The sequence below is a fragment of the Ruegeria atlantica genome (assembly GCF_013032505.1).
Taxonomy (GTDB): domain Bacteria; phylum Pseudomonadota; class Alphaproteobacteria; order Rhodobacterales; family Rhodobacteraceae; genus Ruegeria; species Ruegeria atlantica_F.
This window is the reverse complement of sequence record NZ_WQCG01000004.1, coordinates 1-334,389: the sequence shown is the minus strand read 5'-3', so window position 1 is coordinate 334,389 and position 334,389 is coordinate 1. Positions and strand designations below refer to the sequence as shown.

Here is a 334,389-nt window from a genome sequence, read left to right as displayed (position 1 = left end):
AAACCTAATCTGCACATGCCCTCCAATGGACGCATACGAAGAAGCCGCTGAGTAAGTGGGTTGAAAACAAAGGCTGATCCCCGAATCCTCGGGGGTCGGCCCTAAGAAATTGACAAAGACCCAACGAGCAAGGCCCAAAACCACCAGGCGGAGGAACAATGAAACACTATGTCCTCAAAAACGGCCGATCACGCCAAGCCTGTTCTGCCCGGGAAACCCCTGACAGACATCACCATATCGACCTTGTCCTTTCTGGTACGGACACCGAAGCGTCAGCGCAGATTGTGATGGATTTCTTCGACGCCCTGAACAGGCTTGTCGAACACCATTCTTACTTCATCACCATCCGCAGGATGGCTCAAGACCCTGTCGGAGGGCCGCTATATTGGTCCGGGCGGACGGCCTTGTTCTGGGGGAACATCCATGAAAACTGGAAGTTGGGTAACGCTGAAAAATCCTGGGTTTCGCAAGTTTTGAACCTGTCCTCGCGCACGATACTTGTCGGTAGTGCTGTTTTGCTACTTGATCAGATCGGGCGCACTGAGAAAACAGTGGCTGCTGTGCATCCTAATTTTCTGGCCGCTGCTCAGGAACTCGGGCTGATCGAAGATGCTTCGGGTATCCACATGGCCACTGATTGCCGGTTGCATAGCGCCTCGACCCGGCTGGGCGCACTGCGGTTGTTGTCCAATTTCGTGGCGCTCGATCATGGAGAGCACCTTGCTGACACCCTGCGCGGCTATATTGGCCTGTCTGAACCCAAAAGAACCGCCAAAAGCCAACTTGCAACCCTGTTGATCCAAAGGTCCGAGGCTGATCGGCAAGTACGCAGAGCCGTCGAAACGATGCTTGATAATCTCGAGGATCCGTTGCGGATCTCTGATCTGGCACAAGCGCTGAACACCTCGACACGGCAACTGCAGCGTCGGTTCCTGAACAGAACCGGCACAAAACTTTTGACGACCTACCGAGAGTTGCGTCTGGAACGGGCCCACACGTTGCTTCGGACAACGGACCTGTCGCAACGCGAGATATCAGCGGCCACCGGGTTTTCTACGGCCGTCGCCTTGGGTCGCGCATTTCGCACGCGCTACAAGGCATCCCCGGACGACATCCGCAACCGACGCTTTGCGGGACAACTATCCGTTAGGTAGGTCAATGCGAACCACATCGCGGCAAACGATCGGCTCACCCTTCTTTTCTTAGATCTATCACTTTCCAGATATCAAATATCGGGTTGGTCGCCCCCATTTCCGCCCGGTACAGCACGGCGATGCATGCCTCGTCCAAACGCGGGACTTCGCCCAATCGCATCATGTTTAACAAGACTGGTGACAACTCGCCATCTTAGTACTAATTTGAAACCATAAAATTCAAATGTTTGATTGACTTACCGCTCTACCCCCTAAAGCGCGAGTATCCGATGTCGAAATTCAAATTCCCCACAGCCTTTACTATCCTGTTCATCTTGATCGCAGTTGTCGCGGTTCTGACCTGGGTTATCCCCGCAGGCGAATACGAGCGCCAGATGAACGAAGCACTTGGTAGTGAGGCCCCCGTTCCGGGCACCTACCACCAGGTCGAACCGAACCCACAGGGTTTAACTTCTGTTATTCTTGCGCCAATCGCCGGGATGTATGATCCGGGGCTTTTGGGAAGCTCCTCGAGCGCCGCAATTGATGTGGCGTTTTTTGTTCTGATCATAGGTGGATTCCTGATGGTGGTCACCAAGACCGGCGCGATTGATGCCGGGATCGGATGGTTGCTGCACAGGCTTGCTGGTCGCGAAATACTAATGATCCCCATCCTGATGACGGCCTTTGCGTTTGGTGGCACCAGCTATGGCATGGCCGAGGAATCGCTGGCCTTCTATGCGTTGATCATCCCGGTCTTTATCAGGGCCGGTTATGACTCGTTGACCGGGGTGGCGGTTATCATGCTGGGCGCGGGAATTGGTACGCTGGGCTCCACATTCAACGCGTTTGCGACGGTTGTGGCATCGCAAGGTGCTGGGATTCCATTCACAAATGGTATCGTTTTGCGGTTTATCATTCTGGCCTTGTGTCTGGCTGCCGGCATCGCCTTTGTCATGCGCTACGCAAGACGGGTAAAGGCAGACCCATCGGTGTCGGTGGTTGCGGATCAGGCAGAAGAGAACAGGGCGCATTTCCTTAAGGGGTCCACAGACGATGATGCATTCCCCGAACTGACCCGAACCCGGTCCATCATCCTGATCCTGTTCGGAGTTACCTTTGCCATCATGATATATGGCGTAGTCGCGCTGGGATGGTGGATGGCCGAAATGTCGGGCCTATTCCTGGTGATGTCCATTCTCGTCTGGTGGGTAGGGAAGGCAGACGAAGGGTCACGGATGGATGAAGCGACCTTTGTCGAAACTTTCGTCGATGGTGCACGCGACCTGTTGGGGGTTGCGCTTATCATCGGTGTTGCACGCGGCGTAGTGGTCATCATGGATGCGGGCAAGATCACGGATACGATCCTGGCGGGAGCCGAAGGATTTGTATCGGGCCTCAGCGAGTTTGCCTTTATCAACGCCATGTTCGGTATTCAGATATTAATGTCATTCCTTGTACCGTCCTCATCCGGGTTGGCGACACTGTCTATGCCAATCATGGCGCCGTTGGCAGATTTTGCCGGCGTCGGGCGCGACCTGGTGGTCACCGCATACCAATCGGCAAATGGATGGGTGAACCTGTTCAACCCGACATTCGCGGTGGTCATGGGCGGGTTGGCTATCGGACGCGTGTCTTATGACAGGTGGTTACGCTTTGTCTTCCCGCTACTGGTCATCCTTGCCATCATTATCTGTGCGGCACTCACGGTCGGCGCCATTGTGGACCCGGGGATCGACGCGCCCGCAGCCGAAACAACCGACACGACATCGAATTGAGTCATCGCAATGGCTGAACACTCTGCGACCGAAACATCACGTTCTCTGGGGCTGACGGCCTGTATCGCTCTGGTCGTAGGGAACATGGTCGGGTCCGGGGTGTTTCTGTTGCCAGCCTCGCTGGCACCGTTCGGACCGATTGCAATTGCAGGGTGGATCGTGACATCCGCCGGGGCGCTGGTTCTGGCCATCATTTTCGGAAGATTGTCGCGTGTCGTCTCAAAACCCGGTGGTCCCTATGCCTATTCACAAGAGGCGTTTGGTGATTTTGCGGGCTTCATCATTGCCTGGGGATACTGGATTGCCCTGTGGACCGGTAACGCAGCTGTTGCTGTCGCACTCGTGGGATATTTAGGCTTCCTGTTCCCGATCATTATCGAAATCCCCATGTATGGCCTGGCCACAGCTTTGGTTGCGATCTGGGTCCTTACATTGATCAATATTCGCGGTGTCGAGGGGGCCGGTTTGGTTCAGATCGTGACAACCGTACTCAAGCTCGCGCCGCTAATCCTGATTGGTACGCTGGGTCTGCTCTGGATCGACACCGCGAACTACGTCCCAGTCAATCAAAGCGGCGCGTCGGCATTTACGGCGATCTCTGCAGCGGCCGCGCTGACGCTTTGGGCATATCTTGGGCTCGAATCTGCAACCGTTCCTTCTGGCGACGTCATCGAGCCTGAAAAAACCATCCCGCGCGCCACAGTGATCGGCGTAATTATCGCGGCTGGCGTCTACATCTCAGTCACTGCTGTTTCGATGGGCGTCATTCCCTCTGAAATACTTGCTGTGTCCGCTGCACCACTTGCAGCTGTCGGCGACGTCATATTTGGTCCAGTCGGTGGTATCCTTGTCGCCGTGGGCGCAGTGATTTCGACCTTTGGGACTTTGAATGGCTTCACCTTGCTCAGCGGTCAGGTCCCTTACGGCGCCGCTTTGGACCGCGTTTTTCCTGCCGCCCTGGCGCAGAAATCCAAGTTTGGAACCCCGGCAAATGCGTTGATCCTATCGAATGCCCTAGCCTCGGTACTGATCATCATGAATTACGCTCAGGGTCTGGTCGCGGCATTCAACTTTGTCATTCTGCTCGCCGTTGTTGCCAGTTTGCTGCCCTATGCCATCTGTTCCGTCGCCGAGATCATGATCCGATTAAAAGGCGGGCAGGTGTTGCATGGCCCGGAATTGGCAAAGGTCGTCGTTCTGGGCGCGCTTGGCTTTGTCTACTCGGTCTGGGCTTTCATCGGCTCGGGCGCCGAAACCGTTTTGGTCGGCTCGGTTCTGTTGCTGGCGGGCGTGCCAATCCATGTCTGGGTCCGCTGGAGCCAGGCCAATGACGTTGAAGACATTCAGAAAACGGACATTTCGAAAGGAGAGTTGCCATGAAGCTCGGCGTTCATTCCGAGATCGGAAAGCTTAACAAGGTGATCGTCTCGCGCCCATCGCTGGCGCATGATCGCCTGACACCGCGAAACTGCGAAGAGCTTTTGTTCGACGACGTGATCTGGGTCGAGCAGGCCCGAAAGGATCACGCCGAATTCTGCTCGCTCATGCGCGAACGCGGGGTCGAGGTTTATGACATTCAGGATTTGCTGGCCGAGGCGATTGCTTCGGACCCTGCAGCGCGCGCCTTCCTACTGGATCGTCTGATCACGCCCAACATGGTCGGGCTGGGCTTTTCTGTGGAAATGCGCGCCTGGCTGGATGAGATGGATGCCAAGGTGCTTGCCCGCCACATGCTGGGCGGCATCATTTTCGCGGATCTGCCCAAAGGCATGATTGACGAGCAGTTTGGTGATCTTGTCACCTTGGGTGATTTCATCCTTCCTGCGATCCCAAACGCGCAGTTCCAGCGCGATCCATCCTGCTGGATTTTCGACGGCGTCACAACAAACCCGATGTATTGGCCAGCGCGTAAGCCTGAAACTCTGATCATGCGAACCGTTTATCGGCACCACAAAATGTTCAAGGACGCGGAGTTCGAGTTCTGGTGGGGCGACAGTGACGGGGACTTTGGCCTTGCTTCGGTCGAAGGCGGGGACGTTCAGCCTGTTGGCAAAGGCACGGTATTCATAGGCATGGGCGAACGCACCACACGGCAAGCGGTTGCCCAAGTTGCCGAGGCTTTATTCAAAAAGGGTGGCGCAGAACGTGTTGTTGCCTGCGCGATGCCCAAAAGCCGGGCTGCCATGCATCTGGATACCGTTTTCACCTGTCTGGATCACGACAAGGTCACGGCATTCTCGGAAGTCGCGGACCAGATTACCTGTATCTCAATCCGTCCCGGTGACCGGGGGGATTTGGATATCCACGTGGAAAAAGGACACCTGTTCGACGTCTACAAAGAAGCGTTGGGCTTGAACTCGCTCGAGGTCATCTCGACAGGTGGCAACGAATTTCAGGCCGAACGCGAACAATGGGATGACGGCAACAACGTCGTCGCCCTGTCGCCTGGCGTAGTCGTTGGCTATGCGCGCAACACCTTCACAAACGGCAAGATGCGCGCAGCGGGTGTCGAGGTGATCGAAATCTCAGGCCAGGAACTGGGACGCGGTCGCGGTGGTGGTCATTGCATGACCTGCCCAATCGACCGAGACCCCGCCTATTGAATTTACCAAGGGCGCGCGCCCCTGCGCCCGTTAATTTTTGTTAGGGAGAGACAAAATGGCATTCAATCTAAAAGGCCGCAGCTATCTGAAAATTGCCGACTTCAGCCAGCGCGAAATGCTGTATCTGCTGGATCTGGCTCGCGACCTGAAACGCGCGAAATACGCCCGCGCAGAACAACCGTCACTGACCGGCAAGAACATCTGCCTGATTTTCGAAAAAACTTCGACGCGAACCCGGTGCGCCTTTGAAGTGGCAGCATACGATCAGGGTGCAAACATCACCTATCTCGATCCATCGGGCTCGCAGATCGGCCACAAGGAATCCATGAAAGACACGGCTCGCGTTCTGGGCCGCATGTTCGACGGCATCGAATTTCGTGGTGCAGGTCAGGACATGGTGGAAACCCTGTCAGATTATGCCGGCGTCCCGGTCTACAACGGCCTGACTGACGACTGGCATCCGACACAGATGCTTGCCGATATGCAAACCATGATCGAGCACGCCGACAAGCCCCGCAAGGACATCGTCTATGCCTACTCGGGCGATTGCCGGTCGAACATGGGCAACTCACTACTGATGCTGGGTGCCATTATGGGCTGCGACGTGCGGATGATTTCGCCGAAAGAAACCCAGCCCCATGACGATGTTCGGGAGTTGGCAATGGAGCGGGCCGAAAAGACGGGTGCTCGTGTGACCATCACCGATGATACGTCTGCCGTCGAAGGTGCCGACTTCATCCATACTGATGTCTGGGTGTCGATGGGCGAGCCCAAAGAGGTCTGGGCTGAACGCATTAAGTTGCTGAGCCCTTATCAGGTCAACATGGATCTGATGAAAAAAACCGGCAATCCAGCCGTCAAGTTCATGCATTGTTTGCCTGCCTTCCACAACCTGGAAACTAAAGTCGGTCAGGACATTCACGAACAGTTCGGCATCACCGAAATGGAAGTCACCGACGAAGTGTTCGAAAGCGATATGAATATTGCCTTCGAGCAAGCCGAAAACCGGATGCACACAATCAAAGCGATCCTCGTCGCCACGTTGGGGGCCTGATCCATGGGTCGCGTTGTTGTAGCACTCGGCGGCAACGCGCTTCTCAAACGGGGTGAGGCAATGACGGCGGACAATCAACGCAAGAACGCGAAGATTGCCGCCGAAGCCCTCGCCCCGCTCTGCGAAGCGCATGAAACCGTCATCACTCATGGCAATGGTCCGCAGGTCGGGATGCTGGCCTTGCAAGAAATCATGTACACCGATGTCGAGGAATACCCGCTGGACGTCCTCGTCGGCGAAACGATGGGAATGATCGGTTACATGATCGAGCAGGAGCTTGGGAACATCCTGCCCTTCGAGCATCACATCGCCACCCTGTTGACCATGATCGAGGTCGATCCGAGCGACCCGGCCTTCGAGAACCCGACAAAGTTCATCGGGCAGGTTTATTCCGAAGCGGACGCCAAAAAAGAGGCGGCCGACAAGGGCTGGACGGTGAAACCGGATGGCGCGTACTGGCGGCGCGTGGTGCCCTCGCCCCGCCCGAAACGTATCTTTCAGGTCGAACCAATTCGCTGGATCTTGGAAAAGGGGGCGACCGTGATAGCTGCTGGTGGGGGCGGCATTCCGACGATGTACGAGGCAGGTGCCGAACGGAAACTCGTTGGGGTCGAAGCCGTCATCGACAAGGATTTCGCCTCATGCCTGTTGGCGCAAAACCTTGGTGCAGATTTCTTTGTCATCGCCACGGATGCTGAAGCTGTATTCCTGAACTGGGGAACACCCGATCAGAAGGGTATTCGGTCAATCACGCCGGACGCTTTGGATGAGTATGACTTTCCCGCCGGATCTATGGGTCCCAAGGTGCAGGCTGCGCAGGACTATGCGCGGTCTTCGGGTGGTCGTGCGATCATCTGCGCACTCGCCGACGTTCCAGCAGCGGTACGTGGGGAAAAAGGCACTACGGTTTCATTGGAGGCAGGCGCGACGCAGTTTCACTAGGCGACATGTGGGCGCGCATCTGTTCCGCGATGCGCCCTTATGGGTCACAGACCTGGGGCACCGCCCGGCCTTCTGCCAGACGCGCCAGTTCAAAGGCTGACACATGGCTTCCGATGCCTTTCAGGTCGAACGGTCCCGCAGGCGTCATGTCGATATGCACCTGTCGGGCAGTCGCGTTTGACACAAGAACTTGACCATCCTCGGCGATTTCGCACAAGCGTGCCGCTAGATTCGGAGCGGGCCCGATGGCCGAATAGTCCAGACGGCTCTCAAAACCGATGCGGCCCAAAGTTGCTGCGCCCGTCGCGATCCCGATGCCAAGGCCAAGACCATGCTGTGCAATACCGGCCCTATACGGGGCCATCGCCTTCCGGACATCCACTTGCATTTTCTGGGCCAGATCAACGGCTCTTTGCGCAGCATCATCCAGCGGCACCGGCGCGCCGAACAAAACCATCAAACCGTCGCCAAGAAACCTCTCCAATGTTCCACCGCAAGCTTCGACAAGCGGTCCGCAAGTGCCGTGAAATGAGTTGAGTGCCGCGACGACCTGATCCGCATTGGCAACGGCGGCGAAGGCCGTGAACCCGCGCAGATCGGCAAAAAGAACAGTGATCTCGGCCTTACGGGTTCTCAAGACATCTGCCTCATCGGTCGCACCGACTATCATCGCTGCCACCTGCGGCGGCAGGAAACGTTTCAGACGATTGGTGCGTTCGATCTCTTCTATCTGGTTGGCGACCCGAGTTTCTAACGCTGCATTCAAATCGGCCAATTGGGCTTTTTGCACTTCAACTTGGCCATAAAGCGCGCCCAACTTTTCGCTCGTTTGGTTCACGTGGTTTGCCAGCTCACCAAGTTCATCCCGATTAGGAACCGTAATTCGGTTATCGAACCCACCCCGGGACAGCTTGCTGAGCACAGCATGGATGCGTTCGATAGGCCATAACAGAGACGAGGAAATCGAATACCCCAACAAAAGAGCAATCCCAATCGCCGCAATCGCCGCAGCCGTGATGCTCAGGCGCGAGGTCAAGTATGCCTTTTCAGTCGTCCGCGCCAGTTCGCGCACTTCCTGTTCGATATCCTGTGCTACGGTATACGCCTCGCGCTGCATGGCTTGCAGCGGCGCGAACATTTGGTCGATACCGTGTTGTGCTGCAGCTAACAGGTCGCCTTCGCGGTTCAGGCGTCGCAGTTCAGTGATTGCCGGTAAAATCTCCTGAAGGTCAGATCGAAGGTTAGTGATCGCCTGCGCATCTGGCATGCCCGGCTGCCCAAAACTGCGAAAACCAAGGGCAAGATTGCGCTCTAGTGCCGCCGAGACGTGAAGTATTGAGCGCGTTGAAGCCCCCAGAATTCCGTCCTGACGAGAAGGGCCTTTCAGGTTCTGCGGCACGAACAAAGACAGAAGATGTGTGTTCAGGTTCGAGATCGTTGTGTGAGTGTCATTGAAAAACGCAATACGCTCCTGATCGCGCATCATTGCCTCGGACCGGAGATTGGCCTGATGCAAGGCATAAAGGCCAAACAACACCAGGCAAACCAGCAGACCGGTTATTCCCAGAAATGCCACCAGCAGCTTGGCCCGAACCGAAAGAGCGACCTTGGCGACGCTGAGCGCAACCAAGGGCGGCCTGTCAGGGCCACCGTTGCGGTCGTGTGTCATGCTGCACCCCCCGCCGAAATAAGCGGCAGAACTGGCAGCACTATACACAAATATGCAAAAAAACGCTAGCAAATAGCTCGAAATGTCTGCGCAAATAACCCGGCCGAAGCGGAATATGCGCTACTTTTCGGACGAGTCGCTTTCGGCGTAGTCACGCAGGCTTTGGATATCCGCGATTTCGGCGTGATTGCGATTGATTTTCACGCCCACCGGCTTGAGCCGCGAAAATGCCCTGCTCAGACTTTCGGGTTTCATGCCCAAGCGCCCGGCAATCAGCATCTTGTCGTAAGGCAGTTCGACTTCGCAGCCGCCGGACACCTTGTCGGACAGGTTCAGCAGAAACTCGGCCACCCTCTGTGCGCCGGTCTGAGCCTTGAGTTGCTCTAGCTGCGCAACCAGTGAATGAAGATGGGTAAAGGTCGAGGCCAGGATCGACACGCCAATCTCCGGGTCTTCGCGCATCAAGGACAAAAGAACCGGGCTGGGAATATGCATCACTTCGCAGGCCGAAACAGCCTCGGCTGAGACAGGGTAAGGCACATTGCGCAGCGCGACTGCCTCACCAAAGCTTTCGCCACGGGTAAAGACGCTGACGACGGCCTCGGCCCCGGTTGGCGCCATACGAAACAGCTTGACCCAACCCGCCAAAACCACGTGTACGGCCTTAGCCTCTTCTTCCTGCAGAAAGATCGTCTCGCCCCGGTCGTAACGCCGCCAGATCGCATGACTGAGCAGTTTGTCGATATGGTGCTCTGGCAGGCTTTTCAGCAATAGCGACTGTCTGGCGATTGCCTTTTGTGTTTCATGGGCCAAGAAGGGTCCCCTTTTTCCCTGGCCGATCTCTCGGCCGGTACATTCTTTGCCATATGGCTATGCCAAACCTGAATCCTCTGCACCAGCTTTTTCCTTTGCTGCAACTTGACAATTGTCATGTCAACGCGCGGCCAGTCTGCCTAACCTGGGGTCAAAGCCAGTATTCCCGGGAGTGTGTCAGATGGACTACGAGCGATTTTTCACCCAGAGCCTTGATGATCTGCGGGATGAAGGAAACTATCGCGTTTTCATAGATCTGCAACGACACTGTGGGGCGTTCCCCAACGCGTGCCAAACTGACGGGACCGTGCGAAGAGACGTGCGGATCTGGTGTTCCAATGACTATCTGGGCATGGGCCAGCATCCGAATGTCATTGGCGCCATGCACGACGCACTGGATCGCTGCGGCGCAGGCGCGGGGGGCACGCGCAACATCTCGGGCACGACGCATGACCACGTATTGCTGGAAAACGAATTGGCCGACCTGCATGGGAAAGAGGCCGCGCTTTTGTTCACTTCGGGTTACGTTTCGAACTGGGCCGCGTTGGGAACTTTGGCGGCTAAGATCCCGGGTCTGATCGTCTTTTCAGACGCGTTAAACCATGCCTCGATGATCGAAGGCATCCGCCATTCGCGGGCACAGAAGGTGATCTGGAAGCACAACAATCTGGAAGATCTTGAGGCAAAACTGGCTGCAGCGCCCCCCGATGCTCCCAAGATGATTGCGTTTGAATCAGTCTATTCCATGGATGGCGACATCGCTCCGATCAAGGAAATCTGTGATCTGGCCGACAAATACGGCGCGATGACCTATCTGGATGAGGTCCACGCCGTAGGCCTTTACGGCCAGCGCGGCGGTGGTATCGCCGAGCGCGAAGGGTTAATGGATCGGCTGACCGTCATCGAAGGCACGTTGGGCAAAGCATTCGGCGTAGTCGGCGGCTATATCGCCGCTTCGGCCGCACTGTGCGACTTCGTGCGCAGTTTTGCCAGCGGGTTCATCTTTACCACCGCCCTTCCCCCTGCGATTGCGGCAGGTGCGGCGGCCTCGATCCGGCATCTGAAACAGTCAAACGCTGAGCGTGACCTGCAAAAGGCGCGCGTGGATCAGGTCCGTGCACGGCTGGATGCCGAAGGAATTCCACACCTGCCCAACCCAAGCCACATCATCCCCGTGATGGTGAGCGATCCGGTAAAATGCAAATTCATCTCGGACACGCTGCTGGAAGAGTTTGGTATCTACATCCAGCCGATCAACTATCCCACCGTGCCAAAAGGAACCGAGCGTTTGCGGATCACGCCTTCGCCCGTGCATACAGATGAGGACATCGACCATCTGGTCAGCGCCCTGTCGGCCCTTTGGCAACGCTGCCAGATCGCGCGGATGCCTATGGCGGCGCAATAGTCAGCGCGCCCATTCGTATCAAAATCGCCGCCTCATCGAGGCGGCTTTTTTGATGCAACAAACTTCTGCCCAATTCTGGTTCTATCCGGACAACATGAAGCACTTTATTCTCTTAGGTTGTATTGCCCTCGCCGCAAGTGGGTGCAGTCGAGAAACCCCACGCGACAAGATGTTCGATGAATTGCGTGCGCAAAAGGAAGTTCAGACTCCTTTCCCAAGTGCAGGATACACCTATGCGAGCTTTGACACCGGCCACGGCTATCAAATCGAATATCTGGACCCTAATGGGCGGGCTTTTCTTTGGTACCCGGGCAATCGTAATGCTGTGTCGGGTGAATGGAAAATCGTGCTGGACGAGATTTGCTATCGCTACGGTTCGAACACGTTCAACCCTCAAACATTGCAGCGCGGCGGGTCCTGGAGCTGCGATTACACAGGACGGGCTGGCTATCTCGTCACTGCCTATCAAAAAGGTGATCCCTTCAATCTGATATCCGGGAAAATCCCTTATGCCCGCAGCAAATGCGATCTTCCCAAAGAGTTAAATAACATCAAGAAAGTGAGTTGCGAATGAGGATTGTTTTATCTGCTGTGGTTCTTGTTCTCATGAGCCACGCTGCAGTTAGTGCCTGCACCAGCATGAAGCGCTTGCCCGTATTCAACTATAAGAAACATGCCAGCGGTGACGCTGATTTCTATGGCCTGGACCCCAAGAAAGGTCGATACATCGTCATCCAACACACGGGCGGCATTTCTAAAATCGAAATTTCAGCAAAACGTGGTGCAAAGGCGCAATACACCCGAGCGGGTACCGGAGACCCCTTGCCTGTGACCGTTATGGTTTCCGAAAACCTCTGCGCTCAAGGAAGTACGCGTCTGTTCACAAAGAAATTTCATGCCCGATTAAAAGAACAATACTCAACGCAGTTCTTTTTGCCGTTTTCCGCTTCTCAAAACAAGACCCCGGCTATTAATCTGGCTCAATCGGTTCTGCGGGCAACGTACTGCCCAAAGGGTGAAATCGCGCTCAACCACAAGTTTCAATACGTCGACAAGTCCGGCAGCAACCCTGTCGTGAAAACTGCGCCCGCAGCCCGAGCCTGGGGGTCCGATCCATTCGATGAAAAGTGGATCATTCAACTGACCTGCTCTGAATGGCGAAGCATCCAATAGGAACTATGGCGGACGGCTTCAGATCAGGAACAGTGCCAGAATAAGGCACCCGAAGGCGATCATGACAAAAGTGAACCCGCGCAGCCACGTGGGGCTACCGGCAAGGTCCAGGTAACGCGCAAGGATTACCCGGACTTTGATGAGCGCGAGAATCAAAATGCCGCTGCCAACAAAAGCCGGGGGCGCCGGTAGCATGGTCAGCAACGTTGAGGCCAAGCTGAGTGCCAGCAGGGTGACCCAGGCGCGTCTTAGTGTGCTCGGCGGCCATTGGCGGGAGAGTTTGGGAACAGATGAAGCGGCGCGCATGCTCGTTACCCCAGCAGGTAGATCACGGGAAACAGCATGATCCAGACCAGATCGACCATGTGCCAGTACTGCGCACCTGCCTCGATGTTACGGACATCGTCGCGCCAGGCAACGAGCAGCAGGATACCAACTCCTGCCAACACATGTGCGGCGTGAAACCCTGTCAGCAGGTAGTAGAACATAAAAAACGGGTGGGTCTCAAACGTGATCCCCTGCGCCGCTTTGCCCGTGTATTCGATACCTTTGATGATCAAGAACACGACCCCCAACAGGGCAGAACCGATCAGGGCAAGACGCGCGGCGCTACGGCGTGCCGTCCTGCGCCAGTGCAACGCCTGAGCAGCAAGAAACCCCGAGGTGACCAGCACCGCTGTGTTGAAGGCAGCACTGGTACGATGCAGGTGCGACTGCGCCTCGGCAAAACCAGCAGGATCGGTCAGGCGGATGCCCATGAAAGCGATAAGACCCGCCCCGAAAACCAGTAATTCCGAGATAATGAGCACCCACATCAATAATTCACCCGGAAGCTCTTCAATCAGGGACGTATCGCTCATGCGCCGACCAGTTGGCGGTAAATTTGTGGCAATGCCATTGTCAGGCGGTGCGGGTCGGGGATGACGGCGAATCCGCCCTGCCCAAACATACGCGGGAACCAGCTTTTGCCGGATTTGTCGATGGTGACGCCGAACACCGATTGACCCACACGGCGTGCTTCGCGGACGGCTTGCCGCGTGTCTTCGATACCGTGGCGGCCTTCGTAGTGGTCAAGATCGTTGGGCTTACCATCAGTGATGACCAGCAACAGGCGGCGCATGCGCGACTGCGCTGCCAGTTCGGCCGAGCAATGGCGGATCGCGGCCCCCAACCGAGTGTAGTGGCCGGGGCGCAGCGAGGCGATACGTTGTTCGACCGCCGTTCCCATCGGCTCATCAAACCGTTTGCATCGTTGAACAAAAACACGCTGACGTTTCAGTGAACTGAAGGCGTGAATGGCGAAATCGTCGCCACAAGCGTTCAAGCCCCAGGCTAGCGCGGCCAAAGCCTCGCGTTCGATGTCGATGACTGCACGGCCAGTGACGGCACTTTCTGTTGAACGGCTGACATCCAGCAGGATCGAGACCGCCAGATCGCGCGCTTCGGGACGGGATTGCATCCAGATTCGCTCGGTTCCTTCACCATTTGCACAACGATCGACCTGCGCCCGCACGGCGGCCTCGATATCCAGTTGATCCCCATCCAGATGCCCGCGTGTCATGATACGACCGGGGCGCAACGCCTCGAACTGGCGCTTGACCGCGCGGATACGGCGGGCGGTGGCTGGGTCCTTGCCAAACTCGGCCGCGTCTTCGCGGATATCTGCATCCGAGTGCAGAACATTGACGTGATCGGGCAGATACTGGCCCGTACGCACATCCCATTCGGGATAGAGGGTACGGCCCGATAAACGTTCGCGGTTCACATCCTCGGGTGCGAGGTCGAGATGCAGTTTCAGCTTGGTGGGCGGCGCCTTGGAGATCTGCCCAAGGCCAATCTCTTCCTGATCGTCAGCGGCTTTTTTGGCGTTGTCTGGATCGTCGTCATCGATGCGCCGGTTTATGTTCAGGAACTCGGCCCAACTGAGGATCGCCTCGAACTTGTGTAGGATAAAGCTGTCGCTGCGGGACGCCTGATCGGATTTGCGACGGCGGGCACGGTGAGTTTTCTCGCCGGATTCTTCGGGCGGGCCCTCGGTATCGGGGTTTTCGACCTCGTTATGTTCGGAAAAACCAACCGCACGCAGTTCGGGCCACAGTGGGACCGGGCGCATCGGTTGATAGCCCCGCGGTGCGGTCAGTTCATCGTCCATCGCCAAAAGGTTTTCGGCCTGCTCCGACAATCCGGCCCGATCGCCCAGACTGTACCGGATCAGCTCTTCGACAGCCGCCTCGACAGGCGGAAGGTTGGGAGTGTCGCGTTGAAGCAGAACACCTTTGCAAAGCTCGGTGTAAAGCGGGCGAAGGCCCGGGGCGCCTTCCAATGTCGCTTCAACCATGCTTTGCGCCGCGATCAGCGCTCGCAAATCGGCGCGCAGCGGGTCATCTTCGTCAATTCGTGTTCCGGCATGCGCGGCTGCGGCCGCCAGCCAGATATACAATGCGCCGTTTGCCTCGCGCACTGGAAAAACCGCCAGACGGTCTGGCAGGCGCAGCACTTCACCATCAAACGAGGAGCGCGGCATCAATTCCACCTCGGCTCCCAAACGGCGGCGCCAACTTAGGCGGTGGTGTGAAACCTCGGGTGAGACCGGGCGCAATTCGACGCCCGGACTACCCCCAAGCCCTCGGAAGAGGACGGCCAGCCGCCCCGCGACCTGTGACAGGTCGACCGCGGCTCCATCATGCACCTGGGGTGCATCGAGACGGCTGGCAAGGGTGTGCCACAGTTTCCCGATCGTTTCTTCGGGTTCCCATGGCTCAAAGTCGATCTTGACCATCGGCCGGCCTCACCCAAAGACAGCCGTGACAAGATCGAGGAGCCCGCGTTTGATATCCTCGTCATCAGTTAAAGGTTCGATCATTGCGGCAAGGATAGCGTGGTCGGTGGACATGCCATGTGCGATCAACGTCGCGGCATAGACAACCAGACGGGTGGAGACGCCTTCCTCAAGATCCTGACCCTTGAGCCCGCGCAGCTTGCCTGCAAGGCGCACCAACGGCTTGCAGCGTTCCAGCGGCAGACCGCTTTCCTGCGCAACGACTTCGGCCTCCATCTGAGGCGACGGAAAGTCGAACTCCAGCGAGATGAACCGCTGGCGGGTCGAGGGTTTCAAGGTTTTCAGTATATTCTGGTATCCGGGATTGTATGAGGCGACCAGCGTGAAACCGGGGGCAGCCTCAAGCTCTTCACCGGTGCGGTCAATCGGCAGGATGCGTCGGTCGTCGGTCAGCGGGTGCAATACAACAGTGACGTCCTTGCGGGCCTCGACCACCTCGTCGAGATAGCAGATCGCGCCTTCGCGCACCGCGCGGGTCAAGGGGCCATCAACCCAGACGGTCTCTCCACCCTTCAGCAGGTAGCGCCCGATCAGGTCAGCGGCGGCCAGATCATCGTGACAGGCAACGGTATAAAGCGGGCGGCCAAGACGGGCGGCCATATGGGCCACAAAGCGTGTCTTGCCGCACCCCGTCGGACCTTTGAGCAGGACCGGCAGGTCGTTGTTGTAAGCGGCAGTGAACACATCACATTCATCGCTTTGGGGCAGGTAGAAGGGGGCGTTTGCCGCCCCCTCGTTCAGTTGCAAGGAGCCATCCATATTCATCACTCCGCTGGGGTTTCTGCAGCGCCCGGCTCGATGATCTCTTTGCGAGGCACCCAAACCGAGTAGATGAACAACAGCGCACCAAGGACCACCACAACGCCGGACCCAAAGCGCATCCAGTAGAAGATGGCGATCTGGTCTTGCACGTCCATGAAATAGTCGCCGATCACGCGTTGCATGTGTGTTTGCACGGTTCCGCCGAAGGTCAGCACAAAGGTCATGAAGACCATGCCGCTGGTCATTAACCAGAAGCTGCCCATGTTCATCACCTGATTGTACGGATCACGGTTCTTCAGGATCGGCATCGCATAGCTGAAGATCGCCAAGTTGAGGCAGACATAGGCACCGTAGAAGGCCAGGTGACCGTGCGCAGCGGTGATCTGCGTGCCGTGGGTGTAGTAGTTTACCCCGTGCAGCGTATGCAGGAAGCCCCAGACACCGGCACCGAAGAACGCCAGCGTGGCACAGCCCAGCGACCACAAAAGCGCGGCCTTGTTGGGGTGGTCCCTGCGGCCCTTCCAGACCATGACGAAAGCAAAGGCCATCATCGCGAAGAACGGGATCACTTCGAGGCTCGAGAAGATCGAACCGATCCACTGCCAGTACGCTGGGGTACCGATCCAGTAGTAGTGGTGCCCAGTTCCAAGGATGCCGGAAAACAGCGCGGCCGCAACGATGACATAAAGCCATTTCTCGACCACCTCACGGTCCACACCGGTCAGCTTCAGCATTAGGTAGGCAAGGATCGAGGCCATGATCAGTTCCCACACACCTTCGACCCACAGGTGGACGACATACCACCAGTATTGCTTATCCAGGGACAGGTTGCCCGGGTTGTAGAAGGCAAATAGGAACAGCAGCGCCAGACCCCAAAGGCCCAGCAGCAGGATGTTGGTGATCGCGGTCTTCTTGCCCTTCAGAACGGTCATCGACACGTTGTAAAGGAAGATCAGCGCAGCCACGACGATACCGGCCTTGACCCATTTGGGTTGCTCAAGGAACTCGCGCCCCTCTTTGCCCAGCAGCCAGTTGCCCTCGAACAGGTTGAAGGTATAGGTCAGCACCACGCCCAATGTTCCGACCACCAGAATGATCAACTGCAAATAGGCCAGCATGGGCGAATGGATTTCACGCTCGGCCTCTTCCGGGATCAGGAAGTACGCCGCACCGAAGAAGCCCAGGATCAACCAGACGATCAGCGCATTTGTGTGTAGCATCCGCACAATGTTGAACGGCAAAAGCTCGCTCAGGAAGTTGGGCGATACATAGATCCAGCCGGCGATCAGACCGCCGATCACCTGGATCGCGAACAAGCCCATCGCTACGGCAAAGTAGGCGTAGGCAATTTTTTGGGATTCGTATTTCATTGCTCCGTTCCCTTTCTCAGCCGGCCTCGTTGGGCGGCCAGTCCTGAGCATCGATATTGTCCGTCCAGATCAGGAAGTTGGTCAGATCACGGATCTCTTCGTCGCTGAGGTTGAATTGCGGCATCTGTCGGCGACCGGGAACGCCGGTAGGCTGTGCCTCCATCCAGCCCTTAAGGGCATCAAAGGCAGATTCCGGGTCATCCAGAACGCCCCAACGGGTCATCACGTTGCCGACCTCAGGGGCAAAGTAAGCCCCTTCACCAAGGATCGTGTGACAATTGATACAGGCGTGTTTTTCCCAGACGTGTTTGCCCCGAACCACACTGTCATCAAGATTCGCGGCATTCTCGGAATTCACGATGTACCAGTGGGAATGGGCGGACAAAGCCAGAAAGATGAGAATAAAGAACAGGGACCCGCCATAGAATATATTGCGCGCCATGCTCTTGGTCATGACTTCTCGCATCGCGCTCTCCTTTGCGCAGATTAGCTAGTGGAGATCAGAATGCAGCGCGGGCAGACGTACCGCCTTAACGAAAGTCAAGACCGGCAGACATCGCCGTAAAGCACCGGGAACACGTGGCGACAAACCAAGTCGAGTGTGACCTTCAGGAAACTGTTGCACCTACATTAGGCCCCATAACCCCAGAATTGCCATTTTAACGCCTTGAAAAACGTCGCCGGACTCAGCAACACTTTTTCGCAAACACTCGGTAGCGTCGCTTTTGCGCGGCCTCGCAAAAGCAAAGCACACAAAGGTCTAGGTAACGATGGCAATTAGTATCTACGGTGCATTCCGTTCTGACTCGACGATGTCGACCAGTCAGGCGCAGCTCTATCAAGTCAACACTACATTCCAGATCTCGCAATACAGCCAGATCACGATTACCGACGGTGCAGATCCCACGATCATCGATGGCGACAACGTAAACAACGAAGTTCCAAACGACCCAACCCAGACCTATATGGGCCGCGCGTTTGACTGGGACTATACCATCCTTGTCCGGGATACAGACGGCAACACCTACGAAATTGGTGTTATGGATTGGGATAGTAACAATAATGGATTCATTAACACCAATTCCGCTGAACAAGGTTATTTCCTGGGTTTCATCGGTGGAAGCGTCCCCCCGCTGAATACGACGCTGACCATTATCGATCTAACCGACAACGGCCCGAATATTCCGGTTGATACGGTTGTGCCCTGTTTCACCGCTGGCACACTGATCGAGACGCCAAATGGCACGCGCCCTATCGAGGCGCTCGCGGTCGGGGATGAGGTGATGACAATGGACCGGGGTCCGCAGCGTATTCGCTGGATTGGCGCACGCGCATTGACCGGCCAGGAGCTGTCGGAAAAGCCCAAACTTCGCCCGATCCGCATAGCGGCTGGAGCATTGGGACGCGGATTACCGCAGCGCGACTTATTGGTATCGCCACAGCATCGGATGCTGGTGCGCTCGGCCATCGCGATCCGAATGTTCGACACCAGCGAAATTCTGGTGGCCGCTCATGCGCTTGTTGGCGTCCCCGGCATAACGGTCGAGGAAAACGCAGAGTCGGTCGAGTATTTTCACATGCTGTTCGAACAGCATGAGATCGTCTTTGCCGAAGGCGCCCCATCTGAGAGCCTGTTCGCCGGAGCCGAAGCGCTCAGAACGGTGCCACTTGCAGCCCGGGCAGAAATGCTGGAGCTGTTTCCTGCCCTGGCCACCGAAGATTTTGTGCCGCCATCCGCGCGTCCGATCCCGAGCAAAGGCAAGCAGGTCCGGCACATGGTGCAACGCCACATCAAGAACAGTCGCTCATTGATCGAATGATTTCTATCGTTTGAAACGATAAGGTACCTAGTCTTGCTTCGCGCGCGGTCCGGTCAATGCGGGCCACATCGCAACCAGATACAGCGCAAAAGCAGTGACCCACAGACCGTCTGACAAGAGCATCGCAACCAGATAGCCTGAATCCAACTCGGCCCCGATCCAGCGCGACAGCGCCGCCGCCGCCATCAATCCATAGGCCACAACCATCGGTCCGGGTGCGACCAGCGCGCGACCGCTATGTCCGAGCGCGGCGCGGCTCATGACCGCCAGTGTCATGCCACCTACGCAACCGATACCCAAGACATGCAGGGCGGCAACCTCATTGCCTAGACCCAGCACCGCCAAGCCCCACAGGATCAGACCCAGCGCCAACATGCCCAGCCCCAGATGCAGCGCCAGCAGGATCGGTTCACGCGCAGCCCAAATTGTCCGCCACCGAGCCATGCGCAGGATTTGCACCACGCCCAACGTTAGGGCAACAGCCCCGGCAATTTCCCAATCGCCTGATGCCAGAATGCTCAGCGGCAGGATAAGAGACAATCCCATTCCGGCCTTGTTCAGCGCACCAACGGAAACAGGCCAGTCCGCCTCAGACGCCCCGGCGCGCTTCATGGCGTTGCGGGTAAAGGCCGGCGTGATCCGTCCGCCCAGAATGGCTATCATCGCGCAGAGCGTCAGCAAACCCATCCGCAACCCGGATTGTAACGTGTCATCCGTCAGCCCGGTCCACTCAAAATGAGTCAGCAAGTCCGCGATCCAGATGAGGCTGAGCAACAGTAGGAAAATCATGTTCTGCGGTTTCGGCCGACGGATCAATTGCGTCGCGATCTTGGCTGCAAGGATCGGAAGAAACGCAAGGTCGATCACGGCAACCATAGCCGGCGGCAACATCCCGGAAAACCACATTGCCATCCGGCCTGCCAACCATATCCCTGCTGCAAGGGCGATGAACCGCGCGCGCGCATCAGGTGCACCGGTCCAGTTTGGTACCGCCGTCAGAAAGAACCCACCCAACGCCGCAGTGGCATAGCCAAAGATCATCTCATGCGCATGCCACATGGGCGGCGTCATGCCGTAATCCGGCGCCATGTAAGGCACCGTCAGCCACAATCCCCAGACTAGTCCGACAAACAGGCCATACAGCCCGGCGGACAGAAAAAACACGCGGAACCCCTCACCAAAAATACGGGTGATGACTGCGGGCATAGCTGCTCTCCTAGGTCGTTTTTCCAAGCCCTAGCAGCCTGCTTGTTCGCGGCACTTAACCAAAATCAAAACGGCGGAAAACATGCCTCTAAAACACAGATTTTCTGAGGTTTTTTTGGGTGAATTTTTGCATCTCCACCCCGGTTTACGCCCCATCCGTTGACTTTCGTCAAGGAGCCGAAGGCTTCGGTGGGCCAACCTTAGCCCTGCCTCACCAGCAAATGGAGAGTGATCATGTCACTTGGAATCAGCTACAAAAAAACTGGCCGTGCCTTTGGGGTCGGTTTGGCGATGCTGCTGGGCAGCGTCGCTGCTCCGACACTCGCCGAAGAGCCAACCCTTGATAAGGACGCCTTTGAATCGTCAAAACAATTGTACTTTGAACGCTGCGCTGGCTGTCACGGTGTGTTGCGCAAAGGAGCGACGGGCAAAAGCCTTGAACCATTGGTGGAAACGAAAAACGCCGACGGCACCGTGACCGAATCCGGCACCCTAAAACTAGGACAGGAACGGCTCGAAAAAATTATCGCCTGGGGCACCGAAGGCGGGATGAACAACTTCTCGGACGTGATGTCCGAGGACGAGATCAGCAATATGGCGACCTACATCCAGATGGAGCCACCCAAGCCGCCGGAAATGTCGCTTGAGCAAATGATGGCGACCCGTAAGGTCTATGTCGAACCCGAAGATTACCCAAGCGAGCCGCTGCATGGCCGAAACTGGGAGAACTTCTTTGTAGTTATCGAACGTGACGTGGGCAAGGTGGCTGTGATCGACGGCGACACCAAGGAAGTGCTGGCGCATATTCCGACGGGCTACGCCGTGCACGTTCTAAAAGCGTCCGAGCACCATAAACTGGAAGAGCCGGAAAATCCTGGCCGCTTCTGGTACACCATGGGCCGCGACGGCAAGATGACCAAGATCGACCTGTGGCAGAACCCTGAGAATATGCTCGTGGCCGAGGTCACCATTGGCTATGACGCCCGCGACGTGGCCGTTTCTGGTGATGGTAAATACGTGATCGGTGGGGCCTATTGGCCGCCGCATTTCGCGATCGTCGATGCCGAAACAATGGAACCGAAGAAGGTTGTCTCGACCCGAGGCTACAACGTGGACGGGGACTACGTGGAAGAGGCCCGTGTGGCCGCAATCTACACCACTCCGAACGAGCCAACCTGGATCGTAGCCGTGAAGGAGCTCGGCCAGCTCTGGCAAGTCGATTACTCAGACCTGGACAACCTGCGGATCGACAAGATCGACAGCGCCAAGTTCCTGCATGACGGGTTCTTTGATCCAACCGGCCGTTACTTCCAGATCGCCGCGAACGCATCGAACAAGATGGTTGTGGTCGATACCGAAACCCACAAGCTGGAAGCCATGATCGATACGGCGCCGCTGCCGCACCCCGGCCCGGGCGCCAACTGGGATGATCCGAATTGTGGCCCGGTTGCCGGTACGACCCACCTGGGCGAAGGCACTGTCACTGTGTGGGGCAACGACCCCGAGGGTCGTCCGGATGACGCATGGAAAGTCTGCTACGAGGTGGAAACCGACGGACCCGGTCTGTTCATCCGGACACACCCGGAATCAGATTATATCTGGGCCGACCAGACCAAGCACCCCGAGCCTGAAGTTCAGCAATCGGTGCAGGTCATCGACAAGGCAACCGGTGAGATCGTGAAAACGATCCAGATCACAGAAGAGGAAGGCAACGTCGCCGTCCACTTCGAGTTCAATCAGGACGGTTCCGAGGTTTGGGTTTCCAAGTGGAACCGCTCGACCTCGAAAGAAGCGAACGGTGAGATCGTGATCTACGACGCCAAGACGCTGGAAGAGATCGGCCGCGTGAAAGGGCTGTTTGCACCGACCGGAAAATTCAACGTCTACAACCGGTCGAACCACGTCACCTGACGGTTTCGCAACCAACTTCGGAAAGGGCGGGCCCCTCGCCCGCCCTTTCCTCGTTTGTTCACTCAGCCAAACTCACCGGCCTGCCATCCAAGGCCAGACAAGACAGCCAAAACGGAGCCCGGACATGACTTCCGAACCGGATAAGAAAAAACCGATCTGGCGCCGGTATTTCCTGTGGGGAATGCCCGTGGCCGGTATTGCCGCAGCCTTTGTCGGCGGCATCATCTTCTGGGGTGGTTTCAACACCGCCATGGAAGCAACCAATACCAAGGAATTCTGTATTTCGTGTCACGAGATGCGCGACTTCGTCTACGAAGAATACACCGGAACCATCCATGACGTGAACCGGTCTGGCGTGGGCGCCGTCTGTTCCGACTGTCACGTGCCCAAGGACTGGACGCACAAGATGATCCGCAAGATCAAGGCATCCAAAGAACTGTACGGCAAGGTGGTTGGCACCATCAACACGCGTGAGAAGTTCGAAGCCAAACGCGTGCATCTGGCGATGAATGAGTGGGAACGGATGAAGGCCACTGACTCACGTGAATGCCGCAACTGTCACGACTTTGAATCGATGATGCCTGAATTCCAGAAACCCCGCGCGCGTCAGCAGCACCTGAACGCCATGACCGTGGGCCAAACCTGTATCGACTGTCACAAGGGGATTGCGCACTCGGACGCCCGCGACCGGGCCGACGAAGAGTATCTGGAAAAACTCGAAGCACCGAATCCGGACTTTATCCGCCAGATCCCGCCGGAATACATGGCGAGCCTTGAACGGATCGAAGCCAAGGAAGCCGCAGAAGCCGAGACCGAGAAAGCCGCCAAACAGGCGCAACATGAAGCCGTGCAGACTCAGATCGCAGCGGCGGTGGATGCGGCTTTGGCCGAAGAACGCGCCAAATCCAACGGTGAGGAAGCTGCAGCGCCCGCAAGCGGGGGTGGTGATGATGTTGACGCGGATATCGACTGGAACGCAGTTGCCACGGCCGATTTGAAACTGTTCTACCCCGGTCAGGCTTCGTTTGAATGGGTCCAGAATGGTAAATTCCACGGTGGTGCCCGTCCTCTGACCAAAGGTGGAGACCAGTGTACGACCTGCCACGCCAAAGAGCTGGACACGATCGGCAATAAGATTGTTGCAGGCGGCGAATTGGAACCAACACCGATCCCCGGCAAACGCGGCGTAATCGACGCAACCGTTCAGGCAGCGCATGATAACGAAAACCTGTATGTCCGCCTGCAATGGCCGGATGCAGGCCACAACCCTGCACCCTTCGTGGATGGCGGCAAAATGGATCCCAACAACCAGATAAAGGTCGCCATGATGATCACCGGCACCGGAATCGAGTTGGGTGATCAGGTAGGCTGCTGGGCCTCATGCCACGCCGACAACAGCTATATGCCCTTTGACCCCGGCGCGGATGCGATTGCCGCCAATGGTGACGTCGCAGGTCGCATGTCCGCGCAGGACACCGTAACCAAGTACATCAGCGAAAGCCGCACGGATGTCGAAATCAAAGGTCGCCGCGGCAAGGCACTAGGCGGTTGGGACAAGCTGGAGGCCGAAGCACAGATCGAGCAGTACCTGGCCGACGGCACCTATCTTGACCTGATGCGCGTCTACGCCGATGGCAGCGCGACAAACGGCTATCTGCTGGAACAGCGCGTGGTTAATGACGGTGAAATTGCAGCCTCGGCGAACCTGTCCGGTGGCATGTGGACCGTGGTCTTTACCCGGCCGCTGAACTCGGGCGCGCCGGGTGACGTCCCGCTCGAGTCCGGCCAGACCTATACAGTTGGTTTTGCGATCCATGACGATTTCGCCGCCGCCCGGTTCCACCATGTCACGCTGGACACCAGCCTGGCATTGGACGACGACGCCGCCTTCATCAATGTGGTCAAACAATAGCGGATTGGGGCCGGGCACTCCGGCCCCACCCCATTTTGGAAAGGAGACTTGGACGATGAAACCCCAACACCTTCTTCCTGCCCTGCTTTTTCTGTCCTCGCCCGCATGGGCCGAGGACACTGTCGAGCTGTGCGCCGAAGCCGAAGACCGGTATCTCACGCTTTTTGGCCAGCCAACCTCGGCGGTCGAGGACGCCGAAGTAGTGCTGATGTACAAATACAATTTCTGCCCAGCCGAACTGACCGTGAAGGCCGGCACCACTGTCCGGTGGGTCAATGTCGACAAGCGGACCAGCCACTCGGTCCTGCTTAAGGATGGCAGCGAACCTGAAAGTGACAGGCTGTTCCCCGAGGAAACGGTCGATCTGACATTCCTGACACCCGGCCCGCAGGAATACCTTTGTGGCCCGCATTGGGAAACGCAGAACATGATCGGAATGGTCACCGTCGAACCCTGAGCCGAGGCAAGTAAACAGGCAAGAAGCAAGGAGCGCGGGCGCAAATCCCGCGCTCCTTAACTTTAGTCAAGGAAACAGCGCAGTTAATGCGCAAACCTGCCAGCATGACACGCCCGGTTGGCCCAGCGACGTCCTCAAATCGCCGAATGGAACCGGGTTCAGAAGACAAATAGACCAAGCGAGTTTGCACATGAGCGGTAAGGTTTTTCTGATTGGTGCCGGTCCCGGCGACCCCGAACTCATGACCTTGCGTGCGATGCGCATGCTGCAAGAGGCTGACGTGGTTGTTTACGACCGGCTAGTCTCGGCTGACATTCTGGAAATGCACACCCCCGGCGCGCGACTGATCCCGGTCGGAAAGGCGCCCAAATGCCATTCAGTGCCACAGGATCGCATCAACGAAATTCTGGTCAAAGAAGCCCGCGCAGGTCATTGCGTTGCGCGTTTGAAAGGCGGCGACCCGATGATCTTTGGACGTGGTTCGGAAGAAGCCGCGTATCTGATGGCCCACGGTATCGCGATTGAATACGCGCCGGGCATCACCGCCGCACAAGGAGCATCCAGCGCGACCGGAGTGCCGCTGACCCATCGCGGCCTGGCAACCTCGGTTCAGTATGTCACCGGTCACAGACAGGCCGACAAGGTACTGGATCTGGATTGGAAACGGCTGGCTGACCCGGACTCAACGCTGGTCATTTACATGGGTGTCGCCAATATCGGCCAGATCGCAATGGGGCTTATGACCGAAAATCTGCCCGGCTCGACCCCCGTTTTGGCCGTTGGAAACGCGACCACAACCGAAGAACGGCGCCTGATCTCCCGACTGGACCAACTGGCGGCGGATGTACGCGATGCAAATTTACAAGCGCCGACCCTATTCATCATCGGTCAGGTCGTATCGCTATATGCCAAACAGCCGGTTGCAGACCTGCAGGAGCAAGCTCATGGCTAGGGTCATCCCTTCGTATTGTGGGCTCCCGGCATGGACCTCGCGCGCTTTTCTCACAACAGCCGTCCTCGTCGCCACCTCGGCTCTCGCCGCCGACGTGCTGGACGGCAACGCCCTGAAACGCCTTGTTCATCAGGATTGTGGCTCGTGCCACGGCTTGTCTTTGAAGGGTGGCCTTGGGCCGGATCTGCGGTCCAAATCGCTGGACCATTATGATGCTGACGTTTTGACCGACGTTATCCTTGATGGCATCCCCGGCACCGCAATGCCCCCGTGGCGACCTCTGATCAGCGAGGAAGAGGCCGAATGGATCGCCCGCTATCTTCTGGAATCGGAGGCACAATGAAACACCTCATCTTTAGCCTTGCAGCCACCCTAATGATGACAGCGGCGCAGGCCGAGCCTACCGCTACAGGCGATTTGGGTCTGGTAATCGAACGTGCCAATGGTTCGGTTCTGCTGGTGGATCAATCTGACCGGGCGGCGTTGGCCCGGATCGAAGGCTTAGGTGATCTGTCCCACGCCTCAATGGTCTATTCGCCTGACGAACGTTTCGCTTATGTGTTCGGACGGGATGGTGGCCTGACCAAGGTCGATATCGTCACCCGCCAGATCGTTAACCGGGTCGTGCAGGCAGGCAACGCCATCGGCGGTGCTATCTCGGATGACGGTCAACTGGTGGCTGTCTCAAATTACGAACCGGGCGGTGTTCGCGTCTTCAATGCCGAAACGCTGGAGATGGTCGCGGATATTCCGACCGAAAGCAAAACCATTGGACTGGTCGACGCACCAGGCCGCCGGTTCGTGTTCACCATGTGGGACACGGGCGAGACCTGGATCGCCGACTTCTCAGCGGGCACCCCCGAAATTACCAAGATCCCAGAGATGGGTAAGAACCCCTATGACGCGCTGATTACCGCCAATGGCCGCACTTATATCACCGGTTTGTTCGGCGAGGATGGTCTGACAGCGCTGGATCTGTGGGCCAACATTCCTGAACCAATCCGCGTGCTGCCCGACTATGGCCGTGGGCAAGAGGAATTGCCCGTCTACAAGATGCCTCATCTGGAAGGCTGGGCGCTGACAGGGCGCGAGTTTGTTTTGCCTGCGGTTGGTCACCATGAGGTTCTGTGGATCGACGCAGAAACTTTGACTGAAACCGGACGTACCCAAACCCATGGCCAGCCGGTCTTTGCCATGGCCCGGCCCGATGGGCGGCAAGTTTGGGTAAATTTCGCCCATCCCCTGAACGACACAATCCAGGTGATCGACAGCGTCAGCAAAGAAATCATTCATGAATTCAAACCGGGCCCGGCGGTTCTGCACATGGAGTTCACCCCGCGTGGGCACGAGGTCTGGATCAGCGTGCGCGATGCCAACAAGGTCATGGTTTACGACACGCACAACTTCGAAAAGCTGCGTGAGATAGAAGCGGACAGCCCGTCAGGTATCTTTTTCACTGCCCGCGCGCACAGAACGGGCTTGTGACAATGGAACATATCACCGACCCAATCGACCGACGCCTGCTGGATGAGTTTCAGCGCGATTTTCCTGTAGCCGACCGCCCATTCCAGGCGTTGGCATTCATATTGGGGCTGCACGAAGCCGAAGTGCTGGATCGCCTCACCCGAATGCGTTCAAGTGGCCGAATAACTCGGGTCGGCGCGACGATTGCCCCGGGGACGGTTTCGGCAAGTACGCTGGCCGCCGTTGCTGCGCCGGCCGAAAGACTGGAAGAAGTTGCCGCCCTGATCGACGCTGAGCCGGGTGTGAACCATAACTACCAACGCGAAGACGAATGGAATCTTTGGTTCGTGGCCACTGGCCCAGACCGCGTACACGTGGATAACACTCTGGCGCGCATCACACATCGCACAGGGCTGCGAGTACTCGATCTTCGGTTGGTGCGTCCGTTCAACGTAGATCTGGGGTTTCGCATGTCGGGCAAGACACGAAACGTGCCTGGCCCGCGCAAAGTAGACCGCTCGGTCCTGCAGGAGGGCGACCGGGCATTGCTGCAAGCCCTCAGCTCAGGTCTACCGCTGGTCGCCGAACCCTATGCCGCTCTGGCCCAATCACTGAACCGCGATGCGGCGAAAATAATGGGGCGGGTTGAAGTTCTGCACAGTGCCGGCATCATCTCGCGGCTGGGCGTGATTGTGCGCCACAGGGCGCTTGGATGGTCGGCCAACGCGATGGTCGTCTGGGACATGCCGACCGTACAGATCGACGCCGCCGGACCTGCCCTTGCAGCCCATCCCGGAGTGACCCTGTGCTATGAGCGGCGCCCGGTTGATGGGGTTTGGCCCTACAGCCTTTATTCCATGTTTCACGCCCGTACGCGCAACGAAGCGCTTGAGGCGTTGGCCACTGCGCGCGCGCTGCCGGAACTATTTGGAGCACAGCACAAGGTTCTGTTTTCGACCCGCTGTTTCAAACAAACCGGCGCGCTTATCCAACCGAAGGAAGCCGCTGCATGACACTTGACGCAACCGACCGCAAAATCCTGAACCGGATGCAGGACGACCTTCCCTTGGTATCAAACCCTTATTCGGCGGTAGCAGAGGAACTGGGCATTCCCGAAAGCGAATTGCTGAACCGTATGTCCTGTATGAAAGAAGACCGCGTGATTACCCGTTTTGGCCCTTTTTTTGACGCTGCTGCAATGGGTGGAGCTTTCTGCCTGTGTGCGATGGCGGTACCGCCCGAGAATTTCGAAACTGTCCTGACCAAAGTCAATGCGCACGCCGAGGTGGCGCATAACTATGAACGTACGCACCGGCTGAATATGTGGTTCGTGCTGGCCACCGAAACACCCGAGGGGATCGAGGCCACCGCCGATGCCATCGAACGGGAAACAGGGACCCGCGTTCTCTGTTTCCCCAAATTGCAGGAATTTTTCATCGGCTTTCGGGTGGCAGCATGATCGACGCAAGAGATCGACAGATTATCGAGGCACTTCAGGGCGGGTTGCCCCTTGTACCTGCGCCGTATGCGCAGGTGGCCGAGGCACTTGGGATGGACGAGGGTGCGCTGCTTTTCCAACTGGCCGAACTGAAGTCGCGCGGCGTAATCCGCCGCATCGCCGCCGCCCCCAACCACTACAAGCTGGGCATGACTTCAAACGGGATGACCGTTTGGGATGTGGATGACGACCACATCACTGAACTGGGCACGCATATCGGTGCGCTGCCCTTCGTCACCCACTGCTATGAACGCCCTCGCGCTCTTCCCGATTGGCCTTACAATCTGTTCGCTATGGTTCACGGCGCCGACCGGAACGAGGTCGAGAGAAAGCGCGCTGAAATCTCTGCAATCCTAGGTGATGCCTGCCGGGCCAAAGACATCCTCTATTCTACGCGCATTCTGAAAAAGACCGGGCTGCGCCTGAAAGCGAAAGGCTGAGACATGTTCCGCCTGACCGAATACATGCACCAACTGGTCAAACCGACCCCGGTGCGCAAACGCCGCCCCGGACCGGTGAAACCAGTGGTAATCTGGAACCTGACGCGGCGCTGTAACCTGAAATGCCGCCATTGCTACACCGTTTCGGCGGATGTGGCGTTCCCCGGTGAGCTCAGCCATGAGCAAGCCATGGTAACCCTTGAGGATCTGGGCCAATTTCGCGTTCCTGCCCTGATCCTCTCGGGTGGGGAGCCGCTGGACCGGTTTGATTTCTTTGAAATTGCCAAACGCGCCCGCGACTTGGTGCCGATGCTTGCGCTGTCGACCAACGGCACGCGGATCTACGACGAAACCGCCGACATGATCGCCGATGTGGGGTTCAATTATGTCGGCATCTCGCTGGACGGGATTGGCGCCACCAATGACTGGTTTCGTGGAGTCGAAGGCGCTTTTGCCGACGCCCTGCGCGGTGTCCGCGAATGTAAAAAGCGCGGCATCAAAGTGGGTCTTCGATTTTGCCTGACCGAGGGCACTCAACACCACCTGCCCGACCTGCTGCATTTGTGCGATGACGAAGGTGTCGACAAGTTCTACCTGTCCCATCTGGTCTATGCCGGTCGTGGCGACAAGAATCGAGGCGAAGATGCTGAACATCTTCGCACTCGGAACGGGCTGGATCTGCTGCTGGACCGCGCGTGGGAGGCTGCCTCGGGCGGGCGCACGCTGGACATCGTAACCGGCAACAACGACGCGGATGCGGGGTATTTCTTGAACTGGGTCCGCAAACATTTTGATGCCCAAAAAGCTGATCATGTACGCGAACATCTGGCAGCTTGGGGTGGCAACTCCAGCGGCCTCGGCGTGGCCAATATCGACAATCTGGGCCGCGTGCACCCCGACACCTACTGGTCGGACTACACGGTCGGCAACGTGAAGACCCGGTCGTTCTCGGAGCTTTGGACCAGCGATGATCAAATGCTGGCCATGCTGCGCACACGTCCCCGCCCCCTGAAAGGGCGCTGCGGCGCCTGTCAGCTCAAGGATGTCTGTGGTGGCAACACCCGTATCCGGGCTTTGCAGGTGACCGGCGACCCGTGGGCGGAAGATCCAGCATGCTATCTGTCAAACCAAGAAATCGGCGTGGATGAGGCGGGCGATCGCCTGCAGGTCACGCCGTTCCGGGGGAAACGCCATGATCCGGCGCATCAGTTCTTCTAAGACACTCAAACTCGGCACTCTCTGCTCGCTGTTGTTGATCGGAACCGCGTGGGCTGACGCTCCCTCGGATTACGCTGAATTTTGTGCGTCCTGCCACGGCGAAAACCGCTTAGGCGGTGTGGGTCCGGCGCTTATCCCTGAAACGCTCAAGCGGATGCGCGGCCCCCGCGTTGCCGCAGTTATCGCCGAAGGGCGGACCGCAACACAAATGCCTGCCTTCTCGCACGAACTGGACGCGCTGCAGATCGAAGAACTGGCGGGTTGGTTGAAATCACCGCTGGAAAGCGATCCCGAGTGGGGTGAGGCCGACATAAGGGGCAGCCGAATTCTGGACGAGAATTACGTCGCAGTTGAAGCACCCATCTGGGACAGCGACCCGATGAACATCACTCTGGCTGTTGAGACCGGGGACCATCATGTCAGCGTGCTGGACGGTGACACTTTCGAGGTTTTGGACCGGTTCGAGACACCCTTTGCCGTTCATGGCGGTCCAAAATTCAGCCCAGACGGGCGATATGTGTTCATCATGTCCCGAGACGGTTGGGTCCAGAAGTATGACATTTGGGCCTTGAAACAGGTTGGCCGCGTGCGCGCTGGCCTGAACAGCCGCAACATCGCCATGTCGGGCGATGGCAAATGGGTGGCCGTGGCAAATTACCTGCCCAACAGCCTGACCCTGCTGTCGACCGAGGATCTAACCGTGGCCAAGGTCATCGACATCAAAAGTAAGAAGGGCAAACCCAGCCGTGTTTCGGCCGTCTATCAGGCTCCACCGCGCGAAAGCTTTGTGCTGGCGCTAAAAGACGTGCCCGAAATTTGGGAGGTCTTCTACGGCAATAATCCTCCTCAATTTGGTATCGGTCATGACTTCCGTATCGAAGGGCAGTTCAAGAACCCCGACCCCTTCCCAGTGCGCAAGATCACTACACCCGACTACCTGGACGATTTCTTTTTTGACCAAAGCTATGAATACGTCATGGGCGCATCTCGCAACGGCAAAGGCGGTCAGGTCATCGATCTTGTGATCGGTCAGAAAGTGGCCGATCTGGACCTGCCTGGCATGCCGCATCTTGGGTCTGGCATCACATGGCGAAATGGCGACACAACCGTGATGGCCACGCCGCATCTGACCGACGGCACCGTGTCCGTGATCGACATGCAAACCTGGGAAACCGTCAAGCGGATCAAGACCGAAGGGCCGGGTTTCTTCATGCGCAGCCATGAGAATTCGCCTTACGTCTGGGCAGATGTGTTCTTTGGGCCCAACAAGGACGCGATGCATGTGATTGACAAGCAAAGCCTTGAAATCGTGAAGACTCTGCGGCCTGCACCGGGTAAAACCGTGGCCCATGTGGAGTTCACAAAGGACGGCAGCCACGCTTTGGTGTCCATCTGGGAAGATGATGGCGCGGTGATCGTTTATGACTCGCAAACGCTGGAAGAGGTCCGCCGCCTGCCGATGCGTAAACCTTCGGGAAAATATAATGTCTGGAACAAAATCACCTTCTCGGAAGGCACCAGCCACTGAAGGCAAATGGCCGGTCTGGAAGCTGGCGATATTGCTGTATCCAGCCACGGCCCTGACCGTGGCCATCAACCTGTTTCTGGCCGGCCTGATCGCCAACAGCGCCGGGTTTGGTATGGTTGCCCCGGTGACCGCGATCATCTGGTCAATTCCACTGGGTGTACCAACCTCATGGCTGGCCGGGCGTTGGTTGCGTGGTTTGATGGATGAAGCGGACGATTAGTCCCAAATTTCCTGCGGCCTAACCGAAGTCAAGTATCGGCATGAGAGAATCCCCTACACCTTAGGAACGATTTCCGAGTTGGATTCTCCATGCCCGCCCTTAGCCCTTTGCACAGCCTCCCTGTTCGCGCGTTGCGTGCGACGTGTGCGTTGGTGGGTATCCTCCTGCTGTTGTTGCAAACGATCGGCCCGGCGCTGGCGAGTCCCGGCCAAAGCATGTGGGTGGAGATCTGCTCGGAGGCAGGCGCGGTCTGGGTCCAGATAGACCTTGAGGAGGAAGACCTGGACCCAACCGCGCCCTGCCCCAAATGCGCCGATTGCGCCCTGTGTGCAGTCACCTCGGCGGCCCCGGTGCCGAACTTGCCTGTCCTGGCACGGGAAAGCGTTATTCACACCGAACACCCTTCGCCCCGCGATCTGGTTGAGGTCTGCAGCTTGAAACGATTGTGGCCTGAAACCCGTGGCCCCCCGGCTGCACCCAAGAAACACATCGAACGCGCCCAGCGCGCGCGCATAGCGTCAATCCTAGTATCCGGAGGTGCGCTGTGGTCGTAAGTCGCGCAATCCATTTCCTGCTGGCCCTTGCCCTGTTCTGCTTGGTGGCGATCAACGCCCGTGCCGACAGCCTCGCCAGCTTCCTTCCCGAGATCGAGCCTGCCGAACTGGCCCCCGGTGCCGATGCCCTTGGCCCGGTGCGCGACGACGTGCCCGTGGCCCCGGTTCTGAAAGGTGGCGAAATCGTTGCTTGGGCCTTTCTGACATCTGATTTCGTGGGCACCACCGGTTATTCGGGCAAGCCTATCCACGTGGTTGCCGCAATCGACGAAGATGCCGTTTTGACCGGTGTGCAGCTGGTCAAACATTCAGAACCCATTGTGCTGATCGGCATCCCCAATTCGCGCATGGTCGAACTGACCGAAAGCTATACCGGGCTGGACCTGAAGGTCGAAGCCGAGACCGGTGGCGAAGGGCATGACTTGGATATCATCTCGGGCGCGACGGTCACGATCATGGTGATCGACGACAGCCTTGTGCGCGGCGGTATCAAAGTGGCCCGCGCGCTGGGTCTGGGCGGCCTGTCTCCGCTGCAGGCCGATGGCCCGAAACGCGAAGTCGATATGGCGCAAGACGCCACCTATGACTGGACCACCCTGTCCGGCGACGGCTCAATCCGGCGTCTGACGCTGGATGTTGGCCAGGTCAACGAGGCCTTTGAGGCCACTGGCGATCAACGTGCCATCAAACGCCCGGAACCGGGTGAACCGGATGACACGTTCATTGACATGCATGTGGCACTGGTCTCGGTCCCCTCGATCGGCAAGTCCCTGTTGGGCGAGGCCGAGTATCAGAACCTGACCGGGTGGCTGGACGAAGGCGAACAGGCCATTCTGGTGCTGGGTCGCGGCGCCTACAGCTTCAAGGGCTCGGGCTATGTACGCGGCGGGATTTTCGACCGTATTCAGCTGATTCAGGGCGACAATTCGGTACGGTTCTTTGACAAGCAGCAAGAGCGCCTTGGCAAGGTTGCGGCCGCTGATGCGCCCAGCTTCACCGAACTGGATATCTTTAAAATCCCTGCCGAGGCGGAGTTTAACCCCGCCGAGCCATTCCGCCTGCAATTGCTGGTGCAACGAGCCGTGGGCGCGGTGGAAAAGACATTCCTGACCTTCGATCTGGGCTACAAACTGCCCGAACAGTACTTGCTGCCTGCGACCGCCCCGGCAGTTGTCGACGACGCCACCGGCGAGGCCGCCGCCAAGGCCGCCCTTTGGAAGCGTATCTGGAAAGATCGCACGGTAGAAATCGTCGGTCTGGGCTTCATGCTATTGGTGTTGACTGCGACTTTCTTCTTCCAGTTCCACGCCACGATGAACGCGCGGGTCTTCTACTGGTTCCGCATCGGCTATCTGACCATGACGCTGTTCTTCATCGGTTGGTATGCCAACGCACAGCTGAGCGTCGTGAACCTGATGGCGCTGGCAGGCAGCCTGCGCTCCGGGTTCAGCTGGGACGCTTTCTTGCTCGACCCGCTGGTCTTTATCCAATGGTTCGCCGTCGCCGCCGCCCTGCTCTTCTGGGGACGCGGAGCCTATTGCGGCTGGCTTTGCCCATTCGGCGCATTGCAAGAACTGACTAACAAGATCGCCCGCGCGCTGAAGGTGCCGCAGTGGACCCTTCCCTGGGGTCTGAACGAACGCCTATGGCCCGCAAAGTATATGATCTTCTTGGGTCTCTTCGGTCTCAGTTTTGTCTCGATCCCATTAGCCGAGAAATATGCCGAGGTCGAGCCGTTCAAGACCGCGATCATTCTGAAATTCATGCGCGACTGGCCGTTTGTGGTCTTTGCGCTGACCCTGCTGGGGATCGGGCTGTTCATCGAACGGTTCTACTGCCGCTACCTCTGCCCGCTGGGCGGAGCGCTGGCGATCCCCGCCCGTATCCGCATGTTCGACTGGCTGCGCCGCTACAAGGATTGCGGCACCCCCTGTCAGACCTGCGCCAACGAATGCCCCGTTCAGGCAATCCACCCCACCGGTGAGATCAACCCGAACGAGTGCGTCACCTGCCTGCATTGTCAGGTGCTCTACCAGTCCGAGGACAAATGTCCCGTCGTTATCCGCCAGCTGAAACGGCGGGCCAAGACAGGGTCGGTCCAGATGAAGACCCCACTCGGACAACCACCGGCGAACCATCCGAACGCCAAACCGCAATCCGTTTCCTAAAAAAGGAGGAACGATCATGTCGGACAATGAAAACAAACTGAACATCACACGCCGTGGGATGCTGGGGGCCACCGCAACCGGCGCTGTGTTGGCCGGGACCGGTCTGGGTTCGACCCTGATGACCGCGAAACAGGCCAGCGCTGCGGCCAATGCCAATCTGCAGCCCGGCGAGTTGGACGAATATTACGGCTTCTGGTCCTCGGGTCAGACCGGTGAGCTGCGCATCCTGGGCTTCCCGTCCATGCGTGAGCTGATGCGGGTGCCGGTTTTCAACCGCTGCTCGGCCACCGGTTGGGGGCAGACCAACGAGTCGCTGAAGATCATGACCGACGGTCTGCTGCCGGAAACCAAGGAATTCCTCGCCAAGCGCGGCATGAAAACCTATGACAATGGCGACCTGCATCACCCGCATATGTCGTTCACCGATGGCACCTATGATGGCCGCTATCTGTTCATGAACGACAAGGCCAACACCCGTGTTGCCCGTGTGCGCTGTGACGTGATGAAATGCGACAAGATCACCGAGATCCCGAACGCCAAGGCGATCCACGGGCTGCGTCCGCAGAAATTCCCGCGCACCGGCTATGTCTTTGCCAACGGCGAAGATGAAACTCCGCTAGTCAATGACGGCACAGTGCTGGACGATCCATCGCAATACGTGAACATCTTCACCGCGCTGGACGGTGACACGATGGAGGTCGCATGGCAGGTGATCGTGTCGGGCAACCTCGACAACACCGACTGTGACTATCAGGGTAAGTACGCCTATTCGACCTCATACAACTCGGAAATGGGTATGAACCTGGCCGAGATGACTGAGAACGAGCTGGACCACGTTGTTGTCTTTAACCTTGCTGAAATCGAAAAAGGCATCGAAGCCGGTGACTATCAAGAGCTGAAAGGCGTTAAGGTTCTGGACGGCCGTAAGGGTCAGAACAAGAAGTACACCCGTTACATTCCGATTCCGAACTCGCCGCACGGCATCAACACCGCGCCTGACGGCAAGCACGTCTGCATCAACGGTAAGCTGTCGCCGACCGTTTCGATCATGGACGTGACCAAACTGGACGCCCTGTTCGAAAGCGATGCGGATCCGCGGTCGTGCATTGTGGGTGAGCCGCAGCTGGGTCTTGGTCCGCTTCACACCGCCTATGACGGTCAGGGCAACGCGTTCACCACGCTGTTCCTGGACAGCCAGATCGTGAAATGGAACATCGACAAGGCAATCGAAGCCTATGGTGGTGCAGATGTGGACCCGATCATCTCGAAGGTCGACGTCCACTATCAGCCGGGCCACAACTCGACTTCCATGGGCGAAACCAAGGATGCCGATGGCAAGTGGCTGATTTCGATGAACAAGTTCTCGAAAGACCGGTTCCTGAACGTAGGCCCGCTGAAGCCCGAGAACGAGCAGTTGATCGACATCTCGTCCAACGAGATGAAGGTGGTTCACGACGGCCCGACCTTTGCCGAGCCGCATGACTCGATCATCGTTCGCGCCGATATCGTCAACCCGGTCAATGTCTGGGACCGTGCCGATGTCACCTGGGAGGACGCCCGCAAACAGGCCGAAGCCGATGGCATCGATTTGGAAGAAGGCGCGGAAGAACCGATCCGGGACGGCAACAAGGTGCGGGTCTACATGACCTCGCAGGCGCCGACGTTCAGCCTTGAGAAGTTCACCGTCAAACAGGGCGACGAGGTAACAATCTACGTCACCAACCTGGATGACGTGGACGACGTGACCCACGGCTTCTGCCTGGGTAACTACGGCATCGCCTTCGAGATCGGGCCAATGGCAACCGCGTCGATCACTTTCACTGCGGACCGTCCGGGCGTGCACTGGTTCTATTGCCAGTGGTTCTGCCACGCACTGCACATGGAAATGCGCGGCCGGATGCTGGTCGAGCCTCAGGGAGCATAACTTATGCGTTGGTCCCTGCTCATACCGCTCCTGCTCGGCTCGCCCCTTTGGGCGGCGGACTGGGATGTGCCCAATCGGGCGGGGGCCATCAATGAAACACTGGCACAGGCGGCGGATGGGGACACCCTCCGCCTGAGCCCCGGTATCTATACCGAAACATTGGTTCTGGACCGGCCCGTCACCATTGACGGGTTGGGCCAGGCCACCATCGACGGACAAGGCAACGGCAGCGTCATCACCGTTACCGGGCCGGGTGTGACCGTGCGCGGTCTGACGGTAATCGGCTCGGGCTCAAGCCATGACGGGATCGACAGTGGCATCCAACTGACCAAAACGGCCAAAGCGCCGTTGGTCGAAGATAACGTGCTGCTGGGCAATCTCTATGGCGTCGACATCCACGGGGCCAAGGACAGCATCGTACGTGGCAACCGGATCGAAGGACGTTTGGATCAGCGGATGAATGACCGCGGCAATGGTGTCTATGTCTGGAACGCGCCAGGCGCGCGGGTTGAAGACAACGATATCCGCTATGGCCGTGACGGTATCTTTGTGAACTCGTCTAAGAAGAACACTTTCACCGGCAACCTGTTCCGCGATCTGCGCTTTGCCGTGCACTATATGTATGCCGACAATTCAGTGGTCAGCGACAACGTCTCGATCAGCAATGATCTCGGCTACGCGATCATGTTCACCTCAAACGTGACCGTGGCCAACAACGTGTCCATCGGTGACCGCGAACATGGCGTGATGCTGAACTACGCCAACAAGAGTGTCATCGCCGGCAACGTAGTGAAAGGTGCCAAGGAAAAATGCACCTTCCTCTATAACTCGAACAAGAACGAATTCACCGACAACTGGTTCCAGGGATGCGGCATCGGCATCCACTTTACGGCCGGATCCGAGCGCAACCGGATCGTCGGAAACGCCTTTGTCGGCAACCGGACCCAAGTGAAATACGTCTCGACCAAATGGGTCGAGTGGTCCGAAGACGGGCGCGGCAACTATTGGTCCGATTTCGCCGCCTATGATGTGGATGGCAACGGAATTGCCGACACACCCTATCGCCCCAACGACTCGATTGACCATGTGCTGTGGACCCAACCCGCAGCCAAATTGCTACTCGGCTCCCCCGCCGTGCAGCTGGTGCGCTGGTCACAATCCGCTTTTCCGGCCCTGCTGCCGGGCGGCGTGATGGACAGCAATCCATTGATGCAAGCCCCTAAACCCCCAGCAATGAAAAAGGTGCCTCATGACGGATAAGGCCCTGACGATAAACAAGGTCTGTAAGAACCGAGGGAAAACCCGCGTTCTCGACGATATCAACCTGTCTCTTGCCCCCGGCCAGCGCGTCGCGCTGCTGGGCCATAACGGCGCGGGAAAGTCTACCCTGATCAAATCCATTCTCGGCCTGACCCCAATCCACGGCGGAGCCATACGGATCGGAGACGCAACCCCCGGCAGCGCTCAAGCGCGGCGCGAAACGGCCTATCTGCCCGAGGCGGTGTCGTTTCATCCCGCATTGACCGGGCGTGAGCAGTTGACCCTGTTTGCGCAGCTTTCAGGCGCAAAAGCCGATGTGCCCGGCCTGTTGGAGCGCGTCGGTTTGAGCGATGCCCCGGACCGCCGGATCGGAGCCTATTCAAAGGGAATGCGGCAACGTCTGGGTCTGGCGCAGGTTTTGCTGGGCCAGCCGAAAGTGGCGCTGCTGGACGAGCCGACCAGCGGGTTAGACCCGATCTCGCGGCAAGATCTCTATGCCATCATTGACGAACTGGCCGCGCAGGGCACGGCGGTTCTGATCGCCTCACATGCCTTGACCGAAGTCGAGGCCCGCACCGACCGCATCGCCATCATGCGCAAGGGTCGGATGGTCGCCGACGACACGCTGAACAACCTGTCCGCGCTGGCGGGTCTACCGATCCGCCTGCAAGTTCGCGCCAGCGCCAACCCCGACGCGCTGGCCGCTGAACTGGGCGGCAGTCGGATCAACGGGGCATCCGTCGAGTTGCTCTGCTCACCCGAAGATAAGATGGAGGCCTTGCGCCGCATCGCCGGACTGGGCGACTCGGTAGCGGATGTGGAAATGACGCCGCCAAAACTGGAGGACCTTTATCGCCACTATGCAAAGGAGGATTTGCAATGACCCGCTTCCTCGCCATAACCCGCACTGAAATGTTAATCCTGCGCCGGAATCGCTGGCTGTTGATGGCTACCTTGATGATGGTTCTGTTCGCCTTGGCGCTGACCTTTGCGGGCAGCGCACCGACGGGCACGCTGGGGGTCGATATGCTGACCGTCTCGGTCGCGTCGATGACCACGCTGTCGGTCTATCTTGCGCCCCTACTGGCACTGATGATCGCATTCGACGCCATCGCAGGAGACGTGGACCGGGGTAGCCTCTCGCTGCTGCTGTCCTATCCCGCCGGTCGCGGGGAAATCCTGCTGGGCAAGTTCACCGCCCACCTGGCTGCATTGGCCTTTGCCATGACCATCGGTTTCGGCACCGCAGGCGCGGTGGCCGCCTTCTTTGGCGGCGCGGGGCCAGAGAGCCTGATGGCGCTGGTCCGCCTCATCCTCACATCCATCCTGCTGGGCGCTGTGTTTTTGGCGCTGGGTTACCTGCTGTCCGCGTTGGCGAGGGGCGCAACGGCGGCGGCAGGTCTGTCGGCCGGGCTCTGGCTGGTCTTTGTCGTCCTCTATGATCTTGGCTTGTTGGGAGCCGTGGTTATGGATGAGGGCGGCACTTTCACCCAATCCGTCTTTCCGTGGGTGATGGTAGCCAACCCGGCCGACGCATTTCGTCTGTGGAATATCGCCGCGACCGAAGGTGTCGCAATGGCCTCTGGCATGACCGGTGCGGCACAAGCGCTTCCGGTTTGGGCAGCACCCGCGTCATTGTTGATCTGGCCAATTCTGGGCTTCATCCTCGCTCGCGCCGCGTTCCAGAGGGTTGAGCCATGAAGCATCTGTTCCTGATCGCTCTGTTCGCACTGACGGCCTGCAAAGAAGAGGTCGCCGAGGTCCCCGATCCAGTTGACTTGACACCGGATGCGCTGAGCTTCTTCTGCCAAATGAATATCGCCGAACACGGCGGACCCAAAGGGCAAATCCATCTGGAAGGTTATCCCGCACCACTGTTCTTTGCACAGGTGCGGGACCTGGTGGCCTACCTCAAAAGCCCGGAGCGGGACGCCGACATCATTGCCATCTACGTCAGTGATATGAGTGTCGCGCCCAACTGGCAGCAACCGGGTGTATCCAACTGGATCGCCGCCGAAGTCGCCATCTTTGTTGTCGGCTCCGACGTCGCTGGCGGCATGGGCGCGCGTGAGGTGGTGCCGTTTTCAAACCCTGATGATGCCGCATCATTCATCGCACAATATGGCGGTACCGCTTTGCCCCTATCCGACATTCCCGATGCCGAGGTATTGGGCCCCGTAGATCTGGACCTGCTACTGGAGACACCCGCATGACCCTTCTGTCTCGCCGCCGGTTTCTGTCTATCTCGGCCGCAAGCGCGGCCTGCCCTGCAATCGCGGCCCCGGTCACAGCCGCCCTGTGGCGCGGTTCTGCATTGGGCGCACCCGCCAGCATGCAGTTGATTGGGCTGACAGATACCCAAGCCCGCCCCGTTTTTGCCGCCGTCGAGGCCGAAGTCACACGGCTGGAAGATATCTTCAGCCTGTATCGCCCGAAATCCCAACTTTCGCGCCTGAACCGCGATGGTTTTCTTATGCATCCAGCGCCCGAACTCTTGAGTCTGTTCAGCCTGTGCTCAGTTTTGCACCAGAATTCAGGGGGCGCCTTTGACCCGACAATCCAGCCGCTCTGGGCTGCTCTGATCAACGGTGAGGACGTCAAAACCGCCCGCAATTCCATCGGATGGAACAAGGTCTCGGTTAACAACGATGTCATCCGCTTGCCCTATCCCGGACAGTCGGCGCTGACACTAAATGGAATAGCGCAAGGAGCAATCACAGATCGCATCGCCGCGCTGCTCCGTTCAAAAGGGATGCAAGACATCCTGATCGATATGGGGGAAATAATGGCAATCGGGCAGCGCCACGACGGGCGCGCCTGGCAAGTGGGTCTGGCAGGTCCCCAGAGCCAGGTCACAAAACGTATCTCGCTACGCGACCGGGCCGTTGCGACTTCGGATGCCACCAACCTGATGCTGAACGAAGCTTATGGCCATATCTTCAACCCTACAGGACGAATGCCATCCAGCCGGGTTGTGTCAGTATCTGCAAACACCGCGGCGCTGGCCGATGGGCTTTCAACAACCCTGTGCGCTCTGCCTGACGGAGAATTGTCGAAGGTTCTGAACCTTTTCCCAGACGCACATCTTGAGATGCAGGCCTGACCCCAAGCGCATGCAGCGAACATAAAAACCACCGACCAAAACCGACAGATAGTTAGGCGGATCTATCCATTTCGAGATTTTGTGGCGGAGACGAAGGGATTCGAACCCTCGAGACCCTTCCGGGCCTACTCCCTTAGCAGGGGAGCGCCTTCGACCACTCGGCCACGTCTCCGCTGGCCGGTATATCCTTGCATGTCGACCAGATACAAGGCGATTTTGTTCAGGTTTGCATTTTTTCTGAAATCGATTGCGCCGGAGCTATTTCGGCTGCTTTAGCGTGGCGAATGCCTGCTCTTTCTATTCCCGATTGCGATCCGAGGTCGTTAGGAACGCTATTGAAACTTTAACCCCGTTCGTCTGCTTCCGTTACCGCCTGCAAGAAAAACAGCGTCGCCGGATCCAGATTGTCTTGAGCCATGACAGCCTCGAAGGTGGGGATCAGGGCGCTGGTGTCCCAGGGTCGGACAGCCAGGGCAATCCAAATCGCAAGGGAGTTGTCTTGGTCCAACTGGCGCTTAAACACATCCAGTATCAGGGGTCGCGTTTCCGGATAGGCTGTTCCGCCATCGGCCAGGCTGCGGATAAGATTTCGCTTTTCCTCGTCGGTTCGATCAGGCCGCAGCAGCGACTTTTCGATTTCCAGGATTGCCTGATCACGATCCACTGCGATACCCGCCAACCCCCAGTCATAAAGGTTAAGGGGTCGGTCGCGAAGCGCGCTTTGATAACCAAGCCTTACACGTTCGTTGGCCTTAGGGTCCGACTGAAGACCCAACAAACGGATAAGCACCGGTGCGTAGGCAAGGCGGTTTGGATTCCGCAAATCCTGCAACAATTGCGCCGTGGGCACGGCGTCGGCCAGATGGGTCACAAGCCGATAAGGCGCGCGATGGATCTCGATCAGTGCAGCGTTGCGCAGCATGCGATCTTCGTGCGTAAGATAGTCACTGAAAAAGGCAACCTGCGCCGCGCGGTCCGGAGCGCCACTGACCCACCCCTGCCCCTTGGCGCGCAGTGTCTCAAGGAATTGGGTTCGATCCGGTGTCATCAGAAACCCTTTGATCCAGCCGCCGGAAAGTCCGCGGCCAGCCTTGTCTCGGTATCCCGCTCTGTAAATCATCAAAACTGTTCGGTTGGGATCCACACGAAATGCAGAGCGCGCGACGCTGTCGACCAGAAAGGGTATTTCCGGCAAAGCCTCGACCTGTTCAGGCGTGCCTTTCACAATCGAAACGGGAGTGAACCTGAAGGGATTGTCAGGCGATGGCGCTGCCAGCACGATCACGCGTGCGGAAAGGATCTGGTCCGCAAGTGAATATTCCGGAAGCTCGACGCAGACGCCGCAGGCTTGAGCGGGCCGAGACCCAAAACCCAAGCAAAACGCGAGTACAGCAATCATTTGCAAGGCGCGCCACATCGGTCGTGCTCCGTTTCCTGGCACCCCAATATGAACGGGGTCGCTTTCGGCTTTCCTGTGCAGGTTATCCGAAAACCGGGTTTTCGGCGAATGCTAAACGATTTGCTGTCCGGGCCAGATGCACACAACTGGTGCACTTACATCAGGTCGTTTTCCACATCCTCGGCCGAGATACCTAGTGCGTCCAAGCCGTTTTCAAGGTGATCCGACAGGTGCGGTGTACCAATCAGGTAATCCGCGCAAGGGGTCGAAGCCTCGGACTTGGCGGTTGCGATGGCCTCAGACAGATCTTCGGCGAAAAAGCTTTCGCGCCCGATCCACATGACAGCCACCAGTTCAGCCTGTTCATCCTCGCTCATTCGGCCAATGAAGGCGCGCAATTCGCCCTCTGCGCGATCCAGCTCGCGCCCCATCATCGCAACCTGAGCGATTTTCCTTGGCGAGATTTCCATCATGACCCGACTCCTCATATTCGCGGTTTCAATAGTACCACAACCACGGGGGTCAGCCTGAGTCTTTGATCTTAAGCAAAAACCCAAGTTCTAGGGTTTGCGACTGCGGGACATTGGCTGATCAGGCACCGGGGCCGTTCGGAATGGAACAAACCGGGCCTTTTTGATCTTGAGCTTTAGCGCCTGCCACAGGATCAGGAAGAATGCACGCCGGGCCCCGAAGGGCCGGCGCAGCAACGACCACAAAATCGCCCGGTTGGTTAGCGGCGCTCGTGGTCCGGTCAGGGTGGCAATCAACCCACCCGCCTTTCGGCCATAATCGATCCAGACACCGACACGCTCGGGGCTGTGATCAAACCGGAACACGTATGTGCCCTCGATCTTCTGAAACGGCGAGACATGCATCAGCTTGTCCGCAACGATGCGATCTGTCGGTTGGATCGGCGCATAGTCAGGATTATTGCAGAGATAGCTGTGGCGGGTGCCGTAAGTATTCGTGACTTCGGCCACTACGGCATAAAGCTGTTCATCGGCATTGAAGCAAAACCAGAAGCTGACCGGGTTGAACACATGCCCCAACACCCGCGGCTGCGTCAGCAACTCAAGCCGTTCGGGTTGGGTTACACCCATCTCATCGAATTTTGCACGCAACCACACCGCGCCCTGGCCTTTGCCGGGCTCACCACCGTGGTCGAGGTCTCGCCAGTACATCGCATTGGCGCGGTTCATCGAAAACAAGAGCGGTGTGTCAGGCCGGGCTTCGGGGTCCAACAGGATGTAATCGATAGAATACCGAAACGCATTTTCGATCCCACCTTTTCGGCCGTGATAGGTGTGGCCTGAAATATGGTCGACTCTATTCATTACGAGCGATTTCCTATCTTGCCTGCAAGCCGTTAAAACGGCGCTCTTTTTTGCGTCATGTACATACTTATCATACGAAACATGGTCCGGTTCGGATTAAAATAGCACCACAATGTGATCCAGCTTGGGTGTCACTGCGTATTGTTGTTATGTTTACCGAGATCGATACCGCGACCTTGGATGAACCGGTGGCCTATAGGCCTTCACAGAAACCGTGGCGCGCGAAAAAACGCATCAAGGGAAGACCGGTGAACCAAGCGGAAGACAATTGCAATAAGCGAGCTGAGTGGGTGGACCACGTCAGACGCATAAGGGATGCACAGGACCAGGCCGCGTTTGCCGAGTTGTTTCAGCATTTCGCCCCGCGGATCAAAGCTTTCCTGATAAAGTCGGGCTCAGATGCGGCTACGGCCGAAGAGTGTGCCCAAGAGGTGATGGCCACTCTGTGGCACAAGTCACATCTTTTCGATCCCGCGAGGGCGACCGTGGCCACATGGGTGTTCACAATTGCTCGGAATAAGCGCATCGACGTTCTGCGCAAGCAACGTCGCCCCGAACCCGAGGATCTGGGATGGGGCCCCGAAGCAGAGCCGGAACAGGACGACGTACTTGCGCTGCAACAAGAAACTGCGCAGCTGCGCGACGCTTTGACCGCGTTGCCAGAAGCGCAAAGACAGCTGATCGAGAAAGCCTATTTCGGCGATCTGAGTCATCGAGAAATCGCATCTCAGACCGGGTTGCCACTGGGCACGATCAAATCACGGATACGGCTGGCGCTGGACCGCTTGCGCCACGCGATGAATTGAGATGACGGATATGAGCAACAAGATCAAACATCACCTGACAGATGACCTGCTGATGGCATACGCCGCAGGCACTCTGCCCGAGGCTTTCGACCTGATGGTCGCGACACACCTGTCCTTGTGTGATCATTGCCGCGCGCGTGCGGAAAGTTTTGACGCAGTCGGTGGATATGTTCTGGAAGAGCAGGACGACACCGTTGCGATGAACGACAAGGCACTTGCGGAAACGATGGCATTGATTGCAAACGGCGCACCTATTGCCAAACCCAAGCGCCCCGGTTGTTCGGTTCTGCCGACACCATTGCAGGATTACGTTGGTGGCGATGTGAACGACATCCGCTGGCGACCAATCGGCATGGGGGTCAAGCAGGCGATACTGCCGACAACCGGTGATGCGACCGCCCGGTTGCTATTCATACCGGCGGGCACCGCAGTTCCCGACCACAGCCATAATGGCATGGAGCTGACAATGGTTCTGCAGGGTGCGTTTTCGGATGAGGTCGACCATTTCGCCCGTGGCGATGTGGAAATTGCAGATGAAGACCTCCACCATACCCCTACAGCAGACATTACGGGGGATTGCATTTGCCTGGCGGTCACTGACGCGCCGCTTAAATTTAACAAGCTGATGCCGCGCCTGTTCCAACCGTTCCTGAGAATCTGACCCTATAAGCGTTCATGTGATACTCTTTTCCGGCACGCCGTTTTATGGAGGCATCTTAAATGATCAGAACTACAATCTTAGCTCTTGGCCTACTTGGCTTTGCATCGGTCGCATCAGCCCAACTGGTCGCTGATGTAAAATTTGAGCCGGGCAACTTCGGTACAATGGTCAATGGTACCGTCACAGGAAACGAGTACTTCGACTACAAGTTGGGTGCAAAAGCCGGGCAAGAGATGTTCGCCGACCTCAAGGTAAGCGACACAAATGGCTATGGCGTGATCTACTTCAACATCCTGCCGCCAGACAGTGATGGCTTCGCGATCTACAACGGCTCGATCGACGGGAACACCGCGCGCATCGAACTGCCTGAGGATGGAGACTACACGATCCGGGTCTACCTGATGGGCAATGACCGCGATACGGACAAGACGGTCGGCTACAATCTGGATCTGTCAATCCAGTAATGCCTAGCCTTCAGAATGCCCCAGAGGCACAACGTTGGTCTGATCGTCCGGTGCCAACTCCTCGAAATCAAAGTTATCCAACCGCTGCGCCCGGCGGCCAGCTTTTTCGGCGCTGATCTTAATTTCCGAGATATCCTTGGCCGCCTGCCCGAAATGGCGGTCAAGGTTCGAGACACGATCCCCCAAGCGCTCGACATCCTTGTGCAGCAAGCCAAGCTCTTTGCGGATAGCACCCGCCTGTTCGCGCATCCGTGCATCTTTCAGGATCGCCCGCATCGTGTTCAGCGTCGCCATGCAGGTGGTGGGCGAAACGATCCATACACGTTTGCTGAAACTCTCCTGTACCAGTTCAGGAAACTTGGCGTGCAGTTCGGCATAGACCGCTTCGGACGGCAGGAACATCAACGCGCCATCGGCTGTTTCACCGTCCAGAATGTATTTCTCGGCAATATCGGTGATGTGCTTGCGCACCGTACTGCGGAACATCTGCACCGCTGCTTTCAGCTCCATGTCATTGGTCGAACCAATCAACGCCTCATAAGCTTCCAACGGGAACTTGCTGTCGATGACAATTGGCCCCGGAGGGTTCGGCAGGTTGATCAGACAATCCGCCCGGCGCCCATTCGACAGCGTCGCCTGCAGCCGAAAGCTGTCCGAAGGCAGCGCCTTGGACACGATATCGTTCAACTGAATCTCTCCAAACGCACCACGGGTCTGTTTGTTCGACAGGATATCCTGCAGAGACAATACATCACCCGACAGTTTGGTAATATTGTCCTGCGCTTTGTCGATGGCGGCCAAACGTTCCTGCAACTGTGTCAGCGAAGTCGCTGTTTGTTTCGAGGACCCGTGCAGCGATTCCTTCATCCGCTCCTGCATCTCGGCCAGGGCGCGCGCCGATTTCATGGCGTTGTCCGCCAGTCGGTCATTCATCTGCTGCTGGACCGAGGACAGTCGGGATTCCACTGTCTGGATGACCTGCACCTGCGTATTGGCCTGCGTGTCCGAGACATGCTGGAGGCCACCGCGCAATTGTTCCTGGCCCTGCCCCAGTTGCTGAACATGCTGCCCCAGATGCGCCATCTGCCGGACCAGCGGCTCCGCCATCCGAGCCGACCGATTGGACGCGCGCAATGACAAAAACAGCAGCAGCAGGATCAGCAGAACGACGCCACCGCCGATCAGCAAAACCGGGTCATTCAACGCATATTGGGTGCCTGCAATCTCAATCATTTCAACTCGAGTGTTCTTGTTTTATTCTTCATAGCCCCGCCGGGCCTTGGGATCAACTGCGGCCAAACAATCGCTCGATATCGCTCAGCTTGAGCTCCACATAAGTTGGCCGTCCGTGGTTGCATTGACCGGAATGGGGCGTAGCCTCCATCTCGCGCAGCAGGGCGTTCATTTCCTCGGCCCGCATACGACGACCCGACCGGACTGAGCCGTGACAAGCCACCCGGCTAAGGATCGCCTCGATCCGCGCCTGCACTGTTTGGCTTTCGCCCTGATCGGCCAGTTCATCCAATATGTCCAGAATCATCGCCCGCGCATCGACCTCGCCCAGGATGGCAGGCGTTTCACGCACGGCGACCGCGCCGCCGCCAAATGGCTCCAGCGTCAGACCAAGGCGCGAGAGATCATCAGCCACAGCCATCAATCGCGCGCAATCGCTATCGGACAATTCAACAATTTCCGGGATCAGCAGTGCCTGCGCTGCGACGCCATTCTCTGCCATCTGTTTTTTGAGCTTTTCATAAACCAGCCGCTCATGGGCCGCATGTTGATCAACGATCACCATGCCGTCTGCGGTTTGGGCGATGATGTAGTTCTCGTGTACCTGCCCACGTGCCGCGCCCAAAGGCAGGTCTTCGACCGGTGGTTCTGGGACTGAAGCCGGTTCGACAATGCTGCCGCTGTAGTCCTGAGACAGTTCAGCAAATCCCGGCGCCTGCGCCTGATACGCTACTTTCCGTACGGCCGGTGAGGGACGGTCCATCTGATAGACTCGCGCCGGTGCAGGCTGTGCTGGTTCCGGACGCATAGCCCCCAAAGTCTCATTCGCCACTGTGGAGGACGCTCTATGCCCGGCCTCGGCCAGCGCGTGCCGCAGAGCCGAGACGATCAACCCGCGCGCCACGCCCGGATCGCGGAACCGGACCTCGGACTTTGCCGGGTGCACATTCACGTCCACCAGCGTCGGATCGCAATCAATGAACAGGGCTGCAGCGGGATGGCGATCCCGGCTGAGGAAATCGAAATAGGCCGCCCGCAGCGCGCCTGTCAGCATTTTATCCCTTACGGGCCGCCCGTTGACGAACAGATACTGCGCCACCGCCGCACCGCGCGAATAGGTCGGCAGGGCGGCATAACCGTACAACCGGATGCCTTCGCGCGCGGCGTCGATCTGCAGGGCGTTTTCAGCAAACTCACGCCCGATCACGCGGGCCAGCCGGGAGTGAAGCGCGTCGAACAGATCCCCATTTTCGCGGTCGGCCCGAAAGGTCACGCGCCCCTCGCCTCCGCCAGAAACGTCGCGCAAAGTGAAGGTCACCGCTGGCTCGGCCATAGCCAGCCGCTTGACGGTGTCGCTGATCGCCTGCGCCTCGGCCCGGTCGGTGCGCATGAACTTTAATCGGGCAGGTGTGGCGAAGAACAGATCGCGCAGTTCAACCACAGTACCAGCACGCAAGGCGGCCGGTTTCACCCCGTCAATTCGCCCCCCTGCGACATGGACCGAGGCCGCCTCGCCCCCCGGCACCCGGCTTGTGATAGTCAACCGCCCAACAGCGCCCAGCGATGGCAATGCCTCTCCCCGAAAGCCGAAGGTGTGGATGTTCAACAGATCCGACCCGTCAATTTTTGACGTCGCGTGGCGGGATAAGGCCAATGGCAAATCATCGGCAGCAATTCCGCAGCCGTCATCGGTGACGCGAATCAGCGTCTTGCCCCCATCAGCGATGTCGATCGCGATGCGGGTTGCGCCTGCGTCGATGGCGTTTTCCACCAATTCCTTAACCGCAGATGCCGGGCGTTCAACAACCTCACCCGCCGCAATACGGTTGATCGCCGCATCGTCAAGTTGCCGGATTACCGGGCGATTTTCGCTGATATTGGGGTGTGCCTGCGCCATACCACCAGACCTAGCACAATCGCGCACGATTCTGCCACCGCTTTGCACTGCAATACATTTGAAGGGAGGGGGGCGTTCGAACAATCGCGACTTGCCAGCCTAGACTGGCGGCCAGTCTGGGCGCGATTGCTCGAACGATCCGGGTGAGTGGTGGTCATCCAGTAATCAATGGGCAAACTGGTACCACGAATCCGGTTTTGCAGCGTGAAGACTCTATAGGCCTCAATTCAGGCGGCGAAGTTTGGCCGATGCAGTGCAGAGCCCGGTGGCGGGAAAATGCCGGGTCAAGCGATTCCGGGTGCACCTGCGCGGGTCCTGCAGGGACCCCAACAAGCCGCAAACGCCAGGATCAGACCGGACATCGTCGCGATCATGCCAGCAGCACTGACCGCATCCGCCGCGCCCAGCCAAAGCGGGCCATACCCGGCCAGAACATACCCTGAAACGGCCGACAGAACGGCAAAGAGGATGCTCCATGCGATTTGGGATTCCAGCCGATTGGTCATCATGCGCGCTGCTGCGGGTGGGCAAATGAACATGGCAATCACAATGATCGAACCCACGGCGTCGAACGCGGCTACAGCAGCTATTGCAGCCGTGATTACCAGAGCCATTCCGAGCATTCCGGTTCGGATACCAATGGTGCGCGCAAACCCTTCGTCAAAGGTGGAAATCTTCAACGGCCTCCAGAACAGCCAGACGAAAAGGGAAACCCCCAGCAAGGTCAGCGCTATCCGGGGCAATTCCGGCGGCAGGCCCGCCAACGCTATGGGGTCAAGTACAGAAGACCAACCCGTCGCATCCAACCAGATCAGGCTTTCCAGATTGCCGTAAAGCGCATGTTCAACGTCCAGATGCACGGTCGAAGTATCGGTCTGCTCCAGCAACAGCACCCCGGCCGCGAACATCGTCGTGAAAACCACACCCATCGCAGCACCCGCCTCGATCTGCCCCAACCGTCGCACGGCTTCGATCAGAACCACGGCGATGACGGCCGCGCCGGCAGCGCCCAGCATCATGGGCCAAGTTGAAATCGCTCCGGTAAGCAAAAAGGCCACAACTATGCCGGGCAGCACAACATGACTTATCGCATCCCCGATCAGAGCCTGTTTGCGCAACACCAGAAAGTTGCCGGGCAGCGCACAGGCGATGGCCGCAAACGTTCCGATAAGCAGGGGCGTCAGCGAAAGAGGAACAAATTCTTCACCGCTCATGCCGGAACCTCCTGCGGGCCGCCGATCTGGCGGTCGATTTCTGCGATCTGGTCGCGTGTCAGGACGGTTTCGATATCCCGAAGCCCGTCATAGAGCGCTGCTATTGCCTCATGCGCTTGATCGGCCCGGACGATTTCCCAGCGTTTCTCGTCGCGCAGCGCTTTGACCGCGCGCGCCTTGCCTGTTTCGGTTGCCACGCCATCTGCCCGCGCCAAATCGGCACGTCGCAGCAGGCGCAAGGTCAGCGGCTCGTAAATCTTCTGCCCTTGCGCAAGCGCCAACAGGCCCTGCCGGATGTGAACCCGGCGCTGAAACCGCAGATGTCGCAGAACGGCGGCCAGAACACCCCGGACGGGCGCAAAGAGCAGGGACAGTGCGAAAAACCCAAAGCTGACCAAAACAATGATGGGACCGGTTGGCAGGTTGGGGGCCGAGGCCGACAGCGCCGCCCCCAGAAAACCGGCCAGCCCTCCGGCCAGGCCAGCCAGCAATACCACACGGTCTGATCGTTCCGTCCAGAACCGCGCCGTAACGGGCGGGATGATCAGCAGTGCCACGATCAGGATCAAGCCAACGATCTTGAGTCCCACCACGGTAACCGCCATGACCAGACCCATCATCGCCAGATCAATCCGGTGTACCGGCAACCCCCGGGCAGCCGCATATTCAGGGTCGAAGGCCACCATGGTCATCGGTCGGCGTATAATTATGACAAGCAACAGCGTTGCTGCTCCACCGATTGCAATGACCAGCGCGTCTGCCCAAAGCATCCCCGCCGTTGAGCCCAGCAGGAACCCCTCGAGACCCGCCTGACGACCGACTCCCATGGTCTGGATCACAGTCAACAGCACGATTCCAAAGCCGAAGAACACCGACAGTACAGCTCCAATCGCAGCATCCTCGGCCAGACGCGTGTGGCGTGTCAGCCAGTTCATACAGAGCAGACCAACCCAGGCCGACACGGCCGATCCGGCCAATAGGCCGATAAGGTTACGCCCATCGCCCCCAAGGGCGACCAAAACCATGAACCCGAGGCAGACCCCAGGCAGTGTTGCGTGGCTGATTGCATCACTGACCAGCGCGCGTTTTCGCAGGAACAAAAAGGTGCCGGTCACACCGGCGGATATACCCAGCAAGGTCGCACCAATGGCGACCAGCGTAGCGTTATAGCCCAACTGCAGGGTCAGAGCATCCCAAAGCATGATTACCCCAAAGCGCGCGAGATCTGATCGATCTGGGCGGTGGCCAAGCGGCCGCCGTAGGCAGATTGCAGCGTTTCGGCAGTAAAGGCCTCGGCCACAGTTCCTTCGGCCACTTTGCGTGTGTTGATCAGGAAGACATGGTCGAAGTAATCAGTCACAGTGGCAAGATCGTGATGTACGACCACCACGGTTTTACCGGCCTCCCTCAACGACTTCAGTACCGCAATGATTGCCTTTTCCGTGGCCGCATCGACGCCTGCAAAAGGTTCATCCAGCAAGTACAGATCGGCGGCCTGGGCCAAAGCACGGGCCAGGAAGACCCGCTGCTGCTGCCCACCTGAAAGCTGACCGATCTGCCGATCTGCGAAATCACGCATTCCAACGCGGTTAAGGCAATCCATGGCGCGAGACATGTGCCGGGCACGCACACGGCCCAGCAATCCCAAATCGCGCGACAAACCCATCAGCACAACATCAATCACGCGCGTCGGGAAATCCCAATCCACGCTTGCACGTTGCGGCACATAAGCAATTCTGGCGCGCTGTTTCTCCAACGGTTCACCAAAGACGGACACCTTCCCGGACAAGGGTGAGACGATGCCAAGCGCTGCCTTCAAAAGCGTTGATTTACCGGCACCATTTGGGCCGATGATCGCCGTCATCGCGCCCGGCTCAACAGTCATATCCACTGAAAACACCGCAGGTTTCTGACCGTATGATACGGTCAGACCGCGAATGGCCAGCGGGCTGTGGTCAATGCCTGTGTCGGCAACCGAAACACCTTGTCGAGAAGCCAGCGACAGCATCATTCAAAACCCCGCCGACAATTTGCCGTTCATGCCACGCTCGGGCACATCAGCACCCAAGGCACCAGCGATCACAGAGATGTTGTGGTCCAGCATACCGATATAGGTTCCCTCGTAGGTGCCCGGTTCTCCCATGGCGTCGGAATACAGCTCTCCGCCGATGCCGACTTCATGACCTTTGGACGCAGCACCCTCGATCAAGGCGCGCATCGACCGGTCGGAAACCGAGCTTTCAACGAACACCGCCGTCAGTTGCTTGTCCACCAAAGTGTCGACCAACTCGCCAATCCGGTTCAAACCCGCTTCGGATTGTGTCGAAATGCCCTGAATGCCGAGCACTACATAGCCGTATTCCTCGCCGAAATAGCCGAACGCATCGTGGGCCGTCACGAGCACCCGGCTGTTTTCAGGCACGTTGGACAAAACCTGTTTTCCGTAAGCCTCCAGTTGATCGATCTCAGCCAGAAAAGCCTGGGTGTTGGCCGCAAAGGTCGCTGCAGCCTCTGGGCGTGCATCAGTCAGAGCGCCCTGAACCTCAACCACTACATCGCGCCAGACGGCTGGGCTCATCCATACATGCGGGTCATACTTATCCGCATAATCGTCATGCGCGCGCAGTTTGGACTTGTCGACACCTTCGGCCACAGCCACGACCGGACGTTTACGTCCGAGATCATGGAAGAAGTCCTCCATCTGCGCTTCAAGGTAAAGACCGTGCCACAGGATCAGATCTGCCCGGGTCATAGCAACGATATCGCTACGAGTTTGACGGTAAGCATGCGGGTCGACGCCCGGTCCCATCAAACCCTTGACCTCAACCTGATCACCACCGATCTGGCGCGCCGCATCAGCTATCATGCCCGTGGTGGCAACAACCTTTAGCGGCGCCTCGGCCCATGCCGTGACAGGCAAAGCGGCGGCAAAAGCCAAAGCCGCAAGAAAACTACGACGAATCATCTTTTACCCCATTTAGGTATCCTCTTGAGAATGAATATGCGAACCATTCGCAACTAAGTCAACGCTATTGCGAATTATTCGCAAGAAAACCTTAAATTTGTCCATTTGGTCAAAAAAATTGCGCACACAAGGCCACTATGCCTTCCAATTGGCGGCAAGCCGTGCGAATTTGACGCAAACCTCCCAAAGGATGTGAAGATGGAAACGCAGAGCTCAGAAAGCCCCGTGCGCACCGCGCATCTGCCGCAAGTGACCGAGCCCAGAAACCCTGGAATGGAATTGGATCTGGACTGGGTACGCGCCGTGCAGGTCAATACTTCGGCCATTGAACGCCGCGCCGCGACCCTGCCCGGTCGTCGGTCCGTCAAAAAAGAATATCAGGCCGCATGGCTGCTGAAGGCGGTCACGATGATCGACCTGACCACCCTGTCGGGTGACGACACCGTTGGTCGAGTCCGCCGTCTGTGTGCCAAGGCGCGGCAGCCGGTTACGCCTTCGGTATTGCAGGCCCTGGACATGCCGCCGATAACAACCGGGGCGGTCTGCGTCTATCACGACATGATCGAAACGGCAGTGGATGCGCTGCATGGCACCGGCATTCCGGTTGCCGCAGTGTCCACCGGATTCCCCGCTGGCTTGTCGCCATTCCATCTGCGCGTGGCTGAGATCGAAGAAAGCGTAAAGGCCGGTGCCGAAGAGATCGACATCGTGATTTCGCGCCGTCATGTCCTGTCGGGTGACTGGCAGGCATTGTATGATGAGATGAAGGCTTTCCGCGTCGCCTGCGGCGATGCCCATGTCAAAGCTATTCTGGCCACCGGAGAGCTGGGCAGCCTGCGCAACGTCGCGCGCGCCTCGCTGGTTTGCATGATGGCGGGCGCGGACTTCATCAAAACTTCAACCGGCAAGGAAAGCGTGAACGCCACCCTGCCCGTTTCGCTGGTGATGATCCGCGCAATCCGTGACTACTATGACCGGACCGGGTATCGCGTTGGTTACAAACCAGCAGGTGGGATCTCCAAAGCCAAGGACGCTTTGGTCTACCTGTCGCTAATCAAAGACGAGTTGGGTGATCGTTGGCTGGAACCTGACCTGTTTCGCTTTGGCGCGTCATCGCTGCTGGGCGATATCGAACGGCAATTGGAACATTATGTCACCGGGTCCTACTCGGCTGGCTACCGTCACTCCATGGGCTGAGGAAAAGAACAATGACAGTCAAAGAGATTTTCGAAACCATGGATTACGGCCCTGCCCCCGAAAGCGCTGCCGAGGCTTTGGCCTGGCTGGTCGATCAGGGCGACAAGTTCGGTCACTACATCGACGGTGCTTTTACCAAGCCGGGGAAGGGGTTCGAGAGCCGCAACCCAGCGACTGGAGAGGTTCTGGCCAAGCTGACACAGGCGAAACAGGCCGATGTGGATGCCGCTGTTACTGCCGCACGTAAAGCGCAACCGAAGTGGGCGAAGCTGGGCGGCGCAGGCCGTGCCCGTTACCTTTATGCTATTGCGCGCCTGTTGCAGAAGCATTCGCGTCTGTTTGCCGTACTGGAAAGCCTCGACAACGGCAAACCGATCCGGGAGTCACGTGATATCGACATCCCGCTGGCGCAGCGGCATTTTTACTATCACGCGGGCATGGCGCAGTTGATGCACAGCGAATTGCCCGATGCTGAGGCGTTGGGTGTCTGCGGGCAGATCATCCCGTGGAACTTCCCGTTGCTGATGCTTGCGTGGAAAATTGCCCCGGCTCTTGCGATGGGCAACACCGTGGTTCTGAAGCCAGCCGAATACACTTCGCTGACCGCACTTCTGTTTGCTGACATTTGCACACAAGCCGGGCTGCCCAAAGGCGTAGTCAACATCGTCACTGGTGACGGCGCAGTGGGCGAGATGATCGTGAACGCGGACGTGGACAAGATCGCCTTTACCGGCTCGACCGTTGTGGGCCGCCGCATCCGTGAAGCAACCGCGGGTTCCGGCAAGGAGCTGACATTGGAGCTGGGTGGCAAGTCGGCTTACGTGGTCTTTGATGATGCCGACATCGATTCAGCCATCGAAGGTCTGGTCGACGCGATCTGGTTCAATCAGGGGCAAGTCTGCTGTGCGGGCTCGCGCCTGTTGGTGCAGGAAGGCATCGCTGATCGTTTCCATGAAAAGTTGCGCGCACGGATGGACAAGCTGCGCATCGGCGATCCGCTGGATAAATGCATTGATGTGGGCGCGGTTGTAGACCCGGTCCAACTGCAAACCATCAAAAGCATGGTCGAAAGCAACACCGCTGGTCACGTGCACCAAGCCGCCTGCGATCTGCCTGCGAACGGATGTTATTACCCGCCTACGCTGATCTCGGGCCTCGAAACTTCCGACCCGCTAATGCAGGAAGAAATCTTTGGCCCGGTTCTGGTGTCCTCAACCTTCCGCACACCGGAAGAGGCAGTCGAACTGGCCAATAACACCCGTTACGGGTTGGCCGCGACGGTGTGGACCGAGAATGTGAACCTTGCACTGGATATTGCGCCCAAGCTGGTTGCAGGCGTGGTCTGGGTCAATGCCACCAACCTGTTCGACGCGGCAGCCGGATTCGGAGGCGTGCGCGAAAGCGGCTTTGGCCGTGAAGGCGGCTGGGAAGGCTTGACTGCGTACACCAAGCCCAAGGGCAAAGCTAAGCCGTTGGCGAAGGTCGAAGCGGGGACCGGTGAAGGCGCTCCGGTCGATCCTATTGACCGTACCGCCAAGATGTATGTCGGAGGCAAGCAGGCGCGGCCTGATAGCGGCTATTCGAAACCCGTTTGGGGCAAGCCCGGGCTGTTGGGCCACGTCGGCCTCGCCAATCGCAAGGACGTCCGCAACGCGGTTGAGGCTGCGGCGGGGGCCAAAGGCTGGTCCAAGACCACTGGCCACCTGAGGGCGCAAATCCTGTATTACATCGGCGAAAACCTCTCGGCCCGCGCCGACGAGTTTGCCGCTCGCATCGACGCGATGACCGGCAAAAAGGACGGCGCGAAAGAGGTCGAAGCTTCAATCCAGCGTCTGTTCACAGCCGCCGCCTGGGCCGACAAGTACGACGGTCAGGTGCACGGCGTTCCGATCCGTGGCGTGGCGATTGCCATGAAAGAATCCGTTGGTGTCATCGGCGCGCTTTGCGCGGATGAGGCGCCACTGCTGGGTCTGGTCTCAACCATGGCTCCGGCAATTGCGATGGGCAACCGGACGGTTCTGGTGGCGTCAGAGCCCTACCCGCTGGCGGCTACCGATTTCTACCAAATCCTCGAAACCTCGGACGTCCCGGCTGGTGTGGTTAACATCCTGACCGGCAGCCATGCGGAATTGGCGAAACCGCTGGCCTCGCACCTGAATGTTGATGCGGTCTGGTCATTCTCATCCACCGACCTGTCGAAAGAGATCGAGGTCGTCTCGGCCGGGAACCTGAAACGGACCTGGGTGAATAACGCCACGGCATTTGATTGGGGCGTGGACCATTCTCGCCGCTTCCTGCAGGCTGCGACCGAAGTCAAAAACATCTGGGTGCCCTACGGCGAGTAGGGCTCCCCTCCAAGGGAGGCCTACATGGATTTTTCAGGAAAAACCGTTATCGTCATTGGCGGAACCAGCGGTATCAATCGCGGCATTGCCGAGGCCTTTGCGGCCTCGGGTGCCAAACTGGCCGTCGCCAGCCGTTCACAGGAAAAGGTCGATGACACCGTTGCCGCACTGAAAGCTGCGGGCGCACAGGATGCCATCGGTGCGGCGTTTGACGTGCGTGACCCTGAGGCGGTGGCCGAGGGCCTCAAGCAATTCCACGATGCATTCGGTGACTTTGACGTGTTGGTCTCGGGCGCGGCAGGCAATTTCCCGGCATTGGCGGCGGAAATGTCAGTCAATGCGTTCAAGACCGTGATCGATATCGACCTAATGGGCACGATCCACGTGATGAAGGGGGCCTATCCTTACCTGAAGCGCCCCGGAGCGAGCATCATCAACATCTCGGCTCCGCAATCGTATCTGCCCTACGAAGGACAGGCTCATGTCTGTGCCGCCAAGGCAGGCGTCGATCAGATTACCCGCACATTGTCGATGGAATGGGGCGTCGAGGGCATCCGCGTGAACTCGGTCGTTCCTGGCTTTATCGAGGGCACCGAAGGGGCTAAACGCCTGGCCCCCACTCCGGATGCCGGAGAGGCCTTGCGCAAGGACGTTCCGTTGGGCCGCTGGGGTCAACCGCAGGACGTGGCAAACGCCTGCCTGTTCCTCAGCTCTGATCTGGCCAGCTATATCAGCGGCACGGTTCTGGCCGTCGATGGCGCACTTTACCAACGAGGATCAGGCAAGTTCGGCCAGATGATGGGACAGATGCTGCGCAGCATGAAAAAGGGCTGAGCAGCGCTCAGCCCCTATATCTTAGTTCGTGGTTTCCAGACCCACGGGTTTGCCAACCACGGTGAAATGCAGCGCCTCCGGGTCGAGCAGTTCTGCGGCGACCCGGTTCACCTCTTCCAGCGTGACCGCGTTCACCTTGTCATTGCGGGTGGCGATATAGTCGATTGGCAGGTCTTCCATCTGCATTCCGACCATGATCCCGGCGATTTGCCCGTTGCCATCAAACCTCAGCGGATACGCACCGGTCAGATAGGTTTTGGCATCATCCAGTTCCTTTTGCGTGACACCATCGGACGCGGCTCTGGCCCATTCGTCGCGGATCACCTCGACAGCTTCGGCAATGCGATCATTGCTGGATGACACGGATCCCAGATAGACCGAAGCCAAATCCTTGGGCACCAGATAAGTGCCAATGCCATAGGTCAAACCGCGTTTCTCGCGAACCTCCTGCATCAGACGGCTTTCAAATCCGCCACCGCCCAGGATGTGGTTCAGGATGAAGGCGGCAAAGAAATCGGGATCGTCGCGGTCAATACCAGCTTGACCAAACAAGGCCACGGATTGCGGCGTGTCAAACTCGACCACACTGACACCACCAGGGATGGAAACATCTGCGCGTTCTGGGATCTGTTTGCCCGTTTCCGGCAGGTCGGCCAGTAGTTTATCCAGCAAGGCGCCCAACTCGTCGGCTGTGATATCTCCCACCGCGCCGACATACATCCGGTCTTTGGCAAAGACATCCTCATACGCTGTGACCACGTCATCGCGGGTCAGGGCTGACACGCTTTCGATCGTGCCCTTACCTTCGGTTCCGTAAGGATGATCGCCATATGCCATCTGCGCAAAGTTGCGACCTGCAATGTCATTCGGGTCGGTTTGGTCGGATTTGAGGCCCGAAAGCACCTGCGCTTTCACCCTGTCCACAGCATCCTGATCAAAGCGGGGTTCGTGAATGGTCGTGCGCAGCAGGTCGATCACGTCGTCCCGGTTTTCGGTCAGAAACTGCGCAGAAATCGACACCGTGTCATCGGTTGCATTGTACCGGAACGAGGCTGCCAGCGACTCCAACTCGCGCGCATAGGTGCGAGCGTCCATGTCACCTGAGCCTTCTTCGATCAGGCCGCTCATCAGGTAAACTGCGCCGCGTTTATCGGGATCATCCAGCGAGGTGCCGCCACGAAAACGCAGCTCTAGCGCTGCAAAGGGGATCGACTGATCCTCGACCAGCCAGGCCTTAATACCGCCGGGAGAAGTGACTTCTTCGATCTCGATCTCAGCCCATGCAGGCAGCGCGACGACGAACGCGATCAGGGTTGCGAATATCCTTTTCATTGCGTCACCTCATCGTCGTGCATCAACCAGCCGGTGACCGATGTTTCCGGTTGTATCACCTCGCGCGCGGCAGCGATGATTTCATCTCCGGTAACGGCCTGCAGTATATCGGGCCAAGCCTGCACATCCTCGACAGTCAGGCCACTGGTCAGCGCGCGGCCATAGCGATTGCCGATCCCGTCCACATTGTCACGTGCATAGGTTTGAGCTGCCCGTAACTGCATCTTGATCCGATCAAGATCCTCTTCGTTCACGCCTTCGGCAATGAAATCGGCAACAGCCTGATCCATCGCATCCTCGGCCTCTTGCAAAGACACGCCCGCGGCCGGAACGACCAGCAGATCAAAGGTGGTGTCGTCCAACGAAACGCCACGATAGAAAGCGCCGGTATAGACCGCCTTTTGCTGCTCGAACTGCAGCTTTTCGTTCAGGTATGACGTCGTACTGCCGCCCAAAAGTTCCGCCAATAAGAACAAAGCGGCCGCTTTTTCCTGCTCACCCGGATCGCGCTCTGGTGCGAGATAGCTACGCTGAACATAAGGCTGCGACACGCGCGCATCCTTGTATGTCAAACGGCGTTCTGCCGTTTGCGGCGGCTCCTGCGACCGGACCCGCTCGGGCAGATCAGCGTTGGCAGGGATCACGCCGTAATATTGCTCGGCCAGCGATTTGACCTCGTCTGGTTCGACATCACCGGTGACGACCAGAATAGCGTTATTGGGCGCATAATGGGTTTGGTAGAAGGACAACGCGTCCTCCATGTCCAACGTTTCCATCTCGTGCCGCCAGCCGATGATCGGAACACCGTAGCGGTGGTTGAGGTACTGCGACGCGCTCATCTGCTCGCCGAACAGCGCACGCGGGCTGTTGTCGGTGCGCTGGTTGCGTTCCTCAAGGATCACGTCGCGTTCAGTGACAATATCATTTTCGCTCAGTCGGATATTGCGCATCCGGTCCGCTTCCATCCGCATCATCAATTCCAGCCGGTCAGCTGCGACACGTTGGAAATACGCAGTGTAGTCGTATGACGTGAACGCGTTGTCGGTGCCGCCATTGGCTGCAACGGTCGCGGAAAATTCGCCCGGAGCCAATGTGTCAGTGCCTTTGAACAACAAGTGCTCAAGAAAATGCGCTACGCCCGATGATCCTACGGGTTCATCCGCCGACCCGGCGCGATACCACACCATATGCTGCACAACAGGCGCGCGGTGGTCTTCGATCACGACGACATCCATGCCGTTGTCCAGCGTAAATGTAGTCACCGCCTCATGCCCCTCGCTGGCGGCAAGAGGGGTTGCGGCGATCAGGGCAGCCGACAGTGCCAGGGCCCGAACCATAGGGCGTCCTCCGTTTGATTTATGGTGTTCAAACTACGGTTGCGCCGCGCGGGTTCAAGGCTAATGACGAAAAGTTAAAGATTATTCATCTACCGGCGGCGACGAAGGTGTTTCAATTCCGGCTCGACGCGCGGCTTCGTTCTGAATGTCAGGGTTCAGTGTTTCGCGCCGGTACACCTGCGAGTAACGATCCACATTGAACAAACGCAAGCGCGTCAAACGGCCCTGCTTTCTCCGGAACTCGGCATCCTCGGCGTTCACCACCTGCCGTGTATTCGCCGGGACGCCATACCGGCTTGAGGCGGTAACAAGGGCGGCATCCGTGGACGGAATGGCCGTATTTGCGTTTAACGAAGACTCGCTCCCACCAAGGGCAACGACGGCTTCGGCCTTGGGGTTCGGATCGGTCAGGTTCTCACCACCTGGCGTAGGCGCAGGTAGAAAAGCGTAATCCTTGGGCTGTGTCAGTGGTTTGACAGGCAGAACCGAGAATTCATCTGGCCCCTGCCCGGGTGCTTCGAGATGGCGCAGTCCGATATCGGAACACCCCGCAGCCGCAAAGGCCAATGTCAAAGCTAATATTGAACGCGGCAGCCGCATCAGAGTCTCCAGCCTGTTTCAGGCGCTTTTATCGCATTTCAAATGGCACGTCACGAGGGCTTTTTACCTTCGAACAGCACCAAACCAATCGCTCCGGCGAAAATGAACACATCGGCCAAGTTAAACACAAAGGGGTTGCTTATGCCACAGCATGACATGTTCAGGAAATCCAGAACATAGCCATAAAGCAAACGGTCTATGACATTGCCCATCGCGCCCCCGATCAGCAATCCACCGCATATCAACATCAGTTTTGACGGGGCTGATCGCCAGAGCCACAGCAAAACACCGATCGAGATGGCGACGGAAACACCAATCAGCGCCCAACGGGCGGCCTCAGTATTGCCTTGGAACAGGCCGAAATTGATGCCCCGATTCTCACCGTATTTGAACACCAGCAGCGGCGGCAGGACGTCGATATTCCCTTCGGCCACGCGCATCACGTGAACGACCAGATACTTGCTGATCTGGTCGATCAGAAACGCAGCCAGTGCGGCCCAGAGAAGCAGGCGATAACGCATCAGTGGCGGAAGTGGCGCATGCCGGTGAAGACCATGGCCAGACCGGCCTCGTCTGCGGCAGCGATCACGTCGTCATCCCGCATCGAGCCGCCCGGTTGAATAACGCAGGTTGCGCCAGCCTCGGCCGCTTCCATCAAGCCATCGGGGAAGGGGAAGAATGCGTCAGATGCCACGGCGGACCCGATAGTCAGCGGTTGCGGCAAGCCCAGCGCATCCGCCATACGTTCGGCTTTCTTCGCGGCAATCATGGCCGAGTCCAAGCGGCTCATCTGCCCCGCACCAACGCCCACGGTCGCACCGTCCTTGACGTAGACAATGGCATTGGATTTGACGTGCTTGGCAACTTTCCACGCGAACAACAGGTCGCGCATCTGTTCCTCGGTCGGGGCCTTCTTGGTGACCACTTTCAGGTCATCCATACCGACAAAGCCATTGTCCTTGTCCTGCACCAGCAAGCCGCCGGCCACCTGACGCACGATTTTGCCACCGGCGGCCACGTCTGGCAGGGCTTCGGTGGTCAGCAGACGCAGGTTTTTCTTGGCGGCAAAGATTGCTTTCGCCTCGTCTGATGCGCCGGGAGCAATCACAACTTCGGTGAAAATCCCGGTGATTTCCTGTGCGGTCTCAGCATCCAAAGGCTGGTTCAATGCCACGATGCCACCAAAGGCCGAAGTACGGTCGCAGTCGAAGGCGGCCTTGTAGGCTTCAAGCAAGGTTGCGCCTTTGGCCACGCCACAGGGGTTGGCGTGTTTGATGATGGCGCAAGCGGCAGTGTCGGCCGGGTTGAACTCGGCAACCAGCTCGAATGCGGCATCAGTGTCGTTGATGTTGTTGTAGCTCAGTTCCTTGCCCTGATGCTGTACGGCGGTCGCAACGCCGGGGCGGTTGGTGCCATCGGTGTAAAAGGCTGCCTGTTGATGGCTGTTTTCGCCATAGCGCAGAGTCTGTTTCAACTCACCGGCAAAAGCGCGACGGCGCGGGGCCTCTGCGGCCAGCGCATCGGCCATCCAGTTCGACACGGCCGCGTCATAGGCCGCGGTACGGGCATAAGCCGTCTGTGCCAGCTTCTGACGGAACGCATAAGATGTCTGATCGTCATTGGCCGCCAATTCGCCAAGCAGCGCGTCATAGTCCTGAACGTCCACGACGACGTTGACAAACGCATGGTTCTTGGACGCCGCTCGGATCATCGCGGGGCCCCCGATATCGATATTCTCGATGCAGGTGTCGTAATCAGCGCCTTTGGCAACAGTTGCCTCGAACGGGTAGAGGTTCACAACCAGCAGATCGATCGCACCGATGCCGTGCTCGTCCATCGCCGCCACATGACTTTCGTTGTCACGCAGTGCCAGCAGACCGCCGTGCACCATGGGATGCAGTGTTTTGACACGGCCATCCATCATCTCGGGGAAGCCAGTGATCTCGCTGACATCCTTCACCTCAAGCCCTGCATCCCGCAGCGCCTTGGCGGTTCCACCGGTCGACAACAACTCGACCCCGCGCTCGGCCAGTGCCTTTCCCAGCTCGATCAGCCCGGTCTTGTCGGAAACGGAAAGCAACGCGCGGCGCACGGGGTGAAGATCGGTCATGGGTCCAAAGGTCCTTTTGGCGTCAGTCAAACTCGGGCTCGTCCCGGTGCAGATCGCGTACGGCATAGGCTGTGTCCTGAGCCTTGCTCAACGTCCACCGGATGCGGGTCGCATACTCCATTGCGCGCCCGGATAGAACGATCTGTTTTGTCGCGCGTGGCTTTAATCTGCCTTTTTCCAGATAAACACTTGGTTCTACAGATAATTTTCCCACGCCATCATGGCGGAAAACCCAGATCTCACCACTTTTGAGCGCCATCGAGACTGCTGCACCCCCCAAATCCAGCGCCGCATCAACGTCGGGATGCAAGTGAAACCGGATATCAAAAGCGATGCCTTTCAGGCCCGAAGCATCCATTGCTTTGTCAAATTGCCGCTTCGCCTTGTCGGTGGCCGTCAGCAGAATGTCCTCGCAGGCCAGCTCACGCCCATCAAAGCGCAGCTCAAAAGTGCGGGCATGGGTTAGGCCAAAAACCTTGGTATACCCGTCGTGACCCGCCATGAAACGCGTGCCTTCAATGGCGTCCTCAAAGTCAATCGGCACCTTATGTGGTGCATCCACCAAAGCCTCACGTTCCGCGCCCGGCGTCGGCGGTGCCAGACGCGCACTTGAATAGCCATCAAGGCACAGCGTCGAATGCGATGGTGTCGCCCGACCCGCACGCCGCCAATCCATTCCAAAGCTTTCGCCCGACCCGCAGTTGACCACCAGCGGTCTTCGGCCCGACGTGAGTTCAAACGCCAGGGTCGAGGCATGGGCGTTATAGGATGCAGCACCTTTGGGCGGAGGGCTGGCATCGACAATCACGCTGGTTCTGGCTGCATAAAGTCGGGAAAATCCCATGGATAAACCCGCAACGTGATATGGCTTCACACCACTTTGCGCCAGCGCCTGATCCAGACGCCCTTCAACCCCGCGCCCACCGCCATGAAACCGGGCCAGCGCCCCGTCCGAGTGGCGCAAGTTGCGCAAGGTTGGGGCCATGCGCTTGATGGCGCTCGCCTGCGCTGCGGGCGTGCCCCGCCCCAACTCGCTGAGCGCAGCCGAAGTCCACGACAGCAACATAAAAACTTCAAGTAGTTCTTCAGGGTTGCGGGTCGGGATACCGCCCTGTTCGTCAATCTGGCTGTCACATTCACGGGCCAGGGCCCGCAGGGCGGGATCCGACATCTGTTCCAGCCCCTCAAGTGCAAGACCTGCCTGAAGCAGACCGGCGAGCGCCTCAAATCGAGGCAGACCCGGCGTTGCTGCTTTCCAGCGCTTAGACAGAAACCAACTCTGCTGCGCCAGTGAACGGAAGAACATCCTGCTTTGTTTCTCGTCCGCACCGCGCAGCAGGAAAATCGCGTGGTTGATCCAGCGCATCACGCGCCGCCCCGTCAGATCCGGCGCCCAGCCGGGACCATGGCCCCTGCCATGCGCCTCAATCCAGCCCCAAACCCATCGCTGTGCTTTTTCACGGGCGCGCATGTCACCAACTGCGGCCAAGTCATCCAACCAGGCAAAACCGTGGCGTTCATTGTCGAACCCGGTGCTGGGCGCGACCACGTCCCACAGCCCGGTATCCTGCGCCTCGACCAGATAGCCAGCAAACAGCAAATTCCCAGCCACCAACTGACGCCCACGCGCAAATGAGCCTACCGTGCGCGGTTCCGGCTCGCCAACAAACCCCGAGACCGCCTTGCGCCGCTGGCTGAGCCGCGCGTAGAGACGGTTCTGAAACCGTGTCAACCGATCGGTCATGGTATCTGTCTTTGACATGACGCTCGTTACTCTGCCCCTTGCGCTCTGCTGGCGCCTGAGACCCAACGATAGACCGGGGCGATCGTCAAGTCATCGAAAAGCGTGAAGTCAGGTCGATTTGTTCAGGCACGCGATATAGAACCCATCCATTCCACCGCGATCCGGCCAGTAATCGGGCCGCAGGCGCAGACCACCTTCTTCAGTGGTCCATTCCGGCTCGATACCGGCAATGTTCAACGCCGCGCGATCCACCGCCATATCCGGAAATTGGTCCAGAGCTTCTTCGACCTGCACCTCGCCCTCATCCGGCAGTAACGAACAGGTGCAATACACCAGCCGCCCGCCCGGTTTCAGAAGGTTCCAAGCATGGGCAAGCATCTGCGCCTGCAGTTCGATCAATGCGCCGAATTCCGATCCGTCTTTGGCGAAGGGCAGGTCCGGGTGGCGACGGATCGTGCCTGTAGCGGAACAGGGTGCATCCAACAGAATGGCGTCATATTGACCCTGATGTTCCAGCGCGTCACCTGCGATGACCGTGGCCGTCAGCCCGGTGCGTTTGAGATTCTCGCGCACCCGTTCCAAACGGCTTTCGGACACATCCAGCGCTGTCACGTCGGCCCCTGCGGCGGCAAGTTGCAGCGTCTTGCCACCCGGCGCCGCGCAAAGGTCCAGAGTCTTTTCACCGGGTTTTGGTGCCAGAACTCGGACAGGTATAGCTGCCGCCGCGTCCTGAACCCACCAATCGCCTTTGCCATAGCCCGGCAATGCCGAAACCTGACCTGCTTCGTGCAACCGCATTGAACCCGTTGGCAGCGCCTCTCCGGGGCCGGTTGCGCCGGGTTTCAGCGAGATATCCAGCGGCGCGCCCGTAAACTGTGCCTGCTCCATGCCTGCAACAGCCTCTGCGCCCCAGGCCATGATCAGCGGTTCGCGCAGCCATTCCGGCAAACGCGGAACGCGCATTTTGGGCCACGCTTCCGGCCCTTCGGCGGCCACTTTGCGCAGCACTGCGTTCACCAGACCCTTCAGGCGCCCGTGCTTGCGTGACCTACCTACGATCTCGACCATGGAATTCACCACCCCATGCGCCGCTTCTCCGTGGCACAGCTCAACCGCGCCAAGGCGCAGGGCGTTATGAACAGTCAAAGCGGGGGTGCGATTCAGGTGGTTGTCCAATAGACGATCCGCACGTTCCAACCCACGCAGGGTTTCCAACGTCAGGCGCTGCGCACGTGCGCGATCTTCTGGCCCCAGACGATCCAGTGCGCCGGCGGCCAAACATTCGGACAGCAGCCGTCCTTCCCCCAGTATCTGATCCAGCAGATAGATCGCGCTGCGTCGAGCCGCTGTTGCGTTTTCGGACATGGAATCGCCTTTGATAAAAACCTCGCCCGCATTGCCAATGGCGGACGCGCGCGTATATCAAGCCCATGCACGGAAAGGAACCCGATGTCATGAGTGACGACCACAAAGACCTGCCGCCCGCCGCCCAGCGCGCCCTGGCCGAAGCCGAAGAGCGCCGCAAAAAAGCCGAGGCCGAGGCGAAAAAGATGCCCAAGGAACTGGGCGGTCGTGATGGCCCCGATCCGGCCCGCTATGGCGATTGGGAGAAGAAAGGCATCGCGATCGATTTCTGATCGCCTACCCCTGCAGCGCCAACAAAAAATCTGCGATCAATGCGCGCTGTTTCTTGGATTTCGCGCGATCTTCGGGCCATGTCAGCCAATACCCGTCACGCGTTTTCAGTTCTGGCAGGTTTAACCTCAGCAACCGTCCGGCCTGCAGATCCGCCTTGGCCAACGGCATCGACCCCAACGCCACACCCATTCCCTGACGCGCCGCCGAAAGGGCGTGTTCCATTGAATCGAAACTGATGTTCGACGTCGTCACGTCGCCCTGTTCCGTCTTCCGCGCCCAATCACTCCACCCTGGCCGTTCCCCGCGAAGGTCAATCAGCGGTGCACCCCATTCCACGCCCGGGGCCGCCATGGGCACCAGCACTTCACGTGCGATCAGTTCGGAATCCCGCCCCGGCCAAGCACCGCGCCCATACCGGATCTGCAGCCATGTCTTTTCTTCATCAAGAGACGACCGCCGCGCCACGGAATCCGTCATCACGCGCACCTTCGGACGCATCTCATGAAACCGGGTAAGGCTTGGCACCACCAGCGCATGGATATTCGATGACAGCCCCGCAACGCGCAGTTCGCGCGGGAACTTGCCAAACAAATCCTCAGTATTGCGTTCCAGCGCCTGCAGACTGTCTTGCACCAAGGGCAGATAGCTTTCGCCTTCGACCGTCAGCGAAACGCCGCGCGCCTCGCGTACAAACAACGTGCGCCCCAACCATGCCTCAAGGTTACCAATCCGCTGACTGACGGCTGCCTGCGTCAGCCCGAATTCCCGCGCCGCCGCCGAAAAACCGCCCAAACGTCCCGCCGCCTCAAAAACGCGCAACCAATCCAAAGGCGGCAACCCGATCTTTTTCTTAGCCATAAGTTTTTCCAAGCCTCAGCAGAAAGAAGGATTAATTGTCGTAATGCCATAAGGGGCGTATCTGCTCAACCAAAGCCCGCGCTGAACAGGAGACCCCCCATGCTGCGCTTTGCCACCCATGACGCCTCGGTCGTGACCGTTGAATTCGACACCGGCACAAAGGCTCGCTTCCATGCAATCTGGCTGCGCGACAATGCGCTGGATTCTGAGACCCGCTCGCCCGGCAATGGTCAGCGTCTGATCACCATCGGTGATATCCCCTCAGACATTTCGGTCAGCGCCGCCGAGGTCAGCAACGGAGAATTGACCGTCACGTTCCAACCCGAAGGTAAGACCGTCACCTTCCCCTCCGATTGGCTGGCCGAACACAGCTATGACCGCGACCGTAGTCTACCCACCGGGCGGACCGCTCCCGGCATCACCACCTGGGAGCGCGGGATCGATGCGCCCAGCGCCGATTGGAACACGGTCCATGCCAACCCAGCGGCTAAGCGCGGGTGGCTGGCGGCAGTGGCCGAGTACGGCTTTGCCAAGCTGACCGGAGGCCCGACCGAACCGGAATCCCTGCTGAAGGTGGCTGATCTGTTCGGCTATGTCCGCCAAACCAACTACGGACCTTATTTCGAGGTTCGGACCGAAGTGAACCCGACGAACCTAGCCTATACCGGACTTGGTTTGCAGGCGCACACTGACAACCCCTACCGCGATCCGGTGCCGACGCTGCAAATTCTGTATTGCCTGGAAAACAGTGCCGAAGGCGGTGATTCCATCGTGGTTGACGGCTTCCGCGCCGCTGAAAAGCTACGCGAACAGAACTCCGAAGGCTTTGCTTTGCTGGCTGGCTATCCTGCCCGCTTTGAATATAAAGGCTCGGACGGTGTCTGCCTGCGTTCGCGCCGCCCGATGATCGAACTGTCGCCGGATGGTGAGCTGATCGGCATTCGATTCAACAACCGCTCTTCCGCACCATTCGTTGATGTGCCCTTCGATCAGATGGAGGCATACTATGCCGCCTACCGCCAGCTTGGCGAGATCATCGATGATCCGGCCATGGGCGTGTCGTTCAAGCTGGAACCGGGCGAAAGTTTCATCGTCGACAACACCCGCGTTCTGCACGCACGTCTGGGCTATTCCGGCGCGGGTTCACGCTGGCTGCAAGGTTGCTACGCAGATAAGGACGGGCTGCTGTCCACTCTGGCCGCGATGGAGATGACCCAGCCGGAGGCGGCAGAATGAAACCCGATTTCTCGACCCTGAACCGAGACAATATCGTGGCCTTCATCGGAGATATCTTCGACCGTCGCGGCGGCGAGGAATATCTGGGGGAACCCGTGACCATGGCCGAGCACATGCTGCAAGGGGCCACCATCGCAGAGCAGAACGGCCAGCCCGAAGAAATCATCGTCGGCGCATTGCTGCACGATATCGGACATTTTACATCCGAGTTCGGCACGTATCACCCCGACGATACCCAGGATCGCCATCATGAGGATGCGGGGGCCGAAGTGCTGGAACAGTTCTTCCCCTCAGTCATCACCGATTGCTGTCGCTATCACGTGGCAGCCAAACGGTATCTCTGCGCGACCAAGCCTGAATATTTTAACCGCCTGTCCACCGCTTCGATCCATACGCTGGAACTGCAGGGCGGACCAATGAGCGCTGAAGAGGTCACCGATTTCGAGGCCAATCCGAACCTCAAAGAGATCATTCAGGTCCGCTATCTGGACGAAGCGGGCAAGCGGGCGAACATGAAGACCCCGGATTTCACCCATTTTGCACCAATGGTGCAGCGCATGGTCGACCGGCATCTGGGGGCGTCATGAGCGCACCGGAATACATTTTTGAAGCCAGCTCAAAACCGTCTCTACCCTGGCATGAGGTTCCTCTGATCCGGGCCACGGAAGAGTCTGTGAAAGGTTATGGCTGTCTTGTCGATGACCCCGATTCCTTTGAGATCGAAATTGTGCGCTGGCCGCAGCAGGGCTGGAGACCGATTGACGAAGGAACCGGTGACGAGGGCGGCTGGGTCGAAGGCACGTTCAAATGCGACTGGCATGGCGACGTGCTCTATGGTGAGAACGAAGCCGTCAAAGGACATTATGTTCTGGGCTGGTCTGCAGATCCGCAAAAGGCGCAGACCGACCAGCAGACCGCCCCGCGCGATCAGGTAGTTCTGTGGCACATGAACTATCACCCCGATGGCGGGCAGATGTTTTGGCCGCTGGATAACAAGCCTTTCATCGTGCCCGTCGCGTTGCCCGGTGACAATCTGACGCCCGACAAAGTCGTGGCGTTTTGGTGCGACGGATCGCGAGGTCTCTATATCCATCCCGGCATTTGGCACGAGGGGATTTTCCCGGTCGAAGACAATCAGCGTTTCCTCGACCGGCAAGGCAAGGTTCACGCCCGTGTCAGTGCCGATATCGGGACTGAATTTGGCGTGTATCTCGCCTGCCCGCTCCAAGCCGACAAAATCAAGGACCTATGAATTACTGGGCAAAACGCCAGTATCGCGCATTTTCACAATCCCTTAACCGTTGGCGGCCACATCTGTGATACGCTCGACCGTATCCAGTTCAAAGGGGAGGCCTCTGATGGGATTGAACAGGCGTCGGGTGGTTCAGCTTGGAACCGCAGCAACGGTCGGAACCCTGCTTCCGAGCGTCGGGGCTGCTGCAGCTGACCAGAATGACACGTTCGAACAGGAGTTCGAAAATACACTCAATCAACTGAGAACCGCGTTCTCCGAGCTTGGTTTTAATGAGGCTGAGCCCCTGTCGCTGGCCTCGGGGGTCGACGACTATAATGGCGGGTTGCGGCATGATTTCGATCAGTCCGTTCTGCCTTCGGGCGCTTATGTGATTCAGCCTTTGGCGCGCGTTGCGGATGTTGACGAAAAGTCACGTGCCGATGTGTTGCCGATGTTTCACGAGGTCGGCTGTCATCCCGCTGATGCTGATGGGCAAGCCATGACCCGGCTGATGATGCAAATTCTGACTCAAAGCTTTGACCTCGACCCGTCCCGCATCGCATTTGTCAGTGTGCCGCAAGCCGATGACATGCGCCCGGTGCTGGACGGGTTAGGCTTGCCATTCACCGAAAAGGTTCTGTTGCGCGATGAGGCCGAGGCATTGGCTGCACGCGATGCCTCGGGCTTTTTCTTCCCCGACCCGTTTGGTGATGAGTATCTTGTGACAATGGGCGTCTACTATCGGCTGGGCGGCACGGATGAAACAGCTCCCACCGCTTACCCGCCGTCGGACAATTGGACCGAAATCGGCGAGGTTGTGATTGGCGGGCAGGCAGCACCCCTTGGCATATCTATAGGGGCCGAACGCCTGACATATGCACGTACAGGCCAGTACCCGACCTGGGATCAGCGATTAGGCGCACTGTTTTCACGGATCGAGGACGAAGGCGCCGAACCGCCTGGTATTGCGGCGTTCCGCTAAAGGCGATTAAAGCCCCAGCACATCCACCATGTCATACTGACCTGGCGCTTTGCCCTGCCCCCACAGTGCCGCCTTCAGCGCGCCACGGGCAAAGATCGCACGGTCGGTCGCCAGATGGCGAAGGACGATGCGCTCACCGGGCGCTGCAAACAGGACGTCATGCTCACCCACGATGTCGCCGCCGCGAATGGCGTGAAAACCGATGTCGCCCCGCTTGCGGGCGCCGGTGATGCCGTCGCGGCCCCGGTCAGACACGTCCGCCAGATTGACGCCTCGCCCCTCGGCAGCAGCCTCGCCCAGCATCAACGCGGTACCCGAGGGTGCGTCGACTTTATGGTGATGATGCCCTTCGATCACTTCGATGTCGAAATCCTCATCCAGCGCAGCGGCGACCTTTTTGGTCAGTTGCACCAGCAGATTGACGCCAAGGCTCATGTTCCCCGCGCGCACGATCACCGCATGGCGTGAGGCCGGTTCCAGCGCGGCGATCTGTTCATCCGTCATGCCGGTGGTGCCGATCACATGCACGCAACGGGCTTGCGCGGCCAGTGCCGCAAACTCCAGCGTAGCCTCAGGTGCGGTGAAATCGATCACAGCCTGCGCCTGTGCAAACGCCTCCAGCGGATCATCGGTGACTTTCACACCCAACGCCTGACCACCCATTGCTTCACCCACATCCTGACCGACCCAGTCATGGCCAATACGCTCGACCACACCGACCAGACGCGCCTGATCGCTGTCGGTCACTGTCTTGATCAGCATCTGCCCCATACGGCCCGAAGCCCCTGTGATGACGATCCCCGGAATATGGGTCATTGCGCTGGTCCTCTTGTTGAATTCGGCTCAAAGCCTCCTACCCGGTTCGCGCCCGCTTGGCAAAGCCCTGCTTTGCGCTTAGATCGGGGATATGGCAAAGAACAAATTCCACGATGGCCCCGGCCCGTCCCAACGACAACTGCGCGTCGGCGAACTGATCCGCCGCACCCTGTCCGAGGTTCTGGCGCGCGGAGATGTCCACGACCCCGACCTGAACCGTATGTCGATCACTGTAGGCGAGGTGCGCACCTCACCTGATCTGAAGATCGCGACCGCCTATGTGCTGCCTCTGGGCGGCAAGGGGCAGGAGGATGTGATCGAGCTTCTCGCCCGCAACAAGGGCGAGCTGCGACGCATGGTTGGCAAAAAGGTCGGCCTGAAATTCTCGCCCGATCTGCGGTTCCGTCTGGATGACACGTTTGATCGACTGGACGACACACGTCGCATGTTCGATCAGGACGCGGTGCGCCGCGATCTGGACGAGTGATCCGCACATTTGTCATTTTGGGCGCGGTCTTCTGGGCCGCGCAAGCCTCTGCGGTTACGTGCGAAAAGGTGACCCATGAGGACAAGCGGTACACCATTTGCGAGGTGGACGCCGTTGGCGAAGAGCTGCGTTTATTTCTCAACGATGAGGAAGGCGACGTGCTGGGCCATTTCTCATCTGTGAACGAGGCACTGGCCCCACAGGGAAAGCGTCTGGCATTTGCAATGAATGCTGGCATGTATCATGACGACCGCTCGCCTGTCGGACATTACGTCGAAGACAGCCAGGAACAGATGCGTGTGATCCCGAATGCCGGTCCCGGCAATTTCGGCTTGCTGCCGAACGGGGTGTTTTGCATCCGCGAGGGCCGTGCCGACGTGTTCGAAACCTTGGAATACGTTGATCAGGCTCCACAATGCCGTTTTGCCACGCAATCCGGTCCTATGCTGGTCATCGACGGGGAATTGCACCCGCGATTCCTGCCCGATTCGACCTCGCGCTATGTCCGCAACGGCGTTGGTACCAGCGCGGATGGGACACGGGTAGTTTTTGCGATCTCGGATGACTATGTCACCTTTCATGAGTTCGGCAGCCTGTTCAGGGATGTGCTGGAAACGCCAAATGCACTGTTCTTCGACGGCAATATCTCCCGGATGTATGAACGCGCGGGCAATCGGTCGGATGTCGGGTTTTCGCTTGGCCCGATTGTGGGCGTGGTCGAAGATACGCCCTGAAATTGACAGCGGCAGAGCGATCCGCTAGGTCGCGCGCCTCGACAAGATTCAAGGTGTAGAATGGGACGCAAACGCAAGGGTCGCGACATTTCCGGTTGGCTGGTGGTGGACAAGCCCGCGGGCATGACCTCGACCGCTGTGGTCAACAAGGTTAGGTGGGCGATGGATGCCAAGAAAGCGGGCCATGCGGGCACGCTGGACCCCGAAGCAACCGGCGTTCTGGCCGTAGCTTTGGGCGAGGCGACCAAAACCGTTCCCTATATCACCGACGCGTTGAAAGCATACACATTCACTGTGCGTTTGGGTCAGGCCACCAATACCGATGATGCCGAAGGAGAAGTGATTGCGAGCAGCGATGCGCGCCCTTTGGATGACGATATCAAACAGGCGCTGGCCCCGTTTCTGGGTGATATCATGCAGGTCCCACCCAAGTTCTCGGCCGTGAAAATCGACGGCCAGCGCGCCTATAAGCTGGCCCGCGATGGCGAAGATGTGGAACTGGCCGCGCGACCGCTATGGGTTGAGGAGTTGATTTTGGTCGACCGCCCCGACGAAGACCACGTGACATTGGAAATGACCTGCGGCAAGGGCGGCTATGTCCGCTCAATCGCCCGCGATCTGGGCGCAGCGCTGGGTTGCCACGGACACGTCCGGGAACTGCGCCGCATCTGGTCTGGCCCATTCGATGTCGAAGACGGGTTGAGCATCGAACAGATCGACGAGATGGCAAAGACCACTGCGCTGGACGAATACCTGCACCCGCTGGAAACCGGTCTTGCAGATTTGCCGGAACTGCAATGCACCCCCGAAGGTGCTACCCGCCTGCGCAACGGCAATCCGGGAATGGTGCTGGCCTCGGACGCGGAATACGGAGATGAGGCCTGGGCCTCGCTCGACGGCAAGGCTGTGGCCGTGGGCATCTATAAATCCGGCGAATTGCATCCCAGCCGGGTGTTCGTCAACTAATCCACGTGTTAGGCGAAAGGCATGATCACCCGAACGCACACCAAGGGCGACGCGCCCTCGACCGCCATCTATTCCGACTGCGAGAAATATCGCTATAGCCTCACCCGCATCTGGGACCCGCACGGGCGCAAGGCGTTGTTCGTGATGCTGAACCCCTCTACCGCAACCGAGGTGCAGAATGACCCCACGGTCGAACGTTGTGAGCGTCGGGCGCGGGCGTTGGGGTTTGGTGCGTTTCAGGTGACCAACATCTTTGCCTGGCGCGATACCGACCCGCGCAAGATGCGCGCTGCCGGCGACCCGGTTGGGCCCGAGAATGACGCGGCCATATTGGATGGTGTTCAATGGGCCGATCAGGTCATCGCCGCATGGGGCACCCATGGTGCGCATCTGGACCGCGGCCCGGCGGTTGAGACGCTTCTGCGCGGCACCGGTCAGCAACTGTTTCATTTAGGGCTGACCAAGGCCGGACACCCCAAGCATCCGCTTTACATCGCCTATACCCAACAGCCCGAACCGTGGTGACCGACGGTTAACCACAAGTTCAGCTTGGCTTTGACCAACTGACTGATCGCATGGGATATTTCACCCTCGGAGCAGTGCGTTCTCGGAGGGTTACCATGTTTCTGTTAGGGTTCCTGAGCCTGGCCGCAATGGGCGGAGCAGCCTATGCGATGGGCGGTATTCTCGAGGCCGACGACGGCACCGAAGAAGACGAGACCATCGAAGACGAGCCGCAAGAGGTCTCTGACGGCAATTTCCTGGAGATCGACGAAAATGTCGAAGAACCTGAACTTTCGACCGGGACCATTATCACCGAATTTGAGGGCGATCTGGTTGTGAGCGGAGACGACGACACAAACGTTCTGACCGGTCAGGATGGCGACGACCAGATTAACGGCTACGGTGGCGACGACACGGTGCTCGGGGGTATGGGTGATGACACCCTGCATGGCGGCGATGGCAGTGATACGATCCAGGGCAGCGAAGGCGACGATGTTTTGCATGGCGAGGATGATGATGACATCCTGTCTGGTGATGATGGCAACGACTCTCTCTATGGCCATTTCGGTGAGGATCAGCTGGATGGCGGCGACGGGGATGACAACCTGTATGGCGGTCAGGACAACGACACCCTGACAGGTGGCACAGGCGCGGATGCGGTGCATGGCGGTTTCGGCGACGACACCCTGAATGGCGGTGCCGGCGAAGATGTTTTGTTTGGCGGCGATGGCCAAGATGTTTTGACTGGCGAGGATGGCGAAAGTGAAGACTCTGTCGACTTCCTGAACGGTGGTGCCGGCGATGACACCATATTTGCGCATGGCGGCGATATCGTGACCGGAGGCGAAGGCGCTGACAGCATCCACCTGAACGCCGAGGACGACGAAGATACCGTCAAGGTCATGGATTTTGAACCTGGGCAGGACAAACTGCTGATCTCGTGGAAGGGCGAGGACGACCCGGAGATCCGCATTGAGACCGATGCCGACAACGAAAACCTGACCCATGTTATTGTCGACGGGCAAGACGCCGCCCAATTGTTAGGTGCCAAGGGGCTGACCCTCGATGACATCCAGCTGATCAGCGGGCAGGATCTGTCGCAACTCAACGCGCTTGGTTGAGGCAATAGAATCCCTTTGCCATTTGCATGAAATCCGCTTATACGCGCGCATCTGCATCGGAATCGGTGCGTTTTTCTCCATGGGCCTGTGCTGGACGACATCCCGGCCTGCGCCATTAACTCTAACCTTTTAAAGGAGACCCCGATGTCGATTACTGCCGCTGAAAAAGCACGCGTCATGAAAGAATTCGCAACCAAGGACGGCGACACCGGTTCGCCAGAAGTCCAGGTTGCAATCCTGACCTCGCGCATCACCACCCTGACCGAGCACTTCAAGACCCACAAAAAAGACAACCACGGTCGTCGCGGTCTGCTGAAAATGGTCGCCCAGCGTCGTAAGCTGCTGGACTACCTGAAGGGCAAAGAAGAAGCGCGCTACCAGGACCTGATCAAAAAGCTGGGCATCCGCCGCTAAAACCGGATCCAACTGTTTTTGGAATTCAAACGCCCGCTCATTTAGCGGGCGTTTTTTTGTACCCGGGAACGCGCTCTCAGAGTAGTCATACAGCGAGACTCAATCCAGCTTGAAGTTCACAAGCTCTGTCGGCAGTATCCCGAAATCTGATCACCCACCGTTCATTGTGGCGTTCCGCAAAGCGCATATCCAATTGAACGACAAAAAGACGGAACCAAATGAAGCTGGAATTTCATCATATTAACCTGGTGGCAGACGATGTAGATCGCCTGCATGACTTTTATACAAACGTCTTAGGTTTGGATGATATTCCGCAGCAGAATTTCCCGCGTTCCGAAGCCACTAAAGATGCAGGCTATGATGGCCAAATTCGCTTTGCTACGGACGGCGGCATGCAGATGCATCTGGCGGAACGGGATTTCAATGTCGCCTTCAAAAACGATCAGGTCATCAACCCGGTGAGCCGGGGACACATTGCGTTCCGAACAGATAATCTTCCCGCTGTCCTTAAAATACTTGAAGAAAATGGTGTCCCGTACTCGGACTATGGCACAGCGTTTTCGAAAGAGTGGCACCAAGTGTTCTTTCGCGACCCCGAAGGCAATGTTGTCGAAGTTCACCAACAGGTATCGACTTTGGACCAATCCTAGGTGCGCTAGACCAAATCGTACTCTACGTTGTTAGCTCCGATGCCGCCCATGTGACTGGTGATGCGCTTCACCAGTTTTTGCCTGGACATTTCCGCCAGTGCTTTTGGAAAATTCTGCAGCTCTTCTTTTCTGGCGACAACCGTCAAGGTGCGCGAAAGACCCGATACAGGCAGCTCTTTCAGCTGCAAGCTCATGTTCTCAACCAAACCATCGATCAGCAATGTTGGCGTCAGCAGGCTGAACCCCTGCCCCGCGGAAACACAGGACGTAACCATGCTGGAACGGTCCGCCTGAATGACCCTGTCGGGTTCGAACCGCAATCGGCGCAAATGCTGCGCAATCTGGCGGCCCGCGTTGGTTGTATCTCCGAAGCGCACCAAAGGAAGTCGCGTTTGGATCGCTTCCAGACTGTCTGTCGGGCCGTCATATGTTTCCGGCAGGACCAAAAGGTATCTTTCGGTCAGAACGTGGTGACGCTCTAAACCATCCATATCCAGAAATGGGTTTGATGTGATGGCAAGGTCCGCTTGTTTCGTCCTTAAAAGGCGTTCATGGTTGCCGCTTTGACCCGCATGCAGGGTGATATCTTCGACGTTGAATTCCCGCTGTGCAAACGCGACCAAAGAGGGCGTCAGTGTCGTAGCAATCGAGGCCTGAATTCCGACCCGCAGCAAGCTCAGGGATTTCTGGCCGACATGGCGCAATTCGGTTTCCATGTCCGAAAGTGCATCCAGAATCTTCTGCGCTTTGCCATGCAAACGCGCTCCCGCATGGGTCAGCCGCGCCGGGCGCGTACTGCGATCCAAAAGCACAGTGCCAAAGGCTTTTTCCAACGCCGTGACGTGCTGGGACGCAGCTGGCTGTGACAGGTTCAATAGCTTTGCGCCCGCCCGCATTTGACCTGTTTCTGCAACGGCCACGAACACCTCAAGTGAACGCATCAGACTTGGGGATAGCTTGCGATGATCAGGCATTGCTCAACCTTAGTATAAATGATCCTAATACTGTTGGAATTTTCTTGGTTTTCGTCAAGCTCTGGGTCAACGCTTTGGCCATGACACGTTCGCGCTCATCCCGTCGCCGCAGGGCTTCTGAACCTCGCGCTCTTCCAGAGACCCGCGCGCCGTTCATTTTGCGCAAGCTCTCGACCTTCAATGTCCTCAGCGCAGCAGGGCTGGAACAAATCGAGGCCAATGCTGATACCATTCTTGCGGAAACCGGGATGGAGTTTCAGGACGACCCGGAAATCCTGAGCATTTTTGCCGATGCAGGCTGTGACATCGACGGCTCGCGCGTTCGGTTCGCGCCGGGGTTCTGCCGCAATACGATCATGGCGACCGCACCGGGGCAATTTACTCAACATGCCCGGAACCCGGCCAATAGTGTTCAGCTTGGCGGCGATGCCAGCGTGTTGTGCCCGGCCTGGGGCCCACCTTTTGTACACGATCTGGATCGCGGGCGGCGCTATGCCTCGCATCAGGACTTCGTCGACCTGGTTAAGCTGCATCACAGCCTGCCCTGGCTGCACCATTCGGGCGGCGTGGTCTGCGAACCGGTGGATTTGCCTGCCAACAAGCGCCATCTCGACATGCTCTATGGCCATATTCGCTATTCTGATCGTGCCTTCATGGGTGCCTTTATCGGGGCTGAACGTGCGGGTCACGCGATCGACATGGCGCGAATTGTGTTTGGCAAAGACTTTGTCGCTGAAAACGCCGTCCTGTATTGCGTCTCGAACACAAACGCGCCGCTGGTGATGGACAGCCACATGTCCGGCGCGTTGAAAACCTACGCCCGCGCAGGACAACCGGTTGCCTGCACCCCTTGGGTTCTAACCGGGGCCATGTCGCCGTCCACCGTGGCTGGAACGTTGGCTCAGGTATTGGCCGAAACCATGGCTGCAATGACTTTGACCCAATTGGTAAACCCCGGGGCACCCTGCATGATGGGCAGTTTCGCCTCGACCATGTCGATGAAATCCGGGGCACCGACCTTTGGCACGCCCGAGGCCGGGTTGATGGTTTTGGCTGCCGGACAGCTTGCCCGCAGGCTGGGGGTGCCGCTGCACACGGTTGGCACGCTCAGCGCATCAAAGCTACCGGACGGCCAAAGTCAGCAAGAAGCCGCTTGGGGATTGATGATGTCGATGTTCGCGGGCGCCAATCTCATCAACCACGCCACTGGATGGCTTGAAGGCGGCTTGGTGACCTCGTTCGAAAAGACAATCCTGGATCATGATCTGTGCGGTAAGATCGGGCGTTTCTTTGACGGCATCGACATGAGCGAGAATGCCCAGGCAATGGAGGCAATTGCGTCGACCGGTCCGGGACAGCATTTCCTCGGTTCCGAGCATACGCGGGCCAATTTCATATCCGCGCTGTTCCGTCCTTGGACCCCGGACGACAATTCGTTCGAGCAATGGCACGCAGCCGGAGAGCAGGACGCCGCTACACGTGCCAATGCAATCTGGAAGGAACGACTGGACGGCTACGAAGACCCCGGCCTCGACCCCGACATCGACGCCGCTCTGCAGGATTACATCGCGCAGCGCAAGGCCGAGAAACCTGATCAGGATTACTTCTGATGAGCCGCGTTTTGATCATCGGAGGTGGCGCAATTGGTCTTAGCCTAGCCTACCATCTGGCCAAGCGCGGATCGACCGACGTTACGGTTCTGGAACGCAATCAGCTGACCTCGGGCACGTCCTGGCATGCGGCTGGAATTGTCGGCCCACTGCGTGCGACGCCAAATATGACCCAATTGGCCATGGCGGCACTTGAGGTTTTCCCTGCCCTTGAGGCCGAGACCGGCATGTCCACCGGATATCGCCGCACGTCCGGTTATTGGCTGGCACGCGACCCCGCCCGCCTGGATGAGCTGCGCAGGATTTCTGATCTGGGCCAGACGCAGGGTCTGACGCCGCGGGTGATCGCCGCCTCGGACGTGCCTCTGCCACAGCTCGATCTGAGCAACCATGTGGGCGCGCTTTATGTGCCCGAAGATGCCAATGTGAACCCGGTCGATCTGTGCATGGCCTATGCCAAGGGCGCACGGGATCGCGGGGTAAAGATACGCGAGAACACCATTGTTCAGTCACTGCGTAAAAAGGGTGGGCGCATCACCGGCGTTACTCTTGCTGATGGAACCGAATTGGACGCCGATCAGGTCGTTCTGGCCACCGGTGCCTGGTCCCGCGAACTGGCTGCAAATGTTGGTGTAGCGCTGCCCTTGCAGGCGGTCGAGCACATGTATGTGGTCACCGAACCCATCCCCGACCTGCCGAACCCATTTCCAGTGATCCGGGATCTGGATCGAGGCATCTACATCAAGGGCGACGCGGGCAAACTGGTCATTGGTGGCTTTGAACCCAACGCGAAATGTTGGGACGCCTACGGCCCCGAAGGAGACCGGCCTTTCCTTGAATTGGCTGAAGACTGGGACCAGTTCGCGCCCTTCATGGAGGCGGCGTTAGAGCTTTGCCCCAGCCTTGAAAGGGTCGGCATCCAGCATTTCATGAACGGCCCCGAGAGTTTCACGGCAGACACGAGACCCCTTGTAGGCGAAACATCGGTCAATGGTATGTTTGTCGCCGCGGGAATGAACTCGGTCGGGGTCATGTCCTCGGCGGGGATTGGACGGGCGCTGGCAGATTGGATGGTCGACGGCCACCCCCAGATGGATATGTGGGAGGTCGATGTCGCCCGGGTCGACCCCGCCACAGCCAGCACCGAACACATGGCCGCCCGAATGGAAGAGGCGGTTGCTGATCTTTTTGCCCCTCACTGGCCATATAAACAGCCCAAATCAGGTCGAGGTCTGCGCACTACCGCGCTGCACGATTGCTGGGCTAAGGCCGGGGCGCATTTTGGTCTGACTGCCGGTTGGGACCGCGGAATATACTATGGTCCGGCGCAGGACTATTCGGTAGCGGATCAGCGGTGGTGGCCCCTGGCCAGAGCCGAAGCGGCGGTCATGGATGAGGGCACCGTGTTGATTGATCTGAGTCCTTTTACCAAGTTCGACATCACCGGACCGGATGCTCTGGGTTCATTGAACCGCCTGACGACCGCGCAGATGGACGTGCCCATTGGTCGTGCTGTCTATACCCAGATACTGAACGCGCGCGGTGGGATCGAAATGGATGTGACTATCACGCGGTTGGGTAGGGATGCGTTTCATCTGACCTCGGGCGCCGCCACGCGCATGCGCGATCTGATGTTCCTGCGCAGGCATTTGAAGGGCGATGTGTCTGTCGAGGATTTGACCGAAGCATTCTGCACAATCGGTGTAATGGGAGGTGGCAGCCGGACGCTGCTACAGGGTCTCGGCAGCGTTCCAGAAATGGCATTTGGCTATGCCGCCACCGCTGAAATGGCAGGCATTACTTGCCGCGCCACGCGCGTTAGTTTTGTCGGAGAATTGGGCTGGGAACTAACCGTACCCAACGCGCAGGCCCCTCAGCTGTTCGACACCCTCCACAAGGCAGACGCGCGCCCGCTGGGCCACTATGCGGTGGATGCCTGCCGGTTGGAGAAGGGTTTCAAACACTGGGGGCATGAACTTGGCCCCCAGATCACTCCGCTTGAAGCCGGCCTGGGGTTCACCATTGATTGGTCCAAGGACTTTCTCGGCAAATCCGCATTGGAACAGCAAAAGGCCAATGGTCTGCATCAACGCCTTATCCTACTGCAAGTTCTCGGCAATGCACTGATGCTGCATGACGAACCGGTGTTCGAGCGTGGCACCCATGTGGGGCTGACGACTTCGGGCGGGCGCGGGCCGCGCACAGGGCTGAATCTGTGTTTCGCCATGATTTCGGTCCAGCCGGGAGAGACGTTGGTCCAGACATGCGAACGAAATTTCACGGTTCGGGTCGCTGGCCGGGACTATCCCGCGCAGCCCTTGCGACGCCCACCCTTTGATCCCTCAGGCGAAAGGATGCGCGCATGACCAAGGCGCAGGTTACAATCATCGGCGGCGGAGCCATGGGCGTGTCGCTGATGTATCATCTGGTCAAGGCTGATTGGTCCGATGTTCTGCTGGTCGAGAAAAATGACCTGACCCATGGATCGACCTGGCATGCGGCGGGGCTGTGTACCCATTTCGCCCACAATCCCACCATTCAAGAGCTGCGCGCCACCTCTGTTCGGCTTTACCGCGATATCCTTCCGCAGGAAACCGGACGCGATTGCGGCTTTCACCGCTCAGGTGCGATGCGGATCACCCGCAACCCGGACCGGATGGACGAGTTTCGCCATGTGGCCGGTCTGTCCGAATTCACCGGCTATCCGCTGGAGGTCCTGACGCCCGAGCGCATCGCTGAGCTGTTCCCGCTGGCTAATCTGGATGGGCTGATCGGTGGGATTTATGAACCCGATGACGGCCATGTAGACCCTACGCTGGCAACCCACGCAATGGCTGAGGTTGCCCGGCGTGGCGGGGCTCGGATCATACGCAATTGCGCAGTCACCGCGGTTGAGCGTCAGCAGGACCATTGGCGGATCGAGACTGCGAAAGAGATCATCGAAACCACCCACGTGGTCAACGCTGCAGGCACTTGGGGCTGGGAAATCGGGCATATGATGGGCCTCAACATCCCGTCTGTTCCGGTGCTGCACCAATACCTGGTGACGGACACGGTGGAGGCTGTGTCATCCCGGATCAAAGAGGGATTACCAGAGCTGCCGATCATCCGCGACCCAGAAGAAAGCTGGTACGTGCGGCAAGAGCGTGATGGGCTGATCCTCGGGCCGTATGAAAAGAACGCCAAGGTCTGGTCCGTTGATGGTGTACCGCCGGAGTTTGGCGCGGATCTGATGTCGCCGGATCTGGACAGTGTGGAACACATCATCATGGCCGCCATGGAGCGCATACCAGCGCTGGAAACCGGCGGCATAAAATCGGTGATCAACGGACCGATTACCTTCACCCCGGATGCAAATCCATTGATCGGACCTGCACACGGGCTGGAAAACGCCTGGCTTTTGACCGGCTCGTCCATGGGGGTGATGGAAGGCGGTGGCGCAGGTTGGTTCCTGGCCCATTGGATGACCCACGGCGCCCCCCCGATGGATGCGCTGGCCGTCGACAGCCGCCGTTTCGGGTCATGGGCGGATCGTGATTACCGCGTGGCTAAGGCCGTCGAGTGTTTCGGCCTGCAATTTGGAGTGCACTATCCGCACGAAGAACGCCCCGCCGGGCGCGGTCTGCGCCTGTCTCCACTGCATGACCTGATGGTCGAACGCGGCGCGGTGATGGGTGCGGCCTATGGGTGGGAACGTCCAAACTGGTTCTCGGACTCACCCGGAGCTGTCGCCGACGAAACCTTCCGTCGCGCCAATTGGTTCGAACCCGTGGCGCAAGAGGTCGAGGCCGCGCATAACTGCGTCGCCATGGCCGACCTGTCCGTGTTCTCAAAATTCGACATCACCGGCCCGGATGTTGCGCCATTCCTCGAATCATTGGGGGCAAACCGCGCGATCCCGCCGGGACGCATCGGCCTGACCCATGCGCTGACCCCGGCAGGTGGTGTTCTGTCAGAATTCACCGTCGCCCGGCTGACTGAAGATCATGCCTATCTGACCAGCGCCGCCGCGGCCGAGCAGATCGACCATGATCTTCTGACACAGGTTGCCAGTGGCTTCGACGTCACTGTCCGAAACGTCACAGAGGATCTGGCGGTCATCGGCGTCATGGGGCCCAAATCCTCCGATGTGTTGCCCGAGTTGAACCATATGCCATGGCTCACCGCGCACGAGACCCATGTCGCCGGGTTCTCCCTGCGCGCCCTGCGGGTGTCTTATCTGGGCGAATATGGCTGGGAATTGCATGTAGCCAAAGAACATGCCGTGCAACTTTTCATGACGCTTGAAGAGATCGCCAAACCTCATGGTCTGGGATTCTACGGGGCCTATGCTGCAAACTCCATGCGCCTTGAAAAAGGCTATCGCGGTTGGGGCAGTGATCTGACGACCGAACGCAGCCCATTTGAGGCAGGTCTGAACCCGTTTGTCCGCAAGGACCTACGCGACGAACTAGCAAGGGACAACGCATGGGAAATGGTGCTGCTTGAGGTCGACGCCGGTGAGATAGATCCGTTCTACGCGCACACGGTCTGGAAAGACGGTCTGCCGGTCGGCATCGCCACCTCGGGTGCTTATGGCCACCGGACCGGTAAGGTTCTGGCTTTGGCCTATCTGCGCGACCCGACTATGCGAGACGGGCTGACCATCTCAATACTGGGCCAGCATCGTGCGGCAACGATCCTGCCTGAGGCCCCCTTTGACCCCGAAAACTCACGCCTGAAAACCGGAGGTTCCAAATGACCGACCACGCCCTTCATACCGACTGGGACTTCTCGAACACCGCCGCGCGACGGGACCAGTACTATGCCGCCTCGCTGACGCGGTTCACACCGTTTCGCGAACCCATCGTATTCAAGAAAGGTCAGGGCCAATATCTTTGGGACACGGATGGTCGGAAATACACCGATCTGCTGGGCATGAATGTCTGTATCTCGGTCGGGCACTCGCACCCGCGCGTGGTGGCGGCGGCAACTGCACAGGCGCAGGAACTGACCCACTGCACGACAATGTTCTACCACCCGACACCTGCACATCTGGCCGAAGAACTGGCCGCAACCATGCCGAAAGGCCAGGATTGGGTGGTGCATCTGACCAACTCCGGATCCGAAGCCGTTGACCTAGCGATGACGATGGCGCGCACTTACACCGGCAATCTGGACTTACTGGCCCTGCGGACGGCCTATCACGGACCAACGGCTGCAGCGCAGTCGATCACCGGTATCTCGGGTTGGCGTCACCCGGGCATGCCCGGCAATGTGGCGTTTGTGCCTGAACCCAACCAATATCGCGGTATCTTTGGACAAGGGACCCAACCCTATCTAGCCGAGATCGACCGCACCATCGCCACAGCCACTTCCGGTCAGGTGGCGGGTATTTTCGTCGAAAGCGTGCAGGGCTATGGCGGCATCATTGAAATGCCGCCCGGTTATATGTCCGGCGCAGCCGAGCGCGTGCGCGCGGCAGGAGGTCTCTATATCGCGGATGAGGTACAATCCGGCTTTGGTCGCACTGGCGAAAACTTCTGGGGGTTCGAAGCGGACGGCGTCGTGCCCGACATCGTCGTCATGGCAAAAGGTCTTGGAAATGGCTTCCCGATCGGGGCGGTTGTGGCCAAGAAACATATTGCGGAACCGATGGCGGAGAGGTTCATGTTCCACACCTACGGAGCCAACCCGACCTCGGCTGCCGCAGCCCGTGCGGTTCTTGCGGTCATGCAGGACGAAGGGTTGCAGGAAAACGCCCGCGTTGTGGGGGCCGCCTTGCTGGAAAGGCTGCATAGCTTGAAAGACAAGTTTCAGGTCATCGGCGATGTTCGCGGGAAAGGCCTTATGCTTGCGCTCGAATTCGTGAAAGACCGGGACAGCAAAACGCCGGACAAGGACATGACCACGGAGGTTTTCGAAGCCTGCCGCGCGCAAGGAATTATCCTGTCGAAGTCCGGTCCGTTTCAACAATGTCTGCGGATGGTGCCTCCGCTGTGTTTGTCGTTGGACGACGTGGATCAGGTGGCGAACAGTCTTGATCAAGCACTCGAAACTGCAGTGAGTGTCGCCGAAGTTTAGGCTTCAGGGCCCCTAGCCTGTGCCTTGCTTTTTCTCCGTGAAGTTTCCGGGCGTTTTCGGTTGTCCGGCGACAAAAGAACGCCCGCCAAAAGGCGGGCGTCCGGAATGTATTGGATCAAGGCCCTACATCTTGGCTTTTTCTGATTTCAGCGCCAACCACAAGCAGTAGCACATGATCAGAACCACCAAGGTGAACGGGATACCTGTCGAAACCGCAGCACCTTGCAGAGCAGAGAGGCCCCCGCCAAGCAACAGCGCAATGGCGACCAGACCTTCCAAAGTGCACCAGAACACGCGCTGAACCACCGGTGCGTCCATCTTGCCGCCCGCAGTAATCGTATCGATCACCAGCGAACCAGAATCCGACGAGGTAACAAAGAACACCACGATCAGGACCAGGGCGATTGGCGCAACAATACTGTAAAGCGGCAGCTCCTTGAGGAATCCGAACAGCGCACCTTCAGGGGCATAGCTGTCGATCACTGTGGCACGCACACCTTCGGCTCCACCTGCGTTCAGCATGTCGATGGCGGCACCGCCAAAAGTCGACATCCACAAGGCACAGACTGCCGTCGGTGCCAGCAAGGCGCAAAGGATGAACTCGCGCACTGTGCGACCTTTTGAGATGCGGGCGATGAACATGCCCACAAAAGGCGACCATGCGATCCACCAGGCCCAATAGAATGTCGTCCAGCCGTGGAAGTAACTGGTGTCTTCACGCCCGAACGGGTTCGACAGCGCCGGTAGGTGGAACACATAATCTACCATCACGTTGAAATACCGGGCGATGGCCGTGCCGACGCCAGTGACAACAATCACGAAGATAAACAGGCCCACGGCCATGATCATGTTGATTTCGCTCAACCGTTTGACGCCAGCATCCATTCCCATCAGGACTGAACCCAACGCAATCAACGTGATACCGATGATCAGCAGAACTGTGACCGTTGGGCTGGGTTCGATACCGAACACCTCATTCAATCCTGCCGCAACCTGCTGCGCACCAAGACCCAGCGAGGTGGTTAGGCCAAAGAGCGTCGCAAATACAGCCAAGGTATCAATGATATGGCCCCACCAACCCCAGACGCGTTCGCCGAGGATCGGGTAGAAGGCTGAACGCAAGGTCAGGGGCAGATCAAGGTTATAGGCAAAGATGGCCAGGCTTAGACCAACAGCGGCATAGACCGCCCAGCCTTCCAGCCCCCAATGGTGGATTGTACCGACGACTCCAGCATATTCATTGCCCGGAACGGCGATGTCGATGCCCAGTGGCACCGCGTTACCGTCTTCGGCAAAATTGTAATAGACGGGCTCCATCACTCCAAAGAACAACAACCCGATGCCGATACCAGCCGCGAACATCATCGCAATCCACCCGGCATAGGAATAGTCGGGCTTTGCGTCCTTGCCTCCGATCCGCACCTTGCCAACCGGCAACACGATCAGAACAAGACAGAACAACGTGATTGCGTCGACCGACAGGACCAGGAACCAGTCAAACGTGCTGGTGAGCCATGGTCGTAGCCAGCCAAACAGTGCCGCGGTACCCTCCTGGTTGGCCAAAGCGATCAGAACGAACGCAAAGATCAGGATACTCGATATCAAAAAGACCGGGTTGTGGATATCCAGACCGAATGGCCGGACGTTGTCTTGCCCAAGCTCGTATTCGGTTTCGAAATCATAGATCCGTGGATCCGGATCCAGCATTTTCTTAGTCTGAGCCATACGATGCCCCTCTGTTCAATAGGTGCAAACGCCAAGGTATTCGGCCGACTGACGGATATGAGTATTATACCCCCTTGGCGCGCTTCCGTCTTTTCAACCGCGGGTTCAGTGGTAACATCCTATACTGGCATCGAAATTTCACAAAATGCATTCACAAAAGAGAATACGAATGATTTTAGCGTACGCCTTGCATCCAACTCTCCATTAACGGGTTTGGGCGCAGTTTTTTTTCTTTTGTTCAGCGTCTTTTTCGTTTCGACTTTCCAGCAATTCTATTCCGGCATCCTCACGGCGGTTTTCGCCTTGTTGCGATCCTGTTGCCGGTGGTCTCTATCCCCACGACCCAGCGCTGACCCAATTTTGATCTTGAGGTTATTCTTAGGGGGATCGCAGCAAGTGGTGCACTGCCGTGGCTGAATTCGTGGGTCTGGTCGGTCATTGCATTGGCGTTTTCGAAGTTTGACAGGGACGGCGCTGTACACGTCACAGCCACTTCACCAGTTCTGGAAATAGCGACTGACATTCGGGCATTTCGAAAGTCGCGTGAGCGGCCTTTGTAAACTCAGGCAATATCCTTGCCGCTAGCGAGACCTCTTTCAATTCAACGCAATCTCATGTATGCGCGCGTTATCTGAGACGTTGTGCCCTGACCCCGGCACTCAGACGAAAGTAAAAATTGGGTCGGCGGCAATGGGGCCGCCATGCAAAACGGGAGACCCGCAGGGGCGGGAGTGCTCCCATCTAGGATACGCATATGTTTGATGTAACAAAGAAATCTATGCAGTGGGGCGAAGAGACGCTTACACTGGAAACCGGCAAGGTTGCCCGTCAGGCGGACGGCAGTGTGATTGCCACGCTGGGCGAAACCAGCGTCATGGCGAACGTGACCTTTGCACGGGCTCAAAAACCGGGTCAGGACTTTTTCCCGCTGACCGTCCACTATCAGGAAAAATACTATGCCGCCGGTAAGGTTCCGGGTGGCTTCTTCAAGCGCGAGGCGCGCCCGACCGAAAAAGAGACGCTGACCGCGCGTCTTATCGACCGTCCGATCCGCCCGCTGTTCGTTGACGGCTTCAAAAACGAAGTGCTGGTGATGTGCACCGTGCTGAGCCACGATCTGGTCAACGACCCCGATATCGTCGCGATGATCGCTGCGTCCGCCGCGCTGACTATTTCCGGCGCGCCGTTCCGTGGCCCGATTGCCGGTGCCCGCGTTGGTTTCGAGGACGGTGAATACGTTCTGAACCCGACCGTCGACGACATGCAGGACCTGCGCCTGAACCCTGAACAGCGTCTGGATCTGGTTGTTGCTGGCACCAAAGACGCCGTGATGATGGTTGAATCAGAAGCTTACGAACTGTCCGAAGCGGAAATGCTAGGCGCGGTGAACTTTGCGCATGAGCAGATCCAGCCGGTTATCGACCTGATCATCTCGCTGGCCGAAGAAGCCGCGAAAGAGCCGTTTGATTTCCAGGCGCCGGATTACTCCGAGCTGTCCGCTGCCGTTAAAGCCGCCGGTGAAGAGCAGATGCGCGCCGCGTTCGCAATCACCGACAAGCAAGAGCGCACCGCCGCTGTTGCCGCTGCCCGTGAAGCGATCAAGGAAGCGCTGACCGAAGAGCAGCTGGAAGACAGCAACCTCGGTTCCGCGATGAAAAAGCTCGAAGCAGGCATTCTGCGCGGCGACGTCGTCAAAGGCGGCAAGCGGATCGACGGTCGTTCGACCACCGATATCCGTTCGATCGTTGCAGAAACCTCGATGCTGCCCCGTACACACGGTTCCGCACTGTTCACCCGCGGCGAAACCCAGGCGCTGGCCGTGACCACGCTGGGCACCGGTGACGACGAACAGTTCATCGACGCGCTGCACGGCAACTTCAAATCGAACTTCCTGCTGCATTACAACTTCCCCCCCTATTCGGTTGGTGAAGTTGGCCGCGTTGGTGGCCCGGGTCGTCGTGAGATCGGCCACGGCAAGCTGGCATGGCGTGCGCTGCAAGCGGTTCTGCCTGCGGCAACCGACTTCCCCTACACGATCCGCATCGTGTCCGAGATCACCGAATCCAACGGCTCGTCCTCAATGGCATCGGTCTGCGGCGGCTCGCTGTCGATGATGGATGCAGGCGTTCCGCTGAAAGCACCGGTTGCCGGTGTGGCCATGGGTCTGATCCTGGAAGATGACGGCGATTATGCCATCCTGTCGGACATTCTGGGTGACGAAGATCACTTGGGCGACATGGACTTCAAAGTGGCGGGTACCGAAAACGGCATCACCTCTCTGCAGATGGACATCAAGGTCGCAGGCATCACGCCTGAGATCATGGAGAAAGCCCTGGCACAAGCCAAGGACGGCCGGATGCACATCCTGGGTGAGATGGGCAAAGCTCTGTCCGAGACTAACGATTTCTCGGTCCACGCCCCGCGCATCGAGACCATGAACATCCCAACCGACAAGATCCGTGAAGTGATCGGCTCGGGCGGTAAGGTCATCCGCGAAATCGTTGAAGTGTCGGGCGCCAAGGTCGACATCAACGACGATGGTGTGATCAAGATCGCCTCGCCTGATGGTGAATCGATCAAGAAGGCTTATGAGATGATCCACTCGATCGTAGCTGAGCCGGAAGAAGGTCAGGTCTACACCGGTAAGGTCGTGAAGATCGTCGACTTCGGTGCCTTCGTGAACTTCTTTGGCAAGCGCGACGGCCTGGTCCACGTGTCCCAGATCGAAAACCGCCGCCTGAACCATCCGTCGGATGTTCTGAAAGAAGGTCAGGAAGTGAAAGTTAAGCTGCTGGGCTTTGACGATCGCGGCAAGGTCCGCCTGTCGATGAAAGTAGTCGATCAGGAAACCGGCGAAGAGATCGTTCCCGAGAAGAAAGAAAAGAAAGAGGAAAGCGCAGAGTAATCTGTTCTTCTTTCAATTGATCAAGGCCCCGGTGGAAACGCTGGGGCCTTTTTTCGTTTCGAGCTATGACCACCCAGCCAAGGGCGGATCGGTCAATTTTTGCCATAAATATCTGAATGTGTTCGAGTTCACAGTCAGATGTATTTCTTCATGAAAGGTTACGTTAGGGAAAAAATCCACCCCTTGAGACCATCCGTATTTTCAGCAGCCGGGCCATCGCTCGGCTGAACCGTGATCCTGTGTATTGAAAGGCGTGAAATGACACTGAGGACTTTCAAAGAACGCATTATCCAGACCGGCAGTTTCGAATTGATAGGGATCGCTTTTGTCTCGCCCGTATACGCGTATTTGACCGGTGCATCGATGGTGCACGGGTTCGCTATGATCACTATGCTGTCGATTGTGATCATGATCTGGTGCCCGATCTTCAACACCATTTTCGATCTGATTGAGCGGGATAAAACGGCCCGGCTGGCCTGCAAACGCCCCCAATCGGTGCGCGTTTTTCATGCCACATTGCATGAGGTTACGGCAGTCATGATCACTTGCCCACTTTTGATGATGGTAGGGGGGGCATTCTCTGGGATCAGCGCTTGCGCTCAATGTCGGTCTGACGCTGACTTACACGGTTTACACCTACCTTTTCCACATCATCTATGATCGCGTGCGGCCCATTAAGCCAAGCCAGGAAATGAACGAAGCTGGTCAAAGCGAACATCTGACTTGTGAAGCCGCTGCAGCCTGATCCTTGCTGACAAGTCAACTGGCCAGAACGTCAGTGCGCCACGCCAGACGGCCCGTGTTTCATCACATGCCACTGTCCATAACTGTCGTTCAAATCCAGCTTGATCGCGGCATCGGCTTTGGTTGATGCGCTGCCGATCTCGGCCAGAGTGAACTCGATACCGCCGGGGATGTCGATCCGCACGCGATGAGGACCACCGCCATGCGGTGCCTCAATGGGACGTCCGGTTGAATTCAACACGTCACCAATTGAAACACTGGCGGTGCGCCCCTCCATGTCCATCTCAAAATCAATCGGCACAAACAGTGTCTCGTGAACATTGTCGCACATCGTACGGAAGACGTGCCAATGCGTCGCCATCTCTTCGGTCTCTTCCCCATGAAAGACCTTTTCCAACGCGGCGCGTTGAGCGTCCGAGGCACTTGGGTCGATGATTACTTGCATTTCGCCGCCGCCCTCAAAGATCGGACCCGGCCAGGCATAGATCAGCGCCGCCTTTGTTCCAGAAAGGTCGATGTCGCCAAAATGGCCTTTGGACACTTCAAGCACTTCAAAACCGCGGCAATGCCCCTGGGTTGGCAATTCTTCGAACTGGCAAGGGCAGGCATAGCCGCAATTGCAGTTCCCGAACGCATCACCTTCAACGTACCAATCTGTAAACGCCATCGTCTTCTCCTGTTCTACACAGTCCGAATGCCCGACGTCTTGCTTACATACCTGTTGATTGCCCCGCCCAACCCTAACACAAATCGGGCAAATGCAGAACCGGGCGGCCTAACCGCCTTTCCATCACTTCACCGAGGCCCAAAGTGCCGAGTAGTCGCCAAGTTTATTCACTCACACGCCCCCAAACTACTGTGAAGCGAAGTGAGCGGCTGTCGCCTTTATTTTGGGCCTCTATTGCCCACATGTCCGCCATACCAATTATGGAACAAAGGACATGGCCATGGTTACGCGTCTTCTTCTCGCCACGACAGCCTTGACGATCAGCGCATCCGCGCTGGCCGCACAGAACTTGTCTGAGGGCCTCTACTTACATGGCTTTGCCGGGTACAGCCAGCTACAGGACAGCGACTTCAGCGGCACGGTCAACGGATCTTCGCAATCAGTGGACACAGACTTCGACGGCGGTTACGGACTTGGCATCGCCGTCGGCAAAGAGATCCCGCAATGGTCGAACAATCAGATCGGCACCCGGATCGAACTTGAGCTGTCGTATCGTGACAATGACGTGGATGGCGTCAATTTCTCGGGCAACGGCCCTGGTGCAGAAGGGAACATTTCGGGCGACGTGTCACAAACATCGTTGTTCGCTAATGTGCTGGTAGATTTCAAACAGGCCGGAGCCTTTACGCCTTATGTCGGTCTGGGACTGGGTGCTACGTATTCTGATCTGGACTTTGCATACGGACCAGGCGTCGAGCTTAACGACACCGACACCACCTTTGCGGCGCAAATCATTGCCGGCGTTGCCTACGAGATCAGCCCAAGTACCGCTTTGACGCTGGACACCCGGTTTACTCGGGCATTCGATGTTTCGTCGGCACGTTTGGCGCCGAACGGCGCATCCACAGGTACGGTTGAGGATGACATCGACGCTTTCAGCGTCAATTTCGGCCTGCGCTACGGATTCTGACACATCACGGGGAAGTGTTTCTTTCGGGTTTCTCTTCCCCCTCCCGTTCCGGTGTTCTATGCACTGTGACATGAAGACATTTGTCATCCATATGACGGCAAGCACAGCGCGGCGACCCAACGCCGAACAGCTGTGTGCCAGTCTGCCAAATGCAGAACTATTCGAGGCCGTCAACGGGAAGGATCCCGCGCAGATCGCGGATGTTCAGTTGTTTCCAGGCGACCTGTACCGCCCCAGATATCCATTTCCACTGCGCCCGGCCGAGATCGGGGTTTTCGAAAGCCACCGCCGAATCTGGCGCAAGCTGGTCGATGAAAAGATCGACCGCGCCATCATTACCGAGGATGATCTGCGCATAGATCCATGCCGCATGGCTGATGCGTTGGAAATGCTGGAACCGCTTGCGACCCCGGATCATTATATACGAATTCCGGTGAAGCAGCGTGAGGATGCGGCGCGAACGCTCGCAAAACAAAACGGAATGCGTCTGATCCTGCCAAAGATCATTGGTCTGCAATGCGTCTGTCAAATGGTGGGGCGGCGTGCAGCTGAACGGTTGCTTGCGATAACCAACAAAATCGACCGGCCGGTGGACACGTTCCTGCAAATGCACTGGGTGACAGGACAACCGATCCTATCGTTGCAAGGCAGCGGCAATCAGGAAGTCGCGCAGGAAATCGGCGGTTCGACCATTCAGGCAAGCCCGCCGTTGGCCGACAAGCTGACGCGCGAATTCAAACGCGCGGCTTATCGTCGGAAACTGTATCTGCACCCTCAAAGATCCGCCGCTTAAGTGGGTTTTAAAGTGCTTTGGAACCGGGCGGAGCTTTGAGCCCCGCCCGAATTTATTTTAGCTCGGCGCTTTTGTTTTACGCAGGTACGGGAAGATCGTTTCGAACTCACCAAACTTTTCTTTTGCTTCGTCGTTCGACACGGCAGGCGGGATGATCACATCTTCGCCCGGCACCCAGTTTGCGGGGGTAGCCACGCCCTTGGCGCTCATCTGCAGACCATCCAGCGCACGCAGGATTTCCGCAAAGTTACGGCCCACGGTCATCGGGTAGGTCATCGACAGTTTCAGCTGTTTGTCCGGCCCGATGATGAATACGGAACGCACGGTGGCGCTGTCGGCGGGCGTGCGACCATCGGGCAGGTACGCCTCGGCGGGCAGCATGTCGAACGCCTTGGACACGGCCAGGCCGTCATCGGCAATGATCGGAAAACCAGGGTTGGCGTTGCCATACGCCTCGATGTCTTTCTTCCACTTCTTGTGGTCCTCGACACCATCGACTGAGACGCCCATCACCTTGGTGTTGCGGGCTGCCCATTCATCGTTCAACTGCGCGACCGCAGAAAACTCGGTAGTACAGACCGGAGTGAAATCTTTAGGGTGCGAGAACAGGATCGCCCAGCTGTCGCCGATCCAGTCATGGAACTGAACCGTGCCCTGATCCGTTTCTGCGGTGAAATTCGGAACGGTGTCATTGATGCGCAAACCCATGGGGCATCTCCTTTTTGTGAAAAAACCGAGTCGATTGGGGAAACCTAATTACTCTGCGCCATTGTTAAACCATTCACGGCCTGAAAGGGTATTCATTTTTGAGGAAAATAATTTGATCAAATTATTTCTTGCCACGCTTGTATGCCGGTGCCAGAGTGGCGCAAATTCCCGCCATCCGGGCCACAGGATCAGGAGGATACGTGATGATCGAGAAACGCAACTTCTACATTAACGGAACATGGGTCGCCCCATCTGTCGAAAATGATTTCGAGGTGATCAACCCATCGACCGAGGAACCTTGTGCGGTGATCTCGCTGGGTGCGCAGGCTGACACCGACGCCGCAGTTGCGGCCGCAAAGGCCGCCCTGCCCGGCTGGATGGCCACTCCGGTCGAAGACCGCATCGCACTGGTCGAAAAACTGATCGAGATCTACCAAAGCCGCTCCGAGGATCTGGCACAGGCGATGTCACTTGAAATGGGAGCGCCAATCGACATGGCGCGCACCCAACAATCCGGCGCGGGCATGTACCACCTGGCAAACTTTGTACGCGCAGCCAAAGCGTTCCAGTTCGACCGCCCACTGGGCGATCACGCACCCAATGACCGGATTATTTATGAGGCGGTCGGCGTGGCCGCCCTGATCACGCCATGGAACTGGCCAATGAATCAGATCACGCTCAAGGTTGGCGCGGCGGCTATTGCCGGCTGTACAATGGTTCTGAAGCCGTCCGAGCAAAGCCCACTGAACGCGATGATCTTTGCCGAGATGATGGATGAGGCAGGATTCCCCGCCGGTGTTTTCAATCTGGTGAATGGCGATGGTGTCGGCGTCGGCTCGCAACTGTCGGCACATCCGGATGTGGATATGGTCAGCTTTACCGGATCGACCCGTGCTGGGACCGCGATCTCGAAAAGCGCAGCCGATACTTTGAAGAAGGTACATCTGGAGCTGGGCGGAAAAGGCGCAAACGTGGTCTTTGCCGATGCGGATGATAAGGCGGTCAAACGCGGTGTTTTGCACATGATGAACAACACCGGCCAAAGCTGTAACGCCCCAAGCCGCATGCTGGTTCAACGCCCGATCTATGATCAGGCCGTGGAAACCGCGGCCGAGGTGGCCAGCATGGTTTCGGTCGGTAGTGCGCAGGAAGAAGGACGTCACATCGGCCCCGTCGTGAACGAGCTTCAGTGGACCAAAATTCAGGACCTGATCCAGAAAGGTATAGATGAAGGCGCCCGTTTGGTGACGGGAGGCACCGGGCGTCCCGAAGGGCTGAACAAGGGCTATTATGTACGCCCGACCGTCTTTGCTGATGCCAACAACCATATGACCATCGCGCGCGAGGAAATTTTTGGCCCGGTCCTGACCATGATTCCCTTCGACACCGAAGAAGAGGCCGTCGAAATCGCCAATGACACGCCATATGGTCTGACCAACTATGTCCAGACACAGGATGGTGCGCGCGCCAACCGCATGGCGCGGGTGTTAAGGTCCGGCATGGTCGAGATGAATGGCCAGTCGCGCAGTGCAGGGTCGCCTTTTGGCGGCATGAAGCAATCCGGCAACGGGCGCGAAGGCGGTCTTTGGGGTTTGGAAGACTTTCTTGAGGTCAAAGCCGTTGGCGGCTGGGCGGCTGAGTAACCTCAGATCCAAACTTGGTAAAAGGGCGCGGCGGTGTTACCCGCCGCGCTTTTTCTATTCAGGTCGTACGATCAGTTGCGGTTGGCCGTCCGAAGTCTGCCGCGCAGACCGGCCATCCCAGCCAATCTCACCGGTCACACGCTGCCGATAGGCCGAGAAACTGTCGAACTGGACGACGTCCACGGGCGCGTCAAAGTGCAAGGTTACGCGCCGATGCGACCCGTCTCCCAACAAGGTCATACCTCGGATTTCCGCCCTGAAAGGCTGACCCAGATAGAGCCCCTCAACCCTGTCACCAACACGCAACTGCATGCGGTTTCCAGCCATTGCGTGTAACGTATTCCAATCGCGCACCCCATGTTGATGGGCCAGCACTTCCAGCGATTCACTGTGCGAGAGCGTGACCCCTGCACTGCGCAATCTCTCTCTTAGTCGCTTCGCTTGCGCTTTTAGCTCCTCAAGTGGAGCAATATTTTTTGAACGTGTCATTTCTTGCCTCGTTTCCAAAACGGGCGCCAATTCAGGACGGGGTTCGCATTGCCATCCGCGCGCCAGAAAAGGGCAACAGATGTTCATCTATCGGGTTTCACCAATACCAAATGGCAGCGAACGGCAGGGGACCCAAACCTGAAGGAAACCTTTGGCACCAGCGAGTGTATCTGTCAATCAGGCGCTGGCACTTTTCAACTCGCTGTCTGGTTCCAGATGGATGACAAAGACCGAACCTGGAAATTTTCGAACCAGTGCCTCTTCGATGTTGTCGCAGATTTCATGCGCGTCCGCGACTGACATGTCGCCGTCGACAACAAGGTGAAACTCAACAAAGATCATGTTAGCGGACCTGCGACCGCGCAGATCGTGATACTCCAGTGCCGGACCCAAATTGGCCGCGACCGTCTCGCGGACAGAGGTCAATTCCCCATCCGTTAGCGAAGCATCCATCAGCCCATCGACTGAACTGCGGATAACTTTCCATCCTTCCCATATTATGTTGATGGCGACCAGAATCGCGATGATGGGGTCAAGGATCAGCCACCCTGTCGCCATCGCAACCAGCAACCCGACCACGACCCCGACCGAGGTCATAAGGTCAGTCAGAATATGCTTTCCGCTTGCTACCAACGCAGGTGAGGTTTCACGTCGCCCTATCCTCAGCAGCAGAAACGCCCAGATGCCATTCAGGCAGGTGGCGCCCACATTAATGGCAATACCCAGTAACGGTTCCCCGGCCAGATGCGGATTAGGCAGGGCATAGACGGCCTCACGAATGATCAGCAGCGCAGCCAGAACGATCAGCGTTCCCTCAATCACCGCCGACAGATATTCGGCTTTTTTGTGCCCGAACGGGTGCTTTTTGTCCGGGGGCATGCCCGATATCCGCACTGCGAAAAAGGCGAGCAACGATGCGGCGACATTCACCACTGATTCCAGGGCATCCGATAGCAGAGCGACCGAGCCGGTCACCCACCAAGCCAATAGTTTCAGCAGCAAAACCGCCACCGAAACCGGAATCGCCCACGCTGCGAATGTCTGTGTGATCTGCCTGCTGTCCTGCTTCATGGATTCTCACTATCACAGGATGCGGCGGTGCGACGTTTGTTTTTGACGTGACTACGCGTCGGCCTGAGCAGCCTCAAATGCCAGCATTGCGCGCTTGACTGGCAGGCCCCAGTGATAGCCGCCTAGCCCACCGGATTTGCGTAGAGCCCGGTGGCACGGGATCAACCAACTGACCGGGTTGCGGCCAACCGCGGTACCCACGGCGCGAACGGCTTGTGGCGATCCCACACGTTGCGCAATCTCGGAATAGGTGGTGACCTGACCCGACGGAATGTGCATCAGCGCCTCCCAAACCTTGATTTGAAGAGGCGAACCGATGAGATACAGCGGCGTTGGTTCCAGCCGATCACTTGCCGCGCCAAAGGCACTCAGCACCCAGGGGCGCAGACGCATCGGATCCTCAATGAAATCCGCTTTTGGCCAACGCGAAATCATATCCTCCATCGCCGCCTCTTCGCCAGTTTCGGCCCCGAAGGCAATGCCGCAGATACCCTTGTCGGTTCCCATGACCAGTGCCGGGCCAAAGGGGCATTCGAACCAGCCCCAATAGATCGTCAGCCCCATGCCCCTGCGCGCGTATTCGCCGGGGCTCATGGATTCCCATTTCAGAAACAGATCGTGCAGACGGCCACTGCCGGACAGGCCGACGTTGTGCGCGGTTTCCAACGTGGTGAATCGTTCCCGCAGCAGTGCCTTGGCATGGCCCAGCGTCAGATACTGCTGGTAGCGTTTCGGCGATACTCCGGTCCAACGTGAGAACAGGCGCTGGAAATGCGCGGGGCTCATATCCATCTGGCGTGCCAATTCCTCTAGGCTCAAGCTTTCACCGCCCTGATCAATCAGGTCGATCGCGCGGCGCATGACGTTGTAGTGATAGCCGCTTTCAGGAGTCTGGACGTTCATGGTTTCACCTCATGCTCTGTTACAAAGAGCATAGTCGGATTGGCCGTAATTTAGCGACCCGAAACCTGCGCATTGACGCCGACGATTTCCGGACTGCCTGACTTGTGTTAAGGTCTTTTGGGTCAGGAGATTGCTTCCATGCCCCCAATCGACGCCTTCCAACTGTCCGATGCAGCTGCGCAAAAGTATCAGGCGCATTCTGTTCCGGCGATGTTCGGTCCGTTGGCTGAGGCTACGGTTCGACGCCTCAACTTGCCCGCCAACGGTCAGTTACTTGACGTCGCATGCGGCACTGGAGCCTTAACCCGCGTTCTTCTTGAGCATTTGCCCGGAAAAGGTCGTGTGGTTGGAGCTGACTTGAACCAAACGATGATCGAGGTGGCACGTTCCCTGGCAACGCCGACCGATCACGATCTTGAATGGTCCACCGCCGATGTGACGAATCTTCCGTTTGGCGACCAGAGTTTTGATCTCGCCTGCCTGCAGCAAGGGTTGCAGTTTTTCCCGGACAAACCCGCAGCATTGGCCGAGATTTACCGGGTGTTAAAATCCGGTGGTTCCCTGTGTTTGACCTGCTGGCGCGCAATATCGCCGTTCAATGATGCACTGGCTCAGGCTCTGGCCCGACATGTCGGCGAAAGCGCGGCGAAAAAAGCCCGGGCCCCGTTTTCCTTCCGGGACGGTGACTTGATCACCTCATTATTACAGGACGCCGGGTTTTCAGTCGTGGAACACGATGCAATCACTCTGCAACGCAGATTCGAGGACTTAAGAGCCCAAATTCTAGCGTTGCCAATAGAAAGCGACATCCGTCAGAAAGGCGAGGGTGCAACCGAACACGTGATCAACGATGTTTCGGACTTTCTGCTTCCATATGCGCAAGACGGCGTGTTCGTCGTGCCGCAGGAGGCACATTTCTTTGTCGCAACCCGGCCTTGATGCCCTTTACCCTGTGACCATCACACGGCATTAAGGCGCGGATGGCAAAACAACTCGGATATCACCAGATCCGCGAGATCTTTACGCGGTTCCATGACGCCGACCCTGAACCCAAGGGCGAGCTTGAACATGTCAACGTCTATACCCTGGTCGTCGCCGTAGCCCTGTCTGCGCAGGCCACAGATGTAGGCGTGAACAAGGCGACACGCGCCTTGTTCAAGATCGCCGACACGCCGCAAAAGATGCTGGATTTGGGCGAAGAAGGTCTTATCGAACACATCAAGACCATCGGTCTGTTCCGCCAGAAAGCCAAGAACGTCATCAAGCTCAGCCGTATTCTGGTCGACGAATATGGCGGCGAGGTACCCAATTCCCGTGCAGCTCTGCAATCGCTACCGGGCGTCGGGCGCAAGACGGCCAATGTGGTTCTGAACATGTGGTGGCAATACCCGGCACAGGCCGTCGACACCCATATTTTCCGTGTCGGCAATCGCACAGGTATTTGCCCGGGTAAAAATGTCGACGCCGTCGAGCGCGCCATCGAAGACAATATCCCCACAGACTTTCAGCTGCATGCGCATCACTGGTTGATCCTGCATGGCCGCTACCACTGCAAAGCACGCAAGCCTATGTGCCCTACCTGCATCATCCGCGATCTCTGCGAATTTGAGGACAAGAACCTATGAAAACCTACCAACTGACCGGCATCGGAAACGCCGTTGTGGACGTGATTTCCCAAGCCGACGACAGTTTCCTGGAGCTGATGGGCATCGAGAAAGGCATCATGCAACTGATTGAGCAGGAGCGTGGCGAAGTGCTTTATGCCTCGATGGAGGGTCGGGTGCAGACGCCGGGCGGTTCGGTCGCTAATACGATCGCCGGCGCGGGCGCGCTGGGGTTGGATTCGGCGTTTATCGGGCGGGTGCATGACGACGCTCTGGGCCGGTTCTACGCAGATGCGATGAACGAGGACGGCGTGGACTTCGTGAACCCTCCGGTACCCGGGGGCGAACTGCCGACCTCGCGTTCGATGATCTTTGTCTCGCCCGATGGGGAACGGTCGATGAACACTTATCTGGGGATTTCCTCGGAATTGTCGTCGCAGGACGTGTCGGATGACGTCGCGGGCAACAGCCAGATCATGTTCCTGGAGGGTTATCTGTTCGACAAGGAAAAGGGCAAAGCCGCGTTTCTTGAGGCCGCGCGTGCCTGTCACAGGGGCGGTGGCAAGGCGGGTATTGCCATTTCCGACCCGTTTTGCGTGGAACGCCACCGCGTCGATTTCCTGCTGTTGATCGAAAACGAGCTTGATTTTGTCATTGGCAACGAGGCCGAGATCAAATCCCTGTTCGAAACCGATGATCTGGAAGAGGCTCTTGCCAAAACCGCGGCGATCTGCCCGCTGGTCGTGTGCACGCGGTCCGGCGATGGCGTAACTGTTCTGAGCGAAGGACAACGCGTCGACGTTCCGGTCGAGAAAGTTGTACCGGTGGACGCAACCGGCGCGGGCGATCAGTTTGCCGCCGGGTTCCTGTTTGGCATGGCCACGGGCCGCGATCACGAAACCTGCGCCAAGATCGGCAATGTGTGCGCCCGCGAAGTCATCAGCCATATCGGCCCACGCCCCGAGGCAAACATGCAGGACCTGCTGCGCACCGAAGGATTGTTGTAGTCCGCTGACTAAGACCCAGCCGCCGCGTCGTTCAATGCCCAGTCATACTGATACGCTTTGACACGCGGCGCTTTCTTGAGTCGGGCACGTAGCTTGGGTTCCGCTGCGGTCGCAATATAGGCCAGAACAGCCTGTTCATTCGGCCCGAAATCCTCACGGAACCAGATAAAGATCTTCGACAGGATCAATCCACCGCGGTCGTCGAACTGCACGCCGCGCGGGTCATTAATATAGGCGTGTTCGGCGGCGGCAAAGTCGCTCTCAAGGGTCTCGGCCCGCCAGGCGCGATCCATCAGGTTAGGACATCCCACAGCAGCGCAATTCAGCGCATAATGGATACGCGGTTCATTGAATGTGGGCCGAATAATGCGGTGTTCGATGTCATTGAGGGTCAGCTCCTGCCCGGCCACATGCGTCAGAGTTTGGTTCCACGGCCCAATCGATAATGGCCCATCCTTGATGTCGCGGATCGACGTGACGGGATAGTTTGCAAGGACCACATCCACCGTCAGTGCATTGTACAGATTGATCCAATAGGCCAACTGCTGTTCGCGTGTCAGCCGCGCAGGGTCCACGGATTGAAGATCAACCAGATACTCGGAAAGGCGCGTCCGGTCCGCCTGTGTCACCTGTCCGTATGCCACCCGGTTCACCCCATATATGTCCGTGGAGACATAACGGCGCAAGAAGGCAGTCCATTCGCGATGATCGACCCTTTCACCTGGCGGAGACGCAAATCTTGTCAGGGTCTGCCCCGGCAACGCCTTTGGCGCGGGCAAAGCAAGCCGTTCGGCACTGGCGCAAGCGCTCAAAACTGTAAGCAGCAGCAGGATCAGAAGTTTTCTCATGATGCATCCTTTTGATTCCGTCGCATGGCCCGCATCTGCCCCTTGAGCCGCTTGAGCGGAGCCAGACTCGGATCGTTTAAGTCTGGCAGGTCGGGACCACCGGACAGTCGGGGAACTGCGGCATTCCACCAGCTTGGGCCAGTCGGCCCGTCAACCCGGTCTGGCGCGGCCAGATGCATGTCACGCTGCGCGTTATGAACGCACATGGACAGCGGCCCGTTCGCAGTGGCGACCATGAAGACGCAAGACGCGCAGCGGTCTTCTTCGAGCGCATCGGCGGCCATGAAATTGTGGATAAACACCGATTGTCGACGAACGGGACCCTGCAACAACCCTTGACCCAACCGCATCACGCATCCCAACAAATGTAGCCCGGCCCGCAGCGCCAACAGCGGGTTGCGCCTCACCATGCGCCAGACGCTGTCGCGGGTGTCGATATGGCCGTCTGCCGACTGATCAACCTTGCTGAGCGCAGCGATCACTTTGTGCGTCAGGCGCTTGGCGGACAAAAGCGAAACCGCGCGCCCTCCAGCGGTAACAACACTTGCATAGCGATTGCATTTTGCATGGCCCACGGCGGCCGTGTCGAAATGCAAGGGCGTTTCATACCCAGCCTCAACCGCCGCCATCACGCTATCCTGCGTGATCGCATCGGGCCGTTCGCGCAGCATTCCGCGCCCGGTATCGGCCTGCATCTGGAACGAGACAAAGGAGACCTCGGGGCAGTCTCGCATGAACTGCGCCAGCGCAGGCAATTCATCGAAGTTACCGCCGAAGACCGTTGTGTTGAACAACACCCGCAGACCCAGCCCACGCGTGTGCCGGATATAGGCACGGCGTACAACGTTCAGCTCAGCCTCGCTGTTGAACCCGTTGCGTTCCTGCGTCATGTCCACGTGAAACGCCACGTCGTCCAAACCGGCTGCAGCAAGCCGAGTCAGAAACGCCCGGCTGGCGCGAATGCCGTTTGTCATCAGGCAGGATCGCATGTTTAGGCTGCGAATCTCGCGGCACAGCGCCTCAAGGTCTTCGACCTTGCGCAGGGTCGGATCACCCCCCGTCAGTTGGACTGAAACTCCGGGGCCATAGTGGCTGTGGATTGTGGCAAGACGCGCAAACAATACCGACAACGGTGGGTCATAGGTCATCTCGGCCCGGTCCGAGAGGTAACAGAGCGTGCAGTCCAGATTACAGCGCTGCGTGACTTCCAATGCGACGCAGGCGATGGGGTAGAAACGCCCTGCCGTCTGCCCTGCGCCATATTCCCCGCATCCATGCAGACCGCCGCGCAACGGAGCGCGACGGTCGGTGCCGGTGAACTTGCGTCCGGCGGGTATTACAGAAGAGAGAGTTGGGGCCGTGTCCTTCATACCCGTCAAGCTAGACAGGTCGATAAGATGCGGCCACGCCCCCTCACGCCAACGTGCGGCTTGGTGAGTGAATCACCCGCAGCACCCGCCGGATTGTTTCAACGGAGCAGTTACAGGCGCTTCATTCAGGTTCGCACCCCGCCCCAGCCATGTGCGCTCGGCCAGATAGAAATCGGTGAACCGGGTGACAAAGTCATCAGACACGGTTTTCTGCGGTATACCGGTCGCCAGAAGAGCCTGCTGCCAAGCCTTCACTTTGGGATAGGCTGCCAACATATCGTGCCCGCTGTGATCCGCTACGATTGCAGCGCGGTGAAGCAACGGCAACCACGCCATATCGACATTGCCCAGCGCTTCACCCGCAAAGAAGGGCCCATCACCAAGCTGCTTTTCGGCCTTTGCGAACGAAGCGTTCAGCTTGGTCGTCCGATCCGCAAAGATCGCCTGATCCGCGCTTTGCATCGCGCTGCACTGAACCAGATAATGCTTGCTGGCCTGATAGCTCCACGCGCGGTTCAGGGCGCGCCGTTCGGGTGTCAGGTCGGGCTGCAGCGGTACTGTTACCTCGTCGAGGTATTCAGCAATTGCGTCAGATTCGAACAGCGCAGTACCGCCCTCGGTCACCAGAACCGGCACCTGGCCTGTCGGCGACAATTCCAGAAACCAGTCCGGCTTGTCGCTGAGGCTAATGTAGTCGATCTGATAAGGTACCTGCTTGGCTTCCAACAGCGCAGTGACACGCTGAACGAAGGGACAGATTTTGAAACTGATGATACGGATCATTGGTCTTTCCTTTTGCTGGTTTCATCTGTCAGACGAAGCCCGCGCCAAAAAGACGACGATCAGATCAACATTTTTTGCAGGATTTCGGTTTTTCCTGAACCTCCGAGATATTGCCCCGCACATCCATCGAGATGTTGCAGCAATCATCGAACGCTTTTCGCAGCTCTGCCCGGCCCTTTTGAACCCGGGACTTGAGCGTTGAATACGCCAGTCCTTGCGCCTTTGCATAATCCTGTTGGGACATACCATTGATGTCGATCGCCATCAGCATGTCCGCGGTTTCCTGCGGCAATCCGCGAATGAAAGGTTCGACGCATCCTTCAAGATCCTGGCGCGTTTCCGGATCATCCCGGTGATACCAAAGATCATCCGGGTGCGCCTCGGTACGGCCTGATTTTCGGTAGTGGTCGATGATCGTGCGGTCGGCCGTTTGAAACAACCACGGCTGCAGTTTGGCAGGGTCTTTCAGGTTGGGCAGACCAGTGAAAACCTTGACCGAGATCTCTTGCAACAGGTCTTCCACATCCGCGGTGTTGGACACACGCGAATGCAGAAACGCCTTCAGGCGTGCGCGGTACTTGGGCCAGATGTCTTCAATCTGCATGCCGCTTTATGACAGGTGATCGGCAAATGCGGCAACCACCTGCTGATACACATCGCGTTTGAATGGCACGATCTCTTCGATCAGCTTGCCCGGCTCCTGCCATTTCCACCGGGTGAACTCCGGGTGATCGGTCTGGATGTCGATCTGATCGTCGCGGCCGGTGAACCGCAGCATGAACCATTTCTGTTCCTGCCCGCGATAGCGGCCCTTCCAGATTTTGGGCACGATGTCGTGGGGCAAATCATAAGGCAGCCAGCCGTCCGTCTCGGCCACGATCTCAACGAGATCCGAGGTCACGCCGGTTTCCTCCCATAACTCACGCAGGGCTGCGTCCCAAGGGTCTTCGCCCTTGTCCACCCCGCCCTGCGGCATCTGCCACGCTTCTTTGTGGCGGTCATTTCGTTGGCCGACAAAGATCTTGCCCTCGGCATTCATCAGCATAAGTCCCACGCAGGGGCGATAAGGCAGTTTTGCGATCTCTTCTGGGGTCATACACGGCCTCGTAAACAAGCTTTGCAGTGTCTGTAGCAACCAGCAGAGCCGAGGCAAAGGGTGTGACGTTAGGTTTCGCGTGACAATGTTGACGCGAACGTCAATCTAACGAGCGAATATCGGGAGGGAGAGTTCGCCATGACTGCGTACCCAAACATGCTGGCCCCGCTGAATCTGGGCTTTACCACTTTGAAGAATCGCGTCCTGATGGGGTCGATGCACACGGGACTCGAAGAAACCGGAGACTGGAACCGTGTGGCCGAGTTCTATGCTGATCGCGCCCGTGGTGGAGTGGCGCTGATGGTAACAGGCGGGATTGGTCCGAACTTTGAGGGCTCGGTCCTGCCCGGTGCGTCGATGATGACTAATGACAAAGAGGTCGCGAACCACTCCATCGTTACCCAGCGTGTGCATGAGGCCGGCGGCAAGATCGCGATGCAGATCCTTCACGCAGGGCGCTATGCATACGGTCCGAAATGTGTGGCCCCCAGCCCGGTAAAGTCTCCGATCTCGCCCTTCCCGCCGAATGAACTGGATGAAGAGGGTATTGAAAAACAGATTGCCGATATCGTGAACGCCGCTGTTCTGGCCCAAAAAGCGGGTTACGATGGGGTCGAGATCATGGGCTCCGAGGGGTATTTCCTCAACCAGTTCCTGGTTACCCACACCAACAAGCGCACCGACCGCTGGGGCGGGTCATATGAGAACCGCATGCGCCTGCCGATTGAAGTCGTGCGCCGCACGCGAGAGGCCGTGGGCACCGATTTCATCATCATCTACCGCCTGTCGATGATTGACCTCATCCCCAATGGCTCGACCCATGAAGAGGTTGTTGAACTGGCCCAGCGTATCGAGAAAGCCGGTGCCACGATCATCAACACTGGCATCGGCTGGCACGAAGCCCGGATTCCGACCATTGCCACCAGCGTTCCTCGTGCGGCCTTTGCCTGGGTGACGAAGAAGCTGATGGGCAAGGTTTCGATTCCGGTCATCACCTCGAACCGGATTAACACACCCGAGGTCGCCGAAGAGGTCCTGTCGACGGGTTGCGCTGACATGGTATCTCTGGCCCGTCCGATGTTGGCCGATGCGGATTTCGTCAACAAGGCAATTGCAGGTAACGCGGCACAGATTGCGCCGTGCATCGCCTGCAATCAGGCCTGTCTGGACCACACATTCAGCGGCAAGCTGACCTCGTGCCTTGTGAACCCCCGCGCCTGCCATGAGACCGAATTGGAAATCACCACTACTGAAGCTCCAAAGACGGTTGCCATTGTCGGCGCCGGCCCCGCCGGATTGTCCACCGCAATGACTGCCGCACAGCGCGGCCACGACGTGACACTGTTCGATCGCGCCTCGGAGATTGGTGGCCAATTGAACATGGCCAAGCAAGTTCCGGGCAAAGAAGAGTTCTGGGGACTGGTCGATTGGTACCGCAATATGATGACCGACCTGGGTGTGAAGGTAGAGCTGAACCGTGAAGTAAGCGCCGACGACCTGACCGGCTTTGACGAGGTGGTCATCGCCACCGGCGTCACACCGCGTGATCCGCAGATTCCTGGTCAGGATCGGGACAACGTCATCAATTATATCGATGTGCTGCGCAACAAAGCCGAAGTCGGCAAATCTGTCGCCGTAATCGGCGCAGGTGGCATCGGGTTTGATGTGTCCGAGTTCCTGTTGGAAGACGGCCACAGCATCACCACCGACCTGCCCGCTTGGATGAAGGAGTGGGGCGTGACCGATCCGGCCGAGCATCGCTCGGGCCTGGCACCAGAAGGCCCTCAGCCTGCGGCACCTGCGCGTGATGTCACCTTGCTGCAGCGTAAGAAGCAAGCGCATGGCAAGGGTCTGGGCAAGACAACCGGGTGGATTCACCGCGCTACGCTCAAGATGAAGGACGTCAACTTTGTGGGCGGCGTGAACTACGAGCGTATCGATGAGGACGGCCTGCATGTCAGCTTTGGCGAAGAACGTGCTGATCCGACCGTGATCGCGGCGGACACAATCGTTCTGTGTTCCGGTCAGGTGTCCGAGCGCAGCCTCGCGGATGCGCTGATCGAACGCGGCATTACTCCGCACGTGATCGGCGGGGCCGATGTGGCGGCAGAGCTGGACGCCAAACGGGCGATCAATCAAGGTACGCGACTGGCGGCAACGTTCTAAAGCAACACCTCAATTGAACTGAAGGAAGCCGTCTCGAAAGAGGCGGCTTTTTTTGTGCCGCTTGACTCTCTTGTTACTAATGTACATATGTACGCTATGAGTCAGAAAATAGAACGCACCCAGACGGGAATTCGAATCGAAAAGCGCCTGCTGAAAGTCCTCAAAGGACTGGCAGAGTCGTTGGATATGACCCTTGGCGATCTAATCGAAGGCATCGCCTTGCACAGTTTTGAAAACAAGCCGGCGTTTTCCGAGGAAACGCTGGAGAAGATTAAGCAACTCAAAAATGTCTACGACCTCGACTGGACAGCCGAGGATAGCCACCGTTTCAAGGAGGACGGGGAATGAGCGCCGATATCACCAACGCATTTGAGAAACACGCCATCGACAACACGACCTTCGGACATGCCGAACATGTACAGGTCGCATACGATCTGCTGCGCAAGTATGATTTCATCGATGCCGCGGCGATCTACGCCAAGGGGATCCGAACGCTTGCAGCAAAGGCCGGTGCCCCGGACAAGTTCAATCTGACGATCACATACGCATTCATGAGCTTGATCGCAGAGCGTCTTGCCAGTTCTCAAACCAATTCATTCGAGGAATTCGCTGGGAACAACCCCGATTTGATGTCCAAGACTGTTCTCGATCAATGGTATTCACCAAAACGGCTGGATTCGGCGCTGGCGCGCAGCATTTTCCTGTTGCCCATCGCCGCTTAAACGCCTCTGCGTTGAGGGCACGCAGACTACTCTACATTTATGGTGATCACCTGAGACACAATTGGGGGCGAGTGCGGCACGTGGCCCGCGTCCCCCAGCACCAGTTGCAGTGTGTGCGTACCCGGGGACAGTTCCACGGTCGTCTCGGTCTGTCCGCCGCCGAAATGTAGATGATTGTCATCCGCTGGAAGACCATAGGCCAATTCATCCACACCGTCCTCGCCCTCACCAATCGGCGGGCGATCGATCAGCAAATGGTGGTGACCTGTGTTTTCCGCTTCGGTGCCGGCCGGGGCTACCCCCATTCCGCTCAACCCAAAGACCACGGTCACTGGCGATGACACCGTGTCGCCGTCCGACAGGTTTACAAAATAAACCCGAGCATCCGGGTTCGAGGGTGTTTCGCCACCAGCCCATGCAAGGGTCGCGGACAGACATATGGCTGCGATGGTATAAATGGCTTTCATGATCTCCTCCGTGGTCACAAATTTGCCATTGTCATCCTAGCATATCCGGCTGAAATCACCCAAAACCCTTGGCTTACAGGCTTTGTGGCCATCTGGGAAACCATCGTTTCCGCGTTTCCCATATGCAAACGATCCGAATTGAAACCCTGATATTATCCAATGTATGCCCTGTTTCCGCCCAGATTGGACGTCAGGTTGGCTCAAAGCACTAAGACCTGGGGAACGAGAATGGACCGACTGACCGAAATGGAAGCCTTTGCCAACGTGGTGGACCAGGGTGGCTTCACCGACGCGGCCAAGAAAATGGGCATCTCCAAATCGGCCGTGTCAAAGCATGTTTCCAGCCTCGAGGCCCGTTTGGGCGCAAGGCTGCTGAACCGCACGACCCGGCGTGTGTCGCCAACCGAGATTGGCCTGGCATATTATGATCGCGCGCGGCGTGTTTTGAATGACGCGGGCGAAGCCGATGCGCTTGTGACCTCGATGCAATCCGCCCCCTCGGGTCTGCTTCGGATCAGCGTTGCGACAGATTTCGGCGTCAATCACCTGTCTCCGGTTTTGTCAGACTTTCTGGCGGCCTATCCTGATATCACCGTGAACATGGTTTTGAACAACCGTTACGTCGAGCTGATTTCCGAAGGCTTCGATGTGGCCGTACGGATTGGTGAGCTGGAAGACAGCACCCTGCGCGCGCGCAAGTTGACTGAAACCGTCAAGCGGATGGTCGCGGCACCTAGCTATGTCGAGAAATTCGGCCGACCACAGAAAATTGACGACCTGAACGAACACAAGCTGCTGCACTACTCCAGCCAGTCTTCAGGCAACGTCTGGAAACTGACCGCACCTTCAGGCGAAAAACGACAGGTACGCACCGCGGGGTGGCTGAGCGTTAATGACGGTCAATCCCTGTTGAATGCGGCCATTTCCGGGCTGGGGATCGCTTATCTGCCCAGCTACCTGTACGCAGATGCGCTGAAGTCCGGTGCTGTACTGGACGCTATGCCGTCGCTTCCGGACGAGGTTCAGGGCGTCTACGCCGTTTACCCGCCCGGACGCTTTACTCAGCCCAAGGTGCGGGCATTCATAGATTTTCTCGTCGATGCCTTTCACGAAAAAGGCCCGATGGACTGGTGAATTAACCTCGGTGAAACTGTACGGCCCGCGCCTGCTGCGTGGGCCTTTTTTTATCGGCCATGATGTGAACGGGACTGCAGGGTTTAGTTGACCAGCAAAACCGCCTCAACCCGGCGATTCAGATCCCGGCCTTCCGGCGTGGCATTCGAGGTGAGCGGGGCAAGATAGCCGATTCCGCGCGCCTCGACCCGGTCTGCCGCGACGCCATGCGCCTCGATCAATCGGGCGCGTACAGCCTGAGCCCTGCCGGTACTGACCGAGATGTTGGCATCCAGCGCACCGGTGTCATCCGTGTGGCCCACAAGTGCCAGCCGGGTACTTGGGTTTTTGGCCAGAAACTCCGCTACCAATTCAAGCGAGGAAAAAGGCCCCTCGCCTAACGTCATCTCTCCGGTGCGGAAATGCAGGTCTTCCAATATTGTATGCCCGTTTTGTTCCAGACTGGCTAACAAATCGCCGGGCGACGTGACCGGTTCGTCGATCACAAGCGGTGGTGACGCCTCTGCACCCACCGGGGTGACCCGGATCATCTGCACATACCCGTCAGGCGGATTTCGACTGACCAGCAGGCTGACCACATTTCCCCCTCGGATGGCAGACAAAAAACGATAGTCCTGAATAGCCACGTACATGTCTGGTGTGGGCACAACTTCGGTGCCAAAGCGGAAGTCGAATCCACCACACGTTTTGGCCTGGCACTCAAGCAATACCTCGTACCCTTGCGCAGCGATCTGGTCACGCAACGGGGCCAGCAATTGCAGCGTCGTGCTGGAGCCGGATTGCAACCGCCAGGTAAACCGCTCGACTTTTCCTTCGACTTCTCGCGCCGGTACCGCCCCATCCGCAAAGGGCCCGATTGGCAGCTCATAGCTGTCAAGTTCACTGGTACGCTCGCTGACAAGACGCGCGCCGGAAGGCATTGTCAGGTTCTGCGCAAGACCCTGGCCGGCCATGATCATCAGGAATAGGGCAGCGGTTCGGATCATCGGGCCTGCGCATGGTATTCGTCGTTCGGAGCCATCGCCGTTGCGCTGGCCACCCGGTTCGACATGTTGAAAAATCCGGTCACATTGGCGATATCCCAAATGTCCCGGTCACTGAACCCAACATCCCGCAGACGTTGGCGATCAGGCTCTTCAATCTCGGTGCTGGCAGTGGTCATTTTGGCGGCAAAATCCAACATGGCGCGTTGGCGTTCATCCAGCGGTGCCACGCGGTAATTCATCACCAGCATCTCACCCAGTTGTGGGTTGCCCGACATTTGCCGGACAGCTGCCCCGTGGGCCACCAAACAGTAAAAGCACTTGTTGATCGCGGATACGACCACCGCGATCATTTCGCGTTCCAGTTTGGACAATCCGCTGTCGCCAAGCATCAGATCGTTGTAGTTCGCCGTAAACGCATTCAGCTTGTCGATATCGAATGCGTATGCCTTCAGCACATTGGGCACAAAACCCAGCTTTTCGACACAGATATCAAAATATTTCTGCGTTTCAGGCGGCAGCGGGTCCACAATCGGCAGGTCCAGCGCGGTGGGCAAGGTTTGGTTGGTCACGGCGGTCATTCTCCTTGGACAAGCTGACGGTAGTGGTATTCTCCGGTGATCTCCATCCCGAGCGCATGATAGAGACCATTTGCCCCGTCATTGGCTTTGGTGCAGATCACGCTCAGTGTATGCGCGCCGTTCTTTTGCGCCCAAATCCCCGCAGCGCGCATGGCCCATTGGCCCAGACCCTGACGTCGGTGCGCAGGCAGAATTTCCAGTGCATGGACCATTGCCACACCATCATGAATGGCGACAAATCCTGTCCCTGCCGGTTGATCGGAACGGCGCAGGAATACACCCGTTTTGGGCCCCTCCGCGCGGTCCATGACGGCCAGCCGTTCCGGCCCGATGACACCCTGCGCCCAGATCTCCTTCATGATCGCCAGCGGGCTCCAGATCGTAAAAGCGGTCACCCGCGGAATCGGTGTATCGGTCAGGTGATCCACTGGACATTGATAGATGTTGACCGGATCCAGAACCTCATAGCCACGATCCGCAAGCTGTATATCCAGCCCTGCGTCGGCGGTACGAAGGCAGAAAATAGGCCGTTGACCCATCGCGCGCATTGCCTGTTCGGCGTCATTTATTTCCGCATCGGTCGCCGGTGCCAGCGCATTGGCAGAGGAAACCCGCGAACCGCCACCCAATCCTTGCCGCAGGCGAAACGGGCCTAAAATACTATACCCAGCCGCTGGCCATGTGCCGTCGACGATGTCAGCCCAGTCAACGCTCAAAGCTCTAGCTCTTTCGCCAACCGGGTCGTCGCCGCATCAATTTGTGATCCGTTAGTACCCCGAACCACAACGTTAGAGCCGAATACGCCGTTCACCTGAAACGGATAGCTGCCGATGGCGAGATCTGGGAAATCTTCGGCCAGTGTGGACAGGATCGAGGCGATTTCACCTTCACCTCGGTTGATCCGCAGCGTTTGCGACAGCAAGGGATCGCCACCGGTCAGCTTTGGCAGAACGCTGGCGACCATGGCCTGAAAGATTGTGGGGATACCCGCCATCACATGCACATTCCCAAGCGTGAACCCTGGCGCGGTCGAAACGGGATTATCGATCAATGTCGCTCCATCCGGAATACGCGCCATACGCAACCGCGCGGCGTTCAGTTCCAGCCCCGAATTCTCATAGTGCCGTTCCAGCAACGCGCGGGCATCATCCCGCACGCCGATCGTCGCCCCAAAGGCTCGGGCAATACACTCGGCCGTGATGTCGTCATGAGTTGGCCCGATGCCGCCACTGGTGAACACATGATCAAAGCGGTCGGACAGCGCTTGGGCGGCTTCTTCGATGGCGGTTGGATCATCGCTGACGATACGCACTTCTTTCAGGTCAATGCCCTGTTTGGTCAGCTCTTGCGCAAGGTAGTTCGTATTTGCATCCCGCGTGCGTCCCGACAGGATTTCATCTCCGATCACAAGCATCGCTGCGGTTGGGTTCGGCATGACCTGTCCTTTCCTGCTATGGCACAGGCCGCAAGATATCGTTCTTGCCGAGCCTCGCAAGGTCCGTTTGTCAGTCCTGCAGTGTTTGGGCCGGCAAATCCGCCGTAATACGTTGGAACAGGTCCATGTCATTCATCGACCGCGCAAGGATCATCGCTCCTTCCAATCGGGCGATCGTTTCACCGGCGCGCGCTTCGGGGTTTGAGGCACCGGCGGCCCTGAAGACAGTTTCCAGCCATACGAGATTGCGTTCGAAAAACTCACGCGTCCTTCTGGCAACCGGGTCTGGCAATCTGGCGATCTCGGCACCGAACATGCCGCACAGGCACATCAGATCCTGTTCAATCAACGCCTGTCGATACGCTGCCACATATTGCTCAAGGGATTCCAACGGCGTTGCCTCGTCCAACCGACCCAGTGCCCCCAGAAACCGATCAGTGTACCGGGTAACCAGCGCCTCGCCCAAGGCTTCTTTGGTTGGAAAATGATAGTGAATGCTGGCGGATTTGATGCCGATTTCAGCCGCGATGTCGCGAAAACTAAAGGCATAATAGCCGCCTTGTCGCGCCATTCGCTCGGCCACATTCAATATGCGATTGGCGGTTTCTGACAGGGGTTTTTCCGTTTTGGGCATCGACGCCTCAATCTAATAATTACCTATCACTAGATAGGGGGTTGCATTTTATTTTCCAAGCTCAATATATCTACCTATCAGTAGATAGGGAATCTAATCATGGCACAGAAAACAACACTCATCATCGGTGGATCCAGTGGAATAGGTTTGGCCACAGCGCGCCAAATCATAGCAAGCGGCGGGCACGTGACCCTTGTCGGGTCATCGGCTGGCAAGTTGGACGCGGCGAAAGCGGAACTTGGCGACAACGCAGACATATACCGCGCGAACCTGCGAGACACGGCAGACGTCGAGGGGTTGATCAAACAGATCAAATCGGACGCGCGTCACATTCAGGGATTGGTTAATTCAGCCGGGACATTCGCGCCAAAACCGTTCCTGGAACACACGGCCGAGGATTACGACAGCTATCTGGACCTGAACCGCGCGACCTTTTTCATCACACAGGCCGTGGTCGAAAACATGAAAGCCAACGGAGGCGGCAATATCGTCAACATAGGCTCTATGTGGGCAAAACAGGCGGTACGCGCAACACCGTCCTCGGCCTATTCGATGGCCAAAGCCGGGCTTCATTCTCTGACACAGCACTTGGCTATGGAGCTGGCGGAACACAACATCCGGGTGAACGCCGTTTCTCCGGCGGTGGTGGTGACTCCCATCTATGGGGCCTTCATCGCACCGGACCAGATCGAGGCGACCTTGACTGATGCTTTCGACGCTTTCCACCCCATCGGCCGCGTCGGTCGGCCCGAGGATGTGGCGCATACCGTCACCCACCTTCTGTCCAATGACGCGGGTTGGGTCACCGGAGCAATCTGGGATGTGGATGGTGGCGTAATGGCGGGCCTCGTCTGACACTTCCCATACGGGCGGGCGGGCGTTAAGCCGGGTGGCATGAAGTTTGCCACCCCATTGATCCCCGCCCGCCTGATCCGTCGCTACAAACGCTTTCTGGCCGATTGCCAGTTAGAGGACGGGCGTGAAGTAACCGCCCATTGTGCCAATCCGGGTTCAATGATGGGCCTGGCGGAACCTGGCGAGAAGATCTGGCTGGAACCCAACGACGACCCGAAGAAAAAACTGAAATACGGCTGGCGTCTGGTCGATCATGAGAACGGGCATTTTACTGGTGTTGACACCTCGGTACCCAACAAAGCACTGCGCGCGGCCCTTCAGGCCGGCGAAATACCCGAGCTTGCAGCCTATGAAACCGTCCGTCCCGAGGTGAAGTACGGCGAAAACAGCCGTATTGATTTTCTGCTGACGCAACCTGGCCTGCCCGACGCCTATGTCGAGGTCAAAAGCGTGACCCTGTCCCGAGAACCGGATCTGGCAGAATTCCCCGACAGCGTCACCGCACGCGGTACCAAACATCTGGGAGAGCTGACGGCCATGGTGACCCAAGGACATCGCGCGATCATGTTGTATCTGGTGCAACGCACCGATTGCGACCGGTTCTCGCTGGCGGCGGATATAGACCCGGCCTATGCGGCGGCATTTGAGACGGCACAGGCGAAGGGCGTCGAGCGATTGGTGTATGGTACGCAAATTTCGCCCGACGGTGTTTGGGTGGATACCACACGATTCGGGGCTTTTAACCTGCCCGGATAATGTCACTCGCCCCCTGTCAGGTCCGGTTCACCCCTTGTTTCGGCATTCGAACTGGGTAGCTGAAAGGGGCATCACCATATCACTGGACTCAAATCTGGACCGCAGCGCCGACAGCATTTCGGCCACAACCGCATCCGGATCGACGCCTCCGCGCGCTCTGATTTCGTCAATCAACGGATTTCCATACACCAGGGCTGTCGCAAATTTCTCAAGGTCGGCGATTGGCTTGTTCAACCTGATGGTTTCGTGCGTAACGGTCCCCCAACCTGCGGCCGCAAGGTCCGCGTGTACGATGTCGGGGTCGCCGTAGTGGAACGGGACCTTGTAGAACCCGGGTGGGTTTTCGGGAAAGAACGTCATCGCCGCTTTGTGGGCTGTCTCGGAAAACGGGTTTTCGGACATATCGCTCCATACATTGAACACGTACCGGCCACCTGGCTTCAGAACACGGGCGGCTTCGCGATATGACGCAGTTTTGTCCGGAAAGAACATCACGCCAAACTGGCAAACGATCAGGTCAAAACTGTTGTCTTCGAAGGGCAATTCCATTGCGTTCGCTTGGGCAAACTCGACATTCTCACTGCCGGCGAGCTTGGCTTTTGCAATCTCCAACATGGGCGGATTAAGGTCCGTAACCGTCAGTGAAACAGACGGGTTTAACGCGTCGCGCAGCTTACGGCTGACAATTCCCGTTCCTGCGGCAAGCTCCAGAACGCGACCCGTTTCAAGGCCGCCACACAACCCGGTTAACCTGTCGGCATAGTCTTCGAAAATGTTCGGTCCCAGACCCTGATCGTAATGGTGTGGAATTTCACCGACAAAATTGGCAGAATTGCTGGACATTTCGATCCTCCAAAACGATCTCACTGGGAAAAAACAACATTCTATCTGAAATTATGATTTTGAGCGAATTTGGCAGACTTTGAAGCCTTGATCTGGGGGCGTTCCGCGCCATCTAACACCCGCAAACGCGCACCCTCTGGAACTTTCTGCACAAGCAGCGTAAAAGGCAGGCTGCGCGCAACATTTGGAGCTTAGCGTCGATGAAAGAACATCGTGGCCGCCTGACAAAAGACGGCATCCGCATTTACGAACAGGGAGACTTTGCTGGCATGCACGCCGCAGGGGCCTTGGCCGCGCGGATACTCGACGATATCGCAGAACATGTTTTTCCGGGCCAGACCACTGGGGCGCTTGACGGCATGATCACGCAGATGGTCGAGGATGCGGGCGCGACATCGGCGACGATTGGCTACAAAGGCTATCAGCACGCCAGCTGCATCAGCGTGAATCACGTGGTTTGCCACGGCATTCCCGGCGACAAACGGCTGAAGGATGGTGATATCCTGAATATCGATGTCACGGTCATCGTGGATGGCTGGTTCGGCGATACTTCGCGCATGTATGTTGCGGGAAAACTGCCCCGCAAGGCCGAACGTCTGATCCAAGTGACGCATGATGCGCTGTTCAAGGGCATCGAAGCGGTCAAGCCGGGCAATACGTTCGGCGATATCGGTCACGCCATTCAGGCCTATGTCGAGGCGCACCGGATGAGCGTTGTCCGTGATTTCTGTGGTCACGGACTGGGCCGCGTGTTCCACGCGCCGCCGAACGTGCTGCACTATGGACGTCCGGGCACCGGCGCGGTTCTGGAAGAGGGCATGTTCTTCACCATCGAACCGATGGTGAATCTGGGTCGCCCTGAGACGAAAACGCTGGCCGATGACTGGACCGCTGTGACCCGCGACAAGTCGCTGTCAGCGCAGTTCGAGCACTCGGTGGGCGTTACATCAGATGGCGTCGACATTTTCACCCTGTCGCCGGGCGAAAAATTTCATCCGACCTATTCGTCCTGATCGGCGGCCTGTTCGCGCAGGAGTTTCAGCAGCAATGTCTCTGACCCCCACGGTGTGATTGCATCGTGAATGAAGACAGGCGCGCGCGTTGGCTTAGGCTCAGGGCCGGTGCGGGCTTCGGCGTCCTTCGAAGGTGTCCAGAGAGGTGAGGTCAAAGCGCGGTCCATGGGCCGAGCTTACCATGGTCAGTTCAGATTCCCAAAAGGGTCGGAACCTCGGTCATATCGGAAAAGACCTCAGCTCCAATTCTGGCAAGTTGCGCGCCATCATCATGCGCTGCATAGCCCAGGCACCGCATACCGGCGCGGATTGCTGCTGTGGCACCGCTGGCGCTGTCTTCGATCACGACCGGCGACTTGGCCCCGAAGTGGCGCGCTGCAGTCAGAAACATGGTTGGGTCGGGTTTGCCAACACCCAACGTATAGGCCGAGAACATCACGTCCTTGAAGCGATCCCAAAGGCCATTCTGCCCCAGCGTGACTCGCATTTTGTCCGGCCCACCATTGGAAGCAACGCAGAAAGGTATTCCCCGCTCATCCAAAAGCGTTATCAATTCCCCAACGCCGGGAACCAAAGGGACACCTTGCCTCAGGCGGGCATCGGTTTCTGCATCGAATTCCTCAACCCAGTTCTCAGGCAGGCTAGCACCCAAACCGAGCGCGGTGTCCCGCACTTCCGGCATGCTTTTGCCGGTGAAAATCCTGTGGCAATCTTCTTCCGTCAAGGACAGTCCATGTCGGGCAAAGTTCGCGACCATCACCTGATTGGACAACGGCTCACTGTCGACCAGAACGCCGTCGCAATCGAAGATCACCAGATCATGCATCCGGATCGCCGTTCCACATCAGCGTTATATGCGTGTCGCCGTATTTTCGGCTGTCTTGCAGAGTGAAACCTTCGGGCGGCTGCATTGGGGCGTTTTCCTCCCACACGATCAGTGCGCCATCAGCGATCCAGCCGTTGGACAAGGCCGCAACGGCATTTTGACCGAGCCCCTTTCCGTATGGTGGATCCAGAAAGATCAGATCATAGGGCGCGTTTGTATTCTCGCTCAAGCGTGTCGCGTCGCGACGGATCAGGTCCGTGCGGTCAGCGCTGCGCGTCAGATCAATGTTCTTGCGGATCAACCCCTGTGCTACACGCCCGTCATCCACAAACGTCACATGCGCCGCACCGCGCGAGAGCGCCTCTAGCCCCAATGCGCCGGTACCGGCAAACAGGTCGAGAACACGCAGCCCATCAAAGTCGATCTGATGGCTCAGCACGTTGAACAGGCTTTCGCGCACCCGGTCCGTGGTGGGGCGCAGGTGCGCTGCGGCATCACCTTTGCCGACCGAAGCCAAGGCACGGCCTCGGAAATCTCCGGCGATGATCCTCACGCTTTGAGCAACGGTTTCAGGTCCGCGTCTGGGTCTGCCACGACCGTCGGATCGGCAGTCTTGCCCGCGTCTATCAGGCGTTTTCCGACCATGTAAGCGCGCGGGTCGTTCATGGCATCTACCGCAATCAACTGATCGCCTTCGTAGTACCAGAAGGACACCGTCTGCCCTTCACCCTTACGGGTCACGACACGGTCATACCCGGTATTTAGACCCGCAATTTGCAATTTGACATCATACTGGTCTGACCAGAACCAGGGCGTTGCCACATAGTCCTTAGCGGCACCCAGCATGTTCTGCGCTACGATTTCGGCCTGATCAATTGCGTTCGGAACGCTTTCCAGCCGGATGCGGCTACTGCCATGCGGGAAGGACGCACAATCGCCCGCAGCCCAGATCGACGGATCAGACGTGCGGCCATGAGCGTCCGTTTTGATGCCGTTGTCCAGTTCCAGCCCAGCCATCTCGGCCAGTTGGGTCGACGGTGCAATGCCCACACCAACCACGACGAAATCGACTTCAAGCTCGGTGCCATCGGTCAGGACGGCTCCGGTGACTTTGCCGTCGCGGCCCACCAGACGATCCAGTCCGACGCCTTCACGGATGTCGGCACCGTATTCGGTATGCAAAGCACGGAAGTAATCGCTGGTTTCCGGCGCCGCAACGCGTTGCAAAATACGCTCTGCCATCTCGACCAGTGTGACCTTGACCCCGCGCTTGGCGCAAACCGCAGCCGCTTCAAGCCCGATATAGCCACCACCCACAATCAGAGCGCGCGCACCTTCCGTCACGCGTGGCTCCATCTCGTCGATATGGGTCAGGTCGCGTACGACATGGACCCCTTCAAGGTCACCGCCAATGGCCGCAGGCAGGTAACGCGGATCAGAACCGGTTGTCAGGGCCAGTTCGTCATACGCAATCACTTCGTCGCCCAGCGAAACAGTCTTGGCCTGCGGGTCGATCGCGGTCACGCGCTGACCTAGACGCAGGGTGATGTTGTTGTCGGCATAAAAGCTTTCAGGGCGCAGGAACAGGCGTTCAAGTTCCATCTCACCCAACAGATAAGCCTTAGACAGGGGCGGTCTTTGGTAAGGCAGGTGCGGTTCAGCACCAATCAACGTGATGTCGCCTTCAAACCCGTCCTTACGCAGCCTCGCAACAAGGGATGATCCCGCCTGCCCGGCTCCGATCACAACAATATGGCTCATCTTCGTTCTGCCCCGTCAAATTCCCGTGGTTTCATTCACTGGCTCACCTATATTGCGGCTGAGGCCGACTCTGCAAATCCAATCGACAGGAGGAACAAGATGATTTCAACCGGTGATACGCTTCCCGACGCAACGTTGACTCAAATGGGGGCAGAAGGACCCGAAGAGGTTCGGATTTCGGACAAGACCAAAGGCCGCAAAGTTGTGCTATTTGCGGTACCCGGTGCATTCACGCCGACCTGCCACTCAGCCCACGTGCCCAGCTTTATGCGCACCAAGGAACAGTTCGACGCAAAGGGCGTGGACGAGATCATCTGCATCTCGGTCAACGATCCCTTTGTAATGAACGCATGGGGCGAAGCTACTGGCGCGACAGCTGCCGGTCTAACCATGCTGGCCGACGCCGCGTCCGAGTTTACCAAAGCTATCGGCATGGATTTCGACGCCCCTCCCGTCGGACTGATTGCGCGTTCAAAACGCTATGCGATGTTGGTCGAAGATGGCAAAGTCGTTGCGCTGAACCTTGAAGAAAACCCTGGTGCCTGCGAGATTTCGGCGGGCGAGGGTCTGCTTGAGGCCATCTAAGTCACTCGGGCCCCGGTTCGGCCGGGGCCACGTTAACCCTATTTCACTTGATGCGAATTCCTGATGGGTCGATACTTGGCCCAGTCTTTCAGGGAGTTTTTTTGATGAAGCTCAAAATCATCACAGTCATTCTGGGTGCCACGGGTGCACTGGCCGCGTGTGGCCCTGCTCCGACACCTCAACAACAGCAGGCGCGGCAGCATGAAATTGCCTGCCTCGGCGGCACGTTGGGCGGCGCGCTGATCGGTGGCGCGATCGGCAATCAATTCGGCGGAGGCACGGGCAAAGACATCCTTACTGCGGCAGGCGCTGTGGCCGGTGGCGCCTCGGGCCAGCGTTTCGCGTGCTGAGAAGGGAATGATGATGAAAACAGCGATTTTGACGGCAACAGCGATAGTTTTGGCCAGTGCAACCTTTGCGGAAACCGTGGCCGAGCTGCATGAAAAACAACTGAATGCAATTGATGCAAATAATGACGGCTTCCTGTCCAAGGACGAGTTCAACGCCTTTTCGGATTATGCCTTTCAGGCAATGGACGAAGACAAGAACGGAACGCTGGGTCTGGAAGAGGCCAAGCCGTTCTTGGACATAAAGCAGTTTCAAAACGTTGACCGCAACAACGACAGCTTTATCTCACGATCAGAGTATGACCGGCAGATGGGCGATGATTTTTCTACCGCCGATCAGGACGGAAACGGCCAGTTGAATTGATCGAACAACCGGGTTGAACGATAGGAGCGTGGTATGAAAAAGTGGATAGCCCTCGGCATTCTGGGGTTTCTTGCCGCCTGTGATACGCAGCAAGCCCCTGTGGTGACCGGACCGGACGGTCAAGCCCGGATCCAGATCAATACTGCGGGCCTGACGTGCTATGATACGCGTTGTTTGGACATCAATCCAGCGGCGCGAAGCGTTCGATCGGTTGGGAATCGGACAACCGGAATTCCACGAGACATCGACGTTAGTAACGGCACGGTCACACCCGCCGATTTCCGACGTCTTGGTGAAATCGCTTCTCTGGCCGGCGGTATGGGCTCCAGAGGAGACCGTTAGACGAGGCTGTCCATTTTTCGCGCCAACTTGGCGTCCAGCGACGATAACCCACCAACATCATGTGTGGACAGGACCACCTCGACCGTGCGGTACACGTTTGACCATTCTGGGTGATGGTTCCATTTCTCGGCAAAGATCGCCACCTGGGTCATCCAGCCAAAGGCGTGGACAAAATCCTCGAAAATGAAGGTCTTGGTGATCGCGTCCCGGTCCGTGACCATGGTCCAGCCGTTGTCGAACAGCGGATCAAGAAGAGGGCCGCGAGTTTCGGTCGACAATAGTTCCGTCATTGCTGTTCCTCCGGATTCGATTTTCTGAACGGACCGTAATCCGTCAGAATCTCGATCTCTTCTCCCACTGCGTGGGCCTCGGCGTCCAGATATTTCTTTATCGCATCGGCAAAGCCCGGGTCATTGACCCAATGCAAGCTATGCGTGTACGTGGGCAGATAACCTCGCGCCAGCTTGTGTTCACCCTGCGCGCCTGCTTCGACCCGTGCCAGACCTTCCGCGATGGCAAAGTCGATCGCCCTATAATAGCACAATTCAAAATGCAGGCAGGCGTGATGCTCGGTGCAGCCCCAATAGCGACCAAAGAGCGTCTCGCGGCCTATGAAATTAAGCGCACCGGCAATTGCGTGCCCGTCCCTCTCTGCCAGAATCAAGGCCATGTCACCCGCCATGGTTTCATGTGCAATATCAAAGAACTGGCGGGTCAGGTAAGGCACACCCCATTTCCGCGATCCGGTGTCCTGATAGAATTGCCAGAAAGCGTCCCAGTGTTCGCGGCGCAGATCATCCCCTGACAGTGTGCGAACCTCGCCGCCAAAATCGTTGGCCTGCGCACGTTCTTTCCGGATGTTTTTGCGCTTGCGCGAAGATAAAGCCGCAAGAAACCCGCCAAAATCAGCATAATCATCATTCAGCCAGTGAAACTGCTGAGAATGGCGCAGCATCAGGCCCATCTGCTGGCCTGCCAGCGCCTCATCCTCGGTGCAGAAGGTCGCGTGAATCGAAGACACCTGATTGTCCGCGGCTAGTTGCACCGCCCCCTGCACCAGGGCCGACATGCCCATTGCCTCATACCCGGGACGAACCAGAAACCTGCGCCCGGTGGCCGGGGTGAACGGAACTGCGATCTGAAGCTTGGGATAGTAACGCCCACCGGCGTTCTCATAAGCATGGGCCCAATTGTGGTCGAATATGTATTCACCCTGACTGTGGGATTTTGCATACATCGGAGCCGCCGCGACCAGCATGCCGTCGAGATAAGCCGTCAGGTATTGCGGCTGCCATCCGGTGCCGCGTCCGACCGAGCCACTGTGTTCCAATGCAAGAAGGAACCGATGCGTAGTGAACGGATCAAACGGTCGCCCGCCGTCTACGACCTCGGGGCAGGCGCAGCTATCCCAATCCGCCGCAGATATCTGCGACAATGAGCTTAGTACCCGAACCTCAATCTGCGCCTGATCCATTTGTCCTCCGCGTCAGACCTTTATCTGTGACGTCGCAGGGTCGGTTCAACCCGGATGAGCGGCCTGGTAGCCTTCGAAGGTCACATTGTCGGCAATTGCGCGGGCTTTTGCCTCTTGTTCAGGCGATCGCACAGTCCAACACAAGATCGGTACGCCGCGCGCCTTCAGGTCGGCTACGCGAGGGCGTTCAAGGTCTTCGACCTCGTGACTGATGAAGCTGGCACCGACTCGGTCGAAATCGGGAATGTCGCGCAGATGGTCACAGACGCTCTGGGGTAAAAGTTCTACCTTTGGCTGGTAGGAACCTGTCACGATGCCGCGCGGCAGGTGCGGTGCCAACCGCGCCAGTTCCGCAACCGAATTAGGATTAAACGACATAACCGCCACCGGACCCGTATAGCCCTGTAAGGCGCGCACTGCGTCTTGTTCCATTGGGCCTACGGATGTGCCCATCGCGCCGTCCTGATCCTTGAACTCGATCAGCAGCGGGACCTTGCCCGCCACGATCTGCAGAACCTCATCCAACGTCGGGATGCCATCATCTGCGTGCAGCAGAGTGGTGCCTGACGCCTGCGCCGAAGTGATCTGCTGGATCGGTCCGGGCTGCCCGGTCAGGCGGGTCATGTCATAGTCATGAAACACCATAGCCCGGTTATCCGAGGTTCGTTGCAGATCAATCTCGATCCCATAACCGGCGTCGACAGCAGCCCGAATGGCCGCCCGGCTGTTTTCCGGGCGGTGGTCTTCTTTGTCATGCAGCGCCCGGTGCGCCAACGGGACTTGAAGAAATACGTCAGGTAGTTTGGGCGTCATTGAACTTCGAAAATACCTTCGATCTCAACCGCCACACCCAAAGGCAGCGCTGCCGCGCTGACAGCGGAACGCGAATGGCGACCCGCATCGCCCAGCGCCTCGACCAGAAAGTCCGACGCGCCGTTGATCACCTGCGGCTGGGCAGTGAAGTCGGCGGTCGAATTCACGAATCCGGTCAGCTTGATCACGCGCACCAGCTTTTCGATGTCGCCTCCGCAAGCTGCTTTGACCTGTGCCAAAAGGTTGATCGCACACACCTTTGCAGCAGCAGCGCCAGCCTCGACCTCCATGTCGGCACCCAGCTTGCCGGTAATCAGGTCGTCATCCTTCGAGATCTGTCCCGAGACATAGACGATATTGCCCACGCGCACGAAGGGCACATAGTTGGCAGCCGGCGCAGGCGCGTCCGGCAGGTTGACGCCCAGGCTTTCCAGTTTCGCCGCGATGCTCATGAGGTCTCCTCCCAGTTCTGAGTCGGGGCGAAGCTAACCGGGAAGGCGAGGATCGAAAAGTGCGAAAACGGCGATGTGACCTCAACCGTATGTGGGCGTAACTTTTCTTATTCCGAACTGTTGAACGTGTGTCACTTTACGTTGACCGCTTCGGCGGGTTAAACGCTATCTGTTTCATATTGGTGGCGAAACGCTTATGTGAATTTGGATAGGCCGGGCACAACGGCCAAAGATAGTATTGATTGATTGTTCGGGTACGGATTGTCCCGACTTTTTGGAGTGGCGACGACCGTGTTGAGCAGAATCAGCCTGAAACCCCTGATCATTCTGTCCGTAATGGCAGTTCTCAGCGCCTGCGCAACGCGCCCTCCCGAAGGCGCGCCGCAGGGCGAGGTATTTGATCCGTATGAAAACAACAACCGGGGCATCCACAAGTTCAATCTTGGCGTCGACCGGTTTCTGTTTCGTCCGGCCTCGAAAGGGTACGTGAAGATCGTGCCTGACCCGATGGTGACAAGCTTCAACCATTTCGCTGAAAACCTGACGATGCCCGGCCAGGCAGTTGACTACCTGCTGCAAGGCAATGTCAAGCAATCCGGCAACGCACTGTTGCGGTTTGTGATCAATTCGACCGTTGGTGGGCTGGGGTTATCAGCCCCCGCCGACGAGCTGAACCTTCCGCCTGTGGATACCGACTTTGGTGAAACACTGCACGTATGGGGTTTTGGAGAAGGCGCCTATGTTGAACTACCCCTCTACGGCCCTTCAACGCAGCGGGATTCGATTGGCGTTATCGTCAACCTGTTCTCGAATCCGATAAACTTTTCTCCGGTCCGTCCCGTCGACAATATTGGCGTTTATGCCGAGGTCGTGCGCCGGATGGGTGATCGGGGCCGTTTCTCGGACACGGTCGACTCAATCCTGTATGAAAGCGCCGACAGTTACGCGCAGGCGCGGACCATTTACCTACAAAATCGCCGCTTCGAACTGGCGAGAGACGATGAGGAAGCCTATCTGGGTCTTTACGACGACCCTTATGCAGACAATGGAACCGACCCAGTCAGAGATCCCTACCTAGACCCATACGAGGACCCCTATGAGGACCCCTATGCCGAGTAACTCTATGAACCGCCGCGGTTTTGTCGCCACCGGCCTAACAGGTCTGGCACTTGCCGCCCTGCCCATTTCCGCCTTTGCCCAGACGGAAGCCAGCGCCAAGGCTCTGGTCGTCAGTGTCGTGGATGATATCAACCGTGTTATTGCTTCGGGCAAATCCGAAAAGGCGATGATCCGGGATTTCGAAAAGATCTTTGTGCAATATGCCGATGTGCCGATCATGGCACGTTATGTGCTGGGGGCAGACGCCCGTTCAGCCAGCCCATCACAGTTAAAAAAGTTCACCAGAGCGTTTCAGGGCTATATCTCGAACAAATATGGCCGACGTTTCCGCGAATTCATTGGTGGGCAGGTCACTGTCCGGAACGCCCGCAAGATCAAGGCTGGCTATGAAGTACGGACCTCGGTCAAGCTGCAAGGCTCGTCCCCCTTCGAGGTGACATTCCTGGTGTCTGACAAATCGGGGCGCGACAAGTTCTTCAATATGTTCATCGAAGGCGTGAATATGCTGCTGACCGAACGGACCGAAATTGGCGCAATGCTGGACGCTCGTGGCGGCGACCTGAACCGTCTGATCAAGGACATGGGCTAAACCAAGGTTAGTCGACCCGGTTAAGAATTAGAAAAACGCCGCGCGATAGGGTTCGCGCGGCGTTTTTTAGCTCAATTCAGTCGCTCTCCGGTCTCTTTGGCGAAGTAGGACACCTTGCTCATGTCAAAGGCCAGGTTCAGCATTTTGCCTGCCTGGGCACTGGTTTCCGCGTGCAAACGCGCAGTGACCTGCTTGCCGCCCAGTTCCGAGACCACATAGGTATCGGCCCCTGCCGGTTCGACCATATCGACCATGCACGCGGCTTCCTGTACGCCGTCACCAGCGCGGAATCCTGCCTCGGCGATGTCCTCGGGGCGCAGGCCCAGAATCACGTCCTCGGGTAGCGACAGATCGCGCGCCTCGTTCAGAACCAGCGTCTCACCTGTTTCGCGCGAGATGGCGATTTGTGTACCCGACCCGTTTTTAGAGACCTGCGCCGGGATCAGGTTCATCGCGGGCGAGCCCATGAAATCAGCGACAAACAGATTGGCCGGGTTGTTGTAAATTTCGGCCGGGCTACCGATTTGCTGAACGATACCGCCTTTCAGGACCACGATCTTTGTGGCCAGTGTCATCGCCTCGATCTGGTCATGGGTGACATACACAATGGATGCATCCAGCGTCTGGTGCAGCTTCTTGATCTCAGTTCGCATCTCAACCCGCAGCTTGGCGTCGAGGTTCGACAATGGCTCATCAAACAGGAACAGTTTCGGGTCACGCACCAGCGCACGACCCATCGCCACCCTCTGACGCTGACCACCGGACAGCTGGCTGGGGCGACGGTTCAACAGCGGCTCAATTTGCAGCAACGAGGCAACGTCCTTGAGCTTGGCATCCTGCGTCGCCTGATCGACCCCGCGGACCTTCATGCCGAAAGTGATGTTCTTGGCCACGCTCATCGTTGGATACAAAGCATATGACTGGAACACCATTGCGATGTCGCGGTCCTTGGGGCTGACATGTGTCATGTCCTTGCCGCCAATCGCCAGTGTCCCGTCGGTGATTTCCTCCAGCCCTGCAATACAATTCAGCAGGGTGGATTTACCGCAACCCGAAGGGCCGACCAGCACCAGGAAATCGCCCGGTTCGATCGAGATGTTGATGTCTTTCAGAATTTCGGTCGCACCGTAATTCTTATAGAGTTTGTTAATATCGAGGATGGGAGCCATGGGTTATCCCTTCACTGAACCAGCGGTCAGGCCGCGGATGAAATATTTACCGGCAACGACATAGACAAGCAGCGTCGGCAGCCCCGCGATGATCGCGGCGGCCATGTCGACGTTGTACTCTTTGACGCCGGTGGTGGAGTTTACGATGTTGTTGAGCGCAACGGTCACGGGCTGAGTGCCTGCCTGGCTGAATGACACGCCGAACAGGAAGTCGTTCCAGATCTGCGTGAACTGCCAGATCACGGTCACCACGATGATGGGCAGCGACAGCGGCAGGAAAATCGACCAGAAAATCCGCATGAAGCCCGCGCCATCAACCCGCGCGGCCTTGGTCAGCTCGGCCGGAATGGTGACATAGTAGTTGCGGAAAAACAGCGTGGTGAAACCCAGTCCGTAGATTACGTGGACAAAGATCAGACCCGGAATGGTCCCGGCGATCCCCATCATGCCCAGCAGACGCGCCATCGGCAGCAGAACAACCTGAAACGGGATGAAGCAGCCAAACAGCATCAGCGAGAAGATGATGTTGGCCCCTTTGAACCGCCATTGCGCCACGACATAGCCGTTCAACGCACCCAGCAGGGTCGAGATGGCAACCGCAGGAACCGCAATCAGGACCGAGTTCCAGAAATAGGGCCGCAGGCCTTCACACTGGATACCGGTACAGGCGCCAGACCATGCCGTTTTCCAAGCATCGAAACTGACTTCGCGTGGCAGTGAGATCAACGATCCGGTGCGAATTTCCTCAAGGCTTTTCAGCGATGTGGTCAACATCACGAACAGCGGCATCAGGTAATACAGCGCAAACAGGCCAAGCAGGACATATAGCAACCAGCGCAAGGCAATCTTGCCAGTGGCACTTTGCGTGCGGGTTTGGGTTTGGGGCATCGACAGATCAGTCATTTTTCGCCCTCAGCTCTGAGTAAAGGTAGGGAACCACGATCGCAAACACGACAAGCATCATGATCATCGCGGACGAGGCCGCCTGACCAATATCGCCGCGCGAGAACGCCATGGCGTACATGTATGTGGCGGGCAAATCGGTTGCGTAACCCGGACCACCGCCTGTCAGGGCGATGACTAGGTCAAAGCTTTTGATCGCAAGGTGCGCCAGCACGATGAAGGCCGATAGGAAGATCGGAGCCATCGACGGGATGATGATCGCCGTATAGATGCGCCAAGTGGGGATACCATCGACCTGCGCGGCCTTGATGATTTCGCCATCCACCGAACGCAGACCTGCCAGAAACAACGCCATGACAAAGCCCGAACTCTGCCAGATCGCAGCGATTACGATCGTGTAGATCGCGTAGTCAGGGTTCACCAGCCAGTCGAACTCGAAATTCGGAAAGCCCCAGCCCTGCACCATGGATTCAATGCCCAGACCCGGGTTTAAAATCCACTTCCATGCTGTGCCGGTCACGATCATCGACAGCGCCATCGGATATAGGTAAATCGTGCGGATCGCACCTTCGACGCGGATTTTCTGATCCAGCAGGATAGCAAGCAACAGGCCTAGCACCATCGCGATCACGATGAAAAGCGCGCCGAAAATATACAGGTTATTGATTGCCGTGTCCCAGCGGGGAGAATCAAACAGGCGTTCATACTGAATGAAGCCTTTGATCTCGTATTTCGGCAGTAGTTTCGATCGTGTCAGCGACACCCATGCAGTCCATCCGATAAAGCCGTAGACAAAGATCAATACGGCGATGAACGACGGTGCCAGCACCACCTTGGGCAGGTGATTTTCCAGCCATTCGGACATTTTAGCCTCCGGGGAAAGATGCTCTGCCCCTCAGTATAGGGGGCAGAGCGTATTGGATCAGTAGCTGTTGGCCACTGCGTCCGCCAGTTGCTGAACAGCATCAGCCGAGGACATATCCGAGTTGAAGTGCGCGGTCACAACGTCGGTGATCGCACCGGACTGCGACCCGCGCAGCGCCATGCCGTGGGCATAGGACGGCAGCAGCGAACCTGCGTCCGAGGTCGAGCCCATATCTTCGGCCGACAGGTTGGCGCAGATGTCGAAGTCATCCAGTGCCACGTCGGTGCGCGCAGGGATCGAGCCTTTGTTCAGGTTGAACACTTTCTGGAAGTTCGGTGCCACGATCAGCTTGGCCAGCAGGTCCTGACCGGCTTTCTTGTCGTCACCGTCCACGTCGAACATGGCAAAGCTGTCGACGTTGTACAGGTAGCCGTCACCGGGGGTCGAGGCGCACAAGAAATCCTCGCCCGGCTTCTTGCCAGCCGCCAGGAATTCGCCCTTGGCCCAGTCACCCATGATCTGGAAGGCCGCTTCGCCGTTCATGACCATAGCTGTTGCCAGGTTCCAGTCACGACCCGAGAAGTTTTCGTCCACATAACCACGCAGGGTGCGCATCTGATCAAATACTTGGACCATCGTGTCCGAAGTCAGTGCCTCGGGGTCCAGATCAACCAGCGCTTTCTGGAAGAACTCAGGGCCACCAATGCCCAGAACTACGGTTTCGAATACAGTCGCGTCCTGCCACGCCTGACCACCATGGGCCAACGGGATCACGCCAGCGGCCTGCAGCTTTTCAGCGGCGGCGTTGAATTCGTCCCAGGTGGTCGGCATTTCGATGCCATTGGCCGCCAGAACGTCGGCGTTGGCCCAGATCCAGTCTACGCGGTGCACGTTTACCGGTGCTGCACACCAGGTGCCTTCGCACTTCATGTGACCAGCGATCGATGCGGGCAGCACTTCGCCCCAGCCTTCGGCCTCAGCAACGGCCGAGATATCGGCCAGAACGCCTTCTTCATACCATTCCTGAATGGCGGGGCCCTTCAGCTGAACGGCGGTCGGAGCATTGCCAGCCAGAACGCGGGCACGCAGCGCAGTCATTGCAGCGTCACCGCCACCGCCAGCAACAGGCATATCGGTCCAGGTGCCGCCATTCGAGGCGAACTCTTCCTGCAGAACGGCAACCGATTTGGCTTCACCGCCCGAGGTCCACCAGTGCAGAACTTCAGCCTGCGGTTCAGCCACAGCACCCGACGCGGCCGCAACGGCCAAGGTCGAAACGGTGGCAAATGCAAAACGATTCATTTCTTGTCTCCTCCCTGAGAACTCAGTGACTGCCGAGGCAGCGATGGCGCTATTACTGAGATCAGTTGCCCTCCTGACAACTTGGAAATCACGTTAAGACGCGGACACCGCCCAAATTTTCACCACTTCTGTTACAGCGTGTTACGTTGACATTGAATCTGTTTCCGTTCGTTACAATGGACGGAAACAGAACAAGAAGATTGGGAGGACAGACAGAGTGAGCATTCCGCGGCTGCTGGTGGTGGATGACGACCCTGATATGCGGTCGATGATGACCCAATTACTGCAAAAGAACGGGTTCATCGCCCTGCCTGCCAGCGCTGAGCGGGAAATCCGCGCGCACCTGTCCAATGGTCGGATCGACTTGATCCTGCTGGACGTCATGTTGGGGGATGAAAACGGCATCGACATCTGTGCACGGTTGCGACGCGAACAGGACGTGCCGATCATTCTGGTCTCGGCCTTGTCCGCCGACCATCAGCGCATGGCGGGGTACGAGGTCGGGGCAGACGACTACATCGCCAAACCATTCAACCCCCAACTGATGCTAGCCCGTGTCCGGGCAGTAATGCAGCGCGCAAGACGGTCGTCTTCGTTGGCCTATCGCCGTCGTACGCGTACTTTTCGGTTCAACGGTTGGGTCTTTGACGGCAAGCGCGACGACTTGCATTCGCCCGAAGGCTATCTCGTCGCGCTATCGCAACGGGAAACCGCCCTGCTCAAGGTCCTGCTGGCCAATCCGCACATACCACTGACCCGCGATGAAATCGTCGCGGCGCTGGATGTCACGGGCGACAGCGACAAGCCCGAAGCCCAGGGGCGCGCCATCGACATGCTGGTCGGCCGTTTGCGCTCGAAGATCGAGGCCAACCCGAAAGATCCACAAATGCTGCGCACAGAACGCGGGGTCGGCTATATCTTTGCCGCCGACATTTCGGTCGAAGAATGACGCTGCGCCTGCGCAATTTGGGATGGCTGTGGACCCTCTCGGCCTTTGCGGCCGGGCTTGTCTCGGCCGGGATGTGGTTCGCATCGGCCCGCGCCTGGAACGACTATCTGCTGCAGTCCTTTGTCGCCGGTTTCACGGTCTACGAAGAACTTCGGACCGGCATGGCCCCGTCCGAAGGACTATCGATCACTCGATTGCCGCCCCAAGACACAGCCCTTGCCGAAAATGGTGAGTTCCAGCGGTTGCCTGGGTTTTCAGACCGCCGCTTCGTCACCAACCTTTCGATCCTTACCGATAGTTCCTCACCGCTGAGCGGGCGTGAGTTAACCGTGGCGATTCTGTCTGATCGGCTGGTGTACCCGGTTTCGGATATTGTGTCGGGCAATGATCAGACCGGACCCGAGAAAATGGGGAACCTGACCCGGTTGCTGGCGACATACTGCAGTGAACCAATCCTGATCGCGAAATTCGGACGCGAGGCCTGGCACCAGGTCGACGGAACCAAGATTTGGGGCTGTCAGGCTGCACCCGTTGACCTGCGCCTGCCTGCGGTTCTTATAGGGATCGTCGCCCTGGCGGTCATCCTGTCTTCGGTCAGCAATGTTTCGGAAACTTTCACCCGGTTTGCCCGCGCGCTGCGCGAACGACAGCGCCTTGGCGGGCCGGAAAGCTATGAAGTGGATGGCCCGGATGAGCTGCGCGACATCGTTTCGGCGGTGAACGCCAACCTCGAGGCCGAGCGCGCTCAGCTTGAAAAACGGGCGACGGTCCTGTCCGGCGTCAGCCACGATCTCGGCACACCTGCCACCCGCGTGCGACTGCGTGCAGCCCTGATCCCCGACGACGAACTGCGTGAGAAACTCGAGGCGGATGTCGATCAGATGACTGGCATGATCGAAAGCGTCCTGACCTACACACGGTCCGAACTGGATGTTGAAGAACCACGCCAGATCTCCCTGACATCGCTGGTCGAATCTCTGGTCGCCGACTATCAAGACATGGACCTGCCGGTGACGCTGAAAAAGACCGAGCCGGTTTCAGTCGAAGGCGCCACCTCGGTTTTCATGTCCCGGCGCGGTCACGGACAGCTGACCGAAACACGTCGCGTTCTGGTCATGGCGCGCCCCATATCGCTCAAGCGCGCGCTGACCAATCTGATCGACAATGCGTTGAAATATGGTCGGCATGCCGAAGTGCAACTGGAAACCGATGCAACCACCGCAACGATCACGGTAGAAGACAAAGGCACCGATCTGTCTGTCTCGGACATCGAAAACCTGATGGCCCCATTTCGGCGCGGCTCTAACACCGGGTCATCCGATGGCTACGGTCTGGGCCTGACGATCGCTGCAACTGTGGCCGAGCAACACGGTGGAGAAATGCGATTTGAGGCTGGAGACTGCGGCCTGCGCGCCTGTTTGCAAATCGCCCGGCATTGAGAATGCTAGGTCACATAGCTGCGCACCAGCGCGCCTGCGATAAGCGACCATCCGTCGGCGATGACAAAGAACGCCAACTTGAATGGCAACGAAACCGTGGCGGGTGGTACCATCATCATCCCCATCGACATCAGCACCGCCGCAACCACAAGGTCGATGATCAGAAACGGTAGAAAGACCAGAAACCCGATCTGAAAAGCGCGCGCGATTTCAGACAACATGAAGGACGGCATCAGGATGGACAGCGGCGCTTCGGGCGACAAGATTGTGGGGTCACCGTCGGGGCGCAAGGCGGCCATCGCTTGAAATGTATCGGGATCCAGCCGTGCAGCCATGAAATTGCGGAATGGCTGCAAGGCACGCTCTAATGCAGGCTCAACTTCCATCGTTTCGTCGACCAACGGCTGGATTCCTGTTGTCCAGGCCTCGGAAAAGACCGGTTCCATGATGAAATAGGTCAAAAACAGCGCCAAACTGACGATCAGCATATTGGGAGGAGATTGCTGCAACCCGATACCCTGACGCAAGATCGCCAAAACGGTGATCAGGAACGGAAAACATGTGATCATGATCGCCAGTCCCGGAGCCAGGCTAAGCACTGTGATCAAAAGGATCAACTGAATCGTGCGTGCAGATATCGAACCGCCCTCGCCCAACGAAACAGATAAGTCCTGCGCCGTGGTTACAGACGGGGTCAGCACTGCAAGCGCAACCGCCAGCATCATAATACGGCGCATCAGCCGATCCCGTTTTGAAGGTCCGCGATTTCAGTCAGTCGCACGGCCAACTGACCCGCTTGCTCTCCGTCCACTTCTTCCAGCAATCCGCGCGCAACAAGCTGGTCACCGACATACAAGTCAACCGGATCCTCAATACGTTTGTCCAGCATCAACACAGCGTTTTCCCCCATGCTCAAAAGGTCTCGGATCAGAGGACGCGCCCGGCCAACCGACACGATGACTTCAATTGGAATGGCTTCGAATGGATTGGGCTTTTCGGAATTCGGAGTTTGCGGATCACTCATTGGTCACTGCCTCTTTTGCCTGAAACAAATACGCCTGAAAGGCTTGATCGACCGCAGCAAGCAATCCGCTGCAATCCACTTCACGTTGGGATATCCCGACCTTGAGCCGGGCTTTACCCGCCTCCAGCGACGGGTCTTCGATCACCTCCGCTGGCGAGGACAGTTCGGCGGGGATCAGGCCCTCCACCTCGGGCGCACTGCCAACGGGCACGAATATCTGCATGGGTTGCCCGATCTGCGCACGCGCCATATCGACAAGCTGTTCAATAAGACTAAAAGCAAAGCCGCGGTCCAGCATTTCAGGCAATACCACCTTTGTTAGGCTCTGAAACATCGGCTCCAGCGACAAGGCCATCCGGGTGATGGCCTCATGATAAGTAAAGGACATGTCTTCCAACGATTTGGCCAATTCGGCCGAGACCTGCCCCCGGCTTTGCTCTTGCGCGTGGATCGCGTCTTCCCAACCCGCGCTATAGCCTTGCTCGAACGAGGCCAGTCTCTGCTCTTCCAACGCGCCCTCATCCAGGACGTGCAACTGCCCGCCACTTGCCTGTAATGTGAAGTCTTCAAGAAGATGGGCTATCGACATCACACACGTTCCTCACCTTCTTCCAGCCAACTACGCAGGATTTCGACGGTCTCTTCCTGCTTGTCGCCTATCATCGCTCTGAGCCGATCCACCGGATCCGCCCCGTCAGCCGTTGCCAGCGCCGGAACGTTCCTGGTGGGCACTTGCCCCGGCAACGTGGTGAACAGTCCATCCTCTTCAGTCGAAATTTCGCCGTTCAGGTAAGAGCCAGGATCCTGATCCGCATCCGAAGGCAACAGCGCAGGTGCGGTTGCCGGCTGCGTCAAAATGGGGCGGATGACAAACACGCCAAGCACCAGCAAAACCAGCGCCAGCACCGCCATTTGAATCAGCGACATCGCGTCAATATGAACTTTCTGCCACAGCGAGGCGGTTGCAAGACTGCCCTGCGGCTCCACCACCGGAAGATCCAACGATTTCAATGTAATCACATCTCCACGTTCGGCATCGTAGCCTACCGCCGATGCCACCAGCTCTTGCAACGCATCCAGTTCGGTCTGCGGCATCGGCGTGAACGTTTCAATTCCGTCTGCGTCCTTGGTTTGCGTACCGTTTACCAAAACCGCAACTGTCAGCCGTTTGATCGCACCGGGACCATTGTGTACCTCAAGCTCTGTCTCGGAAACCTCGTAGTTGACCCTCTCTCGCGTCTGGGTCGCGTTCGAATTGGATTCGTCCCCGCCTGCGCCATCACCGTCCGGCAGGTTCGATGCAACCGTCACATCTCCGGACTGGTTGCGAGCGCTATCCGAACGCTCTTCGACATCGGTGCTGATGGCCACGCGGCCATTGGGATCAAAACGCCGTTCGCGGATTGACTCCGTCTTGGTGACTGTATCCACACTCACCTCGACCACAGCATTCCCCGCGCCGACACGAGCCTCGACCAGACGCAGAACCCGCTCACGCAGTTGGTGCGACTTGTCGTCCGCTGTATCCGCAGCCACCGGGCTGTCCTGCGCGCCGATGACTGCGCCATTCGAATCGATGACCGCAACATTTTCCGGAGCCAATCCGCTGACTGCAGACGATACCAGAAACCGAATCGCCTTTGCCTGATCGGACGTGATGTCCGTACCCGACGCGACCAGGTAAACCGACGCTGTCGGCGCAATACTGCGCTGAAACGGATTGGATGATCCGTTGGCAATATGCACACGCGCCTGACTGATATAGGGGCTGCCGACGATGGTTCTGGCCAGCTCTCCTTCTTTAGCGCGCCAATAGGCGGCGTCGAACATCTGCGAAGTTGTGCCAAACCCGCTGAGCGAATCCAGTAACTCATACCCGCGATTTCCGGTTGCAGGCAGGCCCTCGCTGGCTAGCGTCAAGCGCAACTCATCCCGTTGTGACCCCGGCACATAGATCGAGCCGCCGCGAATCTCATACTGCACACCGCGCTGATCCAGCGAGCGAACGATATCCCCCGCAGCGCCGCTTTCCAGCCCAGCATAAAGCAAGGTCATCGACGGCGTCGTCACCAGGCGCGACATCGCAAGGATGCCCAAAAATACCAGTACGGCTGCACCAGCGACGATGATTTGTTTACGCCTGTCCAAACTTGTCCAGACAGTTCCGATCTGCTGCACGATCACCTCCGACTCGCCGACATTCTGTGCGACGCATCCCTTGTTTGGACGATTGCCCTTAACAATCGGTTAGTCCCTGTCGGGTTATGACGACTGCAGATTGAAGAAATGAGGACGTCATGACCGACGCGACTGCAGAACAGGCCGAAGTCCCGGAAAAGTCTGGGAAAAAGGGAATGATTATTGGCGCGATTCTGGCGGTGGTCGGCGCTGTGGGCGGCTATGTCCTGACAACATCGGGACTATTGCCTATTGGCGGGGAACCTGCGGCGGAAAAAGCCGAAGAAGCCGAAGAGAACAAGCCCGCCAAGGCCTTGCCCAAGGTCGGTTTCGTTGACCTCGCGCCGGTCGTCGTTTCGGTAAACACCTCCGATTCGCGGCACCTGAAGTTTCATGCCCAGCTTGAGGTGAACGCGCCGTACATGGCGGATGTGGAAAAGATGAAACCCCGGATCATGGATGTTCTGAACGGATATCTGCGCGCGGTCGAGGTATCGGATCTTGAAGATTCCCTCGCACTTATACGCATCCGCGGACACCTGTTGCGGCGTATCGAAATAGTCGTCGGCGAAGGCCGCGTTCGCGATGTTCTCGTCATAGAATTCGTACTGAACTAGGAGGCGAGGATGGAGTTGATTGCAGATACTTTGCTGGTCGCAGGCGCCTTGGGTGCAGGTCTTTATTGTTTCGTTCTGTCCCGGCGGTTGAAACGTTTTACCGACCTTGAAAAAGGCGTCGGTGGCGCGGTGGCCATGCTGTCTTCGCAAGCAGACGAGTTGAAAAAGTCACTAGAGGCCGCGCGGGACGCCTCGGATCAGTCCGGCGTCGTTTTGAAGGAATTGACCGAGCGCGCCGAAACAGTGGCACAGCGGCTTGAACTGATGATGGCCTCGATGCATGACGTCGTGCCCAATGAGGTAGCGGCGGACAAGACCTCCACGCTTGAGCCTGAGCCTGAGCCTGAGCCTGAGCCTGAGCCTGAGCCGAAGGTTTCCGAGGAGCAGGCCGAAACCAACAAAAAATCCGAAAACGAAGATGCCGCTCCTGACGAACCGCAGGTCAAACGCTCAGGTGGGTTGATGTTCCTGCGCCACAGCCGCAGCGAGGCAAAAACATGAGGCGAAAACGAGCAGATAATCGTCCCAAAGGCGGCGTTCTCGCGGTGATTGCGATGCTTATGATTAGTTCCGCCGCGATCAGAATAGGGTTCGAGGCCGGACCCGCGCTGGCCAAGGGATCCGACTCCTCCCCAATGCCCACAGGAACTAGCCAAACCAACCAGCCCGGTGCGCGAGAGTTGTTGACTGAATTGCTTCGCCGTGAAGACGCGCTCAAAAAAAGAGAGGCTGCTTTAGCAGACAAGGAAAAGGCGCTGGATATCGCGGATCAGGCGATTGAGACCAGATTGGCTGCATTACAGGAGGCTGAAGAGTCGCTGCGACAAACGCTAGCCTTCGCCGAAAAGGCCGCCGAGACCGATCTTACGCGCCTGACAGATGTGTACCAAAGCATGAAGCCCAAGGACGCGACCGCCCTATTTGAAACCATGGATCCCGGTTTTGCGGCGGGTTTTTTGTCGCGAATGCCGCCTGATTCTGCTGCTGGTATTCTGGCCGGTCTCAGCCCCGAAGCAGCATACACGATCAGCGTGATAATGGCTGGTCGCAATGCTGCCGCCCCACAGGAATGACAGCCATGTATTTCACCCCCGCACGTGACATTGCAGGAGACCGGACATGATCGGAATCATTGGAATCGTCGTCATTTTCGCCATGGTGTTCGGCGGTTATCTAGCCGCTGGCGGCAAGATGACGATCATTTTGAAATCGCTCCCGTTCGAGATGATGATGATCGGGGGCGCCGCCGTTGGCGCGTTTATGATCAGCAACGACATGAGTGCCGTCAAACATACGATCAAGGACATGGGCAAAGTGTTCAAAGGTCCCAAGTGGAAACCGGAAGACTATCGCGACCTGTTGTGCCTTTTGTTTTCTCTGATCCGGATCGCGAAAGCCAACCCTGTCGAAGTGGAACAGCATATCGAAGACCCCGAAAACTCGACCCTGTTCTCGGCCTATCCAAAGATTCGGGCGGACAAGGAAGCGGTCGATCTGATCTGCGACACGATGCGATCCGCGTCGATGAACTACGACGATCCTCATCAGGTCGAGGAGGTTCTTGAAAAACGAATGGACGCGAACTTTCACCACGCCATGCATTCCAGCCACGCGCTGCAAACTGTCGCCGATGGCTTACCTGCGCTTGGAATCGTGGCTGCTGTTTTGGGCGTTATCAAGACGATGGGATCCATCGACCAACCTCCTGAAGTGCTGGGCAAACTGATCGGCGGTGCATTGGTCGGGACGTTTCTGGGTGTGTTTCTGGCCTATGGCCTGGTTGGGCCGTTCGCCGGCAAACTGAAAGCGGTGGTCGAAGAAGACAACCATTTCTATCAACTGATCAAAGAGGTTTTGGTCGCCAACCTGCACAACCACAATGCGGCTATGTGCATCGAAGTCGGTCGCCAGAACACGCCAACGCATAACCGACCGGGGTTCTCGGAACTGGAAGATGCGCTGAAAGAACTCAAACAGGCAGCGGCATGATCCGGAAAGTTGCCCTTTCTTTCGTTTTAGCCACAGCGGCAGCGCAAGTTCAGGCACAGGATGTGCAGGTTCGTACGGGCGAGCATGATGGGTATACGCGGCTAGTCGCACAGATTCCGCCGGGCACTAAGTGGGAGCTGACGCAAAAGAAAAATGGTGCGCGTCTGAATGTCGAACTGGAAAAGGTGAACTTCGACACAACGACTGTGTTCCGGCGCCTTACTCAAAACCGCTTGGCCGCTATCTCTCAGTCAGAGCCGGGCGGAGCGCTTGATATGCAATTTGGTTGCGACTGTGCCGCTTCGGCCTTTTTGTATAAGGGCACAATGATCGTAGTGGATATTGCACCCGACTCGGCATTTGCCCCCATCAACGCCAACGTAACACCGCCGGTTTTGCCCACGACACTGAAAAAAAGAAATCCGTCGATTGCGCAAAATCTGCAGAACCTGGATTTACCATTACTTGACCTCAACGCAGAGCGCTTTGAAAAACAGCTTTCAACTCTGCTGCTGCGCGGCTCTGACCGGGAAGTTGTGGATTTAAGGCTTGCGCCAGTCGGGCCTCGGGTGTCGGTCCCCAGGGGGGGTCTATCGATCCCCACAGACATTAATGCAAATGTTCATGTAACATCTGTTCTGGACGGGCTAAACGAACTTTTAGGGCCGTCCTTGCCGCAACTTGAACATCGCCCACCCTGTATCACAAGCGAAGAGCTTGGGTTCGACGGTTGGTCTGGGGCGGCCCCTTTTCCGGAACAGGTGGCTTTGCTGCGAGCGGCCTTGTTTGAGGAATTCGATCAGGTCGATGAAGAAACGGCGCTGAAACTGGCAAAGCTATATACCCAATCCGGGTTCGGTGCAGAGGCCCTGCAGGCACTGGAATTGTTTGCACATCCTTCGCCGGACGCGGATCAAGTCGCTGCCATAGCCCGGTATCTGGATGGCGCTCAGCCATCGCAGCCGAATCCTTTTACCGGTCTTCAGCGATGCGAAACCGATGCGGCGCTCTGGGCGCTTTTGATCGAAGGTGAGTTGCAGGAAGAGGCCCAGTTGCAATCGATCGAACGGTCATTTGTGCGTTTACCAGACCATTTGCGTCGTCACCTCGGGCCGACATTGGCAGAAATTTTGACGGACGCCGGAAAACTGGAACCGGCGAGGCGCGTGTTGCGCGCGGTCGACCGGGTGGAGAGTGAGAACAGCGCTGATACATCCCAGGCCAAGGCCAAGGTGGCGGCTGCAGAAGGCGACAGTTACAAATCAGAAGCCCTGTTGAACGAAGTCATCGCCGCCCCGGGCGCAGAGTTGGAGGCACCATTGGCGCTTGCAAGATTGGTCGACAAACGATGGTCGGAACGCGGGGCCGTATCACCACAAGAGCTGGATCTTGCTGCATCCTACGTCGTGGAGTTTCGCCGATCTGAAATCGGGCCACGCATGTTACAAACACAGATTGTCGCTTTGAGTTTAGGTCATGAATTCGACAAAGCGATGGATCTGCTGAGCGCTCAGAATGCAAATGTCCAAGCCACCGAAACACTAAACCGCGTCGCTCAGATCCTGACCGAACGCGCCGACGACGTGACATTCCTAAGGCGGGTGGTGACCCTGACACCCGAGCAGAAACATGCGCTTTTTACAAACACGAGCTTGGCGGTGGCCGAACGATTGGTCACTCTTGGCTTTGCTGACGCGGCGCTGGAGTTGGCCAATCGGCCGCAAGATAGAGCGCGGGGTGCTGAAAGGGCGCGAATACGGGCGAACGCCGCACTACTGCAACGCCGACCACATCAAGCAATGTTAGAGCTGGCCGACGATCCATCGGATGCAGCCCGGCTTTTGCGGGGCCAGGCGTTGCAGATGACTGGTGACTACGTAGCAGCCGGTGAAGCTTTGCTTGCTTTGGGCGAGGATGAAAAAGCTGATAGGTACTTTTGGTTGGCCGATCACGCGAAAACGGTCGTGCCCGACCGCGACACCAAGTTCCTTGCGGTTCAGCAAACAACCCAGCTTTTGTCTGTGCCGCCAGTCCGAGTACCGGACAAGCCATTGGCTGATGCGAAAGGCTTATTGGATGACAGCGCCAATATGCGCCAGCTCATTTTGGATTTGCTTTCAGGAGTGGGCCATTAACCAATTATGTCCGCGGTGCTTGGTTTCCTTGGTTTGTCATTCACCCGGGATCCATCAACGTTCACGGATCAAAAACCAAAGGCATCAGGTCTGACAGTCTGGAAGCGGGCTCCACCAAACCCAATATGGCCCCGCAGATCGCGCCCGCGCGATCCGAACCGATGACGGGCGTGGCAAATTCGGTGTACTTGGCGATCACTTCGTCCCTGCTGAGCGGCGCCTCCGGCCCTCCGCGCGCATGAATGTCACCAGATTCGAACACCCGCCCGTCCGTCGATTTCAAGGTGACATCGGCACAGCGCCCCTGTGGGAACCGCGCGCTGTGACGCCGATCTTCCCGAACATGAATACGTGGCACCAACTCTGCCACGTTCGGGTCAGACAGGCCCGCGCCCGAGATATGTTCAACGCCGATCCGTCCATGGATCGCCTGAACGGCCACAGCAAAGGCCAACGAATACTGGGCCTGAGACGTGGTATCAGGCATCCCGCCATACAGGCAGACCGCTTCGTGAAAACTCTTGATATGAACGGATTGGATATGGTCATGAGTCAGATCGTTTTCCATCATCAATGCCCGAACACCGTCAATAGCCGCATGTGCCCAGCGACATATCGGATAGGGTTTCACGTACTGATGTTCGACCTGCCAGAACTGACCCAGATCAGCCCAGAACGGTGCGACACTGGCATCCTCAATCGTGATTGCTGGGGCACCGGTGAAACCCCGCTCGGCCAGGATCGCCGAGGATATGCCGACCATTGCGCCCCAGCCCGATCCGTCGTGCAGCATCGTCGGATTCGCAATCTCACGCATCATTTGGCTTCGGGGTCCGTGATACTCTGCTACTCCCAGTGCCTGTCGAAACTGATTGGGCGAGTGACCACGCATGCGCGAGGCCATGGCAACCACACCAAGGGCATTCCAGGCACCCGAAGTGTGATAATCGCTGACCGACGCGTGCAGTGACAAACCGGCACGTCCCGCAATTTCATATGCCGTGATGACTGCAGCCAGGGCATCTGGGCCGGACAAGTCGGGGCAATGTGCACCGAGTGAAACCAACGCGGGCAAAACAACAACACCGATATGTCCCTTGGTTGGGTTGTAGCCGTCATGCCCATCCAAGTTGTCGGTTTGTGTGGCCGCAGCATATGCTGCGCCTGCCATGCTGACAGTGCGGCCGTCAAACATCATCGGGACACTGAAGGCCGCATCGGTGCTGGCATAGAGCAATGCAGCCGTATCGCGGGCGATCACGCCAGCCTCCATCGGGCCGGACGCAATCAGGATTCCCATAGTATCCAGCATCATCAGGGCGGCAGCTTCTTTTGCACTGTCAGGCATCTCCTGCGCCGAAAGGTTCAGCGCAAAATCCGTGACCTGATCAAGCGTGCCCGTCATTTGGCCGGCTCCATCACCTTGAGTTGGACATCGCGCAGCCGCTGCCCTGATGGGTCAAAGGGTGGCTCGGCCAGAATTTTGGCTTTGTGCGGCCTGCCAAGGATGAAAATTTCTACTGTATCTCCCGGCTGCGCAACTGCCGGATTTGCATAGCCGATTGCCAGGGACTTGCCGACCGAATAGCCATAGGCGCCAGACGTCACACGTCCGACAGGAGCGCCATCTGGGGTAAAAATGGGTTCGCCACCTGTCGCGTCAGCATCTGAGACTTCGACCTCAAAGATCGACAGAACCTCACGCGCGGCTAAATCTTTGACTTTCAGATAAGCGTCCTTATGCAGAAAATCTTTGTCCAGCTTGATCAGGCCCGAAAGCCCAACCTCTTGTGGCCAGTACTCCTGAGAATACTCACGACCCCAGGACCCGTATCCTTTTTCGATGCGTAGCGAAGCAAGCGCACGGCCGCCAACCGGACCTCCACCCAACTCGTTGGCGGCATCCAAAAGCCCTGTATAGAGCCTGATCTGATCCTGTTCGGCGCAATGAAGTTCCCAACCCAGGTCCCCGGTAAAGCTAACGCGGATGGCAAGACAGCCGACACCCGCCACTTCGATGGTTTGCGACCGCATGAAGCGGAACGCCTCGTTCGACAGGTCAACATTTGTCAACCGCTGCAGAAGATCGCGCGATTTTGGTCCCGCAACGTTGAAGCCCGCTATCCTGTCTGTTGCCACCTCAAACGTGGTGCCTTGGGGCAGGTCGATCATATTGAAGAACCGCTGATGATAGCGCTCGGCCATTCCCGATCCGATCATCATGTATTCATCTTCGGCGACTTTGGTGATGGTGAAATCCCCGGCGACCCCGCCGCGGACTGAGATCAGCGGCGTCAGACAAGACCGCCCAATTTCGGTCGGCACCCGGTTGGCAACCAGACGATCCAACCAGTCATAGGCTGCAGAACCTTTTATGACGTAATTGGCAAAGTTCGAGATGTCGATCACGCCAACCTTTTCGCGCAGCATCTGCACTTCACGGCCAACTGGTTCCCACCAGTTTTGGCGGGTAAAGCCGATCGTCTCTTTCGTGTCGGGCTGATCTGCAAACCAAAGTGGGTGTTCCCAGCCACAGTTCAGGCCAAAGACACAGCCCATGTCCTTTTGCATCTCATAAGTCGGGCGAACGCGGGCCGGGCGGCCTGCGCTGCGTTCCTCGTTTGGGAAATGGATGGCGAAACGGTGGGTATACTGGTCCTCGACCCGCGCCTTGGTGAACTTCTTGTCCGCCCAGTCGCCAAACCGGGCAAGATCCCAGGCGAACATGTCGTATTGCGGCTCACCCTCGATCATCCATTGCGCCGCCAGCAGACCCAATCCACCCGACTGCGAGAAGCCCGGGATCAGGCCGCCGCAGAGGAAATAGTTCTTCAACTCGGGAACCGGACCCCACAGGGCGGAACTGTCCGGAGACCAGATCATCGGCCCGTTGATCACCCGTTTCACACCAGCCGTCGCCGCCGCGGGCACACGTTCGGTTGCGCGGATCACGTTCTCCATAATCCGGTCCAGATCATCGGGAAACAGCTCGTGGGCAAAATCCAGCGGGGTGCCCTCTTCGGCCCAGAACTTCATGTCTTTCTCATAAGCTCCGATCAGCAGCCCGTTGCCTTCCTGACGGAAATAGTACTCGCCATCCCGATCGGCGATCGAGGGCAAGCGGCGGCCGAGGTTGGCGACTTCATCGATGGATTCGGTCACGAAATACTGATGCTCGGTCGGCTGCAACGGCAAGGTCAGACCTGCCAAGGCCGCTACTTCGCGCCCCCAGAGACCCGCAGCATTCACCACCCATTGCGTATGAATGTCACCCTTTTCGGTGCGCACTATCCAAGACCCGTCGGCCTGCTGATCAGTGCCTAATACTGGGCAAAACCGCTCAATCGTCGCACCCATCGCCCGGGCACCGGCCGCATAGGCGTGTGGCACGCCCGACGGGTCTACGTTGCCGCCGTCGGGTTCATACATGATACAGCGGATATCGTCGAACTGCGCCAGCGGGTGCAACTCCTTGGCCTGTTCGCAGCTGACCTCGTAAAAATTCAGCCCATAAAATCGAGCCTTGGCTTCCTGCAGACGCAGCTGATGTTCGCGGTCTTCGGTCTGGGCCAGGTAAAGCGAGCCGGGTTGAAAAACACCGCAACTTTGGCCTGTTTCCTGCTCCAGCTCTTTATACAGGTTCATCGTGTAATGCTGGATGCGGGTGATGTTGTTGTTGTCGTGCAGCCCGTGGATATTGGCCGCCGCGTGCCAAGTTGATCCACTGGTCAGCTCATCCCTCTCTAGCAGGACAACGTCCCGCCAGCCGAGCTTGGCCAGATGGTACAGGATCGAACAGCCTGCCAATCCTCCGCCGATGACTACGGCCTGCGCGTGCGTTTTCATGAAATTGACCTCCCGCCGATGGTGCCGAAAACAGCACCCATGGCAGAAGTCAGCCACATGTCGTATGTGGCTTATGCTCTGTTCCCGACGCGAAATGTCGGGAACAGAGTTTGAATGGCCGGTTTTGATCAGTAAGGCGCTTCGACGTCGTTCATCGAAACGTAGACTGTCTTCATTTCACTGAAGTGATTGATCGCCAGTTTCGAGTTTTCGCGCCCGACACCTGACATTTTAGATCCACCAAAAGGGGCCTCGACCGGAGCCAGGTTATAGGTGTTGATATAGCAGGTTCCGGCCTCGAACCCGGCGACGATGCGATGCGCACGCGTCAAGTCGTTGGTGAAGACACCGGCGGCCAATCCAAACTCGGTGCCGTTGGCGCGGGCAATAACCTCTTCTTCGGTGTCAAAGTCCAGCACGGACATCACCGGGCCAAAGATTTCCTCGCGCGCGATGGCCATATCGTCGGTTACATCCGCAAATACGGTGGGCTGCATGTAGAAACCGTCGCCTTCGATCCGCTTGCCGCCGAATACTAGACGTGCGCCCTCCGCCATGCCCTTTTCAACGTAGCTTAGTGCGATATTCATCTGGTTTTCGCTGACCATAGGGCCAAAATTCACATCCTCATCCAGCGGATCGCCAATTTTCGCGGTGGCCAGACGTTCTGAAAGGCGGTTCAGGAAGGCCTCTTTGATGCCTTTCTGCACAAAGACACGTGTGCCGTTCGAACAGACCTGACCTGAAGAATAGAAGTTCCCAAGAATCGCGCCGGACACGGCGTTTTCAATGTCCGCGTCGTCGAACACGATCATCGGGGACTTGCCGCCCAATTCCATCGTGACATGCTTCATGCCATCGGCGGCAGCGGCATAGACCTTGCGCCCGGTCGGGACTGAGCCAGTGAGCGAGACTTTGGCCACACGCGGATCAGTCACAAGCGATGCGCCAACATCGCCATAACCCTGAATAACGTTGTAGATCCCTTTGGGCGCGCCAGCCTCGATCAGGATCTCGGCCACTTTCAGCGCCGACAAAGGCGTGGATTCCGAGGGCTTGAAGACCATCGTATTGCCGCAGGCCAGTGCGGGGGCCCCTTTCCAGCAGGCGATCTGAGTTGGGTAATTCCATGCGCCGATACCAACACAAACACCCAGCGCCTCGCGAATAGTGTAAACAAAGTCACCACCACCAAGCGGGATGTGCTCGCCCGTCAATGACGCGGCCAACCCACCGAAATATTCCAGCGCATCCGCCCCCGATGTCGCATCTGCAACAAGCGTTTCCTGCAAGGGTTTACCTGTATCATGAGTTTCAAGGACCGAAAGCTCGTGGTTGCGGTCTCGCATGATATCTGATGCGCGGCGCAGGATGCGACCACGCTCAGTCCCCGACATTGCGGCCCATTCGGCCTGGGCACTTTTTGCACTTGTTAGAGCCTGATCTACGATGTCAGGCGTTGCGGAATGCAGCCGAGCGATGACTTCACCGGTGGCCGGGTAGATCACGTCTATCGGGGTTCCGCCGGTATCTTCGACATATGCGCCGTTGATAAAATGGCTCGCCTTAGGCTGGAATTTCATGCCGATTTCCTTCTCAGAAGTCCTTTCCTTCGCGTCTATATTTTATTGACTGGTCAGTCAACAAAAGTGAATCACGGCGGACTCCCGCTGATGTGAATCGGCCCCCTCTTGAAAAAATAGGTTAATGTTCCATTTATGTTCTACATAGTCAGAGGAACATTCCGATGTCTTACCAAGCCCGAAACTCGGCCCTGAATGGCCCGTCGAACGACTATCACCTGCTGCCTGTCACCGACCGGCAAATGCGATACGCCCGTGCAATTGCACAGCAGTCAGCTCTGGAAATCCCGGTCGAAGCACAACGGGATCGCAAATCAATGTCAGCCTGGATTTCGGCGCACAAGCCGGTCGATCCGTCGCCCTTTGCGAACTATCCAACCGGTAAGCAGGTTGCCTTTGCCGAGAGGATTTCTCGCAGCAAGCGCAGACCTATTCCGTCAGAGTGTTTCCGCGACAAACAGATGATGTCCCGCTGGATTGATCAGAACAAATAGTGGCAGTCTAATGCTTGTGGTGGCGGGTATAGAGCGCAACCGTAGCAGCAACAAACATACCCAAAAGGATGTACCCGGTAACGGCCTCAGCGACGGCCAGTCCGCGACACAGGCCGGTTGGGATCATGTCACCATATCCGACTGTGGTGAAGGTGACGTATGAAAAATACAGGAAATCGGCTGGGGCATCTGCACCGACAACGCAATTATCGGCGTAGCCGAAAGCCCCATACGCCGCCGCGAATAAGAACGGCACGACCTGAATGAATGACACACCCATCAAAAACAAGCGTCGATGCGGTAGTTTCACCTGCGTCATGTAGTACCAAGATTGCGATGCGACCCAAACCACCAAGCAGACCGACACAATAGTACCAATGGTTTCGCCTGCGGCCGCCTCACTCAGGCGCGACAGACCATACCACGCGAAAAAACTGGCAATTACCAGTCCGACCGCTGCGATTAGCGTCGATTTCCACTCTTCCAGTGTTGTAGGTTCGCGGTGCATAAAACCTCCGATAGCCTAGGTTTTTCCGCGATCATCAGGGTTCCGGCCTGTACCCGCAACCCAAATCATGCACCTGTCATTCGATGCCCAGATGTTCCTGCCCGCGCTGACGCGACAACAGGATCTGTTTTTGGCGTTCCCGGAATCGCGTCTTGTCCGCATCCGAAGTCTCGTTAATGCACCGATGACAGGACACGCCGTGCTCGTATTCCGCGCGCTTCATATCCTCTGGCAGAATCGGCCGGCGGCAGCCGTGGCACAGCTTGTGCGGTCCTTCGACCAATCCGTGCCCGACCGACACGCGGTTGTCGAACACAAAGCACTCGCCCTGCCAGGTGCTGTCCTCGGAGGGCATCTCTTCGAGATACCGCAGGATGCCGCCTTTCAGGTGGTACACATCTTCAACCCCTTGCCCCAGTAGGTAGTTGGTGGATTTCTCACAGCGAATACCACCAGTGCAGAACATCGCGACCCGTTTGTTGTGAAAACGGTCTTTGTTCTCTTCCCACCAGGCTGGGAATTCACGGAAACTGGCCGTTTCAGGGTCTACTGCGCCCTCAAATGTGCCAATGGCCACTTCGTAATCGTTGCGTGTGTCGATAACGACCACATCGTCAGACCGGATCAGATCATTCCAATCTTCGGGTTCGACGTAGTTGCCAACCCGGGCACGCGGATCGACGTCCGGCTGGCCCATGGTCACGATCTCTTTTTTCAGGCGCACCTTCATTTTGCCAAAGGGCGGGTGGGCAGATGTGGCCTCTTTCCACTCGAGATCCGCACATCCGGGCAGAGCTTTGATATGGGCCAGCACCGCGTCGATGCCACTGCGCGGGCCGGCAATAGTCCCGTTGATCCCCTCAGCGGCCAGCAACAAGGTACCTTTGACCGATTGATTACGGCAAAGATCCAGAAGCGGGTCGCGCAGCGCTACGTGATCCGAAAAACGAGTGAAGTGATAGAGTGCAGCGATCGTATACATGCGCGCGGTCTAAACCCGCTGGGCCAGAGTCGCAAGGGACCGGATTGACGCCTCCCGCCCAGCCCCCTACCGATAGGGCAATGTGAGGAGACCCTGATGACCCATGCCCTGATTGTAGTTGACGTTCAGAACGATTTTTGCCCCGGTGGTGCGCTGGCTGTGCCTGGAGGTGACGAGATCGTGGACCACATCAACGCTATGATGGCTGAGTTTGACACCGTGATCCTGACACAGGACTGGCACCCTGAGGGGCATTCGTCCTTTGCTAGCGGACATGACGGCAAGTCCCCATTTGAAACAACCGACATGCATTACGGGCCTCAAGTCTTGTGGCCAGATCACTGTGTGCAGGGCACCGAAGGTGCGGAATTCCACCCGGACCTGAAGACCCATGCCGATCTTGTTATTCGCAAGGGCTTTCGACGCGGTATCGACAGCTATTCCGCATTTTTTGAGAACGACCAAAAGACACCGACCGGTTTAGAAGGTTACTTGAAATCACGCGGGATCACCAAACTGACCCTAGTTGGGCTTGCCACAGATTTCTGTGTTCATTTTTCGGCTGTTGACGCTGCCCGGTTGGGATTCGATGTCACCGTGCGCATGGACGCATGTCGGGCGATAGACATGGATGGATCATTGGCAGCCGCCAAGGCCGCGATGCGTGACGCCGGTGTTGCGCTGATCTAAGGCGTAGCGCCTTTTTCGGCAAGATACCTAAGCACTGCGAACAAGATCACCGCCAGTCCCAATGCAACGCCAATTCGTCCGGGCAATGTGCGGCGCTCGGGCGTTGCGGGTGATTTGTAGCGCGGGTTCGGCGTCCAATTCTCGACTTTTGGGCGCTGATCGTTGCGCGGTTTGGCCGTTTTGACATTGTCCAAAAAGCGATGAAAATCGAACTCACCGCAATATTCGCCACTGATGCCAAGTTCCCGAATATTCGTGAACAACGCGCGCAAAATCCGCTCGCGTTCGGCTACATCCCGTGGAGGGTAATACCCGTGCATCATGTCGCTGTCAGTCGAATCCAGATCGAACCCGGCTTCCTGAAAAATCAACCGAATCTTAGGTGACGCCGATCTGAGCGCGTCAGCCGTTTTCACATGACGGAATCGCGCGCGCGTGGCGCACTGGTCCAATTGCTCGGAACCGGTATCCTCATCCGCTTGTTCGTTAACAACGATGTCAAAATCGTACTCGAGAACCATTCACCAAATTAACCTCGTTCAACCATCCCTTTCTTTTCACTAAACTGTGAAAAGATCACACAATATGCTCGCAATGTGACCTGACCTTGTCATTGTTATCATTCTAGCGACTCTTGCCATTCCACGCACCGATTGATCTAACAACGGAAATCGCAGGAGTTCCCCATGGTCGATATTGCGACACGCGTGTACAATCATAAATGGAAGATTGACCCGATTGTACGGTCTTTGATCGACACGGATTTCTACAAACTGCTGATGTGCCAGTCAGTGTTTCGAAATAAGCCCCAAACGGATGTGGCTTTTTCGCTGATCAACCGGTCGAATCACATCCCATTGGCCAAATTGATCGACGAAGGCGAGCTGCGTGAGCAATTGGATCATATCCGATCGCTTAGCCTCAGCCGGGGCGAAAGCACTTGGCTGCGGGGCAATACATTCTACGGCAAACGCCAGATGTTCCGTTCGGATTTTATGGAGTGGTTCGAAAACATGCGGCTGCCACCGTATCACCTGGAACGGAAAGGCGATCAGTACGAGCTGACCTTTGAAGGCAAATGGCACGAGGTCATGCTGTGGGAAATCCCCGCGCTGGCGGTTCTGATGGAGTTGCGTTCACGCGCGGTGCTGAACGACATGCGGCGGTTCGAGCTGCAAGTGCTGTACGCCCGCGCCATGACCCGCGTCTGGGAGAAGATCGAGAAGCTGCGGGACATAGACGGGCTGGGGATCGCGGATTTCGGCACCCGGCGGCGACACAGCTTCCTTTGGCAAGATTGGTGCGTGCAGGCCATGATCGAGGGTTTGGGGCCGTCGTTTACCGGCACGTCGAACTGTTTGATCGCTATGCGGCGCGAAGTTGAGGCCATCGGCACAAACGCTCATGAATTGCCAATGGTGTATTCGGCGCTCGCCAATGACGATGCCGAACTGGCGCAGGCACCCTATGACGTACTGAGCGATTGGCATGAAGAACATGATGGCAATCTGCGCATCATTCTGCCCGACACCTATGGCACGCAAGGCTTTCTGGACCGCGCACCGGATTGGCTGGCCGGATGGACCGGCATTCGCATCGACAGCGGTGACCCCGCAGCAGGTGCAGAAACCGCGATCAAATGGTGGCAGTCTCGTGGAGAAGACCCGCTGGAAAAACGTGTGATTTTCTCGGATGGTCTGGATGTAGAAAAAATTCGCGAACTGCACGCTCAGTTTTCCCACCGGACCAAGATCTCGTTTGGGTGGGGCACATTGCTAACGAACGATTTCCGCGGGCTTGTGCCAAACGACGCGTTGGCACCGTTTTCACTGGTCTGCAAAGCTGTGTCGGCCAATGGCCATCCTACCGTGAAATTGTCGGACAACCCGGAAAAGGCGATGGGGCCGAAAGATCAGATCGAACGGTACAAACGGGTGTTTGGCGTCGGGGCGCAGCAGGCGATCGAGGTGATCGTTTAGGCTCTAACCATGGTAAGCCGCAACTGTTTTCAATTGTGAAAAACCATATAGGGCCTCAAACCCTTTCTCGCGGCCGTGACCGGATTTTCCGACACCACCAAACGGCAGCTCAACACCACCACCCGCTCCATAGTTGTTGATGAACACCTGCCCCGAGCGCAGTTGCTTTGCCAGCCGCATCTGCCGCGCCCCGTCGCGGGTCCAAATACTGGCGACCAGCCCGTAATCGGTGCCGTTAGCGATCTTCACTGCGTCTTCTTCGGTATCGAATGGGATTAGAACTTGAACGGGACCAAATATTTCGTCCTTGGCCAGGCTGTGATCAGGCGGAACATCGGCAAACAGGGTTGGCAAAACATAGGCACCTTCCGACGGGACACCGTCTAAGATCCGCCCCTGCCCTGCAATGGTCAGATCCGCGCCCTTTGCCAAAAAGCTCGAAACAATGGCCTGCTGACGGGTTGATATCAACGGACCAACACGCAGATCGTCCATCGCGGGGCCGACAGTCAAATCCGCATAGGCCGCTGCCATGGCTTGCTTGACCTGTTCGTAAATCCCACGCTGAACCAGAATACGGGATGAGGCCGAGCAGGTTTGTCCGGCATTCTGTATCCCGGCGTTGACCAGAAAAGGCAGCGCCGCATCCAGATCAGCATCGTCAAAGACCAGTTGAGGCGACTTGCCCCCAAGTTCCAGCGTCACAGGCACCACATTTTGACCTGCGGCCTGCTGAACCAGCGCCCCTGTGGCGACCGATCCGGTGAACGAAACATGGTGCACACCTGAATGACCGGCCAACGCAGCCCCCGCCTCTGCCCCCAATCCGGGAACAACATTCAAGGCACCGGCGGGCAATCCGGCCTCTTGCGCCAAATGAGCAAAGCCCAGCGCGGTCAAGCAAGCCTCTTCCGCAGGTTTAAGAACGCAGGCATTGCCCATCGCCAGTGCAGCCCCGACCGACCGTCCGATGATCTGCATCGGATAGTTCCACGGCACGATATGCCCTGTCACACCATGTGGTTCGCGCAGCGTATAGACTGTATAGCCGTCGAGATACGGAATCGTATCCCCCATGACCTTGTCAGCGGCCCCACCGTAGAATTCGCAATACCGGGCCAATGCAACTGCATCCGCACGTGCTTGCGTCAGCGGCTTGCCGACATCCATTGCCTCCAGTCTGGCTAGGTCCTCGACGTGGTCGGTCACCAACTGCCCGAGGCGGGTCAGGATACGTCCACGTTCCAACGCCGTCATACGGCCCCAATCCCCACCAAAGGCACGCTGTGCCGCGCTAACAGCAGCATCCACATCCCGCGCATCACCCTTTGCGATCTGACAGATCTCGGACCCGTCAGAGGGGTTAATCAAAGGCAATGTCTGTTCCGCGGCGGGTGCAACCCAGTTGCCACCGATCAGACACAGGCCGGGGTCAAACCAAAGGGGGCTGGGCATAGAATACTCCTGTTTTTAGTTCCAAAAAGCAATTTATGCTACAATCTGACCAATATCCGGCAATTTCGGTGCGGCATTGATCAGGTTTTTCGTGTATTGGTGTTGCGGGTCAGAAAAGACACTTTCGGTGTCGCCTTCTTCGACGATCTTGCCGGCCCGCATCACCATGACACGGTCTGTGATGGTGCGCACAACACTCAGATCGTGGCTTATGAAAAGATAAGTAAGATCATAGGCTTCACACAGCTCCGCCAGCAGATCCAGGATCTGTGCGCGGACCGAAACGTCGAGGGCCGAGACAGCCTCATCAAAAAGGATCAATTCGGGGCGAATGATCAGGGCGCGGGCGATGGCAATGCGCTGCCTTTGACCGCCCGAGAATTCGTGGATGTATTTACCCATGTCGTCGGGGGTTAGCCCCACTGCCGTCAGCATTTCGGCGATCCGGTCCTGTCGTTCGGATCCCGTAGGTGGGGAATCGAGCAGATAGAACGGCTCGGTAACCAGACGGGCCACGCGGTGACGTGGATTGAAGCTGCCATAAGGGTCCTGAAAGACCACCTGCATCTTGCGCCTTACGGCGAGGTTCGGCTTGTGACCCGAGAAAACGAGCTGGCCATCCAGACGGATGGTACCGCCCTGAACATCTTCCAGACCCAATATTGCCTTTGTTAGGGTCGATTTTCCGCAACCTGACTCGCCGACCAAGCCCAGACGCTCTCCGCGATTGAGGGCAAAGCTGACATGATCCACCGCCCTGTGATGCTCTGGAGTATCGAACAGGCGCTTGCGGGGCAGCCGATAGTCACGAATGACATTTGTCACTTCAAGCAAAGGGCGGGATTTTGCCGGTTCGGGCAAAGATACTTGATGTCCCGATGCCTCAAACAACATGCGGGTATAGGGATGCTGCATGTGTTTCAGTATGTGACCGGTGGCCCCGGATTCGACCACTTCACCGTGACGCATAACAACGATTTGGTCGGCCATGTCCGCGACCACGGCAAGGTCATGGGTGATCATCAGCAGCCCCATGTTGTATTCGGTCACCAGCCCTTTCAGAAGTTCAAGAATCTGTGCCTGTGTCGTGACGTCCAGTGCCGTAGTCGGCTCATCCGCGATCAACAGCTTAGGGCGTAACGCTATTGCCATGGCAATAACGACGCGCTGGCGCTGACCGCCGGACAGTTCGTGCGGATAACGCGACAATGGGAACTGGTCTGGCGGCAAGCCCACGCGGGTTAGAACCTCCTCTGCGCGGGCACGGGCCTGCTTGGGCGGCATGGCCTTGTGGATAAGGATGGTTTCCATCACCTGATCGCCGATAGTATTGACCGGGTTCAAGGCGGTCATCGGTTCCTGAAACACCATTCCGATCGAAGCACCGCGCAGGGCGCACATATCTGCCTCGCTGCAGTTGAGAAGGCTTAGGTCGTTCAGTTGGAGTGCACCATCGATCTCGGCCCCATTCGGCGAAAGTTGCATCACCGCAAGCGCAGTCATTGATTTGCCGGACCCGCTTTCTCCAGTTACCGCTACAATCTGACCAGGCGCAATGGACAGACTGACTTGTTTCAGGATGCCCGTGCCGTGAATGGATAGCGACAGGTTGTTGACCTCAAGCAAGCTCATGCGCGGGCCACCCTGATCCTGGGATCCAGCCAGTCGCGCAGCCCATCCCCCAAAAGGTTCAGCCCCAGCACCGTAACAATGATCGCAAGACCAGGAATCAGAGCCAAATGCGGGGCAAAACTGACCATTGTCTGCGCGTCGGCCAGCATTCTGCCCCAGCTGGGTGTGGGGGGTTGCGCACCCAGGCCGACATAGGACAGGCCGGCCTCAGCCAAAATACCAAGCGAAAACTGGATGGTGCCCTGAACGATCAGAAGGTTGGCGACATTGGGCAAGATATGTTCGGCGGAAATCCGTGCGGCACCCTTGCCAGAAACACGCGCAGCCAGGATGAACTCCCTCTCCCACAATGACAGCGCCGCACCACGGGTGATGCGGGCGAAGACGGGGATGTTGAAGATACCAATGGCAATAATGGCGTTGATGGCTCCGGCGCCGAATACGGCGGTGATCAGGATGGCGATGACCAGAGACGGGAAGGCAAAGACCAGATCGTTGCCGCGCATAATCAGCTCGTCCAACAACGAGCCTTTTCGCGCAGCCGCTGTCAGGCCCAAAGGCACACCCAACGCCATTCCAATCCCTACGGCCACCAGAGCCACCGCAATAGAGGTGCGTGCGCCGACCATGATCATCGAGAACATGTCACGGCCGAAATGATCCGTACCGAACCAATGCTGTGCGTTTGGCGGTTGCAGCTTTTCGGGGATGTTCAGTGCAGCGTAGTCATAGGGCGTCCAGACAAAAGAAACCAACGCCGCCAGCAGCACCAGCGAGGACAGGCAAGCCCCAAGGATCAGGCTGCGGCTCATGTCCGGCTCCTTAACCTTGGATCAACGGCGGCATAGGCCAGATCGACCAGAAAATTCACAGTGATGACCGCAAAGACCAGCAGCATGACCACGGATTCCACGACGATCAGATCGCGGGCCGAGATTGCCTGAAACACCAATCGTCCAAGGCCGGGCAGATAGAAAACCTGTTCAATGATGATCGATCCCGCCAGCAGGAACGAAAACTGCAGCCCGATGATGGTCAGTACCGGAATTAGTGCATTCCGCACGCCGTGCCGCCAGAGCGCTTGGCGTCGCGATAGCCCCTTGGCCCGCGCGGTGCGCATGAAATCCTCACCCAGTATGTCCAGCAGAGACGACCGCATGACGCGCGCCAGAATAGCTGCCTGCGGCAGTGCCAGTGCGATGGCTGGCAGGGTTAGGGAGTGCATTCCGGTCCAGAACCCCTTGTCCCAGCCTGCAAAACCTCCGGCGTTAAACCAGGGCAGGTTGATTGCAAAGATCAGCACCAGCATCATCGCGAACCAAAAATTTGGCACCGCTATCCCTAACTGTGTTGCCCCCATAACCGTCAAATCGCCCGGTCTACCCCGGCGCGCGGCGGCATAAATCCCCACCGGAAACGCAATCGCGGTGGACAAGGTCAGCGCATACAGCGCCAGGGGCAGCGAGACCCACAGCCGGTCTGTGATCATCTGCGAAACAGGCGTGCGATAGGTGTAGGAAGTTCCGAAATCCCCCACCATCATCCCGCCAACCCAGTTTAGGTACCGCTGCACCTTGGTGACGTCCAAACCCAGTTCGGCGCGCAAGGCAGCCAGCGTATCCTCTTGCGCGTTGACGCCCAACATGAACGACGCCGGATCGCCCGGTGCAACCTCGATCACGGCGAAAATAACCACCGAGGCAACGGCCAGACTGATCATCAGCGAAATCAGACGTTTGAGGGTATAGCGAAGCATTGAGGCCACGTTAGGATCACATGTGGCGCAGGTCCAGCGTCTATGGCACCAGTAGATAAGCAAAAATCGCGTAGCCAACGATAGCGGCATAGCCAAGCGGGTAGATCCACTTGATCGCGTAGTTATCCAGCTTTTTGGCCCCATCTTCGCGCCCCGAGACCTTGAGCTTGCGCAGCGCCACGTTGAAGACAATCAGCGCACCGGTCATCAGAAACATGCATTGCAGAACGAAATCCAGAAATGTCAGGTATCCCAACTTTGGCAGATCGGCCGAAATCGCCCAGTTGAAAGCCACAAACACCAGCAGGTTACCCCCGGCGATTTCGATACGTCGACGGTATTCATCCAGAAAGAACAGCGCCCAACCGACCGAGATCAGCACCAGCATCGGAAGAAAGACCCGAATGACATAGTAAGTCAGGTGCCGGTGGCCCTCGAAAACCAGCGCAACCTGATCGCTGTCCTGACCGGACAGGCCTACGACCTGAGAGGTTTCAATCCGTGGGTTGTCCAGTATCCACTCTTCTTCGCCCAACAGGTCCCCAAGACCCGAGAATTCCTCCAAGGGATGATAGGACACGTATTGGGACGGAAAGATCGAAACGATCTCGAAATGGAATTCCTGCGTGTCGAAGGGGTATTTGCGAAAGTCGAAATGCGGGGCTTGCAATGTCAGCGATGACTTCTCGGCGTACAGCACGCGCCCATCGTACCGCAGTGACGCTGCGGATTCGTGAATCCACCTGTTAGACTGCTGGTTGTGAATGACGAATGCAGGCACCACCGTCCCGATCTCAGCCGCATGATCGGCCAACGCCGGAGGGTTGAATACCCGGAATTCGCGCCCAGCCTCCTTCGGATCAAAAGCCAGCGCCGGATCAGTCCATTCAACGCGCAGCACAACAACTGCGCCGTAGTTTTCGGCCTTTTGATCAACGCTTGTGATCTGATCAATTTTGATGCCGATACCAACATCCAGCGGATTCTCGGGTGTTCCGATGGGCGTATCCAACCGGTTGTCCAGAATATTCTGCGCCCCGAGCGGTCCAACCGACGCTGCTGACAGGGCAGCGGTCACAAAAATCAGTAACAGGGCACGAAACAAAATCATCTGTGGCTCACTCGGTAACAGTAAAATGCAGGGGCCTTGAACCAGAGGCCCCTGCCTTGTTTTATTCAGACCAACTGATCTGCGTCAGATCGATCGCGGCTGTTGGTGCGTTTTCCCAAAGCCCTTGAACGCCGGCCTTGGCAACACCCAGTTTGGCCAGTTGGAACAGGTAGCCATTGACGTAATCGCTTGAGATCAGGCGCTGCGCCTCGCCCAAAAGCCTGGTGCGTTCTTCGGGGTCGGTCGTCGAATTCAGTGTGTCCATCAGCGCCTGGAAATCGGTGCTGTCGTACTGGAAGTAATAATCGGGCCGCGCATAGATGCCGATATCCATCGGCTCGGTATGACTGACGATAGTCAGGCCGAAGTCCTTGCCTTTGAAAACCGATTCCAGCCACTGGGCCCATTCGACGTTGACGATATTGGCCGTGATCCCGACTTCAGCCAGTTGGGCGGCAACGATCTCGCCCCCCCGCCGGGCATACGATGGCGGCGGCAGGTGCAGCGTTGTCTCAAATCCATCAGCATAACCCGCATCAGCCAGCATCTTGGCAGCCTTTTTGGGGTCGTAGGCCGAGTTCCCGGTCAAATCGACATAAGCCGGATTGTGCGGCGCGAAATGGGTGCCGATAGGCGTGCCATAGCCAAACATCGCTCCATCAATGATCGCTTGACGATCGACGGCATGTGCCAATGCCTGACGCACCTGGATGTCATCGAAAGGGGGCATCTTGTTGTTTGTAGACAGGATGGTTTCCCCTTCAGTCGAACCGACAAGCACCTGAAAACGGGGATCAGCCTCAAACTGAGGCAGATTTTCTGGCGCGGGGAAATTGTCGAACACATCAATATCTTCCGCCATCATCGCGGCAAAAGCCGCCGTCGGGTCCGAAATAAACTTGAAGGTTGCTGTCTCTAACGCGGGTTGATTGCCCCAATAGTTCGGGTTGCGGTTGAGGGTAATGCTGTCACCCTGCACCCATTCACCAAAGGTAAAGGCCCCGGTTCCAATGGGATTGGTTTTGATACCCTCGATACTATCGGGCGCGACAATGACCGCGTCGCCCCAGGCCAGGTTGAAAAGAAAATTTCCATTCGGCTCGGACAGGGTCACCTTGACGGTCAGCGGGTCGACCACTTCGACATTTTCGATCCCTGCAAACAGGGCTTTCTGCGCGTTTGCGCTGTCCTCGGATCGGGCGCGATCCAGGCTGAACTTGACGTCCTCGGCATCCATCGTGGTGCCGTCGTGAAAGGTCACCCCATCGTGCAGTTTGAATGTATAGACCTTACCATCGTCAGAAATTTCCCAACTTTCAGCCAGTCCGGGAACCACAGAGCCGTCGCCCATAAAGCGGGTCAGTCCTTCAAAGATATTGGTATAAACCACCGAATCGATGGCCTGCGCTGCAGCACTGGTCGGGTCCAGATGCGGCGGTTCAAGCTGCATCGCAATGGTGATGTCAGATTTGGCCAAAACCTGCGTGGCAAACAGGCTGGCGCTGACCGCCAGCACCGAGGCAAAGGACCGAAATGTCTGCTTTGTCATGTAAATTACTCCCTGCTGAAAACTGGACCCCTGTTGTATTTTGGGCCTTTCTGCACCCAATTTCCCTTTAAACCTTAGGTCATTCAAGGAAATGTTCGCGCAACCGGGGTTTCTATAGCCCGTTCCCATCTGTTATGCCGCGCTGCAACATGACAATCGGAGGAGCGACAATGAGCGCCACCGCCCGCAAAAAAGCCCCGAATGCGCAGGATATTCGCGCCCGCAAAGGCGGCGAGCCGCTGGTCAGCCTGACCGCCTATACGACGCCGATGGCGCGGTTGATGGATGACCATTGCGATTTTGTGCTGGTGGGCGACAGTGTCGGCATGGTGCTGCACGGGCTGGAATCAACGCTGGGCGTGACGATGGAGATGATGGTGATGCATGGCCAGGCTGTCGCGCGCGGTTTGGAAAGTGCGATGATGGTCATCGACATGCCCTTTGCCAGTTATGAGCATTCGCCTGCCGAGGCATTCCGGAACGCCGCCCGGCTGATGTCTGAAACTGGCGCAGGTGCAGTCAAGCTGGAAGGCGGCGTCGAAATGGCCGACACCATCCGCTTTCTTGTCAAGCGCGGCATCCCCGTCATGGCGCATATCGGCCTGACGCCCCAGTCGATTAACACGCTTGGTGGCTACAAGGTTCAGGGCCGCGACGAACAGGCCGAGGCCGTTCTGGACGATGCCCGTGCAGTGGCCGAGGCGGGCGCGTTTTCCGTCGTGCTGGAAAAAGTCCCACAGGGTCTGGCCGATCAGATTACGGCAGAAATCGCGATCCCGACCATCGGTATCGGGGCCTCTGCCGGCTGCGACGGTCAGATACTGGTTGTGGACGACATGGTTGGCTTTTTCACGGCCTTCAAACCGAAATTCGTCAAACGTTATGCTGAGCTTGGCCCATTGGCCGAAGCCGCAATTGCCGAATACGCCGCCGAAGTACGTTCGCGAAGCTTCCCGGCGGACGAACATGTCTTTGCCGATCAAGCTCCGGCCAAAGGGCCCAAGACATGACTGCCCCAATCCTTCGGCGCCTGGCTGATCTGCGCGCTCTGACCTCGGATTGGAAGCGCAAAGGAGAGGCGATCGGCGTGGTTCCGACCATGGGTGCGCTGCATCAGGGGCATCTGTCGCTGGTTGAGGCCGCAAAGGCGAACTGCGACCGCGTGATCGTCACGATTTTTGTGAACCCGAAACAGTTCAACAACCCCGAGGATCTGGCGAAATACCCGCGCACCGAAAACGAGGATGCCGAAAAACTGGCACCCTTTGGTGTTGATGCGATCTATGTCCCGGAGCCCGAAGAGATTTACCCGCAGGGCTTTGCCACCACCGTTTCCGTCGCGGGCCTGACCGATGTGATGGAAGGTGAATTCCGTCCCGGACATTTCGACGGCGTCGCCACAGTTGTGGCCAAACTGTTCCTGCAAACGCAGGCGGATAGAGCCTATTTCGGGGAAAAAGACTATCAGCAGCTGATGATCGTAACCCGCATGGCCCGCGATCTGGACATTCCGACCGAAGTCGTTGGATGCCCGACGGTTCGCGAACCCTCTGGTCTGGCCATGTCCTCGCGCAACCTGCGCCTGTCGCCTGAAGGGCTGGACGTTGCTGCCCACAAGAACCGGATCATGCGGGAGTTGGCGGCAGCGCTGAATAACGGCGCACAGTTTGATCCGTTAGCCTTGCAGGCCGAAACCGATCTGCTGGCCGCCGGGTTCACGCAAGTGGAATACATCCAGTTGCGCTGTGCCGAAACGCTGGAACCTCTGACCCACGCCAACCGTCCTGCCCGTCTGTTCGCCGCAGCCTGGGCCGATGGGGTGCGACTGATCGACAACATTCCTGTCTGAACGCTCTGGCACGTGTGTCATTGTTTGCGCTAAAGTCCCGCAAAACGAAACGGGAGGGGCGCAGGCGTGACCTATATTCTTGCCATTGATCAGGGCACCACATCATCGCGGGCAATTCTGTTCGACGCAGACATGCAGCGCGCAGGCACCGCGCAGCACGAATTCACCCAACACTTCCCGCAGGAAGGCTGGGTCGAACATGACGCAGAGGAAATCTGGGACAGCGCCCTGCGGGTTTGCCGCGAAGTTATGGACAGTGTCGGGGTAACCTCTGATCAGATCGCGGGTATCGGCATCACCAACCAGCGGGAAACCACCTTGGTCTGGGACCGCACCACCGGCGAGCCCATCCACAACGCCATCGTCTGGCAGGACCGTCGAACAGCCGAGATCTGCGCCCGCTACAAGCAGGCCGGGTGCGAGGATGACGTGACCGCCCAGACCGGGCTGCTGCTGGACCCCTATTTCTCGGGCACCAAGGTCAAATGGTTGCTGGACACCGTCCCCGGAGCGCGGGAAAGGGCCGAGGCCGGAGAGCTGATGTTCGGCACGATCGACAGCTTTTTGATCTGGCGCCTAACTGAAGGGCGCAGCCACGCCACCGACGCCACGAACGCTGCGCGCACCCTGCTGTTCGACATTCACAAGGGCGAGTGGAGCGCCGAGATTTGTGATCTGTTGGACGTTCCGATGAACATGCTGCCCGAAGTACACGATTGCGCGGCAGATTTTGGAAATACGACCCTGTTTGGGGGAAATATTCCTATTTTGGGCGTGGCCGGTGACCAGCAGGCCGCCACAATCGGGCAGGCCTGTTTCCAGCCGGGCATGATGAAATCGACCTATGGCACCGGTTGTTTTGCTCTGCTGAACACAGGGGAAAAACCGGTCGAGTCAAAGAACCGTCTGTTGACCACCATCGCCTATCAATTAGACGGCAAACGGACCTATGCGCTGGAAGGGTCGATCTTTGTAGCCGGGGCTGCCGTCCAATGGCTGCGTGATGCGTTGCAGATCATCGAATCCGCGCCGGAAAGCGGTGAGCTGGCCCAAAAGGCAGACCCAAACCAGCACGTGGTGCTGGTGCCTGCCTTCACGGGCCTCGGTGCGCCTTACTGGAAACCGGATTGCCGAGGTGCGGTGTTCGGACTGACGCGGAATTCGGGCCGCGCCGAATTTGCCAAGGCCACGCTGGAAAGCATCGCGTACCAGACGCGCGATCTGTGGCACGCCATGCAGGGCGACTGGGGCGCGGATACTGACGTCACGCTGCGTGTAGACGGCGGCGCTAGTGCGTCCGACTGGGCGATGCAGGGATTGTCAGATTACCTCGGCGCAGAGGTCGACAGGCCAGTGATGCAGGAAACCACCGCATTGGGCGCAGCCTGGCTGGCCGGTATGCGCGCGGGCGTTTATCCGGATCAACAGGGATTTGCGGAAACCTGGGCGCTGGATCGCCGGTTTAAACCAGAACTTTCGTCTGAAGAGCGCGACGCAGCCTATGGCCGTTGGAAACGTGCGGTTGCGGCAGCAATGGCGTTCTGAGAGGAATGAAGGATCAGCTGTGATCCTTCATCAACCGCTGCTTTTGACGTGACCAGTCGCGTTTGGCTTGGGTTTCACGCTTGTCATGGGTTTTCTTACCCTTGGCGATGCCGATTTTGATCTTGGCCATGCCCTTGTGATTAAAATACAGAACCAACGGCACCAGCGTCATGCCCTTGCGCTGGGTCGCATTCCACAAGTTCGACAATTCCTTTCGCGACACCAGCAACTTGCGACGGCGACGCTCTTCATGCTTGAACGTCTTGGCCTGCTCGTAAGGCGCGATGTAGCTGTTGATCAGCCACAGCTCACCATCATCGACCGAGGCATAACTGTCGGCAATGTTCGAACCGCCAATTCGCAGAGACTTGACCTCGGACCCTTCCAGCACGATGCCGCACTCGATATCGTCCTCGATTGCATAATCGAAACGCGCACGCCGGTTTTCGGCGATGACTTTGTAATTCGGGTCTGTCTTTTGCTTGGCCATGACGCGTTGATTTATGCGGCTTGAGCGGCCCTTGCAAGGCGTAGCCGTCAGGAGGTGGCCGAGATTATTAGATCCGGGCCGAATATCGTATCGGCGTGATTGTGCAAATAGATCTTGAGCCACGGCGTAAAACGCTCGGGATACCGCTGCACTTCGGCAAGAAGATCGTGATAATCGACCCAGCGGATTTCCATAACCTCTTCCGGGTTGGGCTCAATCTTCAGCGGGCCGCGTACATGGGCCAGAAAGATATCAACCACTTCGTGTTCGATCATGTTGTTGCCAACATCAGCGTGATATTCGAGCCGGTGTCGGTATTCCGGATAAAGCCCAGATATTCCCAATTCCTCGCGCAAACGGCGCACGGCGCAAACAGATGGCGTTTCGCCCCAATCGGGATGGGTGCAACAGGTATTCGCCCACAGACCGGGGGTGTGATATTTGCCCAACGCCCGACGCTGCATCAAAATCTCGGTCCCGCGCACGACAAAGACCGACACCGCCTTGTGCCGCAGGCCCTTTTCGTGCGCCTCAAGCTTGTCCACGGGGGTCAATTCGCCATCAACCCAGGCCGGGATCATGATTCCCATCTGTCGTCTCCTGCTGCCGATCCGCTTGAAGCGCCGGAAATTTGAAATTGGCTGCCGCCAGGTCGGCTTGGCTCTGCGAAGCAATGCGTGCATTGCACGAAAAACTGCGCGTTTTCAAATTGGCCCTGTTCAACGCTGTTATCAAGCGCACGAAAGGCCGCAGGGGCTGCGGCCTTTCGTAACTTTGAGCGGAGTTGTGCCTGAAGACTTATTCGCCAGAAACGCTTACGATATAGGCGTAAACATCCTCGGCACCCTTCTTCAGCTTGAAGGTCATCTTGGATTTGGCCGAGGTTTCACCCAAGTAGTCTTTCAGAAACGCCTTGGGATCTTTTGCGTATTCCACAAAGGTCGTCTCATCCCAGACCAACCCATTTTCACCGGCGGCAACGATGCTGTCGCCATATTTGAAATCTTCGACGGTCCCTGCGGTCCGGCCTGCTATCCCATAGAGGTTCGGTCCGGTTTTGCCGCCCTTTACGATAACTTCACCTTCAGAGTCGGCAATCTGGTGACAGGATTTGCATTTGTTGAAGGTCTTCTTGCCGGCTTCGGCGTCACCTTCGGCATATGCGGGAAGGGCCAGAAGGCCGGCGATTGCGGTCGCGAGGATGCGATTCATAGCTTTTGCTCCGATACGAATTGGCTGCACCGAATGGACCGTCGGCGCAAAAAAGAGTCAACGCGCAGATTGCCGCGCGAGGGCACTGTGCCACTGCGGCATGTAGGCCGTCCTTAACTTAAGTCATGTAAGTCGGACCAACAGGGCAAAAGATCTCCCAGTGCGGGGACCGCCAAAAACACGGCCCGTGCGATCGCCCGCGCCAGACAGATCGAAGCTACGTGGCCGAGAAGCCCCAGTTCGCCCTCGGACAGCTGGTGATTGCCCGTGCTGACGCCGAACACCAGATCGCCGTCTCCCGGCGTGTGCGCGGGAACAATCGCCCGCGCGATCCCGTCATGTGCCGCAACCGCCAACCGTTTGCACTGCGACTTGGACAGCGCGGCATCTGTGGCAACAATTGCAATGGTAGTATTGCCCTTGTCCGGTTCAGTCGGTCTCATTGCCGTTGCTTTACGGCTAGTCATACTGCGACCGAGGCCGGTACTGGTATCAGGCCCTAATCCACCGAATTCATCGCCCATTTCAAACGGTGCTGCCCAGAAATGACGGTCACCGGGCGTGGTGACACTGCCGAGCGGATTGGCGGCAACCAAAGCGCCAACCGTGACCCCGTTTTCCATAACAAACGAGGCGGATCCCAGCCCGCCCTTGTGCATGGCAGCCAATGCGCCGGTCCCCGCACCAGAGGTGCCCAGATCAAACTGATCGGACACGCCTTCAAATGCGCGACGCCCCAGCGCGCGATAGGGGTTCTCGGCCCAGGTTTTGTCGCCGCCGTTGAGCAGGTCAAACAGGATCGCCCCCGGAACGATGGGGACGACGACATTGCCAACCTCAAAACCGCGGTGTTGCGCGCGCAGGGCGTCGGCCACCCCGGAACAGGCATCCAGACCAAAGGCCGACCCGCCGGACAAAACGATCGCATCCACACGCGACACCGACTTATCGGGCGCCAACAGGTCTGTTTCTCGCGTACCAGGTGCGCCGCCCATCACGTGAACGGAGGCCGTGAACGGATCAGCGGCCGTCAGAACTGTTGCGCCGGATTTGAGTGCGTCATCCTGAGCGTTTCCAACCAAAAGGCCAGGGACATCGGTGATCAGGTTTCTGGGTCCGGGGATCATTGGTTTTTAAGATGTTGGAGCAGAAGAGCACGCAAGCGCGCTGCCTCCGGCAGGGATATTTTTTGCCAGATGAAGAGCGGATCAGATGCAGCGGCCACCGTCGACCTCCAATGCAGTGCCGGTGATCATGCTGGCCTCCTCGGAACACAGGAAACAGGCCGCGTTGGCCATGTCTTCAGGCGTTGAGAATCGGCCCAGCGGGATGGTCGACAGGAACTTGGCCCGCATCTCGGGCGTGTCCTCGCCCATGAAGGATTTGAGCAGTGGTGTCTCGCCCGCCACCGGGCAGATGGCATTCACCCGGACGCCTGATGGTGCCAGTTCGACCGCCATCGTTTTGGTCGCGGTAATCATCCAGCCTTTGGAGGCGTTGTACCAGTTGAGGTTCGGTCGTGGCGACAGCCCTGCCGTCGAGGCCACGTTCAGGATCGCGCCAGTACCACGCAATTTCATATGCGGAACGAGTGCGCGCGCCGTCAGATAGACGGACTTCATATTTACTTTGAAAACGCGATCGAAATCTTCCTCGCTGACTTCCTCTAACGGGGTAGGCATATGAGTGACCCCCGCGTTGTTGACCAGAATATCGATATGACCCAGACGATCAAAAGCCACGTCTGCCATCGACTGAACCGATGCGCCGTTGGCCAGATCGACCTGATGAGCAAAAGCATTCGGGCCCAGCTGATTGGCCTGAACCTCAGCCGCATCGCCATTAATATCGGCAATCATGACCCGCGCGCCTTCGGACAGGAACTTGCGCGCGATCCCGGCACCAAAGCCTGACGCACTACCGGTCACGATTGCGGTTTTTCCCTCTAACCTCATGATCTTGTCCTTTTGCAGCTGCGCAAAATCAGAGTAGCGATGCGCCACAAAGATACCAGATCAATCTTCGGTTACCTTGCCGCGCAAGGCTTTGACGTCCGACCGTGCCTTTTTGGAAGCCAATCGTCGCTTGACCGACCCATAGGTGGGTTTGGTAGCGATACGGCGCTTAGGCTTAATCGTAGCGCGGACAATAAGCTCTGCCAGGCGCGTACGTGCAATTTCCCGGTTGCGCGCCTGACTGCGGGTCTCTTCGCATTGAATGATGATCGCACCCTCTTTGGTCCAACGTCGGCCCGCCAGCCGCTTGAGCCGTGACTTGACCGGATCGGGCAACGAAGGCGAGCGCGCCGCCTCGAACCGCAGCTCAACGGCCGTGGACACCTTGTTCACGTTTTGGCCGCCGGGGCCAGATGAGCGGACAAAGCTCTCGGTCATTTCCCAGTCTTGCAGGGTGATATCGTCGGTGATGCGCAACATAAGCGTGACTTTACAGTCTTGAAAGAAAAACAAAAAGGGCCGCCCCAAATGGGACGGCCCTTCGAAAGCTCAGGAGGTTGGGTCGGTTAGATCAATCGACCAGCCGGAGCGAGCGCTCCGCCAAGGGCTGCCTTAACAGGCGATCCCCCCGGTTGTTCCAACACCTCTCTCCAATCCCTTTCTCGACATTGGATCACCTCCTTTCAAACTGTTTCGGTTACTGGAATCGTGCCACGAGTTGCACGAAACGCAAAGTGTTTTTTACGCCGGCTGAGCGGTCAACCGCGCGACGATCACTTTGAACGGGATCAGCGCGATCATCGCCAGCGACAATTTCACCAGCCAGTCAGCAAAGGCCAGCGTTACCCACAGGGGCGCCATCGGGCCGGTCAGCATGAATGGTACAGGCTCCCACGCCCAGCTGATTGCGGCGTCGGCGTCGGCACCAAAGAAGGTGATCGAAGCCGAGAATGCGATGGTGAAGAACAGCGTGGTGTCCAACGCCGAACCGATCAGGGTCGAGACCAGCGGCGCGCGCCACCAACGGCCGCCACGCAATGAGTTGAACACGGTGACGTCCGTGAGCTGTGCGAGCAGGAATGCGGTCCCGGACGCAACTGCGATTCGCAGCGGCACAGCGGCATAGGTGAATCCATCACCCTGCAGCATAATCTGGCTGCCGATCAGCGAGCAGATGATACCGGTGACAAACCCGGCAAACACGACTTTGCGGGCAGTCGCCACGCCGTAGACGCGGTTCATGATGTCGGTGACCAGAAAGGCCAGCGGATAGGTGAAAGCACCCCAGGTAAGCAGCCCGTCAAAGATCAGGAACTGAACCAGAAAGTTCGAGGCCACAACAATGGCAGCCATGGCAATAATGCCGGGTATATAAGCGCGTTGCATTTTCAGATGCCCGTTTTGACAAGGTAGCGGCGACTTGGCCAAGGGCTCATCCCAAGGCAAGCCGTGCGTTTAGACCTTTGCTTTAGGCAAGTCAATCGGGCAGCGTGTATTCGACCAGCTCGGTGCGCTGAAGTGCCAGAAAATTGTCATCCGATACCATTGTAGCGCGCAGCCGGCCCGATTCATCGCGCCAGACTGACAAACCTTCGAGGTTGTCATGCGCGCCGGCCCCCGTTTGAAACAGAACCTCTTCAGCGTGCAAGGTGTCGCCGTCTAACTGCCATCGCCGCAGACGCGAACGGAACCCGATCCAGCCTACATCGCGCTCCAAAACGTAGAACTTTCCGTCCGGTCCGAAATCTGCCGCGACCGGTAGAAATTTTCCCCGTTGCGGCAAGACGAAAGGCGTCGACCAGGCCCGACCGTCCCAGCGATAGACGGGGATATCGCCTGCCGCTGTTCGGTTTTCCTCGGGCATAGTGAAAAGGTGGCCGCGCTGATCAATGGCCAATGCCTCAAGCGACCCGTTGACGGCAAAGCCATCGAACGCATTGGGCCGCGGCAAAATCTGCGCTTTCGTTCCTGGTGCTGGGTAGTACGCCACACGGGACGTGCTTTCGAACGAGACAAAGAAGCCACCATCAGGCGCAATCGCAATACCTTCGGAATCCCCGGCACCGCCGATCAGGGCCCGCCCCGTACTGGAAATGAGCGGCCAATCTCCGGTGATATCGATACCGACGATTTCATCGCCACGACGCCTGACCTGTGCAGCGACCAACGTCGCCCGATCGGTCATGCCAATCAGATGGCGGCCATCATCCGAGAGGTGGATGGCCGAAAACCCGCCGAACCATTCGGCCGTGTGCCGCCACGTGTAACTGCCAAGATGGTTGGGCATTTTGTAATCAACTGCCCAAGCCACTCCGGCTAGCAATACCGCGATGATCAGTTGGATTGCAGAACTTGCGTGCATTGCTGAGGTAAATCGGCCAATCGATATTCACGCCGTTTCTTGGGCGCAGGTGCATTTGGGTCAGGCGGGGGCGGGTTTAGGATGTTGTTCACCCACTGCTGTGCGTCGGCGCAGCCATCACCTTTGGGCGGCGGATCCTGATTAACGCAGCCCTTGGACCCACGCGGGCACTTCAGACGCACATGGAAATGATAATGATGCCCCCACCACGGCCTTATTTTTCGCAGGTAAGCCCGATTGCCCTTTTCGTTTTTACACATCTCGACCTTTGCGCCGGGGAACACGAAAATTCGTGCGACGCGCTTGTCCTTTGCGGCCTCGCGCAGAACGGCGTGGTGCTGTTGCGTCCAGTTGCCGTTGACAAATGCCCCGTTGGAGCGGCGCAGCGAAATGGACGAGAGGTTCTCACGCGCTTTGCGGCTCAGCCGCATGTTGTCGCCGGGCAACATCCAGATGTCGATATCCAGACCCAGCTGATGGCTGCGATGCCCGGAAGTCATCGGTCCACCGCGCGGCTGGCTGATATCCCCAACATAGAGACCATTCCATCCCGGCTGCCTGGCAGCAAATTTGCTGAGGTCCTGAACGTAGTCGATCGCAACCGGATGCCCCCAGTTGCGGTTGCGCGACAACCGCATCGCCTGCCATGTCGGCCCGGTTTCGGGCAATTGCACCGACCCGGCAGCACATCCGCGCGAATAACTGCCGAAAGCCGCCGGTTTTTGCTGTGAACTTACTTTCTGTGCCCCAAACAACTGCTTTGCCAGGGGCTGTGCAGAGGCGGTGTTCGCTAGGGTTATTGTTGCCAGTATTGCTAAAAAACGTAGTATTATCATCTGCTCTGATCCCCTTCCGGTTTCACCCAGCGCATCAGGAATAGCCCCAGAATAAACAACAGAACGATCGGTGACACCCCTAGTCTCGCGCTGCCAGTTACGGTTGTGGCAATTCCGATCAGCAAAGGGGCGGCAAAGGCGGTGGCACGGCCTGACAGCCCATAAAGGCCAAAGCTTTCAACGGGGGCATCGGGATCGGTGTGACGCACCATCATCGAGCGGCTGGCCGACTGCAAAATACCTCCCATACCGCCGATTAGTACGCCGCAACCAAAAAACACCAGATCAGGCAGGCCGGATCCTTCCGGTAGTGATATCCCAAAAATCTGTGTCCTATCCATCGACACGATGGTGGTGCAAACAAAGATTAACACCCAGATGGCCACTAAAATCACCGGTTTAGGGCCATATTTCTTGTCCAGTTTTCCGCCAACCCAGGAAAATGCAGCCGCCGCCAGAACGCTGACAATGCCAAAAACCCCAATCTTGATCAGGTCCCATTCCAGCACAAGACGCGCATAAACGCCGCCAAAGCTGTAGAGACCATTCAATGCATCGCGGTAAAACATCGAAGATCCAAGGTACGTCGCCAGACTGACCCGGTGGCGCAGATTGGAAACCGATTTGGCCAGCAGATTCAGCGCTTCGCTTACGCTCCCTTTCTTGTCTGTGGGCGCGTCGTCTCGGACCCACAGGAAGTAGGGAATCATGAACAATACGAACCAACCCGCCGTAAACGGCCCCACGAAACGCGTGCCTTGCTGAGTTGAGGCATCCAACCCGAACATCGGATCCATCCCAATCAGCGTCTTGCCATTGCCCTGTTCAACAAACAAAGCCAGCATGATCGCAAGTGAGATCAACCCGCCAAAGTACCCAAAGGCAAAACCAGAACCCGAAATCTCGCCGACCTCATTGTCGTCACCCAGATCGGGCAATTGCGAGTTGATAAAGATCAGCGCGTACTCCGCGCCCACAAAGCCCAGGCCAAATGCCGAAAGCATCAGCCACATATTCGATCCGTCCGGCAACGTGTACCACAGCGCAGCCGAGCCCACGGCGTACATCACCGAAAAGGCAAATATCCACGGAATGCGGCGACCCGAAACATCGGCCATGGCCCCCAATAACGGCGCACCAAACGCGATGATCAAACCGGTGATTGTCAGGCAGTTGGCCCAAACCGTCTGTGCCCGCGCGGCGGCAGCATCTGCGTCCAAACCTGCGTTGGCGTAATACCCGGCCGCCACTCCGGCAAAGTAGGGGCCAAAAACAAAAGTCACCAGCAAGGTGTGATACGGCTGACTGGCCCAGTCGAAAAACCACCAGCCCCAAATGCGCTTGCGCTTGGAAATTTCTGCCATGACTGCCCCTGTTTATCGTTGTTTTCATAAGACGGGTCTTTGGCCTAATTCGCAAGCGTTCTGTTGGCTTACACTTGCTCTTTGCCGCAGGGGCGCTTAGGTCTCAGCAAATGTGAAAACGGAGTGCCCATGCTGTCGCTGATCCAAATTCTTCTGCTGATCCTGGACATTGTCTGGTTCATCATCCTGGCCCATGTGATCATGAGCTGGCTGATCAACTTTCAGGTTCTAAACCTGCATCAACAACTGGTGGCGCAAATCTGGTACGGGCTTAACCGCATATTAGAGCCTATCTACGGCCCGATCCGTCGTATTCTGCCCAACATGGGCGGGCTGGATCTAACGCCGTTGATAGTGTTGGTCGCTGTTTATGCGCTGCGGATTATCCTGATCAACAATGCGGTCTATTTCGTCTGAGGCCTTGTTCACCGAATCTTAGTATGTGATTGTCCTGTCTTAAGAGCAGATAGACCTTAAAACAGGGCAACACCGCACATGTTCGACGCCGCACCGATGTTGCGAGATGTCTTTGGATTCGACGACTTCCGCCCCGGGCAGGAAGAGATCGTCGATGCCGTGACCGCAGGCGAAAATGTGCTGGCGATCATGCCAACAGGCGGTGGTAAATCTCTTTGTTATCAACTGCCTGCGCTGATGCGCGATGGTGTGACGGTGGTGATCTCACCGCTAATCGCCTTGATGCGCGATCAGGTGCGCGGATTGCAGGAGGCCGGGGTTGAAGCCGGTGCCCTGACATCCGGAAACACGCCCGAGGAAACCGATGCCGTGTGGGAAGCGCTGGAGGCCGGGCGGCTAAAGCTGCTTTACATGGCCCCCGAACGTTTAGCAGCGGGGTCAGCATTGGGGATGCTACGCCGCATAAACGTCAACCTGATCGCCGTGGACGAGGCGCATTGTGTCAGCCAATGGGGCCACGATTTCCGCCCGGATTACCTGCGGATTGGGGAACTGCGGCGCACGTTGAACGTGCCCCTCGCCGCCTTCACGGCAACCGCGGATGCTGAAACGCAAGATGAGATCGTCGAGAAATTGTTCGACGGAACACCCCCCAACAAGTTCCTGCGCGGGTTCGATCGCCCCAACATCCATCTGGCTTTTGCCGCCAAGGATGGACCCCGCAAGCAAATCCTGGATTTCGCCCAGGCCCGCAAAGGTCAGTCGGGAATCGTCTATTGCGGCACCCGCAACAAGACCGAGGTTCTGGCGCAAGCGCTGCGCGCTGAGGGGCATTCTGCCTGCCATTATCACGGCGGAATGGAGGCCGAAGATCGCCGTATCGTCGAAACCCGATTTGCCCGCGAAGACGGATTGATCGTGGTTGCTACGGTAGCCTTCGGCATGGGCATCGATAAGCCGGACATCCGCTGGGTTGCCCATGCGGACCTGCCCAAGTCTATCGAAGCCTATTATCAGGAGATCGGTCGCGCCGGGCGTGATGGCGGACCCGCCGAGACCCTGACCCTGTTTGGCCCGGACGATATCCGCCTGCGCCGCTCGCAAGTCGACGAGGGGTTGGCCCCGCCAGAACGCCGTATGGCTGACCACGCGCGCCTGAATGCCTTGCTGGGCTTGGCCGAAGCTTTGGAATGCCGCCGTCAGACTCTGTTGGGCTATTTCGGTGAATTGGCTGAACCATGCGGAAAATGCGATCTGTGTGACACCCCGCCCGAGGTTTTCGACGGCACCACGCCCGTCCGGATGGCCCTGTCTGCGATCCTGCGCACTGAGGAATGGTTTGGCGCGGGTCACTTGATCGACATTCTTCTAGGCAACGAAACAGACAAAATTCGCGCGCGACGTCATGACCAGCTGTCAACCTATGGGGTCGGCAAAGAGTGGTCGCGCCCGCAATGGCAGGCCATTTTCCGGCAGATGATGGGGCATGATCTGGTTCGCCCCGACCCGGAACGCCATGGCGCACTGCAAATGACCGAGGCCGCCAAACCCATCCTGAAGGGAGAGGCGCAGATAAGCTTGCGTAAGGACACACTCCGCAAGGCCGGGCGCCGTCCAGCGGTCAAAATGATGGTGTCCGAGGAAGATGCGCCGCTGTTATCGGCGCTCAAGGCCAAAAGGCGCGCTTTGGCCGAATCCGCGCGAGTCCCGGCCTATGTCATATTTCCCGACCGCACCCTGATCGAAATGGCCGAAAAACGCCCTGTGTCTTTGGATGACATGGCTCGAATTGGCGGGGTCGGCGCGAAAAAGCTGGAACGCTACGGCGATACCTTTCTTGAAGTCATTGCTGGCGAGGTCGAGGCCCTTCATCCCGCGCGCCGAAAATTGGCTGGTCGGGAACAGGGCGATATCTATGATCAACTTCTTGAAGTGCAATCGCAGCTGTCGCGGGGTCCGGACGGGATCGACAAACCTCTGACCTGCTCTGCTTCGCAATTGGCCAAGGTCGCACAGCTGCGATCAGGCGACCCCCGCGCGATTGAGCACGTTCTGGGCGAGCGCCGTCACGAAAGGTTTGGGGCCGCCTTTCTGGACGTGCTGCAACAGACGGACTAAATACGCCAAAACAGGCAAGGAAAGAGGGCGGATATGCTGGTAGTGATTTCCCCGGCCAAAAGGCTGGACTGGGCAGAACGAGACGTCGCAGTCACGCAGCCCGACTTTCAGGACGATGCCATCCGCCTGTCAAAAACAGCGCGCAACCTGACACTGGGTGATTTGAAAAAGCTGATGGACCTGAGCGATGATCTCGCGCGCCTGAACCGCGACCGGTATCGCGCATTCTCAGACGCACCCGAAGCGGATGCGACGCGCCCAGCCGCGCTGGCATTTGCGGGCGACACATATCAGGGGCTGGAAGCTGCTTCGCTGGATTCCGAGGAGATGGCTTGGGCGCAGGATCATCTTCGTATTCTGTCTGGCCTCTATGGCGTGCTGCGCCCGCTTGATTCCATTCAGGCCTACCGTCTTGAGATGGGCAGCAAACTTAAGACCCGCCGCGGAAAGAACCTGTATGAGTATTGGCGCGATCAACTGAGCAAAGCACTGAATGCGCAAGGTGCTGAGATTGGATCAGATGTGCTGGTGAACTGCGCCAGCCAGGAGTATTTCGGTGCAGTAGAGCCTAAAGCGCTGAAACTGCGCGTCGTCACGCCTGTCTTCATGGAAGACAAAGCCGGCACGCCTAAGATCGTGAGCTTCTTTGCCAAGAAGGCGCGTGGTGCGATGGCGCGGTATATCATTCAGCATAGGCTGGACGACCCAAAAGGGCTGTTGGACTTCGATACGGGCGGCTACGTATACCGCCCCGAGTTGTCAGAAGAAAACAAACCCGTTTTCGTGCGACCCTATCAGGCCTGATCCGACATTGACGGATCGTATGCGACCAGTTCGACCGTGTTGCCTTCGGGGTCTTCGGTGAAGATGCCGCGCCAGCCGATCCACCCGAACTGCTCAACCCGATAAGGTTGACCAAGGTGATCATACCACCGCATTACCGCCTCTTGTTCGTCGAAAGGCAGCGACAAGGCGATATGATGCAGGGATGACGCGCCACCCGTCACCGGGTTTTGCGATCCAGTAGGATGCAGGCCTGGTCGCGGGGCGGCAGTGTGGTGAAACAACGCTAGAACCTGCGTGTGGCCGCCGTATCCGGGCGCAATTTGGAAGAACGTGATCGCGCTATTGTGGTCCCCGCTAAGACGCTCCAATCCGATCACGTTTTCATAAAACGCGACCATGGCCGCCATATCAGCGCAGCGGATGGCAATTTCACCCAGTGCACGGGGTCGAAATCCACGATCTTCAGACATGAGCTCAATCTAGTCAGCCTGGCTTTCCTCTGCAATGACCGGGCAACAATCGTCAGGTTTATGGGTCAGGACCATCTGGTGAATCTTCCGTTTCTGTAGAGGTTTCGTCAGGTAATGATCCAGCCCGGCCGACAATATCCCCTGATCGTCACCCGCCATTGCATGTGCCGTCAGGGCGACAATGGGAACATGTCGGCCGGTTTCAATTTCGCGACGCCGGATTTCGCCCGTCGCCTGTTTGCCGTCCATTTTCGGCATCGAGATATCCATGAAGATCAAGTCAGGGTCAAATTCCTGATATTCCTGCACCGCTTCGATCCCATTGCCGGCAAACCGCAAGTCGACGTTCATATCCTTGACCATTTTTTTGAGGATCAACTGGTTGGTCCGGTTATCCTCCGCCGCGAGCACGCGCATGATGCGCTGCGTTTCAGCACATGCGGGCTTACTTAAATCCCGATCGTCTGGCGCGGTATCCGTAGGGCTTGCAAGGCTTTTCGGTCGACCAAGCGACTGAAGGCGCGCGTATAGCTCGGCTCTAGGGATCGGCTTTTGCAAGACCCCTTCGATCAGGTTACGCGCGGGATGGGCGTGAATCACCCCGGGATTGGCCGACATCACAACAATCGGCAGATTGGCCATTCCCCTTTCTTTCAGCGTGGTGGCCAGTTCCAGTCCGTCCATGTCGGGCAGGTCGTGATCGCACAGCAGAAGGTCGACGCTGTCGTCCAGCGTTTCCAGCGCCTCTCGACCGGATGCGCAAACAGTAACCTGCGACCCTAAGCGGCTCAATTGTTTGGACAGTATCGCCCGGTTGGCGGCCAGATCCTCGACGATCATCACATGGCGCAGGCGTCCCTCAAGATCCGGCGGGGCAGGTTGCGGACCTTCAACTGTCGGCAGCGAGAATCTAAATCCGAAGCAGGACCCCTGCCCCGGCTCGCTCTCCACCCAAATGGATCCGCCCATCAATGTGATCAGCCGTTTCGTTATCGCCAGACCCAAACCTGTGCCTTCAAACGCGCGATTTCGTTCGTCTTCGACCTGATTGAACTCGCCAAAAATGTGCCCGATTTTGTCTTCGTCAATTCCAATGCCGGTGTCTTCGATCGCAACATGCACATCGCAGGATTGGGCGTCCGGATTGGGCACGCCGGTAACGCGGATCAGGACATGGCCTTTGGACGTGAATTTAACCGCATTGCCGACGAGATTGGTCAGAACCTGCCGCACCCGCCCCGGATCCCCGACAAACAAGGTGGGCAGGAACAGATCGTAATCCACCAATAGCGTCAGCCCTTTGTCGCGCACGCTGGGTTGCAACAGCATCGCAACCTCAAGAATGCAGCGTTCAAAGTCGAACCCTTCGGGATGCAGGATCAGTTTATCCGCCTCAATCTTGGAGTAGTCCAGAACGTCGTTGATAATCACCAAAAGCGCTTCGCCCGAGTTGCGAATGGTGTTCAGATACAATCGCTGTTCTTCATCTAGCGGCGTTTCTGACATCAACTCGGTCATGCCCACAATACCGTTCATCGGGGTTCGGATTTCATGGCTCATATTGGCCAGAAATGCCGATTTGGCGCGGTTTGCCGCCTCGGCCCGTTCACGGGCTGCGGTCAATTCAGCCTCATGCCGCACAGATGTGGTGATGTTCAGGGCCAGACTGACCACATCGCCACCGTGACCACGCTGGTCGATCAGCTTGATGTAGTGGCCATTCCACAACCGGATAACCTCGGGCACAGGATACGGCATTGCCCATCTCTGCAACATCCTGTCGCGCCAGGCCTGCATCGGTTCGGAACCGAGATCGATCAGTCCTTCGGTTGTCAGAATTTCCAGAATTTTCGGATAGGTCACACCTGGCGCAACCTCTTCCAGCCCGTCAAAAACGCTTAAATAGGCCGCATTAGCCCCTATCAGGCGGCTTTCCTCGTCGAAGAACGCAAACCCATCCTGAATGGTCTGGATCGAGTGCCATAGCCGGCGTTCGGCTACTTCGATCTTGGCGTTTGCCACCGTCAGATCGGATTTTACCTTTTCATTCTCATCCCGGACCGTTTCAACCTCGGCCTGGGTTTCACCAATGCGCTTGGTCAACGCCATCGCATGCAGGCCCAGTTTGCGGTTTGCGGCCGAAAGCTCTGCCTGTTTCATTTCCAACAAGCGTTCAGCCGCCAAACGCGCGCGCCGTTCTTGTGAGAGCTTTCCTGCAAGACTCATTTTTGGTGATCCCGGGATAATCTGCATTCAGTATTCGGGCAGAGAATGAAGAACTGTTTAAGCCGTTGCTCAAGGATTGAGCCTCATGCCAATCTTGGCAAAACGGAGGTGTAATATGCGAAGTTTCTTTGGTGCCCTGTTCGCCTGTGGAGCACTTTCCCAACCTGTCACGGCGGGTTGCGCAACAGATGATCAGGTGGAACAGTTTGTCGCGGATTACCTTTCAGGCACGCCATCCACTGCCCTTTCAGCAGATGGCACGATGGAGGACGCCCTGTGTACACAAGCACACATAGTGAAAGCGTTAGAGCCACATCTAGGCCCGGTAATCGGCTATAAAGCCGGTCTGACCAGCGCGCCGGCCCAAGAAAGGTTTGGCGCATCCGAACCAGTTCAGGGCGTCTTATTCCGCGACATGATGCTGAATGATGGCGCGTCTGTTCCTTCGGACTGGGGCGCGCGGCCGGTGTTTGAAGCCGATCTGGTACTGGTCGTTGGATCGGCAGATATCAATCAGGCCGAAACGCCGGAAGATGTGGTTCATAACATCTCGGCAATCCGTCCCTTTATCGAATTGCCGGACTTGACCCTAGCCAAAGGTGAACCGATCACCCCGGTGACCCTGACCGCCATCGGTGTCGCGCCCAGACTGGGTGTCTTAGGTACAGAGATTCCAGTGACGGACCCAGCAAGTATGGCGCAGGCCTTGGCGGATATGGCCGTCACACTTCGCGCCGCAGATGGAGATATACTGGCGCAAGCGCCGGGAACAGCCGTTCTGGGGCACCCGGCGAATGCGGCCCTTTGGTTGATGTCAAAAGGGATCGAATTTAAGCCCGGCGACCTGATTTCTGTCGGTTCTTTTGGGCCACTGTTCCCTCCCGAAAAGGGTATGGGCGGGGCATCAGTGACGTACGAAGGTTTGCCTGGCGACCCGACGGTCAGCGTGGTGTTCGAGTGACCTAGCGCCGCCCTTCGCGTAGCCATCCAGCCAGAAGGAATCCGCCCGCCAACAGCAAGACAAGCCAAGGCGGCAATAGTCCGGCCTGCGTCACGTCCCGTGTTTCATAGGCGTTGCGCGGGGTCAGACCGATCCACCCGCGCCCCGAAGCGGGGCGCCCGGCACGTACGTCGCGGATCGAGGGCAATCCTTCCTCCAGACGCACCGTACCGCCGCGCAAATCGGACATCACGGGTTCCAACACCTCAGCCGTTGCGATCGTACGCTCGAATTCCTTGGGCGCAGCGGGGCCAAGGCCGATAACGGTGGACTGATCCCCTTCCTGCAAGCGATACAGGCCAATCTCAGGCCCGAAATACTGTGCTTCGAACCGCCCCGGAGAGACCTCAGCTAAAGTAACATCCTCTGTTTCACCGTTCGGACGGGTTACGGTGACTGGCCCGACTTCATCCCCCAGTGTCTGGCGGATAATACGCATCGTCTGACCATTGGCTTCGGCCCATAGAGCTTCTTCCTCAAGCTCGGGCTCTTTCATCATCCAATGCGCCAAACGGCGCAGCAACTCAAGCTGCGGTCCACCGCCTTCGAAACCACGGCTCCACAACCAGGCATGATCCGAGGCCAGCAATGCCACGCGCCCCTCGCCAACTCGGTTGAGCACCAGCAAGGGCCGTTCATCCACGCCCGTCATCAAAACCTCACCCGTGCGGTGATTGACATCGATCTGGCGCAGCCATGCGCCCCAGTTTTCCGAGTCACCAAGATCCGTCGTCACCGGGTGGCGATGCCCCAGATCAGTCACCATCGGGACATAGCGTTCCTCGATCACCCGCGCGGTTGGCTGCGCTGGCAGGATCGGCGCCAGGGGTGAGCGGAAGATACTGTCGGCGCTGGCAAAATCCGGCCCGGCGGCAACAAGAACGGCACCGCCTTCGTTGATATAGTTGGTGACATTGTCCAGATAAATCGCAGGTAGGATGCCGCGCCGCTTGTATCGGTCAAAAATGATCAGGTCAAAATCGTTGATTTTTTCCAGAAACAGTTCGCGCGTCGGGAAGGCGATCAACGACAGCTCATCCACTGGCACCCCGTCCTGCTTTTCGGGGGGGCGCAGAATGGTAAAGTGCACCAGATCCACGGAACTGTCAGACTTTAGCAGGTTGCGCCATGTCCGCCCACCCGGATGCGGTTCACCCGATACCAGCAAAACCCGCAAACGGTCGCGGACGCCGTTCATCTGGATCAGGGCGGTGTTATTACGGTCGGTCAGTTCGCCCTCGGCCTCCGGCACGGTGAACTGAATCACGTTGCGCCCGCCATGAGGCAGTGTGATCGGCAGCTCAACATCAACGCCAATGGGAATTGTAAATTGTTCGGCTTCGGCCCCATCGACCGAGATTTCAAGAGGTGCCGTTGTTGCCCCAGCAGGTGCAGCACCACTATCCTCAACCCTTAGGGTCAGGGTGACAGGTTCATCAATGATAGCGAAGGCGGGCGCATTTCGGACTATCAGGCGACGATCCCAATCTGTTGCGCGCCCAGTCTGCATAAGATGCATGGGCGCAGGCAAATCAGGGGCTTGATCGGCGTCATGCACGATACCGTCCGATACAACCAGAATGCCCGCGATCCGCGCGCGCGGCTCTTCGGCCAACGCTTCGTTCAGCGCCGCCATCACTTGCGTGCCTTCGTCCCCGTCACCATCACCCACCTTGATCCGGCGCAGTTCCGTATTGTTGCGGGATTCAATCTCAACCGCCAGTGCCTCGGCGGCCTGTGCTGTCTGATCCGCCCGGTCCGAAAGGGCCTGACTTGCGCTTTCGTCCTCGATCATCAAAACGATATCGGTCAGTGGCGCGCGATCTTCGATTTGGTACACCGGCCCTGACAAGGCCGCAATCACAACCAGCGCAGCAAGTCCACGCAAAGCCCAACCAGACAGACCGCGCCACAGGGCCAGAATAACCCCGGCGACGGCAATCGCAGCCACGATGACCAGAACGGACCACGGGATCAGCGGATCGAAGATGACTGTTCCTGTCATTGTCCCAACCTGTCCAGCAAGGCAGGCACGTGCACCTGATCCGATTTGTAGTTCCCGGTCAGCACGTGCATCACCAGGTTGACGCCAAAACGACTTGCCAGCTCGCGCTGCCGTTCACCAGCATATCCGCGGCCCACCGGCAACAGCGCCTGACCATTGCGATCAATGGCCCAGGCCGCGCCCCAGTCATTGCCGCCAATCACCACCGGCGTCACGTTGTCATTAAGGTTGCGAAACGGCATACCCTCAATCTGCTCGGCATCCATCGGAGCGGCCTCGACCCACACTTCAGTGCCCGCATACCGACCCGGAAAATCCTGCAGAAGGTAGAAGGCGCGAGTTAGCACATGGTCACGTGGTACAGGCTCTAATGAAGGGATATTCAGCGGGGCTGCGATCTGTTGCAGTTTACGCCCGTTCGGGCTGGCAGCACCAAAGCGCGCTACATCCGCGTCACGCGTGTCGAACAGGATCATTCCGCCCGAACGCAAGTAAGCGTTGAGCTTGGCATACGCTTCGGCCGACGGTTGCGGTTGATCAGGCGAGATCGGCCAATAGAGCAACGGGAAAAACGCCAGCTCGTCCCGCTCCAGATCCACGCCGATGGGTTCTGCCGGTTCAACCGAGGTGCGGTAAAACAACGTCTGAGCCAACCCACGCATCCCCGCGGCTGCAATATCGTCAACCTGCTGATCACCGGTCAGGACATGCGCCAGAACCAACTCCTGCGTGGCGCTTAAGGCGAAATCGGTACCCTCGGGCGTTTGCGCCTGCGCCTCGGGCACCAGTAAGACGGCTCCCAACGCGACCGCCGCTGCCTTAGCCAATCCCAGACGCCCGGACAATGCCAGCGAGGCGATGACGTCCACCGTCAGCAACAACAATGCAAGGCTCAGCAAGATGCCTCCTATGGGTGTCTCGGTGCTGACCTCCTGCCCCTTGATCGGAACATCCGATGGCCAGAGCGCCGGGCTAAGGACCGTTTCATCGTTCAGAACATTGCGGGCCAGCTTCTGTTTGCCGCTTTCATAAAGCCCGGGCCGTAGATCGGGACCGATCGGGCCGGTTACAAGTTCGACGCCATCGACACCCGCCAGATTGCCAGCATCAGACAGAACGCCAAAGCCATCCATAACCTGAATCGGTTCCCACGTGGTGCCTTGCAACTGCGACTCCTGCCTTGATTTTGCCGCTGATGCCACCGCTAGCCGGTCCAGCATTTCGACGAACAACCCCGACAAAGGCAGGCTGGACCATTCGGCATCCGCCGTCACATGGAACAACACCACCTGCCCCAGTCCCAGCGCTTTTCGGGTCACCAATGGTGTGCCATCCGACAGTGAGGCAATGACGCGATCCGCCAGATTAGGGTCTGGTTGCGCCATGACTTGTGTGGTCACCGTGACATCTTCTGGCACCTGCAGCCCATAGAAGGGCGAGTTTTCCGGGAAAGGTGCCAGCCCCTTGGCTTCGCCCCAGCTCATAGCACCACCGACCGAACGTCCGCCGCTGCGCAAACGCACCGGCAGCAAGGTATCTTCGGCATCCCGGCCAAGATCGCTGGCCGCCATACGCGGGCCGGCAAACCGCAATAGCAATCCCCCCTGTTCCACCCATTCAACCAATGCCACCTGTTCGGATCCGGCCAGATTGGCTACGTCAGCCATCACGATCACATCGGGATTGGCGGGCAGGACTTCCAGCAGGCCACCTTCGACGAAATCCGCCGTGGGGATCAGGACCTGGGTCAGGTAATGCAGCGGCGACAACAGCTCTAAACCTTCGCGGTTCAGGGTTCCGGCGATCAAGGCGACCTCGCGCCGCCGCAGGCTGTCGTCTGTCAGCGTGACGGCACCCGCCGAACGCTCGCCCTGAATTTCAAACCGGGTGATGCGCGCGCGCAATTCAGAAGGCAACGACAGTTCCACCTGCGCCTGTGTTTCACCGCTGGCAAACTCTAGCTCGGCGGATTGCAGGACACGCATTGCCCCGGCCGGATCACGTCCCTGCGCCAAAACAGTGATGCGGTCTGCCGGCCCGGGTTCTGCGCGTTGCGCCGTCAATTGAATGACGCCGTCCTGATACGTGGCAGGCAGAATGGCGATTGCAGGCGTCGGTGCCTGATAGACAGTAACATCGCCGCGCGCACGCAGGGCGGACAGGATCGCGTCATGCCCGTCATAGCTCAAACGGTCACTGAACCAATGGTTGTCGAACCTGCCATCGGCCTGATCCAAGGCCGTTAGAGCCAATTCGATCTGCGCTTCGGTCGGTTGCCACGGCGTCGGGGTCAATCCCGGCAGACGGCCGCGCCATGCTTCAGCAGCCTGAAACACAGGAGCTTCGGGTTCGGTCAGGCGAAGGATGGCGACGGTACGACCCGCGCGCCCGGCTTCGGTCAGTTGCGCATCAATCTGATCCAGCGTCGTAGACCAACGGGTGGCACCCGCCCAACTGGCATCCAGCACCAGCAGCAACGGACCCGACCCCGCCTGATCGCGCGAAGGGTTCAGAACCGGCCCAGCCAATCCAATAATGATCGCAGCCGCCGCCAGCATCCGCAGCAACAACAACCACCACGGTGTCCGGTCCGAGACGCTCTCATCATCCTTCAGCCCCAACAGCAGCGTCACTGCCGGGAACAGCCGGCGGATCGGCGCAGGTGGCACGGCGCGCAGGATCAACCACAGGATCGGCAAGGTTAGTAGACCCAGCAACACCCAGGGTGCGGTAAAGCCGATGCCCGCCAGAACCGTCATCCCGTACCCCCATCCAGCGCACGATAGAGCCACAACAGAGCCGCTTGGGCACTTTCACCAGTGTGATGCAGCCCCAGCTGCCAGCCCGTTTCGCGGCACAAATGGGTCAGCGCATCCTTGCGTTTCGCAAGTCGTTCCAGATACCGCTCGCGCAGCTCTCCGGCCTTTAGCGTTTCATGGCGAACAGAACCGCCGACGCTTTCAAAGATCGTACGACCGCGATAGGGAAAAGTCTCTTCTCCGGGATCAAGAACCTGCAGGACCAAACCCCGCACACCGCGATCTGCAGCTTTGGTCAGGGCCAGTTCGACCTCTTCCAATGGGCCAAGAAAATCAGAAATGAACACGGCGCGGGCGTGTGGGATCATGGCGCGGTGTTCGGGGGGCGTGTAGTCGGTCTCGGCGTCTTCGGACCACGCCTCTGCCAGACGAATGATTTGGGCGTTGCCACGTCGTGGCGGCAAGGTCGTTCCGGTCAGGCCCACACGCTCGCCACCGCGCACAAGAAGAATAGCCGTAGCCAAACCCAGAAGGCGGGCGCGGTCGGCCTTAGTGGGCAGGTTTTTGTCGGAAGCAAACCGCATCGAAGCGCCCTGATCGACCCACAGCATTACCGATTGCGCAATCTGCCACTCGCGTTCCCGCACGAATTGCTGATCCCCACGTGCCGACCGCCGATGGTCGATCATGCGGCGGCTGTCGCCGATCTGGGCCGGACGGTATTGCCAGAAATCATCGCCAAGTCCCGCGCGGCGTCGACCGTGATCGCCCAGCAGGACCGTGCCGGCCAGCTGCTCGGCCCGCGCCAAGAGCGGCGGCAGCCGGGACGCCTCGGCTTCGGATCTTTCGCGAAGGGTCAGCGCGGCATTCACGCCGCAGCCTCGGTGCGCACCAGACCGGCAGCGGTGGACTCAATCAAGTCAGCAAGGCTGTCACCGCGCGCCCGTGCCGCAAAGTTCAAGGCCATCCGGTGGCTAAGCACCGGGCGGGCCATGTCCAGCACGTCCTCGGCATTCGGTGCCAATCGGCCCTGCAGCATCGCCCGTGCACGCACCGTCATCATCAGCGCTTGTGCTGCACGGGGGCCGGGCCCCCAAGCCACGGTTTCAGCGACACGTTCAGAAACACCTGCCTCTTCTGGGCGGAAGGCGCGGACAAGATCAAGGATCAGCTCCACAACCGAATCCCCCACGGGCATCCGGCGCAAAAGCACCTGTGCGGCCAACAATTCCTCTTTACTGAAAATCTCGTGCGCTTCTTCCTCTTCGACACCGGTTGTTGCCAAAAGAATGTCGCGCTCGGTCTGGCGATCGGGATAGTCCACGTCGATCCGCACCAGGAAACGGTCCAGTTGTGCCTCAGGTAACGGATAGGTGCCCTCTTGTTCGATCGGGTTTTGCGTCGCCAATACGTGGAACGGTTCACCCAAGGAACGGTCCTCACCAGCCACAGTCACGGTGCGTTCCTGCATCGCCTGCAACAATGCCGACTGTGTACGCGGGCTGGCGCGGTTGATCTCGTCCGCCATCAGCAACTGGCAGAAGATCGGGCCGGAAATAAAGCGGAAGTGACGGCTACCATCCTCGGCGGTGTCCAAAACCTCGGACCCCAGAATATCGGCGGGCATCAGATCGGGCGTGAACTGGATGCGGTTGCCATGCAGGCCCATCACGGTCGAAAGCGTCTCGACCAATCGCGTTTTGCCCAGACCGGGCAAACCGATCAGCAAGGCGTGCCCACCACACAGCAGCGCGGTCAGCGTCAGGTCCACGACCCTTTCCTGTCCGATAAAGCGACGGGTGATCGAGGCCTTGGCCTCTTGCAGTTTGATTTCCAGCGCTTCGATCTCGGACACGAGGTCGGCAGGTTCGGTCATGACTTTCCCTTCCGTGGACTAATATGATTGAAGTGTATCGCGCGAAAAGGAAATGGCAAAAGCAATGAGCGGACAAAAACCTGTGACACCCTCTCCGGATGGGCTGGCGGCCTCGGTCAAGGCGGCCAAAACTAGGGGTTTACCCCCTGTTCACCTTTGGAATCCTCCGTTTTGCGGCGATCTGGACATCCATATCGCAAAAGATGGGTCTTGGACTTATTTAGGGTCGCCCATCAATCGGTTCGAGCTTGTGAAGCTTTTTTCCTCAATTCTTAAGAAAGAAGGCGGCAAATACTATCTGGTCACCCCAGTGGAAAAAGTGGGAATCACTGTCGAGGATGCGCCGTTTTTGGCCGTAGACTTTGACGTAACAGGCGCGGGTCAGGCCCAAAACCTGACATTTACGACACAAGTCGGTGATATCGCGATTGCCGGCCCGGACCACCCGATCCGGATTGTCATTGATTCCGCGACAGATGAGCCATCCCCTTATGTATTGGTTCGCGCAAACCTAGAGGCACGCATAGATCGCAAAAGTTTTTATCGCCTTGTAGATATCGCCACACACAAAGATGAGTGGTTCGGTGTCTGGTCCGGCGGCCAGTTTTTCCCGCTGATCCGCTCGGAAGACCTGACCGATTAGGCGGCTCTGGCGGATCGCCGTTCCTGTGCCAGAATAACCGCCATTGCAACGATCCCTGCGCCCAGCGCACGGGTCCAGTTCCATTCTTCGCCCAGTACCAGCATGATCAGCATCACGTAGAAAGGGGCAACGTTGATGTGGAAGGACGACAGCGCGACGCCCAGTTTCCCAATCGAAGCGATGAACAGAACCTGACTCAGCCCCATCGACACCAGTGCGTAGATCACCAACATCCCGGCCTGTTGAATGTCAAATGATGTCGCGGGCATGAAATCCATTCCCAACTGCGCCGATCCGAACATAAGCAGCGACGCCATCAGCAAACCACCGACAAACGTGATGGTGGTGCGCCCGACCCTGCTCAGTTCCGGAAAATCCCGGGCGGTCGCCATGCTGGCCCAGCAGAACAAACCGGTCGAAACGACGGCGCACGCGGCACCCAACCCCAGCTGAGCCGGCGCCAAGGCGCTTGTGGCAATCAGACCACCGACAATTGAAACAACGACGCCCAGTGCAAAATTCCACCTCAGCCGGCGTGTCCCAGCAGCCAGTTCCAACAGCGTCGCCATCAATGGCGCGCACGACGCGACAATTGCGACAGTCACCGGGTCCGTCAGTTTTTGCGCCACGATCATCAGGAACATCGCCACCCCAATGCCGCACCCGCCGACAATCATCGCGTGCCGCCAACGGGCGGAAACAACCCGGCGCGGCCCGTCGATCAGCATCCAGATCGGCACCATAACGACCACGGCCAATGCCAGACGTGCGGTCAGCAAGGCGACGGGGGGCCACGTCTGCAACAACACCTCAGCCGCCGGAAAGCCAGCCGCCCAGGTCAACATGGAAGCCACAGCCAACCCATTGCCCGAAAAAGCAGAATTCTGTCCCGCAGACACAGCGAGGGTGTTCCCGCGCACGGGGTCAGGGCTCATCGCCATCGTGTTAAAACCTTTTGTTAGCACGGCGCTCTGAAATGATTCGCCGCGTTGTCCCGAACCTCGCTGATTCATTCGGCGCGTTCTGGTCGAATTTCGACAAACTGTCGTTTTCAGTCTCTTTCGCTGAAATCACCACGCGGATAAGGTCAGCGCAGCAGCAATCCAAAGGCCAAATATGCCAAAATTCGCAGCGAATATTTCCCTGCTCTTTGCCGAGCTTCCTTACCTCGACCGGTTTCAGGCCGCTGCGGAGGCCGGGTTTAAAGCTGTCGAGGTTTTGTTCCCGTACGAATTGGCTGCCAAGGAAACTCATCGCGCTCTGCTCGCCAACGGGCTCGATCTGGTTTTGATCAATGCCCCCCCGCCCAATTACACCGGGGGTGAACCCGGCTATGCCGCCATTCCAGGGGGTGAAGGTCGGTTCCAATCGGATATCCGCCGCGTTCTGCGCTATGCAGAAGTTCTGCGCCCAAAGCTCATCCACATCATGTCAGGCTATTCCTCAGGTCCGGATGCGTTTGCGTGCTTGGTCCATAACCTGCAATGGGCGGCTGACCAGGCACCGCAACAACAGTTTACGATCGAGCCACTGAACCCGGTTTCTCAACCCGATTACTTCCTGAATGACTATGATCTGGCGGTCAGGGTTCTGGACCGTGTGGACCGCCCGAATGTCGGATTGCAATATGACAGCTTTCACGCTCACATGATCCACGGTGACGCATTGGCCGTCTGGGAACAGTTTCACGCCAAGATCACACATGCCCAGATCGGAGCAGCGCCCGACCGCTCTGAACCAGGGCGCGGCCCTATAGATTTCACGCGACTGTTTGCAGCGATGGAGAACAGTGGCTATGCCAATTGGGTCAGTGCCGAATACACCCCTTCTACACACCGCACGGCCACATCACTTGGCTGGATGGGACAACACGTCACCTGATCCTGTCTGGCAATTGAGCGGAAAGTATCTAAAAACGGGGCGTCGCGACCTTAAGGATACCCGAAATGATCCCTGCCCGTTTTGCCCATGCCGTATTTGGCCTGATCATGTCTGGCTTGATGTCCTGTATCGTCACCGGCATTGCAACTGTCAAAGCAGTTGGGTTCGGACCATCCACCTTAGGCGACTGGATGGGATCATGGGCATTTTGCTGGCCAATCGCCTTTGCCGTCATACTGACCCTCGGGCCCACCGTGAAACGCAAGGTCGAGGGCTGGGTCAGACCGCAGGACTGACCCGCTGCGAAGAGGGCCCGCCGGGCCTGATGAGCAGCGCCACCGTCTTTTCTAAAGCTAGTGCGCCTCGGCCCAGTTTGCGCCTTGTCCTGCATCCACGCTCAGCTTGACGTCCAGTTTTACCGCCGGGTCCGAGGCCCCTTCCATGACGTCACGTGCGACGTCAATCACTTGATCCACTGAACCCTCGGCCACTTCGAACAGCAATTCGTCATGCACCTGCAGAAGCATTTTTGCAGGCAAACCGTTGATCGCATCCGGCATCCGTACCATCGCGCGCCGGATCACATCGGCCGCTGTGCCCTGAATCGGTGCGTTGATTGCCGCCCGGCGCGAGAAGCCTGCATGTGGTCCTTTGGCGTTGATCTCGGGCGTGTGGATTTTGCGACCGAAAAGCGTCTGCACATAGCCATGTTCTTTTGCGAAGGCGACGGTGTCGTCCATATACCGGCGAATACCCGGGAAGCGTTCGAAATAGCGGTCGATGAACCCCTGCGCCTCGGTCCGCGGAATGCGCAGGTTACGCGCCAGACCAAAACCCGAAATGCCATAGATCACACCAAAGTTGATCGCTTTGGCTTGCCGGCGGATATCCGGCGTCATCTCGTCCAGCGGCACATCGAACATCTCGGACGCCGTCATGGCGTGAATGTCCAAACCATCCGAAAACGCCTGTTTCAGGGCCGAAATATCGGCAATATGGGCCAAAATCCGCAACTCAATCTGGCTATAGTCGAGGCTGACCATCACATTCCCCGGTTCGGCAATGAATGCCTCGCGAATACGGCGGCCTTCCTCAGTCCGAACTGGAATGTTTTGCAAGTTCGGATCGGTCGAAGCCAGGCGGCCCGTGTTTGCACCAGTGATCGAATAGGACGTGTGCACACGCCCGGTATCCGGGTTGATATGGGTCTGCAGCGCGTCCGTATAGGTCGACTTAAGCTTGCTCAACTGCCGCCAGTCCAACACCCGGCGCGGCAACTCATGCTCGGTCGCAAGATCCTCAAGAATGTCCGCACCAGTCGAGTATTTCCCGGTCTTGCCCTTCTTGCCTCCCTCAAGGCCCATCTTGTCGAACAGGATCTCACCCAACTGCGCAGGCGAGCCGACGTTGAAATTCTCACCCGCCAATTCATGTATTTCAGCCTCTAATCCGGCCATTTTTTGCGCAAACGCGTTGGACATGCGGCTCAGAACATCGCGGTCGACCTTGATGCCATGCATTTCCATCTCGGCCAGAACCGGCACCAGCGGACGTTCGAGCGTCTCATATACCGTTGTCACCTGGACCTGATGCAGTTGCGGCTTGAACAGTTTCCAAAGGCGCAGCGTGATATCAGCATCTTCGGCCGCATAGGCCGTTGCCTCATCGATCGGCACCTTGTCGAAGGTGATCGCTGACTTGCCCGAACCCAGCAGAGGCTTGATCGGGATCGGCGTGTGGCTCAGATACCGCTCTGACAGGGTATCCATGCCGTGCCCGTGCTCACCCCCATGCATCGCATAGGACATCAGCATAGTGTCATCGATCGGGGCCACATCGACGCCGTACCGCTTGAATATCTTGGCATCGTATTTCATGTTCTGCCCGATCTTCAGGATCGACGGGTCCTCAAGCATCGGTTTTAACAGTGTCAGAGCCTCATCCAGCGGCATCTGTCCTTCGGCTAATGCATCCGACCCGAACAAATCATCCGTTGCGCTTTCGCGGTGAATAAGAGGGACATAGCAAGCCTCACCTGCCTCAACGCACAGTGAAATACCAACCAGTTCAGCGATCATTTCATTCAGCCCGGTGGTTTCGGTATCCACCGCAACCCAGCCACGCTCATATGCCTGATCAATCCACTTTTGCAGCGCCCTGGAATCGCGCACGCACTCGTATTTCGACGCATCAAAGGGGATAGCCTCAGCCTCGGCCTCTTCAACCACCGGCGCAGGCGCATCAGCGATCACCGGGGCCTCAGCCCCCAACTTGTCGGCGATGCGTTTGGTCAGGGTGCGGAACTCCATCTCGGCCAGAAAGCTCAGCAAAATGTCCGGCTCGGGGTCTTTCACTTCAAGATCGTCCAGAGTGAAATCCAGCGGCGTCTGTTCATCCAACTGCACCAGCTTTTTCGACAGCTCGATCTGGTCGCGCTTTTCGATCAGCGTCTGGCGGCGTTTGGGTTGTTTGATCTCTTCCGCGCGATCCAGCAGCGTTTCCAGATCACCATATTCGTTGATCAGCAAGGCCGCTGTCTTGACCCCGATCCCCGGCGCGCCCGGCACGTTATCCACGCTATCCCCTGCCAAGGCCTGCACATCGACTACGCGCTCTGGCCCGACGCCAAACTTCTCGACCACGCCGTCCCGATCGATCCGCTTGTTCTTCATAGCGTCGAGCATTTCAACGCCGCCGCCAACCAGCTGCATCAGGTCTTTGTCGGAGCTAACGATGGTCACACGCCCACCCGCCTCGCGCGCCTGCACGGCCAGGGTCGCAATGATGTCGTCGGCCTCGTACCCTTCCAATTCCTTGCAGGCGATGTTGAACGCTTTGGTGGCCTCACGGGTCAGCGGCATCTGCGGTCGCAGGTCTTCGGGCATCGCCTCGCGATTGGCTTTATAGAGGTCGTACAAATCGTTGCGGAACGTGTGCGAGCCCTTGTCGAAAATCACTGCCACGTGAGTCGGTGCATCCGGACCGGCGTTCCCCTCTACATATTTCTGCAACATGTTGCAAAAGCCCGAAACAGCGCCAATCGGCAAGCCGTCCGATTTCCGTGTAAGCGGTGGCAGCGCATGGTAGGCCCTGAAAATAAAGGCCGATCCGTCGATCAGATGCAGATGACACCCTTTTCCAAAATTGCTCATATGCGCGCTCCGTTCTGGTTGGAAACGGTTCTGCCACAGGGCCGCGCGGGTGGCCAGCAAAGAAGGTGATCAATCCGCACAAGAGTGCCGGGAAACAGCGCCGGATAGGTAACGCAGGTCGTCAGTCACACGGCGCGGAATTCCTGTCGCGTCCTGTCCCAGATCAGTCCAACACGCTCGGCAATGCCGTTCATCTGCTTGTGCAGCGACCGGTCATTCAATCTCCGGCTCAGTGTGCGCAAGGGAACAAGATTGCGTTCTCCATACCCGTCGATCAGCAGAAACATCCAGGTTTCGTTGCGCAGCCCGTAAACGATGTTGGTCTCGTGAATATCGCGAGCAACAACCTGAAGCTGGAACAGCTTTTTGGCAAAACTGTTCAGTTCATTGAGATGATCACCGCTCAACGCGCCTTTCTCGCACAACCGCGCGAGGGGATGTGCGAGTTGCCCGTCATCGGTTTCGATCCGTTCCACGATGATCGCCGGGCCAATGTCAGTTTGCGCTATGCCAAAACATCTTGCCAAGGGCAGGTGCTCGATATCAGTGCCACTTTTCAACGCGGCTTTCATCTCGCCTTCGATTTCCTTCAACGCATTTCGATAAACGGAATCGGGCAGAAGCTGCCGTATCAGCCGTTTTGCGAAGGATCGGTTGGGCCGTTTACGCGGGCGCGTCACCTTTACCAGCAAATGTGATTGCCCCGGACAAGCATACACGTCTCGGTGCCCGCCTGTGGCAATCGGGTCCTGATCCGACACTCGCAAAAGCTGCACTGCAAAAAGCATCTGGCCTCCGAGATTACTTCGCGTTCTGCTCCGACAGCACATATTTGCAATCACAGTAAGGGCATTCGACCCAGCCAGTATCCTCAGGGATCTGCAACCAAACGCGCGGATGTCCCAATGCGCCTTCGCCGCCGTCACAGGCGACACGGGCGGTTTCGACGATCTTGGTTTCCGGTGCATCAAGTGTCACGGCTGGCGATCCTTCACTGGTTGTCGGCCTCGCGGGCATGCATTAGGTGCGTTTATGAGCGATGAGCAAACCGGGGGCAAGGGTCTCATGACTGATGCGGCAATCAGGATCGAAGGGCTGCGCAAAACCTATCGCGGCGGCAAAGGCCAGCCCGAGAAACAGGCGCTGAAGGGCATTGACCTGACCATTCCGCGCGGATCGGTGTTCGGCCTTCTGGGTCCGAACGGGGCCGGAAAATCGACCCTGATCAACATTCTGGCTGGTCTGGTGGTGAAGTCGGCAGGTTCCGTGTCGATCTGGGATTTTGATCAGGATCGAAATCCACGCCAGTCCCGCGCCGCGATCGGCGTTATGCCACAGGAGTTGAACCTGGACCCGTTTTTCACTCCGCGTGGCGCATTGGAAGTTCAGGCAGGTCTGTACGGTGTGCCCAAATCCGAGCGGCGCAGCAATGAAATCCTTGAGCTGGTCGGCCTCAGTGACAAGGCCGAGGCCTATGCCCGCACCCTGTCAGGCGGGATGCGGCGGCGGTTGCTGTTGGCCAAAGCGCTGGTACACCACCCCAAGATCCTTGTTCTGGACGAACCAACGGCGGGCGTGGATATTGAACTGCGTCAGATGCTGTGGGCCAATGTGCGCAAGCTGAACGAACAGGGCATGACCATCATCCTGACCACGCATTACCTGGAAGAAGCGCAAGAGATGTGTGACGAGATTGCCATTATCAACCACGGGGAAAAGATTGCGCAAGACAGCACTGCCAACCTGCTCGGGCGCATGGATAGTCGCACCATGGTCATCGTTCCCGATAGCCCCGTCATTGATCTTCCGGTAACTGAGGGAGTCGAGGCCACATTGCGCGACGATGGCAGCCTTGTCCTGCAATACCGCAGCGCCCAAACCAGCGCCGAGGAGGCGCTGGAAGCTGTACGCACGGCAAATATCCGCATCCGCGACGTCCGTACCGAAGAAGCTGATCTAGAAGATGTGTTCCTCGCGCTGACGTCCAGCCGTTTAGAGGACGCACCGGCTGATGATCCGGATCAGCCGCGCCGGGGAATGCATAGAGTCAAGCTTTAGGCTCGGTCGATCCGCGCCTGATAGCAGTTGTTTCTCGCGGACCGGACGTGGATGTAAGCGACATCCGGGCGGGCAAAGATATCTCTGACTTGCGCACCGATCTGATCCGTAGGCGTGATCACCCCTGTGCCATAAACGATGCGGTCATTTGTGCCATAACCTTTGATTAGGTAGTCAGGCGATGAGGTCAGAATTTCGGGCATCTCATTTTTTTCGAAACGTTCACAAGGCGCCGCACACAGAAAGATCGGGCCGGTTTCTGCGTACGGATGTGTCTCTAAAAAGGGTCTATGGGCTAAAACCAGCATTTCTTCGCCCTCGGGGATGTTTCGCAAACAATGGCGGCAGGGATTGCCCGCGCCGGTCGAAATGGCGCGTTCGGGCGTTGCGCCATATGCATCGGGATGACCGGCCTGAAGGGCGCGCACGTCGTCAGTTGGTAATGCGGTGATCTTAAACATTTCGGGTCTCCTTTTTTCCCACATTGTCCATGAGGCCGACCCCAATCGACCCGTTTCCTGCGCAAAGGACTCGAAAAAGAACAAAACGTGAATATAATAGGGAATCGCCATGTATGTCGAGTTGTCGATCACGTCCAACTTCACCTTCCTCACCGGGGCCTCTCACCCCGAGGAGTATATGGAGCGTGCCGTTACCCTGGGCCTCCCTGCCATTGCGATTGCCGATGACAACTCGGTCGCCGGGATTGTCCGCGCCCACACCCAAGGGCGCGAGATCGCCCGCAAGGTACGCGAGCGGTTGGAGTGGGAGGCGCAGAACACCTCTATCGGCCCGCCCTGCCCCGATCACATCCCCAAACCGCCCTCATATCCCGTCCACGCGGTGCCGCGCCTGATCCCGGCCGCGCGCCTGATCTTCACCGATGCGCCCACTGTCACCGCCCTGCCCCTGAACCGGCAGGGCTGGGCCAACCTGTGCCGCATCCTCTCCAAAGGCCGTCTGCGCGCTGAGAAAGGTGACTGTATCCTGCACCTGTCCGACCTGTTGGAGTTCTCCGACGGTCTCCACCTTCTGCTCTGGCCACAGGCAACCCGATCTCCGGGCGGCGCGGACGCATGGCGGACGCAGGCGCAACAGCTGACGCGCCGCTTTGCCGGGCGGATGCATCTGTTGATGCACCCTCGGTATGATGGTGCCGATAGTACGCACTTCCCTTTGTTAGAGACTGATTCAAAGCAACTCGGCATCCCCACCCTCGCCAGTGCCACGCCCCTGATGCACCACGGTGCACGCCGCAAGTTGGCAGATGTGCTGACCGCCATCCGCCTACGTCGCAAGGTGGATGAACTGGGCCGCGATGCGCTGACCAATGGGGAACAGCGCCTCCGGTCCGAGGCCGAGATGCTGCGCATTTTCAAAGGGCATGAAGGGGCCGTTGCCCGAGCCCACGTACTTAGCGAACAACTCACCTTCTCACTTGATGAGCTGCGCTATGAATATCCCAGCGAGGGCAGCGAACAGGAAACCCCGACCCAGCGCTTGCATCGGCTGGCGCATGAAGGGTTGAAATGGCGTTATCCGGCAGGCGCGTCCGAGAAGGCGCAAAAGATGTTGGCGCACGAGCTCACCCTGATCGGTAAGCTGAAATACGAGCCCTATTTCCTGACCGTCCGCGACATCGTCCATTTCGCCCGCTCGCGCGGCATCCTCTGCCAGGGGCGCGGGTCGGCGGCCAATTCTGTGGTCTGTTTCTGCCTCGGCATCACTGAGGTCAGCCCCGAGATGGGCACCATGGTTTTTGAGCGTTTCGTCTCGGAAGCGCGCGACGAGCCCCCCGATATCGATGTCGATTTCGAACATGAACGCCGCGAGGAAGTAATCCAGCACATCTATGACCGCTATGGCCGCGAACGCGCGGGCCTCTGTGCCACGGTCGTGCATTACCGCGGCAAACGAGCCATCCGCGAGGTTGGCCGCGCGATGGGGCTGACGGAAGACACCATCTCAGCTTTATCTTCACAGCTCTGGGGCTTCTTTTCCGCCTCCGGCCTTGAAGCTCAGCGCATGCGTGAAATCGGCCTCGACCCCGAGGATCGACGGCTGAAACAGACTCTAATGCTGGTTTATGAGATCGACGGTTTCCCCCGTCACCTCTCACAACATGTCGGCGGTTTCATCATCACCGAAGGGCGCTTGGACGAGCTTGTTCCCATCGAGAACGCCACGATGGAGGACCGCACGGTCATCTGCTGGGACAAAGATGACATCGACTCGTTGGGCATTCTGAAGGTCGATGTCCTCAGCCTCGGGATGCTGACCTGCATCCGCAAGGCGTTCGACCTGATCGGCCAGCACCATCAGACCAGCTATACGCTGGCAACCCTGCCGCCCGAGGACCCGGTGGTCTATGACATGCTCTGCAAAGCAGACTCTGTTGGAGTGTTTCAGGTGGAATCACGGGCACAGATGAACTTTCTGCCCCGGATGCGGCCCCGCAATTTCTATGATCTAGTGATCGAGGTCGCCATCATCCGCCCCGGCCCCATTCAGGGCGACATGGTCCACCCCTATATTCGGCGGCGAAATGGTGAGGAGGAGGTCAGCTTCCCTTCGGACGAGCTGGGCGAGGTGTTGGGCAAAACGCTGGGCGTGCCGCTGTTTCAGGAACAGGCGATGCAGATTGCCATTGTCGGCGCGGGCTTCACTCCGGAACAGGCGGACCGTTTGCGCCGTTCACTCGCGACCTTCAAGAAGCACGGCAATGTCAGCGAATTCCGCGCGCTTTTCTTACGCGGTATGAAACGCAACGGGTATGAACAGGATTTTGCAGAGCGGTGTTTTTCGCAGATCGAAGGTTTTGGGTCCTATGGTTTCCCCGAAAGCCACGCGGCCAGCTTTGCGCTGCTGGTCTACGCCTCGGCCTGGATCAAATGCCACCACCCGGGCATCTTCGCCTGCGCGCTGCTGAACTCGCAGCCAATGGGGTTCTATGCCCCCGCCCAGATCGTGCGGGATGCGCGCGAGCACGGGGTGCAGGTGCGCCCGGTCTGCATCAACGCCAGCTTTTGGGACAATGTGATGGAGCCTGACGGCCAGGGCGGGCTGGCCCTACGGCTGGGCTTTCGCCAGATCAAGGGGCTGAGCGAAGAAGACGCCAGTTGGCTCACCGCCGCACGTGGTAACGGCTACCATCAGGTCGACGATGTCTGGCGCCGTGCCGGGCTGGGGCCCTCGGTGATCGAACGGCTGGCCGAGGCCGATGCTTTTGCCGCCTGCGACCTGACGCGGCGCGAGGCGTTGTGGCAGGCCAAGGCGATTGCCACCGCCAAACCTCTGCCGCTGTTCTCGCAGGATCTGGAGGGCGAGGCACTAGATGAACCCGAAGCCTATCTGCCGAAAATGACGCTGGGTGAGCAGGTGGTTGAGGATTACGTGGCCACCCGCCTCAGCCTTAAGGCGCATCCCGTTGCCTTGCTGCGGCATATTCTGACACCGGACCCGCGCGACAAAACCACGCCTGTCGCATGACTGCAGAACGGGATATTAGCCCTGAACAGAGTCGAAATCGGGCCTGAAATGACCAAACCAACCTTACCCCCGCGCTTTCCTGTAACGCCGAACCAGATCAGCGCACAGGTCCACGCATTTTACGCCCGAGTGCGAGAGGACGCGGTACTGGGGCCCGTCTTCAACAAACATGTCCACGATTGGCCCGCACATGAGGAAAAGATCGCCGCCTTCTGGCGCAACGCGATTTTGTTCGAGCGCAGTTATGACGGCAACCCGCAACGAGTCCATATCGAGCGGCCCGACGTAAAGCCCGAGTTCTTCGCCCATTGGCTGGACCTGTTCGAAGAAGTCGCAACCCAGACGCTGCCCTCTGAAACCGCGACGCCTTGGGTCGCGCTGGCCCGTCGCATCGGGGTGGGAATGAAAGCGGGCGTGCAATCCGCACGCCAACCCAAGGACGCACCACCGATCCTGCGATGATCCCGCGTCATGGCGGCCATGCAATGTTAGCGGTAAATTAGGGGCTATGCGCGCCACCAAAATGAGTTTACTCAAGGGCAAGCCACCCGCGCACTTGCGGTGTGATGGCACAGTCACAACACCGATACATCACCCGGGGCCACAAAGATGAGCACTCAGAACTCCACCCTCCGGGGACTCGGCTATGCGTTTTTGGGCTTTGCGGTCTTTGCCAGCCATGATGCATTGATCAAAGCGCTTGGCGGCGTCTACTCGGTGATGCAGATCATCTTTTTCGCCACGCTGTTTTCTTTTGTGCCGATGGCCATCACGATTCTGACCGACCGGACAACCGGGAACTTTCTGCCCCATCACCCATGGCTGGTGTTGCTGCGATCTGGCCTGATGGTCACCGCGATGTCCTGCGCGTTCTATGCCTTTTCGGTTTTGCCGCTGGCCGAGGTTTATTCGCTGCTGTTTTCCTTCCCGCTGATCGTGACAGTCCTGTCGATCCCCATTCTCGGCGAAGTGGTCCGCGCCCAGCGCTGGGCCGCCGTCGGCGTTGGCTTGATCGGCGTTCTGATTGTCCTGCGTCCAGGCGCAACGGATATCACGCTGGGCCATCTGGCCGCCCTGACAGCTGCCTTTTGCAGCGCCTTCGCATCCGTACTGGTACGCAAGATCGGGAATGAAGAACGTTCGGCGGTGCTGATCCTGTACCCCATGCTGTTGGCCATCGCGGTGATGAGCCTTGCACAACCCGTTGTCTATCAACCGCCGTCCTTGCTGCACCTGGCGATGATGGCGCTGGTCGGTGTTTTCTCGGTCATCGCGCAGCACCTGATCATTCTGGCCTATCGGGCCGCGCCCGCCGGAGTTATTGCCCCCAGCCAGTATAGCCAGATCATCTGGGCCACGATCTTTGGAATGGTATTCTTTGGTGAACGCCCGGATATCTGGGTCGCAGTGGGTGCAAGCGTCATCATCGCGTCCGGCGTCTACGTTGTATGGCGCGAAAGCCGGACCAACACCACTTCGGCGAACACCCCGGTTCTGCGTGTGCGGTCACCGCGTTCAGATACCGGGGCAACGCGGCCGGGGGAATAAGAAACGGCGCGTCATTCCAGCGCGCCGCATCAGCATTTCCTGCAGGTTTAGAGCCTTAGTAAACGACCACAGACCGGATGCTTTCACCCCTATGCATCAGATCGAAACCATGGTTGATGTCGTCCAGACCCATTGTATGAGTGATCATCGGGTCGATCTCGATCTTGCCGTCCATGTACCAGTCGACAATCTTGGGCACGTCGGTGCGGCCCCGTGCGCCGCCAAAGGCCGTGCCGCGCCATGACCGGCCAGTAACCAGCTGGAACGGGCGGGTCGAGATTTCGGCTCCGGCAGGTGCCACACCGATGATGATGGACTCACCCCAGCCCTTATGCGCCGATTCCAGCGCGTCGCGCATCACGCCGACATTGCCCGTGGCGTCAAAGGTATAGTCCGCACCGCCTTTGGTCAGGTTGACCAGATAGGGCACCAGGTCACCCTCGACTTCTTTTGGGTTCACAAAATCAGTCATGCCAAACTTGGTGGCCATTTCGACCTTTGAAGGGTTGAGGTCCACGCCGACGATCTGATCTGCCCCGGCTAGGCGCAGACCCTGAATAACGTTCAGACCGATACCACCCAGACCGAACACGATGGCGCGGCTGCCGATTTCCACCTTGGCGGTGTTGATCACCGCACCGATACCGGTGGTCACACCGCAGCCGATATAGCAAATCTTGTCGAACGGCGCGTCCTCACGTACTTTCGCAAGCGCAATCTCGGGCAGAACCGTGTGGTTCGCGAAGGTCGAGCAGCCCATGTAGTGCAGGATCGGATCACCGTCCAAAGTCGAAAAGCGCGAGGTGCCATCAGGCATCAGGCCCTGGCCTTGGGTTTCGCGGATCGCCTGACACAGGTTCGTCTTGGGGTGCAGACAGTACTCACATTCACGACATTCCGGAGTGTAAAGCGGGATCACGTGATCGCCCGGCTTCAGACTGGTCACGCCCGGGCCAACCTCGACCACAACGCCTGCGCCTTCATGGCCCAGAATGGCCGGGAACAGACCTTCGGGGTCGGCACCCGACAGGGTGAACTCATCAGTGTGGCAAATGCCGGTGGCTTTGATCTCGACCAGAACCTCACCCGCCTTGGGGCCTTCGAGGTTCACATCCATCACTTCCAAAGGTTTGCCCGCCTGAACGGCGACGGCGGCACGGGTACGCATTGTCGTTGTCTCCCTGTCTTCTTTGATCCGACCCTGCGTCAATTGCCGGGCGTTTTCAACTGCGCTTTGGTGACAGGTTGGCTAATTGTTTGATATTGCAGTAACGACATTGTCAGAAGGAGAAACGCCAATGCACCGATTTATTCCCGCTCTGGTCCTGCTGGCAGCCTGCGCCGAGACGACAGCGCCTGTTGCAACACCTGCGTCGACGGATGCCGCCTCGGTTGATCTGGCCTTTTGCCAGGGCGAAGCGCTTGCCGATTCCATTGGCCAACCGGTTTCGACTATTCAGGCCCAGTTGCCTGAGCGGTCACGCGTTCTGGGCCCTGATGACATTGCCACACAGGATTACCGCATTGACCGGCTGAATGTTTTCGTGAGCGGCTCGGGGATCATTCAACGCCTGACCTGCGGGTAAGCGTGGACTCGGCGGGCGATTCTGGGGTAAGAACAAAATGAGAACATTTTGATGTCTGCCGATGCCAAAACGCCGAATACTCTCACTGTGGTTTCCCCGTCTGGGGGCTGAACGGCTGATCCGTGCTGCGCGGGGGCTGCATGCTGGCCCTTTGGCCGTGGTTGCGGAACAGTCAAACATGCAGGTGATTACCTCGCTGAACGTGGAAGCGCAGGCCGCCGGTCTGCGTGTGAGTCAACCCGTGCGTGATGCCCACGCCATGTGTGCAGCCCTGATCACGCGACACCGCAACGCCCCGGCTGAGGCCGCGTTTCTAACCGCGCTGCGCCGTTGGGCCGGCAAGTTCAGCCCCTGGGTGGCCGAAGAGGCCCCGGACGGGCTGGTCGTCGATCTGTCAGGCTGCACGCATCTGTTCGGCGGGGAAGAGGCACTACTGAGCGTCATTGAAACCGACTGTGCAGATATGGGGCTAAGCGTGCAGATGGGCATCGCCGACACGCTGGGCGCGGCCTGGGCGCTGGCGCGGTATGCAGGGCAAGAGGCCACATCAGATCGCAACGGTGACGCCATCAGTCAAGAGGCCCGCGCCACCCGCGCACGGGCGGGTAAACGGCGACACTGGACCAAGGGCGGGGCTGCACCGCAAGTGATGGCCCTGGGTGGCGGCGCACGGATCGCAGCACCAGGGCAATCTTATGGCGCGCTCAGCCCCCTGCCGATTGCAGCGCTGCGCCTTGAGGATCAGGTAGTCGCACAACTAAACCGACTGGGCCTGCGCCGGATCGGCGATCTGCTGGGCCAGCCGCGTGCAAGTTTGGCACGGCGATTTGGGCGAGGGCTGGTTCTGCGATTAGATCAGGCGATGGGCAGCGCTCCCGAGCCGGTCTCGCCCGCACGTCCGCCCCATCACTTTGCGGTGCGGATGACCCTGCCCAATCCGATCGGCCTGATCGAGGACGTGATGGCCGCAATCGACCGGGTGCTGCCCACGCTTTGCGCGAAGCTCGAAGAGAAGGCACGCGGCGTGCGTACCCTGCGGCTTGAGGCACATCGCGCCGATCAGGCGGCTGAGATCATCGAGGTTGGTCTGGCTCGCCCAACCTATGACAAACACCGCATTCGCCCTTTGTTAGAGATGAAAATTGATAAGATCGACGCAGGCTATGGCATCGACATGCTGCGGCTCGAGGCGATCCAGACCGAACCCATTCACGCCCGCACAGTGGCCGGTCACGCCGAGGCGCGTCGCGTAGCCCGCGCGCGGCTGGAGGGCAATACCGCCGTCGATGACCTGATCGGCAAACTGGGCGCCCGAGTAGGGTTGGACGTGATCACCCGTCGGCACCCGGCAGCCTCACATATCCCCGAAAAAACCGCGCAGACGTTGGCGGCGGCGTGGTCGGAACCCGCCCGTGACTGGCCTGCCCCGTCGCGCCCGCGTCCGTTGCAGATGTGGCAGCCCGAGCCGGTGATGGCCGCTGAAGCCCCGGATGTTCCAGCCGCCTTTCGCTGGCGCGGGCGCGACTGGCAATTGGCACAGGCCACCGGTCCGGAACGGATCGCACCCGAATGGTGGCTGGACGATCCCAACTGGCGTAGCGGCGTGCGGGACTACTGGGTGGTTGTCACCGAACAGGGTGAGCGGCTGTGGCTGTTTTACGGCCATGGCGGCACGATGTCGGCAGGCTGGTTCTGTCACGGGCAGTTTGGTTAGAACGCCATATTAGAGTCTATTTTCCGCGGTAAATCAGCCAATCCGGCAGGTAATCCAGCAAACGGATAACCCAAGAGAACGGTGCCGGGAAATCGGTGCGGAACCGGCGGCGCGACATCGCCCTGACCACCCGGTCCGCCGCGTCCTCGGGTGTCATCAGCATCGGCATCTTGAAAGTGTTCTTTTCGGTCAGCCGGGTCTTAATGAAGCCTGGATTGACGATCCGCACGGTTACCCCCGTGCCTGCCAAATCAAATCGCATCGTTTCAGCCAGAGAGACCAGCGCTGCCTTGCTCGCCGCATACCCAACCGCAGCCGGAAGCCCGCGATAACCAGACAAAGACCCGATCAGCGTGATGTCACCCCGACCCGCGCGCACAAATCCGGGCACCGTCTCGCCCAACACGCGCAGCGCGCCAAGATAATTCACGTCTGTCATGGACAGAACCGCATCGGTATCCCAATCGGCTGATTTCATCGGCTCATAGGACCCGGCATTGTAAACCAGACCATCCACAACACCGACCTCTGCCACGGCGCGGCGCACAGCCTTCAGGTCGGTCACGTCGAACGGCACCGCCCGCGCGTTCGGAAGGGTTTCGCAGATCTCGGCCAGTCGTGCCGCATTGCGCGCCGATAGGACCAGATGTGCCCCCTGACGGCTTAGCGCCTGAGCCAAGGATCGGCCCAGGCCCTCGCTGGCGCCAACAATCCAAATAGTTTTTCCGTCAAAACTGTTCATGCTTGGGCTATCCGCACTGTCGGGAACACATGATCCGGACATTGGTTTCGTGATTTTCAGACATGTTAGGGATTTTACGGTCAGGTACCAAAGCTGGATCACGTGACTGCTCCAAAAATCGGGCAGACTTTACGAAGTAACGCACGCTCAAAAAAAGTCCAACGTGATTGATCCGTACCCGCAACTAGTACGTAATCCTTTTTAAATGTCGCACTAAGGGGATCACATGTTCGACGAACCACGGGGCTCACGCAAGAAAATCGCAATTGTAGGTGCAGGCATTTCAGGCTTATCCGCAGCTTACTACCTATCCGAAAACAATGATGTAACGGTCTATGAGGCCGAGCCACGACTGGGCGGACATGCCCGAACGGTGATGGCTGGCAAAAACGGGGATCAACCGGTCGACACCGGTTTTATCGTATTCAACTATTCCACCTACCCCAACCTCACCAGGCTGTTCGATGAATTGAACGTCCCTGTAATCAAAAGCGAGATGAGTTTTGGTGCGACGATCGACAATGGTCGCCTCGAATACGGGCTGAACAATCTGCGCACGCTGACCGCGCAAAAGCGTAACCTGATGCGACCAGCCTACTACAAGATGATCTCTGACATCCTGCGCTTTGGCAAAGAGGCGCCAGAAGCAGCCAAGGACGATGACACCACAATTGGGGAACTGATTGATCAACTGAGACTGGGCCACTGGTTCCGCCACAACTATCTGATGCCTATGTGCGGAGCGATCTGGTCCACCCCTGTCGAATTCATTGACCGCTTTCCGGCGCGGTCGCTGGTACAGTTCTTCCAAAATCATGCTTTGCTGGCCGGTGATCGAACCAAACAACACCAATGGTGGACGGTCAAAGGCGGCAGCATCGAATATGTCCGCCGCATCGAAGCCGCTTTGCGTGCCCGCGGTTGCGAAATCCGCGTTGCTGCTCCGGTTCAGAACGTTCAGCGGAATGAGCTGGGCGTAACTGTATACAGCGAAGGTCAGGCCGATCTGTATGATGAGATCATCCTCGCAACCCATTCCGACCAGTCGCTGGCCATTCTGGGCGACAGCGCCACATCCGAGGAAAAAGCCGCCCTCGGTGCGATCAAGTACCAACCCAACAAGGCCGTTTTGCATTGCGACCCCGGCCAGATGCCCAAAAGGCGGGCCTGCTGGTCAAGCTGGACCTATCGGTCGCAAGCCGGAAATGTCGGCGTCACCTATTGGATGAACAGGTTGCAGAACATTCCGGACAGCGATCCGATGTTTGTGACGCTCAATGTCTCGGCAGATATTCCCGCGGACAAGATCTATGACGAGGTCGAGTTTGCCCACCCGGTGTTCGATCAGGCAGCCCTGAAGGCACAAGGTCAAATTCGCGAGATGCAGGGACAGAACAAAACGTGGTTTGCCGGCGCATACAACCGGCACGGTTTTCACGAGGACGGGATTGCCAGCGCGATGCATGTTGTCGAGCAATTGAATGGCACCCCGCAAACCATCGGAGCTGACAATGGCGTTCTGGATAAAGACCCGGTCATCCCTGTTGCGGCAGAGTAATCCATTCTGGCGCGCTATTCTTCTTTCATTGGCTTTGCTGGCCCCAAGCGGGCTGGCCGCTTCAACCGTATCGAATGCATTGCCGAGCGCCGAATTGCGCGGATCGGCAACGTTCCGGTATCTGGGCCTGCCGATTTATGACGCGAAGCTGTTTACGGCCGGTGGCGCCCCGTTCAGATGGAGTGAGGATTTCGGTTTGCAGCTGACCTACCGCAAGAACATCAAGCAGAAGGCTTTGATCGAATCCACGCTTGATGAAATGAAACGGCAGGGCAACAGCGGGCTGACACAGGCCAACCTGGGACAGTGCTTTGAGGCCGTCAGCAAAGGTGATGTTTATCTGGCTGTTTCGGATGGGCCGAACAAGGTTGGTTTCTGGCTCAACGGGCGCAAAACCTGCAACCTGACCGGACAGGGCATCAAAAAGACATTCATGTCGATCTTTCTTGGCGACAACACCAGGTCGGCAAGCTTTACGCGCCAGTTGAAGGGGCAATGATGCTGTATCCACGGGTCAGCCTCTATGCGCTGATGCTCGCGGCGGCGGGTATCCCCCTTTATATACACCTGCCGCGCTTTGCGGCCGTAAACCTTGGGATCAGCCTAGGCGTGATCGGCACTGTTCTGCTGGTGATCCGACTGGTGGATCTGGTGCAGGACCCGCTGATTGGCTGGGCGATTGACCGCTGGCCGGGTGGCCAGTTGGCATTCGCCGCTGTGGCCGCAATTGGGCTGGCCATAGGCTTCCCGCTGCTCTTTGCACTGCCCGAAGGCGCAAGCGTGACATCACTGATCCTGATCCTGATCCTGCTGTTCTCGGCCTATAGCCTTGGAACCATCCTGCTTTATGGGCGCAGCGCGACACTGGCTAAAGCACCTGACGCGAAAGAGCTGATGACACTAGCGGCCTTTCGCGAAGGTGGACAACTGGCCGGGGTTGTCATTGCCGCCAGCGCGCCTGCGCTGTTCGTGGCTTTCGGGGCCGGTGCGCAGGGATATCCAGCCTTTGGCCTGTTCCTGGGCGTCCTGTCGATCGTCACCATCGCGGTGACCTTCCCGATGTGGCGGCGGACACCGATTACGGGTGAGGGCCTGTCTTTCGCCGGATTGGGTCAGGCCGGGGCGCTGCGCCTTCTGGCGCTGGCTTTGGTCAACAGCCTGCCGGTCGCCATCACCTCGACCCTGTTTCTGTTCTTCGTCGAAGACCGGTTGCAACTTCCGGGCAAGGCGGGCCCGTTGCTGATCCTGTTCTTCCTCAGCGCCGGTGCCAGCGTTCCGCTTTGGGCCAAACTCAGCAACCGCATTGGCCCGAAACAGACTCTGATCATCGCCATGCCGCTGTCTATCGCCAGCTTTATTGGTGCTGCGATGTTGCCGGCCGGCGAACTGCTGGGCTTTGCCCTGATCTGCCTTGCTTCGGGCGCAGCACTTGGAGCCGATATGGTGGTTCTGCCCGCCATGTTCTCGGTCGTTTTGACTCGCGCTGGGCTAAATGCCTCAGCCGCGTTCGGCATCTGGTCTTTCGCTGGCAAGCTTGGCCTTGCGCTCGCCGCCTTTTTCACTTTGCCGCTGTTGGAACGCAGCGGCTTTTCGCCCGGACAGTCGAACTCCGTACAAGCCTTAGACACGCTCAATCTGGCTTATGCGGTGCTGCCCTGCATCCTTAAACTCGGCGCGTTTGGAATGGTCCTGACGCTGCCAACGGAGGTCACAGCCAAATGAAAACGCTTGTTGTTTTTCTGCTCGCCATCCTCGCGCTTTTCGTCGCCAAGAACCGGTTCCTGAGCTTTCGGTCGCAAACACCAGCCGATTACACCGGCACCGGGCCAGCGTTTAAGATGAAAGAGGTCCTGAACGGAGAGATCCTGTCCGAAGGGCTGATCTATGGGCCAAACGGCAAGATGTCGAACAGCTTTGTCGCCCGCATGGTTGGGAATTGGGATGGCAACACCGGCACGCTGGCCGAGCACTTCACCTATTCCAACGGCAAACAGATGACGCGCAAATGGTACCTGACGCTGGGCACGGGCAATACCTTTACGGCCACAGCAGATGACATTGTCGGCGAAGGAACGGGAACGATTTCGGGGTCCACCGTCAAACTGACCTATCGCATCATCCTACCCGAAGACGCTGGCGGCCATACACTGGACGTCACCGACTGGATGTACCTGACCGAAAACGGTGTGATCATGAATCGTTCCGAAATGCGCAAATTCGGGATCAAGGTCGCAGAGCTGATTGCCACGATGCGCCCTGCGCCCGAGGTCAAAGCCGCGCATGTTAGCGGTACGAACGGCTATGATGCCGACGCAGAACAGAGGCTGGTGCAATGATCTCACGCCGGGTCCTTATAGCGGGTCTGGCAATCGCTGGTCTTGCCCTTCTAACCGCCTGTTCGGCCAAACCGCGCATTCCCAAGACCTTTCTGTCAGACCGGCAGTTGAACCTTGAAGAGTTTTTTGAAGGTAAAACCGTCGCCTATGGTCAGTTTCAGGATGTTCTGGGCAACGTACCGCGCCGATTTACGGTGGATATCGACGGAACGTGGGATGGTGAAACGCTGACCCTGGTCGAGGATTTCCTCTACGATGACGGTGCCACCGAACAGCGTATCTGGACGCTGACTAAAACCGGCGAAGATACCTGGACAGGCACCGCACCTGGCGTTCTGGGCACCGCCAACGGGGTCGAACGTGGCGATACGTTCAACTGGACATACAAGATCGATCTGCCGGTGAAAGAGGGCACGATGCGGGTCAACTTCGATGACTGGATGTGGTTGCTGGACGATGACCGCTTGCTGAACCGGGCCTATGTCTCGCGCTATGGTGTCCGGTTGGGCGAGGTCATTCTGTTTTTCGAAAAGAAATAGAACGCCAGAAACAGCAAAAGGGCGGACCTTAAGGCCCGCCCTTTCGGAAATCGGATTCAGATCAACTTAGAAGTTGAACTGAGCACCGAAGTCAGCGCGGATGCGCCCGTCTTCGTCACCCGTTTTGATTTCGCCGATACCGCCACGCAGCGATGCACCGCCGCCCAGATCGTAGATTGCGCCAATACCGATGTTACGGGTATCGTTGTCAGCCGAACCGTCACCATAAGCAAACTGCAGGGTGGTTGCAGCGCCGAGGTTGTATGCCAGCGACAGACCGTATGCGGTACCGTTCTCGGCGTCATCAACAACGTCGTCGTCCGCAACAAACAAGGTGCCCGAGAAGTCACCGAATTCTGCGCCCAGGGTCAGAACGGTCAGCGACTGCTTTTCGCTGGCGCTGTTCACGTTCGCCTTGGTCTGACCATAAGCCAGAGCGGCAGTGATGTTGTTGAAGGTGTAGGTTGCGCTGATGTCCCAACGGTCTGCATCTTGCGGAACGCCATTAAACGCGATGGTTGCTTGGTCGTAAGACGCGCCAAAGGCAAAGTCGCCAATTGCGTACTGGAAGAACACGGCATTCGCACCCGAACCGGTCGATGTGTACTCCAGAAAGCTGTAGTCAACGCCCGAATACTGACCCAGGAACTCTTCCAGGCCCGGTTCGTTACCGAAGTAGTTGGCCAGGTTGTCGAAAGAACCAGCAACGTTGCCCGCGTCAACACGCAGACCACCGTAAATGACCGAGAAGCGTGCGCCGTTCAGACCCGCGCTGTTCTGTTCGCCGTTGCCAGAGTCGTCGTCAGCCTGCAGACGAACGCGCGCCTGGAACTCAACGCCGCCATCGGTTTCTGCGGTGCCGTCGATGTTCAGGCGGAAACGCGAGACCAGGATGGTGTTGTCGGTGTCGACGTCCGCGGTGCCATCAGCGACGATGTCGCCGTTTGCGTCCGTGGTAAAGTTGTTAACAGTACCGGTGCGATCTTCTTGGTAGCCAATACCAAAACGACCGTAGCCGCTGAATTTAACGTCGGCCGCTGCAACGCTTGCAGTTGCAATCAGAGCCGTCGATGCAATGAGAAGATTTTTCATGGTAAACCCACAAGTTTTGAGAGGAGTGCAGCCGCTAGGGCGACTGCTGGCCTACTCGGACAAATTCCGAGCGTGCGCAATGGTTTCGCTGCATTTCATTCTGGGCAAAGTTGGTATTTGTTGCATCTTTGCAAATGCAGAAAACCGTACAAAACCCAATTTCCTGAGTATTTACGTATGTTTCGCGATCAGCTGTGTTTCGTTACAAAAAGTTGATCAAAGAAATGCGACGACACCCCTTTAAATGCCAAAAAACGTACATGTTTGCAATTGAGACTTCCCAAGGTCAGATCCCACCTGCCTAAAATGCGCAGATTCGGGCAAAATCCCGCTCAAAACGGGTTCCGTGTCGGGTGAACCGGGTGATGAATTCCACCAATCAATTGCTGGTGTAGAAGAAGGACAGTTTGCGGCTGACGCCACCCGGCGGCAGCGGAAAGGGCGAGGCCGCCTGAACCTGCGCCCTTGCGGCCCGGTCAACCTCGGACGATCCGGAACTGTCGATGACATCGACCCAACTAAGCGTGCCATCTGGATTGATCTCGAAAAACACCTTGGCAAACCCTCGGGCGGCCACAAACACCGGAGGGGCACGGTTCAGGTGAACCAGGACCTCGCCCGCATAGTTCGTGGTGTCCGAATTGCCGGGGCCGCGCCCGCCCGCACGACTACCGCTGCTGCCAGATGTGAACGCGTCCAACCCTTCCCGTCTATAGGCATAAAGAGGTGACTCAACTTCTTCAGCTGGGAACTGCAACGCACTGAAGTCCCGCGCGCCGTTCAAAACGCCCCGCCTTTCGGGCACTTGCTGGCGTTCAGGGCGTTGCGGTCGGATCGAATTCGTCACGGCCAGTTCCGTCCCGTCTTCGGTTGCGTCCTGTTCGGTCGGTTCAACCGGATCATCCGGATCAATCGCATCGGATTCCAACGGAACGACGGGGATTGCCGCCTCGGGTGACGGAGTGACCGGCAAGGCAGCCAATTCTTGCGGTTCGGGCGCAACCGGCTGGGCCTCGGTGGCAATCTCTGGCTCGGCCGCGTCTGCCTCAGGATTTCCTTCGGGCGCATCGGTCGTAGCTTCCGCCTGAACCGGTGGGGTTTCGTTGGTTTCTTCGCTGGCGGCGGCATCCCCGTCGGATGTGTTTTCAGTATCCGCCACATCGGGCTCAACAGGTTCCGTGGCAATCGGCTGAACCACCTCCGCCTCACCGATATCGGGCGCATAAACCTCTTGCGGGTTGTCAGACGCAACCAGCGCCTCACTGACCGGGATTTCAGGTTCCTCGGGCACCGTTTCAACCGGAGGTTCCGGCGCCTCAGCCGGTTCAGGTTCAACCGGCTCGGCCACAATTTCGGCCAGGTCCTCGAATGTGGTGCTCAGCTCAATTGATTCCGGTGCCCGGCCGCCGGGCACGTCTTCCGCAAGCCGTTGCCCGGTCACGCTCAGACCCATCAGGTGGACAAACAGCGACACCAAAATGGCTGCCGCCGCAATCATGGCCGAGCGCCGGATCATTCCAGCGCCTTCTCGGTTACAACAAAGACTGACGTAGCGCCCAACCGGCGTAGGGCGCCGGTCACCTCAATCAAACGGGGACCCGGTGCGTTTCGATCAGGGACAATGCGCACGGCTTCAGCCCCTTGGCCACGCATATGTGTTTCAGGGTCGGTTGGTACTCCACGAAAGCTTAGCATCCCATCGGCGTGCAGGATCAGCGCATCGGGCGGCTCGCGCCCTTCAAGCTCTGAGGTATTGACCAGCTCAAGATCCGGATCCAGCGGCGGGGCCAGCGTGCCAGTGAGCAGGAAAAAAATCAGCATCAGGAAAACGACGTTGATCAGCGCAATAGTTGAGTCGCGTCTGCGTTTGGGGCGCCTGTACTTGATCATTCCAGCACCAGAACGCTTAAATCCTCGCGCCCTCGCAGTCGGACCAATACGTCGATGACGCGCTGCGCCGTAGTGTCCGGGTCCAAACTGACCAGAACCTGCCCGGCCTCCAGTTGCGTTTCCAGATCATCAAGGGTCATCGGCTGCCCGTTCAGCACCAGTCTTTCGGCCCCCAACTGCAGGAACAGCCGCTCGGTTGGTGTGTCCGAAGTCGCGCTGCCGCCCACTGCGTTACTCAGTTCGATCTCGCCATATTTGGAAAAGGTCGAGGTCAGCATGAAGAACAGCAACAGCAGGAAAATCACGTCGATGAGAGGCGTCATCGACATGGGACGTCGGACAAAGGGCGCTGTGTTACGCATGTCCGGGGGCGGTCGCCACAGCCCGAACATCGTCGGCCTGCGCAACAGCCTGCCCCGGCACCAGAATTGTCCGCAGCGCCTTGTCCGCGAAAACCCGCTCGCGCGCGGTGCGGCTTTCGAACCAGGACAGCAGCATCGAAGTCGGCATCGCCACGGCCAGACCTACGGCCGTTGTCAGCAGGGCCACCCAGATCCCGCCGGCAAGCAGAGATGGGTCGACAGACGACCCTGCGGATTGAAGGCTGCGAAACGCCTCGATCATCCCCAGAACCGTGCCGAACAGACCCAACAGCGGCGCAAGCTGTGCGACAGTGTCCAACAGGCGGAATCCACGCTCAAGCCCCGCAAGCGCCAGACCGGCCTCGGCATCCAGCCTTTGGTCCAGACCCGGTGTATCCGGGGCCTCCATCGCAACCTGTACCAGCGGGGCAAGGTAGCTGCGGCTTTTGGCCAAACGTGCTTGAGCGGTTTGCGCATCGCCCGCATCCCAAGCCGCCAGTGCCTCGGACAACACCCGGTGGCGCCCGACGCCCGATGCGGCGAATTGCCAGAGTTTGTAAAGCGCGACCGCTACGGTCACCACGGACATTGCGATCAGGATCGCCACAACGGGACCGCCCAGATCAAGGACTTCGCGCAACGCATCAAAGGGGCTCATCCAATCAACTCCACATCTGTTCGGCTTTGCAGTTTCAGCCCGTCTTCGCATACCGAACTGTCAGCCCCGGCCACTTTGCATGAGTTTGTGCCGTTGATCAGGGCCTTCCCGACCGAGCCGCAATCTCTGCCGGGCAAGTCGAACTGGCGCACACGCGGGCGATCTGCTGGCAAATCACGGAAATTGAAAATCGACAGGCTGACCACGCTGCCAGAGGCGTCAAAGATCACCGTCTCAAAGCTGGCCTCGTCAATTGCGGTACCAGTTTTGTTTTCGACCACAAAAGTCAGCCGACAGGCTTGCCCGACATCCTGAACCGTATTCAGTTCTACTTGCAGACCTTCCGAAACCGCCACTTCGGACTGGGCCATCGCGGACATTGGCAATGCGCAAATTACAGCAAGTGCCGGACGGAGAAAGAACATTGGCGCGCTCCCGATAGCTCAACGCAGATATCAAGTGCCGGCGACGCTCCGCTGGCGTGATTAAGACATAGCTAAGACCCAAACAGTGTTAAAGAGTTCTCGACATCATTGTGAAGTGGCGGCGAACCAGAACATTGAAATCCCGAGGTTGTCTGGCGGACCGATCGGTCAGGCAGGCATTGTTGCAAGCGCACAGGCGACCAACCATTCCATCGCATTCGATTTGATCCCGTGCTCAGCTGCTATTGCGATACTGTGGCTTTCAAAAATCTGCGTGTATATCGGCCAGTCTTGTTGATCAGTTGGATAGAAGGCACCGGCGGTTTTGCGCAATTCCCAATCATACATCTTTCCACCCGCCACACCGAAACTGATCTGACCGGGGATTTTTTCACCGCCCCGCTGATCTGTCAAAAGAGGATCTGAAAATCCCCGATGACCCAGCCCTTGCACAAAACTCACGTTGGCGGGATTGCAACCCAGTCCGAACCACATACCTTCGATTGCGGCGCTATGTACCTCAGGGGTCACTTCACCCTCTAACGCAAACAACATCGCCATCTGGCCCGCTCGCCAGTTCGAGCCCGGACCAAAGCGCAACCAGCCCAAACCCCAGGGATAATCAGCGGTATTGTGCAGCCCGTAATCACGCCCCATCCGTTGACCCTTCAGCGCGCGATATCTGATCCACTTTTCTATGGCTGCAGCAATGTCGGCGTTCACCTCTCGGCCTTCGCGCGCGGCTCGCACATATTCCAGATAGGCACTCGGGAAGACCTCTTTTTTCAACGAAGGGTCGGGCTTTTCGGCTTGCGGGACAAACGGGTTCTGATCCTCAAAAACCTTGCGCGCCTGCTGATCACCACTGGCCCGGTAGACAACGGCAGCCGAGGCGCTTCGAATTTGGCTAACTCGTCCACGTGCAGCCTTAGACAAATGGTCAGTTGGCTGTCGTTCAGCCCACAACCAGGCACGTGTCGCTTCGGCGACAATGGCACGCCCAAGAACGGTATCTCCGCAGACGTGAAAGATCACATGGCCTAGCTTTGCGGCTCCATAAGCAAATCGATATGCAGCCCATTCCTCGGGGCCATAGGCATAGGTTTTCTGAACTGGATTCCAAGATACCGAGCCCAGAATCCCACTTACGGAATACTCGACGCCCCCGATAATGCCGCCATCTTCGCGTTGGGTTCGACGCCAAAGCGATGCGCCCCACAGTGCTTCATGAATGAGATCAGGTAGAACAGTTTCTCCGTCACCCATATCGGTATCGCTTTTGCGCGACACGACATCCGCATGCGAAAAGGGCTTACCGCTTTCCGGCAGGTTCAAATCCAGATTCTGGCAATGACGAAAAGTCTCAACAATATCGGCCATATGAAAGACAACATCCATATGCTGGACACGCCGATCCCAATCCCCAGCATCATGCCAGCCGCCCCAGGCATCAGGGCTGGGTTCCATAGAAGAGCGCTCGGGTGCGGTATCTGAACCACCCAGAGCGTTCACATTTTCTGACAGTGCTTTTGGTGCCCTTGTATCTCCATAGCCGTCCCTCATGAAGCCAAGCTTCAGGTCCGTTTGCCACACTGTCAGCCCATCCGCCGGGTGCCCATTGCGCGGTCGGGTTCGACCCTCACCAAAGGGGGCGGTGATTTCACACCCGGATCTTTGGTGAAAATACCATCGGGCCGCCAGTCGAAGGGCTTCTTCATAGGGCACCGACGACACGATGAAGGGGAACGACCGCCCCAATCCTGTCACCTGAAGCTGGAATTCACCCTCTCGGTCAAGATCCGAGAAGTCAGCCTCGTAGATATCACAACCGTTAAAGTTCAGGCCCTCCCGATGCGGCTCCGATCCGGGCTTTGCCAAGGTCAGACGGCCGGATCGAACCACGGTATCATCCTGCATAGAAACGAGGTTCCACTCTGTTTCGGGTGTCAGCAGTTTGTCGGTACTCCCGGACCCGCCTGCCGTATCCTGCCCAAACCAACTGCCGACATAAGCTTTTTTGGGGCCGTCCAACGGGTAGCCTGCCTGGCATACATGAACGGATTCACTGCGCAGATCGGAGTTCTTAACAAACTCTTTCTCTGCAAAGGATGGGCCCTTTATGCGAACGATCGCACCTGAAGGAATGGCTCGGTCCAGTTCAAACGTCACCAAATGCCTCTTTGTGCTTTCCCATTGACGAACCGTCACAGCAAGAGTGCGAATAGGCGAAGATTTCCGCCAGAGACCGGCAATCCCGACGGGTTCTCCATCAATTTCGATGTTCCAGTTTTCTGGCCGGTCAGCAGCTGCTCGTGACTGACTTTCAGGGCGGCCGACACGGAAACCGTCCAATTGACTTTTCTTCACAACCTGAGGCCAAGCCGTGAACATTTGCGGCGCAGTGGCATGTACATCGCCCGAAAAATAGCCCGCCGTTCTATTCAATTTGCCGACTGCGCCAAAGGCGTTTGTCGGATCCGGTGACCAGCGAACCCGATCCGCCTGCGTCACTTCGATCGGGGTCGACTCGTCGAATAACGTGTCGACTATTGTCAATTGCAACCTGTTGTTTCCTAAGAAACTGATATCCAATTTGAAATCAGAAGCCGCCGCAATACCAGGCAAGATCGCAGTTACAACCGGCGCAGCAACCAAAGATGTACCCAGCAACAAAAATGCCCGTCGTGAATATGGCATGTGCCCCATTCTCCCTGCGCGTACGAGACAGTCGTCGGCCTTGGCCTACGCCCTTCGATCCAAGCTGCGCACAAACCTGTAGATCAGTTTCGGACGAAACAGACTATCAGGATACATAAACATCCCACAGACACCTTCCAACAGTGCCATGGGTTTTCGCCCGTACTGGTATTGGTTTCGAACCCCCGACCAGAAAATATCAATCTTACGGGCGCGCAGAAAAAGTGGCAGTCGCGAACCAAAAAACTTCCGCATTTCCGGGTTGGCAGATATCTTTTCAAGGCAGGGAACCCGGCGGGCAAATGCGGGATCGCGGGTTCTGAAATTCGCTCCGCTTGCTACTTGGCGATAATAAAGAAGCGGCGGCCCCTCAACGACACAAAACTTACCGATCAAGGCGACCCGGCACCAAAATTCCCAATCCTCGCCATGTACCAGATCTTCGTCGTAACCGCCGGATTGACGAACTGCATCGGCTTTTAGCGCCAGCGCTCCTCCGTTAACGATATAATTCTTCCGCAGTAGCGCCCCCAGTTGATTCTCGCTGGGCACCAGCAGGCGGTTGTCAGCGCCGTTTATTTCTTCACCTTTGGAGTTAATTCGTTGAACGCCAGCCACAGCGCCGACTGCACCAGACCCCTCGAGAGCATTTGCGTAAAATTGCAAGGCTTCGGCGTGCAACAAATCGTCCGCGTCCAAAAACAGGATGTATTTGCCCTGCGCCAAACTCAAACCCAGATTGCGCGCCGCACTGACACCTTTGGCTGGTCCATTCACGGGCACAAAACGGGCATCACGATTGGCGAAACGATCCAGGATTTCGCGGGTGCCATCAATCGAGCCGTCATCGATACAAAGAACTTCAAAATCCTGCATCGTTTGATGGCACACGCTTTGTAGCGTTTCCTCGACATAGCGCTCCATATTCCGAGCTGGAATGATGATCGAAAACTCAGGCCTGGACTCGCTCATCTCAGCCCCCTCCTGCTCGGTCCAAGCGGACGGCAGCCGTATTGTATTCGTCGAAACGGATCTGCAAAAAGGCCGCCAGCATCCCGGCCCCACGATAAATTTCGAGCGCTCCTTTACAGCATCTTGCCTTTGACCCGAAACCAAGGAAAACGCACATCACAAGTCCCCAGCCTATCGCCGCAAAACCTTTTACCACACGTATCGGGATTCCCTTGCGACGGATTTGAGCTATACGCGCCAGTGTATGCCCCATGCGAAACCAACGGCGCCTGAGCCAATGCATCGTCGCCCGGTGAGCTGGGATATGGTCCCAGACCAGAGCCTGCGCAGCAGCACGGATGGTCCCTCCCGATTCGATCCGAAGTCGCGAAAAAAACTCCTCATCCTCTCCGCCAGTGGTATTAAAGCGGGCGTCAAACCTCATGGTCTGTTTTCGAATGATGGCAGCATCCGCCATTGAATTGTTGGTGGCAGCCGATGGAAGTACAGCCCCCTGCTCGTAGGGACCCATTCGGAACAGGTTCAGTTGTTCGACCCAAGCGGGCGGGGCCTCGTCGTAACGCGGCTCGACAGCTCCCTGAACCGCAACTGTGTTTGGTAAAACCATGGTTCCCAACAACTCTGCCAACCAGTTTTCAGAGGCGGTTTCATCATCATCTAAAAACGCGAAATAGTCTGCATCCCGTGGGGCCTCAGCCAGTGTTCGGTTGCGCGCCGACACGATTCCGCGCTCATGTTCCAAAACGTAGATCACTGGCCAACGAGACAAATTTTGAATGTCGCCCAGAACCGAACGGGCCATTGCATCTGGGGCATTGTCTGCGATCACCAACGTGACGCGCACGTCCCGTTCACCCAACTGCTGATTGTTCAAACTTTCAATCAAAGCCCGCAACCCCTCCGGGCGCAGATAGGTTGCTATGCAAATCGCAACGTGTAGTTCCGCCTGAGATCGTTCTTCAGCGCTCATAACTGGCCAACTCTAGCGCGTGCCCCGCTATTCTATCGAACCGCGTTTTTTTTCCATCGGACCAAGACGCCCAGCGCTTGACTGGATTGAAGTCCGCAGATTTAGTTTCTGGCTGCCAACGGTTATCGTCAGAGGCCGTGGATCGGGATGACCCTCGGACCGGTAGCTTTTCGATTTCGTCCCAGGGAAACGCAGCTGCATTCAAACCGATGTGATTCAGAAGTTTCTCGACGTATTTATTCGTATCAGCAAGGATATCTTCGTAACGAACAACTATCATGTCCTCATTGTAATTCGGTCCACCTTCCGCATAGGTCATGATGGCCTCGGTCCCCAAGCGCCATTCATCTGCCAATTGGCGGAAATTTTTGCTCGTAAGTGAAAACCGAGAAAATGTCTTGAGCGAAGAGTCTACAACGTCACGCCCGTCCCGAATGCAAAGGATGATCTTTGCATCGGGAAAGATGTACCGCGCCAGTGACAGGTCATGAACGTGGGGGCATTTCAGCAATATGTGCTTACCATCAACCTGCGCTTGCAGCTCCCTGAACCAACTGCCAGCAAGCATGGCCAGCACGTCATACTGGCCCAAGACTTCTTCGTTTCTTGGGAAGTATCGCAAGAAATCCCGAGTAAAAGCCGCGGCATCCCCGGCCGCGTGCAATAGAGGGAACTCATACAGACGACCCGGATCAGCCCCAACATCAGGGTGCATTGCGATGAGGTCGCGCAAGAAATTGGTGCCTGATCGCGGCATCACACCAAGCACCAAAATCGGAGTCTCAATGCTGCCACGCGCTTTTCGAGCTAATGCGGCAAGCTTCTCCCCTTTCTCTGGAGAGATAACCGGCAGAAAATCCTCGCTATCCAGAAAGCGCGCGCCCAGCAAACGCCGGGTCATCCGCACCACTTGGTTCAAGCGCATATCCCCAGCCATGTTCAAAGTGTTTGATACGCTCATAATTCACTCATTCGCTGCAGAATTGACAAAACTCATATCGCGCCAGGTCGGCCAGGGTAGAACCGCACGCCCAGTAAGTTGCGCCACATACTCAACATCTGATCGGAAATGCTCGACCAGCATCTCCCGCATTTCTGGCGTCGGAGGTGCTACCTTCGTCTTCAAGTGTTGCTTGTTCATCGAAAGAGCCTGCTTGAGCCCGGGCGCTTTTTTGAGGTTTTTCACCAAATCCTGCATCCCCAGCGAGCGCATCGCATCCCCTCCGTAGCGCAGCGTTTTTTGAACCGCTGGGTAAAGGTAAGTTACGTTTTCGTGATGCCGTTCTGTGAGTGACGCCGGGTGCCGTTTGGGTTCAACACCCAGATGACCACACACTTGCTCATAAATTGCATTTGGATTCGAAGCGATGTCCTCGGAAAACAACACCAGCAGAGCATCGCGATCGAAATTCGCCAGCCAGGTCTCTAGATCAGCCTTGTATTGGCTTTGTAGTGAATATGCCGGATTTCGTTTCCATGCGGCTTCGAATGTTGTTTCTGGTGGGATATGGCCTTTGCGGATTTCGTGCATATGGTTTGAAAATGCCCGTTCGATTGGGTCTCGCAATATGCATATAAGCTTCAGATCCGGGCTATACTGGGCTGCGCGTTCGGCGGCGTCACGACTAAAGAAATAAGTCGGCGAGCACTCACCCTTGATCGCATTTTCAGCACTGTCACGGAAAAAGTTCTCGTACCATGTGTACCCACGGTCATAATTCGCCGTGAAAAAATTAAGCTCCTTGGGCTCGCTGGTCGCAATCAATGGATGCTCTGAGAGAACATGATGCAACCAAGTGGTTGCAGCTTTCTGCGCGCCAATTCCTATGAAATCCACTTTCGACACATGAATTCCCTTCTGAACAACTCAACTCACTAACAAGACAAGGGAAAAAGCCCCGAGCCTTTTCAACAATTCACTTTAACTTCAAAATATCTTTCTTAAGAACCACGCTGATCGTATGGGGGTACCTGCGAAAATGCCTCTTACGAATGTGACCGGGGCCAGTCGCGGTACGGTGAAGCCATTCCAGTCCGATTTTTTGCATCCAAACAGGCGCGCGCGCATAGTCTCCGACCACATAATGAAAGCAACCGCCGCAAGTCACGATCCAAGCGCAATGCTGCAGACGAGGCGTAATTTCGAGTGAAAAGAGTTGCTCTTTTGGCTTACCCAACCCGACCCAAAGAACATCGGCCTTACTGTCGTTGATGTCCGCGACAACCGCGTCAACTTCAGACTCGTCAAAATAACCGTTCCTTCGACCTGCTATAGTCAAGCCGGGATGAAGCTCAATCAGCTTTTCAGCGCAGGAACGGTTGATCTCTTCCGTGCCACCCAACAGATAGTAACTGATATCATGCTTAACGGCAGGCCCGGCTGCTGTGTGGATGAAATCCGTTGTCGCCGTGCGCTCTGGTATTGGCTTCGAACCTCGCGCAAATTTGGAAGCCCAGACAACGATCTGACCATCCGCATGCACTATGTCCGCAGAATTAATTGCCTTGGCAAATTGTGGGTCCTTTTCGTACAGCGAGATACCGTATGCGTTCGCATCGAAAACAGTCAACGCGCGTTGAGCCTCACCGCTTCGCCGGCGTTTGACATCTTCGACCATCGCTGAGCTAAGTTCGGTATCGCTGACAAGCGCAACTGGCATCCCACTTACAATCACATGTGGCAAGCGCATCTTCAGAACTCGCTCCATCGTTACTCACTCTCAAAACAAATAGTACAAATACTTCTAACTTGAGAAACACTATCAAAAACCGCATTTTTTTTGAAACTAAAATTGGCCTCTGATCCCGTATTGATCCTGGATGCGCTTACACGGTCAGCAATCAAAGCCGGCACTTTTCGATTTCGGCTTCAATATGAGCGATTCCGATACATTGTTTTTGGTAAGTACAGTTTTTTCTGTTGCCGTCGCCCCTAAGCCTTTATTGTCCAGTTATCGTTGTTTGAGATTGTTTATTGTTATGACTGATCAGTACCGAAAAGTTTTGGACGCAGAGCTTTCCGGTTTAGGCGTTGCTCCGGCAGGAGACCCTGAACTGCGAGTGATTTCGAACATTGCTTGGGCGATCAGACGCTCGATCGGTTGGATTTTTCTGGCAGCCTTTGCAGTCGCGTTTGCCGCCTATGTTCTGACCTACACTTCCGATACCAAATACACCTCGAGTGCGAAGGTGATGATCGACACCCGCGTCCAAACCGAGACGCAGTTCACGACGCAAGTGTCCGGACTTCCATTGTCATTGACCTCTTTGGAGAGTGAGCTTGAACTGCTGCGCTCCACCGACATCATCGAAAGCGTTGTTGATCGTCTACAATTGCAAGACGACCCCGAGTTTTCAGGCGCGGAAGGTGGGTTTTCCCTAAACCCAATCTCGTGGGCCCGCAGCTTGAAGGATGTGATTGTGAACGCAATCGGCGGAAGCAATGGTGCGGCAGGCGATCTTGAACCCGAGGAACTGCGTGAAATTCAACGCGCGGCAACTGTTGAAAAACTTCTTGAATCCAGACAGATAGAGCAGATCGGGGAAATATCAGCGGTTTACAGGATTAGCGTTACTTCGAAGTCCCCGCAAAAAGCAGCAAGTATCGCAAACTACCTGGCCTCTGAATACCTGACTGTTCTTACGCGAATGAAGCGCGATGACCTTGATCAGGCACAGCAATGGTTGTCGACACGGATTAACCAGATTCGCGAGGATCTTAATGTTCTAAGCTCCGAACTGGAGTCGCATTCGATCGAGACACCGTTTTCGCCTGAGGAATATGCAACAATCAAAGCGCAACGCATCAAATCAGAGAAGCGGGCGCAGCTGGTTGACGCAGAGATCGTCGAGCAGGCGGGACACCTCAGCACCATTCAAAACCTGATCAACGAGGGAAAAACACAGGAAGCCATTTCTTATGCTTCCGAAGTCGGTGTGATATTCCCCTCTGCAGCAATGGACACACCGGAGGAACAGGCCGAAGTGCTGGACACCGGGGTCAAGGCTCTGGAAACCAAACTAGAGGTTCTCAACGGCCAGAAGGTAACCCTCGAAAAGAGCATTGAAACCTTCAAGGAACAGCAAGTGCGTCAGGTTCAGCACGATTCGGTCACGAAGAGGATAGAAAATGAGATCCTTGTCGTAGAGACAATCTACAGGGACTTTGTTGCTCAACTTGGTCGCAGAGCCGAGCAAAGGAATTACCTTGATGCGGGAGCCCATATTATTGAACGGGCTCGCGTGTCCGTTGACCCATCTGCCCCCAAGAGGTCGTCCGTCGCGCTCACGACTATGTTTGCGGTTATATTCTTGGGCCTCGGTTTCACCGTGGTTCGCGAATTGCTGCAAAAGCGCCTGAGAACCACGTTTGAATTGGAGAATACAACGGGTGTAAAGCTTTCGGCGATCATTCCGGAGGTCAAAAACGAACCGCCGTTCGAAACTTTCTTTATGAAAAACGGAAAGCTTGACCCAACGTTGATGCATTACGGTCGGAAACTTTTGGCCAGCAGCGCCATCGGCCTGCGAACAATGCGACGCGATGACGAAACCACGGCACCACAGTCGGCCGATTTATTTGCCAAAAACTCGGACAACAAGCATAAAAAGCGGATCGCCGAAGAAGGATGTACTATCTTCTCTGGCGCAGCGGCTTTGCCAGATGAGGGAAATACCTCAACTCTTCTTCTGATCGGATCGGTGTGCGCGCAAGCAGGATATCGAACACTAATCATCGATTGTGACACATTAACGTCCACTTATCGCGATCTGTCTCAGATGACTGCAGAGTCGCTGAAACTTGCGACAACTCATCCTCTTTCACTGGAAAATTATATCGTTGGAACACCTCAGGATGGCTTGGACATCCTTCCCTTGATCGGCACCCAAGAGAACGAAGGTCAAATAAAGTCCGTCGAGGATTTTCTGTGTTCTACAGCTTTTGTTAGCCTACTCCGTTCACTTTCCGGAACCTACAATACCATTCTTCTGGATACGCCACCGCTGTTGAGCGCCGTGGAATCAGGCTACCTGTCGCAACTCTCTGATCGGGTGATCCTGTTTGCTCGATGGAACTCCACGCGGCGAAAGTCCATCCTTCAAGCCATGCGTGAACTTGAGAACGCCGGTGTACGACCCTCAGCCTTAGTTGCTACACGCGTAGACATGAAACGCGTCAAGCTCTACGGGGATCCATTTCTTGGGTAATCGCATTTAATGGTATTGCTGGTTGCGCAGTTCACTAATGTTTTTTGATATGGTGAGCGCAAGATCCGGCGCTCGCCAATCAACACCCTAATTTGCGAACTGTTGCCTGATCTCAGAATGCCACCGTCGGCGCCATTCCTCATTGATGCGCTCGAAGCCTTCCAGCCGTTGCAGGGCAGCATCCCGCAGCATTTCACGAGTTTCATCGGGCATAAACATCTTCTTACCCTTAAAGACCCTAGGCGGTGCGTCGACTGCCGCGATCCGCTTCACAGCACCCTTCGCCGGGTCAATGAAGCTGACAATACGGCTAAGTACTTCCGCCGGGTCCGCGCTCAGGCTTTCCAAGTAATCTATAATCACATTATCGGGGCCATAGGCGTTCTGCCACCTTTCAACCAGATCGACATAGCGCCGGCAAATATTCATCTGATACTCGACTTTTTCCCGATAAAATGCGACCTCATCATCGATTCTGACTGCGCGAGTGGACATTCGACAATGCGACCACAATTGCTCAAACGGGTTTCGCAGAAGGATCACTATTTTCAAGTTCGGTAAATGGTTTTTGAGGTTCTGAACCTCGTCGTCGTCAAGCATATGGTAACAAGGCGAGATGTCACCGCTTATTCGGTTCTTTGGAAAGAGGTTAAGATACCAGTCCAGGTCCCGCTGAGCGGTAGCAAAACTGACAGCCCAGTTTAAGCGCTTTAGATCCTCTTTTCCTGTCGCAACTTGTTTGGCTATCTGAGCGACTGCGCGGCGCTCTTGACGGGCCGCCCAGTGTTTCGAGAATAGAAAGTTCCTGAGACCCCCATCGTAGCCGATTTTATTGTGCGCAAAAAATTTGATTTCTTTTACAGGTGACACGTAAATCTCGGTGCGTTCCTTAAATAGAACCTGCAGGGTTGATGTGCCGCATTTTGGCATCCCGATGCACAGAAAATCGGGTCCGCGCCGAGACCTGATCGTCGCACTCATGTTTGCTTCATAACCCATTTCAGACGCCTACTGCCGTATGACGCCGCATACCCGTCAGGTTTTTCCGAACGTCAGTCCAACAAATTGGGGCACCGGGTTGCCGAACTCCCGGGCCAAAATACGCAGGAGGAATTGTACACAAATGCATAAACTTAACTCGTCAACTTTGAACTCATAAAATTTGGATTTGATGGTCTACTAACTCACGTTCTAAGGGCATTATTTAGCCAGGATCTCGCTGCGCTCACTCGGTAAGTGGTGCATCTTCGGTGATTTCCTGAACAGAAATCTCCAGACTGTCACCCGGTCGCAATTGCGTCAGTTTATCCGCGACAAGTTGCTGAAGCTGGCTGTTTTCGGTTCGAAAAATTGTGACCGTATAGTCGATATCGGTTATGAGGCTTTCCGTTCCAATCTCATTGGACGCACCTGCCAAGTATTTCGAAATTGTGTCCAATTGATGCTTGGCGTCGCGTACGGATAGGCTTGCAACCCGGCGCTCTTGCAGCAATCTCAACGTCCGTTCTTGTTCGAACTGTTCCTCATCGCGGATTAGCCGGGTCAAAATGAGACTGGTTCCCGCCAGATCTTCTTCGACTTCCAGCAGGCGCGTCGCGGACAACACCGTTGTTCGACGCGTATCCGCGAGCCGCGATCCAGGTGCTAATCCTTTGTCGACCAAACTGACCACGCGAGCCTCTTCTTCTTCATCAGCGTCCAACGCCTTCGCCAGTTCAGTTATTTGCTCTTCCAGAATTCTGACTCTCTCGGCCGCCTGCTGTCTCGCGTCTTCAAAGAACTCGCGTTCACCGGCCTCGTTTTCCTGGTTGATACTGCGGATCCTGATTTGCTCGGCGATCAATTCGGCCAGAACACTAGGCGATACTGTGACGGACTCGGGGGCTGGCGGTTCAAGATCCATGTCCTGTGCGAGCTCACTCGAACTGCGCCAAGATTGCACAAGCGCTTGCGCATGTTGAAGGGCAGCCTGACCATACGCAGTCTGCCAGCGCAGCAACTGGATGGGGTCGATTGTCACATCATCGGCCAGCAACATGCTGCGGACCCCACCGGCCAGGGCGACAGCCTCGCGCACGGTTATTGCTGGTCGGTAGTCTATTTCGCCGGTTCGAGCGACGTCGCCGCCGATTATGATGGGCCGGTATCCATTGCGAGCAATCTCAATCTCGTCACCAGCCAGCTGGATTATGTAGATGTCGCCGTTAAGGTCATACTGTTTGACGATTTTACCTGCGGCATCTTGCTGGACGAGCAGTTCCAGTCTCTCCAGAGAAAGCCCTTGCGCACGAAATTGCCCCAGCCATTTCAGGTTTACATCGCCATGAGCATCAATTGTGGCGTTAAAGGACAGGTCATCCAACCCTGTTAGCGAAACGCTGACTTGATCTCCTGGTTCAAGGTCAAAGTCCGCCATTGCCGCTGTGGCTAGCATAAGGCAAGACAAACCAAGTGCGTATGCTGTGAATAGCTTCGACAAGTACCGGATCGGTTCAAGCATCCCAAACCACCTTTGCTACTTAATCTTCTCACCCATTAAGCCAAAATAAGCTCAGTCAGGGGCTCCGAATTCACTGTCCTGTTCCGTTGCACACCACACCAATGGTCCGAAACAAAATCTTAAGGTCGAACCAGAAGCCGACTTTTCGCACATATTCACTGTCGAAGATTGCGCGATGAGCAAACTCGACATCGTTGCGTTCGGACACCTGCCATGGACCGGTAATTCCTGGCTTCATCAGAGTGTAGTCCCCGCCCGGATACAGTTTCCGCTGCTCCGGCATCATCGGCCGCGGGCCAACAAGGCTCATGTCGCCGATCAAGACATTCCAAAGCTGAGGCAGCTCATCCAAAGACGTCGCTCTAATAAAACGGCCAAATTTTGTAATACGGGGATCGTTGTCCAGCTTCTGCTTTGTTTCCCATTCGGCGACAGCAGATTCATTTTCAGCCAAATGTTGCCGCATAATTTCATCCGCGTCTACGACCATCGAGCGGAATTTCAGGAAATCAAATTCGTCCCCACCGATACCAATTCGTTTCTGGCGGTAGATTGCAGGACCGCCATCAAGCCTAACCAAAAATCCAATGGCAAGCATGAGCGGCAAAACAAAAGGAGCGCCGATCAATACCAGCGTAAGATCAAGCAGGCGCTTACCTTTCAACGCGTAGAAGCCCTTTAACCTTTGGCTGACATCACTCTTTACGCTAGATGTCTGATTTTTATTATAAATTCTAGGTTCTTCAAATCTAAACGAACCGGGAATATCACTCATATTAACCCCCTAACACGCAGGACAGCGACGTCCCCACACTAATAACTCGCGAACGGCCAAATAACGCTATGACCTAAAATGAGGCCAGAACGCTGCTGCCTAACTATTTTCTACTCAATAGACTTGGACTTGTAACCGCCTTAAACAGCCACCCACCCATAGTTATTACTCCGATTCGCACAAAAAACCGTACCGGAATTGCCCTGGCGATGAGCATCGCACTAAAGGCAACGTGAAACAACTTTTTTGTTGCTGAGGCTGAGCCCGCGAATACGCAATTGCACAAAAATTGTTCGCAGGTCCACCAGGCTGTTCCCTGCGTTGCTAGCTTCTAAAGCAGCAAGGACGAGGCGATCAATAAATGGGAATTCACCACCAAGTCGGCACGTTCCCGCAATTTTGATTAGCTACCGGATTTCAAAGGGAGCTTACCTGCAAGTTTCAAGCGCATCTTGCTTCCCCACAAGACCTTGAGTCCCATGATCAGAAAAGGAGTGCACATCCCGATCAAGAAACCAAAAAGCAAGGCTGAACTGGCCCCCATGCCGTTGAGGGTGAACGCCACAAAACACAATGCGGCGACCAAAGGTCCGGACAGTAAGTAAACAATGACCATGTTCAGTGTTTGCTCTCAGTGTTTGTCATTTAGCCGGTACTTATCGATGCTCAGTTCAATTTGTGGTCTTTTTAAGGCAACCCCAGTGTTGTTGCCGTTGCGACGTCTTTTTTGGTCGAACACAGCAAGGCGACACGCACTCGATTGCCATCGATCGCCTACATAGTATTGACGCGCCCTGACTGCGACAGGTCTGACGAAGAAACCAAATCCACTCGGCAAAAATATGCCAGAATTGCAACACGCAGTCTGCTCTAGCGTGTCCACCTGTCGCTGGGATTGAGCTATTTGGACGAAGGAAATCCACCGATCAGCAAGTGCCGCTTTAGCTTTCGCACGACAGCCAATGCGGCGGTCTGGCCGACACACAGTAATGCAACGAACATTATCGTCAGGCCAAGGGCCAAGATCGCAAATTGCTGCATCAAGCCCGTCGATGCGTTCGCCCACAACCCTAAGGGCGCAAATGCAACTAAGCCCGCAAGAGCTTTGCCAAATTCTGCCAACGGGATGCTGATACGGTCAATCCGACGCCCGTATTGAAAATAGACCAGAAAGCTCAGTATTGCACTCACAAGGAATGCATATGCCGCTCCTTTCGCGCCCAGCCAATATATGAACAGATACGATATCGCCGCATGACCAAGCAGCGTTGTCACCGAGATAATCAGCTGCAGGACCGTCTTCTTTGATCGTGTAAACGCGAAACTAAGGTAAGCACCCTGTAATCCAAACACAAATGATGAGAGCGTCAGGATACGAATGTACCCGGCGGTCTGGTCTGCAAAGGCAGGCTCGAACAGAAGATTGGCAAAAACGTCCGCCGAAAATATCAACACGGCCAGGATCGGCATTGAGATCAGCATCAAAAACGAGAAGTATCGGTAGAGAACCGCATCTGACGAGGCTTTCCCCTGAACTTCTTGGGCCTCGAAGACCGACGGGCCAATCACACGTGACAGCGTTCCCATTGGCAGGCGAAGTGTCCGTGCCGCAAGGGATTGTGCAGCGGCGAAGTATCCAACCGACTCCATCCCCGCTAAAATCGCCAATATCGACTGAGAAAACATCGCAAAGAATGTCGCGCTGGAGGACACAATGGCCAAAGGGAAGCCGAATGAGAGGTATGTTTTCAATTCGGCTAATTTGGGAACAACGATGCCTGAGCGCCGAAACGCGATGAGCAATGCGTAACCTCCGGTCACAGCAGCCCCAATCGACATTCCAATCACAGCACTTTCGTAGCCCCCACCGTTCAGGATAAAGCCAACCGCGAGCGCGACCCCTATTGCGTGTCGCAACAAAGTCACCGCAGCATATTTTGGACCTTCGTGATACTGGCGCAGGCAAGCTGCCCCAAGCTCGTGCATCCCGTGGCTGATACAAAATATCGCTGCGAACTTAAGGTTTTCGACCCATTCTCCGGGCAAGACCAGCGTTACGAGGCTGGACAAAACCACAAGAAAAAATGCCAGCACAACCGATGCCCCCATAACGGTGGCAATTGTCCTACCCTCAAACTCCTTGGCGTGATGAAACCGGGCGATCGCAATAACCAGCCACAAAAACGAAAAGGAAAACAGGATCGTTCCGACCAAAAGTGTTAAGTTGTAGCGTCCAAACTCTGCCGGGCCCAGAACTTTCGTCATAACCATCAAAATGGCTATCGCAAAAACCGCAGACAGAACTCGAGGGACAAAAAACCACGTCATTTCAGAACGCCTTACAAGAAAAAATCTTTAACCATAGCTAGATACAATCGCCCATTTCCGGGCAACCGTGAGAATTGAATCGGCACAAATCGTTGGGCCGGTGATCGTGAACGACAAACGCCGACTGTTCGTCGCAATGCCCTATGCGTGATCTGAGTATATAACATCCTAGTTTTTAATCTTACATTTGGGATTAACTGGTCACTACTGTCTAAGAGAGCGATGTCTAAGCCTACGGCCGTGCTGCGAAACGGTGCTTGTAGACAAGCGTCTGCCATCTTTGTACGCTTTTGTAGCTTCAGCAGCGCTCTTCTGCTGAGTGATCCTTTTTTGTGCACGTCCCTTTCGTCAACCAGTTTTTGCCATGACACCTGTCACCCGCAGTTTCCCGTATCAATCTCACGCAGGATCATCGTTTAACCACCTTGTGCTCGCTTTTTGCCTGTGTGTTCTGGTGGTGATTGGCACGCACTTTCTGGCAATCGTGTTCTGGCAGAAAGGCATCGCGAACAAGATCGGAGTTCTACTGCTAGTTCCTGTTCTTACGGTCACCCTATTGTATTTTCGGCACCTGATCCGCGGTGCGGTTTCATCTCCCGAAATCACACTGTTAGTTATTTTTGCATTTTTTTCAGTGCTTTGGAGCGACTTCCCCAGACATTCTTTCGAGCGCGCGGTTCCACTGGTCGTAACAACCGCGCTTGGACTAATGCTGGCCAGCGTTATGTCCTTACGGGGCTTGCTTTTGTTTTTGGCGACGTTCTACGGCATCGTGATTTTGTTGGCTATGGCGGCCATCATAGCCTTGCCACAAGCACGAGGCATTCCACCGTGGGGGAATACATGGAACGGAATTTTCCTGCATAAGAACGGCCTGGGAACTGCGGGGATGTTTGCTTTGCTAACGTGTTCCTATGCATCGGGACAATTCACTGGCAAACTAAAGACTGTCTTTGTTGCGACGGCAATTTTGGGACTATTCCTATTGATTGCCTCAGAATCACGGTCATCTCAGATCATCGCCCTGTTCGCTGTGACCGCGCTGTATGTTAGTAAGATTATGCCTCGAATGGAGACAATTTGGGCCATTGGATACATACTGTTCTCAATGATCTTTGTAGGCATGGTCGCATTTGTACTAGCCTCGACACTTGCAGAGCCTCTGTTTTCACTGATCGGACGAAAGCCCACGTTGTCCGCCCGGATTCCAATTTGGGAATTGGTCTGGCCCAATATTATGGATCGGTTCTGGGTCGGTTACGGATATGCCGCCCACTGGTATGAAAATGCTTCGCATCTGAGTATGTATTCGAGCAAGGCCAATTTGGGCTTCCTGCCCCACTATTCCCACAATGGGTTGCTTGAAACATTTCTTAATGTGGGTTTTGTGGGAATTTCTCTTTTGCTTCTAGGGTTGTTTCGCTTTTTCTTCTCGATGTTTTATGGGTTACGCTTTATCCCGGACCGTGAACCCATAGTCTTCGTTTTCATTTTGGGGATGGTGTTCATCTTCTCAAACATCACTGAGAGCATGGTGATGGAAAGGATGAGCGCCAGCTGGATTTTCTTCGTTGCATACACCACAAAGATGAACCTTGTCGCGAAAGCGCTAAGGGCCTCGGCGCGGGCAAACTATGCCGCCGCGCATTAATTTCGGTTTATGTGGGCGGACCAAAACCTGCGATTTCCTGCGACCGTTTCTTTAACGATAACCATTTCAGCAATATTTGGATCCAAGCGAGATTGACAGCTACGGCTGAGTGGTATGGAATTTAGGGATTATCTTTTTAAGCCTTAACGAGTTCCTATTCGGTGGGAGACCCACATGAAAACAGCTATTTTTGCAGGCGGCAAGGGCTCGCGCCTAATCGAAGAAACACGGGTTCGTCCCAAACCACTGGTTGAGATCGCGAACCGCCCGATTTTGTGGCACATCATGCAGCACTACTCTACCTATGGTCATCACGATTTCGTACTGGCCCTGGGGTACATGGGCGATCTGATTAAACAGTACATTTCGGATCTTTGTCAGCATGACGGAAATCTGCGCGTCGATTTCGCCAAGCGCGAGCTGTTTGGCGAACCAGAGTATCGAAATTCAGCCATAGACACCCAGATGCCGCCCTGGACTGTCGATCTTATTGACACGGGCACCGAAACGATGACCGGGGGTCGGCTGGCCCGTTTGCAACCATATCTTGGCAATGACACGTTCATGCTGACATATGGCGACGGGGTTTCGAATGTTGATCTGGACGCGTTATTGGCTTTCCACAAATCTCATGGCAAACTGGCAACCATAACCATGGTCCGGCCGCTAACGACCTTCGGTCACCTTCAGGTGCGCGAAGATGGGCTTGTGGAAGGTTTCATGGAAAAACCAGAAGTAGCGACTGACTGGATCAATGGCGGCTTCTTCGTGCTCGAACCCGAAGTTTTCGACGCGGTTGCAAGCGTCAATGGCGACGACATCATGTGGGAAGAGGGGCCTCTTCCTAAATTGATGGAGCTGGGCGAATTGATGGCCTATCGCCATTCCGGTTTCTGGTACTGCATGGACCACCTAGCAGACAAAAGACGGTTAGAAGAAATGTGGAAAAGCGGGAACCGTCCGTGGGCGACTTGGGAAGAAAAAAATGGCTCCCGGGACGATGTGTCGGGGCAGAATGGAGACAGACACCGGCTGGGTATTGGTCGTGGCGCGCATCCCGGTGATTGGGTACGATATAAATCACTTTAGTGCCGCCTGCCCTCGGGCTGCGCAATGCTTCAAGTGGTTACACCTATGCCAGACACCCATTACTCCCTGCGGTGCAGTCTGGACGGTCACTCGTGATTGAGCGTCGTTTCGGACGGGTGAGAGATTTGTTAATTTTGTGTTTAGTAGGAGTATTAGGTTGACGAGTTCTATGAATTTCAAACAAGCCCGACGAGATGTCTTGATTTTCTCTCAACGCAAGTTGAACACAGGTATTTCACGCTGCTCTGGGTACGAATTCGAAGATGTGGTCGCTCAGGTTGAGGGCGCGGATATCTTGATGCCAGCCCGCGCCCAACAAACGCGCGTTCAGGTTAATCCCAAAAGATGGCTGTCTAAACACACGGGTCTTTTCAAATATTGGACATCTGGCGTGCCAAAGACACGGCTTGAAAAAGACTATGATGTCTTTGTTTGCAATGTTCAAAAACCAATTGAGCTGCTTGCCTTGGATGCCATCCCGAATTGGCGCGAAAGAACGGGTGTAGCAATCTGCGTTCTCGAAGAGGTCTGGGCTGCTGACGTCGCTCTTTATTCCCCTTTAATTAAATCCTTGTCCGAATTTGATCTGATAACCTGCGCGTTTGCTGAAACTTGCGAACTACTGCACCGCTTGACGGGTAAGCCCGTTATCCAAATGCCTGCAGCTGTAGACATGGTGCGATTTGCACCGGCTGCGTCACGTGTTGAAAGGCCTGTTGACGTCTATTCAATGGGTAGAAGGCGTCCAGAGCTGCATGAGAAGCTGGTAAAAGCAATGAAAGCCCGTGGCGGCTTCTACCTGTACGACACGGCGACTAAACCTCCGGTCACCGAGCAGCAATCCGCGCACCGCGAACTACTGGCCAGTATCATCCAACACAGTAAACTTTTCGTAGTGGACATCGCAAAATTTGGCCACAAGGACCAATGCTCAGGACACCTCGCATGGGGGCCCCGACAAATCGAAGGAATGGCGGGCGGTGCAGTTCAGGTTGGATACGCGCCAGAAACACCTGACTACTATCAGTACTTTGATTGGCCCGAAGCAGTGTTCCGTTTGCCTGAAGACTCGGACGAGGCCTTAGAAAGCCTTCTGGCGTTGCTGGACAACCCGGCTGAACAACATCGTAGGCGGAAAATAAACTTCGCCAATTCCCTGCAAAGGCACGACTGGGTGCACCGCTGGGCCAGTGTATTAGAGTATTTGGATCTGCCGGAAACCGTGGCCATGATAGATCGCCACAGTCGCCTGAATGACATGTCCCGACAGCTAGGTATAAGCCAGTCAGAACAGCCCGACCTCGAAACGATTTCCTAAAACGACTTCCAGCCAAGCAGTTTCGGGCGTTTATTCACGATCCAAACTGTGGACCACTTTGCGTTCTAGGCAATAAGTACGGCCATATTCCCTTGGGAACCCGCTTGCGCTCTCCACTCTCTCTGGATCGTTTGTCCGGCCAAGCCGCCTTCGGACGTTTGGGCGATCAGCGCACCAAACCCTGCAGCCCAATTCCTTCGTAATTCGCGACACTGTCTTTCGGGATCATCCGACGTCCGTCGATGACCAGCGGTTGTGGGACAAACGTTTTGACCAAATCGGGCAACTTTGAAAACTCGGGCCATCGGGTCACTATCATCACCGCGTCCGCACCTTCGATCGCCCGGCTCAGTTCGTCCTCGTAAGCAATTGAGTCGCTAAAATGAGCTTCAGCTTCGTGGCGCGCAACCGGATCATAGGCGACGACCTCAGCCTGTTCGGTTAGTAACTTGTGGACAATGGTCAAAGCTGGGCTTTCTCGGATATCATCAGTTCCCGGTTTAAAAGCCAGGCCCAAGACAGCAATCCGCTTGCCGCGAAGGTCAGGGAAATGAGATTTCAATCGGTCCAGCATCTGGCCGGGTTGTTTATTATTGGTCTGCATTACTGCATTCAGCAAAGGCATCGGAGATCCGGCGTTTTCTCCATACGCAATCAGCGCCTTTACATCTTTGGGGAAACAGCTGCCACCAAAACCGCAACCGGCCGCCAGATAAGTTATGAAACCGGGCCAGATGCGCTCCGCGTTCTCCGGGAGGATAGGAGTAAACCGTTTGTCCAGATGCATACCCTCCATCGCCTCTACTACATCAACTCCCACATTGGCGCAGAGATTTCCGATCTCGTTCGAGAATGAGATCAAAGTCGCCAACAAAGAGTTCGCGGTGTATTTTATCATTTCCGCGGTAGCAGGGTTTGTCCTTACGATATCAACATTAGGAAAAACGGAGTAAAGCTCGTCCATCGCGGCGATCGCACGGTCATCACCTCCGCCGATAACGATGCGGTCAGGATGCATGAAGTCCGTGATGGCTTCGCCCTCTTTGAGAAACTCGGGGTTCATGCCAATACCGAAATCTTGGCCCGCTCTTTTGCCCGAAGCCTCCTCCAGAATTGGCCTGACAACCGTGTCAGTTGTTCCCGGAACGACTGTGCTTTTTACCACTACGACGTGATAGGCATCCTTGTCCTTGATTACCTCACCAATCTGGCGCGACACGTCGCGGATATACCTCAGGTCGATTTCGTTGCCATCGAACGGCGTGCCAACAGCAATCAGCGAAATGTCCGAATTCAAAACCGCATCGCGCAGATCTGTCGTTCCGTGCAGCGTTTGGCCTACAGTCTGGCACAAGAGATCTGCCAACCCGTCTTCGTGAATAGGTGGCGTGCAGGCGTTGATCTGATCTATTTTCTGCTGAACCGTATCGACACAGACCACGTCGTGACCTTTCATTGCCAAACAAGCGCCCGAGACCAACCCAACATATCCCGTTCCTATGACTGATACACGCATCACATATCCTCTGCGTCTCGATTGCCGCTGTACCAAATCATTGCGCGACGCAGCCCCTCGTCCACTCCGATCTCAGGGTCGTAGCCAATATCGGACCGGGCTTTAGCGATGACCGGGCAACGACGATTGGGATTGTCGACAAGGTAGTCTTTGTCTTCCGAGACTTGAAAAACCGCTTTGCCCTGATAGCCAAATTCATCGCGGGCAATTGCGATAACACGCTCGGCCAAATTAGCCATAGAGATTTCGGGGTCTTCAATACCAATGTTGTAGGCTTCGCCCGGCTTTCCGTTCAACAGAATCTTGTAATAACCGCAGACGGCATCCGCGACATAGCAAAATGTCCGAGTGGGCGCGCCATCGCTGAACATCACGATATCGCGTTCAGCAAAGATATCGCGGGCAAAATCCGGCAGCACTCGGCGGTCCGAAATTTTCAGGCCTGGGCCGTAGTTATTGAACGGGCGCGCTATCGTGATCGGCAGATCGTATTGTTGGGCGAACACGACGCAAAGCGTTTCGCCGTATCGCTTGGACTCGTCATAGCAAGCCCTTGGGCCAGTGCACGACACATTTCCCCGGTACGTTTCCGGAGTTGGAATGCTTTCGGGGGTTGGGTCACCGTAGATTTCGGATGTAGAAAAAAAGAGAAACCCTTTGATCGGTTTTTCCTTTGAATGCTGTGCCAAAGCGTAGTCCAACATATACCGCAATCCACCGACATTGGCGTCCATCGTCTTCAGAGCGTGTTGGCGGTAATAGATTGGCGAAGCGATTGAGGCCGCGTGGATGATGTAATCGAAATCGGCCATGTCGTCCGGCAACGGTTCCGTAATGTCATGGGTGACCAGTGTAACGTTGTCATCATCCTGTATGGACTTTAGCCAATCCGGTACGCCGCGCATGTAATTGTCAAACACAGTTATCTTGATCGGTGCTTGACCCGAAACGTTGTTCCAATGGACCACGGATTGCACCAAATAATACCCCAAAAAGCCTGCCCCTCCGATAATCAAAAGGCTTCGGCCTGACATGGTTTCAAATTCTGGTCCAAGCTTGGAAGCGATATATTCCAAATCGGTGGAGACAACTTCTTGAGCGGTTTTCACGAGGCTTCTCTCTACAAATACAATGACTGGTAATACGGCACTTTGAATCTCGCGTTGAACACGACGTTGCTTGCTGCAGGCAAACTCTTTCTGGTTCGAAGTCTTGAAACCAAACGGAGGCCTGGGTTGGCGCCGACTGTATTCAAATTGATTCACCGAAGAAAAATTTCATTTTGATCTTAGCATGCACCGCCGCGGATGAAGCAAAAGATTGTTAAGTGAGTTCAACTTGCGACCCCGCCAAGCCAAACGGATTGAATGCTGCAACCACCCAAGTTCCATTGTTGCAGCTTGGGTTTTTACCTGGACGGCTAGAACTTTTTAGCCGGGCGCACATGAATGTCGGTCACTTCCGCTGTGTTTGCCGACGACAAAGATTGAAGCACAATCTGCGATATGTCGTCCGGCTGCAGCAGAAGGTCTGGATTATAAGCTCGGTTCTCTTCTGCGAAAATACCTTGCTGCATGGCACTTGCCGTTCGACCAGGAAAGACGCTTAAGACACGGACGCCGACCGGGTTCAACTCATCACGCAAGGCGTCAGCAAAGGCTTTGAGCGCGTATTTGCTGGCTGAATAGGCGCCGGTGCCACCTCGGGCGTTGTTCCAGATCGATGAGTTCAAAAAAACTACCGATCCATGTCGGGCTGATAGCGCGCGCGATAACGCCTTCGTCAGAACCCAAGGCGCGCGCATATTAATTCTCCACATTCGGTCTAAATCCGTGATCGGCGAATGCGCAACGGTGCCCATGGCAAAGTCGCCAGCGGCGTGAACAAGTATATCAAGCTCATCGATAGTGGATGCAATTTGGTTGGCAGCAGCTTCCATCGCCCCGTCATCAGAGAGGTCAACTTTATGCCAGGTAAGCCGATCACTCTGTTTCGTTTTACGCGACAATGCATGAACTTCGGCACCTTCGGCCACCAAAGCCTCGGAAATTGCGCCGCCGATTCCACCGCTTGCCCCTGTAACCAAGGCAACTTGCGACTCAAATCGAGCCAACCTCATGACGCGACCACCAGCAAACCATGTTGCCGCAAAATTTCTGCCGCATGCGCCACACGATCAAACCCAAGTTGAGATCGCTCCGCGATATCCAAAAGACTGTGTTCCCCATCCGAGTAGTTCAGTACCCAAAGCAACGCCATCTGCTGCTCTTTGGAGTCCGATCTGCCACCAATCGCGTCATACAACCCGCGTCGTCCAAGCATCGGTTCCCCTTTCGGGTTGAGGTTCATAAACTTTTTGTCACGCTCAAGGATATCGATCACCTTCTCCAACCGCGTCAACGAGTCTTCTAACGCTTCCGGTCTGACGAATTCGGGATTGTCCGCCGAGGTGTGATACTCTGGAAAACGGGAATATGGCGTTCGGGAAAAACAACCCATTGGCAGGTCAAAACCCGGCGAACAGAACTGCCTTTCGTCATAACCATAGGGTTCGAATTCCAGCATTTTGTGATCCGGTTGATCCTGAATCACCAATCTGACTGCCCGGTTGATTTCTGTGTCATCTCGGCGGCTTTTCTTGTAGTGAATCGCACCCGGATCGCCGAGGTTTGCCAGCACCAGACCATGCTTGACCCGGTCAACGGTAGCAGCGTTGCGCGCGAGCCAAGTGATCGCGCCAATTGTGGCAGGGATAAACAGAACACGGATTGTGTGCTGCGGCTGCGGCCCTTTCAATAGTCGACGTGCAAGTTCAGTCGCAACCACAATCGATGATAGGTTGTCATTGGCCAAAGAGGGATGGCAAATGTGGGCCGACAGTAGAATTTCATCCGTCGTTTGCCCTGGTATGACACACTCAGCGTAGGTGAGAGATCCGTCCTCAAGCGTCGCGTCCACGACGACCTCATATTCCCCTTCCTGCATAGCCTCAAGATCACGGTGCGGCAGGCAAAAACCCCAGTTCTCCGCGTAGTACCCGGTTCTATAGGGAATCCATTCGGGATTCGAAGGATCCGAATGCAGGTGTGGCTTCAGTTCCGACAGTGACATGCGGGTGTGCACCGGACGACTATAGCTTACGATATGCAGATTGTGCTTTTGGAAATCGATCACCCTGTTCCCGGAGGCATCAGCAACCCAAGCGTCGCGAATGGTCCATTCCTTTGGAACATGCCAATCCAGAACGGGTTCGCCTGAAGGGACCTCGGTGACGGAAAGTGGAATATGCTCGCCTATCAGCGAGAGCGTTTCGCGCACACCTGGGCCCGTGATTGAACGGCATATTGGATATAGGCGAACGAGCTGAGAATGAAGCAACTCCCCGACGGGGGTATCCGCGCGGTCCGCCATCATCACTACTCCAAGACCTTTACTTCGGGCAATGGAACAACAAATCTTCCGCCCCATTCGACGATGCCCTTCATCGAGTCCATGATCTCTTCTTTGATGTTCCACGGAAGGATCAGCACATAGTCGGGCCGAGTCTCGAAAATCTTATCTGGCGCGTGGATCGGAATACGTGTTCCTGGCAGCAACTTGCCCATTTTGGCAGTGCTCACATCAACGGTGTACTCAAGAAGATCCGTCTTGACGCCACAAAAGTTCAAAAGGGTGTTTCCCTTGGCGGGTGCTCCGTACCCGACGACGGTTTTTCCAGCTTCCTGTGCGTCCATCAGGAACCTCAACAGATCCCGCTTTGTTTTGTGAACCTGTTTCGCGTAATCCCGGTATCGATTGAGCGACGTTAAACCCTCAGCCACTTCGCGAACTTCAAGTTCGGCCACGGATGGCAACACCGGATGATGGGTATCCACGTCCTCCGCACGGCAGGCGAACACTCTCAACGACCCACCTTGTGGCGCGATCTCTTGCACTTCGAAGACCTTGAGCTTGTGGCGTTCAAAAATCTCCCGAACTGCAATCAATGAGAGGTAGGAATAATGCTCGTGATAGATCGTGTCGTAGTAGTTCTTTTCGATCAGATTCAGCAGATGCGGGAACTCCATTGTAAGCACCCCGCCCTCTGCCAGGGCCGGATGGAAGCCGCTCACAAAATCGTCAATGTCCGGGACATGGGCCAGTACATTTGCACCGTGAAGAAGTTTAGCCTGCAGGCCTTCGCTTTGCAGCCACTCACCAGTTTCTCGGCCGAAAAAGCGAATTTCCGTTGGCAAACCTTTTTCGCGCGCGACCTTTGCGACTCCTGCCGATGGCTCAATCCCCAGCGTAGATACGCCATTTGCGTGAAAATATTGAAGCAGATAGCCGTCGTTGCTTGCGATCTCGACAACCCGGTGTTCCGGGCCGATCCCAAATCGTTCGGTCATCTCGGCGACATAGCCTTTTGCGTGATTCAGAATCGTCGACGAAAAGGACGAGAAATAAGCATAATCCTCATTGAATATGGTTTCGCGCTGTTCGACAGCTGGCAATTGGACTAACCAACAGTCTGGGCAAACATATGCATGAAGCGAATAAAATGGCTCTGGCTCGAGAATTCTGGACGGATCTACATACGAATTCGCCAGCGGCGTGGCGCCCAGATCGACAAATGTTTCGGCTAAACCTTTGCCGCAACCTCGGCACGAAAGCTTGCCGCTCTTTGGAAAAACCTGATCAGGCATAACTACATTCAAAACAATGAACAAACACGAAATTGGTAGCATGGATGGAACGTCACCCAAAGCCATTTTTCCTGACCAAGCAGACTCTCAGGTCGCCAATCAAACCTAAGTATCGGTTTAATTGATCTGAGAAAAACGAGGCATATGAAACAGCTGGTCACCGTTTGTTTCTGGCTTTTCAAGATTAGTTAGGAATAATCGGCGCTTAGCGTTCTGGCCCTTAAACCGATTTTGGCACCTGCACTATGGTTGAAAATCAAAGCGTCAGCGCGCAGAGCATTGCGCATCGGATTCCGGCCAACCCCACCAGATATGCATGCTCTCGGATCCAAAAAACGCAATTGTATCGGGCATGCCTTATTGTTTGCAAAAGTTTGACAATAAGGACATCAGGAGTGTCGGAACGGCCGAGTAGCTTGACGGGCTCAATTCATGGATTGCGTCGCCCGCCAATGTATTTGTCAACCAACGCCTTCGTCCCACGAATATTTCCCGCGCTTGAAGCCCCGAACACAATCGACTCAACGCCCGGGAGCTCTGATATCCAGTGGATTGCTTCATCTGCGGGGATCGCCCCAGAGGCATAAACAGACATAGCGACAGCCCGCACACGTCCGGATTTCAATGCGTCAAGATAGGCATCATATCCACCAGACATACGGAAGCCGATCTTGTTGATATTCGAACAGATTATTGGGCGTTCAATGCCCTGCTTTTCCAGTATATCAAGAAGCAGCGGCATGTTCATTGTGATGTAAGCAGGCTCGGCGCCGTATTTCTCTTGGATGTGATCGTGGAAAATTCGGAAAGCCCGATGGAACCCCACGCCAATCAACAAATCAGCAAAGACGTTCTGTATGAAAACAACAGGAGTTTTTGCTCCCGTGAACATTTTCATCTCCATATCAATCATTGCCCTGGCGATGCCATCCATTTCTTTTGAAGCTAGGGCTTTTGTCCCTGCAAGCGCGGTTGCAAACAGACCATCATTAGGCATGAGGTGTCTTATGGCCCCCAACATACCGTGATCAGTTACGGCGTTGGCGTATTTATGCGCGTAGGGCATACAGGGGTAGAACTGGAAATCGCTGTAACGAACGGGATCGGCCCGAACACGATCAGCCACTTCTGAAATCTGATCGTGGGTCGTACACATGAAAGTGCGAATACCCGCATCATAGGCAACATCCAGGACATCCATAATCGCGTCAGTTCTTTGAAAACGCATCGCTTGCGCCCGCGCTTTTTCTTCGGACATGTGGTTGACGCCAAAAAACTGATTATCGCCGAAAAGCAACTTATCCACGTCATGCACTCCTTAAAGACGAAACCATCCACGCCTTTTCGCGGGCGCGGGCTGCGTGACGATCGGGGCTTCACCAACTGGCATACCGGTGTCGGCATTGGCCAATATCATCGACATGGTTTTGTCGGTTTCGGTGGCAGAAGCAAAATCATTTAAAATGAGGTCTGGTTTTCCTTGGGCCACAGCGGTGATAAATCCATCAAGCTGGGCTGAGTATTCTTCGCCTCGCAGATAGAACCACACGTCGTCCGTAAGATCTGTCGTATATCTGACGTTCCAGCCTTTGGTATAAGTCGGCAATTCAGGATCAGCATTTCGTAGATAAAGCTGACACTCCTGACGGTCAGCGAAAAGGCGTCCGTTGGTTCCAATCATTGTGATCTTCGTCGACATTTTTCGATGGCTCTCGTCAGACCAGTTGACTGAAAGCTGTGCCGTGGGTCCATTATCCCATCGTAAGGTCGACATCACCTGATCATCTGCATCTTCTGAGAAAACGCGCGTGAGAACTGAGCCGGAAACCTGCGTTGGAGTACCAAAGAACCAGTTCAAAAGGTTCAAAGGATGAGCCGCATAATCATAAAGGCAGCCGCCGCCTTCGGAATTGTCAGTGCGCCATGTGCTACGCCGATGACGCAGTACGACGGGTCCATAAGCTTCGGCCTGCACATGTGTGATATTACCCAGTGCTCCGGAATTCAGGATTCTCCTGACTTCCTGGAACGCGCCAACATATCTGTAGTGATAGCCAACCTGCGTGACGACGCCCTTGTCTTTCGCCAACTCCGCCAAACGGAGGCTATCCTGCCAGTTAAGGCAAAACGGCTTTTCGCAAAAGACGTGCAAACCTTTTTCTAGGGCGGCCGAGGCCATGGACGCATGCAGACGTGACGGGGTCGCAATGACGACCGCATCCAAATCCTGAGTGGCAAGCATCTTTGCGTAGTCACTGTGAATTGTAACTTGCGCGTTCTTTTTCAGCACATCGCTGATGAATCTGGAGTCATCACAGGCTACTGCATTGGCCATCGGATGCACATTGGCTATGGCATAGTGGGACAAGCCCATTTTACCCAGGCCAACAACGGCAATGTTGATTTTGTCCGCCATTCTCCAGTGCACCTCAAACTCATTAAAAAAATTGACGCATGTCGCCACGAAGGTTGCACAAACGTAGACAATTCCAGTGTCATACACCACCGGGCGAAATTCAAATTACAATGCTAGTACTTTTTGACGCAGCGGATCTTCAGGTGGGTATGGGTGCCTCGACAATCATTCAAAATGAACCGGAACAACTTGAAGTTCTTTGTTACCAACGCTGTTACATGCTCAATTTGTTGGTGCGACAGTAAATTGAAGTCTGCAATTTCAGCCTCAGAATAAACACAGACGCCGCGTTGACGGCGCTACCTTCAATAAACGCAACTCGATTAGACGACACGAACAAAATCGGTAACAGTTTGAAACTACCCTAGTGTTATGTTTCTGAATTCGAAACACTCTTAGGCAGAATCACTCACACGAAGCCACATACAATGGCGACGCCAAAGGCTCATCGACATGACGCTTGGGCAATACCTTCGATCACCCCTGTGCAAAAAGACAAATAGCATACGCGTGCCGGTTGGGGTTGACGTGCGCATCAAAAGGCCGCTGGACCAGATCCATTGAATTTGTGCATCACCCAGCATCTACTGCTCAATAGAGGCCGCTAACGTTTGGCAAAGGCCTTTTCGTATCGGGCGTCAGGCCAGACGCACAGCAGACCGTTACTGACCCGTGCCAACAGTTCGGCGTCATCTTCGTGGTCCGTCACCACTGTGGCATCATCCAATTGTCCAGCATCAAAATACGCTTCCGCATTCGCAAGCTTGCCTGCGCGGCGCCACTTCCAGCCGGATCTTAGGGATGCTGCTGCAAGCTCAGGTCGGGTTCCGGGGTAGCATTGCAGTAAGGGCGCGATAATAGCTTCATAACCATTTGAGAAAACGACAAACCGCGCCGGTCGAGCCTTGCCTATTAGGTCTTCAAGTGCTGTGTTGGCGAAAGTGCGACCAAGCTTGGGAGCGATGCGTGCCCAACTGCGAAGGGTCCATGGCATCAACGTCGCGATGGCCATCACACGAAGCCAATCACGATAATCTCGCGCCCGTCGCCGCCCGCCAATGATCCTCCACGGGCGTGTCAAATCAAGACCGCGCAAGATTGCCGCCGCCAAAGGAGCAGGACGCGCATGGGCGAGAAAGCACTCGGTGGAATTGCGCAGCCAAAGTGTCTCATCGAAATCGACGATCAGCAGCTTGCCCGCAGCTTTTTCCATGGCATGTGTAAGCTGTTCAGGAGAAGCAGTTTCGTAAAGGGGACGCTGCATCACCATTAACTGTCCATACTGCCTGAAGACGACCATTTGTCGTGCTGCACATGCTGCATCTCACGTACCACTTTTCTTGTTTGCTTGAACCCTCGCAAGCAGAGCCACCCCAGAATAATGCCCCCTTGAATAAGGTAGCTTTCGCTCAGATTGGATGGCAACAACAACAGCCAGATCGACAAGAACGAGAGTATTCGCAACACTTTAGACGGAAGTCCTACAAGGCCACTGCGTCCGTATCGGTACACGATGTATGGCACCCAACGGCGCAGGCATTGCGCAAATATGAGGGCTGCTCCCGCAGCAGGCAGGTAAAAGAACAGCAACGGAAACCCGTATTTCAGGATCTGTAAGGGTAAATAGACCCATACGCGGCTCAACTTATCGATACGGTTGTACGCATAATAGACCGCCCGAAGACAACCCAGTAAAGCGATCCAAGTAAGGAGGTATAAGAGTACAAATAGCCCGATTGCTTCAGGTTTTGTAACCCACGCAACCAGCAATGCCCCAGGCGCCGCAAACGCCACCGCCCACAACCAAGCCTGGCGTTCGGAGAAGTACGTCGCGGCCCTGTCAAAGCCAGGCGTTACCTTGGCTTCATGTTCAAGGCTTGCCGACACGGCGTCGTTTTCGAAGTAGCCGATCTCGTAGACGGTCCAGAAAGAAATGTGGAAGAAAAAAATGGCTAGGGCGACGCTGATTGGATCCGATGAAAATGGCACGAATGCCAACAGAACCAACAGCAAATCATCGCCAAGATTATCGAGAAAAAACGGTAGGCCGGTAGACTTGTTACGTTTGAAACGAAACGAGTAGTCTAGCGGAACATACCTGCGCGGACTTTTTACATTGTTATCCATAAAGAACCTTTTACCGGGGCATCAGACGCACACGCATATCAATCACTATTCATTTGTATATTGACGACTCTACGATTTTTTGACGTGCTCGCAAAACAGATCAAGTTTCGACATAAGACTGCTGCCGCTTTTGCAAGTAGATGCTGTTTCCCTAAATCATTGGAAGCAGCACGTTTCTTTCAGAGGTGAAGAAGGACAGTTTTTGAATTCTCGATACAGTTTTGGATGTCGACTGCATTTCAGTTCAGGCCGTAAGACGGTGCTTTGCGCATCAACTTTGGCCCCGGTTCAATCTAGATACCTACTTTCACAATCGCGCAAACCAAAGCCTGAGACGCATGAAATTATCCTTTGGAAAAATCGCGCGCGACCATTTTTACCAATGCGAGTGGATATCGCTCTCCAATCCCGACCCGGCAACTGCGCCGCAAAATATCCAGTGTTCGCGGGCACATGTCCGGAGCATATTCGATCGGTCGTTGCGCCCATGCCCAAGGATCGACCTTTGGATGGAAGGTCCTTTTTTCAAGGATCGGATCCCAGTTTGAATAAACGTGCTTAGTGCTGTCAAAAACACGACTAACCCCGCGGCGTTCGGCAAAAGCCCCGGCTTCGTTTTCCGTATCAAATGTAACGACGACACCAAGTGCATTCTCGGGGTCATTTTGTGGAGCGAGGGGGAAGCGACCTTTTTCTAGCGCTTCTGTCACCACCTCGTATCGCCGCTTCATACGTGAGATAACGCGGTGCAGTTTAGACAGTTGCGTATTCATCATGGCACCAGAAATCTCGTTTGCCCGCAGATTCAGCCCAATGAACAAAGGAGAGGGTTCGGTAAACGCATCATTCCGATAGGAAATCCCGATGTCGTGGTAGTTAAACGCACGAAAGTAGTCGTGATCGCTGCTTAACAAAACTGCGCCGCTTTCGCCGATGGTTATGTTTTTGTGCTGATTGAAACTGAAGGCGCCGGCGTCGCCAATTGCTCCGCAGTACTGACCCCTGTACTTTATCCCGACTGCCTGGCACGCATCCTCTACAACCAATAAACCATGTTTTTTCGCGGTTTTAATTATTGCGTCCATGTTGCACGGGCGGTTGCTCATGTGCACCGGCAAAATCGCCCGTGTGTAGGGTGAAATTTTGTTTTCTATGTCCTTTGGATCAATCGACAGAGTCTCATCAATTTCGACCAGAATTGGCACCGCCCCAACGTGGACAACTGCCGCCGCGCTTGCCATCCATGTATATGCGGGAAGCAGAACCTCATCACCGGGCCCGACACCCAAAGATGCAAGGGCCACGGTAAGGGCCGAAGTTCCGCTCTCAACCATAAGCGTTTGTTTCGCTCCGGTCAGTTCGGACCTTCGTTGCTCAAAACGACGACAATATTGGCCAGACCCAGAGATTCGAAGCAGATCACCCCGAGCGATCGCTGTTCCCGCTGCCAACCACTCACTAAATCCCAAACGCTGTACGCGACCGTTCCTCTGTCCCTGGTTTGGGATGGCCGTGCGAAGGTTTACAGATCGCTAAAAGAATTTTCCAATATTCATCTCTAATTTACTCGCAAAATCCACCAATTAACTTTTTCCAATCGCGCCAGATAAAAAGCGCTCCAACTCAACAATATGGAAATTATTCAACTTCAAGATGTACCGTATGAACAGGTGATCCGAACAGACGTACTGATCGTCGACGGCGGAGCCTGCGGTTTGTCCAATGCCCGAGAGTTGATCGAGTCAGGTCTAAATGTGGTCGTGGCCGAAAGTGGTCTGCAACAAGAAACACCTGAACATTCAGCGCTCAACACCGTGGACATGCCCGATGCAGTTCGATCCCAAGCTCGGGCCAAATTCAATTCAGGTCTGGCGACACATTGGGATCAAGACAGCCAGCCATTCGGCGTCCGGTGTAGCGGCCTCGGTGGGTCCACATTGGCGTGGGCTGGGAAGTCTGCAGCTTTCAGCGAAATCGACTATCAGCAGCGGGAATGGGTTACCGGCTCGGGCTGGCCGATTTCAAAGCGCAAGCTTGCACCATATATCGAGCGAGCCGGACAAATACTTAACCTTGGTCCACAGGTATACGACTCTGCTTTGTGGGAGCTTTTAGGGACGACTCCGGCGCAACCTTCAATCGACCCGGCGGTATTCGAGGATTGTTTCTGGCAGTTTTCGCGTGGCAGAGAAAACCCTCTCGACCTTTTGCGAATGGGGAGCGAATTCGCAAATTTGACCGCCAAAAACGTGCGTGTTCTGCTCAACGCTACTGCAACTAAGATAAACGTCGACACTACTGGAACCCGTTTCGAAAGCGTTAATTTTGCAACGCTGTCGCCAGAAATCCGTAATGTTACAATCCATGCGGAAAGATGCGTCCTGTCAGCAGGAGCAATCGAAAACGCAAGGTTGCTGCTGGTATCCAACGATGTTCACCCAAATGGCTTGGGCAACCGTTTCGACTTGGTCGGACGCTATCTTTGTGACCATCTACAGGCGGAACTCGGTTATTTTGACGCCTCCGACGCACAGAGAATGACGCAGCGATTAGGCTTTTTTGGCCTCCCCGCAAGTGGGCGCACGCATATGTACTCTAGTGGGCTTGCTACCTCCCCGGCAATTCAGCGAACCGAAAGGCTGTTAAACGGCGCTATCATTTTTCTGGAGGAACGCTCTCAGGAAGATCCAGTCAGTGCGTTAGGTCGGTTATTGGGCGGCAAGAGCCAATCCAGATTGCAAGACGTGATGTTTGTGGCGCGAAGCCCGGTTTTTGCTCTTAAGGCCGCTGGAATGAAAGCACTGAATAGCGGAAAGCTCCCCAAATCCGTTCGCAATCAGATCGCCGAAGCTGCTGCTGCACTCTTTCCAAATTCCTCTGTCCGCGAATTTCGTTATCGAGGGCTCCCACACAAGCTGGATGGCATCGTGGCCCATGCAATAATCGAACAAGCGCCCAATCCTGAAAACAGAGTCGTGCTTTCAGACCGTCAAGATCAACTGGGACAACACCTACCCAAGGTAAACTGGTCGACCGGTTTTGAAGAGCGCCACACACTGCTTCAAATGGGGAAGAACTTTGTATCCGAGTTCAAGAAATGCGGCTTACCGTCCCCTCAGGTTTCCGAGTGGCTGCGCAATGGAAAGCCGGATCAGGCGGATATGTTTGATGTCGGGCACACCATGGGGACCACGCGAATGTCACTGTCACCAAGGGAAGGGGTCGTTACAACTGATTTGAGAATTCGAGATATTGAGGGACTTTATGCTGCCGGCGGTTCCGTTATGCCAACGACGGGACACGCAAATCCAACACTTATGATGATGTCACTATCGATTCGCCTTGCAGATCACTTAAAGCAAAAGGGGGCTTCTTAGGCTAAATATTCTTTTCGCAGGTGTTCAGGATGAGTCCATTCCCAAGCTGTGAACGGACGAACGATCCACTATTTTCTTTCGGCTGAAATCAGATCCCTACATACAATGAATGCTACGGCGCTTCTTTGATCACTTTGTAGCAAGGATGGAAAATTAAAGAAGTGGTGAGCCGTGCAGGATTCGAACCTGCGACCCACCGATCAAAAGTTAGTTAAAATGGCTATTCCAGCGCTCTCCACGCCGCGCCATAATGAACCACACACAATTGTAGTTAATTTCTTTTGATGGGATTTACTCGGCGCCCAACTCATATCTTTTGCCACGATGCGCTGCGCTAGATGGTTGCCGCGGCTGTTTTGAGGAACTGGAGCACGCGAAACTCACCAAATGACAAATCGACATTACCGTATGTCATTGACGTAAGACAGTTTGATTGTGTTGTTAGAGTCTTGAAGCTATCGAGTTCTTTGGTCTACGCATTCCGAAATCACAGAAGCGATCGATGCAAAAACGTCCGGTCGGCTCATGAGTTCCACATGCTTCATGTCCAGGCTGTAAAGGCGTTTGTCGCGTAAGTGCGTATCCAAAACGTCACCGCCCCTCAGAGAGGGATTGCCGCGTGACAAAAACACGTGTGCCGGGGGATCAAAGCGAGGCACGCGAAAATCACTGATTGCCAATTCGTGGGCAATTTCGACACCCCTGATCCTTGCTTCTTCGGCTTCAGGTTGCTCAGCTAGAATGCGCTTGATTTCAGGAACGACGCGCCGTGCTCTAAAGTGTCGCTTCCAGCCTTTGATGATGTAGCGCAGTCTCTTGTACGTGCGAAAGTAAAAGGGCTGCAATTCCGGTTCTGCCCCGACCATTTTGAATGGAGGGTCCAATAGGACCATACCAAGGGTTTTTTCCTGCCCCAATTGTCTTGCCATTTCCATGGCAATCGGACATCCGGCGGAATACCCGCACAGAACAAATGGACCGGTCTTATTGGTCTGTTTAAGATTAGAAATAGCTTCGGATGCCAAGTCGCTGACAGACCAGTCAAACGGGACGGGAGTACCTTCTGTCCGATGGCTTGGGATATGGACAACAGAATGGTCTGGACCCAAGCTTCGGGCCATATACCGGCTGAAATTGACAGAGCAATGTACAATTAAGACTGTTGTTTTGCTCGTTCCTTGGCTGGAAATCTGAATAGCGTTTTCGCTCCCAGAGAACACCTCACCCGCGCGTCTTTCGGCTACCCTTTTGGCCAATTCAGCAACTGTTGGGCAACTAAAAAGATCGGTTGGTTCAAAGCGAATTCCTTGCTCGCAACCCCTGGCATAAGCCGAAAGCGTCGCCAAACTGTCGCCACCCAAATCAAAGAAATTGCCGTTTCTCGTCTGACATGGCGTATTCAGCGTTTCGGAAAAAATTGCGGCTATTTGCTCCTCAAGCTCTGTCTTCGGGGGGGCGCCAACGTTAGATTGCAGGTGCTCGGTGACTATGGCCTTAAGTGCGTTTTGATCCAGCTTTCCGTTCGGAAGGATAGGAAACACTTCGACGCCAACAACCGAACTTGGATGGAACGGTTCTGGAAGACTGGCCTTAATGTGACGTGCGGTGGCCTCACAAATCGGGTCGCTGGATCCGCATTCTATCGCCAAGATAATACTGTTGGAGCCCGCAAGCGCCAACGAAACGGCAGCTATACGGCGTTGTTCAGTGACAACTTGAGCAGCAGCCTCAATTTCCGAAAGCTCGACTCGATGTCCGCGTATTTTGACTTGTTTGTCACGGCGGCCCAAGAATGTGATGCATCCCGAGGCGTCAGCAACCCCAAGATCGCCTGTTCTATATGCCCGGATGCCTTCACCTCCAATTGCAAAGAACCGATTTTGTGTTTTTTCCGTATCGTGTAGATAGCCATTTGCGACTGTGTCGCCAGCAACAATGATTTCACCGGTCATCCCCGGTTCAGCGGGACAATCATCGTTATCGAAGACGCCCACCCAGGTTCCTGGAATTGCCTTCCCAATTGGAACAATCGGGCCCTCTTCAAAAGCGGTAGCATCAAACGAAGTGCACCAAACCGTACCCTCCGTCGGCCCATACTCATTCATCAATACGCAATTGGGCAGCAACTCTTTTAATTCGTGAGGCAGGCGGTCGTAGAGTGCCTCTCCTGCAGCGATTAGAACCTGTAGGCTTTGCAAATCACTTTGCGGAACAGACATCAGAAGCGCACGAGCTAGACTCGGCAGGCACAGAGTATGGGTCACCCTGTGTCGGGAGATCAATTCTCCTAACTGGTTCGGATTTTGCTCGGCGCGTGTCTCGGCGACGACCAAATGCCCACCAGTGCAAAGGGTCCAGTAAATTCCGGCAACAGAGCTGTCAAACGCCAAAGAGGACAGCAATAGGTAGACTTCTGGCGCAGCACCGTAAACCTCGTCTCGCGCGACCGTTGATACGGCCAGCGCTGAGTGAGGGATCTCCACACCTTTGGGTTTGTTTTCTGACCCGGACGTGAACATGACATAGGCACGCGCACCGAGCTTAACTTCGTCCGGGTGCATCGCCTGATCGATCACGTCAATTAGAACAGGATGAGCAGATTTCGTGGGCAGGTTATTTTGCGACGCTCGTGACGTCACAATGAACTGTGGCTTGACCGTTTCCATCATCTGCGAGAGACGTATTTCCGGATAATTCAGATCCAGCGGAACATATGCTGCACCTGACATCATCACGCCCAAAAAGGCGGCAATTGCATCCACCCCACGCGGCAAAGCCACAGGGACTATATCTTCTTCAGTCACGCCAGCTTTGCGCAGTGAAAAGGCTAGTTGCCGCGCGCGTTTCGACAGTTCGGAATAAGTTACCGTTTGGTGGTTGTCAGATATTGCGACCGCATTTGGCGAAGCGTCAGCGTGTTGCAGGAAGCGATGTATGACAGTTTCAGCTTTTGGCGCGGGTACGATGTAAATCGGGTTAGCACCGTCTTTCATCAGATTACGTATTGGCGTTGTAGGATCATTGGCAATTGCAAACAGGACGCGTTTGTAGCTTTCAAGGCACGACTGAACGGCTTCCGCGGAGATACGTTCTGGGTCGAAATAGACTTCAACATCGAAGTCTTTCTGCGGCGTCACAAGAAGCGCTAAGGGATAATTGCTGAACTGCGCTGTCTTAAGACCAGTGATCTCAATGTCGTCAAAGACGAAATCTTGTTTCTGAACGCCTTCATTCACAAACAGCGTATCGAAAACGGGGGTTCCACTGGCGAACGGGGCGCAGCTTTGAACGTCTGCGAGCGAGGCGTGCTCATGTTTTAGTCGTTTCAACTCGGTGCTAGCATGGTCTTGTAGGAGCGCGCCCACTGGTTGGGACGGATCAATTTTGAAACGTACTGGCAGTGTGCTTATGAATGCACCAACGGCTTGAGAAATATTGGGGATTTCAGGTGGACGTCCTGCAGTCGTGGTACCAAACACGATGTCGTTTTGCCCAAGATACCTGCGCAAGACCAATGCCCAAGCCACTGACAAAACCGTATTTGGTGTGACCTTCAATTCTGCCGAAGCCCGATTTACGCTCTCCATCAAGTCGCTGCCTAATCGCTCGGCGTACGAGACCTGGGTCGGAGACTGAATTCGGCTGTCCAGTTCAGGAAGCAAGCAGGGCGCTTCCAAGCCCACAAAGTAATCGGTCCAAAACGCAGTGTCCGTCAGTGGACCCTGTTTTTTGAGCCAGGTCAGATAGGTTTTGAAACTTGGCGCAATCGAACCGGCAGGGCTTTTTCCATGGTAAAGGTCGAAGAGATCTCTAATCGAAACGCCGGTCGACCAGCCATCGCTGATAAGGTGATGAATTGTCCACACAAACCGCCAGCAATCTTGCGCTTCCTTGATCAGTGTAACTGCCATCAAAGGAGGGCTTTTCAAATCAAATTGCTGTAGCTGCTCAAGTTTCAGAAGGTCGTCGAAACGCTGTTCAAAACCTGAATGCTCAGTCCAATCCAATTCGGTCCACGGCAGGCTAACCTGTTCTTGGATGACCTGAACAGGTTGCTTCACACCCTTCCAAAGGAAACCGGTTCGGAATACGTCGCGCGCTTTTACAAGAGACTCCATCGCAACTTTCAGCTGCTTTGGGTCCAGAGGGCCCCGCAACGTGCAGCTGACTACAGCTACATATTGTCCGTGTAGCTGCGCCTCGTCATCGACATGAAACAATATCCCGCGCTGGGCGGAAGACAGCGGAAGTATGTCGGCTACACCTTGCGGATATCCCATGTTAGCCCAGCGCCTCCGAGATGCTTGAAAGATCATCATCGTCCAGATCGAGCAGGGCTTCTTCCGGGCCTTCCCCAAAGCTGACTGACGACAAACTGTCTGCATGTGCAGCCAGAGCTCGAACGGTTCGGTATTCAAACAGCGAGGTCGCAGGCAGGGCATACCCCTGTTCATTGGCCTTCATAGCAATCTCTATCGCGGCAAGGCTGTCGACGCCTAGATCGAAAAAGTCATCGGTCGCACCGATCTGGAGTTTACCCATCACCGCAGACAGTATGTCGGCCAACTTTTGTTCCGTTTCCGTCTCAGGTGGAACCAAACCCGAGCGCTGCACGCCCCGCCTGCTTCCATTGCGCAGACGGGATGCATCAACCTTTCCATTGGGGCTAAGCGGCATATCCTTCAGAACAACCACTTCGTCAGGCAGCAAGCCACTTGGAAAATGGGCCTCTAGTGTCTGCCAAACATCTTGTTCCGCGATATCGCGACCGGCCACGTAAACGGATAGCTTCTGTTGGTTGACGGGCTCGTCAAATCCGATCTCTTCTAGGATCGCCTCGACGCGCTGCGTATCGATGTCGTCATTAAGCTCTTCTAATGCCTGTTCGCGGGTTTTGTGACCTAAGCGCACATCCCAGGAATAGGGCAGTGCGTAGTTGTGGTACCCCTCGCGTGACTTGTGCAAGTGGATCCCGGTGTCATTGATCAGGCAATTGGTCGACCTACCAGTGTCCGATGGGCGTTGCCATGCAGTTTCCTTATCAAGAAACTCGTAAATCTCAGCTACGGGCACGTCGATGTAGCGGTAAATGTCGAGCACCTCGATCTGATCCAGAAAGCGTCCATCCTTCAGGTCATCCGTTTCCAAAAGCTTGGAAAGCGCGTCATCTTTTGCGTGATAGGCTTTACGCGCCTTGGTAACCATATCGTCCAGCTGGGAGCACGTTGGGGCTGCGTTGCGAAACAGGTCAGGGGTCAACCGTGTTTCAAAGAACTGCCCTCTGGACAATCCTGTCACCACCATAGGCGCGCCTTCGGCCAAAGCCGTGCGGAACGCCAAAGTGTATAGCGCCTTGAAACAACCCTGACACACGTTGGAGTGTGTTTTAAGGCTGTCGACGAATATCTGGTTCATCTTGTCAGTGCTGAGATAGCGATGATCCCAACCAAGATCGTCTGCTACCCTTTGAATATTCGTCTTCGACTTTTCAGAGATATAACCATTGTCCAAAGTCACGGCGAGCACCCGCGAAGTGTAATCGGCAAGCCGGTAGGCGGCGTACGTGCTGTCCTTGCCACCGCTCAGCATCATGACCGCGTCGTATTTCCCGGTGCTCGCTTCGGCTGCACGCGCTATTTCGCGTTGTAGCGCGGGTTCATCCTTAAAGTAGGCCTGCGCCCGGGCTTTGTAGTTGTCGAATTCTGCGCAAATTTGGCACAGATCGTTTTCAACAAAATCTACCCCGGGCACGGAATCCGTGAGGCCACATGTTTTACACTGCTTGTTTCTGCCAGTAGACGGCACTGATCCGAACGAGACATGAACGGCATTCACATTCGGCAATTGTCGCAAAACGCGGTCAATCTCTGCGACTTCGAAACGGACACCGCCGATTTTTATTTGTTGATCCGCCCGGCCAAGGTAATCAAATCGTCCGTTTCGATTGATACGACCCAAATCACCAGTTCGGTAAACCTTGCCCTGAATTGCTTTTGGATCCTCCAAGAATTTCCCTTGAGTTTCGGAGGGTGCGCCAAGATATCCCTCGGCCAAGCGTCCGCCGATAACGATTTCTCCGGTTACACCAATAGGGCACAGGTTCATGCCTTTATCCCTGACACTGACCGAAACACCGGCTGCGGGAGACCCTATTTGGATCGAGAGCTCGGTATCAGTATCGGGGTCATATGTGTGGTGCATGGCGCCGACGACGGCTTCGGTTGGGCCATATTCATTTATCAGTGTCAAAGATGGTGATAGATTTTGGGTCGCTTTACGGCAGAGTTGGGATGTCAGGTTCTCACCACCCAGAACAAGCGTCTGAATACGCTCGACAACATGACCCTGTTTGCAAGCCAAGGCGAGGTGAGAGGGGGTCAACTTCACGACATCCACCGCGTCTTCGGTAAACACGTCCAGCACTGCAAGGTCAGGGTCGGAGTGCTCCGGGTAGATACGGATCGACCCACCGGTAGCCAACGGCGCGAACAAGGACGTCAGTGTCAGATCGAATGATATTGAAGAAAAGAATGCGTAGTGCGCAGGGCGGTTGCCTGTGAAAGTCTTTGCAGCCCAGTTAATGTAGCGTGACAGGTTTGTGTGGTTAACCTCAACGCCTTTTGGTATACCTGTCGAACCAGAGGTAAACAGAACATAGGCAAGGTCGCCGCCAGATGGCCTCTCGAAAGTGCGTGGTGTATCTGCATTGATCAGTGTGATGTTCAAGCTGCGACAAGAAAAAGCGCGGTTATCGTCAGAGGGCACGAATACTGCCGCGGCACCTGATATTTTGACAATCTGTTCTGCACGCGCGCTTGGTGTATTTGAAGCTATGGGCACAAAGCTGCAACTGGCTTTCAACACACCCAACATGACCAAAATGAAATCCATGGATCGCGGCAGATTGATCGCTATGGGAGACCCACGCGGGATTCCGAGGCCAATGAGGTAAGCTGCAATCTGATCGCTGCGCCGGTCGAGTTGTCGGAAAGTTATCTGGTCGTCGGTACACGACAGTGCAATTGAATCCGGGGATTTAATAACTTGTGCCGAGAACGCGTCCAAAACTGTTTCGGGCGCACCCGCAAAGTTTTGTCTTCCAAATACAATCGCCCGATCTTTTTCATCTGCAGCGATGTCCAGTGCTGTTATACGCGTATCCGGAACCTCGACCGTAGCTTTCAGGACACGCAGGAAGTGGTTCTGCAGGGCCCTAGCCGGTACGTTTTCTAAGATTTCCTCATGTACATCCAGGAACAGATCTGGCTTGCCGTTTCCGTGAAAATCCATGATATGGAGACGAATGGCATGGCCCGCGTCATGCGCACCGCTAGGGAGCCATTTCACCGTTGCCGGCTTCCCGGCGAAGCTTCCAAACTCGGCTTGAATGTAGTTGCAAACGGCACTTATGCCCGACGTATCAATGGTCGCAACCGCGCCGGGTTTCGCCCGCCTTAAAAACGTGCCCAGCCCGGTTTTGACCTTTACATGTATATCCAACAGCGTGTCTTCAGCGTCTAACTCCACAGTTAACGGCAGAACTTCGACAAATGGACCCAGCGTTCTTTTGTCTTGGCTCGACAAGCGGTTATGGGATGGCAATCCAACGGTGATCTGGTCGTCGCCTGTGACCCGATGCAAATAGCCGATATACGCCGTCAGGTAGACTGCCAGCTTCGACAAGTCTGGCGTGAACAGGCGGAATTCCGATTGGGTTACAGCGTGCTCAAGCGTGTCCTGTATATCCTGCGAAATCTCCACAGCAATACGTTTGGAAAAACCTGCTCGCTTGGCGCTACTACCGTATGGTGGGGACGATGGGTAGAAAGGCGAAGGCGCCGCAAGTACCTCGGCGGTGTTGTGCAGCGGCGGGCTTTCAAAAAAGCTTGGCAGCGGCTCAGCAGTGAAAACACCGTCATGATCGATAGCCGAATAGCGTTGGGACACTTGATCAAACAATAGAGCACCGGACTGTGCATCACACACGATGTGATGTTGGCATACGGCCCAAACCCAATGGTCGTCCGCCAACTTGATCAGTTGGCTGCGCAGTGTTTCACGCCTTAGATCAAACGGAATTTGAACCCACGCATCGAGCTCACGCTCCAATTCAATTACCGCATCAGGCGACTGACTGGCGTCCTTACACTCGAGAAGCCCTTCAACTGCATCTTTGACAACTTGAATGGGCGCATCAGTCCCTTCTCGAAAAACCGTGCGCAGAATTTCATTGTCCTGAACCGTTTCGAAAAGCGCTCGTCGAAACACATCGGGGTCCACCTCGAAGTTCAGGTCAAATCGCCAAGCCATGTTGTAAGAAGGCAGGTCCGGTTGCAGAAGATGACCTTTCCAGAACCTCAGTTGGCTTTCAGACAATGGATGCGACATGTTGGCCACCTCAGGAAACTGCGAAGCGCCGATTTTCGGCATAAACGGAAATTGCAGTGATAGAGCTGAGGTTTTCCAGCGTGACGTCCTCCAAAGGGATTTCAATGCTGTAGGTCTGTTCGACGAACGAAACCAAAGACATGACGCCCAACGAGTCGATCATTCCGCTTAGCAACAGTTCTTCGTCGTCTGTCACTTTTAGGCCGCCCAACAGCGTGACGCGAACGTAATCGCGCAAAGCCTGAATTTGTTCTTCAGGCTGCATGCTGTGTATCTTTCTGCCCGGCGAGCTTGGCGCGGTCTATCTTGCCCGTCGAAGTGCGGGGCATTTCCTCAAGCCATTCGATGTGATGAGGCACGGCATAGCGCGGCAAAACAGCTTCTATTTTGGACCGAACGCTTGACAGATCTTCTTTTGAACCGCCGGTGACATACGCATGGATTTCATCGCCGCATACTGTCGCGACCGCCTCGGTAACCAGTGGAGTGTTGACCAAAGCAAGTTCGACTTCATCCAGTTCGATGCGAAAACCCCTGAGTTTTACTTGGCGGTCTTTGCGTCCGATCAAGAAAATATCGTCGCTTTCCGCTCTTCGAACGATGTCGCCGGTACGGTAGAATCTACGCACATTTCCGTCGGTGTCTTGAAGATCGCAAAACGCGGCTTCAGTTGGCCCGGAGTCGCGCCAGTATTCCAACATGACCTGTTCAGAAGCGATCAGGAGTTCTCCGTTTTCCTCATCTTCAGATCCGATCCCGATACGAGCGGTCACTCCAATATCCGGACGTCCAATAGGCAACGGGCTGGTTCCGTCCAACTCTGCATGCGTCATCACGGCCGTCGTGCAATGGTTCGTTTCTGTCGGACCGTATGCATTCAGAAATTTCGCGTTTGGGGTATGTTTGGACAGCGCCTTCAAAGCAGCCGGAGGCATTTTTTCTCCGGCAAACATGACGATCCGCAGCGCTTCCAGGCTTCGGTCCTCCAGCACGCCGCGTTCTACCATTTGGATCAGTGCATATGGGACAGAGTACCAAACAGTGATCCTCTCCTTCTCCGTCAACTCCGAAAGGCTTGCAGGTAGTTTTGCATGCATTTCGGGAATAACCACGGTGCAAGCTCCGGCTTGGGCGGTGCTGAAGATATCAAAAATCGACATGTCGAAATGAATAGGGGTGTGGTGGCTCACTCGATCTGACGCGCGTAACGCGCACAGTTTCGCGGCCATCTTTGCGTAGGCCAACCCGCTTTTATGGGTATGGACTATGCCCTTTGGTGCGCCGGTGGTCCCGGATGTCATGAGGATGTAAGCAGGATCCTCGGCACGCCTATCCGGACCACAAACGACTTTTGGACTGCCCGAAATTTCATCCAGCGGTTGCGAAATGTCAAACAGTTGGCTTTCGGAAAAAGTACTCGAAAACTTAGTTTTGCGCGCTGTGTCGGCGATGACCATTCTGGCCGAAACGATCGATACTTGCGCCTCAATGCGCTCGGTCGGTGCTGCGGGATCAATCGGAACATAAACGCCTCCGATGCGGAGGATGGCGTAAATCGCCGCGATGGTTTCCGCGCCTTTGACCGAGCAGACAGCCACTCTGTCACCGCGTTCTACGCCCAGAGTGACTAGTGCATTTGCAATCTTGTCGACTTTGGAATTTAGCGCAGCGTAAGTGGTGATTTCCCCCAGCGTGCTGACCGCCGCAGCTTCGGGCGTTACTTGTGCGTACCGCCTGAGTGCATCGTCCAGGAACAAGCCCGCTTCGATCATTGGGTCACCATTACCACGGCGTCACCAAACTGCGGGAACCAGCCGATCGTTCGCTCGTAGAACCAGAACATTGCAATTGCGATCAGGGCGACGGAACCAAATTGCAGAAACACAACGCGGTAGGCCGTCAGGCGCCGCAAGGCGAAGAAGATGGGGAACAAAACGACCACAATGGCGAGTTGCCCGACCTCAACTCCAATATTAAATGTAGCCAGTCCAAGCGCCTTGCGTGTGGGGTCGAGGCCAAGTGGCTCGAGCACATTTGCGAAACCGAAGCCATGGAATATCCCGAACAGGAAGACGACCTTCCAAGAACTTGCGTGAAAACGAGGTACAAGGTTGCCGACGGCGACGGCAGCGATCGAGAAAGCGATAACCGCCTCCACCAGCGTCACAGGCAGGGTTATAACTTCGAAGGTTGCGAGACAAAGTGTGATAGTGTGGGCGATCGTGAACACCGTTACGATCTTGACGGTTTCCAACAGGCTTTCGCGGATGTTCTCGGAAGGAACCCAATGCCGGTTCTCGATCCGCATGACCGCTCCCAAAAGCAGAGTCACCAAAAACAGAACGTGATCAAACCCAAGCCAGATGTGCCAAACGCCGTGCACAAAGAACGTCCGCGCAATATCGCCTACCGGTTCATCGTTCAGGTAAAGGGCCTTTGAGCCATCGCCCGGCGCGAAAATCAGTGAGATGTAGGCCTCGTTCTCGTCCATCCCGTTTCGGGTATTGCTACCAATCAGTGCATAACCTCGATGGGTTGGATCGACGTCAGAGAACAGCCCGTCATAGGCCATCTCGATAGTTGTCGGGGTTTGCTCGATGTCTAAAACAGTAAAATGCAGTTGAGCGAACGTATCGACCGACGAATCAAAAAATGAGATGTCGTCAAATTCAACCTGAAGGGCTTGCCCATCCGACAAAAGTTTCATGCGATTTTCGAAATATTCGAAGAAGAACTCTTGTGATTGCCGGACTTCGTCCTCAGTCAGCGACGTCGAAACCTCCGGCGCCCCTAGCTGAATTCGGGTTAGATCCGTCAACGTTGCTTCAATCCTGCCACTCAGGGTGTCATCGGTGACGTCAAAATAAACGTAGCTCTCGTTGAACTTGTGGGCATGAACCGGCGTTGCGAAGGCTACCAGAATTAAGCCGCCTACCCACAGAAAGAGCGCAGTCAACGATCCACTAAACGAATTTGTCCAATTCGCGGCGCGGGTAGTGGATTCGCGATCAGCGTTTTGCATTGGTTTAGTCTCCCCCGTTTTTCGGTTGGGAACTTTTTCCAAGTTCCATCCTTGCAATTATTTCGCGTTGAATGTCCGAGGTACCCGAGTAGATGACACCGCCGAGGGCGTCATTCACATCGGTTCCTGAGTTTGAACTTTGCAGATACCCACGACCGCCAAACGTTCGCATTGCATCCATGCTGGAACTTAGAAACGCCTCAGAAATGTGAAGGTTTGCCATCGCCGCAAACTGCGTCAGGGGTTGTCCGGTATCGTACAGCTGTGCCGCGCGCGCCAACATAAGTTCGCAGGTTTCCAGACGTACGCGCATGTCTGCCAAGCGGTTGGAAACGGATTGGAATTCCGAGATCGACCTGCCAAATTGCTTACGAGATACGGCATGCTCAGTGCACTCGTTCAATTGGCGGCGCATCGCGCCTACTTGCGCTGTTAGGATAAAGCACCTCTCCCAGTCGAGCGTGGTTTGCAAAATCGTAGCTCCGGCGCCTTCTCGTCCAATTCTACGGGCCTCCGGAACCCAGCAGTCACGGAACTCAAGCTGTCCCATGGGGACGGAGTTCAATCCGACTTTTTCCTGCCTATCCGCCCGCAAAAACCCTTCATCATCGGCGCGCACAACGAAGGCCGACAAACCCCAACGACCTTTCTCGGGCGCGGTTTGCGCGAAAACGATCGCGAAATCGCAAACAGGCCCCATGCCGACAAATGCTTTTTGACCGTTCAGGATGTATCCCGTCCGATTGTGTTCAGCGGTCGTTTGCAGCGACAACGCGTCAGATCCCGCCGTAGGTTCGGTCAGTGCAAATGCGCCAATCAATTCGCCGGACAAGAGCCTCGATAAGTACCTGTCTTGTAGCTCTTGGGAAGCAAATCGAATAAGGGGGCTTTGAATAGTCCAAATCTGTGAGATTATGGCCATCGCCAAGCCGCTATCCGCGCATAACTCACCAAACAGCAACATTTCCTCAACGAATTCACTGGCACTATTAATTGAACCGCCAAGGCCTGGCGGTAAAACGAACTCAAAAGCGCCACATCCACCGGCGGCTTTCCACACTGTGCGTAAGTTCCCATCAGAAACGTCAGGGCTTGCTTTTGCAAAGTCCAGTCTAGCGCATCTGGTATCGCGGTTTGTATGGCGCGTCGCTTGGTTCACTGTCGTATTCGATTAGGTGTACTAAACCCAATACGCACGTCGAAGCTGGCCGGATCATCCTATTCAGAAATTGACATTTAAATGTTTGGACGGAAATACAGTGTAGAAAGCGCATTATTGTTTTTCATCAAACGGTGGACGGCGGTCTTGGCCACCCTTTGAGTCGATTGATAAATGCCTTAATGTTCTATTTTATTTGAATTTTTAGTTACTTTGGGTGGTGACGTTTTGCAAAAAAGCAGCCAGCCCTCCATCAACCTTCTCCTGCTGGCAAGAAGCCTGCAATGCCTTGCAGTTCTTTTTGTATTTTGGGTCGGTCAGCAGTTCTTGAATATCATTTTCGATCTTTTCGACAGTATCCGCGTGGCGCCCCGCGCGACCAATTCCATGAAAGACAGCTCTGGCTGCGCTGCCCTGCTGATCGTTGACATGCGGATACAAGAGAACAGGTGTTGCAGCCTCAACGGCTTCGATAAAACCGCCTGTGCCTCCGTGCATTATTGCAAGATGAGCATGCTTTAGAACCTGGTGTTGGGGGACCCACGCCACAACATCAACGTTGCGTGGGTAGTCACAACTGCCACCATCCTCCCAATTCTGACCTGCAGCAAACAGGAACTGCCACTCTGGATGCTTACGTGCGACTTCCCAAAGGTTAACAAGCAGATCGCTCTTAGGCTTCATCATTGTTCCGAAACCGACGAAAATGCGTTTCTTTGTGCCTTGCCCCGAACAGAACCTGCGCACTTTTTCGCGATCATGAGGCTTTTCCGGACGATCTTGAATTACCATTGCTCCGAGATACGAAAAATCTGAGTAAGGACGTGTTGGCAAGTCAACGGACCGCGGGAGAAACAAGACAGTGGGAACCTTGTAAGTCCATGGCATTTGCCAGCAAATCAGCCGTCTTATTCTTGCGATCGGAACGTTGTAACGCCGTGCCAGTTCAAGCAGCGCCGAAGTGAAATCTGCACCTTGATGTTTGAACTTGTTTCTTAGAATTTTTTTCACTTTCCAAATCAGGAAACTCATCCAAATAATTGAGACCCCAATTCGACTTCCCCGCATACCAACACCCGGACACACGCGTTTGTTCAAAGGAGGCGCCTGGGAACCGGGCGGCGACAAGAACATACTGCTATACTGAATGACCGGCGGCCCCAGAGACAAGCCGACTATGATATGCGCGTGGAGTTCACAGTCGACAAAGATAACATCTGGTTGAAAACGGGACATTGAGGCAGAAAAATCATTAACACCAAGGGCATCCACTGCACAATCCAGACGATCATTTGATGATAATGTCCTTAACTGGTCTGCAGTCAGTAGGTCTGCGAAAGCATCAACTTTTGGAGTTGGAATCTCGCCGTACTCCAGACCGAAATGTGAAATTAGATCGAACGACGACTTTGGCGCAAAAACACACACCTCGTAACCGACTAGTTTTGCTTGCTTAGCAAACTCTACCGCACTGTTAAGCGGGCCGCTTATCCCACTTGATACTATCGCCAATCTTTTAGACATCGCCTTGCGAAACTGGGCCGGATGAATTTGTTGTCAAGATCAGGCGTGTTTTCCCAAGTTGCTTTTCGAGGAATAGATCGTGGGTGTGTTTCCCGATTCTGAAATTTTTCAAAGATATCATGGCGCTTGGGCAACCACGCAAAAACCCACGTGCCGAACAACAGTCTGCACATAAGTTCTTTACTTTTTCCACGCGAACGCAGAGCGACATAAGTTATTCGAAAAAGTGGTGAGCCGTGCAGGATTCGAACCTGCGACCCACTGATTAAAAGTCAGTTGCTCTACCAACTGAGCTAACGGCCCACTCTTTTGTTGGATCTTGTTGATCCGTGGCGCTCTTTAAGTCATTTTCCCGACCGGGTTCAAGACCTTAATTGCACCTCGTTTCGCCAAAGTAATCAGTGTTTCCGGCGACCCGATAGGCGGCCTAATTAGGCAGGTGGCGCAGGGGGGTCAACCCCCTTTTTTCAGGAATCTGCATCGCAGGGTGGATTCCTATCGGGCGCAGGGTTATATGCCCGCCATGCAAGGATTAAAGAACACTGGTTTGCCCTTCATGAAGATGCACGGGCTGGGCAATGACTTTGTCGTTGTGGATGCGCGCGCGTCTTTGGCGCGGATTACCCCAGCGCTTGCACAGGGAATCGGGCATCGTCAGTTCGGCGTTGGTTTCGACCAGCTTGCCATCATCGAGAACGGCGAATCGGATGCGCATCTGGTGTTCTATAATTCAGATGGATCCACCTCGGCGGCCTGTGGAAACGCCACCCGCTGCATCGCCCGTTTCCTGATGCAGGAATCGGGAAAAACCGAGCTGACACTGACGACGGAACGCGGCACCCTTTTCGCGCGGGACGCTGGCAACGGCCTGACATCGGTCAACATGGGACACCCGCAATTGAATTGGGCCGAAATTCCGCTGGCAGAGGAAGTCGACACACTGGAATTGCCGATCGAAGGTACACCGACAGCGACCGGTATGGGCAACCCACACTGCACCTTCTTTGTCGACGATGCTGAGGCCATTCCTCTGGCCGAGTTCGGTTCGCGTTATGAGCACCACCCGCTCTACCCCGAGCGCACCAATGTGCAAGTCGCACAGGTGATCGGACCCGATCATATCCGTATGCGTGTGTGGGAACGTGGCGTGGGTATCACGCTGGCGTCAGGCTCATCCTCTTGCGCGACGGCCGTTGCTGCCGCACGTCGCGGCCTAACTGGGCGCACAGTACAAATTGAGCTGGACGGCGGTACGATCTGGATCGATTGGCGCGACGATGGCGTCTGGATGACCGGACCCACCTGTCACGTCTTCTCGGGCACGCTGACATCGGAATTCCTGGAGACGCTTGGATGAGTGCCCCCAAGTTCACCACTTTGGGCTGCCGCCTGAACGCCTATGAAACCGAAGCGATGAAAGAGCTGTCGGCGCAGGCTGGGCTGACCGACGCAGTGATCGTGAACACCTGCGCCGTTACGGCTGAGGCAGTGCGCAAAGCCCGGCAGGAAATCCGCAAACTGCGACGGGAAAACCCTGATGCGCGGTTGATCGTAACCGGCTGTGCGGCCCAAACCGAGCCCGAAACCTTTGCCCGGATGGAAGAGGTCGATGCGGTCATTGGCAACACTGAAAAGATGCAACCCGAGACGTGGACCGGCATGGCCGCTGATTTCATCGGCGAAACCGAAGCGGTGCAGGTCGATGACATCATGTCCGTGACTGAAACTGCGGGCCACTTGATCGACGGCTTTGGTACGCGCTCCCGGGCTTATGTGCAGGTCCAGAATGGCTGCGACCATCGCTGCACATTCTGCATCATTCCCTATGGCCGAGGGAACTCGCGCAGCGTTCCTGCGGGCGTAGTAGTGGACCAGATCAAACGGCTAGTAGACCGTGGTTACAACGAGGTCGTATTAACCGGCGTTGATTTGACTTCGTGGGGGGCTGACCTGCCGGCGGGGCCCAAACTGGGCGATTTGGTGATGCGGATTCTGAAACTGGTGCCGGACCTGCCCCGTTTGCGGATCAGCTCGATCGACTCGATCGAAGTGGACGAGAACCTGATGCAGGCCATCGCGACCGAACCGCGTCTGATGCCGCATCTGCACCTGTCCCTTCAGCACGGGGATGACCTGATCCTGAAACGGATGAAACGCCGCCACCTGCGCGATGACGCCATTCGTTTCACTGAAGACGCTCGTAAGCTACGCCCCGAGATGACCTTTGGCGCCGACATCATTGCAGGCTTTCCAACTGAAACGGACGAGCATTTCGAAAATTCGCTAAAGCTGGTGACAGAGTGCGATCTGACCTGGCTTCATGTCTTCCCCTATTCCAAGCGCGAAGGCACTCCGGCCGCGCGCATTCCACAGCAGGTCAACGGCAATGTGATCAAGAGCCGCGCTGCCCAATTGCGCGCAGCAGGCGAAGCGCAGGTGGAGAAACACCTGCAGGGCCAAGTCGGCAAAACCCATCACATCTTGATGGAAAACCCCCATATGGGTCGGACTGAGCAGTTTACTGAAGTGCGTTTCTCCAAGCCCCAGATTGAGGGCGAAATTGTTCAGGCGGTAATCACCGGCAGCGGTTCAACGCAGCTTTTAGCCTAAAGTCTCATGCACTTCGATTACAGGTAGACGACGCCAAATTCCCGCTCGATCAGTTCGAAATCCAGTTCGCCTGTTTCATTTTGCCGGGAGGTTTCTGCCATAAATTCTTCCGCGCGATCGCCCGGAAAAATATAGCTGATCATTCGCACCGCCTGATCACTGTTGTTCTTCATGTAGTGCGAGACGCCGCGCGGACAGTGAATGGTGTCGCCCGCACTGGCAGTAACCCATGCATTCCCGATCTTGGCTTCAACTGTACCCTCGATGATGTGGAACGTCTGATCTTCCCATTTGTGATAATGATCCGGCACCGCCCCGCCAGGAGCCATAACACCGTCTGAAATCACGTACTCACCGTTGGATGCGTCCTTGCCGACAACGACTCCAACATATTCATTTGGAGCCATCATGTACTTCTTGCTGCCGTCCCAGTGTCGGACAACAACCTGCTTGTTTGTGGTTTCGATCTGATCAGCCATAGACAACTCCTGCGGCAAAGTCTTTTGGGTATTTGGAGACTTAGCTTCAGTTTTCTAGACCCAGACAAAAAAAGAAGCCCCCGCAACCAGCTGGTGCGGAGGCTCCGATTCTTAGTGAATTCACTAAATCAGACGGTCTTTTTGCCTTTGACGCCTGCCCACAGGCGCTTGTTCACCAGATAAAGCAGCACTGACAACATCGTCAGGAAGATCACGCCGACGAATCCAGAGTATTTGCGCTCCATCATTTTCGGCTCAGCAGTCCACATCAGGAAGGCTGAAACGTCCTCGGACAGGGCTTCGACCGTGGCCGGGTGGCCATCGGCGAATTCGACCTGATCGTCAGCCAGCGGCGGCGCCATCGAGATCCAGCCTCCGGGGAAAGCCTTGTTCTCATACAGGATGGTGCCTGCTTCTTCTTTTTCCTCACCGGTGTAACCGTCCAGCAGCGAGGCGATGTATTCCGCACCACCCATGCCTTTGAACAGCTGGTTGATCCCCAGACCGTAGGGGCCGTGGAAACCGGCGCGGGCCTTGGCCATCAGACTCAGGTCCGGTGCGCCGACACCGTCATTGACCGGGAAGTGGTCGGTCGGGATTGCCGGGCGGAAATCGTCCAGCTCAGGATCGAACACTTCGAAGTTTTCCGCCGAGTAGGCGATAACTTCTTCTTCCGAATATCCCAGCGCTTCGAGATCACGCAGAGGCACATAGCGCAGGCCGTGGCAGGCTGCGCAGACCTCGGTATAGATCTGAAGACCGCGCTGCAGCTGGTTTTGATCCCAGGTGCCAAAGGGGCCTTCGAACGAGAAGTGGAAGTCTTCGATGTGCTGTTCGCCGCCACCTGCCGCGAAGGTCGAGGCGGGCGCAAGGGCCAAAGCAAACGCGGCACCGATTGCAAGTTTCTTGAACATGATTCCGGTCCCTCTTCTTACTCGGCCGGCGTGGCTTCGGCGTCAGCCTTGCCATAATGCGCGTTGAAGTCTTCTTCGATGGTGTCGGGCTGCGGCAGCGGCTTTTCGATCACACCTAGGATCGGCAGGATCACCAGGAAGTAAGCGAACCAATAAGCCGACGCGATCAGCGAGAAGGTCGCATAGGGCTCTTCCGCGGGCATCGCCCCCAGCCACATCAGCGCAAAGAAATCGATGATCAGCAGATAGAACCACCATTTGAACATCGGACGGTATTTGCCCGAACGCACAGTCGAGGTGTCCAGCCAAGGTGCCAGCGCCATCGCCAGGATCGCACCGAACATCGCCAGAACACCAAAGAATTTGGCGTCGATGATGCCACCAGTGATGAAGCTGGCGAATTGCACGACCCAAACCTCACCGGTGAAGGCCCGCAGGATCGCGTAGAACGGCAGGAAGTACCATTCAGGCACGATATGTGCAGGTGTGACCAGCGGGTTGGCTTCGATGTAGTTGTCTGGGTGGCCCAGATAGTTCGGCATGAACCCGACCACGGCCCAGAACACCACCATGATCACGGCCAGTGCGAACAGGTCTTTGATCACGAAATAGGGCCAGAACGGCAGGGTGTCTTTCTCGGCCTCGGCTTTCGAACCGCGGCGCACTTCAACACCTGTCGGGTTGTTGTTGCCGGTGGTGTGGAAGGCCCAGATGTGCACGATCACCAGCGCTGCAATCACGAACGGCAGCAGATAGTGCAGCGAGAAGAAGCGGTTCAGCGTGGCGTTGTCCACTGCGGGTCCGCCCAGCAGCCAGGTCTGGATCGCGTCGCCCACAAACGGGATCGCGCCAAACAGGCCGGTGATCACGGTCGCACCCCAGAAGGACATCTGACCCCAGGGCAGAACGTAGCCCATGAAGGCAGTACCCATCATCATCAGATAGATCAGCATACCGATGATCCATGTGATTTCACGCGGGGCTTTGTACGAGCCGTAGAACAGACCACGGAAGATGTGGATATAGACCGCGACAAAGAACAGCGATGCGCCGTTCATGTGCAGGTAGCGGATAAAGTAGCCACCATTCACGTTGCGCATGATGTGTTCGATACTGGCAAATGCCAGATCAACATGCGGGGTGTAGTGCATCACCAGAACGATACCGGTGACAATCTGCAACGCCAAGCAGAACGTAAGGACTATGCCCCAGATCCACATCCAATTCAGGTTCTTGGGGGTCGGGATCATCAGGGTGTCATACAGCAAGCCGACGATGGGCAGGCGGCTATTCAGCCACTTCTCGCCGTTTGTCTTCGGCTCGTAATGATCGTGGGGAATTCCGGACATCAGTTGGGTCTCCCTTAGCCGAGCTTGATGGTAGTGTTGTCAGTCCATTCCGCGGGCGGAACAGGCAGATTTTCCGGAGCGGGACCTTTCCGGATACGTCCGGCCAAATCATAGTGCGATCCGTGGCAGGGGCAAAACCAGCCGCCAAAATCACCGGCGTCGCCCAGAGGCACACAGCCGAGGTGCGTACAAACACCCATCTGAACAATCCATGCACCCGGAGCTTCGCCCTCAGGCGACGGCATCACGCGGTTCGCGTCGGTCGCAGGTGCGTCCGCGCTCAAGTTGAAGTTGCGGGCAAGCGGATCAGGCAGTGCGTCAACGCCTTCGGCGTCCTGCTCCTGCGCTTCCTGGATCTCGGCACCGGTGCGGTGGCGGACAAACACAGGTTTACCCAGCCATTTCACGGTCAACTGCGTACCTGGCTCAACGCCGCTCACATCCACGCGGATCGAGGACAGCGCCTGAACGTCTGCCGATGGGTTCATTTGATTGATCAGGGGCCATACGGCTGCACCCGTCGCAACGACACCTGCGCCGCCAGCGACGTAATAGAGGAAGTCTCTGCGAGTGCCTTCGTGGTCTTCTGCGTGGGACACGAGGTTTTCTCCGGTTTTCTGGCGCCCGCGTACGGGCAAATAGCTCGCGCACCGCACGAATGCGGTGTCTCATCGCGGCTATCTAGCTGGGAGAAATCCGTTCGTCCAGCGGTCATAGGCGCGCAGTACGTCACAACCGGGCATTCATGTCACAAACATAAGGCAATTTTTCAAGTTTTGGACAGGTTTAAGCAGGAAAGTCCGCCATTGAAGGACAATCGGGTTCAATGTGATTCGGTTTGCGCGATCATAGCGAAAGTTCAACCCCGCGATCAGCTCGCGAACCGGATTCAGAGCATCAGATCGCAATATCCTGACCATATTTTGCCACGCAAATTTCCCCTTTCCGCGAATGTGTTGCAGGATAAATATTGTATAAAAAATAGATATTTTACAAAGACATAGATGTGCTCGATTTCGATTGCACTTTGTGCGCGCATGAAAGAATGGCCGGGGAATTCTCAACCTCAACAGGACGCCCCCTTATGTCAAAGCTCTTTGCAACCACCATGACCCTCGCGCTGGCCATTTCTCCTCAGGCAATAGCGGCCGGCGATCCGGCAAAAGGCGAAAAACTCTACAAACGCTGCTCTTCTTGCCATGCAATCATCAAAGATGGCCAAGTTCTGGTCAAAGGTGGCATCACCGGCCCGAATCTATACGGGGTCGTCGGTCGCGTTGCCGGAACCGAGTCAGATTACCTGTACGGAAGCGAGCGTTTGCCCATCGGAATGTTCACCGACGACATGATCCGCGCGGGTCAGGAAGGGCTGGTTTGGACGCAAGAGAATATTGCCACGTATTCCAAAAACCCGATCGTATTCATCCAGGAATATCTGGATGACGAGACCGCGCGCCCCAATATGAGCGTCAAGATAAAGAAGGGCGCTGATGACATCGCAGCCTATCTGGCGACTTTCAGCGAATAGAGGGCCTCGGTGGTCATTCTGATACCAGAATGACCAGCGCATTAATCGCGGATCAGACCGGCGGCTGCGTTGCGATCATCCCGGGACGCTCGGCAAACTTCTCATACCAAGCGGCCAGCGCGTCGTTACCCTTACGCCAGCCGCGAGCATCGTGACGAAAATCGAGATAGCCCAGCGCGCAAGCCACCGCGACCTGCCCCATATCGAGCGGTCCTGACAGATGGGCCATCCAGCGCTGGTTCAGCGCGGCGCAGGCCCGTTCGATCTTGTCCCACTGTGCATCGGCCCAGTCATCCCATTGCTTGTCTTCGGGCCGCATTCGGCCTTCATAGGTAATCAGCAACGCCGCATCCAGAATGCCATCAGCCAACGCCTCAAGCGTAAGAACATCCCAATGCGCAGCACCGTCCTGATAAAGCCCGGCCTGCGCGCGCGAGTCCAAAAATGCGCAAATAACACGGCTGTCGAACAGAGTCGGCCCATCGGGGCGCTCTAACGCGGGCACTTTTGTCAGCGGAGCCTTGACCAACAAAGACTCGGCCGGGGACATCGGCGTCGTTACAGCTGACAGCAGCTCAACATCCGGCAACTGATCTGTTTCATGCAACAAAACCATGACTTTACGAACATAAGGCGAGGTGGGGCTAAAATAGAGTTTCATATGCGGTCTCCCTGAATTGCCGGAACTCTACAGCACCATTTGCAAAACAAAACCCGTCAATTGGCGTCCCGCTCACTCCCGATCATCAACTTTTGAAGAGCTTCAAGCTCGGACCCGATTCCCTCGTTGGCCATGTGGTCTGCCGCGCTCAGGCGGGCTGCATCGGGCTTGTTTTGATTCAGCTTCCAGGTGCCTTGAATGTCTTCAACATGAAAACGAAACGGCACGATCATACGCATCATCTTGTCCAACGCGTCCGGGCTCATCTTGCCGGTGGTCCAAGGAGGCTTGGGCCGCAAGCGTGCCTCGTAGAACGCAGACTGGCGATTAAGCAGTTCCAGCAACTCCTCAGGCGGGCGGCGCTCCAGCTGACCGGTCAGGTGGACAGCGACATAGTTCCATGTCGGAACCTGATCGTCGATCCCATACCAATCCGGTGACACATATCCGTCTGGTCCAGTAACCGCGATTCGCGCTGTACTAGAGTCTTTCAATATGCGGGCGATCGGATTGGACCTGACAAGATGCAGTTCGGCCAGCGCGCCATCCTCAGACAGAAGAAACGGCACATGGCTGATCAGCGGAGCCTCGTCCGTCGACATCGCCAGAACCCCAAACGCGCGGTCCCGTGCAAAGACAATGTGGTGCGAAGTCTCTTCCGCGCGAAATGCTGGATTGGGATGCATAGCTGTCCTCCTGCAAAACCTCTTGCAGAACCCTTCGCACATTGGCAAGGTCCGCCCGTTCTCAGGGCGGGGCGAAATTCCCCACCGGCGGTATGCGGGTTGCGACCCGTAAGCCCGCGAGCGGCCCCAATATGCGGGGTGTCAGCAGATCTGGTGAGAAACCAGAGCCGACGGTTACAGTCCGGATGAAAGAGAACGTGCAGCGCGTCGGCCTCGGCTTGCGCCTGCCCGTGATCGCCTTGGGTGACGTGTCTGTTGCGAAAGGAGATCATGATGACACACACCCGCTATGCTTTTGTGAAAGCCAACTGGCATTCCGATATTGTCGATCAGGCTCTAGAAGGGTTCCTGGAACTCATCCCCGCCGATCAGGTTGATGTTTTCGACGTCCCCGGCGCGTTTGAGATGCCGCTGCTGGCCCGCGATCTGGCCCAGACCGGCCGCTATGCCGCGGTGGCCTGCGCGGCGTTTGTCGTGGATGGCGGTATTTACCGGCACGATTTCGTGGCTCAGGCCGTTGTAGACGGGTTGATGCGCGCTGGCATGGATACAGGCGTACCGGTCCTATCTGTTTCCCTGACGCCGCATCAGTATCAGGAGACCGATCACCACAACACCATCTACCGCGCGCATTTTGTGGAGAAAGGCCGCGAAGCCGCACAAGCTGCGCTGAAAATCAACGCGACACGCGCACAACTGGCCACCGCTGCGTAAGCTCATTGGGTTGGGGCAAACACGCCCCAACCGCAAATCCGCTTGAGGCCAAGGGCCTTGCCCGCTAATCACGACGCTCAAAGGAGCATGCCCCATGTCGATGAACAGTTTTGGCCACCTCTTCCGCGTTACCACCTGGGGTGAAAGCCACGGACCTGCGTTGGGCGCGACCGTCGATGGCTGCCCTCCGGGCGTTGCGATCGATGAGGGCATGATTCAGCATTGGCTGGACAAGCGTAAACCTGGTCAGAACAAATTCACCACCCAGCGGCGCGAACCCGATCAGGTGAAAATCCTGTCCGGCGTGTTCGAAGGCCAGACCACGGGTACGCCTGTGCAGCTTATGATCGAAAACACCGATCAGCGCTCGAAAGACTACGGCGACATCATGGACAAGTTCCGTCCGGGTCACGCCGACATTACCTATTGGCAGAAGTACGGTATCCGCGACTATCGCGGCGGCGGGCGCAGTTCGGCGCGTGAAACCGCATCTCGCGTTGCGGCAGGCGGTCTGGCGCGCGAGGCGATCAAACAGATCGCTCCGAACGTGCAGATCACCGGCTATATGACTCAGATTGGGCCGCATAAGATCGACCGGGACAATTTTGACTGGTCCCAGATCGAACAGAACCCGTTCTGGACCCCCGATGCTCAAGCAGCCGAGGATTGGGCAGCTTACCTGGACGATCTGCGCAAGTCTGGAAACTCAGTTGGCGCAATTGTTGAGGTTGTGGCACGCGGCGTTCCTGCCGGGATCGGCGCGCCGGTTTATGCCAAGTTAGACACTGATCTGGCCGCTGCGATGATGTCGATCAACGCGGTGAAAGGCGTTGAGATCGGCGAAGGTATGGCCGCCGCCGAACTGACGGGTGAGGCAAACGCCGATGAGATATTCATGGGTCAGAATGGCCCCCAATACAGTTCAAACCACGCGGGTGGTATTCTTGGCGGAATCTCAACCGGGCAGGACGTTGTTGTGCGGTTCGCAGTCAAACCGACATCGTCGATCCTGACCACCCGCAAGACCATTACCAAGTCCGGCGAAGAGACCGAGATTATCACCAAGGGTCGCCATGACCCCTGCGTCGGTATCCGTGCCGTTCCTGTAGGTGAGGCGATGATGGCCTGTGTGATCTTAGACCACCTGCTGCTGCACCGCGGCCAGATCGGAGAAAACCGTGGACGGATCGGCTGATCTGCGCACGCGCTTGCGCGCCGTCGTTGCGCAGCGCATGGAAACCGATCCCGCGCATGACCTGGCCCATCTGGACCGGGTCTGGGTAAACGCCCAGTCCATTGCCGATGATCAGACCGACATGCCTGTGCTGCTGGCTGCGGCTTATCTGCATGATCTGGTCAACCTGTCCAAAGATGACCCGGATCGCCATTTGGCATCGCGCCGATCAGCAGAAGAATCAGAGCCTATTCTTGGCAATCTCGGCTATTCTGAAGATCAGGTCCAAGCGATCAAACACGCGATCGAGGCACATAGTTTTTCGGCCAACATCACGCCGGAAACGCCCGAGGCTTGCATCCTGCGCGATGCGGACAGGCTGGACGCGTTGGGGGCCATTGGGGTCGCAAGGAACTTCTCGGTATCCGGGGCGTTGGGACGGTCGCTTTATGACCCGGCGGATCCGTTTGCTGCCAATCGCCCACTGGACGACCTGCATTTTTCGATCGATCACTGGAAGGTCAAACTGCTACGCCTGCCCGGCGACATGCTGACAAAGACCGGCAAAGAGATCGCCGAGCGACGAATCCAACGGATGATCCGGTTTCTGGAAGAGTTCGCCCAAGAGATCGGCAGTCCTCTGCCACCCGATTGGACGAATCCGTAAACAACGCGTTGATCTTTCCCGGCCAAAAGCGCAGGTTCGCGCCGATGGCAAAACCCTTAACATCGCATCGACCTATATTGGCCGTCGCTCTGAAAACGAGCGCGGTGTTTCTTTTCACCGTCATGGCGGGGATAATCAAAGCCAAATCTGATCACTTCCCGCCGGGCGAGATGGTTTTCTTTCGCTCTCTATTCGCCATTCCGGTAATTGTGATTTGGTTGATCGCGCGCGGAGAATTGGCTCAGGGCTTTGTCGTTCGTAAACCCTCCGGGCATTTTTGGCGCGGCGTTCTTGGGACCACCGCGATGGGGCTGACTTTCACTGGCCTCGGCCTGATCCCGCTGCCCGAAGCCACCGCAATTGGATACGCCACGCCTATTTTTACCCTAATCCTTGCAGCGATTATGTTGGGTGAACGCATCCGAACCATTCGAATCGCCGCCGTGGCCATCGGCCTGTTGGGCGTTCTGATCATGATTTGGCCTCGACTTGGGGGCAACAACATGGAAGCGGCCGCCACCATCGGCGCGTTGTGCATTCTGGGCGCGACCGTCGCCCGCGCCTTTGTGCAAATTCATATCCGACAGTTGGTGCAGGTCGACCACCCCGCCGCCATCGTGTTCTATTTCTCGATGACCGCGACCATTCTGTCCGGGCTGACCATCTTTTGGGGTTGGGTTGTTCCGACATGGGAGCAAGCAGGGTTCTTGATCCTGGCTGGTCTAGTCGGTGGCGTTGCCCAAATTCTGGTGACCTCATCCTATCGATTTGGTCAGGCTTCGATGCTGGCGCCCTACGATTATACATCGATGATTTTTGCGATCGTCATTGGTTATGTCTGGTTCAGCGAATTGCCGACATTGGTGATGCTGGCCGGTGCGGCACTTGTGATCGCGGGCAACATCGTGGTGATCTGGCGCGAACATCATTTGGGCTTGGAACGCGGAAAGGCTCGTTCGGTCACTGATCCCAAAGCCTGACCTTTACCTTTGCAGAACTTCCCCTAGGGTGTGGCCAACAGAAGATGAGGGTTTCCCATGAGCGACGCACAAGATCACAAGGAAAAGATGCAGAAGGTGCAAGCCCAGCACCGCAAGAAAGTGTCCGAGGCCGTCGATCCGGACCGCGGTCTGGTGCTGATCAACACCGGCAAAGGTAAAGGCAAATCCTCTGCCGCATTCGGCGTCGTAATACGCGCTTTGGGATGGGGCCAGAAGGTCGCCGTTGTTCAATTTATCAAGGGTAAATGGAAAACCGGCGAGCGTCGTTTTTTCGAAGAACGCGATCTGGTGACATGGCACACCATGGGCGAAGGTTTCACCTGGGACACTCAGGACCGTGAACGCGACATCGCCGCCGCAAACGCCGCCTTCGACAAGGCGCGTGCCCTGATGTCCAGCGGCGAGTACGATCTGGTCGTATTGGATGAGATCAACATCGCGCTTCGATACGAGTACCTGTCCGTTGAACAAGTCATCGATGGCCTAAAAGAACGGTCTGACAAGACCAGTGTGTTCCTGACGGGTCGGGATGCCCCACAGACGCTGCGCGACTATGCTGATCTGGTCACCGAAATGACCGAGGAAAAGCATCCGTTTCAGGCCGGAATCAAAGCCCAGCGCGGTGTGGATTTTTAAGAACAGAGTCTAAAAAGCCCCAAACCGGGGCTGTTACGCTTGCGGGTTCTCGTTGAGAAACCTGACAGATCCGCGTTGGCTGCCGGCGCTGTCTGGCAGCGGTTGTTCAACCTTGTCATCTTGTGCTGCATTTGGCTTGTCGACATAGGCGCAATAGTCGTCGTCGCAGCAACATCCGCAAGCGGTTGCTGCTTCGTGCCGTGCCATGATTTCGTCGAGCGGATCGCCCATCCTATAACCCTGTACCTTGCTTACGCCTAAGTGACGCGTCGTTTTCGAGACGGTGGCGTGCCCTCACGTTACCATGTGCTATGCACGCAGACCGCCTCGAAATTCGGTGCTGGATGCATAAGCATCTGGCCTTGCCATTTATCTGATTATTTTTGTCGGAAATTGCAAGGTCAAAAATTGACACTTCGCACCCAGCCCGATTGATTATCATCGCCGAACCATTGGTGCATATGGGTTGAACCGCACACGTGTGGACGACAGTGCAAGTGCTTTGAAGCAAACTCGTCTAAAATCCCCCTATTTAGTATCTATTTTTTCCAAACAGAGTGCCGCCCGTCGGCGGGACGGGCGGCATTGGTCCAATGAACATTTGCTGCTGAGTTTAAGCCAAAGCGCGCTCGGATCAGGCAGTAACACCCTGCTCTGGCGCGCTAAGCGAGATGACTGCAACAACCGCAGCACCGTTCAGCCAGTAATAGATCGCATCCAGTCCCGAGAATCCAAACAGGCCGGGCGCCGCCAGAAACACGACGCCGACCAGCAGATCGACTGCCAAGTGAAACTTGTACGGAAGGACGCGCCATATCCCCAAATGGTGATCGGTCAAAACGGTTAGGACAAAAGCGGCAACGCCGGTGACCACCGACAGCCACAGCGCCATCGGGTTGGATTGTCCCAGTCCAAGCACAAAAGGCAGGCCAATCAGTGCAAAAGCTACAGGATAGTCCAGATAGGCGTGGATATTGCGGGTGACAAAGCGGAGAGACATGAAAGTTCCTTTCCTGAATTGGGATGCCCTCAAGTTAGGAAAAGAACCAGGTACGTTTAATTCCGGATCGTCCGCGAAAAATTGCAGATCGTTCAGATCTCAGGTTCGATCAGTGCATTGATCGATAAGCTGCCGGTGACACCCCAACCTGTTTTTTGAACACGCGCGAAAATGCGGCCTCCGAGGCATATCCCACCTCGGCCGCTGCATCAGCCACGTTCCAGCGGGCCTCGATCAGGCCATGACACGCGATCTGCATCCGCCAATCAGTCAGGTATTGCATAGGCGTGGTCGCCATCTTCTCCGCAAAGAGTTGCGCGAAGGCGGTGCGTGACATTCCCGCCTCGCGTGCCAGGGTCTCAACGCTCCACTCTTTCGCGGGCGATTGGTGAACCGCAGTCAACGCCCGCGAGATACGGGGATCTGCAAATCCGGCCAAAGCTGTGTCGCTGGGGCTTTGATGTTCAAGATGGGCGCGAATGGCCTGTGCAAACAAGACTTCGGACAGTTTCAGCGCAATAAGGTCACCCCCTATCCGCGCTCCGTTAATCTCGGACCCGATCATGCGCAGAGTTGCTTCGATCCAGGCCCCGGCTTCCTCACCATAGTTTTCAATCAGGATGTAAGAGGGAAGCCGGTCTATCAGCATATGCCCGGTTCCCTTTCGCCCCGGCGGTCCTGTGAATGAGAAATGACCGCAGATCAGTTGCGTATCGCGGCTTTTATCTTCGCCGCCGTAAACCAGAACTCCATCACCCTGATATCCAGCATCTTCCAACACCTGTTCAAGCGGCAGGGCATCCATTGGCTGGACCTCATTGCACAGCAGCGCGTGGGCAGATCCGTGCGGGATCAGGATCAGATCGCCCTGCTTGAGACGCAAAGATTCCCCTGTATTAGAGACGAATACCTTTAACTCGCCACGCTGTACAAAGTGAAATCGGGCCACGTTTTGATAGGCCGGCACCTGTATGCCAAACGGCGGCGTAAACGAGGTTCGAAAGTAGAATGTGCCCTTCAAGGACAGGCGGGTGAGAATATCGCTAAGTAAATCCAACATTGGATTAAGATAGACACGGCCGCGCGTTCGTCCAGCTATGTGAACGATCTGCAAGGATTCTTGAACGTACGGCAATGAAAAAGCCCCCGCGAAAACGCAAGGGCTTCAATCACAGCTGCAAGTCCGATCAAGCGCGCACGAGCGCCTCATAATCTGCCGCGATCTCACGAGTCAGATCTCCGACCTCAAACGTATAGTCGCCGATTTGGCCAACCGGCGTGACCTCGGCTGCCGTCCCGGTCAGCCAGCACTGTTCGAAATCGGCCATTTCCTCGGGCTTGATGCGGCGTTCGTGAACAGTGATGCCTTTGTCCTTAAGCATCTGAATGACGGTCTGGCGGGTGATCCCGTTCAGGAAGCAATCGGCCAGAGGTGTATGAACCTCACCATCTTTCACGAAGAACACATTCGCCCCGGTCGCCTCGGCCACGTAGCCGCGCCAATCCATGAACAGCGCGTCCGAGCAACCTTTGGCCTCGGCCTTATGTTTCGAGATGGTGCAGATCATATAAAGACCCGCCGCCTTGGCGTGAACCGGGATGGTTTCCGGGCTTGGGCGTTTCCATTCCGCGATATCCAGCTTGGCGCCCTGCATCTTGGCGTCGCCATAATAGGCACCCCACGGCCAAACAGCCACGGCCATTCGGACGGGGTTCTTAGCCGATGCCACACCCATATCGTCGCCCGAACCGCGCCAGACCAGTGCCCGGACATAGGCGTCCTGCAAGCCGCTGGCTTTCAGAGCTTCTTCTTTGGCGGCCTCGATATCGTCCACCGAATAGGGCATCGGCATATCCAGCGCTTCGGCCGAAGCAATCAGGCGCTCAGAATGTTCGCGACTTTTGAAAATCTTGCCGTTATAAGCACGCTCACCTTCGAACACCGAAGACGCATAGTGCATCGCATGGGTCAGGATGTGCACATTGGCTTCGCGCCAGGGCACCAGTTTGCCATCCAACCAGATGACACCGTCACGATCATCATACCCCGCCATGCGAAACCTCCTGACCTGGGACAAATTTCCGATTATTGCGCCAATTAAGTCCGTTTCGGACATAAAGTTACGCAAAAACTGCGATTCGATACCTGTCCACTCTTGGAATGTCAATAACGCTGACATAAACTCGAATAGAGTAACGAATGAGGCATACTATGTCGGATACCCGTCCCGCCCCAGCCTTTGGTGGCGAGAGCCTGTTGTTTTTGACCGACGAGCAGTTGCGGCAAGGAATTGAGGCGATGTTTTTCGCCTATCGCGGTTTTACCGCTGACCCTGATCGCATATTGACCGAAATGGCCTATGGACGGGCGCATCACCGGGCAATCCACTTCATCAACCGTGCACCGGGGACGACGGTCAATAATCTGCTGGCCATCCTCGGGGTAACAAAACAGTCTCTAAACCGTGTTCTGCGCACGCTGATCGAAGATGGGCTTGTGGAAAGCCGGGTCGGATCAGTGGACAAACGTGAAAGACACCTATTTCTGACAGAACAGGGCAAGTCGCTTGAAGCAAAACTGTCCGAGGCCCAGCGCGTACGGATGCGCGCAGCCTATAAAGAGGCGGGCCCTGAGGCGGTGTCGGGGTTTCGTAAAGTGCTTGAAGCGATGATGGATGCTGATATGCGTCATGCCTATACGAAACTGCGGGAAACCACCTCATGAGCGATATGGACGCCCATCTGCTGATCGTCGACGATGATGAGCGCATTCGTGACCTGTTGAAAAAGTTTCTGATGCGGAACGGATTTTTGGTGACGGCCGCGCGAGATGCAGCGCATGCGCGACGAGTGTTGTCGGGGCTGGATTTCGACATGATCGTGCTCGACGTGATGATGCCGGGCGAAGATGGCGTCAGCCTGACGAAAGCCCTGCGGGAGACTCATGCAACTCCGATCCTGCTGCTGACAGCACGCGGCGAAACCGAGCACCGCATAGCCGGGCTTGAGGCTGGTGCGGATGACTACCTGGCGAAACCATTTGAGCCCAAAGAACTGCTGCTGCGGATCAACGCGATCTTGCGGCGGATGCCGGAAACACCCGCGCAGGATGCGACGGCAAAGATACTGAACCTTGGCCCGATCCGGTATGATATCGAACGTGGCGAGATGTGGCAGGGCGAAGACCCGGTGCGCCTAACGGCGACAGAAAGTCAGTTGATGAAGATTTTCTCGGCCCAACCCGGAGAGCCGATCAGCCGAACCAAACTGGTCGAAGATCTGGGCCGCGACAAGGGTCAGGCGCAGGAACGCGCGGTGGACGTTCAGATCACCCGTCTGCGCCGCAAGATCGAACAGGACCCCAAGCAGCCGCGTTACCTGCAGACCGTCCGTGGCGCCGGATATATGCTGGCACCTGATTGATTCAGCCGCGGCGCCTTCTTGCCTTGGGCGAGGATAATTTTGGCCAGATGAAGATGGGATCCCGATGACAACCGCCCTTTTGACCCACGCCGATTGCCTTGATCACGTGACACCGCAAGGTCACCCCGAGCGAGTGGCACGATTAGAGCACATTCTTCACGCATTAGAAGGCTTGGAACTGACGCGTGTAACCGCCCCTTTGGCAGCGGATGACGACTTGCTGCGCGTGCATCCGGAAAGCCATATCCGTGAAATCCGTAATAACAGACCCACCGATGGCTTCAAACAGATTGACGGCGATACCTTCATGTCCCCGGGGTCGGTGGACGCAGCTTACCGGGCTGCCGGTGCAGTTGTGCGGGCGGTAGATATGGTTTTGGGTGGCGAAGCCTCGAATGCGTTTTGCGCCATCCGCCCGCCCGGTCACCACGCCGAAACCGAAACGGCAATGGGGTTCTGCCTGTTTGGAAACGCCGCGCTGGCGGCCAAGCACGCATTAGATCATCATGGATTGAAGCGCGTAGCTGTCGTTGATTTCGACGTTCACCACGGAAATGGCACGCAGGATCTGCTGTGGGATGAAAGACGTGCACTGGTGATCACCAGCCAGCAAATGCCACTGTGGCCCGGATCAGGGCGCCCGGACGAAACCGGCGCTTATGAGACCGTTTTAAACATCCCGTTGGCGCCCGGCACAGGTGGGGCCGAGATGCGGACAGCTTATGAAACGCAAGCCTTCCCGAGACTGCGCGCATTCAAGCCGGAACTGATCATCATCTCGGCAGGTTTTGATGCGCATCAGGACGATCCGCTGGCCAACTTGAACTGGTCGACAGGCGATTTTGCTTGGGTCACGGCCGCGCTGTGCAAGATCGCCGATGAGCTGTGTGAAGGTCGTATCGTCTCGACTTTGGAGGGCGGGTATGATCTGAACGCCCTTGCCGAGGCCACTCGTGCCCATGTGGAAGAACTGATGAAGGCAGCCCGATGACCGATACTCCTGTAGATCAGATGACATTCGAACAAGCGATGAAGGAGCTTGAGGCCGTTGTCGGCCAGTTGGAGCGTGGCGACGTGGCGCTGGATCAGTCCATCGCGCTATATGAACGTGGTGCCGCACTAAAAAAACGCTGTGAAGATGAGCTCAAGCGAGCCGAGGAAAAAGTGGCGGCGATCACCTTGGATGCCAACGGGCAGCCAACCGGGACGACGCCTGTCGAAGGTCAGTAAATGTTCAAAGAAGTTCTGGCGCAGGATGCCGCGCGGATTCAGGCTCAGTTCGATCTGGTTCTGAACGCGCTGGACGATTTGGACGTGACCCGGGCGATGGCCTACACCACCCAAGGCGGCAAGCGGTTGCGCGGGTTTCTGGTGCTGGAAAGCGCGCGGATGCACGGCGTCGATGACGCAAAGGCGATCTGGCCCGCAACAGGGATCGAGGCGCTGCACGCCTATTCGTTGGTTCATGATGACCTACCCTGCATGGATGATGACGATCTGCGGCGCGGGCGCCCGACAGTCCATGTGAAATGGGACGACGGCACCGCCGTTTTGGCTGGGGACGCGCTTCAGACGCTGGCCTTCGAGCTGTGCGTCCGGCCCGAGGTTGGAAATTCCGAGGTTCGCGCAGATTTGGCTCTGACGCTTGCCAAAGCCAGCGGCGCGCAAGGGATGGTTTTGGGCCAGGCGCTGGATATGGCGGCCGAAACAGCGGCCGCGCCCCTATCTCTGGAGCAGATCACCAAGTTGCAGGCGGGCAAAACCGGTGCTCTGATCGAATGGTCCGCCTGCGCCGGTGCGCGGCTGGCCCAAGCGGATCCTGAACCCTTGCGCCAATATGCCCAATCACTTGGCCTTGCTTTTCAAATCGCGGATGACATTCTGGATATCGAAGGTGATGCTGAGAAGGCCGGAAAACGACTGCAAAAGGACACCGATGCCGGCAAGGCCACGTTTGTATCGCTGATGGGTCTGGACGCCGCTAAGACGCGTGCTGCAGATTTGGTAGAACAGGCCTGTGCAGCGTTGGATGGGTACGGTGCAAAGGCTGGTACCTTGAAGGACGCAGCACGCTTCGTTATTGCCCGGGACAGCTAAGCCAGGAACGCCATATGTCTGACCGCCCGAACACGCCCCTGCTGGACCTTGTGAACCGCCCCGCGGATCTCAAGCAGTTTTCGGACGCGCAGCTGCATCAGGTGGCCCAGGAATTACGGTCTGAGACGATCTCGGCCGTGTCTGTTACCGGCGGACATCTGGGCGCGGGTCTGGGTGTTGTTGAACTGACAACCGCTCTGCACGCTGTATTCGATACGCCGCGCGACAAGATCATCTGGGACGTTGGTCACCAGTGCTATCCGCACAAAATCCTGACTGAGCGGCGCGACCGTATCCGCACGCTTCGGATGAAGGACGGGCTAAGTGGTTTTACCAAACGCAGTGAAAGCCCCTATGACCCGTTTGGCGCGGCACATAGTTCAACCTCGATCAGCGCCGCACTGGGTTTCGCTGTTGCCCGCGATCTGGGCGGCGTAACACCTGAAGGTCTGGGCGACGCGATTGCCGTGATCGGCGACGGTTCGATGTCTGCGGGTATGGCCTTTGAGGCGATGAACAACGCAGGCCATCTGAAAAAACGCCTGATCGTCATCCTGAATGACAACGAGATGAGCATCGCCCCACCGGTGGGCGCGCTGTCAAATTACCTGTCGCGCATTTACGCCGAAGAACCCTTTCATGATCTGAAAGCCGCCGCCAAAGGCGCGGTTTCCCTGCTGCCGGAACCGTTCCGCGAGGGGGCAAAACGGGCCAAAGAGATGCTTAAGGGCATGGCCGTGGGGGGAACGTTGTTCGAGGAGCTGGGTTTTTCCTATCTCGGCCCGATCGACGGACACGACATGGATCAGCTGTTACCCGTCCTGCGAACGGTTAAGGCGCGCGCGGCCGGTCCGATCCTGATTCATGTGCTGACAAAAAAGGGCAAGGGCTACGCCCCTGCTGAGCAAGCCCGCGACAAGGGCCACGCTACCGCGAAATTCGACGTAGTAACGGGCGAACAGAAAAAAGCGCCATCGAATGCTCCGTCCTACACATCTGTTTTTGGCAAGGCGCTGGTTGAAGAAGCCGCGCGGGATGACAAGATCGTCGCCGTGACCGCTGCGATGCCCGACGGCACCGGGCTGAACCTGTTTGCCGAACGCTACCCATCGCGCTGTTTTGATGTGGCGATTGCCGAGCAACACGGCGTAACCTTCGCCGCCGCGCTGGCGGCCGGGGGTATGAAACCGTTTTGCGCAATGTACTCCACCTTTTTGCAGCGCGGTTATGATCAGGTCGTGCATGACGTGGCCATTCAGCGCCTGCCCGTGCGTTTCGCCATAGACCGTGCCGGTCTGGTGGGTGCGGATGGTGCAACCCACGCCGGGTCATTCGATATCGCTTATTTGTCCAACCTGCCCGGCATTGTTGTCATGGCCGCAGCGGATGAGGCCGAGTTGGTGCATATGGTGGCCACCGCGGTGGCGCATGACGATGGCCCTATCGCCTTTCGCTACCCACGCGGGGAAGGCGTCGGCGTCGACTTGCCCGAACGCGGTGAGGTTTTGGAAATCGGCAAAGGCCGGATCATCCAGGAAGGCGCGCGCGTCGCGCTGTTGTCATTCGGAACCCGGCTGGCTGAAGTGCAAAAGGCAGCCGAGGCTCTGGCCGCACGCGGGATCACACCGACGATCGCCGACGCCAGGTTCGCCAAACCGCTGGACCGCGATTTGATATTGGATCTGGCCGCCAACCACGAAGCGTTGATCACCATCGAAGAGGGTGCCATTGGCGGCTTTGGCAGTCATGTTGCCCAGCTTTTGGCGGATGAAGGCGTTTTTGACCAAGGCCTCAAATATCGGTCCATGGTTTTGCCCGACACCTTTATCGACCAGGCCAACCCTGCGGATATGTATACGGTTGCGGGCCTGAATGCCGAGCAGATCGAGGCCAAAGTTTTGTCCGTCCTGGGCGTTGTATCCATCGGCGAAAAACGCGCCTGAGGCAGGATACGCAACACCCAAAAAGCTTGGTTGCTTGAAAAGCTGCAAGTGCCATGTTTGGAAATCCGCAGACTTCCTCTGGTTCAGGGTGGGTCTTTGAAAGCACAGGACACGCTTACGTACGGGCGTGACGTTCCGGCGAGGCCGATTTTCTGGTAGGAAATAGAAAAACGAAAACTCCACCCTTGAGCAGGCGGGCGGATGAGAAACATCATGGCAGCTTTGGCGGCGCTCTTTCTGATGAGCGTGGCGGCAACCTCAAAAGAGATACAGGTCGGCAATGATCCGGGTGGGCGGATAGTGGATCGCATGGTCCAGATAGAAATCGCCAACCGAACCGACGCGCAGTTTCAAATCATTGGAGATTACTGCCACTCTAGCTGCACCATGCTGCTGGGCGCGGACGATGTCTGTATTTCGCCCCAGACGATCTTCGGGTTTCACGGTCCCCATCGTTCGAATCGGAAAAAGATGTCGGCAGATGAGTTCGCCAGAAAAAGCGCGTCACTGTCGAGCTACTACCCAAGTCCTGTCAGAAACTGGTTCATGTCCAAGGCGCGGTTCGCCGGGCCCAACGAGCTTTTGTTTGTGACCGGTGAGTACCTGATAGGCCTCGGCGTGCAAGAGTGCGCATAAGCACGCGATACCCACTTCCTTGGCGGGTATCGCAAAGCCTGTGCCATCAGGAGCAACTATTCGGCATCTTCCATTTTGGTTGCGTTTAGTTGCGCGAAGAGCTCGGCTCCGACGCGGTCATACAATTCGATCTGAGTCTCGAGGAAGTCGATATGGCCTTCTTCGTCCGACATCAGGCTTTCGAACAAACTCATCGAGACATAATCTCCGGCCTCTTTGCAGACGTCCCGCGCTTCTTTATAAAGTGCGCGCGCGCTTTGTTCCGCAGCAAGATCGCATTCCAGCGTTTCCCGGGGATTTTCACCAATCCGCAGGGGGTCAAGTTTTTGCAGGTTGGGATGGCCTTCCAGAAAGATAATACGCTCGATCAGTTTGTCAGCGTGCTCCATCTCTTCGATGGATTCTTCGCGGCTTTTCTTGGCCATGCTGCCAAGACCCCAATCGTCTTGCAGGCGGTAGTGCAGCCAGTACTGGCTGACGGCCGTCAGTTCGTGGCGCAGAGCTTTGTTCAGGTACTCAATTACCTTTTTGTCACCTTTCATGATGAAACTCCTTGGCTGTGTCTAAAAACTGGTGCGGAAACAACTTTTTTAGGCTCAATGCTATCACCTGACCGACGGAACCCAAAACAGTCAAATATTTGTTTTGAAACAGGTATTTGTCACTTTCCTGACGATTCCCGTTTGAATTAGGGCACGATTTTCTCAGGCACTAACAGTGCATTAGAAAAGGCTTAGTCGTTCCGAAGTGAGCGCCTTTCGACAGCGTCCCGCAGCCGCCCAAATCTTCGCCTTAAAATCCGTGTGATATCCACAAAGGGTCGAAGATAGATATCCATCAAGCGTGACGGATGTGCCTCAGACGGTTGCAAGCCAAATTTCAAATCTTCGTCGCGCCGCGACAGGTACAAAGACCCGAACACCCAGTCCCAAATGGCCAGCGCGACACCAAAATTCTTATCATGATGCTTACGTGCGATTGAGTGATGCACCTGATGCTGCGCAGGTGATATCAAGATGTGTTCCAACCAGGGCCAATACTGGATCGATATGTGCGAGTGCCTGAGGTTGGATCCCGTCACATGAAAGACAAAGGACATGACGTTCACACCAAGAACCGTATAGAGGTCCACCGCACTGCCGAACAGGAACAGGAAAACCGCCATCGTCGTCCCCTGCGCCACCGCGCTGCGCAGGCTAAAGAGAATACCCTCCAGCGGGTGCGTTCTGTAGACCGTGATCGGTGTCAGAGTCTCGGCCGAATGATGGGTTTTGTGGATGGCCCACAGCAGGGGCCAATGGTGCATCCATCTGTGCAGAAGGTATTTGGTAAAATCATCAAGAATGAAGATCGTAACTGTGAACAGGGCAACAATCACACCTATCGGGGCGTCCGAGAATACGCCCCTTTGCAGGAATGCAATGTCATGCAGCGCGTAGTATAGAGCCGTTGCAATCGCCAGCTGTGTCACCAGCAGTGGCGAGATGAACATCGTGAACACGCGGTTTATCAGGAAAATCTTGTAGTCCGCCTTTGCCGAACGCGAAAACAGGATTTTTCGGTCAAATATCTGCTGCAGCGCCAGCTTGAATGACGACCTTCGGACCGCAATCAGCCAAACCAGCGCAATGAGGACTGTCAAAAACAAATACCCCAAAAAGACACGCTTCTTGGGGTTGGAAAAATCGGTCAGGACAGAGCCTATATACTCGATAATATCCAAGTGGTGCCTTTCGGCTTGCTGTCCGGCGGCGCCTTTATGCGCGCCGCCGGATTAGAATCGCAGGATCCTTAGTCGTTTTCTGCCGACGCGTTTTCGCCCAGCTTGTCCGCCAGAGCGGCCAAATCAGCCGTGGCGTCATTGGCGCGGGATTCGATGCCGAATTTTTCGATCAGCAGTTTCTGAACTTTCAGCATGTTGACCTGATAGTCGTCCAGCGTCATTTCACGGCCACGTACAAAGTTGCCGTCTGCGTCAATGTCAGACACCATCTTCCCGTCCGGCATCGCCGGGCCAAAGCCGATCAGCCAGTTCAGGTCGATCGCGGTTGCGCCCAGGTTGTTCTTGCCCGACTGCAGCGCCATCGAGAAGCCTTTCAGCTCACCCCAATGCTTGACGTAGTTACGCAGCGCTTTGTCGCTGTCTTCGCCCGATTTGATCTTGTCGATGTCTTTGTAAACCGAACCGGCATATTTGAACGTGGCTTCAGCCAGCGTCTTTTCCCAGTTGGTTTCGATGATATCGGCATAGTTCTTCAACTCGGCACGCTGTTCATCGGTCAGCGCTTCGCCATTTGCCGAGGCAATCAGCGCGCGGCCGTCGCGGAAGGCGTTGAAGATGGTGGTCATGTACTGGGTGTTCTTATTGCCACCTTTATCAGCACCTGCGGCGTAATATGCCGGACCAAAGACAAACTCAGTCTTCAGGTCGATGACGCCATCGCCATTGGCGTCCGCTGCTGCCAGGTCCTTTTGCTTGGACACGGCATAGTTTTGCTCGGGGGACAGGGTCACGGAATGCGCCGCGGCACCGAAGTAACCGAACGCCTCATCCCATGAATGTTCTTTGCCTGTGTAATGCGCGCCCTCGGAATAGGGCTTGTCGTTGGGCTTGTTGTCGGCTTCCAGTTTTTCGTCCAGATAGTTGTCGACCGCCTGGTTATACGCCATCGCGCCCAGCGTGAATTTTGAGATCAGCTGACCCCAGTCCATCCCGTTGACTGGGTCGTAACCCTGTTCGGACGCGGCGGCCATCTTGATCATCTGCAGCGCAACGTCGACACCCGACTGATTGCCAGGCCAAGCGGTCATTGCGCCGTTATAGAACTTGCCCGAGATGTTCTTGCCCTTGGAGATTTCATTTACAGTAGCTTGCTTGACTGGAAAGCCGTCTTTCGAGACCGGGGCGATGATTTCCAGATCTTCTTCGGATCCGTTGAAATAGGCCAGCATCAGCGCTTCGACTTCGGCTGCATTGTTGCCACCGTCACCTTTTGCAGCGGCTTTCTTCAGGCTGTCGTGCAGAACGTGGCGCGCAATCTGACCCGAATAGGATACGGAATCGGTTTTGTCGCCAGAATACCCCTTCACGGTGACGGGGAACGGACCATAGGCTTGCTCAGCAAACGCAGCGCTGCTGAAGAGCGTCGCGGCAACGAGCGCCGAGGTGAAATTCAGGTTGGACTTAGACATGAGATCCCTCTTCATTTTCAGACTAAAAAAGTCGGATATTTTTTGTTGATGTTTTTAGTCAGCTTTTTGACCGACATGTCAAGTGCAATCCGAACCGGTCATGCGTTTTGTTGGTGGGTTTACCCAACCAGAAGCGTGCTTCTTTTCACCGCAAGGCTTTGTTTCTGAATTGTTTCAAAGGCTATTGCGTGGAACGTTTGATCTCCGTTTTGCGGAATTGGAAAGAAGTGGCTGAAATTGCGGAGCTCCAAATCACGTATTCTCTGAGATTTTGTGTTGTAGTAGGCCAGCGCCGGGGAACGAAGCTGCGGTTCCCCTTTACGTCTGCCTTGCACACATCACCATCAGCGAAATCACACCACGGGTGCGCTGCGGTCATTCTCTATTGACCCGATTCAGGGGTTTAACATCACCTGAAACAGAAATTGGTATTTCAACTGAATCCAGAGGCACGTGACCAACCTGTGCTTTTTTCTTCCTTCCACCGACTGGTATCAAAGTGCAGAAATAGCTACCTTCCCCGCGAAAAGATTTATTCTTGCGATCGGCACGAAAATAACAATTGAGTTCGCCGTTTAGTTGATTTCAGGAGCGTTTCTCTCGGGTCTTAAACACCTCGATTTCCTCGGGCAAACCGCGAACAGAATGATAGCCAGTTGACTGGATACTATGCGCCATGTGCCTGGCGACGCTCTCTGTCACCAATATCTTTTCGTCCAGTTTCTTACACAGGTCCTGAACCCGACTGGCCACGTTCACGGCCTGACCGACGACCGTGAAATCCAAGCGGTCCGGACTGCCGATGTTGCCAAAGGTGACGCGACCGAAATCAATGCCGACTACGAATTTGATTGGCTCTTTTTTCTTTTCGACTGCTGCATCGTTGTAGTCGCGCAGATTGGCCAGAGCTTGTTCTGCCGCCTGTACCGCAGATCTGCACGAGGCTGCCGCATCGTCATCAACGTTGAAAACAGCGAGTATGCCATCCCCCATGAATTTGAGAACGTCACCCCCATTGTCCTGGATAGGTGACACCGCCATCTCGAAATACTCACCCATCATGCAAAGCAAGTCGCTTTCGGACCAGGATGAGGCTTTCTCAGTGAAACCGCGCAGATCCGCAAACAGGATTGCAGCAGAAACTGTTCTGTGTTCGTTGCGCTTTATGTGCCCCTGATCGATTTCTTCTGCGGGGCCGTGCCCCAGATAGGTTTGAAGAAGGCTCTTTTGCGACTGGCGCATCGCAATGGGTTCCAAAGCAGCGGCAAGTGCGTATCGCGTGTCTTCGATGTATCGGATATGCGAGTCCGAAAACCCAGCATCTGCGCTAGAGGTAAAACTAGTGCCCTGAACCGAGCCGTTTCCATGTTCTAGCGGGATGGCCAGAAAATCGGTGGCGCCTGCTTCGGCCAGCTCGGCATAGACCGGATGTTCTGCCTGGACATCGAGATCGGTCAGACGCTTGCGCAATGGGCGCCGCTGGGTGACGACATATTCGAACGGACTGCCTTGCCACGCACTGGTCGACAAAACCGTGGTCGGTACGGTGTAACGGCGGGTTTCCTCGGGTGTCCAGATGATCCCCCACGCGCTGAGCAAAGGGTTAGAGTAATTCTGTGCGATCCTTGCGCGGGCTAAAGGTACGCCAAGCGCGGTCAATCCTTCGCAATACCCTTTGACGATGAGCCTCTCGTCGCCCAGCAGGCGACCATCGGAAATCAACCAGTGGTTCAGGCGATCAATCTCGGTCACTGGGCTCTCACACTCTTGTTCCGCGCTGATAGTTTACCCGTCATTGGTCGTTAGAAAACCCGCGCCGGCTGAAAACCCCATGTTTTTCTGCCGGGCGCAGGAGAGGTCGGCCTCAGCTTACTGCCGCTGCCAGTGAGGGGTCGTCTTCCAATTGTTTGAGCAAACGGGCCTGTCTCACCTTGGGGTCCAGTTCGGGGTCGCTCAAATAGGCCAGCATATGGGGCACGTTCTCGTCAATCTGTTCTTGGGTGGCCACGGCCATACCGTGGGCCACGAACGGCCTTAGATACGTCATTCCGGCCAGGTCCGCCGTCTGTTGGAACGGTTTCAGAAACTCGGCCATGGTAAAGTTGTTGTAACCACCTGCGTGATAGCTGTGCTCGGGGCCTCCAGTCGAAACAAGGATCAGGAACTCACGCCCTTTCAGTTGGTCACCGCCGGGCCCATAAGCGAAACCATAGTTCAGCACCTGATCCATCCAAGCTTTCATCACCGGGGGTGCTGAATACCAGTAGAATGGAAACTGGAACACGATCCGGTCATGGGCCAGCAAGAGGGCCTGTTCGGCTTCGATGTCAAAGCGCATCTCACTGCCGCCGATGGCAGTCAGATCACGGGTCGTCACGTCGGCGGCTTCTGAAAGTGCATCAAACCATGCGCGGTTGATGCGCGATTTGCTTAGGTTCGGGTGAGCGGTGAGTACGAGGGTTTTCATGTCTCTGCCTCTTGCAGCAATTTTGCGGAATATTGGGTGATCAGCGGGCGGCCATCGGGTCGGGTTTCAAAGCGCCAGTTTTCCTGAACGCGAGCTTCGATGTGCTCTCCGGCCACGGTCGTGGCGCGAAACAGAACTTCGAACTGTGCGGCACCGGGCTTAATTGAAACCTTGCTAACGTGATGCTCGGTTGGGCGCTGCAAAGTCTCAAGCACGCCACGATACCAGGCCCGCACGCGGTCATGCCCGCTGAGTGTGGTGTCGACGTCAGGCATGTCCCAGTGCACGTCTGGGTGGAGATCAGGCAGGAATTCTCCGATCGGATCCAGCCTGTCAAATCGGGCAAACCAGTCTGCGATGAAACTGCGGATTTCGGGGTAATCGGGCACTTGAAACACCTGTTGATCGTTTACTTGGCCAGTCGCTCAGGGACCGGAGCCAGCGAGTATTGGGACCAGAAAAACGTGTTTGCCCCATCCTGATCGGCGGACAAGTTGGTTGCTTCGACGATCTTGCCATTCTCGATCCGATAGACGAGGGCCCATGTGGTATCGACATTCGGTTTGCCGTCTGCGTTCGACCAGCCACGGTGGATATCAACCACATGGGTCTCGTCCGCTCCGAAATAGATGGGTTCAGCCTGAAATCCGGCTGTGCCCAGTTGTTCGAAGAAGGCCAGCACCTCATCACGACCAATCTTAGTTCCGGACAAGGGGTGGCGGCCTGGGATGTGCCATTTGACGTTTTCGTCCATCACGGCTGCGATGCCGTCCAGATCACTGGTGCCATAGGCGGCAAAGAAGTCCTGTACGACTTTGATATTGTCTTCGGGGGATGCGGCCATGGCGGTATCTCCTGCGATCAAGGCAGCGGTGAGGGCAGCAACTTTGGTCAGACTGTTCATCTTGTGTCCTCCTGAATACGTGGTGACAGCTTTCTGGGCTGCGATGACACGAAGATAATAACTCCGGCGATAAGTGATAATTCACTCTTTATTCACCTCTTTCATGTATAAAATCTAATAATGGAGTAATTCGGGGACACGATGCGCCTGCCACTTTCCACCCTCGAGATCTTTACCGCCATCGCGCGCCATGGGTCGTTGCGTGCTGCGGCAGAGGTGCTGGGCATCAAACCATCGACCGTCAGCCATCAGCTGAAAGCGCTGGAAGAACAGCTGGGCACCGCGCTTTTTGTCCGGACGACCCGCTCAATCAGCTTAACAGAATCCGGACGCGCCCTGATCCGTGGCGCGGGGCCTGCCTTTGACCAACTCTCCGAAGCAGTCGAAAGTGCCCGCAGCACCGGTCACGCCGCGCGGGGCACGTTGAAACTGGCGATGCCGGAATTCGCCTATCACCTGTATGTTGGCCCGATCCTCAAGAGTTTTTGTGCCGCGTATCCCGAAATCGAATTAGAACTGTCGCTGACCGATGCGCTGTCAGACATACTCGGCGAGGAGTTGCATGCTGGATTCCGTCTGGGGGATCGTGTGGCGCAAGACATGGTGGCGGTGCGGTTGACCCCGCCGCTTCCGGTGACCGTTGTCGCTAGCCCGGACTACCTTGCAACACGGGGTATCCCGGAAACGCCGCGTGATCTACTTGGGCATAACTGCATCCGCTACAGGTTTCAGTCTTCAGGTCAGATTGCGCCATGGAGTTTTCAATCGAGCGAAGGGGAGTACTCTGTCGATGTGCAAGGCAATCTGATCGCGAACGCTCTTCCAGCTTCTGTCGATCTGGCCAAGCGAGGACTGGGACTGGCCTATACGTTCAAAGCCTATGTCGACACGCAGATCGCTGCAGGAGAGTTGCAGCCGGTTCTGGATGACCATTTGGCCCCCACCCCAGGAATTTTCATGTATTTCCCGCGCGAGTATAAATCTATGATGCCCTTGAGGTTATTCATCGACCACATAAAGCGCCGGCAACCTGTTTGACCTTGCACGCGCAGACCTAACATATCGAGTATTGCAAGCTGGAGCCGCTTATTGCCCCTAAGATACGCTGATATCTACCCGTCAGAACCTTTGCTGAACAGCGATGCGATGCAGCGCCCTTCGGCGGCTGGTTTGATGTCAGTGCGTTATTTTCGGGCCGAACCTGATCGGATGCCAGAGGAGGTGTTTGCGGAACACCATGTCCTTTTGAACCTGCAGGAAAAGGGGCATCGCGTGCAAAACTGGCGGGACGGCACGCTGCGGGATTTCACCTTTTGTAAGGACGAGGTAATCGTGACCCCAGCAGGCATGAGGTCGGGGTGGCGGTGGTACGGTCAGTCCGACGTTATTGTGGTCACCTTGCATCCAGACAAGGTTCAGCGCTTTGCCCAAACTGAGCTTGGCACGTTGTTGGCGCCGGAACAGTTTCACGATCAGCCGCAGTTTTCCGATCCCGACTTGTGTGCTGCTGGCGTCATTCTGCGCGACGCGCTTGCAACAGACGATATGTCCTCGGCGGTGATGTTCGAGGCAATGAGCCGGGTATTTCTGGTCAAACTGCTGCAGAAATACGGCAAACGCCGTGCTGAAGAGGTCGAACTGTCCGCGCGTTTTTCATCTCAGCACTATCAACGGGTGCTGGCCTATGTGCAGGACCGTTTGGATCAGACAATCACCGTCGATCAACTGGCCCACGAGGCGGGCATGAGCCCTTCGCGTTTCGCGCGGGTATTCAAGGAAACGCTGGGCTCGACCCCTATGCAATATGTCATGGCCTACCGGGTCGAGCAGGCGATGAAGATGATCGAAGACCCCGCGCGCCCTTTGGGTGATATCGCTTTGGCCTGTGGGTTCTCGGACCAGGCGCATTTTACGCGCAGTTTCAAACAGGTGGTGGGACAGACACCGCGCGCGTTCCGCGCGGCGAATGCTGTCTAAAGCAGGATCGTTCAAAAACGTGGCAGTCCGGTGCAAGTATCGCTGCCGCCAGCAGCGTATCTCAACTGTCATCGGGCTTGCGCCCATCCAGACAGATTTTGGGAGATACCGCTATGAACACCCTCGCCCTGAACACCGCCGCTGCGCTTATGGCATCAACAGCAGCCGTCGCGCAGGTTGAAACCCGCGCCGTTACCTTCGAGAACGAAGGCGCTATGCTGTCCGGCACGCTGTACCTACCGGAAGAGCGCGGATCAGAACCGCTGCCGACGGTCGTCGTGACCGGAGCATGGACATCGGTTCAGGAACAGATGCCCGCCAACTATGCCCGCGAGATGGCCGAGCGCGGCTTTGCCGCCTTCACCTTTGATTTCCGCGGTTGGGGCAAATCGGGCGATTTGCCGAAGAACGTGCGCTTCGTAGAAAGCCCCGAGGCCAAGACATCGGACATCAAAGCTGCCATCGCATTCGTCGCGACCCTGCCCGAAGTGGACGCCGATCATATCAACGGTCTGGGGATCTGCGCTTCGGCCGGGTACATGGTCGATGCGGTTTCCGGCAATCCGTTGGTTCAGCGGCTGGGCTTGGTTGCACCATGGTTGCAGAATGAAGAGATCGTCGAGGCGGTCTATGGCGGTGCAGAAGGTGTCGCAGGGCTGATTGAGGTGTCCCACGCCGCCGAGGCCGCTGGTGGCCAGATCATTCCGGCGGCAGGCCCCGAGGGTGCAGAGGGCGTGCTGATGCCGATCGGCGGATACTACTATGAGGCCGACCGTGGCGCGATCCCGGAATATGATGACAAGTGGAACAATGCAGGCTGGGAAGGCTGGCTGACCTATCATCCCGCCGACAATCCGCAGCGATTGGATAAGGCACTGGCTATTGTGCACTCGGAAAGCGCGGCGATCCCGCAAGGCGTACAGACCTTCCTTGCCGGTCTCGCAGGCGAAGCGACGGCGCAATGGCTGGAAGATGTCACGCAGTTCGATTTCTACGACAACCCCGAGGATGTCACCCGTGCGGCAGATACCGTCGCTGACCACTTCCGCGCCGGTTCGAGCAAATAAACCCTTCCGGACGCCGAGTAATCGATCGGCGTCCACCCTCATCTATTCGGAGCATCCTCATGCGTAGAAAACTCACATCGACTCTTGCTGCCGTTTCCATGATTGGAACCGCGGCTCTTGCTGAACAACAGACGGATATCTCGACCGCCATCACCGACATCGCAGCAGGTGCTGACCGCCACGATTGGACCCGCGTACGCGACGCGTTTGCCGATACCGTCACGACGGATTACACCAGCCTCTGGGGCGGAAACCCGGTTACACAACCCGCAGATGAGCTTGTGGCGGGTTGGTCCGCTTTCTTGCCCGGTTTCGACGCGACGCATCATATGGTGACCAATCATACGATCACCTCTCTGTCCGATACATCCGCCACGGCACAGGCTGATTTCACAGCAACCCATCGTCTTGATGACGGCTTGTGGGTGCTGGGCGGCCGCTATGACTATGAGCTTGAAAAATCAGACGATCGCTGGGTTGTCACATCAATGACCATGACGGCAATCTGGGAATCCGGTGACCGTGGGCTTGTGGCTCTTGCCGGCCAACGCGCGGCCGAGGCGAATTGAAGGAGAGACCATGACCAGTCAGCGCATCGCACTCGTGACCGGCGCCAATCGCGGTATCGGTAAAGAAGTTTCCCGCCAATTGGCCCGAGATCACGGCATGAGGGTTCTGATCGGTGCGCGCGATCTGGCGAAAGGGAAGGCTGCCGCGGATGAGATCGGATATGGGGCGGAAGCCTTGGAATTGGATGTTTCAAGTCCGGACTCTGTTGCCGCCGCCTTCTTTTTGATGGTTGAATCTATCTATGGTCGTCTCGATGTTCTGGTGAACAATGCGGGTGTGGATTATGACACCGACCAACAGGTCCACCTCGCCGATCTGGATCGCGTTCGCCGCGCGTTTGATACGAACCTTTTCGGCCCTTGGGAGACGACGATCGCAGCGGTGCCACTGTTACAACGAGGCACGGATGCCCGGATCGTAAACGTCTCATCTGGCGCGGGGTCTCTGACCAATATGTCCGCCGGCACGCCCGGCTATGGCGTGTCCAAAGCGGCTCTGAACGCGCTCACCCTCAAGACCGCTGCCGCGTTGAAACCTCAAGGCATTCTCGTGAACGCTGTGTGTCCCGGCTGGGTTGCGACGGATATGGGCGGTGGAGGACGTCCGATTTCCGAGGGCGCCAAAGGCGTTGTCTGGGCCGCGACCTTGCCGAAAGGCGGCCCGACCGAAGGGTTTTTTCGCGATGGCATTGCAATTGATTGGTAGGTTCAATCGGGTGTCATAAAATCAATCAGCTTCCTGACCCGCGCAGGCAAAAGGCGACGACCAGGATAGACGGCGAACATGTCCCGCGTCATCGGTTTGGCGTCTGTGACCTGCAGCCGTTGCAAATCACCGTCCATCATATCCATAGGCAGCATCGCAACACCCAGATTGCGGCGGGCCGCCTGCGCAATGACATCAAGGTCGGACAAGCTGTGCGCGATCTGCTTCGGATGCAGTGTTTCCCCACTCTCTAGCACCCAGGGCTGTCCAGCCGTCAGCGCGGGCTGCGCCAGAAAGTTACGCCGTGATACTGGACCGTCCAACCCACGTTCTTGGATGAATCCTTGTCCTGCGCAAAAGCAGTAAGGAACCGACCAAAGCCGTTTCGCGACAAGACTGGAATCCGTAAGCGGGCCGACCCGAAACGCCAGATCGATATTGTCGCGAAAGAAGTCCAGCATGATGTTGGTTGTGTTCATCTCCAGCGCCACATCCGGATTCTGCTCCGCAAAATCCAACAGCCGAGGGCCAATGGTGGTACGTGCAGCCAGCGGAGGTGCGGTGATGCGGATGCTGTGGCGTCTGGTATCGTCGGCAAAACCCGCAATACCTTGTAACGCCTCGATCGGGTTCTGACATCGGTCCAGAAGGCGACGGCCCTCCTCCGTCAGGCGAACCTGGCGGGTTGTCCGCTCGAGCAGTTTGGCACCCAGATGGTCTTCCAACTCTGCGATCCTTCGGCTGACCCGGCTGAGCGGTATGCCCAAACGGTCCGCAGCCTTGGAAAAGCTGAGGTGGTTGGCGACGACAGTAAACAGGGCAAGGTCGTTATAGATCATTATCCTATTTTTGGGATTATATCTCTCAATATCAAATATTATCATTTGATGGCGTGATTTCTACCTTCTGCGCAACAGAAGGAGACAGCTCATGCCTTTCGCCGTTGAAATCACCCAGACCGGCAAACCGGACGTTTTGCGCAAGACCAACCGGCCGACCCCTTCCCCTGATGCCGGGGAAATCCTGATCCGCAATAAAGCCGGGGCGGTCAATTTTATTGACACGATCATCCGTCGCGGTGAGATGCCTGAGGGGATGATGCCCAATCTGCCTCATGTACCCGGGGTCGAAGGGGCCGGAGTGGTCGAAGCGCTGGGTACGCGTGTCGAAGGCTTCTCTGTGGGGGATCGCGTGGCGTGGATGGGGCCGATTGGCGCTGGTGCATACGGTACGCATTCGGTGATTGCAGCACCCTATGTCACCCGGTTGGCCGATACCGTGAAGTTCGAAACCGCCGCGGCAATCCCCGTCAACGGGATGACCGCCTATCACATGCTGGTCAATCTGGGCGGCGCTGCGGCGGGCAAATCCGTACTGGTTCACGCGGCAGCCGGGGGTGTCGGCACCATGGCCCTGCACATCGCAAAGCATCTGGGCATGACAGTGATCGCCTCGACCAGCACCGACAAGGTTGGGTATGCCAAAGATCAAGGTGCCGATCACGTCATCGACTATCGCACCGAGGACGTTACTGCGCGGGTGATGGAACTCACCGACGGGCGCGGCGTGGATCTGACGCTGAACCCAATCTCGGGCGAGTCTCTGAAATCAGATCTCGATGCGCTGGCGCCTCTGGGCACTGCAGTTCTGTTCGGGTTCCTTGCCGGCCCGCCATCAGGCAGTTTTGCCGAAGACTTGGCGAAGCACTTCCAGAAATCCGTCTCGATCCGAGTCAGCGACATATACACATATTTTGGTAACCGACCCGATCAATTTAGCGCGGATATGGCCACAGTGTTTAATCTGCTTGAGACGGGCGTTCTGCGTCCGCAGGTCACGGCTCTGCCTATTGCCGAAGCCGCCGAGGCACACCGCCGTCTGGAAGCCGGTGAAACCACCGGCAAGCTGGTGCTGAGCATCGACTGATCAATCCAACAAAAACGAGGAGCCATAACAATGAGTACGGTTTTCGAAACCGCCCTGAAAGGCAAGCACATTGTCATTGTCGGCGGTAGCAGTGGTATGGGGAAGGCAACGGCAAAGATGGCCACCGCCCTCGGGGCAAAGATCACTATCGCCAGCCGAAGCGGTGCCAAGTTGCATGCGGCGGCAGACGAAATCGGCGGCGGAGTGCAGATCGCACCGGTCGATACAACTGATGAGGCCGGCGTGAGATCATGGGTCGGGGCCCTGGGCGCGGTGGATCACCTAGTGATCTCAGCTTCAAGTGCTGCGCATGGTGCGTTCACCGATCTGCCCACAGACGATCTGCGCGCCATGTTCGAAGCCAAGTTTATAGGGCCCTATTTGGCTGCGCGCGAAGTGTTGCCTGTGTTGGTTGAAGGCGGCTCGATCACGTTCTTTTCCGGTGTGCTCAGCCGTCGCCCATCCGCCGGAGCCACTGGCCTCGGCGCGGTAAATGCCGCAGTCGAGGCACTGGCGAAAGGATTGGCGCTGGAGTTGGCTGGTCGGGCACGGGTGAATTGCATCAGCCCTGGCATGGTCGCGACTGAAGCCTATGCCGAAATGTCGGAAAAAGCACGTGAAGGCATGTATGCGCAAGTTGGTGGCACCCTGCCCGTAGGCCGAGTCGGAGAGGCCGACGACATCGCGCAAGCAGTGATCGTGGCGATGACAAACGGGTTCTTAACCGGCACTGTGCTGGATGTAGACGGCGGCCACCTGGTGCGTGCTTGATGCCTGGCCTAAGTCCTGTGTTAAGAGCAAAGTGCGCCCAACATTGCGGCCAACCATTTCAGTGGGTGAGAGGATTACCGATTTCCACTTCCTCAGCAAAGCTGCCGTTCACCCCGAGTGCAGCGATAGTCTGCTTCCGACCCTGAGCGACGATTGCTACGTTCGTCATCTATGTCGTCTTTGGGCGCGAAGCAGTCATTTGCTGCACCAGGCCTGAATGACGGCTCGGCGGACAAAGGCCTTTCACAATAGCTTTCTCAAGGTGGTAGCAGACCGAAGTAACTCCGTTCAATACAGTATGAAAGTATCGTGCAATGAGTCGCAAAGATCGTTCAACGAATGCCGCTGAACGAACTAAAACTTCAAGATTTTTGCGCGACTATATAGCGGCTCTGGAGCATTGAGGCTTGATCGGACGTAAAAAGGATATCGAAGCCTGCGGACGCAATCTTCCTTTCAAGCGCTGAACCAGACACAAAATGCACAAATGGGGCTTTCCCAAGAGCCTGCATAATTGGGATCGCGACCCGACTGATCATCGCATATTTGAAACCACCGCTCTCAGGTGCGCAGACGGTTTTGGATATGAAAAACCCACCGGGTTTTGTTAGCGCAGAAATGTGCTGGAGCGCTTTGTCCAAATCGGGCAGGAGATGAAGCAAATTATGCGCCAAGACTACGTCGTAAGAACCTTCATCAAGACCGTGCTCGAGAACTTCAGCCACCTTGAAAGTGACATTCTCCAATCCTTCTTTAGCACGCTTGTCATCGGCAATCTCGATCATGCCCGGAGCGAGATCCGTGGCAGTGATATGGGCAACATGCGGTGCAAGCAGCAGCGCGGTTGAACCCGTTCCGCACCCGATTTCCAGTACGTTGTCCTCTGCTTTCAGGTACGACTTCGTAACCTCGAGCGTTTTCAGATACCCTTCCATGTTGCGGATTGGGTCTGCCGCATACTTTTGCGAGATTTTGCTCCAGAACGCGGCATCCTTGGACAAAGCAGCCATTTCATCACTCTCTTACAAGGTCGTTGCCGTATGCTCTAGTTCCAAACAATCATTTATGGAATTGCCGCAATCTGCAGAAGTGTTATGCATAAATGCATGAACTGGAAAGCCATCAATTTCGACTGGAATCAAGTACGGTCCTTTCTTGCGACAGCCGAAGAAGGCTCGTTTTCAGCAGCGGCGCGCGTTCTTGAGCAAACTCAACCCACTGTCGGCCGTCAAGTTGCTGCGCTGGAAACGGCGCTTGGCATCACCCTGTTTGAAAGAGTCGGAAAGTCGCTTAATTTGACGACTGCTGGCGCCGAGCTTTTGTTGCATGTCAGAGAAATGGCGGATGTGGCAAACAGGATTTCTGTTACCGCAACAAGTCAGTCGCAAGCTGTTGAAGGGCAAGTCAGGATTACCGCGTCCGATGTGATGTCTGCCTATCAACTGCCGCCTATCCTGAAAAAGATCCGACTTGCGGCACCGCGACTGGAGATAGACATCGTTGCTGCAAATGACATACGAGACATACAGCGACGTGAGGCTGATATCGCCATCCGACATGTACGTCCGACGCAGCCTGATCTGACAGCAAAGCTCGTCGCCGAGGCCACAGCTCATTTTTATGCGGCACCGTCGTATCTTGATCAGGTGGGACGGCCAAAAAATGAAAGCGAACTTGCGAAATTGGACTTTGTCGGGTTTGGGGACATCGACACGATGATCGGCTTTCTCGATCCGGCGGGCATAAATGTCACCCGAAAAAGCTTCCGGATTGGCTCACAAAGCGGGATTGTATCCTGGGAACTGGTGCGCCAAGGTTTTGGCATAAGTGTAATGTCGGATGATGTGGCTGCCTTAACACCAGGAGTGGAGCGCGTGCTTCCCGACCGCGAGCCGTTTAAGTTCCCGATTTGGCTGGCGACGCACTCCGAGTTACATACTGCACGAAGGATCAGACTGGTGTTTGATCAACTCGCGGACCAACTTAGCTCAGGGATCATCAGGTAAACCGGGAGTTCGTTTTATGTCACAGGTCATTCCAACGCTCCACTTGCTATGTGGCAAAGTCGCTTCCGGAAAATCAACCCTGGCAGCGGAACTGGCGGAAAGAGACGCGGCCGTGCTCATTTCAGAAGATGAATGGCTTAGCGCCCTTTTTGGCGACCAGATGAAGTCCCTGCAGGATTATGTGAATTGCGCTTTCAAACTGCGACTGGTCATGGGTCGTCACGTAGCGACCCTGCTGAAGGCTGGCGTTTCAGTCGTTCTCGATTTTCCAGCGAACACAATTGAAAACAGGGCCTGGATGCGCGACCTGTTGAAAGACACTGCTGCGCAGCACCACCTTCACTTTTTGGATTTGCCCGATGAGGTTTGTCTGCGTCGGCTGCAAAAGCGCAACAGAGAAGGAGCGCATGCCTTTGCAGCAACAGAAGATCAATATCGCCGTATTGCCCGGCATTTCGTGCCACCATCATCTGAGGAAGGTTTCAATATCATAACTCACCGTTAGCGGCTCCAGACATTCAAAAATGTCGCGGCAGGAATTAGGTATTTTGGCCAACCGCTCTCACTCGAAAAGTGAACAAATGCTCACAGACACACTTTACCGGGTCTTAAGTCTGGAGTTTGCGGTGTAACGAAAGGTGTATTCCAACTTTCACTTGCCGCCCAATGCTCGCAGTCCACAAACACATCGGGCCAAGCATCATTTCTATTCCAATGATATAAAGAGTGCTTTCGGGTGACCTTTTTTCAAGCACAAGCTTGGAAAAGCACCCGTGGCAGAGGCTATCAGCGTTAAAAAAGTCCGCTTTGGGCTGTTGGCAGCCTTGTGCACTCGCAACTACCAATCACTTGGCTACGTCCGGTCCGAGCTCAATGCATCAGCTCGGGCGTGTCGCAGAGAATGTCGGCAAGGAGCCCGTTCTTTGATTTTGGTTTTTTCGGTGCGCACGCTCGCTGCGGATATTTTGCTGCATGGGAATCCGCCGTTGTACCGCAGCGCGGCGAGAAAACCAGGCGTTCACACCTCGGGCAGCATTGTTGACCTGCCCAATTTGGGATGGAGCTGACATTTAGAATGTTAAACTCCAATGTCTGCTGCAACAACCCATAGCGGTATGGGCGGACACCAACGTCACAGGAAAGCCCTTTTCAAAAGCGACGCATTCACTGGCTTGAGATAACCGAGCTGTTGCGATGAGACTCATACAGCGCAAAGCAACGCTAAAGACCTTTCGTGAATTTTGTTCACCAACTGAGCCGGTTTATTGAATTCTCAACACAAGACAATTGCGCTTTATTGGTGTCGTTGAGGGGCGTAGATGGTTAGACGCACGCGAAGACAAGAGACATCAGAAACCGGATTGGAGCCGGGCGCACTGCCTGCACTTCAGATTGGGGGTGCTTTGAGGCCGCTGTCGTCCTTGGAATTGGCTGCCATCGAAGCGCATGCCTATGACATTCTTTCGACAGTGGGTATGGTCGGCTTGCCGGCAGAGGCGATCGAACGGGCGATTGCTGCAGGGGCGTGGCATCGCCCTGACGGACGCCTTTGTTTTTCAAATGAGATGATCAGAAATGCACTGTCTCGTGCTCCAAGAAAGATCACGTTACCGGGGTTCACTGCAGACAGGGATTTGCGGATCGGCGGCAGCCGGGTTCACATCGGGACCGGCGGAGCGGCCGTTCAGACTCTGGATGCCGCAACCGGCGCCTACAAGGACAGCTCACTGAGCGATCTCTACGATCTGATGCGCGTATTGGATGCATCGTCGAACATCCACTATGGTGTACGGCCCGTTGTTGCCAGGGATTTGACAGACCCGTTCGAGCTGGACATCAACACCGCGTTTGCCTGCCTCAAAGCCACTTCGAAACCAATTGGCATCAGCTTTTGCGAGCCTGACCACATCGACCCGATAGTTGAGTTGTTCGATATAGCGCTCGGCCACAAACATGCATTCCGGGAAAGACCGTTTTGCATGGCAGTGATTGTCCATGTGGTTCCCCCGCTGACCTATAGCGCCGAAGGAATACTGATGCTGGAGAAGGCCGTGAGAGCAGGCATGATCCCGCAGATTTGTTCGGCTGGCCAGGCAGGTGCGACAAGTCCGGTCACCTTGGCCGGCGCATTGGCACAGGGCTTGGCAGAATCGCTCGCAGGCTTAGTGGTGGTTGACGGAATCCAGGCGGGTAGCCCGTGCATTTATGCGCTGATGCCCTTCATTTCCGATTTGCGCACCGGAGCCATGAGCGGTGGCAGTGGTGAAGCAGCGATCGCCAATGCTGCCGCGGCCCAGCTTCTGGCCCATATCGGCCTACCATCCACAGTCTCGGCGGGTATGACGGATTCCAAGATGGTGGATGCCCAAGCGGGCTATGAAAAAGGCTACACCGTCGCCCTGGCCGGACATGGCGGCGCCGACATGATCAACCTTTCCGTGGGGATGCTGGGCTCGATCATGGTGGCCAGCCCCGAAGCGATGGTGATCGATGACGACATGTGCGGGGCAATCCTGCGCAGCATCAGGGGGATTGAAGTGAGTTTGGAGACACTCAATCTGGACGCGGTGGAACGCGTCGTCACCCAGGACGGGCATTATCTTGGGGAAATCGAAACGCTCAAGCGTATGAAGTCAGACTATCATTATCCGGCTCTTGCCGATCGCCAAAGTGTCGATGACTGGGTTGCTGCAGGCCGTCTTTCGATCTGGGATCAGGCACGGACCCGCGTGACCGAGATTCTGGCAGCACCGCATTCGGCCCATCTTGATGCAGAGGCTGAAGCACGTATTCGAGCCAACTATCCCATCCATCTTCAGCCCTAAAGAGGAGCCGACATGCACGTCTTCAGAAGTATGGTCATCGACAGTGACATAAACAGAGTCTGGGCGGCCGTTCGCGCCTTTGACGGTGTAGTGCATTGGAATCCGGGCGTGGCAGGTGTTGGCCTGGAGAACGGATCACCGACCGCCACCGGCACCATCCGCAAGCTGGACATCGCCGATGGCACAGTGTTCCGGGAAACATTGTTGGCCCATTCTGATACCGATCATTCCTATACCTATGACATCCTCGAAAGTGCGCTTCCCGTGACCGGGTACGTGTCCACGCATCGATTCATTCCGATCACCCATACCGGCCAAACTCTGGGCATCTGGGAAAGCCATTTCGACTGCGCCCCCGGGGTCGCTGATGAAATGGAAAGGACCGTCGGTGACATGATCTATGTCGGTGGCATGATCGGACTGAACCAATTCCTGAAGGAGACTGAGAATGGCTGACACCCTTGCCACTCGCGCCGTAATTGGCGTCATGACGCCTGCGATGAATACCGTGGTCCAGCCCGAGTTGGAATTGCTGCGACCGAAGGGTGTGACCAACCAGATGCAGCGCTTTCGTTTGGGGGGCGATGCGGTGTCGGATGACCTGCCCGACGAAGCGGCAAAGTTGATGGACTGTGCGCCGTCGGCAATCGCCATCGGCCTGACAACCGACGCAGGGCCCGGCGGGCCGGACAAACTGAAGGCGCGATGCGAAGATATCGCACAGCAGGTCGGCGTGCCGGTGATTGGCGCTTCGCAGGCCGATTATGTGGGGTTGCGCGCCTTTGGGGCGACGCGTGTTGGCATTGTCACGCCGTTCAACGCTGAAGTCGATGCTGTGGTGAAAGCAAATACTGAAAACGCCGGGTTCGAGGTGGTCGCGATCAAGGGCACCGAAGCGCCCTCGCTTCCTGCCATCTGTGAAACTCCGTTGGACGATATCCGGTCCGTCTTTGCTGAAGTCGCTTCCTCGGATTGCGATGTTATCCTTCAGGTCGGAACCGCGCTGCCCGTGGTGGCCATGATCGGCGCGTTGGAAGACACCCACGGCAAGCCAATCGTGGCCTGCAATGCGGCGGTCTATTGGCAAGCGCTGCGCGCCGTCGGCATAACCGATCCGATCCCTGGTTTTGGTAGACTGTTGGAGTCGCACTGAATGCAAAGCCATGCAGAGGTTGTTGTCATTGGCGGTGGCGCAGTTGGTGCTGCCATCCTGTATCATCTGGCTAAGGCGGGCGTCACCGATGCCGTTTTGCTTGAAAAGAATGAACTGACTGCGGGGTCGACGTGGCATGCCGCGGGCAATATTCCCACCTACGCTAACTCGTGGTTGGGCATGCGCGCCGGAAACTATGCCTGGCAGCTTTACAAGGAGCTTGCCAAAGACCCGGTCGCGCCGATCACCTATCGGCATACATCCGCTATCTGGCCTGCTCACACGCCTGAGCGGATGCAACTATTCCAACACCTGTGCGGTGTGTCTCGATCGGCGGGGTTTGAGCTGTCGATGCTGACGCCGTCACAGATTGAAGAGATGCACCCTTATTGGCAGGCTGACGATACAATCCATGGTGGGATATTTGATCCCTATGAGGGCGACATCGATCCCAGTCAGTTGACCCATGCACTAGCCAAACACGCCCGGGACTTGGGTGCAATGGTTCATCGGTTCACGCCCGTCACAGGATTGCGGCAGCATGCGTCGGGGGAATGGGTGGTTGAAACATCGACTGGCACCATTGTCGCGGGAACCGTGATAAATGCGGCGGGCTCAAGCGGCGGACGGATTGCGGCAATGGCGGGGTTGCACGTGCCTGTCGTCACCCTTGAACACCAATATATGGTGACATCGCCTCTGGCGGTTCTCGAGAAGGACACCGACGCGTTTCCTTTGATCCGAGACCCCGACATGCGGTTTTATCTCAGGCGCGAACGAAACGCCTTGTTGCTCGGGTCCTATGCCCACGAAGGGCGCCCGGTCTGGCAAGACGGGGTTCCTCAGGACTTTGACCATCAGTTGTTTGCAGATGATATCGACGGGATGATGGCGGTGTTCGAAGCGGCCTCAGCCCATGTGCCTCTGCTTGCCGAAGCGGGTGCCCAGCGTTTCGTTAATGGCCCGATCCCCTATTCGCCTGACGCACTTCCCCTTGTAGGGCCCGCCGCAGGTGTTCGAAACTTCTACCATGCGACAGGCGTTCAGATTGGCATCACGCATTCAGCGGCCATTGGCAAAGCCATGGCCGAATGGCTGACGACAGGCGAAACCGAATGGGATCTGTCCGCCTGGGATCCCCGCCGGTTCGGGTCATGGGCCACGCAAGACTATGCAGCGGCACGCGCGTCCGAGCATTATGACCTGCAATATGCGATCCCCTATCCTCATCGTCTTATGGATTCTGGGCGACCGCTCAACAAGACCCCGCTCTATAAGCAACTTGTCGAACAGGGCGCGGTCATGGGACAAATCGGCGGCTGGGAACGGGCATTCTGGTTCGATCTGGGCAGGACAAGCGATCCAAGCGCTTTGAGCTTCGGACACGAGCCTTGGCAGGATGCCGTGCGGATTGAATGCGAAACGGTTCGTGATCGAGTCGGGATCATGGACCATGGCGGCTTCACAAAATTCACCCTGGATGGGCCCGACGCGGCCAAGGTGCTTGATAAAGTAGTCTGCGGAACGCTGCCGCCTGTCGGTCGGGTGCGTCTGTCCTATATGCTGACACCCAAGGGACACATATGGTCAGAAGCGACAATTGCCCGTTTGGCCGACGACAGATTTCTGCTGTGTGGCCCTACCCTGGCTGTTGATCGAGACTTCGACTGGATTGCGACCGCTTGCGGCGATGCCGACGTTCGTTTGACCAAGGGTTGCACTCGCGATGGCACGCTTTTGGTGATGGGTCCGAAATCCCGCGATCTGTTGCAGGGCCTCACTGCCAATGACCTGAGCGCGGCCAATGCACCCTGGATGAGCCTGGCCGAAATCGAGATCGCAGGTATGCCGGTCACGGCCATGCGGGTCAGTTTCGTGGGCGAGTTGGGTTGGGAGCTACATGTCGCCTCGTCAGATCTGGTGGCCCTTTACGATGCGATCTGGGCGGCGGGCAAGCCGCATGGCATCTGCAATTTCGGTTCTTACGCGCTTAATGCCATGCGCGTCGAAAAGGGATATCACGGCTGGGGCGCGGACTTTGGCGTTGAATACACGCTGTTCGATGCTGGTCTTTCCAGATTCGCGAACATGTCCAAGCCTTTCACCGGTCGACAGGCCGTTGAAGAACAGGCAATGCAGGAAGCTGCATGGGCCTTTATCGGGTTGGAGATCACCGATCTCGGGCCAGAGCCATTGCCATCCGACCCGATCATCCGAGAGGGGCGGGTCATCGGTTATCTGACGTCGGTCTCGATGGGCTGTCGAACCGGCAAGTTGTTGGCGCTCGGCTACGTCGAAAATAGTTCGCTCGAGATAGGAGCGGACTGTTTTGTTCAAGCCTTCGGCGAGATGCGCGCGGCAACGCGTCATTCTCACCATGTGTACGATCCAAAAAACGAGAGGCTCCGGTCCTAACCGAACCCGCCGTTTGCTGAAGACCACCGCGCAAGAGCTTGGGCGACTTCCAGAATGGGGCCTGTGCCCTTGTCTTCGGATCGTATCATTGCGACCCAAGGCACTTCGATTCCATCCTTGCCGACGCGCAGGCCAACTATACGTCCAGCTTCGATGGCCGGGCGCACGGCCCAGCCAGCAAGCACGCTGCTGCCCTGACCGGCGGCCACAAGCTCGACGATGGCTTCGGGCATCTCGACCGTTGTGGTCCAGCGTGGATAGCGCCCGGACGGGCGAAACAAACGGGCAAATTCACGATCCGGCTCAGGGGTCAGGGCGTAGGTGATGAAGTCTTCCCCTTCGATATCCTTGCCTTCGATATGAGTTTTTGCGGCAAGCGGGTGATCTGGTGCGAAGATGAACAGCAACTCGTCCCTGAACAGTGGAATACAATGCGTTCCAATGGGGGTTGCCTCTTCTGACGTCACAACGATGTCGGCGTGCCTGTTTGCAAGTGCGCCAACAGGTTTGCGCGTCACGCTTGCCATGACCTGTAGCTCAATTCCCGGTAGCCGCGTTTGCAGATAGCGGATGAAATCGGGCAACCAATGCGACGCGCTGTAGGTTTCGACCGCGATGCGCACGACATGCTCCACACCGCGGTCCATTCGTCGAACATCGCGCTCGGCCCGGTCCATTTCGGTCAGAACGCGATCCGCGACATCGGCAAGATATTCCGCCGCCGGGGTCATGCGCAGGCGCTTGTGGATGCGTGTAAACAGAACCAGATCCAACCGTCGTTCGGCTTCTTTGATGCGATGCGAAAGAGCCGATGAAGTGACCCCTAAAGCCTCGGCCGCATCATTGACACGCCCGTGTTCGGCAATCGCGCGGATCATCTTCAGATGACGCAAATCAAGAAAGGGGCCTTCTGCCATTTGAACCTGAGCAGATTTCACATAACAGGTGATTTTCTTTATCGCTATTCATCATAGGTCAAGTCGAAACTTTGATCGAGTGAGACCGTCCGTTATTAGCCTTGGACGAACATTCCAGCATCAACATGCTTGCGCCCTTTTCTCGGGCTGCATGCGCGGCACAAAGATCCGTGTTACCAGCGTCGATGATAATGGAGCACAGGCGCTCATGCCTTTGCCCCATTCCGCGGTGCCCTGAACAGGTCCTTGCGCAGCGTCATGAGCGCGCCCGGATCGATCTTGGCTTGAATAATTGTTGTTTGTTCCGATGTAATGGCCTCTTGTAGGGCGGGGCCCATACCCCCGGGCCCGTTTACCCAGATGCCCTTACCGCCGCAAAGCTCAGCGAACTTGTCAAACCGGGGGCTTTCTATTTCCGCGCCCAGAAGGCGGCCCCCGTAAAACTCTTGCTGATAGGCTTTCTCAGCGCCCCATGCCTCGTTGTCGAGCACCACGACGGTAATCGGAAGCCTGTGCGAAATGGCGGTTTGAATCTCGATCATAGTGTAACCAACAGCACCGTCGCCCATGATCGCAACAACCGGACGCTCAGGGGCCGCGGCTTTTGCGCCAATCGCTGCGGCAAGACCAAAACCGACCAGACCAAAATCCAGCGGTGTGATCAGTGACATTGGTTCGTAATGGGCCAGGCGATCCGCGGCCTGAAGGCAGGTGTTGCCGGTATCAAGTGTAACAATGGCGTCTTCAGGCAAGGCATTGCGCAGCTCCGCCAAAGCGCGGCGAGGGTGCAAGGGCAGCGTTTCGATTACAGCCTCTTTGGCCCGTTCAACCCAAAGACTGTCCATATCCGCCTTGAAGCTCTCGCGCCATGCGTCGCAATTTGGCTTCTGGCCTGCCTCGGTCAGCGCTTCGGCCGTGAGGCGCGCGTCACCTTGAGCCGCGATTTCAGCAGGGAAATATCGACCAACGGCAGAGCCTTCGACATCAACATGCGCGATGCGGGTATCTGCACCAACGTAGTCGTTGGAATGGAAGGTGGAATTGAAGCCAAGACGAGCGCCAATCACGACCATCACATCTGCCTCTTTCGTCAGACGACTGGCCACGCGGTTGCCGCGCGGTCCGGCTTGTCCGGCAAACCAGGGGTGGCCATGGCGCATCACATCTGCATGGCCGGTCGAGGCCACAACGGGCACTTCAAGTGTTTCTACCAGCGCGGTCAGCGCATCACGACCCGCGCCCCATTTGAAACCACCTCCGGCAAAGATCACCGGGCGTTCCGCCCCGGCCAGCAACGCGGCAATGGTGGTGACGTCAGCAGGCGCGGCCGGACCCGGGCGCGCAATCCGTAGCGGTCTGGGATCAATGGCGGGGATCTCTTCAGCAAAAAGGTCGCGTGGGACATGCAGCACAACGGGGCCTCGGCGACCGGTATTGGACAGACGGATCGCATCCTCAAGCATCGGAGCCAGCCGCGAAGGATCTGTCACCATCACCGAGCGTTTGCAGATCGGTGCAAAGAGGGTAACCTGATCGACCTCCTGAAACGTGTCCTTGCATTGATCCGCGCGGGTGATTGCGCCCGCGATGACAACCATCGGCGAATAGGCTAGATGCGCCTCGGCCACGGCCGTCACGATATTCACCACGCCGGGACCGGCCTGCGCGCCTAAAACCACGCCTGGCTTGCCGGTCATACGCGCCCAAGCATCGGCCATGTGACCCGCCGCGCGTTCATCGCGCGCACCGACATAGGCAATCTCTCCGCCCTGATATAGCGCGTCATAAAGTTCCAACATTGATCCACCCAAGAGGCCGAACACAGTGTCGATCCCATTGGCCTTCAAAACGCGATAGACGGCCTCGCCGCCGGATATATTAGTCATCTCTCAGTCCTCGGCTCTTGGGCGCAGGTTGTCGGCATCAAACAGCGGGGCGTCATGTATCGTCACCGGATAAGCATCATTCAAAATCTGAACCGTAAGATTTGCGCGCGGCGTCCCTTTCTTTACAAAGAGCCACCCGAGCGATTTGCCCACCGTGTAGCCGTAGCCACCCGACGTGGTCAGACCTACGATCCGGTCTTTCAACAAGACCGGCTCTCCGCCATAAATATCGAGACTGTCAGCATGAAGCTCTGCATAAAGCAGCTCCCATTCCGGATTACGCGCCAGCATCGCGTCCTTGCCGATGAAATCACGATCCTTGGCCACGATGAACCTTTCAAGCCCAACATCCAGCGGACCGACATCAGTCGTCATTTCACCGCTGGCGCGATAAGCTTTTTCCATCCGCAATCCGTTGAAAGCATAGGACCCCAGATCGGCCAGTCCAAACTTGGCACCTGCCTCGAACAGAGCATCATAGATGTCTGCAATGCGCTCCAGCGGGGCGTGAAGTTCCCAGCCCAATTCGCCCACGAATGAAACGCGCAACGCATAGCAGGGCACCTGGGCGACCGTGATTTCCTGCCCTGAAAGCCATGGGAAAGCTGCATTGGACAGATCGGCCTCTGTCAGTTCAGACAAAATGCGCCGCGAAGCAGGGCCTGACATAGCCAGCATTCCCCAATCGGCGCTGTGATCAACAATCTGCACGTCTTCACCCGGCTGGATATGGCTTTGTATCCAGGCGAAATCCGGGTTAGCGCGAGCAATTGGGGAGCCTGTGAAATAGCGATCCTTATCCATACGCCAAATGGTGATCTCAGTCTCGAACCGGCCCTTTTCGGTCAACAGATGGTTGAGGCTCATCCGCCCGTTTTTGCAAGGGATACGGTTGGCAGACAGGCGATCCAACAGTTTGCCCGCATCCTTGCCAGTGATCTCGAATTGGGCGAATGCGCAAAGGTCGATCACACCAGCGGCTTCACGGGTAGCTTTTGCCTCGGCCAGCGCATTTTCATGCCAGGGCTGATGGCCCCAACCGATTTTCTCAACTTCACCGACATCCCCGAAGTAACGCGGACGCTCCCACCCTGCAATCTCACCAAACACCGCCCCTTTGGCAGCCAGCCGATCATAGAGAGGATGCCGGTTCACAGGGCGCAAGCTATTGAACTGTTTTCCGGGGCACGGCGTGTCATGACGGCGCATGAATTCGTCTTTGGTGCGCTCAACGATGTAATGATCCGATGCAAAATCTCCGTAACGGCGGGGATCAAGGCTGCGCGTGTTGATCGAGGTTTCGCCGTGCACCATCCAGTCGGCCAGTACTTTGCCAGCACCGCCGCCCCACGCAAGACCAATGGATGAGCCACAAGACAGCCAGACATTGGGCGCACCAGAAGGCCCGACCAGCATTCCTCCATCCGGCGTATGGGTGATCGCGCCGCGCACAACGCGTTTGATTCCAAGCTCGGCCAGGATCGGCATCTTGTCGAAAGCGACCATCAGGAAATCGCCAATCGAGTCGTAATCCGCAGCAAACAGCTCGTTCTCGGCGGCCCATGGCGCGCCTTCAGGCATTTCCCAAACGGTCGGGCAAACATGGCCCTCGTAAATACCAATCAATCCGGATTTCTGTTCCTGCCGGATATAGCCACCATAAGAGTTGTCGCGCATCACCGGCAATTCCGGGCGGCCTTCGAATTCGGGCACTGTGTCGGTGACAAGGTAGTGATGTAGGCAAGAGACCGAGGGGATCTTGAGCCCGAACCATTCGCCGACCTGATTGGCGTAGGAACCGGCGGCAATCACGATATGCTCGGCCAATACGTCGCCCTTTTGGGTCTTGAGCAGCCACATATCGCCCCTGCGACTGGCACCCAGAACCTGATTGTGCCGCTCGATCTTTGCCCCTCGAGCACGGGTAGCAGCGGCCAGTGCCATCGTCACGCCAGACGGGTCTATGTGCCCATCCTCATAGGTTCGTACGGCAGCTTTAACGTTATCGACATTGTAGAACGGGTTGCCTTTCGCAACCTCATCCGGCCCCACCAAATCCATCGGCAGATCCAGCAATCTGCCGACGCCCATGATCGATTTCATCCAGTCGACTTCATCATCGGTTGTGGCAATGCGGAACCCACCGACCTCATGCCAACCGATGCTTTGCCCCGTTTCCAACTCGACGCGCTTGTAGGTCTCGATCGAGGTCTTGTTGATCCAGCCTGCAACACGGCTGCCCACGGCATGGGCAATTTGCCCTGCTGCGTGCCATGTGGACCCGCTGGTCAGTTCAGCCTTTTCAAACAGGATCGTGTCGGTCCAGCCATTTTCAGCGAGTTGGAACTGGGCCGCAACGCCCATAATACCGCCGCCAATGATCGCAACGCGGGTCGTGCGTGCCGTCTGCGACATCAAAACGCCTCCTTGGCGGGTTGTAGCGAACATTTTGCGGAATAGCGGGTACAGGCGATTTCCACCTCGAACCCCGTCACAACGTCATGCCCCGCAATCAGATCCAACGGCGCGTTTATCATCGCCAGCGCAGCAGAGCGGTCAAAACGATAGCTCCACGCCGCAGAAGTTATCTGTCCAACGACGCGGCCATCATAGTAAATCGGTTCATCATGAATCGGGATCGCGTTCGGGTCATCGAACATAAGCGAAACGATCTGACGCTTGGGTGGACCCGCTTTAATCAGCGCCTCCTCACCTACGAAGCCGGTGCCAAAAGCGCAGAACGCACCCAACCCGGCCTCTTGCGGGGTTGTGCCCGGTGTCAATTCATGGCCGAAGGCACGAAACCCACTTTCGATCCGCAAGCTGCCGCTGGCAAAGAGGCCCGCATGAGAGGCACCTGCCACGACAAGCGCCTCATGCGCGGCCATGGCCATGTCAGCAGGAACATAAAGTTCATACCCCACTTCACCGGTAAAGCTCAGACGACCAGCCCAACCGCGCGCTAACCCGATCTCGACCGACGCAAAACAAAAGCGTTTGAGGTCAGGTACTGACGCATTGCTGGCAGCCTGCAATACGTCGTGCGCTTTAGCCCCGGCGAGGCCAATCACGGCATAGCCGCTTGTCACATCGGTAAACTCGACACGGAAGTCACCTTTGGTGTCGCGCATACGTTTCATGACACGGACAACTTCGCCCGCACCGACGATCATCAGATAAGTCGCCGGGCCATGACGTTGCACGGTCAGATCGCTTTCAACACCACCTCGCGCATTCAGGATTTGTGTATAGGCGATGCGCCCTTCGGCGATGTCCATCTGCGCGGCACATAGCCGGTTGAGAAAGGCGCAGGCGTCCGGCCCCTGTATCATGATCTTGCCAAAGGCGGATTGATCAAGAATGGCCGCGCCATTGCGGCAGGCGTCTACTTCCCGCTTCACCTGACCGCGCCATTTCGGTGCGGCGAAGGTGAGTGGCAGATGCGTTGCGTCTCCACCAAAATGCACGGCGCGTTCCCAGCCCCCTCGCGCCTCAAACCGCGCGCCCGCGGCCATCAGCCCCTGGTGAATTGGCGAGCGGCGCTGACCGCGCCCAGTGTCCATTGAACGACCCGGATAGGGATTGTCGTAGTGCCGACCCAGCACCTCAGGAATGCGGGCTTCTAGCGCGCCCAACACGTTCATTTCGGGACTGAAACGGCGTATGTCAGCTTCGTTCAGTTCCATCGTCGGCTCGCCCGCGATGATCCATTCTGCCATCGCCTTGCCCGCGCCACCGGCCAAAGCGATCCCGGTAGAATTCATGCCCCCCATCAGGAAGAGACCCGGCACCTCAGGGCTTTCACCCAACATGAACTGGCTGTCGAGTGTAAAGCTTTCGGGGCCGTTCAGCAGCATCCGCACTTCGGCGGTTTCCAGAGCGGGAATGCGGCGCAGCGCATTCTCCATCATCGGCATGAAGTGGTCCCAATCTTCATCCAGCAGATCGAATGAAAAATCCGCAGGCAGATCGCGCGTAGAAATGCCCTTGGCATGAGGCTCAAACGAGCCGACCAGCAAGCCCTCAACATCGTCGCGGGCATAAAGATAGGCGTCCTGATCGTTCAGCGTTGGCAGATGCACACCTTTGCCAAGCGCTCGTACCTCGGCCAGCGGCTTCGTCAGAATGTAGAAATGCTCGCAGGCATAAAGCGGCATATGCGCACCAGCCATTTCAGCCACTTCGCGCGACCAGAGACCGCTGGCGATCACGACCTCTTCGGCCTCAATCACGTACTCACCGATTTCGACGCCCGAGATGCGACCATCTTTCTTTTGCAACCCGGTCACACGGGTGTCTTCGAAAAATTTCACACCGCGCGCCTTGGCTCCTTTGGACAAGGCAAGCGCCACATCAGACGGGTTCACGCGCCCATCAGCAGGCGACCAAACGGCACCGATCACATCGTCCACTTCAATCAACGGCCAAAGTTCTTGTGCGCGGACGGCATCGACCACCTCGGCCTCCAGCCCAAAAGCACGACCAAGCGATACCTGCCGTTTGATGTTGGTCAGCCGGTCCTCATTGGTTGCCAGCGTCAGCGATCCCGTTTGTGTCCAGCCAGTGGCCTGTCCGGTCTCAACTTCCAACTCGCCGTAAAGGTCAATCGAGTAGTTGATCAATTTCGTCAGCGTCGCCGACGGGCGCAAACGCCGAACCAGACCGGCGGCATGCCATGTGGTGCCTGACGTCAGTTTCGAACGCTCCAGCAGCACGACATCTTTGCGCCCTTCGCGGGCCAGGTGATAGGCGATGGAACACCCGACAACGCCACCGCCGATGATGACGGTGCGGGCGGAGGACGGGAGGGTCATTGCAATGCTCCGTCGCGGATCATGTCCGACAAAGTGTCGTCAAAGGCCAAGAGCGCTTCATCAACTAGTTCGGGTGTATGCGCGGCTGAGGTCAAACCAGAAGTATAGGCCATCATATCCACGCCGCGCGTCAGCATGCCGTCGCGATAGGCTTTGACCAAGGGTTTCGGTAGCCCCCTAATTTCGGCAGGGCTAAGTCCATCCAGACTGCTACGGCCGAAAAACACGTGGAAAACCGAACTGTCGCCATAGGCAATGCCCGCGATGCCCCGCCTCTTCATGGCGGCATTCATACCATCGCGCATGCGTGCGGCCATGGTATCGGCATGCGCCTGCGCCTCGCCGCTGGCCAAGAGCGAAATCGCGGCACAGGCTGTAGCCGCAATCAGGGGCGAGCCGTTAAAAGTGCCCTTGTGGCTGACCGCAGGCCCAAACCCGCCTCGCACGGTTGCATTGTTCAAAAGCTCCATGATTTCGGCGCGACCACAAATCACGCCACCGGGCAAACCGCCTGTCGCGATTTTTGCCAAAGTGGTGAGGTCGGGTACGATCCCGTCGCGTGCCTGACGCCCACCAGGCGACCAGCGAAATCCGGTGATGATCTCATCAAAGATGAGCACAACACCGGCGGCACGCGCAACGTCGTACAGCGCCATCAAGGTATCGGTGGCCAAGGGGACGCAGCCATAATTCGCGCCCGAGGCTTCAATGATTACCGTGCCAATACGGTCATCCCGTAGCGCGCCTTCCATAGCCTGAGGATCGGCTGCACAGATATGGATCAGATCGTTGATGGCATCCGGGATACCCAAAGACGGCGCCTGATCGCTGCCCGGCCTTGCCCCTTTCAATGCGTGATCATGCCAACCATGGAAATGGCCCTCAACACGCAGCACGTGATCCTTGCCCGAATATGCTCTCCCAAGTCGCAGTGCCAGCATCGTGGATTCCGTACCCGATGCGGTGAAACGTGTGCGTTCGGCAGAAGGAATTAGCCGGTTGACCCACTCGGCCCACTCAATCTCCTGGGTGTGGCAGTCCGCGCTGAAAATCGAACGTTCGGCCTGTCTCTGCACCGCTTCGACAATTGCCGGGTGACAATGTCCTAACATCTGACTGGCGCTGCCCATTTTGAAATCAATATAGCGGCGTCCTTCAACGTTCCACTTTTCGGCACCTAGCGCGCGATCAATGTATATTGGGTGCGGATCACGAAATCGTAGCTCATGGCTGACGCCGCCTGGCAGGCTCGCGCGGGCGCGGGTGCTAAGATCTTGGTTCATCATTCCGGCCGTCCGATTTGTGCCCGTGTCAGGCGGATATCAAAATTCATCCTAAGCGTGCGATCCACTTCGTCCGGCAGGTGGCTGGGATAATACGTACTCAGGATCTCTCTCGCCTTCTCCCGCGCAACGTCGCCAATCCGCTGAGCACCATCATCTTGCCAGTCGCGAGGCGCGCGCCGATCGCCGATCTCGGGATAGAAGTAATCTGACTTCATTCGGCCGAATGTGTGTTGCTCACCCAAAAAGTGCCCTTCACCCCGACAGACATCTGCGATGACATCAGCGGCGATATTTTCGGGTGTTGCTTCGACGCCGCGTACAGTGCGCAGGATGTTACCCAAAAGGTCATTGTCGCTGACATAGGCCGCGTGACTCACCCCCAAAAGGCTCGACATCATACCGGCGGCCTGGGTAATGATATTTGACCCGGCATGCGCCGCCATTGTCACCGCCAGCGATTTCTCGGCCCCATATTGGGCATCCAGCCGTTTTGCATCTGTGATCCCGGCAATTGAGCTCGTTGGCAAATCCCATCGCCGACCCATTTGCGCAGCACCTGCCATCAAGATGGCCTGTTCACCGCCACCGCCGCTCATCGATCCAGTCCGCAAGTCTGCCACCAGAGGTTTAGGCGCAAAAATCGCCTTGACCTTTGGATCGACCAATCGCGCAAATACCAGACCTGCCAGCGTTTCCGCTATCGCCTGCACCAGCGATCCGGCAATCGTTGCCGGGCTGGTGGCCCCGGCCTGTCCGGCGCTGATCAGCTGCACCGGGAACCCGGCCTTGATCGCCAACTCCAGCACCTCACAGGCTTCTTCGGCAAAACGCATTGGCGGAACCACATGGCACACCATGATCGTTAGGAAGGGACGGGCACGAAATGCCTCTTCGCCACCGGCGATTTCATAGCAAAGCTTTGCAATATCGGCGACGTTCTGCGGCTCGGTAACCGAAATCGAAACGTGCTTGGACGTGCCCGTAAGACAGGCGTAAGCGGTGTTCAGATCCATCGACGCGTTGTCTTCGACATCGCGTGCCACAACCGATCGGCTAAAGTGGTGAATATTGTCCATCCGGTCCACGATCCGCGCTGCATCGTAGAGGTCCTGCAATGTCGAATCTCGATATTCATGAGTGTCGAGATCAAACACGCCAGGCGCCGCGCCGCCGGTAGACATATGCACGCGGGCGGCTTCAATCTTCAGGTCGTTCTCGGGACGCTGGCCACATAAGGTGAACCCCCGCTGCGCTCCGTCCATCGCCCATTTCACCAGCGCGCGCGGGAACAACAGCCGACCATCATCCGTCATGGCCCCGCCAGCAGCAGTGACTTTTTCGATCATCGAGGGAATGGCCTGGCTGAGCCCCAGGTCTTCAAGAAGCTTATATGCGGCTTCCTCGACCATACTTTCTTCGTCAGGCAAGAGCGGTTTAAGACGCCCACCAATCACCCCTGGCCATACCGGTGGCTGCGGGCCAGTCTCCGAGACTTGCTTTAAGCGGTCTTTACGACCGCGCCGACGGTTTGCCATGGTCATCGATTCATGAGCTCAGGTTTATGCAGCCCTATCCTGCACCGGAAATAGCAGAGTTTACAAAAGCAACATTCTCAGCAATGAATGAGAAAAACTCATCTATTGGATTGCCGTGACAGCTTCTCTTACAGCTTTACGTGCCTTTGACGCCGCCGCCCGGAACGGCAGTTTTCGGGCAGCCGCGGCGGACCTAACTGTGACCCCGACTGCGATCAGTCATCATATTCGCGGATTGGAGGATCAGTTTGGCGTCAAGCTATTCAGGCGGGAGGGTCGTGATGTCACCCTGACAGCTGAAGGCAGGCGCTTGGCCCACGCTACCAGTCAGGCCTTTGGCCTGTTGGACAGTGCGGTTCAATCCATGCATCGAAGCGCACGCAAAGCGGTGCGAGTTTCGGCGGGACCGATCTTTACGGCGCGCTGGCTCATGCCACGGATTAGTGATTTTTGGGAAGCCCATCCCGAGATCGAATTGGAAGTGGTGCCAGCCCTTTATCCCGGCGCGCACGAACGCGAGAATGTCGATATCATAATCCGCTGGGACCGCATCGCCGACATGGCAGAAGATGCAATCAAGCTGCTTGAGCTTAGCCCGGTCGCCATAGCATCCGAAGAGTTTGTCACTACACGAGGACCTATCGATCACCCAAAGGATCTATTAACCTTGCCCCTTTTGCATCAAAGAAATCACTGGGGATGGCGGGACTGGTTTGAGGCAATGGGTGTTTCAATAGCCGATCTGCTTTACGGGCCGATCTTCGAGGACGCAAACGTGCTGCTGCGCGGCGCTGCCGAAGGCCAGGGAGCAATCATTGGCTGGCTTCCACTGATCGACCAGGATCTGGCGGAAAACAGAGTCGTTCGGATTTTTGATGAGCGTATCGCCCCAACCCATGGCTACTTTATCGATGTCCAGCATACCAGCAGGACACGTTCTGAGGTTCGAGAAGTTGAGGATTGGCTTGTCACACAATCATGATTGACAATTGCATCAGTTGTTGAGCGATTGGCCATCATGTTTTCATGAAGCTGTCGATCTGTAATTGCTCACAGATGCCACGCCAGCTAACACCCTGAAGGGCAACGACAGCTCCATCCGCAGATCGGTCAGGCGCCCAATTTCGATTAACGCCTGTTGTTCTTGAAGGCTGCCGTCGGAGCCTAACCTCGTTAATAAGTGCAGAACCTAGGTCGGCGTGCCCGTCTTAGTTGGGACCTTTTTCACAGCCCTAACTCTAACAAAAACCAACATTCACCATCATCAAACATATTAGAGGAATGCGTATCAAGGGAATCGATGGCAAGAAAATCGGGGCGCATATCCATCAACAAAATAACAGGGGATACACAATAACACACTATAAAAAATATTAAATTACAGCGCCTTATCTTCAAATATGGTGCCTCAAGAGGGACTCGAACCCCCGACCTTGTCCTTACGAAGGACCTGCTCTACCAGCTGAGCTATTGAGGCAAGCGATGGTGTCCTTAAACCCTAGTGCTAATGCGTGCAAGTCTCGTTAGCCGTGGAAGCCTTCAATGCGCGTGATGATGATTCGGACAGCGCAAATTGCTGGCATCCCACGCCATTCCTGCATTGCTACAAAAAACCAACCTTGCAAAGTACTTAGCCTCGTCTCCGTTGCTTTGTCGTTTAGATTGACTGACTTGCATTATTTCTATATTTCATGAAATATGATAGAACGAATAACAAGCCAATTGGCCATCCTGGGTCATCCGCAGCGCATCCTTGTGTTTCGCATGTTGATCCGGCGTTTTCCTGACAGCGTCCCTGCCGGAGAGTTGGCGGATGAGCTCGACCTTAAGGCCAGCACCCTATCCAATTACCTGAACGCGCTGCAGCGTTCCGGGCTGGTCAAACAGGAACGTTCCGGGACGTCCCTGCGCTATTCGGTAGAAATGAATAACGTGCAGCAGATGCTTGACTATCTGATCGTTGATTGCTGCCGTGGTCGTCCGGATATCTGCATGCCTTTTGCTCAGGGAAGTGAGACGGTGACAGATCGGAAGTTCAATGTCTTGTTTCTGTGCGTGGGCAACTCTGCCCGCTCAATATTTGCGGAATCCTTGCTGCGCCAATTGGGGGGTGACCGGTTCAACGTTTACTCGGCCGGTACCCAGCCCACGTCCCAGCTCAACCCGTTCGCTTTGCAGGTCCTGAGCGACAAGGGGCACGACACCTCTATCCTGCGGTCCAAACATATGTCCGAGTTTGCGGAGCCCGACGCGCCCGAGATGGATTTTGTCTTTACCGTCTGCAATCAGGCCGCAAACGAGGAATGTCCTGCCTGGGAAGGCCAGCCAATCAGCGGCCATTGGGGAATGCCCGACCCGGTAAATGCCACAGGCACGGATGCCGAGAAAAGCCTGGCCTTTCAAAACGCCTACGGCGCGCTCAAGCGCCGGATCGAGGCCTTTACGTCTTTGCCGGTCGAAAGCCTCGACCGGATCGCATTGCAATCTGCTGTTGATGATATTGGCAGGACACCCACTGAGGACATCAAATGACGACTTATGCTGTGAACGGGCTGGGCCGGATGGGAAAACTAGCCCTAAAGCCGTTGTTGGACAAAAGCGCAAAGATTGCATGGATCAACGACGCGGTTGGCGATCCTGAAATGCACGCACACCTTCTGGAGTTTGATACTGTGCATGGGCGTTGGGACGCTACGTTCGAGCATGATGCCGACAGCGTTACGATCAACGGAACCCGTCTGCCATTTATCGGAACCAAAGACCTGTCTGAACTGCCGCTGGACGGCGTCGATGTGGTGATCGACTGCACCGGTGTCTTCAAGACCGAAGCCAAATTGGCGCCGTATTTCGAAGCTGGTGTGACGAAGGTTGTTGTCTCGGCCCCGGTCAAGGATGGCCCGACTGCCAACATCGTCATGGGCGTGAATGAGACTACTTATGATCCGGCTGCCCACAGCATCGTGACAGCGGCGTCCTGCACAACCAATTGCCTGGCACCTGTGGTCAAGGTCATCCACGAAAACCTGGGCATTCGCCATGGGTCGATGACCACGATCCATGACGTGACCAACACACAAACCATCGTGGACCGCCCCGCCAAAGATCTGCGCCGGGCGCGCTCGGCGTTGAACTCTTTGATTCCAACCACCACCGGTTCGGCCACGGCGATTACGCTGATCTACCCGGAACTCAAAGGGCGGCTGAACGGGCATGCCGTGCGCGTGCCGCTGTTGAACGCGTCGTTGACCGATTGCGTTTTCGAGGTTGAGCGTGAGACAACCGTCGAAGAGGTCAACGCGTTATTCAAAACCGCTGCTGACGGTGATCTGAATGGCATCCTCGGCTATGAGACGCGGCCGCTGGTTTCTACCGATTACACCAATGACGAACGGTCTTCGATTGTTGATGCGCCCTCGACCATGGTGGTCAATGGCACACAGGTGAAAATCTATGCCTGGTACGACAACGAAATGGGCTATGCGCACCGCTTGGTCGATGTCGCGCTGATGGTGGGTGCTTCGCTGTGACCCAACGGCCCGCAGGACTGTCGGCCTATATCGCGGTCACGGCGGCCTATTGGGCTTTTATGCTGACCGACGGGGCCCTGCGTATGCTGGTGCTGTTGCACTTTCACACGATGGGGTTTTCGCCGGTTCAATTGGCATATCTGTTTGTACTTTATGAGATCGCCGGCATCGGCACGAACCTTGCCGCGGGTTGGATCGCGGCCCGGTTCGGTTTGACATCTACACTTTATGCTGGGCTGACATTGCAGGTTGGGGCACTGTTGGTTCTCACTCAATTAGACCCTAATTGGGCGATTCCGACCAAAGTTGTCTTTGTGATGATCGTGCAAGGGGCCAGTGGAGTCGCCAAGGATTTGGCCAAGATGTCCTCAAAATCCGCGGTCAAACTGTTGGCCCCAACTGACGGCGGGGGGCTGTTCCGCTGGGTTGCGGCCTTAACCGGGTCAAAGAACGCCGTTAAGGGGCTTGGCTTTCTGCTTGGGGCTGCGTTGCTGGCTACCTTGGGTTTTATGTGGGCCGTTCTCGCAATGGCGGTGATACTGGCGGTGATTCTTGTCGCCGTCATCCTGTTCATGCCGCCCGGCCTGCCCGAGGGTCGCAAAGACGCCAAATTCTCTGAGATCTTTTCGAAATCCGCCAACGTGAATTGGTTATCAGCTGCTCGAGTCTTCTTGTTTGGTGCACGGGACGTTTGGTTCGTGGTCGGCATCCCGATCTACTTTTATGCCGTACTCTCGGACGGCACCGAAGAGGGCAACCGCGCTGCGTTTTTCATGATCGGCACATTCATGGCTGTTTGGGTGATCCTTTACGGGGCCGTTCAGGCCGCTGCACCGAAAATCCTGCGCGCGAGTGAACGGACCGAAGGTGACCTGATCCAAGCGGCCCGAAACTGGGCTGCGGCGCTGTTCTGCGTACCCGCGTCCCTGACCATCGCGGTTCTGCTGTCATCCGGTCCCGAGGCATGGCTGACTGCTACGCTGGTTGTCGGCCTTTTGGCCTTCGGGGCAATTTTCGCGGTCAACTCGTCGCTGCATTCCTACCTGATCCTGACTTTCACCAAGTCCGAGCGGGTGACAATGGATGTGGGCTTTTATTACATGGCCAATGCATCGGGCCGCCTTGTCGGCACAGTCCTATCTGGTTTGACGTATCAAATCGGTGGACTTTCACTGGTTCTGGGCACCGCAGCCGCGATGGTCGCCTTGGCCGCGCTGACGTCCGGCAAACTGACCGATCAGACAAAAGAGGCATATCCATGAGCATCTTCGAACGCTACCTGACTGTCTGGGTCGCACTTGCCATGGTTGGTGGCGTGCTGATCGGGTTGGCAGCACCCGGGCTGGTCCAACTGATCGCTTCCGCCGAAGTGGCCAGTGTCAATCTGGTCGTGGCTCTTTTGATCTGGGCGATGGTTTATCCAATGATGGTCGGCGTCGATTTCGGTGCGGTGGCAGGCGTTGCACGCCAACCGCGCGGGTTGATCGTAACGCTCGTCGTAAATTGGCTGATCAAACCGTTCACAATGGCCTTTCTGGCGGTTTTGTTCTTTGACCACGTCTTTGCGCCGTGGATTAAACCCGAAGACGCCGCACAATACACCGCCGGGCTGATCCTGCTGGGTGCCGCGCCCTGCACAGCGATGGTGTTTGTCTGGTCACAACTCACTAAGGGCGACGCGACCTACACATTGGTTCAGGTATCTGTGAACGATCTGATCATGGTCGTGGCATTTGCCCCGATCGTGGCCTTTCTGCTTGGCGTGACGGACATCCAGGTCCCTTGGCAGACACTGGTCCTGGCAACTGTGCTGTATGTCGTATTGCCGCTGATCGCCGGCCTCTTCACCCGACGCAAACTGGGATCGCAGGAGGCAATCGATGCGTTTTCCGCACGCGTCAAACCGTGGTCGGTCATGGGCCTGATCGCCACCGTCGTCATCCTTTTCGGTCTGCAGGGGCAAACCATCCTGGCCAAACCAATGGTGATTGTCCTGATCGCCATACCAATCCTGATCCAGAGCTACGGTATCTTCGCCTTGGCTTACGGCGCAGCATTTGCCCTAAAGGTGCCACACCGGATCGCCGCACCCTGCGCAATGATTGGTACGTCCAATTTCTTTGAGCTGGCTGTCGCTGTGGCCATCAGCCTGTTCGGCTTGAACTCGGGCGCGGCACTGGCAACGGTTGTCGGCGTTCTGGTTGAAGTTCCGGTAATGCTGTCATTGGTCGCATTTGCAAACCGCACTCGCGCGCGTTTCCCCGAACCCGCGCCAACATAAATTGAGTTGGCGCATTCAAACCTGCGTCAAAGAACTGGAACGAAGAACGGTTTTAAACGTTCTTTTGCCGAGATTGCGGACAGCACGTCCTGAGCGGTATCCAGCGACTCGCGGATCGTGACATCCATATCCAGGTACCGATAGGTTCCCAGACGGCCGACAAATGTGACGTTTTGCGTGCTTTCAGCAAGCGCAACATACTCACCCAGCAGCGCTTTTTCCTTTAGCTGACGGATCGGGTAATACGGTATGTCGTCCGGACCAGCAGCACGGGAAAACTCGCGATAGCAGACCGAGCCGTCATGCGTTTCCCATGGCGAGAAGTGCTTATGTTCGGTAATCCGGGTAAAGGGCACCTCTTCCTCGCCATAGTTCATCACCGCGCAGCCTTGATAGTCGCCCTCATAGGTGAACCGTTCGAAATCAAGCGTGCGATAACCCAGGCGCCCAAGCTCGTAGTCGAAATAGCCATCCAGCGGGCCAGAATAGAACACGTGATCGAAACCAACCGCCATGTCGCGATCGAAAGTGGTATTCAGCTTCACCGTGATACCAGGGTGATCAAGTATACCGGCAATCATGTCGGTATAGCCGTTTTCGGGCATGCCCTGAAATTTATGAAAAAAGTAGTTGTCGTCGTAGTTGAACCGTACTGGCAGGCGCTTGAGGATCGACGCCGGCAGTTCGGACGGGTGACAGCCCCATTGCTTGATCGTGTAGCCTTTGAAAAACGCCTCATACAGATCGCGACCGACGAACCGCATCGCCTGTTCCTCGAAACTCTGCGGGTCGGTGATGGATGTGTCGGCCTGCTCTTCGGTAATAAACGCATGCGCTTCGTCCGGGCGCATGGTCTTGCCGAAGAACTGGTTGATCGTATGCAGGTTCACTGGCAGCGAGTAGACCTGCCCTTGGGACGTGGTTTTGACCCGGTTCTTATAGGGCAGGAAGTTGGCGTATTGGTTCACATACTGCCAGACCTCTTCATCATCAGTATGGAAGATGTGTGGCCCGTAGACATGAACCATGACGCCAGTATCGGCATCACGTTCCGTGTGGCAATTGCCGCCGATATGGTCGCGGCTGTCCACAACTGTAATGTCGTGCCCTTGTTCAGAAAGCTCTCGACCGATTACGGCACCGGACAGACCTGCCCCCACCATCAAAAACCGCATATCAGGTACTTTCCTGTTTCAGCGAAATTGTCGTCATGTCCAGCGGTTTGATCAACTGACGGCGTGCAATCTTGAAAATTCCGGACCTCGCCTCGCTGGCACTGCGGAACTTAGGCAGGACCGACATCCATGCCCGGCACATATGCCACCCCAACTGCAGGCGACCCGAGATTGGCTGCCCACCCTGCAGGATCGCGGCAAAAACGACAGGAACGGTACGCCGCGACAGATCAAACATCTGCTTTAGAACGGCCTCTTCCTCTTCCGAACTGAGGTTGTTCGACGCAGCCATCGCAACTTTCAGGTTCTTTCCAATCGGCCTTGTGTGATGCATCGCAATTTCGTCCAGAATTGCTGTTCGAAACGCGCCGGCCTCGGCCCAGCGGCACCAGATATAGTCCAGGCCATACCCGCTCATCGTACCCTGAAACAGCGGCAGTGCTTTTTTCAGGATATCTTTGTGCAGGCATGGGGCCATGATCTCGATATAGTTCGTGTACCTCAGTACAAACCCCGGGCATTGGCTGAACACAAAATGCGAGAAGTAGCTTTCGGGGGTCAATGATGGTTGCGCAATGCGCAAGCCGTGAAACTGCATGGCATCGAACAGCGCATTTACGTCTGCGGCGCTGATATCCAAATCGTCATCCGGCAGCCAATAGTAGTCATACTGATCAAGGTCACGATCTGCGAGGGTCTTGAATAACCCGTCCCACTTGCCGCCCTTCACCAGCACGGCCTCGACGCCTGGCTCAGGTTTGAAAGCAGCAAAAGCCTCGTCCGAGAAATAGCTGATCAGAAGATCGAAGTTGCGATCTTCATAGGGAATTTCCTGCCACCGGTGGTGCAATGACTTGTTGCCCGCACGGACAACCACAAGGCTATTCTTCATGCGCGGTTCCGAACCCGATTTCCGGCCTGCATCAATGGGCCGAGCCCTTCAATCATGTCTGGGTTCAACGGATGGCTCAACCGCCCGTACGTGTACTTTGTCTGGTACATTAAGTTTCGAACGAACCTGGCCATTGGCGAGCCAGGTTTCATCTTGCTGCGGCAGGGGTCAATTGTGCTGTCTGTCTCTTTGCGCTCTGCGACCATCTGCTCGCCCAGCGTGAGGATTGGCACATTGTGTTCCCAATAGAACTTTAGGTCGATGTCGATGGGACGCGCAATCGGAGCCTCAATCGCCAATAACCGGGCGGCTGCGCGTCGGCCGATAATGTAACCTGTGGTTCTGGGTGGCAGACGATCTGACAAGACAAGATCCTGATCTGCAACGGATTTAATAACCTGGCCATTGTTGCCTGACACGCCGTCGATCTTGATCATGACGTCTTCAAAACATTCGCCGCATTCGGCCAATTCATTAAAAAAAGGCCTGGGATCCTGAACGAAAGTTGCGTCATCTTCCAAAACAAGACTCACATAGTCGGAAGAGTCCGCAACTTCCTGCCAAATCTGACGGTGCCCCAGAGTGCAAGCGACTTCGTTAGGGCTGAGAGGACGTTTGAATTTGATCCGGTTCATGTCTGCGTCATACAGATGCCGCAACTCAGAGTTGTCCAGTTGATCTCCGGCAATGGCGTCGCAAAATTCATGGTTCAAGCCAAAGCGGGCAAATTCGCTTTCGCAGAAACGTCGCCGTTCAACATCTTTCGGCAAACTCAGAATGACAGCCTTAATCGACACTGTTCCAATACCATTTATATTTGCGCCACGTTACTATGAGCCGTATTTACCAAGCACAAGCGCAAAAGGTCTATCTTTTCCCCATGACGCGTCAAGGAGTTCCTGCGGCAAAAAACCGCTGAATTTCAATCGTTACTCTCACACTACAGTTATCTGCCCCACAATATCAGAGCTTCCAATCTCTTCACCCTGATACATATCACAATGAAAGAAAAAAGAAAATCGCATGACCTTATCAATTGAGGCAGCGCGGCTTTCTGCCAACACTTCACAGGATTCGCCATAACTGAGGGATCTCACGTCGCAGGATATACGTAAAGGACGCTCAAAAGTTGTGCAGACAAAATCAAAATTTGCCCCAGAAGCGCCCCCTGGAAACCAGCACGAAAGCCAACAATCCACGGCGCCACCTCTTCGAATGGATCATCAAAACCTTGCACAACACAAAGCTAGCCCTTATCTGACGGGGCCTCTGCGCGACCTGTTGATTGGGTACCTGTGAAGCGTCGTTTGATCTGCCCTTTAGGCCGGAAAGATTATAGGTTATCTGAGCGAGCGCATGATTTCATGATCTGGAGAATGCAATGATTAAGCGTGCCTGGACCGAATGGCGATCAGGCTATATGGGCCGCCTCCTCACCGAGAGCTTTTTTGCCCAAGGGCCTCTATATGCCGTTGCCATCGTTGCAATGATCGCCGTGGCCGCAACCACTGCTGGCTCTGCCTTCATGATGGAGTACATCGTGGACGCGATGACCAGCCCTGAAATGCGCGAGTGGGCGGCCGTGATTGCTCTTGGCGTTGTATTGCTTTTCTTGACCAAGGCGCTCGCCTCTTACATCCAGTCCATCTATCTTGCACGCGCGGGAAACCGGATCATCGCGATGCAACAAGACCGCGTGTATCGTAAGCTTTTGCGGCATGGCATTTCATTTTTTGCCCAGAATGAATCTTCGGATCTCCTCATGCGCACCACGCACGGTGCGCAAGCTGCCCGAACCCTGATCGATGTCGTAGTTACCGGTTTTGTGCGTGACGCCTTGACCTTGGTCGGCCTTGTAATTGTCATGGTGTACCAGCAACCAGTGCTATCCATCATGTTCTTTGTCGTCGGACCTGTGGCCTTGCTTGGTGTCCGCCACCTGCTGAAAAGCGTGCGTTCGATCATGCAGCAAGAGTTCAAATCGCTGGCAGAGATTATTCGCGTCCTGCAGGAAACTTCGGCAGGTATCAAGGTGATCAAGGTTTTCTCTCTTGAGGATCGAATGATCAACCGTATGGAAACCGCAATCCTCAAGGTCGAACAGCGCTCGAATGATATTGCTCGTCTGCAGTCGATCGCCAGCCCGCTAATGGAGTTTCTGGCCGGATTGGCCGTTGCCGGCGTTCTGGTCGTTTCGACCCTTGGAATTGCAGGAACAGAGCAACCGACCGCCGGTCAGTTGATGTCATTTATCACGGCCCTACTCATGGCTTATGAGCCCGCCAAGCGTCTATCTAAAATGCGCGTGCAGATCGAGGCAGCCTTGGTCGGTGTTGGTATGTTGTTTGGCCTACTCGATCAGGAAGACACCATGCAGGAAGACCCCGAAGCGCGCGACCTGCTGGACGGGCCAGGCGAGATCGGCTTGCGCAATGTCACCTTTGGGTACCACGGGTCAATTCCGGTGATCGAGAACATGAATGTGACCTTCGAGGCTGGAAAAACCACGGCATTGGTAGGTCAGTCCGGCGGCGGAAAATCGACGATTTTTGGCCTGATCATGCGGTTTTATGACCCCGACGAAGGTACCGTGGAAATTGATGGTCAAAATTTGCAAGACGCTCGCTTTTCCTCACTCAGGCGGAAGATTTCCTATGTGGGTCAGGACACGTTCCTGTTTTCAGCCTCGGTGATGGAAAACCTACGTTGTTCGTCGCCTGACGCGACAGACGAAGAGGTCATTGATGCTGCAAAAGCGGCACACGCGCATGACTTCATCTCTGACTTGCCCGGAGGCTATGACACGCAGGTCGGTGAAAACGGGACCTTCCTGTCCGGCGGCCAAAAACAAAGGATTGCAATTGCACGCGCGATTTTGCGAAATGCCGAGATTTTGCTACTCGACGAGGCCACCAGTGCGCTGGATGCGGAGTCTGAGGCGCTGGTAAAATCTGCGCTGGACGCATTGACCCAGAACATGACTGTGATCGTAATTGCGCACCGTCTTTCGACTGTCCTGGAGGCCGACAAAATCATTGTTGTTCAAGACGGCGCCGTCGTTGAAGAGGGCAACCTAGACGAGCTTTTACAACTCGACGGTCAGTTCAAAAAGCTCTTCGATCAACAATTCAGGAAACATGAATCCGCGGCGGAGGAAAAAGCGGAAGTCGCCGAGTAAGCACCGCGGCTTTGCGCTAAATCCATAGAATGAACACGCGGTCGAGGAGGCCGTGGATGCTCATCACACTACACCATCAGCGGTCACCCGAGACTGGTGCCCAGCTCAACTCAAGCAGTTTGCTATTTGGTCGGAACCACTGACGGAAATCTCGGCCATTTGATGCTAGGCCAACGAACAGGCAAAAAAATTCGCATATACAGAAAATGGATCGCGATGGGCGGAACGCTACTATATACGCGCCGCAGAAACAGTGCTAAATCGCAAAAATTATGTAACCTTTGGATGTGTACTTTATGGACCGGTCTGAAAACGATTATAACGAACTATATGGGATTGTGGACCTACAGGTACGCGGCGATGATCGAGGAAACTTGGTCGTCGTGGAGCAACTTAAGGAAGTACCATTCGAGCTCAAGCGCATGTTTGCTATTTACGGAACCGTTGGCGACGAACCGCGCGGCAGCCATGCAAACCTGCGATCCCGCTTCGGATTTTTGTGTCTGAAAGGGCGCTGCCGAGTTCGGCTGATGGCTCCTGATGGTGAATTCGCCAGCGTGGATTTGGACTCTCCTTCAAAACTCCTCTGGATAGAGAGGATGGTTTGGAAAGAGATGTGTGACTTTAGCGAGGATTGTGTTCTGGTTGTTGTGTCTGATAATCTCTACGATCCTGATGAATACATCCACTCTTACGACGACTACAAAAACATGAAGATAAGTGGCTAAAATGGATAAACTGCTTGAATTTCACAGCCTAACATCAAGTCAAGACCTCAAGCGCAGCGATCTTATCGGCCGGGGCGATGAACAAGCTCGCAACCTGAAGATCAACGTCATCCGCAACCACTCATTTGAACTGGTCGCGGCGACGCTTAATGCATTCCTGGAAATCTCAGGTCTGAAGGCAGAATTCAGCTATAGCGACTACGATGACGCCTTTGCGAATGTAGATTTTTCGACCGGTGCAGATGCGCATATTCTTTGGGTTGATCTGGACCGGTATGATGACAAAGGGCGTGAACATATTGCCGCGCGATTGAACGAGCTTGGCCAAGGCGCGGCAGACCCCGTGATTATTGTGCCGATTGGTGCGAATTTTGAGGCTCAGGAACCTTTGTTCAAGGCAGACGTTTCGCCAATTATCACTCGTCTTGGAGACAAGTTTTTTGACGAGCGACTCGCTGACTTCACAGGCACCCGTTGCAGCCCGGCTGCATGTATGGAAATGTCCCGATTGCTCGGTCTGCGCGTAATACCAGCCGTAATCCTACCGGGATTAAAAGCCGTAGTCGTTGATCTCGACAACACTCTTTACAAGGGCGTTCTTGGCGAAGACGGTGCAGACGGTGTCGTGTTGGAGCCCGGGCATATTGCGTTGCAGCAGAAGCTGGTCGAGCTTGCCGGGCAGGGGTTTTTCATTTGCGTCGCATCGAAGAACGAAGCAGAAGACGCGGAACACTTGTTCAACAGCCGCACTGATTTCCCTCTTCGTCCTGAACACGTAACCAAATTCATGGTCAACTGGGACTCCAAGTCTTCCAATATTCAAGGCCTGGAAAAATTCCTGAACATTCACCATTCATCAATGTTGTTTGTCGACGACAATATGGGTGAGTTGTTTGAAGTGGGCAATGCGCTGCCGGACATCAAGCAGTTCTGGGCTTCGCCGGACAGTGAGGCCAATGCCCGAGGTGTTAGTGTATATCCAGGGTTGCTGAAATCTAAAGTCTCTGCAGAAGATGTGGCCAGAAGCAAAGACGTACAGGCAAATGAGGAGCGGCGACGCCTGCGCGAGCAGATGTCCCCCGAAGACTATCTGCGCTCGCTTGAGATTAAGATCAGCTTCAAGGCAGACCATCCCGAGCAGGTTTCCCGAGTTTCTGAACTATCTCGAAAAACAAACCAATTTATCTTCAACTACAAGCGCTACTCGCTTGCAGAGGTAAAGGCTGCAGCAGAAAGTCCATCTTCTTGTGTGATGACCGTTTCGATGAGCGACAAGCTGATCGACAGTGGCATCATTGGCTGCCTGATTGCTCACAAACACGAGGACACCTTGCAGGTGGAGGATATGTTTGTCAGTTGCCGCGCACTGGGTCGCGGCCTGGACGACGTTGTTGTTCTGGGCGCCATCAAATGCGCGGCTGACCAATTGGGATGTTCCAAAATCAAGATCGAGTTTCAAAAAGGCGACCGCAATGGTCCAGCAGAGGAGTTCGTTGCGAAGTACCTGAAAGAACACGCCAAAGCCCCCTCGGAGCTAGACTATTCATTCCCTCAGGGAATCGTCGAGATCTCCATCCCTGAACTAGATGTAGAAGAGCAGAGTTACTAACCATGTCTGAAAACGTTTTGTCCTTTGTAGAAAGCCGGGCGGGCCTGGGTGATAAATTCCAAGCGCATTACGAAGATGCCGAGGTTTGGAGTTCGTTTGACCGTATCGAACATGCTTTAGCCGCCGAAGAAGAATTCGGCATTCAGTTCTCGCCAGAAGAGCTGACGGAGCTGGGTTCTCCCAAGAGTTTCGTTGATGCAATTCAGTTGAAACTGAACGGAAACTAAGGAGCGGGTTCGTGACAGATGTACTTCGCTCGCGTCGTCTGACGGGGTTATCCTTTCAATTGCGCCCCGTTTCTGAAGACGATGCAGAGTACATCGTCAACCTGCGCAGCGCCGACAGCCAAAAGCAAAAATACCTCAACCCGATTTCCCCTGATGTGGAAGCCCAGCGGGCGTGGCTCCAGAAGCAGTCCCAAGTCGAAGGGGATTATTACTTCCTCGTTCAGGATCGTTTCACCCAGCAGAATGTCGGGTTGATCGGCCTTTACGATATCAGTGAAGGCCGGGGGGAATGGGGTCGTTGGATTATCGAAGACGGCAGTCTGGCAGCTATCGAGAGCGTCAATCTTCTGATGTCCTTCGGGTTTCATGATTTGGGTTTGGCTGAAATCTACTGCCGAACTGTTTCAGAAAACACCAGTGTCGTGAAATTCCATGATGGGTACGCACAGCGTCGCGCTGCGGCCGCGCCCAATACCGTGGAATTGCGTGGTGAAACATTCGAACTGGTCGAACATGTTCTAACCAAAGAAGAATATGTTGAAACGACGGCTGCGAAATGGGGAAGCTTCTGTCAGAACATCTTTAATCGCCGCCTGCAGGCAGAGTTAGGCGTATTTGAATTCCACCATATCGGAATAGCCGCAAAATCAATTGATGCTGCTGCTGCTGGGTATCGCCTTGTTGGTTACGCGGATGAAGCTCGTTTCACTGATCCCGGTCAAGGTGTGCACGGTCTGTTTATGACCGCAAAATCCCAACCTCGCATCGAGCTTCTCGAAAATATGGACGGCTCAAAAACGCTGGACAGCTGGCTTTCGCACAGTGTCACACCCTATCACTTCGCATACTATGTCAAAGACATTGAGACAGCTATGAGTACGATGGGGCGCTTGGGTATCCGTCCCATAACTCCGGTGAAGAAATCCGTTTATTTTCAGACCCCCATAGTCTTCATGGTGATGCCTAACCGGTTTATTGTCGAACTCATCGAGATTTCTGAATAATGACTTTTCCAATTGTATTCTACTTTCCCTGGCGAGAGGCATCCGGCGGTCCGGTATACCTGACGTCCATCGCACGGCGGTTGGCTGAGGTTTACTCTGGAAAGGTTTACTACACTGATTTCAAAGACGGAATTACGGACCCAATGCTTGAGGGATCCAGTGTAGAGAAACTTGAGCTGGAAGACGGGGTCTTCGGGGTTGCGCTGCAAGAACCAGTCATACTTGTGACCCCAATTTATTGGGCGCATTGGCTACCCGAGCTGCACCCCGACAGTAAGATTATTTTTGTGAATTGGCACAACCTTTGCGTCCCAGTTCTCAAGGATTCATGGAACATAGACTCGGACCGCTTGCTAGAGTTCCTTCAAACGGTCAGTGACAACCACGCCGTGTTCTTTTGCGATGCAGCACATAGGCAAGCGCAAATGGACTACGGAATCCCGTTCGACGAAAACTATGTCCCAATTGGCATCGAACCCAGCCCTACGCGGAAGACTAACTACGTGGCCCCTAAGGGGGAATTGAAGATTGCAATCCTTGGGCGTCTGTCCATAGACAAAGTCTTTGCAGTAACGAACCTGGCGCGCCATTTAGATGCCTATCCATTTGAAGGCACAAAAACCTTATACGTCATAGGAAATGGTCCGGAAGAAAACAGGATTGTTCCAGAGGACTATCCATCGGTGAACATTGTGTTCACCGGACCTATGTTTGACGAAAAGCTTGATGCATTCCTAATTGAGAATGTTGATGTCATGTTTGCCATGGGCACGTCCGCCTTGGCATCGGGTCGGTTGGCCATCCCCACTGTCGTAGTGTGCAACGAGATTCATGACTATGATGACGACATTTTCGTGTATCTTCAGGAAGCCAAAGGGTTCTGTCTGGGCTGGCAAGTCGAACAGGCGCCATCATTTGACATTCCTATTCGTACTTGTGCAGAAATCCTGGACGACATGCGGGATGCAAAAAAACAAAAGGAACTCGGTGACAGCGTCCATCAATACGTGTCTGAATTTCACAATGCCAAGTTTGCAGCGGATGAATTCCTGAAGGCGGCCACGAAATCAACACTTACGTTCCGAAGTGCGAAAGACGTTTTTCTTGGATGGCAAATCGAGAAAAAAACGTACCGGCTTGGTTTCAAAGGAAAACTGCGTGCCGTACGTTATACCAACGACATGTTGGAATTGCGATACAAAGACAAGCTAATTCGGCGCATGAAGTTCAAGGGCCTAGAGTACAAGTTGTGGCTATTGCTGATTGGCGTGATTGCAATTGCCGCTTTTCCGCTGACCTTGTTGCTGATCGGGGCGAACATGTTCCGAAAAGCCAAGAAAAACAGCCGGGCCACACGGGCGCTAAACACGCAGCTATTTGATCTTGCTACAAACCAAGTTCCGGCACTCAACCATAAACTTGACCGACAACATGCTGAGATTGAAAGTCAGGCCAGACGGTTGGAGGATCAAGCTGAGCGGTTGGACGCTCAAACCAATGAGCTCGAAAAGCAAACGTCACGTGTCGAATCTCAATCCCAGCGGATTGAAGCGCTGAAGTTTGAGGTTGTGCAGGAGGTCAACCAAAATACTTACGCAACGGTTTTGGGCCAGCCCACAAGTTACGTGAACAACGGCGCTTACATCGCACAAATGGACACGTGTGATTCAATAATCGACCAGGCATCTTATGAACAGTTCAGCGGCGATGTAGAGCAACTGTATTTGGATTTGATCGCCGGTATGGATGACGAAAGCCGCCGGATCATAACTCGCGTTTTAAAGCGACTCCGCGATTATTCAATTTACAAAGCCGGAACCTTCCAACTGACACGTGAAGAGGAAGATAAATTCCGCGAGTTGATGGATTTCCACTATGATCGCATCCTAAGGCTGTCGGACAAGTGGTATCTTTATGATGGTAAATACCGCTTACCGTCTGCAGACATCTCGTCGACCGTATTTTACTATAAGCACTTCCTGACAGAGCTTGAGCGCCCTGCCGCGCTGAAGAAAAAGGCGATGATCGATGTGGGGGCGTATTTTGGCGATTCCGTCCTGATCATGCGAGAGTTCACAGATGGTGAAATCTGGGCCGTAGAACCAAGTCGCGAAAATTTTGATCTACTGAATGAGACGATCAACCAGAATGGTCTGAAGGATGTTCGACCCTTGAACATCGGGCTTGGCAGCAAACCATCGGAAATGGTGGTCCTGGATCGTGGAGATCAGTCTAGTTTGGTAACTGCAACAGACGGTCAATCCATCGAACGTGACACAATTTCCGTCCAGACTCTGGATTCTCTAGTGGACGAACATGGGATCGAAGTTGGCTTGATCAAGATCGACGTCGAGGGCATGGAATTCGATGTACTGGAAGGCGCTCGAAAGACAATTCTCGAGCAAAAGCCGGTTCTACTCATCAGTATTTATCACAACTTTGATCAGTTCTTTAAAGCTCGAAAGTGGGTAGAGGAATTGGGTGTTGAATACGATTTCAAGATTCGAAAACCATTGGATATGTCAATCGCAGTAGATACCAACCTGATCTGCGAACCACGCGTCGAAGACAGGTGAAGGTAAGGAACACGCTATGATCAGCTTTTTGAATTTGAAAGAGATTAACGCGCGCCACAGCGAAGAAATCGCTCAGGCTATGCAAGACGTTCTCGACAGCGGATGGTACGTGCGCGGCACACAGTATCAGGATTTTTGTCAAGAGTTCGCGGAATACTGCGGCACTCAGCATGCTATCGGAGTTGGCAACGGTCTGGATGCGCTTGAGCTTTGTCTTGATGCATTGGGTTTGGATGCCGGGGACGAGGTCATAGTTCCGGCCAACACCTATATTGCAACGGTCCTCGCCGTATCCAGAGTTGGTCTGACTCCAGTTCTGGTAGAACCGGATCCCAATACCTTTAACTTGTCCGAAAAAGGGCTTGCCGAAGCGTTGACGCCCAAAACACGTGCAATACTGGCAGTGCATCTATACGGACGATTGGCGGACATGCCGGCCATATGCAAATTTGCCAAGGAACACCGGTTGTTCGTCATCGAAGACTGCGCGCAATCCCATGGCGCAACATTGAATGGAATACGAGCAGGAAACTTTGGCGATATCTCGGCGTTTTCCTTCTATCCGGGTAAAAACCTCGGTGCCTTAGGAGATGGCGGTGCCGTCGTTACAAATGACGATGCCCTGGCAGCAAAAGTGGACATGTTGTCGAACTATGGTTCGCGGCAAAAATATGTAAATGAAGCCAAAGGGCGAAATTCCAGACTGGATGAGCTTCAGGCCGCTATTCTACGGGTCAAACTGAAATACCTTGACGATGAAAACGCGCGACGCCGCGAAATAGCGCGCGCTTATTGTGATGGCATCAAAAGCAATCACGTGACGTTGCCGGAATTCCCAAGCGATGCGCTGACCAGCGTCTGGCATTTGTTTGTCATTCGTACGAAACATCGCGACCTGCTTGAGAAACACCTGAAAGAACGCGGTGTCCAAACTCTGGTTCATTACCCCATACCGCCCCACCAGCAGGCTGCATATGCTGAACTGGCCGATCTTTCTTTTCCCCTAACGGAAGCCATTCATGAAGAAGTGCTGTCGTTGCCAATTGATCCGACAATGTCGGATGAAGACGTGCGTGATGTTTGCGAGGCGTTGAATGCATTCACGGCGTGAATTGCTATCTAGGACGATTGCGAACGCCCAGAAGTTTGAACGTATTTGTTTTGAACTTGCCGCCATCAAAGCGCCTTCTAAAAGAATGAAGGCCATAGAGGTGGCGGCACATTTTGCGAATGGCACCGGTGCAGGTGTTTACCGGTCGCGAGAACTTGAAGTTGCCCTCTCGGAACTAGCCACGACGATAGGGTCACCCCACGACCCGGGAAAATCCGGTCGCTCTGGTGTTTTGCACGTCATGAGTACAGCCTTTCCCTGGGGTGGGCACACACGCGTCGTGGAACGCTGGATAGGCCTCGATGGTGGAAAGCGTTCGCAATCTGTGGTTCTTACGGAACAAGGTGCGCAGCCGGTTCCAAAACTGTTAAACGACGTCGTGACCAACGCAGGTGGTAAAATCCATAGGTTGCGCGATAAGAAATCGATTGAAACACGTGCCCATGATCTCAAGTCTATCGCGCTAGGGTTTGAATTCGTCGTTCTGCACATTCATATGCACGATATCGTTCCGTCCCTTGCATTCGGGATGCCCTCTTTTCCCGTGCCGGTGATATTTTACAATCATGCCGATCACCGTTTCTCAGTTGGAATGGAGGTAGCGCACGCGGTCGCCGAAACCCGCAGCTGGGGGCGAGTGCTTACCGAGACAAGACGCGGTATTTCAAACAGCAAACGACTCGGGATTCCTTTGTCCATCGATGAAACTACGTCAAGCACGCGGCAAGATTTCAACCGCGATCAACTCTCGATTCCAAAGGAAGCCAAGATCGCGATTGCGTCGGCATCGCAATACAAGTTCCAGCCGTTTCTGGATCTGAACTTCTTCGAAACGATCAAGAAAATACTTCGGCAAAACAAACAAATTTGGATACTCCTTGTCGGCGTTTCGGAGACCTTCTGCCGACGACAATTAATCGATGCTGGATGCGACTCCTTCGACCTCCAGAGGGTGATCCCAATTCCTGCCTGCGATGAGACAGAGTTCAAGAGCTACCTGAAAGCAGCGGACGTGGCGCTGGACACCCTGCCGGAAAACGGCTGCACGGCTGCTATGGACTATATCAGCAATGGACTTCCGGTGGTCTCCAGAAAGACTTTCATTGGACAAATGGACCATCTGATCGATCAGCCCGAATATGTCCGGACCGACGATGAATTCACTAACCAGTTTCTGGATTTAGTCGACACGAAAAGTGACCGTGAAGCCGCCGCAGAGCGACAATTTGAAAGCCTGTGTAATGACTGTCGCAGCGAAGTCTTTTTAGACAGGCTAGATAGCCTGTACAGCTCTGCAACCATTCAGAAACCTGTTGGCGTTGCAGAGGGCAATCTCTTCCACGGCTTTTCGGATCTTGACTTGTTTCACACTCATAGGACGACTTTGAACTAAACAACCGGCGATAATTCGCACCAACGATTAGTGCCACCTTTCTTCGACCTACACTTGTGATCTACCTTCACGGCGGCCGGTTTTGCCATCCAAGGAAATGAAGCACTTGTGTAATGGACGCCACGCTGTACGAAGGCGGATTGCTTTCGCGATGCTTTAGCGTCTGGACGTAACTTCAATCGCTATTGTCAACCATTCTGAAGAGACCTAGAGATCAAAAAATTAATCGGAACTGTAGCAGTTGACAGCGAGTTATGAGAAAACTCACGTGAGTAGCCCGGCAACTAATTGGTATTTGGTGCACTGTTCTAATCGCATCGGAGGACAATGCAATTGAAAGCAAAAACAAGGTGGGGTTCGACCCTAAGCTTCGGGCGGTCAACGAGTTCTGACTCTTCTTCCCGGCGTCCGTTGGCGATGGCACGGAAATCATACAGTCCACATATGAACGAGGTAGTGACGTGAAAATTCTGGTAACAGGTGGAATGGGGTTTATTGGCTCAGCAGTCGTGCGCCAGGCCATCAGTAGCGGTCATTCTGTGATCAATGTTGATTCACTCACGTATGCAGCTTGCACCGAAAATGTAGCCAGTGTCGCAGAAAACCCTAACCATATATTTGAAAAGGCCGACATTTGCGATGGCGCCAAAATGCTGGAGCTACTGGAGCAACACGAGCCTGATGCCATCATGCATCTCGCCGCTGAAAGCCACGTAGACCGTTCAATTGACGGTCCTGGCGCGTTTGTAGAAACCAATATTGTCGGAACCTATCGCCTGCTTGAAGCCGCCCGCCACTGGTGGGTATCACAGGGCCGACCAGAAGGGTTTCGGTTTCATCACATCTCAACCGACGAAGTGTTTGGCTCATTGGGTACAACAGGGTTCTTTGTAGAAGACAGCCCATACCAGCCCAACTCACCTTATTCGGCTTCCAAGGCCGGGTCAGACCACCTTGTACGGGCCTGGCACGAAACCTACGGTCTACCAATTGTCATGACCAATTGTTCTAACAATTACGGTCCGTATCAGTTTCCCGAAAAACTGATCCCTGTGGTTATCCTCAAGGCTTTGGCCGGTGAGGCCATTCCGATTTATGGAAAAGGCGATAATATTCGCGACTGGTTACATGTCGAAGATCACGCCGAAGCGCTGCTTTTGGTCCTGGAAAAAGGTGAACTTGGCCGCAGCTACAATATCGGCGGCGAAAACGAGATGACCAATCTCGAACTGGTTGAAAAGCTTTGCGGCGTTCTGGATCGATTAAGGCCCGCTGCCAATCCCTATTCTGATCTTATATCGTTTGTGAAAGATCGTCCCGGCCATGACAAGCGCTATGCAATTGATGCGACACGCGTTGGTAAAGAGTTAAATTGGCACCCATCTCATACGCCAGAGACTGGATTGGAACAGACTGTACAGTGGTACCTTGAAAACTCGGACTGGTTGGAAAACTTAAAATCCCGTACCGGTGTGGGTCAGCGTTTGGGTTCTTCCAGCTAACGTTGTTTTGCAGGATACGAGAATCTCGCCAAACTGACGGTGGTTCTATCACAGCATTTACAAAGGAAAGAAGATGAAACGTAAGGGTATTATTCTAGCCGGCGGCTCGGGTACACGCTTGTATCCAATTACGATGGCTGTTTCGAAACAGCTTTTGCCGATCTACGATAAACCAATGATTTATTACCCCCTTAGCGTTCTCATGCTGGCGGGCATTCGGGAAATCGCAATTATCACAACGCCGCAAGACCAGGCTCAGTTTCAAAGACTTTTGGGGGATGGAAGCCAATACGGGCTTGACCTGACCTGGATCGTTCAGGACTCGCCGGACGGGCTTGCCCAGGCTTATCTGCTTGCCGAAGAATTTCTGGATGGTGCACCGTCTGCGATGATCTTGGGCGACAATATTTTCTTCGGTCACGCATTGCCGGAACTCCTGAACGCCGCGAATAGTCATACCGAAGGCGGAACGGTTTTCGCCTATCGGGTTGCCGACCCTGAAAGGTATGGTGTCGTGGATTTTGATGGCGACAAGGTTCGTCACATCGTTGAAAAACCAAAAAACCCACCGTCAAGATATGCTGTAACAGGTCTGTATTTTCTGGATGGTGACGCCCCTAAACGTGCTCGTCACATCCAACCGTCTGAGCGCGGAGAGCTGGAGATTACCACGCTTTTGGAAACATATCTGGCGGACGGCCTTTTAAATGTTCAGTCCCTTGGGCGTGGATTTGCTTGGTTTGACACCGGAACGCACGCGTCGCTGCTGGATGCGGGTAACTTTGTCCGGACCCTCACCGAACGGCAAGGAATGCAAGCCGGAAGTCCCGACGAAATCGCTTGGCTTCAAGGTTGGATCGATAGTTCAATTTTGGCAGAAAGAGCTGAAATCTTTAAGAAAACGCAGTATGCTGATTACTTGAGGTTGCTGTTGGAAGACAAGATGATGCAACCGAAAAACGGCTGATCCAGGTTTGATTGCAACTCCTATTTGATGGATGGTCACTTCTTCTCATAGTGGTACTTGCTGTTGCATTAACCACTAGTTGTTTGCGGTGACCATCCTGCGCGACTTGCTAAAGCGGCTTCGAATAAGGTCTATTGTCTTGCGCTGTATTCTCTCACCGAGTGTTTCCCGCCAAGGCGTCTGGTTGCGAAGGTCCCAATAGAGTTCACGCAGAGGATGATTGCAGTTTGAATTCCAGGGCTTTCTTCGATCGGTAAAGTGCAATATTCCTGGAAAGGTCAAGGCAATTTCCGCTTCCTCCGGCGAGTATGCTGGGTCTAGGTTGTTGGGAGTGTACAACCTAGTGTTTGCATTCCAGCGAAGATCCAGTTTTGTCGCTTTTCCCTCGAACATCAGGTTGAGAATATCTTGGTCCTGAAGTTCTATGTCGACATCTGTTCGCGAAACCGTTTCTGTGATTTTGTCAGCGAATTTTTTGGGGTCAATCGCGTTCAGATTGAAAATCAGTACCCCTGCGTTGAAATAGAACGCCGTTTTGGAAAAGTTTAAGCGTTCGGCTTGTGTAACGCCGCCCTCATCCGGAGCTGCAGCAATCGGTGAATTACCAATCTCTGTTGTCCATAATCTGCTCAGACGGTCGGTTACAACCGTATCGCAATCAAGGTAGATAACCCGGTCGGCAAGTTTGTGCAGAACTTCCGGAATGAGCAAGCGAATGTATGTCGCCCTTGATATATGCTCTCGGTTGTCAGGTAGGCTGTCGAACTGTTCTCCATCAATCTGATGCCAAAAAATGTTAGCATTTTGTGACAGCCCTTCGAGCGACATCCGAGCGTGGTTATCTAAGTCGTCGACATGAAGAATGTGTGCATTCAGTTTGCACGTGCTTCCCACCGCGCGGATGGCCGATAGCAATGTGACAGCCGCATGAGGCAAAAATTTGCGGTCAAAGGTCAGACAGATGTCGATCTCGGTGATTTTTTCATCGTTCTCTGTATCAGAAAGTTGCCGGCTAATGTTCTCGATAATCTGACTTTTTTTGATTGATGATTGCTCAGTCATTCTCGCTTCTTTACATTAATCTAGCTGAATCGGCTTCTACCACACCGTAGATAAGAAGTTTTACCCTGTATAAGATACTGAGCCCGTTAGCTTTGAAAGCCCGTTTGAAGTTGGTCTAACATCCATCCCAGAAACACGCGAGCATCCAACAAAGCTGAGGCATAGCGCCTAGCTGGACTGTACAGCCGCTTATGACGTCCTAGTTTGCTGCCGTGGATGACGAAATCAAATGGCGACCCCGGCAGGATTCGAACCTGCAACCTGCCCCTTAGGAGGGGGCTGCTCTATCCAGTTGAGCCACGGGGCCGTCCTTTGAAAAACAACAGGTCAGATTGTCTTGCAGCAGACGAGTTGAGAACACAGAAACGGTTCATTTAGCCTTGCTTATTCGATCAGTGAACGCATTCCAAGAGGCCTGAGCCCTCGCTTTTGAAAGACAGGGCGCGCAGTTGATCTAAGCGTTTCCTAAATCGACGGTTTAAAGCAGGATACCCTGCGCAGCTTCAAAACGTCAGCTATCCCAAACAGACACGGCATATTTGCTTTTCGCCGTTCCAACCTTGCGCCAAGCAGCCCCGCCAAAACCGACGGGACTGACGTTAGCTTCATCATTGCTTTTACAGAAGAAAGGCATCGTCTTCTAACAAGGTTGAAATCACCAGATCGTCGTCTTCAATGCCTTCGAATTCCTTCGAAAGCGACCCAGCATGCCCTCCCGCTGAACCTTCGTTACCCGACTGTTCAGATCCGCCTGAGGACAACAAAGAAAAATCATCTTCAATTTCGTCCGCCGGCAAGAGATCAGAAGCGAATTTAAGAAGATCAGCAGGTTCCTCCAGAAGCGCGTTGTCCGAGGCTTCCCTGGCGCTCACTGCAAGCCCTGCCGTAGGCATGAACGGGCTCAACCTTGGCTCGTCATACCCATTGTTCCCATCACCGTTGAGATCGTACTGATAGAAGCTTTCAACGTCGATCACGTCCTCGATGGCTTCGCTGCTAACAAATTCTCCGTTAGCGTTGACTGTCCATTCGCTAAACGCACCATCCTCATTCTTCCACAGTACTTTAAAGCCATCCTCAAATGCCTCGGCATGAAGCGCCTGCCAGCCGGGGAAGCTGTTGGGGCCGGTTTTGGCTCCATTCAGTGTCAGTTCGATCGAGTCATTGATAAGATAAACACCGCGCGTTGACGACGCGAGTGTTGTGGATCCGTTCGTTTCTAAAGTTGTCGTGAAATGTCCAGTCCGACCGTCGTTGTTCAGATCGACGTTGTAGAACTCTTCGACGTCGATGACATTTCCGACCCCGTTACTACCGATAAACTGGCCAGCACTATTGACGGTCCATTCGCTATAAGCGCCGTCCGCATTCTTCCAAAGCACCTTATAGTTTTCGCCAGAGGCTTCGGCGTGAATCGCATCCCAACCACCAATAGTACCGGGGCCGACAAGCCCGCCGTTCAGGGTCAGACCGATATTGTCGTTCAGCAGATAAACGCCGTGGGTCGACGAGTAGAAAGACGTGTCCCCGTCGTTTTCGATAAGCGTCGAGAAGTGTCCAGTCTGGCCGTCGTTGTTCAGATCGACGTTGTAGAACTCCTCGACGTCGATGACATTCCCGACCCCGTTACTGCCAATAAACTGGCCAGCACTATTGACGGTCCATTCGCTATAAGCGCCGTCCGCATTCTTCCAAAGCACTTTATAGTTTTCGCCAGAGGCTTCGGCGTGAATCGCATCCCAACCACCAATAGTACCGGGGCCGACAAGCCCGCCGTTCAGGGTCAGACCAATATTGTCGTTCAGCAGATAAACGCCGTGGGTCGACGAGTAGAAAGACGTGTCCCCGTCGTTTTCGATAAGCGTCGAGAAGTGTCCAGTC

General features: G+C 56.4%; 313 protein-coding genes, 4 tRNA genes, 2 pseudogenes and 1 riboswitch. Of the genes and pseudogenes, 153 read left to right on the top strand and 166 right to left on the bottom strand.

The features are described from left to right. The first annotated feature begins 158 nt into the window (after nucleotides 1-158). The 6 genes from GOW92_RS17215 to arcC all read left to right on the top strand — a co-directional run bounded on the left by GOW92_RS17215 (nucleotide 159) and on the right by arcC (nucleotide 7,510). On the top strand, nucleotides 159-1,154 hold the full coding sequence (locus GOW92_RS17215; protein WP_170562351.1) for a helix-turn-helix domain-containing protein: 996 nt from the start codon (nucleotides 159-161) through the stop codon (nucleotides 1,152-1,154). Nucleotides 1,155-1,423: 269 nt separating this feature from the next. Continuing rightward, entirely contained in the window at nucleotides 1,424-2,911 is a 1,488-nt protein-coding gene (locus GOW92_RS17210) for a YfcC family protein (RefSeq protein WP_170562348.1), read from the top strand. Between the two features lie 9 nt (nucleotides 2,912-2,920). After that, nucleotides 2,921-4,291, top strand: a complete 1,371-nt coding sequence (locus GOW92_RS17205) for an amino acid permease (RefSeq protein WP_170562345.1) — start codon at nucleotides 2,921-2,923, stop codon at nucleotides 4,289-4,291. Beyond that, nucleotides 4,288-5,514 carry an arginine deiminase gene (locus tag GOW92_RS17200; protein WP_170562342.1) on the top strand — a complete coding sequence of 409 codons (1,227 nt, stop codon included), beginning with the start codon at nucleotides 4,288-4,290 and terminating at the stop codon, nucleotides 5,512-5,514. Before GOW92_RS17205 ends, GOW92_RS17200 begins: the two co-directional genes overlap by 4 nt. Nucleotides 5,515-5,569: 55 nt before the next feature. Then, nucleotides 5,570-6,568: an ornithine carbamoyltransferase gene (gene argF / locus GOW92_RS17195; RefSeq protein WP_170562339.1), complete on the top strand. Its 999-nt coding sequence runs from the start codon at nucleotides 5,570-5,572 to the stop codon at nucleotides 6,566-6,568. Between the two features lie 3 nt (nucleotides 6,569-6,571). Further along, nucleotides 6,572-7,510, top strand: a complete 939-nt coding sequence (arcC, locus tag GOW92_RS17190; RefSeq protein WP_170562337.1) for a carbamate kinase — start codon at nucleotides 6,572-6,574, stop codon at nucleotides 7,508-7,510. A 37-nt stretch (nucleotides 7,511-7,547) separates the two neighbouring features. Here arcC and GOW92_RS17185 read toward each other — a convergent pair whose 3' ends face one another. Both GOW92_RS17185 and GOW92_RS17180 read right to left on the bottom strand, forming a co-directional pair. After that, a complete protein-coding gene (locus GOW92_RS17185; protein WP_170562334.1) occupies nucleotides 7,548-9,179 on the bottom strand; it encodes an adenylate/guanylate cyclase domain-containing protein in 1,632 nt (543 codons plus the stop codon). A 120-nt stretch (nucleotides 9,180-9,299) separates the two neighbouring features. Continuing rightward, a complete protein-coding gene (locus GOW92_RS17180; protein ID WP_170562332.1) occupies nucleotides 9,300-9,992 on the bottom strand; it encodes a Crp/Fnr family transcriptional regulator in 693 nt (230 codons plus the stop codon). A gap of 181 nt (nucleotides 9,993-10,173) precedes the next feature. Here GOW92_RS17180 and hemA point away from each other — a divergent pair, with 181 nt between their 5' ends. Genes hemA through GOW92_RS17165 form a run of 3 tightly spaced genes read left to right on the top strand, consistent with a single transcriptional unit; the run spans nucleotide 10,174 to nucleotide 12,570 of the window. Next, a complete protein-coding gene (hemA, locus tag GOW92_RS17175; RefSeq protein ID WP_170562330.1) occupies nucleotides 10,174-11,397 on the top strand; it encodes a 5-aminolevulinate synthase in 1,224 nt (407 codons plus the stop codon). Between the two features lie 52 nt (nucleotides 11,398-11,449). Next, nucleotides 11,450-11,971: a hypothetical protein gene (locus GOW92_RS17170; protein WP_170562328.1), complete on the top strand. Its 522-nt coding sequence runs from the start codon at nucleotides 11,450-11,452 to the stop codon at nucleotides 11,969-11,971. Continuing rightward, entirely contained in the window at nucleotides 11,968-12,570 is a 603-nt protein-coding gene (locus tag GOW92_RS17165) for a hypothetical protein (protein ID WP_170562326.1), read from the top strand. Before GOW92_RS17170 ends, GOW92_RS17165 begins: the two co-directional genes overlap by 4 nt. An 18-nt stretch (nucleotides 12,571-12,588) precedes the next feature. Here the strand turns inward: GOW92_RS17165 and GOW92_RS17160 are convergent, their stop codons facing one another. The 6 genes from GOW92_RS17160 to GOW92_RS17135 are packed head-to-tail and all read right to left on the bottom strand — an operon-like array spanning nucleotide 12,589 to nucleotide 18,007. After that, the gene (locus tag GOW92_RS17160) at nucleotides 12,589-12,876 is read right to left on the bottom strand and encodes a cytochrome C oxidase subunit IV family protein (RefSeq protein ID WP_170562324.1); all 288 of its coding nucleotides are present in this window, start codon (nucleotides 12,874-12,876) and stop codon (nucleotides 12,589-12,591) included. A 5-nt stretch (nucleotides 12,877-12,881) separates the two neighbouring features. Beyond that, complete coding sequence (locus GOW92_RS17155) at nucleotides 12,882-13,430, bottom strand: cytochrome c oxidase subunit 3 (RefSeq protein WP_170562321.1); 549 nt, start codon at nucleotides 13,428-13,430, stop codon at nucleotides 12,882-12,884. After that, nucleotides 13,427-15,349 (bottom strand): nitric oxide reductase activation protein NorD, encoded by a 1,923-nt coding sequence (locus GOW92_RS17150; protein ID WP_170562318.1) that lies wholly within the window; start codon nucleotides 15,347-15,349, stop codon nucleotides 13,427-13,429. The genes GOW92_RS17155 and GOW92_RS17150 overlap by 4 nt, the downstream gene beginning before the upstream one ends. Nucleotides 15,350-15,358: 9 nt before the next feature. Further along, the gene (locus tag GOW92_RS17145; RefSeq protein ID WP_170562315.1) at nucleotides 15,359-16,174 is read right to left on the bottom strand and encodes a CbbQ/NirQ/NorQ/GpvN family protein; all 816 of its coding nucleotides are present in this window, start codon (nucleotides 16,172-16,174) and stop codon (nucleotides 15,359-15,361) included. After that, nucleotides 16,174-17,541, bottom strand: coding sequence for a cbb3-type cytochrome c oxidase subunit I (locus GOW92_RS17140; RefSeq protein ID WP_170562312.1), 1,368 nt, complete (start codon nucleotides 17,539-17,541; stop codon nucleotides 16,174-16,176). The genes GOW92_RS17145 and GOW92_RS17140 overlap by 1 nt, the downstream gene beginning before the upstream one ends. A gap of 16 nt (nucleotides 17,542-17,557) precedes the next feature. Next, nucleotides 17,558-18,007, bottom strand: coding sequence for a c-type cytochrome (locus tag GOW92_RS17135; protein WP_170562310.1), 450 nt, complete (start codon nucleotides 18,005-18,007; stop codon nucleotides 17,558-17,560). A 304-nt stretch (nucleotides 18,008-18,311) separates the two neighbouring features. On the opposite strand from GOW92_RS17135, the gene GOW92_RS17130 reads away from it, so the two are divergent. Next, on the top strand, nucleotides 18,312-19,361 hold the full coding sequence (locus tag GOW92_RS17130; RefSeq protein ID WP_170562307.1) for a Hint domain-containing protein: 1,050 nt from the start codon (nucleotides 18,312-18,314) through the stop codon (nucleotides 19,359-19,361). Between the two features lie 27 nt (nucleotides 19,362-19,388). On the opposite strand, the gene GOW92_RS17125 is transcribed toward GOW92_RS17130, so the two are convergent. Then, the gene (locus GOW92_RS17125; RefSeq protein WP_170562304.1) at nucleotides 19,389-20,567 is read right to left on the bottom strand and encodes an NnrS family protein; all 1,179 of its coding nucleotides are present in this window, start codon (nucleotides 20,565-20,567) and stop codon (nucleotides 19,389-19,391) included. Between the two features lie 234 nt (nucleotides 20,568-20,801). On the opposite strand from GOW92_RS17125, the gene GOW92_RS17120 reads away from it, so the two are divergent. From GOW92_RS17120 to GOW92_RS17025, 20 genes are all read left to right on the top strand, one after another. Continuing rightward, entirely contained in the window at nucleotides 20,802-22,478 is a 1,677-nt protein-coding gene (locus GOW92_RS17120) for a cytochrome D1 domain-containing protein (RefSeq protein ID WP_170562301.1), read from the top strand. A gap of 124 nt (nucleotides 22,479-22,602) precedes the next feature. After that, nucleotides 22,603-24,390 carry a NapC/NirT family cytochrome c gene (locus tag GOW92_RS25205; protein WP_170562298.1) on the top strand — a complete coding sequence of 596 codons (1,788 nt, stop codon included), beginning with the start codon at nucleotides 22,603-22,605 and terminating at the stop codon, nucleotides 24,388-24,390. A gap of 55 nt (nucleotides 24,391-24,445) precedes the next feature. Beyond that, a complete protein-coding gene (locus tag GOW92_RS17110) occupies nucleotides 24,446-24,847 on the top strand; it encodes a cupredoxin domain-containing protein (protein ID WP_170562295.1) in 402 nt (133 codons plus the stop codon). Nucleotides 24,848-25,037: 190 nt separating this feature from the next. After that, nucleotides 25,038-25,799, top strand: coding sequence for a uroporphyrinogen-III C-methyltransferase (gene cobA / locus GOW92_RS17105; RefSeq protein WP_170562292.1), 762 nt, complete (start codon nucleotides 25,038-25,040; stop codon nucleotides 25,797-25,799). After that, the gene (locus tag GOW92_RS17100; RefSeq protein ID WP_170562289.1) at nucleotides 25,792-26,142 is read left to right on the top strand and encodes a c-type cytochrome; all 351 of its coding nucleotides are present in this window, start codon (nucleotides 25,792-25,794) and stop codon (nucleotides 26,140-26,142) included. Before cobA ends, GOW92_RS17100 begins: the two co-directional genes overlap by 8 nt. Next, nucleotides 26,139-27,284, top strand: a complete 1,146-nt coding sequence (locus tag GOW92_RS17095; protein WP_170562286.1) for a cytochrome D1 domain-containing protein — start codon at nucleotides 26,139-26,141, stop codon at nucleotides 27,282-27,284. The genes GOW92_RS17100 and GOW92_RS17095 overlap by 4 nt, the downstream gene beginning before the upstream one ends. A 2-nt stretch (nucleotides 27,285-27,286) precedes the next feature. Beyond that, nucleotides 27,287-28,276: a siroheme decarboxylase subunit beta gene (gene ahbB / locus GOW92_RS17090; protein ID WP_170562283.1), complete on the top strand. Its 990-nt coding sequence runs from the start codon at nucleotides 27,287-27,289 to the stop codon at nucleotides 28,274-28,276. Continuing rightward, nucleotides 28,273-28,722 carry an Lrp/AsnC family transcriptional regulator gene (locus GOW92_RS17085; protein ID WP_170562280.1) on the top strand — a complete coding sequence of 150 codons (450 nt, stop codon included), beginning with the start codon at nucleotides 28,273-28,275 and terminating at the stop codon, nucleotides 28,720-28,722. The genes ahbB (GOW92_RS17090) and GOW92_RS17085 overlap by 4 nt, the downstream gene beginning before the upstream one ends. After that, a complete protein-coding gene (gene ahbB / locus GOW92_RS17080) occupies nucleotides 28,719-29,201 on the top strand; it encodes a siroheme decarboxylase subunit beta (RefSeq protein ID WP_170562277.1) in 483 nt (160 codons plus the stop codon). The genes GOW92_RS17085 and ahbB (GOW92_RS17080) overlap by 4 nt, the downstream gene beginning before the upstream one ends. 3 nt (nucleotides 29,202-29,204) lie before the next feature. Beyond that, nucleotides 29,205-30,419 (top strand): heme d1 biosynthesis radical SAM protein NirJ, encoded by a 1,215-nt coding sequence (nirJ, locus tag GOW92_RS17075; RefSeq protein WP_170562274.1) that lies wholly within the window; start codon nucleotides 29,205-29,207, stop codon nucleotides 30,417-30,419. Further along, nucleotides 30,394-31,947 (top strand): nitrite reductase, encoded by a 1,554-nt coding sequence (locus GOW92_RS17070; RefSeq protein ID WP_170562272.1) that lies wholly within the window; start codon nucleotides 30,394-30,396, stop codon nucleotides 31,945-31,947. Before nirJ ends, GOW92_RS17070 begins: the two co-directional genes overlap by 26 nt. Next, a complete protein-coding gene (locus GOW92_RS17065) occupies nucleotides 31,904-32,167 on the top strand; it encodes a hypothetical protein (RefSeq protein WP_170562269.1) in 264 nt (87 codons plus the stop codon). Before GOW92_RS17070 ends, GOW92_RS17065 begins: the two co-directional genes overlap by 44 nt. Before the next feature lie 89 nt (nucleotides 32,168-32,256). Then, nucleotides 32,257-32,721 (top strand): DUF2946 family protein, encoded by a 465-nt coding sequence (locus GOW92_RS17060; RefSeq protein WP_170562266.1) that lies wholly within the window; start codon nucleotides 32,257-32,259, stop codon nucleotides 32,719-32,721. Next, nucleotides 32,712-34,889 carry a 4Fe-4S binding protein gene (locus tag GOW92_RS17055; RefSeq protein WP_170562263.1) on the top strand — a complete coding sequence of 726 codons (2,178 nt, stop codon included), beginning with the start codon at nucleotides 32,712-32,714 and terminating at the stop codon, nucleotides 34,887-34,889. The genes GOW92_RS17060 and GOW92_RS17055 overlap by 10 nt, the downstream gene beginning before the upstream one ends. A gap of 16 nt (nucleotides 34,890-34,905) precedes the next feature. Next, entirely contained in the window at nucleotides 34,906-36,813 is a 1,908-nt protein-coding gene (gene nosZ / locus GOW92_RS17050; protein WP_170562260.1) for a TAT-dependent nitrous-oxide reductase, read from the top strand. A gap of 3 nt (nucleotides 36,814-36,816) precedes the next feature. Then, on the top strand, nucleotides 36,817-38,073 hold the full coding sequence (locus GOW92_RS17045; RefSeq protein WP_170562257.1) for a nitrous oxide reductase family maturation protein NosD: 1,257 nt from the start codon (nucleotides 36,817-36,819) through the stop codon (nucleotides 38,071-38,073). Then, nucleotides 38,063-38,956: an ABC transporter ATP-binding protein gene (locus tag GOW92_RS17040; protein WP_170562254.1), complete on the top strand. Its 894-nt coding sequence runs from the start codon at nucleotides 38,063-38,065 to the stop codon at nucleotides 38,954-38,956. The genes GOW92_RS17045 and GOW92_RS17040 overlap by 11 nt, the downstream gene beginning before the upstream one ends. Further along, nucleotides 38,953-39,774: an ABC transporter permease gene (locus tag GOW92_RS17035; RefSeq protein ID WP_170562251.1), complete on the top strand. Its 822-nt coding sequence runs from the start codon at nucleotides 38,953-38,955 to the stop codon at nucleotides 39,772-39,774. Before GOW92_RS17040 ends, GOW92_RS17035 begins: the two co-directional genes overlap by 4 nt. Then, on the top strand, nucleotides 39,771-40,286 hold the full coding sequence (locus GOW92_RS17030) for a nitrous oxide reductase accessory protein NosL (RefSeq protein ID WP_170562248.1): 516 nt from the start codon (nucleotides 39,771-39,773) through the stop codon (nucleotides 40,284-40,286). The genes GOW92_RS17035 and GOW92_RS17030 overlap by 4 nt, the downstream gene beginning before the upstream one ends. Further along, nucleotides 40,283-41,176: an FAD:protein FMN transferase gene (locus tag GOW92_RS17025; protein WP_170562245.1), complete on the top strand. Its 894-nt coding sequence runs from the start codon at nucleotides 40,283-40,285 to the stop codon at nucleotides 41,174-41,176. Before GOW92_RS17030 ends, GOW92_RS17025 begins: the two co-directional genes overlap by 4 nt. 82 nt (nucleotides 41,177-41,258) lie before the next feature. Here GOW92_RS17025 and GOW92_RS17020 read toward each other — a convergent pair. The 4 genes from GOW92_RS17020 to GOW92_RS17005 all read right to left on the bottom strand — a co-directional run bounded on the left by GOW92_RS17020 (nucleotide 41,259) and on the right by GOW92_RS17005 (nucleotide 43,909). After that, nucleotides 41,259-41,348 (bottom strand) — tRNA-Ser (locus GOW92_RS17020). 171 nt (nucleotides 41,349-41,519) lie between these two features. Continuing rightward, complete coding sequence (locus tag GOW92_RS17015) at nucleotides 41,520-42,575, bottom strand: hypothetical protein (protein WP_170562242.1); 1,056 nt, start codon at nucleotides 42,573-42,575, stop codon at nucleotides 41,520-41,522. A gap of 155 nt (nucleotides 42,576-42,730) precedes the next feature. Beyond that, entirely contained in the window at nucleotides 42,731-43,048 is a 318-nt protein-coding gene (locus tag GOW92_RS17010; RefSeq protein WP_170562239.1) for a DUF3775 domain-containing protein, read from the bottom strand. A gap of 87 nt (nucleotides 43,049-43,135) precedes the next feature. Beyond that, complete coding sequence (locus GOW92_RS17005; RefSeq protein WP_170562236.1) at nucleotides 43,136-43,909, bottom strand: DUF1365 domain-containing protein; 774 nt, start codon at nucleotides 43,907-43,909, stop codon at nucleotides 43,136-43,138. Nucleotides 43,910-44,058: 149 nt separating this feature from the next. On the opposite strand from GOW92_RS17005, the gene GOW92_RS17000 reads away from it, so the two are divergent. Genes GOW92_RS17000 through GOW92_RS16990 form a run of 3 tightly spaced genes read left to right on the top strand, consistent with a single transcriptional unit; the run spans nucleotide 44,059 to nucleotide 45,840 of the window. Then, the gene (locus tag GOW92_RS17000) at nucleotides 44,059-44,715 is read left to right on the top strand and encodes a sigma-70 family RNA polymerase sigma factor (protein WP_170562393.1); all 657 of its coding nucleotides are present in this window, start codon (nucleotides 44,059-44,061) and stop codon (nucleotides 44,713-44,715) included. Nucleotides 44,716-44,725: 10 nt separating this feature from the next. Then, complete coding sequence (locus GOW92_RS16995; protein ID WP_170562233.1) at nucleotides 44,726-45,376, top strand: ChrR family anti-sigma-E factor; 651 nt, start codon at nucleotides 44,726-44,728, stop codon at nucleotides 45,374-45,376. Between the two features lie 59 nt (nucleotides 45,377-45,435). Continuing rightward, a complete protein-coding gene (locus GOW92_RS16990) occupies nucleotides 45,436-45,840 on the top strand; it encodes a hypothetical protein (RefSeq protein WP_170562230.1) in 405 nt (134 codons plus the stop codon). 3 nt (nucleotides 45,841-45,843) lie between these two features. Here the strand turns inward: GOW92_RS16990 and GOW92_RS16985 are convergent, their stop codons facing one another. From GOW92_RS16985 to GOW92_RS16960, 6 genes are all read right to left on the bottom strand, one after another. Next, nucleotides 45,844-47,073 (bottom strand): DNA recombination protein RmuC, encoded by a 1,230-nt coding sequence (locus tag GOW92_RS16985; RefSeq protein ID WP_170562227.1) that lies wholly within the window; start codon nucleotides 47,071-47,073, stop codon nucleotides 45,844-45,846. A gap of 52 nt (nucleotides 47,074-47,125) precedes the next feature. Then, complete coding sequence (gene mutL, locus GOW92_RS16980; protein ID WP_170562224.1) at nucleotides 47,126-48,970, bottom strand: DNA mismatch repair endonuclease MutL; 1,845 nt, start codon at nucleotides 48,968-48,970, stop codon at nucleotides 47,126-47,128. Nucleotides 48,971-49,254: 284 nt separating this feature from the next. After that, entirely contained in the window at nucleotides 49,255-50,184 is a 930-nt protein-coding gene (locus GOW92_RS16975; protein ID WP_170562221.1) for a metal ABC transporter permease, read from the bottom strand. After that, nucleotides 50,181-51,386 carry a metal ABC transporter permease gene (locus GOW92_RS16970; RefSeq protein WP_170562218.1) on the bottom strand — a complete coding sequence of 402 codons (1,206 nt, stop codon included), beginning with the start codon at nucleotides 51,384-51,386 and terminating at the stop codon, nucleotides 50,181-50,183. The genes GOW92_RS16975 and GOW92_RS16970 overlap by 4 nt, the downstream gene beginning before the upstream one ends. A 2-nt stretch (nucleotides 51,387-51,388) precedes the next feature. Next, complete coding sequence (locus tag GOW92_RS16965) at nucleotides 51,389-52,195, bottom strand: metal ABC transporter ATP-binding protein (RefSeq protein WP_438826358.1); 807 nt, start codon at nucleotides 52,193-52,195, stop codon at nucleotides 51,389-51,391. Continuing rightward, nucleotides 52,196-53,149 (bottom strand): metal ABC transporter solute-binding protein, Zn/Mn family, encoded by a 954-nt coding sequence (locus GOW92_RS16960; RefSeq protein WP_170562215.1) that lies wholly within the window; start codon nucleotides 53,147-53,149, stop codon nucleotides 52,196-52,198. A 198-nt stretch (nucleotides 53,150-53,347) separates the two neighbouring features. Here GOW92_RS16960 and deoC point away from each other — a divergent pair, with 198 nt between their 5' ends. From deoC to GOW92_RS16945, 3 genes are read left to right on the top strand one after another with little or no spacing between them, the layout of a single operon-like run. Then, nucleotides 53,348-54,346: a deoxyribose-phosphate aldolase gene (gene deoC / locus GOW92_RS16955; protein ID WP_170562212.1), complete on the top strand. Its 999-nt coding sequence runs from the start codon at nucleotides 53,348-53,350 to the stop codon at nucleotides 54,344-54,346. Between the two features lie 11 nt (nucleotides 54,347-54,357). Then, nucleotides 54,358-56,691, top strand: coding sequence for an aldehyde dehydrogenase family protein (locus GOW92_RS16950; protein ID WP_170562209.1), 2,334 nt, complete (start codon nucleotides 54,358-54,360; stop codon nucleotides 56,689-56,691). A gap of 24 nt (nucleotides 56,692-56,715) precedes the next feature. Further along, entirely contained in the window at nucleotides 56,716-57,525 is an 810-nt protein-coding gene (locus tag GOW92_RS16945; RefSeq protein WP_170336468.1) for an SDR family oxidoreductase, read from the top strand. A gap of 21 nt (nucleotides 57,526-57,546) precedes the next feature. Here GOW92_RS16945 and GOW92_RS16940 read toward each other — a convergent pair whose 3' ends face one another. From GOW92_RS16940 to GOW92_RS16910, 7 genes are all read right to left on the bottom strand, one after another. Continuing rightward, a complete protein-coding gene (locus GOW92_RS16940; protein ID WP_170562206.1) occupies nucleotides 57,547-58,857 on the bottom strand; it encodes a M16 family metallopeptidase in 1,311 nt (436 codons plus the stop codon). Beyond that, complete coding sequence (locus GOW92_RS16935) at nucleotides 58,854-60,194, bottom strand: M16 family metallopeptidase (protein ID WP_170562202.1); 1,341 nt, start codon at nucleotides 60,192-60,194, stop codon at nucleotides 58,854-58,856. The genes GOW92_RS16940 and GOW92_RS16935 overlap by 4 nt, the downstream gene beginning before the upstream one ends. 81 nt (nucleotides 60,195-60,275) lie before the next feature. Next, entirely contained in the window at nucleotides 60,276-60,794 is a 519-nt protein-coding gene (locus tag GOW92_RS16930; RefSeq protein ID WP_170562199.1) for a DUF3035 domain-containing protein, read from the bottom strand. A gap of 50 nt (nucleotides 60,795-60,844) precedes the next feature. Beyond that, nucleotides 60,845-61,315 carry a signal peptidase II gene (gene lspA / locus GOW92_RS16925; protein WP_170562196.1) on the bottom strand — a complete coding sequence of 157 codons (471 nt, stop codon included), beginning with the start codon at nucleotides 61,313-61,315 and terminating at the stop codon, nucleotides 60,845-60,847. Continuing rightward, on the bottom strand, nucleotides 61,315-62,904 hold the full coding sequence (gene purH, locus GOW92_RS16920) for a bifunctional phosphoribosylaminoimidazolecarboxamide formyltransferase/IMP cyclohydrolase (protein WP_170562193.1): 1,590 nt from the start codon (nucleotides 62,902-62,904) through the stop codon (nucleotides 61,315-61,317). Before purH ends, lspA begins: the two co-directional genes overlap by 1 nt. A gap of 22 nt (nucleotides 62,905-62,926) precedes the next feature. After that, nucleotides 62,927-64,666 carry a heparinase II/III family protein gene (locus tag GOW92_RS16915; protein ID WP_170562190.1) on the bottom strand — a complete coding sequence of 580 codons (1,740 nt, stop codon included), beginning with the start codon at nucleotides 64,664-64,666 and terminating at the stop codon, nucleotides 62,927-62,929. Between the two features lie 90 nt (nucleotides 64,667-64,756). Continuing rightward, nucleotides 64,757-66,013 carry an RsmB/NOP family class I SAM-dependent RNA methyltransferase gene (locus GOW92_RS16910; protein ID WP_170562188.1) on the bottom strand — a complete coding sequence of 419 codons (1,257 nt, stop codon included), beginning with the start codon at nucleotides 66,011-66,013 and terminating at the stop codon, nucleotides 64,757-64,759. Between the two features lie 89 nt (nucleotides 66,014-66,102). Here GOW92_RS16910 and GOW92_RS16905 point away from each other — a divergent pair, with 89 nt between their 5' ends. Next, complete coding sequence (locus GOW92_RS16905) at nucleotides 66,103-66,285, top strand: DUF1674 domain-containing protein (RefSeq protein WP_170562186.1); 183 nt, start codon at nucleotides 66,103-66,105, stop codon at nucleotides 66,283-66,285. 4 nt (nucleotides 66,286-66,289) lie between these two features. On the opposite strand, the gene GOW92_RS16900 is transcribed toward GOW92_RS16905, so the two are convergent. After that, nucleotides 66,290-67,144 carry a LysR family transcriptional regulator gene (locus tag GOW92_RS16900; RefSeq protein ID WP_170562184.1) on the bottom strand — a complete coding sequence of 285 codons (855 nt, stop codon included), beginning with the start codon at nucleotides 67,142-67,144 and terminating at the stop codon, nucleotides 66,290-66,292. Between the two features lie 99 nt (nucleotides 67,145-67,243). On the opposite strand from GOW92_RS16900, the gene tmpA reads away from it, so the two are divergent. The 4 genes from tmpA (at nucleotide 67,244) to GOW92_RS16880 (ending at nucleotide 70,596) form a co-directional block, all read left to right on the top strand. Next, nucleotides 67,244-68,380 (top strand): 2-trimethylaminoethylphosphonate dioxygenase, encoded by a 1,137-nt coding sequence (gene tmpA, locus GOW92_RS16895; protein ID WP_170562182.1) that lies wholly within the window; start codon nucleotides 67,244-67,246, stop codon nucleotides 68,378-68,380. Continuing rightward, the gene (gene tmpB, locus GOW92_RS16890; RefSeq protein WP_170562181.1) at nucleotides 68,377-68,967 is read left to right on the top strand and encodes a (R)-1-hydroxy-2-trimethylaminoethylphosphonate oxygenase; all 591 of its coding nucleotides are present in this window, start codon (nucleotides 68,377-68,379) and stop codon (nucleotides 68,965-68,967) included. Before tmpA ends, tmpB begins: the two co-directional genes overlap by 4 nt. Continuing rightward, nucleotides 68,964-69,632, top strand: coding sequence for an ureidoglycolate lyase (locus tag GOW92_RS16885; protein WP_170562179.1), 669 nt, complete (start codon nucleotides 68,964-68,966; stop codon nucleotides 69,630-69,632). Before tmpB ends, GOW92_RS16885 begins: the two co-directional genes overlap by 4 nt. Before the next feature lie 106 nt (nucleotides 69,633-69,738). Continuing rightward, nucleotides 69,739-70,596 carry a hypothetical protein gene (locus GOW92_RS16880; protein WP_170562177.1) on the top strand — a complete coding sequence of 286 codons (858 nt, stop codon included), beginning with the start codon at nucleotides 69,739-69,741 and terminating at the stop codon, nucleotides 70,594-70,596. Nucleotides 70,597-70,602: 6 nt separating this feature from the next. Here GOW92_RS16880 and dapB read toward each other — a convergent pair whose 3' ends face one another. Further along, nucleotides 70,603-71,412, bottom strand: a complete 810-nt coding sequence (gene dapB / locus GOW92_RS16875; RefSeq protein ID WP_170562175.1) for a 4-hydroxy-tetrahydrodipicolinate reductase — start codon at nucleotides 71,410-71,412, stop codon at nucleotides 70,603-70,605. A gap of 91 nt (nucleotides 71,413-71,503) precedes the next feature. Between dapB and rbfA the strand changes: the two genes are divergently transcribed. The 7 genes from rbfA (at nucleotide 71,504) to GOW92_RS16840 (ending at nucleotide 76,288) form a co-directional block, all read left to right on the top strand. Beyond that, the gene (gene rbfA, locus GOW92_RS16870) at nucleotides 71,504-71,899 is read left to right on the top strand and encodes a 30S ribosome-binding factor RbfA (RefSeq protein ID WP_170562172.1); all 396 of its coding nucleotides are present in this window, start codon (nucleotides 71,504-71,506) and stop codon (nucleotides 71,897-71,899) included. Next, complete coding sequence (locus GOW92_RS16865; RefSeq protein WP_170562169.1) at nucleotides 71,896-72,633, top strand: phosphodiester glycosidase family protein; 738 nt, start codon at nucleotides 71,896-71,898, stop codon at nucleotides 72,631-72,633. The genes rbfA and GOW92_RS16865 overlap by 4 nt, the downstream gene beginning before the upstream one ends. Before the next feature lie 60 nt (nucleotides 72,634-72,693). Next, nucleotides 72,694-73,599, top strand: a complete 906-nt coding sequence (gene truB, locus GOW92_RS16860; protein WP_170562166.1) for a tRNA pseudouridine(55) synthase TruB — start codon at nucleotides 72,694-72,696, stop codon at nucleotides 73,597-73,599. A 21-nt stretch (nucleotides 73,600-73,620) separates the two neighbouring features. Beyond that, a complete protein-coding gene (locus GOW92_RS16855; RefSeq protein ID WP_170562163.1) occupies nucleotides 73,621-74,124 on the top strand; it encodes a DUF1643 domain-containing protein in 504 nt (167 codons plus the stop codon). A gap of 95 nt (nucleotides 74,125-74,219) precedes the next feature. Continuing rightward, nucleotides 74,220-75,224, top strand: coding sequence for a calcium-binding protein (locus GOW92_RS25200; protein WP_170562160.1), 1,005 nt, complete (start codon nucleotides 74,220-74,222; stop codon nucleotides 75,222-75,224). 144 nt (nucleotides 75,225-75,368) lie between these two features. Further along, nucleotides 75,369-75,638 (top strand): 30S ribosomal protein S15, encoded by a 270-nt coding sequence (rpsO, locus tag GOW92_RS16845; RefSeq protein ID WP_008757925.1) that lies wholly within the window; start codon nucleotides 75,369-75,371, stop codon nucleotides 75,636-75,638. A 218-nt stretch (nucleotides 75,639-75,856) separates the two neighbouring features. Further along, complete coding sequence (locus GOW92_RS16840) at nucleotides 75,857-76,288, top strand: VOC family protein (protein WP_170562157.1); 432 nt, start codon at nucleotides 75,857-75,859, stop codon at nucleotides 76,286-76,288. Nucleotides 76,289-76,293: 5 nt separating this feature from the next. Here the strand turns inward: GOW92_RS16840 and GOW92_RS16835 are convergent, their stop codons facing one another. Then, on the bottom strand, nucleotides 76,294-77,229 hold the full coding sequence (locus GOW92_RS16835) for a LysR family transcriptional regulator (RefSeq protein WP_170562154.1): 936 nt from the start codon (nucleotides 77,227-77,229) through the stop codon (nucleotides 76,294-76,296). A 113-nt stretch (nucleotides 77,230-77,342) separates the two neighbouring features. Between GOW92_RS16835 and GOW92_RS16830 the strand changes: the two genes are divergently transcribed. From GOW92_RS16830 to GOW92_RS16815, 4 genes are read left to right on the top strand one after another with little or no spacing between them, the layout of a single operon-like run. Further along, on the top strand, nucleotides 77,343-78,872 hold the full coding sequence (locus tag GOW92_RS16830; protein WP_170562151.1) for a trimethylamine methyltransferase family protein: 1,530 nt from the start codon (nucleotides 77,343-77,345) through the stop codon (nucleotides 78,870-78,872). Beyond that, the gene (locus GOW92_RS16825) at nucleotides 78,872-81,238 is read left to right on the top strand and encodes a GcvT family protein (protein ID WP_170562148.1); all 2,367 of its coding nucleotides are present in this window, start codon (nucleotides 78,872-78,874) and stop codon (nucleotides 81,236-81,238) included. The genes GOW92_RS16830 and GOW92_RS16825 overlap by 1 nt, the downstream gene beginning before the upstream one ends. Beyond that, nucleotides 81,235-83,613 carry a GcvT family protein gene (locus GOW92_RS16820; RefSeq protein ID WP_170562145.1) on the top strand — a complete coding sequence of 793 codons (2,379 nt, stop codon included), beginning with the start codon at nucleotides 81,235-81,237 and terminating at the stop codon, nucleotides 83,611-83,613. The genes GOW92_RS16825 and GOW92_RS16820 overlap by 4 nt, the downstream gene beginning before the upstream one ends. Further along, nucleotides 83,610-84,935, top strand: a complete 1,326-nt coding sequence (locus GOW92_RS16815; protein WP_170562142.1) for an aspartate aminotransferase family protein — start codon at nucleotides 83,610-83,612, stop codon at nucleotides 84,933-84,935. Before GOW92_RS16820 ends, GOW92_RS16815 begins: the two co-directional genes overlap by 4 nt. Nucleotides 84,936-85,058: 123 nt before the next feature. Here the strand turns inward: GOW92_RS16815 and GOW92_RS16810 are convergent, their stop codons facing one another. Next, nucleotides 85,059-86,660 (bottom strand): BCCT family transporter, encoded by a 1,602-nt coding sequence (locus GOW92_RS16810; protein WP_170562139.1) that lies wholly within the window; start codon nucleotides 86,658-86,660, stop codon nucleotides 85,059-85,061. A 754-nt stretch (nucleotides 86,661-87,414) separates the two neighbouring features. On the opposite strand from GOW92_RS16810, the gene pnp reads away from it, so the two are divergent. From pnp to GOW92_RS25375, 3 genes are all read left to right on the top strand, one after another. Next, nucleotides 87,415-89,565 (top strand): polyribonucleotide nucleotidyltransferase, encoded by a 2,151-nt coding sequence (gene pnp / locus GOW92_RS16805; protein WP_170562137.1) that lies wholly within the window; start codon nucleotides 87,415-87,417, stop codon nucleotides 89,563-89,565. Between the two features lie 258 nt (nucleotides 89,566-89,823). Next, complete coding sequence (locus GOW92_RS16800) at nucleotides 89,824-90,225, top strand: chlorhexidine efflux transporter (protein WP_170562134.1); 402 nt, start codon at nucleotides 89,824-89,826, stop codon at nucleotides 90,223-90,225. Continuing rightward, on the top strand, nucleotides 90,146-90,310 hold the full coding sequence (locus GOW92_RS25375) for a chlorhexidine efflux transporter (RefSeq protein WP_170562386.1): 165 nt from the start codon (nucleotides 90,146-90,148) through the stop codon (nucleotides 90,308-90,310). Before GOW92_RS16800 ends, GOW92_RS25375 begins: the two co-directional genes overlap by 80 nt. Nucleotides 90,311-90,340: 30 nt before the next feature. On the opposite strand, the gene GOW92_RS16790 is transcribed toward GOW92_RS25375, so the two are convergent. Beyond that, nucleotides 90,341-90,976 carry a DUF1326 domain-containing protein gene (locus GOW92_RS16790; protein ID WP_170562131.1) on the bottom strand — a complete coding sequence of 212 codons (636 nt, stop codon included), beginning with the start codon at nucleotides 90,974-90,976 and terminating at the stop codon, nucleotides 90,341-90,343. Nucleotides 90,977-91,256: 280 nt separating this feature from the next. On the opposite strand from GOW92_RS16790, the gene GOW92_RS16785 reads away from it, so the two are divergent. Together GOW92_RS16785 and GOW92_RS16780 are read left to right on the top strand one after the other, a co-directional pair. Continuing rightward, on the top strand, nucleotides 91,257-91,946 hold the full coding sequence (locus GOW92_RS16785) for an outer membrane protein (RefSeq protein ID WP_170562128.1): 690 nt from the start codon (nucleotides 91,257-91,259) through the stop codon (nucleotides 91,944-91,946). A 70-nt stretch (nucleotides 91,947-92,016) separates the two neighbouring features. Further along, entirely contained in the window at nucleotides 92,017-92,739 is a 723-nt protein-coding gene (locus GOW92_RS16780) for a glycosyltransferase family 25 protein (RefSeq protein ID WP_170562125.1), read from the top strand. Between the two features lie 57 nt (nucleotides 92,740-92,796). On the opposite strand, the gene GOW92_RS16775 is transcribed toward GOW92_RS16780, so the two are convergent. After that, complete coding sequence (locus GOW92_RS16775; protein WP_058274981.1) at nucleotides 92,797-93,447, bottom strand: peroxiredoxin; 651 nt, start codon at nucleotides 93,445-93,447, stop codon at nucleotides 92,797-92,799. Between the two features lie 203 nt (nucleotides 93,448-93,650). Here GOW92_RS16775 and GOW92_RS16770 point away from each other — a divergent pair, with 203 nt between their 5' ends. After that, the gene (locus GOW92_RS16770) at nucleotides 93,651-95,090 is read left to right on the top strand and encodes an aldehyde dehydrogenase family protein (protein WP_170562122.1); all 1,440 of its coding nucleotides are present in this window, start codon (nucleotides 93,651-93,653) and stop codon (nucleotides 95,088-95,090) included. Between the two features lie 54 nt (nucleotides 95,091-95,144). Here the strand turns inward: GOW92_RS16770 and GOW92_RS16765 are convergent, their stop codons facing one another. The 3 genes from GOW92_RS16765 to GOW92_RS16755 form a co-directional block, all read right to left on the bottom strand. Continuing rightward, a complete protein-coding gene (locus GOW92_RS16765) occupies nucleotides 95,145-95,579 on the bottom strand; it encodes a glyoxalase superfamily protein (RefSeq protein WP_170562119.1) in 435 nt (144 codons plus the stop codon). Between the two features lie 177 nt (nucleotides 95,580-95,756). Beyond that, on the bottom strand, nucleotides 95,757-96,650 hold the full coding sequence (locus GOW92_RS16760; protein WP_170562116.1) for a cation diffusion facilitator family transporter: 894 nt from the start codon (nucleotides 96,648-96,650) through the stop codon (nucleotides 95,757-95,759). A 51-nt stretch (nucleotides 96,651-96,701) separates the two neighbouring features. Continuing rightward, nucleotides 96,702-97,553: a methylated-DNA--[protein]-cysteine S-methyltransferase gene (locus GOW92_RS16755; protein ID WP_170562113.1), complete on the bottom strand. Its 852-nt coding sequence runs from the start codon at nucleotides 97,551-97,553 to the stop codon at nucleotides 96,702-96,704. A 138-nt stretch (nucleotides 97,554-97,691) separates the two neighbouring features. Between GOW92_RS16755 and GOW92_RS16750 the strand changes: the two genes are divergently transcribed. The 3 genes and pseudogenes from GOW92_RS16750 to GOW92_RS16740 form a co-directional block, all read left to right on the top strand. Then, nucleotides 97,692-98,492, top strand: coding sequence for a class I SAM-dependent methyltransferase (locus tag GOW92_RS16750; protein WP_170562110.1), 801 nt, complete (start codon nucleotides 97,692-97,694; stop codon nucleotides 98,490-98,492). 41 nt (nucleotides 98,493-98,533) lie between these two features. Beyond that, the gene (gene nth, locus GOW92_RS16745) at nucleotides 98,534-99,178 is read left to right on the top strand and encodes an endonuclease III (protein WP_170562107.1); all 645 of its coding nucleotides are present in this window, start codon (nucleotides 98,534-98,536) and stop codon (nucleotides 99,176-99,178) included. Continuing rightward, nucleotides 99,175-100,104: pseudogene (locus GOW92_RS16740) on the top strand (adenosine kinase); the annotation flags it as partial. The gene nth and the pseudogene GOW92_RS16740, both read left to right, overlap by 4 nt. A 68-nt stretch (nucleotides 100,105-100,172) precedes the next feature. On the opposite strand, the gene GOW92_RS16735 reads toward GOW92_RS16740, so the two are convergent. The 5 genes from GOW92_RS16735 to GOW92_RS16715 form a co-directional block, all read right to left on the bottom strand. Then, the gene (locus tag GOW92_RS16735; RefSeq protein WP_170562101.1) at nucleotides 100,173-101,012 is read right to left on the bottom strand and encodes a DUF547 domain-containing protein; all 840 of its coding nucleotides are present in this window, start codon (nucleotides 101,010-101,012) and stop codon (nucleotides 100,173-100,175) included. Next, complete coding sequence (locus GOW92_RS16730) at nucleotides 101,009-102,382, bottom strand: radical SAM protein (protein WP_170562098.1); 1,374 nt, start codon at nucleotides 102,380-102,382, stop codon at nucleotides 101,009-101,011. Before GOW92_RS16730 ends, GOW92_RS16735 begins: the two co-directional genes overlap by 4 nt. 72 nt (nucleotides 102,383-102,454) lie before the next feature. After that, the gene (locus tag GOW92_RS16725) at nucleotides 102,455-103,165 is read right to left on the bottom strand and encodes a glutathione S-transferase family protein (protein WP_170562095.1); all 711 of its coding nucleotides are present in this window, start codon (nucleotides 103,163-103,165) and stop codon (nucleotides 102,455-102,457) included. Nucleotides 103,166-103,229: 64 nt separating this feature from the next. Continuing rightward, nucleotides 103,230-103,769, bottom strand: coding sequence for an RNA polymerase sigma factor SigZ (sigZ, locus tag GOW92_RS16720; protein WP_170562092.1), 540 nt, complete (start codon nucleotides 103,767-103,769; stop codon nucleotides 103,230-103,232). 6 nt (nucleotides 103,770-103,775) lie between these two features. Continuing rightward, the gene (locus GOW92_RS16715) at nucleotides 103,776-104,261 is read right to left on the bottom strand and encodes an RNA pyrophosphohydrolase (RefSeq protein WP_170562089.1); all 486 of its coding nucleotides are present in this window, start codon (nucleotides 104,259-104,261) and stop codon (nucleotides 103,776-103,778) included. Between the two features lie 138 nt (nucleotides 104,262-104,399). On the opposite strand from GOW92_RS16715, the gene GOW92_RS16710 reads away from it, so the two are divergent. The 3 genes from GOW92_RS16710 to GOW92_RS16700 are packed head-to-tail and all read left to right on the top strand — an operon-like array spanning nucleotide 104,400 to nucleotide 107,149. Beyond that, nucleotides 104,400-106,427: an NADPH-dependent 2,4-dienoyl-CoA reductase gene (locus tag GOW92_RS16710; RefSeq protein WP_170562086.1), complete on the top strand. Its 2,028-nt coding sequence runs from the start codon at nucleotides 104,400-104,402 to the stop codon at nucleotides 106,425-106,427. Between the two features lie 54 nt (nucleotides 106,428-106,481). After that, the gene (locus GOW92_RS16705) at nucleotides 106,482-106,775 is read left to right on the top strand and encodes a hypothetical protein (RefSeq protein ID WP_368040301.1); all 294 of its coding nucleotides are present in this window, start codon (nucleotides 106,482-106,484) and stop codon (nucleotides 106,773-106,775) included. Next, nucleotides 106,772-107,149, top strand: a complete 378-nt coding sequence (locus tag GOW92_RS16700; RefSeq protein ID WP_170562082.1) for a hypothetical protein — start codon at nucleotides 106,772-106,774, stop codon at nucleotides 107,147-107,149. Before GOW92_RS16705 ends, GOW92_RS16700 begins: the two co-directional genes overlap by 4 nt. A 26-nt stretch (nucleotides 107,150-107,175) precedes the next feature. Here the strand turns inward: GOW92_RS16700 and GOW92_RS16695 are convergent, their stop codons facing one another. After that, the gene (locus GOW92_RS16695) at nucleotides 107,176-107,616 is read right to left on the bottom strand and encodes a DUF4399 domain-containing protein (protein WP_170562079.1); all 441 of its coding nucleotides are present in this window, start codon (nucleotides 107,614-107,616) and stop codon (nucleotides 107,176-107,178) included. Between the two features lie 228 nt (nucleotides 107,617-107,844). Between GOW92_RS16695 and GOW92_RS16690 the strand changes: the two genes are divergently transcribed. Continuing rightward, on the top strand, nucleotides 107,845-108,750 hold the full coding sequence (locus tag GOW92_RS16690; protein ID WP_170411679.1) for a LysR family transcriptional regulator: 906 nt from the start codon (nucleotides 107,845-107,847) through the stop codon (nucleotides 108,748-108,750). Between the two features lie 83 nt (nucleotides 108,751-108,833). Here GOW92_RS16690 and GOW92_RS16685 read toward each other — a convergent pair whose 3' ends face one another. The 5 genes from GOW92_RS16685 to GOW92_RS16665 form a co-directional block, all read right to left on the bottom strand. Then, complete coding sequence (locus GOW92_RS16685; RefSeq protein ID WP_170562076.1) at nucleotides 108,834-109,736, bottom strand: OmpA family protein; 903 nt, start codon at nucleotides 109,734-109,736, stop codon at nucleotides 108,834-108,836. After that, nucleotides 109,733-110,314: a peroxidase-related enzyme gene (locus tag GOW92_RS16680; RefSeq protein WP_174822539.1), complete on the bottom strand. Its 582-nt coding sequence runs from the start codon at nucleotides 110,312-110,314 to the stop codon at nucleotides 109,733-109,735. Before GOW92_RS16680 ends, GOW92_RS16685 begins: the two co-directional genes overlap by 4 nt. Next, the gene (locus GOW92_RS16675) at nucleotides 110,311-111,030 is read right to left on the bottom strand and encodes a GNAT family N-acetyltransferase (protein ID WP_170562069.1); all 720 of its coding nucleotides are present in this window, start codon (nucleotides 111,028-111,030) and stop codon (nucleotides 110,311-110,313) included. Before GOW92_RS16675 ends, GOW92_RS16680 begins: the two co-directional genes overlap by 4 nt. Continuing rightward, a complete protein-coding gene (locus GOW92_RS16670) occupies nucleotides 111,027-111,749 on the bottom strand; it encodes a competence/damage-inducible protein A (protein WP_170562066.1) in 723 nt (240 codons plus the stop codon). Before GOW92_RS16670 ends, GOW92_RS16675 begins: the two co-directional genes overlap by 4 nt. Before the next feature lie 70 nt (nucleotides 111,750-111,819). After that, the gene (locus GOW92_RS16665; protein WP_170562063.1) at nucleotides 111,820-112,383 is read right to left on the bottom strand and encodes a TetR/AcrR family transcriptional regulator; all 564 of its coding nucleotides are present in this window, start codon (nucleotides 112,381-112,383) and stop codon (nucleotides 111,820-111,822) included. A gap of 99 nt (nucleotides 112,384-112,482) precedes the next feature. Between GOW92_RS16665 and GOW92_RS16660 the strand changes: the two genes are divergently transcribed. Both GOW92_RS16660 and sfsA read left to right on the top strand, forming a co-directional pair. Then, nucleotides 112,483-113,238, top strand: coding sequence for an SDR family NAD(P)-dependent oxidoreductase (locus tag GOW92_RS16660; RefSeq protein WP_170562060.1), 756 nt, complete (start codon nucleotides 112,483-112,485; stop codon nucleotides 113,236-113,238). A gap of 39 nt (nucleotides 113,239-113,277) precedes the next feature. Beyond that, nucleotides 113,278-113,994: a DNA/RNA nuclease SfsA gene (gene sfsA, locus GOW92_RS16655; RefSeq protein ID WP_170562057.1), complete on the top strand. Its 717-nt coding sequence runs from the start codon at nucleotides 113,278-113,280 to the stop codon at nucleotides 113,992-113,994. 27 nt (nucleotides 113,995-114,021) lie between these two features. Here sfsA and GOW92_RS16650 read toward each other — a convergent pair whose 3' ends face one another. Further along, a complete protein-coding gene (locus tag GOW92_RS16650; protein ID WP_170562054.1) occupies nucleotides 114,022-114,837 on the bottom strand; it encodes a class I SAM-dependent methyltransferase in 816 nt (271 codons plus the stop codon). A gap of 200 nt (nucleotides 114,838-115,037) precedes the next feature. Between GOW92_RS16650 and map the strand changes: the two genes are divergently transcribed. Then, on the top strand, nucleotides 115,038-115,850 hold the full coding sequence (gene map, locus GOW92_RS16645) for a type I methionyl aminopeptidase (RefSeq protein ID WP_170562051.1): 813 nt from the start codon (nucleotides 115,038-115,040) through the stop codon (nucleotides 115,848-115,850). On the opposite strand, the gene GOW92_RS16640 is transcribed toward map, so the two are convergent. From GOW92_RS16640 to GOW92_RS24965, 4 genes are read right to left on the bottom strand one after another with little or no spacing between them, the layout of a single operon-like run. After that, nucleotides 115,838-116,017: a hypothetical protein gene (locus tag GOW92_RS16640; protein ID WP_170562047.1), complete on the bottom strand. Its 180-nt coding sequence runs from the start codon at nucleotides 116,015-116,017 to the stop codon at nucleotides 115,838-115,840. The genes map and GOW92_RS16640 overlap by 13 nt on opposite strands. Before the next feature lie 23 nt (nucleotides 116,018-116,040). After that, nucleotides 116,041-116,676: an HAD family hydrolase gene (locus tag GOW92_RS16635; RefSeq protein WP_170562044.1), complete on the bottom strand. Its 636-nt coding sequence runs from the start codon at nucleotides 116,674-116,676 to the stop codon at nucleotides 116,041-116,043. Beyond that, nucleotides 116,669-117,229 carry a 16S rRNA (guanine(966)-N(2))-methyltransferase RsmD gene (gene rsmD / locus GOW92_RS16630; protein ID WP_170562041.1) on the bottom strand — a complete coding sequence of 187 codons (561 nt, stop codon included), beginning with the start codon at nucleotides 117,227-117,229 and terminating at the stop codon, nucleotides 116,669-116,671. Before rsmD ends, GOW92_RS16635 begins: the two co-directional genes overlap by 8 nt. After that, nucleotides 117,226-118,437 (bottom strand): NAD(P)/FAD-dependent oxidoreductase, encoded by a 1,212-nt coding sequence (locus tag GOW92_RS24965; protein ID WP_170562038.1) that lies wholly within the window; start codon nucleotides 118,435-118,437, stop codon nucleotides 117,226-117,228. The genes rsmD and GOW92_RS24965 overlap by 4 nt, the downstream gene beginning before the upstream one ends. 99 nt (nucleotides 118,438-118,536) lie before the next feature. Here GOW92_RS24965 and GOW92_RS16620 point away from each other — a divergent pair, with 99 nt between their 5' ends. The 4 genes from GOW92_RS16620 to GOW92_RS16605 all read left to right on the top strand — a co-directional run bounded on the left by GOW92_RS16620 (nucleotide 118,537) and on the right by GOW92_RS16605 (nucleotide 120,075). Beyond that, entirely contained in the window at nucleotides 118,537-119,022 is a 486-nt protein-coding gene (locus tag GOW92_RS16620; RefSeq protein WP_170562035.1) for a peroxiredoxin, read from the top strand. 104 nt (nucleotides 119,023-119,126) lie between these two features. Continuing rightward, nucleotides 119,127-119,372, top strand: coding sequence for a glycine zipper 2TM domain-containing protein (locus tag GOW92_RS16615; RefSeq protein WP_170562032.1), 246 nt, complete (start codon nucleotides 119,127-119,129; stop codon nucleotides 119,370-119,372). 7 nt (nucleotides 119,373-119,379) lie between these two features. Beyond that, nucleotides 119,380-119,733, top strand: coding sequence for a hypothetical protein (locus GOW92_RS16610; protein WP_254453061.1), 354 nt, complete (start codon nucleotides 119,380-119,382; stop codon nucleotides 119,731-119,733). A 33-nt stretch (nucleotides 119,734-119,766) separates the two neighbouring features. Next, nucleotides 119,767-120,075, top strand: a complete 309-nt coding sequence (locus GOW92_RS16605; RefSeq protein WP_170562026.1) for a hypothetical protein — start codon at nucleotides 119,767-119,769, stop codon at nucleotides 120,073-120,075. On the opposite strand, the gene GOW92_RS16600 is transcribed toward GOW92_RS16605, so the two are convergent. Genes GOW92_RS16600 through GOW92_RS16585 form a run of 4 tightly spaced genes read right to left on the bottom strand, consistent with a single transcriptional unit; the run spans nucleotide 120,072 to nucleotide 122,814 of the window. Then, the gene (locus GOW92_RS16600) at nucleotides 120,072-120,365 is read right to left on the bottom strand and encodes a 4a-hydroxytetrahydrobiopterin dehydratase (RefSeq protein WP_170411625.1); all 294 of its coding nucleotides are present in this window, start codon (nucleotides 120,363-120,365) and stop codon (nucleotides 120,072-120,074) included. The genes GOW92_RS16605 and GOW92_RS16600 overlap by 4 nt on opposite strands. Then, nucleotides 120,362-121,549 carry a GNAT family N-acetyltransferase gene (locus tag GOW92_RS16595; protein ID WP_170562023.1) on the bottom strand — a complete coding sequence of 396 codons (1,188 nt, stop codon included), beginning with the start codon at nucleotides 121,547-121,549 and terminating at the stop codon, nucleotides 120,362-120,364. The genes GOW92_RS16600 and GOW92_RS16595 overlap by 4 nt, the downstream gene beginning before the upstream one ends. Nucleotides 121,550-121,594: 45 nt before the next feature. Further along, nucleotides 121,595-122,362 (bottom strand): glycerophosphodiester phosphodiesterase family protein, encoded by a 768-nt coding sequence (locus GOW92_RS16590; protein WP_170562021.1) that lies wholly within the window; start codon nucleotides 122,360-122,362, stop codon nucleotides 121,595-121,597. Then, nucleotides 122,359-122,814, bottom strand: a complete 456-nt coding sequence (locus GOW92_RS16585; protein ID WP_170562018.1) for a RidA family protein — start codon at nucleotides 122,812-122,814, stop codon at nucleotides 122,359-122,361. The genes GOW92_RS16590 and GOW92_RS16585 overlap by 4 nt, the downstream gene beginning before the upstream one ends. A 336-nt stretch (nucleotides 122,815-123,150) precedes the next feature. Here GOW92_RS16585 and GOW92_RS16580 point away from each other — a divergent pair, with 336 nt between their 5' ends. Then, the gene (locus GOW92_RS16580; protein WP_170562380.1) at nucleotides 123,151-123,933 is read left to right on the top strand and encodes an MlaA family lipoprotein; all 783 of its coding nucleotides are present in this window, start codon (nucleotides 123,151-123,153) and stop codon (nucleotides 123,931-123,933) included. After that, nucleotides 123,923-124,522 (top strand): MlaC/ttg2D family ABC transporter substrate-binding protein, encoded by a 600-nt coding sequence (locus GOW92_RS16575; protein ID WP_170562015.1) that lies wholly within the window; start codon nucleotides 123,923-123,925, stop codon nucleotides 124,520-124,522. The genes GOW92_RS16580 and GOW92_RS16575 overlap by 11 nt, the downstream gene beginning before the upstream one ends. A 71-nt stretch (nucleotides 124,523-124,593) precedes the next feature. Here the strand turns inward: GOW92_RS16575 and GOW92_RS16570 are convergent, their stop codons facing one another. From GOW92_RS16570 to GOW92_RS16555, 4 genes are read right to left on the bottom strand one after another with little or no spacing between them, the layout of a single operon-like run. Further along, complete coding sequence (locus GOW92_RS16570; RefSeq protein ID WP_170562012.1) at nucleotides 124,594-125,691, bottom strand: ABC transporter ATP-binding protein; 1,098 nt, start codon at nucleotides 125,689-125,691, stop codon at nucleotides 124,594-124,596. A 3-nt stretch (nucleotides 125,692-125,694) separates the two neighbouring features. Further along, nucleotides 125,695-126,594, bottom strand: coding sequence for a carbohydrate ABC transporter permease (locus GOW92_RS16565; protein ID WP_170562010.1), 900 nt, complete (start codon nucleotides 126,592-126,594; stop codon nucleotides 125,695-125,697). Next, on the bottom strand, nucleotides 126,587-127,459 hold the full coding sequence (locus GOW92_RS16560) for a carbohydrate ABC transporter permease (protein WP_039543053.1): 873 nt from the start codon (nucleotides 127,457-127,459) through the stop codon (nucleotides 126,587-126,589). Before GOW92_RS16560 ends, GOW92_RS16565 begins: the two co-directional genes overlap by 8 nt. Nucleotides 127,460-127,516: 57 nt before the next feature. Beyond that, nucleotides 127,517-128,761, bottom strand: a complete 1,245-nt coding sequence (locus tag GOW92_RS16555; RefSeq protein WP_170562008.1) for an ABC transporter substrate-binding protein — start codon at nucleotides 128,759-128,761, stop codon at nucleotides 127,517-127,519. 217 nt (nucleotides 128,762-128,978) lie between these two features. Here GOW92_RS16555 and GOW92_RS16550 point away from each other — a divergent pair, with 217 nt between their 5' ends. Next, nucleotides 128,979-129,710 (top strand): response regulator transcription factor, encoded by a 732-nt coding sequence (locus tag GOW92_RS16550; RefSeq protein WP_170562005.1) that lies wholly within the window; start codon nucleotides 128,979-128,981, stop codon nucleotides 129,708-129,710. Continuing rightward, nucleotides 129,707-131,149 (top strand): sensor histidine kinase, encoded by a 1,443-nt coding sequence (locus tag GOW92_RS16545; RefSeq protein WP_170562002.1) that lies wholly within the window; start codon nucleotides 129,707-129,709, stop codon nucleotides 131,147-131,149. Before GOW92_RS16550 ends, GOW92_RS16545 begins: the two co-directional genes overlap by 4 nt. 5 nt (nucleotides 131,150-131,154) lie before the next feature. Here the strand turns inward: GOW92_RS16545 and fliP are convergent, their stop codons facing one another. Genes fliP through fliF form a run of 4 tightly spaced genes read right to left on the bottom strand, consistent with a single transcriptional unit; the run spans nucleotide 131,155 to nucleotide 134,351 of the window. Next, on the bottom strand, nucleotides 131,155-131,886 hold the full coding sequence (fliP, locus tag GOW92_RS16540; RefSeq protein WP_170561999.1) for a flagellar type III secretion system pore protein FliP: 732 nt from the start codon (nucleotides 131,884-131,886) through the stop codon (nucleotides 131,155-131,157). Next, entirely contained in the window at nucleotides 131,886-132,173 is a 288-nt protein-coding gene (locus GOW92_RS16535; RefSeq protein WP_170561988.1) for a FliM/FliN family flagellar motor switch protein, read from the bottom strand. Before GOW92_RS16535 ends, fliP begins: the two co-directional genes overlap by 1 nt. Further along, a complete protein-coding gene (locus GOW92_RS16530; protein ID WP_170561985.1) occupies nucleotides 132,166-132,762 on the bottom strand; it encodes an ABC transporter ATP-binding protein in 597 nt (198 codons plus the stop codon). The genes GOW92_RS16535 and GOW92_RS16530 overlap by 8 nt, the downstream gene beginning before the upstream one ends. Then, a complete protein-coding gene (gene fliF, locus GOW92_RS16525) occupies nucleotides 132,762-134,351 on the bottom strand; it encodes a flagellar basal-body MS-ring/collar protein FliF (protein ID WP_170561982.1) in 1,590 nt (529 codons plus the stop codon). The genes GOW92_RS16530 and fliF overlap by 1 nt, the downstream gene beginning before the upstream one ends. A 119-nt stretch (nucleotides 134,352-134,470) precedes the next feature. Here fliF and GOW92_RS16520 point away from each other — a divergent pair, with 119 nt between their 5' ends. Genes GOW92_RS16520 through GOW92_RS16500 form a run of 5 tightly spaced genes read left to right on the top strand, consistent with a single transcriptional unit; the run spans nucleotide 134,471 to nucleotide 139,092 of the window. After that, complete coding sequence (locus GOW92_RS16520; protein ID WP_170561979.1) at nucleotides 134,471-134,968, top strand: flagellar basal body-associated FliL family protein; 498 nt, start codon at nucleotides 134,471-134,473, stop codon at nucleotides 134,966-134,968. 9 nt (nucleotides 134,969-134,977) lie between these two features. Then, complete coding sequence (locus GOW92_RS16515) at nucleotides 134,978-135,469, top strand: hypothetical protein (protein ID WP_170561976.1); 492 nt, start codon at nucleotides 134,978-134,980, stop codon at nucleotides 135,467-135,469. Then, nucleotides 135,466-136,041, top strand: a complete 576-nt coding sequence (locus GOW92_RS16510; protein WP_170561974.1) for a MotE family protein — start codon at nucleotides 135,466-135,468, stop codon at nucleotides 136,039-136,041. Before GOW92_RS16515 ends, GOW92_RS16510 begins: the two co-directional genes overlap by 4 nt. 46 nt (nucleotides 136,042-136,087) lie before the next feature. Then, on the top strand, nucleotides 136,088-136,957 hold the full coding sequence (gene motA / locus GOW92_RS16505) for a flagellar motor stator protein MotA (protein WP_170561971.1): 870 nt from the start codon (nucleotides 136,088-136,090) through the stop codon (nucleotides 136,955-136,957). Next, entirely contained in the window at nucleotides 136,954-139,092 is a 2,139-nt protein-coding gene (locus GOW92_RS16500) for a hypothetical protein (protein ID WP_170561968.1), read from the top strand. The genes motA and GOW92_RS16500 overlap by 4 nt, the downstream gene beginning before the upstream one ends. A gap of 61 nt (nucleotides 139,093-139,153) precedes the next feature. Here GOW92_RS16500 and GOW92_RS16495 read toward each other — a convergent pair whose 3' ends face one another. The 3 genes from GOW92_RS16495 to betB form a co-directional block, all read right to left on the bottom strand. Next, nucleotides 139,154-140,497: an MmgE/PrpD family protein gene (locus GOW92_RS16495; protein ID WP_170561965.1), complete on the bottom strand. Its 1,344-nt coding sequence runs from the start codon at nucleotides 140,495-140,497 to the stop codon at nucleotides 139,154-139,156. Continuing rightward, nucleotides 140,494-142,938 carry a GcvT family protein gene (locus GOW92_RS16490; RefSeq protein ID WP_170561962.1) on the bottom strand — a complete coding sequence of 815 codons (2,445 nt, stop codon included), beginning with the start codon at nucleotides 142,936-142,938 and terminating at the stop codon, nucleotides 140,494-140,496. Before GOW92_RS16490 ends, GOW92_RS16495 begins: the two co-directional genes overlap by 4 nt. A 128-nt stretch (nucleotides 142,939-143,066) precedes the next feature. After that, a complete protein-coding gene (betB, locus tag GOW92_RS16485; protein ID WP_170561959.1) occupies nucleotides 143,067-144,521 on the bottom strand; it encodes a betaine-aldehyde dehydrogenase in 1,455 nt (484 codons plus the stop codon). Between the two features lie 164 nt (nucleotides 144,522-144,685). On the opposite strand from betB, the gene GOW92_RS16480 reads away from it, so the two are divergent. Next, complete coding sequence (locus tag GOW92_RS16480; RefSeq protein WP_170561955.1) at nucleotides 144,686-145,015, top strand: hypothetical protein; 330 nt, start codon at nucleotides 144,686-144,688, stop codon at nucleotides 145,013-145,015. Between the two features lie 7 nt (nucleotides 145,016-145,022). Here GOW92_RS16480 and GOW92_RS16475 read toward each other — a convergent pair whose 3' ends face one another. Continuing rightward, nucleotides 145,023-145,523: a potassium channel family protein gene (locus tag GOW92_RS16475; protein ID WP_058275022.1), complete on the bottom strand. Its 501-nt coding sequence runs from the start codon at nucleotides 145,521-145,523 to the stop codon at nucleotides 145,023-145,025. A 76-nt stretch (nucleotides 145,524-145,599) separates the two neighbouring features. Next, on the bottom strand, nucleotides 145,600-146,505 hold the full coding sequence (trhO, locus tag GOW92_RS16470; RefSeq protein ID WP_170561952.1) for an oxygen-dependent tRNA uridine(34) hydroxylase TrhO: 906 nt from the start codon (nucleotides 146,503-146,505) through the stop codon (nucleotides 145,600-145,602). 96 nt (nucleotides 146,506-146,601) lie between these two features. Between trhO and pncA the strand changes: the two genes are divergently transcribed. Beyond that, entirely contained in the window at nucleotides 146,602-147,195 is a 594-nt protein-coding gene (gene pncA / locus GOW92_RS16465) for a bifunctional nicotinamidase/pyrazinamidase (RefSeq protein ID WP_170561949.1), read from the top strand. On the opposite strand, the gene GOW92_RS16460 is transcribed toward pncA, so the two are convergent. Next, nucleotides 147,192-147,716 carry a hypothetical protein gene (locus GOW92_RS16460; protein ID WP_170561945.1) on the bottom strand — a complete coding sequence of 175 codons (525 nt, stop codon included), beginning with the start codon at nucleotides 147,714-147,716 and terminating at the stop codon, nucleotides 147,192-147,194. The two genes, pncA and GOW92_RS16460, sit on opposite strands and share 4 nt — an antisense overlap. Before the next feature lie 165 nt (nucleotides 147,717-147,881). Between GOW92_RS16460 and pncB the strand changes: the two genes are divergently transcribed. After that, nucleotides 147,882-149,174 carry a nicotinate phosphoribosyltransferase gene (gene pncB, locus GOW92_RS16455; RefSeq protein WP_170561942.1) on the top strand — a complete coding sequence of 431 codons (1,293 nt, stop codon included), beginning with the start codon at nucleotides 147,882-147,884 and terminating at the stop codon, nucleotides 149,172-149,174. A 3-nt stretch (nucleotides 149,175-149,177) separates the two neighbouring features. On the opposite strand, the gene GOW92_RS16450 is transcribed toward pncB, so the two are convergent. From GOW92_RS16450 to GOW92_RS16425, 6 genes are all read right to left on the bottom strand, one after another. Beyond that, complete coding sequence (locus GOW92_RS16450; protein ID WP_170561939.1) at nucleotides 149,178-150,629, bottom strand: aldehyde dehydrogenase family protein; 1,452 nt, start codon at nucleotides 150,627-150,629, stop codon at nucleotides 149,178-149,180. Between the two features lie 33 nt (nucleotides 150,630-150,662). Beyond that, a complete protein-coding gene (locus tag GOW92_RS16445; RefSeq protein WP_170561936.1) occupies nucleotides 150,663-152,261 on the bottom strand; it encodes an ABC transporter ATP-binding protein in 1,599 nt (532 codons plus the stop codon). Beyond that, a complete protein-coding gene (locus tag GOW92_RS16440; protein ID WP_170561933.1) occupies nucleotides 152,258-153,073 on the bottom strand; it encodes an ABC transporter permease in 816 nt (271 codons plus the stop codon). The genes GOW92_RS16445 and GOW92_RS16440 overlap by 4 nt, the downstream gene beginning before the upstream one ends. Next, nucleotides 153,070-154,017 carry an ABC transporter permease gene (locus GOW92_RS16435; RefSeq protein ID WP_170561930.1) on the bottom strand — a complete coding sequence of 316 codons (948 nt, stop codon included), beginning with the start codon at nucleotides 154,015-154,017 and terminating at the stop codon, nucleotides 153,070-153,072. The genes GOW92_RS16440 and GOW92_RS16435 overlap by 4 nt, the downstream gene beginning before the upstream one ends. 40 nt (nucleotides 154,018-154,057) lie before the next feature. Continuing rightward, nucleotides 154,058-155,128 (bottom strand): hypothetical protein, encoded by a 1,071-nt coding sequence (locus GOW92_RS16430; protein ID WP_170561927.1) that lies wholly within the window; start codon nucleotides 155,126-155,128, stop codon nucleotides 154,058-154,060. Nucleotides 155,129-155,189: 61 nt separating this feature from the next. After that, nucleotides 155,190-156,677 (bottom strand): ABC transporter substrate-binding protein, encoded by a 1,488-nt coding sequence (locus tag GOW92_RS16425; RefSeq protein WP_170561924.1) that lies wholly within the window; start codon nucleotides 156,675-156,677, stop codon nucleotides 155,190-155,192. Nucleotides 156,678-156,847: 170 nt separating this feature from the next. On the opposite strand from GOW92_RS16425, the gene panB reads away from it, so the two are divergent. The 3 genes from panB to glpK all read left to right on the top strand — a co-directional run bounded on the left by panB (nucleotide 156,848) and on the right by glpK (nucleotide 160,071). Beyond that, nucleotides 156,848-157,687: a 3-methyl-2-oxobutanoate hydroxymethyltransferase gene (gene panB, locus GOW92_RS16420; protein WP_170561921.1), complete on the top strand. Its 840-nt coding sequence runs from the start codon at nucleotides 156,848-156,850 to the stop codon at nucleotides 157,685-157,687. Beyond that, entirely contained in the window at nucleotides 157,684-158,526 is an 843-nt protein-coding gene (panC, locus tag GOW92_RS16415; protein WP_170561918.1) for a pantoate--beta-alanine ligase, read from the top strand. Before panB ends, panC begins: the two co-directional genes overlap by 4 nt. Before the next feature lie 66 nt (nucleotides 158,527-158,592). Then, complete coding sequence (gene glpK, locus GOW92_RS16410) at nucleotides 158,593-160,071, top strand: glycerol kinase GlpK (RefSeq protein ID WP_170561915.1); 1,479 nt, start codon at nucleotides 158,593-158,595, stop codon at nucleotides 160,069-160,071. A gap of 13 nt (nucleotides 160,072-160,084) precedes the next feature. On the opposite strand, the gene smpB is transcribed toward glpK, so the two are convergent. From smpB to GOW92_RS16360, 10 genes are all read right to left on the bottom strand, one after another. Beyond that, entirely contained in the window at nucleotides 160,085-160,561 is a 477-nt protein-coding gene (gene smpB / locus GOW92_RS16405) for an SsrA-binding protein SmpB (protein ID WP_170561912.1), read from the bottom strand. A 47-nt stretch (nucleotides 160,562-160,608) separates the two neighbouring features. After that, on the bottom strand, nucleotides 160,609-161,151 hold the full coding sequence (idi, locus tag GOW92_RS16400; RefSeq protein WP_170561909.1) for an isopentenyl-diphosphate Delta-isomerase: 543 nt from the start codon (nucleotides 161,149-161,151) through the stop codon (nucleotides 160,609-160,611). A gap of 208 nt (nucleotides 161,152-161,359) precedes the next feature. After that, nucleotides 161,360-161,773: a c-type cytochrome gene (locus tag GOW92_RS16395; protein WP_170561906.1), complete on the bottom strand. Its 414-nt coding sequence runs from the start codon at nucleotides 161,771-161,773 to the stop codon at nucleotides 161,360-161,362. 113 nt (nucleotides 161,774-161,886) lie between these two features. Then, entirely contained in the window at nucleotides 161,887-162,900 is a 1,014-nt protein-coding gene (locus tag GOW92_RS16390; RefSeq protein ID WP_170561902.1) for a P1 family peptidase, read from the bottom strand. Between the two features lie 81 nt (nucleotides 162,901-162,981). After that, a complete protein-coding gene (locus GOW92_RS16385; RefSeq protein WP_170561899.1) occupies nucleotides 162,982-163,728 on the bottom strand; it encodes an SDR family oxidoreductase in 747 nt (248 codons plus the stop codon). Nucleotides 163,729-163,788: 60 nt separating this feature from the next. Continuing rightward, complete coding sequence (arfB, locus tag GOW92_RS16380) at nucleotides 163,789-164,208, bottom strand: alternative ribosome rescue aminoacyl-tRNA hydrolase ArfB (RefSeq protein ID WP_170561896.1); 420 nt, start codon at nucleotides 164,206-164,208, stop codon at nucleotides 163,789-163,791. 261 nt (nucleotides 164,209-164,469) lie between these two features. Then, on the bottom strand, nucleotides 164,470-165,114 hold the full coding sequence (locus GOW92_RS16375) for a queuosine precursor transporter (RefSeq protein ID WP_170561893.1): 645 nt from the start codon (nucleotides 165,112-165,114) through the stop codon (nucleotides 164,470-164,472). Nucleotides 165,115-165,205: 91 nt separating this feature from the next. Continuing rightward, a complete protein-coding gene (locus tag GOW92_RS16370; protein ID WP_170561890.1) occupies nucleotides 165,206-166,090 on the bottom strand; it encodes an esterase-like activity of phytase family protein in 885 nt (294 codons plus the stop codon). After that, the gene (gene mepA / locus GOW92_RS16365) at nucleotides 166,063-166,926 is read right to left on the bottom strand and encodes a penicillin-insensitive murein endopeptidase (protein WP_170561887.1); all 864 of its coding nucleotides are present in this window, start codon (nucleotides 166,924-166,926) and stop codon (nucleotides 166,063-166,065) included. Before mepA ends, GOW92_RS16370 begins: the two co-directional genes overlap by 28 nt. Continuing rightward, nucleotides 166,923-168,290, bottom strand: coding sequence for an MFS transporter (locus GOW92_RS16360; protein WP_170561884.1), 1,368 nt, complete (start codon nucleotides 168,288-168,290; stop codon nucleotides 166,923-166,925). The genes mepA and GOW92_RS16360 overlap by 4 nt, the downstream gene beginning before the upstream one ends. Before the next feature lie 129 nt (nucleotides 168,291-168,419). On the opposite strand from GOW92_RS16360, the gene GOW92_RS16355 reads away from it, so the two are divergent. The 3 genes from GOW92_RS16355 to yaaA all read left to right on the top strand — a co-directional run bounded on the left by GOW92_RS16355 (nucleotide 168,420) and on the right by yaaA (nucleotide 171,629). Then, on the top strand, nucleotides 168,420-168,707 hold the full coding sequence (locus tag GOW92_RS16355; RefSeq protein ID WP_170561880.1) for a YggT family protein: 288 nt from the start codon (nucleotides 168,420-168,422) through the stop codon (nucleotides 168,705-168,707). Nucleotides 168,708-168,785: 78 nt separating this feature from the next. Beyond that, nucleotides 168,786-170,825 (top strand): DNA helicase RecQ, encoded by a 2,040-nt coding sequence (gene recQ / locus GOW92_RS16350; RefSeq protein WP_170561877.1) that lies wholly within the window; start codon nucleotides 168,786-168,788, stop codon nucleotides 170,823-170,825. 33 nt (nucleotides 170,826-170,858) lie between these two features. Beyond that, on the top strand, nucleotides 170,859-171,629 hold the full coding sequence (yaaA, locus tag GOW92_RS16345) for a peroxide stress protein YaaA (RefSeq protein ID WP_170561874.1): 771 nt from the start codon (nucleotides 170,859-170,861) through the stop codon (nucleotides 171,627-171,629). Here yaaA and GOW92_RS16340 read toward each other — a convergent pair. Together GOW92_RS16340 and GOW92_RS16335 are read right to left on the bottom strand one after the other, a co-directional pair. After that, nucleotides 171,620-172,081, bottom strand: a complete 462-nt coding sequence (locus GOW92_RS16340; protein WP_170561872.1) for a VOC family protein — start codon at nucleotides 172,079-172,081, stop codon at nucleotides 171,620-171,622. The two genes, yaaA and GOW92_RS16340, sit on opposite strands and share 10 nt — an antisense overlap. 9 nt (nucleotides 172,082-172,090) lie before the next feature. Next, nucleotides 172,091-174,307: a response regulator gene (locus GOW92_RS16335; protein ID WP_170561869.1), complete on the bottom strand. Its 2,217-nt coding sequence runs from the start codon at nucleotides 174,305-174,307 to the stop codon at nucleotides 172,091-172,093. Nucleotides 174,308-174,422: 115 nt separating this feature from the next. On the opposite strand from GOW92_RS16335, the gene GOW92_RS16330 reads away from it, so the two are divergent. Continuing rightward, nucleotides 174,423-175,268 carry a 2-keto-4-pentenoate hydratase gene (locus GOW92_RS16330; RefSeq protein ID WP_170561866.1) on the top strand — a complete coding sequence of 282 codons (846 nt, stop codon included), beginning with the start codon at nucleotides 174,423-174,425 and terminating at the stop codon, nucleotides 175,266-175,268. Nucleotide 175,269: 1 nt separating this feature from the next. Here the strand turns inward: GOW92_RS16330 and GOW92_RS16325 are convergent, their stop codons facing one another. Genes GOW92_RS16325 through GOW92_RS16310 form a run of 4 tightly spaced genes read right to left on the bottom strand, consistent with a single transcriptional unit; the run spans nucleotide 175,270 to nucleotide 181,947 of the window. After that, the gene (locus tag GOW92_RS16325; protein ID WP_170561863.1) at nucleotides 175,270-177,312 is read right to left on the bottom strand and encodes a hypothetical protein; all 2,043 of its coding nucleotides are present in this window, start codon (nucleotides 177,310-177,312) and stop codon (nucleotides 175,270-175,272) included. Further along, nucleotides 177,309-180,071, bottom strand: coding sequence for a DUF4159 domain-containing protein (locus GOW92_RS16320; RefSeq protein WP_170561860.1), 2,763 nt, complete (start codon nucleotides 180,069-180,071; stop codon nucleotides 177,309-177,311). Before GOW92_RS16320 ends, GOW92_RS16325 begins: the two co-directional genes overlap by 4 nt. Beyond that, nucleotides 180,068-180,943, bottom strand: a complete 876-nt coding sequence (locus GOW92_RS16315; RefSeq protein ID WP_170561857.1) for a DUF58 domain-containing protein — start codon at nucleotides 180,941-180,943, stop codon at nucleotides 180,068-180,070. Before GOW92_RS16315 ends, GOW92_RS16320 begins: the two co-directional genes overlap by 4 nt. After that, on the bottom strand, nucleotides 180,940-181,947 hold the full coding sequence (locus tag GOW92_RS16310; RefSeq protein WP_170561854.1) for an AAA family ATPase: 1,008 nt from the start codon (nucleotides 181,945-181,947) through the stop codon (nucleotides 180,940-180,942). The genes GOW92_RS16315 and GOW92_RS16310 overlap by 4 nt, the downstream gene beginning before the upstream one ends. A gap of 64 nt (nucleotides 181,948-182,011) precedes the next feature. Here GOW92_RS16310 and GOW92_RS16305 point away from each other — a divergent pair, with 64 nt between their 5' ends. Further along, nucleotides 182,012-182,590, top strand: a complete 579-nt coding sequence (locus GOW92_RS16305) for a DUF1285 domain-containing protein (RefSeq protein ID WP_170561851.1) — start codon at nucleotides 182,012-182,014, stop codon at nucleotides 182,588-182,590. On the opposite strand, the gene GOW92_RS16300 is transcribed toward GOW92_RS16305, so the two are convergent. Next, nucleotides 182,587-183,525 (bottom strand): DMT family transporter, encoded by a 939-nt coding sequence (locus GOW92_RS16300; RefSeq protein ID WP_254453060.1) that lies wholly within the window; start codon nucleotides 183,523-183,525, stop codon nucleotides 182,587-182,589. The two genes, GOW92_RS16305 and GOW92_RS16300, sit on opposite strands and share 4 nt — an antisense overlap. 181 nt (nucleotides 183,526-183,706) lie before the next feature. Between GOW92_RS16300 and GOW92_RS16295 the strand changes: the two genes are divergently transcribed. Then, nucleotides 183,707-184,471: a hydroxypyruvate isomerase family protein gene (locus GOW92_RS16295; protein WP_170561848.1), complete on the top strand. Its 765-nt coding sequence runs from the start codon at nucleotides 183,707-183,709 to the stop codon at nucleotides 184,469-184,471. 65 nt (nucleotides 184,472-184,536) lie between these two features. Next, nucleotides 184,537-184,767, top strand: a complete 231-nt coding sequence (locus GOW92_RS16290; RefSeq protein WP_170561845.1) for a DUF2798 domain-containing protein — start codon at nucleotides 184,537-184,539, stop codon at nucleotides 184,765-184,767. A 57-nt stretch (nucleotides 184,768-184,824) separates the two neighbouring features. On the opposite strand, the gene polA is transcribed toward GOW92_RS16290, so the two are convergent. The 3 genes from polA to GOW92_RS16275 form a co-directional block, all read right to left on the bottom strand. After that, on the bottom strand, nucleotides 184,825-187,623 hold the full coding sequence (gene polA, locus GOW92_RS16285; protein ID WP_170561842.1) for a DNA polymerase I: 2,799 nt from the start codon (nucleotides 187,621-187,623) through the stop codon (nucleotides 184,825-184,827). A 125-nt stretch (nucleotides 187,624-187,748) separates the two neighbouring features. Further along, nucleotides 187,749-188,411 (bottom strand): YrbL family protein, encoded by a 663-nt coding sequence (locus tag GOW92_RS16280; RefSeq protein WP_170561839.1) that lies wholly within the window; start codon nucleotides 188,409-188,411, stop codon nucleotides 187,749-187,751. Between the two features lie 13 nt (nucleotides 188,412-188,424). Further along, on the bottom strand, nucleotides 188,425-188,601 hold the full coding sequence (locus tag GOW92_RS16275; protein ID WP_170561836.1) for a zinc-finger domain-containing protein: 177 nt from the start codon (nucleotides 188,599-188,601) through the stop codon (nucleotides 188,425-188,427). A gap of 87 nt (nucleotides 188,602-188,688) precedes the next feature. On the opposite strand from GOW92_RS16275, the gene GOW92_RS16270 reads away from it, so the two are divergent. Beyond that, nucleotides 188,689-189,681, top strand: a complete 993-nt coding sequence (locus GOW92_RS16270; protein WP_170562374.1) for an ABC transporter ATP-binding protein — start codon at nucleotides 188,689-188,691, stop codon at nucleotides 189,679-189,681. Here GOW92_RS16270 and GOW92_RS16265 read toward each other — a convergent pair. After that, nucleotides 189,678-190,142, bottom strand: coding sequence for a DUF1203 domain-containing protein (locus tag GOW92_RS16265; RefSeq protein ID WP_170561833.1), 465 nt, complete (start codon nucleotides 190,140-190,142; stop codon nucleotides 189,678-189,680). The two genes, GOW92_RS16270 and GOW92_RS16265, sit on opposite strands and share 4 nt — an antisense overlap. Nucleotides 190,143-190,251: 109 nt before the next feature. Here GOW92_RS16265 and GOW92_RS16260 point away from each other — a divergent pair, with 109 nt between their 5' ends. From GOW92_RS16260 to GOW92_RS16250, 3 genes are all read left to right on the top strand, one after another. Next, on the top strand, nucleotides 190,252-193,170 hold the full coding sequence (locus tag GOW92_RS16260) for an error-prone DNA polymerase (protein ID WP_170561831.1): 2,919 nt from the start codon (nucleotides 190,252-190,254) through the stop codon (nucleotides 193,168-193,170). Between the two features lie 48 nt (nucleotides 193,171-193,218). Then, a complete protein-coding gene (locus GOW92_RS16255; protein WP_170561829.1) occupies nucleotides 193,219-193,632 on the top strand; it encodes a group III truncated hemoglobin in 414 nt (137 codons plus the stop codon). 147 nt (nucleotides 193,633-193,779) lie between these two features. After that, a complete protein-coding gene (locus tag GOW92_RS16250; RefSeq protein ID WP_170561827.1) occupies nucleotides 193,780-194,718 on the top strand; it encodes a DMT family transporter in 939 nt (312 codons plus the stop codon). Between the two features lie 55 nt (nucleotides 194,719-194,773). Here the strand turns inward: GOW92_RS16250 and GOW92_RS16245 are convergent, their stop codons facing one another. After that, a complete protein-coding gene (locus GOW92_RS16245) occupies nucleotides 194,774-195,886 on the bottom strand; it encodes an S-(hydroxymethyl)glutathione dehydrogenase/class III alcohol dehydrogenase (RefSeq protein WP_170561825.1) in 1,113 nt (370 codons plus the stop codon). A gap of 130 nt (nucleotides 195,887-196,016) precedes the next feature. Here GOW92_RS16245 and GOW92_RS16240 point away from each other — a divergent pair, with 130 nt between their 5' ends. After that, nucleotides 196,017-196,304 carry an I78 family peptidase inhibitor gene (locus GOW92_RS16240; protein WP_170561823.1) on the top strand — a complete coding sequence of 96 codons (288 nt, stop codon included), beginning with the start codon at nucleotides 196,017-196,019 and terminating at the stop codon, nucleotides 196,302-196,304. 61 nt (nucleotides 196,305-196,365) lie between these two features. Then, a complete protein-coding gene (locus GOW92_RS16235) occupies nucleotides 196,366-198,018 on the top strand; it encodes a DUF6504 family protein (protein WP_170561821.1) in 1,653 nt (550 codons plus the stop codon). A gap of 16 nt (nucleotides 198,019-198,034) precedes the next feature. Here GOW92_RS16235 and GOW92_RS16230 read toward each other — a convergent pair whose 3' ends face one another. Further along, complete coding sequence (locus GOW92_RS16230) at nucleotides 198,035-198,760, bottom strand: SDR family NAD(P)-dependent oxidoreductase (RefSeq protein ID WP_170561819.1); 726 nt, start codon at nucleotides 198,758-198,760, stop codon at nucleotides 198,035-198,037. Between the two features lie 226 nt (nucleotides 198,761-198,986). Between GOW92_RS16230 and GOW92_RS16225 the strand changes: the two genes are divergently transcribed. From GOW92_RS16225 to GOW92_RS16205, 5 genes are read left to right on the top strand one after another with little or no spacing between them, the layout of a single operon-like run. Next, nucleotides 198,987-200,318, top strand: coding sequence for an NAD(P)/FAD-dependent oxidoreductase (locus GOW92_RS16225; protein ID WP_170561817.1), 1,332 nt, complete (start codon nucleotides 198,987-198,989; stop codon nucleotides 200,316-200,318). Continuing rightward, nucleotides 200,272-200,817 (top strand): hypothetical protein, encoded by a 546-nt coding sequence (locus GOW92_RS16220; protein WP_170561815.1) that lies wholly within the window; start codon nucleotides 200,272-200,274, stop codon nucleotides 200,815-200,817. The genes GOW92_RS16225 and GOW92_RS16220 overlap by 47 nt, the downstream gene beginning before the upstream one ends. Then, nucleotides 200,817-202,040: an MFS transporter gene (locus GOW92_RS16215; protein WP_170561814.1), complete on the top strand. Its 1,224-nt coding sequence runs from the start codon at nucleotides 200,817-200,819 to the stop codon at nucleotides 202,038-202,040. The genes GOW92_RS16220 and GOW92_RS16215 overlap by 1 nt, the downstream gene beginning before the upstream one ends. Beyond that, nucleotides 202,037-202,654, top strand: coding sequence for a DUF3833 domain-containing protein (locus GOW92_RS16210; protein ID WP_170561812.1), 618 nt, complete (start codon nucleotides 202,037-202,039; stop codon nucleotides 202,652-202,654). Before GOW92_RS16215 ends, GOW92_RS16210 begins: the two co-directional genes overlap by 4 nt. Then, nucleotides 202,651-203,193 (top strand): DUF3833 family protein, encoded by a 543-nt coding sequence (locus GOW92_RS16205; protein WP_170561809.1) that lies wholly within the window; start codon nucleotides 202,651-202,653, stop codon nucleotides 203,191-203,193. Before GOW92_RS16210 ends, GOW92_RS16205 begins: the two co-directional genes overlap by 4 nt. 66 nt (nucleotides 203,194-203,259) lie before the next feature. On the opposite strand, the gene GOW92_RS16200 is transcribed toward GOW92_RS16205, so the two are convergent. The 12 genes from GOW92_RS16200 to GOW92_RS16145 form a co-directional block, all read right to left on the bottom strand. Next, nucleotides 203,260-204,285 carry a porin gene (locus GOW92_RS16200; protein WP_170561806.1) on the bottom strand — a complete coding sequence of 342 codons (1,026 nt, stop codon included), beginning with the start codon at nucleotides 204,283-204,285 and terminating at the stop codon, nucleotides 203,260-203,262. Between the two features lie 379 nt (nucleotides 204,286-204,664). After that, nucleotides 204,665-205,801, bottom strand: a complete 1,137-nt coding sequence (locus GOW92_RS16195; RefSeq protein ID WP_170561804.1) for an energy transducer TonB family protein — start codon at nucleotides 205,799-205,801, stop codon at nucleotides 204,665-204,667. Then, nucleotides 205,798-206,175 (bottom strand): ExbD/TolR family protein, encoded by a 378-nt coding sequence (locus GOW92_RS16190; RefSeq protein ID WP_170561801.1) that lies wholly within the window; start codon nucleotides 206,173-206,175, stop codon nucleotides 205,798-205,800. Before GOW92_RS16190 ends, GOW92_RS16195 begins: the two co-directional genes overlap by 4 nt. After that, nucleotides 206,172-206,504, bottom strand: coding sequence for an ExbD/TolR family protein (locus tag GOW92_RS16185; RefSeq protein ID WP_368040299.1), 333 nt, complete (start codon nucleotides 206,502-206,504; stop codon nucleotides 206,172-206,174). The genes GOW92_RS16190 and GOW92_RS16185 overlap by 4 nt, the downstream gene beginning before the upstream one ends. 25 nt (nucleotides 206,505-206,529) lie before the next feature. Further along, a complete protein-coding gene (locus tag GOW92_RS16180) occupies nucleotides 206,530-207,195 on the bottom strand; it encodes a MotA/TolQ/ExbB proton channel family protein (protein WP_170561798.1) in 666 nt (221 codons plus the stop codon). After that, entirely contained in the window at nucleotides 207,192-207,620 is a 429-nt protein-coding gene (locus GOW92_RS16175; RefSeq protein WP_170561795.1) for a hypothetical protein, read from the bottom strand. Before GOW92_RS16175 ends, GOW92_RS16180 begins: the two co-directional genes overlap by 4 nt. 168 nt (nucleotides 207,621-207,788) lie before the next feature. After that, nucleotides 207,789-210,317, bottom strand: a complete 2,529-nt coding sequence (locus tag GOW92_RS16170; RefSeq protein ID WP_170561792.1) for a glycoside hydrolase family 9 protein — start codon at nucleotides 210,315-210,317, stop codon at nucleotides 207,789-207,791. Nucleotides 210,318-210,362: 45 nt separating this feature from the next. Further along, nucleotides 210,363-211,289 (bottom strand): glycosyltransferase family 2 protein, encoded by a 927-nt coding sequence (locus GOW92_RS16165; protein WP_170561789.1) that lies wholly within the window; start codon nucleotides 211,287-211,289, stop codon nucleotides 210,363-210,365. 1 nt (nucleotide 211,290) lies between these two features. Continuing rightward, nucleotides 211,291-212,259: a glycosyltransferase family 2 protein gene (locus GOW92_RS16160; protein WP_170561786.1), complete on the bottom strand. Its 969-nt coding sequence runs from the start codon at nucleotides 212,257-212,259 to the stop codon at nucleotides 211,291-211,293. Next, a complete protein-coding gene (locus tag GOW92_RS16155; protein ID WP_170561783.1) occupies nucleotides 212,249-213,220 on the bottom strand; it encodes a sulfotransferase family protein in 972 nt (323 codons plus the stop codon). The genes GOW92_RS16160 and GOW92_RS16155 overlap by 11 nt, the downstream gene beginning before the upstream one ends. 3 nt (nucleotides 213,221-213,223) lie before the next feature. Continuing rightward, nucleotides 213,224-214,105 carry a sulfotransferase family protein gene (locus GOW92_RS16150; protein WP_170561780.1) on the bottom strand — a complete coding sequence of 294 codons (882 nt, stop codon included), beginning with the start codon at nucleotides 214,103-214,105 and terminating at the stop codon, nucleotides 213,224-213,226. Between the two features lie 70 nt (nucleotides 214,106-214,175). Next, the gene (locus GOW92_RS16145) at nucleotides 214,176-214,967 is read right to left on the bottom strand and encodes a WecB/TagA/CpsF family glycosyltransferase (RefSeq protein ID WP_170561777.1); all 792 of its coding nucleotides are present in this window, start codon (nucleotides 214,965-214,967) and stop codon (nucleotides 214,176-214,178) included. Between the two features lie 166 nt (nucleotides 214,968-215,133). Here GOW92_RS16145 and GOW92_RS16140 point away from each other — a divergent pair, with 166 nt between their 5' ends. Then, nucleotides 215,134-217,467, top strand: a complete 2,334-nt coding sequence (locus GOW92_RS16140) for an exopolysaccharide transport family protein (RefSeq protein WP_217356564.1) — start codon at nucleotides 215,134-215,136, stop codon at nucleotides 217,465-217,467. Nucleotides 217,468-217,554: 87 nt separating this feature from the next. On the opposite strand, the gene GOW92_RS16135 is transcribed toward GOW92_RS16140, so the two are convergent. The 5 genes from GOW92_RS16135 to GOW92_RS16115 all read right to left on the bottom strand — a co-directional run bounded on the left by GOW92_RS16135 (nucleotide 217,555) and on the right by GOW92_RS16115 (nucleotide 223,070). Beyond that, nucleotides 217,555-218,466 carry a sulfotransferase gene (locus tag GOW92_RS16135; protein ID WP_170561771.1) on the bottom strand — a complete coding sequence of 304 codons (912 nt, stop codon included), beginning with the start codon at nucleotides 218,464-218,466 and terminating at the stop codon, nucleotides 217,555-217,557. A 226-nt stretch (nucleotides 218,467-218,692) separates the two neighbouring features. After that, on the bottom strand, nucleotides 218,693-219,967 hold the full coding sequence (locus GOW92_RS16130; protein WP_170561768.1) for a polysaccharide biosynthesis/export family protein: 1,275 nt from the start codon (nucleotides 219,965-219,967) through the stop codon (nucleotides 218,693-218,695). Nucleotides 219,968-220,037: 70 nt separating this feature from the next. Continuing rightward, nucleotides 220,038-220,742: a sugar transferase gene (locus GOW92_RS16125; RefSeq protein ID WP_170561765.1), complete on the bottom strand. Its 705-nt coding sequence runs from the start codon at nucleotides 220,740-220,742 to the stop codon at nucleotides 220,038-220,040. Nucleotides 220,743-221,145: 403 nt separating this feature from the next. Further along, entirely contained in the window at nucleotides 221,146-221,358 is a 213-nt protein-coding gene (locus tag GOW92_RS16120; RefSeq protein WP_170561762.1) for a hypothetical protein, read from the bottom strand. Nucleotides 221,359-221,642: 284 nt separating this feature from the next. Further along, nucleotides 221,643-223,070: an oligosaccharide flippase family protein gene (locus GOW92_RS16115; RefSeq protein WP_170561759.1), complete on the bottom strand. Its 1,428-nt coding sequence runs from the start codon at nucleotides 223,068-223,070 to the stop codon at nucleotides 221,643-221,645. A 364-nt stretch (nucleotides 223,071-223,434) separates the two neighbouring features. On the opposite strand from GOW92_RS16115, the gene GOW92_RS16110 reads away from it, so the two are divergent. The 3 genes from GOW92_RS16110 (at nucleotide 223,435) to GOW92_RS25370 (ending at nucleotide 227,128) form a co-directional block, all read left to right on the top strand. Then, entirely contained in the window at nucleotides 223,435-224,721 is a 1,287-nt protein-coding gene (locus tag GOW92_RS16110) for an O-antigen ligase family protein (protein ID WP_170561757.1), read from the top strand. A 174-nt stretch (nucleotides 224,722-224,895) separates the two neighbouring features. Next, the gene (locus tag GOW92_RS16105) at nucleotides 224,896-225,810 is read left to right on the top strand and encodes a sugar phosphate nucleotidyltransferase (RefSeq protein WP_170561755.1); all 915 of its coding nucleotides are present in this window, start codon (nucleotides 224,896-224,898) and stop codon (nucleotides 225,808-225,810) included. Nucleotides 225,811-226,201: 391 nt separating this feature from the next. Continuing rightward, nucleotides 226,202-227,128 carry a glycosyltransferase family protein gene (locus GOW92_RS25370; protein WP_170561752.1) on the top strand — a complete coding sequence of 309 codons (927 nt, stop codon included), beginning with the start codon at nucleotides 226,202-226,204 and terminating at the stop codon, nucleotides 227,126-227,128. Between the two features lie 166 nt (nucleotides 227,129-227,294). Here the strand turns inward: GOW92_RS25370 and GOW92_RS16095 are convergent, their stop codons facing one another. From GOW92_RS16095 to GOW92_RS16050, 10 genes are all read right to left on the bottom strand, one after another. After that, nucleotides 227,295-228,644, bottom strand: coding sequence for a UDP-glucose dehydrogenase family protein (locus tag GOW92_RS16095; protein ID WP_170561749.1), 1,350 nt, complete (start codon nucleotides 228,642-228,644; stop codon nucleotides 227,295-227,297). Beyond that, entirely contained in the window at nucleotides 228,644-229,753 is a 1,110-nt protein-coding gene (locus GOW92_RS16090; RefSeq protein WP_217356562.1) for an NAD-dependent epimerase/dehydratase family protein, read from the bottom strand. Before GOW92_RS16090 ends, GOW92_RS16095 begins: the two co-directional genes overlap by 1 nt. Nucleotides 229,754-230,064: 311 nt before the next feature. Next, on the bottom strand, nucleotides 230,065-230,763 hold the full coding sequence (locus tag GOW92_RS16085; protein ID WP_170561746.1) for an SDR family NAD(P)-dependent oxidoreductase: 699 nt from the start codon (nucleotides 230,761-230,763) through the stop codon (nucleotides 230,065-230,067). Next, nucleotides 230,760-232,055 (bottom strand): DUF4910 domain-containing protein, encoded by a 1,296-nt coding sequence (locus GOW92_RS16080; protein WP_170561744.1) that lies wholly within the window; start codon nucleotides 232,053-232,055, stop codon nucleotides 230,760-230,762. Before GOW92_RS16080 ends, GOW92_RS16085 begins: the two co-directional genes overlap by 4 nt. 5 nt (nucleotides 232,056-232,060) lie before the next feature. Beyond that, the gene (locus tag GOW92_RS16075; protein ID WP_170561741.1) at nucleotides 232,061-233,329 is read right to left on the bottom strand and encodes a methyltransferase domain-containing protein; all 1,269 of its coding nucleotides are present in this window, start codon (nucleotides 233,327-233,329) and stop codon (nucleotides 232,061-232,063) included. Nucleotides 233,330-233,759: 430 nt separating this feature from the next. Next, nucleotides 233,760-234,635 carry a hypothetical protein gene (locus GOW92_RS16070; protein WP_217356561.1) on the bottom strand — a complete coding sequence of 292 codons (876 nt, stop codon included), beginning with the start codon at nucleotides 234,633-234,635 and terminating at the stop codon, nucleotides 233,760-233,762. 12 nt (nucleotides 234,636-234,647) lie between these two features. Continuing rightward, entirely contained in the window at nucleotides 234,648-235,745 is a 1,098-nt protein-coding gene (locus GOW92_RS16065; protein WP_170561738.1) for a Gfo/Idh/MocA family protein, read from the bottom strand. 604 nt (nucleotides 235,746-236,349) lie between these two features. Then, nucleotides 236,350-237,009 carry a hypothetical protein gene (locus GOW92_RS16060; RefSeq protein WP_170561735.1) on the bottom strand — a complete coding sequence of 220 codons (660 nt, stop codon included), beginning with the start codon at nucleotides 237,007-237,009 and terminating at the stop codon, nucleotides 236,350-236,352. Nucleotides 237,010-237,014: 5 nt separating this feature from the next. After that, complete coding sequence (locus tag GOW92_RS16055; RefSeq protein WP_170561732.1) at nucleotides 237,015-237,872, bottom strand: hypothetical protein; 858 nt, start codon at nucleotides 237,870-237,872, stop codon at nucleotides 237,015-237,017. Nucleotides 237,873-238,216: 344 nt separating this feature from the next. Then, nucleotides 238,217-239,323 carry an aminotransferase class V-fold PLP-dependent enzyme gene (locus tag GOW92_RS16050; RefSeq protein WP_217356560.1) on the bottom strand — a complete coding sequence of 369 codons (1,107 nt, stop codon included), beginning with the start codon at nucleotides 239,321-239,323 and terminating at the stop codon, nucleotides 238,217-238,219. Nucleotides 239,324-239,503: 180 nt separating this feature from the next. Here GOW92_RS16050 and GOW92_RS16045 point away from each other — a divergent pair, with 180 nt between their 5' ends. After that, entirely contained in the window at nucleotides 239,504-241,249 is a 1,746-nt protein-coding gene (locus tag GOW92_RS16045; RefSeq protein ID WP_170561729.1) for a GMC oxidoreductase, read from the top strand. 455 nt (nucleotides 241,250-241,704) lie between these two features. On the opposite strand, the gene GOW92_RS16040 is transcribed toward GOW92_RS16045, so the two are convergent. The 9 genes and pseudogenes from GOW92_RS16040 to GOW92_RS15995 all read right to left on the bottom strand — a co-directional run bounded on the left by GOW92_RS16040 (nucleotide 241,705) and on the right by GOW92_RS15995 (nucleotide 255,645). Next, entirely contained in the window at nucleotides 241,705-245,529 is a 3,825-nt protein-coding gene (locus GOW92_RS16040) for a non-ribosomal peptide synthetase (protein WP_217356559.1), read from the bottom strand. A 1-nt stretch (nucleotide 245,530) separates the two neighbouring features. Next, nucleotides 245,531-249,637, bottom strand: a complete 4,107-nt coding sequence (locus GOW92_RS24785; protein WP_217356558.1) for a non-ribosomal peptide synthetase — start codon at nucleotides 249,635-249,637, stop codon at nucleotides 245,531-245,533. A gap of 10 nt (nucleotides 249,638-249,647) precedes the next feature. Further along, nucleotides 249,648-249,902, bottom strand: coding sequence for an acyl carrier protein (locus GOW92_RS16020; protein WP_170561723.1), 255 nt, complete (start codon nucleotides 249,900-249,902; stop codon nucleotides 249,648-249,650). After that, on the bottom strand, nucleotides 249,892-251,409 hold the full coding sequence (locus tag GOW92_RS16015; protein ID WP_170561720.1) for an amino acid adenylation domain-containing protein: 1,518 nt from the start codon (nucleotides 251,407-251,409) through the stop codon (nucleotides 249,892-249,894). The genes GOW92_RS16020 and GOW92_RS16015 overlap by 11 nt, the downstream gene beginning before the upstream one ends. Next, a complete protein-coding gene (locus GOW92_RS16010) occupies nucleotides 251,406-252,593 on the bottom strand; it encodes a HupE/UreJ family protein (RefSeq protein ID WP_170561718.1) in 1,188 nt (395 codons plus the stop codon). The genes GOW92_RS16015 and GOW92_RS16010 overlap by 4 nt, the downstream gene beginning before the upstream one ends. Before the next feature lie 70 nt (nucleotides 252,594-252,663). Beyond that, nucleotides 252,664-253,491, bottom strand: a complete 828-nt coding sequence (locus GOW92_RS16005) for an acyl-CoA dehydrogenase family protein (RefSeq protein ID WP_254453058.1) — start codon at nucleotides 253,489-253,491, stop codon at nucleotides 252,664-252,666. Continuing rightward, nucleotides 253,492-253,719, bottom strand: a pseudogene (locus tag GOW92_RS25365) (acyl-CoA dehydrogenase family protein); the annotation flags it as partial. A 303-nt stretch (nucleotides 253,720-254,022) separates the two neighbouring features. Continuing rightward, nucleotides 254,023-255,342, bottom strand: coding sequence for a glycosyltransferase (locus GOW92_RS16000; RefSeq protein WP_170561712.1), 1,320 nt, complete (start codon nucleotides 255,340-255,342; stop codon nucleotides 254,023-254,025). 227 nt (nucleotides 255,343-255,569) lie between these two features. Further along, nucleotides 255,570-255,645 (bottom strand) — tRNA-Lys (locus GOW92_RS15995). A 211-nt stretch (nucleotides 255,646-255,856) separates the two neighbouring features. Here GOW92_RS15995 and dapF point away from each other — a divergent pair. Continuing rightward, a complete protein-coding gene (dapF, locus tag GOW92_RS15990; RefSeq protein WP_170561709.1) occupies nucleotides 255,857-256,699 on the top strand; it encodes a diaminopimelate epimerase in 843 nt (280 codons plus the stop codon). Further along, nucleotides 256,696-257,952, top strand: coding sequence for a tRNA (N(6)-L-threonylcarbamoyladenosine(37)-C(2))-methylthiotransferase MtaB (gene mtaB / locus GOW92_RS15985; RefSeq protein ID WP_170561706.1), 1,257 nt, complete (start codon nucleotides 256,696-256,698; stop codon nucleotides 257,950-257,952). The genes dapF and mtaB overlap by 4 nt, the downstream gene beginning before the upstream one ends. Nucleotides 257,953-257,969: 17 nt before the next feature. Here mtaB and GOW92_RS15980 read toward each other — a convergent pair whose 3' ends face one another. The 4 genes from GOW92_RS15980 to petA form a co-directional block, all read right to left on the bottom strand. After that, a complete protein-coding gene (locus tag GOW92_RS15980; RefSeq protein WP_170561703.1) occupies nucleotides 257,970-258,431 on the bottom strand; it encodes a cupin domain-containing protein in 462 nt (153 codons plus the stop codon). 128 nt (nucleotides 258,432-258,559) lie between these two features. After that, complete coding sequence (locus GOW92_RS15975; protein WP_170561700.1) at nucleotides 258,560-259,345, bottom strand: cytochrome c1; 786 nt, start codon at nucleotides 259,343-259,345, stop codon at nucleotides 258,560-258,562. Between the two features lie 17 nt (nucleotides 259,346-259,362). Next, nucleotides 259,363-260,694, bottom strand: a complete 1,332-nt coding sequence (petB, locus tag GOW92_RS15970; RefSeq protein WP_170561697.1) for a cytochrome b — start codon at nucleotides 260,692-260,694, stop codon at nucleotides 259,363-259,365. A 14-nt stretch (nucleotides 260,695-260,708) separates the two neighbouring features. After that, a complete protein-coding gene (gene petA / locus GOW92_RS15965; RefSeq protein WP_170561694.1) occupies nucleotides 260,709-261,293 on the bottom strand; it encodes a ubiquinol-cytochrome c reductase iron-sulfur subunit in 585 nt (194 codons plus the stop codon). 485 nt (nucleotides 261,294-261,778) lie between these two features. Here petA and GOW92_RS15960 point away from each other — a divergent pair, with 485 nt between their 5' ends. Next, a complete protein-coding gene (locus tag GOW92_RS15960) occupies nucleotides 261,779-262,222 on the top strand; it encodes a c-type cytochrome (protein WP_254453057.1) in 444 nt (147 codons plus the stop codon). Between the two features lie 52 nt (nucleotides 262,223-262,274). On the opposite strand, the gene GOW92_RS15955 is transcribed toward GOW92_RS15960, so the two are convergent. After that, entirely contained in the window at nucleotides 262,275-262,883 is a 609-nt protein-coding gene (locus tag GOW92_RS15955; RefSeq protein WP_170561691.1) for a glutathione S-transferase, read from the bottom strand. A gap of 56 nt (nucleotides 262,884-262,939) precedes the next feature. Further along, entirely contained in the window at nucleotides 262,940-263,569 is a 630-nt protein-coding gene (locus tag GOW92_RS15950) for an FMN-binding negative transcriptional regulator (RefSeq protein ID WP_170561688.1), read from the bottom strand. Between the two features lie 53 nt (nucleotides 263,570-263,622). Beyond that, nucleotides 263,623-263,770: riboswitch (FMN riboswitch) on the top strand. A 72-nt stretch (nucleotides 263,771-263,842) separates the two neighbouring features. Here GOW92_RS15950 and GOW92_RS15945 point away from each other — a divergent pair. From GOW92_RS15945 to cobO, 5 genes are all read left to right on the top strand, one after another. Continuing rightward, nucleotides 263,843-264,283: a 6,7-dimethyl-8-ribityllumazine synthase gene (locus GOW92_RS15945; protein ID WP_170561685.1), complete on the top strand. Its 441-nt coding sequence runs from the start codon at nucleotides 263,843-263,845 to the stop codon at nucleotides 264,281-264,283. 94 nt (nucleotides 264,284-264,377) lie between these two features. Then, nucleotides 264,378-265,478 (top strand): chorismate synthase, encoded by a 1,101-nt coding sequence (gene aroC, locus GOW92_RS15940; protein WP_170561682.1) that lies wholly within the window; start codon nucleotides 264,378-264,380, stop codon nucleotides 265,476-265,478. Then, complete coding sequence (locus tag GOW92_RS15935; protein WP_170561679.1) at nucleotides 265,462-266,124, top strand: HD domain-containing protein; 663 nt, start codon at nucleotides 265,462-265,464, stop codon at nucleotides 266,122-266,124. The genes aroC and GOW92_RS15935 overlap by 17 nt, the downstream gene beginning before the upstream one ends. 44 nt (nucleotides 266,125-266,168) lie before the next feature. Next, nucleotides 266,169-267,104: a DMT family transporter gene (locus GOW92_RS15930; protein WP_170561676.1), complete on the top strand. Its 936-nt coding sequence runs from the start codon at nucleotides 266,169-266,171 to the stop codon at nucleotides 267,102-267,104. A gap of 57 nt (nucleotides 267,105-267,161) precedes the next feature. Beyond that, on the top strand, nucleotides 267,162-267,761 hold the full coding sequence (gene cobO / locus GOW92_RS15925) for a cob(I)yrinic acid a,c-diamide adenosyltransferase (protein ID WP_170561673.1): 600 nt from the start codon (nucleotides 267,162-267,164) through the stop codon (nucleotides 267,759-267,761). 33 nt (nucleotides 267,762-267,794) lie between these two features. On the opposite strand, the gene GOW92_RS15920 is transcribed toward cobO, so the two are convergent. The 4 genes from GOW92_RS15920 to GOW92_RS15905 all read right to left on the bottom strand — a co-directional run bounded on the left by GOW92_RS15920 (nucleotide 267,795) and on the right by GOW92_RS15905 (nucleotide 270,815). Beyond that, nucleotides 267,795-267,992, bottom strand: a complete 198-nt coding sequence (locus GOW92_RS15920) for a hypothetical protein (RefSeq protein WP_170561670.1) — start codon at nucleotides 267,990-267,992, stop codon at nucleotides 267,795-267,797. A gap of 403 nt (nucleotides 267,993-268,395) precedes the next feature. Continuing rightward, nucleotides 268,396-268,761 carry an SPW repeat domain-containing protein gene (locus tag GOW92_RS15915; protein ID WP_170561668.1) on the bottom strand — a complete coding sequence of 122 codons (366 nt, stop codon included), beginning with the start codon at nucleotides 268,759-268,761 and terminating at the stop codon, nucleotides 268,396-268,398. Nucleotides 268,762-268,870: 109 nt separating this feature from the next. Then, nucleotides 268,871-269,821, bottom strand: a complete 951-nt coding sequence (locus GOW92_RS15910) for an AraC family transcriptional regulator (protein ID WP_170561664.1) — start codon at nucleotides 269,819-269,821, stop codon at nucleotides 268,871-268,873. Between the two features lie 127 nt (nucleotides 269,822-269,948). After that, nucleotides 269,949-270,815: a branched-chain amino acid aminotransferase gene (locus tag GOW92_RS15905; RefSeq protein ID WP_170561661.1), complete on the bottom strand. Its 867-nt coding sequence runs from the start codon at nucleotides 270,813-270,815 to the stop codon at nucleotides 269,949-269,951. 158 nt (nucleotides 270,816-270,973) lie between these two features. Between GOW92_RS15905 and GOW92_RS15900 the strand changes: the two genes are divergently transcribed. The 7 genes from GOW92_RS15900 (at nucleotide 270,974) to GOW92_RS15870 (ending at nucleotide 276,860) form a co-directional block, all read left to right on the top strand. Continuing rightward, entirely contained in the window at nucleotides 270,974-271,486 is a 513-nt protein-coding gene (locus tag GOW92_RS15900) for a MarR family winged helix-turn-helix transcriptional regulator (RefSeq protein ID WP_170561659.1), read from the top strand. Continuing rightward, on the top strand, nucleotides 271,483-272,184 hold the full coding sequence (locus GOW92_RS15895) for a response regulator (protein ID WP_170561657.1): 702 nt from the start codon (nucleotides 271,483-271,485) through the stop codon (nucleotides 272,182-272,184). Before GOW92_RS15900 ends, GOW92_RS15895 begins: the two co-directional genes overlap by 4 nt. A gap of 64 nt (nucleotides 272,185-272,248) precedes the next feature. Next, nucleotides 272,249-273,175, top strand: coding sequence for a histone deacetylase family protein (locus GOW92_RS15890; protein ID WP_170561655.1), 927 nt, complete (start codon nucleotides 272,249-272,251; stop codon nucleotides 273,173-273,175). Beyond that, nucleotides 273,172-273,414: an exodeoxyribonuclease VII small subunit gene (locus tag GOW92_RS15885; protein ID WP_058272726.1), complete on the top strand. Its 243-nt coding sequence runs from the start codon at nucleotides 273,172-273,174 to the stop codon at nucleotides 273,412-273,414. The genes GOW92_RS15890 and GOW92_RS15885 overlap by 4 nt, the downstream gene beginning before the upstream one ends. Then, nucleotides 273,415-274,281: a polyprenyl synthetase family protein gene (locus GOW92_RS15880; RefSeq protein ID WP_170561653.1), complete on the top strand. Its 867-nt coding sequence runs from the start codon at nucleotides 273,415-273,417 to the stop codon at nucleotides 274,279-274,281. A gap of 14 nt (nucleotides 274,282-274,295) precedes the next feature. After that, a complete protein-coding gene (gene dxs, locus GOW92_RS15875) occupies nucleotides 274,296-276,224 on the top strand; it encodes a 1-deoxy-D-xylulose-5-phosphate synthase (RefSeq protein ID WP_170561651.1) in 1,929 nt (642 codons plus the stop codon). A gap of 213 nt (nucleotides 276,225-276,437) precedes the next feature. Further along, nucleotides 276,438-276,860, top strand: a complete 423-nt coding sequence (locus tag GOW92_RS15870; protein ID WP_217356557.1) for a hypothetical protein — start codon at nucleotides 276,438-276,440, stop codon at nucleotides 276,858-276,860. A 56-nt stretch (nucleotides 276,861-276,916) separates the two neighbouring features. Here the strand turns inward: GOW92_RS15870 and bfr are convergent, their stop codons facing one another. From bfr to GOW92_RS15835, 7 genes are all read right to left on the bottom strand, one after another. Continuing rightward, nucleotides 276,917-277,402, bottom strand: coding sequence for a bacterioferritin (gene bfr / locus GOW92_RS15865; protein WP_170561647.1), 486 nt, complete (start codon nucleotides 277,400-277,402; stop codon nucleotides 276,917-276,919). Nucleotides 277,403-277,593: 191 nt separating this feature from the next. After that, entirely contained in the window at nucleotides 277,594-278,502 is a 909-nt protein-coding gene (locus GOW92_RS15860; protein ID WP_254453056.1) for a sterol desaturase family protein, read from the bottom strand. Nucleotides 278,503-278,651: 149 nt separating this feature from the next. Further along, a complete protein-coding gene (locus GOW92_RS15855) occupies nucleotides 278,652-280,052 on the bottom strand; it encodes a DUF4856 domain-containing protein (protein WP_170561642.1) in 1,401 nt (466 codons plus the stop codon). Between the two features lie 585 nt (nucleotides 280,053-280,637). Next, nucleotides 280,638-281,804 (bottom strand): adenylate/guanylate cyclase domain-containing protein, encoded by a 1,167-nt coding sequence (locus GOW92_RS25360; protein WP_170561640.1) that lies wholly within the window; start codon nucleotides 281,802-281,804, stop codon nucleotides 280,638-280,640. 112 nt (nucleotides 281,805-281,916) lie between these two features. Beyond that, nucleotides 281,917-282,519, bottom strand: coding sequence for an NAD(P)H-dependent oxidoreductase (locus GOW92_RS15845; RefSeq protein ID WP_170561638.1), 603 nt, complete (start codon nucleotides 282,517-282,519; stop codon nucleotides 281,917-281,919). Further along, nucleotides 282,516-282,908: a nuclear transport factor 2 family protein gene (locus GOW92_RS15840; protein ID WP_170561636.1), complete on the bottom strand. Its 393-nt coding sequence runs from the start codon at nucleotides 282,906-282,908 to the stop codon at nucleotides 282,516-282,518. Before GOW92_RS15840 ends, GOW92_RS15845 begins: the two co-directional genes overlap by 4 nt. A gap of 20 nt (nucleotides 282,909-282,928) precedes the next feature. Beyond that, nucleotides 282,929-283,423 carry a nuclear transport factor 2 family protein gene (locus GOW92_RS15835; protein ID WP_217356556.1) on the bottom strand — a complete coding sequence of 165 codons (495 nt, stop codon included), beginning with the start codon at nucleotides 283,421-283,423 and terminating at the stop codon, nucleotides 282,929-282,931. Between the two features lie 141 nt (nucleotides 283,424-283,564). Between GOW92_RS15835 and GOW92_RS15830 the strand changes: the two genes are divergently transcribed. The 5 genes from GOW92_RS15830 (at nucleotide 283,565) to GOW92_RS15810 (ending at nucleotide 287,742) form a co-directional block, all read left to right on the top strand. After that, nucleotides 283,565-284,461 (top strand): LysR family transcriptional regulator, encoded by an 897-nt coding sequence (locus GOW92_RS15830; RefSeq protein WP_170561634.1) that lies wholly within the window; start codon nucleotides 283,565-283,567, stop codon nucleotides 284,459-284,461. A 51-nt stretch (nucleotides 284,462-284,512) separates the two neighbouring features. Next, nucleotides 284,513-285,400, top strand: a complete 888-nt coding sequence (locus GOW92_RS15825) for an AraC family transcriptional regulator (RefSeq protein ID WP_170561632.1) — start codon at nucleotides 284,513-284,515, stop codon at nucleotides 285,398-285,400. Between the two features lie 113 nt (nucleotides 285,401-285,513). Beyond that, on the top strand, nucleotides 285,514-286,467 hold the full coding sequence (locus GOW92_RS15820) for an alpha/beta hydrolase (RefSeq protein ID WP_170561631.1): 954 nt from the start codon (nucleotides 285,514-285,516) through the stop codon (nucleotides 286,465-286,467). Nucleotides 286,468-286,526: 59 nt separating this feature from the next. After that, nucleotides 286,527-287,036: a nuclear transport factor 2 family protein gene (locus tag GOW92_RS15815; RefSeq protein ID WP_170561629.1), complete on the top strand. Its 510-nt coding sequence runs from the start codon at nucleotides 286,527-286,529 to the stop codon at nucleotides 287,034-287,036. Nucleotides 287,037-287,046: 10 nt separating this feature from the next. Then, the gene (locus tag GOW92_RS15810) at nucleotides 287,047-287,742 is read left to right on the top strand and encodes an SDR family NAD(P)-dependent oxidoreductase (RefSeq protein ID WP_170561627.1); all 696 of its coding nucleotides are present in this window, start codon (nucleotides 287,047-287,049) and stop codon (nucleotides 287,740-287,742) included. Nucleotides 287,743-287,744: 2 nt separating this feature from the next. Here GOW92_RS15810 and GOW92_RS15805 read toward each other — a convergent pair whose 3' ends face one another. After that, a complete protein-coding gene (locus tag GOW92_RS15805; protein WP_170561625.1) occupies nucleotides 287,745-288,581 on the bottom strand; it encodes a LysR family transcriptional regulator in 837 nt (278 codons plus the stop codon). Nucleotides 288,582-288,672: 91 nt separating this feature from the next. On the opposite strand from GOW92_RS15805, the gene GOW92_RS15800 reads away from it, so the two are divergent. Both GOW92_RS15800 and GOW92_RS15795 read left to right on the top strand, forming a co-directional pair. Further along, nucleotides 288,673-289,668, top strand: a complete 996-nt coding sequence (locus GOW92_RS15800; RefSeq protein WP_170561623.1) for a quinone oxidoreductase family protein — start codon at nucleotides 288,673-288,675, stop codon at nucleotides 289,666-289,668. Nucleotides 289,669-289,698: 30 nt separating this feature from the next. Continuing rightward, complete coding sequence (locus GOW92_RS15795) at nucleotides 289,699-290,439, top strand: SDR family oxidoreductase (RefSeq protein ID WP_170561622.1); 741 nt, start codon at nucleotides 289,699-289,701, stop codon at nucleotides 290,437-290,439. A 362-nt stretch (nucleotides 290,440-290,801) separates the two neighbouring features. Here GOW92_RS15795 and GOW92_RS15790 read toward each other — a convergent pair whose 3' ends face one another. Next, nucleotides 290,802-291,449: a class I SAM-dependent methyltransferase gene (locus tag GOW92_RS15790; RefSeq protein ID WP_170561620.1), complete on the bottom strand. Its 648-nt coding sequence runs from the start codon at nucleotides 291,447-291,449 to the stop codon at nucleotides 290,802-290,804. Between the two features lie 96 nt (nucleotides 291,450-291,545). Between GOW92_RS15790 and GOW92_RS15785 the strand changes: the two genes are divergently transcribed. The 6 genes from GOW92_RS15785 to GOW92_RS15760 all read left to right on the top strand — a co-directional run bounded on the left by GOW92_RS15785 (nucleotide 291,546) and on the right by GOW92_RS15760 (nucleotide 298,838). Beyond that, complete coding sequence (locus GOW92_RS15785; protein WP_170561618.1) at nucleotides 291,546-292,445, top strand: LysR family transcriptional regulator; 900 nt, start codon at nucleotides 291,546-291,548, stop codon at nucleotides 292,443-292,445. Beyond that, nucleotides 292,402-292,950 carry an AAA family ATPase gene (locus GOW92_RS15780; RefSeq protein ID WP_368040298.1) on the top strand — a complete coding sequence of 183 codons (549 nt, stop codon included), beginning with the start codon at nucleotides 292,402-292,404 and terminating at the stop codon, nucleotides 292,948-292,950. Before GOW92_RS15785 ends, GOW92_RS15780 begins: the two co-directional genes overlap by 44 nt. A gap of 814 nt (nucleotides 292,951-293,764) precedes the next feature. Further along, a complete protein-coding gene (locus GOW92_RS15775) occupies nucleotides 293,765-295,270 on the top strand; it encodes a trimethylamine methyltransferase family protein (RefSeq protein WP_170561616.1) in 1,506 nt (501 codons plus the stop codon). A 12-nt stretch (nucleotides 295,271-295,282) separates the two neighbouring features. Continuing rightward, nucleotides 295,283-295,726, top strand: a complete 444-nt coding sequence (locus GOW92_RS15770; RefSeq protein WP_170561614.1) for an SRPBCC family protein — start codon at nucleotides 295,283-295,285, stop codon at nucleotides 295,724-295,726. Then, the gene (locus GOW92_RS15765) at nucleotides 295,719-296,423 is read left to right on the top strand and encodes a maleate cis-trans isomerase family protein (protein ID WP_170561612.1); all 705 of its coding nucleotides are present in this window, start codon (nucleotides 295,719-295,721) and stop codon (nucleotides 296,421-296,423) included. Before GOW92_RS15770 ends, GOW92_RS15765 begins: the two co-directional genes overlap by 8 nt. Continuing rightward, nucleotides 296,424-298,838, top strand: coding sequence for a GcvT family protein (locus tag GOW92_RS15760; RefSeq protein WP_170561610.1), 2,415 nt, complete (start codon nucleotides 296,424-296,426; stop codon nucleotides 298,836-298,838). Here the strand turns inward: GOW92_RS15760 and GOW92_RS15755 are convergent. From GOW92_RS15755 to GOW92_RS15730, 6 genes are all read right to left on the bottom strand, one after another. Continuing rightward, nucleotides 298,835-299,755 (bottom strand): LysR family transcriptional regulator, encoded by a 921-nt coding sequence (locus tag GOW92_RS15755; protein WP_170561608.1) that lies wholly within the window; start codon nucleotides 299,753-299,755, stop codon nucleotides 298,835-298,837. The genes GOW92_RS15760 and GOW92_RS15755 overlap by 4 nt on opposite strands. Before the next feature lie 206 nt (nucleotides 299,756-299,961). Then, nucleotides 299,962-301,641 (bottom strand): thiamine pyrophosphate-binding protein, encoded by a 1,680-nt coding sequence (locus tag GOW92_RS15750; RefSeq protein ID WP_170561606.1) that lies wholly within the window; start codon nucleotides 301,639-301,641, stop codon nucleotides 299,962-299,964. 3 nt (nucleotides 301,642-301,644) lie between these two features. Next, nucleotides 301,645-304,056, bottom strand: coding sequence for an FAD-dependent oxidoreductase (locus tag GOW92_RS15745; protein WP_170561604.1), 2,412 nt, complete (start codon nucleotides 304,054-304,056; stop codon nucleotides 301,645-301,647). Then, complete coding sequence (locus GOW92_RS15740; RefSeq protein WP_170561602.1) at nucleotides 304,056-306,455, bottom strand: GcvT family protein; 2,400 nt, start codon at nucleotides 306,453-306,455, stop codon at nucleotides 304,056-304,058. The genes GOW92_RS15745 and GOW92_RS15740 overlap by 1 nt, the downstream gene beginning before the upstream one ends. Continuing rightward, nucleotides 306,452-307,741 carry an aspartate aminotransferase family protein gene (locus GOW92_RS15735; RefSeq protein WP_170561600.1) on the bottom strand — a complete coding sequence of 430 codons (1,290 nt, stop codon included), beginning with the start codon at nucleotides 307,739-307,741 and terminating at the stop codon, nucleotides 306,452-306,454. Before GOW92_RS15735 ends, GOW92_RS15740 begins: the two co-directional genes overlap by 4 nt. After that, nucleotides 307,738-309,276 carry a trimethylamine methyltransferase family protein gene (locus GOW92_RS15730; protein ID WP_254453055.1) on the bottom strand — a complete coding sequence of 513 codons (1,539 nt, stop codon included), beginning with the start codon at nucleotides 309,274-309,276 and terminating at the stop codon, nucleotides 307,738-307,740. The genes GOW92_RS15735 and GOW92_RS15730 overlap by 4 nt, the downstream gene beginning before the upstream one ends. Nucleotides 309,277-309,391: 115 nt before the next feature. Here GOW92_RS15730 and GOW92_RS24945 point away from each other — a divergent pair, with 115 nt between their 5' ends. Continuing rightward, nucleotides 309,392-310,258, top strand: a complete 867-nt coding sequence (locus GOW92_RS24945; protein WP_170561596.1) for a LysR family transcriptional regulator — start codon at nucleotides 309,392-309,394, stop codon at nucleotides 310,256-310,258. Nucleotides 310,259-310,677: 419 nt separating this feature from the next. Here GOW92_RS24945 and GOW92_RS15720 read toward each other — a convergent pair. Further along, a tRNA-Thr gene (locus GOW92_RS15720) sits at nucleotides 310,678-310,753 on the bottom strand. A gap of 221 nt (nucleotides 310,754-310,974) precedes the next feature. Here GOW92_RS15720 and GOW92_RS15715 point away from each other — a divergent pair. The 4 genes from GOW92_RS15715 to arsB are packed head-to-tail and all read left to right on the top strand — an operon-like array spanning nucleotide 310,975 to nucleotide 315,084. Further along, nucleotides 310,975-311,808, top strand: coding sequence for a MarR family transcriptional regulator (locus tag GOW92_RS15715; RefSeq protein WP_170561595.1), 834 nt, complete (start codon nucleotides 310,975-310,977; stop codon nucleotides 311,806-311,808). Next, entirely contained in the window at nucleotides 311,805-312,803 is a 999-nt protein-coding gene (locus GOW92_RS15710; RefSeq protein WP_170561594.1) for an ArsJ-associated glyceraldehyde-3-phosphate dehydrogenase, read from the top strand. The genes GOW92_RS15715 and GOW92_RS15710 overlap by 4 nt, the downstream gene beginning before the upstream one ends. Beyond that, nucleotides 312,800-314,065 (top strand): organoarsenical effux MFS transporter ArsJ, encoded by a 1,266-nt coding sequence (gene arsJ, locus GOW92_RS15705; protein ID WP_170561593.1) that lies wholly within the window; start codon nucleotides 312,800-312,802, stop codon nucleotides 314,063-314,065. Before GOW92_RS15710 ends, arsJ begins: the two co-directional genes overlap by 4 nt. Then, a complete protein-coding gene (arsB, locus tag GOW92_RS15700; protein ID WP_170561592.1) occupies nucleotides 314,062-315,084 on the top strand; it encodes an ACR3 family arsenite efflux transporter in 1,023 nt (340 codons plus the stop codon). Before arsJ ends, arsB begins: the two co-directional genes overlap by 4 nt. Nucleotides 315,085-315,110: 26 nt before the next feature. Here the strand turns inward: arsB and glf are convergent, their stop codons facing one another. Genes glf through GOW92_RS15685 form a run of 3 tightly spaced genes read right to left on the bottom strand, consistent with a single transcriptional unit; the run spans nucleotide 315,111 to nucleotide 317,948 of the window. Then, nucleotides 315,111-316,259, bottom strand: a complete 1,149-nt coding sequence (gene glf / locus GOW92_RS15695) for a UDP-galactopyranose mutase (protein ID WP_170561591.1) — start codon at nucleotides 316,257-316,259, stop codon at nucleotides 315,111-315,113. 1 nt (nucleotide 316,260) lies between these two features. Beyond that, nucleotides 316,261-317,151, bottom strand: a complete 891-nt coding sequence (locus GOW92_RS15690; RefSeq protein WP_170561590.1) for a hypothetical protein — start codon at nucleotides 317,149-317,151, stop codon at nucleotides 316,261-316,263. After that, nucleotides 317,148-317,948 (bottom strand): glycosyltransferase family 25 protein, encoded by an 801-nt coding sequence (locus tag GOW92_RS15685; RefSeq protein WP_170561589.1) that lies wholly within the window; start codon nucleotides 317,946-317,948, stop codon nucleotides 317,148-317,150. The genes GOW92_RS15690 and GOW92_RS15685 overlap by 4 nt, the downstream gene beginning before the upstream one ends. Nucleotides 317,949-318,532: 584 nt before the next feature. On the opposite strand from GOW92_RS15685, the gene GOW92_RS15680 reads away from it, so the two are divergent. The 10 genes from GOW92_RS15680 to rfbA all read left to right on the top strand — a co-directional run bounded on the left by GOW92_RS15680 (nucleotide 318,533) and on the right by rfbA (nucleotide 331,446). Further along, nucleotides 318,533-320,329 (top strand): ABC transporter ATP-binding protein, encoded by a 1,797-nt coding sequence (locus GOW92_RS15680; protein ID WP_170561588.1) that lies wholly within the window; start codon nucleotides 318,533-318,535, stop codon nucleotides 320,327-320,329. Nucleotides 320,330-320,625: 296 nt separating this feature from the next. Next, nucleotides 320,626-321,057, top strand: coding sequence for a sugar 3,4-ketoisomerase (locus GOW92_RS15675; protein WP_170561587.1), 432 nt, complete (start codon nucleotides 320,626-320,628; stop codon nucleotides 321,055-321,057). A gap of 1 nt (nucleotide 321,058) precedes the next feature. Continuing rightward, nucleotides 321,059-322,666, top strand: a complete 1,608-nt coding sequence (locus GOW92_RS15670) for an HAD-IIIC family phosphatase (protein WP_170561586.1) — start codon at nucleotides 321,059-321,061, stop codon at nucleotides 322,664-322,666. Nucleotides 322,667-322,668: 2 nt separating this feature from the next. Beyond that, complete coding sequence (locus GOW92_RS15665) at nucleotides 322,669-322,893, top strand: acyl carrier protein (RefSeq protein ID WP_170561584.1); 225 nt, start codon at nucleotides 322,669-322,671, stop codon at nucleotides 322,891-322,893. An 11-nt stretch (nucleotides 322,894-322,904) separates the two neighbouring features. Further along, a complete protein-coding gene (locus tag GOW92_RS15660; RefSeq protein ID WP_217356555.1) occupies nucleotides 322,905-323,897 on the top strand; it encodes a GNAT family N-acetyltransferase in 993 nt (330 codons plus the stop codon). Beyond that, entirely contained in the window at nucleotides 323,897-326,473 is a 2,577-nt protein-coding gene (locus GOW92_RS15655; RefSeq protein ID WP_170561580.1) for an FkbM family methyltransferase, read from the top strand. Before GOW92_RS15660 ends, GOW92_RS15655 begins: the two co-directional genes overlap by 1 nt. A gap of 16 nt (nucleotides 326,474-326,489) precedes the next feature. Next, nucleotides 326,490-327,584 (top strand): DegT/DnrJ/EryC1/StrS family aminotransferase, encoded by a 1,095-nt coding sequence (locus GOW92_RS15650; protein WP_170561579.1) that lies wholly within the window; start codon nucleotides 326,490-326,492, stop codon nucleotides 327,582-327,584. After that, nucleotides 327,568-328,977, top strand: coding sequence for a glycosyltransferase (locus GOW92_RS15645; protein ID WP_170561576.1), 1,410 nt, complete (start codon nucleotides 327,568-327,570; stop codon nucleotides 328,975-328,977). The genes GOW92_RS15650 and GOW92_RS15645 overlap by 17 nt, the downstream gene beginning before the upstream one ends. 461 nt (nucleotides 328,978-329,438) lie before the next feature. Next, nucleotides 329,439-330,479 (top strand): dTDP-glucose 4,6-dehydratase, encoded by a 1,041-nt coding sequence (gene rfbB / locus GOW92_RS15640; protein ID WP_170561574.1) that lies wholly within the window; start codon nucleotides 329,439-329,441, stop codon nucleotides 330,477-330,479. Nucleotides 330,480-330,552: 73 nt separating this feature from the next. Continuing rightward, on the top strand, nucleotides 330,553-331,446 hold the full coding sequence (gene rfbA, locus GOW92_RS15635) for a glucose-1-phosphate thymidylyltransferase RfbA (RefSeq protein WP_170561572.1): 894 nt from the start codon (nucleotides 330,553-330,555) through the stop codon (nucleotides 331,444-331,446). Nucleotides 331,447-331,521: 75 nt separating this feature from the next. On the opposite strand, the gene GOW92_RS15630 is transcribed toward rfbA, so the two are convergent. From GOW92_RS15630 to GOW92_RS15620, 3 genes are all read right to left on the bottom strand, one after another. Further along, nucleotides 331,522-332,508, bottom strand: a complete 987-nt coding sequence (locus GOW92_RS15630) for a glycosyltransferase family 8 protein (RefSeq protein ID WP_170561570.1) — start codon at nucleotides 332,506-332,508, stop codon at nucleotides 331,522-331,524. A gap of 230 nt (nucleotides 332,509-332,738) precedes the next feature. Continuing rightward, a tRNA-Arg gene (locus GOW92_RS15625) sits at nucleotides 332,739-332,815 on the bottom strand. 310 nt (nucleotides 332,816-333,125) lie between these two features. Continuing rightward, nucleotides 333,126-334,389, bottom strand: a 1,264-nt coding sequence (locus GOW92_RS15620) for a hypothetical protein (protein ID WP_217356554.1), incomplete at its 5' end; no start/stop codon positions are given.

Excerpts from the sequence above, each read along its gene's own strand:
- GOW92_RS17215 (WP_170562351.1), top strand. The coding sequence starts at position 159 with ATGAAACACTATGTCCTCAAAAACGGCCGATCACGCCAAGCCTGTTCT.
- GOW92_RS17210 (WP_170562348.1), top strand. The coding sequence starts at position 1,424 with ATGTCGAAATTCAAATTCCCCACAGCCTTTACTATCCTGTTCATCTTG.
- GOW92_RS17205 (WP_170562345.1), top strand. The coding sequence starts at position 2,921 with ATGGCTGAACACTCTGCGACCGAAACATCACGTTCTCTGGGGCTGACG.
- GOW92_RS17200 (WP_170562342.1), top strand. The coding sequence starts at position 4,288 with ATGAAGCTCGGCGTTCATTCCGAGATCGGAAAGCTTAACAAGGTGATC.
- argF (WP_170562339.1), top strand. The coding sequence starts at position 5,570 with ATGGCATTCAATCTAAAAGGCCGCAGCTATCTGAAAATTGCCGACTTC.
- arcC (WP_170562337.1), top strand. The coding sequence starts at position 6,572 with ATGGGTCGCGTTGTTGTAGCACTCGGCGGCAACGCGCTTCTCAAACGG.
- GOW92_RS17185 (WP_170562334.1), bottom strand. The coding sequence starts at position 9,179 with ATGACACACGACCGCAACGGTGGCCCTGACAGGCCGCCCTTGGTTGCG.
- hemA (WP_170562330.1), top strand. The coding sequence starts at position 10,174 with ATGGACTACGAGCGATTTTTCACCCAGAGCCTTGATGATCTGCGGGAT.
- GOW92_RS17170 (WP_170562328.1), top strand. The coding sequence starts at position 11,450 with ATGCAACAAACTTCTGCCCAATTCTGGTTCTATCCGGACAACATGAAG.
- GOW92_RS17165 (WP_170562326.1), top strand. The coding sequence starts at position 11,968 with ATGAGGATTGTTTTATCTGCTGTGGTTCTTGTTCTCATGAGCCACGCT.
- GOW92_RS17160 (WP_170562324.1), bottom strand. The coding sequence starts at position 12,876 with ATGCGCGCCGCTTCATCTGTTCCCAAACTCTCCCGCCAATGGCCGCCG.
- GOW92_RS17155 (WP_170562321.1), bottom strand. The coding sequence starts at position 13,430 with ATGAGCGATACGTCCCTGATTGAAGAGCTTCCGGGTGAATTATTGATG.
- GOW92_RS17150 (WP_170562318.1), bottom strand. The coding sequence starts at position 15,349 with ATGGTCAAGATCGACTTTGAGCCATGGGAACCCGAAGAAACGATCGGG.
- GOW92_RS17145 (WP_170562315.1), bottom strand. The coding sequence starts at position 16,174 with ATGAATATGGATGGCTCCTTGCAACTGAACGAGGGGGCGGCAAACGCC.
- GOW92_RS17140 (WP_170562312.1), bottom strand. The coding sequence starts at position 17,541 with ATGAAATACGAATCCCAAAAAATTGCCTACGCCTACTTTGCCGTAGCG.
- GOW92_RS17135 (WP_170562310.1), bottom strand. The coding sequence starts at position 18,007 with ATGCGAGAAGTCATGACCAAGAGCATGGCGCGCAATATATTCTATGGC.
- GOW92_RS17130 (WP_170562307.1), top strand. The coding sequence starts at position 18,312 with ATGGCAATTAGTATCTACGGTGCATTCCGTTCTGACTCGACGATGTCG.
- GOW92_RS17125 (WP_170562304.1), bottom strand. The coding sequence starts at position 20,567 with ATGCCCGCAGTCATCACCCGTATTTTTGGTGAGGGGTTCCGCGTGTTT.
- GOW92_RS17120 (WP_170562301.1), top strand. The coding sequence starts at position 20,802 with ATGTCACTTGGAATCAGCTACAAAAAAACTGGCCGTGCCTTTGGGGTC.
- GOW92_RS25205 (WP_170562298.1), top strand. The coding sequence starts at position 22,603 with ATGACTTCCGAACCGGATAAGAAAAAACCGATCTGGCGCCGGTATTTC.
- GOW92_RS17110 (WP_170562295.1), top strand. The coding sequence starts at position 24,446 with ATGAAACCCCAACACCTTCTTCCTGCCCTGCTTTTTCTGTCCTCGCCC.
- cobA (WP_170562292.1), top strand. The coding sequence starts at position 25,038 with ATGAGCGGTAAGGTTTTTCTGATTGGTGCCGGTCCCGGCGACCCCGAA.
- GOW92_RS17100 (WP_170562289.1), top strand. The coding sequence starts at position 25,792 with ATGGCTAGGGTCATCCCTTCGTATTGTGGGCTCCCGGCATGGACCTCG.
- GOW92_RS17095 (WP_170562286.1), top strand. The coding sequence starts at position 26,139 with ATGAAACACCTCATCTTTAGCCTTGCAGCCACCCTAATGATGACAGCG.
- ahbB (WP_170562283.1), top strand. The coding sequence starts at position 27,287 with ATGGAACATATCACCGACCCAATCGACCGACGCCTGCTGGATGAGTTT.
- GOW92_RS17085 (WP_170562280.1), top strand. The coding sequence starts at position 28,273 with ATGACACTTGACGCAACCGACCGCAAAATCCTGAACCGGATGCAGGAC.
- ahbB (WP_170562277.1), top strand. The coding sequence starts at position 28,719 with ATGATCGACGCAAGAGATCGACAGATTATCGAGGCACTTCAGGGCGGG.
- nirJ (WP_170562274.1), top strand. The coding sequence starts at position 29,205 with ATGTTCCGCCTGACCGAATACATGCACCAACTGGTCAAACCGACCCCG.
- GOW92_RS17070 (WP_170562272.1), top strand. The coding sequence starts at position 30,394 with ATGATCCGGCGCATCAGTTCTTCTAAGACACTCAAACTCGGCACTCTC.
- GOW92_RS17065 (WP_170562269.1), top strand. The coding sequence starts at position 31,904 with ATGTCTGGAACAAAATCACCTTCTCGGAAGGCACCAGCCACTGAAGGC.
- GOW92_RS17060 (WP_170562266.1), top strand. The coding sequence starts at position 32,257 with ATGCCCGCCCTTAGCCCTTTGCACAGCCTCCCTGTTCGCGCGTTGCGT.
- nosZ (WP_170562260.1), top strand. The coding sequence starts at position 34,906 with ATGTCGGACAATGAAAACAAACTGAACATCACACGCCGTGGGATGCTG.
- GOW92_RS17045 (WP_170562257.1), top strand. The coding sequence starts at position 36,817 with ATGCGTTGGTCCCTGCTCATACCGCTCCTGCTCGGCTCGCCCCTTTGG.
- GOW92_RS17040 (WP_170562254.1), top strand. The coding sequence starts at position 38,063 with ATGACGGATAAGGCCCTGACGATAAACAAGGTCTGTAAGAACCGAGGG.
- GOW92_RS17035 (WP_170562251.1), top strand. The coding sequence starts at position 38,953 with ATGACCCGCTTCCTCGCCATAACCCGCACTGAAATGTTAATCCTGCGC.
- GOW92_RS17030 (WP_170562248.1), top strand. The coding sequence starts at position 39,771 with ATGAAGCATCTGTTCCTGATCGCTCTGTTCGCACTGACGGCCTGCAAA.
- GOW92_RS17025 (WP_170562245.1), top strand. The coding sequence starts at position 40,283 with ATGACCCTTCTGTCTCGCCGCCGGTTTCTGTCTATCTCGGCCGCAAGC.
- GOW92_RS17015 (WP_170562242.1), bottom strand. The coding sequence starts at position 42,575 with ATGATTGCTGTACTCGCGTTTTGCTTGGGTTTTGGGTCTCGGCCCGCT.
- GOW92_RS17010 (WP_170562239.1), bottom strand. The coding sequence starts at position 43,048 with ATGATGGAAATCTCGCCAAGGAAAATCGCTCAGGTTGCGATGATGGGG.
- GOW92_RS17005 (WP_170562236.1), bottom strand. The coding sequence starts at position 43,909 with ATGAATAGAGTCGACCATATTTCAGGCCACACCTATCACGGCCGAAAA.
- GOW92_RS17000 (WP_170562393.1), top strand. The coding sequence starts at position 44,059 with ATGTTTACCGAGATCGATACCGCGACCTTGGATGAACCGGTGGCCTAT.
- GOW92_RS16995 (WP_170562233.1), top strand. The coding sequence starts at position 44,726 with ATGAGCAACAAGATCAAACATCACCTGACAGATGACCTGCTGATGGCA.
- GOW92_RS16990 (WP_170562230.1), top strand. The coding sequence starts at position 45,436 with ATGATCAGAACTACAATCTTAGCTCTTGGCCTACTTGGCTTTGCATCG.
- GOW92_RS16985 (WP_170562227.1), bottom strand. The coding sequence starts at position 47,073 with ATGATTGAGATTGCAGGCACCCAATATGCGTTGAATGACCCGGTTTTG.
- mutL (WP_170562224.1), bottom strand. The coding sequence starts at position 48,970 with ATGGCGCAGGCACACCCCAATATCAGCGAAAATCGCCCGGTAATCCGG.
- GOW92_RS16975 (WP_170562221.1), bottom strand. The coding sequence starts at position 50,184 with ATGAGCGGTGAAGAATTTGTTCCTCTTTCGCTGACGCCCCTGCTTATC.
- GOW92_RS16970 (WP_170562218.1), bottom strand. The coding sequence starts at position 51,386 with ATGCTTTGGGATGCTCTGACCCTGCAGTTGGGCTATAACGCTACGCTG.
- GOW92_RS16965 (WP_438826358.1), bottom strand. The coding sequence starts at position 52,195 with ATGATGCTGTCGCTGGCTTCTCGACAAGGTGTTTCGGTTGCCGACACA.
- GOW92_RS16960 (WP_170562215.1), bottom strand. The coding sequence starts at position 53,149 with ATGATTCGTCGTAGTTTTCTTGCGGCTTTGGCTTTTGCCGCCGCTTTG.
- deoC (WP_170562212.1), top strand. The coding sequence starts at position 53,348 with ATGGAAACGCAGAGCTCAGAAAGCCCCGTGCGCACCGCGCATCTGCCG.
- GOW92_RS16950 (WP_170562209.1), top strand. The coding sequence starts at position 54,358 with ATGACAGTCAAAGAGATTTTCGAAACCATGGATTACGGCCCTGCCCCC.
- GOW92_RS16945 (WP_170336468.1), top strand. The coding sequence starts at position 56,716 with ATGGATTTTTCAGGAAAAACCGTTATCGTCATTGGCGGAACCAGCGGT.
- GOW92_RS16940 (WP_170562206.1), bottom strand. The coding sequence starts at position 58,857 with ATGAAAAGGATATTCGCAACCCTGATCGCGTTCGTCGTCGCGCTGCCT.
- GOW92_RS16935 (WP_170562202.1), bottom strand. The coding sequence starts at position 60,194 with ATGGTTCGGGCCCTGGCACTGTCGGCTGCCCTGATCGCCGCAACCCCT.
- GOW92_RS16930 (WP_170562199.1), bottom strand. The coding sequence starts at position 60,794 with ATGCGGCTGCCGCGTTCAATATTAGCTTTGACATTGGCCTTTGCGGCT.
- lspA (WP_170562196.1), bottom strand. The coding sequence starts at position 61,315 with ATGCGTTATCGCCTGCTTCTCTGGGCCGCACTGGCTGCGTTTCTGATC.
- purH (WP_170562193.1), bottom strand. The coding sequence starts at position 62,904 with ATGACCGATCTTCACCCCGTGCGCCGCGCGTTGCTTTCCGTTTCCGAC.
- GOW92_RS16915 (WP_170562190.1), bottom strand. The coding sequence starts at position 64,666 with ATGTCAAAGACAGATACCATGACCGATCGGTTGACACGGTTTCAGAAC.
- GOW92_RS16910 (WP_170562188.1), bottom strand. The coding sequence starts at position 66,013 with ATGTCCGAAAACGCAACAGCGGCTCGACGCAGCGCGATCTATCTGCTG.
- GOW92_RS16905 (WP_170562186.1), top strand. The coding sequence starts at position 66,103 with ATGAGTGACGACCACAAAGACCTGCCGCCCGCCGCCCAGCGCGCCCTG.
- GOW92_RS16900 (WP_170562184.1), bottom strand. The coding sequence starts at position 67,144 with ATGGCTAAGAAAAAGATCGGGTTGCCGCCTTTGGATTGGTTGCGCGTT.
- tmpA (WP_170562182.1), top strand. The coding sequence starts at position 67,244 with ATGCTGCGCTTTGCCACCCATGACGCCTCGGTCGTGACCGTTGAATTC.
- tmpB (WP_170562181.1), top strand. The coding sequence starts at position 68,377 with ATGAAACCCGATTTCTCGACCCTGAACCGAGACAATATCGTGGCCTTC.
- GOW92_RS16885 (WP_170562179.1), top strand. The coding sequence starts at position 68,964 with ATGAGCGCACCGGAATACATTTTTGAAGCCAGCTCAAAACCGTCTCTA.
- GOW92_RS16880 (WP_170562177.1), top strand. The coding sequence starts at position 69,739 with ATGGGATTGAACAGGCGTCGGGTGGTTCAGCTTGGAACCGCAGCAACG.
- dapB (WP_170562175.1), bottom strand. The coding sequence starts at position 71,412 with ATGACCCATATTCCGGGGATCGTCATCACAGGGGCTTCGGGCCGTATG.
- rbfA (WP_170562172.1), top strand. The coding sequence starts at position 71,504 with ATGGCAAAGAACAAATTCCACGATGGCCCCGGCCCGTCCCAACGACAA.
- truB (WP_170562166.1), top strand. The coding sequence starts at position 72,694 with ATGGGACGCAAACGCAAGGGTCGCGACATTTCCGGTTGGCTGGTGGTG.
- GOW92_RS16855 (WP_170562163.1), top strand. The coding sequence starts at position 73,621 with ATGATCACCCGAACGCACACCAAGGGCGACGCGCCCTCGACCGCCATC.
- GOW92_RS25200 (WP_170562160.1), top strand. The coding sequence starts at position 74,220 with ATGTTTCTGTTAGGGTTCCTGAGCCTGGCCGCAATGGGCGGAGCAGCC.
- rpsO (WP_008757925.1), top strand. The coding sequence starts at position 75,369 with ATGTCGATTACTGCCGCTGAAAAAGCACGCGTCATGAAAGAATTCGCA.
- GOW92_RS16840 (WP_170562157.1), top strand. The coding sequence starts at position 75,857 with ATGAAGCTGGAATTTCATCATATTAACCTGGTGGCAGACGATGTAGAT.
- GOW92_RS16835 (WP_170562154.1), bottom strand. The coding sequence starts at position 77,229 with ATGCGTTCACTTGAGGTGTTCGTGGCCGTTGCAGAAACAGGTCAAATG.
- GOW92_RS16830 (WP_170562151.1), top strand. The coding sequence starts at position 77,343 with ATGACACGTTCGCGCTCATCCCGTCGCCGCAGGGCTTCTGAACCTCGC.
- GOW92_RS16825 (WP_170562148.1), top strand. The coding sequence starts at position 78,872 with ATGAGCCGCGTTTTGATCATCGGAGGTGGCGCAATTGGTCTTAGCCTA.
- GOW92_RS16820 (WP_170562145.1), top strand. The coding sequence starts at position 81,235 with ATGACCAAGGCGCAGGTTACAATCATCGGCGGCGGAGCCATGGGCGTG.
- GOW92_RS16815 (WP_170562142.1), top strand. The coding sequence starts at position 83,610 with ATGACCGACCACGCCCTTCATACCGACTGGGACTTCTCGAACACCGCC.
- GOW92_RS16810 (WP_170562139.1), bottom strand. The coding sequence starts at position 86,660 with ATGGCTCAGACTAAGAAAATGCTGGATCCGGATCCACGGATCTATGAT.
- pnp (WP_170562137.1), top strand. The coding sequence starts at position 87,415 with ATGTTTGATGTAACAAAGAAATCTATGCAGTGGGGCGAAGAGACGCTT.
- GOW92_RS16800 (WP_170562134.1), top strand. The coding sequence starts at position 89,824 with ATGACACTGAGGACTTTCAAAGAACGCATTATCCAGACCGGCAGTTTC.
- GOW92_RS16790 (WP_170562131.1), bottom strand. The coding sequence starts at position 90,976 with ATGGCGTTTACAGATTGGTACGTTGAAGGTGATGCGTTCGGGAACTGC.
- GOW92_RS16785 (WP_170562128.1), top strand. The coding sequence starts at position 91,257 with ATGGTTACGCGTCTTCTTCTCGCCACGACAGCCTTGACGATCAGCGCA.
- GOW92_RS16780 (WP_170562125.1), top strand. The coding sequence starts at position 92,017 with ATGAAGACATTTGTCATCCATATGACGGCAAGCACAGCGCGGCGACCC.
- GOW92_RS16775 (WP_058274981.1), bottom strand. The coding sequence starts at position 93,447 with ATGGGTTTGCGCATCAATGACACCGTTCCGAATTTCACCGCAGAAACG.
- GOW92_RS16770 (WP_170562122.1), top strand. The coding sequence starts at position 93,651 with ATGATCGAGAAACGCAACTTCTACATTAACGGAACATGGGTCGCCCCA.
- GOW92_RS16765 (WP_170562119.1), bottom strand. The coding sequence starts at position 95,579 with ATGACACGTTCAAAAAATATTGCTCCACTTGAGGAGCTAAAAGCGCAA.
- GOW92_RS16760 (WP_170562116.1), bottom strand. The coding sequence starts at position 96,650 with ATGAAGCAGGACAGCAGGCAGATCACACAGACATTCGCAGCGTGGGCG.
- GOW92_RS16755 (WP_170562113.1), bottom strand. The coding sequence starts at position 97,553 with ATGAACGTCCAGACTCCTGAAAGCGGCTATCACTACAACGTCATGCGC.
- GOW92_RS16750 (WP_170562110.1), top strand. The coding sequence starts at position 97,692 with ATGCCCCCAATCGACGCCTTCCAACTGTCCGATGCAGCTGCGCAAAAG.
- nth (WP_170562107.1), top strand. The coding sequence starts at position 98,534 with ATGGCAAAACAACTCGGATATCACCAGATCCGCGAGATCTTTACGCGG.
- GOW92_RS16735 (WP_170562101.1), bottom strand. The coding sequence starts at position 101,012 with ATGAGAAAACTTCTGATCCTGCTGCTGCTTACAGTTTTGAGCGCTTGC.
- GOW92_RS16730 (WP_170562098.1), bottom strand. The coding sequence starts at position 102,382 with ATGAAGGACACGGCCCCAACTCTCTCTTCTGTAATACCCGCCGGACGC.
- GOW92_RS16725 (WP_170562095.1), bottom strand. The coding sequence starts at position 103,165 with ATGATCCGTATCATCAGTTTCAAAATCTGTCCCTTCGTTCAGCGTGTC.
- sigZ (WP_170562092.1), bottom strand. The coding sequence starts at position 103,769 with ATGCAGATTGAAGACATCTGGCCCAAGTACCGCGCACGCCTGAAGGCG.
- GOW92_RS16715 (WP_170562089.1), bottom strand. The coding sequence starts at position 104,261 with ATGACCCCAGAAGAGATCGCAAAACTGCCTTATCGCCCCTGCGTGGGA.
- GOW92_RS16710 (WP_170562086.1), top strand. The coding sequence starts at position 104,400 with ATGACTGCGTACCCAAACATGCTGGCCCCGCTGAATCTGGGCTTTACC.
- GOW92_RS16700 (WP_170562082.1), top strand. The coding sequence starts at position 106,772 with ATGAGCGCCGATATCACCAACGCATTTGAGAAACACGCCATCGACAAC.
- GOW92_RS16695 (WP_170562079.1), bottom strand. The coding sequence starts at position 107,616 with ATGAAAGCCATTTATACCATCGCAGCCATATGTCTGTCCGCGACCCTT.
- GOW92_RS16690 (WP_170411679.1), top strand. The coding sequence starts at position 107,845 with ATGGACCGACTGACCGAAATGGAAGCCTTTGCCAACGTGGTGGACCAG.
- GOW92_RS16685 (WP_170562076.1), bottom strand. The coding sequence starts at position 109,736 with ATGATCCGAACCGCTGCCCTATTCCTGATGATCATGGCCGGCCAGGGT.
- GOW92_RS16680 (WP_174822539.1), bottom strand. The coding sequence starts at position 110,314 with ATGACCGCCGTGACCAACCAAACCTTGCCCACCGCGCTGGACCTGCCG.
- GOW92_RS16670 (WP_170562066.1), bottom strand. The coding sequence starts at position 111,749 with ATGCCGAACCCAACCGCAGCGATGCTTGTGATCGGAGATGAAATCCTG.
- GOW92_RS16665 (WP_170562063.1), bottom strand. The coding sequence starts at position 112,383 with ATGCCCAAAACGGAAAAACCCCTGTCAGAAACCGCCAATCGCATATTG.
- GOW92_RS16660 (WP_170562060.1), top strand. The coding sequence starts at position 112,483 with ATGGCACAGAAAACAACACTCATCATCGGTGGATCCAGTGGAATAGGT.
- sfsA (WP_170562057.1), top strand. The coding sequence starts at position 113,278 with ATGAAGTTTGCCACCCCATTGATCCCCGCCCGCCTGATCCGTCGCTAC.
- GOW92_RS16650 (WP_170562054.1), bottom strand. The coding sequence starts at position 114,837 with ATGTCCAGCAATTCTGCCAATTTTGTCGGTGAAATTCCACACCATTAC.
- map (WP_170562051.1), top strand. The coding sequence starts at position 115,038 with ATGAAAGAACATCGTGGCCGCCTGACAAAAGACGGCATCCGCATTTAC.
- GOW92_RS16640 (WP_170562047.1), bottom strand. The coding sequence starts at position 116,017 with ATGGACCGCGCTTTGACCTCACCTCTCTGGACACCTTCGAAGGACGCC.
- GOW92_RS16635 (WP_170562044.1), bottom strand. The coding sequence starts at position 116,676 with ATGCATGATCTGGTGATCTTCGATTGCGACGGCGTTCTGGTCGACAGT.
- GOW92_RS24965 (WP_170562038.1), bottom strand. The coding sequence starts at position 118,437 with ATGAGCCATATTGTTGTGATCGGAGCCGGGCAGGCGGGATCATCCCTT.
- GOW92_RS16620 (WP_170562035.1), top strand. The coding sequence starts at position 118,537 with ATGATTTCAACCGGTGATACGCTTCCCGACGCAACGTTGACTCAAATG.
- GOW92_RS16615 (WP_170562032.1), top strand. The coding sequence starts at position 119,127 with ATGAAGCTCAAAATCATCACAGTCATTCTGGGTGCCACGGGTGCACTG.
- GOW92_RS16610 (WP_254453061.1), top strand. The coding sequence starts at position 119,380 with ATGATGATGAAAACAGCGATTTTGACGGCAACAGCGATAGTTTTGGCC.
- GOW92_RS16605 (WP_170562026.1), top strand. The coding sequence starts at position 119,767 with ATGAAAAAGTGGATAGCCCTCGGCATTCTGGGGTTTCTTGCCGCCTGT.
- GOW92_RS16600 (WP_170411625.1), bottom strand. The coding sequence starts at position 120,365 with ATGACGGAACTATTGTCGACCGAAACTCGCGGCCCTCTTCTTGATCCG.
- GOW92_RS16595 (WP_170562023.1), bottom strand. The coding sequence starts at position 121,549 with ATGGATCAGGCGCAGATTGAGGTTCGGGTACTAAGCTCATTGTCGCAG.
- GOW92_RS16590 (WP_170562021.1), bottom strand. The coding sequence starts at position 122,362 with ATGACGCCCAAACTACCTGACGTATTTCTTCAAGTCCCGTTGGCGCAC.
- GOW92_RS16585 (WP_170562018.1), bottom strand. The coding sequence starts at position 122,814 with ATGAGCATCGCGGCGAAACTGGAAAGCCTGGGCGTCAACCTGCCGGAC.
- GOW92_RS16580 (WP_170562380.1), top strand. The coding sequence starts at position 123,151 with ATGGCAGTTCTCAGCGCCTGCGCAACGCGCCCTCCCGAAGGCGCGCCG.
- GOW92_RS16575 (WP_170562015.1), top strand. The coding sequence starts at position 123,923 with ATGCCGAGTAACTCTATGAACCGCCGCGGTTTTGTCGCCACCGGCCTA.
- GOW92_RS16570 (WP_170562012.1), bottom strand. The coding sequence starts at position 125,691 with ATGGCTCCCATCCTCGATATTAACAAACTCTATAAGAATTACGGTGCG.
- GOW92_RS16565 (WP_170562010.1), bottom strand. The coding sequence starts at position 126,594 with ATGACTGATCTGTCGATGCCCCAAACCCAAACCCGCACGCAAAGTGCC.
- GOW92_RS16560 (WP_039543053.1), bottom strand. The coding sequence starts at position 127,459 with ATGTCCGAATGGCTGGAAAATCACCTGCCCAAGGTGGTGCTGGCACCG.
- GOW92_RS16555 (WP_170562008.1), bottom strand. The coding sequence starts at position 128,761 with ATGAATCGTTTTGCATTTGCCACCGTTTCGACCTTGGCCGTTGCGGCC.
- GOW92_RS16545 (WP_170562002.1), top strand. The coding sequence starts at position 129,707 with ATGACGCTGCGCCTGCGCAATTTGGGATGGCTGTGGACCCTCTCGGCC.
- fliP (WP_170561999.1), bottom strand. The coding sequence starts at position 131,886 with ATGCGCCGTATTATGATGCTGGCGGTTGCGCTTGCAGTGCTGACCCCG.
- GOW92_RS16535 (WP_170561988.1), bottom strand. The coding sequence starts at position 132,173 with ATGAGTGATCCGCAAACTCCGAATTCCGAAAAGCCCAATCCATTCGAA.
- GOW92_RS16530 (WP_170561985.1), bottom strand. The coding sequence starts at position 132,762 with ATGTCGATAGCCCATCTTCTTGAAGACTTCACATTACAGGCAAGTGGC.
- GOW92_RS16520 (WP_170561979.1), top strand. The coding sequence starts at position 134,471 with ATGACCGACGCGACTGCAGAACAGGCCGAAGTCCCGGAAAAGTCTGGG.
- GOW92_RS16515 (WP_170561976.1), top strand. The coding sequence starts at position 134,978 with ATGGAGTTGATTGCAGATACTTTGCTGGTCGCAGGCGCCTTGGGTGCA.
- GOW92_RS16510 (WP_170561974.1), top strand. The coding sequence starts at position 135,466 with ATGAGGCGAAAACGAGCAGATAATCGTCCCAAAGGCGGCGTTCTCGCG.
- motA (WP_170561971.1), top strand. The coding sequence starts at position 136,088 with ATGATCGGAATCATTGGAATCGTCGTCATTTTCGCCATGGTGTTCGGC.
- GOW92_RS16500 (WP_170561968.1), top strand. The coding sequence starts at position 136,954 with ATGATCCGGAAAGTTGCCCTTTCTTTCGTTTTAGCCACAGCGGCAGCG.
- GOW92_RS16495 (WP_170561965.1), bottom strand. The coding sequence starts at position 140,497 with ATGACGGGCACGCTTGATCAGGTCACGGATTTTGCGCTGAACCTTTCG.
- GOW92_RS16490 (WP_170561962.1), bottom strand. The coding sequence starts at position 142,938 with ATGAAAACGCACGCGCAGGCCGTAGTCATCGGCGGAGGATTGGCAGGC.
- betB (WP_170561959.1), bottom strand. The coding sequence starts at position 144,521 with ATGAAATTCCAGCCTAAGGCGAGCCATTTTATCAACGGCGCATATGTC.
- GOW92_RS16480 (WP_170561955.1), top strand. The coding sequence starts at position 144,686 with ATGTCTTACCAAGCCCGAAACTCGGCCCTGAATGGCCCGTCGAACGAC.
- GOW92_RS16475 (WP_058275022.1), bottom strand. The coding sequence starts at position 145,523 with ATGCACCGCGAACCTACAACACTGGAAGAGTGGAAATCGACGCTAATC.
- trhO (WP_170561952.1), bottom strand. The coding sequence starts at position 146,505 with ATGTATACGATCGCTGCACTCTATCACTTCACTCGTTTTTCGGATCAC.
- pncA (WP_170561949.1), top strand. The coding sequence starts at position 146,602 with ATGACCCATGCCCTGATTGTAGTTGACGTTCAGAACGATTTTTGCCCC.
- GOW92_RS16460 (WP_170561945.1), bottom strand. The coding sequence starts at position 147,716 with ATGGTTCTCGAGTACGATTTTGACATCGTTGTTAACGAACAAGCGGAT.
- pncB (WP_170561942.1), top strand. The coding sequence starts at position 147,882 with ATGGTCGATATTGCGACACGCGTGTACAATCATAAATGGAAGATTGAC.
- GOW92_RS16450 (WP_170561939.1), bottom strand. The coding sequence starts at position 150,629 with ATGCCCAGCCCCCTTTGGTTTGACCCCGGCCTGTGTCTGATCGGTGGC.
- GOW92_RS16445 (WP_170561936.1), bottom strand. The coding sequence starts at position 152,261 with ATGAGCTTGCTTGAGGTCAACAACCTGTCGCTATCCATTCACGGCACG.
- GOW92_RS16440 (WP_170561933.1), bottom strand. The coding sequence starts at position 153,073 with ATGAGCCGCAGCCTGATCCTTGGGGCTTGCCTGTCCTCGCTGGTGCTG.
- GOW92_RS16435 (WP_170561930.1), bottom strand. The coding sequence starts at position 154,017 with ATGCTTCGCTATACCCTCAAACGTCTGATTTCGCTGATGATCAGTCTG.
- GOW92_RS16430 (WP_170561927.1), bottom strand. The coding sequence starts at position 155,128 with ATGATTTTGTTTCGTGCCCTGTTACTGATTTTTGTGACCGCTGCCCTG.
- GOW92_RS16425 (WP_170561924.1), bottom strand. The coding sequence starts at position 156,677 with ATGACAAAGCAGACATTTCGGTCCTTTGCCTCGGTGCTGGCGGTCAGC.
- panB (WP_170561921.1), top strand. The coding sequence starts at position 156,848 with ATGAGCGCCACCGCCCGCAAAAAAGCCCCGAATGCGCAGGATATTCGC.
- panC (WP_170561918.1), top strand. The coding sequence starts at position 157,684 with ATGACTGCCCCAATCCTTCGGCGCCTGGCTGATCTGCGCGCTCTGACC.
- smpB (WP_170561912.1), bottom strand. The coding sequence starts at position 160,561 with ATGGCCAAGCAAAAGACAGACCCGAATTACAAAGTCATCGCCGAAAAC.
- idi (WP_170561909.1), bottom strand. The coding sequence starts at position 161,151 with ATGGGAATCATGATCCCGGCCTGGGTTGATGGCGAATTGACCCCCGTG.
- GOW92_RS16395 (WP_170561906.1), bottom strand. The coding sequence starts at position 161,773 with ATGAATCGCATCCTCGCGACCGCAATCGCCGGCCTTCTGGCCCTTCCC.
- GOW92_RS16390 (WP_170561902.1), bottom strand. The coding sequence starts at position 162,900 with ATGATCCCCGGACCCAGAAACCTGATCACCGATGTCCCTGGCCTTTTG.
- GOW92_RS16385 (WP_170561899.1), bottom strand. The coding sequence starts at position 163,728 with ATGAGGTTAGAGGGAAAAACCGCAATCGTGACCGGTAGTGCGTCAGGC.
- arfB (WP_170561896.1), bottom strand. The coding sequence starts at position 164,208 with ATGTTGCGCATCACCGACGATATCACCCTGCAAGACTGGGAAATGACC.
- GOW92_RS16375 (WP_170561893.1), bottom strand. The coding sequence starts at position 165,114 with ATGCAACGCGCTTATATACCCGGCATTATTGCCATGGCTGCCATTGTT.
- GOW92_RS16370 (WP_170561890.1), bottom strand. The coding sequence starts at position 166,090 with ATGCACGCAAGTTCTGCAATCCAACTGATCATCGCGGTATTGCTAGCC.
- mepA (WP_170561887.1), bottom strand. The coding sequence starts at position 166,926 with ATGATAATACTACGTTTTTTAGCAATACTGGCAACAATAACCCTAGCG.
- GOW92_RS16360 (WP_170561884.1), bottom strand. The coding sequence starts at position 168,290 with ATGGCAGAAATTTCCAAGCGCAAGCGCATTTGGGGCTGGTGGTTTTTC.
- GOW92_RS16355 (WP_170561880.1), top strand. The coding sequence starts at position 168,420 with ATGCTGTCGCTGATCCAAATTCTTCTGCTGATCCTGGACATTGTCTGG.
- recQ (WP_170561877.1), top strand. The coding sequence starts at position 168,786 with ATGTTCGACGCCGCACCGATGTTGCGAGATGTCTTTGGATTCGACGAC.
- yaaA (WP_170561874.1), top strand. The coding sequence starts at position 170,859 with ATGCTGGTAGTGATTTCCCCGGCCAAAAGGCTGGACTGGGCAGAACGA.
- GOW92_RS16340 (WP_170561872.1), bottom strand. The coding sequence starts at position 172,081 with ATGTCTGAAGATCGTGGATTTCGACCCCGTGCACTGGGTGAAATTGCC.
- GOW92_RS16335 (WP_170561869.1), bottom strand. The coding sequence starts at position 174,307 with ATGAGTCTTGCAGGAAAGCTCTCACAAGAACGGCGCGCGCGTTTGGCG.
- GOW92_RS16330 (WP_170561866.1), top strand. The coding sequence starts at position 174,423 with ATGCGAAGTTTCTTTGGTGCCCTGTTCGCCTGTGGAGCACTTTCCCAA.
- GOW92_RS16325 (WP_170561863.1), bottom strand. The coding sequence starts at position 177,312 with ATGACAGGAACAGTCATCTTCGATCCGCTGATCCCGTGGTCCGTTCTG.
- GOW92_RS16320 (WP_170561860.1), bottom strand. The coding sequence starts at position 180,071 with ATGACGGTTCTGGCGGGCATCGGCTTTACCGCACCCTGGGTGTTGCTG.
- GOW92_RS16310 (WP_170561854.1), bottom strand. The coding sequence starts at position 181,947 with ATGACCGAACCTGCCGACCTCGTGTCCGAGATCGAAGCGCTGGAAATC.
- GOW92_RS16305 (WP_170561851.1), top strand. The coding sequence starts at position 182,012 with ATGAGCGGACAAAAACCTGTGACACCCTCTCCGGATGGGCTGGCGGCC.
- GOW92_RS16300 (WP_254453060.1), bottom strand. The coding sequence starts at position 183,525 with ATGAGCCCTGACCCCGTGCGCGGGAACACCCTCGCTGTGTCTGCGGGA.
- GOW92_RS16295 (WP_170561848.1), top strand. The coding sequence starts at position 183,707 with ATGCCAAAATTCGCAGCGAATATTTCCCTGCTCTTTGCCGAGCTTCCT.
- GOW92_RS16290 (WP_170561845.1), top strand. The coding sequence starts at position 184,537 with ATGATCCCTGCCCGTTTTGCCCATGCCGTATTTGGCCTGATCATGTCT.
- polA (WP_170561842.1), bottom strand. The coding sequence starts at position 187,623 with ATGAGCAATTTTGGAAAAGGGTGTCATCTGCATCTGATCGACGGATCG.
- GOW92_RS16280 (WP_170561839.1), bottom strand. The coding sequence starts at position 188,411 with ATGCTTTTTGCAGTGCAGCTTTTGCGAGTGTCGGATCAGGACCCGATT.
- GOW92_RS16270 (WP_170562374.1), top strand. The coding sequence starts at position 188,689 with ATGACTGATGCGGCAATCAGGATCGAAGGGCTGCGCAAAACCTATCGC.
- GOW92_RS16265 (WP_170561833.1), bottom strand. The coding sequence starts at position 190,142 with ATGTTTAAGATCACCGCATTACCAACTGACGACGTGCGCGCCCTTCAG.
- GOW92_RS16260 (WP_170561831.1), top strand. The coding sequence starts at position 190,252 with ATGTATGTCGAGTTGTCGATCACGTCCAACTTCACCTTCCTCACCGGG.
- GOW92_RS16255 (WP_170561829.1), top strand. The coding sequence starts at position 193,219 with ATGACCAAACCAACCTTACCCCCGCGCTTTCCTGTAACGCCGAACCAG.
- GOW92_RS16250 (WP_170561827.1), top strand. The coding sequence starts at position 193,780 with ATGAGCACTCAGAACTCCACCCTCCGGGGACTCGGCTATGCGTTTTTG.
- GOW92_RS16245 (WP_170561825.1), bottom strand. The coding sequence starts at position 195,886 with ATGCGTACCCGTGCCGCCGTCGCCGTTCAGGCGGGCAAACCTTTGGAA.
- GOW92_RS16240 (WP_170561823.1), top strand. The coding sequence starts at position 196,017 with ATGCACCGATTTATTCCCGCTCTGGTCCTGCTGGCAGCCTGCGCCGAG.
- GOW92_RS16235 (WP_170561821.1), top strand. The coding sequence starts at position 196,366 with ATGCCAAAACGCCGAATACTCTCACTGTGGTTTCCCCGTCTGGGGGCT.
- GOW92_RS16230 (WP_170561819.1), bottom strand. The coding sequence starts at position 198,760 with ATGAACAGTTTTGACGGAAAAACTATTTGGATTGTTGGCGCCAGCGAG.
- GOW92_RS16225 (WP_170561817.1), top strand. The coding sequence starts at position 198,987 with ATGTTCGACGAACCACGGGGCTCACGCAAGAAAATCGCAATTGTAGGT.
- GOW92_RS16220 (WP_170561815.1), top strand. The coding sequence starts at position 200,272 with ATGGCGTTCTGGATAAAGACCCGGTCATCCCTGTTGCGGCAGAGTAAT.
- GOW92_RS16215 (WP_170561814.1), top strand. The coding sequence starts at position 200,817 with ATGCTGTATCCACGGGTCAGCCTCTATGCGCTGATGCTCGCGGCGGCG.
- GOW92_RS16210 (WP_170561812.1), top strand. The coding sequence starts at position 202,037 with ATGAAAACGCTTGTTGTTTTTCTGCTCGCCATCCTCGCGCTTTTCGTC.
- GOW92_RS16205 (WP_170561809.1), top strand. The coding sequence starts at position 202,651 with ATGATCTCACGCCGGGTCCTTATAGCGGGTCTGGCAATCGCTGGTCTT.
- GOW92_RS16200 (WP_170561806.1), bottom strand. The coding sequence starts at position 204,285 with ATGAAAAATCTTCTCATTGCATCGACGGCTCTGATTGCAACTGCAAGC.
- GOW92_RS16195 (WP_170561804.1), bottom strand. The coding sequence starts at position 205,801 with ATGATCCGGCGCTCGGCCATGATTGCGGCGGCAGCCATTTTGGTGTCG.
- GOW92_RS16190 (WP_170561801.1), bottom strand. The coding sequence starts at position 206,175 with ATGATCAAGTACAGGCGCCCCAAACGCAGACGCGACTCAACTATTGCG.
- GOW92_RS16185 (WP_368040299.1), bottom strand. The coding sequence starts at position 206,504 with ATGTCGATGACGCCTCTCATCGACGTGATTTTCCTGCTGTTGCTGTTC.
- GOW92_RS16180 (WP_170561798.1), bottom strand. The coding sequence starts at position 207,195 with ATGAGCCCCTTTGATGCGTTGCGCGAAGTCCTTGATCTGGGCGGTCCC.
- GOW92_RS16175 (WP_170561795.1), bottom strand. The coding sequence starts at position 207,620 with ATGTTCTTTCTCCGTCCGGCACTTGCTGTAATTTGCGCATTGCCAATG.
- GOW92_RS16170 (WP_170561792.1), bottom strand. The coding sequence starts at position 210,317 with ATGCCATATTCACGACGGGCATTTTTGTTGCTGGGTACATCTTTGGTT.
- GOW92_RS16165 (WP_170561789.1), bottom strand. The coding sequence starts at position 211,289 with ATGAGCGAGTCCAGGCCTGAGTTTTCGATCATCATTCCAGCTCGGAAT.
- GOW92_RS16160 (WP_170561786.1), bottom strand. The coding sequence starts at position 212,259 with ATGAGCGCTGAAGAACGATCTCAGGCGGAACTACACGTTGCGATTTGC.
- GOW92_RS16155 (WP_170561783.1), bottom strand. The coding sequence starts at position 213,220 with ATGAGCGTATCAAACACTTTGAACATGGCTGGGGATATGCGCTTGAAC.
- GOW92_RS16145 (WP_170561777.1), bottom strand. The coding sequence starts at position 214,967 with ATGGAGCGAGTTCTGAAGATGCGCTTGCCACATGTGATTGTAAGTGGG.
- GOW92_RS16140 (WP_217356564.1), top strand. The coding sequence starts at position 215,134 with ATGAGCGATTCCGATACATTGTTTTTGGTAAGTACAGTTTTTTCTGTT.
- GOW92_RS16135 (WP_170561771.1), bottom strand. The coding sequence starts at position 218,466 with ATGGGTTATGAAGCAAACATGAGTGCGACGATCAGGTCTCGGCGCGGA.
- GOW92_RS16130 (WP_170561768.1), bottom strand. The coding sequence starts at position 219,967 with ATGCTTGAACCGATCCGGTACTTGTCGAAGCTATTCACAGCATACGCA.
- GOW92_RS16125 (WP_170561765.1), bottom strand. The coding sequence starts at position 220,742 with ATGAGTGATATTCCCGGTTCGTTTAGATTTGAAGAACCTAGAATTTAT.
- GOW92_RS16120 (WP_170561762.1), bottom strand. The coding sequence starts at position 221,358 with ATGGTCATTGTTTACTTACTGTCCGGACCTTTGGTCGCCGCATTGTGT.
- GOW92_RS16115 (WP_170561759.1), bottom strand. The coding sequence starts at position 223,070 with ATGACGTGGTTTTTTGTCCCTCGAGTTCTGTCTGCGGTTTTTGCGATA.
- GOW92_RS16110 (WP_170561757.1), top strand. The coding sequence starts at position 223,435 with ATGACACCTGTCACCCGCAGTTTCCCGTATCAATCTCACGCAGGATCA.
- GOW92_RS16105 (WP_170561755.1), top strand. The coding sequence starts at position 224,896 with ATGAAAACAGCTATTTTTGCAGGCGGCAAGGGCTCGCGCCTAATCGAA.
- GOW92_RS16095 (WP_170561749.1), bottom strand. The coding sequence starts at position 228,644 with ATGCGTGTATCAGTCATAGGAACGGGATATGTTGGGTTGGTCTCGGGC.
- GOW92_RS16085 (WP_170561746.1), bottom strand. The coding sequence starts at position 230,763 with ATGAGGTTGGCTCGATTTGAGTCGCAAGTTGCCTTGGTTACAGGGGCA.
- GOW92_RS16080 (WP_170561744.1), bottom strand. The coding sequence starts at position 232,055 with ATGGCGGACCGCGCGGATACCCCCGTCGGGGAGTTGCTTCATTCTCAG.
- GOW92_RS16075 (WP_170561741.1), bottom strand. The coding sequence starts at position 233,329 with ATGCCTGATCAGGTTTTTCCAAAGAGCGGCAAGCTTTCGTGCCGAGGT.
- GOW92_RS16065 (WP_170561738.1), bottom strand. The coding sequence starts at position 235,745 with ATGGCGGACAAAATCAACATTGCCGTTGTTGGCCTGGGTAAAATGGGC.
- GOW92_RS16060 (WP_170561735.1), bottom strand. The coding sequence starts at position 237,009 with ATGCAGCGTCCCCTTTACGAAACTGCTTCTCCTGAACAGCTTACACAT.
- GOW92_RS16055 (WP_170561732.1), bottom strand. The coding sequence starts at position 237,872 with ATGGATAACAATGTAAAAAGTCCGCGCAGGTATGTTCCGCTAGACTAC.
- GOW92_RS16045 (WP_170561729.1), top strand. The coding sequence starts at position 239,504 with ATGGAAATTATTCAACTTCAAGATGTACCGTATGAACAGGTGATCCGA.
- GOW92_RS16040 (WP_217356559.1), bottom strand. The coding sequence starts at position 245,529 with ATGGGATATCCGCAAGGTGTAGCCGACATACTTCCGCTGTCTTCCGCC.
- GOW92_RS24785 (WP_217356558.1), bottom strand. The coding sequence starts at position 249,637 with ATGTCGCATCCATTGTCTGAAAGCCAACTGAGGTTCTGGAAAGGTCAT.
- GOW92_RS16020 (WP_170561723.1), bottom strand. The coding sequence starts at position 249,902 with ATGCAGCCTGAAGAACAAATTCAGGCTTTGCGCGATTACGTTCGCGTC.
- GOW92_RS16015 (WP_170561720.1), bottom strand. The coding sequence starts at position 251,409 with ATGATCGAAGCGGGCTTGTTCCTGGACGATGCACTCAGGCGGTACGCA.
- GOW92_RS16000 (WP_170561712.1), bottom strand. The coding sequence starts at position 255,342 with ATGTCTAAAAGATTGGCGATAGTATCAAGTGGGATAAGCGGCCCGCTT.
- dapF (WP_170561709.1), top strand. The coding sequence starts at position 255,857 with ATGCCCGCCATGCAAGGATTAAAGAACACTGGTTTGCCCTTCATGAAG.
- mtaB (WP_170561706.1), top strand. The coding sequence starts at position 256,696 with ATGAGTGCCCCCAAGTTCACCACTTTGGGCTGCCGCCTGAACGCCTAT.
- GOW92_RS15980 (WP_170561703.1), bottom strand. The coding sequence starts at position 258,431 with ATGGCTGATCAGATCGAAACCACAAACAAGCAGGTTGTTGTCCGACAC.
- GOW92_RS15975 (WP_170561700.1), bottom strand. The coding sequence starts at position 259,345 with ATGTTCAAGAAACTTGCAATCGGTGCCGCGTTTGCTTTGGCCCTTGCG.
- petB (WP_170561697.1), bottom strand. The coding sequence starts at position 260,694 with ATGTCCGGAATTCCCCACGATCATTACGAGCCGAAGACAAACGGCGAG.
- GOW92_RS15960 (WP_254453057.1), top strand. The coding sequence starts at position 261,779 with ATGTCAAAGCTCTTTGCAACCACCATGACCCTCGCGCTGGCCATTTCT.
- GOW92_RS15955 (WP_170561691.1), bottom strand. The coding sequence starts at position 262,883 with ATGAAACTCTATTTTAGCCCCACCTCGCCTTATGTTCGTAAAGTCATG.
- GOW92_RS15950 (WP_170561688.1), bottom strand. The coding sequence starts at position 263,569 with ATGCATCCCAATCCAGCATTTCGCGCGGAAGAGACTTCGCACCACATT.
- GOW92_RS15945 (WP_170561685.1), top strand. The coding sequence starts at position 263,843 with ATGACACACACCCGCTATGCTTTTGTGAAAGCCAACTGGCATTCCGAT.
- aroC (WP_170561682.1), top strand. The coding sequence starts at position 264,378 with ATGTCGATGAACAGTTTTGGCCACCTCTTCCGCGTTACCACCTGGGGT.
- GOW92_RS15930 (WP_170561676.1), top strand. The coding sequence starts at position 266,169 with ATGGCAAAACCCTTAACATCGCATCGACCTATATTGGCCGTCGCTCTG.
- cobO (WP_170561673.1), top strand. The coding sequence starts at position 267,162 with ATGAGCGACGCACAAGATCACAAGGAAAAGATGCAGAAGGTGCAAGCC.
- GOW92_RS15920 (WP_170561670.1), bottom strand. The coding sequence starts at position 267,992 with ATGGGCGATCCGCTCGACGAAATCATGGCACGGCACGAAGCAGCAACC.
- GOW92_RS15915 (WP_170561668.1), bottom strand. The coding sequence starts at position 268,761 with ATGTCTCTCCGCTTTGTCACCCGCAATATCCACGCCTATCTGGACTAT.
- GOW92_RS15910 (WP_170561664.1), bottom strand. The coding sequence starts at position 269,821 with ATGTTGGATTTACTTAGCGATATTCTCACCCGCCTGTCCTTGAAGGGC.
- GOW92_RS15905 (WP_170561661.1), bottom strand. The coding sequence starts at position 270,815 with ATGGCGGGGTATGATGATCGTGACGGTGTCATCTGGTTGGATGGCAAA.
- GOW92_RS15900 (WP_170561659.1), top strand. The coding sequence starts at position 270,974 with ATGTCGGATACCCGTCCCGCCCCAGCCTTTGGTGGCGAGAGCCTGTTG.
- GOW92_RS15895 (WP_170561657.1), top strand. The coding sequence starts at position 271,483 with ATGAGCGATATGGACGCCCATCTGCTGATCGTCGACGATGATGAGCGC.
- GOW92_RS15890 (WP_170561655.1), top strand. The coding sequence starts at position 272,249 with ATGACAACCGCCCTTTTGACCCACGCCGATTGCCTTGATCACGTGACA.
- GOW92_RS15885 (WP_058272726.1), top strand. The coding sequence starts at position 273,172 with ATGACCGATACTCCTGTAGATCAGATGACATTCGAACAAGCGATGAAG.
- GOW92_RS15880 (WP_170561653.1), top strand. The coding sequence starts at position 273,415 with ATGTTCAAAGAAGTTCTGGCGCAGGATGCCGCGCGGATTCAGGCTCAG.
- dxs (WP_170561651.1), top strand. The coding sequence starts at position 274,296 with ATGTCTGACCGCCCGAACACGCCCCTGCTGGACCTTGTGAACCGCCCC.
- GOW92_RS15870 (WP_217356557.1), top strand. The coding sequence starts at position 276,438 with ATGGCAGCTTTGGCGGCGCTCTTTCTGATGAGCGTGGCGGCAACCTCA.
- bfr (WP_170561647.1), bottom strand. The coding sequence starts at position 277,402 with ATGAAAGGTGACAAAAAGGTAATTGAGTACCTGAACAAAGCTCTGCGC.
- GOW92_RS15855 (WP_170561642.1), bottom strand. The coding sequence starts at position 280,052 with ATGTCTAAGTCCAACCTGAATTTCACCTCGGCGCTCGTTGCCGCGACG.
- GOW92_RS15845 (WP_170561638.1), bottom strand. The coding sequence starts at position 282,519 with ATGAAAACCCTCGTACTCACCGCTCACCCGAACCTAAGCAAATCGCGC.
- GOW92_RS15835 (WP_217356556.1), bottom strand. The coding sequence starts at position 283,423 with ATGAACAGTCTGACCAAAGTTGCTGCCCTCACCGCTGCCTTGATCGCA.
- GOW92_RS15830 (WP_170561634.1), top strand. The coding sequence starts at position 283,565 with ATGCGCCTGCCACTTTCCACCCTCGAGATCTTTACCGCCATCGCGCGC.
- GOW92_RS15820 (WP_170561631.1), top strand. The coding sequence starts at position 285,514 with ATGAACACCCTCGCCCTGAACACCGCCGCTGCGCTTATGGCATCAACA.
- GOW92_RS15815 (WP_170561629.1), top strand. The coding sequence starts at position 286,527 with ATGCGTAGAAAACTCACATCGACTCTTGCTGCCGTTTCCATGATTGGA.
- GOW92_RS15810 (WP_170561627.1), top strand. The coding sequence starts at position 287,047 with ATGACCAGTCAGCGCATCGCACTCGTGACCGGCGCCAATCGCGGTATC.
- GOW92_RS15805 (WP_170561625.1), bottom strand. The coding sequence starts at position 288,581 with ATGATCTATAACGACCTTGCCCTGTTTACTGTCGTCGCCAACCACCTC.
- GOW92_RS15800 (WP_170561623.1), top strand. The coding sequence starts at position 288,673 with ATGCCTTTCGCCGTTGAAATCACCCAGACCGGCAAACCGGACGTTTTG.
- GOW92_RS15795 (WP_170561622.1), top strand. The coding sequence starts at position 289,699 with ATGAGTACGGTTTTCGAAACCGCCCTGAAAGGCAAGCACATTGTCATT.
- GOW92_RS15790 (WP_170561620.1), bottom strand. The coding sequence starts at position 291,449 with ATGGCTGCTTTGTCCAAGGATGCCGCGTTCTGGAGCAAAATCTCGCAA.
- GOW92_RS15785 (WP_170561618.1), top strand. The coding sequence starts at position 291,546 with ATGAACTGGAAAGCCATCAATTTCGACTGGAATCAAGTACGGTCCTTT.
- GOW92_RS15775 (WP_170561616.1), top strand. The coding sequence starts at position 293,765 with ATGGTTAGACGCACGCGAAGACAAGAGACATCAGAAACCGGATTGGAG.
- GOW92_RS15770 (WP_170561614.1), top strand. The coding sequence starts at position 295,283 with ATGCACGTCTTCAGAAGTATGGTCATCGACAGTGACATAAACAGAGTC.
- GOW92_RS15765 (WP_170561612.1), top strand. The coding sequence starts at position 295,719 with ATGGCTGACACCCTTGCCACTCGCGCCGTAATTGGCGTCATGACGCCT.
- GOW92_RS15760 (WP_170561610.1), top strand. The coding sequence starts at position 296,424 with ATGCAAAGCCATGCAGAGGTTGTTGTCATTGGCGGTGGCGCAGTTGGT.
- GOW92_RS15755 (WP_170561608.1), bottom strand. The coding sequence starts at position 299,755 with ATGGCAGAAGGCCCCTTTCTTGATTTGCGTCATCTGAAGATGATCCGC.
- GOW92_RS15750 (WP_170561606.1), bottom strand. The coding sequence starts at position 301,641 with ATGACTAATATATCCGGCGGCGAGGCCGTCTATCGCGTTTTGAAGGCC.
- GOW92_RS15745 (WP_170561604.1), bottom strand. The coding sequence starts at position 304,056 with ATGTCGCAGACGGCACGCACGACCCGCGTTGCGATCATTGGCGGCGGT.
- GOW92_RS15740 (WP_170561602.1), bottom strand. The coding sequence starts at position 306,455 with ATGACCCTCCCGTCCTCCGCCCGCACCGTCATCATCGGCGGTGGCGTT.
- GOW92_RS15735 (WP_170561600.1), bottom strand. The coding sequence starts at position 307,741 with ATGATGAACCAAGATCTTAGCACCCGCGCCCGCGCGAGCCTGCCAGGC.
- GOW92_RS15730 (WP_254453055.1), bottom strand. The coding sequence starts at position 309,276 with ATGGCAAACCGTCGGCGCGGTCGTAAAGACCGCTTAAAGCAAGTCTCG.
- GOW92_RS15715 (WP_170561595.1), top strand. The coding sequence starts at position 310,975 with ATGATAGAACGAATAACAAGCCAATTGGCCATCCTGGGTCATCCGCAG.
- GOW92_RS15710 (WP_170561594.1), top strand. The coding sequence starts at position 311,805 with ATGACGACTTATGCTGTGAACGGGCTGGGCCGGATGGGAAAACTAGCC.
- arsB (WP_170561592.1), top strand. The coding sequence starts at position 314,062 with ATGAGCATCTTCGAACGCTACCTGACTGTCTGGGTCGCACTTGCCATG.
- glf (WP_170561591.1), bottom strand. The coding sequence starts at position 316,259 with ATGCGGTTTTTGATGGTGGGGGCAGGTCTGTCCGGTGCCGTAATCGGT.
- GOW92_RS15690 (WP_170561590.1), bottom strand. The coding sequence starts at position 317,151 with ATGAAGAATAGCCTTGTGGTTGTCCGTGCGGGCAACAAGTCATTGCAC.
- GOW92_RS15680 (WP_170561588.1), top strand. The coding sequence starts at position 318,533 with ATGATTAAGCGTGCCTGGACCGAATGGCGATCAGGCTATATGGGCCGC.
- GOW92_RS15675 (WP_170561587.1), top strand. The coding sequence starts at position 320,626 with ATGGACCGGTCTGAAAACGATTATAACGAACTATATGGGATTGTGGAC.
- GOW92_RS15670 (WP_170561586.1), top strand. The coding sequence starts at position 321,059 with ATGGATAAACTGCTTGAATTTCACAGCCTAACATCAAGTCAAGACCTC.
- GOW92_RS15665 (WP_170561584.1), top strand. The coding sequence starts at position 322,669 with ATGTCTGAAAACGTTTTGTCCTTTGTAGAAAGCCGGGCGGGCCTGGGT.
- GOW92_RS15655 (WP_170561580.1), top strand. The coding sequence starts at position 323,897 with ATGACTTTTCCAATTGTATTCTACTTTCCCTGGCGAGAGGCATCCGGC.
- GOW92_RS15650 (WP_170561579.1), top strand. The coding sequence starts at position 326,490 with ATGATCAGCTTTTTGAATTTGAAAGAGATTAACGCGCGCCACAGCGAA.
- GOW92_RS15645 (WP_170561576.1), top strand. The coding sequence starts at position 327,568 with ATGCATTCACGGCGTGAATTGCTATCTAGGACGATTGCGAACGCCCAG.
- rfbA (WP_170561572.1), top strand. The coding sequence starts at position 330,553 with ATGAAACGTAAGGGTATTATTCTAGCCGGCGGCTCGGGTACACGCTTG.
- GOW92_RS15630 (WP_170561570.1), bottom strand. The coding sequence starts at position 332,508 with ATGACTGAGCAATCATCAATCAAAAAAAGTCAGATTATCGAGAACATT.